Here is a 455,149-nt window from a genome sequence, read left to right as displayed (position 1 = left end):
GACGCCTTTTGATCCGGGGCGGGGGACGTTGCTGCGAGGGCCTTGATAGCCGCCCACATCGCCGGGCGCGCCTCCACATGCCGCCACCAGTATTTGCGATAGGCGTCGCGACGATTCTTGTCGCGCTCAGGCTTCACATGCTCCAGCACATAGGCGAAGGGCGCCTCATACATCGCCGCTTCATCTTCGCTCATTTCCCAGCCGAAGTCGATGATCCACATGTCGCGCGGACGGCGCGTCACATCGAGACCGTTGACCCAAGGCCTCAGCACTTCGCTGTTGGGCCTGCCGTTGGGGTTGAGCGGCGCTCGCAGCCATTCCCGCGCCAATTCGCCGGGGATGTCGAAGGCGCCGCCCTTGGTGTCGCCCATGAAGGCGACGCCTTCATTTTCCTTCAGGCGCTGCGCCAGCGTGACGTCCGAGGACCGGCCGGAAAGATCGGCATTTATAGCCGCTGACGGCTGGCCATCCAGCCGCCTCTCTTCTTCCGTCGCGCCAAAACACACGAGGCTGACCCGCACCGCGGCGCCGTCGATGGTCCAGGGCTCGTCACTCCAGGCCTCGAAAATGGCGTTGGCCTGCGCGATGGGCTCCAGCACGCGCCGGTTGGCGCCGCCGCGAATGGAGTTGGTCGCGACCAGTCCCACAGCTTTGGCGCGGGCGGCGCCGACCGCCTCCCAGGCTTTCGAAAACCAGTAGCAGACGAGATCGGCCTCGGCCGGCACGCGCCCGTCATAGGCGGCGAACAGTCTTTCCACATAATCGTGGCCGAGCCCAGCGCGCAGCTTTTTCCCGCCCAAAAACGGCGGATTGCCGATGATGAAATCCGTCTCGGGCCATTGGGCCTCGCTTCCATCCGCGTTCAGCACGGCGTCGCGCTGTTCGATCGAATCGAGCTTGCGCAGGATCGGCGTCGGCCGCGAGTAGATCGCGTTCTTGATCGACCATTGGATGTCGCCGATCCAGATGGTCGTCCGCGCCAGCTCGGCCGCGAAAGGGTTTATCTCGATGCCGAGCAATATCTCCGGCCCGACCCGCGTGACCGGACGACCAAGGCCCAGCGTCTCGCAATCGTTGATGGCGCAATATTCGATATCCTTCACGCCCTGAAGGGCGAGATAGAGAAAATTCCCCGAGCCGCAGGCCGGATCGAGGATGCGCAGCCTCGTCAGTCCGTCGATGAACTCGTCCCGCAAGCCTTCCGCCCTGGCGCGGGCGGCGGCGATTTTCCTGTCCTGATCCTTCTGGCCCTTGCGGCCCGCCGCTCCGGCTTCTCCCGCCGGCCGCATGATTTCCCCGATCCTGCCGAAAGCATCGCGCCAGCGCGCCCGCAGAGGCCGCAGCACCACCGGCTCCACGATCATCATGATCTTGTCGGGGTCGGTGTAATGCGCGCCGATCTGCGCGCGCTTGTCGGGGTCGAGAAAGCGCTCGAACAGCGTGCCGAAAATAGTGGGGTCGATCAGGCTCCAGTCGAGGCTAGTCAACGCGAAAAGCAGGCCGATCTCGACGTGCTCCAGCGCGAGCGGCGCGCGTCCGTCGAACAGGCCGCCGTTGAACCAGGCGATTTCGGTGAGGTCGAACTCCCCGCCGTCCTTCATCTGATCGAACAGCTTTTGCAGATATTCCCGGGATTTGTGCGGACGCTTCTCGGCCGTCTGGAGCAGTTTCTTCAAAAGCCCTTCGGGCAGCAGCTTAACGCTGTCGGCGAAGAAGCAGAACACGAGTTGATTGACGAAATGCGCCACCGCCTCGCGGTCGGGGTTGCGGCTTTGCAGCGCGTCGGAAATCGTCTGGAATTTCTTCGCAGCATCGGCGGTGATCATCGCCCGCGTGCGCGTGGGTTTCAGCGCCTCGGGATCGTGAAAGACCGCGTGGAGGATCTTGAGCTTTTCCGGGTCCGTGAGGTCTTCGAGCTCGAAGGAGTATTTCTTGGTCTCCAGATTGGTCCAGGTGGTCAGGATCTGGAAACGGATCGTGTCGCAAACGACCAGAAGCGGCGGGTGCTCCAGCGCCGCAGCGTAGCGCGTGAGCTGCGTCATCGCCTCGTCGAGATTGCGCCGCCGCTTTTTATACTCCCAGGCGAAATAGCCCTTCTTCCAGACGTCCGCCCAGCCGTCGCCGCCCCCGACGATCGAGGCCCCTTTCTCGAAAGTGAAATGATCGCCCTGGGGGTCGTCTTCGGCCGGGGTGGGATGACCCACGAGCCGGCACAGGTCGATAAAATGCTCCTGCGCCGAGGCCCTTTCGGTCAGCGCGTGGGTCTTCCATTTGCGGATGAAATCTTGCGGGGTCATGCGGAGGGGGTTGGAATCGAAAATCCGACTTTATCCCCTTCCGCGGCCGTCCGGGAGTGGCGTTGCGCCTCACGCCCGCTTTGTGATCGGAACATATTCCCGCTGCGGCGCGCCGGTGTAGAGCTGGCGCGGGCGGCCGATCTTGGAGCCCGGGTCCTCGATCATCTCCTTCCACTGCGCGATCCAGCCCACGGTGCGCGCCACGGCGAAAAGCACCGTGAACATAGCGGTGGGGAAGTTCATCGCCTTGAGCGTGATGCCCGAATAGAAGTCGATGTTGGGATAGAGTTTTTTCTCGATGAAGTAGTCGTCGTGCAGCGCGATGCGCTCCAGCTCCAGGGCGACGTCCAGCAGCACGTCCTTCACGCCGAGCTCGCTCAGCACCTCGCGCGTCGTCGTCTGCATGATCTTGGCGCGCGGATCGTAGTTCTTATAGACCCGGTGCCCGAAGCCCATCAGGCGGAAGGGGTCGTCCTTGTCCTTGGCCCGGGCGATGTAATGCGGGATGCGCTCGGGCGTCCCGATCTCCTCGAGCATTTTCAGCACCGCCTCGTTGGCGCCGCCATGGGCCGGCCCCCACAGCGACGCAATGCCGGCGGCGATGCAGGCGAAGGGGTTTGCGCCCGAAGAGCCGGACAGACGCACCGTCGAGGTCGAGGCGTTCTGCTCGTGGTCCGCATGCAGGATGAAGATGCGGTCCAGCGCCCGCGCCAGCACGGGGTTGACCTTGTAGTCCTCGCAGGGAACCGCAAAGCACATGCGCAGGAAGTTGGAGGTGTAGTCGAGGTCGTTCTTGGGATAAACGAAAGGCTGGCCGATGGAATATTTATAGGCCATCGCCGCCAGCGTGGGGATCTTGGCGATCATGCGCGTCGAAGCGACCAGCCGCTGGGTCGGATCGGCGATGTTGGTCGAGTCGTGATAGAAGGCCGAGAGCGCGCCCACCGCCGCCACCATGACCGCCATCGGATGGGCGTCGCGGCGGAATCCCTGGAAGAACTTCGCCATCTGCTCATGCACCATGGTGTGGCGCGTGATGCGGTAGTCGAAATCGGCCTTCTGGGCCCCGGTGGGGAGCTCGCCGTAAAGCAGCAGATAGCAGGTCTCGAGGAAGTCGCCGTGCTCGGCGAGCTGCTGGATCGGATAGCCGCGATAGAGCAGCACCCCGGCGTCGCCGTCGATATAGGTGATCTTCGATTCGCAGCTCGCGGTCGAGGTGAAGCCGGGGTCATAGGTGAACATCCCCGTCACGCTGTACAGCGAACGAATGTCGATCACGTCCGGCCCGACCGAGCCGTGCTTGATGGGGAGTTCGACCGACTTTCCGTCGACTGTAATTGATCCCTTGGACTCGGTCATCGCTCCACCTTCCTTGAACTCAGCCGTCCGGGCCTTCGCTGATGCGGTCCCCGAAAGCGCTTTTTCTGCGCGGGGGCGCCGCATGTGGAAGAAATTACTTCCAGTTCGGCCGGACAGGCGAATTGTGCACCGCAAAACGCTATAACAACGCCGCGGCTTGTCAAGCGACGGTGAAGGCCGAAGGAAACCGAAGCCGACCGCCCCGCGATGCGCCGCTGGGAACGCTATTTATTGCGCGGAGGCCTGATCGGCGAGGCGAGCGAGGCTTTCTTCGCGGCCCAAAATCTCCATGACCTCGAAAATTCCGGGCGAAGTGGTGCGGCCGGTGAGGGCCGCGCGCAAAGGCTGGGCGAGGTCTCCGAGCTTGATCGAAAGGGCTTCGGCGGTCTCCCGCACGACGCTCTCGGTCGCTGCGGCCGACCACTCGCCGAGCGCGGCGAGGCGCGGGTGGAGGGCGGCGAGCCGGTCCCTGCCGCCCTGGGCGAGGATCTGCTCGGCTTTCGGCTCCATCGCGAGCGGGCGCGCCGCAAAGAGGAATCCGGCGCCGTCGAGAAGCTCATTGAGGGTTTTGGCGCGCGCCTTGAGGCCGGACATGGCGGCGAGCAATTGCGCCTTCCTGCCCTCGTCGAGCTTGGCCGCGATCTCGGGCCCGCCCTTGAGATAGGGCAGGGTGTCGATCAAGGCCGCAAACAGCTCCGCGTCGTCCATGGCGCGCATGAAATGGCCGTTCATGTTCTCGAGCTTCACGAAGTCGAAGCGCGCGGGCGAGCGGTGCACCTGGGCGAGATCGAAAGCCTCGATCAGCTCGTCGCCGGTGAAGAACTCCTTGTCGCCCTGGCTCCAGCCCAGCCGCGCGAGGTAATTTCTCAAGGCGGCCGGCAGGTAGCCCATCTCGCGATAGGCGTCGACCCCGAGCGCGCCGTGGCGTTTCGAGAGCTTGGCGCCGTCGGGCCCGTGGATCAGCGGAATATGCGCGAAGGCGGGGGTCTCCCAGCCGAGGGCTTCATAAATCAGCTTCTGCCGGGCCGCATTGGTGAGATGGTCGTCGCCCCGGATGATCTGGGTGACGCCCATGTCGTGATCGTCCACCACCACGGCGAGCATATAGGTCGGCGCGCCGTCCGAGCGCAGCAGGACGAAATCGTCCATGTCCTTGTTGGGGAATACCACGCGTCCCTGAACCGCGTCCTCGATCACGGTCTCGCCGTCGCGCGGGGCCTTGAGGCGAATGACGGGCGCGACGCCCACGGGCGCCTCGGAAGGATCGCGGTCGCGCCAGCGGCCGTCGTAACGCGGCGGCCGGCCTTCGGCCCGCGCTTTCTCGCGCATTTCCTCGAGCTCCTGCGCCGAAGCCCAGCAGCGATAGGCCGCGCCCTTGGCCAGCAGCTCCTCGGCGACCTCGCGATGCCGCGGCGCCCGCGCGAACTGATAGATCACCTCGCCGTCCCAATGGAGCCCGAGCCAGCGCAGGCCGTCGAGGATCGCCTCCATCGCCTCTTTGGTCGAACGTTCGCGGTCGGTGTCCTCGATCCGCAGCAGCATTTTTCCGCCGCGCTTGCGCGCATAGAGCCAGTTGAAGAGCGCCGTGCGCGCCCCGCCGATGTGGAGGAAGCCGGTGGGGGAAGGAGCGAAACGAGTGACGACCTGTTGCGACATTTAGGAACCAGACTGGACCGGGAGAAGAACGGCGGAAAAGCCGGCTCTCGCCGGCGCGGCGCGTTGTAACATGGGCCGGCCGGCTTTTCGAGCCGGTCTCGCCCGTAAGGCGAGAGCGAACGAGCGGCTGAGCCAGGCGGCGCCGTTTGTCCGGCTTGTCCCGGCCATGACGGCCCTGCGGAGCGCGCCCAAAGCCCTTGGATTCCAGATGGGCGCAGCCTAATCTCGGCGTGGATTGGCCTTCCCCGGGAAAGGCGCAGCGATTACAGGTGGCTCCATCGCTGGTTTGACGCAGCAGATCGCCAAAATTGGACATGGGGCCCTGGGCCGCGTGGGGCAGGGGCGCGGGCCGGTCTTCGGCGCGCTGGCGCTGCGTCTGCGAGCGGCCTTGAGCGCCGCCTATGAAAAAGAATCAGCCCTGCGCCGACCTTTCCTCTGGACTCCGGTCGCAGCCGGCGCCGGCGCTCTTCTGTATTTCGCAGCGGAGCACGAACCCTCGCTTCCCGTCGCGCTGGCGCTTTTCGCTCTATTGGCCTTCGGCGCCTGGCGCACCCGCGCCAATCCGCGCTTTCATCTTCCTCTCCTGCTGCTCGCCTGCGTCTGTGGCGGGTTTTTCTCGGCGGTCTGGCGCGCGGCTCGGGTCGACGCGCCCATCGTCCCGCGCACCGGCGTCGGCCAGCTCACCGGCTATGTCGAGGAGCTCGATCTGCGCCGCGGCGGGGCGCGATTCGTTCTGCGCGTGGCCAGTGCTGAGGGGCTGCCCGGCGACGCGGCGCCTACGCGCGTCCGTCTGACGACGCGGGGCGAACCCGATTTCAAGGCGGGCGATTTCATCGCGCTCAAGGCGCGCCTGCTGCCGCCGGCTCACGCCTCGCTGCCCGGCTCCTACGACTTCGCCCGGGACGCATATTTCATGGGCATAGGCGCGGTCGGCAGCGCATTAGGGCGCATCGAGACCATGCCGCCGCCCGACCCCGCGCCCGTCTCGCTGCGTTTCGGCGCCGCCATCGACCGGGCGCGGAACGCCCTGGCGCTGAGGGTCTACAACGCCCTCGAGGGCGACGTCGGCGCCATCGCCGCCGCCATGGTCACGGGCAAGAGGGATTTCCTTTCCGAAAACGCCAAAGAGCTGATCAGGCGCGCGGGCATTTTCCATATCGTCACCATTTCCGGCGTCCAGATGTCGCTCGTCGCGGGAATTTTCTTCGTCGGCCTGCGCCGCATCCTGTCCCTGTCGCAGACGCTAGCGCTCCACTACCCGATCAAGAAATGGGCGGCGGCGCTCGCGATTGTGGGCGCAGCGGTCTACGACATCTTCACCGGCTCGCGGGTCGGCACGGAGCGCGCCCTGGTCATGACCCTCGCGATGCTCCTCGCCGTCCTGCTGGATCGCGCCGCCTTCTCGATGCGCAACCTCGCCTGGGCCGCATTCTTCGTGGTGATGTTCGAACCCGAGGCATTGCTGGGCGCGAGCTTCCAGCTCTCCTTCGCTGCGGTCGCCGCCCTGATCGCGGTCTATGAGGCGAAAGCCGATGTGCGCAATCTCGACCGCGAGCGCGCCGGCGACGTCTCCGTCCTTTCTCCGCGCCCTGCGCAGGAATACTGGCTCGCCCGGCTCAAACGCGGGCTGCTGCTCGGGCCCGGCGCCGCGTTGTTCGCCACCTTCTGCGCCACCTCCGCGACCGCCTCCTTCATGGCCAACGACTTCCATGAGATCAGCCCCTATGTGCTGGTCGGAAACCCGCTCACGCTCGCGATCATCGAATTTTTCGCGGTGCCGGCGGCTTTGCTCGGGGCGGCGCTCTACCCGCTCGGCCTCGACGGGCTGGTGTGGAGCTATCTCGGCCTCGGGATCGACCTCGTGGTCGCCATCGCAAAACTCATCGGCTCGGCGCCCGGCGCCAGCCTGCCGGTGAAAAGCTTCGCGCCCTGGGCGATCTTCCTGCTCGCCCTCGCTATGCTCTTCATGGTGCTCTGGCGCAGCTGGACGCTGCGCGCCTTCGCATTGCCGCTCGCTCTGCTCGGTCTCCTCGGCGCCTCCAGCGGCCCTGGGTTCGACCTCGCAGTGGCGCCGAGCGGAGAATCAGCGGCCGTGCGTCTGCCGGAAGGCGGCCTTGCGCTGCTGGGATCAAAACCCGGCGCCTTCGCGGCCGAGCAATGGCTGCGCGCCGACGCCGATTCTCGCGCGCCGGGTGACGCCCGCGGCGGCGTCTCCTGCGACAGCTACGGCTGCGTCGCCCGCGCCATCGACGGTAGATTCGTCGTCCTCGTCGAGAAGCGGGCTGCGTTGATCGAAGATTGCGCCAAGGCCGCAATTGTCGTGACGCCGCTCTATGCGCCTTCCGGGTGCGACGCGCCGGTCGTCATAGACCGCCGGAAACTCGAAGAAACCGGCGCGGTCGCCCTGCGCCTGAAGCCGTCGGGGGTCGAATGGTCGACGGGGCGAAGCCGCGGCGAGGATCGGCCATGGTCCAAACCGCCCCCGGGGCATAAGATTTTCACGCCGCCGCCCGAGCCCAATGCGGGCGGAGACGGGGAGGCAGCGGATTTCGAGGAGTAGGGAGTCTACCCGGGGCGTTATCCCCCCTTGACGTGACGGGGAGGGTCGCCGCGAAGCGGCGGGGTGGGGCGATTTCCACTGCAATTTACACTATTTAACCCCCACCCGACCCGGCTCCGCCGGGCCACCCTCCCCGCCGCAAGGGGGAGGGATGGGGAGCCCCACGTTCCATGGTGCTTCCCTTCATTCGGCGGGACCCCCAAACCTCAATAACGCCGCACCAGGCTGATCAGCTTGCCCTGGATGCGCACGCGGTCAGGACCGAAGATACGGGTCTCATAGGCCGGATTGGCCGCCTCCAGCGCAATCGAAGCCCCGCGCTTGCGCAGGCGCTTCAGCGTCGCTTCCTCGTCGTCGATCAGCGCGACGACGATGTCGCCGCTCTCGGCCTGGTCCTGTTTCTTGATGACGACCGTATCGCCGTCGAGGATGCCGGCCTCGATCATCGAGTCGCCGCGCACCTCGAGCGCGAAATGCTCGCCGTTCGAAAGCAGATCGGGCGGCAGGCTGATGGTGTGGCTGCGCGACTGGATCGCCGAAATCGGCGTGCCGGCGGCGATGCGTCCCATCACCGGAATCGCAACCTGCTGATTCTCGTTGTTCTCCTCGCGCTCCTGCAAAGGGCGCACGCGGCCGAGGCTGCCCTCGATGACATTGGGCGAGAATTTGCGCGCCCGGTTCGGCGCCGAAGGAGTGGAGGACTCTGGAAGGCGGAGCACCTCCAGGGCGCGGGCGCGGTTGGGCAGGCGGCGTATGAAACCGCGCTCCTCGAGTGCGAGGATCAGGCGATGGATGCCGGATTTGGAGCGCAGATCGAGCGCGTCCTTCATCTCGTCGAAGGAGGGAGGCACGCCGGTCTCTTTGAGGCGTTCGTTAATGAAACGCAGGAGATCGCTCTGCTTTCGCGTCAACATCGGCTTTTTGCCCCCGGGAGCGGCAGTCGGACCATTTTCGGGCTCCGCCGGGCGGAACTATGGCCGCCGCTCATAAACAAATCATGAACGCAAGCATAGACGTTCCTGCTGCGTTCCGCAACGCGCTTCAGTTGCTGGTATAGTTAAAATTGATCGGCGCGATCAGGCCGCGCGGCGGCGGGGGGAAAGGCGCGGCGCGGCGAACGCTCGCCACGGCGGCGGCGTCGAGATCGGGCAGGCCGCTGGATTTGTAGACGGAGACCCCGGTTAGATTGCCCTTGATGTCGACCCGGAAGAGGACCACCCCGTTTCCCTTGAGACGATTGGTCGTGACCCGCTCGGGCACATGCATGCCCGGCATGATCATGCCCCACAGAATGGAAAGATAGGTGGAGTTGGCCTTGCCGCCCGACACCGGCGAGGCCTTGGCCGCGCCGCTGAACATATATTGCGGGGCAGGGTCTGGGTCGGTCAATTGCTCGGCCAGGGATTTTGCGCCCTTTCGGGTCTCGGCCTGGGTTTGGGCGGTCGATTCGTTTTCTGGCGGCCGCTGCTGGTCGATGTCGGCCTGTTCGATCGTTTCGGCGTCGGGCCTGTCCTCGGCGTTTTTCAAGGCCGCGGTCTTGTCCGAGACCTCTCTGGCCGCTTCCTCGGTCTCGCTGGTCTGTTTTTGAGGCTCGGGCTTCTGCGCCGCCTGGGCGGTGCGCGGCGCCTTGCTTTGGGCCCTGGTCTCGGCGTCCTGCGCCTTTCGCTCGACGGTCTCCTTGTTCGGCGCCCGCGGCGCGTCGGTGGCGGGCTCTTCATAATAGGAGGACTGCTTGGGCTCGGGTTTCTGCTCCTCGGGCTTTGGTTCCGGCTTCGGCTGCTCCTCGGGCGGGGGCGGGGGCTCCGGCGCCGGCGGCTCGACGATCACCTCGACGGGAGTCTCCACGGCCTGCATGTCGCGCGGCGTGAGGATCGCGTCGAGAAGGACCAGCGCCGCCAGCACGGCGAGGTGGCAAAGAAGCACGACGCCCAGAATGGCGCCAAAGCGCCTGCGCGGCGGCTCCACGAACTGGGCCGGTTCGATCAGGCGCTGGAGGGCGTCGCTTTCAGAAGCCACGGCTAGACGGCTCCGCAGGACCGCGACGACCGATAAGAAAGAACTTTAACTTCAACAGAGATATTTTTTATAATCATAGTCTTATATCTCATAGCTGATGTTTCAGTTTAGCTTGAGAGCCGGCTCGCTCCGATCCCGGCGGGCTCGCGCGCCGGCCCTCAACCCTTCAGGCTGATCCGATCGTCCTGGCCGAAGTGACCGGGAACGAAGGCGTCGAAGGCCGCCCAGAACAGGCTTCTCAGCTCGTCCCGCTCCATCATGGCCTCGTGCCGGGCGCCGGGTATGTCGACCAGCGTCGCGATGTCGAGCCTCTGGGCGAAGCGCTCTATCGCGGGGGTCGAAACGATCTCGTCCCTGCCGCAGGTGATCAGCAGGGTGGGCGTCTTCCAGCGTCTCGGATAGTCGAGGTCGATAAAACGCGCCATCTGTCGGAAAGCGGCGTTGACCCAGCCTATGGTGGGATCGCCGATCCCGAGATTGGGCTCCCGGGCGAGCACGCCGGCGTTGCGGGTGAAGCGATCGCGATCCGACGTCAGCTTGTTGCCCTCGAAAGTGAGACAGAACACCGGCGGCTTGCCGGGCCCGGCGATCAGGTCCGGTTCGTCGCCGCCGAGCGAAAGCGTGGCTTCGCCGCCGCCGGGAATGAACATCGCGCCGAGCCCGAGCATGTCCAGTGTATTGGCGAATATCCGCGAGGCGACGGGAAAACGGAGCCCGTAGAGGTCGATCATCGGGGCGGTGACGACGAGGCGGGCGAATTGCGCGTCGCCGTCGTGGGCCTTCTCGAACAATATCGCCCCGCCCATGGAATGAGCGAGGGCGAACCAGGGCCGCGGACAGCCGAGCAGGCTCATCTTGAACAGAAAGGCGTCGAGGTCGCGCTGATATTGGGCGAAGTCGTCGATATGGCCCTTGCGCGCATTGGAGAGCTCGCGCTCAGAGCCGCCCTGGCCGCGCCAGTCCAGCGTCACGACCTCGAACCCGCGCAGCGTCAGGTCGTGGATGGTCTCGAAATATTTCTCGATGAATTCGGCGCGCCCCTGAAACAGCGCGACGGTTCCGCGCGGGGCCTGCTGGGGTGTGAAGCGCGCCATGCGCAGGACGGCGCCGTCGGCGGCGTTCAGGGGATAAAGCCTCGCCCCCGGAGGGATTGGATTATCCGGCGTAGCCACCAGTTCGATCATTCCTCGGCTCCGATTGGCAGCGGGCCCCCCGAGGCCCGCCTGCCTTTAAGGCGGGGCTCCTTCTACCACAGGCCGCGCGGAAATCGCTGCTCAAAGCCGAGGGCCTCTTGCAGGAGCAAAAAGGCTTCCCAAATCTTTTTTGCGCGGGCCGCAACGGACGCGCTTTCGGGCGGAGCCTCCCGGGGAATCCAGAGAGACCGTCCAGAAAACTCGATCATGTCGCTTCAAACGGAGGATATGCAATGCGCGCTTTCGATCTTTCCCCCCTGTTCCGCCAGACGGTTGGATTCGACCGCATGCTCGACACGCTGACCCAGAGCGGAGGCTTCGAGCCTGCGCCCAACTACCCGCCCTACAATATCGAGAGGACCGGCGAAAACGCCTATAAAATAACGCTCGCGGTCGCGGGCTTTCCCCGCGAGGACCTCTCTATCGAGACGCGGGAGAACACCCTGACCATCCGCGGCGCCCAGAAGCCGGCTCCGGCCGATTCGAGCCGCGAGTTCCTGCATCAGGGAATCGCGGCGAGAGCCTTCGAACGACGCTTCCAACTCGCCGACCATGTGGTTGTGACGGGGGCGGCTCTCGAGAACGGCCTGCTGCACGTCGAACTCGTGCGCGAGATACCGGAAGCCAAGAAGCCGCGCCGCATCGACATCGCGACGCCGAGAAACGCGGCTGCGCAAGCGTTCGAGGCGAAACCCGTCGAGGTGCAGGCGGCCTGATCTGCGTATTCATATAAGGAGAGGCGCCGAAAGGCGCCCTCCGCGACTGCGTCCAACCCCGTCCCGCGACGGGGTTTTCTCTTTTTATCGGGGCGCGGGGCCGCAGTTCCGGGCCTCCCGCGCGCGCGCGAAGGCGAATCGACTTGTTTTCCCGCCAAAAATCCGATTAGTCCCCCTCCGTTCCGCGCAAAAGCACGAATTTGGCCCAGCTTTCGGCTTGCTTGTGCGGCGTCTTTAAATCTGGCAAGAATATGCCCTCACGAATGGTCAGCCATTCTGACCATTCGGAGACGCAAGGCCCCGTCACGTCTGTCGCATGTTCGCTCGGAGCGGAGCGGCCAGCGATCTTCCGCCGCCGCAAAGCGGGACGGAAGGCGCCGCCCGCGAAAGCGCGGCCGTCACATGAACGGGGGAGAGGTTTTCGGCTTTTTCTTCGGGAGCGCCCGCAAAGGACGTGGCTTCCCGGAGGCGCCGCGCAAGATGCTTGGGGGTTGGGTCGGAGCATGGCTTTTGCAGATGAGCGCCGAGACGCCGGCCTCCGCATGGGAGACGCTGATATGACTGCTATCGACGGACGCGATCCGCTGTTGCCGAAGGCGGAGGGTCTTTACGACCCCGCGAAGGAGCACGACTCCTGCGGCGTCGGCTTCGTCGCCAATCTTCACAACGCCAAAAGCCACGAAATCGTGAAGATGGGCCTGCAGATCCTGCTGAATCTCGATCACCGCGGCGCGGTGGGCGCGGACCCCAAGCTCGGCGACGGCTGCGGCATTCTCGTCCAGATCCCGCATCAGTTCTTCTTCGAGGAGACGGTCAAGCTCGGAATCGCCCTTCCGGCGATGGGTGAATACGCCATCGGCCAGTTCTTCCTGCCGAGGGACCCCGACATCCGCGCCAAGGCGCGCGCCAGCGTCGAGAACGCGGTCAAGGCCGAGGGCCTCGTCGTCCTGGGCTGGCGCGATCTTCCGGTCGATTCGAGCGACCTCGGCGACGCCGTGCGCGCGGTCGAGCCGTTCCATGCGCAGATTTTCGTCGGCCGTGGTTCGGCCGTGGCGGACGAGACCGATTTCGAACGCCGCCTTTATCTGGCGCGCAAGGTCTCCTCCAATGAAATCTACGCCCTCGGACCGCAGGGCAGGGAGCATTATTCCGTCTCGATGTCCTCCCGCACCATCGTCTACAAGGGCATGGTGCTGGTGAGCCAGCTCGGCGAATACTTCCGCGACCTCAAGGACGAGCGCTTCATCTCGGCCCTGGCGCTGGTGCACCAGCGTTTTGCGACCAACACTTTCCCGTCCTGGCGCCTCGCGCATCCCTATCGTTTCGTCGCCCACAACGGCGAGATCAACACCCTGCGCGGCAATCTCAACTGGATGGCGGCGCGGCAGGCCTCGGTGGCCTCGCCGCTTTTCGGCGAAGGCATCACCAAGCTGTGGCCGATATCCTATGAGGGGCAGTCCGACACGGCCTGCTTCGACAACGCGCTCGAATTCCTGGTGCGGGGCGGCTATTCGCTCGCCCATGCGGTGATGATGCTCATTCCCGAGGCATGGTCCGGCAATCCGCTCATGGACGAGCGCCGCAAGGCTTTCTACGAATATCACGCCGCCCTGATGGAGCCCTGGGACGGCCCCGCCGCCATGGCTTTCACCGATGGGCGCCAGATCGGCGCCACGCTCGACCGCAACGGCCTGCGTCCGGCGCGCTATCTCGTCACCGACGACGGGCTGGTGGTCATGGCCTCCGAAATGGGCGTTCTGCCTATTCCGCAGCAGAAGATCGTCAGCAAATGGCGCCTGCAGCCGGGCAAGATGCTGCTGGTCGATCTCGAAAAAGGCCGCATCGTCTCCGACGACGAGATCAAATCCTCTCTGACCTCTTCTCATCCCTATCGCGAGTGGCTGGAGCGCACCCAGCTCGTGCTCGAGGATCTGAAGCCGGTGGAGGCGCGGATTTCGCGCACCGACGTCTCGCTGCTCGACCGCCAGCAGGCCTTCGGCTACACTCAGGAAGAACTCGACCTGCTCGTCTTCCCGATGGCCGTCACCGGCCAGGAGGCTGTGGGCTCGATGGGCACGGACACGCCCCTGGCGCCGCTCTCCGACAAGGAGAAGCTGCTCTACACCTATTTCAAGCAGAACTTCGCCCAGGTGACCAACCCGCCGATCGACCCGATCCGCGAGGAGCTCGTGATGAGCCTGGTCTCCTTCATCGGTCCGCGTCCGAACATCCTCGATCACGAGGGCTCGGCGAAGAAGAAGCGGCTGGAAGTCCGCCAGCCCATCCTCACCAGCGCCGACCTCGAGAAAATCCGCAGCATCGGCGCCATAGAAGACAGTTTCGACACCAAGACGCTCGACTTCACCTACGACGCCGACAAGGGCGCCGAGGGCCTCGACGAAGCGCTGCGGCGGCTGTGCGAACGCGCCGAAGAGGCCGTGAACGGCCGCTACAACATCATCATCCTGTCCGACCGCATGGTGGGCCCGGATCGCGTGCCGATTCCGGCGCTGCTCGCCACCGCCGCCGTGCATCATCACCTGATCCGCAAGGGACTCCGCACCTCCGTGGGTCTCGTGGTGGAGACCGGCGAGGCGCGCGAGGTGCATCATTTCGCCTGTCTCGCGGGCTACGGCGCCGAGGCGATCAATCCCTATCTCGTGTTCGAGACGCTGGAGGCCTCGTCGGCCCATTTCCCGGCCGACGTCAGCGCCGACACCGCGATCAAGCGCTACATCAAGGCGGTGGACAAGGGCTTGCTCAAGGTCATGTCCAAAATGGGCATTTCGACCTACCAGTCCTACTGCGGCGCGCAGATTTTCGACGCCGTGGGCCTGTCTCAGGCCTTCGTCGACAAATATTTCGCGGGCACCACGACCCGGGTGGAAGGCGTCGGCCTGACCGAGATCGCGCGCGAGACCGTGCGCCGGCACCGGCTCGCCTTCGGCGACGCCCCGGTCTATCGCGATGCGCTCGACGTCGGCGGCGACTACGCCTATCGCATCCGCGGCGAGGCCCATAGCTGGACGCCTCAGACCGTCTCGCTGCTCCAGCACGCCGTGCGCGGCAACTCGCGCGAACAGTATCGCGCCTTCGCCCGTATCCTGAACGAGCAGAACGAAAACCTGCTCAATCTGCGCGGCCTGTTCCGCATCAAGACGGCCGAGGAAGACGGACGGCTGGCGATTCCGCTCGAAGAGGTCGAGCCGGCCTCCGATATCGTCAAGCGCTTCGCCACCGGAGCCATGTCCTTCGGCTCGATCTCGCGCGAGGCGCACACCACGCTCGCCATCGCCATGAACCGGATCGGCGGCAAGTCCAACACTGGCGAGGGCGGCGAGGAGCCCGATCGGTTCAGGCCGGAGTCCAACGGGGACAGCCGGCGCTCGGCGATCAAGCAGGTGGCCTCGGGCCGATTCGGCGTGACGACGGAATATCTCGTCAACGGCGACATGATCCAGATCAAGATGGCCCAGGGAGCCAAGCCCGGCGAGGGCGGTCAGCTCCCCGGCGACAAGGTCGACGCCGTGATCGCCAAGGTGCGTCACTCGACTCCGGGGGTCGGCCTCATTTCGCCGCCGCCGCACCACGACATCTATTCGATCGAGGATCTCGCCCAGCTCATCTTCGATCTCAAGAACGTCAATCCGGGCGCGGACGTGTCGGTGAAGCTGGTGGCGGAGGTCGGCGTCGGAACGGTCGCGGCCGGCGTCTCCAAGGGCCGCGCCGATCATGTGACGATCTCCGGCTTCGACGGCGGCACGGGGGCCTCGCCCCTGACCTCCATCAAGCACGCCGGCAGCCCCTGGGAAATCGGCCTCGCCGAAACCCATCAGACCCTGGTTCTCAACAATCTGCGCTCGCGCATCGCGGTTCAGGTCGACGGCGGCCTGCGCACGGGCCGCGACGTCGTGGTCGGCGCTCTGCTCGGGGCCGATGAATTCGGCTTCGCCACCGCGCCGCTGATCGCGGCCGGCTGCATCATGATGCGCAAGTGCCATCTCAACACCTGCCCGGTCGGGGTCGCGACGCAGGACCCGGTGTTGCGCAAGCGTTTCGTCGGGCAGCCCGAGCATGTCATCAACTACTTCTTCTTCGTGGCCGAGGAAGTGCGCGAGCTGATGGCCTCCATGGGCTACCGGAGCATCGACGAGATGATCGGGCAGACCCAGATGCTCGACAAGGAGAGGGCGCTCAGCCACTGGAAGGCTCAGGGGCTCGACTTCGGCAAGCTGTTCCACAAGCCGGCCGGGGAGGGCGCCGCCATACGCCACAGCCAGCGCCAGGACCACGGCCTCGACAAGGTGCTGGACAACAGCCTGATCGAGCGCGCCCGGGCGGCCATCGACCGCGGCGCCAAGGTCGTCCTCGACACGCCGATCCGCAACGTCGACCGCACCACCGGCGCCATGCTCTCCGGCGAGATCGCACGGGTCTATGGCCACGCCGGCCTGCCCGAAGACACGATCGACATTCGCGCTTCCGGCACCGCGGGACAGAGCTTCGGCGCATTCCTGGCCCGGGGCGTGACGCTGCGGCTCGAGGGCGAGGCCAACGACTATGTCGGCAAGGGCCTCTCGGGCGGCAAAATCATCATCTATCCGCCGCGCGAGGCCAAGGGGATCGAGCCTGAACGGTCGATCATCGTCGGCAACACCGTGCTTTACGGCGCAGTCGCCGGGGAATGCTACTTCCGCGGCGTCGCCGGCGAACGCTTTGCTGTGCGCAACTCGGGCGCGCTGGCGGTGGTCGAGGGCGTGGGCGACCACGGCTGCGAATATATGACCGGCGGCGTGGTCGTGGTTCTCGGCCCGACCGGCCGCAATTTCGCGGCCGGCATGTCGGGCGGAATCGCCTATGTCCTGGACGAGGACGACAGCTTCTCCTCCCGTTGCAATCTCGCGATGGTGGACCTGGAGCCGCTTCGCGAGGAAGAGACAGCCATGACCGAAAGCTTCCATCAGTCGGGCGATCTCGAGACGCACGGCCGCGTCGACGTCATGGGCGACATGACCCGTTTCGACGTCGAGCGCCTGCGCCAGCTGGTCTCCAATCACGCGCGCTACACGGAGTCCTCCCGTGCGCGCGAGATTCTGGAGAACTGGGAGTTCTACAAGCCGAAGTTCCGCAAGGTCATGCCGGTCGAATACCGGCGCGCGCTGACCGAACTGCTGGCCAGGGGCAAATCCCAGCAAAAGCTGAAGGACGCGGGCGAATAGAGCGCTCATCCGCCGGACGAAAAAGCGCCCGGCGGAAAGGAAATCGCTCGAGATCAAATATGGTTTGCGGGCCGGAAGCGGCGCATTTCGGCGCTATCGGCCGCGCGTTAGTGAAGTTATAACCCTGCTGGGGCGTCGGCGGCGCGAACCAGCGGGACGAAGGGCGAGCAGCGAGGCGATGGGCAAGGTTACTGGTTTTCTCGAGATCGACCGGCAAGACCGGAAATACAAGCCGGCTGCGGATCGCATTCGCCATTACGACGAGTTCGTGATCCCCCTTTCGGAGGAGGCGACGCGCAATCAGGCGGCGCGCTGCATGAATTGCGGCATCCCCTTTTGCCACAACGGCTGCCCGGTCAATAACCAGATTCCGGACTGGAACGACCTCGTTTACGACGGCGACTGGAAGCGGGCGCTCGCCAATCTTCATTCGACCAACAATTTCCCGGAATTCACCGGGCGCGTCTGCCCCGCGCCCTGCGAGGCGGCCTGCACGCTCAATCTCACCGACCAGCCGGTGACGATCAAATCGATCGAATGCGCCATCGTCGACCGCGGCTTCCATGAGGGATGGGTCGTTCCCGAGCCGCCGCGCCATCGCACGGAGAAGCTCGTCGCCGTGGTGGGCTCGGGGCCGGCCGGCCTCGCCGCCGCCCAGCAGCTCGCGCGCGCGGGCCATCGGGTGCATGTCTTCGAGAAAAACGCCAAGGCCGGCGGGTTGCTGCGTTACGGCATTCCCGATTTCAAAATGGAAAAGCGCCACATCGACCGCCGCGTCGCGCAGATGGAGGCGGAGGGGGTGGCTTTCCACTACGACGTCAATGTCGGGATCGACAAAAGCGTCGAGGAACTGGTTTCGGCCTATGACGCCGTCGTTCTCGCGGGCGGCGCCGAAGCCCCGCGCGATCTGCCGATCGCCGGCCGGGATCTCAACGGCATCCATTTCGCGATGGATTTCCTGGCCCAGCAGAACCGCCGCGTTTCCGGCGAGCCGGTCGTCAGCAACGCCCCGATTTTCGCGACCGGCAAGGATGTCGTCGTGATCGGCGGCGGCGACACCGGCTCGGATTGCATCGGCACTTCCCGCCGCCACGGCGCTCTCTCGGTCACACAGCTCGAGATCATGCCGCGGCCGCCGGAAAAGGAAAACAAGCTGCGCACATGGCCGGACTGGCCGCTCAAGATGCGCACCTCCTCGTCTCACGAGGAGGGAGCCGAACGCGAGTTCGCCGTCAGGACCGTCGCATTCGGCGGTTCGGAAGGGTCGGTTAAAGAGCTGCGCTGCATTCGCGTCGATGATAAGATGCAGGACATCCCGGGGAGCGAGTTTACCCTGAAGGCGGATCTGGTGCTGTTGGCGATGGGTTTCGTGTCGCCGGCGCGCGAGGGCTTGCTCGATAAGCTCGCCGTGAAGCTCGATCAGCGCGGCAATGTCGAGGCGGATACGCGCTCTTACAAATCATCGCGGGACAAGGTGTTCGCCTGCGGCGACATGCGGCGCGGTCAGTCGCTCGTCGTCTGGGCGATACGCGAAGGACGTCAATGCGCCCATGCCGTAGACGAATTCCTGATGGGCGAAACAACTCTGCCAAGGTGAGGAAACATGCCGACGGGCGATTACGGATCATGGTATTGTGAGCATATGGTCGGCGGCCCCTGGTCGTTCGCGCTGCTCGTGGTGCCTCTAATCGGCGCATATTATTATGGTCAGAACCGCAAAAAGCTCGGCTGGATCCTGATCGGCGTATGGCTGCCGCTTCAGATCGCGCTGAACTATGTGAACAACGTGGTCATGGAGTGCCCCCAGCTCGACGCTCCGATTACGACCGACAGCGCGCCGAAATAACAATAGGCCCCGGAGTTTCCGGGGCTTAGACTGTTCGATATCGCCCCTTATGCTTCGAGACGCCTGCTTCGCAGGCTCCTCAGCATGAGGGGTTTCTTCTTTTGTCAGCTGGTTTTAGGCCTCATCTTGAGGAGCGAGCTTTGTTCGCGTCTCGAAAGAGGAGGCCTCTTCTCAATCGGATCTCGCCGCCGGTTTGCTGGCCTTGCTCTCGGGCCACGTAAAATCGTCGGCCCGGCCGGGGCGATGGGTCTGCGATCCGCCCTCCATGAAGACATGCTCCGCGACGGCGTGCTCCGGCGAGTCGGGCCTCGCCTGGCCTCGCTGCTTATCCCGGCGCGCGAGTTCGTCGGACGCCAGAGCCGGGGCGCCGGTCAGGGGCTGTGCCGGGCCGATAGCGGGCCGATCCTGCGGCAGGCTGGGCGCCGCCGGCCGTGGTTCGCCCAATGGGGACCGGAAAATCACCGGCTGCTGTGTCGCTGTCGGGGCCGCGTTCGCGGAAGGCTCCCCGGGCGCAGGCGACTCGGGAGGCTTGGCCTCCCCCGCGGGCTTGGGATTCTGTCGGGCGTCGAACAGCCGCTTGATGTCGCCTTCGACGAACAAAGCCAGCTTCCGCGCTCCCGCGCCGGTGAAATGCACGCCGTCGTCGCTGCGCAGCTTGACCGTTTGCCCGATTATGTCGGGGCCGAAGGCGCTGTACTGGCCGCGGTCGTCGGCGAATTTGTCCCACAGATCGACGAAGCCTATGCCTGCAGCCGCCGCCCTGGCCCTTTGGATCTCGTTGATCTGGGCCATGTCGGCGGAATATTTCTCGCCCTTCATCACCGGCAGGCCCACCCAGATCAACGGTATGTTCTTTTCCTTGAAAGCCTGAATGACGCTGTCGACGCGCGCGGCGTAGAGCTCGCGCCAGCGGGGCGAGAGGGGCTCCTGGGACTGGGAGCCGTCGACGATGGGCTGGCGGTCGTTGCTGCCGACCATCATCACCGCGACGTCGATCTTCTGGGGTCCCGAAGCGAGGTCGTGAGCGGCCTTGGTCCAGTCGAAATAGTCCTTCCGCACCAGGCCGGAGCTTTCCTTGCCCTTGTGCAGAACGCCGATCTCAGGCGTGTCCTCGAAGGATTCCTCCAGACCGTCCGCGAGATTCAGGCTCAAGACGTCGCCGAGCGCGACGACGAAAAAACTGGCCTCGCTCGGCGTTTTTTCGGCAAGACGCTCTCCGTCCTGCGCAGCGTTTTTGCGCGTCGGCTTTTGGGGACGCCAGGCATGAGGACGCCCTTCGCCCGGCGGGGCCGCGCGCCGTTCGGGATAATATTGGCGTTGGGGGCGATAGGACGGAGCGGGGTGGGGAGCCGCATGGCGGGAGCCGCCGCCGCCGAAAAGCCCCCCAAAAAAATCCGAGAAAATATCCTGCGCCCGAGCGTCCCCCGAGCCTGCGGTCAAGAGAAACGCAAGCGCGAGCGTCGCCACATAAAAAAGGGCGTAACGGCTTCGCGGGGTTGTGTCGATCATGAGCGGATTATAGCCGAAACCGTTCGCGCGGTAAAAACGCGGTCTTGACGAGAAGGCGTTTCTTGGCCTCATGCTGGCGCGAAATTTTCGCAGCGGAGAAAAGCATGGCGCATCGCGCGATCACTCTGGCCGCCCTGGCTTTCGCCGGCCTTTCGATCGGCGCCGCAATGGCCGGGGAGCCGGGACTGGCGGACACGCCTCCCGCGGAAGCGCGCATGAACCCTTACCACGGGGACGTTCCGCCTTGCGGCGACCCTTCCGTTCTGGAGCGGATCCAGGCGGAGTTCGAGCGCCGCGAAAGCAATTACTGGCAGAGCGGCCTCGTCATCGAGGGTTTTGGAGAACCTCGCGAAACCGGCTTTCGCACCAACGGCCTGAGCTACATTCCGCGCCGATATTGCCGGGCGCAGGCCGCGCTGAACGACGGACACAGGCGTATGGTCGTCTATGAGATCGGCGAAGAGCTGGGATTCATCGGCATCGGCTTCGGCGTCACATGGTGCGTGCAGGGCCTTGACCGCAACCACGCCTTTTCGCCCGCCTGCAAGGCCGCCGGGCCGTAAGAACAAGCGCAAGGAGCGCCGATGAACAAACTAGCTCTTGGCCTGCTGGCGCTTCTCGGCGCAGCCATGGCCGCGCCTGCCCTGGCGCTCGACGACGGCTGCCTGCTGGATAAATGCGCCGATCAGGCGAAGCCGGACCAAAACCCCGCCGCCGCCCCCGAGACGAAACCCGCGGCGCGTTACGGCGGCCCCGCGCCTTCCGGCAGCTTCGACTTCTATGTGCTGGCGCTGTCCTGGTCGCCGGGCTTTTGCGAATCGCACGACGGGGCGGGCGCTCAATGCGAGCCCGGCTCGAAGCGCGGCTTCGTGGTCCACGGCCTGTGGCCGCAGTATGAACATGGCTATCCAGCCAATTGCGGCGGATCGCCGACGGTCTCGCGCGTTGCGCTCGATCGCGTCAAGGGACTTTACCCGGACGAGGGGCTGGCGCGCCACGAATGGCGCAAGCATGGCGTCTGCACGGGGCTGAGCCCGGCCGATTACTTCGACCAGGTGGCCCGGGCCAGAGCGCTGGTCACGATCCCGGCCTCGTTCGAAACTGCGGCCTCCGAGGAAACCATCGCAACGCTGAATATCGAACGCGCCTTCACCGAAGCCAACCCGCGGCTGCGCCCGGGCATGCTGAGCGTCGCCTGCGACCGCGGCATGTTGCAGGAGGTGCGCATTTGCCTCACCAGGGACCTGCGGGAATTCCGCGCCTGTCCGGAGGTCGCGCGGCGCAGTTGCCACTCTCGCGAGATTCGCGTGCCGGCCCCTTACTGATCCTGTCGCCATGAACTATCGGCATGCTTTTCACGCCGGCAATTTCGCCGACGTGTTCAAACACGCGCTTCTCGTCCGGCTGCTGCTTTACCTCGGCCGCAAGGATGCGCCGTTCAGAATCGTGGACACTCACGCCGGCGAAGGCGCCTACGATCTCTCCGGCGACGAAGCCGAGCGCACCGGCGAATGGCGCGGCGGAATCGGCCGGCTCGCGGAGCTTTCCGGCGCAACGGAGCCGGCGGCGGCGCTGCTGAAGCCCTATCTCGAATGCGTCGGCCCCTTCGTCGGGGGACGTCCGCTGCTCTATCCCGGCTCGCCGCTGATTTCGCAAAGGCTGATGCGCGCGAAAGACAGGGCGATATTCTGCGAGCTGCGCCCCGACGCCTTCGACGCGCTGGCGCGGCGCTTTGCTCGCGACAAGCGCGTCAAGGCGATAAACCTCGACGGCTACACCGGCGTGGGCGCCTTCGTGCCGCCGGTGGAGCGGCGCGGCCTGGTTCTGATCGATCCGCCTTTCGAGCGCGTCGACGAGTTCCAGGCGCTGCTCGATTCTTTCCTGACCGCCTATCGCAAATGGCCGACCGGAACCTACGCTCTCTGGTATCCGGTAAAGGACCCGGCTCAGGTTCGCGCCTTTATCGAGGGGATCAGGCGGAGCGAGGCGCGCCGCGCGCTTCGCCTCGAACTTTCGATCGGGGGGAGCGGCGATCGCCTCAACCGCACCGGCCTCATCGTCGTCAACCCGCCTTATGTCTTCGAAGACGAATCCCGTGAGATCGGCGCGTACCTGGCGCAACGCCTGGCGCAAGGGCAGGGGGCCGAACTCCTGATCGAGACCCTGACGGGAGAGTGAGTGAAATATACCCGGCTTTATCTTCGCCGCTTTGTTGCCGCTTTTCTTCTTTGGTATAGACTTATGAAATGAGCGCAAGCTCTTTTCAAACTTTGTTGCGACTGCGGCAAATTATGATCCATGGCGATGAAGATTTCACGATAGTTTATAAAGTAACTGATCTATTCAGCATTGACTTGCAATCGTAGCAGAGCCGCTCCCTATGTCCACGTATATATTACGCGGGGGTTACGAAATGCGAATAGAACGCTCTAGCAGCGCATGCTCTTTCAGTAAAAAACTTGCGGCGGGACTCCTTTTGGCGGCTCCGCTTTCCCTATCGCCGCCGGGAGCGAGCGCCCAATGGGCTCCGCTCGCCGCGCCGCCGCCCGGCGTAAACGCTCCGGCGGTCGCGATTCCTTCGATCAACTCCACCAGTCAGGGCCGTGCAGCCGGACCCTATTCTCCGATCCGCCCACAGATTTTCTCCCAGGATTCCAGCCATCGTCTGCTGGTTTCGAATGACCTCGGAATGCACTGCGCGGATTTCGACGCCCGCATTTCTTCGATCCTGCCGCCATATAATGTCGTTCACGCCCAGGTTCTGTTGAAGGGAACAAAGCCGACCCTGCTCGACAACAGCGCCGTGGACGTCGTTTACTCGGCGGCCTCCAATCCAAACGACCCGGCGATGGCCAACGCGCCCACGCTGGCGGCCGATGGCAGCGTGTTCAAAGCCAATTTCTGGGGAAACCTCGGGGGCTATGGCCCATTCTACCCGCCGGGCGTTCTAGCCACTTTCTTCCCCTCCGCGCTCGGTCGCGTGGATATAGGCTTGCCCGTGCCGGACGACGAAATGCTGTATCTCGGCACGGGAAAGCTCTCGCTCAGCCAGCAGACCATGCCGAGCGTCACGCAACTGACGATCGATCCCGTCACCCATGTTCCGATTTCACTGGTCACGAAGCCCTATACGGCGAATGCCCCGCAGTCGTTCAAGACCTTTGAAACCAACTGGCCGTTGTTCACGAGCTTCGCTTTCGGCTATGTGGCGCATAATGTCGCCTGGTTTGCGGCGGAAGGCATACCGCTCACCACATTCGACGACATAGGACGCGAAAATCCCTTCCCACTGATGCGGGTTCAGGCCAGGAGCAAAACGACCGGCGCGACGCTCGCCAGCCTGGATACGGTCGTGCCGGTCTCCGGCGAAACGAACTGCAAGACCTGTCATCTTCCCGCGCCGTTCGGCAACGGCTATGCGACACAGCGCATATCCCAGCCGAGGCTTCCGTCGGACGATCCCTCCTGGGGCCATGTGCCGGTCTGGGTGAGCGAAGAATGGGCCGCAGACGTCAACACGCTGCGCCTGCACGATCTCATGCACGCGACAACTCTCTTCACCGGCTATGACGCGGGCGGCAAAGCGCCCACGCCGGTCGTCTGCCAGACCTGCCATTATACGCCCGCCCTCGACCTCGCTCAGGCGGGGCCCCAGGACGCCGGGGGACTTACGCAGGCCTCGCACGAGTCGATGTCGCGCGTGATGCATCTCAATCACGGGCTTCTCAAGATCAACGGCGTCGATCTTTTTCCAACCATGCCAGCGCCTAACGACCCTCTGCGCGCCAACGCCGGCGGTTCGGCTCCCATCAACGCCTTTACGCAGGGGCGGCTGGAGGCGACCTGCTATCAATGCCATCCCGGCAAGCGAACGCAGTGCCTGCGCGGCGCGATGTATAATGAGGCGGGCGCCGTCTGCCAGGACTGCCATGGGCAGATGACCCAGGTCGGCGACGACTTCTCGAAGAACAAGCCGGGCGGCGCCTTCATCGTCGCCGCGGATTACTACAAAAATCCGAGCACGCCCCGCGTGCCGTGGCTGAACGAGCCCACCTGCGGCTCGTGTCATACCGGCGACGCCGTTTCAAACCTGACCAGCGCTCCCGGCGCGATCAAATCGTCTGACAATATCCGCCTGCTTCAAGCGTTCCTGTCTTCGGATCCCAAGGCGACGCCAATCCTGCCGACAAACATGCGCTTTGCGGAGCCACGAGTGTCCACCGGGCCCGCCACGGGCAACCCCCAGCTCTTCCGCTTGAGCGTCGATCAACACGGCGGCGTCTTCTGCGAAGGCTGCCATGGCGCCACCCATGCGGAATGGCCCGTCCGTAACGTCAATGCGAACGACAATATGGCGGCGGTCGAGTTGCAGGGCCATGCCGGCGTGGTGATGGAGTGCGCGACCTGTCATTCCGGGTCCCTGGGCGTCGCTCTCAAAGGGCCTCACGGCATGCACCCCGTCGGCAACAACGGCTATTCGGCGCAATGGGTCTCGGCGCACGGCGACTACGCCGAGTCGCACGGAACCGCGGAATGCAAGGCGTGCCACGGCTTGAAAGGCGAGGGGACAGCGCTCGCGAAGGTCGCCGTCGCCCGCACGGGCCTGGAATGCGAGCGAGGAACGCTCTGTACGGGCGAACAAAAAGTGACGATCCCGGCAGGAACGCAGATCGGTTGCGGACTCTGCCATTCGAATCCGATCCGCTAGCGCCAAGAGGTTCTTGGGAAAAAACTTGCTCGTTCAGAAACATTTGGAGCGCGTTGACGACGCGCTCCAACCCACAATCCGGCGCAGGGTGTCACCCGCCCAGGCCGTGCCGGGGCCGGAATATCCAATAGGCGATGCTGACGACGGCGCAGGCGGCGCCGAACAGGGCCACGACATTGCCCACCATTTCGTCTTTCATATTGAGGCCGTAGAGAGCGATCAGCAATCCGACGATCGCCGCATAGAGCGACTTCTGATCGCGCTCGGGCTTGTGAAATTTCAACTGCTGGCTTTTCATCGGCGTGTTTCCCTTTGACCGATCTACCTGAATCGCGCGCGTTTCGAGTCAATCTTCCCCAAACAGGAGACCTGTTGCTATAAGCGACAGCCTCGTTCAGGGAACTCGCACATGCTTATCCTCCGTTATTCTCCGGCCTCGCCCTATGCGCGCAAGATTCGGATCGCCGCGGATATTTTGGGACTGACGAACCGCATCGAAATCGCCGGCGTCGACCTTTCCGATCCCTCGGACAGCATACGCGTGCAGAATCCCTTGGGCAAAATACCGGCTTTGGCGCTGGAGGACGGCTCGTCGCTCTACGACAGCCGCGTCATCGCCGAATATCTCGATTGGCTCGCAGGCGGCGGAAAACTGTTCCCGTCCGATCCGGCGCTGCGGTTTCCGGCCTTGCGGCTGCAGGCGCTGGGCGATGGAATCAACGACGCCGCGCTGCTGGTCCGCTACGAGCAGACCGCCCGGCCGGAGCCGATGCGCCACGCCCCCTCGCTGGAGCTGCAACAGGGCAAGATCGATCGCGGGCTCGCAACGCTCGAAGCCGAGCCGCCGGCGGGCCCGGTCAATATCGGGCATATCGCCGTCGCAACCGCCCTCGGCTATCTCGATTTGCGCTTCGAGGGCGCCTGGCGTGCGAAATATCCCAAACTGGTCGCCTGGCTCGAGGCTTTCAGCCGTGCGACGCCGGCTTTCGAGGCGACGAGGGGATAGGCCCGTCAATGAGATTTGGAGCGCGTTCGACTGTGTTTAAACCGAACGCGCTCTAATGCCATCCCCAAAGGCAGACATTGCTCCAGATGTTGTGGAACCCGTCCCAAACATATTGGAAGCAACCACTGCCGAAATCATAGCCCTTGTAGCAGGTCGGACACTCGCGCCCATGGCTGGCCGCGCGAGGAGGGGGACGCACAAAGACCGGTTGATCGTCGTAGATCATGGTCGCGGATCGGGACGCCGCCGTGTCGGCGAACAGCAGCACGGCGACGATCGCGCCGAGGAGAAAAAAACGCCTGGTCTCGATCATGGGAATTCCCGCTCTTTCTGCGAGTCCCAATTATCGCCCCCGAGCATAGAGGCAAGCGCGAGCCGTTGGGCGCCTCTCCCGAATCCCTCGCCCTGAAGGCCTTGAAGGGCGAGGGGAGAGAGCCCGGATCAGGTGGTCGGCGCCTTCCAGACGATGTCGTCGCTGGACGCCGGCGGCGCGGCGGCGGCTTGCGGCGCCGTTCCGTCCGAGGCGGTCGGAATGCGCAGCACCTGGCCCGGATAGATATGATCGGGGTCTTTCAGCAGCGGCTTGTTGGCCTCGAATATCTCCTGATATTTGGCCCCATGTCCGTGGCCGTAGACGGCCTCGGCGATCTTCCACAGGCTGTCGCCTGACTTCACCGTATAGAAGCCAGAGCCCGCCTGGGCGCTCGCCGCAGCAATATTATTGACGACTTTGGCGACGCCCTGCGTGTTGCCGACGGCGAGAGCGATCTTTTCAGCGTCCGCCGTGGTCGGCGCCGAGCCGCTGAGCGTGACCGTGGAGCCGTCGACCGCCACAGTGATCTTGGAGGCGTCGAACCCGAGTTTGGCGATCTCGGCTTTCAGGGCCTCCGCGGGGGCAGGGGCGGTTTCGCTGGCGCCTGCCGGAGCCGGCGCGGCAGAGCCTTTCTTTGAAAGAAAATCCAGAATGCCCATTTTGCACTCCTGTTTTTGAAGAACGGCCGACATCGGTCGGCCGAGAAGAGTATAGGGGCCGATCTTGCGGCGCATATGTGCCGAAAGGTCCGGCGCCTGACCTTTTTCCGGGGGTCAGTGCAGCATGGTCAGCCCATGGGTCTGCAAGGCTTCGATAATTCCATTGAAAATGAGTCCGACGCCCATGGCCGAGACGAAAAATCCGACGATGCGGGTGATCGCGTCGATGCCCATGGCGCCGAGGCGATGCGCGAGGCTCCCCGCAAAGATCAGGCAAAGGAAGGTCACCGTCATGGTCGCGAGGATGGCGACGATAATCGCGAGAAATGAACCTATCTCATTGCCGGAATGTCTGACGCTCGCCGCCATGCCCAGGATCGTCGCGATCGCGCCGGGACCGAACATCAGCGGCATCGCCAGCGGCATGAAGGCGAAATTCGAATCCTCTTCCGCGTCGGCGGCGGCGCCGGCTCCTTGCCCCGCCGGCGGCGGCGAAAACAGATCGAAGCCGATCCGCATCAGCACTATGCCGCCGGCGATGCGGATCATGCTCAAGGGCACGCCGAACAATCTCAGCAGCAACGTGCCGAAGACCAGGAAGAACAAACAGAGGCCGGTTGCATAGAGGCAGGAATCGAGGGCGACGCGCCGATGCTCGGCCGCATCCTTTCCCTGCAACAGCTTCAGGAAGACCGGCAACACCTCGAAGGGATTGATGATCGCGAGCAGGGTCGTGAACGTGGTCACGAATAAAGTCAGCTGGTCTTGCACAAGGCCATCTCCCGGGGAGCCCGCCCGCTGTGGGGCGCGAGGTCTTCGGCGCCGAGGCGGAAAATCGCCCCTGTGGGGGCGCGGCTCATCCGATTGCAGTTTCGCGCCGGCGTCAATGCCCTTGCCGCCACTAGAGCATGTTCCCAAAAAGTGCAAAGCGGTTTTTGGAAAAGAACGTGCTCCGTCAATGAGATTTGGAGCGCGTTCGACTGAGTTTAAACCGAACGCGCTCTAGGCGCATGGCGGCGAGCAGGCCGCCCTCGCGCGCCGGTTCAATGTGTGCGGAATTGATTCCAGGAACCACACGAGTTTCAGTTCACAGCCTCGCGTCCGATGCCGAATGCCCCACTGCTCAATGGAAGTGATACCACTGTTGAAACCAGCAACCGTCCCTCAATGATGGCGGCGGCGGCGGCAATCTGAGCGATGATATCGCGGCCATAACAACGAGCGCTTGAGCTTTACTCTGATACTTTAGGAGTCTGAAGTCGGTAACACGCCCAGCGGAGTTGACGTAAAAATTGGCAGTTACCTCTCCGTCTCCTAAGTATAATCGTGGAGTCCGTTCCCGTACCTGCTGAGCAACCAACTGCTTCCATTTCTGTTCTTCCCGATTGGCCGCTCTCGGAGCCGGCTGCGCGGAATTTTGCGCGCCGCCAAAGCCATCAAAGAGCGATTGGGCGAGAGCCGGTTGAGAAATCCCTATCAGACACAAAAAAACTACTGCCGCTTTCATGAAAAGGCGCCTCGGGTTCGTCGTTTTCGGAATAAACCTGATAATCAGCAGACATTATTTTTATTACATAACGATCCGAGCCGGATCAATGATCCGGACTTCAAACGCCCCTCTTTTTGCAGCGGAATCTCGTTCGCCGGCGCCAGATGGATTGTTTCCGCGGATCGCGCGCGGCGATCTCGCGGAAATCAAATCAGTAGCGAGCGGCGACCGGGGCAGGGCCGAAGAAATTCACGCGGTAATTCGCGCCCACCGTGAGGGTCTCGAAGGTCTGCCGCGTATGCGCGCCGAAAGGATTTTGCGCTCCCGCCGCATTGCCGGGAAAATAGTCGTCCTGGCCCCCGAGGTTATGGTAATTGCCCTCGAGGAACACCGACCAATTGGGCGCGAAAGCCCATTCGAAGCCGCCGCCCGCGGTCCAGCCGGTGCGGGTCTGCAACGCGCCCGAGCCGATCAGGAAGCCTGCGTTGGTGATAGCTGCCTTGTTGTCGGCGTAGGCGAAGCCGGCGCGTCCATAGATCAGCAGGGGATCGATAGGCGCATAGCCGACGCGGCCCGTGACCGTGCCGAACCAATCGGTGTTGTTGCGCAGCGACCAGTTCTGATTGAACTGATCGACATTGGTGGAGCTGATCGTCGCGCCGGAGAATTTGGCTTCGACGCCGAGCACCCAGCCCCCGGAGAACTGATAGTCGCAGCCGATCTGCCCGCCGATGACGCCGCCCGACTGGTCGGTCGCCGCCGTATTGCCGGCGTTGTTTCCGTCGAAATCTCCTTGTAGCAGCGCCGAATTGCCGAAAGTGTCCTTCCATTGGGTCTGACCCCAGCCGCCGCCCGCATTGATGCCGGCGTGGCAACCGGTCCACACGAAAGAAGGCGGCGCATAGGCTGGAGGCGGAGCCTTGTGGGACGGGAGATCGGCGGCGCGCCCGGAGCCGGCCGCCAGCGTGATCGCCAGCGCGCTGGCGAAGCCAATAATCTTCATCGGTAGCACCTTCATGAATGAGCCTTCCCTCAGGCGCCTCGCCCGAATCGAGGGAAATGCGCCAAGTCGGCGAAGCGGAAGGGTTATTTCATGAGCGCGGCAGCCGAGCCTCCGTTTGGGCGCTCTATTTGATCCCGGTTAGTGCGAGATCGCCGGCGTTCGAACCCTGTTGCAGGGTGTTGCGCAGATCGCCGGGCGAGGCGCCGAATTCAGACTGAAAGGCGCGATAAAAACTCGAAAGACTGTTGAAGCCGAAGGCGAAGGCGATTTCGGTCACCGGCCGCGACGGATGAGCCAGCAGAGCCACCCGGCATTCCTCAAGCCGGCGTCGACGGACATAGGCGGCGAAGGTGGTTCCGGAAGGTTCGAACGCGGCATGAAGCACGCGCACCGAGATGCGCAGTTCCGACGCCGCAAGGGCCGGCGAGAGCGACGGATCGGTCAGGCGCTGCTCGATGTACCGCTTGGCCTGGACGAGCCGCCCGGCGCGCACCGCGTCCTGGTATTCTTCCGCGCGCGCGCCGCAAGTCACCGAAATCAATTGGGCCAGCGCCTCGGCCACCGACCCCATGGCGGCGTCATCAATGTTGTCCCACTCGCGGGCGAGAGAGGCGATATAGCCTGCGGCCAACCCTGCAACCCCATTCTGGGCGGGCAGCAATCTGGCCAGCGGATCGGAAGCGATCGGCAGATAGCGGTCGAGCATCGCCTTGGGGATCGCGATCGCATATTTGTGATAGCAAGACCTGCGGTCGGATCTGTAGAGCTGATCGGAATCCGCGACGACGAGGGTTCCACGCCGGGTCGGAAACTCCCGCCGGCTGAAGGCGGTCAGGCCGCCTTCGCCCTGTTCGTAGTGGATCATGTAGGCGTTCCAGGAACGATCGGCGATCTCCCTTTGCGTGCGGAACACCGAGGCGACGCCGGTCTTGATATGGAAGCTCTGGAGCGGCCACTTCGCCTTGTGCGTGAGTTTCGCCTGGAACGACGCCGTCTCGCCGAGAGGCTCGCAATTGAGCCCCAGGGTGCGGTAGGTCTCCCGCCACAGATCGAAACGCTCCGCCTGCGGTAATTGATCGGTCGAAAATTCGGTTTCTTCGGCCATGCTGGAATTCCTCCTGAACCGCTTACGCCGGAGCAGGTCGTTTTGTAACAGGGGCCTGCGAATTTAGCTCTGTTCTTCCAATTCGACCGCTATCGGAGATCAATGGGCGGTTTGTTGATTTATTTGCGGTACGCCGTCATGCTCGCAATCCCGTCAAAACGGAACAGGAACAATCAGACTCATGCGCTTGAGCCTCTTCGGCGGCCTGCTGCCGTTCAAACCCCGCGAGGCGGGCAGGGACCTGCTCGCGGGCGTAACGCTCGCGTCGATGAACATTCCCCAGGTGCTCGGCTATACGCGCATCGCGGCGATGCCCGTGGTCACCGGTCTTTACACCGTCCTGTTGCCTCTCGTCGCTTTCGCGATCTTCGGCTCTTCCCGCCATCTGGTGGTGGCGGCGGATTCGGCGACGGCCGCCATCTTCTCGAGCTCGCTCTCCAATATGGCGGAGCCGGGGAGTCCCGAATATGTCGGGCTCGTCGCCGTGGTGGCGCTGCTGACCGCAGGGCTCCTGCTGCTCGCCCGGCTGTTCAAGCTCGGCTTTCTGGCCAATTTCCTTTCGCGGACGGTCCTGGTCGGATTTCTGACCGGCGTCGGCTTTCAGGTCGGCGTCGCCATGATCGGCGATATGCTCGGCATCGAGACCCCCGCGAACCTCACCTACCGCAAAGTCGGGGAGCTCTTTGAAAACGCCCGACAGTTCGAGCTCGAAACCAGCGGGCTCTCGCTGCTGGTCGTCAGCGCGATCCTGTTGGGGCGCCGTTTCGCCCCCCGATTCCCCGTCGCGCTCGTCGCCGTCGTCGGCATGATCGCGGCGAGCGCCAAGCTCCATCTCGAAGCCCGGATCGCCGTCATAGGCCCCGTGCCCGGAGGCCTGCCGTCGATCGCCTTTCCTGAGGCGTCTTTCACGCAGATTCTGGCGCTGCTGCCGGTCGCCGCGTCATGCTTCGTCATGATCATCGCCCAGAGCGCCGCGACGGCCAGGGTCTACGCCGTGCGCCATCGAGAAGTCGTCGACGAGAATGCTGACATCCTCGGGCTCTCCGCCGCCAACGCCGCCGCAGCGCTCAGCGGCGCTTTCGTGGTCAACGGCAGCCCGACCCAGACAGCCATGGCCGAAAGCGCCGGCGCGCGCAGCCAGATCACGCAGCTCGCTTTCGCCGCCGTCGTCGCACTGGTCCTGATGTTTCTGACCGAACCGCTGCAATATCTGCCGCGCTGCGTGCTGGCCAGCATCGTCTTCACGATCGCGATCGGCATGATCGACGCCAAGGCGCTGCGCTCCATTCTGGCCGAAAGCCGCGGCGAATTCTATCTCGCGATCTTCACCGCGGCGGCCGTGGTGTTCATCGGGGTCGAGGAGGGCATCCTCCTCGCCATCGGCCTGTCGCTCATCCGGCATGTGAAGCACAGCTACAACCCGCATACGCAGGTGCTCGCGCCGAGCGAGACCGGCCGCTGGGCCCCGGCGCCCGCAAAGCCCGGCATAGAGACCGAACCGGGATTGATCGTCTATCGCTTCGGCGCCGATCTCTTCTACGCCAATGAGGAACGCTTCGTGACCGAGGTCAGGGCGCTTCTCGACCATGCTCCGACGAAGATCCGCTGGTTCGTCATCGACGCCGGCGCCGTCACCGATCTCGATTATTCCGCCGCGGCCTCGATCCGGAGCCTGCTCGAGGATCTGAGCGCCAGCGGCGTGCAAATCGCTTTCGGGCGCGTCAGCAGCTATCTGCGATCGGACATGGATCGCCACGGCGTGACGGCGGCGGTCGGAGAGCGCTGGATTTTCCCGACGCTGCACGAAGCGCTCGCCGCGACCAAAAAAGGCGCCGAAGTCAATATTCCGGCGCTCGGGTGATCCCCTTTGTCTTTTGTCCCAAGCCCGTCACCCTAACCCTCTGCCCGCGCGCGGGGAAAGGGCATGGGTGACGGGCTTGGGGCCGTTGTCTCAGCGCGTCAGGCCCCTGCGCTGCGCTTCTCGGCCTCGACGGACTGATGATAGAGCCGCCGAATCTCATCGAGGTCGACGCTGGGCTTGGGCATCTGCAGATGCATTTCCTCCAGCGTGTCGGCGATGATCTGGGACAGCGCGAGGTTGCGGAACCATTTGTGGTTCGAGGGAATCACGAACCAGGGCGCATGGTCCGCCGAGCAGCGCGACAGCATCGCCTCGAAAGCCTTGATGTAATCGTCCCAATAGTTGCGCTCTGTGTAATCGCTTTCGCTGATCTTCCATTGATGGGCGGGATCGTCGAGGCGCGTCTTGAACCTTTCGAGCTGCTCCTCCTTTGAAATATAGAGGAAAAACTTGAGAATGACGGTATTGTTCTCGACCGCGAGCATCCTCTCCCAATCATTGATGAAATCGTAGCGCGGCTTCCAGATTTCCTTGGGGACGAGCTTGTGGACGCGAACCGTCAGGACATCCTCGTAATGGGAGCGGTTGAAGATCGCAGCTTCCCCGCGCCTCGGCGCGTGCGGATGCACGCGCCACAGGAAATCATGCTCGCGTTCTTCCGCGGTCGGCTGCTTGAAGCCCGTTACATGGACGCCCTGCGGGTCCATCGCGCTCATCACATGCCAGCAGGCGCCGTCCTTGCCCGCGCCGTCGATGCCCTGCAGCACGATCAGCAACGCGTGCTTTTTCTCGGCGTAAAGCATGCGCTGAAGCTTGGTGATGCGATCGAGGTTTTGCTTCAGGCTCTCCGCCGCTTCCACATCGTTCGCGTGCGGCCCATGAAAGCCCGGATCGACAGAGTCGAGTTCGAACTCCGTTCCGGGCCGGACGCGAAAGCGCTTGCCGAAATCCATCTTCGCCTCCCACATTCGAATGAGTGCTTTTGTTAAGCTGCGAGATTGGCGCGACGCGTAAGCATCGCGCGCTCATGTCGATCGACATGCCGCCAATAGGCGAGCTTCACCAGATCGGCGAGGACCAGCCAGATCAGGCAGTAGGCCCAGACGCCCGCAATCGCGCGACCCGGAATGGCTTCCACGCCGAAGCCGAAAAGGCACAGCAGCACGGCGACGATCTGGGTCGCCACTATGGCCCAGAACAGCTTGGGACTGGGATAAGCCGGGAAAATCAGCAGGCTCTTGGTTCTCACGGAGAAGAGCAGAAGATGCCCCCCGACCGCGAGTTGCAGGAAAACCACTGTCTGCAGCTGGTTGGGATCGAGCGGCATGATCGCCTGCAGATGCGCATCGATCAGCCAGCGCGTGCCGATCAGCAGCAGTCCGAAGGTTTGCGCCAGGGAGAGCGTTCCCATCAGCGAGGCGAAAGTGAAGATGCGGGGCATGTTCCAGCGCACCGGCTTCGGCGCGTCGGGCGCGTTGTCATAGGCGATCGTCATGATCGGGATGTCGTCGAGCAGCGCCAGCGCCACGATCATGATGGCGGTGACGGGCTGGAAATCGAGCAGCACAATGGAGGCGACGACCGTGACCATGATGTCGAGCGTCATCGCGATGCGATAATAGATGTAGCTTTCGATACGCTCGAAAATCTGCCGCGACACGCGAATGGCGTTGATGATGGTGGAGAGGCCCGGCGCCGTCAGAATGAGCGCCGCGGCGCCGCGGGCGGCGTCGGTCGCCCCGCTCACCGCGATGCCGCAGTCGGCCTGCTTGAGCGCCGGCGCGTCGTTGACGCCGTCGCCGGTCATGGCCACGATATGTCCGGCGGCCTGAAGCGCCTTCACGATCTCATATTTGTGCTCGGGAAACACGCGGCCGAACCCGTCGGCCCGCTCCACCGCCTCCAGCACGGAGCGCGGCAACGCCTCGGCCTTCGCGCCCTCCGGAAAAACGTCGCCGGCGACGAGAAGATGGGCGCCGAGGCCCAGCCGGCCGGCGATCTGATTGCCGATCGCCACGTCGTCGCCGGTCACCATCTTGACGTTGAGCCCGAGCTTCTGCGCCTCGGCGATGGTCGCCGCGGCGTCGGGGCGGGGAGGGTCCATCAGCGAGATCAGGCCCACGATTACCCAATGCGCGCCATCGTCCGAGCGCGCGACGCCCAGAGCGCGCTCGCCCTTGGCGGCGAGTTCCGCCACCTCGCCCTGATACCGCTTCAGGGTTTGCTCGTCCGGCGCGGCCAGCGCCGAAATCGCCTGGGGCGCGCCCTTGGCGTAATGGCGAACCGCGCCGCTGCGGTCGACGACAGTGGCGAGCGTTCTCTTGGTGACGGGATCGAAGGGGCTGAATTCCTTCTGCACGAGGCCGTCGAGCGAGGCCGGCGTTTTGAGCGCGGCGAGAACCGCCAGGTCTATCGCGTCCTCGCTGCTGCGCTGGGTGGCGAGCGCGGCGCAGAACAGGACATCCTCCGGCGTGGAAGCGCCGAAGGGTATCGGCTTCTCGACGGTAAGTTTGTTCTGGGTGAGCGTGCCGGTCTTGTCGCTGCACAAAACGTCGACGCCGGCGAGTTCCTCGATCGCCGACAGCTTGGCGACGATCGCCTTGTGCAGGGAGAGCGCATAGGCCCCGATCGCCATGGTCACCGACATGACCGCCGGCAAGGCCACGGGGATCGACGCGATCAGCAGCACCAGCACATATTGCAGGATGCCGCCGATGCGCGACCAATCCCAGTCGTGCGGGGCCACGACCTCGCGATAGCCCTGCGCCACGACCAGAATGAGACCCAGCAGGAAGGCGAGCACCAGCAGAAAGTCGCCGACCTGGGTCACGGCCCGCTGCGAATGCGACGCCGCGCCGGCGGCGCCGATGAGCTTGGCGGTGCGCCCGAAGAAGGTCTGGGCGCCGGTCGCGGTGACCAGCCCGGTCATCGAACCCTGCTTGGCGATGCTGCCGGCATAGGCGTCGTCGCCGATCTTCTTGGAAACCGGAAGCGACTCGCCGGTCAGCGCCGCCTGGTCGCAGCTCAAATAATCGCCTTCGATCAGGATGATGTCGGCCGGGACGATCTGGCCGGCGGCGACGCTTACGATGTCTCCGGGCGCGAGGCCGGCGGCCTCGATCGAAACCCAGTTTGCGTCCCGCAAAACCCTGGCGTGGGGCGCGAGGCCCTTCTTGAGGGCGGCGAGCGCATTGGCGGCCTTGTTGTCCTGCCAGAAGCCGACGACCGCATTATAGGCCAAAAGACCGGTGACGACTCCGAAATCGGGCCAATCCCGGCGCAGCGCCGATATGACGGCGGCGGCCTCGATCAGAAAAGGCAACGGCCCCCAGAAATAGGCGAGCAGCTTATGCCATTTGCTCTCGCTTTTTTCTTCGATCGTATTGGGGCCGTATTGCGTGAGGCGCGTGGCGGCTTCCGCCGAGCTCAAACCCTCTTTGGACGCCTTCAGCGCCTGCAATTGCTGCGCTATCTTCGAAACCGGGCTCGCTTGGGCGCCAGTCGCTGCGCCGCCCTGCGGATTCGATGCCGTCGTATCCATCCATGCCTCCGCCTACGCAGACCGTTGTCGCCATCGCTACAAATAAAGCCGACTCGCCGGATGCGCCTGATGTCGGGTTGTCGCATGAGCCGGCTGACCGCCTTTTTCGCGATATTCATCCCATAAACGCGCCCCCCCGCAGGCCGTCGAGTTCTGCAGGAAGCCGACTTCGCGTGAAGCGCGCGAAGTTCCACCGCTCGATCTCTCCAAGTCTCGTGCTGCGGCGAGATAGGCCGGCCCTTCGAAGGCGTCTGAAAATGCCGAAGGTCAGCAGCCCAAGCGGCCACGAGAAGATCGAGAAATTCGGCACGAGAACGCCGAGAGTCCCATGAAAAAAGCAAATGCCGAAAAACGCAATCTCTTCATCCGCCGCCTCCAAACGCAAGCGATGGTGGGGATAAAGGTTTAAGATTCCATGCGCCGGGCGCGGATCAATTCGCGCGAATTCTCGGCCGGCGCATCGAGGCGTCTGCGGGCCGCCGGCGACCGATCCGCAGACGCGACGACGCTACCGGCGGCCTCGCGTTACGGAGCGGCCTTTTCGGGGCGGGACGCCTCTTTCCAGGGATCGGAGTATCGGGGCGAGGTCAGCAATGTCTCGTCCGTCAGCGTCCTCAAAAAGGCGAGAAGATCGGCCTTTTCCTGCGGCGTCATGTCGATCTTGACGATCAGGCTGCTTTTCAGCGGGCTGGCCGCGCCGTCGCCGGCGCTTGGGCCCGTCTCGATCTTGCGCCCGCCGCGTGAATAGATGTCGACGACTTCTTCCAGCGTCGCCACCGTTCCGTCATGCATATAGGGCGCGGTCACGGCGATGTTGCGCAGGCTGGGCGCGCGAAACTTGCCCATGTCCTCGGGATCGCCCGTAATGTCGAAGAGGCCACGATTGGGATAAGGATAGGCGCCCTTGCCGTCGGTGTCGTAGAGCCCGGTGTTGTGGAAGGGCGTCTCCGCCTCTCGCGTCTTCGCATGGACGAACTGGTCGTCGAGATTTACGCTGCCATGACAGTGATGGCACTCGGCCTTCTCCCCAAAATAGAGATCGTGCCCGCGCTGCTCCTGCTCGGTCAGCTTGATCCTGCCTTGCAGATACTGATCGTAGCGGCTGTCGAACGATATGACGCCGCGCTGGAAGGCGGCGATCGCCTTGACGATGGTCTCGAAACTGACGGGATCGGCCTTTTCGGGAAAGGCTTCCCTGAACCGTTTGGCGTAGTCCGCGTCTGCACGAAAACGCGCGACGATCTCGGCCTTGTTCTTGTCGTTCACCCCCATCTCGATCGGCCGCTCGCCAAACAGCGGGTTTCCCATCTGGCTTTCAAGCGTCACCAGCGCCGGATTGGCCCAGGTGTAAGTCCCGTGCCAGGCGGAGTTCACGATCGACGGCGGGTTGCGCGGCGTGTTCTCGCCTGTGGAGCCCGTGCCGGTCATGCGCCCGTCGGTGAAGGCGCGCTCCTGCAAATGGCACGAGCTGCAGGCGAGAGTTCCGTTGCCGGAGAGGCGCTTGTCGTAGAACAGCCGCCGGCCGAGCTGAAATTTCGCCTCAGACATCGGATTGTCGGCGGGAACGCGCGGCGGCGGGACATACGAGGGCAGGTTCCAGGTCCAGTCCGAGGGCTTGGGCTCTTCCGCGACCGCCGAGGGCGCCGCGGCTATCCCGAGCGCCGCGATGAGAAGCAAGCGCGCGCGGGTCATTTCTTCGCTCCCACGAGAGCGGCGATCGGGCCGGCGCTGAAGATCGACGAGACGCCGGCTTTGGTCTGGAGGCCGGCGTCATTGGCGCCGGGCGCCGTGTCGGTGAGATTGAGGCCCATCGCCTTGAAGATCGCCGGGCATTCGGGATCGTCGAGCCCGGTCATACAGCCGACCGCGCCGCCCTTGTCCACGCTGATGTCGCTGTCCCTGAACAGCGTCGTCAGGTCCAGATCGACCTGCTGCGTTTTCGCGTCGAAATGATCCAGAGTGACCACGAAACGGTTCTGATGGGCGCAGGCGACGATCTCGCCGGTCGCGGGATTGCCCTTGCAGCTGTTGGAGCCGAGATGGACCATCCAGGTTCTGGCTTTGGAGCCGTCGCTCTTGGCGACTGCGGCGGGCGGATCGACCTCGATGAGCAGAAATTTGCGTCCTCCCTGCCAGTTCCACGCCATCGTGGCGATGTCGAGCGGCGCCGGCGCGGTCTCGTAACTGGAATGGTTCAACGCGACGGTCTTGCCGTCGACCCGGCTTTCGACCGGAACGCCGACGGTGAATTCGACGCCGACATAGGCGCCCGCGGGAACGCTCCCGGTCAGGACCGTGTTCTTGGCGGGATTGCTCTGGCTGCAAGGGGAGTTGCCTCCGCGCGCATCCTTGAAGTCGAGCAGGGCGAGATCGGCGTATTGCCAATCGTTCTGGGCCAGCGCGATCGGCGCGCGCTCGCCTTTCTTGTCGATGAGCTTTACGTCGGAGACATAGAACCGGGCGTCGTGCAGCTTGGCGTCGAGATGTCCCGAGCCGAGATTTGCGAGCGGCGCGCCGCAGCCGACCTGCTTGCCGTCCGCCACGAGCGCAAAATTGATCGCAACAGGCTGTTGCTTTGCGCCCGCGGCGGCGAGGCTCGTCCCGGAAAGGGCGGCGAGCGTCGATATGATAGCGATTAGTGAAACGCGCATCTTTCACCTCGTTGCTTCGAATTTTTCGGGAAAGTAGAGACGGTCAGAATTCGACGCGGAGAGAGCCGAGGATCGTTCTCGGCGTTCCGGTCTGGATCGCTGTTGGACCGCTGGAAGAAAGGTAATAGGTCGCGTTGGTGATGTTCTTGATGTTCAACTGGGCGGTCACCCGGCTGTCGCCGATTTTCGTCGTGTAGGCGATCATGCCGTTGAGCAGCGCATAGCCGGGCAGGGTGAAAGTGTTGGCGTTGTCGCCGAGCGAGCTTTGCACGACGGATACGCCGCCCCCGACGCTCAGGCCCCGCAGATTCACGCCCAACAATTCGTCCATGTCATATTTTAGCCAGACGTTTCCGTAGTTTTTGGGGCTTGCCGGCAGGACCGTGCCGGCGACCGCCAGCTGCGTCGTGAGCAGGGTGCGTGGATCGTAAGAGAGCGCGCCCTGCATCGTACGCACGTCGTCGTGGGTGTAGTTCACGATGGCGCTCAAATTCTCGGTCAGCTTTCCCGTCATGTCGAATTCGACGCCCTGGCTGCGCGCGAGGCCGGTCATCACAGAATTGCTCGGGTTGGTCGGAGTCGGAGCCGGGGTGGAGATGTTGCTCTTGTAGATGTCGAAATAGGCGAAGGTCAGCAGAAGCCGGCTGTCGAACAGCTCCATTTTCACCCCCATCTCCTTCTGATCGCCCTTTTGCGGCGGCAGGCCCGCGCTCGGGTTGGGCGAAGCCGGGGAGGGGGTGTTGTTGAGGCCGAAGGAGCGCGACCAGTCGCCGAAGAACGACAGCCAGGGGTATGGTTGAAGGACGAAACCAACCTTGGGACTGAAGGCCTGGTTATAATCGCTGTGATGGCTGACCTGCATCGCCCAATAGCTGGAGTATAGCGGGTTGACCTTCGGCGCCCAGGTGGTGGAGCTCAACTTGTTTACGCTCGTCGAGGCCCAGTCCTCGCGTCCTCCGAGCAGGACATGCACCTTGTCGTCGAGCATGGAAATATTGTCGAGAGCGTATACGCCCTGCCAGCTCAGACTTTGCGTGCTGTAAACCGGCGACCCATATATATTGATCGGCAAAGCGTAACTGTAATGGGGATCATATATATATATTGGCTTCTGAGTGCTGCTCAATGACGCAAAAGGCGGCTCGTGCTCGCTCATATGGTCGAGGCCGAGCAAGACCGAATGCGACAGAAAGCCGGTCGAGAATTTTCCTTTCAGGTCCAGATTGGTCGAAAAATCATAATCGTGGAAGGCGCCGGCGATCGAATAATTGTTCATCCCGAGGCTGAGGTAGCCCGTCTTCTGATCGATCGCGCTCGCGTAGGTATTCAGCCCGCCCATCCAGAACATGGAATAGGCGCCCCGGTTGGTCAGGCTCCAATTGTCGTCGAACCGATAGGTCCAGTCATAGGCGATGCGCCTTTTGACATAGTCCCGCGGGTCGTTGACCGTAACTTGCGGCAGGCTGAGATAGCGCGAAATCGGGATAGGCGCCGGATAGCCGCCGATCGACGGAAGCGATGCGAAATCGCCCGTCCAGATGTAGCGCTGCATCTCCACGTCGAGATTCGCCGTGAACCGCTCGTTTGGACGCCAGGTGAAGCTCGGCGCGAGAAAATAGTTCTGGTTATGGGGATAATCCTCATAGCTCCCGGTGCTGAAAAATTCGCCGTTGAAACGATAGAGAAGCTGCTTGTCCTGGGTGACCGGTCCGGTCATGTCGACAGTCGTGCGGGTGAAGCCGTAAGTGCCAGCCTGCTCCTGAATGGAGTAATAAGGCGTATCCAGCGGACGTTTGGTGATGAGATCGAGAATTCCGCCGGGTTCGGCGCGCCCATAGAGCATCGCCGCCGGGCCTTTCAATACCTCGATCGACTGCAAATTCGTCGTGTCGAGATTCAGCATCCGATATTCGAAAAGACCGTTCTTGTAGGAATTGCCGTAATTGGTGAAGCCGCGGATCTTGTAGGTCTCGGCGGCGAAATTCGGCGTCATCAGGACGCCGCTGACATCCGTCAGGAGCGCGTCCCTCACGCTGACGACCTGTTGATCGTCCATGGTTTGCCGGGTCACGGTCTGCACATTGGCAGGCGTCTGCATGATGGGCGTGTCCATCTTCAGCGCCGAAGTCGCGTTGGTCGCGCTATAGCCGGTGATGCGACCGCCGGGATTGCTTCCCAGAGCCGAAGTCGGGGCCGGCGCCCCGCTAGATGGATTTGCGTCGCCGGATCGATCGACTCCGACGTCGATGGCAGGCAGGGCTTCCTGCGCCGAAACGAAAGACGGAAGGAAAGAGCACAGAAGCGCGCCGGCGGAAACGCCGCGCAGGAAGGCGATACGAGACATGGGTCATCCTTTGGCGCGACGAGGCGCGCCGCCCGAAGCAAAAAGGCGAGGGCGCGGATCTGCTGTCCGCGCAATCAGCTTCAGGACAAGGATGGCGGTCCGCGCGAGGACCAGGAACTCGCCCAGCCGGGGGCTGGTTCTGCGTAACGGCGCCTGTCGCTCCACGCGACGGCTGTCCGCTCATGCGGCGGTGTCAGCCGGAGTTGCGCGCCCAATATGGCGATGAATTCGACATGGGCGGCGGCGCGGGACGAACAGCACAGAAGGCAGCACAGGTCGCGCCCGCACTTTCCGCGATCGCCGCTGTTCTGGCCCGAGGTCGAAACGCAGTCGTGCGCCGCGTCGAAACGCGCCGCTGAGGCGGCGGCCTGACGCGGTCCGGCGCTCGCCGCCAGCAGAGCGAGCCCGAGGGCGACGCACTGCAGCAGCGCAAGGAGCGACGATATCGTCTTCGACCGCGACAATTAGCTAGTCCTGAGAATGGGTTCCGACCCTATAGGGACTATCAAGGCCAAGGTAACGAAAACGTAACCACTTCTCGAAAGCGATTTTCCCGGCCATTAATTCGGTGGACTGTTGCAGATCTGCAACAATTCGTGAAACATCATGACCGTTGCGGCAGAGGACAAATGGCTTCATAGCCCTCGGGAAGGGAAAAAAGGCGCGCGCGGAATGCCTCCCGACAGATGGCCGGCTATGGCCTTTGCCATGAGTTCCGTTCGGCGGCGGAGGGATGCGGCGTGGTTCGAATTTTGATCGTCGAGGATCAGCAGGAAATGTCGGCGCTGCTCGCCGATCGCCTCGAGCGCTCGGGTTATGTCGCCGACAGCGTCGGCTCGCTCGGCGAAGCGCGCGAGGCGCTGCGAGGGTATGAATATCCCCTGGTCCTGCTCGACCGGATGCTGCCCGACGGCGACGGACTAACGATCTTGCCGGAGGCTCGGGCGGCGAACCCGAACATTCGCGTCCTGCTGGTCACGGCGTTGCGATCGATCAACGACAGGGTGAACGGTCTCGACGCCGGCGCCGACGACTATCTGAGCAAGCCTTTCGACACGGACGAGCTGCTGGCGCGCATCAGGGCGGCCCTGCGACGCCCGGGCGGCCAGCCCATGCCGCCGGCGACGCTGGGCGATCTGTCCTTCGACTTCGGCCGGCGCGAGGCGCTCGTCCGCGGCGAGCCTTTCGCCATATCGAAGCGCGAGGCGCTCCTGCTGGAATCCCTGATGCGGAGCGCCGGCCGGGCGGTGAAGCATGAGACGCTCATGGCCGATATTTATGGGATCAACGAGAATGTGCAGCCGGACGCGCTGAAGATGTCCGTGTCCCGCCTGCGTCAACGCCTCTGCGAAAGCCGGGCCGGCGTCGAGATCCACACCGTGCGCGGCGTCGGCTATCTTCTGGCGGGCGCCTGAGATGTCGAGAATGAAATCCCTGACCGCCAGAACGCTCCTTTACTGGAGCCTCGGCACGATGATCGTGCTCCTCACCTATCCGGTCGTCATCGTGCTGCCTCTCATGGCGTCGGGACTGGCCGACCCCGCCAATGTGAGGCTCCAGGGCGCCGCGACCAGGAGCGCGCGCGCAATCCTCGCCGACGCGGTGCGCCGCGCGCCCGACGGCTCCAAATATATCGAGACCACGGACGCCTTGCGCGACTACGCAACGGAAAACCCCAAATTTCGCTATGCGGCCTTCGATCCGGAACGCGACGAATTCATTGCCGGCTCCTCTCCCGCGCTTGTCGCCGAATTCAAAGGCCAGCTGAAAACGATCGAGACGCTCACATCAATGTTTCATCTCGCGTCGGACCCTGATCCCGACTCGAGGGGCGGGATCCGCGCCGGAAATACCCCTGCCGGCGTTCTCACCCTCATCGTATATGGCGCCGAGTTCCGTTGGAGCGATCTCTACACCGTCACGATGGAAAACTGGGGACCGGTCGTTTTTGCGGTCTATCTCGCGCTATTCGGCCTCTCTTCGGTCATCGTGCATCTCGTCGTGAAAAGGGGGCTGGAGCCTCTGCGAAAATGCGCTGCGTCGCTGTCGCAGGTCGATCTCGACACGCTGGATCAGCGTCTGCCGACCGATAATCTGCCTTCCGAGGTCGCGCCATTCGTCGCCGCGGTCAACGCCGCCCTCGCGCGGGTCGACGCCGGCGTCGCGCGGCAGCAACGGTTCCTGGCGAATTCCGCTCACGAGCTCCGCACTCCGGTCGCTATCCTGCGCACACGCATCGAAAAGCTCGGACAGGCTCCGGTGGAAGACGTCAAACGCGAGCTCAAGCGCGATCTGCAGCGCGTGCAAACCCTGCTCGAACAGCTTCTCGTGCTGGCGCAAATCGAGGAGCAGGCCTCCAAACAGAAGGCGCCTTATGTCGATCTGGGCGAGGTGGTGATGCAGGCTGTCGCCGATTACAGCCCGATCGCCGTGAGCCACGGCAGACAGCTTTCCTACGAGGCGCCGCCCAGCCCCGTCACGGTTCGCGCATATCCTTGGGCGATCGAGAGCGTGGTCATGAATCTGATCGGCAATGCGGTCCGCGAAGAACCGCCCGGCGGCGCCGTCGTCGTCCGCATCAACGCCGACGCGTCGGTGGAAGTGATCGACCACGGCGCCGGCGTCGCCAAAAGCGATCGGGAGATGATTTTCGAGCCTTTCTGGCGCAAGGACGAACGCAAGCCGGGCACGGGTCTCGGGCTCGCCATAGCGAGGGAGCTCATCGGCAAGCTCCAGGGCCGCATCTGGGTCGAGGAGACGAGCGGCGGCGGCGCGACCTTCAAAGTGTCGCTTCCTGCATCGGCGTGACAGGGGGCAGCCCGCGCTCGAACGATTTCCATTCGAGCACGGGGCGCGCTGTTAGAGCAAAACCCGAAAAAGTTGATAGACTTTTTCGATAAGACTTTGCTCCAGCCTTTTGAAAACGGAACGATTTCTCATCGACCAGACGATTCCGTCCGGTCGGAAAGCGCTCTAGAAATGGTAGTTCACGCCCACTCTGACCAGCGAATTGTCCACATTGGTCTGCAGCGACGCAAAGGAGAGATTGAAGAAGTCGTGCGAGGAACCGACCGAGGTGAAAATATATTCGGCCTTGGCCGAAAGATTGCTTGTCAGCATATATTCGATGCCGGCGCCCAGCGCCCATCCGGTCTGGAATGTGGATTGCTGGCCGGCGAATCTGGTCCAGATGTTCGAAACGGAGACGGTGTTGTTGCTGCCCGCAAAGCCCCCGGTGAGATAAACCATCGCGCGATCGAAAGTGTAGCCGACGCGCGCGCGCACGGTGAGAATATCGTTGGCGCTGCCGTCGCGATAAACGCCGTAATAAGGCGCGCCGGACGTCTTGATGCCGGCGAAGTCAAAATCGCCTTCGACGCCGACCACAAGATTGGGCGCGGGCACGAAATTGAAGCCGGCGGTGGCGCCGATGAGCCCGCCCGTGGCGCTGCCGACCAGCGTGTCGCTGCCGCTCCCGAAAGAGGCGAAGCCGAGGCCGCCGTTGATGCCGACGTAGAACCCCTGCCAATTAGAGACGGGGGCGGGGGAATAGTAATCTTCCGGCGACGGCCCGGAACGGCGCGGCAGATCCGCCGCGAGCGCGGGCGTCGCCGCAATCGCGAGGGGCGCGAGCAGGGTCGCAAGATGGGACAGTCTCATTTACTCTACTCCGCACACGCGCCCCGCCGCTCTCGCGAGGCCAGAAAACTCATGGCGAGCCGCGTTTTGGCCCGCGGCTCGTTGAATCGAATTAAAATCATTCATCTTAACAAGACCTTTCCAGGAAGGTATCGTTCCAGCGCTGAAAAGTATGAGTCTGGAAAGCTTACCGGGAGAATTATGTCACCTTTTTGGCAGCTACAGATCTGTGCCACTATTTACTTGTCTAAATCATTTATAACACAGAAAAACACCTTTCCCTTTCGGTTGATATTGGCTAATAAATCGTCAATATCGAGGAACTCGACTTTTCCGTACGGAGGTTCTTCCAGATGATCGAGGCTAAGGGTCCCGTCCTGGTCACGGGCGCCGCGCGGCGGATCGGCCTCGCCATTGCGCACGGCCTCGCCCGCGCCGGGCGGCCCGTGGTGATCCACGCCTCGAAGCGCTCTTTGCCCGAGGCGCAGCTCGCGGCGCAGGCGCTCGAGGATCTCGGGGCCAGAGCCGCCGCGATCGGCGCGGATCTATCGGACGCCGCCGAGACCGCGTTATTGATCGAAAAAGCGGAAGAGCCTTTCGGGCCGCTCACGCTGCTGGTGAACAACGCCTCCGTATTCGAACTGGACAGCGCGGACGATTTCTCGCTCGAGGTCTATGAGCGCCAGATGGCGGTCAATCTGCGTGCGCCGCTCCTCCTCGCCCAGCGATTTGCAAAGCGTCTCCCGGCCGGCGTCGAGGGCGCCATAGTGAACATGATCGACCAGCGCGTTTGGCGCCTCACGCCGCGCTATTTCACCTATACTTTGACGAAATCCGCGCTGTGGACCGCGACGCGCACCATGGCCCAGGCCTTCGCGCCCAGCATCCGGGTCAATGCGGTGGGACCGGGCCCGGTGCTGCCCAACGCCTTTTTTGGAGAAAAGGGCTTTGAGGCCGAAGTCGCCGGCGTGCCCTTGCAACGGCCGACGGAACTCTCCGCCGTGGTCGATGCGGTGATCTATCTCGCCAACGCCCGCAACGTCACCGGCCAGATGATCGCCGTCGACAGCGGCCAGCATCTCTCCTGGCAGACCCCCGACGTGCTGCCGGAGTAGGGGGTGGAGCGCTCAGATTCTCGCGCGGCGCTTCGTTTTGCGCGAAGAAAAAAAGCAGGAGCCGTCATGTCCGAATTTATACTGTTCATGCACAATGACGCTACGGACGCCATTGGAGACTGGGAAGCCTATCTCGATCGTCTCCGCGCCTCGGGCCGCTTCCAGGGCGGCAGCGCAATCGAGACCGGAATGTGCGTGCGTAAAGACGATCGACGACTCCCGATCACGGATCATTTGATTGGCTACTTGCGGGTCGAAGCGTCGGATATCGAGGACGCCAAGACCTTTCTGCAAGGCAACCCTCACTATGAGAGTGGCGGCACGATCGAGATCCGGGCGTTGCCGAGAAGCGACTGACGTATGATGGCAGATTGGCCGAGCGCCAATCGACTCCAAGGGCGCAAAATCCTCGCAGAGATCCCCGACGCGCTGCCGGAGTAGGGGGCGGCGTCACTGCCAAGCGGACCATCAATTCGGTCACCTTTTGCTCATCAGAAGAGCAAGCGCGAGCATTCCGCATGGCCAGATAAAATTCTGGCCCTTCTCCCAAACTTGAAAGATGTGAAAGTCTCTTTCGGTTCGTGACTGCCCCAACTTACCGCAATAGCCATTCGGGTGATCGGCATAGAGGTAATGAGCTGTCGGCGAACATCGATGGATAGGCGCATCTGGAAAGCGCATGCCGCTGACAAACCATGCCCCCATCACAGTAGCTATCATGCTGACCAATAACGAGCGCGATTCATTGCTCATTCTAGCTGCTCTCTTTGCGGGACCAGCCACGCAGATTCATCCGCACGAACTACGCATCAGCCCCACTCTTATCGAGTCTGCCAAGGATCTCCTCCCTGAATTCGGTGTTCGGAGGCGTCGCCGCAGTCCATCGACGACCCTTTTGGGATTCGCGGGGAACGCGCGTTATGGAACTCGGCAAAACGCTGCTCCGCGCAACGCTCTGGAATAGCGCCATCCGACCCGATGGCTCGTTTTCTTTAATCCTCTGGAGTCCGAAGCAGCGTGCGAGCAATTCCTCTTAACGAGGAACCGGCCACCCCCCTGCGAGCCTAGCCATTTATTGCGCCACACTCGCATACCTTGAAATCATCCTTTGCTCGCTTTTCCGCTTCTCGACAATCGCACTCAGGATCACGGTCACGCTCCTCGACACGCCACGCCTGTGTGGGCGCGATCGACAGTGTGAGAGTTCCCACACGCGGGGCCAAAGCCCGGGTTTAAACAGGCGATGAAACAACCAAAGCCGGCCCCCCACAAGGGCGGCAACGCCGAAACCGCCAGGGCTGGAGGGACCGAAAATGACCAAGTTCGCCAACAAAGACCCGCTCACTCGGCTTAATGATATTGTTAACCATATCTGCAGCAAAATTACCGACACAACTGATAAAACCAATGTTCGAAAGTATTTGAATGAACAAACAAATTATACACTTTTAAGCTCTCAGGTATTATCTGAATATTCTGACAAATTCTCATTCGCCAGCTTCCCATCTCCGCCCGCCCATCAAAAGGCAGAAAGAGCCGATAAGCGTGCGCTGCTGCTGCTTGCCATTATGAAGCAGCGCGGCAGCTCGGCTTTTTGCATGTCAAAGCTTGAAGATGTGAAGAGCCTATCATCGACAGACGCCGCTGATAAACTAAATAAGCTTATATACCATATCACAATCGCCGCATCTCAAAGGTACGGCGACAACAGGCACCTTGATGCCGCGCTGGCCCAGCTAAAAAATGATCCAAGTAAATTTCTTAATAATAACAAAATACATATTTACGGAGCAGCTACGATGCCTACGGGACATACTAATATAATTACGGTGAGGTTTGGCTTTGAATACACGACAGAAACTTTCAAGTTCCAGGATGCGACCTCGTCGGGAGCCGGCAGGCCTATCTCCGTCGTCATGCTTCCCGGCGTCGTCTGGGATGAAGTTCCCGGCCGAACAAACGTCAAGACGGCCGGCTCGTTCGCCAATATTGCGCCGATCGAGTTGACCGGCTCAGAGATTATGCTGACGACCCAATTTAGCGGTTGCGCGTTCTGCCACAAACAAATGCACGGGGGAACGATCTACGCCGCGCATATCATGCCGAGTGGCGCCAACGCTATGGATCCGATAGCGCAAGAGGCTTACGGAAAGGTCAGGGAGGTCGGCGACGGCGAGACGCTCGCCAAGCAACTGCTCGGCAGGGTAACGGGCGTCGCCGCGGCCAATTTCTCCGCTCCTGGCGATGGGGCCGGAGACTTTTACGTCTACGGCGCTCAGCTGTCGGGCTCGACCTCTAGCTCAGCGTCTGGGCCAGGCTACAAATATGCCGCAACGACTGGGATGTTTGTCATCGGCGTGTGCCCTCCAGGTCAGGCATGGAAAGTGTTCTCACAGGTCTACCAAGCCGGCGTATTCAATGTAGACCAAATTTTTTAGTGCACAGTCTCAGACCATGAGTCCGGGAGTTTCCTCCTTTGTAATACAACCTTATGAAGGTGTGTATGTGGCTTCCTTAGCCCTCGACGGGGAGGGTATGGGCGCCACACTCATCAATCCGCGCTCGGCAGCCTTCGAATCGTGAACTCGATACGCCCGTCCTCGAGCTCGCGCCAGAACTCGATCTCCGTCATATAGGCCGCCTTGGGATAGAGCTCGAACCATTCGCGCGCCTTCTCGCGGGCGTCGCCTCTCGCCAGGGTGAAGGTTTCCCGGCGCCATCCGTCGTTGCGGCCGGTAGGACTCGCGAGGCGCGCTCTCTGAGCGATGCGTTTCGCAATGTCGCCCGGTTCCCTCGTTCGCACGCCCATACACGCCTCCACAGGCAGGCTCTCGCATACGGAGCCTAACTTTTTTTTCACCATAAGGGGAGTCGCAACATGCGGCTCGGTCTTGAAAGAATTGTTAACGCGGAAGTCTTTTCCCGGTTCGCGTGGAAACAGCCCTAATCGGTTCTTTTTGCGACCTCTTCCAGCATTTGCCTGACCTTGTGCGGCTCTCGGGGAAAGCCGGCCCTGATCCATTTCGCCTGCAGGCGCTTGAGCGCCGCGCCCAGCGTTTCGCCGGGAGGAACGCCGAGAGCGATGAGGTCGGCCCCTTTGACCGGAAAAGCCGGAGGCTCGGCGTCGCTCAGAAAATCGGCGGCGGCGCGCCAGCGATCGTCCTCGGCGGCAGCGAGGTCGCCCGCGTGCAGCAACCCCAGAATATCCAGGGCGGCGGCGCGGCCGTACGAGAAGAGCATCTCGTTGAGCTCCTGCGTCGAGAAGATTTCCTTCTTCCCGTGCAGGCTTTCCATCGCCCGCGCATGAACCGAAACGCGCGCATATTCGCCGTTGGAGAGCCGCAGGCGATCGCGCAGGCGATCGGCGTCTTCTCTCACCAGAACCGTAAAAGCCGAAAGCCGGGCTATGGAGTCCGGGGACCGCCCGCAGGCCCTCTCGAAATCGACGAAGCGCTCCAGCCGGGCCGGATAGGCCATGCCGAACAGGACTTCAGTGAAGCCGGCATGGGACATCTCCCGCGCGGTCTCGACCGCGCGCCTCGTCGCCATGAATTTCACGAGCTCGGCCCGAATGCGCTCGCGCGACAGGAGACTCAAATTTTCGCGCGCGCCGACGGCGGCGTGAAAGCCCTCCGCGTCGAGTGGGCCCTCGCCGATGGAGGCATGGAAGCGAAAGAAGCGCAAAATGCGCAAATAATCCTCGGCGATGCGCTTTTGCGGGTCGCCGATGAAGCGGATTCTGCGCCGCTCGAGGTCGGCGACGCCTCCGGTGTAGTCGTAGAGGCGCCCGTCCGGCGAAAGCGAGAGCGCATTGACGGTGAAATCCCGACGCAGCGCGTCTTCCTCGAAATCGGCGCCAAAGCGCACCTTGGCGGCGCGCCCATAGGTTTCGACGTCATGGCGCAGCGTCGTGACTTCGTATGGCGTCCCCTCGACCACGATCGTCACGGTTCCATGGGCGAGGCCGGTGGGCGCGAATTTCAGGCACGCCCGCCGCGCGGCGGCCATGACGGAATCGGGCAGGGCGGTGGTCGCGACGTCGATCTCGTGAGGCGCCAATCCGAGCAGGGCGTCGCGCACGGCTCCGCCGACGACGCGCGCCTCGCAGCCGGTCGCCTCCAGAGCGGCGAAGAGCCTGATGAGCCTGGGGTCGTCGAGAATTCGGGCGGCGTCGCTCATTCGAACCGGCCCGGCACGAGGCGGCCGTTTTCCACATGCGCCGGAATATAGGCTCCCTGGTGGCGCGGACCGAGCGCGAGCAGCAGCATGCCGCCCACGGCCGCGAGCAGTCCGGCGATGGTCAAGGTGGAGACAACGCCCCTGTGCCAGAATTCCGCGACGAACGGCCAGCGCATCTGCGCGAGGTGAAACACGGCGTAGAGCGCGAAAGGAGCAGAAAAAAGCAGGATGGTTTCGATGATTGGGCGCCACATCGGCGTTTGCTACTCTTATGGCCGGCGAAATTGCGCGGACCGGATTTCTTGCACTTATACACGCTTTCCGCTTGCTCGGCAGAGCGCGGGGACTATGGTTGAAGATAATGGAAGGATGCGTAGCCGCCCGCCCGCCTCGCCCCGTTTCCCCCGCCTCGCCGGCGCCTCTCGCCTCATTCTCGACAAAACGAGCGGGCGTACTTAGCTATCGGGCAGAGACGCGACGGCGCATCGCCGATATTTTCGCCTCACCCCAAAGGCCGAGTTGTCCCCCAAATGACCCATGACCAGACGCCCATAGCCCTCGACGCCGCCGTCATAGCCAGCGCGGATCGCGCGCTGGACGAAATCCGCCGCGCGCGGGAGGCTGTCGCGGGGGTGATTTTCGGGCAGGAGGAAGTCGTCGAACAGGCTCTCGTCACGCTGCTCGCGGGCGGCCACGGCCTCCTCGTCGGCGTGCCGGGCCTCGCCAAGACGAAGCTGGTCGAGACGCTGGGCAAGGTTCTGGGGCTCGACACCAAGCGCGTTCAGTTCACGCCCGATCTTTTGCCCGCGGATATTCTCGGCTCCGAGGTGCTGGAAGAGGGCGCCGACAAGTCCCGCTCGTTTCGCTTCATCCAGGGCCCGATCTTCACGCAGTTGCTGATGGCGGACGAAATCAACCGCGCCTCGCCGCGCACGCAGTCGGCCCTGCTGCAGGCGATGCAGGAATATCATGTCAGCGTCGCGGGCCATTCCCACGATCTGCCGCGTCCCTTCCATGTCCTCGCGACCCAGAACCCGCTGGAGCAGGAAGGCACCTATCCGCTGCCAGAGGCGCAGCTCGACCGCTTCCTGCTGCAGATCGACGTCGTTTATCCCGACCGTGAAAGCGAGCGACGCATATTGCTGGAGACCACCGGCGAGCGTCAGGCGTCGCCGCGCCAGGCCCTCACCTCCGACGAATTGCAGAGCGTGCAGCGCCTCGTGCGCCGTCTGCCGGTCGGCGAAAAAATCGTGGACGCCATTCTCGATCTCGTGCGCGCGGCGCGGCCGGGCGAGGGCGACCCCAAGATCGCGCCGTATCTCTCCTGGGGCGCCGGGCCGCGCGCCGCGCAGGCGCTGATGCTGGCGACGAGGGCGCGAGCGCTGGTCAACGGCAGGCTGGCGCCCTCGATCGACGACGTGGCCGCCCTGGCCGCGCCGGTGCTTCGCCACCGCATGGCGCTCACCTTCGCCGCGCGCCGCGACATGACGATCGAAAGCCTGATCAGCAAGCTCATCGAACGGCTGGATTGAGAAAATGGCGGCCTCGATCGCCACGACCCATTGGTTCGATCCGCTGACGCGGCGCTCGGAAACCTTTTTCGAAGCCGAAGCCGCCGATGTCGCGGTGCGCTTGCCGCGCCTGATCGCAAAGGCGCATGAAGTCGCGAGCAGCGTGGCGCATGGCGTCCATGGACGCCGTCGCGCCGGCGTCGGCGAGGATTTCTGGCAGTATCGCCCCTTCGCCGCCGGCGAGGCCGCCTACAAGGTCGACTGGCGGCGCTCTGCGCGCGGCGATCAGCTGTTCGTGCGCGAGCGTGAATGGGAAGCCGCGCAGAACTATTTCGTCTGGATGGACGGCTCCGCCTCGATGGCGTTCAAATCCTCGCTCGGCGGCGATTTCAAGATCGACCGCGCCGCGGTGATCGGCCTCGCCGCCGCCGAGGTGCTGGTTCAGGGAGGCGAGCGCGTCGGCGCGCTCGGCCTGACGCCCGCGATTTCCGCGCGCAACATCATCGACAGGCTCGCGGACGCCCTCATCCAGCAGGCGCCGGCCGACCGCGCGGCGGACATTCCGCCCGCCGCGCCGCTTCCGCCCCATGCGAGGCTCATTCTGATTTCCGACTTCCTTTGCGACATCGAGCCGCTTTCGGTCCGGCTGCAGGAATATATGGACGCCGGCGCCCATGGCGCGCTGCTCATGACGCTCGATCCCGCCGAGGAGAGCTTTCCCTTTTCGGGCGAAACCCTGTTTCGCGACACCGACGGCGGCGCCTCCTTCCATGCGGGGGAAGCCGCGAGCCTGCGGGCGGCCTATGCCGAGCGGCTCGCCGAACATGAAGCGGCTTTGCGCACGGCGGCGGAGCACGCCGGCTTTTTATTCCTGCGGCACCACACCGACCGCCCGGCGGCGGAAGCGGCGCTTTCCATGTTGATGGGCCTCAGCGAAGGGATGGAGACGCGATGACGGGCTTCACCTTCGCGGCGCCCCTCGCGCTGCTCGGCTTAGCTGCGCTCCCCGCGATCTACTGGCTGCTCCGGGTAACGCCGCCGTCGCCGCGGGAAGTCTATTTTCCGCCGGTGAGGCTGCTGCGCGGACTGATCCCGGAGGAGCGCACTCCCGCCAAGACCCCATGGCCGCTGCTGCTGCTGCGCCTCGCCATAGCCGCGCTCGCGTCGCTGGCCTTGGCGGGTCCGGTGTGGAACCCCTCCGCCGTCCCGGCCGGCGCGGGGCCGATGTTGCTTATTCTCGACGATGGCTGGGCCGCCGCCCCCGATTGGGAAAAGCGTCTCGCCCTCGCCGAGAAGCTCTTGGCCGAGGCCGGCCGCGGCGCAAACCCGGCTGCGCTGGCGCCGATTTCTCAGGCCGCCGCCGCGCCGCAGCTGATGGAGGCGGCCAAGGCGACGGAGCAGTTGCGCGCGCTGCGCCCCAAGCCGTGGCTGCCCGAACGCGAGCCGGCTGCGGCGCAAGCCGCTGCTTTCGTGCGTGAACATCGCAACGCCCGCATCATATGGATCAGCGACGGGTTGGAGCAGGGCGGAGCCGCCGGCTTCGCCGCAGCCTTGCTCCAGGCGGCCAAGACCGGGGCGAGTCTCGAAACCTACGCCGGCGAAAGAGCGACGCTGGCGCTGCAGAATGTCGTCAATCAGGCGAGCGGCCTCGAAGCCGCCGTGCTGCGCGCGGGTCCGAAAGCGAACGGCTCCGTCGAGGCGCTCGACGAGAAAGGGCGCGTCATTGCGACGGCGCCTTTCTCTTTCGAGGCCTCCAGCGGCAAGACTTCCGTGAAGTTCGACCTTCCGGTCGAGCTGCGCAACGATGCGAGCCTGCTGCGCATAACGGAGGAAAACTCGGCCGGCGCCGTCGGCCTGCTGGATGCCCGCGCGCGGGTGCGACGCGTCGCCGTCGTGAGCGGGGCCGCCGAGCAATCGCCGCAGCCACTGCTCTCCGCGGATCATTATCTCGCCAAGGCGCTGGCCCCTTTCGCACAGCTCTCCAGTCCACCCGCCGCCGGAACCGACCCCGTTCTGGCGGCGCTCAGCGAGCGCCCCAATGTGCTCGTGCTCGCCGACGTCAATGTCGCGCCCGGCGACGCTGCCGAGGCGGCGAGCGCTTTTGTCGAACAGGGCGGGGTTCTCATCCGTTTCGCGGGGCCTCGCCTCGCCAACGCCAATGACGATCTCACCCCGGTGAGGCTGAGGCGCAACGGCCGCGTCCTCGGCGGGGCGATGTCCTGGGAAACGCCCAAGCGCCTCGCCGAATTCGAGCCTTCGAGCCCCTTCTTCGGCCTGCCGGCGCCGGCCGAGATCACGGTGACGCGCCAGCTTCTCGCCGAGCCGGACCCGGGACTTTCGGCCCAGACCTGGGCGCGGCTCGCCGACGGAACGCCGCTGGTGACATTCGAGCGAAGAGGCAAGGGCCTGATCGTGCTGTTTCATGTCAGCGCCGACATGACATGGTCGAACCTGCCTATTTCCGGCCTGTTCATGGAGATGCTGCAGCGCCTCTGCGCGCTGTCCGGCGAAGCAGCGGCCCAGTCCGGCGGCGAGAAATCCGGCGACCAGCCCGCGCTTGCGCCTCTGCGCACGCTCGACGGTTTCGGCGTGCTGGGCGCGCCCGGGCCGACGGCGAAGCCGATAAGCCCCGATTTTCACGGCCGCGCCGACAGCGAACATCCGCCCGGCTTCTACGGAACAGCGGGAAACGCAATCGCGCTTCAGACGGTTGCGACGGACGACTCCTTGAATGCTCTGGATTTCAGCGCGCAGGGCCTCGTCTCCCGCTCGCTGGAGACCGGCGGCGGCGCACGCGACCTGCGTCCCGCCCTGCTGGGGCTGATCTTTATCTTTCTTCTGGTCGATTGGCTGGCGCTGCTGCGGCTTTCGGGCCGTCTGCGCCCCGCCGCCGCCGCGCTCGTCCTCGCCCTTTGCGCGATCCTGGCGGGGCCGGCCCCGCAGGCGCGGGCGGCCGAGCCGCAGAAATCCGCCAGCGCCCAGCGCGACCGCGAAGCAGCCCTAAAAACCCGGCTCGCCTATGTGGTTACGGGCGACCAGCGCATCGACGAAACCAGCCGGCTCGGGCTGGAGGCGCTTTCTCGGGTGCTCGATCAGCGCACTTCATTCTCCCCCGGAGAGCCGATGGGCGTCGACGTCTCGCGCGACGAACTCGCCTTTTTCCCGATGCTGTACTGGCCCATAAACGCCGCCGCGCTCCAGCCCGACGCCAGGACGGTGGCGCGCGTCGCCGCCTATATGAGGCAGGGCGGAACGGTCGTGTTCGACACCCGCGACGCGCTGCTCGCCCGCGCCAACGCCTCTCCCACGCCCGAGACCCTCTGGCTCAGGGAGATGGCCAGGGGGCTCGATCTGCCCCCGCTGGAGGTCGCGCCCCGCGACCATGTGATCACCAAGACCTTTTATCTGCTGGACGGCTTCATCGGGCGCTACGCCAATGGCGACACCTGGGTCGAGGCTCTGCCTCCGGATCCTCCCGGCGGCGCGGCGCGGCCGGTTCGGGCGACCGACAATGTCTCGGCCGTCGTGATTACCTCCAACGATCTTGCGGCAGGCTGGGCGCAGGACAAGGCGGGGCAGCCGCTGTATCCGCTGACGCCGGGCGGCGCGCGCCAGCGGGAGCTGTCGCTGCGCGGGGGCGTCAACCTCGTGATGTATACGCTGACGGGCAACTACAAATCCGATCAGGTTCACGTCCGCGATCTCTTGCAGCGTCTGGGCCAATAGGCGGACATGAACGATCTTCAACTCACCTTCTCGCCTCTGCTGCCCTGGCCGACGCTGGCGCTGCTCACGGCGGCGGCTGTCGCGCTGCTGGCCGTCGCCCTTCGCGCTGGACAGAGAGGAGCGTGGTTTCGCGCCGCGGCGCTGGCGCTGCTGCTTCTGGCTTTGACCGACCCCGCCGTGGTGCGCGAGGAGCGCGAACCGGAAAAATCGGTGGTCGCCATGGTCCTGGACCACAGCGAGAGCCAGAGCATCGGAAAGCGCAACCAGCAGGTCGAGGACGCGCGCAAGGGCCTCGAAGAAGCGTTCAAGAAATTCCCCGACATCGAACCCCGCTTCGTGACGGTGGGAACCGGCGCCGACGGCACCCTGCTTTTTTCGGCCCTGGCCGAGGCGCTCAAGGACGTCCCGCCGGAGCGCGTCGGCGCGGCCATCATGGTCACGGACGGCGTGGTTCACGATATCCCGTCGCAGGCCGCGGCGCTCGGCTTCAAGGCTCCGGTGCACGCCCTCGTCACGGGCGAGGAAAAGGAGAGGGACCGTCGCATCGAGCTCGTCGAGGCCCCGCGCTTCGGCGTCGTCGGCAAGGACCAGATCCTGCGCGTGAGGGTGGTCGACTCCGGCGCAGGCTATGGCCCCGCGCTCATCGAGGTCAAACGCGACGGCGAAACAGCGGCCGCGCAACGCGCCGCGCCCGGCGAAACCGTCGACATTCCGGTGCATATCGAGCACGGCGGCCCCAATGTCGTGGAAGTGGACACGCCGGCCGTCGAGGGCGAACTCACCGACGTCGACAACAAGGCGGTGGTGGTTATCGAGGGCGTGCGCGACCGCCTGAAAGTGCTGCTGGTTTCCGGCGAGCCGCATCCGGGCGAGCGAAGCTGGCGCAATCTGCTGCGCGCCGACGCCAATGTCGAACTGGTGCATTTCACCATTCTGCGCCCGCCGGAGAAGGTCGACGGCGCCGCCGCTTCGGAACTGTCGCTGATCGCCTTTCCGACAGCTGATCTCTTCAGCCGCAAGATCAACGATTTCGACCTGATCATCTTCGACCGCTACTCCAACCAGACTCTGCTCCCCAGCGTCTATTTCGACAATATCGCCAATTTCGTCGAGAACGGCGGGGCCTTTCTCGCGGCGGTGGGGCCGGATTACGCGGGATTGGGAGGCCTGTACTATTCGCCGCTCACCAACATTCTGCCCGCGCGCCCGAGCGGCTCGCTCTATGAACAGGCCTTTCGCGCCCGGGTGAGCAAGGACGGCGAGAAACATCCCGTGACCCGAGGCCTCGAAGGCTCGCAGGCGACGCCGCCGGCCTGGGGAGAATGGTTCCGCCAGGTCAATGCGAGCGTAGTGAAAGGGAACTCCCTTCTTTCGGGCGCGAACGACAAGCCGCTGCTCGTGCTCTCCCATCAGGGGAAGGGCCGCGTCGCCCTTCTGCTCACCGACCAGATATGGCTGTGGGCGCGCGGCTATGAAGGAGGCGGGCCCCATGTCGACCTGATGCGCCGCCTCGCCCATTGGCTGATGAAGGAGCCCGACCTCGAGGAAGAAGCGCTGCGCGCCTCCGCGCACGGCCATGACATCGTGGTCGAGCGCCAGAGTCTCGGCGAGGCGAGCCCTCCCGTGTCGGTCGTGACGCCGTCGGGCGGGCGCCAGACAATCGCCATGGAGGCGCAGGAGCCCGGCCTTGCGCGCGCGAGCTACGCCGCCCGGGAAACCGGCCTTTATCGTTTTGAAAGCGGCGGTCTTTCCGCGCTGGTCAATGTCGGGCCGGAGAACCCGCGGGAATTCCGCGAAATCGCCTCCACCACCGAAAAACTGAGGCCGCTGGCCGAAGCCACCGGCGGCACGGTGCGGCGGCTCGCGCCCTCGGGCGGGGAGGTCTCGCTTCCGCGGCTCGTGGAGTTGCGCGACGCCAATATGTTCGGCGGCGCCGATTGGATCGGGGTGAAAAAAGGCGAAGCCAGCGCGCTCAAGGGGGTGGAGACCTCGCCGCTCGGCCTCGGTCTCGCGCCGCTGCTCCTGCTGCTCAGCGTGATTTTGCTGGCCTGGACCTGGGAAGGGCGGAGGTAGGGCGGGCGCAATCGCGGCGGTTGGCGAGTATAAAAAATGCCGGTTCGAAGACGACGTCGCACGGTCCGGCTTGGCCCCAATCATCGTAGCGCCCGCTTCATCTCGCGCGCCGATATGGCTATAGAGGAGCCTCTTGGCCAACTTCCCCTTTTTCGACGAGGCTCGCGTGCAGGTGATCCATCTCCAGGAAACGCCGACAGACGAGACTTTCGACGAAGAGGGCTATCTCCTCGCCAATCCCGACGTCGCCGCCGTCGTTGCGGCGCGCAAGCTCAAATCGGGCTGGGCGCATTTCAAGAAGTTCGGCCGGACGGAAGGGCGCCGCCAATATGTGCCCGTTTCCCGCCGCCAATTGGCGGCGCAGGCCATTCCGGCCGCCAGGGCCGACAAGATGCGCCGGCTCGCGCCCCTGCTGTCGCGTCCGCCGCTGGAGCAGGACGCGCAGGGGCGGGCGGTCTATCTCACCTCCGAGCTGGTCCGGACCTATGATCTCTCAGGCCAGGACGGGGTAAGCGAAAACGGCTATGACGACGAAACCGAGCGCCTGATCCAGTCGGCCGGGGAGGGGCTCGTCCTCGACGTCGGTGCCGGCAACCGGCCGATCTATTACCCCAATGTCGTCAATTACGAGGTGGTGGATTACGCCACCACCGACGTTCTGGGGGTCGCGGAGGAATTGCCCTTCCGCGACAATTCCTTCGAGGGCGTGATCTCGATCGCGGTGCTGGAACATGTGAAAGACCCGTTCCGCTGCGCCCGCGAACTCGCGCGCGTGCTGAAGCCGGGCGGATGGCTGAAATGCTGCGTTCCCTTTCTTCAGCCCCTGCACGGCTATCCGCATCACTATTTCAACATGACGCATGAGGGGCTGCGGACGCTGTTCGAGCCCTATGTCGCCATAGAGCGTCAGGAAGTGACGCCGCCCACCCATCCGGTCTGGGCGATCGCCTGGCAGCTGCGCGAATGGGCCAATGCTTTGCCGCCCAAGGCGCGGAAGGACTTCCTGCGTCAGCGCGTCGGCGACCTCATCGCCCATCCCGCCGCTCTGCTGCAAAAGCCCTGGGCGCAGGAATTGCCGATGGCCAAGCAGTTCGAGCTTGCGGCGGCGACCATCCTGATCGGCCGCAAGCGGGCTTAAGACATGATTGCACCCCAACTTCTGGTCCACGAAGGCCTCGACGGCTGGCTTTTCCTCACCGGCGGCACCAATTTCGTCACGACGCTGTATCAGCGCGAAGGCGGCGGGCTGCCCGACGTAAAACTGCGGCAATGGCGCGATCTGATCCTGCGCCGCGTGGAGCGGGCCGAGGCGCTGGGCGTCAGATACGCTCATATGATCGTGCCCGAAAAGCTGACGATCTACGGCGACAAGCAGACGACGCGGCTGGTGGACCCGGAACTCGCGCCTGCTATCCGCCTGCGCGAAATGCTCTCCAACACGCCGGCGGCGGAACTCTTCGTCGATCTCGTCGAGCCGATGCGCGCCAGAGCCGGTTCGCAGGACCTGTTCTGGCGAACCGACACCCATTGGAATATCGAAGGCTGCCTGCTGGGCTATCTTGAATTATGCCGGGCTCTCGGGCTTACCCCCGCGTCCGACCTCGACAGCCGGCCGAGCCGCCGTTTCCAGGCGGTGATGGATCTCGGCGGCAAGCTCGAACCGCCGCGCTGGGAGACCATCGAGGAACGAGAGTGGGCGCGCGACGCTATTCGCATTTACGCCAATCAGATCGCCCATTTCCTGGAACAGCACGAATATGGCGCGGCCATTCATGTCGGAGCCCACGCCAAATTCATCAATCCGACCGCCGCCAACTTTCAAAGGGCGATGCTGTTCGGAGATTCCTTCTCGACGCCGCGCACCCATCTCCTGACCGGTCTGCTGGCGGAGACGGTGAGGGAACTCGAATTCGTGTGGTCGGCGAACATAGATTGGGAGCTGGTCAAGCGCGCCAAGCCCGATCTTTTGATTTTCGAAATTTCCGAACGCTTCATGGCGCTGCTGGCCAATGATCGCTTCAGCCTGCCGCGAACCGAGTTCACCCAATCGGTTCGCGCCGCCCGCATGCGCTGGTCCCATAAATGGGAGCGGCGGCGGCGGTAGGCGTTCCTCAACGCCCCTTCGGCCGCCCGCCGTCGCGCCGCATTGCGATCAGCATGGCCGCCGAGATCAACGGCGCTGCGGAAAGGGCGAGCAGCGCATAGGAGAATTCTCCGGTCGTCTCCTTGATCCAGCCGACCAGATAGGGCCCAAAAAAGCCGGCCAGATTGCCGATGGAATTGACCATCGCAATGCCTATCGCGGCGGCGCTTCCCCGCAGGAGGGCGGGCGGGAGAGTCCAGAACGGGGGCATCGCCGCCAGCGTTCCGACCGACGCCGTCGTAAGAGCGACGATCGCAGGCAGAGGCGTCTTGAAGAAGGCCGCCGCCGCCAGTCCGGCTGCGGCCAGCACGGCCGCGGAAGCGGTGTGCAATATCCTTTCGCCGCGCCGGTCCGAACGGCGGCTCCACAGCGCCATGGCGACGCCGCCGCAGACATAGGGCAGGGCGGTCACCATTCCGGCGCCGACCGGATCGTAGCCGAAACCGCTGACGATCTGCGGCAGCCAGAAGCCGAGCCCGTAGAGAGCCGCCACCACGCCGAAATAGATCAGCCCCAACCGAACTGTCGTCGCATCGAGGAGCATTCGCCAAAGGGACTCATGTTTCCCGGCGTCGTGCGGTTTCTCGTTTTCCAGCAGGCCCTGCAGCAGGTTCCGCTCCTGCGGATCGAGCCAGCCCGCATCCTGCGGCTTGTCGGTGAGGTAGAAATAGGCCGCGACGCCGAGCAGGATCGCCGGCGCCGCCTCGATGAAGAACAGCCAACGCCAGGCGCTGGCGCCGGCTACGCCGTCCATCGTCGAAAGCACCAGGCCGGAAAGCGGAGCCCCGATCGCCGTCGCGAGAGGCAACGCCAGCAGAAACATGCCGAAGCCGCGGGCGCGATAGGGCGCCGGAAGCCAATAGGTGAGGTAGAGAATGACGCCGGGAGAAAAGCCCGCCTCGGCGGCGCCGAGCAAAAACCGCAGCGCCAGGAAGCTGGCGTCGTTCCACACCAGCCCCATGGCTGCGGAGATGATTCCCCAGCTCACCATGATGCGGGCGATCCAGAGCCGCGCCCCGACGCGCTCGAGAATGACGTTGCTCGGCGCCTCCAGCAGGCAGTAGCCGAAAAAGAAAACGCCGGCGCCCCAGCCATAGACGGTCGGCGAAAACCCGAGTTCCTTGTTCATCGTCAGCGCGGCGAAGCCGATGTTCACGCGGTCGAGATAGGCGACGAAGAAACAAGCGACCAGAAAAGGCAGCAGTCGCCGCGTCGTCTTGGCCACGACGAGTTCCGCCGCCGCCGGCGCGGCGCGGCAGGGAGCCGAGGCTAAGTTCTCCGAAGAAACTGCGTCCATGGCTCGCTCCGCAAAAAAATCCGGCGCGTAGTCCGCGCGGCTCCGACCTATAAGCGATGGCGCTTCCGCAAAACAGCCCGGGAAAGTCACCCTGCGCCGCCGCAAAGCGGGGGGGGTGGTTTTCAACCCCATTTTGCGCCTTTCGTTGGGATTTCCCCTGGCTCGAATGGAGGCGTTCGAAATGAAAAGACACTAAGCTTTTGTTTTAACGCGCTTCCCACGCCGAACCGGCATCCACTTCGGCTCGAAACGCTCTAGCGGTGGCGCGCCTGCCACTCCGCCAGATACTGCTGAGACCGCATTTCGATCAGCCGGGATACCGTGCGGGGAAACTCCTGCGCTTCCATCCCCTTGGCCGCGGCGTAGAGGTCTTGCGCGTCGGCTTCGGCGCTGAGGATCAGTCTCGCCTTGGCGTCATAGAGCACATCGACCAGAATGATGAACCGCTTGGCCTCGTTGCGGCGGTCGAAATTCATCGTGGGCACGTCCTCGACGATCATGGTGTCGAAGTTCCGGCAAAGCGCCAGATAGTCGGACGCGCCGAGGGCCTGCCCGCAGATTTCGGAAAAGCGGAAACGCGCGTTGCGGCCGCTCGCCTGCGGAACCCGCACGGAGCGTCCTTTCACGAGAAGATGCAGCTCGACGGCCTCCGCGCCCATGTAGCTTCGAAACAGCGCCTCGGCCGCGGCTCTGGATTTCTGGTCCCCGACCTTGAAGAAGACCTCCTCGACCGGTTGCTTTTCCATCCGGAAATCGGCGCGGGCGTCGAGATGGACCACCTCCGTCCGCTCGAGCAGAAGGTCGATGAAGGGCAGGAACAAATCCCGGTTGCGGCCTCCCTCGTAGAGGCGCTCGGGCTCGACGTTCGAAGTGGCGACGACGACGACGCCAGCGGAAAACAGCGTCGAGAACAAGCGCGCCAATATCATCGCATCTGCGATGTCCGTAACCGAAAACTCGTCGAAACACAGAAGCTTTGCTTCGGCCACGAGGTCCTTCGCGACCCTGGTCACAGGATCTTCCCCGCCGTCGCTCTCGCGCCGGGCGCGATGGAGCCTGTCGTGAACCTCTTGCATGAAGGAGTGGAAATGCACGCGCCGCTTGCCCGGCGTCGGAGCGGATTCGAAAAAGAGATCCATCAGGGTCGTCTTGCCGCGACCGACATGGCCCCAAAGGTAGACGCCCCGCGGCGCCTTTGCGGGAGCTTTGCTCCGAAACAGGGACATGACGCCCAGCGCGGCGCGAAAAGGAGCCGGACGCGCGAGTTCCTTGGCCAGACGGTCGAGCGGCCGCAGCGCGGAAAGCTGCGCCTGATCGCGCTCGATCAGGCTCGCCGCCGCGAGGGCGTCGTATCGGGACAACAGTGACATTGAGTTTCTCGGCAAGGCGGGTTTCCGTCGCTACGGTTCGCGTGCGGTTAAACCCGCCGCATTTTCCCGCTGATGTTTTCAAAAGCTCCCTCGCGCAATTCGCAATAGAGCAGGCGGTCCGGGTCCACCGGCCCGGGCATGATCACCTTTCCGCGCGGCGCGCGCTTGAAACCGACGCGGGCGTAATATTCCTCGTCGCCGACCAGAAGCGCCAGCGAATGCCCCGCGGCGCGCGCGGCGTCGAGCGATTTCTTCATGAGCGCTTCGCCGACTCCCTGCGAGCGGAAGGCCGGTTCGACCGTCAGCGGGCCGAGCAGCAGGGCGGGGGACGCGCCGACGAGGATCGGCGTCATTCGGTTCGCGCCTACGAGCAACGTGCCCACCCTCGCGACGAAGGACAGCGAGAGGTCGGGCGGGACGCCCTCCCTGAGGCGATAGGCCGTGCGCGCAAAGCGCCCCGGCCCGAAGGCGCGCTCATCGAGCTTTTCGATGGCGACTTCGTCGGCCGGAGACAGCGGCGCGAAACGCAAGGCGAGATTGATCATCGACGCGCGATAGCATGCGCGAAGCAAAGCGCAAAGCGTCGAGGGGGCCACGGGCAGGGCAACCGGGGAAGCGCTATTACCCTACCCTCGAGGAGGAGGGTCGCCGCGAAGCGGCGGGGTGGGGTGGTTTTCCGCCCTCTTTTGCGCCTTTTACCCCCACCCGATCGGCTGCGCCGATCGACCTCCCCGCCACGGGCAGGTATTCGCCCCACATCGAAAGATTCCGTCCTCCACCCGATCGCCCTGAGGCCACAGGGGAATCGGGGGGAGCGCGCAACGCTCATGGGGCGGCCCGGGGCGCTCTGCGGCCGATCATGCGCGGCCGCAGAGCCTGACGGTTTCAATAGTCTGGGAAGGACGCCGCCTCAGCGGCAGGATTTCAGCCCGTTGGGAGCATTATCCAGGGCTTCAGGCCGAACGACGTCGTGACGGTCCGAGCCGCCGAGCGCAATATCGGAGGAAGCGCAGCCGAAGAAGCCGAGAAGCCCCTGCTGGCCGGCATAGCCGAGATGATCTTCGACGCCGAAAATATCCTCGACCGTCTTCAACAGCGAATAATGGTTGAAGAAAGTATTGGAAACGGTTCCGGGCTTCAGAAAGGGCGACAGCAGCACCGCGCCGGTGCGATCGCCGCCGAAATTCTGCACGGTCAGATTGTACGAGCCCAGCGTCACGGTCTGCGGGAAGGAGCCGAGATTGGGTCCGGGCTGCTGATTGCAGCATGTGTCTCCCTTGAAGGTGACGACGGTGTTTCCGCCGCTCTGGGAGATCGAGGAAGCGCCGCTTTCGTCGAAGATGATCGCAAGCAGGCCGTGCCTGAACGCGGGCGAATTGACGATGACCGGGACCCACTGCTTCAGGAAGGCGTCGGCCGAGACGAGCCCGCCGGGGCGTCCGTCGACGCAGGGCGCGTCATGGCCGTCGTCGCAGAGGCTGGGGGTGATGAAGGCGAAGTTCGGCGTGGTCGCCTCGGACTTGAGATCGTTCGCCAGCAGGTCGAGGTTCACGACATTGGCGTTGCAGATGTCGGTCCGGTCGATGACCGAATGAAAATACATGAACGGGTTATGGCGCGTCGCATAGGAATCGCCATGGGGAAGAGAACTGGAGGGCGCTTCGGCGGTCTGGGTCAGATCGGTCGAATTGATCTGGGGATGGCCGCAGGTCGCGGATTCGCGGGCCGGATCGGCCCCCATGTCGCCCATATAGGCGCGCCAGGTCTTGTGCCTCGCCATCAGCTGATCGGCGATGGTCTTGACGGAGGCGGGATAGACGCAGCCCGAGCCGATCACCTGACCGTCCGGCGTCGCGCCGGTCACGTTGAAATCGGCGTATTTCGCGCAGTCGTTGCGGGTCTCGGGCGTCGCCGCCTGGCCGCTGACCATGGCGATGTAATTGTCGAGGCTGAAGTGGCCCGTGCCGTAATACTGCGAGAGCAGCACGCCGCGGGTCGGCAACACCGTCGAAAGATAGGGCGCCTTCGAACCCGGTCCGAAAGTGACGTCGTAACCTTCGTTCTCGAGCACGATGACGAAGACGTGATCGATCAAGCCGCGGTTTTCGTTGGCCTTGGCCGGGAAGGCGGCGGCGAGCGCGAAAAGGGCGGCTGCAAAACCAAGCAGTCTGAAAGGTCGCATAGGGGCTCCGTTGGGATTTTTATTCAATTCAGCGCCAGCGTATCTATGATCGCCATGCGAAGCTGGCGTGACGCGCCCCGAACGGCCGATCGGGCCCGCCGAAATTCACCAATAGGGAGACGTGGGGCCGCCCTGGAGTATCTCGTTGAGCCTCGCCCTCGTCGCATTGGTGGCCCCGTCCGGCAGAGCGTCCAGCGGGAAGAACGCCGCCTCAGCGATCTCGCGATTGGGAACATAGGGCCCGGTCTGGCGAAACTGCCGGATGACGAAAAGAGCCACATGGTCGCGCGGGGAAGCCGAGCGGTTGAGATAGACCTTATGCAGGGCGGCGGGCTGCTCCAGCAGCACATTGCCCTCTTCCATCAACTCCCGCGTCAAGGCCTCTTCCAGCGTCTCTCCGGGCTCGACGCCCCCGCCGGGAAGATAATAGCCCTCCACATAAGTATGCCTAACCAGCAGCGCGCGACCCTGCTCGTCGACGACGAGTCCCCGCACGCCGAGCGTCATCGGGCGCGCAAGCAGGCCCCCTAGCGTTATGAACCGGGTGACGAACCGGGACCGCAACCCTTCCGTATTTTCCATAATGCTCACGCCAAAGTTGATCTCGCCGCAATCTATGGCAAAAACCTCGCGGGCGCTTTACAAAAACGCCTGCTCGTTGTCCCCGCCCGCCTGGAGCTAAGGTAACGTGAAAGCCTTCTCGGAACTCAGCGAACGTGAAATTCTCGCTCTAGCCATCACCTCCGAGGAGGAGGACGGCCGCATTTACATGAGTTTCGCCGAAGACCTCGCCGAGCGCTACCCCGCTTCGGCGAAGCTCTTCGAGCAGATGTCGCAGGAGGAAACCCGTCATCGCCATCTGCTGCTCGAGGAATATCGCAAGCGGTTCGGCGAGCATCTGCCGCCGATCCGGCGCGAGGACGTCAAAGGCTTTTTGCGCCGCCGGCCGGTGTGGCTGACCCGCAACCTTCCGCTCGACACCATCCGAAAACAGGCCGAAACGATGGAGTTCGAGAGCCGCCGCTTCTATGAGAAAGCGCGAGACTTCACCACCGATGTCGGGGTGAGGAAGCTCCTCGGCGATCTCGCGGCGATGGAAAGCGGACATGAAAAGATCGCCGAGCGGATAGGCGCCGCGACGCTGACGAGAACCGCCGTGGAGGAGGAGGAGGCGACCCGCCACCGCATGTTCGTGCTGCAATATGTGCAGCCCGGCCTCGCAGGGCTCATGGACGGGTCGGTGTCGACCCTCGCGCCCTTGTTTGCGGCGGCTTTCGCCACCCAGAACAACTTCCAGACCTTTCTCGTCGGCCTCGCCGCCTCGATCGGCGCGGGGATCAGCATGGGCTTCGCCGAGGCCCTGTCCGACGACGGCTCCCTCACCGGCCGCGGCTCGCCCTATCTGCGCGGCGGCGTGTGCGGATTGATGACGGCGCTCGGAGGGCTCGGCCATTCGCTTCCCTATCTCGTTCCCGATTCGCTTCCCAATCATTTCCAGATCGCCACCGGAATCGCCTCCATCGTGGTGTTCTTCGAGCTCTGGGCCATCGCGTGGGTCCGCGCGCGCTATATGGACACGCCTTTCCTTCAGGCGGTTTTCCAGATCGTGCTCGGCGGAATCGTCGTGCTCGCCGCCGGCGTGCTGATCGGGGGGGCCTGACCTTTTGTCCTTTCTGCTCGCCCATCTCTCCGACGCCCATATCGGCCCCGTTCCGCGGCCCAATCTCGCGGAACTGATCGGAAAACGCGTTACCGGCTATGTGAACTGGCTGCGCAAGCGCGCGGCCCAGCACGATATGGAGCTGCTCGGCCGACTGGTCGACGATTTGCTCGCGCAGCGCCCGGACCATGTCGCCATGACCGGAGACATCGTGAACATCGGCCTCAACGCCGAAATCGCGCTGGCGCGTCAGTGGCTGGCCCGGCTCGGACATCCCGAGGCGGTGAGCTTCTCGCCGGGAAACCACGACGCCTATGTTCCAACCTCGATGCCGGCGCTTGCGCGCACCTTCGCGCCCTGGACGACCGGCGACGACGGCTCGTCCGCTTTCCCTTTTCTGCGGCGCAGGGACAAGATTGCGCTGATCGGGCTTTCATCGGGCGTGCCGACAGCCCCCTTCGTCGCCTCGGGGAGGCTCGGGACCGAGCAATGCGCCAGATTGGAAAAGCTTTTGCGGCAGACCAGGGAAGAAGGCCTCGCCCGGGTGGTGCTACTGCATCACCCGCCCCATCGCGGAGGCGCGAGGGCGCTTCGCGGGCTGGAAGACGCCTCGGCTTTCGAGGGCATTATCGCGCGCGAGGGCGCCGAGCTCGTCCTGCACGGACACAACCACCGGCAGAGCGTGCATTATCTGCCCGGACCGCAGGGGAGCAAAACTCCGGTGGTCGGCGTCGCCTCGGCTTCGGCGCGCCCGGGGAGCCATTATCCCGGCGCTGCCTATAATCTCTATCGAATCTCGCGGGAGGGCGAGGGCGTCAGCGTGAGGCTGCAGACGCGAGGTTTCGACAGGGAAGAAAGCGCGATCGTAAACCAGGGATCGCTGAGCCTGTAGAGCGCATTCCGTCGCCCAGTCGTTTTTGATCTCGCGCGAATGGATCCGCGCCGGGCTTCAGCGACCGGTCAGATTGCGATAGGCCCAGACCGCCAAAAGCGCCAGCAAGCCGAAAAACGTCGCCGATCCCAGCAGTTCGACCACGAACAGGAACAGCTGCATTGCGCGCAGCCGGAAAGCCGAGCCGCCCGTCGCGACAGGGACGGGGGCAGGGGCGACGGATTGGTCGACCCGCGCCGCGGCCCGCGCCGCGCTCGCCGGAGCCGCCCCGCCGCTGGCGTAATCCACCGCCAGCGCCTTCTCGCGCTCGATCAGGCGATGGGCGATATAGGCGGTGATCGCCTCGATGAGCGTGTCGGTCTTGTCGCTTTCGCAGATCACGATGCGGCCATGGCGCGTATCCTGCAGAAAGCGATAACTGCGGCGATCGCGGCCCATCTCGACGAAGCCGATATGGTCGATGAAAAGGCGCGGCCTCTCGCCGGGCGAGATGGCGAAATCGAACAGGTCGCAGTCCTGCGGCAATTGGGCGACGACGGGCGCGAGCTGCTCGCGCAGGATCTCCAGCCGGGCGATTTCGGCTCCCCGCAGATCCGCCAGCACGGTGGATTGTTCCGCGTTTTCGATTCGGGCGCGGGTCAGCGCCCTCGCGAGGCTTTCCACGCGCTTGTCGGCAGGAGAGGGCGCAGCCGCCGGAACGGGCGACGGCTCCGCGCCCGCCGCCGCCAGCCGCTTGTCTCTGACTGCGCTTGCGCCGGTTCTGACGGTCTCCGCCGAAACGGCGCGACCGCGTACGCTCTCATCGATGTTGGTCAAGATTCCCGCCCGATTGAGCCGCAAAATTTTACGCTTGATTCACTATAGACCTTTCCCAAGCCGCTGCGAAGGCCCGTCTCGCGCCCGAGAAATGGATTGACCTGCCGGCGCTTAGGTCCGCTGACCGAAACCGGCGGATTCCCGCCGGTTCGACATGTTTTTGCGATAAAGTTGCGCTCCAACCCTGTTGTCGGCGCGATTTCCCGTCGCTCGAACCTTCCGTTCGGGTTTGGCGTCCCGATTCATCGCATTACGCCAGCTCCGCGGCGGCGGGGGTCGACTTTTAACGTTCGTTCCGGCAAGTGGAAGCCAAAGCAGCTTGAATCGGGGCAATAAACAAAGCGCCGGATTTTCGAATCGAAAAGCGCGCGAGGGAACGCAATGGCGGACATCGAAGTCGGAGCCCGCTCGGTCGGGCGAACGCTGGAACGAACCCTGCTCGGCGCCTGCCTTGCGACCGCTGCATATTTCGGGGCGGCGAAGGGCGACGGCCACGCGCTGTGGGCGGGGCTCCTCGGCGCGCTGGCGCTGTATCTGCTCCGGCCGGTCGATCCCCGCGACGGACGGTTCGGCTATTTCCGCAAAGCCGAGGCGATCGTCGACTATGCGGCCATCGCAGCTTTTACGGCGCTGTGCGACCCCTCCGGCGTGCTTTGGCGCGCTCCCGCTTCCATGGCGGAACTTTTCAGGCTGACCTCCCCCGGAGCCGGGACCGCGACCCTGATCTACATCTCGGGCGCGGCCATGCTGGCCGGGCGCACGCCTCTCGCGCTTCGGGCGGCCCTGTTCCTGCTGCCCTTTCTGTTCTGTCTTCTGATTTCCCTGGGCTCGCCGACGACGGGCGAACTGGGCCGGCTCATCTTCCTCGGGCTCGATGCGCCCGAACTGCTCCGGACCATAGCCGGACGCAGCTTGATCCTGTTCCTTCTCAACGAGGCGGTAGTCGTCGGCATGCCGATGGCGCTCGGGCGCTTCCTGCCGCGCGAGTGGCGTCCGCACGGCGTGCTCTTCCTCGCTGCGTTTTTCGCGTCCATCACGCCTGAAATAGCGGGCTCGGTCGCTCTTTACATCGCGCCATATCTGCCGGCGCCGCTGGCGCAAACGGCGTCGGCGCTCGCCGCGGCGGTGGCGCAGGCGGGCCTGTGGGGAGAAACCTATCTGGTCACGCAGTCTCTCGCCGGACTTCTGGGCGGGGCGGCGTCGCTGTCGGTCATCGTGTTCGGAGATTGGAAAAGCGGCGCGGAGAAGGGCTTCGTCTACGGCCTCGTATTCATGGGCCTGCTGCTCGCGGTCGACCTCGTGATCGGATTTGCGCCGGCCCGCGCAACGATCCTGTGGACCGGACCGCTCGGCGCCGGTCTGTTGGGAGCGGGGCTGTTCCCGCTGGCGCGAACCATCGTGGAGAGCACCGATTCGACGTCGCCCTTCCTGGGAAGGCTCGAGCACCAATACGAAACCCGCTCGAATTTTCTGCGCGGGGCCGTCAGCGGCGTCGGCGTATGGCTCGCCTTCACGCTGGATCTTCCGAGCGCCGGCGCTTTCGATCGTTTCCTGTTCGGCGCCGTCGTGGGAACCATAGCCTTTGCCGGCGTCGACGCCGCGATCGACGGCTACGAGCTGAAGCAGGGGCGCCGCCAGCATTTGCGAAGCTGGCGCGTCTATGCGCTCGGCGCCATGCTCGGCGGCATCGTCGCCGGGGCCATCGCCTGGTACCTCGACCAGGGCCAGCTTTCGACCATCGTCTCGAAATATTTCGCCTATGTCTCGCTCGACTACAAGGCGGACGGAAGACCGGTCAATCCCTACATCATTCGACCATTGTTCTCGAAATGGGGTGCGACCGACCTCGGCCTCTCCGACGGGGGCGTCAAGGTTTTTTATGACGAGTCCCTTTCCGGCGTCATCCAATGGGTGTTCGCGGCTCCGCTTTTCTCCGTCAACGGGTTTTTCCTCGCCGCCCTGGTGCAGCGCAGCCTCAAGCCGCTGCGTCAGCTCGCCAGCCTCGAAGGGCTGGACCTCCTGGTCGAGAACGCCGTCCGCGTGCTGCGCTGGGGCCTCTGGATGGCTCCGGTGATCTATTCCTTCCTGAAGGCAGCGCCGGACCCCACCTGGTACAACCAGGACGGCCTGGTGCGGTCCGCCGTCGCCGCCTGGATGTATTCGACCCTGCCGGACCAGGACTTCCGCAACTGGAGCCTCGACATTTTCACTGCGCTGCTGGCCTTCGACGGGCTGCGGGTGCTGATCTGGTTCGACCACATGGGCCTGCGCGTCGCCACGCTGGTCAATTTTTCCTTTATCGGCGGCGACATCGCCGACGAAAAAGCGGCGCGCTTCCTCGGCAAGGCGCAGGTCAGCCGAGCCATTCCCGAGGGCATCCGCCGTTTCGGCACCTGGGCTCCGCTTCTGCTGCCGTTCTATATCCCCCGCGGCGCGGAGTGGGACAAGGCCTGGTCGGCCGCGGAACATATGAGCGGTCTTCGCGCGCCCTCCTACACCTATCTCATCAGCGGCTATCTGATATACGCCGGCGCTCTGGCCCTGGCCCTGATCGTCTTCCTGCTGGTGCAGCTCGCGAGGGCGGGCAAGATCGTCCTGCCGGGCGTCACCGGGCCCGGCGGCGCGCCGGGCTCCAAGCCGCTTCGGCTCACCAACGGCCTCATCACCTCCGAATGGTTCGAGGACGGGCAAGGGGCTGCGCGGGTGGAGGGCGTCGCCCGCGGCGGGCCGCCGATCGATCTGACCCGCCGCCCCTCGGACCATGCGCATCCCCGCGGCCGGTTTCTGTTCCTGCGGGAAGACGACGGCCCGCTATGGTCGCTCGGCGAGGCGCCGACCTGCGGCGCCGGCAAGGCCAATCTCACCGTCCAAGGCGAGAACTGCCTGTTCTTCACCTGCCGCCAACAGGGATTCAACGTCGAGGCGCGCGTCATGCTCGCGTCCAATGAGGCGGTCGAAATCGTCAGGCTGCGCCTCATCAATCTGGAGCAGCGCGACCGCAAGACGACCATCGCCTCGCTGCGCGAATGGGTGTTGAACGAGACCGGCGTCGAGCTTCGCGACCCGGCCTACAACGCCATTCACGTCGGCACCTGGTTCGTCGGCTCGCTGAACGCCATCTTCGCCCAGAACCGGCTGCTCAAGGGAGGGGCCCGCAGGCCTTCCGACCGGCGGCTATCGCCGGAAATCGGCTACCACGCCATCGGCGCCGCGCCCGGCACGAAAATGCGGCTTCTCGGCTACGAGGACGTGAAATCGCGCTTCTACGGCCTCGGGCCCACCAACGCCCCCGACAGCCTCCTCGGCCTCTCGGCGCCCCGCGCGCCGGAAGACGAAGGCCTTCTTTACGGCTTCGAACCCTGCGCCAGCCTCAACATAGAGGTGGAGGTTCCCGCGGGGGGCGCCGCCGAGATCATCGTGATCGACGGCTGGGCTCGCGACATGGGCGTCGCCACCGAGGCGGTGGCCCGCAATCTCGGGATCGCGCCCATCGCTCCGGAGATTCTCGATCGCGCCCTGTCGCGCCGCCGCAGGCTGCTGCCGCCCCCGGTTCCGCAACAGCATCGCTTTTCCTTCGCCGCGGATGGCAGAAGCCTGACGACCGCCCCCGGCACGCCGAGGCCGTTCTCGCATGTCGTCGCCAACAGTCTCGGCATCGGCGCCGTGCTGACGAACGACGGCGACATCTTCTCCTTCAGCTACAATTCCAGGCTGAACAGCTTCACCCCTTTCCGCATGGGCGAGGGACGCATGGCCCCGGCCGGGCAGGCGATCTATGTCTATGATCTCGCCAGGAAGGACGCCTTCACCGCGACCTTCGTGCCGCTGCGGCGGCGCGACGCCGAATATCAGACGACCTACGAGCCGGGCGTCGTGACCTACCGCGCCCTGCGCGATCGCCTCGAACTGGAGCTGACGGTTTTCGTCTCGAAATCCCGGCCCATCGAATTCAAGCTGCTGCGCATCCGCAATAAATCCGATCACGAGCGGCTGCTCGAGATCGTTCCCATGCTCGAGATCGTTCTGGCCGAGATCCCCAACGAAAGCCTGGGCCGCATCGAGACCAGCACCGAGGCCGGCCTGAAGGCGCTCTATTTCCGCAATCCGGGCAATTATTTCGTTCAGGGCTGGGCTTTCGTTTCGACCTCGCTCGACGCCGAATTTGCGGAAACCTCGCGGCGCCGCTTCCTCGGAAACGAGAGCCGCAACCCCGCGCTGCCTTATATGGTCGAGCATGGCCATCCCGATGCGGGCGCCCCCGAACATGAGCGCAAGGTTGCGGCCTTCTGCGGCTCCATAGACGTCGAGGCGGGCGGCGAAGCGCTGGTCGTGCTCGCGCATGGCCAAACCGATACGATGGAGGACGCCGAAAGACTGGCCGCGCTGGCGCGCGATCCCGATTTCGCTCTGGCGGCCCTGGAAGAGAGCAGGGCCTTCTGGCGCGACGAGACCTCCGTGCTCCGCATCAGGACCAACAAGCCGGAGCTCGATCGGCTGGTCAACGACTGGCTGCCGTATCAACTGCTGGCCTCGCGCCTCTGGGGCCGCACCGGGCCGGCGCAGCGCTCGGGCGCCACGGGCTATCGCGATCAGTTGCAGGACGTCATTCCGCTCATTCATCTCGCGCCGGAGCGGGCGCGGGCGCAGATCCTCCTGCACGCCGCCCACCAGTTTCTCGAAGGCGATGCGGTCAAATGGTGGCATCGGGCGCCGAACGGCGGCACCGGTCTCGGCGACAGGACCCACGCCTCCGACCCGCACCTGTGGCTGCCCTATGTCACGGTCCGCTACGTCAAGGGTACTGGCGACAGATCGATACTCGACAGCGTCGAACCGTTCCTGGAGGCGCCGCTGCTGCCGAAGGATCGCGAGGGCGAAGCCACCGTGCCGCTGACCTCGCGCGACAAGGACACGCTGCTCGGCCATTGCACCCGCGCCATCGACTACACGCTGGCGCGCTTCGGCGAGCATGGCCTGCCCCTGATGGGAACCGGCGACTGGGACGACGGCATGGACCAGGTCGGCGCGCGCGGCCGCGGCGAAAGCGTCTGGATGGGCTTTTTCCTGCACGGCATATTGCTCGACATCGCTCCGCTCTTCGAGGCGGCCGGAGACGAGAAGCGGGCCTCGCGCTACGCGCAGGAGGCCGAAAAGCTGCGCGACGCGCTGGACCGCTGCTGGCGCGGCGATCGTTATCTTCGCGCCTACGCGGATGACGGCGAGGAAGTCTCGCCGATGAGCGCCATGACCTCTTCCTGGCCGGTGCTTTCGCGCGCGGTGGACGACGCCCGCGGTCGCGAGACCATAGAGAACGCCCTCAATGTCCTCGGCCGGCCCAACCGCATTCTGCTGGTCACGCCCGCCTATACCGAACATTCCCGCCCCTATCCGGGGCGCAGCGCCGACTATCCGCCCGGCGTGCGCGAGAACGGCGGACAATATTCCCACGGCGTTTCGTGGTTCGTCGACGCGCTGGCCATGCTCGGGGCCAGGGCGCGGGAGCAGGGAGATCACAAGGCTTCGTCCGAACTTTTCGCCAAGGCCTATCAGAGCTGGGTGGCGATCTCGCCGCTCTCCAAATTCGACACTCCCGAACAGGCGGACATCTACGGCCTGCCGCCCCATCAGCAGCCGGCAGACGTCTATGAAGGGGAGGGCTATGAGGGCCACGGCGGCTGGGCTTGGTACACCGGCTCGGCGGCGCGCATGATGTCTGCCGCCTATGCCCTGCTCGGGCTCGAGTTCGAGAACGGCGAGCTGAAGCTGCGCCCCGACGCCTTCGATCCCAAGGGCGAGTTGAGGCTGGAAAGCGTGAGCTATCGGGGGAAAGTGTTTGCGGCTCGGCAGGATGCCGTGCGGTGAGGGGGACGGTCTGAAGCCGGAGCCGCGGGAAAATGACAATGTTGTTTAGGCAGGGCGGCGCTCACTAGCCGCAGTGTCTTCGTGCCTTAATTGGGCGGCCGCCGTGCGCCGTGCCGAAACCGCAAAATGACAATTTCGTTGGCAGTCGCGCGATAATCCAAAAGGTAGGGATAAGGCGTGAGGATAATACGGCGCACCAAGGGGTTTCTCGTCTGACGTCCTGCAGCGGGATGCTCCTGCAATAGCGCCAGGATGGTCAAAAGCCGAGCGCGGATGCGCCGCGCGCTGGGGCGATTGCTCCGCGACATAGGCAAGCGCCGCGTCGATCGGCGCGACCGCGCGCTCGTTTGCGGAGCGGTGCATAATGCATCGGCAGCCGAGAGTGTAAACTGCGCTGTGTCTCGATAAACATCTAAAGGACGCTCCTCGCCGTCTTTCCTTTGGCCGCCGTCCCATAGTAAATGGCGGTTATGCTGATCGACACCCATTGCCATCTCGACTTTCCCGATTTCGCGCCCGAACAGGCCGAGATCGTCGCCCGCGCTCAGGCCGCCGGCGTCGGCCGATTGGTCACGATCTCGACCCATGTCGGAAAATTCGCCTCGATCGCGGCCATAGCCGAGCGCTATGAAAACGTGTTCTGCACCGTGGGCACGCATCCCAACCATGCGCTGGACGAGCCCGAGGCCAGCCCGGAGCAATTGGTCGAACTCGCCCAGCATCCAAAATGCGTCGCTTTCGGCGAGGCCGGGCTCGATTACCACTACAACCATGCGCCCAGGGAAACCGCGGCGCGGGTGTTCCGCAACCACATCGCTGCGGCGCGGATCGCCGGCCTTCCGCTCGTCATTCACACCCGAGACGCCGACGAAGATTGCGCCGCGATTCTCCGCGACGAAATGGGGAAGGGGGCTTTCACAGCCCTGCTCCATTGCTTCACCGCCTCGCGCGAACTGGCGCAGACCGCCGTCGAGCTCGGCCTTTACATCTCCTTTTCAGGCGTCGTGACCTTCAAGAACTCCCAGACCCTGCGGGAGGTCGCGGCGGAGGTTCCGCTGGAGCGCATGCTGGTCGAGACCGACGCGCCGTTTCTGGCGCCGACGCCCCATCGCGGCAAACGCAACGAGCCCGCCTATGTAGTGGAGACCGCCCGTATCCTCGCGGGCCTCAAGGGCGTCGGCGAGGCCGATTTCGCCGCCGCCACCACCGCCAATGCGGCTCGGCTGTTCGCCAAAATGCCGCCGCTGAGCCGCGCGGAGCTTGCCGCGTGACGCGTTCTGTCACCATCCTCGGCTGCAGTTCTTCGGGCGGCGTGCCGCGCGTCGGGCAGGGATGGGGCAAATGCGATCCCGCCAACCCGAAAAACCGGCGCCGGCGCTGCTCGATATTGATTTCTCAGGAGAACTCCGGCCAGCTCACCAATGTGCTGGTCGACACCTCGCCCGATCTGCGCGAGCAGCTCATCGACGCGGAAGTCAAGCGGCTCGACGCCATTCTCTACACCCATCCGCACGCCGACCACACCCATGGGGTCGACGACGTACGCGGCCTCGTCATCCTCAACGGCAGGCGCATACCCGCCTATATGGACGAGCCGACCTCGCGGATGATGACGACCAAATTCGACTACATCTTCGAGACCCCGCCGGGCAGCTTTTATCCGCCGCTGCTGACCGAGCACCGGCTGCATCTCGGCCGGCCGACTTTTCTGGACGGGGCCGGCGGAACCCTCGAGGCCACGCCGTTCCGGCTCGAACACGGCGAAATGGACGCGCTGGGCTTCCGCATCGGCGACATGGCCTATACGCCCGACCTGCACGCCATTCCGCCGGAGAGCGTCCAATATCTCGAAGGGCTGGATCTCTGGATCATCGACGCGCTGCGCCATCAGCGCCATGGATCGCATCTTTCGGTCAGCCAGGCGTTCGAATGGATCGAGCGCCTGAAGCCGCGCCGCGCCGTCCTGACCGACCTCCATGTCGATCTCGATTACGACGCGCTGTCGGCGATCTGTCCGCCCAATGTCACGCCGGCCTATGACGGCATGCAGATCGCGCTATAGGCGCCGTGGTCGCGGTTCCGGAAACTGGAATTCCAGGCGGCAGCTTCCAAAAATCCTGCTCGGTTGAAGGCGAGGCCGCCCAGGCCATCAAGCTCCCGTTATCCATGCCGCCAAACGGCGATGGCGCAGGCGCCGCTGCGCCGGTAGCCTTGGCGATTGGCGCGATGCCCCTTCCGCCCGGGGTGTGATTTTAGGTTCCATAATATAGATTATGCGAATGCATCGTGTAGCCGCAATATAGAAATGACACCCCTCCGCAAAGTTGAGATGGCGCTCGCCCGGGCGAGTCCCTCAACTGGAGACGGCGGGCATGGTGGTGTCGATGAGCGAGAAAGAGTTTTCGCGGCTCAGCGTTTTGATGGACACGCAGGCCGGTCGGCTGCGGATCGACGACGCGGCGCGGTTGCTCGAACTGAAGCGCCGACAGATTTTCCGCTTGTTGAAGGGCCTCCGAACGGATGGGGCCGCCAGCCTGGCGTCGAAACGCCGAGGCCGGACGAGCAACAACAAGCTCCCGGCCGCCGTGCGCGAACTGACGATGACGATCGTCAAAGAGCGCTATCCCGACTTCGGCCCGACCCTTGCGGCCCCGAGGTCACGCTGATCGCCTATATCGACGACGCGACGAGCCGCCTCCAGCACGCCGCCTTCGTGCCGTCGGAGTCGACCCTCGACTATATGCGCGAAACGCAAGCCTACATCGAGCGTCACGGTCGCCCCATTGCGTTTTATTCCGACAAGCACGCGATCTTCCGGGTCAACAACCGCGAGGCCGCCGGCGGCGACGGCATGACGCAGTTTGGGCGCGCGCTCGACGAGCTGAACATCGATATCATCTGCGCCAACAGCCCGCAGGCCAAGGGTCGCGTGGAGCGGTCGTTTGGGACGCTGCAAGATCGCCTGGTGAAGGAGCTCCGCCTCGCCGGCATATCCGATGCCGTCGGCGCCAACGCATTCCTGCCGGGCTTCCTGGCGCAGTACAACGCGCGCTTCGGTAAGCCGCCGCGCTCGGAAGAAGACGCTCACCGCCCGATTCAGCCGGGGTCTCCATTGGTGGACGTCTTTGCCTGGAAAGAAGAGCGCACGCTGACGAACAATCTGACGGTTCAGTATGACAAGGTTCTGTTCATGCTGGAGCCGAACGAGGTTACGCGTCCCCTCGCCCGCCAGCGCGTGACGATCGTCGATTATCCCGACGGTCGCATCGCGATCCGCCACAGTGGACGTGACCTGCCCTACCGAACCTTCGACAAGCTGCAAAAGGTCAACCAGGCGGCGATTGTCGAGAACAAGCGGCTGGGCGAGGTCTTGGCCTATGTCGCCGCCCGCCAAGCCGTGCTGACCGAAGGGCGCTCGAAGAAGGCGCCGCGCCGTCAGGGGCAGGCGGAGCGCCACATGTTCAAGCTCAACTGAGCGCAGGGACGCCACGTCCCATTATTTCAGCGGAGCAGGAGGCGCAGGCCGGCAAAAAGCAGAATGGCTGCGAGGACGTATTGGGTGGCGCGTTCCGACATCCAGCGCAGCGCGATCGTCGAACCGAGGATGGCCCCAGCAAGTGCGCCGACCGCATAAAGAGGCGCAGCGGGGCCTAGCCTCTGGCCTGCTAAGAGAACACCCAGCAGGCCGACCGCCGAGTTGCACAAGATGAATGGCGGGGAAAGCGCCGCTGCGCGCTTTGCAGACGCCCAACCGAGAGCGACGAGCATCGGCGCAAGAAATACGCCGCCCCCAACTCCGGTCAGTCCCGATAGCAAGCCGGAAGCTGCCCCCGCGAGGGCGGCGGGAAGCGACCGCACCGCCCGCGGTTCAACCGATTCCGCGTTACGCTTGAGGACCATCAGGAGGCCTGCCGTGACCAGCAACACACCTGTTAGCGTAAAATATTCTCGCGCGTCCAAGACAAGCAGTCCGCCGATGAAAGCCGTGACTATCGAAGGAACACTGAGGAAGGCGAGCGTCTTGATGTCGATGGCTCCCTTCCGGAGCAGTTGGGCCGTTGCATAACCGGCTGCGACGACATTCAGGAACAGCGCCGTCGGGCGCATTTCGGAAGCGGGGAATGACGCGAACGCCATAACAGCGACGAAGGCTGTCCCACCCGCCTGCCCTGCTGTGGCGTAGAGGAGCGAAACGGCCCCGATCAGGGATACGATGAGAGCGGCGTGCGTCATGTTCTCTTGTCGCGAACTCAACGGCTTGACGCAAGAGACAGATGACAATCTCTATCGATTCAATCGCGACCAGCCATTTCCGCGCAAGAGTCGACCCCCACAGTTCGGGATACGGCGAGTCTGGGGAATATTTAGGTTAGGCTAAAGCCGGTGGAAAAGCTCCGGGTTCGTTCGAGCCGCGCGTCTGCGCTTATCGAACGGCTACGCCGCGCGGCTCGAACCCCGGAGATTCGTGGTGCGGCGAAGAGTGTCATTTCAACTTTGCGGAAAAAGCGTCATTTCTGACTTGCGCTGACAGACGATCCGGCCCCCGCCCGGTTGATCGAGCACTTCCCCTTACAGATGGCGCTCATCCCAAGGCGGCCCGGCTTTCGAGCCCGACGGACGGCTTCAACCTTTCGAATTATCGCGAATATGGCGTGATCCAGCAGTAACTCGTCGCCAAACGACGTATTTCGCCGCGCTACGAGCCTATGCTGGACCTATTGGAGCAAGACGCGTCGCGGCTCGCATTCTTCACGAGCTGGGCAAAAAGGCCGAGGCGAGCGATGGACCCGGCCTCCATGCGGCTCATCGCGATCAACGGCATGCCACGGGCGCATCGCTATCCGGTCCCAAGGACCTGCCTTGCCCGATTTTTAGCGCATCTCCGCCGGACCGTCTGGCAAGCCTGCGAGATATGCAGCGATCGCCTCGACCGTTCTCACCGCGGCGGATGGCCGGCCTCGGTTCTGCCTAACCCAATATGCTCCGAAGCGATCATATCGAGATATTCGACAGCTCGCTTTTTCTCGGCGCCCCCAAGCAACAGGCTGGCGGCATGGAGGAGATATGCGTCGTATTCGTCCGCCGCCGGACCCCGCCAGCTTCGGTCGTCTATGGAGCGTATCCCGATCGGGTCCCATTCATCCCAGCCGATTTGCCGAAGCCGGCCAAGCTCTAATTTCGGGTTCATGAGCTAAGTTACGCCGCCTGCGTCTCGTGCTGCAACGCGCTCGTCGCCGCTTTCCCGACAATCCTTCTTCGCCCCTGTAACCTTTTCCTCGGCCGCCGGTATAACTCCCAGAACTGGAGCGGCGCCTTGGACAGCACCTCAAATCTTTGCAGAGCCGCCGCAGGCGATAGCGTCGCCTTCGCCCGCGTGGTCAAGGCGGAACAGGCTCGCGTGTTCGGCTTTCTCGGCCGGATGGGCCTCGACGCCGTAACCAGCGAAGACATTGCGCAGGAGGCCTTCTTGCGCGTGTGGCGCAGCGCCAAGAGCTTCGATCCGAGGCTGGGAGCGGCCTCGACCTGGATATTGACGATCGCCCGGAATCTGGCGCTCGGCCATCTCGGCGCTGCGGCACGCCGGCGCGAGAATTTCGACGAAGACGAAGTGCTTCAAGCGCCTTGTGGGGCGCCGCGTCCAGACGCCGTGCTTGAAGAAAAGCAAAGGCGCGCGAGGCTCGCCGCTGCGCTCGAGAGGCTGGCGCCGACGGAGCGCAGCCTGCTGGCCGCAAGCTACGATGAAGGCCTTGATCTTGCGGCGATCGCGCATCTCGAGGGCTGCTCGCCGGGCGCCGCGAAACTGCGGCTTCATCGCGCGCGGCTGAAGCTCAAACAAATTTTGGAGACCGACGATGGCTGACGACATCGACCAATTCTTCGCCGCGGCGGCGCATCGTCCGCCGCCGGGTTTCGCCGCGCGGGTCGCGGCCCTCGCGCTGGATTATCGCCAGGCTCCGGCGCCCCTGCCCCTGTGGCAGCGCGCCCTGCTTGCGGTAGGCGCCCTCGGCGGCGCGCTGTTCGCGGGCGAATTCGTACTGTTCGCTTTTGTCGCTGCGGTCGCGCGCTGACGCGACCTTTTCCATAGGAGTCCAGCCATGACAAACCTGACTTCGCCACAAAATGTTGCGCCGCGCCGGCCTCTCGTCGCCGCATTGCTTTCCACAGCCCTGCCCGGTCTCGGCCAGATCTATAACGGCGAGCTCAACAAGGGGCTGTGGCTGTTTCTCGGTTTCGCGCTCGGCGGCGCTGTCGGCGGGGTCTTCGCCACGCTCTATGCGCCGAGCGCGCTCATGGCGCCGCTGTTCGCTTTGGTTACGCTTCTCGCGCTCGGCATATGGCTCGGGTCGATCGTCGACGCCTGGCGGGTGGCGAGGCTCGGAGAACCCACGCCGCGGCGCGATTGGCAGGTCAGCGGGTTCTACGCCCTGCTCTTTCTGCTCGGCAACGCCGCGCTTTATTTCGGCCTCGTCAGCGGCGTGAACGCGCATCTGGTGCGCTCCTTCACCACCCCAGGCGCCAGCATGACCCCCTCCCTGCTGGGCGGCGATTACTTCCTGGTCGACATGCGCTACAATTGCCCGCTTTGCAAAGAGCATGTCGCGCGCGGCGACGTCGGCGTCTTCGTCTATCCAGACGACCGCACCTTCTATTACGTCAAACGCGTGATCGGCCTGCCGGGCGACCATATTGCGCTCCGGGGCCGCGAGCTTTTGGTTAACGGCGAGCGCGTCTCGAGCGCCGCGGTCGGCGACGGTGATCGGATCGTCGTCGCCGAGCAGTCGGGCGAGCGCAAATGGCGCGTGGAATGGATGAAGGACAAGAGCGCGCCCGACGTCGAATGGGTCATTCCGCCGGCATCGGTGTTCGTGCTCGGCGACAACCGCGACGAGACCAAGGACTCCCGCAGCTTCGGCTTCGTGCCGCTGGCCGATCTCGTCGGCAAGGCGCGCCAGATATGGTTCTCCAAAGGGCCTGCCGGCGTGCGCTGGGAACGCATTGGAAAGACGATCGATTAGCAGCGGCCTTGGCCTAGTCTCCGCCCGACAGGCGGAGTGGGCCAAGGGCGCTCGAAAAGCGCGGCCCACAAGGATTAATTCGTCGCGCTTCCGAATTCAGCAAGTTCCGCAGCTGTTGGCGCCTCCCAAATCGACTCGACAAAGTCGAACATCTCGCGCGTGACTTCGAATGGCAGCTGCCGGCTATCCCCGTGACCGGCGTTGCGGCGTTGAACCCGCCGCCACCGTTCCTCCGCCGAAACATCCAGAAAATGCATTTTGACCGTCAGCGACGCCTCTGCGGCAAGGCCTGCATAATGCGCGCGCTGTTTCGCGCTGCCGAAGCCCCAGTCCAGAACGACCGGCAAGCCGCGGGTCGCGGCGTCGGCCGCCGTCCGCCACATCTGAGAAAAGCAGCGCTCCACCCGCTCGATCGACCAGGCCGGGTCCAGAGGTTGGGGCGTATCCATCCAGAACAGCGCCGACATCCACTCGTCGATGGAAAATCGGGCGGCGCCGATCTCGTCGCAGAGCTTGACTGCGTATGTGGTCTTTCCGGCGCCGGTCGAGCCGCAAATGAAATGCACAGCGCCACGGGTCATAGCCGTTCCCCCACACGATCAAGCCGCGATTAAAATACACTCATCTTTAGGATCGGGGCGCGTTCGAATTTCGCGCCATCGCGGGCCCCGGGCGAAAGGACAGCAATTCCGGTCAGGACAGCCGCCCTCCGTTAGAGCACTCTCGCACCCGATTGAGGAGGAGAGAGATGAACGACAGCTATGGGGAGCGTTTCGCCAGAGTGCTCGATCATATCGAGCGGTGTCTCGGCGAGGAGCTTTCCGTCGAACGGCTCAGTCGCGAGGCGAATTTCTCGAAGTTCCACTTCCACCGACAGTTTTCGGCCTATGTCGGCGTCAGCGTCTCCCGCTATGTCCAGATTCTGCGGTTACGGAGAGCCTCGCGCCGGCTGGTGTTCGAACCGGACGCCAAGATCATCGACATCGCCTTCGAGGCGGGGTTCGAGACGCCGGAGTCTTTCTCGCGCGCCTTCAAGCGTGAATACGGCCAGACGCCTTCTCAATTCAGGAGCGCCCCTGCCTGGAAGCCATGGCGCGAAACCTATCAATTTCCGATTTCCGAGAGGAGAAGAAACATGGACGTCAGAATCGTCGATTTCGCCCAAACCAGGGTGGCGGCGCTGCAGCATCGCGGCCCGCCGGAACTGGTTAACGACTCCGCGCGAATATTCATCGAGTGGCGCAAGGAGAGCGGACTGTCGCCGAAAAACGCCAGCAAAACCTTCGGCGTTATTTACGACAACCCCGACACGACGGAGCCACAGGCTTTTCGCTTCGACATCTGCGGAGAGGTGGACGCCGATGTTCCGGCCAATCCGCAGGGCGTCGTGACTAAACTAATTCCCGGCGGCCGCTGCGCCGTGGCGCGTCACCTCGGCAGTCACGATCGCATTGGCGAATCCGCCTATTATCTCTACCGCGAATGGTTGCCGGGCAGCGGCGAGGAGCTGCGGGATTTCCCGCTGTTTTTCCACTATCTCAACCTGGTGTCGGAAACGCCGGAGCATGAATTGATCACCGACGTTTATCTGCCGCTCAAATAGATGAGCGTGCCTTGACAGCCGGAGGGCGCGTTTCGTCCGAGGCGCGCCGCTTCGCTCCCCTACCCCTCGCAGGATAGTTTTCGCGCCAGAGCCTCGATGTGGCCGCCGTCGGTGCCGCAACATCCGCCGACGAAGCGCAAGCCGAACCTGTCCCGAACACGCTTCACATTCTTGGCGAAAACCTCAGGCGGCTCCGTGATGAGCTCCGCGCTGCCGTCGAGTTCTTCGACCTCCCGATCGGCCGTATTGCCCTGAAACGCCAGAAGCCGCTCTATCGCTTTGGGATGGGTAGCCGCCACCGCCTCCAAAGCAGATTCCAGCGCGGCTGCGTGCACGCAATTTACGGAATAGCCGGCAGGCGCGCGGGCCGCCTCCGACTCGATGCGATCCATCGCCTCGCCGAGCGGCGTTCCATCCAGCACGACGCCCGAGCGCCGGATGACGAAACTGATGACGTAAGGGATGCGGGTTTGCGCCATCGCATCCGCGACGCCCAGCGCTTCATCCACATTGGGCGCGGTCGCGAGGTGAAAAAAATCTATTCCGGCCCCTGCGAGAGCCTCGACCTGCCAGCGATGAAACTCACGCGCGGCAGGCCTCGTGAGGCCTTCTTCCGGCCTGTAGGCGTCGCCGGAAGGGCCGAGGAGACCGCCGATGAAGATCGGGGCGCCGTCGCCGAAGGAGTCCCGCAATTCGTCGAGGAAACGCACATGATCCTCGTTGATCTGGCGTCCGCTGAAGGGCGAGGCTTCGACAGCGCGGCGGGAGCATCGCCAGGTGTCGGTGAAGATCAAGAGCGGCAGGCCCGCCGTCCGCGCCAGCCCCATATAGTCGCGGTGAATTTCACCGAGCCGGGCGTGGCCCGCGGCGTCGTAGATGAGCCCGCCATGGAGGATATGCGGATCGAGCGCCAGAGCTGGATCTCGCCGCACGCGCTCGAGCACGGCGCCTTCGGCGATCGCCGGCGTCCCCAAGGCCAGAAATTCCGTGAAGTCCATTTGGCTCCCGCTGGATCGTGGCTCCAGCCTCCTGCGCTCACCCGGAGCGCCATATACCGGTTCAATACGATAGGCTGCCGTCCCCGACGGGGCCGGAAAATTGATGAGCCCCCTCGCCTGCTCGCCCCTCCGATCAGCCATCGCGAAGCAGACCCCGCCCTGACTCCAACGCCGCCAAGGCGCTGCGCTTGGAATATGACGTCGCCGAGCCAATGCGTCGGGAGAGCCTCCAGCAGCGCGTGAGGAACCAGCGACAAACAATGAACAAATTACGAACTACCCTCTGTGAATAGCAAGCATAGCGGGGATAACCTGCATGCCCTCCCCTCCGAAATCGGAATCCCTTCATCGTTAGTAACGATTTTTGTTACTAACGATCCTTCGTCACTAACATTGCGTTACTCACGCTATCCGTTAATAACCATATGCGTTATTAACGGATAGCGCCGCCTTGAAACAGATGGATTATAGCCCGGTCCATTGCCGAGCGGGCGAGATCTGGAAAAGACGGTTTACGAGGGCGTTACACGGTCTCTCGGGCGATGCTCTCCTGGAGAGCCTGGTTCCGCGGAGCCAAGCGCCCCAAAACGAAGCGGTTGAAAACGCGAGAGGAAGAGACAAAGCGCAGGCGAAATCGCTTCTGTCGGATCGGATGCCCGACGCCGTAGCGCGTCAGAAGCGCCTCGGGAAATTGGCGGCGCAGGAACCGATCAATTGGAGCCCGCCCAGTCGCTCGAGCCGTCCAACCGATAAGAAATCTCTCTATATCACCGGCTTGGAGCGCATACTCGTCGCTGACGCAGCTCTACTTTCATGGAAAAGCGCCCGGCGACCTGATCAACCTTAATTTTTGGTATCGAAATTGATCGAAATTGACGGCTTCGCTGTCGCTGCCTCACTTCGAGACAGGATCGGCCCAGCTCTGCTCAATTTCGGAGATTTTTCAATGCCGAAACTCGGATTTTCGATCCACCCCGATTACGACGCCAGGCCCCGAGGTCCACTGCTGGCGCAAGGCGACCGGAGTCGGTCGCTCAATAAGATAGGCTGGGTTTTCGTCTTCGTCGGGGCGCTGTTTTGCTCGGTCGCAGCCTACTCGATGATCTTCGACGCGAGCTCGAATGCGGGGCAATGATGCGCGGAACCTTTGATGTCGAGAGGCGCGTCACGCAACGGAACCGCTGCTATCTCGGCGGCGTCATTCGATTTTCGGGGCTCTCGACTCTCGATTGTCTGGTTACCAACCTCAGCGCCGATGGGGCCAGGGTCGTCTGCTCTCAGCAGGCGATCTTGCCGTCGCTCGTTTTTCTGGAGATCACGAAGCGCCGGAAGATTTTCCAGGGGAATATAATCTGGAACGGCTACAACGAGTTCGGCATGAGATTCATCCGACACGACTATAGCGCGAAAATCATACCCTTTCCACAGCGCGTCCCATTATGAGGCGAGGTTTAAATCAACGGCCTGCCCAGGCGACGGTGTTTGATGCCGCCCTCCGTCTTTGCGAGGAGCGGTCCGAAAGTTCAATGTGGACGCATCTCGGGACGGCCCCTTTCCAGGGTTCGTTTGACCGCGGCCAGAAAAGCCGCCCTGTCGTCCCATGGCGCGGTCTCGACCGGCGCTGTCGTCACTCCTGCGTCGCCCCAGCTCGCCAGCGCAGTGCAGGTAGATGATCTTTTTCGCGCAAAAACAGACATGATGCCGCTCATTTACGACCCCAGCGTTCGTCTCGTCCAACTCCTTAACGGAACGATATCGCTTCCTTCGCTATGAACGAGAAGGCCATCTTTGCGCCTTTTACGCCCACCCGATCGCTGTTGAGCAGGGCTCCGAATTCAGGCTTCCAATTGGTTTACAACGGCGTCATGCCCGAGCTTGTCACGGGCATCCACGCCTTGCGGCCGCGCAGAGTCTCGAACAAAAGCGAAACATTGCCGCCTCGCTTGCTGCGTTTCGCGGTGTCCCGGCGTGGATGGCCGGGACGGAGCCCGGCCATGACGCGGATAGTAACGGTTCATTAATCTGAATTCGGAGCCCTGCGTTGTTGAACGGCCCTGTTGCCAATCCGCGCATTTTGTGCTCTACACGCGCTCCGCGTCGAGCATTCCGCTCCGCATCAAGGGAGACGAGCGATGACTTTTTCCGTTCGCTGCTCCGCCTGGAGCCCCCGGGTCTGATTTCTCGCGCAAGGCGGGAAATCTGGCCCATCCGGGCGCGCGCTGACGAAGTTTAGCGCGCCGGATTATCCTGTCTTTCTCTCAGGTATCTTCACATGGGCACTTCTCCCATCGTGGACGGCCGCGCGCCGATCCACGCCTTTTACTCGTCCAAATGCTGGATCGAGGGCGCCGCGCTGCGCCAATTGGAAACACTGGCTGAAATCCCCGGAATTCTCAGCGTCGCCGGCATGCCGGATCTGCATCCGGGAAAATTCGGGCCGGTCGGCTGCGCCATCCTCGCCAGCCACATCCATCCGGCTTTCATCGGGTCGGACGCCGGCTGCGGCATGGCGCTGTTCGCATTGGACGCGCCGGCCCGCAAGCTGCGCGTCGAAAAGGCCGCCGAACGGCTGCGCCAGATCGAGCGACCCTATGACGTCGACATCGGGAGCCAAATCGAGGCGGCCGGTCTGCCCCCTTCCCCCTTCGACGCCTCGCTCGGGACCATCGGCGGCGGCAACCACTTCTGCGAGCTGCAAGCGGTCGAGGAGGTTTTTGACGCCTCCTTCGGCGTCGACCGCGACCGCGCCTATGTCCTCGCCCACTCCGGATCGCGCGGCCTCGGCCACGCGCTGATGGAGGAGCGCATGTCGAAAGGGCTCGGGCCGATCGACCCCGCCAGCGAGGACGGGCGCGACTATATGCGCGCCCATGATCACGCCCTGCGCTGGGCGTCTGCCAACCGCGGGCTCATTGCGCAACGGGCGGCGCAGGCCCTGCGTTGCGAAGCCGAGCTCGTGTCGGAGTGCTCGCACAACTGCGTCGCCTGCGGGGCCGAAGGCGTGCTGCACCGGAAGGGAGCGGCGCCCGCGGATCGAGGCTTGGTAGTCGTGCCCGGCTCCCGCGGCGCGCTGTCCTATCTCGTGGCGCCGCTGCCCGATGCCCCGCCACGGGCGCTCGCCTCGCTCGCCCATGGCGCCGGCCGCAAATATGACCGCTCCTCCATGGCGGGACGGGTCGGCGCGACCAAATCGGATCGCGAGCGGCTCAGGCGCAATCCTTTCGGCGGAAGGGTGATCTGCGAGGATCGCGCGCTGCTCGTCGAAGAGGCGCCCGAGGCCTACAAGCCGATAGAAGGGGTGATCGCGGATCTCGAAAGCTTTGGCCTCGCGCGCGTCGTCGCCTCTTTCCGGCCGATGGTCACGGTGAAAAAGGCGGTCGAGGAGGCGCGCCGATGATCCGCCTGCTCTTCACATCGGGTTGGGGGCCTGCGGAATGCCGCATGGCCCTCGCCCACGCTTTGCGGCGGGTGGCGGCCGAGGCCGAGGTGGCGGATTGCGACTGCGCCATCGCGCCGCTGGCGGAAAACCAGGACCGGCATGGCCCCGGCGCCGCCATCGTCGTTCTCGCCGGCGCCGCCGAGTCCGAAATAGCCGGACGCTGGACCTCGGGCTCCGTGCAATGGGTGCATAAAAGCCCGCTGCGGCCGGGGCTCGCGCGAAAGAACTGGTTCATCGGCGTGTTCGAGCTGCCTTCGCCGGAGGAAGGGAAGGCGCCCGATCGGTCCGATATCCGGTTCGAAAGCTTCCGCGCCGGCGGACCGGGCGGCCAGCATCAGAACAAGACCGAAAGCGCCGTGCGCGCCATCCATGCGCCGACCGGGCTTTCCGCCACGGCGAGGGATGGGCGGTCTCAGCATCGCAACAAGGCGCTCGCGATGGAGCGTCTCGAAGCGCTGCTGAACGCCAGGGCGCAAGTCCAGCGCGAAGGCGAGACGCGCTTGATTCATGCGACGCATCGAAAAGTGGAGCGCGGCGCCGCCGGCCTTCGCTTCGAGGGGCCGGATTTCAGGCCGGCGGCGCGATGACCTGTGAGGCGGAGCCGGAGAAACCCGGCTCCACCCTCAACCCTCAAAACCGCGCCCAGAGCGCGCTGATCACGCCCCGCTCGGCGGGCGAATTCACGCCCATCGGCGCATCGACAAAGCCGAGCTGGACAGAAAAGGTGGCGTCGATGTCATAGACGCCGCTGATCTGGAATTTCTGCGCAGCGACGCCGCCCGACGCGCTCCGCGACAGCGACAGGGCAGTGAAGCTCTGGGCCAGCACCATGAAGCGCGGCGCGGGCCGCAGCCCCGCGGTCAGATCGATGCGGGCTTCGTCCCCGTTCTGCCCCGCCGTGCGGAAGCCGAACTGGGCGTCGCAGAAAGCGTCGAGATCCATCAGCCGGAAGCCCCGGAAAAACTGAAGCCTCGCGTCGAACTGCTGTCTTTCCTTCATGTCGAGGAAGGTCTGCGCGCTATGCGAGGACGCCGCGCGCAGGCCGGCCTGCAGCGAAACGAACACCCCTTCCACTTCGGTTATCGGGACGCGCCCAGCTAAGGCGCCGAGGCCGAGGCCGCTGTAACGGGGCGCATCGGGCGCCGCGAGCGAGGCTTGCCCCCGCGAGCCGTGAAAATCCATCGCGCTCGCCTCTGCGGCCACCGTCAGCCATCCGGCGGCGCCGTATTCGAGATAGGCCTGCGTTTCGAATTTGTGATAGGGCGGCGTCTTTATCAGCCTGCCGCGCCGGTCATAGGCGTCGTTGGCGTCGGCGAAGGTCGTCGTGACGATGAGCAGGCCCTCGCCCTCGGGCGCGAGCAAAGCGCCCGCTCCCGCCGGCGTCGTCAGCGCCGACAGGCCCCATAAAAGCGCCGGCCAATAACGCTTCGACACGGGATCAACTCAACCCTACGCAATCTTATTCTTAATAGACGCTTAACCTTCAGCTTTGGCAATAGCTGTTTCGCGCCCGGAGCGGCGAAGGCCGATTTCCTCCGCAATCACGCGGCCGGCGACAAATCCGCGGACAGCGCCTATCAATGCTTTCGATAACTCGATACGGGGAAGCATCGTGACCACTGATAAAACCGAGAGGTCGACGGCGGAGCTGGATTCCTGGGTTGGTCGTTGGGTCTGCGTCGACCAATGGAACCACAATATAGTTATTGCGATCTCCAAAACAGACGATGGACTCGATGTCCAAGCCTTTGACCCGAATGATGGAGAAGTGGCCGAAATATACGATCCGAGACTGGTGGGAGATGTATTTTTGTTTTCGGCGCACTGGTCGACCGGCCAGTTCACCAAATACAGGGTTCGCCAGCTTGGCGATGAGCTGGAAATTATATTTACCTATACCGACGCCACTCATTACAAGAGAGACTTAAGCCATCAGCACTAGGTTTATCTTCACCCTTGTCGATGCTCTGAGGCAGAGGCCGAAGTCGGCTTGGCGCCGCCCGCAATCCCTCGCGAGCGGCTCGACCCGCCGCCCCTCACGGGTTTGAGGCGCTTTCCTCCTCCACAAATCGCGGGAATATCGGAGCCGGGGCCGGCAGCGGCGCGCCCGAAACCAACGCATGGTCGGCGCTGGCGTGGATGAATTCGCGCGCCTCGAGCGGCACGGCGAGGAGATCGAGCAGAGCCCCTGCCCCCGCAGGGATGAAGGCCTGCAGCGGGATCGCCAGCCGCCGCAGCGTCTCGGCGGTGACGTAGAGGATCGTCTCCATGCGCGCCGGATCGGACTTCTTTTTCGCCCAGGGCTCCTGACTCGCGAAATAGCGATTGGCCTCGGCGACGACCCGGAAAATCTCGGCCAGCGCATGGTCGGGCCGGTAGGCGTCCATGGCGCGGCGCGCGAGTTCAACGACGCCGCCGGATTCATTGAGGATCCTGGCGTCTTCTTCCAGCGTCTCGTGAAGGCGCGGAACCGCGCCGCCGCAGTTCTTGGCGATCATGGAGAGCGAGCGCTGGGCGAGATTGCCGAGGTCGTTGGCGAGGTCGGCGTTGATGCGGTTGACGATCGCCTCATGCGAATAATTGCCGTCCTGTCCGAAGGGAATTTCGCGCAGGAAGAAATAGCGCAGTTGATCGACGCCATAGCGCTCGGCGAGCTCGATGGGATCGACCACATTGCCGACCGACTTCGACATTTTCTCGCCGCGGCTGAACAGGAAGCCGTGTACGACGATTTTCTCGGGCAGAGGCGCGCTCGCGGAGAGCAGGAAAGCCGGCCAGAAAATGGCGTGGAAACGGGTGATGTCCTTGCCGATGACATGGGCGTCGGCGGGCCAGAAACGGACTCGGTCGCCCTGCCCGGTGAGCCAGCCGGTCGCGGTGATGTAATTGGTCAGGGCGTCGACCCAGACATACATCACATGGCTGGAGCTGGTCTGGGGGCTGGCCGGTATCGGAATGCCCCAGTCGAAGGTCGTGCGCGAGATGGAAAGATCGGCGAGGCCGCGCTTTACGAAGGCGACGATTTCATTCTTGTAATGCTCGGGCGTGATGAAATCGGGATGCGACTCGTAATGAGCGAGCAGCTTTTCGCCATAGGCCGAGAGCCGGAAGAACCAGCTCTCCTCCTCGACCCATTCGACCGGCGTGCCGGTGGGGGCGTATTTCTTGCCGTCCCGCTCGGTCAATTCGCCTTCGTCGTAATAGGCTTCGTCGCGCACCGAATACCATCCCGCATATTTCGCGAGATAGATGTCGCCGTTCGCCTCCATGCGACGCCATATTTCCAGCGCCGCCTGCTTGTGGCGCTCCTGGGTCGTGCGCACGATGTCGTCGGCGCGGGCGTTCAGAACCTCGCCCATCCGTTCGAACTGCGCCGCGGTGCGGTCGGCGAGCCCTTGCGGCGTCAGCCCTTCGCGTTCGGCCGTGCGCTGCATCTTCTGGCCGTGCTCGTCCATGCCGGTGACGAACAGGACATCGAAGCCCTCCAGGCGCTTCCACCTTGCGAAAGCGTCGGTGGCGATGCGCTCATAGGCATGGCCGATGTGGGGCGCGCCGTTCGCATAAGGAATGGCGGTCGAGATCATATAGGTCGGGCGCTGCGTCATAGGCGCGGGTTTACCGCGCTTTCGCGGCGCGGGAAAGCGGATAGAGCGTCTGCGAGCCGGTTCCGGTCCGCAACCGGGAAGACTGAGGTCAGCGGCCGGGCTCCGGCGGACTCGCGGTGTTGTCCATCACGCCCATGATCTTGCGAAACAGCCCCGGGGTCAGGGCCGAAAGCGGATTGACCCTCACGGTCGGAGAACCCAGCGCGCCGGTGACGCGATAATTGAGCGCAAATATTCCCTCATGCGCTCCCCCGGTGAGTATCTGCCCGAACACCGGTATATTGGAGACCAGATTGTTCAGCCCGTAGACCGGCACATAGGAGCCGCCGATGTCCACGGTCTCCCGCGACATGTCGATATAGCCGTCGAAAGACAATCCCATTTCGGGACCCGACATGATGCCGTCGCGCAGCGACAACCTGCCTCCGGACCACATGAAACCGGCCTGGAGGCGCTGGACTCGGACCGATTCCGGGTCGAATCTGAAGCCGCCCTTGTCGTCGACTCTCGACGCGCCCTGAGACATCAGCTGGCGCATGGCCGGCTCGTTCTTGAGGTAGAAGTCGCGAATGGTCACTACGCCGTCGGAACGGCCCTGGCCCAGCTGAATTCTGGCGCCCAGCATCCCCGAGTCCATGCGCCCGTAGAGATCCAGGAAAGACAGGAGCGCGCCGCCGTCGGCGGTGGATATCTCGATCTGGGGCGTCGCCGCGTCGCCCCGGCTCAACGCGACCGAAAGTGGCTCGCGCCCGAAATTGCCCGAGAGCGCAAATTGCCGGACGCGTCCCCCCTTGCGCTCCCATTTGAGGTCGACGTTCGACAGTATCTGCTTGCCGAATCCGGAGACGATCGGCGACTTCAGGTCGAGATCGAGATCGTCGAAGGAAATGGCCGCCGCCTTGCCGCCGCCCTGCGACGGCTTCTCGCTGACTGTCGAGGTGAGGCCGCGCAGCACGGCACGCGCATCGAGATTGGTTCCACGCACGGAGAGCTTCAGACCTTCCCCAGCGCGCTGGACTTCGACCCGCGCCTCGTCCCCGGGCGAAAGGCGGAACTGCGAGAACTTCGCCGAGCGAAACGCCCCTTCCTTGGAAAGATCGACCACGCCGGCGATCTGGGTGGGGCCGGTTTCGAATGTAAAGCGCTCGAGCGTCACGCCTTCCGGCCGTTTCGAGAAGGTGAATTGCGCCTTCGCCGGTTTGCCCGCCGGTTTGGCGACGCCGGGCAGGATATTGTCCAGGGACGCGCGCGAAAGGTCGAGTTCAACGGGGGTTTCGGCCTCGTTGAAAGGCAGGTTCGTCTTCACCAGCGCCACCACCGGGCCCGAGACCCCCGGAAGCGCGAAGCCCGCCTTGGCGCGCGCAGCGTCGTCCAGGACGAGGGAAAGCTGCGCCTGGGTCGGCGCTCCTTCTCCCGGCGCGCGCTTCAGGTCTATGGTGGCCGACCCCCCATACAGCCGCCCGCCGCCCGTGACCTTCAGACCCGAAGCCGGATCGTCGACGATGTTGAGCGCCGCGCCCTCGAGCCGTTCCGCGCCGAAAAAGCGCTCGATCGATAGATTGAACGCATTGGCTTCCACCGCCACGACCGTGCGGTCGGCCCGCGCATTGTCGCCGATTTCGAGATCGGCGTGCAGGCGGCCCTCGATCTGTCCCTTGAGCTGCGACGGCTCGAGGGGAAGACGCACCAGAGGCGCAAGACTCGGAATGGACACGATTTCGGCCGCGGCCTCGACGCCGCCCGCAAGACGAAGGTCGAGCGTCGACGGAGACGGCTTCACGGAGTTGTCCGCGATCGCCAGGCGCCCTTCGCTCAGATTGATGCGATGCTCGTGATGCGTGTCCAGATAGCCGCTCGCCCCGTCCAGGCTGAATGTCCTTCCGGTCTGGTGCAGATGCGCCGCAAGGACTGTGACCGGCGGCAATCCGGGAATGAGATCGACGAGGGAGACGTTCACGACTTCGGCTTCGCCGTGAATCGCCGCGTCGGTCGGCGGATTTTCGTAGCGCATCGCCACCATGTCGGACTGGGTGAAATCCGCCTTGAACTCCCCTCGCCTGATGATTCCGGCCGGCGCATGTTCGGTGAGCCAATATCTGACCGGCGCGGCGGCGTGGGTCGGCGCGAGCCGGGTCAAGGCGCCGATCTGGGTGTTCTCCAGATTGATCCCATAAGCGACATGCGGGCTGGAGACCCAATCGATCACCGCCGAGCCGGTCACGTTGGCCTCCGGAGAGCCGAGTTCGAAGCGGGTGAGCTCGAACTTCTGCCGGGCGAGCGAAAGCTGCAGCCTCATCTCGGACCGGTCTATATGAAGCGGCTGCTGTCCTGGCCGCTCGGGCGCCAGCACGGTCGGCTTGGCGAGGCGAAACGAGGCCTTCCAGAGATCGGAAGCCGGATTTTCCTGCCCTGCCCCGATGTCCGGAGGCGGCGGAGCCACCGCGCCCTCGATGGCGAGATCCAGAACCGCCGTCTTTACGATCACGGGAGAAACGACGAACTGGCGGTTCGCCGCGTCCCAATGCGCGGCGCCCGAGAGCTCGGTTATCATGACAGGCTCGAAATCGGGCTCCTCCAGCCGAAAGAATCCCTTGCCGAGGCGCAAGGCGCCGCCGGCCTCCAACACCCGGCCTCCGGCGCCGAGAACGTAATGCAGCTTCGCGGAGAAGCGCGAATCCGTATCGAAGGGCAGCTTGCGCAAGCCCCCGAGCAGCGCGATGTCGTCGAGGGTGAAACTCTGGGCCTGCGCGTCGAAATCGCGGCGTGAGCCGGGCAGCCCATGCGCCGAGGCCGAAATCGACCAGCGCCGGCCGCCGGCGTTCGCCCCGAGGGTGAACTTCATGCCGCCGGGGCTTTTATCCAGGCTGAGCGCAAGATCGTCGTAGCTGATGACCCGGTCGACCGTGCGGTCGTCGATGACGAGCCGTCCGTGCGAGATTCCCACCCGGTCGATCGCGCCTATCGCGCTGTCGGGATTGGTCGAGAGATCGCTGAGAATCCTGAGCGCGGCGCCGGCGCGGCCCAGCAGTTTGGAGCCCTCGACCGGAATATCCGGGTCCGGCTTCGCAGCATCGTCGCCGGGCGCCGGGACCTGGGGGGCATGCGCCGGCAATTCCTGAGGCGGCGCGCCGGCGGAGATGGTCACCCGGCCATCCGGCAGGACGGACAGGCGCAATTCGAGGTCGAGCATCTCCAGTCGGTGCGGCTTGATCCGGCCGGACAGCAGCGAGGAGAGATCGACCGATATTTCGGCGCGGGGCGCGGCCACGATGAGGCGGTCCTGGCATTTGACCGTGAGCCCCTGGATGGTCAGCGTCGGACCGTGATCCGTGTTGGCTACGGCGACGCCCTTCAGCCCGAAGGCGTAGCGGCCGGCGTAAAGCTCGTCCAGCGAACGCACGATTGTCGGCGCCAGCCAGTCGAATCCGATGGGTCCGCGCGAAAGGGCGGTCAGGAAAACGCCTGCCGCCATGCTCAGAATCAGCAATATCCCGATTCCGATCCCGCCCGCGCCGCGCACGAACCGACGTGCGCCCGCCGACAGGCGCGGTCTTCGCAACCTGAACTCCGTTGCGCCGAAGTCTCGATCCGCCTCGCCTTCTTGCCCGGCCTGCCGCTCGTTTATCAATCGTCCCCGCTACTTGATCGCTTCCCGCGCTCCGCGGAAGATCCCGAGCCCATGGCCGCTAACCCAAAAGGATGGCGCCATTTCGTCTCACGCTGAAAAAATGGGCTGTAACCGCCTAGCTTTGGCGCTTGCCTAAAACGGGCCGCTTTGCAAACTGCTCAAGGATAGGATTTCTCCTTTGGAAGGGAAAGCGCGATGACCACTGCAGCGACAGTCGCTCTCGAAGAAGGCGGCGCCGCGCCGATTTTCACACTTCCCGGCGCCGGGGGCGAGAGCGTGTCTCTCGCAGACTTCCGCGGCAGAAAGCTCGCGCTCTATTTCTACCCCAAGGACGATACCTCCGGCTGCACCAAGGAGGCTATCGAATTCAACGCCCTGCAAAAAGAATTCGCCGAGGCCGGAACCGCGATCCTGGGCATGTCCCCCGATTCGCCCAAGAAACACGACAAATTCCGCGAGAAATACGAACTCTCGATCCCCCTCGCCGCCGACGAGGCCAAGGAGGCGCTCGCGGCCTATGGGGTGTGGGTCGAGAAAAGCATGTACGGGCGCAAATACATGGGGGTCGAGCGCACGACTTTCCTCATCGGCCCCGACGGGAAGATCGCCAAAATCTGGCGGAAGGTGAAAGTGCCCGGCCACGCCGAAGCGGTCCTCGCGGCGGCGAAGGCGCTTTAGACGCACGCACCAACCCGACTCTTGTCGTCCGAACGATCCCGTTCGTGCGGACGAATGCGAGCGCCTGGACCAATCTGCCGCAGTTTCGCCGCCGACGCCGAATCGCCAAATAAGACGTAGCCCTCGCTCTGGAGGGCTACGCTTTCGAGTCGCGCCAGGGGATGAAAAATGCCGAAAACAACCTTCTTCTCCCGCCGGGAGCTGCTTTCGGGCGCTGCCGGAGTCTGCGCGTCGCTCGCCGTCCCCGGCGTCGGCCGCGCCGATATGGCCATGAAGAAAATTCCGCCCCGGCAGGCCTCGGAGAGTTTTCGTCCCGACGTCGATCTGGAACTCGTAGCCAGGCCCGGCTCCGCGCCGATCCTGCCGGGACCGGAGACAAAGGTCTGGCGCTACGACGCCACCTTGCTCACCGGGCCGGAAAACACGCTGACGCCGCTCGCGAACAGCTATCTCGGCCCAGTCCTGCGCTTCTCGCGAGGCCAGAAGATTCGCATTCGCCTGCGCAACGAATTGCCTGAACGGCACATCACCCATTGGCACGGCCTGCATGTTCCCGAAGCGATGGACGGCCATCCGGATTACGCCTTCGATCCGGGCGAGACCTATGTCTACGAATTCGAAATGCTCAATCGGGCGGGCATGAACCTCTACCATCCGCATCCGCATGAGGCGACCGCGACGCAGGTTTACCGCGGACTGGCCGGCGCGATCATCGTCGACGACGAGGAAGAACGCGCCCTCGGACTTCCCTCGGGGGAATTCGAACTCCCGCTCGTCATACAGGACCGCACCCTCGACGACGCCAATCAGCTGATTTACGGCGGCGGCATGCATATGAGCATGTTCGGCTTTTATGGCCGGCGCATTCTGGTCAACGGTCGAGCCGATGCGCGCTTCGACGTTGCGAGCCGCGCCTATCGGCTCCGCGTGCTGAACGCCTCCAACGCCCGCGTTTATAAGCTGGCCTGGGACGACGGCGCGCCCGTCACCGTGCTCGGCGTCGACGGCGGCCTCCTGGAGGCGCCCGAAACCAGGCCCTATGTCATGCTGGCGCCGGGGGAGCGGCTCGACATATGGGCGGATTTCTCGGGCCGCCCGATCGGCTCCACGCTGACCCTGCGCAGCGCCAGGTTCTACGGCGCGCTGCCCCGCATGGCCGAAAGAATGATGGGCGGCGCCATGATGGAGCAAGGCCTTGCGCCCGGAGGCGATTACCCGATCGCGGTTTTCAACGTCGCGCGCGCCGCGGACGTCGGCGCGGTCTTGCCGAAGTCGCTGGCGAAGCTCCTCCCCCGCCGGCGCCTCGAGGAGGCCGCCAATGCCGACAATCCGGCGGCGATCAAGATTTCCGAAGCGCCCATGAACATGTTGCTCAATGGCCGGGCCTACGGCGACGACATCCAGCCGGGCGAGCGCTTCCCCGTGGACAGCCTGCAACTCATCGACATTTTCCACGACCACGGCGCTGGGGCGATGGGCGGAATGGGAACGATGGGGAACTGCGGCATGGGCGGCATGCGCGGCATGGGAATGGGCGGAATGGGAATGGGCGGCGGCGGAGGCATGGGCGGAATGATGGGCGGCGGGTGCGGGATGATGTTCTCCATGCCCCACCCCATTCATCTCCACGGCCAGCAGTTCCAGATCGTCAGCCGGAGTTTCGAGGGCGACGACGAGGCCTATGCCTCGCTGCGCGAAGGCTTCGTGGATAGCGGCCTCAAGGACACGGTTCTCGTGTTCCCCGGCGAAAAGCTTAGAATCCTGAAGCCTTTCGGCGACTTCAAGGGCCGCTTCATGTTCCACTGCCACATACTGGAACATGAAGACATGGGCATGATGCGGCAGTTTCTGGTGGAATGAGCCGAGCGCCGCACCCGCGCTGTCCCATTCATGCAGTTGCAGGCGGGGCCGGCCCGGCCGGCCCTACCGAATGATCGCCACCGCGACACGCAATCGGCTGAAGCGCCTTCGGTTTCGACGGAATCAAAATCGGCGCTCGAGGTTCCTGATTGATGCATTTTCCGGGTCGTCGGGTGTTTCCACCCGACTTGAAAATGCTCTAGGGCTTGTTGAGATTCATCGCGAATTGATGAGCGCGGCGGCGAGGCGGATCATGGCTGTGAAGCTTTGATCGGTTTTGTCGGCGCGCAGGGCGATCCGCTTGAACTCCTTGAGTTTGCCGAAGAAGTTTTCGATGAGGTGACGGGCTTTGTAAAGCTCGATGTCGATGGCGAGAGGCGCGTTTCGTCTTGGATGTTGGGAGATGACGATTTGCGCGCCGCGCTCGTTCAGTTCGGCGACGATCCAGTCGCTGTCGAAGGCCTTGTCGGCGAGCAGCGCGCCAAATTCGACGCCCTCGATCAAAGGCGCGACGCCGACCGTGTCGAAGCGTTGCCCCGGCAGCAGAACGAAGCGGACCAAATTGCCGAGCGCGTCGGTGAGCGCGAGGATTTTGGTGGTCCAGCCGCCTTTGGATTTGCCTATGGCCTGGCCCTGAGTCCCCCTTTTGCGCCCTGTCCATGGCGGTGGACCTTGACGATGGTGGCGTCGATCATGGCGTATTCCATGTCTGGATCGTCCGACACGGCGTCAAACATCCGCTTGAACACATCGGCCTTCACCCAATCGCGAAAGCGTTTGAACACGGTGTTCCACTTGCCGAAGGCGGGAGGCAGATCGCGCCAGGGGCTGCCCGTGCGCGCAATCCACAAGATCGCCTCTAAAAACAATCGCCCATCGCTCCCGGTCCGGCCGGGATCGGAGGGCTTGCCAAGACAAAAGGGCTCCAGCTTCGACCATTGGCCGTCCGTCAGACAGAATCGGGGCATTGCAAACTCCTTTCGGAGCTTGAATCATCCTTCCACCAAAATGGGAATCCTGATTCTCAACAGGCCCTAGAGCGTTTCCAGCCGAAGTGGACGCCGGTTCGGCGTGGGAAACGCGTCAAAACAAAAGCTTAGAGCGTATTCGTGTTTCCATGAAACATGAATGCGCTCTAGCGCGCTACTGCGCCGAGGGGGCTGCGCCCGCCGCGGCTTTCTTCGCCAGCAGCTTCTCGACGTCTTCCGCCCCCTTTCGGGCCGAAGCGAGGTCCGGCTTGAGCTTCAGAGCCGCTTCATAGTCCTGCTTCGCGCGCTCGAGATCATGCTTTCCACGCCAGGCGTTGGCGCGGTTGAGAAAGGCCGCCGCATTGTTTGGATCGAGCTTGATCGCCGCGTCGTAGGCCGCAATGGCCTTGTCGTAGTCCCCGGCGCCGTGCAGCGAAAGACCGAGATTGTTCTGCGCCTGAGACGATTTCGGCTCCAGCTTCGCGACCTCGGCGAGATCGGTTTCGGCGTGGGCGTAGTCTTTCTTCGATTGGTAGTAGGCGCCTCGGGCTGCGAGGGCGGCCGTCGAACGCTTGTCCAGCCTGACCGCCTCGTTGAGATCGGACAATTCCTTTTCTGGATCGCCTTTCTGCCGCCATGCGAGAGCCCGCGCCGCGAGAATCTTGGCGTCCTTGGGCGAGAGCTTCAGCGCCTCGTCGTAATCGGCGATGGCGCGGTCATATTCCGCCTTGGCGTAAAACACCCCGCCGCGCCCGAAATAGGCGGCCTCGTCCTTGGCGTGGGCTGCGATCGCCGCACTATAATCCTTGAGGGCGTTTTCGAGATCGCCCTTCGCCCGATAGGCCGCGCCGCGCCCGGAGAGGATCGCCGCCGAGCCTGGATCGACCTCGAGAGCCTTGCCGTAATCGGCGATGGCCTCGTCCAGCTTCCCTTTCAATTGATAGGCGCTGGCGCGATTGGCGTAAGCTGCGACCTTATTGTGCTTGGATTCCTTGGCGATTCTTTCGATCACCTGCGAACAGCCGGAAATCCGCGTCTCCGGGTCCGCGCTGCGACATCCAGACCATGCGTCTTTCGCTCCGGCGGCTGGGATTGTCGAAAGGATAAAAGCGGCTGCCATTGTCGCGCGGGAGTGGAACAAACGCATCGGGGTCACCTGCTGGGTGGCGATCGTCGCCAAAGTAGACTATTTTTATAGCTTATTGAGGCCCGTTCATAAGCGCAACGAAATTCGTTTACCGCTCGCTCCCGCGTGTCGCCCGCGATTTCGGTTTTCCACAACTGGCCAGATTTCGAACGGCAAAGTTAGGATGGCGGCGCTCCGGGTTTGTACGGGAGAGTGAGATGTTGGCGAACAAGCTTGAAGTCGTGCGCGACGACCAGAAGACGGCCGACCTGATCAATCTGCAGGAACTGCAACGAAAGCTCTCTGTCGGCCTCGCGAAGAACCGCACGGATGCACCGCCCGCCGCCCGCCCCGACCTGCCCGCCGCGCTCGAGCTGATAGCAAAGGCCGCCGGAGCCGTGGAACTGATGGACAAGCGCGCCAGGGACATCGAATCCTGGGCCCTTTCCACCATCCGCCAATTGCGCGGCGAGCTTGCCTCCGCGGAAGGCCGGACGGCGGATATGGAGGATCGCGCCCGGGAAACGGAACAGCTCCTGCGCGAGCTTCAATTCAAGCTGAACGCCGCCGAGCAGCGCGCGGCCCGAGCCGAAGACCGGGTCGCCCGCGCGGACGAGCGCGCAGACAGGACGGAAGAAGCGCTCCGCGAGACCGAAACGCGCGCGCTGAGATGCGAGGAGCTGCTCGCGCGGGCCGAGGAGGAACTCAAGAAAGCCGGAACCAGAGCCCTGAGGGCGGAAGAGCGCGTCGCTCACGCCGAGGAACGCGCGGCCCGAGCCGAGGAAGGCGCCAGCAATACGGAAGCGTGGCTGGAACATGTTCATGAGATCATCATCAGGAACCTGTCGGGCGCCGTCGGGATTCTGGGAAAAATCAATCCCGAAGCGGACGTCGCCGTGGAGATGAACAAGAAAGTGGCCGCTTTGCCGACCCGCGAAGGTTGAGGGCAAGCAGCCGCCGGTTGCGCGGAACTTGAGGAATTTCAGGGACGCGCCGACGGTCTGACGTCCGCCGGCCTTTTCCACGTCGAAAATGCTTGCTTTTTCAGCTACGCCTCATGCTAGAAGCGTAAGCGCGCGAAAATTTTCATTAACGCGCGACGCGGTTTCTCCATAAGTCGCGAGAAAATCAAAGTTTTAGGGAATAGCCGGACGTGGGCCGGCATTCCTCGAGGGGAACCTGATGCCCGAAGTCATCTTCACCGGACCGGCAGGGAGGCTTGAAGGCCGCTTCCACCAGTCCGCGACGCGCGGTGCGCCTATCGCCATCGTGCTGCACCCGCACCCGCAGTTCGGCGGGACGATGAACAATCAGATCGTCTACCACCTCTATTACGCTTTCGCGGAGCGTGGCTTTTCGGTTTTGCGATTCAACTTCCGGGGCGTCGGCCGCAGCCAGGGCGCCTTCGACCATGGCGCCGGCGAGCTCTCCGACGCCGCGGCCGCGCTCGATTGGGCCCAGGCGGTCAACCCGGAGGCGCGCGCCTGCTGGATCGCCGGCGTTTCGTTCGGGTCGTGGATCGGCATGCAGCTGCTGATGCGCCGGCCTGAAATCGAAGGCTTCGTATCGGTAGCCCCGCCCGCGAACCGCTTCGATTATTCCTTTCTCGCCCCCTGCCCCTCCTCGGGCCTGTTCATCCACGGCGACCTCGACCGTGTGGCTCCTCTGAAGGAAGTCACCAGCGTCATCGAAAAGCTCAAGACGCAAAAAGGCATCTCGATCGAACATGCGGTCGTCAAAGGCGCCAATCACTTTTTCGAAGACAGGATCGATCCCCTGATCGCGGAAGTCGACGCCTATCTCGATAAAAGGCTTGGCAACCCGCCCCGGATTTCGATCCCCGCGCGCAGCGATTAAAGGGAAACCGGCCCTATGGCTCACCCTCCCCTTGAGGGGGAGGGATCCGGAGCCCCTCGCTCCCGGGAGAAATGTATGCATTTGCTAGCCGCTACGTGGGCGGCGCTTCAGCGTATTTCAACAAAATCATAAAAGCGGGAACCACACCCCTCTGGTCGAAACCACTCCCGTGTTCGGCCTTACATGAGCCTCGTCGAGGGTGGCGACGTCGATTTCTTCGATGATTTCGCATATCTCCCTGTTACCGAAGACCGGGGCCACTTCGCTCCCGAAGATATGTCGGGCGTCCTCCTCGTCGTATGCGGTCACGCCGCATCCTAGGCTGAGAACGGATGGGCAAAACGGGGCATTGACGCCGCAAAGGCCCATCAGCCCTTGCGCGAGTGCGCCTCCGTGTCCCTCGATGCGGCGGACTTCAAAGCGGGGACGATCCGCTCCTCGATCGCCTCACGATCCAGAGGGCCGAGGATCGAGAGTTCGACCACGGGTCCGGGCGCGATCACATAGGTGGCCGGCACGCCGCGCGCCCCCAGGGCCCGCTGCAGATAGGCGTGGCTGTCGGCGCCCACGGCGCGATAGGGATTGCCGCGCCGGGAGAGGAACTCCCGCGCATGTTCCGGCTCGTCCTTGACATTGGCGCCGAAGATCGGCGCGATGTCGCGCGCCGCGAGATCGACCAGAAGAGCGTGTTCCTCGCGGCAGGGCGGACACCAGCTCGCCCAGAAATTGAGTATCGACCGGCGCCCGGCGAGGTCGGCGCTCGAAAATCCGGGCATCGCCGAACCGTCCGCCCTCTTCAGCCCGGGTACGCCGGCGAGTTCGAAATCCCCCAGCTGAAACGGATTGAACAGGCGCGCAGCCATGTCCTTGCGCACCCAGATCTGGGCCGCGAGCATCGCTCCCGCCCCGAGAGCGGCCCCAGCGGCAACGCCGACGATGAGCCCCCTTTTCGAGATCGAAACCCCTTGCTGCGATGCAGCATCACTCCCGTCTTTTTTCATCGCGCTTTCCTTCGTCCGCATCCTCTGCACGCCTTGAATGCCTTCTCTACCGCGCCCAAAATTAACCATTCGCCCTGGCCAGGACTCCGCCTGGGGTCGGCTCGGATACGCCTGTCGTAGTGGGAAAAGTCAAAGGCTTTCCCTCCAGCACACGCGCAGCGAGAAAGCCGAAGGCCTGAGCCTCCAGGAAATCGGACGACCAGCCGACCACCTCGGCGGTCGTCACCTTGCACGGCAGGCGCATGACCAGCTCCCGGACCAGGATCGGATTCCGCGCTCCGCCGCCGCAGACGATCAGGAGCTGGGGTTCTTTGGGCAGATGCGGAAAGAGCCTCAACACGGACGCGGCCGTGAAAGCGGTCAGTGTGGCGGCGGCGTCCTCAGTTGAGAGATTACGTATTATATCAAGTGAAAAAGTGTTTCTGTCTAAAGACTTTGGCGGAGACTCCTCAAAAAATGGATGAGCTAGAAGTCGGAGCAGCGCAGCCTCGTTCACGCGGCCCCGCGCGGCCGTATGGCCGTGGCGGTCGATCGGCGCCCCGGTGCGCTGGAGCATCAGATCGTCGATGAGGGCGTTGCCGGGGCCGGTGTCGCAGGCGATCGGCTCGGCCCCGTCGGAGATATAGCTGACGTTGGCGACGCCCCCGATGTTCAGCAGAGCGACCTCGCCGCGCAGCCCTCCCGCCACAACCAGGGCGCGATGAAAAACCGGCACGATGGGCGCTCCCTCCCCGCCCGCGGCGATGTCGGCGGCGCGGAAATCGTAAACGACGTCGACGCCGAGACGGGAGGCCAGAGCCCGTCCGTCGCCGATCTGGATGGTCAAACGCTGCTTTGGGCGGTGCAGCACGGTCTGGCCGTGAAAGCCCACAATGTCGACGCTCGCCGGGTCGATCGCATGTTCACGGATGAGGGCCTCGACCGCCTCCGCATGCCTTTCGGTCACCATCCGCTCGGCGACGGCGAGAACGCCTGGACGCGCGTCGCGGTCGTCGAGGATCGCGGCCTCGGCGAGCGCTCCGCGCAACAGGGCGCGATCGGAATCGGAATATGGGAAGGCGGCCGTCGGGCCGAAGGCGATGCTCGTTTCGCCGTCCGTTTCGATGAGGGCGGCGTCCACGCCGTCCATCGACGTCCCGGACATGAGGCCAATGGCGCGATAAATGGGCAACGCTGCACTCCTACGCTCGAAACTCTCACGCTTACCGCCCTGACAGTATCCGAGAGTTTGAAAGAAAAGCTTTGCATTTGCCCGGAGCTTGGCGGCCTTTTTGGGACGCCTGCGCGCCGGAAACGCCGCTTCCCCCAGCCGGCCCGCCGAGCGCATAGGCCCTTGAAAACATGACCGGAGAGGCTAACCTCCTGAGCCTTGGGCGCTATTCGCGCACCGCGCGCTCCCGGCCGCATGAGCGATTTTAACGCGAATAGCCATATTTCGCGAGAAAATCGCTGGCCAACAGGCCCGGGATTCTGATACAGGTATAGGGGCGCGGGACTATATGACATCCAACTGGCACATCCCCATCAAACCGTTTCGGCCGCCGCCGCGAGCCGAAAGGTTTACGCTTGGGCGTATTGCATATGGCATAGCGGTCTTGCCGTTTTTGGCGGAGACGAGCAGGTAGACATGAGCAAAGGTAAGGATTTCCGGGGGCCTAGGAAACGTGGCTTCGACGACGACGGCCCCTATAATTACGATTCCCAGCGACAGAGCCGGCAGCCGCGAAGCGCTTTCGGCGGCGGAGGCGGCTTCCCTGATCTCCCGCCCCCGATGTCCTCGGAGCCGGCGGTCGACGCGGTCGTCAAGTGGTTCAAGTCCGACAAGGGTTTTGGCTTCGTCGAGCTCGCCAACGGCACCGGCGACGCGTTTCTTCATATCGGGGCCGTGCAATCCGCCGGTTACGAAACCCTGCCTCCCGGCGCCAAGCTGAAGGTTCAGGTTAGCAATTCCGTGAAAGGCCAGCAGGTCTCTCGCGTGCTTGAGGTCGATCTTTCGGGAGCCCAGGAACGTGCGCCTGCTCCGCGCGGCGGCGGCTTCGGCGGTGGCGGCTTCGGTGGTGGTGGTGGTGGCGGCGGCTTCGGCGGCGGCGGTTACGACAGCCCGCGTCCTCCGCGTCGTCAGACGCCCGACCTCTCCACCGCCGTGACGGTGGCCGGTAAGGTGAAATGGTTCGACGAGACCAAAGGCTATGGTTTCGTGCAGTCCAACGACGGGGGCAAGGACGTGTTCGTCCATATCTCCATCCTGTCGCCTTCCGGCGTGAACCGCCTCGCCGAGGGCCAGCCGGTCACGATGCAGGTGGTCGATACGCAAAAAGGCCGCGAAGCGGTCTCGATCACGCTCGACTGATCCGCGCCAGCGCGACATCCGACGCCGCGACGCCTTCGAGGTTTCGCGGCGTTTTTTATGTGACGCTGCGCCGCCGGCAATGGACGCCTCCATGAGCACAAGCCGCCTGATAGAAATCATGGCCGCCCTTCGCACGCCGGGAACCGGCTGCCCCTGGGATCTGGAGCAGGACTTCTCCTCCATAGCGCCCTACACGATCGAGGAAGCCTATGAAGTGGTCGACGCGATCGAGCGCGGCGACATGGAAGATCTCAAGGATGAATTGGGCGACCTGCTGCTTCAGGTGGCCTTTCACGCCCGCATGGCCCAGGAGGCCGGCCTGTTCGATTTCAAGGACGTGGCCGACGCGATTTGCGAAAAGCTGGTGCGCCGGCATCCTCACGTCTTCGCGACAGGAGAGGCCCTCACTTCCGAGGGAGTGGCGGCCAAGTGGAGCGAGATCAAAGAAATAGAGAAAGCCCGGCGCGCCGAGCGGAGAGCGGCCCGGGACGAGAGCGCCCTCGCCGAAAGCGCAACCCTGGCCGGCGTCCCTCTCCCGCTCCCTGCGCTGACCCGCGCCATAAAGTTGCAGCAAAAAGCGGCCAAGGTCGGGTTCGATTGGGCCGACGCCCGGCTCGTGCTGGAAAAGCTGCGCGAAGAGACCGCTGAGGTCGAAGCGGAGCTTCCGGCGCAACCCGGTTCGGAGCCGTCAGCGGCGCTCGGAGAGGAGATCGGCGATCTGCTCTTCGTCGTCGTAAATCTCGCCCGGCACGCGAATGTCGACCCCGAACAGGCCTTGCGCGGCGCCAACGCCAAGTTCGAGCGGAGATTTCGCCACATCGAGACGAGCCTCGCCGGCGCCGGCCGAACGCCCGGGGAAGCGACGCTCGACGAAATGGAAGCGCTGTGGGTCGAGGCCAAGCGATTTGAAAAACAAAAACATTCGCCGTCGAAATAAGGAGGCCAAACCATGACCGCATCACAGACATCGGAAAGATACAGCGCCCCGGCGCAATTGTTTCATTGGCTCTCAGCCCTGCTGATCGGCCTCGCCTGGCTTCTGGGCCAATTGCACGGCAAATTCCCCGCGGGAGAGCCCCGCAGCCTCGCAGGCCTGGCGCATATTACGGCGGGCCAGGTCGTTTTGATCCTGCTGCTGCTGCGGGTGCTGTGGCGCTTCGTTTCGCCGCCGCCCGCCAAGGAGGCGCATTCGGCCAGCGTCTGGGCCGACCGCGTCTCCGCCCTGACCCAGTCGCTGCTTTACCTGTTGCTTCTCGCCATCCCCATCGTGGGCGTGCTCACGGTTTTTGCGCATGGCAAGCCCTTGCCGCTTTTCGGATTGGGGGCGATCCCCTCCCCATGGGTCAAGGACAAGGAGTTCGGGCACAAATTGATGGAAGTTCACGAGTGGCTCGCGAACGGGCTGATATTGCTCGCCGTCCTGCACGCCGGCGCGGCTCTCGGCCATCATTTCCGGCTCAAGGACGATACGCTGAAGCGAATGCTGCCCAAATGGGTCGGCTGAATCCACGCCGCCCACCGGATTCAGGCGTTCCGCCTGAATCCCTCGGGCCTTCACACGGCGACGGTCGCGGCGGGAAAGCGCCGGGCGAGTTCGCCGTAGCGCTCGGGCGCCACACGAACCAGCAGCTTCAAATCCCCTTCCGGCGTCGGCTCCCGGCTCAGCACCTCGGCATGGGCGTAGGTCCAGGCCAAGCCCTCGCCATCGGCCCGGTTTAGCGTCAAGGCGAGGGTCACGCGGCCGCCGGCCAGCAGATTTTCCACCCGCTCCAGCAGGGCTTCCAGCCCCTCTCCGGTCAGGGCTGAAACCAACGCCGGGCGTTCCGCGCCCGGCTCGCGCCGCGCCGACAGGCGCAGGCTTTCCAGACGCGCCGGATCGACGGCGTCGATCTTGTTCCAGACCTCGATCGTCGGCTTGCGGTTCTCGCCGGTGAGGCCGAGCTCTTCCAGTATCGCCTCCACATCCCTGCCCTGGGCCTCCCAATCCTCATGGGAGATGTCGCGAACATGCAGGATCACCTCCGCCTGGGTGACTTCCTCCAGCGTGGCGCGAAAAGCGGAAATCAGCATTGTGGGCAGGTCCGAGATGAACCCCACCGTGTCCGAGAGCAGCGCCTTGGCCCCGTGCGGCAGCTTGATCTGGCGCAACGTGGGGTCCAGCGTCGCAAACAGCAGATTTTCGGCGAACACCCCGGCGTTGGTCAGGCGGTTGAAGAGGGTCGATTTGCCGGCGTTGGTGTAGCCGACCAGGGCGACGACCGGATAGGGAACGTCCCGCCGGACCTTGCGATGCAATCCTCGGGTGCGCTTGACCTTGTCGAGATCGTGCTCGATGCGCCGCATGCGCTCCTCGATCAGGCGGCGGTCGGTCTCGATCTGGGTTTCGCCCGGGCCGCCGAGAAAGCCGAAGCCGCCGCGCTGGCGCTCGAGATGGGTCCAGCTGCGCACGAGGCGGGACTTTTGGTATTCGAGGTGAGCGAGCTCCACCTGCAGCGCGCCTTCCTTGGTGCGGGCGCGCCGTCCGAAGATCTCGAGAATCAGTCCGGTCCGGTCGATGACCTTGGTGTCCCAGGCCTTCTCCAGATTGCGTTGCTGGACCGGTGACAGCGGACAATCCATCGTGACGAGGTCGATCTCGGCGGATTTGACCAGTTCGGCGATTTCCTCGACCTTGCCCTTGCCGATGAAGGTGGCCGGGCGCACCTCATTGAGGCTGACGAGGATCTCCCCGCGGATGTCGAGATCGATGGCGAGGGCGAGACCCGCGGCCTCGGCCAGCCGGGCCTTGGGATCACGAACGGAGGCTTCCTTGGGCGGCCGCGTGGGATAGGGTCCTATGACGAGCGCCCGCGTCTTGCTCCCCTCGCCTTCCGTGGGGAGCATCAAGCCCGCTGATTTTACTTCGTTCACCCCTTCCCCAGCCTTTCCGTTGCAGCCGGCGCATCTGCGGGCGATTCTTGGGCCCCGCGCCGGAAGCACTTAACATAAGGCTGGCATGCGCAATCGTGAAGGCTCAACGCTTCTCCGCCGCGCCTTCGCCGTCTTCGCCGGGTTCGAACATATGGATCGGGTGCGCCGGCATTATGGTGGAGATGGCGTGTTTGTAGACGAGCTGCGAGTGACCGTCCCGCCGAAGCAGGAGGCAGAAGTTGTCGAACCAGGTGACAATTCCTTGAAGCTTGACCCCGTTGACGAGGAAAATCGTGAGGGGAACTTTGTTTTTCCTAACAAAATTCAGAAAAGTGTCTTGCAGGTTCTGCGCGCGCTCCGACATCGGCTATCCTGTTCTTGTTGTTGAACGCGCCAACGGCGTCGTCTCGAGTTCGTTGTCTCGATTCCAGGCGATAATTTAGCATTAGAGCGCGAGCGCTGGCGAGGCGCAAGAAGGTCTTAAATCTTTCCTTGCGGGCAAAACGACGCGTGTGCGCGCGAGAGGCACGCAAAGTCCCTCTCGCGCGCGGAATCGACCGCAAAACGAACCGCCTATTTGGCGAGCTTTTCGATAGCCTTGAAAAGCGTTTCGTTCTTGTTCTTGCCGCGCTTGCAGAAGCCGAGGACCTTTTCGGTGTTCCTCTTCTCATAGCGCATGTCGATGGTGGTGAAATTCTTGGTGGCCGAAAAATAGCCGCGCATCCAGTTCGCGATGAGCGCCTGCCTGTCGGGCGGGGCGTCCAGGAACTGCTTACAGGAGATCAGCGACATATCTACGGAAACCTGCGCCTGGGTAGGCAGGGCCGAAAAAGCGGTCGCGACGATGGCGATAGCGATAATCTTGCGCATTTTTCCCCTCGATCCTTATTTCATCTTGTCGACTGCGCGCTGCAGTCCCGCCATGACGGAATCCTTGGGGTTCGACGCGCACCAGGTCTTGACGTTTTCGATGTTCTTGACGAGACCGTCGAGATCGACGACGGTCGAGTTCGTTTTCTGGTTGTAGTAGCCGCTCATCCAGGCGGCGAATTTAGCCTCCTGATCGGGCGGCATTTTCAGGAATTGATCGCAGGTGACTTCATTCATCTCGATCATGACCTGCGCTTGGCTCAGCGATGGCGCGATGGCCCCCGCAAAGAAGCTCAGGCCAATGAGCAGCCTTTTCATTCGACTCTCCATAGAAAAACACTCTAGACAAAGGCGATCCTACAATGCGCTTGAGCTCAGCGCCAAGGGCGAGTCGCCATATTTCCTCCATAAAGGGATCTAATTTCTAAAGGCTGTTTGGAATCCGCAAATTCTATCTCTCAAAAAACCGTGTCGATCGCGGGGATGCGCCTCAGGCCGGCGTCTCCTCTTCGACCGCCAGAATATGTCCCATCAGGGCCTCGGCCGCAGGTGAATGGGTGCGGCCCCGCTTCCAGACGAAACCATAATTCAATCGAATCCACGGCGGGTCGATCGGCAAAATCACGCAATGGCGCCTTTTCAGCTCGTTTTCGAGTAGCGCCGGCAGGGAAACCGAAAGGCCATCGCTGGCGAGAACGACATCCCGCGCCAGGCTCTGACGTTGAATTGGCCGATGTCGTCGCCCCAGATGACGGGAATGTTCGGCTTCCTGCTCTGCGACGGAGCGGCCTGGGCGGAATGCGCCATCATGAGCGCTGCGCCCAAGCAAAGCGTCAGCCGGCGGAACTGCCTCCAATACATCCGACGCCCCCGTTTGCCGAATTGAACGCGGGGGAGCCGGCGACAAATAGCAGGGCTAGCTCGGCCGCGGTCTCGACCCTTTGGGGCTCAAGGGCCGCGGCGGAGCCTCGAAATTGGAAAGCGCCATGCAAATCAAAAAACTCTATCTGGCGTTCGCCTTTGCAGCCGTTGCGATCATCGCAACGCTCTACGGCCTTTCGCCGCATTGGTTCGCCAGGACTTTTCTCGATGTTCCGGATCTCGACGTCAGCCTCGCGCATATCCTGCGGGCCGTGATGGGCCTTTATCTGGCCTTCGGCCTGTTCTGGCTCTATGCGGCGTTCCATGACCGCTATCGCGACGCCGCCGTGCTGTCGACGGTCATCTTCTGTGCGGGCCTCGCCTCCGGGCGCCTCATCAGCTTCGCCGCGGACGGACGGCCCGCGCCGCTGCTGCTTCTCTATGCGGCGATGGAGTTCATCCTTGCGCCGATCGGCCTTTGGGTCTTGAAGCGGCCCGACTGAGCCGGGGCGCCGAAAACCACGCGAAAGCCGCAGTACACAAGCCGAATGCGCTTCACCTCATCGAGCCGGCGCGATCATTCTATGGACAGGGATTTCAGCTTCCTGTGCAGAGCGGAGCGCTCCATTCCGATGAACTCCGCGGTTCGCGAAATATTGCCGGAAAAACGATTGAGCTGGGCGATCAGATATTCCCGCTCGAAAACTTCCCGGGCCTCGCGCAGGGGCAGGCTCATCAGCTTTTCGCCGCGCACGCCGGCCGGAGTCGACGGCACCAGCTCGCCCACGTCCGGCGGCAGCATTTCCGCGGTGATCTCCGCGGTCGGGTCGCCCGACGTCAGAATCATCAGCCTTTCCACATTGTTGCGGAGCTGGCGGATGTTGCCGGGCCAGTCGTGCAATTGCAGCACTGCCAGAGCGTCTTCGCTGATTCTGCGGCGGGGCATGCCCGAGGCCGCCGACATGCTCTCCATGAAATACTGGATCAGCTCGGGGATGTCCTCGCGCCTCTCGGCCAGAGAGGGAACGCGAAGCGGCACGACGGCGAGACGGTGGAACAGATCCTCGCGCAGCGTCCCCTCCTCGACCGCGAAGCCGAGGTCGCGCGCCGAGGAGGAAATGATGCGGACATCGACTTCCACGCGCTGCGTTCCTCCCACGCGCTGGAAGCTCTGATCGACCAGCAGGCGCAGGAACTTGGCCTGCGTATCCCTCGGCATGTCCGCGATTTCGTCGAGAAACAGCGTGCCGCCGTGCGCCTCCTCCAGCGCCCCGATCTTCTGTACGCCATTGGCGCCCTCGAGCCCGAAAAGCTCCATTTCCATGGTTTCGGGCGTGATGGTCGCGGCGTTGATCACCACGAAAGGCGCTCCCGCGCGCGCGGAGGATTCGTGAATGCAGCGCGCCGTAAGCTCCTTGCCGACTCCGGGCGAGCCGGTGATCAGGACGCGCGAATTGACCGGCGCCACCTTGGCGATCATCTGCTGCAATTGATGCGCGGACAGCGAGCTGCCGATGATCCGGTCCTGAGCGCCGGCGCGCTGGCGCAGGGCCGAAAGCTCCCTGCGAAGCTGAAACGCCTCCAGCGCGCGCTCCGCGACGAGCACCAGCCGGTCCGCCTTGAAAGGCTTTTCGATAAAATCATAGGCGCCCATGCGGATGGCGGTGACCGCGGTCTCGATGTTGCCATGGCCGGAAATCATGACCACCGGCAGGCTCGAGTGCTGTTTCTGGATCGCCTCCAGAACCTGCAGTCCGTCGAGCCGCGAGCCCTGCAGCCAGATATCGAGAAAAACCAGATGCGGTCGGCGAGCGGCTATGGCTGCGAGGGCCTCGTCGGCGTCCTTCGCGATTCGGGTCCCGTGACCCTCGTCGCTCAAGATGCCGGCCACCAGCTCCCGGATGTCTTCTTCGTCATCGACGATGAGAATGTCGCTCGCCATTACACCCCGCTCTTTTCGCTCTCGGCCGCCATCGCCTCGGCGGCGGCCGGGGCCGCCTGCTTGTCCGTGGCGGGAATCATCAACCGCACGCAGGCGCCCCTGCCCTCCGGCGCGTCCAGCAGCTCCAGCCGCCCTCCATGATCCTCTATGATTTTGGCGACAATCGGCAGGCCGAGGCCGGTGCCCTCCGCCCGCGTCGTCATATAAGGCTCCAAAAGGCGTTGCCGGTTGACCGAAGGAAAACCTTTGCCGTTGTCGATTACATCGAGCTGCGCCATGCCTTCGTGCTGGCGCAGTGAAATGCGCACCACTCCCTTTTCGATCTGGCCGCCCTCACTTTGCTGCATTTCGTTCCAGGCGGCTATGCCCTCGATCGCGTTCTTCACGATATTCTGTAGCGCCTGCGACAGCAGCCGCCGATCGAACAGCGCCTTGAAGCCCGCTTTCGGCATATCTTCGACGATCTCGATGTCGGCGTTGCCGACCCGCATGAGAAAGGCGATCTGCCGGACGCATTCGCAAAGATCGTCGGAAACGAGCCGCGCTTTGGGCATCCGGGCGAAGGAGGAGAATTCGTCGACCATGCGTTTGATGTCGTCGACCTGACGCACGATGGTGTCGGTGCATTGATCGAAAATATCGCGATCCTGGACGATCAGCTTGCCGTATTTTCGTTTCAGCCGTTCGGCCGAAAGCTGGATCGGGGTCAGCGGATTCTTGATCTCATGGGCGATGCGCCGCGCGACGTCGGCCCAGGCGGAACTGCGCTGCGCCGCCACGAGATCGGTGATGTCGTCCAGCGTGACGACGAAGTTGAGCTCGCGCTCCACGCCTCGCGCCGAGGTTACGCGAATGTTATAGGTCCGCTCGCTGACTCCGCGTTTGATCGTCAGCTGGCTCTGAATCGCCCGAGGAAACACTTCCGAAGCGTCCTTCAGAAGCGGGATTATCTCCGGCATCGCCTCCTGGGCGCGCGCGCCGACGACGCCCCCGGCCCTCTTTCCGTCCCGCCGCAACAGTTCTTCGGCAGAACGGTTGACGACGTTTATCGCCCCATCCGAGCCGACGCCCAGAACCGCGGCCGGAACGCCCGCGAGCACGGCCTCGGTGAATTCACGACGCTCGTCGTTGATGCGGTTGGCCTCGAGGAGCCTGCTCTGCTGGAGATTCAGCTCGGTGGTCATCTTGTTGAAGACGTCGCCGAGGCGCGCCATTTCGCCGTGAGAGCGGTCGACGTCGACCTGCACGTTCAGATTGCCCGCGGAAACCTGATCGGTCGCCGCGATCAGCGTGCGGATCGGCGCGACCAGACGGTTGGCGAAATCCAACCCGACCCAGACCGACGCGAGCAGCATCATCGTCGTCAGCAGCGCATACATCGTCACGAAGGCGCGCTTGACCCGGGCTCCGAAAGCTTCGAAGGCGTCATAATTATTGATGAGAATTTCCGCCTGTTGCGGAAACTCCACCGCGAAGGGATCGATCGCCCGCGTGACGTAAAGGAAGGTGTCCGGAAAGGAGTTCAGGGATCGGATCGCGACGAAGGTCTTGTCGTCGTCGATCAGCAGGCACAGCCGCTCGCCGCGTCGGGCGTTGTCGAATTCGGTCTGCGGCGGCGCGATGATGATTGAGGAGGCGGCGCCGGCGATATTCACCCGGTCCAGGATTTCTCCCGTCGGCTTCACCAGCGCCGCCGCCGAAAACCCCAGAAACCTCGCCCGTTTGGCGAAATATTGGTGAAACCTGACGCGGTCGACGATGAAAAGACCGCTCGCGTCGTCGAGATCGGAGGCGGTGAGCTGCGCCTCCTGCAACAGCGCGCCGCATTGGGTCTCTCGAAAAACCCTCGCAGCTTCCGCGGTGTTGTGGACGAAACCCTTCAGATTGGCCATGATCGCCGGGTTCAGCGCGCGATCCAGGCTCACCGAGCCGACCACCGCCAAAATCAGCGCCGGCGCCAGCGCGACGACGGAAAAAAAGCCCACCGTGCGCACATGCAGCCGGGCGGCCGCTTCTCCGGCCCGCCAGGCCTTGAAGAGGGTCCAGGACTGGCCGAACACCATGGCGGCGAGGATGACCAGCGCCGCGCCGTCGACGATGTAAAGGGCGAAAAGCGTATCGCCGTTGGGCGTCAGGGGGCCGAACTCGGCCATGACGAGGAATGTCGCCAGCGCGCAGGCGACGGCGACGACGACGACGATCGGACCGAGCCAGGGCCTGAAAGATCGTCTCTTGCGCGGCGCGGCGCCGGCCTGTTCTCCGGAACTGAGCATAAGCCTGTATAAGCCGGCCGCCCAAGGCCCGCAATCACAGGTCTTGGGCCGCAGCGGCGCCGCGCTCTCGACGAAATCCACTCAACGCGGCGAGCGCATCAGCCTGATGTCGAGGTCGTTGACCTTCTTGCGCAGCGTGTTGCGATTGAGGCCGAGCAGCTCGGCCGCCTTGATCTGATTGCCGCGCGTGGCCGCGAGCGCCGCCGAAATCAGCGGGATCTCGATTTCCCGGATGATGCGGTGATAGAGCCCGGGCGGCGGCAGCTGATCGCCGAAATCGCGAAACAGCTTGGCGAGATGCTGTTCCACCGAGCCCGACAAGGTCAGCCCATTGTCGAGTTCGCGGGTTTGCGCCCCCGCGGGCGCCGACGCCGGCGCAGCCGCGCCCAACGGCATTCTATCGGCGAGGAGCCGGGAGCTGGTGTCCTGGTCGAGTTCGCTTTCGATCAGCTGCTCGGTCACGACCTCCTGCGGATGGAGCGCCGTCAGCCGGCGGATCAGATTCTCGAGCTCCCTGATGTTGCCGGGCCAGCGATAGCGCTTCATGCGGTCGAGCGCGGCCTGCTCGATGTATTTCTGCGGCAATCCCTCGCTGACCGCGACCTTGAAGAAGTGATTGACGAGATCGGGAATGTCCTCGGCGCGCTCGCGCAGCGGCGGCAGGCGCAGCGGCACCACGTTGAGCCGGAAATAGAGATCCTCCCGGAACAGGCCCTGGGCGATCAGGGTGCGCAGGTCCTTGTTGGTCGCCGCGACGATGCGCACATTGGTCTTGATCGGCATGCGCCCGCCGACCGTCGTATATTCGCCCTGCTGCAGCACGCGCAGCAGGCGGGTCTGCGCCTCCATCGGCATATCGCCGATTTCGTCGAGGAACAGCGTGCCGCCCTCGGCCTGCTCGAACCTTCCGGCCGAACGCTGGGCGGCGCCGGTGAAGGCGCCTTTCTCATGGCCGAACAGCTCGCTTTCGATGAGATCGCGGGGGATCGCCGCCATGTTGATGGCGACGAAGGGGCCTTTCTTGCGCTTGCCGTAGTCGTGCAGCGCTCTCGCCACCAGCTCCTTGCCGGTGCCGGACTCGCCGTTGATCAGGACCGTGAGATCGGTCTGCATCAGGCGCGCCAGCGACCGATAAATCTCCTGCATGGCGGGAGACCGCCCGACCAGCGGCATCCCCTCCATCTCCTCGGGCGGAGGGCCTTCGGCGCCCTTGCGCGGCTCCGACATGGCGCGGCCGACGATTCCCACCAGCTCCTTCAGGTCGAAGGGTTTGGGCAGATAGTCGTAGGCGCCCCGCTCCGAGGCCCGGATCGCTGTCATGAAGGTGTTCTGCGCGCTCATGACGATGATCGGCAGCTCGGGCCGCAGCTTCTTGATGCGGGGAAGCAGCTCGAAGGCGTTTTCGTCCGGCATCACGACGTCGGTGACGACCAGATCGCCCTCGCCCGACTGCACCCAGCGCCAGAGCGTCGCCGCCGTGCCGGTGGTGCGCACCTCATAGCCGGCGCGGGAAAGCGCCTGAGCGACCACCGTGCGAATTGCGGCGTCGTCGTCGGCAACCAGAATTTCGCCGCGAGTCATGGGCGTCGTCTCCAACCCTTAAAGCTCATCCGCCTTTCCAGAACGGTTTGCGCCGATGTTCCGAAAGCGACTGCGATATTCGGGACCTCGGAACGCTCGGATTCTAACGATAGGTGGGCATCAATATTCGAAAGGTAGTTCTTCTCGGGTGGGATTCGCATTCGATGACGCCGCCGTGGTCATTTACGATCTTCGCCACAAGTGCAAGTCCGAGGCCAGTTCCAGAAGACTTGGTTGTGACAAAGGGTTCGAACAAATGGCTCGCGATGTCCTCGGGCACGCCGGGGCCGTTGTCGCGAACCCTGAATTCGAGCGGGAGGCCGATGGGACGGTCCGAGCCGTGCGGCCTCAGGCTGACGCCGGGGCGAAAAGCGGTCGACAGCTCTATCTCGCCGTCGACGGCGTCGCCGATCGCTTCAGCGGCGTTTTTGACGAGGTTCAGGAAAACCTGGATCAGCTGGTCCCTGTTGCCGGCGACCGGCGGAAGCGAAGGATCGTAGGTTTCGACGAAGCGAATATGACGGGCGAAGCCGCTGCGCGCGACCTGCCGCACATGGTCCAGCACCGTGTGAATATTGATTTTCTCGCGCTTCAACGGCCGTTGATCGGAAAAGACCTCCATCCGGTCCACCAGGCGGACGATGCGGTCGGTTTCCTCGCAGATCAGCCGCGTCAAAGCGCGATCCTCGTCGCCCAGCCCGGCTTCCAGCAATTGTGCGGCGCCGCGAATTCCGGACAGAGGGTTCTTGATTTCATGCGCGAGCATGGACGCCAGCCCGGAAACCGAGCGCGCGGCGCCCCGATGCGTCAGTTGTCTGTCTATTTTATCGGCAATTGTACGTTCTTGCAGCACAATCAGGACGCCGCCGTCGGTATTGGCCAGCGGAGCGCAATGCACATCCACGCGGCGATCGCCGCCCGGCCCCGGCCGGCCGAGGTCGACCTTATATTCATTGATGGGCCCGGCGCGCTCCCGCACCTGATCGATCAGCGCCAGAAGCGCCGAGCCGAAAGGCAGCAGCCGTTTGAGCTTCTGGCCGACGAGCAATGATTTGCCGATTTCGAAGAAAGCCTCCGCCGCGGCGTTGGCGTCCGCGATCTCTCCGTTGCGGTCGACGGCGAGGATCGCCTGCGGCAGGGTCTCCAGGATGCAGGAACGGTTGTCGTCCGAGCCCAGCACCGGCAAGGGCGTCTTGATGCGAGGAAAGATTTTGACGTGGCCCGGCTGTGTCATGCGGCTGCCTCGCATTCGGGATTTTCGAAAAGCTGATGGATGAGACGCCGCGCTTCCTGCGGCTCCTCGGAGGTGAGAACGGCCCTGCGCAGATCCGACCCGGCGGAAAGGCCGGCGTGCTCGGCATAGGCGGAAAGATGCTTGCGGGCGTGGCGGAGGCCGGCGACCTTCCCCATCGCGCCCAGCAGGCTGTCGAGATGTTCGAGCGCGAGCTCGCCCCGCTGCCTGAGCGAAGGCTGCGGACGCAGCCGGCCCGTAGCAAGATAATGGGAAATGTCGCCGATCAGCCAGGGCCGGCCCACCGCGGCGCGCCCGACCATCACCGCGTCGGCTCCGGAAAGGCGAAGCATTTCCTTGGCCGCTCCCGGGCTGTCGCAATCGCCATTGGCGACGACCGGTATGCCGACCGCCCGCTTGACGGCGGAGATCGCCTCCCAATCGGCCTGGCCCTTGTAGAACTGCTGCCGGGTGCGGCCGTGAACCGTCACCAGCGCCGCCCCTTCCGCCTGCGCTCTCAGCGCGAGTTCGGGGGCGTTGCGGGAGGAATCGTCCCAGCCCAGCCGCATCTTCACGCTCACCGGGGCCTTCACCGCCGCGACTGCGGCGGCGATCAGCCGCGAGGCATGGTCCAGATCTCGCATCAGAGCCGAACCGGCGAGACCGCCGGTCACCCTTTTGCAGGGACAGCCCATATTGATGTCGATCCACTGTGCGCCGCTGTCGGCGGCCTTTCGAGCCGCGAGGGCGATCCCCTCGGGGTCTCGCGCCGCGATCTGCACGATACGCAGGCGGGAGCCCTCGCCTGAAAGGCGCAGCCGCGTCTCCTTGTCGTCGCGCGCGACGCCGGCGGCGGTTATCATCTCGCTGACCGTAGCGGCGGCGCCGAAGCGCTCGGCGATGCAGCGCATTGCCGAGTCGGTCACGCCCGCCATCGGCGCGAGAAAGGCGCGGCCATGCAGCGCAAGGCCTCCGACGCGGATCGCCGCGTCATTCTCGCCTAAGGATTTGGCATAATTCATCGTGCTTATATCATAAGCAATGCCTTTCGCAGTTGCAATATTAACGCGCAACGAAATTGCCGCATTGCCGACGGCGCAGCCCAAGACTAATGTCCGGCAATAGATTTTGGGTGTTTTTGGGAGAGTTGAAATGAAAAATCGCCGCGCGCGTCTGCTGGCGTGCGCCTTCTCGCTTCTGGCGGCATCGGGGCTCGGCCTTTCCGGCGCTGCAGCCCAGACCGCGAGCCCCGGCCTCGGCTATCCGCCCGCCACGGCGCCGAACAGCTTCGGCAACGGCTATTATGCAATGGCGGGCGGCGGACTGACGTTCATCGGGGCCAATTCCTCGACTGTGGCGCTGACCACCGCCACATTCGCGAATTACTACGATCAAACCAACGGCGCCGGGGCTCTGCTGAGCCTTTATGTCCGCTACAGCACCACCAAGGATTGCAGCGGAAACGCCGGCGGCTCAGCGTTGGGATGGTTCGAAACCAAAGCCGGCCAGAGTTTCCAAAGCACATATCCAGGCGGATTTACCCTTAAGCCTCCAGCGCCCGGCCAGTATTGGTGCCTGATGGGCGATGTGTCGATCCAGGGCAACCCGACCTCCTATTACTTGACGATGATCGCCTACACCGCAAATCTCATCAGCGGCACAGTCCCCAGCACGGTTTCGGCCGGCGTGCAAGCCGTGTCCGGCGCCGTGCCCCCGATCGGGCATCTGCCATAAGCCGAGCGATCGCGCGCAGCCTGCGACGAGAAGCCGAAGGCTGATTTCACCGCTATGAAATCTTATTTTCAGGAGAGCTGATATGAAACATCGCCGCGCGCGTCTGCGTGCCTGCGCATTCTCGCTTCTGGCCGCCTCAGGGTTTGGCCTTCCCGGCGCTTCGGCCCAGACCGCGGGCCCAGGCCTCGTCTACCCGCCCGCCACGGCGCCGAACAGCTTTTTCAACACGCTTTATATTACTGCGGGCAACGCGCTGACGCTGATCGGGCCCAGTTCCTCCACCGTGGTGCTGACTTCTTTCTCATTCGATAATTGGTACGACAATGGCGCGTCGGCGGGCTTGCTGCTTTATGTCAACTACAGCACCGCCAACGATTGCAGCACAAGCGCTGGAAGCACCTGGCTTGGACGCTTCGAGTCAAAGCCGGGTCAGACCTACCAGAGCGCCGTTGCCGGCGGAGTTACGTTGAAGCCGCCAGCCCCCGGCCAGTACTGGTGTTTGGTAGGGTACCTAGCGATCCAGGGCAACCCAAGCAGCTATTACGTTCCTACGTTCGGCTATACCGCCAATCTCATCAGCGGCGCGGTACCGCACACGGCCACCGCCGGCGTGCAAGCGCTGCCCGGCGCTGTTCCTCCGATAGCGCATCAGCCATGAAGCCGAAGGACGGCGATGGCCCGGTCGGCTGGAGTCTTTCCCGTTTGGATTGAACCGGCAAGACTCCAGTTTCCTTGTCTGATCGCATTTTCTTCACGCGAACCGGCATCCGCTTCGCGCGAACCCGCGCTAAGTCCTGAAACCGGAAATGCCGGGCTTGCCGGCAGCGCGGCCAAACACTAACCTCGCCGCCATAGTTTTTGCCATATTTGGGGGCTTTCAAATGAAACATCGCCGCGTCTGTCTTCTGGCCTGCGCCTATGCAATTTCGGCGATGTCGGGTTTCGGCCTATCCGGCGCCGCCGCCCAAACGGCCGGCCCCGGCCTCGTCTACCCGCCCGCCGCGGCGCCGAACAGTTTCTCCAACGCAATGGATCTGGCCGCGGGCAATTTTCAGTCACTGATCGGACCCAGCTCCTCCACGATAGTTCTGACCACATTTTCGTGGCAGAATCCGTCCGACCAAACCAACGGCGCGACCGCCACCTTGACGCTCTTCATCATTTACAGCGATACTCAGAGTTGTGGCGGACTCGCAGGCTTCGCCCCAATCGGACGTTTTGGCGCCAAGCCAAGCCAGACTTTCCAAAGCGCGATTCCAGGCGGATTTACACTGAAACCTCAAGCCCCCGGCCAGTATTGGTGTTTGATGGGGAGCATATCGATCCAGGGTAACCCGAGTAGCTATCTTCAACCAATGTTCGGCTATACCGCCAATCTCATAAGCGGCACGGCTCCGAACACGGCCTCGGCCGGGGTGCAGGCCATCGTGCCCAACGCCGCTCGCCCGGTCGCGCATTAGCATAAGCCGAACGAGAGGCGGCCGCTGCTTCCTTTGCGTATGTATCGCGCACGAGCCGGCGACCGTCTCCTCCGCGCAATAGATTTTTGGTATTTTTGGGAGAGTTGAAATGAAACACCGCCGCACGCGCCTGCTCGCCAGCGCCTTCTCGCTTCTAGCGACGTCGGGTTTCGTCATTCCAGGCGCCGCCGCCCAAACCGCGGCCCCCGGCGTCGTCTACCCGCCCGCCGCGCCGCCGCCGAACAGTTTCTCCAACGCAATGGATCTAACTCCGGGCAATGGTCAGTCACTGATCGGACCCAGCTCCTCCACAATAGTGCTGACCACATTTTCGTGGTACAATCCGCCCGACCAAACCAACGGCGCAACCGCCACCTTGACGCTCTACATCATTTACGGCGCCGCCCAGAATTGTTACGGACGCGCAGGAATCGCCCCAATCGGACGTTTTGACGCCAAGCCGGGCCAGACTTTCCAAAGCGCGATTCCAGGCGGATTTACAGTGAAACCTCGAGACCCCGGCCAGTATTGGTGTTTGATGGGGAGCATATCGATCCAGGGTAACCCGAGTAGCTATCTTCAACCAATGTTCGGCTATACCGCCAATCTCATCAGCGGCACGACTCCGAACACGGCCTCGGCCGGCGTGCAAGCCGCCATGCCCGGCGCCGTGCAACCGATCGGGCATTAGGATTGGTAGCCGAGCGGTCGCCGTTAAGGCGAGCAAGGCGCAGCCTGCAACGAGACGCCGAAACCCGATTTCGCCGCTATGAATTTCTGGTTTTTTGGAGATTGATATGAAACATCGTCGCGCTTGTCTTCTGGCCTGCGCCTATGCAATTTCGACGACGTCGGGTTTCGTCATTCCAGGCGCCGCCGCCCAAACGGCCGGCCCCGGCCTCGTCTACCTGCCTTCCGCGCCGCCGCCGAACAGTTTCTCCTACGCAATGGAACTGGCTGCGGGCAATGGTCAGTCACTGATCGGACCCAGCTCGTCCACGATAGTTCTGACCACATTTTCGTGGGAGAATCCGTCCGACCAAACCAACGGCGCGACCGCCACCTTGACGCTCTACATCATTTATGGCGCCACCCAGAGTTGTGGCGGACGCGCAGGCCTGACTCTAATCGGACGTTTTGACGCCAAGCCAGGCCAGACTTTCCAAAGCGAGATTCCAGGCGGATTTACAGTGAAACCTCGAGACCCCGGCCAGTATTGGTGTTTGATGGGGAGCATATCGATCCAGGGTGACCCGAGTAGCTATCGTCTCCCGGTGTTCGGCTATACCGCCAATCTGATCAGCGGCTCGCTCGCGAACACGGCCTCGGCCGGGGTGCAAGCCGCCATGCCCGGTGCTGTTCCTCTGATAGGGCATCAGCCCTGACTGACGCCTGCATCGCCGCCTCTCGGCATGAAGGGCTTTCTCTTCTGTCGACAAGCTGGCGGGATCGAGCGACGCCTCCTCGAAGGACCAAAGGGAGTCACAGATCTCTATCGCAAAGGCGAAAATGCCGCAGTTTTCATCAGCCCCCCCCAACTTGCCGATGGCCTCGCCAGCCAGCATATTCGAGAGGAGCCACCGCAAACGGTTGGAGGTTTCGATGAAACTCCGCTCGCATTTATTCGCCTGCATTCCGGCTGCGCTGGTCGCTCTCCCGCTTTCCCAAGCCGCGGCCCAGGGGGTCAACCCGGCGCCGGGCATCATCAATTCGCCTCCGAACAGCTTTTTCGGCGCGGTCGCGGTCAGCGTCGCCAACCGGCTGCAGCTGCTCGGCCCCAGCGGCTCGACCGCCGTGCTGAACTATCTGACCTTCGCCAATCATTTCACCCAGAGGAACGAGGCCACGGCGGCGATTTACGTCTATTTCAACCAGAGCTCCGCGGCCGACTGCGGCAATTCCGAAGGCTATTCGGTCATTGGTCTTTTCGAGGCCCAGCCCGGCCAGACCTTTCAAACCACATTTCCGAGCGGCATCACCCTCAAGCCCGCCGCGCCCGGTCATTACTGGTGCCTGATGGGCTCGGTTTCGATCGCCGGCAATCCAGGCTATTACGCCGCTCCGATCTTCGGCTACGCCGGCTATGTCCTGAACGGCCCGCCTCCCCTGTCCTTTTTGGCCGCGGACCCGCTGAACCTCTCCCTCGCGACCCGCACGCATTGACGCGGCGGGCTTGCGCTTGAGCTTGGCGCGAAGCTGATCTTCAGGCGTTTTCAAGCGCCCCTGGAGAAAATATGAGATGAATTGTCATTTCGGCATTGCCCAAGGCGTCGCTGACGAACGGGGTTGCGCCTCTGATGCAGCATTGACGGCGCAAGGAAAAAACTTCACAGCAGCGGCATGACCGCGACCTCTTCAATCGCCTTTCTCGTCGTCGCCGGCGGACGCGGCTCGCGCGCCGGCGAAGGCCTCCCCAAACAATATCGCCCGCTCCTCGGCCGCAGCGTGCTCGCCCATACGCTGAAGGCGCTGCACGCCGCCGCGCCGCAGGCGGTGCTGGCGACCGTGATCCACGCCGACGACCGCGAACTTTACGACGCCGCGGCGCAGGAACTCCCGGCGGACGCGCGCGAGCGGCTGCTGGCGCCTTCGACCGGCGGCGCCTCGCGGCAGGACAGCGTGCGCAACGGCCTCGAGGCGCTGGCGTCGCTGGAGAAGCCGCCCAAAGTCGTGCTGATCCACGACGCCGCCCGCCCCTTCGCCGATGCGGCTCTGATCGCCAGGGCGATCGACGCCGCGCTGGATCACGGGGCGGCGGCGCCGGGCGTCGCTCTCGCCGATACGGTCAAGGAGGTGGACGCCGCAGGAAAGGTGACGGCGACGCCGGAGCGCGCGCGCCTGCGCGCCGTGCAGACGCCCCAGTCCTTCGCCTTCGATCTGATCCTGCAGGCCCACCGGACGGCGGCGTCGAAGGCGCTGGAATTCACCGACGACGCCATGATAGCCGAGCACGCCGGCCATGCCGTCCATATCTTTGAAGGCGACCCCGCCAATTTCAAGCTGACGACCCGGGAGGATTTCTTGCGCGCCACGGCCCTGTTGCTGAACGCCCTGCCCGATGTGCGCACCGGCCAGGGTTATGACGTTCACGCCTTCGCCGAGGGCGAAAAAGTCTGGCTCGGCGGCGTCGCTATTCCCCACAGCCATGGGCTCGCCGGACATTCCGACGCCGACGTGCTGATGCACGCCATCACCGACGCCATTTTCGGCGCCATAGCCGACGGCGACATCGGCTCGCATTTTCCGCCTTCCGATCCGCAGTGGAAAGGCGCCGCCTCCTCGATCTTTCTGAAACGCGCCTGCGAGCGCGTGCGCGAGCGCGGCGGCATGATCGCCCATATCGACGCCACCATCGTTTGCGAGCTGCCGAAAATCGGCCCGCATCGCGACGCGATCCGCGCCAGCCTCGCCGCCATCATGGATCTCGATATCGACCGCGTGGCCATCAAGGCGACGACCTCAGAGAAGCTCGGCTTCACCGGCCGCCAGGAAGGCATGGCGGCGCTCGCCATTGCGACGGTGAGACTGCCGGGGTAGAGCGCCCTGCCCCTTAAACGGCTTCCCCCATAAAAATACTTGTGGATAAGCAGCCCGATCAGTCTCGCGCGATAGCTGCAGCGCAGTGTCGACTACCCGTCGCTTCGCGATCCAAATCGAAATGGTCTCACAATAATTTCTTGTTCAAGCTTTGATGGAAAAGGCCTTCTCCCCGCCCGTGTTGAAATTTGACTCGTCGACGCCGGGGCGGTTTGTTTTGGTTAACAAATAGTTTCAGGCGGAGTTTCAAATGAACCGGGTTGCTCATTTCGCCGTCCGTGCGTTGTGCATGGTGGCCATTCTCTTCGGCGTGGCGCAAAGGGACGCCGAGGCGCAATCTTTTCCGCAGGGAAGCCAGGGTTGGTTCACCGTCATGAACCAACAACCGGGATATTATGGGGCAACGCCCGCGGACGCCTGTCAACATCAGTGGCAGGCCTACAACGCCACCGCCAAGAGCGTTTTTGTCGCCGCGGTGCCCACCAGCAACCCCAATACCTACCAATGCGACTGGACCAAGTTCTATGATCGCTGCAATGGCGGCATCAACAGTTGCGGCACGATCGGGCCAACCATCGTATGGCTAACCTGTTCAGCCGGCTATACCGCGGTCGGCGGAAACTGTTCCCCAAACGAGCAGATCACCCCGCCTCTGCCTCCTGGCTGCTCGTCTTCCAAATCCACCTCAGGACCTGGAATAGGTTCGGCGCCCAACCCCCCGCTCAACTCCCCCAACGCCGGCAATCCCATCGCCATCTTCGACGGCGCCAAGCTCGAAGAGGAAACCGATTTCGAGACCGCCGGCGACAAGGGACGACTTTACGTCAGTCGGTTTTATCGCAGCCGTGCGCCGTCTGCGGTGATCGCGCGCAAAGGCGAAGTTCGAGGCTCAGTGGGCGGCTGGCGGTTCAACTTCCTGTCTGAAATTCATCTCGCGAGCGATACGTCATTCGCGCAATATATTTACCTGAAGACGGGCGTAACTCTATATCTGCCGAATGGGCTTGCTCTCGATTTTGCTCAAAGCGGCAACAGCTTTGTTCCATCGGGCACGATCCAGACGCGCTACAGTCTCCAATTTGTTGGAACGCCCCCCAGCGATTGGACACAGATAACATACACCCCGACGCAATGGCGGCTGATCGACGCCGACGAGAACAGGGTCTGGACCTTTCAGACCTTTCGGCAAATCAATTCCAGTGACAGCAACGGAGCGCCGCTTTACCTGATTGCTCGTCCGATTTCGATGAGCGAAGGTCAATATGTCTGGAACTTCTCTTACGATCAATATGGCGCGCTCCAAAGCATAACAGATAGCTATGGAATGTCGCTTGCCGTCGCCTGGAACTATTTCCAATATCCGGACACGAGCGTCGGCAATACGAACCCCGTGCCGGTAAGCATCGCTAGCATCACCCCTTCCAACGGCACATCGCTTGTTTATACCTACGATCCGCCGCTGCAGTCGGGCGCTTCGGTCATGAACGTCGGCCGCCTCGTGCAAAAGCAGCTCATCGCTGGCGGCAGTGTGCTGGATTACACCACCTACCAATATGAAAACGCACTGTTTCCGACTTTCCTGACCGGAGTGACCGACGCTCGCGGCGTCAGATACGGAACCTTCGCCTATGACGGACTGGGGCGCGCGACCTCGACCCAGCATGCCGGCGGCCTGGATAATTATTCCATCGCCTATAACCAGCCCTCGACCACGCTGCCCAATGATTTGGTGCGCTACGTCACCAATCCGCTCGGCAAGGTGGCGGAATATCACTGGACCCATCCGAGCAATTCCTACCTCTCGACCTTGACGTCGGTGGTCGGCGAACCAAGCACGAATTGCGTCGGCACGACGCGCGGCTGGACCTATGACTCCAATTATTTCGTCGCTTCGGAGACAGACGAGGAAGGTCGCGTCATCGCCTATGTGCGCGACGCGAAAAACCGCCCGACTTCGATCACGCGTGGTTATGGGACCTCGCAAGCCGTCACGACCAATGTCGCCTGGCATGCAACTTTGAACCTGCCGACGCAGATCGCGGTTCCAGGGCAGACGATCTCGGCTACCTACAACGCCGGCGGGCTTGTCACGCAGATCCAGCAACTCGACACCACGACGCAAAGCGTTCCCTATTCCACCAGCGGGCAGACCAGAACCTGGAGCTATGTCTATAACTCCACCGGGCAATTGACCTCGGTCACCGATCCCGCGGGCGCGGTGACCGCTTACGCCTACAACGCCAATGGCGGCCTGCAGTCGGTCACCGATCCGGTCGGGAACGTCACGACCGTCACCTCATGGAATTCGCTTCGCCAGCCCACGTCGCTGACCGACCCCAATGGCGTCGTGGTCAATCTCGCTTACGAGCAGACCCATGGATGGCTGACAAGTCTGACGGCCGACGCCGCGGGAACTCCCGCGATCACCACGATCGCCTATGACGCGGTGGGAGACGTCACAAAGATCACCCTGCCCAACGGCGCTTACGAGACCTATTCCTATGACGGCGCCCGCCGGCTGATGAGCGTCGCGAATTCGGCCGGAGAAACCATCAGCTACGCCCGCAACGCCAATGGCGACACAACTTCGACCAGCGTATCGGGAGGCGTCGGCGCCGGCTTTGCCGAGACCAGGGTTTTCGACGAACTCGGGCGGGTCATCAAGTCTATCGGAGCGCAATCGCAGGCCTATGGTTTCGCCTATGATCGAACCGACAACCTCGTCTCGGTCGCGGACCCGCGCTCGAATGTGTTCTCCTATGGGTTCGACGCGCTCAACCGCCTGAACAAGGAGGTCGACGAGAGCGGCGCGACGGTCAATCTCGCGCGCGACGGCCAGGACAACATCACCGGCTATCAGGATCCGCGCGCCAATGTGACCAGCTATGTCCGCAACGGCTTCGGCGAGGTGATCCAGGAGGTCTCGCCCGACCGCGGCGCCACGACCTATGTGCGCGACGCGGGCGGCCGTGTAACGCAGAGGACCGATCCGCGCGGGATCGTGACCAATTATTCCTACGACGCCGCGGGCCGTATCAGCTACAAGAGCTACAACGGCTATCCGGCCTCGCAATATGGGCAGGGCTTCGCCTGGGATTACACCGGCGACGGCAACAAGGGCGCGGGCCGGCTGGTCGGCCTCTACAGCGAAACCGGCAATGACTGGCTGGTCTATGACGCCCAAGGCAGGGTGACGGTCGATTATCGCACCACCAGTCCCGCTCCCTCAGTGGCCGTCTATTACAGCTACGACGCCGCGGGCAATATCGTCTCCATGACTTATCCCTCCGGGCGGACCGTCAACTTTGGACGCGACGCCATCGGCAGGATCAGCTCGATCACGACAAGGCAGAACTCCGCCGCGCAGGATCAGGCCATCCTGTGGCTGGCGCAGTGGAACCCCTATGGGCCGCTGGCCTCGATGAGCTTCAACAACGGCCAGACCACCAATTTCACGCTCGACAGCAGCTATCGCGTGAAGCGGGTGCAGACCGGATGGTCGGCGAGCCCCAGCGGCAGCGTCGATCTCAACCTGTCCTGGACCGGCGACATGGTGGATTCGATCGTCGACAACAACAATCCCGGCACGAGTCCGCCCTTCACCTATGGCGCGCAGTCGCAGAGCTTCACCTATACGCCGACGCGGCGGCTGGCTTCGGCGAGCGGCTATTACGGCCAATATTCCTGGACCTACGACGGCGTCGGCAACCGCCTCACCGAGACCGGCAACGGCGTCCTGTCGAGCTATCTCTATCCGCTCGGCTCCAACCGGCTGCAGTCGGTGGCCACAGGGAGCAGCACGCGCAGCCTCGGCTATGACGCCGCCGGCGATGTGGCCAGCGACAGCAGCGCGGCGGGCTCCAATATCGCGATGAACTACAGCTACGACGTCGAGGGGCGGCTGGCCAAAGCCTCTCGGGCCGGGGCGCCGAGCAATGGCGGCAGCTATGGCTATGACGCGCTGAACCGGCTGGTCTCGCGAACCGTCACCAGCGGCGCGACCACGACGACGACGCTCTACGTCCACGACACCCACAACCACATCATCGCCGAGCTGGACAGCGCCGGCGTCACACATCGCGAATATATCTGGCTGAACGACCTGCCGGTGGCGGTGGTGGATCAGGTCAACACCTCGACCCCGCAGGTTTACATGGTCCACACCGACCATCTCGGCCGCCCGGTGCTGATGATCTCGACCGCGGGCGCCTGGGTCTGGAACGCGATCTACAATCCCTTCGGCGCGGTGAGCTATATCTGGTCCAGCCCCGCGGTGATGGACATCCGCTTTCCGGGGCAGTGGTTCCAGCTCGAAACCGGCCTCGCCTATAATTGGCATCGGCACTATGATGCGAGCCTCGGGAGGTATCTGCAGCCCGATCCGATCGGGTATGCCGGCGGGCGGAGTCTTTACGGCTATGTCGGCGGGAATCCGCTGGCATATGGGGATCCCGATGGCCGCAACCCCTCGCCTATCCTGATCGGTGGAGAAATTGGCGCCGACATCGGCACTGCGATTTTGCCAGGCGCCGGAACGATTATCGGCGCAGCCGCAGGCGGCCTAGCCGGAGCGGGCGTGAGTTGGGGTGTCCTGGATTGGGTGTCCAATCAATTCTGCAGTCGGAAACGTGAAACGCGGGATGATCGTTATCAAAAATGTTTGAGGGCCGCGGAAGGCGGGGAAGATGATTGGGTTGCTTTTTGTGACACAATATCAAAGAAAGAGCGAAACAATGTTGTTGGGGGGCAACAAGCACACATGGCCTGTTTAAGTCATACTTTTAACTCGGTTCAGGAAAAGCGGAACTGGTGTGAAAACCAATACGGTGACCACTGATCGGGAGACTGGCATGGTCGATGAAATCTTCGCCCCAATGTGCGAGATGGCGTTCGTTGGAGAGGAAACAGGTAAGCGGATAACCGTGCGGTTGGCGGCGCCCGTTCCCGATAGTGAGACCGGCGACTGGTATTGCCTGAGCGAGATTGCCGTAAACGAGAAAGCTGAACGTAGGCGCAACTATGGAACCTCTCCGTTCCAAGCGATAATCGAGGCGCTGACGCGGTTCAGGGTCTTTTTTGAAAAACAGACTGAACCGTTCGTGACGACTGAGGAATATCCGGATGCTGCTTATGTAATTTTTCCGAAGTACATTCCTTGGGTCTATGGACTGGACGTTTACCAACGGCTGCGCGGAATGGTCGACGCGGAGGTTCAGAAAATCGAGGACGAGCTGACCCGACGGCGCGAGGCGCGGGGCCGAAAGGAAGAGGGATAAGGGAGCAGCACGCGCAGCCTCGGCTATGACGCCGCCGGCGATGTGGCCAGCGACAGCAGCGCGGCGGGCTCCAATATCGCGATGAACTACAGCTACGACGTCGAGGGGCGGCTGGCCAAAGCCTCTCGGGCCGGGGCGCCGAGCAATGGCGGCAGCTATGGCTATGACGCGCTGAACCGGCTGGTCTCGCGAACCGTCACCAGCGGCGCGACCACGACGACGACGCTCTATGTCCACGACACCCACAACCACATCATCGCAGAGCTGGACACTGCCGGCGTCACGCATCGCGAATATATCTGGCTGAACGACCTCCCCGTCGCGGTGGTGGATCAGGTCAACACCGCGACCCCGCAGATTTACATGGTCCACACCGACCATCTCGGCCGCCCGGTGCTGATGATCTCGACCGCGGGCGCCTGGGTCTGGAACGCGATCTACAATCCCTTCGGCGCGGTGAGCTATATCTGGTCCAGCCCCGCGGTGATGGACATCCGCTTTCCGGGGCAGTGGTTCCAGCTCGAAACCGGCCTCGCCTACAACTGGCATCGGCACTACGACGCCAGCCTCGGTAGGTATCTGCAGCCGGATCCGCTGATAAAGGACAAGGAGCGTGTGACCGTTGCCGGCATTCCAACAGATACTTTCGCTGCGTGGAAGCGAGACGCTGCTACTATTGCAGCGCCCTTCGATAATCTGAGTGTTATCGAGCTATTCCAGCTCCAAGCCCCGCTGATTAACCCCGCTGGACACACGGAAAGAGCGTTATTTCCGGACGGGCCGGCTCGCTTCGGTTACGCTGAACAAAATCCGCTAGTATACGAGGACCCTGAGGGTCTTTGGGATTGGCGCAAATTCTGGCGAGTGTGCTACACGCTGATCTGCTGGAAGGAGTTCCCAGAACCACCTAAGGCTCCGCCACCGCCGCCGCCGTCCATCTCGCGAAAGAACTGTCCATAGGAGAGCCCGATGTACCCGGACATCGATTGGGAGCGAGAGCCCGACATCGAGGCATTGCGCAAGGCTTACTCACGATTGGAAGGAGACAGAGCTGGAGCGATAGCAATCCTAAAGGATTTAGCGGAGCGAGGTTCAATAGCGAGCATATGGTATCTCGCCGACGCTTATTTGGAAGAAAATTCAAAGAGCGGAATTTCTCAAGCGCAATTTTGGCTCGCGCGCGCCGAAGACGCTGGATGGATCCAGGCGTCGTACAGGCTTGGGCGGATTGCTTTTCAGGAAAAGGATTACAAGGCAGCTTTTGACGCATTTTCAAGAGGGGCGGCAACTAATTACACGCCTGCAATTTACAGGCTCGCTATGATGTACAAAGAAGGTCTGTCAACGAAGCGGGATTTTATTGAAGCAAAACGATTGCTCGAGGTTGCGGCCCAACGAGGCCATCTTTTTGCCAAGCGTGATCTTGCCGGGATTTATCTCAGTGGGGCGCTGGGATGGCAAGCGGCCATCTGCGGTTTCTTGATGTTGCTCAAGTTACTGTTTGAATTGTTAGGCATTGCTTTGACTTTCGGATGGAGGTCTCCTAATTTTCCCATCAGGATATTGGCATAGCAATCATGTTGACGCGCATATAACGCCCTCCCGCCGCCGCGACAAAATCGGGACGCCCCGCGTTCAGCAAACCCCGGCAGAGATCCACTCAAAATCCGCGGGGAGCTGTCCAGGAGACCATGAGGAAGTGTGGGGCGGTCATGCTGCCTGAGCCTGAATGTTGCGGATTGAGCTGCTGCCGGTTTGGTGGACACCGAGATAAGGTGTTTTACGGAACCGGAGGTGGAGCATGGAACGGCGTCAGTTCAGCCGGGAGTTCAAGGTCGAAGCGGTCCGTTTGGTGCGCGAGCGCGGCGTAAGCGTTGCGCAGGCGGCGCGGGATCTGGAACTGCACGAGAACATGCTGCGGCGTTGGGTGAAGGAATTGGCGGCTGATCCGGCCGCCGCCTTTCCTGGTCAGGGGCAGATGAAGCCCGAGCAGCTTGAAATCGAGCGCCTGCGGCGCGAAGTCACCAAGCTGCGGGCGGAGCGCGACATCCTAAAAAAGGCCGCGGCCTTCTTTGCGAGGGAAGCGAAATGAGGTTCGCTTTTATCGCAAAGCACCGTTCGATCTGGCCGGTGGCGTGGCTCTGCAAAGCGCTGGATGTCTCCCGGTCGGGTTTTCACGCCTGGCTCAAGCGCGGACCGAGCGCTCGCGACAAGCTTGATGAGGAGATGACGGCCTCCATCCGGGCGAGCTTTGTCGCCAGCGCCAGAACCTATGGCGCACGCCGGGTCTGGCGGGATGTTCTGGCTGACGGCTTTTGCTGCGGACTGCATAAGATCGAGCGCTTGATGCAGGAAAACGCCTTGCGGGCGCGGCCTCGCCGGCGTGGCTTGCCCAAAGACGGCGGTCAGCGGCTCGCCGACGCCGTGGCGCCGAATGTTCTGGACCGCCAGTTCGTCGCCGAGCGGCCGAACCAGAGGTGGATCGCCGACTTCACCTACATCTGGACGGCAGAGGGCTGGCTGTATGTCGCCGCTGTCATCGACTTGTTCTCGCGGCGTGTTGTCGGCTGGTCCATGAAGGCCGAGATGACCGCGCAATTGGTGGCGGACGCCCTGATCATGGCGATCTGGCGACGCGGCAGGCCAGACGCCTTGCTGCACCACTCCGACCAGGGCAGCCAATACACCAGCGACCACTTCCAGCGCCTGATGGCCGACAACGGCGTCACCTGTTCGATGAGCCGATCCGGCAACGTCTGGGACAATGCGGCGATGGAGTCGTTCTTCTCGTCGATGAAAACCGAGCGCGTCGCCAGGAAAATCTACCGGACGCGCGACGAGGCCAGGGCAGATGTGTTTGATTATATCGAGCGCTTCTACAACACCGTCCGCCGTCACTCGACCATCGGCTATCTCAGCCCGGTTGAGTTCGAGCGGAAGGTCGCATTAGCTTAACCAGCTGTCCACCAAACCGGCAGCAGCTCATTACGATGCGTCGCTGGGGAGGTATGTGCAGCCGGATCCGCTGGGGCTCGGGACGCTGCTCAGCGACGGCCCGAGCGCCTATGGCTATGTCGGCGGGAACCCGCTGGCGCACGAGGATCCGGAAGGCCTAACTTACAAGAGTAACATTTTGTACTTCTTAGATTGGGTTACGGGTCTCGGACAGAGGGTGCGTCGTTACGGACAGAATGACCTAGAAACCCAAGAAATGATGCAATCGCCCGGGGCAGCTAAAATGCGAATTGCATACAACAAAATGCATTGTCCAGAGCGCTGGAGGCAGGAAGCTTATTATTCTCGGACAGCTTTTTGGGACACTTTGATTAACCCAAAAACCGCCGACTGGGGAAGTACTGCGGCCGAGGTCGGCGGTTGGGCCGGTGCGACCATAACGGACAATAGCAATGGCTTGATAACATTCAGAATTCATAATGAATCCGGTATTCGCTCTTGGACGCATTTGTTTCCTAACTCCCCTCTTACTTGGGGGCCGTTCAGGACTATTATTCAGGATTTTGAGTGGTCCGAGCTAAAACAATGTGGATGTCAATGATACGGCTTGTTATAAATTATGCATCAGCATTAGTTTTGATGCTGGCTTTCTGTAGTATCATATTGTACAGATGTATGAGTGATGTTGCTTGGACGGATGGGGATTTCTCTCTTGTATATGTTGACTCTAGAGAGCAGATGCAACTAATTATTGGGTCTGACAACGAAGAGTCTAAGCTGCTTGTTGGGCCTACTGTGTTTGCTATTGGCGAAAACGAAGATGTTTTCATAGTAATGCAGCACCCATATGTCGATGTAATAAATTCAAGCAGCGCAAACATGGGGAATAGGCTTGTAACTAACTACTATTATTTTGAAAAAGCGTACATTTTACGCGCTCGAGACAACAGTAAGGGTGGGGTAGATTTTTCAAAGTTGGTAAACGGCCCAATGAGCGACGATGAGTTTTATAAAGTGTCTCGCGTCAAGAATTTTCCAAAATTCAGTGTGATATTTCGTGATCTTCAGTAAAGGTGAGATAGCTGTAGTGTACCTAAAAATAATGTTATCAGGTTTTCTTCATCACTTCCTGTTTGCCCTTGGCACGATCAGCGGAGAGACTATAGTTTGGCAGTGGGGAAAGAAAATTGGTTTGGTCCCTCGGGCAGGGCATAGCCGATCCGGCAGCGCCATGACGAGACCTAATTGGATTGCCGGCCATCTACAGCGAAACCGGCAACGACTGGCTGCAATATGACGCGCAGGGGCGCGTGGTGGTCGATTATCGCACCACCAATCCCGCTCCTTCCGTGGCCGTCTATTACAGCTACGACGCCGCGGGCAATATCGTCTCCATGACTTATCCCTCCGGGCGGACCGTCAACTTTGGACGCGACGCCATCGGCAGGATCAGCTCGATCACGACAAGGCAGAACTCCGCCGCGCAGGATCAGGCCATCCTGTGGCTGGCGCAGTGGAACCCCTATGGGCCGCTGGCCTCGATGAGCTTCAACAACGGCCAGACCACCAATTTCACGCTCGACAGCAGCTATCGCGTGAAGCGGGTGCAGACCGGATGGTCGGCGAGCCCCAGCGGCAGCGTCGATCTCAACCTGTCCTGGACCGGCGACATGGTGGATTCGATCGTCGACAACAACAATCCCGGCACGAGTCCGCCCTTCACCTATGGCGCGCAGTCGCAGAGCTTCACCTATACGCCGACGCGGCGGCTGGCTTCGGCGAGCGGCTATTACGGCCAATATTCCTGGACCTACGACGGCGTCGGCAACCGCCTCACCGAGACCGGCAACGGCGTCCTGTCGAGCTATCTCTATCCGCTCGGCTCCAACCGGCTGCAGTCGGTGGCCACAGGGAGCAGCACGCGCAGCCTCGGCTATGACGCCGCCGGCGATGTGGCCAGCGACAGCAGCGCGGCGGGCTCCAATATCGCGATGAACTACAGCTACGACGTCGAGGGGCGGCTGGCCAAAGCCTCTCGGGCCGGGGCGCCGAGCAATGGCGGCAGCTATGGCTATGACGCGCTGAACCGGCTGGTCTCGCGAACCGTCACCAGCGGCGCGACCACGACGACGACGCTCTACGTCCACGACACCCACAACCACATCATCGCCGAGCTGGACAGCGCCGGCGTCACGCATCGTGAATATATCTGGCTGAACGACCTGCCGGTGGCGGTGGTGGATCAGGTCAACACCGCGACCCCGCAGGTTTACATGGTCCACACCGACCATCTCGGCCGCCCGGTGCTGATGATCTCGACCGCGGGCGCCTGGGTCTGGAACGCGATCTACAATCCCTTCGGCGCGGTGAGCTATATCTGGTCCAGCCCCGCGGTGATGGACATCCGCTTTCCGGGGCAGTGGTTCCAGCTCGAAACCGGCCTCGCCTACAATTGGCATCGGCATTATGATGCGAGCTTGGGGAGGTATATTCAGCCGGATCCGCTGCGAGTGGATGAGAAGACCGGCCCGACGATCGCGGGTGTCAGCCCGTTGCTGTTGGTGCCAGGCGCCCTGTCCGCCGATGAAAACATTCGACTTGCTGGAGCGCCGCTCCTTTCCTCTGTCGCGCCAGCGACAGCAGACACTTCGCCGCTACGGTCGAACTATCCTGACGGCCCGAGCATTTACGGCTATGGCGCGCAAAACCCGCTGGCGAAGAAAGATCCGAGTGGATTAGCGGTGGGTGGCGGCGGCTTCTCCATCAAAAATTCATCCAATATAAGCAAGTGCGTGAATTGCGACGCCGTTCTACGGGGCTGCCGCCAAGGATGCAGCGATATGTTCGTGGAAGGGTTAATCAGAGGTCCTGGAGATTTGCGCAAATGTATTAGAGAGTGTATGCAGGCACATGACTGTCACGATTTTTAATGATTGATGGGCAAGGCACCGTTTGGCAATAGTGAGGGCAGAATGTCTAAAGATGAAATGCAGCAGCTCATTTCGGCTCTTGAGCTCTTTGAAAAAAACCTAGAATACCCAATGTATCTTGGCTCCGTTAGCGAAGATAGATTTGTAAGGCAAGTCATAGGGGAGTTTGCAGCTAAAATTATAGCCGACCTCAACTACGACATAATTCCTAAGCTTAAAGCTCACGCGGAGACTGGCGCCTAAGATTTACATGGTCCACACCGACCATCTCGGCCGCCCGGTGCTGATGATCTCGACCGCGGGCGCCTGGGTCTGGAACGCGATCTACAATCCCTTCGGCGCGGTGAGCTATATTTGGTCCAGCCCCGCGGTGATGGACATCCGCTTTCCGGGGCAGTGGTTCCAGCTCGAAACCGGCCTCGCCTACAATTGGCATCGGCATTATGATCCGAGCCTCGGGAGGTATATCCAGCCGGATCCGCTGGGGCTGACCGCGCTGATGAGCGACGGGCCGAGCGTCTATGGCTATGTCGGCGGGAATCCGCTGGCGAAAGTCGATCCGCGCGGCACCCAAGAGGTGGGAGTGTGCGTTATCGGTGGACTCGCCAATCCCCTTTGCGACGTCGCGATCGTTCAAACCGGGATCGAAGCTTGTTTTGTGGGCTACGAGCTGTATCTGTCTTCGTCTCGAACCGGAAGCTGCTCATGTTCACACCGAGATATTTACAGCCCGGGGGGCGTAAGCTGCCAAACTTTACGTGAACTCGGAACCTGCCCTGATCGTTATAAAGGCATCGGAAATGATCGGGCCTCGTGTCAGAAAAACGCGAGAGAAAATGCCAAGGAAGAGTGTCGCGGATGCTTAGGTCATTGCCATTTTACGTCCGATTAATGGATAGAGGCTGACATGATCACAGATAGCCGCGATACTAGATTCCTGAACGTTGATTTAGAGCTGTATTACAAAGCCGATTTTCGCGAACTGGAGAACGAGTTCCGCGAAAAGGCTATTGTTTTACAGAACTACAACGGGTTTTTATCCGTTGAAAGCAACGGTAACGCTCTAGATATCACCGCAACCATAGCCGAGTTAACTGACGTCGTATCAGGACTTTCGGATGAAGCTAGGAAAATATGGGATGCGTGCGATATCAGGCGCTTCAATATTGGGATTAGTTCTGGCATAAAACAAGGGCAATACGTATTCTCAATATCAGATAAAACCATTTCTGTGCTTTCATCAATAAACGCAGAGCTTGCTGTTACTATATATCGTGTTGATGACAGCGCCTAGATTCTGTCAGCTAAGTAATTCGATGGCGGCGCCGTTGATGTGAACGCGAGCGAACGCAAATATTTTCTCGATGCTGGGAGTTTTCGAGAGCTACGGTGAGTTAGGGCCGCCAGAATAGCCTTTAACGCCGCCGGCGATGTGGCCAGCGACAGCAGCGCGGCGGGCTCCAATATCGCGATGAACTACAGCTACGACGTCGAGGGGCGGCTGGCCAAAGCCTCGCGGGCCGGGGCGCCGAGCAATGGCGGCAGCTATGGCTATGACGCGCTGAACCGGCTGGTCTCGCGAACCGTCACCAGCGGCGCGACCACGACGACGACGCTCTACGTCCACGACATCCACAATCACATCATCGCCGAGCTGGACAGCGCCGGCGTCACGCATCGCGAATATATCTGGCTGAACGACCTCCCCGTCGCGGTGGTGGATCAGGTCAACACCTCGACCCCGCAGGTTTACATGGTCCACACCGACCGTCTCAGCCGCCCGGTGCTGATGATCTCGACCAGGGCGCCTGGGTCTGGAACGCACGCGTCCCCCGCCCCCATCTCAAAACAACGAAAGATCGGTTAGACTCCCGCCCAGCCTGTGCGAGAGTCCGCCCCGATGACCGAAACCGAAACCCACGACGACGCCGCCGCCCTGCTCGCCGAATGCCGCGAGCTGAAACTGGTCGTAGCGACGGCGGAATCCTGCACCGGCGGCCTGGTTGCGGCCGCGATAACCGACATTCCCGGCTCTTCCGACATTTTCGACCGCGGCTTCGTCACCTATTCCAACAAGGCCAAGCAGGAAATGCTGGGCGTGGCGGCGCGGACGCTGCTGCAATTTGGCGCCGTGAGCGCCCAGACCGCGATAGAAATGGCCGAAGGCGCGCTCAAACATTCGCGCGCCGATCTCGCCGCCTCTATCACCGGCGTCGCCGGCCCCGGCGGCGGCACGGCGCAAAAGCCGGTCGGGCTGGTCCATTTCGCCTGCGCGCGGCGCGGCCGGGAGACCGTTCATGTCGAGCGGCGCTTCGGCGCTCTGTCCCGCCATGAGATCAGAGCGGCCTCGGTAAAACAGGCGCTCAATATGCTGCTGGAGACCGTCCGTATATGAGGTCCGCGCGCTTCACGAAAGCGTCCGAATATTTGTGAAAAGCCTTGTCGAACATCGCGCCCATCAGCATGCCGAGCGCCATGCTCTTGAATTCATAGGCGATGTAAAACTCCACCAGCGACCGCGGCTCGCCGTTGGGACCGGAAGGCTCGTCCCGGAAGGTCCAGCGATTGTCGAGCTTCTTGAACGGCCCGTCGATATATTCGACGCTGATTTCGAGCTTGGGCCGGTTGCAGGTCACGCGGCTGGCGTAGCGCTCGCAGATGGCCTTGAAACCGACCTGCATTTCCGCGACGATGACCTCGACCCCCTCACCCGCCTGGCTGCGGCGACGCACCCGAATGCCCTCGCAGAGCGGGACGAATTTGGGATAGGATTCGACGTCGCTGACAAGGGCGAACATGTCGGCGGCTGCGTGGCTTACCCTGCGGCGATCGCGAAAGCTTTTCATGAGCCTTCCCATAAAATAATTCCGCCTCCTCTGCCAGAGCCAGAGTTGGGAAGGCGGGCGGCCCGGCAGGCGCGATCAAGCCGCGCGGGGCGGCAGGGTTATCCTGAATGTGGCGCCGCCGCCGGGGGTTTCTTCGACGGTCACGTTGCCGCCGAGCGCGGTCATGGTTTCCCTGACGATGGCGAGGCCGAGCCCCGTCCCCGGCGCGGTCTCGGCGCCCCGCCAGAACGGTTCGAAGATCATCTCGCGCAGTTCCGCGGGGACGCCCGCGCCATGATCGACGACCTCGATCGAGACCCCCGGCTCGACCCGGACCAGCACGACCCCGCCCGAGGGCTCGGCGCGGATGGCGTTGTCGAGAAGATTGGCCATGGCGCATTCTATGGCGCGGGGGTCCCCCCGAACCAGAAGGGGCCCCGAAGGGCCGACGAATTCGATCTCTTTGCGGCTCGCGATCACCAGAGGCGCGTAATCGGCGACGAGCGTCCTCGCGGTCGCGACGACATCGGTCGAAACATCGGCGGGAGCGCCATTCTCGCCGAGCCGGGCCGCGATCAGCAGCTGGTCCACGATGGTCTGAACCCGGCGCACGTCGTGCCTGACTTCCGCGATGCAATCGATTTCCGGAAGGGCGTCGATGCGGGCGCGCAGAATGGCGACCGGCGTGCGCATTTCATGCGCGGCGTTGGCGGCGAATCGACGCTGGCGGGCAGCCCCGGCGTCGAGCCGCTCCAGAGCTTCGTTCACCGCCTTGACCAGCGGGAGCGCCTCCATCGGGATATTCTCCTCTGGAATGCGCTGGTCGATGGAGTTCATGTCGATGCGCGCGGCGAAATCGGCCGCCCGCAGCAAGGGCTCCAGCCCGCGCCGCGCCGCGCCCGCCGTGATCAGGGCCGCGGCGGCGAAGACCGGCAGGAAGTAAATGAAATTGTCGCGCGCATTGTCGCGGAAAAAATAGAGAAAATCGCTGACGTGGAACCGATAGCCGTAGGTCACGATGAAAACGCGGCCGACGGAAGTGTCCTCCTTGGTCAGCGCGCCGCGAAGGGACGGGTCTCCCATTCCATCGAGCGTGAAATTCATCGCGAGCGCCTTCACCCCGCCCATCGAATTGAGGCGCGCCACGAGGTCCGGCGACGACCCCTCGAAGGCGGAGGCCTGGGAGAGGTCGAAAACCGCAAATCTGAGCGCCGGGTTCTGCTGCAGATGAAGCGCGAGGGAGCGCGTCGGCCTGATGAAGGGAACGCCGTGGGAGTCGCGCCGCAAGGATTCAGCGACCTGGGCGCGGATGCGGTTCTCGCCGAGATCGTCGAGCTTCATGTCGAGATCTGCCCGCAGGCCGGTCAGCGTGAGCGGGATATTTATGATCCAGACGAAGACATATACGAGGATCTGGCCGATCAGCAGATAGCCGACCAGCCTGGAAGTCAAAGAAAAGCTCTTCACGGCTGCGCTTTGGCGAGCATATAGCCGATTCCGCGGATGGGATGGATCACCACCCCCGCTTCATTCTCGTTGAGATGCTTGCGCAGCCTCGACACCAGCGCGTCCAGAGCATTGGACTGAAACCCCTCCTCCTCGCCGGCATAGACTTCCTCCAGCAGGGTTTCCCGAGGCGTCGCGCGCCCGTCCCGACGGATGAGAGCGTCGAGCAAGGCCAATTCGCGGCGATGCAGAACCATGGGCCGCCCATGCACATTGACCTCGCGCGAGCGCAGATCGAAGGACAGAGCGCCGACCGTGATGGGAGGCTCCGCGGAGCCTTCTCCGCTGCGCCTGAGGTTGGCCCTGATCCGCGCCAGCAGCTCGTTGATGTCGAACGGCTTGGTCAGGTAATCGTCGGCGCCGCTGTCGAGGCCGGCGATCTTGTCCGCCACGGTGTCCAGGGCCGTGAGCATGATGACCCTCACCCCGGTGTGAGACCGGCGTAAATCGGGGATCAGCGAGACGCTGTCTCCGTCCGGGAGCCGCCTGTCGAGCAGGGCGAGAGAGTAGGACCCGGCTGCGAGCGCGTCCCTGGCGTCCCTGAGCGTCGGCGCCAGCTTGACCTCGAAACCGCTCCGCTCGAGCCGGTCGGCGATGAGCCGCGCGAGTTCCACTTCGTCTTCGACAACGAGAATGCGCATTATGTTCAAGCCCGCCTTGCCGGCGCGCGAGGCAAAGGCGCCCGCCGCCGTAGGCCTCGGCCAAAACCGGAGCGGCGCGGCGCGCCTCCCCGAACCCGGCTCGCGGCCCTTGTTCAAGATGACAGAAAAGGTTCGCACGGCCCGGCCGAGAGCCCAGCCGCAGCCGCCTTCAACGCAACTTTTCTAATATGCGGCCCAGTATAGGCGCAAGTGAATAAAACTACATCCGTCGTCTCGCCTCGTATTAGCGCGGTGCAATCTTCGCGTAACGTTATACAGGCCAGAATGTATGCTTGCATCGACGACGCAGTACACGCCGAGATGCAGACTCACTCAGGCCTGTGTCAGGCTCGACTTCGAATCCATCCGCTTTCGTCTCAACCTCTCGAAATCGGAGCCGGCGTGATGCGAGGAGCGGGTGAGCGGCGAAGCCGCCACCATCTCGAAGCCCTTGGCATAGGCCAGGGCCTCATAGGCTTTGAAAGCCTCCGGCGTGACGAATTCGACCACCTGATGATGCTTGCGCGTCGGCTGCAGATACTGGCCGATGGTGAGGAAATCGACCTCCGCGCTGCGCAGATCGTCCATCGCCTGGGAGACCTCGTTGCGTTTTTCCCCGAGGCCGACCATCAGCCCCGACTTGGTGACGATATCGGGATTGAGTTCCTTGGCCCGCTGCAGAAGCCGCAGTGAATGGAAATAGCGCGCGCCGGGCCGAACCGTCGGATAGAGCCCGGGCACGGTCTCCAGATTGTGGTTGAAGACGTCGGGAGGGGCTGAGACCACGGTTTCAAGCGCGCCGTCCTTGCGCAGGAAGTCGGGCGTGAGGATTTCTATCGTCGTCGAAGGACACCGACGGCGGATCGCCTCGACCGTGCGTGCGAAATGCGCCGCGCCGCCGTCGGGAAGATCGTCGCGGTCCACGGAGGTCACGACGACATGGCGGAGGCCGAGAGCGCTGGTCGCCTCGGCCACTCTTTCCGGTTCGGTCGGATCGAGCGGCGCGGGCAGACCGGTGGCGACATTGCAGAAGGCGCAGGCGCGCGTGCACACCTCGCCCATGATCATGAATGTGGCGTGCTTTTTCTCCCAGCATTCGCCGATGTTGGGACAGGCCGCCTCCTGGCACACAGTGGCGAGGCCGCTCGTTTTCAGCAATTCGCCGGTTTCCCGCCACAAGGCCGAACCCGGGGCCCTAACCCTTATCCAGGCCGGCTTGCGGGCCACGGGCTGATCGGGGCGATGCGCCTTTTCCGGATGCCTCTCCGCTCTGGCGTTTTCGGTCGCGCGCCGCCGCGGGTCGTCGTTCAGGAGATCGATCTGCACAGGCATGGGAGCGTGTCCAGGAAGAAAGATCGACCGATATTAAGCGCACGCGGAACAATTTGCGAGGAGCAATGCAGACCCGCGGTTCAGGCAGGCCGGGTGGGCCAAGCGCGTCCGCCCGTCCTCATGGTTAAGAAACCACAAAACGCCCGGATTTAAACACCACACCCCGGCCGCTTTTATGGTTAATTCATATAAACGAGTATTTTCAAAATGTTACGATTTATGGTTGGCGAGACCTTACCGGCGGCCGAACGCAGCCGCCCGCGCCCGGGCTGCGCCGGAGAACGACCGCGCCGAAAGCCCGGCATCCCGCGTCCTGCGAAAGCGGAGACGGCTTTTTCTTCACAGCGTCAAATATGCTCGACGGCGACGACGCCGGGGATCGTTTTCAGCGCGCCGGCGATTTCCGCATTGACCGGATAACCTCCGGGCAGCTTGATCTCGATTTCTTCCCCCGCGGCTTCTCGCATCACGACGAGCATGACCTCGCCAGCCCCCCTGCCCGACGACAGCCCGGACTTGATGCGGTCCAGCGGCTCTGCGTCGCGCAGGAATATGCGCAGGCCCTTCTGCTCCCGCGCCGCCGCGGCGGCGAGCGGCTCGGCCGCCACGATCCGGGCGCGAACGTCGTCGCCCTCGACATTGGCGGAAAGCGTCAGCAGCACCGCGGCGCCTTTCTCCAGCAGGTCGCGATATTGGGTGAGGCCCTCCTGGAACAATATGGCTTCATATTGCCCGGATTCGTCCGAGAGCTGGACAATGCCCATTTTCGAACCCGATTTGGTGCGGCGTTCGGCGCGGTCCAGCACCACCGCAGCGAGACGGCCCGCGGACGCGCCGCGCTTCACCGAGGCCGAAAATTCGCTCCAGCGCTGCAGCCGCATCCGCCCCATGACGCTGCGATAGGCGTCGAGCGGGTGGCCGGAAAGGAAGAACCCGGCCGCCTCGAATTCCCGCCGCAGCAGCTCGGCGGCGGTCCAGGGCGCGGCTTTTGGAAGCGCGAGTTCTTCCTTGTCGTCGGCGCCGAACAGCGCGTTCTGGCCCAGCGAGCGCTCGTCGGCGTGCCGGTTGGCGCTGGCGAGGATGGTCTCTATGCCGGCGAAGACCTTGGCCCGGTTCGGATCGAGCTGGTCGAAGGCGCCGCAGCAGGCGAGATTTTCCAGAACCTTCTTGTTCACCTCGCGCGGGTTTATCCGGCATGCGAAATCCGCGAGGGAGGAAAAGGGCCGGTCGCCCCGCGCGGCGACGATCGAAGCCGCCTGCCCGTCGCCGACCCCCTTGATGGCCGCGAGGGCGTATCGGATCGCGAGCTTGCCGTCCGGGCCCGGCGCCACGTCGAAATCCGCTCCCGACCGCGAAACCGACGGCGGCTCCACATTGATCCCCAGCCGCTGCGCCTCCTGGCGGAATTCGGCCAGCTTGTCGGTGTTGCTCATATCGAAGGTCATCGAAGCGGCGATGAACTCGGTTGCATAATGGGCCTTGAACCAGGCGGTCTGATAGGCGATCAGCGCATAGGCCGCGGCGTGGCTCTTGTTGAAGCCGTAGTCTGCGAATTTGGCCAGAAGATCGAAAATCTCGTTGGCTTTTTCCTTCGCCAGCCCCCGCTCCACGGCGCCGATCACGAAGCGGTCGCGCTGGGCGTCCATCTCGGCCTTGATCTTCTTGCCCATGGCGCGGCGCAGATTGTCGGCCTCGCCGAGCGAGTAGCCGGACAGGATCTGCGCGATCTGCATGACCTGCTCCTGATAGATGATGACCCCGAAGGTCTCCTTCAGGACCGGCTCGATCAGGGGGTGGAGATAGTCGGGCTCCTCGTCGCCGAGTTTGACCGCGCAATAGGTCGGGATGTTCGCCATAGGGCCGGGACGGTAGAGCGCCACCAGAGCGATGATGTCCTCGAAACGGTCGGCGTGCATCTCCACCAGCGCCTTGCGCATGCCCGCGCTTTCGAGCTGGAACACGCCCACAGTCTCGCCGCGACCCAGCATCTGATAGGTCTCGGCGTCGTCCAGCGGCACGCGCGCGAGATCGAAGCCGGGGTCGCGCCGGCGCACCAGAGCGGAGGCCGTCGAAAGCACCGTGAGGGTCTTCAATCCAAGGAAGTCGAACTTCACCAAACCGCCGGGTTCGACCCACTTCATGTTGAACTGGGTTACCGGCATTTCTGATTTGGGATCGCGATATAGCGGCATTACCTCATGTAATGGTTGATCTGCGATCACGATGCCGGCGGCATGGGTGGAGGCGTTCGAATAGAGCCCTTCCAGCGACCCGGCGACCTTGAAAAGACGCGCCACGCGCTCGTCCTCGTCGGCCGCTTCGCGAAGCTTCTGCTCGCTGGCCAGGGCCTCCGCGAGGGTCACCGGCTTGGCCGGATTCTGCGGCACCAGCTTGGCGAGCTTGTCCACCTGCCCCAGCGGCATTTCCAGCACGCGGCCGACGCTTCGCAGCACGCCCCGCGCCAGAAAGGAACCGAAGGTGATGATCTGGGCCACCCGATCGGCCCCATAGCGGCTCCTCACATATTCGATGACCTCGCCCCGCCGGCTCTGGCAGAAATCGACGTCGAAGTCGGGCATCGAGTTGCGCTCGGGGTTGAGAAAGCGCTCGAAGAAGAGACTGAACCGCAAGGGGTCGAGATCGGTGATCGTAAGTGCATAGGCCACAAGGGATCCTGCGCCGGATCCGCGCCCCGGCCCCACCGGAATGTCCTTCGACTTCGCGTGTTTGATGAAGTCCGAGACGATCAGGAAGTAGCCCGGAAAGCGCATCTTCTCGATGACGCCGAGCTCCACCTCGAGGCGCTTGACGTAGTCGTCGCGGGTGAGGCCAGGCGCCGGGCCGGTCGTCGCAAGACGCGCCTCCAGCCCCTCCTCCGCCTGGCGGCGCAGCTCGCGCGCCTCGATCTCGTCCAGAGACAGGTCGACGCCCTCGGGGGCCTCGCGAATGAAACGCGGCATGATCGGTCCCCGCGCGCGGGGCCGGAACGAGCAGCGGCGGGCGATCTCGACGCTGTTCTGCGTCGCCTCGGGAAGATCGGCGAACAGCTCCAGCATCTCGGCGCGGGTCTTGAAATAATGCGCCGGAGTCAACCGGCGCCGCTCTGCGACGCTCGTGACCGTTCCTTCTGCTATGCACAGGAGCGCGTCATGGGCCTCGAAGTCTCCCGCCGTGGCGAAGAACGGCTCGTTGCTCGCCACCAGAGGAAGTCCCCGCCGATAGGCGAAGTCCAGCAGCTGCGCCTCGACCTCCCGCTCGGCGGCGGTGTTGTGGCGCTGGATCTCGACATAAAGGCGGTCAGGAAAGAGCTTCTCCAGAACTTCCAGCCGCTGCGCGGCGATATCGCCCTGGGATTTCGCGAGCAGCCTGTCCAGGGCCCCTTCCGCGCCGCCGGTCAGGACGATGAGGTCGCCGCTAGACTCGGCGAGGTCTGCAATGGAAACGCTGGGCGCATCGCCCGGCTCGGCGCCGAGATAGGCGCGCGAGCACAGCTTCATCAAGTTCTTGTAACCCGCCTCGGTCTGGGCGAGCAGGACGATATGGCCGAGGCCCGCTTCGCGAAGCTGGCTTCGGCCGTCCGCGAAATCGACCGTGAGCTGGGCCGCCGGGATGCTCTGAATCCCGGCCTTGTAGGCCTTGTCGGAAAATTCGAGCGCGGCGAACAGATTATTGGTGTCGGCGACGCTCAGGGCCGGCTGAGCGTCATGCTCGGCGAGCTTGATCAGCTGACCAATGGTCAGGGCGCCTTCGCGCAGCGAAAACGCCGTATGAACATGAAGATGGACGAAACCGGGATCCGCGTTCAGCATGACCCCAGTCTAGACCGGCGCCCCGCTCTTTCGCGAGTCGCGAAAGCGATGAATCACAGCTTTCCGTAGACGACCCGCGTGCCGAGGATCATATCGTGCAGCGCCTTGCTTTCATCGGTCCAGAAGATCATCAGGAAGCCGAAGAACAGCGGCAGGCTCGACGCCAGATAGCCAAAATTGCGAAGGATCGCGAAGGGCGCGTCGAGGCGCTTCCCGTCGGTCCTGACGATATGAATGCCGCAGATCCGCTTTCCCGGCGTCGCCTGCCAGGGACCGCCGCAAAAATATCCACAATAGCCGAGCGCGATAACCGTGCCGATGAGGTCGACGACGAGGGAATTCTCGTTGAGGAAGGCTTCGGTTCTGTCGGCCCCGAAAAACGAAACCGAGACGATGGCGAAAATCGCGCCCGCGAGGCCCACCAGCAGCACGGTCAAGGCGTAATCGATCGCATATGCGCCGAGCCTGATCCAGAAACCCGCATAACGCGGCGCGCTCGATCTCGCGCCCGACAGCGGGACGCTGGAGATGGGAGCGGCGCGGTTCTCGGGACCATCCCCTTTGAGGAATGCGATAAACCCGGTCTGATCGAGCGGCGTCCAGCCCGGCGCGCCGACGAGGTTGACGTTCGAGCCTCTGGCGACCGCCCCGCTCTCGATCATTTCCTTGAGCTTCGCACCCGTTATGGGACCGATTATTCCCACGCCGTCATGAAGATAGTAAAGCTGCTCCAGGGCTTCCGCAGACAGCGGAGAGCGGAAAAATTCCGACACTTCACATTTCTCCAGTCCGGCGCATGCGGCGCAGCGGCAAGGCTCTGTTTTTCGCCCGCGCGGCGCTTTGGCGGTAGTCCGGAATATACCGAGCCTTTGCGCCTGTCGAGGCTTTGGGCGCGCGCAGGCGGAATGCGCAAGGCCTGCGCGCCAACAACGCTCCAGCGAGGATCGGACGCCGAAAAGCCCAGCAGGACCATGGGTCCACGCCAGGCTTTAGGACGCAAGGCTTCAGGCGCTTACGCGGAAGGCGTGAAAACCTTGGCCGCGCTCTCGATCGGCTTGAAGACTTCCTTCGCAAGCGCAGTATAAAGCTCGCCGAGCTTGGTGGATTCGGCGACGAATTCCTCATAGGAGGACTTGGCGAACTCGGACTGAAGAGCGATGGCTTCGTCGATCTTCTTCACGCCGATCAGCTTCTCGGCCAATTCGCGGGTCTTTTCAAAAGACTTCTTCGAGTAGTCGGTCGTCTCGGTGGCGATGCCTTGCCAGCCCTTGGTGATGGCGTCGGTCGCGGTGGTGAAGGCTTCCAACTGCTCCTTGCCGAACTGCTGCACGCTTTCGAAAGTGGCGACCATTGGTAACGTCCTTGGTTTACGGCGCGCCGCAGGGATTGAACACCACCCTTTGGCGGCGGCGAGGCGCGCACTGTTAACGTCCCTGCTTATATCGCACCGCAACATAAACTGTCAAGTCTCATGTTGCGTCGCAAAAAGGACTGCATTTCGCCGGACTCGCTTAACCCCTGAGTAACCGAGTTCCCCTATCGTGGTTAACTGTGATGTTTTGGTAACGCTCCGGCGCGGCTGCGGCCGAATTCCGGACAAGGTTGCTGTGCAGACTTGTGGGCGAGTAACAATGGCAATGTCAGGTTCAAGCGTGCGTGTTCGGGACTGGAAAACCGGCTGGCTTGCGCTTTTGGCCAGCGTCCTAGTCGCCGTGGTCTTCGCTTTGCCGGCGGAGGCTCGGCGCCATTACCATCACTCCCATAGCCGGCATGTGGTCACCTATTACGCCCATTTCCGGCATGGGGCGCGACATGCGTCGCTGAGGCGCCACGGGCGTCATCGGAGCCACTACGCGACCGCGGATCAGGGCGGCGGCGAGATGGTTTCCCCTGCCGGAGTCGCCGCGATCGTGGTCGACGGCAACAGCGGCCGCACGATCTATGCGCTGAACGAAAACCAGCCGCGTCATCCCGCCTCGGTCACCAAGGTCATGACGCTCTACCTGCTGTTCGAGCAGCTGGAGAAGGGTCGGCTGCGGCTCGACTCCCCCTTGATGGTCTCCTCCCACGCGGCGGCCCAAGCGCCTTCGAAGCTCGGCCTCGCGCCCGGCGAGACGATCGACGTCGAAAACGCCATCAAGGCCGTCGTGACCAAATCGGCCAACGACATCGCCGTGGCCATCGCGGAAAACATCGGGGGCGACGAAGAGACCTTCGCCCAGATGATGACCGGCAAGGCTCACGCCCTCGGCATGCACGGCACGCATTTCGCCAACGCCTCTGGCCTGCCCAACAGCGAGCAGATCACCACCGCGCACGACCTCGCCGTGCTCGGCCGCGCCATCCAGGACCGGTTTCCGCGCTACTATCGCTACTTCTCGACCCATTCCTTCGCCTACAACGGCGCGGTGCATCGCAATCACAACCACCTGCTGGGCCGCATCGAGGGCATGGACGGCATCAAGACCGGCTATACCCAGGCCTCCGGCTTCAATCTGCTGACCTCCGTCCGGCGCGACCGCCATCACATCGTCGCAGTGGTGCTCGGCGGAAAAACCGCCGGCGCGCGCGACCGCCTGATGGCCAATCTGATCGAGGATCACATCGACGAGGGCTCGGCCGTCCGCACCGCCCGGGCCATCAACGAAGAGGCTCCCGCCGAGCGCGAGACGGTCGCCGAAGCGGCCCCCGCGCTGCGCCCTGCGGTCGCCGAAACCCTGCCGGCCGCACAGCCGGAGCCCGCTCGCGCAGAAGTCGCATCCGCCGTCGAGGAAGAAGAACCGGCGACTCCCTCCCGCGGGCAGCGCGGAGCCAGGGTCGCCCAGCTTGCGGCCCCCGTCGTACCGCCGGCGGCCATTCCCGGCGTGCAGCAGGAAGAAAAGCCGCGGCCGGCCTTTGTTTCCGGCGTCCAGAAACATGCGGAAACCAAGGACAATCGCAAATCGCGCAGCGCCGAGCGCGCCCGCGCGGCGGCCGCGGTCGTCGCAGACGGCTCGACCTCTCACGCCTCAGGGAGCAAGACCAGCCGTCACGAAGCGGCCGCCGCCACGACGCCTTCCTCGGTGAAGCACACAGAGGCCTCTCAGGTCGCAAAATGGGACGCCGGGCGTCCTTCGCATTCGGGCTGGATGATCCAGCTCGGCGCCACCGACGATGCGGGCAAGGCGAGCGAGCTGCTGAGCCGGGCGCGCACCCAGGGCCACGCGCTTCCGGCCGGCGCGAAGGGTTTCACCGAGAAGGTGCAGAAGGGACATGAAACCCTTTACCGCGCGCGCTTCGCGGGACTCGAGGAACAATCCGCCGAAGCCGCCTGCAAGGCGCTGAAACGGTCGGGCTTCTCCTGCTTCGCCACGAAGAACTGAGAGCTGCGCCATGGCCTTCGTTTCGGAACGCGCGGCCGGCGCGCGGTTTTACCGCAGGAAGCGCGAAGCCCGCGCTCTATCCGTGGTGGCGGCGCATAAGGACGTCCTTCGCCTCATTGACGCGGGCGGCGAGGTCCGTCGTCCCTCCATGGTCTGGATGCAGCTTCTTCATGAGATCGCGGTGCGCCCGTGCAATTTCGCTGGCAGGCGCGCCCTTCTTGAGGCCCAGTATCTCATACGCCTCATCCTCGGTTATCGAGCCCCGGCGGCTGCCGCCTCCTCCGCCCGAAGCGCCGCTCCGCGCGTTCTGCTGACCCTGTCCTGCGCCACGCCATCCGGCAAACCGGCGGTCGAGATACGCCTCTAGCAGCCGCGCGCCTTCGGGGTCGTCGGTAAGACATATTTTGTAAAGCTCGATGAGCTGCGGCCTGGTCAGGGAGTCGAGCCGCTTCCCCTCCTGGGGGCCGGCGAGAATGACCCCGCGGATGGCCCCCGTGGCGCGATCGAGCTCCATTTCGATCATCGCGGACCGGACCCGCGATACTCCGGCCCCGCCGGCTCCCGCGGAGCGGAAGCCGCTCGCGGAAAAGCCGCCGAGCCCCATGATCCAGACGCCGAGCCCCCAGCAGGCGAGCGCAATCCCCAGAGCGCCCCTGAGGAACAGGAACGCGCCGAGGAACAGCAGCAGCACGCCGCCGAAACTCTTGATGAACCGCGCGAGCGCCACCGGCGAGGCTCGCGTGAAGCTTTGCAGCAGATAGATCGTCAAGAAAACAACCAGAAAGCCGATAAGGACGGGCATGAACGGTTCCTTCGGTCGTCGTGACCTCTCTCCCGGGGCGCATTATCGCGAAAGCCGGCGCGCCTCGCGATCCGGATGCGCTCCATAGTTAATTACCGCGTTCCTCCCGCCGCCCGCGATTTTTTCACGCCGGGGGGAAAGCGCGGGGATAGCCGAGGGGGCATCCCGCCGGCGCCGACTCTGTGACGCCGAGCAAGGGCGGCCTACATCTGAGACAAAAGCAGGCGCGCCGCCGCCTCGCCGCTTTCGGCCATTTTCTCCAGCTGCAGCCGTCCCCCCGCCGCATAAGCCGCGGCCGCCTTCAACAGCTCGGCCAGGCGACGCGGCGCATTGGCGTCGAATGCGGCGTAAGCGCCGCCCGTCACGCGGGCGATTTCACGAAAAGCCAAGCGCGCGGCGGGATTTCCTCCTTCCTGGAACATGAAGGCCTTCACGCCGAGCAGGCCCAGTTCGCCGGCCACGCCGGCGAGGTCGTCGACATTCTCCTCCATGGCGTCGCCGATGAACACGAAAGCGGCTACCGGCCGCGCCCTGCTCTCGTCGCGTACATGGCGAAGCAGCCTGCCTATCTGGGTGCGGCCGCCCTGGCAGGAAATTCTCGACATCAGCGCGGCGAGCCCCCGACCGCCCGAAACGAAGCTGGACGCCCGGCATTCCATGAAGCCGCGGTAATAGGCGAGCTGGACTTCCAGCCCGCCCTGCTCCGCCGTGGCGGAGAACATCTCGCCCTGGATCGATTGCGCGAGGTCCCAGGTCGGCTGCCGGCTCATGGTGGCGTCGAGAGCGAAGATCAAACGCCCCCGGCCCCCGGCCGAGGCCTGCGTCAGGGCTTTCGCCTCGTTCAGAAAGGCGTCTATTGCGGCGTCCGAGCCGCTTCTCGCGAGCGGACGATTGTCGGGTCTATCATTCACGGCGTACCATCGTGGGTTGGAGCCGACATAGAAAATCGGGCGGCGGCGCCGGTAATGCAAGACCCGAGCGTCGCTCCTGGCGGCGGGGGCTCAGGCTGCGTTGTCGCAGAAGCAAACCACCCTATTTCTCTTCGCGGGCGGAGTGGAACCCCTGCCTCCTCGCGCGCTATCATAAGCCTCGACGAAAGTTCGCGAGTCCCTGATGACCCTTGATGAACAAACTGCCCAGAAGCCGCGGATCGCGGCGATCCGCGCCGACCAAAGCCAAGCCGTCCAGGCTCTGATGGAGGCTTTCGCCCAGGAACTCAAGGGCCGGGGCCACGCCGTAGCGGGCGTGGCGCAGACGCGCGTGCTCGACCAGAACACGGGACGAAAGCGCATTGTCCTGCGCGACCTCGCGAGCGGCCAGATTTTCCCCATATCACAGGATCTCGGCCCCGGCTCGGTCGCGTGCAATCTCGACACCGGGGAACTCGCCCTCGCCTGCGCCTGCGTCGAGCGCGCCGCGCTCCAAGGCGCAGATCTGATCGTGCTCTCGAAATTCGCCAAACAGGAAGCGGCGCGGGGAGGCCTGAGCGACGCCTTCCGCATCGCCATGCTCTCCGGGACTCCCGTAATCGTCTCGGTTTCGCCCGATTTTCTCTCGGAGTGGGAGGGCTTTGCGGGCCGCCTCTCCCAGTTTGTGGAGCCCTCCCTCGCCGCGCTGGAGACCTGGTGGAGCCGGATGCGCGCGGAGTGAGGCCGTTCCGCCCGCCGCGTTCGGCAGGCGAGCGCGCGGCGCTTTACTTGACCGGAGGCGCATACATGAGCCCTCCGTTCGACCAAAGGGCGTTCTGGCGGCGCTCCATGTTGAGCGGCGACTTCTGGCCGAGATTGCGCTCGAAAACCTCGCCGTAATTGCCTACCGCCTTTATCACCCGATAGGCCCAGTCCGGGGTGAGCCCTAGCCCCTCCCCGAAATCCCCGTCTACCCCGAGCATATGCCGCACATCCGGGTTTCGGGACTGCAGCTCGGCGTCGGCATTGGCGGAGGAGACATTGAGCTCTTCGGCGTCGAGCATGGCGAAATGAGCCCATCGGACAATGTTGAACCATTGGTCGTCGCCCTGCCGCACGATCGGCCCGACCGGAGCCTTGGCGACGAGTTCGGGCAGCACCGCATGGCTTTCGGGCTGGGAGAGCTTCGCCCTGATGGCGTAGAGGGCGGCGACATCGGCCGAAATGACGTTGCACTGCCCGGCTTCATAGGCTTTGGCGGCCTCCTCCAGCGAAGCGAAGGGCTTCGGCTGAAAAGCGACCTCCCGCTGCTGGAAGTAATCGGCGACATCGAGTTCCTGCGAGGTTCCCTGCTGTACGCAGACGGCGAGTTCCGCCATGTCGCGCGCCTTCTGTATTTCGGCTTTTCGCCGCGCGAGGAACCCCTGCCCGCCGAAAAAGGAAATGGCCGCATAAAGCGCCTGCTGCCCGGCGTCGCGCGCCTGCGTCCAGGGGGCGCCGCGCAGGAGCAGATCGACGCTGCCCGACTGCAACGCCCCGATCCTTTCCTTGGCCGACAGCGGCGTGATTTTGATCTTGGAGGGATCGTCGAAAATCGCCGCGGCCAGAGCCCGGCAAAAGTCGACGTCGAAGCCGGTCCAGGCGCCCGCCTCGTTCTGTTCGGCGAAACCGGGGGCCGGCGCCGCCAATCCGCAGGCGACCGAGCCGCGCTTCTTGATCTCGCGCAGCGTGGAAGGATGATCCTCGGATTGGGCGAGCGAAGGGGAGGCCGGGAGCGCCCAGGCCAGCGCCAGCGCCGTCGCAAACAGCGCATTCCATATTCTCCGAGCGGTCGGGAGCCGGCCCCGCGCGCGGGAAATGAGGATGTTTCCGGAGAGCGGCCTAGGGGAAATCGGAAATGTCATCGAACGCCTTGTGTCTCGGCCTCGCTGCGCCGGTGGGTTGGAGCGCATTTGCGCAAAAGCTGGCATGCTTTTGCGTTGAGAATGCGCTCATCCGACGATCTGGAGCGAATTCTTGTCGACCGGACGATGACGTCCGGCGGATAAGCGCTCTAATGTGGCCCGCGCGACGCCCCAGGGAGGAGCAATGACCAAGACTACCAAGGAAACAAGGCGGAAAAACAATAGCCGCACCCGCTTCGTCCACGCCGGCCGCCGGCCGTCCGATCAATATGGGTTCGTCAACACGCCGGTCTATCGCGGCTCCACCGTCCTGTTCGAAAGCGCGGAGGCGTTTCAGTCGCTGGATCAGCCCTATACCTACGGAACCAAGGGCACGCCGACCACGCGCGCTCTGGAAGAGGCCTGGAGCGAGATAGCCGGCGCCGAGCTGAGCGTCGCGACGTCCTCGGGGCTCGCGGCGATTGCACTCGCCCTGATGACCGCCGCCAAGGCCGGCGACCATGTGCTGGCAGCCGATTCCGCCTATCAACCGACCCGCATCTTCTGCGACGGCGTCCTGAAGCGCTTCGGAGTCGAGACGGAATATTACGATCCCCGCATCGGAGCCGGGATTTCAGGCCTCATACGCCAGAACACCAGCGCCGTCGTCGCCGAGTCGCCCGGCTCTCTCAGCATGGAGATCCAGGACGTTCCCGCCATAGCCAAGGCCGCAGCGGAGCGCGGAGTCTGCGTCATACTGGACAACACCTGGGCGACGCCGCTGTTTTTTCCCGCTCACGAGCATGGCGTGGATATCAGCGTCGAGGCGGGGACGAAATATCTTTCGGGTCACGCCGATCTGCTGATGGGGCTGGTTTCCGCCAACAAGGCCTGGGCCAAAAGGCTGCGCGCCACCTACGACGCTTTCGCCATGTGCCCGGGCGGCGACGACGCCTATCTCGCGCTGCGGGGCCTGCGCACGATGGAGCTGCGCATGCGCGAGCAGCAGGGAGCGGGCCTCGCGCTCGCGAAATGGCTGGAAGAACGCGAGGAAGTCTCCCGGATGCTGCATCCCGCCCTGCCCTCGCATCCCGATCACGCTTTGTGGAACCGCGACTTTCGCGGCGCCGCCGGCCTGTTCTCGGTGATTCTGAAGCCGACGCCGAAAGAAGCCGTGTCCGCCTTTCTGAACAGGCTGGAGCTGTTTGGAATCGGCTATTCCTGGGGCGGCTATGAAAGCCTCGTCATACCCTTCGATTGCAGCCGCTCGCGCACCGCAACCGAATGGAAGGCCGAGGGGCCGGGCTTGCGTTTTTCGGTCGGGCTCGAGGACGTGGCCGACCTTCAGGCGGATCTCGAGGCGGGATTTGCGGCGATGAAGAACGCCGCATCATCCGGCCGATAAGGGAGACTGGTTACGCCGGCACGGCCGCTTCCGCGCCGGTCGGCGGGAAACCGCATAAAGGGTGGAAGCGCTGCGCCGCGCGGCGCTCACTTCGCCGCCGTTTGCCTTTCGCCGAAGTCGAGGATCAACGTCTTGAGCTCGGGCTCGCGAACCTCCTCGGCGGCGTCCGCAAAGGTGAACCATTGCGTCACCCGCTGCTCTTTTTCAGGCCAGCTCTTGCGCTGCCGCTGCACGCGCATCGGAAAAACGTCGACCTGGCAGAGTATGTCCGCGCCGTTCTTCAGCCGCTTGTGATAATGGAAAGCGCCGATCCTGATCTTCTCGATCTTCCCGACCAGCCCCGCCTCCTGGAGCGCTTCCAGCGCGGCGGCGGCGTGAGGCTTTTTGCCTCTCATCGGCCAGCCCTTGGGGATGATCCAGCGCCTCGACTCGCGTGAGGACGCCAGCAGGATCTCCACGCCCTCGCCGATGCGCCATGGCAGGGCGGCGTATTGCCTGCGGGGCTCCTCTCCGATCGCTGCCTTTTTCTTGGGCCTCGGCGCCTTCGGAGATTTCATGAAAACGCCTCGACGACCAAAGACGAAGGCGCGCCGCCATCCGCGTCGCCCTGCCGCGCAACGATGAGACGTCGCGTCGTTCGCCAGATTTTCAAAGCTCCCGACTTCATGAAGCGCCAGCCGCCTCCCCTCGCTCGCAGAGCGTGAGCGTCTCCCCCTATGCGACAACTATCACAAAATTCTCATAACGCCCGCTCCAGCCTCGGAAAACCCCTTTATTTCAAGCTGCAAGGCCGGGGCCAGGTCCAGTGCGCCGCGTCGCGCGCAGAAACTGCCTCAGGAAAGCGAGTTGTAAAACTCCGAATATCGCCGCAAAAGCGCCGCCGTATAGGCGATGACGCGGTCCTGCCGCAGATAGCGGGCGAAGAACCGCCGCCCGCCATCTGCGACATGGCGGTGCGCGCCGGGACGCCGGCGTTCGAGTTCGACGATGCGCTCCACCTCGGCCTCGCTCGAAACCGAAAGATATTCGCGCCCCGCCGTCATCTTGGGGAAATAATACAGGACGAAGGGCGACTGGTATTTTATGATCGCCGAATTGCTCTTCAAGCCGATCGCGTAACGCGACCAGGCGGCCCCGTTGCCGTCCATCGAAACCAGAAACCTGTTGCGGAACTGCTGGCGATATCCGATCGGCTTGGTGAAATAGGGCTGCGCCTCGATCCAGGCCTTGACCTCCGGATTGGCGCATTGCACGGCCCTGGTGATGCGAAAATCCACGAAGTCGCCTTTCACGAAATGAGCGGCGGCCCGCAGACGCGGATTGCGGCCTTCTCTGACGACCTCTTCGTCCACCATATAGGACCCGCCGGAGCCTCCCGTCGAAGACCCCGCAAAGCATCCGGCGATCCGTTTGTCGTCATAGGAAAGGGTGTCGCGAAAGTTCCGATACCAGTTGGAATAGAGGAAATGGGCGTCGGGAAGCAGCGGGTTGAGGCTGCCCTCCCTTTTCTGGAAGGCGAACAGAGGCGCCTGGCTGCAATCGAGACCTATGTCGTCCGCATTCAGGGCGAGCGTGACATGAAGGTCGAGGCCGGAGCGCTCGAGCGCGCGCTCGAGAAAGATGCGGTAGCAATGGATTCTTTCAGCGTAGGATCGGCGCAGCCTCTCATAATTCGGCCGTTCTTCCGGCGGGACCGCGACATCCGGCTTCTTTTGGACCGTTACGCTCTTTCCCTCGATTTCCAGGATGAAAAGACAGGGATGAGGATGCAGATATTCGAAATTCTCCAGGAGCCAGCTGCGGCTGATCTTCTGCTGCGTCCAGACCTCCATTTGGCCCCGGGCCAGGTCGTCGATGTCCTGAAGCGTCTCTTCGTCCAGCGGATCGCGCGGCGCGAGCACATCGGCGAGCCCGGCGCGAACCCCAAACCCCAGCGCCCTGCGGCGAATATGATGCATCATTGGCGCGCTCTACAATCGAGTGGGACGATGTAAAAACTGGAGATTCGACATCTGTGGCGGAGATTATCCCCGAATGGGCGATCGGCAAATCGAGACCGCCCTTTTGCGCCGGCTCCAGCGTCGGGCGGCGCGGCGGAGACCGGCGGCGCGCTTCACGAAAGGATCTTGCTCGCCGTGACGATCTGATCGGCGAAAAACCTCGCCTCCTGCGAGCCGCTTTCGCGAAGCCGCGCCAAGGCGAGGTCCAGCTGCTCTGCGCCCTCGGACGCCGTGGCTGGAGCGGCTTTCAGGGCGAGCGCGCCGTAGCCGGCCGCCATCAAAGCAAGGTCGGTCTTGCCGGCGGCATCCGCCAGACGCCGCGCCTCCCGAAATTCCGCGAGCGCCGCGACCGGCTCGCCGGCTGCGAGCCTCAGCGCGCCGTTCAGCCAGGTCGCATTGGCCATCGGTTCCGGCCCGAGTTGCAGCTCGCGCGTCAGATCGCGGTTCGCTTCCGCGAGCTCCATACCCGCTTCGATATGCTCCGGCGCGATCTCGACGCCTTCGTCGCCCCATCCCGGCCAACAATTGGCGCCGGCGTTATAGGCGATGGCCTTGGCGGTCTGCCTGAAATCAAGCGCATCGGCGGGGTCCGCGGCCTGGCGGGCTTGCGCGAGGCAGAAATCCACGCCGGCATTCGCGACGCGGATCATGCCCGTGACGTCCTTGCGCGTCTGATAGAGGTTTTGGAGCAGCTCCCCGAAAACGGCCGCCGCCCGCTTCGGATTGTCGTTCTCGTTCAGCAAGGCGATGATCGCTTCGACGCCGCCGGCGTCCAAGGCGTCGCGCACGCGGCCCAAATAATCGTCTCGACTCGAAGTCGGCTCGCGCCCGGTCATGTCACAATTCCATCCGTGAAAATCCGCGGGATTCAAAATCCCGCATTTCCGCCTGCTTTTGCCAGAAAATGGCGACCCCGGCAGGATTCGAACCTGCGACCTTCTGCTTCGAAGGCAGTTGCTCTATCCAGCTGAGCTACGGAGCCGCGGCTTTGCGAATCGGCCCAGTATGTCGTGAAATGTGAGAAGTTACGAGCCCCGGCGAAACGGACGACTCTGAAAAGTCGATTTCCCGCGAAATACAGCGGCTCGACGCCGGCGCTTATCCCCGGCGTCCACGCGACGAAACCACGGGTCGAAGTCCGATGGCGGCCAGGACGGCGCAAAAGAGCGGATCATCCCCCGCGTCCACCGAAATCGACTGCAGAACGATGTAGAACCGCCAACGCCGTGCACGGCAAACACGCCCCCGCCCGCGGAAGGTCGAATAACGCAGCCGTTGCGGCAGACCCGCCGATCAGGGAATTCTGGGCGCCAAAAGCGCGACACGCGTTTTCAGCCATCCCTTTTCCCGGCCGCGCTTTGGGCGGCGAGCCTGCGCGAGATCGCGACGCATTCGTCCTTGTGCCAGGCCTCTATCAAGGCGTTCAGCACCTCCATGAGTTCGTTGTCTTTCTGGGCGATCACGCTCTCGGCGGCGTCGATCCAGAGGCGCCGCTCCTCCTCGGTAAAATCCTGGGAGAGATCGACGTCGTGCAGCAGCAATTTGCGCATATGTTCCCGAAGCACATCGAGAAGACGCGCGTTTCCCAAGGCGGCCTGAGCCTTCAGCTTCGCCCGCCATCTCGCCTGCCGTTCGCTGTTGCTCAACGCCATGTCCAGCCCCCGGTTTTCCTCGTGATAGCAGCGCCGAGAACGACTTGCAACCATCGTTAATAACGTGCGTTAGTAACTATTGTTATTAACGGCCGTTACTAACGCAGACCAGCATCGTTATTAACAGAATCCGGCATCATCGTTAATAACGATCGTTACTAACTATCGTTATTAACGGAATTCCGCAACGCCGACGCGCTATCGCGCTAAGCTCGCGCCGCCCGGCCGCCATTGAAAAACGCCCTCCCCCGCGCAATGTCCTCCGAAAATGGGGCGGCGGGCTTGCCAGCCGAAGCGGATCGAGACTCCTGCGCCCAAGGAAAGCGTATCAATGACCGAAAGCTGCGACCCCTTCGACCTCTCGCGCTTCCTCAGCGCGCAAAGCGCCACGCTCGATAGGGCCTTGGCGGAACTACGCGCGGGCAAAAAGTCTAGCCATTGGATGTGGTTCGTCTTTCCGCAGATCAGGGGGCTCGGCGCTTCGCCCATGGCGCAAAAATACGCCATCGGCTCCCTGGAGGAGGCGCGGGCCTATCTCGGCCATCCCCTGCTGGGGAGCCGGCTGCTCGAATGCGTTCGTCTCGTCGTCGAGAGAGGCAAGCCGATCGAAGAAATCTTCGGCTATCCGGACTGGCTCAAATTCAGATCGAGCGTGACGCTCTTCGCCGCCGCGGCGCCGGGCGAACCGATCTTCGAGCAAGCCCTCGCGCGCTGCTGCGCCGGCGCCGCCGATCCGCTGACGTTGGAAAAACTACGACAGAACGCCCAGATCCCTCCGCCTGCCTGGAGTGGATGAGCGCGCCGCCAGCCAATATGTTATGGAACCATTTGGCATGACGCCCGCGGCCGGCCGATATGAGCCGCCCCGGCTCGAAACATCCGGCCCACGGCGCTCCGGGCGGGCGGGTACGTCTACAACCCCAGAACGCCGAGAATTCCCTTCTTCTTTTTGGCGTCTTGCAGGTCTTGTTCGGCGCGCCGCACGGCGGCTCGCAGCTCGAGCAGTTTCTCGTCGCTTATGCCGAAATCGATGACCGCGGAGCGCAAATCGCGCTGCGACTCGCTGAATTTGGCTTCGAGCAAGCGGACAATGTTCTTGTTGGCCATCTGCTTCTCCGGCGCTGGTGCGCTTTGCATTCGATCGCGGGCAATCGGGTCGGATAAACCTTGGAGCGCATCTTATCGCAACACCATATCAATTTTTGCGACAATGCGCTCTAAGCGTTATCCGCAGGTAAAACCGAAACCGCAAATTCCGCTGCCGGCAAGCATCCCTTTCAGGGCGCGCGTCTGAACGCCCGCGCATTGCGGGCTATCTAGGCCCATCGCATCACTTTGATTTTTTGGTAAACCGCGCTCGCTATGGGGGAGGCGGCGTGGATGCCGATCCATCGCCTCCCAGTCGAACGACTTCCAGACGCGACAGCCATCATGGCGCCCGAGCAGCAGCAGCGCGAGCACGCAGTCGTCGATTCGGTCGGTGTCGATCGCCATGGCGGCGGCGCCCCATCATCGCAGAGAAGCGCTCCCGCACTGCAGGATCGTCGCTCTCGCACAATTCGAACGCCAACCACCTTAGCGCGAGTTGATCGCCTGACAAACCAAGCGCGGGCTGTTTTATGGCGGCGGCCGGCGGCATGGGCGCGCCCGGCGTTGTTTTCCGAAGTGGCGACCCCGGCAGGATTCGAACCTGCGACCTACTGCTTAGAAGGCAGTTGCTCTATCCAGCTGAGCTACGGAGTCTAACCAAAGCCTTTGGTCAGTGGGTCCAAAGGCCGACGCGGGTGGTCTTGAAATTATCCGAATAGGAAGCGATTCGGCGCTTGGCGGTCGAAAGCCTGGGCTCTTCGACGCGGTAGGGAATGCCGTTGCGCTCGGCGTAGGCGACCGCCTCTTCCCTGGTGTCGAAGGTCAGCCGGATCTGCGATTTCATATCCGACGAAGAGGTCCAGCCCATCAGCGGCTCGATCGAGCGGGCCGACTCGGCATCGTAGCGAAGCACCCAGGATTTGCCGGCGCCGGGAGCCGACTGGGTTGCGCTCGCCGCAGGGCAATAAATTCGAGCGGTCATGTGGCCTCGGTGTCTGTCTGTTCAAGCATTCGCCCGCGATTGCGGGCCCGGTCGGGTGGTCGGGGCAGCAGGATTCGAACCTGCGACCTGAAGTACCCAAAACTTCCGCGCTACCGGGCTGCGCTATACCCCGTCCGGCGAACGAGGCGCGCTGCATCCTCCGCCGCTCCCGATCCACCATCCGCCTAGCACGCTCGCGCGCCGCTCACAAGGGAAACGCGCTCGGCAAAGGCGATTGGCCTGTCACACGCCTTTTGCCCGGCGGCGCCTCGCGAGCGTCCGGCCTGATTCTATCGGCTCCTGCCATATGGCAACCGCCTTTGACGGACGCGCGCCGTTCTGCGACACAGAATAATTTCTCGATTTCAGCAGAATTAACAAGAATAGACAGAAATTCATCATTTAAAATCAAATATCAGCTGTCCCGGCACTATTGTATATAAGACCTCACCACGCACGCCGAGTAATTCCGCGGCGCATATGAAACCGCCGCCTTGCAGGTCAATTTTATCCTCACAAACCCCTATCAGCTCCCGCATCTTAGACGGACATGTAAGGTCGGCGAGATCAGCCAACTCTCTGATGCGCCTAATTAGGTGCGTATTCTCGATCATTCCCTCGTCGCTCCCCGCTATTTGGCGCGAGAGGAGACCGCTTTCGAGAAGCGGAGACCCTCGATCCCGCGCCAATATGCTGTCGAAACAACGCGCCCCGAACAATGGGCCCCTCAAACCGGCAGGGTCACGCTGGCCCGTAATCCGCCCAAGGGGCTGCGGCACAAGCTGATCTCCCCGCCATGGGCGCGGGCGATGTCCCTTGCGATGGCGAGGCCGAGGCCCGAATTGCCGTGATCCTGGTTGCGCGATTCGTCGAGGCGGTAGAATGGCCGGAAGGCGTCCTCGAGCCGGTCGACCGGGATTCCGGGCCCGTCGTCGTCGATGGTGACGTTCAGGGTTTTGCCGTCATTGGACATGGCGACGTCGATGCGTTTCCCATAGCGCTGCGCATTGCCGACGAGATTGGCGAACAGCCGCCTGACCGCGGCCGGCCGAGCGACCACGACTGGGTTGCCCGCGATTTCGAGGCGCGCCTCGACGCCGAGTCGCTGCGTGTCGGCCTGGAGGTCCCGGAGGATCGCGCCGATGTCGGTCGAGGCCGGAGTCTCGCCGCCGTCGCCGCGGGCGAAGGCGAGATAGGCCTCGACGATGCGCTCCATCTCCTCGACGTCCTTGCGCATCTCGGCGGCTTCATTGCCCTGTCCCATCAGCGCCAGAGACAATTTGAAACGGGTGATGATGGTGCGAAGATCGTGACTGACCCCGTTGAGCATGGTGGTGCGCTGCTCGATGGCGCGCTCGACCCTGCGCTTCATTTCGACGAAGGCCGCGCCCGCCTGGCGCACCTCCCGCGCTCCGGTGGGCCTGAAAGGCGCGTCCCTGCCCTTGCCGAACTCCTCGGCCGCCTTGGCGAGGCGCAGGATGGGGCGCACCTGATTGCGCAGGAAAGAGGTGGCGATCGCTATGATCACCACGGAAGCGACCGTGGTCCAGATGAAGAAGATATAGGAGTTGGTCGCATAGGCCTGGGTGCGCGAGGTCAGGATGTGCAGAGTCGCGTCGTCGAGCGCCACCCTGATTTCCACCACATTGCCGGGGTCGGCGGTGTTGATCCAGAAAGGATATTTCAGCCGCCTCTTGAGCTCCCGCGTCAGGGTGTGGTCGAGCAGGGAGAAAAACGGCTTGGGCGCCGGAACCGGCAGGGCCTGCTTCTCCAGAACGGTGGCCTGCATATTGAGGTCCAGTATCGCGATGCGCGAAAGGATCTCGTGGCTCTTGTCCTGGGGAAAGCTGGAATAGATGTCCGCTATGGCGGCGACGTCGCGCGCCACAGAAGCCGAGAGGCGGTCGGTGATCGCCTCCCAATGACGCTCCATGTAGACATAGGCGACCGCCGACTGCAGCAGCACGATCGGCAGAATCACGATCAGCAGGGCGCGGGCATAGAGCCCTTTGGGCATGCGCTCGTGCAGCCAGCCGGCGAAACCGCGCCACCAGCGGCGCGGGGCGGTGAAGGCCTCGATTATTTCCATGCTCATCGCGATGCCCTGTGTTCCGTTGCGCCGAGCTTGGCGTTTTCGGCGATCAATCGATAACCTTGGCCCCGCACTGTCTGAAGACAATGCGCGGCGCCCTCCATTTTTCGTCGCAGGCGCGCGATCTCGACGTCGACGCTTCGCTCGCTGGCGTCGGAATCGCCCCGGAGCGCGAGGGTCCGCCGCGACACGACGCCGCCGGGCGCCAGAATGCGCATGATGTCGCGCTCCCGGGTCGTCAAATGTATCAGCCGCTCCCCTCGCCGCAGCACGCCTTTTTCGGATTCGAAGCAGAAATCTGCAAATCGCGTTAACCCCGTCTCTACGCCGCCGCCGGCGCCGGCGCCGGCCCGCGTGCGCCGCAGGATGCTGGCGATGCGCAACGCCAGCTCCCGCGGCTCGAACGGTTTGCCGAGGTAGTCGTCGACGCCCGCCTCCAGTCCCTCGACCCGATTTGCGGTTTCGGAAAGCGCCGTCAGCATCAGGATGGGAGTCGCATTCCACGGCTCCGCGGCTTCACGAAGGCGTTTTGCGAAGCGCAGTCCGCTTTCGTCCGGCATCATCACGTCGAGGACGATGAGGTCGAAGACGAGGACGCCGAGTCGCTCGGCCGCCTCCGCGGCGCTGGCGACGGCGCTGACCAGATAGCCCTCGCCGGCCAGGAAGCGCGAAAGCAGGCCGCGTATCCGCCTGTCGTCGTCGACGACGAGAATATGCGGGCCGTCGCCGGAGGCGCTTTCTCGCGTCATCGGCTAGGGCTCCGCGCCGGCGAGCAGGGCGCGGACCTTCGCGGGCTTGGCCCCCGCGCGCTCCAGATGGGCGCGGACGGCGGTCCGGTCGTCCTCGTCGATCATGGCCAGCAGAAAATCGGTCGCCGCCCGGCGCGCCTCCGGAGCAAGCCCGTCGAGAACGCGCACGAAGCGGGCGGACTGGAGCCTCGTCAGATCGTTGGCGAGCGCCCGCCCCCTCTGGGTCGGAAACAGCAGCCGCTGGCGACGATCCAGCGCGCCGGCGCGCGCCTCGATGAATCCGCCCTCCAGCAAGGGCTTGAGCACGCGATTGAGGCTCTGCTTGGTGATTTTGAGGATGTCGAGCAGAGCGGCGATGGTCAGGCCCGGCCGCCGGTTCACGAAGTGGAGCACGCGATGATGCGCTCTGCCGAAGTTGTAATTCTCCAACAGACGGTCGGCGTCCTTCACGAAATCCCGATAGGCGAAGAAGAACAGCTCGATCATTTCGATGACCGTTTCGTCCGCGCCGCCGGGCGCCTCGGCGGCCCCTCCGTGAGGGGACCTGGCGACGACGGCGCCCGAATCCCGGCCCTTCTCAGCTTTTGCTCGCGCCGACAGGATCAGTCTCCCGAAAAAATGCGCCAAAAAGGCGATCACGCGGCCGGGCTTGAGCATCTTTCCCGGCGCATTCCCTTGGCGACGAATTTATGTCAGCTATATTGACATAATTCCTGGCGATAGCTAGTGCATTAGCCCACCGCGCCGCCCCGTTTGCGGCGGCGGCCCGCTTCCCCCGGAGATTGACATGGCTACGCCGCCCTTCGATCAGCGCGATGGCTTCATTTGGTATAACGGCGCGCTCGTCCCCTGGCGGGAGGCCAAGCTTCACGTTCTGTCCCACGGGCTCCATTACGCCTCCGCCGTCTTCGAGGGCGAACGGGCCTATGACGGCGTGATATTCAAATCCCGCGAACACTCCGAGCGCTTCCGCCGCTCGGCGCAAATCCTCGACTTTGAAATTCCCTACAGCGTCGAGGAGCTGGACGCCGCCAAGGGCGCCACGGTCAAGGCCAATGGCATGACCAACTGCTATGTTCGGCCGGTGGCCTGGCGCGGCAGCGAGATGATGGCGGTCGCCGCGCAGAACTCCACCATCAACGTCGCCATCGCGGTCTGGGACTGGCCCAGCATGTTCGACGTCGAGACCAAGATGAAGGGCATCAAGCTCGACATCGCGGAATATCGCCGCCCTGATCCCGCGACCGCGCCTTCCCTGGCCAAGGCCGCCGGTCTCTACATGATCTGCACGATCTCCAAGCACCGGGCCGAACGGCGCGGCTATGCCGACGCCCTGATGTTCGACTGGCAGGGCCGCGTCGCCGAATGCACCGGCGCCAATATCTTTTTCGTCAAGGACGGCGAGATTCACACGCCGATCGCCGACTGCTTCCTCGACGGCATCACGCGGCGCACAGTCATCGGTCTCGCCAAAAAGCGCGGCCTGAATGTGATCGAAAGGCGCATCATGCCGGACGAGCTCACCGGCATGGAAGAGTGCTTCATCTGCGGCACTGGCGCCGAGGTTACGCCGGTCTCGGAAGCCGGTCCCTACAAATTCACGCCCGGCGCGATCTCTCGCCAGCTCATCGACGACTATTCGAAGGAAGTTCAGCCCTGATCGAACGCCGTTTCGATCGGACCGAACAGTCTCCGCGAACGCCCGTTGCGCGCCCCGGCCATCCGAGGCGCGCTTTTTTTGCGTTTCCCAACGAGCAAAGACTCCGGCCCCTGCGGCTGCGGCCGTTGAAGATCGCCGCCCGCGTCACCCAAACCGCCGCGAGGGTGCGTCTCGCCCTTGCCGCCGCCTGTTCCCCAAGCCGATCTCTTCAGATCCATGCCGGCGGACCTGCTCATGCCCGGGGCCCCTAAACCACGGGGCCGCCCGCCCTCCGTCGTTCCCCGCAGCTCCGACGCGTTCGAAAGCGCCGCACTCTGCGCGATGAAAATCGGAACGACCGCCCGCGCTCCAAACCACAACATCCAAAAAGCGCGAAGCAGTTTTTGGGACCATGCTCGGTCGATGAGATTTGGAGCGCGTTCGAACGCGTTTAAACCGAACGCCATATAGAGTCTTTTCATGTTCCACGGAACCATGAAAAAGACTCCAAATTGTTGTTTCGACGCGTTTCCCACGCCGAACCGGCGTCCACTTCGGCTGGAAGCGCTCTAGTAGGCGTAACGCACCCCCGCAGACACGATGTTCTGCGTGTATCCCGAGGGAATCTGCGGATTGTAGGAGGACCAGACGGACTGGCTATTGAAAGTTTTAGCCAGGCGATATTCCAGCGTCAGCGCAACGTTTCGCCAGAACGTGTATTCGATGCCGCCGCCTGCGTTCCAGATCGTCTGAACATTGGTTGGATTGGTCCACTTCGTATCCGCGAAACCGCCGCGCACATGCGCTTTCCAGTAAGGCGAGAAAGAATAATCGCCCTGCAGCTGCGCCTGCAGCGTACGACTGTTGTTCGCCTCGCCGGGAGCCATGACCGAAGCAAACGGAACGCCGTTTATGAAAGCCGTAGAAAAACTCGGCGCAGTCGAGAGCGTTTCGCTGAGGCTCGCCGTCAGGACGAAATATTCGGTCGGATACCAGGCGAAACGAACTCCTAGTGCCGGACTGGAGACGCGGCCGCCGTAATTGCCCCACGCGCTCGTTTGGGTTTGGTATCCAGCATAGATCTCGCCGCTATAAAGGCCGGTTCGCGGAAAGCCCACGCCGCAAAGAATGTCGTAGCCGTTGGTGTTGGTGTAGGATTCCTGATAGATTCTGATGTCGGCTTCCGGCTGAATGAATGCGTAAAGCTGCGGCGTGATCCAGAAACCGGCGCGCAGAGCCGCATTGTAGGAATTGCCGTTCTGCGCGGCAAAATTATTCGAGACCGCGCCAGAGAGTCCGAGCGCCCAGGTCGAGGCGACAGGCCGACTATCGTACGAAATATATTGCGCGCCCGCAGAGCCTCTTACGAACCAGCGATCGGCGAGTTGCTTTTCCACCGAAATCTGCCCGGTGAACTGATTTGAATATTGAGGGACGCTCGAAACGGCGACGCCGCTCGCCACGGCCGGCTCGGGCTGAGCGCCCCATAAATTTGTGGCGAACAAACCGCTTTGGCGTTCGTATTCGCCGATGATTTTGACCGAGAGATCAGCCATCGGCGTCCAGACATGGCTGACCGCGGCCCTCCCGGTTACATTGGTCGGCGAAACATAGACCGCCGGCGCCAATCCCGGAGAAACCAGCAATTCGGAACCGCCCTGCCCCGGATAAATTTCGGCATAGGCGTTGATATGGACGCTGGTCTTGTGCAGGCCGTTGTCCTGCTCGGCCAAAATGTTCGGCTGCAGGCTCAAACCCACGCCGGCCCGCCGGTTGATTTGGGTCTGGTAGATATTGTCGTTGAAAATCACCCCTGTCATGAAAGTGGGGTAGACCAGCCATCCATCGATCGACATGCTTTGATTGGGATCAGGCCCGAGCGCCGGCCCCATAGCCGCAACCGTCGGAGCCTCCTCGTCGGCGATGGCGTCGACCGACGCCAGCGCTCCCAGAGCGAGGACCGCCAGTCGAGCGATCGTCCTACGAAAATTCATCTCGAGCCCTTGTTATCGCTCTGATAAAATTCGCCAATCAGACCCATAATCCCCAATCCTCAGACATGTGGCAATATAGAAGCGAGACGCCTTTGCTGCGACATTTTGGCTGTTCGCACTCCGGGCTGCGCGCAAAACCGGCCGTACGCCGGCCAGCCTATTCAGCCATCCTGTTTCCGGCCGCGCTGGCCAGCAGCCCATAAAAATTCATTTCTGTTCCAAGCAGGGCGCTGCCTTCATGAGACAGGTGTGCGGAGTCCCGATATATGAACGTGTTGCTTCGGCTGGCGAAACAGTCGCCTCCCCTGCACATCGCCTCGTCCAGCCACACTACTTTATAGTTCTTTGAAATTTCATGGAGGAAATCACGCACGGACCGCTGACGTTCGATCGCCTCCACCAGCGTGAACGAGCAAGTCTGCGGTGGCGCCTCATATATATTCGCCTTCACCAAACACATGCCGGCGTTGAACCCGGGACTTGGAGGGGGCGCAAAGACAACCGGCGTCACGCCGAGCTTCATCAGCGTATCAAGGGTGCTTCTGAATGACTCTAACGCGACTTCTTTTCCAAGAACCACCGATCCATCACGAACGACGACGTAAGAGTCGTCATCGACAAATTGTGAGAATGGCGAACTCATGATCACATATTTGAGGGACTTCGTATGCTTGATGAATTCGATGACATGGTCGTTGAACGCCATGCATTTTTTCGCCCAGGCGACAGGATAACTCGCGCTGGTAGGCGCGATGCCGATAAATGGGCCGCAGACAGACTGCGTCAGTTGAATCAAGGATACTTCGGCGGCCGACGCTCTTATTCCATCGGCGAGATGCATTGAGAACGAATCGCCCCACAATAAAACCTCAGGCGCCTCACTGGTTCGGCAATTCCGTGAACCATTCATATCGCCTTCGCAATCCTCGCTCAGTCCGTAATTCACCCTTATGCGGTCCTGAAGGGCCTCCAATCCTTTCGGAAAAGCGATATTATTGCTGCTCCACCAGCTTAGCGTCACGAGAAGCACGGCCGACAAACCCAGCGCGGAGAACGCTATTTTGCCGCTTGGGAGCGGCATGGCTCCCTTTCTGCGCAAGGGCGTCTCTACGAAGCGCCAGCTGAGATATGCGAGCATGATGGACATGCAGGAAAGCAAAATCATCAACTGTGGCGACGGCTCTTTCAGAGAGCGAAGGCGAGCGAAGGCGAACAAGGGTTGGTGCCACAAATAGGCGCTGTAACTCATGAGGCCGACAGCGACCAGCGGACCCGACGAAAGCATTGAGCAGATGAACGTCTCCTCTCTTGCAAACAGTATGATTAGACTCGTCCCCAGTACAGGCAGGAGCGTGATGAGAGAGGGGACAGGCGTTGTCTTGTTGAAAATAAGAACCGACGTCGCAATAGCGGCAAGGCCGACGCCTGACAGAAAATTGTCTCGGATGGCGCCAGCCTTCGGCGTGACGAAAGAACACAGCGCTCCCGCCATTAGCTCCCAGGTTCGTGTCGGAAGCCAAAAAAAATCAACTGAAGGATGGCTTCGAGACATATATTCGCTTAGCGCGAGGCTTGCGACAGCGACGATCGCGATCGACAATTTCACTCTGTTGCGACCGAAGCGCCACATGAAAAGGACCGCAACAGGGAAAACGATGTAGAATTGCTCTTCGACCGCGAGGCTCCATGTGTGCAGTAAAGGCTTCAGCTCCGCGGCTTCGTCGAAGTAGCCGCTCTGACGCCAGAAAAGTATATTTGATACGAAAAGGCAGACCCAGACGACGCTTGCGGAAAAGGCTTTCAACTCCATCGGCATCATCCAAAGCCGCGCGAAAGGGATGCAGCAGAGAATGACGAGAAACAACGCAGGCAAGATACGCCTCGCGCGTCGCTCATAGAAGTCCCAGAAGCTGAAGCTGCCCGCTTCGACGTCCTTCACGATGATGGAAGTGATGAGGTAACCGCTGATGACGAAGAATACGTCGACGCCGACGTAGCCGCCTCTAAAGGGGCTGAAACCAGCGTGAAAGAGAATGACGGCCAACACTGCGAGGGCGCGGAGACCGTTAATTTCGGGGCGATTTTTCAATTGCGAATTCGATAGCATCGCTACGACATCCTATCGCTTTCAGGGCTCCGCCTCCATTCGCGAGACGAGTTGCGGCTCGGCCCTCGGGCGCCGACAAGGCCTGCATCCTTCGCATGAAACCTTCCGCCTCTCTGGAAGTTCATCCCAGCACAAGGCGCGATCGGATCAACAGCTAAAAAAACCGTTCGGGCACTTTGATCAGATCGCCGGGGAGCACCGGAACATTCGGCGCCAGCGAATATTCGTGAAACCCCGCCTCGCCTGAGTGCTGGATCAGGATTTTCGTGCGACTCGCGCGGTAGGTCGAGCCGCCGGCCAGAGTCGTTGCAGTTATTGCGTTGAGCCCACTCTCGAACGGATATTTTCCGGGCCTTGCGACTTCGCCGAATATGAAAAAGGGCCGAAAGCTCGCCACGTCGACCGTGACTTTGGGATCACGCAGATATTCGCTGCGAAATTTTTTGGCGAGCGCTTGTTCGAGCTGCGGCTTGCTCAAGCCCGACGCCTTTACGTTGCCGGCCAAGGGAAGCGACACATAACCGGCCGGATCGATCTCATATTCGCCGGAAAGACGATCTTCCCCGAAAACGGTGATCCGAATTTTTTCGCCCGCCTGCAAAGTGGGAGACGCTTCCACGGATTTGTTGAGCGCATCCAGTTCCTCGGGCGAAAGCGGGCCCAGGTTCGAAGTCGTATCGCACCCTGCGCATGTGAGACATATGAGCAGAACCGCGCCCCACAGCCTCGGGATTCTCATTTTTGAGAGCAGCATAAAGCCCGCACCTGTTTCGTAACGGCAGACAGGGTAAACGCGGCAAGACAAATAAGCATGAATTATGAACGGCATAGAGCAATGTTCAGCCCGGACAAATCGTCGCATGATATAACGCCGCGGCAGGAACCAACCCGCGCACTCGCAAACCGGTCATTGCGGCGATGGACGAGGCATATGAAACCTCGGCAGTTGCTTGCGCTTTCGAACCACCGCAATTGAATCGAAAAATTGCACGCTTTCTATCTCCGGCATGGACTCGGGCCTGTTCAACTCCGGATTGCGGTAATGCCTGTGCATCTCGTCGATTTTCTCCTTGAGAAACTCGACTGCCGTGCCCTGTTTCCTCAAGCCGCCTTCATATTCGGCCCAATAGGCGGTGTGCATATCCTCGATGATATAAAGCCCGCCTTCACTGAGGAGAGGAAACAGCGCATTGAAACTGGCGCGCTGGTGACTCGCTACGTGCGACCCGTCGTCCAGCACGACATCCAATCCGCCCATTTCAGCGACGACTTTCCGAAGGAAATCGGAATCGTCCTGAGAGCCGATCCGCACGCTGGCGAACTGGCCGTCGAAGGCCGCGCAGCGGCGATCGATATCTATGCCGAAGATCACCGCTCTTGGTCCAAAGAACTCTCGCCAGAGCTTGAGCGAGCCTCCCTTGCACACGCCGATTTCGAGCATTCTGACTTCCGTGCCGACCAACGGCCCGAGCAACTGATCATAGACCGCAAAATAGTGTGGCCATTTGTAAATCACGGGGCCGTCGTTCGCGAAGAAAATTTCCGCCGAACGCCCCCGATAAGCGGACTGAAAATCCTCGTCGCCTTTCGCGGCGAACGCCGGCATGCGCGGCGGCGAAACAGCGAACGAAGGCAAAGGAAGCCGCCGCCCCAGGCAGGACTCCACGAAGTGACGAAATGGAACGAAAAAACGGAGCGCGCCACGGATTCTTTGCATCGGTCCCCACGAAAAACCAGCTGCCCGAAGAAAAATATGAGCGGAATAAGCTCTTGTCTATAGCTGCGTTTCTGGCCGTCCCGCATCGTCCCGAAGTCGTCAGTAAGTGGCGTGCGTGTCGTACCAACCTCCGCCGGGGTAAAACAGCCGCCCGAGTATGCGCCCGGCCAATCGGCTCTTTACCGCCCTGAAGACGCCGGTATGAGGCCCGATCATGCCCACCTTCCAGTAGAATATCCTGTAAGCTCTGACCGCCTCGTCGAAACTGAGCCACCGCCCGGGCAGTTCCTCTCCGAACAGACCGCTGCAGCTCGCCCCGAATTCATACTGCACATATTTCCCCTCGCGCGCAGGCGTGGGGCATTTTTGCTTGTGCACGTTATTCTGCAAAACCCGTTTGAATTTCGTGTAGCCGAAGCTCTTGAGCAATTCGAGCTGAGCCTGCGTCGCCTCAAATGAGGTGGCGCTGGCCTCTACCGAAATATGTCTGGGCCTGCCGGATATCCCCTCCAGGCCCAGCAGGCACAGATGATCGTAACCCTCAATGTCGATCTTCATGTAATAGGGAACCCCAAACGAGGCGAATATCTCCTTCATCGTGGTCGCTTGGACCTCGATAACCCGCAGCGCGTGCCCCATCTCCTGGAATCTTTGCCTGGCTTCGGGCTCCGCCGTTCCCCAGAGGAGATTGTCATCGTCTATATAGAACTCGATCGTTCCCTGTGCTTCGCTCACAGCTCTGTTGACGATTTGCAACCGCCCGGATTCGATCTCGGACGCGAACCGCTTTTCGCAATGCGCCACGAGAGCCGGATTGGCTTCTATCCCGACGACATTGAATCCCTTTTTTAGATAGAAATCGCAATCGGCTCCCGTATGCATGCCGACGTCATAGATTAGCCTCTGATTCATCGACCGACGCCCTCAAGATGCCGAGCAGCGAATTGCGCAATTGCGTAACTCATCGCCAACCGTTGCGAAAGCCTGAAGGGAGAGAACGACCGTTTCGCAGATCGTGGCGTCATCCAGAACAACTCCCGACGCCGGCGGGTTTTCGAAAAGTCCACGGCCGGCGGCCATGCATCCGCGGGCGTCGGCGTCACTATGACGCAGCTCGCAGCATTGCAAACCCTCCCCGTCAGCACCGGATCGGTTTACGCATTCGAGCGAAGCGCCATTTTCACCAGCTCCTTCAATTTCCGCGGCATCTTTCGCGCTATCTGATTTCTGATCATCAGGCGTTCGAATCTCGCCTCCGAAGCAGGGTCGTTCTGGCTCCAGGCGAAAATGACCCGATGGATAAAATTCGAGCGATGAGCGCGCAGCATCTCTGCGCGAGCCGACTCATGCGCGGCAGGGAAATTTGCGATGAACTCGTCGAAAGCCGCGAACTGCTGCAGCCTCGACTCGTAATCCCAGTAGCGCCCGCCGCCGCTGTCGGTCAGATCGCTCGGCAAGCTCTCATTGTCGTAGGCGCTCGCGACGCCGAGGAAAACGGCTTGCCGTTCTTGCAGGAGCGCCGCAATGGCGCACAGCACCTGCGGGTAGCAGAACGCATCCGATTTTCGCTGCTCCACCCGCTTATGCAGCACGGGCAACAGCGGTCTGAACGCCTCGGCGCGATAGACCAGGCCGGGCGCGTGTCCTGAACACAGGATATATTCCGCCGGAAGGATCGTTCTATCGACCGATACGCCGCGATAGATCTGGCCGCCCAGCAAATAGATCGGACAGGCGAAATCCGGGCGTTTCTCCTGCAGGACGGCTTCGATCCTCTCGAGATTGGCCGTTTCAACCAGATCGTCGTCGCCCGTCGCCAGCAGATATTCGCTCGGGCACTGCTGTATCAGCCGGCAAAAGGATCGCGCGTAGCCGATATTGGTTTCATTCTTGAGATAGGAGAAACCGGGACGCTCCATGAATTTCGCTGCGACCGCGAGGGTCTGCGGATTATCGCCGTCGTCCACCAGCAACACGTTGAATCGTTCGGCTTCCAACCCGGCGGACAACTGATCGAGAAGCTCCTCGAGCTTCTTCGGCCTGTTGTAACTGGGAATGCCTATCGTCAGCAGGGGTTCGTTTCTCATCTCGAGCTCAACGCGCAGGGCGAACTAATTTTGAACCGCGGAAATCTTTCTTAAAAGATAATCCCAACGGGTCGCGCTTTCGCCCTCCCCGGCATCCTGGTGTATCTCGACATGCCTGTAATGCTCGATGGGTTCGAAACCGAATTGCCTCGCCAAATCGATGAACTCTCCCGGCGGGCTATAAAAAAGCTTCTTTGGAGCGACGACGAACGGCTCTTCGCCGACCAGCGCGAGAGCCACCTGTTTCAGCCTGGCCAAAAAGGCGTCCAGCCCCTGATTCTTCAAAACATAAAAAAGCCAGCCGGTTATCGAATCTCCGCAGTTTCTTCCCGCAAATTCATCGGAGTCGGGAAGCTCGCCGAGAAATAAGACGCAGCCCGGCTTCAATATCCGATTGAATTCCGCCAGCGCGGCTTTTGCGTCTTCGAGCGAACGCCCCGCGCCATGTATCACGCTGTTGCACACCGCCACATCGGCGAAGCCGTCCGGGAGGCCCGTCCTTTCCGCGGTTCCGAGTTCGATCGAGATAAGGCCGCTCCGCACCGCGGGATCGTCGAGGAGATGGGCGCGGACCCGCGACACCTCTTCTTTGGTGGGCAGGATGCCGATCAGTCTGCCCTTATAGGGATTGACGCCCATCTCGGCGGCGTAATGCAGCAGGAGGCCGTGACCGCAGCCGACGTCGACGACGCAGGAGGACTCGTTCAAGGGCAATTTGGCTATGATGTTTCTTGTCACAAAGCGGGTGAGGTCCGGCCGCCCGGTCCTGCCCGTCAGTTCGTTTATATCCTTTGATTTCGATTTGGCTCTGTAGACTTCAATGAGATTTGCCGCTTTATAAATCGCCATGTGTCTTGCTCCATGGACCTTTCGGCTGGAGGCGGATAAACGCGCCGGCGAGCAAGATACGGAATTGCTGTCTGTTCCTCAACGGCGAAGCCCTGCCCTCTCGATGCTTGCCCCTTTTCGGCGCCGGGATAACTGTACAGCCATAAATGCACTTTATTTCGGGAGCCCCGAATGAACATCCTCGACGCTTTCAGAGATCTGAACACACCGTCACTGGTTTCTTTTCTTATAGCGGCCGCCCCGTAGCGCTCTACGGCACGCCCCTGGCCGGAGGAGCCGGCCAAGGCGTCGTGTTCAAACTGACGCCGCAGGGCTCCGACTGCGCGCCCAGAGGTCAAAACCTCTGGTGCGAGACTGTGCTGCATGCCTTCGGCGGGAGCGACGGCTCAGGGGCAATCTCTGGATTAACGATGGATTCTTCCGGAACCTTGTACGGGACGACCCAGAGAGGGGGGCGCACGACAACGGCGTAGTCTTTTCTTTGACGCCGCCCGCTCCGCCCTCGACTCAATGGCTGGAGACGGTGCTTTACAGCTTCGCCGGCGGCCAGGACGCCGCAAACCCCACCTCCACACTGACGCTGATGGGCGGCGCGCTCAACGGCTCGGCTCTGAAGGGCGGAGGAACCGGCTGTGGCGGTTCGAACCTCGGCACGGTCTTCACGCTGCAATGCGCCAAGGCGGCGCGGGAGGTGTTCGGCGGAGCCCAGCACGCGGCCTGCGCGCGATAGCGCCGGGCGGCCCCGCCCGGGATCGCCTCCCTGAAAAACTGTGCGGCGTTCGAGCCGGCGTCGGAACTTCCCTTGCAGTTATTTCCGCGCCCTCTCGGTAACAGCTCCTCCGCTCGGCTCGTAAGGGATGCGAGTGGAGCGTTCTGCGGCGTGGCCTTGCGTCAGGCCGACGATCGGTTCCGACAATTCCGAGGCCCGGCGTTTCGAACGCTCAATGGGGACGCGCATGAATATCCCGCGAAATTTCAGACCTTATGCCTGTCTGTCGCTAGCGTCGCTCGTCATCGCCGTCGCGCTGCAATGCGCCAAGGCGACAAGGGAAGTGTTCGGCGGCGCGCAACGCGCGGCCTGCGCGCAGTAGCGGATTCTCGCGTTCCCCTTCCGAGCTTGCGCCCTTCGCCGCGCTGGGCTAGCCCAAATTCTATTATTTCGCTTAGTTCCCGGAGCCATCGATGAACATTCGCAGCGCTTTCAGACTACCGAGTCATCCGTCTCTGGCCGCCCTCCTTATTGCCGGCGCGACAGTGCCCGCGCTGGCCCAGACCTGGCCGCCGGCGCCGCTCAGCGAGGCGACGATCTACAGCTTCGCGGGGAGCGCCGACGGGGCTAGGCCGGAATTTGTCACGCTGCTGCCCGACAGCAAAGGCGCGCTCTATGGGACCACCACTTTCGGCGGCGACGGCGGCGGTACGGTGTTCAAGCTGACGCCGCCGGCGCTCGGACAAAGCCGGTGGACCAAGACCACACTCTACAGTTTCTCCATTACGGTCCCCGACGCCGGCTACAACCCCAACTCCGGGCTCGCGAGGGATGCTGGCGGCGCGCTCTACGGCATGACGGAGATGGGAGGCGCCAAGGGCATTGGCGTCGCCTTCAAGCTGGCCCCGCCGGTCCCGCCCTCGACCCAGTGGAGCTACACCAAGATTCACGACTTCGACCAGTCTACGGGGAGCACCCCTTACGGCGCCCCCATATTCGACGGCGCCGGGGCGCTGATCGGCTCCACCGTCTCCGGCGGGGCCGGTGGGGGCGGCACGATATACAAGCTCACCCCGCCGAGTTCTCCGGGCAGTCAATGGACCGCCGCGACGCTCTACAATTTCACCGGCGGCGCCGATGGCGGCAGTCCCGCTTCGACGCTCATGGTCGACACCGGCGGCGCGATCTACGGCACGGCTTCGGGCGGCGGCAGCGGCGGCAACGGGGTCGCCTTCAAGCTGACCGCGGCCGGCTCCAACTGCACGCCTATATCCCCCAGTCTCTGGTGCGAGACCGTGCTTCACGCCTTCAACGGCAACGACGGCTCGCATCCCGACAGCGGTCTCGTCCTGGATAACGCCTCCGGCGTCCTCTATGGGACGACCCCAGATGGAGGCGCGAATGGCAAGGGCGCCGTCTATTCGTTGACGCCCCCCATTTCCCTCTCGATCCAATGGGTGGAGGAGACGCTCTACAGCTTCTCGGGCGGCCAGGACGGCGTCAACCCACACTCTCCCCTGGCGCTCATGGGCGGCTCGCTCTATGGCGCGACCCTTTATGGCGGCGGAACCGGCTGCGGCAGCGGCTGCGGCGTTCTGTTCGAGCTCGTGCCGCCGGTCGCGCCCGCCCTGAGCTGGTCCGAGAACATCCTGTATCGCTTCACCGGCGGCTCCGACGGCTCCTGGCCGGAAGGCGGCCTGATATTCAATGCGCGCGGCTTCGGCTCCGGCTCCGCGATCTATGGCGTCGCCAACTACGGCGGCTCGGGCTTCGGCGCGGTCTTCACGCTCCAATGCGCCAGATCGGCAAGGGAAGTGTTCGGCGGCGCCCAGCACGGGGCCTGCGCGCAGTAGCGCATCCGCGGCGCCTTCCGCTCCACAGGTTCATATTTTTGCGTCTTTAATTCCTGGAGATCCCAATGAACATTCGCAACGCTTTCAGGTTCTCGAGAAAAAAACTGCCGCTGGCCGCCGTTCTGGTCGCCGGAGCCGCCAACCCGGTCCTGGCCCAGACCTGGCCCCCGACTCCTCTCAGCGAGACCGCGCTGTACAGCTTCACCGGCTCCGCCGCCGGCGGCTCCCCTGGACTTGTCACGCTGCTGGCCGACAGCAAGGGCGCGCTCTACGGGACCACATTGGCCGGCGGCGCCAACGGAAATGGCGTGGTGTTCAAGCTGGCCCCGCCGGCGTTCGGCAAGAGCCAATGGACCGAGAGCGTGCTGTACAGCTTTTCGGCCTCCGACGGCGCCGGCCCCTATTCGGGGCTCGTCAGGGATTCGGTCGGGGCGCTCTATGGGGTGACGCAACTGGCGCCGGGAACAGCCAATCTCGGCGCCGCTTTCCGGCTGACCCCGCCGGTTTCGCCCTCCACGCAATGGAGCTACGCCAGGATTTACGACTTCGCCCTGGCCACAGGAGCGGATCCGTATGGCCCTCCGGTATTCGACAACATGGGAGCGCTGATCGGCGCAGCCCGCTACGGCGGCTACTATAACGGCGGCACGATTTACAAGATCACGCCGCCGGCTTCGGCCGGGGCGCCTTGGACCGGCGCGGCGCTTTACAATTTCACCGCCGGCGCCGACGGCGCCAATCCCCAGTTTCTCTCCGCCGACAGCAATGGAACGATCTACGGCACGACCCAGGGGGGCGGCTCCGGCGGCAAGGGGGTGGTGTTCAAGCTGACGCCTTCAGGCGCCAATTGCACGCCCGTATTTCCCAACCTCTGGTGCGAGACTGTGCTGTACAAATTCAGCGGGACCGACGGCGCGGCGCCCCTGGCCGGGCTCTCGATGGATTCCTCCGGGACCTTGTATGGGACGACCTCGGCGGGAGGCGCGCATAATCTGGGCGTCGTTTTTTCGTTGACGCCGCCGATTCCGCCCTCGACCCAATGGCAGGAAACGGTGCTTTACAGCTTCGCAGGAGGCCAGGACGCCGCAACCCCATACTCCCCGGTGACCCTGATGGGCGGCTCGCTTTATGGCGCCACCTATAACGGCGGCGGAACCGGCTGCGGCGGCCTCGGCTGCGGCGCGCTGTTCCAACTCGCGCCACCCGTGGCTCCCGCGACGCGCTGGACCGAGAATATCCTCTACCGTTTCGCCGCCGGCGGCGATGGCGGTTTTCCGCAAGGCGGCCTGATTTTCAACGAGCTTCGCTTCGGCGCTGGCCTGGCGGCATACGGCGTCACGAACGTCGGCGGGACTTCGAACGCCGGCGTGGTCTTCGCGCTGCAATGCGCGAAGGCGACGCGAGAAGTGTTCGGCGGCGCCCAACACGCGGCGTGCACGCCATAGGGCGACGCCAGCATTCGCGGTCGGCTTACGACTTCTACGCGGCTGCGCTAGTGGAACAGTAATATTTGCGCTTAATTCCGGGAGTTTTCAGATGAGCCTTTGCGACGATTTCAGACTAGGGCCCAGACTCATAACCAATAGCTGACAGTGGCAGCGAGGCAAACGGCGGCGAGGAAATTGACGGCGTTTCTGTCGTAGCGCGTCGCCACGCGTCTAAAATCCTTTAAACGGCAGAACATGCGCTCGATGGCGTTGCGGTTTCGATAGAGGAGCGGCGAAAAGCAGTTCTTCCATTTGCGGTTGGCCTTGGGCGGAATATTCGGCAGTGCGCCGCCGTCCTCGATCCTACGGCGGATGGCGTTGCTGTCGTATCCCTTGTCGCCGTGGAGGACTTCGCAAGGCGGAAGATGGGCAAGAAGTTCCGCGCCCGCTGTGCAATCGGCGACGTTTCCGGCTGTGAGCATGAAAGCTATGGGTCGACATTGCGCGTCGGTCAGCGCGTGGATTTTCGTTGTGCGTCCACCGCGCGAGCGGCCGATGGCCTGATTTTTCTCCCCCCTTTGCCGCCGCTGGCCGAGCGATGCGCTTTCACCGCCGAGGAGTCGATGAGAACTTCCGTCGGCGGCCCGCCGGCTTGAGCGAGTGCATGGAACAAGTCGACCCAGACGCCCTTGGCGGCCCAACGGACATAGCGATTATAAAGTGTCTTTTTGGGCCCGTATTCCGGCGGTGCGTCGACCCAGCGCCCGCCGGATTTGAGCACTTGGACGATGCCGCTGATGACCCTGCGGTCGTCGACCCGCGCCTTGCCGCGCGTGTCAGTGGGAAGATGTGGCGCAATCTTCGAAAACTGCGCATCTGTCAGCCAGAATTGATCGCGAATCATCGGCGCTTCCTTTCGGAAGCCCTGAATCACAACCCGCTCTTTACGCCAAGCACTTTATGGGTCTGGACCCTAATGCGCGCGCCGCTGGCGGCCTCAATTCTCGCCGCCGCAGCGAGCGGCCACGCCTTGGCCCAGACCTGGCTGCCCGCCCCTTTCAGCGAGGCGACGATTCACAGCTTCAACATCAACTCCGACGGCGGCGTTCCCGGGTATGTCACACTGCTGGCCGACAGCACGGGCGCTCTCTACGGGACGACCCATAACGGCGGCCCGGGCGCGCAGGGCACGGTGTTCAAGCTGACGCCTCCGGCGCCCGGAAAGAGCCAGTGGACCCAGACCACGGCATACAGCTTCGCGGGGGGCTCCGACGGCGGCAACCCCTACTCGGGGCTTACGAGGGACTACAGCGGCGCCCTCTATGGCGTGACGACAACGGGAGGCGCCAACAACGATGGCGTCGCCTACAAGCTGACCCCGCCGGCTCCGCCCTCGACGCAATGGAGCTACGCCAAGATCTACGACTTCAACCAGTCTACGGGCGCGTGGCCTAACGGCGCCCCCATATTCGACGGCGCAGGGGCGCTCATAGGAACCACCTACGGCAGCGGCGCATCCGGTTTCGGCGCGATTTACAGGCTCACGCCGCCGACCTCTTCAGGCGGGCAGTGGACCGGCGCCACACTTTATACTTTCGCCGGAGGCGCCGACGGCGGCTCCCCCGCTTCAACCCTCGTGGTGGACACCAGCGGAGCGATTTACGGCACCACATTGGCCGGAGGCGCCGGCGGCAAGGGGGTTGCGTTCAAACTGACGCCGTCCGGAACCAATTGCGCGCCCGTCTCCCCAAACCTGTGGTGCGAAACTGTGCTGCACGCCTTCGGCGGCAGCGACGGCGCCTCGCCGTATGCCGGTCTCATCTTGAACGGCGCGTCCGGCGCCCTCTATGGGACGACCTCATCAGGAGGCGCCCATAACCTGGGCGTGGTGTATTCCCTGACGCCTCCCGTTCCGCCCTCGACCCAATGGCTCGAGACGGTGCTGTACAGTTTCGCCGGCGGCCAGGATGGGGCAAACCCATACGCTCCTTTGACCCTGTTGGGCGGCTCGCTATATGGCGCGACCACTGCGGGTGGCGGAACCGGCTGCGCGGGGGGCTTGGGCTGCGGAGCGCTGTTCCAGCTTTCGCCGCCGGCCGCCCCCACATTCCACTGGACGGAGAACATCCTTTATGGTTTCACGGGCAACTCCCCGGACGGCAGCTTTCCTCAAGGCGGGCTGATTTTCAACGCGCTGCCTTACGGATTCGGCCTGGCGGTCTATGGCGTCTCCGCCTCAGGCGGCACTTCGGGCGTCGGCACGGTTTTCTCGCTGCAATGCGCCAAGCCGGCGCGAGAGGTCTTCGGCGGCGCCCAGCATGCGGCGTGCGGCCCGTAATAGTAGGGCGCAAGCCACGCTTGCGCCTTTCGCCGCGCCGCGCTAGCAAAATAATCATATTTCATGCTCAGTTGCGGGGATATCCATGAACATAGGCATTCACGGCAGACATCTGCGGATGGTTTGCAGTCTCGTTATGGGCGCGCCCGCCCCAGTTCTGGCCCAGACCTGGCCGCCGGCCCCGTTCAGCGAGGCGACGCTTCACAGCTTCGCCGGCTCCGATGGCGCAACCCCGGAATTCGTGACGCTGCTGGCCGACGACAAGGGCGCGCTCTACGGGACGACCTATAGCGGCGGCAGCGGTAGCGGCGCGGTGTTCAAGCTGACGCCGCCGGTGTTCGGCGCGAGCCAATGGACCGAAACCGTGCTTTACAAATTTTCGGGCTCGGACGGCGCAAACCCCAGTTCCGGGCTAATCAGGGATTCGCACGGATCGCTCTATGGAGTGACCCAAGGGGGCGGCGCACACAACCTTGGCGCCGCTTTCAAGCTGACCCCGCCGGTTTCTCCTTCGACCCAATGGAGCTATACCAAGATTTACGACTTCAGCGCGCCTAACGGAGACGTCCCTTACAACGCCCCCATATTCGACGGCTCCGGGGCGCTGATAGGCGCCGCCAGCAACGGCGGCGCCTATGGGGGCGGCACGATATACAAGCTCACGCCGCCGGCCTCGCCGGGCAGTCAATGGACCGCCGCGGCGCTTTACAATTTCGTCGGCGCAGCCGATGGCCGCATTCCCTATACGACGCTGCTGGTGGACACCGACGGAGCGATCTACGGCACGGCGGAGTATGGGGGCGCCAACAATTTTGGGGTGGTGTTCGCGTTGACGCCGCCCGGCGCCAATTGCACGCCCGCCTCCCCAAACCTCTGGTGCGAGACCGTCCTGCACAGTTTCAACGGGGGCGACGGCGCACTACCCGTAAGCGGTCTTATCCTGGATAGCGCCTCCGGCGCCCTCTATGGGACGACGCAGATGGGAGGCGCATACAACCAGGGCGTGGTGTATTCCTTGACGCCGCCGACCCCGCCCTCGACCCAATGGCTCGAGACGGTGCTCCTCAGCTTCGCCGGCGGCCAGGATGGCGCTAACCCGTACCCGCCGCTGATCCAGAAGGGAGGCTCGCTCTATGGCGCGACTTTTGCCGGCGGCGGAACCGGCTGTGGGGGTTTCGGTTGCGGCACGCTGTTTGAACTCGCGCCCCCCAACCCGCCCACGCTGCGCTGGACAGAGAATATTCTTTACCGTTTCACCGGCGGCTCCGACAGCGGCAATCCGACCGGCGGACTGATTTTCAACGAACTCCACTTCGGCTCCGGTTCCAGTATTTACGGCGTCGCGTCTGGCTTCAACACTGCGGGCAATGGTTCTGTTTTCGCATTGCAATGCGCCAAGGCGGCGAGAGAAGTGTTCGGCGGCGCGCAGCACGCGGCCTGCACGCAGTAGGGCATCGTCGGCGGCGCTCCCCCCGGATCCGCGCCGTTGTTGCGCATGCCGCCGCCCTACGCTAACCGAACCGGTATATTTTCACCGAATTCCGGGAGATTCCATGGATATCCACAACGGGTCGATTCTGCGCACGCTACGGCTGGCCTCTCTTCTCGTCGCCGGAGCGAGCCCCGCTTTGGCGCAGACCTGGCCGCCAGCGCCGTTCAGCGAGTCGACGCTCTACAGCTTCGCCGGCGCCCCCGACGGCTCCATGCCCGCAAATGTCACGCTGTTGACCGATAATACGGGCGCGCTCTATGGGACGACTTTCTACGGCGCTACGGGCGATCTCGGCACGGTTTTCAAGCTGACGCCGCCGGCGCCCGGAAAGAGCCGGTGGACTGAGACTCTGCTTTACAGCTTCACCGGCGGTTCCAGCGGCGCCAATCCTAATTCGGGGCTCGTCCGGGACTCGCACGGAGCGCTCTATGGCGTGACCGTCAATGGAGGCGCAAACCAATCGGGCGTCGCGTACAAGCTGACCCCGCCGGTCCCGCCTTCGACGCAATGGAGCTACGCCAAGATTTACGACTTCGACCCGTACAGCATGCCTTTGGCCACCCCCATGTTCGACGGAGCCGGGGCGCTGATCGGCGCCAACGCTTCCGGCGGCATCGGCGGTTTCGGCACGATTTACAAGCTCACGCCGCCGCCCTCTTCGGGCGGTCAATGGACCGGCTCCGCGCTTTACAGTTTTACCGGCGGTGCAGATGGCGGTTATCCCAATTCGACGCTCGCCCTCGGCGCCGACGGAGCGATCTACGGCACGGGGCAGTTAGGCGGCGTCAAGAACAATGGGGTCGTGTTCAAGCTGATCCCGTCCGGCACAAATTGCACGCCCGTTTCCCCAAACCTCTGGTGCGAGACCGTGCTTTATACTTTCACGGGGAGCGACGGCGCGCAGCCCCAGACCGGTCTCGTCCTGAACAACGCCTCCGGCGTACTCTATGGCGCGACCCAACTCGGAGGCGCAAACAACCTGGGCGTGGTGTTTTCCTTGACCCCGCCCGTGCCGCCCTCGACCCAATGGCAGGAGACGGTGCTGTACAGTTTCGCCGGCGGCCAGGACGGCGCAAACCCCGTCTCCGACCTGACGATGATGGGCGGCGCGCTCTATGGCTCAACCATTCATGGCGGCGGCGGCTCCTGCAACGGTGGTTGCGGCACACTGTTCCAGCTGCTGCCGCCCGCGGCCCCTGCAATGCATTGGACAGAGAACGTCCTCTATCGCTTCACCGGGAACTCCGATGGCGGCTGGCCGCAAGGCGGCCTGACATTCAACGCGCTGCCTTTCAGCTTCGGCCTCGCGGTCTATGGCGTCACCGGCTACATCGGCGGCGCCTCGCGCTTCGGCGCGGTGTTCACGCTGCAATGCGCCAAGGCGACGCGGGAGGTGCTCGGCGGCGCCCAGCATACGGCCTGCGTGCAGTAGGGCATCGCCCGCGCCCGTTTGCGCCGAGGTTGCGCCCGTCGCCGCGCTGGTCTAGCTCAATAGGAATATTTCGCTTTTATTCTGGGATGCGGGAGATGCGGGAATGAACATGCGCCGGAGTTTCAGACATTCGCGCACGCTGCTGCTGGTTTCCTTCCTCATGGCCAGCGCGACCGCGCCGGTCCTCGCCCAGACCTGGCCGCCGGCGCCTTTCAGCGAAGCCACGCTTTACAGCTTCACCGGCGGGGCCGACGGCGGAGGCCCGAGCTATGTGACGCTGCTGGCCGACGACAGGGGCGCTCTCTACGGTACGACTGGCGGCGGCGGTGCTGGGGGAAGCGGCACGGTGTTCAAGCTGACCCCGCCGGCGCCCGGCAAAAGCCAGTGGACCGAGACCGTGCTTTACAGCTTTTCGGGGGCCGACGGCGCCGGACCTTCTGCCGGACTCGTCGCGGACCCGAGCGGAGCGCTCTACGGCGCGACCTCCGGCGGAGGCAACGACAATAATGGGGTCGCTTTCAAGCTGACCCCGCCGCTGCAGCCCTCGCAGCCATGGACTTACACACAGATTTACACCTTTCCCCCGACCTATCCCACAACCACTCCTTCCGGCGCCGCCGTGCTCGACGGCGCCGGGGCCCTCATCGGCAGCGTCATCACCGGCGGCGCCTATGGTTTGGGAGCCATTTATAAGCTCACGCCGCCGGCCTCTTCGGGTGGTCAATGGACCGGAGCCATTCTTTACAGTTTCACCGGCGGAGCCGACGGCTCCAATGCTTGGACGACTCTCCTCGTCGATTCCAGCGGGGCGATCTACGGAACGACCACGCTCGGAGGCGCCGGCGACAAGGGGGTCATATTCAAACTGACGCCGCCCGGCCCCGATTGCACGCCCATATCCCCAAACCTCTGGTGCGAGACCGTACTCCACGCTTTCAACGGGAGCGACGGCGCGCGGCCGAGGAGCGGTCTCACCAGAGATTCATCCGGGATGTTTTATGGGACGACCACAGCGGGAGGCGCGGCAGGCAATGGCGCCGTCTATTCTTTGGCGCCGCCCGTCCCACCCTCGACACAGTGGCAGTATACGGTGCTTTACAGCTTCGACGGCGGTGGAGACGGCGCGGCGCCATACGCTCCGCCGACATTGAAGGGCGGCTACCTGTATGGCGCGACTTCCGCTGGCGGCGGCACAGGCTGCGGCGGAGCCGGCTGCGGAACGCTGTTCGAACTCAGGCCGCCCGCCGCCCCTTCCTCGCCATACTGGACCGAAAATATCCTCTATCGTTTCAGCGGCGCCGCCGACGGCGCCTTTGCGGGCGGCGGCCCGACTTTCAACGCGCTCCACTTCGGCTCCGGCCTAGCGATCTATGGCGTCACGAGCCAGGGCGGCGCTTCGGGAAAGGGCACGGTCTTCACGCTGCAATGCGCCAAGGCGGTGCGGGAGGTCTTCGGCGGCGGGCTGCACGCGGCCTGCGGGCAATAGCATTTTCGGCCCTGGCGAAAACTGTGCGCCCATGACCGCCCTTATCCTCCGTGCGCCGTCTTCCTTACGCAAGCATCGATGTCCTGGAGATTTTGCCGCAGCTGCTCGATCGCAAAACCCAGGGCGAAGAGGCTCTCGAGTTCCGCTACCGACAGGCCGCGCGTGAGCCCTTCGTTGCGAACCGCGGCCAATGCCTGCGCGAAACGATCCATGGCGGCTGCGGCCTCGCCCAGCGCGCTTTCCGCTCGACGCCGCGAGAGCAGCGCTTTTCCACATTGGCGAAGATGATCCGCTGCGGTTTCGGCCACGCGCGCGAGCGCGGGCCCGAGCCGCAGCTGGAGTTCCTCGGGAAGCGGCCGCGAGGCTGCCCGCCCGATCATCACCATGTCGTGGCGCAGCCGCAGCAGCGCAATCAGCAGAGGTCGGTTCTCCGGGCCGCCGGCAAGAAAACTTATCTGTTCGTGCTTCGCCTCGGCAGCTGCGGCGTCCAACCGGACATAGGCTGCGCCGATCCTCTCATGAATGCGGCTGACTGCGGCTGCATCGCGGTCTTGCGTAAACCCCGAGAACAGTTCCGGTAGAGATTGCGCCGCAAGATCGAGCATCGACGCCGCGGCCTTGATCACGAATGAATGGGCGCGGGTCGGCAGCACCAGCAGAGAAGCAGCCAGCGCGACCAAACCTCCGACCGCCACTTCGAGCACGCGATAGACCGCTGATTCGATGGGCGTCACATGGGCGAAGGCGGGAACCAGAACCACCAGCACGCCGGTGAATGTGGCGGCGCTGAAGCTGGAGTTGATCGCCGCGAGCAGCGCCAGCGGCGCGACGATCATCGCAAGAACGCCCGCGAGAGCGGGCTCTGTCGTGTGCGGAACCAGCGCGGCGACGGCTCCAGCGTAAACTGCGCCGAAGAGCGTGCCCGCCAGATAGTCGAAGGTCGCCTTCAGCGATTTCCCGAAATTTATCTGGGTCAGAACGACGGCCGTCAGCACTGTCCACAAGGGCAGAGGGATTTTCAGGAGATTGGAGAGAGCAAAGGCCGACACGGCGGCGACGGTCACCCTGATCGAGAGCCTCATCTCCGCTTTGCGCTTCTTCAGCTGCGTGCGAAGCGACCTCCCTGCGACTGCGAGGCGACCCATGAGGAGTTCCTGAGAAGAGACTGCGGGACTGCTGCGCCCTCGCCTCCTATACAATGGCGAAGGTCGCCAACGCTACCGGACAGGCCGAAGCCGGTCGCGCTTCGAGGATCGGGGATAAAGTGTCTTGTTTTGCGCAACGAAACTGCGTCGCACTGTTCCCGCTTCGAAAACCGCCCGTTAAGTCCAAACGCGTCTTTGTCTGGCGCAGCGGGCTCGACCGCTTATAATCCAAAGCCTTAGCTGAAACTGCGTTCGACCCCGCAAATCGCCTCTTCGGCCGACCGCCTTCCTTGAAAGGGGGCACCCATGACTCTTCGTCGCCATAAAAAATCCGCTCTCGCCAAATTCGCTGTTTTTATCCTCGCGGGCCAACTCGCCGCCCTGCCCGCCGCGCAGGCGTGCACGAGCTTTCTCATCAAGGCCGCCGACGGTTCGCCCGTCTATGGCCGCACCATGGAATTCGGCTTTCAGCTCCATTCCGAAGCGATCGTCATTCCCCGCCAGTTCACGCTCGCGGCGACCGGCCCAGGGGGAAAACCGAGCTGGAACTGGAAGACGCGCTACGCCGCTGTTGGTCTCAGCGCCTTCGGACAGCCGGTGATCACGGACGGGATGAATGAAAAAGGCCTTGGCGGCGGAATACTCTATTTCCCCGATTACGTGGGCTACGCCGACCCCGCTACGGCCGATTCCGCCCATGCGCTGGCGCCCTGGGATTTCCTCACCTGGGTGCTGACCAATTTCGCGACAGTCGCGGAAGTGAAGGCGGCTCTCGCCGAAATTTCCATCATCGGCATAACCGAGCCGACCCTCGGCATCACGCCGCCGTTCCATTATACGCTGCACGACGCCGGCGGCTCATCGCTGGTGATCGAGCCCGTCGGCGGCAAGCTCAAGGTCTATGACAATCCGCTCGGCGTCCTGACCAATTCCCCGACATTCGATTGGCACATGACCAATCTGCGCAACTATGTGAAGCTGTCGCCGGTCAACGCCGAACCGCTGAAGATCGATGGAGAGACGATCTCCTCTTTCGGCCAGGGCTCCGGCCTGCTCGGCATTCCGGGCGATCCGACGCCGCCGTCACGCTTCGTGCGCGCTCTCGGCTTCGCACTTTCCGCCAAGCCCCGGCCCGACGGAGCTCAGACAGTGCGTCTCGCCGAGCACATCCTCAATAATTTCGACATCCCTGTCGGCTTCATTCAACCCGATGCGAGCGATAAAGCAGCGCCTCTGGAATTCACGCAGTGGACTGCGATCGCGGATCTCAGGGGCAAGCGCTATTACGTCAAGACCTACGACAACCAGATGCTGCGTCACATCGATTTCTCGTCTTTCGACCTCAACGCCAAGAGCATCCGCGTCGCCCCCCTCGAGCCCGAGTCGAGCGTACCGGCGCTGCAATTCCGAAAACGCTGAAGTCGGCGCCCGACCACCGGGCTCCCCATCCGCAAATCGAATCATGAAAGATCTGCCGATCAGGAACCTGCGGGGCCGCGCGCGGGTTCCTGATCGGGCCGGGGAGCGAGCGTGGAGCCAAATATGAGAATGCTGATCGCTTCAAGCGCGGTGCTTGCGATAGTCGCCTGCGGTGCGGTCCAGGCCCAGACACAGACGCGTGAATTCCCTTCGACCGCGCCCACGACCCAGATGGAGCGCGTGACGACGCCGGAGTTCATCAACAAGGCGTGGAACATAAACAGCTTCGAAATCCAGGCCGGCCAGGAGGCGGAAAACAGGGCGACGGACGCCGCTTTCAAGGAATACGCTCGCATGATCGTGGCCGATCACACCAAGATGCAGGATCAGCTGAAGGCCGACGCGGAAAAGATCCGCGGCCACGAATGGCCGACCAGACTGGACAGCGAGCACGAACAGAACCTGCAGCAGCTCAAATCCGCGAGCGGCGCCAATTTCGAGCAGCAGTTCAAGACGCAGCAGATCCAGGGACACGAACGGGCGTTGCGACTGTTCCAGAGCTACGCCGCCAATGGCGACAATCCCGAACTGAAATCCTGGGCGCAGGCCTCTGTCACCACATTGCAGCGCCATTTCGATCGCGCGCACGATCTGCCGAAGGCGGGCGGAGTCATGTAGCTCGGTCTTCTGCTTTGAAGCCAAGGCGCCCCGCACGCGGGGCGTTTTTCATTGCGGCGCCCGCCGGTCTCGGCTCGCGGCGCGATCATCGCTTCTGCATGTCGTCGAAAATCGCGCCGTCGACGAAGAATTTTTTCTGCGCCGCGGGCCAGCCGCCGAAAGTTTGGTCGATGGTGACGAGCTCCAGCTTATGGAAACGGTCGAGATCGTCTTTGCCGGCATATTCCGGGAGCGAGGGGCGGTAGCCATATTTGGCGATCAGCGCCTGCGCCGTCGGGGAATAGAGGAAATTCAGATAGGCCTCGGCCGCCTTGCGCGAGCCCTTGGCGTCCACATTGCCGTCGACGAGGGCGACCGCCGGCTCGGCGAGGATGGAAAGAGACGGAACAACAATCTCGAACTTGTCGGCGCCGAATTCCTCGAGCGCCAGAAACGCCTCGTTCTCCCAGGTGATGAGCGCATCGCCGATGCCGCGCTGCGCGAAGGTCGTCGTCGAGCCGCGCGCGCCCGAGTCGAGAACCGGCGCGTTGTTGTAGATCGCCTTCACCAGCTCTTTGGTTTTCGCCTCGTCGCCTCCGAATTTTTTCAACCCAAAGGCCCAGGCGGCGAGAAAATTCCACCGCGCCCCGCCGCCAGTCTTGGGGTTGGGCGCAACCACGGCGACGCCGGGCTTTCCGAGATCGTCCCAGTCCTTGATCGCCTTGGGATTGCCCTTGCGCACCAGAATAACGATGGTCGAGGCATAGGGCGAAGAATTATGCGGCAGCCGCTTCTGCCAATCCGCCGGAATCTTTCCCGTCTTGCTGGCGATGGCGTCGATGTCATTGGCGAGAGCGAGCGTCACGACATCGGCCGGAAGGCCGTCGATGACCGCGCGGGCCTGGGCGCCCGACCCGCCATGCGAGGCCTGGATCTGAATGTCCTCCCCGGTCTTCTTCTTCCATTCGGCGGAGAACGCCTTGTTCACGGCTTTGTAGAGCTCGCGCGTCGGATCATAGGAGACATTGAGAAGGGACTGGCCGAGTGCTGCGCTGCCTGCGGCCACGCAGGCGGCGAGGGTGATGGCCAACAAGCGGGCGCGCTTGTCGAAAAGGCGGGACGGCATGGTGGTTCCTCAATATTGAACCGACGCAAACTACAAAGTCTATAAATGCTGTCAACTTATGTTGGGCTCTCGCCTCATCCCCGCACATAGGCCTTGATGGATAACACGCCTCCGACAATCAGAAAGACGACGCCGACCACGAACAGCGCGGCCTGCAACCCGGGAGACGAAGCGGCTCCGGCGACGATTCCGGTTAATTGCAAGGGGAACAACATGCGGATGAGGCCGACGATCACGCTGAGCCAGCCGATGAGGGTGATGAAGAGAGGCCAGCCGAAAGCCCAGCGATTATGGAAATAGACGATGGCGAGGCCCGGAACGAAGGCCGCATAGCCGGCGAGGACGATGAGCATCGGGCTCCTCGACAGCTCCTCGACGATGGCGGGCATGACGCCGAGATTGAGCAGCAACATCGCGGCGGTGGCCAGAAGCGTCGGACCGATCAATGCGGCGAGGATCTCGGAAGTCCGCATGGGATTGCCCTCCCCTTGCATGGATGTGGCGCCGGGAGGGAGCTTTTCCATACCCGCGCCGCCCACAATGCGCTTGGCCGCCCGCAAGGCTAGTGGGTTAGTTTGAATTTCCGCTCATCACTCAAAGCGGTCTTGGCGAAGCAAACCCATGGGGGATAAGGGCTTGATCATTGAAGTGCTTCCGATAGTCTCCGCTACAGGCGCAACCCGGACATTCCCATGCCAAGCGATGCGACAGCGCCCGAGGCGTTTCTCGACAAGCTGAATCGCACACTCGCGCTGTGCGACGCGCATTCAGGGACGGGCGCGGAAGGAGGGCTTCATCGGGTCGGCGTCGCTTGCTTCGCCCCGCAGGTGTTAACCGATCTGGGCGTTGACCCAAGCAGAACCGCGAAGGCCGCCGGCCTCGATCCTGACATCTTGTCCAACCCTGAAAACCTCATCTCCTTCGTTGAGCTCGGTCGCTACATGGAGAAGTGCGTCGAGCACAGCAATTGTTCCTATTTCGGTCTTCTCGTGGGCGAGAGAGGATCGCTCGCCGCGCTTGGACTGATGGGGCAGTTTATGAGGCATGCGCCGTCGCTCGGCGATGCACTTCAGGATCTGGCGACCCATCACATGAGATATATACGGGGCGCCACCGTCTTCCTTTATCGGACAAGAAGTGACGCGCGTTGGGGCTATGCCGTATATCAGCGAGGCGCGCCGGGACGCGAGCAGATATGCGCCGCCGCCATTGCCGTCGCGACGCGCATTGCGAAGGAACTCAATCCGTCCTGTGAGTTTGAAGTTCTGCTCTCGCAAGCGCCGCCGCAAACAGCGATGCAGCGCGCACAGTATGAGTGCCGGTTTGGCGCAAGGGTTCATTTCAACTCTGAATGCTCGGCCTTGGCCATTTCCCGGGAGGAATTAGCGTGGCCTATAGACGGCTCAGACCCCTCTGAACGCGAGCGCCTTTCTCTGCTGATTGAGGATTACTGGCTTAAAACTCCTCCAAATCTGTGCCATCTGGTCTTCCGCACCCTCGTGTCGATGGTTCCAAACTCAGATCTGTCACTTTCGCGGGTTTCACGGTGTCTATCGATGCATCCCCGGACGTTGGAGCGTCGTCTGGAGGAGGCAGGAACGAGTTTTCTGATTCTGCGAGAGGCGGCGCGCTACGAAATGGCGCGCCAACTCCTGATCGGGACGCATTTGCGCTTAGTCGATATCAGCGCTGCAATTGGCTATGCGGACCCGGCTGTCTTCAGCCGTTCTTTCCGCCGTTGGACGGGCGTCTCTCCAAAAAAATTCCGCTCCAAACAATTTGGAATTTCATAAACTTAAGTGGGACGACATATCCTGCGGCGATTCGGTGTCGTCAGAAGTCAAGATGTTTGGCCGAACATGAGTAATGTCAAAACGCGCGGCAAAGCGCCGATGCAGTTCAACGTAGAACGGGCGACTGCGACAAGGGCGACCATCTCGACCTCGATAAGAGGGCCCTGAGGTTGGATGCCGTCGCTTCTGCCCGGCGAACGACATGGGAGGCCATGATGTATTTTACGGACGATTCGCTCTTCCCCGAGAACATGCAGCCGACGATCATCACGGCGGCGCCCTACGGTCCCGAATGGCTCCCCGGCGACGTCGCCGACCTGCCCCTCACCTGGGACGAGCAGGTGCAGGCGGCGGTCGATTGCTACAACGCCGGCGCGACCATGCTGCACGTCCATGTGCGCGATCCCGAGTCCGGTCAGGGCTCGACCAACTTCGACCAATATAATTACCTGCTCGCACGTCTGCGTGAGGCTGTGCCGAAGATGATCCTTCAGGTCGGGGGCTCCATCTCCTTCGCCCCGCACACGGACCAAGCCAAAGCCAAATGGCTTGACTACGATACGCGTCACATGTTGACGGAGCTGAACCCGAAGCCGGATTGCGTCACAGTGACGACAGGCACGACGCTTTGGGACGTTACGCAGGCGTTCATTTCGGGCGATGTGGACGGCACCCATCTGGCGGATCCGAAGGTCGCCGCCGCATGGGCTGACATGGTTGTCGACTCGACCTCCAAATTCTATCTCGAGCATCTCAAACGGCTCAGCGCAAATAAAATCCAACCCTATTTCGTGCCGGGCCACGTCCACCAGCTCGAAATCATCGAGCGCCTGCTCCGCGCAGGCGTCTACAAGGGGCCTCTGAATTTGGCGCTTTGCGGCTACGGCGGCGGTTCGATGGGCCGCAATCCCTATGATTGGATGGAGATGCTGCGACGCGCCCCGCACGGCGCAAACGTGACCTTCTGGAGCAGTATGCGCGGCAATATCGCTATCCAGACGATGGCGACAATTCTCGGCGCACATGTTCGCGTCGGCATCGAAGACAATATCTGGGACATGAACAAGAAGCGCTGGCCGACGGTAAAACAAGTCGAGTGGGCCGTGCAGCAGAGCGAGCAGTTTGGCCGCAAGGTCGCGACGGCAGACGAAGCGCGCGCAATGATGAAAATCGGCGAATGGTATGACACAGTAGAAGAGACGCTGTTTAAGGTCGGTCTGCCGCCGAACCGACCCGAGGGTTACAAGGGTTTTGTGACCTATGATACCGACGGCCGCCTGACCAAGACTCTGGACGCACCCACGAGTTCGACGAGCGTGTTGTAAGGAGCGAGTGAGGCGCCCGACACAGCTGCGTGCGGGCGCCTCCTTTCTTGGAACGCGGAGAAGAGCATTCACATGACAGACAAGGAAGCCGGGCCCTGGGACGAGGCTCTCGCGCTCTTGCACGAATGGGACGCGCCATGGGCGGCGGCATGCGACGCCATGGCGACCAATTCTTGGAAGAGCGGCGCCCTTTCACAGAAGCTGGTCGAATTGGTCAGCCTCGCCATCAATGTCGCCTGCACCAATCTCAACGCCGACGGAACGCGTCGCCACATCCGGAACGCACTCGACGCAGGCGCGAATCGCGACGAAATCCTGTTCGTCTTCAAATGCGCAAGCGTGATGGCGATCCATTCCTGCAGCCTCGCCGCGCCAATCCTCCTAGAGGAGGCGGAGGCCGCTGGCGTGCAGCCCAAAGCTTCCACGCCTATCCCCACGCCGGCTTGCGACAAAATGAAGGCGCTGGGGCAATGGAATGAGGCCTGGGACCCGTTCCTCTCGCTCGATCCCGCATGGACGGATAAGTTCATGGCGACGGGCGCTGGTATCTATGGTAGCGGCGTGTTGCCGCCAAAAGAGGTCGAATTGTTGAGCGTCGCATTCGATGCGTCTTTCACGCATATGTTTGCGCCTGGAACGAGGCGGCACATCCACAATGCTCTGAAGGCGGGCGCGTCCATTGAGGAGATTTTCGCGGTTCTCGAGCTGTGCGTCGCCCAGGGCGTTCAGGCGATCAATCTGGGCGCACCTATCCTTGCTGAGGAGCTTGCAGCCCACGCGATTCGACGAGGCTAGGGATTGGTGAAGTAACAGACGGGCATCCTCGACGCGGAAGCGAGTGACGTGGCCGTAGCAGCTATGTCAGACGGTCCCCTCCTGGCGCAAAGCGGAATTTCAAACCGACCCACTACCCCCATAAGCTCCTCATTGACTTGAGCGAGCTCATGCTGTAGCCAGATTGCGCTGCGTCGCAGCATGAGGCGCTCCAGCCGCGTAGAGATCATCCCTCGTCCCTTTTCGACGACCGATCCGCTGTCGAGCCTTTCCATCCCGAGTTGACGGCCCGTTACGCGGGGCAAGTCTCCTTATTCCCGGATCGACTGGCTCGCCCTTTTCAAGGGCCGGCGAGCGACCGCTTTTTGAAAGACGACATGACGAAATTCTCCGATCTCGGCCTCGCCGAGACGCTCCTTCGCGCTCTCGATCGTGAAGGCTATGAAACGCCTACCTCTATTCAGGCCCAGTCGATCCCCCTGCTCCTCCAGGGCCGCGACCTTCTCGGCATCGCCCAGACCGGCACGGGAAAAACCGCCTCTTTCGCCCTGCCCATTCTCAACCGGCTGCTGGCCGACCGCCGCCGCCCGGCGCCCTTCACGGCCCGCGCTCTGGTGCTGGCGCCGACGCGCGAGCTTGCGGCGCAGATCGCCGACAGTTTCCGCGCCTATGGCCAGTTCATGCGCCCGAGCGTCGGCGTCATCGTCGGGGGCGTCTCGCACCGTCCGCAGGTGGACATGCTCGCTCGCGGCCTCGATGTACTGGTCGCCACGCCCGGCCGCCTGCTCGACCACATCGCCTCGGGCCGCTTCAAGCCGGCGGCGATCGAGGCTTTCGTGCTCGATGAAGCCGACCACATGCTGGACCTCGGCTTTATCGTCCCGATCCGCCAGATCGTCTCCAAGCTGCCCAAGCAGCGGCAAACCCTGCTGTTCTCCGCCACCATGCCCAAGGAGATCGCCGGCCTCGCTCAGGATATGCTGAACGACCCCGCCCAGGTTTCGGTCACGCCTGCGGCGACCACCGCCGAGCGCGTGGATCAGCATGTGTTTCTCATCGACGGCGGAGCCAAGCGCAACCTGCTGGTCGAGCTGATGAACGACGCCGAGGTGTCGCGCGCCATCGTCTTCACCCGGACCAAGCGGGGCGCGGATCGCGTCGCGCAGCATCTGGAGGCCGCCGGCGTCGGCGCCGAGGCGATCCACGGCAACAAGAGCCAGAACCAGCGCATCCGCGCGCTCGACGGCTTCCGCAGCGGCCGCACCCGCGTTCTGGTCGCGACCGATATCGCCGCGCGCGGCATCGACGTGGACGGCGTGAGCCATGTCGTGAATTTCGAGCTGCCGGAGGTTCCGGAGGCTTATGTCCATCGCATCGGCCGCACCGCGCGCGCCGGCGCCACCGGCCGCGCCATCTCGCTGTGCGACAACAGCGAACGCCCCTTGCTGCGCCAGATCGAAAAACTGACGCGCCAGGCGCTGCCGTTCACCGATCGCCGCAGCGAGGAAGGCCGCGCCGAGGAAGCGAGACCCGAGCGCCGCACCCCCAGAGGCGGGGCCCCGAAGGGCGACGTCGGCGCCCGTAACGGCCAGCAGCCGCCGCGCCGGGATGGACAGCATCGCGACGCCCCGCGCTCCAGAGGCGCGCGACCGCAGCAGTCGAGCAACGGCTCCCGCAGGCAGCGCCCCGCCTACGGCGCCTGATCGGCGCCGTTATACGACCTCCGGCTGATCGGTTCGCATCATCGCGAGCCGTTCGGCGGAAGCCTTAAGTCTTTTCATGTTTCCCGGAAACATGAAAAGACTCTAAGTTTTTGTTTTGACGCGTTTCCCGCGCCTAACCGGCATCCACTTCGGCTGGAAACGCTCTAAACCCGACGCGCTCTATGCGAGCCGGGCGCATGTCGGCAGACTCTCGGGGATGCGCTACGGACTCCTTGAGGGGCCGGGCGCCGGCCGAAAAGCCCTCAGGAAGGTCGAAACGCCGGCCTTCATCACTCTCTGAGCCTCGTCCTCGTTCGGGAGGTCGAGGCCCAGGGCGACGCGAACCGGCAGATCGCACAAGACGAGATTGAGGAACTGGTTGGCGGCGAGATGGGCGTCGGCGAACGACAGCTCCCCCTTTTCCTTGCACTCCTGAAGAAAAGCCGCAACGAAATCGACCGCCTGCTTCTGCCCGGTGTTGAAAAACAGCCGGCAGAGTTCGGGGAATCGCGCCCTTTCGCTCGAGACGGTCTGGAAGAAGGTCGTTTCGTTCTTGGTCAGGAAATGGGCGACGAATTTCATGCCGAGAGCGCCCAGCGCCGCCTCGACGCCGCCGTCTAGCGACGGAGGCGTGAACAGCGCGCGCTTCATCTCGCACTCGTTCTCGATCAGATAGCTGAACAGGGCTTCCTTGCTGGGGAAATAGGCATAGAGCGTCGCCTTCGACACATTGGCGGCGCGCGCAATGGCCTCCATGCTGGTTTTCGCAAAGCCCTGCCTGAGAAACTCGTCTCGCGCCGCGTTGACGACCTGGGACTCCTTGCGTCCCCCACAATACTCCGGCGCGTTCGCCGGCTCGAGAGTCGACTCCTTCATGTTCGGCCCGGTCCCATCGACGATTTTCCCACTCCCCGTCTGGCGTCTTAGCGTTCCATCGCCGCGCGGGGCGACGCTCGCGTAATCTATAGGTCCTGTTCGGTCGGATTGCATTCCATAATCGGCTGACATAGCGTCCAACTGAACTGCACGGTTCAGTTTAGCATTGACTTCGCGCTTTTGCATCAGCATATTCGCTCGAACTAAACCGTTCGGTTCACTTAACGGATGGAGTCTATGGCGCGCTTTTTTTCATGCAGCCCCGCCGCTTTGCGGCCGCGCGCCCGCTCGGGCCGAAGGCGAGCGAGCCGAATCGGCCTGCCGCCGAAGACCGGCTCTGCGCGGTCGAGGCGTCTGGTCGAGATCGTTCTGGCGGGCGCCGTCGCCGCTTCCCTCGAGGGATGCGCGGTCGGGCCCGATTTCATCGAGCCTCCCTCGCCGGCGGACGCCGGCTACACCCGCACTGCGACGAAGAACATTCCGGCGTCTTCAGCCCCGGGCGGAGCGGGCCAGAAGATCGAATCGGGCCGGGACGTTCCCGGCGAATGGTGGAAGCTGTTTCACTCCAGGCAGATTTCGGCCCTCGTCGAAGAGGCCGTGCGCAATCACCCCAGCATCGCTTCGGCCGAGGCGGCCTTGCGCCAGGCGCGCGAGACGCTGGAGTCGGACGCCGCCTCCTTCCTGCCCTCGGCGATAGCGACCAACTCCGTCACCCGCCAGCAGCTCTCGCCGGCGCAATACGGCTCCTCGTCCACGTCGAGCTCCTCGGGCTTCTCGACGCTCTATACGCTGTTCAACTCGAATGTTGCGGTGTCCTATACGCCCGATGTTTTCGGCAAGACGGCGCGCACCGTCGAGGGCGACGCAGCCTCGGTGGAATATCAGCGCCAGCAGCTCGAGGCGGCCTGGCTCTCCCTCACGGCCAATGTGGTTTCGGCCGCCATCTCCGACGCGTCCTACGCCGAGCAGATCAAGGCCACCAAAGGGCTGGTCTCGGATTACCGCGCTCAGCTCGACATTTTGCAGAAACGGTTCGAACTCGGCGCCGTCAGCCTCGCCGACGTCGATTCCGAGCGCACTCTGCTGGCCCAGGCTGAGGCGACGCTGCCGCCGCTGGAAAAGGCGCGCGCGCAAACGCGCAACCAGCTCATGGCCTATCTCGGCCGCTTCCCCAACGGCGATAAGGGCGAGGCCGTCGAACTCGAAAAATTGCGCCTTCCCGGCGAGTTGCCGCTCAGCCTGCCGTCGAATCTGGTGCGCCAGCGTCCCGACATCGTGGCCGCGGAGAGCCAGCTGTGGCGGGCGAGCGCCAATATCGGCGTCGCCACCGCGAATATGCTGCCGCAGCTGACGCTTTCCGCCTCGGGCGGCAGCCAGGCCCTGACGCTCGGGCAGCTCTTTGGGCCCCAAACCATGGCTTACAGCCTCGGAGCTTCCGTCGCCGGGCAGGCCTTCGATGGCGGTGGCCTCTATCACAAGCGCGAGGCCAATGTCGCCGCCTTCGAGCAGGCGAAAGCCCAGTATCAGTCCACGGTTCTCTCAGCGTTCCAGAACGTCGGCGACGCGCTCGTGGCCATCAAGCATGACGCCGCCACGCTACGCGCCCAGGCGACGGCCGAAAAAGCGGCGGCCGAAAGCTTCCAGATCGCGCAGATCCAGTATCGCGCCGGTTCGACCACCTACCCGACCGTCATCAATGCGGAGCAAAGTCTGCTCAACGCCCGCCTCAACCGCGTGAAGGCGCAGGCGGCCCGTTATTCCGACACGGTAGCGCTGATGCAGTCCCTCGGCGGCGGCTGGTGGAATCGCGACGACGAAACCCCGGCCTCTCTGCCCAAGCCCAACGACCTCATCTCCATGTCGCCTATCGCCGCCGGAATACGCGCGCAGGCGGAGGAATCAGCCCATGCACAATAAGACGACGATTTCGAAGGGCCGTTTCAAACTTCCGCAAAAGCCCATGCTGATCATGCTGGCGAGCGTCGGCGTAGTGTTCGGCGGCCTCTACGGCTTCAACGCCTTCCGTTCGATCATGATCGGGCGGTTCCTCGCCTCCATGGCCAACCCGCCGCAGACCGTCTCGGTCACGACCGCCAAGGTTTCGGAATGGACCCCGACGCTTCAGGCGATCGGCACTTTTCGGGCCGTAAGCGGCGCCGACCTCGCGCTCGAAGCCTCGGGCGTCGTCGAAAAGATCCTGTTTCAATCCGGCGAGGACGTCGCGGAGGGACAGGTTCTTCTGGAGCTGAGGAAGGACACCGACAAATCGCGCCTCGAGTCGCTCAAGGCGACGGCGGAGCTCAATGAAATCAACCTGCGTCGCGATCAGGCGCAGTTGAAGCTGAAGGCCGTCGCGCAGGCGACCGTCGACTCCGATTCCGCCAATCTCAAGAGCGCCAGGGCCGAAGTCGCGCAGCAGGAGGCCGTGATCGCGCAAAAAACCCTGCGCGCGCCCTTCGCCGGTCGGCTCGGCATCCGCTCGGCGGACCTCGGCCAATATCTGAGCGCGGGCACGGTGGTCGTGACGCTTCAGTCGCTGGATACGCTTTATCTCGACTTCGTCCTGCCCCAGCAGAATCTCAACGGGCTCAGCGTCGGGCAGAGCGTCACCGCCGCCGTGGACGCCTTCCCCGACCAGAGCTTCGTCGGCAAGATCACCGCGATCAACTCCAAGGTCGATCAGGCGAGCCGGAACGTCCAGGTTCGCGCCGCCTTCGCCAATCCCGACCGCAAGCTGAGGCCGGGCATGTTCGCCGCGGTCACGATCGCCGTCGGCAAACCCGAGCTGCTCGTCACCGTGCCGCAGACGGCGATTGTCCACGCCCCCTATGGCGCCTCGGTGTTCCTTGCGCAAAAGCCGGCCGACGCCAAGGAGGGCGCCGGTCTCGTCGCCCGGCAGACTTTCATACAGCTCGGCCTGACCCGGGGCGACGAAGTCGCCGTGCAAAAGGGACTGAAAGCCGGCGACGTCGTCGTCACCGCAGGCCAGGTGAAGCTGCGCAACGGCGTGCCTCTCAAGATCAGCGACGCCCCGCAGCCTCCCGTCGAACCCGCCCCCAGGCCCGTGGATCAATAAGGGAAGAGCAAACCATGTCCTTCACTGACATTTTCGTTCGCCGCCCCGTCCTCGCCACCGTGGTCAGCCTGCTTATTCTGGTGCTCGGGCTGCGCTCGCTGTCCGTTCTGCCGGTGCTGCAATATCCGCGCACACAGAACGCCGTCGTCACCATCACGACGCAATATTTCGGCGCCGACCCTGCAACGGTGGCGGGCTTCGTCACGACCCCGCTCGAGAACGTCATCGCTCAGGCCGACGGCATCGATTACATGACCTCCACGAGCCAGATCGGCACGAGCACCATCACCGCAAATCTGCGGCTCAACTTCGACTCGGGCAAGGCGCTGACACAAATCAGCACCAAGATCGACTCGGTTCTCAACCAGCTGCCGTCAGGCGTCCAGCGCCCCGTCATCACCGTCAAGATCGGACAGACGACGGACGCCATGTATATCGGCTTCAACAGCGATATCCTGTCGCCGAGCCAGGTCACCGATTATCTGATCCGCGTGGTGCAGCCGCGCCTGCAGGCCGTCCCCGGCGTGCAGACCGCCGAGCTCATCGGCGGCAAGACTTTCGCGCTGCGCGCGTGGCTGGACCCCGAAAAGCTCGCCGCCTACGGCCTGACCGCCGCCGAGATATCCGCAGCGCTCTCCGGCAACGACTATATCGCCGGCCTCGGCGCCACCAAGGGAGAGATGGTTCAGGTCAATCTGTCCGCATCGACTTCGCTGCATTCGCTGGAAGAATTCCGCAATCTGGTGGTCAAGCAGGTCAATGGCGCGAATGTCAAACTCAAAGACGTGGCCAATGTGACCCTGGGATCGGACGATTACGATTCCTCCGTGGCCTTCAACGGCAAGCAGGCGGTCTACATCGGAATCCAGATCGCGCCGACCGCCAATCTCCTCGACGTCATCAAAGCCGTGAAGGAGGTCTATCCGGAGATCGCCAAGGCTCTGCCCGAGGGGCTCTCGAGCGAGATCGTCTACGACTCGACCGACTTCGTGAACAGCGCCATCGACGAGGTGATTCATACGCTCATCGAGGCGGTCCTGATCGTGACCGCGGTGGTTTTCCTCTTCCTCGGATCATGGCGGTCCGTGCTGATTCCAGTCGTGGCGATTCCGCTTTCGCTGATCGGGACCTTCACCATACTGCTCGCCCTGGGCTTCTCGATCAATCTGCTCACGCTGCTCGCGCTCGTGCTCGCGATCGGCCTCGTGGTGGACGACGCCATCATCGTCGTCGAAAACGTCAACCGCCATCTCGCCGAAGGCCTCACGCCCTTCGAGGCGGCGCTGAAATCGGCGCGCGAACTCACCGGCCCGATCATCGCCATGACGATCGTGCTGATCGCGGTCTATGTTCCGATCGGCTTCCAGAGCGGCCTCACCGGGGCGTTGTTCGTCGAATTCGCCTTTACGCTGGCGGGGGCGGTCACGGTTTCCGCCATCGTCGCCCTGACGCTGTCGCCGGTGAGCTGCTCGATGATCCTCAGGGCGCCCCAACCCGGCGTGCATACGCTGGAGACCCGGATCGTCGAAGCCATCGACGCGACGATGGACCGGGTGCGCGAACGCTATCGGCGGCTCCTCGACGCCTCGCTGCGCAATATGTCTGTGTCGCTCACCTTCGGCGCGCTCGTGCTGCTCAGCACCTATTGGCTTTACTCCAGCTCGAAGAGCGAGCTCGCGCCCAACGAAGACCAGGGCCTCGTTCTGACGCAGTCGACCCCTGCCCCCAATGCGACGCTGAAGCAGAAGCTGTTCTATGGGAATCAGGAATACAGGATCATCGCCAAGCATCCCGAAACCGCGAGCGTGTTCCAGATCAATTCTCCGGCCATGAATCTTTCGGGAATGGTTCTCAAGCCGGCGGACAAGCGCAAGACCGGCGCGGAGGAACTTCAGCACATCATCCAGGGCGAGCTGGCCGAAATCCCGGGCCTGCGCATCGTCGCCTTCCAGCAACCGCCGCTGCCTGGAGCGATGGGGCTTCCCATCCAGTTCGTCGTCCAGAGCTCGGACTCCTTCGACAAGATGAACGACGTCTCGCGCGATCTGCTCGCCCAGGCGATGGCGTCCGGCAAGTTCATGTTCCTCGATACCGATCTCAAAATCGACCAGCCCCAGGAGACGCTCGACATCGACCGCGAGAAGGCCGCCCAGCTCGGTCTGAGGATGAACGACTTCGGCGGCGCCCTGACCATGGCGCTGAGCGGCGGCTATACGCAATATTTCGATCTCGACGGCCGCTCCTACAAAGTGGTGCCCCAGGTGGCGCAGCGCTTCCGGCTCAACGCCGACCAGATCCTGAACTATTACATCAAGACCGGCGACGGCTCCTCGGTGCCGCTCTCCACCATCGGCAAGCTGCGCTCGACCACGGAGCCGGAATCGCTCAATCATTTCCAGCAGGCCAACTCCGTCACCATCTCGGGCGTAGCCGCGCCGGGCATCATCGTCGGGGAAGCGCTCGAAACGCTGAGGCAGATCGCCAGCCGCACGCTGCCGCCCGGATACACGATCGACTACGGCGGGCCTTCGCGCCAGTTCGTGCAGGAATCGACCGGCTTCGCCACCACTTTCGGTTTCGCGCTGATCATCATCTTCCTTGCGCTCGCGGCGCAGTTCGAGAGCTATCGCGATCCGCTGATCATCCTGGTCTCGGTTCCGATGTCGATCGCCGGCGCGCTCGTCTTCATCATGCTCGGTTTCGGCGGCGCCAGCATCAACATCTACACCCAGGTCGGCCTCGTGACCCTCATGGGGCTCATCAGCAAACACGGCATTCTCATCGTCGAATTCGCAAACGAGCTTCAGCTTTCCGGCATGGGGCGCCGGGAAGCGATCATGGAAGCGGCCTCGATCCGGCTGCGCCCGATTCTGATGACGACCGCGGCCATGGTGCTGGGCGTGCTGCCTCTGCTGATGGCGACGGGCGCAGGCGCAGCTTCGCGCTTCAACATCGGGCTCGTGATCGCCTCCGGCCTGTCGCTGGGAACGGCCTTCACCCTGTTCGTCCTGCCTGCGGTCTATCTCGCGCTCGCCGCCAAGCATACGGGCCATGCGACAAACGCCCACGGGAAGGAAGCCGCCCATCTCGTCGAGGCGTGAGCAATCAGCCGGGCCCGGCCGCAAGAGGCGGACCGGACCCGGCTTCAGGCCTGAATGTAGGCGCTGCTGTTACCTAGACGCGCAACATGCCTGGAAAGAGCGTCGCGCTTCCCCAGAAGAATCTCCCCCCAAGCCTCAATTATCTCTCGCGCCGGACCGGTCCCGTGGCATAAGGGCGGCGAATCCCACAGCATCCGGTCCCCATGATCCGTCTTGAAAACATCAGCAAGCAGAGCGGCGAGCGCCTCCTCTTCATCGAGGCGTCGGCCTCTCTCCTAAAGGGCGAGAAAATCGGCCTCGTCGGCCCCAACGGCGCCGGAAAATCCAGCCTGTTCCGCATGATCACGGGCCAGGACGCGCCTGACGAGGGTCAGGTGGCGATCGACCGGGGCGTGACCATCGGCTATTTCGATCAGGACGTCGGAGAAATGTCCGGGCGCAGCGCGGTCGCCGAAGTGATGAACGGCGCCGGACCGGTCAGCGCCATTGCAGCCGAGTTGCGGGACCTCGAAGCCGCGATGTCGGACCCGGACCGCCTCGACGAAATGGACTCCATCATCGAGCGCTATGGCGAGGTCCAGGCCCGTTTCGAGGAACTCGACGGATATGCGCTCGAAGGCCGCGCGCGGGAGGTCCTCGCCGGCCTCAACTTCGCCCAGGAGATGATGGACGGCGACGTGGGCAAGCTCTCGGGCGGCTGGAAGATGCGCGTCGCCCTGGCCCGCATCCTGCTGATGCGCCCCGACGCCATGCTGCTCGACGAGCCCAGCAACCATCTCGACCTCGAAAGCCTGATCTGGCTCGAGCAGTTCCTCAAGGGCTATGACGGTGCGCTGCTCATGACCTCGCACGACCGCGAGTTCATGAACCGGGTCGTCGACAAGATCATCGAGATCGACGGCGGCTCGCTCACGACCTATTCCGGCGATTACGAGTTCTACGCCCAGCAGCGCGAACTCAACGAGAAGCAGCAGCAGGCCCAGTTCGAACGCCAGCAGGCGATGCTGGCCAAGGAGATCAAATTCATCGAACGGTTCAAGGCCCGCGCCTCCCATGCGGCGCAGGTGCAGAGCCGGGTCAAGAAACTCGAAAAGATCGACCGCGTGGAACCGCCGCGGCGGCGCCAGACCGTTCTGTTCGATTTTCCGCCGGCGCCGCGCTCCGGCGACGACGTGATCACGCTGAAAAACGTGGCCAAGCGCTACGGCGACAGGGTGATCTACGAGGATTTCGACTTCGCCGTCCGGCGCAAGGAGCGCTGGTGCGTCATGGGCGTCAACGGCGCCGGCAAATCCACCCTGCTCAAACTCGCGGCGGGCGCCAGCGCGCCGGACGAGGGCGCGGTCACGATCGGCGCGAGCGTGAAGATGGGCTATTTCGCCCAGCATGCGATGGAGTTGCTCGACGGCGACCGCACGGTGTTCCAGGCGCTCGAAGACGCTTTTCCCCAGGCTGGGCAAGGCTCGCTGCGCACGCTCGCGGGCTGTTTCGGCTTTTCTGGCAACGACGTCGAAAAGAAATGTCGCGTGCTGTCGGGCGGCGAGAAGGCGCGTCTCGTCATGGCGAAAATGCTGTTCGATCCGCCGAATTTGCTGGTGCTCGACGAGCCGACCAACCATCTCGACATGGCGACCAAGGAAATGCTGATCCTCGCGCTGGCCCAATATGAGGGCACGATGCTTTTCGTCTCGCACGACAGGCATTTTCTGGCGGCGCTCTCCAATCGCGTCCTGGAGCTGACCCCTGAAGGCGTCCATCGCTACGCCGGCGGCTACACCGAATATGTCGCCCGCACCGGCCAGGAGGCGCCCGGCCTGCACAGCTGAGGAGCGTTTACGTCGGCGTCATATAAGATACTTATATTCCGGCGGTTCCGCCGAGGCGCTCGCTTGAGCTCCCAGGGCGGCGCGCCGGACGAGGAAAAATCGACATGAGTTCGGATCTCGACACCGACGTCTCTGCAGCTCACGCGATGTTCCAGTCCTACGACGGGATGGAGGGTCTGGCCGAGCATCCTGCGAGCGCGGCGGCGTCCGAGTCCGGCCCGGAGAGCTGGCGCGCATTTTTCCTTCGGGTCTACCCCGGCCTGCTCGTGTCGGCCACGATCGCGCTGGCGGCGACATGGCTTTCCCAGCAATACAAATCTCCGGTGATGCTGTTCGCGCTTCTTTTCGGGATGACCTTTCACTTCCTGCATGAAGAGGGGCGTTGCATCGCCGGCATCGAGTTTTCCTCCAAGGCGGTTCTGCGCTTCGGCGTCGCATTGCTCGGCGCGCGGATAACAGCCGGCCAGATCATGCAGCTTGGCGCTGCGCCGATCGCGACCGTCCTGTTTGGGCTGGCCACCACCATCGCACTCGGCGCTCTTGCTGCGGGAAGCCTCAGGCTCGGCCGATCCTTTGGCGTGCTGTCCGGCGGCGCAGTAGGCATCTGCGGCGCGTCGGCGGCGCTCGCGATCGCTTCCGTCCTTCCGCGATCGCCCGAAAGCGAACGGGACACCATATTGACCGTCGTGACGGTGACGGTCCTCTCCACGCTCGCCATGATCACCTACCCGCTGCTCGCCACCGCCCTCGGCCTCGATCACGTCCATGCCGGTATCTTTCTCGGCGCGACCATCCACGACGTCGCGCAGGTCGTCGGAGCGGGCTATTCCATCTCGCCGGAGACGGGCGATGTGGCCACCTATGTCAAGCTGCTTCGCGTCACCATGCTGCTTCCGGTGGTTTTCTCGATCGCATTCTTCGTAAATCGGGGAAAGAAAGGCAACGCGGCCGGCGCCAAAGCGACTCTCCCGCTGTTTTTGGTCGGCTTCGCCTTGCTCGTCGCGCTCAACAGCGCCGGCTACCTGCCCAAGATGGCGATTGACGCCGCCAACGACGTGTCCCGCTGGTGCCTCGTGACCGCAATCGCCGCGCTGGGCATGAAAACTTCATTCAAGGATCTGGCGGCGGTGGGGTGGAAACCGATCGCTCTGATGCTCCTGGAAACAGTCTGGATCGCGGCTGTCACCGCCGTCGCCGTGACGATGGTTTATTGACGCGCAAATACCGGCGAGCGCGCTTCCAACGTCATTGGATGAACAGTTCTTTCATGACAGCTGCTTCGCGCGCTTTGGGAGCTCGCCTTGGCGAGATTTCGCGCCGCTCCAGTTAAGTCCTCTTGAATCGAGCTATTGAATGCATTGCTATCCCAAATGGCCTCTCGGCTGTTGAAGAGGCGTTTTAATGGGGGGTTAGCGGAACATATCCGGGTAAGCTGTGGACGGCCAGTCTTCCAATGATTTGTCAGAAGGGAACGAGGCGATGAACGATCTCGTTAATTTAATTACTTCTTTCGGCGCTGTAGGAACGGCGGTGGCGATTGCGGCGGTTCCGGTGGTCTCCGGCGCTGCAGTCTACGTTACAAGGATGGGGTCGCAGGCCAAAATCGACTCGCTGGAAAGCGAAGTCGATAAACTGAAGCAGAATAGCGACGATGATAAGATAAAAGCTCAGCAGAAATACGACGAATTATTAGAGCGCTATACAGAAATGCTGAGAAGCGGCGCGCTGATAGAGACGCAGATCAACAAGATCAAGAGTGAAATCGCCGATGTTGCGGCCCGGCTCGATGCAAGCGATTATTCCGTGCTTGTCCCCGCGGCAAGCACTGATCTGGGGGCCAGTCCAGATCATTTGGTTTTTCTTTGCGCGAGCGGTCCACAGTGGGCCAGGCTGAAATATATCAGCGTGCCGATAAACACGAGCCTCTCGGGCGAAGTTTTTTCGACCGGAACGGCGACCATAGCCGCTCCCACATTGCCGACGACCTTTGCGAACCGCACCGACAAGATCATCGATTACAAGACGAACCAGACGCTGTCGGTTTGCCTGAAATACAGGAATCAGAGCGTCGGCGTCGCCCAGTTTCTCAACAAGCGGTCCGGGCGGTTCGATTCCGCCGACGCGGAGATGGCGCAAGCACTTTGCGCTCCGCTCGCAATCCGGGTGGCTGACTTCGTCTCCGACCCGAAAGCGATGATCGAACTGGGATATGCGCCTCAGAAAGACAAGCTCCACATAACGGCCATGTTCGTCGACTTGAGCAATTTCGCTCACCTCTTCAATACGATAGACGCTGGAATCATTACGAGATTGCTCAATGAGTATTTCCAGGAGATCTGCACGATCGCGTTGAGTCACAACGCCGTGGTCGATCAATACATAGGGGACGGAATATTCTTTGTATTCGGGCTCGGGCAACGCCAACAGCAACAGCAACACCTCACTGAAGCGATGAAGGCCGCGGCGGAAATGCGCGACGCCTTCGAAAATCTCAAGAGGCGCTGGGTTACGCTCGGCTACAACGGAACTGAAGCGTTGTTCATTCGCCTTGGCCTGTCCTGCGGAGTTGTTTCTCGAGCTGAAATAGGCCACATGCAGTTTCGTCGCCTGACGGTCATCGGCTCGTCCGTGAATATTGCCTCGCACGTCTGCCAGGCGGCGCCGCGCGATCGCAACACAATCTGCTTTAGCCAGGAAATGCTCGACGCCCTTGACGATCTGCAAAAGCCGAAGGTCGTTCCGATAAACACTTCGGTCGCAACCATCTTCGAACTTCCATAGCCCGGCCAGAGCCGGTCGTAAAAACTTTCGCGGAAGTGGCGAGACTATTGCAGCGGTCTCATATCCTGGGGCGAAGCCCGGAGCGTCGCCGAGGCGCTGCGCTTCAGGTGCGCGCCGTTGCGGTCTCATTCAATTTCAGGTTCTCGGGAGGACCTGCTATTTCGGCCGCAATGAAACGATAAATTAACCTTCCGACGCAGATGGTTCCTAACCAGCGATGGAGGAGAACAGGCATGGCTGACGAAATGGAAATCGAACTGGCGCTGGCTCATCTCGAGGCGGGCAAATTTTCCTTCCGCATGGTCGACGCAATCAAGAATCATGTCGACAAGCTGGAAAGCGAGCTGGCGGCGATGCAAGGCCAGCACGCCAGCGCGGTCGACGATGCGAGGCGCTTCGAACTCGCCAATTGGAGGCTCGAAGCCGAACTCACCAAGCTCAACGCAAAAATACACGCGCTGCTGAAGGCCAACGCGCTGGCCGAACTGGCGGTTCGGGCTATGGCGGCCCTCGCGGCCAAAACCGGCGAATTTCTGGATTACCTGAAGAAAGAGGGGCTGCCCAAGGCCAAGGCGCTGGCGGAAACCGCTATCCGCGAAGTGACGCCGGTGGTCGTGAAGGCGAGCAAGACGGCCGTCAGGGAGATGACTCCGATCGTCCAGAAGGCGGCCAAGACAGCGGCGCGCGAGATGGAGCCCCTCGCAGCCAAGGCGGGGGAATATCTCCAGATCGCGAAAAAACAGGTCGGGGTCTCGGTCGAAAAGGCGTCCGCCTATCTCGCTAATCTGCACAAGTCCGCGATTTAATCCCGAACCGCCGTCGTTCTGCGCAGCCCGGGTGAGGACGCCTCTCCCGGGCTTTCCTTTTCAGATCGCCGCCGCTCTCACGCTTGCGCGCGCGCAGGCCTCGCCGGCCCTACGTCAACCTGTATTTCTTCGCCCTCGACGCGCAATTCGTAAGGGTGCAGCGCGTTGCGAACGAGATGCGTCACGCATTTTCCGCTGCCGCCGTCGAAACCCCACTGGTGATGCGGACAGGTGACGGTCTTCCCGTTGAAGACGGCTTCGCTCAAAGGCATGTCGGCGTGCGGGCATCGCCCGCGATAGGCTTTGAGTTCGCCGCCTTCGGGCCATACCAGAAGCACGCTCTTCTTGCCGGCCTGAAAAAGGCCCATGCCGCCCTCGCTCACGGCGCTGGCGGGGCAGATCGTGGTGAACGCCATCGGATTCGCCTTTCAATAGAGAAAACTGTCCGATTGGCGACAGGCAAGTAACAGACCAGCACGCGAGCCTCGGACGCGTTTGTCGGCTTTGGACAATACCCTCCGCGCGCTACTTGAGATGAACGGCGGCTTCTGGAGCCTTTCCGCCATTTCACCCGCGAAATCCGCGATCCGGTACGGCATTTTGTTGGCAAGCTCGTTGCTCTCCGCGTGAGCGCGCGCCGCCGAAGGCGCAGCCATGTAAGCATAACGACAAATCGGAGGGATTATGGCGGAAGAAAAGGTCACCGTGGAGCAGCTTCCGAGCGGGAAATGGGCCTGTTTCCTTCATCTTGCGGGTCATGACGAACCGATCAATCTGGGTCGCGAATTCAAGAGCGACGAACAGGCGGAAAACTGGCTCAATGTTTCAGAGTCCGTGACGGCGATCGAAATGATGATCCGCAAGCACAAGAAATAGCCGCCCTGCTCCGCGCCAAACTCTCGTCCGACTCGACGATAACGCGGAACCCGACATTGGTCGACGCAACGGCGTCGCGCGCAGCGCCACTTTCATCCCGCTGCGCGCCTCGTCGCATCAAGAGCGGTTTGCGGGACGCAATCGCGTGAACGACGAAAAGCCCCGGCGCAGGGCCAGGCTTTCGGCGCCTTCCAACGGCAGGACCGCGCGGAGTTCCGCCGCAGTTTTCGGCGTGCTGAACCAGAATCCCTGCAGGCACTGGCAGCCGGCCAATTTCAACAAGGTCGCCTGTTGTTCGCTCTCGACTCCTTCGGCCGTCACGGCCATGTCGAGCCCATTGGCGAGGTTGATCACTCCGGCGACGAGAATTGCCGCCTGCTTGTCGAAAGTTATCCGGCTCGCGAGCGATTTGTCGATTTTTATGCGGTTGAAGCCGTATCGCCGCAGATAGGCGATGCTGGTGTAGCCGGTTCCGAAATCGTCCAGCGCTACTGAAATGCCCATCCCTTTGAGCGAGCAGATCGCAGTCTCGGCTCTCTCGGGGTGGTCGATCAGATAGCCTTCCGTCAGCTCGAGTTCGAGACGCTCGGCGGGAAATTCAGTTTCCAGCAGAATCTCCGCGACATGGGCTTCGAAGGCCGGGTCGAGGAACTGAGCCGGAGAAATATTGACGCACAGGCCGAGACCCTCGGCCGGGCGAATCTCCTCGCAGGCGCGCCTGAGAGCGAAGAGGCCGAGACGGGCGATCAGGCCGCTCGCTTCCGCGACCGGGATGAACTCGTCCGGTCCCAAAGCCCCGCCGGGCCTTCCCGGCCATCTGAGCAGGGCCTCGACGGAAACGAGGGCGCCCGTCGCGGCTTCGATGACGGGCTGGTAAACGACTTCGAACTCGCCCCGCGCAAGGCCCAGGCGAATTTGATCCTCGAGCTCCTGCTTTCTCTGGCGTTCGGCGTCGAGTTCGGACTCGTATATCTTGACCCCCGACTTGCCGTTGGCCTTGACGTGATACATGGCGATATCCGCCCGGCGGAACAGTTCCTGCGCGTCGCATTCCCCCGGCGACGAGCATGCGATTCCAACGCTGGCTCCCACCCTGATAGTGCGATCCCCCATCCTGATCGGCGCGTGGAGAGAGCGCACGATCGCCTTCGCGAAGGTTTCGGCCTTTCCTTCGGCGTCATCGGACGATATCAGCGCGGCGAATTCATCCCCGCCGAGGCGGGCGAACATGGTCCCTGGAGGAAGGATGTTTTCGAACATTTTCGCGACGACGTTTATCAATTTGTCGCCGGTCTCGTGGCCGTAGGTGTCGTTGACCTCCTTGAAACCGTCGAGATCGACGAAAACCACGGCGGTCGTGGGACGGCCGCGCGGCCCTTGGGCCTGCCACTGTCCAAGCCTCGACATGAGCGCGCGTCGATTGGGCAGTCCGCTCAGACTGTCGATGTTCGCCAACCTGAGATTTTCGTCGCTCAGGCGCTGGGTCTCGACCTGTTTTGCGACAAGCGACCGCCGCGAGGCGACGAGATTGGCGAAATCGCGGTTGTAGCTCATTAAAATGGCGATCATGCCGACGCTGACGAGCGCCAGATTCACGGCGGCCGCCTGGAAATGCCCCTGATCGGCGAACACGAAGAACAGGCTGAAAGGAACGACGCCGACGATCGCGACGCTCAACACCGCCGACCGCAAATGCATCAGACAGAAGGAGCAGCTTATCATCGTCAGTGCGAGAAAGAACACCACCTGGGCCTTCGCATAGGCGTCGCCATATGAGAACAGCGTCAGACCCCATGCCGTGAAGCATATGGCCAGAGTAAACGCCAGCCGGTTGGTCCTTTTCATGTGCCGAATCGCTTCGGCGTCGGAAACTTCCCTGTCGCCGATGAGCCACCACGTGATTCCACGAACGACGCAAACCACGCAGAGCCCGATCGGAAGATAGACCGTGATCCACGCGTGGCCGAACCTGGCGAAAGTAAAGACGACCGCCAGCGTGTTTATGACCAGGATAAAATAGAGCAACGGAATCTGCTTTGAGAACGCGCGGAACTACGCGCGGACGAGTTCGAGATCATCCGTCGGCAAGGAAAACAACTCAGCGAATGCTTTCGAAGGGCTTTTTTTCAAATGGAGCAACCTTCTCACGGTTTAACTATCAGATGAGCGCCGCGCCCCGAAGCTAGGCGGGATTCATGGATAAGCCATTAAATTAGAGGGTTAGTCGGCTCATCTGCGACGAGCGCCCCTGCGACGCGGCGTCGCTGGCCGACAGCTGTTTTCGAGACGATCGCCTCCCCCGCGCCGGCCCGGCGTGATGCGAGAGCATCTCCCAGTTCGCTCGCGCCGGACCGAAGCCATGTCGCATTATTAGCAGCTACGCTTGAGATCGGGAGCTTGACAAAGCCTGCCCCTTCGTCGACCCTGCATCTGTCTTTAAGACACAAGAGGACGTCGTATTAAACGGCGCCACTAACGGAGGGAAACATGGATCTTACTGGCTGGTTCATTCCGATCTGCATGGCTGCTTCGGCGATCATCTGCGCCGTGACTCTCACGCGCCTCTAATCTCAGGATCGGAAGCCGAACGGAGGCGTCCCGCGTTATCGAGGCTCCACCGGAGCCTCGCCGGACCGCCGACGAGCTTCAGGACCGCCAGCGCCATACGCTGGCGGTCTTTTTTATTTGCTGGTTTCGCCGGCGGAAAAGCCGGCGGGAGCTTAAGGCTAGGTATAAATACGAGGTTGTCAAAGCCCGAGCCGGATAGTTCATTTAAATGGCACTCTGCGCGCTGGCCTCGCGCTCTGGAAATTGCCGCCAGCGGCCTGGGCTAGCTGCGCAGGGTGCGCCTTCCACCCGATACTGCCGGCATAATGGGGCGCCACAGCGCCCGAGCCAGAACGGCTGCGGAAGATTCAGAGGCTCCGCCGATCACCAGTAGCGGCGATGCCAGTAGCGCCTCGGCCCGTGGTAGTAGCCATAACCGCCATAGGGGCGGTAGACGCCATAGGGGCGATAATAGTTGGGACGCCACCAGCAGCGATACGGTCCGCACACCCACCGCGCTTTATCGACATTCGCGGCCGAATCCGCCGCTTGCGCAACGCCGGGATCGAGCGCAGGCATTGCGGATGCGCCTGGCGCGCCGAGAGTCAAAGCCCCAAGCGCGAGACCGGCCGCCAGAGTCGTTTTCCTGAGCATACCGTTCATCGAGATACTCCTTCTTGCCGAATGATTTGACGGGCCGAGACTACGCCGAGAGGCTGAACTGCGGGTGAATGACCGCGTCGGGGGCCGTCGGCGCTAGATCGGGGGACTTCGCCCGGGGAGAGAATTAGCGCGGCGCCTGCGTCTTTGCGACCGCAAACGGAGCGTGCGGATCGACTTAACATTGCCTCAATGGTAGCGTAAATGCGATTGAGGAAGACGTTAAAGAACCCCTGTTCGTGAACGGACACGGGGTTTTTCGTTTACGGAGGAGACCGAGAATATGATCGGGAAGATTATTTCTACTCTTATCACCACGGCGATCGCAGGCGCGATCGGCTTTGGCGTAGGAGTTTATGTTACGCCGGCCGAACAGGCTGAAGAATTTCGCTCATTCGTAAACGCCAAGATCGGTTCCATAAACGAACTCATGCATCGCGAGCATCCGGCGGATTCCGAGGCCGGCTCGCTGCCCGCGGCCGATGCGCCCGCGGAAGCCGAAGCGCCGGCCAAGGAAATGCAGTCCGAAGCCCCCGCCGCGACGACCGACGCCAACGCGAGCCCTTCCGCTCCGAAGGAGCCTTCCGAAGGCGGCGCGGCGGCGCCTGATACGGCGGCCGCCCCATCCAACGCCTCTGCGGAGCCGGCCGCTTCGGAAAGCGCTCCGGCTCCCGCCATGGGAGCCGCCGAATCCGCCCAGACCGCGCCGGCGGCAAGCGCTCCCGCCACGGAACCGGCGGCGAGCGAACAGCCGGCCCCGCCAAAGGCTCACGCGAAGCCGCCGGTGAAAAAGACGCCGCCGCCCAAGCCGAAGAAGAAACCCGTCGCGAAGCCCAAGCCTGCTGAACCCGCGGGCGACGCCCCCGCCGCCGATCCGCAATAAGGACGGCCGGAAATTCAAGAAACCGAGAAGGCGCGTCCTGCGGGACGCGCCTTTTTTGTGCGCCGGATGGCGTTTACGGAATGGACCTCCGGGTTCGGGGTTCGGGTCCGTTCATTAAGAAGCGGATTAACACGGGGGGTCTTCCGGCAGAGTCTTTCCTCCTCCAGACCGCGGTTTTCGGAATGGAACCTTCGGCTTTTCCCGTCGGTTTTTAGTCGAGGCTTGCGGCGGCCGAATGGGATGCGCGACTTCCCCATGCTGCGCACGGCGACGGCGCCACGACAGAAAAATCAAGCAGGAGCCGCATTCGAGAATCGCAATGGCCCGGCTTGTTGCGGGCCGGGCTCTCAGGAAAGGCCATGGCAAATGAAGTCTGAAAACGTCGAACAACTCGTGAAGACGCCGTTCTGGAATTCGTTTCAGGTGGGCCAGGAAATCAATTCGAAAATGATCGAGTTCGCCGGCGCCAATGTCAGCGCGGCTCTGAATTTTGTCGTCAAGCTCTCCAGCGTGAGGTCTCCGGTGGATTTCACCGATGTGGTCGCGTCGCATGCACGCGACAATTTCAAGCTGCTCACCGAGGAGATCGACCAGATCTCCACGATCATACGCAACTCGTCGACGGGAGAAAAATCCGCCGGGAGGCCCCTCGGCTCCTAAAGTCTTTTCGTGTTCCATGGAAACATGCAAAGACCCCGGATTGTTGTTTTAACGCGTTTCCCGCGCCGAACCGGCGTCCGCTTCGGCGGGAAACGCTCTCGCGCATTTTCCGCTCGCACGATCGAGCGAAAAGGAGAATCGCGCCCGCGCTCTGGCCTGCCGTACCGGCAGCGCAGAAACTCGAGCCCCCGATCAGCTCGCCATCACATATCCCATGAGCGCGGCGCCGAAAAAGAAACCCAGCGCGCCCAGCAGCATGACCTTCACCAGACCTTCCGGCATTCGGACCTCCCAATCAGATCGACCAGAGCATTTTCAAGCCAGGCGGAAAACGCCTGACGACTCGGAAAATGCGACCTATCGAGAACCTGGAGCGTCGGTTTTGATTTCGTCAAAACCGAAGTCGCTCCAAGCCCAGCAATATCCGGGCCCGGAAAATCATATAGGCGCATATTCGAATTTTTTCAGGTCGGTCTTGCGCTATGGCGCCCGAGGCGCGATCCGCCGACCGCCAAACAGGCGATAGAACAGAAGAAGCCCTGTGACGGCGGCGTAGATCGCCGGCTCGGCAGGCAAGGATTTGACCGCCAGAAGAAAATGCGCGGCGCCCGCGAGAGCCGCAACATAAGCGAGCCGGTGCAGCCTTCTCCAGGCTTCGGCGCCCATGCGCCTGATCGACCAGTCGTTGGAGGTCAGCGCCAGAGGCGTCAGCAATGCGAAACCCGCCATGCCGATCGTGAGGTAAGGCCGCTTGGCGATGTCGGCCATGACGGCGTCGAAGCTCAATCCCATGTCGATGGCGGCGTAGGCCGCAACATGAAGCGCTGCGTAATAAAACGCCAGCAGCCCCAGCGCGCGGCGGAAACGCAGCAGGTCTATTCGCGCCAATCGTCGCAGGGGCGTAACGGCCAGAGCGGCGAGCAGGAACCGCAGCGCCCAAAGCCCCAGGCCGTGCTCCAGGGCGCGCACGGGCTCCGGGCCGAGCCTGTCCTCCAGGCCGAGGCAAAACAGCCACAAGGCCGGGCAAAAGCCCAAAATATAGACCGAGAATCCCGGGAGGCGCCGCAGGGCGGCGTTGAAGGATTTCAAGCGCTCCGCCGGCATCAGAACAGCTTTTGGAGATTCATGCCCGAATAGAGGCTCGCGACCTCCTCGGCGTAACCGTTGAACATGAGGGTCGGGCGCCTTTTCGCGAACAGTCCTCCCTCCCCGATCCGCCGCTCGGTCGCCTGACTCCAGCGCGGATGATCCACATTGGGGTTCACATTGGAATAAAAGCCATACTCCCCGGCGGCCTGCTTGTTCCAGGAGGTCGGAGGCTGTTTCTCGACGAGACGGATGCGGACGATCGATTTGATGCTCTTGAAGCCGTATTTCCACGGCACTACCAGCCGCAGCGGAGCTCCGTTCTGGTTCGGCAGCGCCTCGCCGTAGAGGCCGACCGCCAGAATCGTAAGCGGATGCATGGCTTCATCGAGCCTGAGGCCTTCGACGTAAGGCCAGTCGAGCAACTGGAAAAGTCCCCTCTGCCCCGGCATCTCCTCCGGCCTCGACAGGCTCTCGAAGGCCACGAATTTCGCGGCGCCGAGCGGCTCGGCCTTTTTGAGGACTTCGGCGAGCGGAAAGCCGACCCATGGAACGACCATCGACCAGCCCTCGACGCATCGCATCCGGTAGATGCGCTCTTCCAGCGCATAAGGCTTCATGAAATCTTCGAGGTCGAATTCCCCCGGCCTCGCCGCCAGTCCCTCGACGCTCACGCGCCAGGGAGCTGTCGTCAGAGCGTCGGCGTTGGCTGCAGGGTCGGCCTTGCCGGGCCCGAATTCATAGAAATTATTGTAGCTTTTGACGTCGGAGAGCGGCGTCGGCTTCTCGGTCGTGGAAAAGGGACTTTTTGCCGCCTGCATTCCCGCCGCCGCAGCCGGGCCGGAGCCCAAAGGACCGGCGAACGCGAACGCCGCGGCGCCGGTCAGAAACTCGCGTCGGCGAAGATAAAGGGAATGAGGCGTGATCTCTGACGAAGGGATGCCCCCTCCCCGACGTATCAGCATGGCGTGGTCTCTCCTCCTGCGGATATCCGTATTTCGATGTTCCGGCCCTTTTGTTACAAGCCCTCGCCCGACGCCGCCGCCGGTTTTCCGGACGCCGCCGCATCATACGAGGCTCAACCTGTGCGGTTGCGGATTATCGGGGTGTGCGGCGTCAAATGAAAGCTCCACGGAATCAGCGCCGCCCACGGCCTCGCGTCAGTCTCGTGCAATCGTCTAAAAAATCGACATATTTTATGTATTGGGGTTTGGAAAACCAAACTCGCTGATAATATTGTCGCTTCTATTTTGTATGATCATACGGCTCAGCGCACGTCGGCGCGTCTTTAGAATAATTACAGCATTTCATAATAAACATTATTCTGTCACATCTTGTCGTAAGCTCGACATTTAGCGACAATTAAGTGTTTATTATGAAATACTATTTAGCTTTGACACAGCAATTCCCCCGATAGCCTCGAAAAAGAATTACCTCGTTTGAGTATATTACAAACTTTTAATCCGCTGTTAATGATGCAGAGCCCCTGCATTGGACCATGAAATTGGGGCTTTTAAGACGAATAGTGTTCAAGGGAGTCTTCACATGAAAGCCAAAGCGGTAGTGGCCGCCATCGTGCTTGCGATGAGCGCCAACGCAGCCTTTGCGGTCTCTGTGACCAATACGGCCAAGAAGGGAAGCCTTCTGGTATTCCCCATGATCAACATTGATCCTGCGGCGTCCGCCGATACGATCATCGAAATATCGAACGATCAAACTACGCCCGTTCACGTCGAATGTTACTATGTGAACGAGCAAAAAGGCAGAGTGAACTTCGACTTCGAATTGTCGGCCAAAGCGACGGTGTCCTGGGACGTCCTCACCCAGAACGGCGACCAGATCAATCCTCCTCCGTTTCCGGCCTATGGCGACCATCCGGAATTCGGCAATCTTTACCGCGGCGAACTGGTCTGCTTCGCCACGAACCCTGGCGTGACCGAGCAGATCGCGTTCAACCATCTGCATGGAACGGCTTCGGTTCTGGGCGTCGGCAGCGCGATCAAATACAGCCCCTATAGCTTCTGGGCCCTGGCCTCCGACGCCGTCAGCCCCGAAGTCGACAACACCGTCATGCCTACGGCCGGACAGATCCTGCTGGACGGCGGCTCCTCGCATTACGACGCATGCCCGCTGTACAACACCACCGCCTTCATGCCCAACGGCGCCACGCTGGGCAGGCTCTCGACGGGCGGAAACTATCTCGCGGTTGCGAGCTGCAACCAGGACCTGCGCCAGGACTACAAGGTCCACACCACCAAGCTGCTGTTCACGGTGTGGAACTCGCTGGAGCAATCCTACACGGGAAGCTACTTCTGCGCCGACAGCGTGACCTTCGTGCCGCTCATCGACAACAACGCGAAGCTCACCAATCAAACCAACTTCGACTATAAAACCCTCGGCACGCCGGACGCCCAGTTCACCGTGCAGGGCATCCCCAGCACCCAGTGCCCGACCAGTGTCTTCGGCACCACCGAAAGCTCCGGCCTGCTGGCCATTACCGCCGCCTACGCCAGGATCGCCGGCGGCAATCCGGCTCTGATCGGCAGCAACGTCCACTCCGCAGGTTCGGAACCCGGCTACGTCTATTGGGATGCGGCTTCCATCGTGCCGACCAAGAAGCAACACTAAATAGGCGCGAGCAGCAGAGCATGTCGTCAAAAGATGCCTAGCGGATTTTGGATAGGAACATGCTCGCCAGATAATATTCGGAGCGCGTTGGACCAAATCAGACGCGCTCCGATGTCATTCTTTCCAGCCGGCGTCGGAGTCTTCCGGCGCCGGTTTTTTTGGGCGATCGACTTACGACGAGGAGCATCATGAGCGCCGACGACGGGCAACCGCGCCAAAACACTCCCGCCCTACCCGGCGCCGGCCGAATTCTGGTCGCGGCGGCGATTCTGTTCGCCTGCGGAGTCTCGAAGGCCGCCGCCGACGCGGACGGCGGCCAAGCGGCCTGGAAGGATCCCTACCCTCCCTTGCCCGCCGCAAACGACCCTGCTGTCGTCGGTTCGAAATGGCGCGTCGGTTCGATGGTCCACGGCGACCCGCTCGAATATCTCGCCCGGATTCCCGAGGGGGACACGACAAACATGCCCGTTATCGTCGTCGGGGACGCCGACAACGACGGCCGATATATGTCTCCGCGCCTCTATGACGGGGCTATCGTCGTCTATATCGGTCCGAGCCCGGCGTCGAGCGGGAGCGAGGCGCATAACGCATGGCTGCTCCCCCGGCCCGAAAGCCTCGGCGGGCCGGATTGCTCACCCACCTGTCCGCCCTGGATGTTCGTTCCTGCAGAAGCCATCCGCGACGTCCTCACGGACCTCGCGAAGCATGTGCGCTTTGCGCATGACCGCGTGCAGATGTTCGCACACAATTATACGAAATATGGGATTTACCGGGCGCTGGATCCCGTTCTCCAGCCCTATTTTTCAGGGGTGGCGCACGGGATCTACGCGGAGTGGCAACAGGCGACCTGTCCGGACGTCGCGAGGCCCACAGCTTCGCCGCCGCGCGTTTTCTTCTCCTGGGGGAAATGCGACCAGTCTTTCTGCGCCACCATGGAGTGCAAGAAAACTCTCGAGAGCTACGGTTACGTCATCGACCCTGCGAGCAAAGGCGATACGACTCTCGAAAGCTGCCCATGCCCCGGCGCAGCAAGGCGCCCCCACCTGCTCGGCGCGGGCGCCCAAATTCACGAAGCGACATTTGACTGGCTGCTGTCCAATGTCCGGGAACAGCCGAAGCCCCAAAGCAGCGACGACGCCCCGGGTCCCTCCGAAAGCGGGCGGGCCGGCGCGCCTTCCGATCGGACGGAATCGCCCGGTCGATAGGGTGGCGCGCGTTCTCATCGCAAGAACGCGCCCGATTCCGCTCAGCGGGTAAGGCCGGGAACCCCTTCGATCAGGCTGTCCTTGAAGGCCGCCCACAATTCGTAGACATGCCGGTTGGGAGCCATGTGCCGGCAGAGCGAGCCGTGGCCGGTCTCGGGATCGCTGTCGAGCGCAATATGTCCTTCCAGGAAATGATGAAAGGCCTGGAGAAGATCGCCTTCCCAGTGGGTCGCGAGGAGAACCTGGCGGAACACCTTCTCCAATCCGCCGTCTTCGTAGCTCGCGAGGCTGGAAGCCCTCGATACGTCGTCGATCGACCTGACCTTATCGAGATAGGCGGCCCCGATCGCCTGCAGGCGGCGGCGGCGGGCTTCGTCGATCGTGGTCAAGGTGAGCGTCCGACGCATGAATTCGTCGTGATCGACCCGCTCGCCCTTTTCGACCACGCCCGGATAGGGAGAGAGATTGTCGGTGTTGCGCTCGCCGCGGTCCAGTTCTTCCAGGCGCTCGTCGTCCGGATAGAGGCCGCGAGCGATGCCCACGTTCTCGCAGAACTGCGCCGAAAAATAATAATAGATCCAGGCGACGTTGGTCACATCGTCATGAGACAGCCCGACCCAGTTCAGGTCGCAGATATCCTCGACAACCTTCTTGTAATCCTGATCCTTTGGATTCCCGAGGACGGGAACCACTTCTTCACGGGTAATATTCGTTGAAAGCGATTGGGTAGCCATCGGCGTTCGCCCCTTTTCAAGCAGCAAGGAAATGATGCATTCGCTGAAAATTATAATTACACTTTGAAGAAGATTTTTAAAGCGGTTTTTGCTGCCCATTGAGCGGTTTTTTCTAATAGCATTAACAGCTTAACTGGTTTCAATTTGGTTCTATACTTGTATCAAAATCTATCTTTGTGTTTCATTTCGAGATTCCAGGCCGACTATCTACGATCGAAGCGCCGGTCGCGTGCTCGCGGGATCCTGTAAATATGCAACCGGCGAAACCCCAGCTGCGGACGCCTCATAATTTGCGCCGGCCCGGAACCATTCGCCGACGCCGGATATTACTATCCTATCCCCGCGGCGCAGCTTCGGACGAGAGCAGGTTCCCAGAGAATGCGGAGCGGCTTTTGGAAAAGAACATGCTCGATCAGGCGCCTGCGAAGCGAATTACGCCCGGACGGCGAGGAGATGCGCGGAATGCGCTTCAAGGGGCGAAAGCCGGCTGAGACGAGCGGCTCCAGCCAATCAAAACAATATCAGGAAGCGGAGGGCGCAAGATGAGCGTTGGTCGGATACTCGCGATGAAAGGCGTCGACGTCTACACTGCGACGCCGGATCAGACTTTGCAGGATGTTGCGGCGGAACTCGTCGAAAAAGGGATCGGAGCGCTGGTAGTGCTCAACCCGTCCGGCGAGGTGGTCGGCCTTATCGGCGAACGGGATATCGTATCGGCTGTCGCCAGGCACGGAGCCGCCGCTCTGCAGCAGGAGGTCGCCTGCCATATGCAAACCAATTGCAGAATGGCCAACGAGCATGACAGCATCGACGAGGCCAGCGACACCATGACCGAGGAGCGCTGCCGCCACCTGCCCGTGCTGAGCAACGGACGATTGGCCGGCATCGTGTCGATCGGAGACGTGGTCAAATACCGCATCGAGACGATCGAGGCGGAAAGGCTCGCGCTCCGGCATTATATCGCCACGGCGTAACGGGGCGGCAATTTCGGGACAGTCCATCGCCGACGCCGGCGGGCGCCGGCAGTTCCCTTTACGCCGCCACCGGAGCAGAAGGAGCCGGGAGCCCCCGCGCCGTCGCCAAACCGACAATCCGATGCAAACCTGCCGCCCGGCAAGGTTTCGACCGCCCTAAAAATCATGGCGCGCCCTGCGCGGCGCGCCAGAAAAGACTTTTCGGGTCGGCGGATGCGCTCTCGCTCGTCTGGAGGGCGGAAATCGCATCATATGTATATCATGTACAAAATACACAACCTGATCGCACAAGGTAATCCAAAGCTGCAATATCGCCTTTAGTGCATGGTATGGGCTGCGTAGGCGACAATCTTGCTGGCGAAAAGCAGAGCCAGAACAAGCGAACCGTAACGCATGATCTGTAGAATTGCATAGAATTGATCAGGCCTCAACATCAGCACACTCCTGAATTACGCAGCGGAACGCCCTCGTTCACGCTGGAGGGCGGGAGTTCCCCGCGCCAATTTCATGTAGGGAGCAATGCAATGCTTTTGCCACATCATACAAGGCGGGACGCCTGCGATTATTTGTCGCAATCCAGCAAAATACTGCATTTTTGCGGTGCGACAGTTTGGCATGAGACCAAAGGTCTGGCCGCCGGGGGCAAAAAAACGACTGAAGCTGAACAATACTGGCGCTTTTGCGTCCGTTGCGCCGATCCGGGCGCCCTCGAGAATATGCTACAAATATAGGCAACAGCGCTGCACAATGGAAGGGAGGCGCCTTCGAGGCGCCGATTTCCGCACGACGTCGCCCTTGCCCCTGCCGGCCCCAAATCCGCCATTCATCTTTTGTTAACCAATTAAGCCTTTGTTAAGCAAAGACGCCGATTGCGAAAATGCAACAGGTCCCGGCAACATCCGATCAAGGTTTCCAAAACCTTCCCTTAACCCTGCATGACTAGGACTGGGCCCGTGCCGGCGTCTCGCGCCATGGCCCGAAAAGACGCCCTCCAGGCCGTCGGTCAACGCGCCTCCGCTCGAACGGGACCGTTCAGCTGCGGGAAATCGCGCCGGATGTAGGAGTTGGAGCGCATTCGCCTCGCAAGGAACCGGTCGAGTTTCGCGAGATGCGCTGCAAGATCCGCAACAGGAGTTTTGAATATGCAGCTTGCCCATAGGCTCCGCGCCGCAAAAATCGCAACAGTCCTGGTCGCGGCCCTGGCCGTTTCGGCCTGCGCGAAAAATGCGGCGGACGAAGCCGGCGCCGGGGCGGATCGTTTTGGAGCCGGCGCGCAGCACGGCGCGGTGACGCCGGGCAGCCCCCAGGACTTTGTGGTCAATGTCGGCGACCGCGTCTTCTTCGACACCGATTCGACCGATCTGAGCGCCACCGCGCAGACGACGCTCGACAAGCAGGCCCAATGGCTGAGCCGCTACCCGCGCTACCACTTCACCGTGGAAGGCCACGCCGACGAACGCGGCACCCGCGAATACAATTTCGCACTCGGCGCGCGGCGCGCGGAAGCGGTGAAGGAATATCTCGCCTCGCATGGCGTTTCCGCCTCCCGCATCCACACCACCAGCTATGGAAAAGAGCGCCCGGTGGCCGTTTGCGACGACATCTCCTGCTGGTCGCAGAACCGCCGCGCCGTCACCGTGCTCAACGGCGGCAATTCCTGACCGCGGGAAGTTGACGCAAAAATTTCGCAGACCTCTTGCATCCGGGCCTGCGTTGCGGCATTGAAGGCGCGTCGCGCCAGAGGGTGACCGCTGGACGCCTTGTTGAACAAACAGGCTTTGCGGCGTGCAGGAGTGTAGCTCAATTGGTAGAGCACCGGTCTCCAAAACCGGGGGTCGCAGGTTCGAGCCCTGCCACTCCTGCCATTTCCAATCCTCATCCAACTCAACTGCCGGGGCCGGTCCGCGGCGATCGCTAGCGTCTCCGCCGTGTCCACGCCCTCGCTCCATTCTTTCAAACGCATCGTCGTCAAGGTAGGTTCGTCCCTTCTCGTGGAGAGAGGCGCCGCCGCGGTTAAACGCGAGTGGCTGGAACGGCTGGCCGACGATCTGCTCGCCCTGCATCGGCGCGGCGCGGAGATGCTCGTGGTCTCCTCGGGCTCCGTTGCGCTGGGCCGCGGCGTGCTCGGCCTGCCGCCGGGGGCGCTCCCGCTGGAGGACAGCCAGGCGGCGGCGGCGGTGGGCCAGATCGCCCTGGCGCGCATCTGGGCCCAGGTCCTCGCCGATCGCGGCATGGTGGCGGGCCAGATTCTCGTCACTTTCGGCGACACCGAAGAACGCCGACGCTACCTCTACGCCCGGGAATGCCTGACGCGACTGCTCAATCTGCGCGCCGTGCCCATCATCAACGAAAACGACACCGTGGCGACCGCTGAAATCCGCTACGGCGACAACGACCGTCTGGCCGCCCGCGTCGCCACTATGGCGAGCGCCGACCTTCTGGTCCTGCTCTCGGATGTCGACGGCCTCTATACCGCGCCGCCCGGGGCCGATCCAAACGCCCGGCTGATTCCGGTGGTGCCCCGCGTTACCGCGGAAATCGAGGCGATGGCCGGCGGCGCGGCCTCCATTTTCTCCCGCGGCGGCATGAGAACCAAGATCGAGGCGGCCAAGATCGCGACCACGGGCGGCGCCCATATGGTGATCGCGGACGGACGCAATCCGGCGCCGCTCTCGCGCATCGCCGCCGGGGACCGCTGCACCTGGTTTCTGACTCCTTCCAATCCGGTTACGGCCCGCAAGAAGTGGATCGCCGGCTCGCTCGAGCCCAAGGGAGCGGCGCATCTCGACGCCGGCGCCGCCCGCGCCCTGTCCAACGGCAAGAGCCTTCTTCCGGCCGGCGTGACGCGCGTCGAGGGCGTCTTCGCGCGCGGCGACTGCATCGTGATTCGCGACGCGACCGGCGGGGAGATCGGCCGCGGGCTGGTCACCTACGACGCCGCCGACGCGGCGAAGATCGTCGGGCGGTCCTCCCGGGATATCGAGGGCCTGCTCGGCTTCAAAGGCCCGGACGAATTGATCCACCGGGACGACATGGCGCTGGTCGGCGAATAGGTCGAATCGCCCAGCTTGCCGTTTGGGGACAAACGACGCCAGCGATCGGACAAGGCGCCGTGACGAGTTCAACCCCATCCGAAAATTGGATTGCCATCGTTCGCGGGCTTGAAATCGCATCACTTACAAAACCGTAATGAACGGAAATATCGCCGCACTCCGTCTGGATGAGAGGCGGCGATGTTCTACGGCGATGGACCGGGGCGCGCAGCCCCAGCTTCGATGAATTAAGCATATTATCTTGATATCGAGCGATATTTATAATATAAATTAAAATATACCAAGATATATTAAGACATAATGACGCAAGCGCGAAAACAACCCGCCGATCATGACGCCGATTTTCTATTCACTAATATCGCTTGCGCCATAATAATTCATGATTTTATCTTTTAAAAATACGAGACACTATCGTAGCAACATTAAAGCCCCTCCATCGAAACGTGGCGCTCCGGGCGCATTTTCGCCGAAACACGTCAACTTCGCCGCAACGCGCTCTCGACCCTCTTGGCGCCGCGCCGGTCTGCTCCCATATTCGACGCGCCGAGCCTTCTACGGCCCGGCTCCAAATCGGAGAGACCAATGTCACCCGAAGAACGCCAACTCCTCGCCGGATTGTTCGAGCGCATCAAGAACGCCGCTTCGTCGCCGCGCGACCAGGAGGCGGAATCTTTCATCAACGAACAGGTGAAGGCGCAGCCCAGCGCCCCCTATCTTCTTGCGCAAACCGTTATCGTGCAGGATTTTGCACTTCAGTCGGCGAATCAGAAGCTCCAGCAGCTCGAGGCTCGCCTGCGCGAACTCGAATCGGCCCCGAAGCCCTCGACGAGCTTCCTCGGCGGGCTTTTGGGCGGCGGCGCACAACCTTCCGCTCCGCCGCCGCGGCCTTCCGCGCCCCCGCCGCCCTATCCTCAAAGCGGCCCCTGGGGGTCGACCGGAGCGCCCCAGCAGCCCGGGCCCGGCTACGCCCCGCAACAGAGCGGATTCGGCCCCAGCGGCTATGCGCCCGCTCAGCCCGGCTTCGCGCCTCCGGGAGCCGGCGGCTTCCTTAAGGGCGCGCTCGGCGCCGCCGCGGGCGTCGCCGGCGGCGTCCTGCTCGCCGACAGCATCCGCGGCCTGTTCCATGGCGGCGGAGCCGGCAGCGGCCTCGGGATCGATCCCGGCTTCCAGCGCTCCGCTTTCGGCCCGGGCGAGGAGACCACAATCGTCAACAATTACTACGGCGATCCCTCGGGCGGCCCCAGCCAGGACGCCGGCTACGACCAGTCCTATGGGGATTCGAATGATACCCAGGACGCCGACTACGAACCCGACGACGGCTATGACGACGGCGGCGGAGACGGCGGCTTCGACGTCTGATCCAATCCCGGTCAGATTATCCCGGCGCCCGACGGCGCCGGGTTTTTCATTCCAGCGCCGTTTCGATCGAACGGGCGAGGAAACCGAGGCGCTGCTCGATGAGCGCGGGCGTTTCGCAGACGAAAGTCACCGCCTTGCGGCGTTCCTCGAAAACCCGCATCTCCCATTGCAAGGCGTCGGAAAGTTCCTTGATCTTCTCCGCCTCGGCGTGGGCGTCCTGAGCCTCTCGTAATTTCTGGGTTCGCTCGCGCAGGCGTTCGGCCATTTCTTTTTGCGCCCGCCCATAGCGGTCGAGACCAGCCATGACCTCGCCGCGCTCGGCCTCCAGACCGTCATATACGCCTGCGAACAGCAGCAGCAGGCGGTCCTTGCGCGCGGAACCGGCGTTCCGGGCGAAGTCGACGATAAGCTGTTCTGCTGTCTCCAGGGGCGTCCGCCGCGCGGCCAGCCTCGAGGCGAGGTCGCTCACCTGCGCATCGCCTCGCCAGACCTTTTCCGCCGTCTCGATGGAGGGGCCGCTCCAGATCGCCGCGAGCGACAGATCGGGCACCTTGACCTGCCGGCACGGCCAGTCTCCCTGGTCCCGCGACGGCGGCGCGGCAAAAGCAGCGCCGGCGAGAAGGGAAAACGCCGCTGCCGCGACCATCATGCTGCGCATCTTACAGTTCCGAGGCAATGGGGCCCGAGCGCGTCCAGACAAACCGGAACCGAACGAGCTTCCCGTGTTATTGACCGAGCGAGCTGAATTTCCGAAATCGCATCATGCGCTTTGGCGAGCGCGCTCCGGACGCCGGCTGGGAGGGTTCGCTGTCCGGCGAAGCCAGCCCCATCTGCGACCGCTGAAATCATAATACAGGCGATCATGCAAGTAATCCCGGTCGTGGACATAAAGGGAGGGCGAGCGGTGCGCGCGGTAGGCGGGCGCCGGGACCAATATCGCCCGCTTTCCTCGCCTCTCTGTCCTTCGAGCCGCCCCTGCGACGTCGTAGCGGCTTTTCTCGGCCTGTTTCCCTTCTCCACCATCTATGTCGCCGAACTCGACGCGATCGAGGGGCGCGAGAGCGATGCGGATTTGATGAGGAATCTGGCGGCCTCTTTTCCGGAGACGACTTTCTGGCGCGACGCCGGCGCAGGGTCCAGGCGCGCCGCCGCGCCCAATGTTGTTCCCGTAATCGGCAGTGAAACGCTTCCCTGCGACCGTCCACCCGAAAACTTCGCGAAGGCGACGCCCGGCGCCGCGCTCTCCCTGGATTTTCGGGCCTCCCGGTTTCTGGGGCCGCCCGACCTTCTCGCCGCCCCCGACCTCTGGCCGCGCCGCGTCATCGTCATGACCCTCGCGCAAATCGGGATGGATCGCGGGCCGGACGAAGCCGCCTTGCGGGAGGTGAAATCCAGATGCGGAAATCGGGAGATATTCGCCGCCGGCGGCGTGCGCGGGATCGAGGATCTCGCCTCACTGGCGCGGCTCGGAATTTCGGGCGCGCTCGTCGCTTCGGCGCTGCATAGCGGCAGGCTGGCGCGGGAGGATCTCAACCGCATTGCGGCTTTGAATTGAGCGGTCATCGCGAAGGCGGCGACGCGATCCCAGGGCACGCCAATCCCCTGGACCACATCGCTCGGCCCCTCGCGATCACGGCGCCGAGCGGGTTGTTCCAAACGAAAAAAGGAGCCGGTTCGCGGCTCCTTTTTCCTTGATCTGGCGAAGATCGCTCAGTGCGCGGCGAAAGGATGCTTCGCCGTGGCGCGGGCCTGAAGCACCGACTGGGCGGTCGGATCGCCCTTGAGCGCGCGAGCGACGGCTTCCTTGGTGGCCTTGTAATTGAAGTCCTGGATCTTCTGATCGTCGGCGGCGTCCCAATGGATGAACACGCCCACGCAGATGAAGAGGTCGTCGGCCTTGTCGGCCGGGATCACGCCCTCGGCGACCGAGTCGGCGACGGCCTTGGCGACGCCGTACTGCGCCGGACCGAACATCTGAACGGCCTGCTTGGCGTTCTTGATCGTGACCTTGTTGAAGAGAATGGTGTAGGGCTTGACCAGAAGGTTCGGCTCGATGACCGCGAGAAGCGTGGTGAAGCCGTCCTTGTTGTTGACAAGAGCGTTGGCGAAGGCCTTTTCGACGGCGCTGCCGCGCGGTCCGATCAACAGGTCGATGTGCGCGACTTCATTGCCCTCGCCGACCAGCGACTCGCCGACGCTCGACTTGGCGCTGCTCGACGAGAAGCCCGCAGCCGGCTTCGGGAAAAGCGCGCCCAAAATCGTGTCCAGAATGCCCATATTTCGATCCCTTCCGGTCTGTTTCGCATCCCGAGGCGCCATCCCCCGCGTCCATCGAGTGCCTTGTTCTTGGTCAGGCGCATTCCGATCCGAAACGACCAGTCCGCCCCTTTATATTATCATGGGCTCGAACGTCCTGTCCTGCCGGACGAGCCCCGCGATGCGACCTCCTCCCCGGAGCGGCGTCGCGCTAATTTTTTTGCTTTTATGCTGACAGCGCAGCTATCGACCGCGCAACCAGGCCGTGGCGAAGACGGGGAGCCGCAAGGGCTCCCCGCACAGAACCTTTCGGCCCGCCTTAGTGGGCGGCGAAGGGGTGCTTGGCGTCGTTGCGCTTGGCGACGACTTCAGCGGCCTTCGGCTCGCCGCGAACGGCGCGGGCGAGGGCTTCCTTGGTGGCCTGGTAGTTGTAGTCCTGGATCTTGGCGTCGTCGTTGGCGTCCCAGTGAATGAACACGCCGACCGAGATGAACAGGTCGTCGGCTTCCTCGACCGGGATCACGCCTTCGGCGACCGAGTCGGCGACGGCCTTGGCGACGCCGGCCTGGGCCGGTCCGAACATCTGGACGGCCTGCTTGGCGCCCTTGATCGTGACCTTGTTGAACAGGATGGTGTTCGGCTTGGCCAGCAGGTTCGGGGCGACGACCGCGAGAAGGGTCGTGAAGCCGTCCTTGTTGTTCACGAGAGCGTTGGCGAAAGCCAGCTCGGCGGCCGAGCCGCGCGGTCCGATGATCAGATCGATATGAGCGACTTCGTTGCCTTCGCCGACCAGCGACTCGCCGACCAGCATCTTGTTGATCTTCGCCATGTGCGTTTCCTTTCGAGAAAACTTTGTTGCGTCCCGCGAACCCTTAAGGGCTCACGGCGCCCCCCACTTTTATCCAGCCGCGATCGGGGGCCAACGCCCGGCCGACCGCCTCGCTCAGCGCGAGATGATCTCACGCGGCGCGGACTCAACCATTTTTGTAGGCGTTTGCCAAGACGCCGCGCGCATAATCGGCAAAAAGAGTGGCGACCGTCAAATCCGCGCTGGTCCCGGGATTTAGGCCTCTCGACTTGAGCGATCCGTCGAAGCGCAGCGCCTCCGCATAGATGTCCTCGGGGCGCGTCATAGCCGCAACCGACGCTGAAAAAGCTTGCGCTTCGGACATTGTGAGGGCCGCGGTCGCCTCTCCGAACTTGCGGAGTATGTGGCTGTCGGGAAAAGCCGACAGGAAGGTTAAATATAAGCGCAGGACCCGAAGGGCCGGTTCTTCGTCGTTTCGCCTCGACTTTTCCAGCGCGTCGGCGCCGAGGCCGAAGACGTCTTCAAATCCGTTGACATATTGCCAGGCGATCCGGTCGCGGCCCGACGCCGCGCGCATCGCCTCGAGAAGACTGACCCTGGCGGGTTCGGCCACGTCATGCTCGGGCGCCTCGCCGAGCCCGCCCGGATTGGCGCGGGAGATCGCCTTGAAGGCGAGTTCCGCATCGGCGCGGGTCAGGCCGGCGAGCGTCTTGCGCACCCCTGCGCCCAGATCGGTCCGCGGATAAGCGAGGGCGGCGTGCGCTATTGGAGCGCATAAGAGAACGATGCCGAGATTGGTGTTTTGACCGACCCGGGCCCAGGTCGCCTCGATGGCGGCGAAAATGCGGGACCCGACATCTATGCCGGGGGTGGTCAGCGGAACCGCCGCCGCATGGGCGCTGTCGACGAAATCCTGCGCCTCCATGCCGTGTCCGCTGGCGAAAATATGGACGTTACCCGGCTTGGGGGCGTTCAACTCATCCTCGCAGGCCGAAATAAAGGCCCTTGCGAGACTGATTGGTTCGGGGCCCGTCAAGCGCGCCTGTCTCCTCTCTGAACACGGCTCGATTCTATCACGGCCAGCATATCGGCCGCCAGCCGCTCCGCGATCGAGAAGGAGGTAACCCTCTGCAGCCCGCTCCAGCCGGCCATGCTGTTGACCTCCAGCACCAGAGGGGCGCCGTTCTGGTCCGCGATCAGATCGACCCCGGCGCAAAAGGCGCCGAGCGCCTCGGCGGCTCGCAGCGCGATTTCCTTTTCCGCGGCTCCGGGCTCGACGCCGGTCGGCCTCGCGCCCTGCCGGACATTCGTGATCCACTGATCGGCACAGCGGCGCATGGCTCCGACGACGGCGCCGCCGGAAACGAGAACCCTCATGTCCTCGAACCTGCCCTCGCCCGCGCGAGGCGGCACGAAACGCTGCAGATAATAGACCCCGCGCGCCTCTTCGGGCGACGGCAATTCGCTCTCCTCGCGAATGAGCTGCAATCCCCAGCCCTGAGCGCCGAAAAGCGGCTTGAGGACGAGCGGGCCGTGGACCAGCTCGCGCCGCGCTATGGCGAGCGCCTGGGCATGGGTCTGGGCGACGAAAGTCGGCGGGGCTGGCAATCCGGCGCGCTGGAGCAGGAAGCTCGCCATGGATTTGTCGGTGCAGCGCTCGATGGCGCGGGCGTCGTTCACGACCGGAGTCCCGAGTTCACCGAGCGCATGCAGCACCCCGAGCCGCATGGTGATCATCTCCAGCGTGCCGTCGCCAATGGCGCGCACCACCGCCCCGTCGGGCGGCGCCTTGCAGAAACCAGGTATTGCAAGGCCGTAGGGGCGGGTCGTGTCGATCTTGCAGGCGGCCAGCCGCACGACGACGGGACGCGCGCCCAGAACCATGAAGGCGTGAGCGAGTTTCTCGACGTGCCAGTCGATCTTGTCGGTGAAGATCGCCACGCGAGGGGCTTGATGCGAAGACGTCAAGGAATCGTTCGGTCTGGTGAGGGAGCCGGGCGCAAGCGCCGCGATGAGCCCCCAGGGTGATGGGGCGAAGGGCGAAATCCCTTCCCGTGATGGTTGAGGGCGTCGGACATCTCAAAGAGGCCGTCATGGCCGGCCTTGTGCCGGCCATCCACGCCGGAACATTGCGGTTTCTTGCGAAGTTGAGCGTCGCTCCGCAGCTATAGCGATCGTCTGGCCCTCATCAGGCGTTGACGTTACGCGAAAGCGCCGAGGCGCAAAACACGCGGAATCCCCGGGTTTGAAGACGACCTCCGAAGATATCGCCCCCGTTTGGCGTAGATCGCCAGGACAGGCCTTGCCATGACGGCGTCGGCAGCTTTCGAGATGTGCGCATCCGATAGCCCGCGAAGGGGGTAAGCGCCCTTCGCCAAAAGCTTCTGCGCTTTACCCGATCATCCCAAGAGGCTCCGCCTGCCGAATCTGGGCGCTTTCTGCGGCCGGGACAAGCCCGACCGCAAAATCCGGCGGCGCGACGGAAACCCGACGTCAGCCGAAAGAGGCGTCGAGCAGCTTCTCGTCGATAGCGCCGGCCCTGAAGGTTTCTCCGGTCTCGATCGCGGTCACGACCGCTTCCGCCGGCGAGAACAGGCTGGGGTCGATTTTATAGAAATCGCCCTTGTAGGCCTTGAAGACCTCGGCGAAGGGCCGCCCGTAATCGCGCGAATTGCTGCTGGGGAGGTTCTTCGCCAGCTCGGCGGCGGCCTCGGCCGATCCCTTCACGAAGAGATGGGCGCGGCCGGCGTAGATGATGGCGTCATTGGTGCGGCCCATGGCCTGGATGAAATCGGGATGGGGCGGCGACAGCGGCGCAGTCGCGATTCCGTCCACGATGTTCTCCAGCGGGAACTTGAGCTCGTGGGCCTTGTGCAGCGCCACTTCCAGCACGCGCCCGACCACCTGCACGCTGCCGGCGAGGCTCTGCGTCGGGGCGTAAACGAAGGCGACGTTCGCGGGCTCGACCTTCGCCGCGGCGGCCACCTTGGTCACGACTTCCGCCGGCGGCGGGCGGTCGCCCTCCAGCACGATGGTCACGCGCTCGGCCTTGTCGCTGTAGGGCAGTTCCTCGAACAGCTTCTCCACCCGGGCCTGGGCGCGGCCGGGGCCCGAGCCCAGCGCAAAGAACTTTTCGTGCTGAAGGCTCCAGCCGGCGTATTGGCTGGCGAGGCAGGCGACCACGGGATCATTGCTCGAGACAGTGAGCCAGAACGGCCATTTCGCCGCGCCGGGCGAATGGGCGAGCGAAACGCGGCCGAGACCGCCCATGCAGATTTCGGTGAGCAGCAGGCCCGCCTCGACGCCGCCCGCCGCTTTGGCGCCGGCGTCGATCAGGAGTTCGCCGAGCGAACCGCGCGACACGGAAACCCGGTAACGATCCGCGCCCGCGACAAGCCTGTCGACGATATCTCCGGCGAGTTTGTTGACGCTCGCTGTCGCGCGTCCGCTGAAATCCAATGCTCCGCTCACTTGCTCCGCCCCTTCGATTCTTGAAGATCGGACGTCTTGCGCCCGAGGCGCGGCCGACGCGCGCCGATCGGAATGTCTTCTACTAGGCTTTGTCCCCGAGCGAAAGCGCGCGCCTCCCCCGCGCGGATCTCATCCCGGACCTCGCCCGCCAATTCGGCAGGAGCCTTATCGCCCCCTGCCCGTTTTCATCCCATATTGAGGTTCGGCCTCCGCAGCCCCATTCTGAAGCAATGAGGGCCGAGCCGCGGCTGGGCTTGCGTGAAAAAATAAGCAGCGAGAAAAATATGAGCAGCGCCTTCATTCGCGAACAGGACGACATCGTGCGCGAGGACCTCGCCGATCGGCCGGTAAGCCGGTTCCGCAATCTGGTGACGCCCGAAGGATATGCGCAGATCGAAGCGGAGATCGCCCGCCAGCAGGCCGAGGCCGAGCGCGCGACCCTTGCGGCCGACCTCCATGCCCAGGCGCTGGCGCAACGGGAGCTGCGTTATTGGATCTCCCGACGCGGCAGCGCGGAGGTCGTCCAGCCCATAGCCGACAAGTCGCTGGTTCGATTCGGACACAGCGTCACGCTCGAACTCGCCAGCGGCGAGAAAATGTCGTTCCGGATCGTCGGCGAGGACGAGGCCGATCCGGCGAAAGGGCTGCTCCCCCATGTCGCGCCCCTCGCCAAGGCTCTGTTCGGCAAGAGCGTCGGCGACACGGTGGAGGCGATTCACGAAGACGCGAGAATCGTCGCCATCAAATGAAGGTCATGCGGCTTTCGCGGCCTTTGCGGCGGGCTTGGGCCGTCCCGGCCGGGCCGACTCGGTTTTGGCCGGAGCCGGCCTGGCCTCGACCCGGGCGGCGGGGATCTTTTTCAGCCGGCGCTTCACGCTGGCCCAGAGTTCCTGCATTTCCGCGGCCGCGACGCCGTAAGGGTTGAGTTCCGCGGCGCCCAGCCCGTGGCGAGCGGCTTCCTGGTAGTCGACGCGAGCCGAAACGAGAGGCGCGAGCAGGCCGCCCATCGCCTGCAGCGCCTTGGCGCCCTGTTCGACGCGGGCGTTCTGCTGTGCGGGAGGGCATTGGTTGAGCAGGAACACATATTCCTTGCCGGCTTCCTTGACCCTGACGCGGGTCGCTTCGCTCGCCCACAGGTCGAAAACGTTGGGGCGCGCTGGAACGATGCAGAGGTCGGCGGCATGGATAGCGGCGCAGGAAACCTCCGAATCCTGGCCCGGCGCGTCGATCACGACGAGCGTCACGCCTTTCTTTTCCAGCGCCTCCAGCGCCCTGGGCAGCTTCGCGAGCGGAACATGCTCTACGGCGATGTCGCTTTCTCCGCGGACTTTCGACCATTTTACCAGCGACTGGAGGGGATCGAGATCAATAATGAAAACCTTTTCGCCGGCTTCGCTCGCGGCGACGGCTATATTGCTCGCAAGGGTGCTTTTTCCTGCGCCGCCCTTTTGCGTAACAAATGCGATTGTGCGCATGTAGTTTTTCCTGAGCTGGATTAGTTATGCCATACGCTCAAACGGGATGCACATGGACGCTCATGCGGCGAAGAGGGTCATTCCCTTAAAAAACAACGCCGTCTGCGAGCCGTTAATAAATCCTGAAGGGTTAACGGGTGGTTAATTCGGATGCGGCCATGGTAATATTCGACGCCTGCTGGAAAAAGACTTTGGTCTCCACAGCTCAGTCGCAGACGCGGGTTTCGGGAGACTGTCCATGAGCGATCTTTTCGCCGCCGCAGGACTGGAGAAAGACGCTCCCCGCCCCCTCGCCGATCGGATGCGCCCCAAAAACTTGAGCGAAGTGGTCGGGCAGGACCACCTGCTCGGTCCAGAGGGCGCGCTCACCCGGCTCCTGCGCGCCAATAGTCTCGGTTCGCTGATTTTCTGGGGGCCGCCGGGCACCGGCAAGACCACCGTCGCCCGCCTGCTGGCGCATGAAACCACCTACGTCTTCGTTCAGCTTTCGGCGATTTTTTCGGGCGTGGCCGATCTCAAGAAAGCGTTCGAAGCGGCGCGCGCCCGGCGCCTCGCCGGCCAGGGCACGCTTCTGTTCGTGGACGAGATTCACCGTTTCAACCGCGCCCAGCAGGACAGCTTCCTCCCCTATGTCGAGGACGGTTCGGTCATTCTGATCGGCGCGACGACGGAGAACCCCTCGTTCGAACTCAACGCCGCCCTGCTCTCCCGCGCGCGGGTGATGACGTTCAAATCCCTCGACGAGGAGGCGATTCGAAAACTGCTCGCCCGCGCGGAAAACGTGGAGGGGAAACCCCTGCCGGTCGACGCCGACGCCCGCGAGGCGCTGATCGCCATGGCCGACGGCGACGGCCGCGCCGCACTCACATTGGCCGAAGAGCTCTGGCGGGCCGCAGAGCCCGGAGAGACGTTCGACCGGCGCAAGCTCGCGGAGGTCGTGCAGAGACGCGCGCCGATCTACGACAAGGCTCAGGAGGGGCACTACAATCTCATCAGCGCCCTGCACAAATGCGTGCGCGGTTCAGATCCCGACGCCGCCCTCTATTATTTCGCCCGCATGCTGGACGCCGGCGAGGATCCTCTCTTCCTCGCGCGGCGAATCGTCCGGATGGCCGTCGAAGACATCGGACTGGCCGATCCCCAGGCCCTCGTCGTGGCCAACGCCGCCAAGGACGCCTACGACTTTCTCGGCAGCCCGGAGGGAGAGCTCGCTCTCGCCCAGGCGGTCGTCTATGTGGCGACCGCGCCCAAATCCAACGCCAATTACAACGCCTACAAGGCGGCGCAGCGACTCGCCAAAGAACACGGCTCCCTCATGCCGCCCAAGATCATCCTCAACGCGCCTACCAAGCTCATGCAGCGCGAGGGATATGGCGAGGGATATCAATATGATCACGACGCGCCGGACGCCTTCTCGGGCCAGAACTACTGGCCGGAATCGCTGGGGCGAAAAAAGCTCTACAGGCCGGTCGAGCGCGGATTTGAACGCGAGATAGGCAAACGTCTCGAATACTGGGAGAGATTGCGCAGGGAAAGAGGAGACGCTTCGTAACTCTTTGTAGAAAAACGCTTTTGACCTACATCAACCAGGCCAAATCTGTGGCGAAATTGTCACGTGAGGCAACAATCGCAAGCTGGACCTGGGTTTTGGCCGCCTTTCGATTGACCATTCTCCTAACCAACGCTTAAACCTTGTGCATCGACGAGTTCACAGCGACTCGCCGCCCGGATTGAGGGTCTGGATGCGAGGCAGTTCTCTTCCCGACCCGCCAGCTCGAATAATGAGGCGAATAAAATGACCAAGTTCACTGCCGCCGCCAGCGTCGTTCTGGCGCTCGTCGCCGGATCGGCCTTCGCCGCCGACCTTCCCTCCCGCAAGGCCGAGCCGGTTTACGTTCCCCCGGCGCCGACCTTCACCTGGACCGGCCTCTACGGCGGCGTGAACATCGGCTACAGCTTCGGCGCCGGCGGCAATGAAAACGGCGGACTGGGCTACATCGTGACCAACGCCCCGGCCGGCACTCCTCTGCCCGGCGGAGCCGCCTGGAACCTGCCGAGCAACATCAACGGCGTGACCGGCGGCGGCCAGGTCGGCTACAACTATCAGTTCAATCCCTGGCTCGTGATCGGCCTCGAAGCCGACATCCAGGCGTCCGACGCCCACAGCCAGAGCGCCGGAGCCGGCGGCGCCGCGACCGTCGCCCCGTGGTTCCCCCACTCGGCCCTGGTCAATTCCACCAAGAGCGTCGACTGGTTCGGCACCGTGCGTGGCCGCGTCGGCCTGACGCTGCCGTCCTATCCGAACCTGATGCTCTACGGCACGGGCGGTTTCGCCTATGGCCAGGTCGTCAACTCCTTCGGCGTCAACGACGTTTACGTCTCGCCGACCGGCCCGAGCGGCGTCGTCATCGGCCCGCGCGGCTCTTATGACAACACCAACACCGGCTGGACCGCGGGCGGCGGCATCGAGTGGACCCCCCTGCCGTATTCGGCTTTCTCCGCCTTCTCGGTCAAGGTCGAGTATCTCTACACCGACCTCGGCAACACCACGGTCTCCGGCACGAGCCTGACCAGCTTCCCCGGCGGCGGCCCGGTCTTCGCTTACAGCCATACCTCTCCGACGCGCTTCAGCACCATTCGCGCCGGCCTGAACTGGCACTTCAATCCTTTCGCGGCCGCTCCGGTCGTCGCCAAATACTGAGCTTCGCGCTTTCAGCCGAGCTTTCGGAAACCCGGCCTTACGGCCGGGTTTTTGTTTTGCGCGATCAGCGGCGTCCAACCGCGCCGCTCGATAGCGCCTTGTCGTAATTGACGAAACAGTTTTTGCGGCGGCGCCTGGACAATCCCTCGCGCTGAGGACTCCGCCAGCGCGCGCTTTTATATGGTTGCCGACTGATCTGACGGGATCGACCAATCCCCTCGTCCTGAGCGGGTCTCGCAGAGGCCGTCTCGAAGGGGCGTCTTCTGGAGCATCCTTCGAGGCCTTTTGCGTTCAGCAAAACGCGCCTCAGGATGAAGGCTTCGAGTCGGCGTCGGTGCGCATCCCCCTCGAGGTCACTGCGAGGAGCGAGAAAAGATGCAATCCAGACCAACCGACGCGCCCTCTCTGGATCGCCGCGGAGCGTACGCTCCGCGCGATGCCAACGCGACGCCGCTTCATTTGGCGAGCCCAAACAGTCCGAGCCCGACCCATGCCCAAGATGCGATTGGATCAGCGTTTCAGCAGGCGCTGGAGGTAATCCAGCTCCTCGGCGGGCCGCTCGGGCTGGCCGAGTCGCCGCCGCACCTCATCCTGCACCTTGCGCGCCCTCTGCGCCGGCGGAAGGCCCATAGGGTCGTAGCGCGAATGCGAATCATAGCGACCCTGCGCTCCGGCGGCGCGGCCGAGCGGGTCCTGGCCGGACCCCATACGCCCGCGCGATTGCCCGCCCTGGCCGCCGTCGCTGTCTTCTTCGGCCTGGCCGTCTTCGCCCTTGCCCCGCTGCGCCAATTCGTCGGCTCCGCGCCGCAGGGCCTGCAGCGCCCGCCCCTGAGCCTCCACCGCCTTGCCCGCTCCGGCTTTGCCCTGCTCCAGGGCCTGCTCGGCTTCCTTCATCGCCTTGTCGGCTTCGTCGAGATCGGCGGGCGCGCCTTCGCCCGAGCGACGGAGCGCGTCGCGCTGGCTTTCCAGGCGCTCGCGCAGGGCTTTCTGCCGCTCGGCGGCGCCCTTCTGCGCGCCGTTGCGCCCCGCCTGAGGGCGCCCTTCCGATTTTTCGGCGCCGCCCTGGTAGGTTTCGTCCCGCAGCTGCTGTTGTTCGCGGGACAGTCTGTCCAATTCGGAGAGGCTCTGCCCGCGCTGGCGCATCTGCGAATTCGCGCCGCGCGAGCCCTGTGAGGGCTGCAGATTCTCCAGCAGATTCGTGAGCTGATCGAGCAGCGCCTGAGCGCGCTCCGTGTCTCCCGCTTTGTTGGCCTGATCCAGTTCCTCGAGCATTTTGTCGAGTTCTTCTTTGGATATCTCGCGCCCTTCCCCGGCCTGGCTCTGGGCCGTCGCTGGATTGCGGTCTCGCTGCGCCTGCTCGGACATCCCCTGAAGGAATTTGGCCATGGCGTCGCGCAACTCTTCGGTCAGCTTCGCGATTTCCTGCTCGTCGGCGCCGCGCGCCAGCGCCTCCTTCAGATTGCGCTGGGCGGCGCGCAGATCGCGCTCGGCCTGGTTGAGATCGCCGTCCTCCAGCCCGAGAGCCATGGCCCACAGCAGGTCGGCGACTTCCTTCAGTTCCTCGTCGCTGCGCTCGCCCTCGAGATCCCGGCGCGCCATGCGCAGGCCCAGATATATCGAGGACGGCGTATCGAAAGCGTCCGGCGCTATGGAGAGCGCGTCGAGCGCGAGCCGGACCTTGCCGCGATCGTCGGGATCGAGCGCGAGCTTGCGCCGCTGTTCCGCCAGCGCCCGCGCCAGCGGCTTCCTGAAATGGCGCTGCGGCAGCGTCGTCTCGATCGGCTCGGACAGGCCGACATTGCCGCCCTCGTCGCGCGCCTCCAGCCTCAGCGTCGCCTGCGCTCCGGCCCAGGGACTGTCGGACAGGTCGAGCGTGGTCTGCGCCTCCCCGCGCCCGCCCTGGTCCTGCGGCAGGCTCAAGGGCAATGACGGCGGCGGGAACAGAACCCGGCGCCCCGGGGGAAGCGAGAGAAGCGCCTGCGCGCCGATCACGCCATAGTCGTCCTCGCTCTTGTAGGCGAGCGTCATCGAGCCGCGAAAATTGTTCTTCGGCGGCTCCTTCAGTTCGATCCGGGGCGGGTTGTCCGGGATCACGGCGAAGTTGAAAGCGCGTCCGTCGGGCAATTTCAGCCGTGCCGGCCCGGCGAGCTTGAACCGCTGTTCGGCAGGCCCGGCCTTCGGCGCCTCTCCTTCCCCAGCCAGGGGCTGCAACGCGCCCTCCGTCTCGACCCGGCCGCCAAAACGCACGCGAAGAATCGAATTGACCGGAACCTCGACCGTCTGGCCGATGTCCTTGTCTTCGAGGACGAGCGCCTGCCGTCCCGTATAGGGCGGCGGATCGAGCCAGGCGTCGAAACGCACCGTCTCCCTGGCCGCGCCGGCGCCCCGCCAATCGAAGGCGGCGCGCAGTCTCTCGGCCTTCCTGTCGCCGGCGGCGAAAGCCATGGCGACGGCGGCGACGAGCGCGAGCGCGCGCAAGGCGTAAGGGTCGCGCTTTTCGATTTCCGGCCGCGGCGGAGCGATGCGCAAAGCGCCGAGCGCTCTCTCGAGCCTCCGGCGATGCGCCTCCCAGAGCGTCGCCGTCGCCGGGTCCGGGTCTTGCGCCGCCAGCCGATCCTCCAGCGCGGTCGCGGGACGCAGGCCGCTGCTGTCCCCGCCGTCGAGCCGCCTCAAGGCGAGGCTACGGCTGGGCCAACCCCGCAACAGCTCTCTCAGGCACAGGGTCAGCGCCGCCTGACCGAACAGGGCGACGCCGATCACGCGGAAGAGAGGCCCGACTTCGAGCCAGATTCCCGACCAGGAAAGCGCGAGGAAAAACAATGCGAGGCTGGCGAGCGCGGCGCCGAGGCGCAGCGCCCGCTCGGCGAGCAGCATTCTCTGCGACCGCCGCGCCATCAGCTCCAGCATGGCGAGATCAGGCCGTTCGGCGGCTTTAGGCTTCCAGAACTTCATGGGCGCTCCAGGCCCGCGAGTTTATCCGATTGAATGGCGGATGTAAGGAAACTGTTTCAGCGCGAGCGGGCGACGAAGAAACCCGACCGACGCCGCTCGCGTCCAGGCCCCATCAGGCGAGAGCTTTTTCGCGGCGCCGCGCTTTGCGTCTGGGCAGCGGCCCCTCCGGCCGCGGCGGAACTTCGCGCAGGTTCTGAAATCCGGAATCCGCGACCGCAGAGAACGAGGTCTTGTAGAGCGGGCTTTTATGCAGCCAAAGATAGACCTGCATGGCGAGCCAGGCGTCATGCAGCGCGTCATGGCGCTCCCGCTGGCGCCCGAGGCCCAACCTCTGGCAGACGCTCGACAGCGAGGCCGATCCGCCTTGCCCCGAAGCGCGATAGGCCGCCATCGTGCAATATCGTTCGGCGGCAGGCATGGCGAGGCCGCAAGCCTCGAATTCTCTTTCGAGAAACGTAAGATCGAACGCCGCGTTGTGAGCGACGAAAAGCTCGCAGCCGTTCGCGATCCGGTGGATCTCGGAAGCATGGTCGTCAAAGGGGTCCTGGTGTCTCAGGAACCAATCGTCAAACCCGTGGACCTCTTCGGCTTTGGGATGACTTTTCCTGCCGGGATCGAAAACCAGATGGAACGGCTCGAAGTCCAACACGCCTTTTGACAGCTTAACGGCGTCGAGCTTGATCGCGCCGATGGATACGATCTTGTCGTCCCCGCCCAGGCCGGTCGTCTCCACGTCCAGGAACAGCGCAAAAGAACGATCGTCCGTCATGCAAGCCTCGCTTTGGAGGCCAGAATTTCCTCAGAATCAGTCAAAGGTCCAGCCCAACCCGTTCATATCCATCGCGCGAAACGCCATTCCACACGGCCAGCGCTACCGGCATTTGCCGTTCGACGCCACATCCTGCCGCTGGGAAATATATTCGCCCGTTTCATGCGAGCACCAGCCGACCGTCCGGCTTCGGGAGAAAGTGCTGTAATAGGCCCAGCGGTCCACATTCGGCAGCGGATCGCCCGATTCATGACCGAAATCCGGAGATTGAAGCGTCGCCTGCCGATAGCCTGAGACGCATTGCTGTAAAAAGGCTTGTTGCAGCCGCTGGACTTCGGCGGGGGACTTCATGATCCAGCCCTGAAATTCCGAGCGCCAACGCGCCTCGCATGCAGGGGATGTGTAAATATATTCTGCGGGCTCCGCCCGGTATTTGTAGCCGCTGGCGGCGTTCGCCGGGAGCATAGCCTCGCCGATCAATTCGGACAGGGTTACCGGATAGAACGAATGCCGCGCCCGATAGCGCTCCAGCGCCTCGATCGTGGGCTTGGCCAGCTCGATCGTTTGCTTGAACCGCTCCTCGGTCCAACTATCATGGCCGAGCCTGAACGAAATCGAGAAGGCTCGGGTCAGCGTATCGAGAAGATAGAGCAGGATGAGCGCGCCGAAAATGGCGGCCGCCTTCCTCCATTTCAGGGACATCGAATTTCCTGTCCGGGTCATCCAATCATCCAGCCATAATCTCCTAATCGAATCCGTCCCCGATAACCACTCCTGTTCGACTCCACGACCGCCCGAGGCCCTCATGACGCCCAAAAAAACTGCCCCCGACGCCGCGTCAGCGCCCATCGCCGACCTATCCGCCCTTCCGCAGCAGGTCGCGGCGATAAGAGACAAGATTTTGGCCGCCTGCGACAAGGGCGAGCTGGAAGCCCTGCGCATCCCGATAGACTGGAACGAAACCCGCCCCATGTTCGAGCGCGGCGCGGGAAAACATCCCGCCGGAACAGACCCTATCGCCATTCTGCGCGCGCAGTCCTTCGACAGCCGCGGATTTGAAATCCTCAATCTCGCGCGGGCAGTGCTCTCGCAGCCCTACGCCAGGATCCAGCGCGGGCCGGTGACGATCTACGAGTGGCCGGCATTCCCGGGCCCTCCCGCCACCGAAGCCGAAGAACGGGCGCAATGGAGCTGCGTGCGCTTTTCCGATCTCGCCCACTCCCAGGAGGAAGGCCGCCCGCGGGTCATGCGCATGGGCTTCGGCGCCGACGGCGTCTGGCATTATTTCTGGAGCGAGACCTGATCGGACTCACCTGGCGCGGGATCGCCTCCATATGCCCGCCAATGATCATGGAGGGCCCTTCGCCCATCGCCCTGAACAAAACCCGCCGAACTCACGCAAAGACGCGTTTCCCCGTGCTATAGTCCGCGCGTCAACTTCGAGGTTTTAAATGTCTTCGTCCGCCACGGCCCCGGCCTCAGCGCCCGCCGCCCAAAAGCCCTCCCTCGCCGGGCTCACCCGCGCCGAGCTTCTGGAAGCCTTGCGCGGGCTCGGCCTGCCCGAGCGCGAATTGCGGATGCGGGTTTCGCAGCTCTGGCACTGGATCTATTTCCGCGGCGCCGGCGACTTTTTCTCCATGCTCAATGTCTCCAAGACCTTGCGCGAGCGGCTGGACCAGAATTTTTCATTGGAGCTGCCGGAGATCGTCGAGGAGCAAGTCTCCGCCGACGGCACCCGCAAATGGCTGCTGCGCCTCGCCCAGACCAGCGTGACCGACAGGCCGGCCGAGATCGAATGCGTCTATATCCCAGAGAGCGACCGCGGCACGCTCTGCGTCTCCTCGCAGGTCGGCTGCACGCTGAATTGCTCCTTCTGTCATACCGGCACGCAGAAACTGGTGCGCAACCTCACCTCTCGGGAGATCGTGGGCCAGCTCATGGTGGCGCGGCGCCGGCTGGGAGATTTCCCCGGTTTCGAGCGCCCGACCGACGGGCTGGTTCCGAGCGGCGAAGGCGTGCGGGCGGTGTCCAACATCGTGTTCATGGGCATGGGCGAGCCGCTCTATAATCTCGAGAATGTCGAGAACGCCATAGAGGTCATGAGCGACGGCGACGGGCTGTCGCATTCCAAGCGCCGCATCACGGTTTCGACCTCGGGGGTCGTGCCCCAGATCGAGCGGCTCGGCGAGGAATGCGGGCCGATGCTGGCGATTTCGCTCCACGCCGTGCGCGACCCCCTTCGTAACGAGCTGGTGCCGCTCAACAAAAAATACCCCATCGCCGAGCTTCTGCAGGCCTGCCGGGATTACCCCGGCGCCTCCAACGCGCGGCGGATCACCTTCGAATATGTGATGCTGAAAGGCGTCAACGACTCGCCCGCCGAGGCGCGGGAATTGGTGCGGCTGTTGAAGGGCGTGCCGGCCAAGATCAATCTCATTCCCTTCAACCCCTGGCCCGGCGCGCCCTATGAATGCTCGGACTGGGAAACGATCGAGCGCTTCTCCGACATCGTGTTCAACGCCGGCTACGCCAGCCCGGTGCGCACCCCGCGCGGGCGGGACATTTTAGCCGCCTGCGGCCAGTTGAAGAGCGAGACTGAAAAGCTGCGCGCACGGGCGCGATTGGCGGTGGAATAAAATAAATACCGCCGCGCGGGAATAAACGCTTCCCCCATGCGGTCTCATAGACGTCCGGCGGCAAACGCCGGGGGGAGAGACCGCAATGAGCAACGACATCGACATCAGCCGCCGGCAGGCGCTGAGCTGCATGGCCTGGGCCGGAACCGGCCTTCTTTGGACGCTCGAAGGCGGCGTGCCGACCTCGAGCCTGATCGGCGCGGCGCAGGCCGCGACCTCGGGCTTTTCCTTCGCCCAGATTTCCGACAGCCATATCGGCTTCAACAAGCCCGCCAATCCCGACCCCAATGCGACGCTCGCCGAAGCCGTGGCCAGGATCGGCGCCTTGCCGGCGAAGCCCGCCTTTCTGATTCACACCGGCGACATCACCCATCTCTCGAAGCCTAAGGAATTCGACGACGCCGACCAGCTCATCGGCGCCGCCAAGCTCGATGTTCACTACACTCCGGGCGAGCACGACATCGTCGACGAGAACAACGGCGCGGCCTTCCTCGCCCGCTACGGCAAGGGTTCGAACGGCAAGGGCTGGCGCAGTTTCGATCACGGCGGCGTCCATTTCGTCGGCCTCGTCAACGTGTTCGATTTAAAGGCGGGCGGCATGGGCTATCTCGGACCGGAGCAGCTCGCCTGGCTGGCCGGGGATCTCGAAGGCAAGAGCGCTTCGACGCCCTTGGTCGTTTACGCCCATATGCCGCTGTGGACGATCGCAGCGGAATGGGGCTGGGGCACGCAGGACGGCGCCGAGGCGCTCAAGCTCTTGTCCCGCTTCGGCTCGGTGACCGTGCTCAACGGCCATATTCACCAGATCATGCAGAAGGTCGAAGGCGCCGTCACCTTCCATACCGCCCGCTCGACCGCCTTTCCGCAGCCGGCGCCCGGATCGGCGCCCTCTCCCGGCCCCATGCTCGTGCCCGCGCAGCAGCTTCGCTCGGTGCTGGGCGTCACCGCGGTGACGCTCAAAGAGGTCAGGAAACCGCTCGCGGTCGTCGATACGACGCTGAGCGCTTGAGGAGGCGAGGATGAGACGCACAGCTTTGGCCGTCGGACTCTGCTTCTTTCTTTGCGGCGCGGCGCGCGCGCAAGAAGCCACGGTGACGATCGACAATTTCGCCTTCACGCCCAGCGAGCTCAAAGTGAAAGCGGGCGCGAAGGTGACTTTCGTCAATCGCGACGACATTCCCCATAATGTCGTCGGCGAGACGGTGAAGTTCCGGTCGAAAGCGATGGACACGAATGAAAGCTTCGCCATTACTTTCGACAGACCGGGCGAGATCGCTTACTTTTGCGGCCTGCATCCGATGATGAAGGGCAGGATCACGGTCACACCTTGACAAACGAAAGCGGCAAAGAGCCCGGCGAAGCGGCGCGAAGACGCTTTCGGGAGGAGGCGCTGCCTCATCTCGACGACGCCTATTCGCTGGCGCGCTGGCTTGCGGGCAATCGCACGGACGCCGAAGACATCGTGCAGGACGCCTGTCTGCGCGCCCTGCAGGCCTCTCCGGAACGAAGGGTTGAAAACCCCCGGGCCTGGTTGCTGACCGTCGTGCGCAACGCCGCTTACAACTGGTTTGCAAAAAACCGCCCGGCCGCGCTCGTTCTCGCCGGCGGGGCGGAAGACGTCGAGACCCGAGCCGGCGCGACGGCGCCGAGCGCGCCCGCTCCCGACGCCGCGCTGATCGAGGCGGCCGACCGGCGGGCGGTGAACGAGGCGATCGAAGCGCTGCCCCTGCCCTTCAAGGAAACGCTGATCATGCGCGAAGCGAACGGCCTTTCCTACCGCGAGATATCCGAGGCCACCGGCGTTCCCATCGGCACGGTGATGTCGCGCTTGGCGCGGGCGAGAGCGATGCTGATCGAAAAATTGGGAGCCTCGTCATGACGCACGACGACGAGAGCCTGGACCTGCTGCTGAACGCCCTGCTCGACGGCGAGTTGGACGCCAAAGGGGCGCTGGAGGTCGAGCGCCAGATTGCGCAAGACCCTGCGCTCGCCGAGCGATATGTGCGGATGGCGGCCTTGCGCAAGGCGCTCGCCGCCCACATCGGAAGCGAAGCGGCGCCGGAAGGACTGCGCCGCCGCATCGCCGCGCTGGCGGAACCGCTGGAAAGACCCGCGCGGCAAAAGAGAGACTGGCGCGGCTATGGCTCGGCGATCGCAGCGACCGCGCTGCTCACTCTCGGGCTGCAGCATTTCGTGGAAGTGGCGACCGCGCCGGACGCCGCGGTGGAGGCCATCGTCTTCGCCCATATGCGGGGCCAGATTTCAGGCCAGCCCACCGATGTGGCTTCAACCGACCGGCACACGGTCAAACCCTGGCTCGCCGGCAAGCTGCCGGTCGCGACGATCGTGGTCGACCTCGCCAGCGAAGGCTTCCCGCTGGTCGGCGGGCGCATCGACATCATCGAAGGCCTGGCGGCGCCGACGCTGGTTTATAAACGGCGCGCGCATCTGATTTCGGTGACCGAACTCGGCAAGACCAGCCGCGACTTTGGAAAAGAGCCGCGGATGCAGACCCTGGACGGCTATCCCGTCGTCGCCTGGTCGATGGAAGGCCGCGGCCTCGTCGCGGTGTCCGATCTCGCGCCTGCCGAGCTGCTCAGCTTCGCCGAGCTGTTCCGCACCGCTGCGGGCAAGGAACTCCCCGGCGCCGCGAAGCAACCCTAAAGTGTTTTCATGTTTCACGGAAACACGAAAACACTCTAAGCTTTTGTTTTGACGCGTTTCCTACGCCGAACCGGCTTCCACTTCGGCTGGAAACGCTCTAACCTTGCCGCGAAGCCCGCCGCCAGCCCCATAGCGCGACGGCGGCGAGGCCGAGTGAAATCACAGCGCTCCACACCGCAAGGCTGAGGCCGAATATCAGCAGCGCGGGCTCGTCGCAGCGCACGGGCTTAATGTGCTTCAGCTGCGCCATGAAATCATCGGCGGAGAGAACCCCCGATAGAGCCCCGGAGCACTCGGTCGGCCCCTGCCAGAAATGCAGCTCGACGCCGGAGTGATAGGCCGCGATCCCGGCGCCTGCGGCGAAGACGACGCCAAGGCCGATCAGCCCCCAGCGCGCCAGGGCGATGCGGCCGCGCCAGGCCGAAACAGCGGTGAGCGCGGCGAGCCCTATGCCGACATAATAGGGCTTGCGCCCGAGCAGGCAGAGTTCGCAGGGGATATAGCCCATCCCCTCCATGGTCCAGGCGCCGGCGATGGTCGCCACAGCTACGGCGAGGATCAGCAGCGAGACGACGCCGACCGTCACGCCGGCGCGGGCCATGGCGGACGCCCCGGCCATCAGAACAGCTTTACCGCGACGACGAAGCCGCCGACCACGATGGCCGCCATGGAGCCCATGAACCAGCCGAAATGGGATTCGAGCTTGTCGCGGATCTGATCGCCGAAATGGTTGAGCGCCGCCGCGATCACCAGAAACCGCCCGCCGCGCGTGATCAGCGCCAGCAGCAGGAACAGCGGGAAATTATAGGCGAACAGGCCGGAGAAGATCGTCACCAGCTTGAAGGGAATCGGCGTAAAACCCTTCACCAGGATGAAGATGGCGCCCCATTTGGCGTAGAACTCGCGCATGGCGTCCATCTTGGCTTCATAGCCATAGAGATGGATCAGCCACTGCCCCACCGTGTCATAGAGCAGCGCGCCGATGGCGTAGCCGAGAGCGCCGCCCGCGACCGAGGCGACGGTGCACAGGGCCGCATAGCGCCACGCCTTCTTGGGCTCGGCCAGCGACATCGGCACCAGAATCACATCCGGCGGTATCGGGAAGAACGAGCTTTCCGCAAATGCGATCAGCCCCAGCGCGAGTTCGGCGTGCGGGCTCGACGCCAGCGACATGGTCCATTGGTAGAGTTTCTTGAACATTGGCCACCGATAGCACCGGGCGAAAGTTTAAGAAAGCGAGCCGCGGCGCGAGACGGTTTAATACATGGAAACTTGACGGCGGGTTGACGGCGGCGTTTTGGCGGCTAATATCCGCGCCGCGCGACGGCTTTGCGCCGCTCGTCGCCCCTGTGGCGGAATTGGTAGACGCGCTCGACTCAAAATCGAGTTCCGCAAGGAGTGCTGGTTCGACTCCGGCCAGGGGCACCAATTGCGCTGTATCACAGTACGCGCAGAATTGCGCCCCCTTGGGCCTGATGCCCATCAGCCTCCCCGCTAACCGCACAATTTGGCGGCCAAAAATTTAATGGGCTTGCGGGAACGCCGATGCTGCCACATCGTAACCGCGAACGATGCCCATCTCAAATTGTGATTCGAGAGTGACTTCTTCGCATTCCGTTTCCAACGCCATCTCGACATTTGGGGCGAGTTGCAAAGCCAAGCTCGCGAATAAGGCCGCGGCCGGCGCGCCCGAGGACCAGTTGCGCGCGCCGTTGGAAGCGCTCTTCGAGGACCTGACGTCGCTTATTGGTCTACCAGAAAAGACTGTTTCGTTGGTCGGCGAGAGCACGCTGAGCGCGCTAGCCACTCGTCCCGATTACGCCGTCACGGTTCAAAATGCGCTCGTCGGCTTCATTGAGGTCAAGGCGCCGGGCAAGGGCGCCGACCCGCGCCGTTTCACGGACGAGCACGACAAAAAGCAGTGGATGAAGCTCAAGTCGTTGCCGAACCTGCTCTATACCGATGGCAACGCCTTCAGCCTTTGGCGCAATGGCGAACTCATCGACAAGCTTGTGATGCTTGAAGGCGACGTCGGGAGCTCCGGCGCGAAGCTCGCGGCTCCGGCTAGCTTCCTGCCTCTGATCTCTGATTTCCTGATCTGGAGCCCGACACCACCGCGCTCTGTCCCCCAATTGGCTCAGACTACGGCAAGACTTTGTCGCCTCTTGCGCGACGAGGTCACGGAGGAGTTGGAAGCGAAAAATCCAGGCCTCACCTCATTGGCGACCGAATGGCGCGGGCTGCTCTTCCCGCAAGCGACCGACGCGGAGTTCGCCGACGGCTACGCGCAGGCGGTTACCTTCGGCCTGCTTGTCGCTCGCGCTCGCGACATTGAGTTAAAGGACGGGATCGACAAAGCGGCTCTGGCGCTGAAAAAGACCAACTCCTTGATCGGCACCGCGCTCCGTCTGCTGACCGACAGTTCTGAGGTCCAGCAGGCGCTCGACAGCGCTCTCCGCACGCTCGCTCGCGTGCTTGATGCCGTGCACTGGCCGACTCTGACCAAGGGCGCCGCCGACGCTTGGTTGTATTTCTACGAGGACTTCCTCGCCGTCTATGACAATGCGCTCAGGAAGCGCACGGGCTCCTACTACACTCCGCCCGAGGTCGTCGCCGCCATGGTGCGGCTCGTGGATGAGGCGCTGCGGGAACCGGCGCTATTCGGCCTGCCCCAGGGGCTCGCCTCCCATGACGTGACCCTCGCCGATCCTGCCGTCGGCACGGGCGCTTATTTGCTGGGCGCATTGCAGAAAATTGCGCAGACAGTGGAAAACGACCTCGGCCCCGGCGCCGTGCCGGGCGCTGTCGCCGCCGCGGTCAACAGGTTGATCGGCTTCGAGATGCAGTTCGGCCCCTTCGCCGTGGCGCAACTACGGCTTATGGCTGAAATCCAGACGTTGATGAGCGTGAAGGATGGCGACGGCGGCAACCTGCCCGCCTTGCGCCTATTTATTACCGACACCTTGGGCGATCCTTACGCGACGCAGACCCAGTTCTCCTCACTGACGGCCCCGATTGGCGAGTCCCGCAAACAGGCAAACGACATCAAGCGCAACGAGAAGATCACCGTCGTCATTGGCAATCCGCCTTACAAGGAGAAGGCGAAGGGGCGCGGAGGCTGGATAGAGCAAGGTAGCGCTGGCCGGCCATCTGCAATGGATTCGTGGTCGCCGCCGCCGGCATGGGGCGTAAGCGCCCATGCCAAGCATCTCAAAAATCTCTATGTCTATTTCTGGCGCTGGGCGACATGGAAGGTCTTTGGCTCGGGTCATGCTGAAACTACCGGCGAACCAGAGCCAAGTCGCTCGGGAATTGTCTGCTTCATCACCGTCGCAGGCTTTCTGAACGGGCCAGGCTTTCAGAAGATGCGCGACGATCTGCGTCGCGACTGCTCGGATATTTGGGTGATCGATTGCTCGCCGGAAGGCCACCAGCCGGAAGTGCCGACACGCATTTTTCAAGGCGTGCAGCAGCCGGTCTGCATCGTGCTTGCCGTACGCCCGCCCGGAAAAGACAGAACGCAGCCGGCGCGGCTGCATTTTCGAGCACTGCCCGAGGGAAAGCGTGAGGAGAAGTTCAAGACGCTCGCTGAGATGTCAGTCGCTGGCGCCGGGTGGGCCGCTGGGCCGAACGGCTGGCGCGATCCCTTTCTCTCCCAATCGCAGGGCCTCTGGGCAGATTTCCTCCCGTTGAAAGCGATTTTCGGGTTTGAGAGTTCGGGAGTCCTCTGTGGGAGAACTTGGGTGATCGCTCCCGACGCCGAGAGCTTGAAAACTCGATGGGATAAGCTGATCGGCGAAAAAGACCCTGCGTGTAAGGAGACACTTTTCCACCCAACGCTCCGCCATGGGGAGCTTGCTGACCGTCATACAAATAAGGTCGTCAAGGACGGTTTAAATGGGCATGAGAAGCGGGAGACAACCGTCGCGAATGATAAAGGCCCAGTTATCAAGCCCACGCGCTATGCGTGGCGAACCTTCGATTTACAGTGGATTATCCCGGATAATCGCCTGATTCTTTCCGCTCGCCTGCCTTTGTGGAACAGCGTTTCGAAAAAGCAAGTTTTCGCAACCGCTCTAGACGCAAGTTCGCCAGTTTCCGGCCCGGCTCTGTCGTTTGCCGCAATTGTCCCAGACCAAGACCATTATAAGGGCTCCTTTGGTGGTCGCGTCTTTCCGCTATGGCGAGACGCCGCCGCTACCGTCCCCAACATCAGACCCGAACTGATCCTCCATTTTGCAACCGCCTATGGCTTCCAAGTTGGCGCGGAAGACGTCATGGCCTATATCGCCGCCCTTCTCGCACATCCGGCGTTCACGAGGCGTTTTCAATCCGACCTCATACGACCTGGCCTCCGAGTTCCGCTCACCGCCGACGCGGCGCTGTTTTCGGAGGCCGTAAAGCTCGGCAAAGAGGTCGTCTGGCTCCATTGCTATGGCGAGCGTTTCTCTGACCCCAAGGCAGGCCGTCCCGCAGGCCCTCCGCGCCTGCCGAAAGGCGAAGGCCCGGTTATCCCGGCGGGCGGCGGCATCCCCGGCGCGCCGGAGGCCCTGCCGAATACAATGGAGTATGACCCCGCCACGCGACGTCTCCGCATCGGCGCGGGCGTGATCGACAATGTGCCGCAGACCGTCTGGGATTACGAAGTCTCCGGGAAGAACGTGCTGCGTCAATGGTTCAGCTATCGCAAGCTCGACCGCTCTCGCCCCATTATCGGAGATCGCCGCCCGCCCTCGCCGCTCGACAAAATCCAGCCCGACCATTGGCTCGACGAATACACGACCGACTTGATGAATCTTCTTCACGTCCTTGGCCGGCTGGTGAAGATCGAGCCCGCGCAGGAAGGCCTTCTTGAACGCGTCTGCGCAGCGCCTCTGCTCCCGCCACCGTGATGGGTTGTGGATTATTCCAGGCGCGACTACAGGCCCGCCGCTCCTTCGGATATAACGGGACAGCTACATAGACAGAGCGTTGAAGGCAATGACGGACTACGCCCCCGATCTCTTTGGATATCGACCGGCACAAGGCGATCTATTTGGCGGTGATGCCCCAATGGCAACGCCGACGCCAAAGGTCGACCCGGCCGCAATCCGCCTGCGCCTGCACGCGATGCTCGGCGAGGTGCGCGCCGTTCGTGAAGGATCGCCTTGGTCCCCGTCGACAACGCGGCTCAACCAACTGATCTTTCCCCAAATGGCGAACTGGCTGCCGGCTGAGGAGCGCGATCAATTACGCCTTGAGTTCGACGCCGAGCTGGAGCGACTCAGCCTGAAATCGTAGAGGCGCCTTGGCGGCTCTGAGGGAGGGGGCGGTGTGCCGAGCGCCCCTGGGCAGGCGGTAGATCATTTTCGCCCCGAGCTACCCGCTCAACCCTGGCGCCGCCGGGTCATCCGACCCACGCGTCCGCCGCCGCCAGCCCCCCCAAAAAACCCGCGCCCGGCGTCCCGTGACCGGGAGGCGCCAGGCGCGAGAACTCGGCGCAGACGGTCCGGGTTTTAATCCCGGAGGGAGAACACCGTCAGCACGCCGCCGAGCGCCGTGTAGTTGGAAAGGCTGCGATAATTGCCCACCGCGCCGAGGCCGTCGTTGCTCTTGGTGAGGCCGGCCGCAAGGCCGATGCCGGCCCAGCCGCCGACGCCCGACAGCACCGCGATATATTGCTTCCCGTTCACGACATAGGTGATGACATTGCCGATGATGCCGGAAGGCGTCTTGTGCTTGAACAGTTCCTTGCCGGTCCTGGTGTCGACCGCCTTCAGATAGCCTTCGAGAGTGCCATAGAAGGTCACGCCGCCGTCGGTGGAGACAGCGCCCGACCACACCGAGAACTGCTCCTTGTTGGCCCACACGATCTTGCCGGTCTTGGCGTCCCAGGCGATGAAATTGCCGGTGTGGGTTTCGCCCTTGGCGCGGTCGGCGGGGAACATCTCCACCGAGGCGCCGACATAGGGCTGGCCCGCCGAATAGCTCACGCGGAAGGGTTCGAAATCCATGCAGACATGGTTCGTGGGGACGAGGAACAAGCCGGTCTTGGGATCGTAGCTGGCGGGCTGTTCGTCCTTGGAGCCGAGCGTCGTCGGGCAGGCGCCCTGCGTCGTCGCGTCTTCGCCGTGCTTCTCGGGCGAGAATTTCTCGTCGACGACCGGCCGGCCATAGGTCTTCGACTCCTTGTCCATGTCGATCCTGGTCGCCCAATTGACCGCCGGATCGAATTTTTCCGCGACCAGCAGAGAACCGTCGACGCGATCGAGCGTGTAGCCGAAGCCGTTGCGGTCGAAGTGAACCGCCGTCTTCACTTTCTTGCCGCCGATCTCCTGATCGACCAAAATGAGTTCGTTCACGGCGTCATAGTCCCACTGGTCGTGGGGGGTGGTCTGATAGACCCAGCGCGCCTTGCCGGTGTCGAGATCGCGCGCCCACAGAGTCAGAGACCAGCGATTGTCGCCGGGCCGCTGCACCGGATTCCAGGTCGAAGGATTGCCGGTTCCGTAATAGATCAGGTTCAGTTCCGGATCGTAGCTGTACCATCCCCAGGCGGTTCCGCCGCCGAACTTCCACTGGTCGCCCTGCCAGGTGTTGATGCCAGAGTCCTTGCCCACCGGCTTGCCGAGATGCGTCGTCTTTTCGGGGTCGATCAGCGTGTCGCTGTCCGGGCCGGTCGAATAGCCGCGCCACACCAGAGCGCCGGTCTTGATGTCATAGGCGCTGATCTGGCCGCGCACGCCATATTCGCCGCCGGCGTTGCCGACCACCACCTTGTCCTTGAACACATGCGGCGCCGCGGTCGAGGTCTCGCCTTTCGAAGGATCGCCGAATTTGACCGACCAGATCGGCTTGTCTTTTGATTTGCCAGCCGAGGCGCCGGTCGCGGCGTCGAGCGCGACCAGCGTGGTGTCGGCCTGCGCGAGGAAGACTTTTCCGTCGCCATAGGCGAGGCCGCGATTGACGGTGTCGCAGCACATCACCGGAATGACGGTGGCGTCCTGCTGCGGCGCATATTTCCAGAGGACCTTGTGATCGGGGTCCTTGAGGTCGAGGGCGTAGACCACATTGGGGAATGGCGTATGCAGATACATCACGTCGGTGACATAGGCCGGCTTGACGACTTTGCCGTCGTTCTGCTCGGCGGGTATCTTGACGTCGTGGATCACCAGCGGCGCGCCTTCGTGACCGCGCAACACGCCGGTCGAAAACTGCCAGTCGACGACGAGCTTGCCGACATTCTCCGTCGTGATCTGCTTGAGCGCCGAGTGGCGGAGGTTGGCGTAGTCCCCCGTCGGCGACACCCATTGTGTCGGGTCCTTTTGCAATTCAAGCAATTCGTCGGCGCAGGCGCCATTGCCTAAAGCGAGCGTCAGCATCGCGAAAGACGAGGCTGCCAGGAACTTCTTCATTGGTTTTCCTCCGTGGCGCGACGTTTCTTGAAAAAATCGGCTCGCTCCCGCGGCGGGTGACAGCGCACGCCCGGGAGCCGACGTGCGCTGTCTGTCGAGAGGAGGAGCAAGAGCCGGTCTTTCGGCTCGCGCCGCTGGAGAACGTCCATCAGGGCGGCCGCGACCGCCAGTGGGGCGCGGAGGATCGCTGCGCCGCCTGTCGCAATTCTGCGACGATCGCTCCGATCAATCCGCATTGCGCCAGAGGCTCGCCCGCGCTGGAGCCGCGTGCATCCCGATCGGAAAGGGCTTATGCTCGGTCTTTCCTTCTTGCGCCGGAGAGACTTAATGGTCGGGCGGATCGCACATAGGCACACGGATCTGGTGCGTTCGGTCGTCCAGAACGAGATTGCGCCGGCGACCTCGGCGATCGCCGCGAGCTGGCGCCGCTCGATGACGGTGCATGGGCTCGATCCCGGCCAGAGCCGCCCGCCCGAGGTCCTCACCGAAGCCGAACTGCGCCAGGCCCGCGCGGAACTCGAGCCCTTGGCTCATGTGGCGCAAGCGCCGCTCGATCGGCTGTTCGGCGCCGTCGCCGAGCTCGGCTGCTGCGTGTTGCTGACCAACAAGGAAGGCGTGCCGATCGAAGGCCGCGGAACCGACGAGGTCGTTTTCCAGGACTGGGGACTGCGGCTCGGCGCAATGTGGAGCGAGGCGCGCGAAGGCACCAACGGCATAGGCACCTGCCTCGCCGAAGCCCGCATGCTCACGATCCATCGCGACCAGCACTTCCGCGCGCGCAATACCGGCTTGAGCTGCACCGTCGCGCCGATTTACGACCATCAGGGCCGACTCGCCGCCGCTCTCGATGTCTCCTGCTCCCGCGAGATAAAATCGGAAGGGCTGATCGGGCTGATCACGGTCGCCCTGGCCGACGCCGCGAAAGAAATCGAGGCGCTCAATTTCCGGCAATTCTTCGCCGATGCGCGGATTCTGCTGTCGCCGGGGGCCGGCCGAAAAGGGGCTTCGCTGCTTGCCGTCGATCGCCATGATCTCATCATCGGCGCAACCCGATCGGCACGGCTGGAACTCGATATCTGCGACGCCCGCATCGCCGCGCAGCTGCCGGCCATAGATCTCCTCTTGCCCAAAAGCGGCGGCGGCGAGGCCGAACTGGTCGAAGCCGAACGCGGCGCGGTGCGCAGAGCGCTCGCCCGCGCCGAAGGCAATGTTTCTGCCGCGGCGAGGCTGCTCGGGGTCAGCCGGGCGACGCTGCACCGCAAGATGAACAAGCTCGGCATTTCCAATACGCACTGAAAAAATCGAACCCGCCCGAGTGTCGCAAAACTGCGACAGACTGCGCCGGGGCCTATCGTCCGACGCTGGCGGACGGCGCCCTATGGGTAGAGTTTTCTTCGGACGACGCCGGAACAACGGCGCGTAACCAACCGAGGAAACCCCCATGAACAAGCCGGCCTTCATCCGTTCGATTCAACCGAAGTTCAAAGAGCGCTACGGAAATTTCGTAGGGGGCCGATGGGTCGAGCCTTCGAGCGGCCGCTATTTCCAGAATCCGTCTCCGGTCAACGGGCAGATCCTTTGCGAAGTTGCGCGTTCGGACGCCGCGGATGTCGAGGCGGCGCTGGACGCCGCCCACGCGGCGAAACACGGCTGGGGCAACACCAGCGTCGCACAGCGCGCGCGCATCCTGAACCGGATCGCCGACCGCATGGAGCAGAATCTCTCCCTGCTCGCCGAAGCCGAGAGCTGGGACAACGGCAAGCCGATCCGCGAGACCACCTTGGCCGACGTGCCGCTGGCGATCGATCACTTCCGTTATTTCGCCTCGGCGATACGCGCGCAGGAAGGCGGCATTTCGGAAATCGACGCCGACACCGTGGCCTATCATTTCCATGAGCCGCTGGGCGTCGTCGGCCAGATCATCCCCTGGAACTTTCCGCTGTTGATGGCGGCCTGGAAGCTCGCCCCCGCGCTCGCCGCCGGCAATTGCGTGGTGTTGAAGCCGGCCGAGGTGACGCCGCTTTCCATTCTGGTCTGGGCCGAGCTGGTCGCCGACCTTCTGCCGGCGGGCGTGGTGAATATCGTCAACGGCTTCGGCGTCGAGGCCGGCAAGCCGCTCGCCTCCTCCAAACGGATCGCCAAGATCGCCTTCACCGGCGAGACCTCGACCGGCCGCCTGATCGCCGGCTATGCCGCCGACAGCCTGATCCCCGCGACGCTGGAGCTCGGCGGCAAATCGCCCAACATCTTCTTTGCCGACGTGATGGCGGAGGACGACCCCTTCCTCGACAAGGCCGTGGAAGGCTTCGTCATGTTCGCCTTGAACCAGGGCGAAGTATGCACCTGTCCCAGCCGCGCTTTGGTGCAGCGAAAAATCTATGACTCCTTCATGGAAAAGGCCCTGAAGCGCATCGGCGCTATCGTGCAGGGCGATCCTCTCGACCAGAGGACGATGGTCGGCGCCCAGGCCTCCCGCGAGCAGATGGAAAAGATCCTCTCCTATATCGACATCGGCCTCGCGGAAGGCGCCGAACTGCTGATCGGCGGCGGCAGGGCGGAACTGCCGGGCGATCTCGCCGGCGGCAATTATGTGCAGCCCACCGTGTTCCGCGGCCACAACAAGATGCGCATTTTCCAGGAGGAGATTTTTGGGCCGGTGCTGTCGGTCACGGTGTTCGACACCGAGGAAGAAGCGGTGGAGATCGCCAACGACACGATTTTCGGCCTCGGCGCGGGCGTGTGGACCCGCGACGGCAGCCGCGCCTACCGCATGGGCCGCGCCATTCAGGCCGGGCGTGTCTGGACCAATTGCTATCACGCCTACCCCGCCCATGCGGCCTTCGGCGGCTATAAGCAATCAGGCGTCGGCCGCGAGAACCATCACATGATGCTCGGCCACTACCAGCAGACCAAGAACCTGCTGGTGTCCTACAATCCGAACAAGGTCGGGTTTTTCTGATCGCTCCGACCTGAACGAAGCCCGCGCGGCAGGCGCCGCGCGGCTACGTCAATGGCCTCCTGTGCGAGTGGATTTATGCAGCCCACTCTGGAACAGGACCCTGCGCATCGGATCGGACAAACCCTCTGCGCCGCCCCTAAGCCCCCACCCGCGTCTGGGTCCAGCCCGAGCGCAGCGCATGGACCAGCTTCTCGGTCTCGTCCGAGCCGATGCGCAGGGTTCTGCCGGTCCAGAGCTTGATCTCCACCGCCTCCAGCCCGCTCACATTGTAGAGCCAACCGTGCGGCGTCAGATGAATGCCCCAGCCGTACCACCATTTGTTGGTGACGGGACTGACGAGGGAAATCTCGGAGCGCGGCACGGATTTGCGGAAGAGGCCCGGCCCGAAGAACCAGACCAGTTCGTCCGGCGAGACTTCGACGGTGAGAGAGGAAAAAGCGGCGCTCACCGCCGCCAGAACCACGGCCACCAGCGCAAAGGGAAACCAGACGCCCGTGAGCCAGGCGGCGATCAGCAGCCCCACGACGCCGGGCAGCGTTATCATGAGCAATAAATATCCGTTCTGCCTATGGCTGTAAAAAGATCGCATTTTCTATTCCTTGTCGTGTCGCGCCCGCCCGGACGAGCAAGCCGCCACCCGAGGCCATCAACGAGCCTTCCGCCGGGGGCCGAAACATTTTGAGCGATGAGAATCTCGCGCCAATGCCGCGCATTGGAGCGCCTTTCCATTGCGAAAGCGTGTCGGTTTTTCCGACAATGAGATCCAGCGCGCCCCTTGCAAGGCGGCTCCAATCGTCCGATCTCTTAATCGCCGGAAAGAAGCGCAAAACCGTCACGGCCTTACAGTCGTCACGGGCGCCAAACTCTTAACCCGGTGCGATTTTCTTGTCGCTTGCATGACTTTTGTGCAACAGTGGGCGGCGTGAGAGCGCATTCCACGGAAGCTGGTCTGCTTCGCGAAGAGAACGCGCTAGAACTCTTTGATCTGGCGTAATTTCCGCCGCTCGAACGAGGCCGTTCAGCGGAAGCCGCGCCAGCCGCCCGGAGTGCGTTTCTGTGGCCACCACACTGCCCGTTGCGATCAACAGCCTGACTTCCGCCGACCTCGCCGCGCTGGAAGAAGCCGTGGCCGCGCTGGAGCGCTCCAGCTTCGCGCGAAAGCTTTCCCATATGGTCGGAAACCGGATCAGTTTTGCGGGCCGCGCTCTGCCGGAAAAACTCCAATATATCGGCTCGCTCGCCGCGCGCAGGGCTCTGGAGAGCGCTCTCGGCGTCGCCCTCAACAGCCTGAGGGGCAAGCCCATCAGCGCCGACGCCCGCCTGCGCCATCGCCAGCTCGCGATGGTTTCGGGCGCTCTGGGCGGAGCGATGGGCCTCGCCAGCCTGCCCGTCGAGTTGCCGATCTCGACCACGATCATGCTGCGGGCCATCGCCGACATCGCGCGGCAAGAAGGCGAAGACCTCACCGACCCCACCGCTGCAATGGCCTGTCTCGAAGTCTTCGCCCTCGGCGGCCATGGCGAGGAAGGCAAGGTCATGGAAGGCGGCTATCTCGCCCTGCGCGGCCTTTTCGCAAAGACCGTCTCGGACGCCGCCGCCTATGTCACGCATACAGGGGTGGTTTCGGAATCGGCGCCTGCGCTCGCGCGCTTGATCGGGGCCATAGCGGGGCGGTTCGGCGTGGTGGTGTCGCAGAAGACCGCCGCCCAGGCCGCGCCGATCATCGGCGCGATCAGCGGGGCCGTCATCAATGTGGCCTTCACCGAACATTTCCAGACCCTGGCGCGCGGCCATTTCACCGTGCGGCGGCTGGAGCGCGCCTATGGTCCCCACGAAATCCGGGCCGAATATGCGAGGATCGCGAGGGCCAGCGGGTTCTGGCCGCAGGAATCAGCCGGGGCCGCCTGAGAGCTTCGGGTTTTTCGCCCGGATGGCGTCGAGCAGATTGCCGACCTGCCGGTTGTTTCCGATATTCGACTCGTTTTCCTCCAGCACCACGGCGTCGGCCCAGCCGAAACTCTCCGGCAATAGCGCGAGATCGGCGGAAAGCCGCGTCCCATTGCCGATCTCGCCCGGCGCGGTCAGGAAGCGGGTCAGGCTGATGCCGCCGGCGTCGTCGCGCACATAGAACCAATAGTCGATTTCGGGCGGACAGGGCGCTACGGCCGCGGCCACGATCAGCTCCCGCAAGAAACTGTCCCCCACCATCAGCAGATGCGGGGTCTTGGGGCAGGAAGCGCCCGCGCCGTTGCGGGCGAGCGCCGCGGTCGGATAGGCGTCGTCGGGCCAAAAGAGATTGAGCAGGTCGAGAAGATCGCGGTCGGTCCCCTTGGCGAGGTCGTCTTCGCGCCAATCGAAATCATAGGCCCCGAGCAGCGGCTCGCCGCCCTGCCCTTCCAGAACGCCGCTCGCCTCCCGCAGCGTGAGCGCGGCGCCGAGAAGATTCCAGTGTATTCCGCCGCGCGGAAAGAGGTCGATCTTGTAGGCGCTCTTCTCCCTCGCGAAGAGTTCCGAAGAGTCGACGAAGGGCACGGCCCGCCGCTCCAGCGCGGCCCGAAACGGAGCCAGCTTGCGATTCGCTGCGTTGTCCTTGAGCGAGGGGCAGCTGCGCCCCGCCGGGAGATATTGCGGCGCATGAGAGGCTTTCGAGGGCGAGACCAGATAGACGAACCGCTTGCCTTGCCCCCGGACGGAAGCCGAGATTTCGCCCGCCATGTCGGCCCAGTCCTCGAGCTTGCCGGGGTTCGGCGCCGCGCCGCGCGCGCAATATTCGTCGATATAGCCGGTCGCAAACAGCTGCTCCTCGCGGCCGACGACGATATTGGCGGCTCCGGAGGCCCGGAACAGCGAATACATGAACTGGTTCTTGAGCCGCACCGAGATCGGAAACACCGGCGAGGCGCGGCCGATATTGCTGGAAACCGCCTTTTGGGTCTCGCCCGAGAGAAAAGCCTGCGCGGTCCAGGGCGCGGGTTCGATCTTGGGCACGCCGTTGAGCGGCTGCGCGCTGCGGATGCGGAGCTTGGGCCAGTCGCGCTCGACGGCGAAGTTCCAGAGATTGGCCAGGAACAGAAAACCGATGAAGCCGGCGCAGGCGAAGATGGGCAGGCGCTCGACAAAACGGCGGGAGAGAAGCTGGGCCATCGGCTAGAACCTGAAATAGATGAAAGGCTTGAACGGGTCCGCGACGCCCTTGGCGAGAGCGGCGAGGAAGAAGAGGGCCAGCAGCGTGTTTGCGGCGGGGGCGAAGCGCAGCGCCAGCGACGGCCAGCTGAAGCCTTCCGCATATAGCGCCGCACGCTGGGCGACGCAGATCGCCGCCGCGATCGACGCCGCCAGCCAGTAATAGGAAGGCACCAGCGCATCGCCGGGCGCGACCACGCCGGGCTGAACCATCAGGGCCAGCATCTGGCCGGCCTGCCCCAGCGAATTGGCGCGGAATATGGTCCAGCCGACCATGACCACAAGGAAAGTGACGAGATTGGCGAGCCAGCCCGGCAGCCGCTCCAGCGCACGCAAAAGGAACAGGCGGTCGAGCACCAGGAACAGGCCGTTATAGGCGCCCCAGGCGACATAGGTCCAGGCCGCGCCGTGCCAAATGCCCGAAGCAAGGAAACAAAGCCACAGGTTGAAATGGGTGCGCAGCGCCCCCTTGCGGTTTCCGCCGAGCGGAAAATAGAGATATTCGCGTATCCAGCCGGTGAGCGACATATGCCACCGCCGCCAGAATTCGGTGATGCTGCGCGCGATGTAAGGCTCGTTGAAATTCTCGTGCAGGCGGAAGCCGAACATGCGCGCAAGGCCGATGGCCATGTCGGAATAGCCGGAAAAATCGAAATAGATCTGGAAGGTGAAGAAAATCACCCCGGCCCAGGCCTCCACGAAGCCGAGCTCGGAGGCGTCATGCGCGAAAACCAGATCCGCGCCGCCGGCGAGCGCGTCGGCGAGCAGCAGCTTCTTGATCACCCCGAGCATGAAGCGCGAAAATCCGGCGACGAAATCGTCGGCGTGGGGCGGCGGGCACGCCTCCATCTGCCCGGCGATGTCGTGATATTTGATGATCGGCCCGGCGAGGAGCTTGGGAAAGAAAAACACATAAAGCGCGTAGAGAGAGACGCTGCGCGCGGGCGGCGTCACGCCGCGGTGAACGTCGACGAGATAGGTGATCTTCTCGAAGACGATGAAGGAAACGCCGATCGGCAGGGCGATTTTCGGGACCGCCGCTTGCGCGAAGCCGAGCGCATCGAGGTTTTCGACCAGAAAGCCGGCATATTTGTAATAGACCAGGATAGCGAGGTTGGCGCACACCCCCACCGCCAGCCAGGCTGAGCGGGCGGCGCTCCCCTGCGGCGCGGCGTGAACAAGTCTGGCGACCAACAGATCCAGCGCGACCGAGGCCATGACCACCAGGACGAAAACCGGCTCGCTCCAGGCGTAAAAGACGACGCTCGCCAGCAGCAGCACGAGCATACGAGAGGCGCGGCGGCCCGCCGCTGCGAGAAAGACGAGATAAACCGCCGGGGCGAACAGGAACAGAAACAGCGGTTCGTAAAAGAGCATCAGGGTCCTTGAGGCGGCGTGGGAACTCGATCGTCTTAGCAGAGCCAAAGCGCGGGCGGCAAGGAAGCGCCTTCAAGGCTATTGGGCAAAGGGCGCTTTCCTTCCCCTTGATGGCTTACGCCATGCACACATCTCGAAAGCTGCCAACGCCGTCTTGGTCGGGCTTGTCCCGGCCATCCACGTCAAACGATGGCGACATCTTCCGAATGTGCCCCGCGATCTACCGGCTTTCTGATGTTTTGCGCGGGATGCTTCCATGTCCGAGCCAGAGACCAAAGTGGGGCCGAGACGTTCGCTCTACCCGGTGAAATCGCGCGCATCTTCGGAAAAAACCTCAACGCCCCGGCGTGGATGGCCGGGACAAGCCCGGCCAAGACGGTCTCCTGGAGATGTGTGACTCCCTTAGCCTTGACGGGGAGGTATAGCGCCCCACGATTTCACCTTTCACCCAATCACACAGCAACCGTCTTGCGCCAGAGGCCCCTAACCGCTAGAGCTTTTTCAATTCGGTTGAACCGAAAAGTCTCCAGGATTCCCCGTTTGATCGTGTTTTCTTCACGCGAACCGGCATCCACTTCGCTCGAAAACACTCCAGCACCGCACATGTCCGACAGCTTCGCCCCCAAATCCGAATTGCTCGCCACGCTGATCGCGCGCGGCTTCGTCCATCAATGCACCGATTTCGCCGGGCTGGACGAAGAAGCGAAAAAACCGGGTTTCTCGGCCTATATCGGCTTCGATTGCACCGCCCCCTCGCTTCATGTCGGCTCACTGCTGCCGATCATGATGCTGGCCTGGCTGCAGCGCAGCGGCGGACGGCCTTTGCCGCTGGTCGGCGGCGGCACCACGCGCGTCGGCGACCCCTCCGGTAAGGACGAAAGCCGCAGGCTGCTCACCATCGAGCAGATCGACGCCAACAAGGCCTCGATCAAGGTCATTTTCGAGAAGTTCATGCAGTTCGGCGAGGGCCCTAACGCCGCGCTGCTGCTCGACAACGCCGACTGGCTGGCCGGCCTCAATTACATCGACTTCCTGCGCGACGTCGGCCGGCATTTCTCGGTCAACCGGATGTTGACGATGGACAGCGTGAAGCTGCGCCTCGAGCGTGAGCACGAGCTGTCCTTCATCGAATTCAATTATATGTGCCTGCAGTCCTATGATTTCGCCGAGATCAACAAGCGCCACGGCGCCGTGCTGCAGATGGGCGGCTCGGACCAGTGGGGCAATATCGTCATGGGCGTCGATCTCGGCCGCCGCATGGGCTGTCCGCAGCTCTATGGCCTGACCTCGCCTTTGCTCACCACCGCCTCGGGCGCCAAAATGGGCAAGACCGCCGCCGGCGCGGTGTGGCTCAACGCCGATCTGCTCTCGCCCTATGATTACTGGCAATATTGGCGCAACACCGAGGACGCCGACGTCGTTCGTTTCCTGAAGCTCTTCACCTTCCTGCCGCTGGACGAGATCGCGCGTCTCGGCGCGCTGGAAGGCGCCGAGATCAACGAAGCCAAGAAGACCCTCGCGACCGAGGCGACGGCTCTAGTCCATGGGCGCGAGGCGGCCGAACAAGCCGCCGCTACGGCCAAAGCCACCTTCGAGGAAGGCGCACTCGCGCTGTCCCTCCCCCGCGTGACGGTGAGCGCGGCGGAGATTTCGGCCGGGCTCGGCGTGTTGACCGCCTTCGTCAAGGTCGGCCTCGTCGCTTCCACCGGCGAAGCCCGCCGTCAGGTGAAGGGCGGCGGCCTCCGCCTCAACGACGTAGCCGTTACCGACGAGCGCGCCAGCCTGACGGATAAGGACTTCGAGCAGGAAGGCGTCGCCAAGCTCTCGCTCGGCAAGAAGAAGCACGTCCTGCTGGAGCGGGCGTAGCCCTGCGGGTGATTTGCGCGAATTCTTATCGATCGGACGATTTCGTCCGATCGATAAGACTCTAGATCCCCCTGTTTTATCGTGTTTTCTTCACGCGAACCGGTATCCACTTCGCTCGGAAACACTCTAGGCGATGGCCGCCGCCATGGCGGCCAGCTTCGCGACCGTGTTCATGTTGCGCGCCGAGCCCGTCTTCTCGGCAGGCAGGCGCAGGCGGGTCTTCGCCATGCCGTCGGGATAGAAGATGAAGAGCTCGCGCTGTCCCAATCGCACCTCTTCCCCCTGAACCCCGGTCGCGCCCTCTAGCGGATCGGACGGCGGCGCGCCATCAAAGAACAGCGCCATCACGCGGTTGGCGGGCTGTTGCGGGAAAGGATTGCGCGCTAGCGTTTGCGCCATCTCGGAGGCCGCCCGCACCAGCACGGACGCCGGCCTTCCCATATGGGCCGTGAGCCGGCGTTCGAGCGCCGTTCGGACTTCCTCCTCCGAACCGTCGCTCCGAAACACCACATTCCCGCTGGCTATATAGGTCTTCACCTGAACGAAACCCGCGGATAGGCAAAGTTCGGCCAGAGCCGTCATCGGCAGCTTTCCGGTTCCCCCGACATTGACGGCCCTGAGCAAAGCGACATAGGCGGTCATTCCACACGCAACCCCTTCAAAAATCGCGAACGGCCCGCCACTTCGCAAGCTTGCTTTCGAAGCCGAGCGTGGCGTGGGCCGGACTGGTGGAAGGCAATTGTACCGTGGCGGGCGCCCTGTCCAGCCCAGGCGCCACGAGGCGATCGAACAGCCGGGCGGCGGTTGCGCCGTTGAAGCAGATCAGCGCGATATCGCCATGATCGGCGAGGAAGCCCTTAAAATCATTGGGCGTCACGCTGGCGAGATCTATTCTGTGGTCGAGGCTGCCGGGCCTTTTGGCGCTGGCGCAGACATCCCACAGCGCAACATGATGGTCCTGGAGCCGGCGCAGTCTTTCTTCGTAGAAATGCTCGGGGCCGGCGTCGAAAAGCGCGCCCATGATGGGCCAGAAGGCGTTGCGCGGCTGGGCGTAATATTGCCGCCGCTCCAGCGACATTTTTCCAGGGAGAGAGCCGAGAACAAGCACGCGCGCATCAGCCCGCGCCACCGGCGGAAAGCCTTGGGAGCGAGGGAGGGCGGCGGAGATTTCGGGGGCTTGGTCGGGCCGCGTCATGACCGCCTATCCTTGCCGGGCGGAGGATCGAGTCGTCGAGTGGTAAGCGCGCATTGTCCACTTGACCGTTGACAAAACTACGGCAGCGCCGTATACGAAATTACTACTGCAGAGCAGTATTTGCATGAATAACGATTTGTTCGAGTGGGACACTAACAAGGCCGCTTCCAACTACGCCAAGCATGGCGTTGCGTTCGAGGCGGCGCGAAGCGTTTTCAAAGACCCGTTTGCCATTGAGCATCTCGACGACCGCGCGAATTATGGCGAAGACCGTTTCATCCTCCTCGGCATGGTAAGCGGCGGTCGGCTTCTGGTCGTCGTCTACACCATGAGAGGGGCAAAATCCGCATCATTTCGGCCAGGGGCGCTGAACCTTATGAGCAACGAGAATACCACGAACAAGACGGCTGACGCTTCCGGTGCGGCGCAGGACTGGAGCCGCTTCGACGCCATGACGGAACAAGAACGTCACTCTGCCGCTCTCTCCGATCCGGAAGCGCAACCGCTCACGCCCGAGGATTTCCGCCGTATGAAACGGACGCCTCAGGTGAGCGTGATTCGCCGCGCCCTCGGACTGTCGCAGGAGGAGTTTGCGGAGAAGTTCCTAATTCCGATCGGCACATTGCGTGATTGGGAGCAGGGACGAAAAGCGCCCGACGCCGCGGCGCGAGCCTACCTCGTTGTGATAGGCCGCAACCCTTCGGCGGTGGCGGAAGCGTTGCACCCTAACGCCGCGTAATCAGCCCGACGCGCCCTACCCCCGCGCCGCGCGCTCCAGCCGCTGGAAGATCGAAACCACCAGGGCCTTTTTGTCGAAGTTGAAAATCTCGGTCTCCCGCGCCGCGGCGCCGATCTCGGTCCAGGCGTCGGCGTAGCCGATCAGCGCGCCGGCTCCCTGCCCGGCCTGCGCCCGCACCCGCGCATCCAGAAAACGAAACAGAGCCCGCATGAAAGTCTCATAGGCGCTTTCGTTCTCGCGGCCGGACAGCCGGTCGGACAGCGCATGCACGGCGCTCCAATCGACCTGCGGCAGACGATCGAACAGACTCTGCAGCACCCGATCGAAGGCGACCCCGTCATTGTCCAGCAGCCGCAACGCCTCTTGCACCGATCCCCGCGCCCGCTCCGCCGCTTCCCCGACCAAGGCGTCGGGAAGGCGCTCCCACGTCGGCCCGAGCGATTTCACCGCCGCGGCGACCTCCCCGGCCTGCATCGGCTCCAGCGCGAGCCGGCGGCATCTGGAGCGGATGGTCGGAAGAATCCGTCCCGGCTGATGGGCGATCAGCAGGAACAGTGCGCGTTCCGGCGGCTCCTCGATCAGCTTCAGCAGCGCATTGGCGCTGGAGCGGTTGAGATCGTCGGCGCAGTCGACGATCGCTATGCGCCAGCCGCCCGTGCCTGAGCCGCGATGCAGCGCCTGAATGATTTCGCGCACGTCGTCGATGCGTATCTCGGTGTAATGACGCTTGGATTTATCGTTCCAGCCGCGCCGCAGCAGAAAGATGTCGGCGAGCGCCAGAGTGGCGACATGGCGGGCGGCGGGATTTTCCGCGGGAACCGCAAGGCTCTGCGCCTCCTGGACTTCCCTCGAGGCGGGATCGGGATGGGCGAGGAGAAAACGCGCGAGGCGCCAGGCCAGCGTCGCCTTGCCTATGCCTTCGGGACCGCCCAGAATCACGGCCTGCGGCATTCGGTTGCGACGATAGGCGTCGAGCAGTTCGCGCTCGGCCTTCTCATGGCCGAACAACGCGAGTTGCTCGCGCGGATGGGGAGCGTCCTCGAAACGGTCGCTCTCAGGCAGGCCTGCTTCCTTGCTCATGCCGGCTGCAGTTCCTCGGCCGGCAGAAAGCGGGCCTCGATCAATTGCCAGATCGCCTGGGCGACCTCCTCCTTGGGGGCGAGCGCGTCGACCACGCAACAGCGATCGGCCTCGCCGGCAGCAATATTGAGGAAGGCCCGCCTCAACCCTTCATGAAAAGCGACCTCCTCGCCCTCGAAACGGTCCGGGGCGGCATGGGCGCCGCGCCGGGTCGCGGCGCGCGCAAGCCCGTCTGCGACAGGAATGTCCAGGACGATGGTCAAATCCGGCCTCAAATCTCCCAGGGCGATTTTTTCCAGCAGCGCGATCATGCGGGGCTCCGCCTCGCCCATGACGCCCTGATAGGCCCTCGTCGAATCCGAGAAGCGATCGCACAGGACGATCGCGCCCCGCCGCAGGGCCGGCGCGATCACCGTATCCAGATGGTCGATGCGGGCGGCGGCGAACAATATCGCTTCGCCGAGCGGCCCGAGCGCCGCGGCCCGCCCCGAAAGGATGAATTCGCGCAGCTTTTCGGCCCGCGGCGACCCTCCGGGCTCTCTCGTCGACACCACTTCGATCCCGGTCCGGGCGAGACGCTCGGAAAGAAGCCCGATCTGCGTCGATTTGCCGGCTCCCTCCCCGCCCTCGAAGGTTATGAGCCGACCTTTCGGGCCTGGGTCGGCCGACGCCGCGCTCATTGCAGCTTTTTTGCGAAACGGGCGTGTATCGCCGCCGCAGCATATTCATAGGCGGCGTCGAACGCGCGCCGCGAAAGCGAGCCTTCCTCGACGGACTCGGCGGCGACGAGCGGCTGGTCGAGCACGACCAGCGGGCCGCGTTTGATCTCTATGCGGCCGACCTTCGCCCCCGCCTCCACCGGAGCGACGAGCGGCCCTTCGTAAATGATCCTGCCGCTGAGCTTTTCCGTGCCGCCCCGCTGCAGCAGCGCAGTGAGATCCCTGGTCGCGGTCAAGGGCACGCTGCTCTTGGCGCCGCCGTAAACCTGCGCCGTTCCAATGGTTTCGCCGGCCTTGAACAGGGACTTCTCTTCAAAGTTGCGGAAACCCCATTGCAGCAGCTTGCGCGCTTCCTCGGCGCGATCCTTCGCGGTGCGCGCGCCATAGGCGGCGAGTATCAGCCGGCGCCCCTCCTCCGCCGCCGAGGCGACGATGCCGAACCCGCTTTTTTCGTCGATATTGCCGGTTTTCAGGCCATCGGCGCCGATGCTCATGTTGAGCAAGGGGTTGCGGTTCGGCTGCTTGATCTTGTTCCAGGTGAATTCTTTCTCGCCGAAATAGCGATAGTAGTCGGGATAGGTCTTGATCACGAAGCCGGCCAGCCGGACCATGTCGCGCGGGGTGACCTTCTGGTCCGGCCCCGCCTGTCCCCAGGGATTGCCGAAGCTCGATTTCGTGAGGCCGAGTTCGGAAGCGCGCCTGTTCATGCGCATGACGAAAGCTTCCTCCGCTCCCGCCACGCCTTCCGCCAGGGTGATCGCCGCGTCGTTTCCGGAATCGATCACGAGCCCGCGGATCAGATCCTCGATCCGGGCCCGGGAGTTCACCTGGAGGAACATCGACGAGCCGCCGGATTTCACGCCGCCGTCTCGCCAGGCGTGCTCCGAAACGGTGAACTCGTCGTCGAGCTTCAGCCGCCCCGAGGCCAGTTCCTGGAACACCAGCTCCGCGGTCATGATCTTGACCGTGGATGCGGGAGTGACCTGATCGTCGGCGCCTTTTTCGAACAGGACCGCTCCTGAATTGGCGTCGACGAGGATGGCGTTGGGGAAGCTGGTTTGAAAACCCTGCGCCCGGACATGTCCGGGGGAAAACGTCACGAGGGCAAGAACAATGCTTAAAAACCCAAGGATGCGATGTGACACGGGCTGATTTCCGCTCGGCTGGCTTGTCCCAAAGATGGCGCGCCGCGATACAGAATGCAATCGTTCCGACGCGCCAGGGAACGGCCGCACGGCGGGTGTCCAGGAATTTCAAAAAAGGCCGGCCCATTAGGCCGGGAAACTCTTTTCGTGAATCGCTTTTTTAGTTCATCGCCTGCCTGGAGCCGGAGGAGCCCAAGCGGCTCGGCCGCACCGGCGGCAATGGCGGCGCCGCCGAGCGGCTCGCACGGATCGACTTCACCGGGGTGTCGTCGACCCCCGGCCCGGCTTCCTCGGCGTAGGCGGTTCTGTCCTTGCTCATGATTTCTTCGGCGGCGGCTCTCGCGGCGCGATCCGCGGCCTCCGTTTCGGCGGCGGCCTCCATCGTGGGCCGGGCGGCCGGCGGCGGCGGCGCGGGGGGCGCGACCGCAGCTTCCAACTCGTCGATATCGGCCGGCCGGCGCGGCGGCTGGGCGTAGGCTATGCGGCTGCGGGCGGGAGCAGGCTCCTCTGCGACCATGACCGGCGGCTCCATGCCGGGAAGCGCCGCCGGGCTCCCGTCGGTGCGCAGCGACGCCATGAGAGCGGCGTTGTCGGAACCGGAAAGATCGGCGCGGCCGATCCACTCCACCTTGACGCGGGCGGTGCCGACCCTGTGGAAATCCAGCGCTTCGGCCACGCGCTGCGAAACATCCATCACCCTGCCGCCATGATAGGGGCCGCGATCATTGACGCGTACGACGATGGAATGCGCATTGTTCATATTGGTGACACGCGCATAGCTCGGCAGAGGCATGGTCGGATGCGCGGCGCTGAGAGAGTTGCGGTCGAAGACCTCGCCATTGGCGGTTCTTCGGCCGTGAAAATCCGAACCGTACCAGGAGGCGGTTCCGACGGCCGCATATGGCCTTTCACTGGGGTAATAAGTCTTTCCGGCGATCTTGTAGGGCTTGCCGACCTGATAACGGCCGCCGCCCTGCGGCACCTCCTCGCCGTCTTCCACCACTCTCGGGCTCGGGCGTACGCCATAACGTGGATCGACGCCGCCCAGCTCCCGCATCGAGGCGTAGCGCTGGCCGGAAGGAGATCCGGCGCAGCCCGCCAGGGCGGCTATGGCCATAAAGAGGAGGGAGCCACGGAAAAAACTATTCGACCGGCGCTGGAAAGGTTTGAATTGGGACATATTTCCATCGACGGTGAATTGCATTTCTAGTCCTTGCCGAACAGCACGACGAAGCAGCGCCATGCAGGCGCCGCAAGCCCCCGCAGTCATCGACGCAGTTTTACGAAAAATGATTACGCGGGCGTTAACGCTGTCACATTGGGGACAGGAATGTGGTCGAGCGGAAGCTGTCCAATTCCAAAAGCAGAAGGCCTCCCAATTACGACGAAAATGCGGCAGGCCCCCGGAGGCCCCAGCAACACTCGAATCAAGGCGATGTTCCGAATGCGCCGGAAACCTTCTTTACGGCCTCAAGCGCGCGCGTGAGCGAGGTCGACGATCTGGGCGTCGACTTTTTCGCGGCCCCGGAACGCCCCGACGGAAAGGCGGACCGCTATATGAAATGTGTCCCCCCTCCCGTTCAGAAGCGCCTCGCCCAGCGGCGAGGCCAGCGCCCGAAAACAGATCGCCTCGATTTGCGCCCCGTCTCCCGATCGAAGGCGCGCCCGGATGTGGCTCCGGTCGGCGCCGACCACGGTCGCGCCGGCGACGCTATGCCCCGGAAGGACATAAACCGGGTCGGCGTTTCCCTGCCCGTATGGGCCTGCCTTTTCCACCCTCTGTAGAAGCTCCAGCCGGGCTCCCCGAGCCGTCAGCGAGGCGTCGATCGGGAGAATGTCCGCCGTCGGGGCGCCGGCCAACTGGGCTTCGATCGCGTCATTCATGAAGACGCGAAACGCGTCGAGTCTGGCGCGCGCAATGGTGGCTCCGGCGGCCATGGCGTGGCCGCCTCCCTTGATCGCGACCCCGGCGTCCACCGCATTCCGGACCGCGAGACCGAGATTTGCGCCGCTTAACCCTCTACCTGAACCAGTTCCATTTTCCCCTTTAAATCCAAATGCAAATGATGGGATGTTAAACCTTTCCTTTAATCTCGAAGCGATCAATCCGACGATGCCCGGATGCCAATCGTCCCCGCCGACGACCAGACAGGAAATTCTGTTCGAGCGCCTCAGCGCCTCTTCGGCTTCAGCCGTTGCAGTCTCCAGCAAGGTCTTTTCGAGCGCCTGCCGCTCGGCGTTCAGTCGGTCGAGCGTGAGAGCGATCGACGCCGCTTCGGCCGGGTCGGTCATGGTGAGGAGGCGCGATCCGAGGCTCGCATCGCCGATCCGCCCGCCGGCGTTGATGCGCGGGCCGAGCACGAAGCCGAGATGATAAGGCTTCAATGGCCCATCCAGTCGGGCGGCCTCCATCAGCGCCGCGAGACCGGTGCGCCGGCGCCCCTGCATCACGGCGAGGCCCTGCAAGACGAAAGCGCGGTTGAGCCCTCTGAGCGCCGCGACGTCGGCCACAGTGGCCAGCGCCACGAGGTCGAGTCCGGCCAGGATTTCGGGCGCCGGCCGGGCGGCGCTCCAGTGATCTCGCCGCCTCAGCTCGCGGTTGAGCGCGACCAGAGCCAGAAAAACCACACCGGCGGCGCAGAGCGCGCCCTGGCCCGAGAGATCGTCCTGCCGGTTCGGATTGACGATGCAGGCGGTGGGAAGTTCTTCCGGGGCCTGGTGATGGTCGAAAACCACCGCATCCAGTCCCAGGGCCGCCGCCTCTGCGAGCGCCTCATGGCTGGTCGTGCCGCAATCCACCGTGACGAGAAGCTGCGCGCCCCGCGCGCGCAGCTCGCGGATGGCGTCGATATTGGGTCCGTAACCCTCGAGAATGCGGTCCGGAATGTGGACGAAGGGAGGAGGCGCCCCGGCGGCGGTCAGGAATTCGGCCAGCAGAGCCGAAGAACAGGCGCCGTCGACATCATAGTCGCCGAAAATGGCGATCTGCTCCCCCCGCAGGATGGCGTCCGCAAGACGCGCGACCGCGCGATCCATTTCCACCAGGGTTGATGGATCCGGCGTCAGATCGCGCAATTTGGGATCGAGCCAGGCCGCCGCGGTTTCGCCCGTCGCGCCCCTGCCGGCCAGCACCCGGGCAAGAACGTCCTCGAACCCATGGGCCTGGGCGATGGCCTCGGCCCTGGCCTCGCCGGCCTTGTCCAGGCGCGGGACCCATCTTTTGCCTAGGAGCGAATTCTCCACGCCGAGGAAGGCCTCTGCTTGTTCCGAACGCATCTCTCACTCTCGAAAAAAGTCCAAGCCGGCACTTTCCCGGCGCCGAGGCTTCGGGTCAACCGCCGCGAGGACAAAGCTTGCGCCGGGATCGGCCGCCCGCGATGCTGCGCCCATGAGCAAGACGATTCTTCTGAGAAATCCCGCCGGCGACACCGCCGAAATCGACAGCTTCGGCGCCGAGCTGATGTCCTGGCGGGCGTCGGGAGCCGAACTCGTCTGGCGCGAAGACCCTGCGGTCTGGGACCAGAGCGCGCCCATCCTTTTCCCCGTCGTCGGCTGGACGCGCAACGGCGCGGTTCGGGTGGCGGGGAAGACCTACCCGCTTTCGCTTCACGGCTTCGCCTGGAGAAAGCAGTTTTCGATCCGCGGCGGGGCGGAGGATTTCGTTCGGCTCGCGCTGGAGGCCGATGACGAAACGCGGGCGCTTTATCCTTTCGAGTTCGAGCTGCTGGCGGAGTTCCGCCTGCTGCCCGGCGGGCTGGAGAACGCCCTCGTCGTCACCAACAAGGGCGAGACGCCGCTGCCCTACGCCTGCGGGCTGCATCCGGCCTTCAACTGGCCCCTCGCCGGTTCCAACGCGCCTCACAGCGTCGTTTTCGAACAGGCGGAGGGATCCGAAGTCCCGATCATCGCCCCCGGAGGGCTCATTTCGAGCCGGACCAAGCCCGTCCCCGTCAGCGGCAATGCGCTTTCGCTCTCCCTGGATCTGATGAAAAACGACGCCCTGGTTTTCCTGGACCTGAAGAGCCGCAGCCTCGCCTTCGACAATGGCGCCGGCGCGAGACTGAGGGTCGAATTGCAGGATTTTCCGCATATCGGCTTCTGGTCCCTGCCCCCCGCTCCCTATCTTTGCATCGAGCCCTGGACCGGATATGGCGACCCTGAAGACTTCTATGGCGAACTCGCCGAAAAGCCCTCGATGCGCCTGCTCGCTCCCGGAGAAAGCGCCCGCCACGCCGCGATATTCCGATTTGAGTCTACTGTCTCCATAGACTAAATCTCGAAAGAGCGCCGGCGGAACGATCGTTGCTTCGCTCGGCCCCGGACACCGCTTTGAAGAGGAACGAAATGACCATCGCCGCCAATGTGATCGAGGCTATCGGCAGGACGCCGCTGATTGAATTGCGCGCGGCGTCCAAGGCGACCGGTTGCCGCATTCTCGGCAAGGCGGAATTCATGAATCCCGGCGGCTCGGTGAAGGATCGGGCGGCCCTGTTCATCGTGAAGGACGCCGTCCGGCGCGGAACGCTGAAGCCCGGCGGCCTGATCGTGGAAGGAACTGCCGGCAACACCGGCATCGGGCTCGCTCTCGTCGCCAACGCCCTCGGCTATTCGACGGTCATCGTGATTCCGGAGACCCAGGCGAAGGAAAAGAAAGACACTTTGCGGCTGCAGGGCGCCCAGCTGCTCGAGGTGCCGGCCGTGCCCTACGCCAATCCCAATAATTACGTGAAGCTTTCCGGCCGCCTCGCCGAAAGGCTGGCCAAGGAGCATCCGCAGGGGGCCATCTGGGCCAATCAATTCGACAATCTCGCCAACCGGCAGGCCCATATCGAAACCACCGGGCCGGAGATCTATGACGAGCTGAATGGGGAAATCGACGGTTTCATCTGCGCCTGCGGCACCGGCGGCACCCTCGCCGGCGTGGGTCTGGCGCTGAAAGAGCGCAAACCGGGCGTCGCGATCGGCCTCGCCGACCCCATGGGCGCCGCGCTTTACTCCTGGTACGCCCATGGCGAGCTGAAATCCTCCGGCAGCTCCATAACCGAAGGCATCGGCCAGGGCCGCGTGACCGACAACCTCGTCGGCGCCCCGGTGGATTTCCCCTGTCAGATTCCCGACGAAGAAGCGCTGCCGATCCTTTTCGACCTCGCCCAGAACGAGGGCCTGCTCCTCGGCGGGTCGTCCGGCGTCAATGTCGCCGGCGCCATCCGCCTCGCCCGCGAGCTCGGCCCCGGCCACACCATCGTGACGATCCTGTGCGACGGCGGCGGACGCTACGCCTCCAAGCTGTTCAACCCGGCCTTCCTGCGCGAGCAGAAACTGCCGACGCCGCCCTGGCTGGAGCCTAGGGAGCCGGTCAATCCGGGTTATGTGTGATAGGGCGTTGATTGCACGTCGAGGCCAATTCGACGCCCTCATGCTTGAGGGACGGCGACCACCTTCGAGACGCCCGCTGCGCGGGCTCCTCAGGCTGAGGGGGCTGATTTTCGTCTGAGACACAGGCAAATCGGGCGAAGGGCGCTTTCCCTCCCCTCGACGGGAAGGGTCGCCTCGGAGCGGCGGGGTGGGGTGACTTGCAGCCGCCCCCACGGTCACTCCGCCCGCGCTCAAGGTCCGTGTCAGCGGCGATTCTGGCAGCCGCAACAGGAGCAAGGGCCGTCCACCTCATCGATAAAGGGGGCGTCCCATCGCCGCCGCTCACCCTACCCAGGCGTCAAGAGTGCCGCTTGTGATGGTGATGAAGGCCCCAGCTATTATGATGGTGACCCGATCCATGACGGGGGCCCCAACCTTGGTTAGGACGATGGCCCCAACTGTACTGGCGATGGCTCCAGGCTTGATGATGACTGTAAGCGGCGGCGGGAGCAATCATCTCGATAATCCAGAGAACGGCGGCGCGTTCGAACAGAGAAGACTCCTTCATTTCCTGTCCCTCACTTATTGTGCCTGGAATCGCGGAAACTATCATAGCTCTGACTGAAGCGCGGCCCCAGAGGCCGCGACGTCGCACAGCGCAACAAACTCTGGTTAATGAACCGTTGCTTTGCACAGCCCTGGTCAGGCGCGCCGCAATCATAGGGAAGCGATCTTCTCCGCCTCGGCCACGTCCTCAGGGCGATTGACGTTGAAAAACGGGTCGTAGGGCTCCGTCGGCCATTCGACGACCGCGTTGGGATAGCGTCCGATGAAGCCCGAGACTTTGCGGAGGTCTTCGTCCACCAGCGCCCGGCGCAATTCCTCTCGCGCCGCCACGGGCCATAGCGCCACGGCGTGATGGTCGCGACCGCCCGAGCCGGCGACCGCGATTCTGGCGCCCTCGGTCACGGCGCCGCGCAGGCAGGCGACGAGATCGAGCGGAATGAAGGGCGTATCCGCCGGAACGCTGACCATGAAAGATATATGCGGAGCCGCGGCGGCGACATGATCTAACCCCGCCAGCACGCCGGCGAGCGGCCCGGCGAAGCCGGGAATGTCGTCGGGAACGACCGGGATCGAAAAGCTCGAAAAGCGGGCCGGATCGCCGTTGGCGTTCAACGCCACGCCGGCGCATTGGGGGGCCAGCCGCCGGAGCGGTCGGGCGAGGATGGGCTCGCCGGCAACCTCGATCAGTCCCTTGTCGACGCCGCCGAGCCGCCGCGCAAGCCCGCCCGCGAGAATCAGTCCGTAGACGTCATTCATCAAAGATTTTCCGGATCCCTGTTCGCCGGCATGTAACGTAGTCGGCGCCCGCGACGAATGAAACGTCGTGCTTCTCTATTTTGCTCGCCCGCCGAGGCGGAGCGCGCAAGCAGAGCCCTCTCGATTGGAGATTTGAACAAATGCTCGACCGCCGCATACTGCTTTTCGCTGCCGCCTTTTCGTTCGTCGGCTTCGGCGCCCTCGCCGCCGACAAGACCGCCTTTACCGCAAAGAGCTTCGCCGCGGCGCAGGCCGCGGGCGATTCCATCCTCGTCCATGTCAACGCTCCCTGGTGCCCCACCTGCAGGGCGCAGCAGCCGATCCTGCAGAAACTGGAAAAAGACCCCAAATTCAGCAAGCTCAAGGTTTTCGAGGTGGATTTCGACAGCCAGAAGGACGCGGTGCGCTCCTTCAAAGCCACGACCCAGAGCACGCTCATCGTCTTCAAGGGCGCGACGGAAACCGGCCGATCGGTGGGCGACACCGACGCGAAGTCGGTCGAAGCCCTGGCCGAAAAGGCGCTTTGAGACACACCCAGGGAGACAGACATGAGCCTCGCCGCTCCGGGACTGGCGCTGATCGCCGGAACTCTTTCGGTGCTCTCGCCCTGCGTGCTGCCGCTGCTGCCGCTCACCCTCGGAGCGGCGGCCTCCCGCCACCGCTACGGTCCGGCTTTGCTCGCCATGGGCGTCGCTTTGTCTTTCGTGGCCATCGGCCTGTTCGTGGCGACGATCGGCTTCGCCATCGGTTTCGACGGCGCGGTTTTTCGCTCCGCCGCCGCGGCTCTGATGATCCTGGCGGGACTGGTTCTGGTCTTCCCGCCCTTGCAGGCGAAGGTCAGCGCGGCGGCCGGTCCCTTGAGCGATCGCATCGACGCCTTGTTTCGCGGCGCCCCCACTGGAGCGTTTTCGAGCGAAGTGGCTAGCGGTTCGCGTGAAGAAAACAGCGGCGGGCTGGGGCAGTTCAGCCTCGGCCTTGTCCTCGGCGCGGTCTGGAGCCCCTGCGTCGGGCCCACCCTCGGCGCCGCCTCGGTGCTCGCGGCGCGCGGCGAGAATCTTCGCGAGGTCGCCGCGACCATGGCCGCATTCGGCATCGGCGCCGCCCTGCCCCTGCTCTTGCTGGGACTGCTGTCGCGCAAGGTCATGATGCGTTGGCGCGCCAGCCTCATGGGAGCGGGAGCGCGCGGCAAGGCCGCCCTCGGCGCCATGCTGGTTCTGCTCGGCGTCCTCGTCGTCAGCGATCTCGACAAAAAGCTCGAGACGGCTTTGGTCGAGGCCTCGCCGCAGTGGCTCACGGAGCTTACGACGAGGTTTTGATATGGCGGCGGCGCCCTCGGGGCGTCGGCTCAGTTCGACGCCATGCAGTCCTTGATGTCGCTTTCCTTCTTCATGCGCTCGAAAGTGTCGTTGCAGAAGCGTTCGAGGTCCGGACGCAGGGCTGCATTGCCGGCGTTGGCCCGAATGCCCGCGGAGCCTTCGAGCAGCTCCTTCTGAGCGGCGTGCACCTGCTTGGGCGAAAGCTGGGACGAACAGGCCTCGTATTTCTTCAGCAGCGCGTCGCACTGCGGGATTCCGGTCGGGTCGACCGCGAAAGCGGGAGAGACCGAAAGAAGAGCGAAACCAAGGGCGAAGGCGAATCTCACGGACGCGTATTCCTTTGAAAGCCAGAATTTCCGCGCCGACCATATAAAAAAGACGAAGGAAAGAAAACGGGCGGCGGGCCTTTCTTTGGACCCGCCGCCCCATTCTCCGGCGCTGGTGTCTCGCGAACGCCGGAGTATGCCTGGATCGCCGGGCGCTTACAGCCCGGCGAGATAATTGGTGGGATCGACCGGAGTGGCCCCCTTGCGCAGCTCGAAGTGGAGCTGCGGCGAGGCGACGTTTCCGGACTGGCCGGACTTCGCGATCGACTGGCCCCGAGCGACGTGATCGCCGCGCTTGACCGAAACCTCGCCATTATGAGCGTAGGCCGAGACGAAGCCGTTGGGATGGCGGATCAGCACGAGATTGCCGTACCCCTTCAGCTCGCTGCCGGCATAGACCACGGTGCCGCCTTCGGCCGCCTTCACCGCGGTGCCTTCCGGAACCGCAATGTTGATGCCGTCATTGCCGCCGCTGGCGAAGCCCTGAATGATCCGGCCCCGCGCCGGCCAGCGGAATTCGGGATGCGCGGCGTCGGAAGGCTTGTCCTCTTCGGCGGGCGCAACCGCGGAAGTCGTGGTGGTCTTGTCGACCTTTGCGGGCTCGACCACCGAAGCGGTGCGGACCGGCTCGTGCTTCTCCTGAACCTTGGGGGCCGGAGTTTCGACCGGCGCAGGCGCCGACGCGGGCTCGGCTTTGGCCACGCGAGCCGGCTTCGCCTTGGGGGCGGGCTTTTCCGCCTCCTCGACATCCACCTTGGCGGCGACGCGAGCCTTGGCGGTTTTCGCCTTGGCTGCAGGCTTGTCCTCCTCCTCGTCTTCCGCCTTGGCGGCGACATGAGGCTTGGCGGGCTTCGCCTTGACCGCTGGCTTTTCCTCCTCCTCGTCATCCGCCTTGGCGGCGACGTGAGGCTTGGCCGGCTTCGCCTTGGCGGCGGGCTTTTCCTCCTCCTCGTCGTCCGCCTTGGCGGCGACGTGAGGCTTGGCGGGTTTCGCCTTGGCCGCAGGCTTTTCCTCCTCCTCGTCGTCCGCCTTGGCGGCGACATGAGGCTTGGCGGGTTTCGCCTTGGCCGCAGGCTTTTCCTCCTCTTCGTCGTCCGCCTTGGCGGCGACATGAGGCTTGGCCGGCTTCGCCTTGGCCGCAGGCTTTTCTTCCTCTTCCTGCGTGTCCGCCTTCGAAAGATGGGCGGGCCGCGTCGCCGGCTGCTCGGCGCGCTTGCCGGCGGCCTTCTTCGCGGCCGGCGCGTCGTCGTCATCCTCGGACTTCGCAGCCTTTTCGGGTTTCGCGGGCTTGGGCGCAGGGGCGGGCTTGACCTCCGCCTTGCGAGCGGGCCTTTCCTCAGCCTCCTCCTTGGCGACATGCGCCGGAGCGGCGGGTTTCGGCGCGACGGCGGTGGCGCGATAGACCGGAATCACGAGACGAGAGCCGGGCTGAACCTGCTGTGCGCTCGAATATCCGTTGACCCGAAGCAGCGCGTCAGTCGGAACGCCGTAGCGGTTGGCGAGAACCCCGGCGGTGTCGCCGTCCGCGACCGTGATCGGCGTGCCGCCCTCGGCGCTCCAGTGATTATAGACGCCCCCGGAACCCGAAGCCTGGGGCTGCGGCGCGGCGCTCTGGGCCGGCGCGGATTTCGCCGGAGGAGCCAGCGGCCTCGCCTGGATCGGGGATGAATTGGACCCGCCCGAAATCGCACCGGTCGGCGCCCGGTCGATCGAACGCGGCGGCCGCGACGTGGAATGCGTCGGGCTACGGTCGAAAGGATCCGAGAAAGGATCGGCCGAGAACCGGCTTGCGTCCGAACATCCCGCCATCAGCGCGGCGGTCCCGGCGGCCAGCATGAGCCGCATGGCGGCCCTGGGGAGAAAAACTCGACGCATTATTGCCATGACGCGACCCACTCGAACTCAACCAACGATACTTTTATAGGCTGAGGTCGGTTAAGGGAGCGTTTAAGATGAACGCAAGTTCAACGGCCGCGTTAAATTTGTAAGCTTAACGCGAGGTCGCGGCTTTACAGGGCGAGCGCGCGTCCGCTAAGGGCGGCTGCATGGCGGCATTCGCCCCGGTCGATTTCATTGAATCCGGAGCCCGCGCGCTCCAGCCGGACCAGCCGGGCGCGCCTCCGCCCGCTCGCCGCCCTGGGCAGAAACTTTCCGAACACCATCACGCCCCCCGGCGCGAGGCGCTCCAGCGCCGTCGCAGGCGTCTCCTCGAAACACATATGCAGGATAATGCGGTCGAACAGCCCGAGCGCCGGTTCCCTCGCCAGGCCGTCGGCGAAAACCACCTGGGCGTTGGAGATCGCGAGCGAGGTCAGCCGGCTCTGCGCCTCGATTGCGAGCGTTTCGTATCTCTCCAGGGAAAGAATTTCGCGACCGAGTTGCGCCAGCACCGCGGCTCCATATCCCGAGCCAGAGCCCACCTCCAGCACCCGATGCGACGGCTCGACGCCGAGCGCCTCGAGCCAGCGCCCCAGTTCCGCCGACGAGGGCATGGTCTGCCCGCATTCTATCGGCAGGGCGAGGTTGCGATTGGAGAGATCGCGGAATCGATGGGGCGAAAACAATTCCCGCGGCGCTCGCTCGATCGCCCGCATCACCGCCACATTGCGGACCCCGGCCCGTCGCAACTGCAAGGCGAGCGCCGCCCGGGTCTCGATCGGCAGAGCCTCCGCCTCGAAGGCTCCGCTCATGACTCGGCCTCGAACAGCCTCGCGAGCGCCGTCACGGTGGGATGGTCGGTGAAATCGAGCTTCAGCGGCGTAACCGTGATCTTATGCTGGTCCAACGCCTCGATGTCCGTGCCCGGGCCGGGCGTGAAATTGCTGCGCTGGAACGAGATCCAATGATAGGGATTGCCGCGTCCGTCCCTGCGGTCCTCGATTTTCATCAAATCATTGCTGCGCTGGCCCTGCATGGTGACGGCGACGCCCTTGACCTCATGCGGCAGGCAGGCGGGAAAATTGACGTTCATCAGCACATTGGGCGGGATTCCAGCCGCGATCAGCTTGCGCAGCACCCCGGCGCCATGCGTCTCGGCGCAGCTCCAGTGGATGGTCTGGCGCCCGGAGAAGAAGTCATAGACCTGGGACAACGCGATCGAGGGAATGCCGAGGATGGTTCCCTCCATCGCCGCGGCTATGGTGCCGGAATAGGTCACGTCCTCGGCGACGTTCTGGCCGCAATTGACCCCGGAGAGCAAAAGATCCGGCGGACGATCCATCAGCTTGCGCACGCCCATGATCACGCAATCGGTCGGCGTGCCCTTGAGCGCGTAGCGGCGCTCCGAAATCTGCCGCAGGCGCAGGGGATCGTTGAGAGACAACGAATGGGCGACGCCGGACTGTTCGGTTTCCGGCGCGATGACGAAAACATCGTCGGAAATCTCGCGAGCGATCCTCTCCAGAATGGCGAGGCCGGGGGCGTGGATTCCGTCGTCGTTGGTGACGAGAATTCGCATGATCGGTCGTTCGCCTTCCCTATTCCCGCGTGATGATATCGGTCCCGCCCATAAAGGGCCGCAGAACCTTCGGCACTTCGATCGAGCCGTCGGCCTGCTGGTAATTCTCGATGACCGCAATCAACGCCCGGCCGACCGCCACCCCCGAGCCGTTGAGCGTATGCACGAAGCGCGGCGCCCCGTCCTTGGGGCGATAACGCGCGTTCATGCGGCGGGCCTGGAAATCGCCGCATACCGAACAGGACGAGATTTCGCGATATTTCCCCTGCCCCGGCAGCCATACTTCGAGATCGTAGGTCTTTTGCGAGGCGAAGCCCATGTCGCCGGTGCACAGAACCACCTTGCGGTAGGGAAGCTCCAGCAGCTGCAGCACTTTTTCGGCGCATTGGGTCATGCGCTCATGCTCTTCGAGCGATTGCTCGGCAGTCGTGACCGAAACCAGTTCGACCTTGAAGAACTGATGCTGGCGGATCATGCCGCGGGTGTCGCGCCCCGCCGCTCCCGCCTCGGCGCGGAAGCAATAGGTGCCGGCGGTCATGCGCAGGGGAAGCAGGGCTTCGTCGATGATCTGCCCGCCGGCGAGATTGGTCAGCGGAACCTCGGCCGTGGGGATGAGCCAAAAGGGAGCCTGCTCCTGGGCGGCGTCGCCCCGCCCGGCCGTAACCGAGAACTGATCCTCGCGAAACTTCGGCAGTTGCGCCGTGCCGAACATGGCGGCGTCGCGCACCAGCAGCGGCGGATTGACCTCCTGATAGCCATGCTCGTCGGTGTGCAGATTGAGCATGAACTGCGCCAGCGCGCGCTCGAGCCGTGCGAGCTTGCCCTTGTTCACGACGAAACGCGCGCCCGACAGCTTGGCCGCGCCCTCGAAATCCATCAGCCCCAGGCCCTCGCCGAGCTCGAAATGCTCCTTGGGCGTAAAGTCGAACTGGCGCGGCTCGCCCCAGCGCAAAACCTCGACGTTTTCGTTCTCGTCCTTGCCCTCGGGCACGCTTTCCAGCGGCGCATTGGGGATTTCCGACAGGGCCTTGTCCAGCGCGCCGACGGCCTCGCGCTCGGCGGCCTCCAGCTGCGGCCAATCCTCCTTGATCCCCGCGACCTCGGCTTTGAGCGCCTCGGCCCTGGCCGCGTCCTTGGCCTGCATCGCGGCGCCGATCTCCTTGGAGGCGGCGTTGCGCCGCTCCTGCGCCGCCTGCAGCCGGGCGATCGCGGCGCGGCGCGCGTCGTCGAGCGCCAGCAGGCCGGCCGAGAGCGGCTCCAGCCCGCGCCGGGCGCGGGCCTTGTCGAAGGTCTCGGGGTTTTCGCGAATCCATTTGATGTCGTACATGAAATCGTCCGGGCGTTAAGAGACTGCAGGGGGCGCTTCGAGCGCCTCGTCGCTCAGGCGTTTGGTTCGGAGCCGAGGTTTCCGACGCGATTTCTAGTCGCTCGCATGATTCCGCGCGAGAGGAAATCGCGCTGTCTCTTTTGTGTCGACAATGAGCGACGCCGCAACCGCCGCGAAAGCGGTGAATTTTTGCGACCCACAATGGATTTAGCCTCGGCTCGCATGCATTCAAATACTATTTGGAGCGACAGACGCTGGTAAAGATGGACGCCGCCGTCACTGCGAGCGAAGCGAAGCAGTCCAGACGCCGCATCAGCCCGAGTTACTGTGATTTAAAGGACATGAATACCGGGCACGCCCCGCGTTTTAGTCTGGATTGCTTCGCTTTGCTCGCAATGACGTGTTCTTACCCGCCATTGCCGGACCTATGCTCAAACGCCGTCGGCGGCGGCCTCCGCGGCGGCGCGCTTCTTTTCGATCATGCGAATCGACAGGATCGAGGCTTCGTAGAGCAGCATTCCCGGCAAGGCCAGGGCGAGCTGGCTGAAGACGTCCGGCGGCGTCAGGACGGCGGCGACGATGAAGACGAGCACGATGGCGTATCTGCGCTTCTCGGCCAGGAACTGCGACGAGACGATGCCGACCTGCCCCAGCAGGGTCAGCACGACCGGAAGCTGAAACACCGCGCCGAAGGCGAGAACCAGCGTCATGATCAGCGAGAGATATTCCGAGACCCGCGGCAGCAGCTCGATCTGGGCCTTTCCCGGTTCGTTTGCCTGCTGCATGCCGATGAAGAAGCGCAGAAGATTGGGCGTCACCACGAAATAGACCAGCAGCGCGCCTGCCAGAAAAAACACCGGAGTCGCAAAGAGATAGGGCCGGAACACGGCGCGCTCGTGCTTATAGAGGCCGGGCGCCACGAAGGCGTATATCTGGCTGAACACCACCGGACAGGAGAAAAAAGCCGCAGTGAACAGAGCCACCTTGATCTGGGTGAAGAAATATTCCTGCGGCGCGGTGTAGATCAGCTTCGCTTCCGGGCCTGCGACATGCGTATAGGGCACGACCAGCAGGTTGTAGATGTCCTTGGCGAAATAGAAGGAGACGAGAAACATCACGAGGAAAGCCAGCAGCGCCCGGATCAGGCGCTCGCGCAGCTCCACCAGATGCTCGAGGAGGGGAGCCTTTGTAGCCTCGATGTCGGCGTCGGTCATGCCGGCAGCTCTTTTTGCGGCGGGGTCTCGGGAGGAAGCGGCGATTCCGCCGGAGGCGCCTCGGCCGCGGGGCCGACCGGAGCCTCTATCGCATCCGTGATCTGCTTGCGGGCTTCCGTCATGGGATCGAACGAGCCGCTCAGCCCTACCCCGGCTATGGCCGAATCGACCTCCTGCTTCAGATCCTTGCGCAGGTCATGAAGCTCCGCCTCGCGAATCGCCTCCATGAATTGTCCCTGGAATTCCGCGGCCATGCGGCGCGCCTTGCCGATGAGCTGGCCGAGTTGGCGCAGCACGCGCGGCAAATCCTTCGTGGGAATCACGACCAGCGCGACAACGCCGATGACGATGAGCTTCCCGGCGTCGAAATCGAACATTGCGAATCCCGCGAGGTTGGCGTCCGCTCGAGCTTGGGTGTCTTAGACCTTCTTGGCGTCGCTCGCCTTTTCGATCGAGGAATGATCGGCGGTCAGGCGCTCGATGGGCTTATGCGCCTCATCCGTCGCGGCCTCATCCTCGGCCATGCCCTTCTTGAACGCCTTAATTCCCTTGGCGACGTCGCCCATGACGTCGGAAATCTTGAATTTCCCGCCAAACAGCACGAACACGACGCCGCCTACGATAATCCAGTGCCAGATTGACAGGCCACCCATGCCTCAACCTCCAAAGCCCATACAGGGCGCCTCAACCACGGTTGGTCGACCGGAAACTAGGACGCCGACGGCGCAAAAACAAGAATATTCGGGTCCGATTTGGCGATCAGTAGGCGCGCGAGAGATAGTCTGCGATCGCCTTTGCGTCGGTTTCGCTTATGGGCGCGTGGTAGGAGTGGATCATCTTGTTGACTTCGCCCTCCCAGAACTCCCTGCCCCGCTTCGGCGGCTGGGTCTCGATATAATCGAAGGAATGACAGGCCGCGCAGTTGTTTTGCGCCGTCTCCATGTCCGGGGCCGGCCTCAGCGTCGCGGTTTCCTCCGGCAGTTGGTAGGTGAGCGGTTTCGCTCCCGCGCCGCTTATCGACGCAAAGGCGATCGCGAGCAAAATCAGAGAAGTTCTCATGGCGCCGATCCCTCGCTCAGGCCGCATGGACGCGCACGGTCTCGACCGCGTTGCGAAGATAGCCGGGCGGGTTCCACAGAGGCTGGACAGGCTGGGTCTGCCCGATTCTGTTGATCGCGCGCACCATCAATTCGTGGGTTCCCCGCGGCAAGGTGAGTTCGGCCTGCCACTCGCGAAAGGAATAGCGGCCGAGATCCTCGCCGAGCCTTGCTTCGCGCCAGCTCTGGCCGCCATCGGCCGAGAGAAGAACGTCGGTTATTCCATAGCCCCCGTCGAAAGCGATGCCCTTGACGAGGGTCGGCTTCGCAGAGGCGATCTTCGCGTCGTCGGCCAGATTGGTGATGAAGGAGCGAATTTTGAACCGCGCCACGGGCGCAGTCGCACGCGGCTTCTGGCCCGGTTCGACGCAAGCGCAGGCGTTGTCCGGCGCGCGGTAGCCCGTCGTCATCCAGTAACCGTCGAACGCATGGTCGAGGACGGTGATCTCGCTCAAATGCTTGACCCAATAGGTCCCGTAATAGCCCGGAACCACGAGACGGATCGGAAAGCCGTTCAGCCAGGGCAGATCCTCGCCGTTCATGGCGTAGGCGATCATCACCTCGCCGTCGCGGGCATGGTCGATATCGAGCGCTTTGACGAAATCCGGCGTCTCCGGCATGACCGGCTTGTCGAGTCCATTGAAAGAAACCTGCCGGCTGCCCGCCTTGATCCCTGCCTTGTCGAGGATGGATTTGAGCGCAACTCCGCTCCAGCGGGCGTTGCCCATCGCGCCGTTGCCGAGCTGTCCGCCCGCGGTGCGGGGCTCCACGAAGCCGCGGCTGTTGCCGGTGCACTGATGGACCGCGACGATCTCGACCGGCTCGAAATCCTTCTCGAGCTCCGCGAGGGACAGCGACAGCGGGCGCTCCACATTTCCTTTGATCTCCAGCCGGAAGGCTTCGGGATCGATCGAGAGCGGAATATCGGCCATGTGATAGCGCACGAAGAAAGCGTCGTTCGGGGTAATGACGCTTTCATTGAAAACCCAAAACGGCGTCTCGAGCTGAGGCGGGCGGGCGGTGAGCTGGATCAGCGGACGCTTGCCGGGGTAACGCACCAGCCGGCGCTCGCCATTGGCGAAGGGAAGCGTCACCGTATCCTGCGCCAGGGCGCCGAAAGGCGTCGTTACACGAGCGGCCAATCCCGCGCCGATCCCTTTTCCCATAGCCTGCAACAGGAAACGTCTGTCCATCTTCGTCCTCGTTTCGGGATTGGCGCCAGAAACTTTCGAGCGGGTTTCGCCGATACGCTCGCCCCACTCCGCCAAAGGATATGGCGCTCATCCAGGGCGGCGGCGATGAGTCACGCAACGCTCCAGCCTCTAGGGTCGTCTTCGCCTGCGAATATGTTCCCGATATTAGGTCAGCCGAAGCGCGGCGGAAATTTAATTCTATTTAAGTCTCGCCATTTCGGACGAACATGCGGCGGGCTTTGCATAGTGGAAAGCAGCGGAGCGCCTTCCGCTTTGCGAGGCTTGCGGAATGCGCTCCGGAATGATGGGCTCGGCGTGGATTCTCAGGCGGCGCGCCCGGCTTCGGTCGCTTTCGCGACTTCGTTCAAGCGACCCGTCTTCACATCATAGATATAGCCGTAGACCGGCACGTTGCGCGGCGTCAGCGGATGCTGGCGAATGCGCAGCACGTCCTGAAGCACGCTTTCTTCCTGCGACTTGATGGTGTGCCATTTGATGAAATGGCCGGCCGCGCAACCGCCGCCATGCTGGGGGTTCGACCAGTTCTTGCCGTCGAAGCTGGCGGTGTTGAGGTTGTCCTCCAGCAGCGAGCCCATCACTTCGTCGCAGAACAGCTCCATGCCGCAATCGCTGTGATGAATGACGAACCACTCGTTGGTGCCGAGCAGCTTGTGCGAGATCACCAGCGAACGAAGCGCGTCGTCGGTGGCGCGGCCGCCGGCGTTGCGGATCACATGCGCGTCGCCTTCGGCGAGGCCGGCGTATTTCGCCGGATCGAGGCGCGCGTCCATGCAGGTCAGGATGGCGAAATGGCGCGCCGGCGGCATCGCGAGCTTCGCCTTGTCGCCGAAATTCGCTGCATATTGCGTATTGGCCGAAGTGACTTCTCCAACGATCTTGCTCGTCATGACATTCCCCCTTGTTGCTGTTTTTCTGGAGCGCGCGCCGCGAAAACCGAAGCATTTTCGCGATGAGATTGCGCATCGTCTCATTAATTGGCGCGATCTTTCAGTCCCGCCAGATGAAGCGGCGGGCCGAGAGCTTTCGCCCGGCCCGCCATTTGCTGTTACGCCGACAATGCGACGGATGGATTTACGCCAGCAGCGCGACGCCTTCCTTGCCGACCAGCGCATGAATGCGGGCCAGGATCTGCAGAACCACGCCGAACACGCCGAGCGCCATCCAGCCGAAGAACACGAAGCCCCAGTGCAGCGGAGCGACGAACAGCTCTTCCATGAACCAGAAGGTGTGGCCCCACTCGTTCAGGCCGACGTTCGGGATGATCATGAACGGGCCGATGGCGACGATCAGGAACGCCAGCGAGTAGCCATGAGCAAAATACGGAATGCGGGTCTTCGCATAGAAGAACGCGCCAACCGCGATGATCGAGTAGATCGGGTAGCTCATGTAGAATTCGATGATGTGCGACGGCGTGAAGTCCGTGTCGCGAATCACCGTCATGTGCCAGGTGCCGTCCTGCTCGGTGAAGAACGAAGCGCCCCAGTAGATGGCGACGCCGTAAACGGTCAGCCACTGAACCAGAACGACGAGGCGGCGCATCTCTTCGCGCGGCGAAACCGCGTCGACGTTGCGGTCGCGGGTCTTCCACAGATAGCCGGCGAGGCCGAGGCCCGAAACCAGCTCGAGCGGAATTTCCGTCCACAGGATCGACAGCCAGTAGGTCTGGAACTCCGGAGCGAAGGAGTCCAGGCCGGCGCGCCAGCCGAAGATCTGCTCGTAAATGCGGACGATCAGATAGAAGGTGTTCAGAACGGCGAGGCCGATCCACATCCCCTTCAGATCGACGACTGTATCTGTGCCAGCAGCTGCGCCCGCAGCTGTCTCGGTGGTCGAACTCATGGTCTATTCTCCTGAAGCGCTCCCGCTCGCGGGATGAGGCGAAATTCCTAATGTCTGGCGCGGCGCCGGTAAAATGAAGAATTTTCATTCCCCGCATTCAAGAATTCGATAGCGTTGCAATCGCATTGCTTACGTGCAATTCCCTCCGCCGGCAGGAAAGCCCATCTGAAAGCGGCGGCGCTCATCATGGCGGAACTGAGAAACTTCGATCTCAATCTCCTTGTCGCGTTCAAGGCGCTGATGGAGGAAGGGAGCGTTTCGCGAGCGGCCGAAAGAATGTGCATCAGCCAATCGGCGATGAGTCACGTTCTTCAGCGTCTGCGGCAACAGCTCGACGACCCTGTTCTGGTGAGAACTCCCAAAGGCATGACGCCGACCCAGCGCGCGCTGTCCTTGAATGGTCCGATCTGCGCGTTGCTCAACGATATCGAGCGCGTCATTCAGCCGCCCGAGGAGTTCGCTCCCGCCACGAGCCAGAAACGATTCGTCATCGCCGCGAGCGATTACGTGGAGTTTACGCTGCTGCCGCCTTTGATCGAGAAGCTCGGCAGGCAGGCTCCCAATGTCGAAATTCTCGTCAAGCAGCTCAACGGAAAAATACCCGAAAGCGAAATCAACGACGCCGACATAGACGTCGCGATCGGATTCGACGCCGTGCTGGACCCGCCGTCCTATTTGGAAAAGGAAGAATTGTTCAGCGAGAAAATAATAAGCGTCGTGAGGAAGGGCCATCCCGAGTTTCCCGACGAAGAAATGTCGCTCGATCAGTTCCTGTCGGCGAGGCATATGCTCATGTCGCGGCGCACTTCCGGCACCGGCCTCATCGACGATTGGCTCGAGCAGCGCGGCCTATCCCGCAAGATTTCTCTCATCGTGCCGAACTTCCTGGCCGCGCCCTGGATCGTGGCGCGCACCGATCTCGTTCTATCCTTGCCGGCGAGGATCGGAGAGTGTCTCGCCCGCGTGGCGCCCTTGAAAATATATCAGCTGCCGATTTCCCTGCCGGAATACAAGCTCACCATGGTCTGGCATTCGGCCCAGAAGAAAGAACCGGCGCATGCCTGGTTTCGTCGGCAGATCATGGATGTTTGCGGCGAGATTGTCGATTGTTCCGCAACAGAGGCGGAAGGGGAGACTACTCGACTATGACGGCGGTCAGCGATTGCGAGCGAAGCGAAGCAAATCCAGACGTGAATTACACGGGAACGGCTCTGGAATACTTCGCTCGCAATTTGCTTAATGCCGGATCTCGTCGCGGTCGTAATCTTCCTCGCCGTCCGCCGGCTCCGGAGCGTCCGGCTCTCCCTCGAACTCCATTTCAAGCAAAGCGGGCGCGTCTTCCTCCAGCGGCTCCTCGTCCTCGGTCAGAGCCTGGTCGTCGCTGGGTTGCGGAACCCGGAAGTCCTTGGGCAGGCGGCCGTCGAACAACCCTGCCCCCTTGAGCTCGTCGAGCCCGGGCAGATCGCCGATCTGCTCCAGTCCGAAGTGCATCAGGAAGGCCTCCGTCGTACCGTAAGTGATGGGCCGGCCGGGGGCCTTTCGCCGTCCGCGCAGGCGGACCCAGCCGGTCTCCAGCAGCACGTCCAGCGTGCCCTTGGATATGGCGACGCCGCGGATCTCTTCGATTTCCGCCCTGGTGACGGGCTGGTGATAGGCGACGATCGCCAGGGTTTCGAGCGCTGCGCGAGAAAGCTTCTTCTCTTCGACCTGTTGGCGGGCGAGCAGCCAGGAGAGGTCGGTCGCGGTTCGAAAGAACCATTTTTTGCCGGCGCGAGCGAGATTGACGCCCCGAGAGGCATAATCCTCCCGCAGCCGCTCCAGCGCTTCCCTGACCTGAACTTCCTTGGGCAAGCGTTCTGCGATCTCGGATTCGTCGAGAGGCTCGCTGGCGGCGAAGAGCAAGGCTTCGGCGATTCTCACCGCTTCGCGCAGGGCCGCCTGCGCGCGGGCGATCGCCTCGTCGTTGTTCTCGTCAAACAGCTCGACCTTTTTCGCAACCTGCGCCAATCCGCCTACCTCCACCTTTGTTTTGCCGCCAAATAGCCGGGTAGACCCGACGTCACGGTCCAAAATCGAACGAAACCGCTTCGGCCGACGTTGATTCCCGCCGCCGCAGCCAGATGGTCGAGAAAGGCCGATCCTGCCGCAGGTCGAACCTGCCTTCCCGCACCATTTCCAGCGAGGCCGAAAAGGCCGAGGCCCGCACGGTCCGTGCGGTCGGCAAATCGACGCAATATTGAAGCAGGTAATCGTCCAGAACCGTCCACTCCACCGCGGCGCCGGCGAGGCGCTCCAGAGCCTCGCGCGCTTCGGCGAGCGACCACACCGCCCGCTGGCGCAAGGTCACCCTGGAGATGGCGTTCTTCTGCCTCTGGCGGGCGTAGGCCGAGAGCAGATCGAACAGATTGGCCCGGTAGTTGGTGCGCGACCGGGTTTCGATCCCTTCGGCCGCCCCACGCAAAAACATGTCCCGGCCCAGCCGCGCCCTGTCGGTGAGCTTGTCGGCGGCGCGTCTTATCGCCTCCAGGCGGCGCAGGCGATCGGCCAGTGCGGCGGCGAGGTCTGCGGCCGAGGGCTCTTCGCCTTTGGGCTGCTCAGGCAGCAAAAGGCGCGATTTGAGATAGGCGAGCCAGGCCGCCATCACCAGATAATCTGCCGCGAGTTCGAGCCGGACCCGCCGCGCAGCCTCGACGAAAGCGAGATATTGCTCCGCCAGCGCAAGGATGGAAATCCGGGCGAGGTCGACCTTTTGTCGGCGGGCGAGTTCCAGCAGAAGGTCGAGGGGGCCTTCGAAACCATCGACGTCGACCACGAAGGCGGGCTCGCTCGCTCCGCGTTCCGAGTTCTCTGTGGGTTCCAAGGCCAGTTGCCGCGCCATCCGCGTGGAGGTCCTTTCCGGCGCGGAAGAGTCCGCGCTCCAGGCGCGTTACGCGCTCGCAGCTATGCGAGCGATGTCGAATCGCGCCGATCAAGACGTTGCAGCGCGTCGAGCCGGAAAAGTCCGCGACTTTTGCCTCAAATGCGCGCCACCGGCGAAATTTGTGCTTTTTAGGCGGTCATCGCAAGGGCGGCGTCGAGTTCGCGCGCGCCATCCACAGCATTAAACGCGTCCGGCGCCTGCAAAAGCCGGGACAGCGCCGCTTCGGCGCGTTCGAACGCCCGCCCGGCCAGCTCGGGAGCGCCCTCGGCCACGGGCCGGGCCTCCGCAAGATCGCCGTTGCAATGGAGAACGACGTCGCAGCCGGCCGCGATCGCGCTTTCCGCGCGGGTGCGGAAAGCGCCCTTGAGCGCCCTCATGGAAAGGTCGTCGGTCATGAGCAGGCCCTCGAAGCCGAGAGCGCCCCTGATGGTTCCTTCAATGACGGTCCTGGACAGCGTCGCCGGGCGCTCGGGATCCAGCGCCTCATAGACGACATGGGCCGTCATGGCCATGGGCAGGTCGGCGTTGGCGGCGAAAGGCGGGAAATCCACCCGCTCCAGTTCCTCGCGCGGAGCGTCCACCACCGGCAGCTCAAAATGGCTGTCGGCGCGCGCACGGCCATGTCCGGGAATATGCTTCATGACCGGCAGGACTCCGCCGGCGAGAAGACCCTCGGCCGCCGCGCGGCCGATGCGGGCCACGATGTCGGGGTCTCGGCTGTAGGCGCGGTCGCCGATGACGCCGTGCGAACCCTCCTGCGGCGCGTCGAGCACCGGCAGGCAATCCACATTTATCCCGACTTCGCGAAGGTCATGGGCCATGACGCGGGCGCCGAGCCAGGCGAGCCGTTCCGCGCTCCCGGTCGAAGACGCGAGCTTCTCGAAAGTCGCGGCGCAAGGGTATTTGCGCCAGTGCGGCGCCGCCAGCCTCTGGACGCGCCCGCCTTCCTGATCGACGAGAATGGGCGTGCGCGCGTCGCCGGTCGCTTCGCGGATGGAATCGGTCAGCGCCCGAACCTCGCCGGGATCGCCGATGTTGCGCTTGAAGAGGATCACGCCCCAGGGCAGCGCCTCGCGCAGGAAGGCGCGCTCTTCCGCCGTCAGCGAAACGCCGAGCACGCCACAGATGAAAGCGCGGGTCATGCCGGCGTTCCTGCGATCAGTTTCCTGCGACGAAGCAATTGCCGCCGCCGGCCTTGACCTTGCCGCAGACGGCGTTCGCGGCCTCTTTGCTGATGCCGCCGACGCGCACGCGATAGACCGTCTTGTCGCCCACCTTGGCCATTTTGAAGGTCGGCTTGTGGCCGCCGAGCTGCGAGCCGTATTTGCCGGCGACTTTCGAGACCAGAGCGTGAGCTTCTTCCTCGGTGGCGGCGGCGCCGAACTGCACGGCGAACGCGCCTTTTTCGATCTTCTGGGGCGGCTCGGCGGGCGCGGCCTCCGCCTCCGCCGGCGCGGCGCCGTCATCGACCGCGGCGGCCTTCTGCGGCAGCTTCGGCTTGAGCGCCTTGGCGTCCGCGTGCGGGGTGGTCGTCGGTTTGGCCGCGCTTTTCGGGGTGGCGGAATTCTTCTTTTCGGCGGCTTCCCTGGCGGGCGCGCCGGTGGCCTTGACCACCGCCGGCGGCACGGCGCCGCTGGTGATGACGCTGCCGTCCGGACGGACGGAAACCGTTTTCACCTTCTTGGGCTCTGGACCGACAGCGGCCGGGGCCTCGTGCGGCGCGTCGACGGCGCCGGCGCCGAGCTTGACCGCCCGCGGCTCGACCTTGGGATCGACGGGCTGCTCCTGATGGGAAACGACCTGTTTCACCGGGGCGACCTCCTGCCGATCGAGCACGGTCGCGTCGGGCCGGTCGATTTTCGCCTCCGGCTCCGCTTCCGGTCTAACCTTGGTCGGGCCATCCGGCGCGTTGATGGTGGCGATCTCGCGCGATCCGACCACTCCGCCGCGATGGGCGAAGGACCAGCCGATTCCCCCGGCGGCGACCACCGCGATGGCGGCCACGGCGTGCCATGGCCGCAGCTTCGGCAGGCGCCTTTCGCCCCGCGGCGCCTCGGCGGCATGTCCGCCGTCCCCGTTCGCGCCATAGTCGAGATAGGCGGCGTGGTCGTCGGGCCATTCCTCATGGGATTGGCCCTGCCCGGCCCCGTTGGGCTCGAAACGCTGGGTTTCGTTCCCGAAATAAGGCTGCTGATAGGGGAGCGGCTCCTGCTGCTGCGGGAGATGTTCGTCGGCGAAGCCGCCGCGAAGCTCGGCGCTGAAAGCGCTGTCGTCGGCCTGAGCGGGCTCGTCGCGCCACTCCGGGTAATGGCTCTGCTGCTGCGGCGCCGGCGCTTCCTCGGCGAAGATCTGGTCGTAACGCTGGCTGGAGCGGTTCTGGTCTTCCCCGTGCATCAGCCGCGCGAGTTCGCTCAAGGGATCGCGGGGAGAGTTCTTGGCGGGTTCCGAACCGCGCAGCCGCCGCTCGAAATCGCTGATGTCGATCGCAGCGCCTCTGTTTGTTGACTCGCGCATGGGCTGTACCTCGCCTGTTTCCTGGGCGTTAAAGGGTTCGAGTCGCGGATTTTCTGCATCGCCATGGCGAAGAGAGAGAAAATCAACGCATTTCGTCGGGCGCCTTCACGCCCAGAAGCCTCAGACCCGACGCCAGCACGCAGGCTAAACAAACAACCAACGCGACGCGGGCGCTGGTTGAATCTCTCTCTTCAGCATTAACAAACCGTAATTGTGGCCGATCTTTGCCGCGGTTCCAATGAGCGTGGAACGTGCTCGCCAGTTCATAGAGGTAGAAGGCCACGCGATGCGGCTCATGCGCCGCAGCGGCCGCCTCGACCAGCCTCGGATATTGCGCGACGACCCGCGCGAGGCCCAGTTCGCTCTCGTCCTCCAGCAACTCGAGCGGCGTGGCGAGCAGGGCGGCCGGGCTCGCGTCGAGGTCGGGAAAAGCCGCAAGTGCCTGGCGCAGCACGGATTTCGCGCGGGCGTGGGCGTATTGCACATAAAAGACCGCGTTGTCCTTGGACTGTTCCAGCACCTTCGCGAGGTCGAATTCGAGCGGCGCGTCGTTCTTGCGGTAGAGCATCATGAAGCGCACGGGATCGACGCCGACTTCGTCGACGACGTCGCGCAAGGTGACGAAATCGCCCGAGCGCTTCGACATTTTGACGGGCTCGCCCTCGCGCATCAGCTTGACCAGCTGGCAGAGCTTCACGTCCAGAACCACCTTGCGGTCGGAAAGGGCCGCGACGGCGGCGGTCATGCGTTTCACATAGCCGCCGTGATCGGCGCCCCAGACGTCGACCAGAGTCGTGTAGCCGCGATCGATCTTGGATTTGTGATAGGCGATGTCGGCGGCGAAATAGGTGTTGGAGCCGTCGGATTTTTTGAGCGGCCGGTCGGTGTCGTCGCCGAAGCCGCTGGAGCGGAACAGGGTCTGCTCGCGATCCTCCCAATCGTCCGGCAACTGGCCCTTCGGAGGCGGCAGACGGCCCTGATAGACGAGCCCCGCGGCGCGCAGCTCCTCGATCTGGCGATCGATTTCCGAAACCCCGTTGGCCTTTTCATGGAGGGTCCGCTCGGAGAAGAAGACCTCATGCGTGATCCCGAGCGCGGCGAGATCCTCGCGGATCATGTCCATCATCATGTCGATGGCGATGTCGCGCACCGGCGGAAGCCACTCGCTTTCGGCCTTCTCCAGCAGCTCGCGGCCGTATTTCGCGGCGATTTTCTCGCCGACCGACTTCAAATAATCGCCCGGATACAATCCTTCCGGTATCGTCACGGTCTCGCCCAGGGCTTCCCGGTAGCGCAGAAAAGCCGAACGGGCGAGCACGTCGACCTGAGCGCCGGCGTCGTTGATGTAATATTCGCGCGTCACCTCGCAGCCGGAAAACTCCAGCAGATTGGCGAGGGCGTCGCCGAAGACCGCGCCGCGGCCATGGCCGACATGCATCGGCCCGGTCGGATTGGCGGAAACATATTCCACATTGACCTTGCCGGAGAGAGAACCCGCCCTGCCCTTCGCGACGCGGCCGAAATCCTCCGGGGCCTCCAGGACCTTGCGCAGCACGTCCCAGTAAACCGCGGGCTTGAGCTTGATATTGATGAAGCCCGGCCCCGCGACCTCGGCCTGGGCCACGCCCTCGGTCTCCGCCAGCGCCATGGCGATCTCCACCGCGAGCTGCCGCGGGTTGGAGAAATGAAGCTTGGCCTCCTTGGCGAAAACCATCGCGGCGTTGCAGGCGAGGTCTCCCATGGCCGCATCTTTGGGGGGCTCGACCACGAATCGCGACGGATCGAGCTCGGGCAGTCTGCCGGAAGCGGTTATCCGGGCGAGGATGTCGGCGATGCGGGCATGGAAGATGTGAAAAATGTTCATGTCGAGCTGGGTTGGGTCGCGGCTGGCGGCCGCCGGAAGCCGGGCTGAGCCGGGTCGAGGGAGGGTTTAGCAGACAAAGACGGCAAAAACACCAGCGGGAATCGCGCCCCCTGGAAATGCGCCCGCCGTCAGAGCACCACCGCCCTGCCCGAAAGACGGCGATATTCGTTGAGGGCGTAACGATCGGTCATTCCCGCGATATAATCCGCGACGACGCGCGCCGCCCGCGCCTCCTCGCCGCTTGCAGTAGCCAAAGCCGCCCATTCCTGGGGCATCAGCCCAGGCTGTTCCAGAAAGGCGGGAAAGAGCCAGGATATGGCGGCGCGGGCCTGATCCCGAACCGTCATGATCCGCGGATGGCGATACATATTGCTGAAAAGAAAGGCTTTCACCCCGCGCTCGGCCTGCGCCATCGTCGGCGAAAAGGCGACCATGGGCCTCCCGGCCGCGCGGATGTCCGCCGCGGTCCGGGGCTGCAGAGCCGCCAATCTGGCCTGCGCCTCGTCGATGACGTCTTCGACGAACCGGGTGATGACCCGGCGCGTGAGTTCGTGAATGACCCTGGTCCGCTCGAGCCCCGGATAGAGCGTCAGAACTTCCTCCAACAGCGCTCCGACGAAGGGAACCGCCGCGATCTCCTCCAGCGAGAAAAGCCCGGCGCGCAGTCCGTCGTCGATGTCGTGGGCGTTGTAGGCGATGTCGTCCGCGATCGCCGCCGACTGGGCCTCGGCGCCGGCGAAGGAATCGAGCTCCAGCGGAAAAGCGGCGTCGACTTCAGCGAAATAAGCGGGAAGATCGATCCGCGCATGCGGCCCGAGCAAGGGACCGTTGTGCTTGACGAGGCCCTCCAGCGTCTCCCAGGTCAGGTCGAGGCCGTCATAACGGGCGTAGCGGCGCTCCAGCTTGGTGACGATCCTCAAGGCCTGAACATTGTGGTCGAAGCCGCCATAACGGGCCATGCAGACCGTCAGCGCGTCTTCCCCGGCATGACCGAAAGGCGGGTGTCCGAGATCGTGCGAAAGCGCCACCGCCTCGGCGAGGTCTTCGTCCAGCGCCAGCGCGCGGGCGAGCGCGCGCGCGATCTGCCCGACCTCGATGGTATGGGTGAGGCGGGTGCGGAAATGATCGCCGTCGAGCGGAACGAAAACCTGGGTCTTGTGCGCGAGCCTGCGAAAGGCGGTCGAATGCAGGATGCGGTCGCGGTCGCGCTGGAATGCGCTGCGGGTGCGGGACGGGGTCTCCTCGATCATGCGCCCCCGGGAAAGCGCCGCGTCGCAGGCATAGGGCGCCAAAGGCGAACGGAGCGCCAAGCTCGTTTCTCCCGTCATTGAAAGGCCAAGGAGCCGTCACTATGATATCGCTGCTTACGCGCAGGATGACAGCGCGGCAAGTCGATCGTCTTTGGCGAATTTGAGGAAAACCACGCATGGGCGCAGAACAGGCGACGCAGGGAGTGGAGCTCAGCGACAACGCCGCCCGGCGCATCGCGACGATTCTGGCCGAAGAGCCGGAGGGTTCGGTGTTTCGGGTCGGGGTCGACGGCGGCGGCTGCTCCGGGTTTCAATACTCCTTCTCGGTGGTCCCCCGCGCGGGGGACGACGACATCCTGATCGCGCGCGAGGGGGCAAGGCTCGTCATCGACGAAACTTCGCTCGGCTTTCTGCAAGGCGCCCGGATTGATTTCATCGACGATCTGATGGGCCAGTCGTTCAGGATCGAAAACCCCAACGCGGTCTCCTCCTGCGGCTGCGGCTCCAGCTTCTCGATCTAGCGTTTTCTCCCGGCTCGGACGAAATCCTTCGAGCGCCGGCAAAAAATATTGGAGGGCGGTTTGGACGCGCTGTTCATTGGCCACGCCTATATCGACGTCAGCATGATCGCCGACGCCATTCCGACCGGCGACGAAAAGACCGTGGCGGAGGATTACGCCGTCTCCTTCGGCGGCGCCGCGACGACCGCCTGTTTCGCCTGCGCCAAGCTCGGCTATTCGCCCGACCTCCTGATTCCCGTCGCCCGCGACTGGCTCGGCCATATGTTCATGGACATGGCCGACACCTATGGAATCAGGGTCCATTCCCGGCGCGTGGCGCGATCATCCCTGTCCTTCATCTTCCCCAAGGAGGGCAGCCGTTCGATTCTGCGCGCGCGCGACGACCACTACCAGCAGACCTTTCCCCGTCTCGATCTCTCGATCACCCGGCTGCTGCACCTCGACGGCCATATGGGCGACGCGGCGCTCCACTACGCCCAGGCGGCGCGGGAACGAGGCGTCATCGTTTCCCTGGACGGCGGCGCCCTGCGCCCGGGAATCGCCGACCTCCTGGATTTCGTGGACGTCGCCATCGTCTCCATGGACCTCTGCCGCCAGATGAAGCTTTCGGAGGCCGAAATGCTCGCCTATCTGAAAAAGAAAGGCTGCCGGATCGGCGGCGTGACCAATGGCGCCAAGGGCCTGCTCTGGTACGGCGACAACGGGGAGATCGAGCTTTCGCCGTCCCTGCATGTGCCTTCCGAGAAGGTGATCGACACTTCCGGCGCCGGCGACATTTTCCACGGGGCCTATTGCGCGAGCTATCTCGACAATCCCGAAGCTCCCTGGCGCGAGCATTTCGAATTCGCCCGCGCCGCCTCCGCCCATAAGGTGCAGCATCTCGGCAATGAGGCCGGCCTGCCCTCCCGCGCCGACATCGCCCTGGCGGCCAAGCATTTTGCGCCGGCGTGAGCCGGAAAACCGGGAGAAACGGTCAAAGTTGAAAGAATTGCGTCAAAGGGGTTGGCAAACGGCTCCAACCCTTGCTATACGCCCCTCACACCAGACGTTCCTCGATAGCTCAGCTGGTAGAGCACGCGACTGTTAATCGCTAGGTCGTAGGTTCGAGTCCTACTCGGGGAGCCATCATCTTTCGTACGCAGCGGCGCGATCCTATGCGCTAGCGCACGCAAATGCCATACGCCAAGATATTCTTAGCTCCAGCTTCGGCAGCGACGGACTTCGACTTTCCGCCACGGAGCGATGCTTTCAGGCAGATGATCCAATCGTTTGCTACCCGCGTTACCGAACACCGAAGCGACCAACTCTCCATGTTACGGCCTTGCGACGTCTTCAAGCGCAGCATTCAGCAAACCGTTCTCAAGTCATTACCGAGCGGCTGATGCACAGCGCATGTATTGCTTCCACTGTTGGACGTGAGCGGTCTGCAGTGGGAAACCGCCAGGGGGTCTTTCCGCCTGCCGCGCTATCACGTAGCTTGTCGCCCCAGTGTGGGGGCGGAAACATGTCAAGTTACGGATTCGGGGGCATGGATAGTCATCGAGCGAATTTTGAGTCCGCGAGATGAGCGTCGATCCGCCGATCGATATCCACACCGCCGAAGACGCGGCCTTGGGCTTCTACTATCAGACCTACTTTGCGTTTTTGACACTTCTCCAACAGACTGGTGACGATGCCGGCGTCGGGATCGAACGACTCGACGACGTCCAACTCAAGGTCGACGGTCATCTTCTGCTCTATCAACTGAAGCACTCTATCAAGGCGGTCCCGCCGCCTATCACGATGAAGTCGCGGGCGCTTTGGCGCACTCTGAAGGTTTGGATCGACGCCCTTTTTCACATTGAGCTTGCACAAACGACAATGCACCTGGTTGCTGTCGGCTCACTGGGCGCGGCAAGCCCCTTGAACGCCCTGCTTGATCTCGACGCCGACCGCGACAATCTTGTCACCGCGCTAACTGCTGAGGCTCAGCTAGTCCACGACGCCCGAGAAGCGGCCCAGGCCTCGGGGACGAAGCTGCCCCATGGCGAGCGCGCCGATGGTTGCGCGGCCTTCTTGAATCTCGAACCGGCGGTTCGCTCAAACCTACTGCGCCGCGTTTTGATCAAGCCGGACAGCCCTTCCATTGATCAGGTCGAGGTTCAGGCCGCGCAGCAACTCACCCTCATCGCTCCAGAGCGCCGCGCCGAGGTAGTAAAGCGCCTGCTCGGCTGGTGGGATATGGAGGTTATCCACGCACTTTGCGGCAAGCGTGATCCGATCATCACCCGCGCAGAACTCCAGGCTCAGATCACATCAGTTATCGGTGATCTTGAAAGCAGCACCCTCCAGGCAGATTTCGAACTGCTGATGCCACCCCACGACTATCAGCCCGACGGCATGGTTGCCCGCCAAATCAAGCTTGTTGCAGGCGGTAACTCCGACCTTTCCAGGGCTATTCGTGAAGAGTGGCGCGCTCGCGAGCAGCGGGCAAAGTGGCTGAACGATAACTCCGCCATGGGATCTGTGGTCAGCCAGTATGATCAGGTGCTCGAGGAAGCCTGGTCGGATAGGCACAGCCAGATGGTCGAGGATTGCTCTGAAGTAGAGGACACCGTGAAGCGTGAGCGGGGCCTAGGCATGCTCCGTTGGACACACGACGAAGCGCCGGCAAGGGTCAGACCGATCGCCGAGAAGTGGTCGGCACCCTATTACGTCCGGGGCTCTTATCAGGTACTCGCGATCGACCTGCGAGTTGGCTGGCATCCCGAATACCTCGACCTGCTGAAGGACGAAGGTGGATGATCGCCCATGATATTTTCGCCGAAACAAATCCGGCGTTTTGCGCACACGTCCTCGTGGCGTTCACATCCGCCTTTCAGGAAACCCGGCCTAGCGGCCCTGAAGCTACCCTCGCTTATCTTGCCCTCCCCCTCGCAATCTCCAACGAGCTGGCCCAGACGTACGACGGAACAAATTGAGCTGCTGCCGGTTTGGTGGACAGCTGGTTAAGCTAATGCGACCTTCCGCTCGAACTCAACCGGGCTGAGATAGCCGATGGTCGAGTGACGGCGGACGGTGTTGTAGAAGCGCTCGATATAATCAAACACATCTGCCCTGGCCTCGTCGCGCGTCCGGTAGATTTTCCTGGCGACGCGCTCGGTTTTCATCGACGAGAAGAACGACTCCATCGCCGCATTGTCCCAGACGTTGCCGGATCGGCTCATCGAACAGGTGACGCCGTTGTCGGCCATCAGGCGCTGGAAGTGGTCGCTGGTGTATTGGCTGCCCTGGTCGGAGTGGTGCAGCAAGGCGTCTGGCCTGCCGCGTCGCCAGATCGCCATGATCAGGGCGTCCGCCACCAATTGCGCGGTCATCTCGGCCTTCATGGACCAGCCGACAACACGCCGCGAGAACAAGTCGATGACAGCGGCGACATACAGCCAGCCCTCTGCCGTCCAGATGTAGGTGAAGTCGGCGATCCACCTCTGGTTCGGCCGCTCGGCGACGAACTGGCGGTCCAGAACATTCGGCGCCACGGCGTCGGCGAGCCGCTGACCGCCGTCTTTGGGCAAGCCACGCCGGCGAGGCCGCGCCCGCAAGGCGTTTTCCTGCATCAAGCGCTCGATCTTATGCAGTCCGCAGCAAAAGCCGTCAGCCAGAACATCCCGCCAGACCCGGCGTGCGCCATAGGTTCTGGCGCTGGCGACAAAGCTCGCCCGGATGGAGGCCGTCATCTCCTCATCAAGCTTGTCGCGAGCGCTCGGTCCGCGCTTGAGCCAGGCGTGAAAACCCGACCGGGAGACATCCAGCGCTTTGCAGAGCCACGCCACCGGCCAGATCGAACGGTGCTTTGCGATAAAAGCGAACCTCATTTCGCTTCCCTCGCAAAGAAGGCCGCGGCCTTTTTTAGGATGTCGCGCTCCGCCCGCAGCTTGGTGACTTCGCGCCGCAGGCGCTCGATTTCAAGCTGCTCGGGCTTCATCTGCCCCTGACCAGGAAAGGCGGCGGCCGGATCAGCCGCCAATTCCTTCACCCAACGCCGCAGCATGTTCTCGTGCAGTTCCAGATCCCGCGCCGCCTGCGCAACGCTTACGCCGCGCTCGCGCACCAAACGGACCGCTTCGACCTTGAACTCCCGGCTGAACTGACGCCGTTCCATGCTCCACCTCCGGTTCCGTAAAACACCTTATCTCGGTGTCCACCAAACCGGCAGCAGCTCAAATCGCAACACTGGTCTCCCAGTATGGTTGGATCGAAACCCTGGCATTCTGGTTGACTTGGCCAGTCGGGTAGACGCATCGCTCGGCCTGGTGACAGAGGGCCTACGCTTCGGCTGCTTCTGTCAGGTTTTGAGATGGCAAGGCGCCCACATTCTTCGCGGGCCCGTCACAATAAAGAAGGTGACGAGCGCCAGATCGGGCGAAGCGGTCGCCGGTGCAATGAAGCGTGCAGAGCGTATGGGTTACTGGCTTGCCGCTGTGGGCTCGCAGCGCGCGGTTCTTAATATGATGGGGCTGACCGTATGAGCCGTTGGAATATCGCTAGCATCTTCTTCCTTGGGGCCGGCGGTGCTCGGCGCGACGTCGACCTTACGCCCGGCGCGATTAACATCATTACGGGCGCATCCGGCACGGGCAAGTCAGCACTGATCAAGGCGATCGACTATTGCCTAGGTTCTGGCCAGTGTGAGCTGCCAGCCCACATTCGGCGCAGAAGTCTCGCGGTTGGGGTCAAGTGGGTCCACGGCGACGAGGAAATGGTCGTCGGCAGGATAATCCCGCCTGTTGGGCAAGCGACCAGCACGCAGCTTTTCGTAACGATAGGTCGAAAGCTTCCGATACCCGCGACTATCGGTGATTTTGTTGGCCCGACGAATTTGGAATCGGCGAAGGCGCAGATCGAGCGGGCGTTTGGCATTGGTGATCTGGGGGCAGAAGCCGAACCGGGCCGCACGGTTCGCGGACGTACGACCGTTCGTCATGCGACTCCGTACCTGTTTGTGACAAAGGAGGTCATCGACAGCGAGACTGTGCTGCTTCATGGGCTGGAGCGAGCCGACAAAGCCCCCGATCTCGTGGCTTCAATGCCTTACTTTTTAGGGGCAATCGACGACACGAGCGCGATACAGGAGCGCCAGCTGAAGCAGTTGCAACGCACGCTGGACCGAGAAGAGACCAAAGCCTCTGCCCGAGCGAAGGCTAACACGGCGCTCCGGCAACGGGCCTTTGGTCTCCTGGTTGAGGCAGGCCGGCTTGGCCTCACATCGCCGCCAGCGGAGGATGCGTCGGAGACAGAGCTTCTGGCATCCCTGCAGCAGGCACAATCGATCTCGACGGCGGCGAGCACATATCCCAGCGAGAGCGAGATCGCCGAACTGCAACAACGGCGGGCTTCCATTTTGGCCGATATCGAAACCGCACGCGGCCAGCTCCGGTCGGCGCGCGCCGCGCTCCGAGACGCAAATGGCTTCGCAGCCGTAGTCACGCGGCAACACAAGAAGCTCGGCCTAGCGGAGCATCTCGACCTGCACAAGATCGCCGGCGTCTGCCCGGTCTGCGAGGCACCCTCGGAAAAAGGACGCGAGACCGCGCAGGCGCTGCGGCAAGCACTCGATGTAGTGCGAGCGGAATCGGCGGCCGTCGAACGGGTACAGCCTCGCTTAGCGGGTCACGAGCTCGGATTGCAGGAGAAAATCCGGGGGTTAAACAACGAATTGCGCGAGGTCGATGGTCAGATTCGGAGCTGGCTCCAGCAGTCCGCCGACACGCGTCGGCTCGCGAGCTTGGCTCAGGCCAAGGCGCACCTCCAGGGGCGGATATCCTACTTTCTCGAAGCATCGGCCGAGGAACCGCGGCAATCGTTTGCAGATCTCAACGTGCTGCGCGCGCAGATCGCGAAGCTTGAGTCTCAGGTTGATCGGGAGACGAAGCGCATCAAGCTCAGGCGCGCCGAGACCAAAATTTCCCAGTTTGCCTCGGATATCTTGGCTCAGCTCCCGACCGTAGCACCCTGCGTCGGATCCGAACTTGAGTTCGCCGTCACGGGACCGGAAGTCGTGCTCATCGAAGCCGACAGCGACGCTGTTCTTCGTATGCCGGACGTCGGGTCCGACCAAAACTACCTGGCCATCCACATCGCGCTCTCCTTCGCCCTGCAACGACATTTCGAAGCAATCACAGCTCCGGTGCCGGGCCTTCTCGTCCTTGATCAAATTAGCCGCCCGTACTTTCCCGCTCGCGACGATGATGCGGACGAGCGCGAGATCGCCGGAGGTCAAGAAGACGAAGACATCCAGGCGATGCGCCGGCACCTGGATTTCTTGTTCTCTGAAATCGAAGCGCGGACCGGCCTACAGGTGCTGTTGATCGAGCATGCCTATTTTGCTGATGACCCGCGCTATGTTGGCTCGACACGTGAGCGGTGGACGCGGGCCTCAGGCCGGGCGCTGATCCCGCAAGACTGGCCCATCCGCCCGGATGTTTGATTCCCGAGGCATTTTCACCTGGAGCTACACAGTCAAAGGTGAGCCCCCGCCTAACCAGCGAAAATTTGTGTCATTCTGGCCGCTGCGGCAGGTTATCGAACCTCCTGATACCTCCAAGATTGGCAAAAGGGCTTTGCAAATCGCTCGAACCCTTGCTATACGCGCCCCACACCAGACGTTCCCCGATAGCTCAGCTGGTAGAGCACGCGACTGTTAATCGCTAGGTCGTAGGTTCGAGTCCTACTCGGGGAGCCAAAAGAACTCCCGTAATCACAGCCGAAACATCCGCAAGGGCGCCTACCCGCCTTGTGGAGAAGCCGCTGTTCCCCAAAAACCTCAATCGCGCCGCGGCTCTTCGTCGCCCAGCCCTGCCAGCGAATAGCTCGTGCTGCGCCCGCCTGCTTCGTCTCTCACGAGCACGCCGCGCGCTACGAGGTCATTGATGTCGCGCAGGGCCGTATCGGGCGAGGTCTTGGTCAGCGCCGCCCATTTCTAAGAAGTGAGCTTGCCTTCGAAGCCCTCCAGCAGCCGATTGACGACTTTGCGCTGACGCTCGTTGAGCGGCTGCCCGGCAGCAGTTATTCCCCGCGCGCGATGCGGCGAATAGGACTGTTAAACTCCGCACGGCATGCTCCGGTCGCCCGCCCTATTGCGCCGGCCTTCTACGCAAGAAAGAAAGCCAGGCAAGAACGGCCTGGCCCCCATTCAATAAAGCGCTGCGTTAGCGAACGATCACCGCCCGCGGCGCCGGGCGCACGACGACGGCCCGCGGCGCAGGACGCACGACGACCGCGCCCCTCGGAGCGGCGGCGGCGCAGCCGGCATGATAGCGGCCGCGCGCGCAAACCACCGCCCCCGCCTCGCTCGGAATTAAGGATGCCGAGGCGAGCGTCGCCAGCGCGAGGGCCCCGAATATCGTCTTTCTCATGTGTTTCCTCCCCAAAAAATCAGCCAGATGGCGATTGGAAATCTAGCAGATTTCTACAATGGGAGCGATCCGCCGATTTGGCGCAGGCGAGACGAAGCGGTTCCGCCCCCGCCTGCCCCTGCTCCATCACCAGAAATTGAAGCGGTAGTTCACGCCGAGTCGCACCAGCGCGCCGTCGAAAGTGATGCGCGTGACCGGCGCATTGGCGACCAGCAGCTGGCCGGCCGCGACATTCACCCCGCCGAGATTGATGGTGAGCGGAGACAAAAGGCTGACCGGGCTCGACCGAAGCGAGACGCTGCCGAGATTATAGTAGAGCCCCTCGACTTTCAGGCTCCACTGCGGCGCAAACAGCCACTCCACGCCGCCGCCGACCGTCCAGCCGGCCCGCGTTCCCGAATAGCCGGCTGCGCCCGGCGCGGAAGGGAGGAAGTAGGTTCCGTTGAGCTGGGAATAAGGAAAGGGAACAGGCAGGGCCGCGTCGTTTGCGCCCGTCAAAGTCCCGATCGTCAAAGCCGAATGCGCCGCCGAGGCGCGAACGCCGCCATAGGCGAGACCGCCCGTGCCGTAAATCAGCCAGTCCGGCGTCGCCAGATAGCCGATTCGGCCGCGGACCGTGCCGAGCCAATCGGTGGAGGCGCCGATCTGCCCGCCACCGACGCCGAGGCGGTTGAGATTGCAGCCATTGGTCGAACAGGGCAACAGTCCGGGAACAGCCGGGTCCTTCCAGGCGATGCTGTCACGGGAGACGCCGGCATATGCGCCATTGCCCTGCATCGTCGTTCCCTGGAAATCGGCCTCCAGGCCGACCACCACATGGGCGCCCCACTGGTAATTATAGCCGATTTGTCCGCCGCCGATGAAGCCGCTCTGATCGATATTGGCGACGCCGGAATTGGCGAGCGCCGTCACGCCGGGAATGAGGCCCGTGCCGGGAAGCTGTCGTGCGGGATCGAGGCCGTTCGCGGCGAAAGCGATGCCGTCCAGCAGCGGAGATCCTGCAGTGTTGGCGGCGTTGGAGCCCCATCCGTAGCCGGCGTTCAGGCCCGCGTAAAAGCCGGTCCAAAGCGCGGGAGGCGGAGAGGCCTGCGCAATCGGGGCCTTGAGCGAGGGGAGATCGGCGGCCTCGGCGGAAAAGGCGGCGAGAAGGCAAGCAAAAGCGCCGCCGCGAAAAACAAACATCCTGGCTTTCAACAATTCCTCCCGCCTCGACAAAAAAGCGGGCGAGCTTCTCATCAAGGCGGCGTCGGCGCAATGCATGAGACGGCTGCGGGCGGGCCGGCGCCAAAACTTCCCGTCGGCGTTGCGCCTTTGCAACGGTCCGGGCGAATGGTTAGCCGGAATTGAAGCCCCGGGACGGGCGAGTCGTCCCGCCGCGGGATTTTAGGGACAGGTCGTGGACAAAGCCGGTCCGAATCGGAAGCGGCGAAGTCGCGTCCTTGATTCCTTGCCAAAGCGTGAAGCCTCGCGCAGATTTAAACATGCCGCCATGCGACTCCGTCCGGCGGCGGCTTTTCTGCAGCGCCAACATAACGCGGGGCCGTTTTGTCTCGAATACGAGACGAATTGGCGATTTTCACTCAAGGCCTTGTTTATCCGGCCCGTGCGATTTTCGCCGCGCTTCAGCCAGAATGTTACAGGGGATTGCGAATGTTGAATAACGCCCGCGTCTTAGAGCGCTTTCCGACCGGACGGAATCGTCTGGTCGATAAGAAATCGCTGCAGATTCAAAAAGCTGGAGCGATTTCTTATCGAAAAAGTCTATCGACTTTTTCGGATTTTGCTCGCGCCGGCGCCGCAGCGGCCACGGGAATAGCCCTTGTATGGGCTGTGGGCGCGGCCTCCCCGGCCGCGGCCCAGACCGCGGCCTCGGTACAGGTCAACGCCGCGGGTGGCCTCGCCGCCGTCCCCGCTCTCGGATGGGGACTCAACACCGCCGTATGGGACGGCAATCTGCTCGACGCCGTGGTGCCCAACCTGCTGACCAAAGCGGGCGTCGCGGCGCTGCGCTATCCGGGCGGATCGACTTCGGACGTCTACAACTGGCAGACCAATTCGATCGTTCCCGGCCAGGGAAGCTACGCCAATCCCAACAATAATTTCGACGCCTTCATGGGGCTCGTCAAAACCGTCGGGGCGGCTCCCGTCGTCACCGTGAACTACGGCTCCAACGCCGGCGGAACCGGCGGCGGCGATCCGGCCTATGCGGCGTCCTGGGTGCAATACGCCAATGTCGTCAAAGGCTATGGCGTCAAATATTGGGAGATCGGCAACGAGGTCTACGGCAACGGCGAATATGGCGCGAACTGGGAGACCGACCTGCATTCGCAGCATGATCCCGCCACCTACGGCAGGAATGTCGTCCAGTTCGTCAACGCGATGAAGGCGGTCGATCCCACGATCAAGGTGGGCGTGGTGCTGACTGCGCCCGGCAACTGGCCCGACGGCCAGTCTCCCGACTGGAACACCAATGTGCTGGCGCAATGCGGCTCCGTGATCGATTTCGTCGTCGTCCATTGGTATGCGCAGCAGCCGGGCTCGGAGACCGACGCCGGCCTTCTCGCTTCGCCGCAGGACCCTTCCAGCGGCGTCGCCGCAATGATGTCCAAGCTGAAAAGCCTGATCGCCCAATATGGCGGCGCCCGGGCGGCGAACATCGAAACCTTCGTCACCGAGACCAATTCGGTGGCCTATAATCCGGGCAAGCAGACGCTCAGCATCGTCAACGCCATGTTCACGGCCGACAATATGCTGGCCTGGGTCGAGAACGGCGCGCATAGCGTCGACGTCTGGGACCTGCACAACGGCCCGGTGTGGGGGAACTCTTCTTCGAGCCTGTTCGGCTCCGCCAATTATGGCGATTACGGCGTACTCTCGAACGGCTGGTCCGGAGAGCCTTCGCCGGATACGCCTTTCCCGACCTATTACGGCATGCAGATGGTCTCGCTGCTCGGCAAGGCGGGAGATACGCTGGTCGCGACTTCGTCGAGCAACAGCCTTCTGACCACCCACGCGGTCCAGCAGGCGAACGGAAACCTGGCGCTCCTCCTCATCAACAAGGACCCGACCAATACGGTCAACGCCAATGTATCGCTATCGGGCTTCGTCCCCACAGGCGCAGCGACGGTCTACGCCTACACCCCTTCCAGCAACGGCGTCACATCCACCGGCGCGAGCGGCATGGGCTCGACCTTCTCGATCGCTGCGGCGCCCTATTCGCTGACGACTGTCGTGCTCGCGGGCTCGGGGAGCACCACGCCTCCTCCGCCGCCTCCCCCGCCCCCGACGCCCAGCTTTACTCTTTCCGCCAATCCCACCAGCCTCTCGGTGGTCCAGGGCGCTTCGGGCTCGGCGACGATCTCGGTCACGCCGTCCGGCGGCTTCAACAGCAGCGTCTCCTTCGCGGCGTCGGGCGCGCCCTCGGGCGTGACGGCCTCGTTCAGCCCGACCTCCTCGCCGACCTCGACGACGGTGACGCTCGCGGCCGGCGCGTCGGCGCCCGTCGGAACCAGCGTTTTCTCGATAACCGGGACCAGTGGCTCATTGAGCGCGACGACGGCCCTCGCCCTGACCGTCACTGCGGCTCCTCCTTCGGGCGGCGGCAGCGGTCCGGCGAGCTTCACCGCCAATGCGGTGGGCAGCCCGCCCTGGTATTATGAGGACGATCTCCATCTGACGACCTCGACCCAGATCACGGCCCTCACGGTGACGATCACCGTCCCTTCCGCCAATGTGGCCTATAACGGCGCCTACAACACTTTTGGCGGGCAGATCGTCCAGAGTTTCACCTCTGGCTCGAACTTCGTTTACTCGTTCCAGCTGACGCCGGGCCAGGTCATCTACGCCGGATCGGGAACCTTTGCTGCGCAGATGAACGGCAACGGCACGATGCGCGCCAGCTCGGGCGACCTCTGGACCGCGACCTATACGGCGGGCGGAGCCACCTACACGCAGTCGGGGCATTTCTAGCCGGCTTGCCGCCCGAACGGATTCGTTCGAGCGGCAATCGAAAAAGTGGGAGCGCATTCTTTTGCTGAATGCGCTCGCCCCGCTCGAACCCGCCGCCCTTCTGGCGCGACGCTTGCGTGCAAGGCTGCAGACAACCTTGCCCCGGAGCGAACCATGCTGGATGTCGCGATCATAGGCGGCGGCGTTTGCGGCCTTGTCCTGGCCCGCGAGCTCGCCGAAAAAGGCGTTTCCTTTGCGCTGTTCGAAGCGCGCGAACGTTTCGGCGGGCGCGCGCTTTCCGTCTGGAACCGAACGAGCGGACAACGGCTCGATCTCGGGCCGACCTGGATATGGCCCGAAACGGAGCCCAATGTCTGCGCTCTCGTCGATTCCCTCGGGCTCAAACGCTTCGACCAGCACGACCCCGGCGCGGTCCTTTATCTGGACGATCCCGAAAAATCCCCCGCCGAGCGCGCGCAGCCCGGCCTCCATGCCGGGGCGCAGCGCATCGAAGGCGGCATGGGCGCGCTGGTCCAGGCCCTGGCGGCGGCGGCTCCGCCGGAATCGCTGCGCCTCGGCTGGCGCCTCATCGCCACGCGGGACATCGGCGATCATGTTGAACTCGACTTCGAAACCTCGGGAAAAACCGAAACAGTAGTCGCGAAGCGGGTCGTGATCGCGGTTCCCCCGCGCCTCGTCGCCGAGCGCATGGCCTTTTCGCCTCCGCTCGCGGAGCATCTTCTCGCGGCGATGGAGGATACGCCGACCTGGATGGCCTTCGCCGCCAAGGCGGTCGCCGGCTACAGCGGGGCGCCCGACTGGCGCACGCAGGGGCGTTCCGGCAATGCTTTCGTCACCCATCATCAGGCGGCGCTCTCCGAAGTGTTCGACGCTTGCGACGCCAGCGGCGAAAAGGCTGCGCTCGGCGGCTTTTTCGCCCTCACTCCGGAACTTCGCGAAAGCTTCCGCGTCGGTCTGCAGATTCTCGTCGAAAGCCAGTTCGTGCAGCTGTTCGGAATGGGCGTAGCGGACGGAGAAACCCAGATCCAGGACTGGTCGCTGGAGCCCCTTACCTGCGCCGACGCGGACCGCTACCCGCTTGCGGAGCGCCCGATCTACGGCTCCACTCTGCTCGCCCGGCCGCAATGGCGCGGCAAGCTTTTCCTCGGCGGGTCGGAGACCGCGCGCGAGGGAGGCGGACATGTCGAGGGCGCGGTCAACGCAGCGATGCGCATCTGCGAGCAGATCACCGCGAACCGGGGCGAATTCGGCGCGATCTCCAGCGATCTTTCGGCTTCGCCGGAAAAGGTCAACGAGCTGTGCCTGGAGCGCTTCGCGGCCTGGGCGGCCGCCCAGCGCGCGCCGACCTTCGCAATTTATCGCCGCCGGCTGGTCGAGTCGCTGTCACGCGGCCAGAGGGAGCAATTGACCCAGCGCGCCATGCTCGGCGCGGTGGAGGAAACCCTGGGCGCCGCGCTCATCGTGATCGAAGATCTCCCCTTCGACGCCGCGCGCGTCGCAGTGGAACGCGGGCGCTCCGATCTCACGCCCAAAGTCCAGGCGGCGTTCAACGGCTTTTTCCAGGAGCTGCTGGATTCGGTCGTCGAATTCAACCAAACCTCCTGCGCATTGTCGAACTTCCCCGACGAGCACCACCCTTCGAAGGATTATATTTCGACCACATTGCGGGACGTCGCCGCGGCGTGGCGGGAGTTCTCGCTCGACGCCAACGGACTGCTGATCGAAAAGCGCGGGAGGGAACGGGAGAGAGCGACGCGCTCGGCGGGGTAAGTCGCTTTCCGGCGCATTGTTGTTAGCTTTGCGACAGTTTTGTCGACCCGACGCCGCGTTCGAGCCGCGCCGGCTGCGGTCAGAGCGTTTCCAGCCGAAGTGGGCGTTGGTTCGGCCTGGAAAACGCATTAAAACAAAAACTTGGAGTCTTTTCATGTTCCCATGAAACATGAAAAGACTCTAGCCGCCGGACTGCGGCCCGAAAGGCTTTGGCCCGAGGGATGCAATACGCGCGGGAAAGCAACCGCGGGCTGGAGGAAATAATGGCGCGCGCACTGACCGCCTATCTGAAGAAAGAAGACGTTCCCTCGCGCGAGGCGCTGCAAGGCGCGCTGGACCCGATGGGGTTCAAGATCGTCGTCGACAACGACTACACGCCGTTCGAGACCAGAGGCTATGTTCCCTGCGCTCTCGACGGGGAAGACGCCGGCTTCGATCTGCGCTTCCAGGAAGCCGCAGCGGAGTCGCAGTCGAAATTCTCGCTCGCGGACGACGCCGTCGTCATGGCGATCCGCTGGGGCGGCGACCCTCGAGAAGAACTCGCCGCTCTCGCAGTGGCCTCTGCGCTCGCGCTTCAGTTTGGAGCGACGGTGGAGGAGCCCGGCGCGAACGACCCCCTGTCGCCGGAAGAAGTGCTGGCGAAAGCGCGCAAGGCCGCAAAATCGCTGTAGAGCGTTCGGTTAAATCGATTCGACAGCCGCCGGCGCTCCGGGAAAATCCTTCTTCGGCTCGCCTCTCCGCGCGAAACACATCCCCTCGAGACCATGTCATCAGATTTTTCTTCGTCGTCCTTCGATCTGGCGCAAACCCATCCCGGGCTGGGCGCGTTGCGCATGGCCTGCCTTCTCGCCGAATCGGGCGCCGAGCCCGATGACGAGGCGCTCAATCTCATCTACGAAGTGGTCAACGCCGGTTGCCTCGTCAGCGCCAATCCGCGCGAACTCTGGCCCGAGCTGAAGCGCGGGCTCATGACGCAAGAGCCCTCCAAATTCCTGCGCATCCTGCGCCGATGCGGGGCGCTCTCGCAGCTCGCGCCGGAGGTGTCGGCGCTGTTTGGCGTGCCGCAATTGTCCGACAGCCTCGGGCAGGTCGACATCGGCGCGCATGTGCTGGAAGCTTTGGACGAAGCGGCCCGGCGCGACGCGCCTGTCGCGGTTCGCTTCGCTCTGTTCGTCATGAATGTCGGCAAGTCGGACTCGCCGCCCGAGCATCTCCCGGTGCATTACAAGCATGTCGATCGCGGCCATCCGCGCATCGAGGCGCTGTGCGCGCGAGTCGGCGCGCCGAGGGATTCCCGCGATCTCGCCATGCTGGCGCTCGCCGAATGCGAACGCGTCCACCGCGTCTCGGAAGTGCGCGCGGGCCCCATCGCGCTGATGCTCGAACGCCTCGGCGCTTTCGGCGCGCCCGAACAGTTCCGGCAATTCATGACGGTCTGCGCTTGCGATTTCTGCGCCCATCCCGGCCACGGAGGAAAGCCTTACGCCCAGGCCGCCCTGCTGGGGCGAGCGCTCGACGCCTGCGCCGGCATAGCCGGAGACGACCCCGATGCGTTGGCGACGGCGCGCGCGGAGGCTATCGCCGTCGCCTTCAATTCCCAGCGCTGGTCGTGAGAACCACACGCCCCGTTTGATCGGAAAATGGCGGGCTACGCCGGCCCGCCCCTGCCCGCGCTCCAGCGGTTCGCCGCCTCGGCGACGCGGCGCCCGAGATGCTCGGCGGTCTTGAGGTCCGCCGGCGTCGGCCCGTATTCCGGCCCCTGGTCGGCGTTGGACTGCGCCATCGCCCCGAGAAAGCTTCCGAGCCGGTTCAAATCCTCCGCGCGGCCCGCGCTGGAGTTGTTTCCCGGCATCAGACCGAGGCCGACCCAGACCATGGCGTGCTGGGCGGCGAAAATCGCAAGCTGTTGAAGCGTCGCGAGCTTGTCGCCGCTCTGGCTCGACGAATTGGTGAAGCCCGCCGCCAGCTTGTCCTTCCAGCCCTGTTCCACCCAGACCCTGGAGCTCGCATCCATGAAAGCCTTAAATTGCGCGGAGGCGCTGCCCATATAGGTCGGCGATCCGAATATGATCGCCTCGGCCTTTTCCAGATCGGCCCAATGCCGCTCGGCTTCTTCCACCTTTATCAGCGCCGCTGAGACGCCGGGAACCGTCAGGGCTCCCCGAGCGACGGCTTCGGCCTGTCTCGCAGTGTGGCCGTAGCCGCTGTGATAGACGATCGCGATCAGAGACATGGTTCGGCTCCTTCTTCGCGGTCAGATCGACGACGGCGCTAGAGAATTGCGGCTTGCGCCGGGCAGCCGAAGCGCGAAGGCCCCCGGCCCCACCAGCGCCTGCACCAGCAGCAGCATGATCCAGAGCGCCGGAAACTCCCAGCCGCCGTTGGCGGCCGAGAACAGCCAGCCGTTGTGCAAATGGACGAGCAAAGCCCCGACGAGAACGGGAACGAGAGCGAGCGAAACCGTGCGCGTGAAGAGGCCGGTCAGCAGCGCGAGGCCGCCGAGAATCTCGAGGCCGACGACGACATAGGCGAGAGCGGCGGGATAGCCGAGCATGGCGAAGAATTTTACCGTGCCCGGAAGCGTGAACACGAAGACCTTGAGCAATCCATGGGCGAGGAACATGACGCCGAGGGTCAGACGCAGCAGCAGAGCGCCATAGGGAGCAGTGATCGAAACGGGCATGATGGTTGTCCTTCTCTCGAAGCCGGGAGACGAAAACGCCCGCCGGCCCGGAGATGGATACCCCACCATTCTGTGGAGATAATCCCGCTTTGAGGAGATTGATTATCTGATATCATGGAACAATATGGACCAGATCAATTCCATGAAAGCCTTCGTGGCTGTGGCCGAAACCGGCCATTTCGCGCTCGCCTCCGAGCGACTCGGCCTATCCAGGGCGATGGCGAGCAAGCTGGTGGCGGATCTCGAAACCCATCTCGGCCTGCGCCTGCTCAATCGCACCACGCGCAGGGTCGGCCTGACCGAACAGGGCGCGACCTATCTCGAACGCTGCCGCGACATTCTCGCCGCCATTGACGAGGCCCATGCCGAAGTCACCTCGCAGGGCGCCGAGCCTGCGGGTCGTCTGCGGGTGACGGCTCCCGTCTCGTTCGGCTCGTCGCATATCGCGCCGCAGCTTTCCGCCTTTCTGGAGCGTCATCCTCGCGTCGAGGCGGAGCTGGTCCTCAACGACCGCATGGTCGACATCGTCGAAGAGGGCTTCGATCTCGCCATTCGCGTCGGCCGGCTCGCCGACAGCTCCCTTATCGCGCGCAGGATCGGCGTGACCCGCCTCCTGCTTTGTGCGTCGCCGACCTATCTGGCCGCGCACGGACGCCCCAAAACTCCAGCCGATCTTTCCCGCTACCAATGCCTGCTCTATTCCTACGCCAGCACCGGCGCGGTCTGGACGTTCTCGGGGCCGAACGGAACCGAGACGGCGCGGGTCTCGGGACGAGTTCTGAGCAATAATGGCGAAGCGCTCTGCCGAATGGCGGCTGCCGGCTTCGGGGTGACGGGGGCGCCCGATTTCATGGCCGAGCCCTATCTCAAATCCGGGGCGCTGGAGCAACTGCTGGTCGACTACCCCAGCGAACCGGCCGGCATCTATGCGATCCATTCGAGCCGCCGCCATGTGCCGCCGAAGGTCAGGGCCTTTATCGACCAGCTCGCCTCGGCGTTCGACAGCGGGAACGGTCTGGTCTGACGCCGCGGCCCGCGCTGCCGCAGGCCGCCGGAAAGGCGTTTTGGCGCCTTGCGCTTATCGGAATATTGAGCCTTTGCGCTCAAGCTCGCTTCCCTCACCGGAGCGAACCCGCCATGCCGAGTTTTCATCGTCCCCTCGTCGTCGCTGTCCTGGCGCCCGCAATCCTGCTTCCGTCCGCGTCGAGCGCGCAGACGATTCAGGCTTGGGTTTCGGGTCACGGAACGGACGGAAACAATTGCAGCGTTTCCGCGCCCTGCCGGACCTTCCAATACGCCCATGACATCGTGGCTGCGGGCGGCGAGATCGACGTGCTCGATGGGGCCGATTACGGCCCTGTCACGATCGCCAAGTCCGTCAGCATCGTCAACGACGGGGCGGGGGTCGCCACCATCATCCAATCGGCGGCGGGCATGAACGCGATCACCATCGCCGCCGGCGCCGGCGACCTCGTGTATTTGCGCGGCCTCTCGCTCAACGGCCTAGGCGTCGCGGCGAACGGGATCAGCCTGACCTCGGGCGGGGAATTGGAGGTGGTCAATTGCGTCGTCCGCCGCTTCATGAGCCACGGCGTCGATCTCGAACCCACGACTTCCCTGAGCTTTTCGATCTCCGACCTGCTTGCGTCCCAGGACGCCAATGCGGCGATTAACCTTCGCCCGGCGGGAGATATGACCGGCTCCATCGACGGCCTCAAGGCCAGCTACAGCGTCAACGGGGTGCAACTGGCGGGAGACGCCTCGGCAGGATCGGCGAACGTCTTCGTTTCCGTGGTGCGGAGCGTCGCGAGCAGCAACAACAACGGCTACGCCGCATTTTCGGCTTCCGGCCACGCCAACGTCAGGATGACGGTGAGCGACTCCACCGCCTCCAGCAACGGCGCCGGAGTCTATGCCGGGCCAGGCGGGCAGATCGCGGTGTCGCATTCGAACCTGGTCGGAAACGGCGTGGCAGTCTACAGCGCTTCGACCGGCGGAATCCAGACCGAGATCACCAGCAACCTCGTCTTCAACGGGACCATCATGTCGGGACCGGGCAACGCCCAGGCCTATCCGCAGAAGTGAGCGTCGCCGGAGCGCAAGCGCGATCCAGTCGAGCGCCGCGAGCTACGACGCTCCCCTGAGATGCGCGATCCTGACCGGAACTGGCGGGTGGGAATAATAGAACAGCGCATATATCCGGTCGGGAGTGAGAGTCGCGAGATTATCCCGCGTGAGGCGGGTCAGAGCCGAGATCATCGGTTCTTCGCCCACCATGGACTTGGCGAAATCGTCGGCCTCGAACTCCGCCCGGCGCGACCGCCAGGAGAGCAGCGGCGACAATATGTGCATGACCGGGTCCTTGGCGAGATAGGCGGCGATCAGGGCGAGGCCCGGCTCGTAAGGCAGGCCGAAAGCCAGGGTGAGGCCGTTGGGCCCCAGCGCCCAGCTCAGCGCGGCGAAGCCCGCGAAGGCGACGGCCGCGGTCAGGGCCAGCATCTGCCTCACATGGCCGAATTTGAAGTGGCCGAGCTCATGGGCGAGGATCGATTCGATCTCTTCCGGCGTGTGCCGGGTCAGCAAGGTGTCGTAAAAGACGATGCGCTTGGCCTTGCCGAAGCCGGTGAAATAGGCGTTGCCGCGCGATGAGCGCCGGGATGCGTCCATCACGAACAATCCGCGCGACTCGAAGCCGCATTTGCGCAAGAGACGCTCGAGCCGCTCGCGCATGGCTTCATCCGGCAAAGGCGAGAATTCATTGAACAGCGGCGCGATGAAGGTCGGATAAATCGCGATCATCGCCACCATGAACAGGATGAAGCCGGCGAAGGCGAACAACCACCAGCTCTCGGGCCACGCATGCAGGACCGCGAACATTCCGTAAAGCAGGGGCGTCATCACCACGAATTCGAGCATCCCCGCCTTCAGCTGATCGACGAAGAAGCCGGGAACGGTCTGACGGTTGAAGCCAAACCGCGCCTCCAGCCAGAAGGTCTCCGCGAAATCGAAGGGCAGTTGCAGCAGGGACGACGCAAGGCCGAAGGCGAGCACGATGGCGACGCTCCTGGTCAATCCCGGCTCGATGACCGCGCCGATGGCGAGGTACAAGGGCGTCAGCCAGAAGACGAGCCACAGCAGCGAGACTGCGCCGTCGAAGATCGCCGAAACGATCGAAAAGCGGGTCTTCAGGAGATTGTATTCCGCTGCGCGGCGATGCTCCTCCAGGGTCACGTGGTTCGCAAAATCGGCGGGGACGGCCTGACTGTTTTGCGCCACCCAATCGAGCTGCCGCAGCCGCAGATAGACCCCGAGGGCCGTGGACAAGACGATCGCTACGCAAATGATTGCGGCCAGGGAAGTCATCTCGAGCTCCTGAATCACGCGAGCCCGCAGCCCGCGGAATTTACGCAGAGAAAAACGCGCTCGCCCGCAATATAGGCTGGCGGCCGGAGATTGCGACAGCGATTATTCCCGTGGCAGGACGGGTCACGCGCGCGGCAGAAGCAGGTCTCGCGCCTGGTTGAGCGTCGCCGCCCGCTCCACCGAACCGCCGTGGTCGGGATGGGCGGTCTTCATCCTGGAGCGATAGGCCCGCTCGATCTCGTCGCGGCTGGCTCCCATTCTAACGCCCAGAATGGCGTATGCTTGCGCTCTGGGATTGTCGAACCTCGTCTCGTCCCCATCGCGGTGGCCGAAGCCCTGCCCGCTCTCTTCTCTGGCGGACTTGCTTTCGCCCCGGCGCGAGGCCTCTGCCGCGGCCCGGTCGAAGGACTGGAAGCGCCGCTCGTCTGTCGTTTCTTCGTCGACCAGTCCAAAATCGACCAAGGCTTCATGCAGCCGATAGCCGATATCGTGCATGCACAACGCCGCGAACCAGCCTGCGCAGGTCGCGAGAACAGCCCGCGCCGCCATCACGACCTCGGGGAACAGACTCTGGAAGCGAGGGATGCGCCTGGCCGTCTCCAGGACGGCGTGCCCTTGCAGTCCGGCGGAAAAAGCCGCGATGTAATCGACCCGCTCCAGCGTAACGTCCGGAGCGACGGTGGGAGCGAAGAAGACGAGGGCGATTCCGGCGATCCAGAACCAATCGCTCCAGCCCCGGGCCTGCCGGCTGGCGAACCCGCGCAGCAGGAAATAAAGCGAGGCCGTCGCAATCGCCCCGAGCGCCAGCCATGTCTGCGCCGCGGCGAAAGTCGCGAGGACCGGCCTTCCGAGCGCAGCGGCGGCGGTCTGCAGAACGAATTGCTGACCCGTCGCCAGCCTGTGCAGGTAAAGAACGTCGACCCACATCGGCGCGAGCTGATCCGCCGACGTCGCGAGGAGAACCAGCATCGGCGCCAGCGCAGCCGAAAACACGAGCGACGAGGAAACGATCAGGGCGACGCCGAGGCCGCGCGATTCGAGAGCGGTTTCCCCGGGACCGACGTCAAAAGGATCGAAGGAAATAACGGATCTCCCCTGGCTCGTTCCGTTCGCCTCGCCGCGCTCAGGCCGCGACGACCTTTCGGCCCCTGTTCATCAAGGCGAAGGGCGCCCCGCTCAAAAGGATATCGAATTCCTCCAGGCTCTGATGCCGCCCGTTCACCGAAAGGCGGGGCAGCGCGTGCAAATGTTCCGCGTGTTCGGAGAAAAGCATGCCGGGACGGGTGGTCACGCCGCTGGCGAAGCCGAGCTCCCGCGCCAGCGTGAATTCTCGCCGCCCGGCCGAGGTTGCGTCTCCCACCGGATAGCAGAAATGGCGGGCGTCGACGCCGAGTTCCCGGACGATTGCGGCTCTGCTCTCCGACATTTCCCTGATAGCGGCGCCGGCGTCGAGCTTTGCGAGGCGCGCATGGGTGACGCTATGGGCGCCGATGGTCGCGAGCTCGTGACGCGCCAGCGGCTCCAGCGCCTTCCAATCCAGGCACAGGTTCGCCGTGAGCCGCAGCGGATCGATGCGGGCCTCCGCGCACAGCGCAAGCGACACGCGCAACAGCTCTTCCTCGCCGCCCGCGCGCAGGAGCCAGTACAGTTCGGAAAAGGCCTCGCTCTTTTCGGCGGCGGTTTCGCAGCGCATGTCGAGGCGCCGGCCTCCCGCTACGATGTCGATTCGATCGAGGCGGCGGAACGCCTCCTCCATCTCGACCCACCACAGGCGCGCCGAGCCGTCCGCGAAGCCCGAGGCGATATAGGCGGTGAAGGGAGCGCCGCGCCGCTCCATCACCGGCAGGGCGTTTTCGACCAGATCGCGATAGCCGTCGTCGAAGGTGAGCGCGACAAAGGGCGGCGCGTCGCTTTCGCCCCGACGCAATTCGGCCAGAGCGTCGTCGAGCGAGACGATCCTCACGCCCCGATTGTGAAGATGGTCCAGCAGCGCTTCGAGAAAGTCGGGGGAGATTTCCAGCGTCTGATTGGGCGCGAAGTCCCGATGGGCGGGATTGCGCACGCTATGGAGCATCAATATCGCACCCCGTCCGCGCGTATAGGCTTCGGCCAGGCGGTGCGCCCCGCTGGCGCGAAAGAATCCCATTCCCGCCTCGATGGCGATCTCGCGCCAATTCGTCATTCTGATTCTCCGGAAGCCCATCCGCCTCTCGGGTTTCAAATCGCAAAGCCCGGTCGGCCGTATCGCAATATCGGTGAATACGACGAATGGACTCTCGCCAATTTTCATTGACCTTTTCTTGTTAAGGACAAGGAAACGTGGCGAAATTAGCGGGCTCGGGCGCGGCATGGTTACTAAAGTCGAAACTTCGGCGCTTTCCGAGCCTGCAGTCGAAGCGTTTCCTCGCCTCGACGACGCGCGCGAAGCCTGGCGCGAACTCTTCGCCTGTGCGCCCGCAAGCCCTTACCAAAGCTATGATTATGTCTCGGCCTGGCTGGAGACCCTCGGCGCGGGCTCTCGCCTCGCGCCGATGATCGTCGTGGCGCGCGGCGGCGACGGGCGGCCGGAAGCTCTCGTTCCCCTGGCCGTGCGAGAATTCGCCGGATTTCGCGTGGCGGAGTTTCTGTGCGGGCGGGAAAGCAATTTCAATCTGGCTTTGACGAGGCCCGGAGCCGGGCTGAACCTTCGTGATCTGCTCGTTTCGGCCGCACGCGGACAGGCGCGTCCTCCCGATCTGTTCTATCTACGCAATCAGCCCCGCTCTTTCGCGGATTTCGAGAATCCCATGATCGGCCCGGACGCCAGGCCCAGTCCGAGCTTCGCCTACGCCTCGCGCCTTCCCGCCTCCGCCGCCGCGCTCGAAGAACGGTTCTCCAAAGACGCGCACAAGAAGCTGCGCAGCAAGACGAGGCGATTGTCGTCGCTGGGCTCCCTCGCTTTCGAGCATGACGCGCGCAGCGCGCGCAGGGATGAAATAATCCGGGCTCTGGCGACGCAGAAAGCCGCCCGTCTCGCAACCATGGGCGTAGCCGGCTTCAATGCAGACGTGGCGCGCGCGTTTCTCAGCGCCGTCGCCGACTGCGGCCTGCTCGAAGTCCATGGCCTGAGCGTTTCGGGACGGGTCGTCGCGGCCTATGTCGGCCTCGTCGATCGCGGCAGATTCTGCGGGCTGTTCAACTCCTTCGACATGGAGCCGGAGATCGCGCGGCTTTCGCCTTGCGATATCCTGCTTCATGCCCTGCTGCAAAATCTCGTGGCGCGAGGATTCTCCCATTTCGATCTCGGCGTGGGAGAGGCCCGCTACAAATCCGCCGTCTGCGAGGAGACCATCGCGCTTTATGACAGCATTATCCCCGTGACGACGCGCGGAGCGCTCGCGGCGCCCCTGTTCAGAAAATTCATCGACGCCAAAAGAGCGATCAAGCAGACCCCTGCCCTCGCGCGAGCGCTGGAGAAAATCAGGCGGCTCGTCGTTTGAGCCAGAGCGTTTCCGCCCGAAGCGGATACCGATTCGGCGAGGGAAACGCGTTAGAACTCTATGCCGCCACGGCGTCGCCGGCGGCGTCTTCTATCAGCTGGACGTCGCCGTGCGAGCGCGCGAAGAGATCGAACAATTTATGCGCGACCGGATCGCCGTCGCGCAGCAGCACCTTGTCGAACAAAGGCGCGAAGCCCAGTGCGTCCGCCGCCGAATTGACCGTCAGGATCACGAAATCATAGGTGCGCGCCAGGGCCTCCAGAACCGGCTCCATCTCCTCTCCGTCCGCCTCGCCTTCCAGCCCGGAAGGGATGAAATGGAGACGGGAGCCCGGGTCGCGTCGGATGATCTCCGCGAAATCGGCCTCCCCGGCGAGAAGCTCCCGCAGTCCGCTCGCGACAGGCCTGTCGGGGTCGAGCTGCCGATCCAGGATCTCGTTTTGATCGGCGTAGATCAGCACCGCCCGGCCGCGACGGGAAAGGCCGCGGGCCAGCGCCAATATGGTTCCGGACGCGACCCCGCTGGCGTCGCCGCTGACCGCCAGCACTTTGACGCAGGAGGAGGTCATACGCGCAGCGTCGATGCCGCCGATGATGTCCCGCTCGCTGGCGATGCGTTTTTCTTCGCTCGCGTCGACCGCCTCCTCGTCCTCATCTTCATCCTCGTCGATGGCGGCAAAGGGTTCGGCCGCACTTTCCGACACGAACCGATCGCTTTCAACGGCGCCGGAAGGGCGTGAAGTCGGATCGTCGGCTCGCCTCGCATCGCCGAAGCTGAAGCGCTCCAGCAACGAAGCGGATCGGGGCCGCGCCGGCGTTTCGCCCGGCGCCGGGGGGACGACGCGCGCCCTGCCGGAAAGCAGCTCTCCCGAGATGATTGCGCCCGAAGACAGGATCAGCGCGGCCAGAGCAGCGAAAGCAGTGATCGGAATTTTCTTCGGGAAGGACGGAGCCTGCGGCGCCAGCGCCCGCTGGACGATGCGCGCGTCGGCGGGCGTCGCCTGAGCGTTCTCCCGGGCCAAAGCCTCCTGATATTTGGCTGTCGCGCTTTCGAGCTGTTCCCTGTAGAGCCGCACGCTGCGCTCGAGCTCGCGCAGCTGCACTTCATCGGCCTCCGACGAACCCACCACCTGCTTTTGCGCATCGAGCGTCTGCTTGAGGTTTTCGACCCGCGCGCCGGCGATACGAGCGTCGTTTTCGAGCGACCGGGCGATTCGCTCGGCCACGGCGCGCCCCTGCGCGTCGAGATCGCCGAGCTGCGCCTGCAGCTCCTTTATGCGCGGATGGCCGGGAAGCAAGGTGCGCGACTCCAGGGCCAATTGCGCGCGCAGCGTCACGCGCTGTTCCAGCAGACGCCGGAACACTTCATTGTTGGCCACGTCGGGGATGTCGCCGATGCGATTCTGGCGCAGCATCTCCCGCAGCAATTTGGCCTTGGCCTGCGCATCGGCCTGGGCCGTGCGCGCCAGCGACAGTTGCGTGTTGAGCTCGCTCAAATGCTGGGTGTTGATGGTCGTGTTGTTCGAGCCGACCAGAAGACCCGATTTCACCCGGAACTGCTCGGCGCGCAGATCGGCTTCCGCCACCTGCTTGCGCAGTTCGGCGACGAGCGCGGCCAGCGTCTTTGCGGCTCCGCCCGCGTTGTCGCGCTTGGCCTGCTGCTGAAATTCGATATAGGCCTCGGCCACGGCGTTGGCGCCGCGCGCCGCAAGATCGGGATTGCGGGACGAGAATTCGATGGAAAGAATGCGCGTCTTGGTCGGCGACAGCACGTTGAGCCTGTCGGCGAAAGTCTCGAGGATTCGTTCTTCGGGAGTGAGCTGCGTCGGATCGCGCATGAGGCCGAGCAGCACCATCGCGCGCGTCGCCAGTCCCATGCCGTTGGCGAGAGGATCGAACTCGACATCGCCCTGCAGGCCGAGAGTCTTGATGACGCGCCGCGCCAGATCGCGCGAGGTGAGCACCTGTATCTGGCTTTGAACCGCCTCGGCGTCGGGGAGGATTTCGGTCGCGCGGTCGTTCTTTTCCGAGCGCGGGAGGAAATTTTCCTGGTTCTCCAGCAGGACCCTCGACTCCGCCGTGTAGCGCGGCTTCACGACATTGACGAAAACGAGCGCGCTCAGGAAGGCGGCGATCGTCGGCCCGAGAATCCACCAGCGCTTTTCGGAAAGGGCGCGGAGAATATGCGAGAGATCGATCTCGCCCGTCACGCCCCTGTCGCTCATGTCGCGCGCGCCCGCATTCATCCTGATGCTCCTGACTGTGCGGGAAGATTTAAACAATTATGGTTGCGGCGAGGTTAATTGGAGCAGGAGCGCGGTTTACCCTGCGTTTCGGTTAAGGTTTGTTAACTACGATCGCATAAAAATCACGTCGTTTCGTCGGCCGGGAAAGCCATCCACAAGAAAGACTCGGATCGCAGATGACGAGATTTGCTGCTCTCCTGTTTTGCGCGCTGGCGCCGGCGTTCCTGTCGGGCTGCGCCGCGCCCGGAGACTATCGCCCAGAATTATTGGCGACGTGGCCGGAGAAGGGTTACGCGCTCGGCGCAGGCGACCGGCTGCGCATCATCGTGTTCGGACAGGACTCCCTGTCGAACTCCTATACCGTCGACGGCTCCGGACATATTTCGATGCCGCTGATCGGTCCCGTTCTGGTCAACAACCGCACCACCGCCACGGTGGAGCGCGAAGTCGCCGAGCGCCTGCGGGCGGGATATGTCCGCGATCCGCGCGTCTCGGTGGAGGTCGAAGCCTACAGACCTTTCTTCGTGCTCGGGGAAGTGACGGCCGCCGGCCAGTTCCCTTATGTGGAAGGCATGACCGCGCGCACTGCGATTGCGATTGCGGGCGGCTTCTCGCCGCGGGGCTACCAGGGAGAGGTCGACATCACCCGCGTGATCGACGGCGCTGCGGTGACGGGACGCGTTCCGCTGGATACGCTCGTGCGGCCCGGCGACACCGTGACGGTGCGCGAGCGCATATTCTGACCGCCCATTTGCGGCGGCGCAGAGTTTTTTCGTAACATTCCGGCGGTCCGGGTCCGACGGAAGGAACATCGCATGTGCGCCGAGCCTGCCGCTACGCCAGAGGGAACCGAGCCGCGCGAAAAGCGCCTCGGCGGCGTCGCTCCCCAGCCGACGCTGGCGGAAATCGCCAGCTTCAGCGCTCCCGACCCGGCCTATTCTCCCATAGTGGTCGCGGGCCTGGTCCGGCTCGGAGAATTACTGCTGCTCATGGGCGTCGGCTTCGGCGTGCATCATATCCATGTCGCCGCGCAGTGGGGGATTTCCGCAGAATATCTGGTCGTCATTCCCGCGATGTCCTTCCTGGCCGTATTCGCTTTGCAGGGGATGCGCCTTTATCACCTCGCGGCGCTGCGCTCTCCGATCCATCACGGATTCAAGATCGCGGGAGCCTGGTCGGCGGTGTTCGTGGCCGCGCTCGCCGCCATCTTCTTTTTCCGGGTCGACAACAGCTTCTCCCGCGTCTGGCTGGCGGGCTGGTATGTCGGCGGGCTTTTCGCCCTCTTCCTCGAACGCTTCGCCGTTGCAGCCGCCATCCGCGCCCTGACGCGAAAGGGGCGGCTCGACAGAAGAACCGCCATCGTCGGCGGCGGACCTTCGGCGGCGCCGGTGCTGAGCGCTCTCGCGGCGCAGGAAGAAGGCGATTTGCGGATCGTCGGCGTGTTCGACGATCGCGCCGACACGCGCTCGCCGGATGTCGTCGCCGGCTATCCGAAGCTCGGCACGGTGGATGATCTCGTGGAGTTCGCGCGCCATGCGCGGCTCGACCTCATCATCTTCACCCTGCCCATCACGGCCGAGGATCGCCTGCTGCAGATGCTCCGCAAATTATGGGTGCTGCCGGTGGACATCAGACTGGCGGCTTACACCCACAAGCTGAAATTCCGGCCCCGTTCCTATTCCTATCTCGGCGACGTTCCGGTCATCGACATTTTCGACAAGCCCATCGCCGACTGGGACGTCTTCGTCAAAGCCGCCTTCGACAAGATCGTCGGCGCCTTGTGCCTCGTCGCCGCGGCGCCGGCGATGCTGGCGATCGCCCTCGCCATAAAAATCGACTCGCCCGGCCCCGTGCTCTTCAAGCAGAAGCGCTACGGCTTCAACAATGAGGAGATCGAGGTCTACAAGTTCCGCTCGCTCTACGCCGACCAGCAGGACCAGAGCGCCTCAAGGCTCGTCACCCGCGACGATCCGCGCGTCACCCGGGTCGGACGCCTCATCCGCAGGACGTCGCTCGACGAGTTGCCTCAACTGTTCAACGTCGTTTTCAAGGGCAATCTGTCCCTGGTGGGGCCGCGGCCCCACGCGATGCACGCCCGCGCGGCGGAACGGCTCTATGATGAAGTCGTCGACGGCTATTTCGCGCGCCATCGCGTCAAGCCCGGCATAACCGGCTGGGCGCAGATCAACGGCTGGCGCGGCGAAACCGACACGCCCGAAAAAATCCAGGCGCGCGTCGAGCATGACCTCGATTACATCGAAAACTGGTCGCTGATGCGGGACGTCTATATTCTGGCCCTGACGCCCTTCGCGCTGCTGAAAACGGAGCGCGCTTACTGACCCTGCGGGAGATTTCATTGAACCGGCGGATCTATGCAATTGCTCTCATCGCCGCGCTGCAGGGCGCGGCGGGCGTGGCGCTCGCCGCCGTCGCGGCGCATGTCGACGCCAGCCCCACGCTCGCGACCGCCAGCCAGTTCCTGATGCTGCATGCTGCGGCGGGGATCGGCCTCGCGGCGCTTTGCGCGGCTTCCCCTTTGGCCCGCACAGGGCTGATCTACGCGACCTTCGCCCTTCAGGGCGGCGTCACCCTGTTTTGCGCCGACCTCGCCCTGCGCGCGACCGCACATGGAAAGCTGTTCCCTTTCGCCGCGCCGATCGGCGGCTCGGCGACGATAGCGGCATGGCTCGCCATTGCGATCTGGGCGGCGCTGCGCCTTGCGAAAAAAGAAGGCTGAGCGAGAGGCGCGCGGAAAGCGCAAACGCCGAGCCGCGTCCCGCCTAAAGCAATAGCAAAGTTAACCTTAACGTGATTCATGGCCTCGCTACAGTTATGGCGAGGCCCCGGTCTCAACCAAAATAGCAGCGCGCGAAGCTGGACAATGGCGCGCTTACGCCGCACCATGAGCTATGCGCAGCTCGGAGACCTCATTAAGCGTCAACGAATCCCGGACGTCGGTCGAATCCGACGGCGGCGGCGCCTCGCTGGTCGGCCTGCGCATCCTGATCGTCGAAGACAATCCCTTCATCGCCATGGCGGTCGAAGAAATGCTGAGCGAGCAAGGGCTTGTGATAGGAGGCGTGGCGAATACGCTCGAGGGGGCGCTGCGCTTCATCAAGGCCGCGCCTTATGATCTCGCCCTGCTCGACGTTAATATCGGCGAAAGAAAGATTGACCCTGTCGCGGAAGCGTTAACCCTTTTGGGCACGCCTTTCGTCTTCACCACAGGCTGCGGCAGAGCGGGCCTGCCGGAAGCCTTCCGCGACCGCCCCGTGGTCGAAAAGCCCTTTTATTTCGAGGAAATACTCCAGAGCCTGCGCGACGCCCGCACTCATTCCGGAAGTCCTCGCGAATAAAGCTCCCCCGAGCCGGCGGCCCCGACTATTATAGTTAACGAAACCTTTCTCTCTTGCTGCTCCGGCGGGAGTCGCTTAGTAATTTATTAAACAGTATTGTTTTCCGTTAACCCGAGTTAATCGAATATGACGATCAACCCGACCGTTTCTAGACTCGTTTCCGCACTCGCCGATTCCCGGCTGCGTCCCCATTCGAGGCTCGCGGTCACGGCAGGGGCGGCTGCGGCGATCTTCGTCGGAGGGCTCCTGGCCCTCGACACGCCCGAGGTCATGGCCCAGGGCGGTTTGTTCGGCGCGCTGTTCGGCGACGAACAACCACGCCATCACTACATCGTCGAGCCTCTGCGCTACTACGCCGGCAGCTTCAGCGGCTGGCGCTGGCGGCGTCATGCAGCGCATCCCCCGGGGCTCCGCTTCAGGCGAGAAATGCTGGCCGAGCGCCACGGCCGCGATCGGGCCGCCGCCCGATTGGCGCCGGTCGCGCCTCACAGAACCGCGCATGTGATCATCACGAAGCCTCCGGCGCCGGCGCCGAAGGTCGCATCCTTCCATGCGGCGCGGCGCGCCCCTGCCGTCCTTCCCGCCGCAGACGAAGCGGTTCGCGCTTCGAACCGGCGCGTCGCGGCGGTCCAGCCGACGGAATCGGAAGCCGTGTTCAACGATCCGACGCTGCGCAAGGGCGACACCGTGGTCACCAGCAAGGGCGTGATGGTCTTCAAGGGCGGAGAAGATTTTCCGCACAAGAACAGCGATTTCATGTCGCTCGCGGAAACCCGTGGCCTGACGCCCGAGAAGCGCGGCGCGCTCGCCGCGATAGAACGGGCGCTGAAGACGCCCCGCGGCCGCGCAATGCTCTCGGAGCGCGCCCAGGAAAAACAAAACCGGCGCGGCCTGCGATCGCAGAACGACGACGGAGGGCGCATCTAGCGGCGGAACCTCGCAGCCTCTTGCGGCCGTGACGCCCTTCGCCCTTTCGACTTCGGGCGCGCGCAGGTTTTTCCGGGGACAGTCCGCAGGACGCCTTGTTGTCGCCGTGCTTGCGGTATTAACAGGCGAAGAAAGCCGCGGCCTGCGCTCCACGCTTTCCTCCGCCCCTGCTCCCGAGAAGCCGATGACCGACGTCCGCGGGCAAAGCCCCGAGCCAGCACTCGACGGCGCGCTGAAAAAGCCTGACCGCCCTTCTTCGCCGCGCTTCTCGCGCGCGCTCGGCGGACTGGCGGCGATAGCGCTGGCCGCGATCATGGCGCTGGCGGCGATGGGCTTTGCGCCCTGGACCCTGTCAGCGCAGGCGCTCGCCGAGAAGATCGCCGCGCAGGTCTTCGCCTCCACCGGGCTCTATGTCGCGGCCAAGGGGCGGCCCCGTTTCGTCCTGCTGCCCCGCCCGCATATTCTCCTCGACGGCGTCGCCATGGCCGATCCCAAGGCTTTTGCGAAGATCGACGTCCAGGCGCTCTACGGCGAAGTCCGCCTCTCCTCGCTGTTTACCGGCCGTCTGGAGATAGCGCGGCTGACGCTTTTTCGCCCGCTGATCCAGATCGATCCGCAGAAGGCGTCGGCATTGGGTTTCGCTCCCACGACCATCGTCGCCTCTCGGCAAAGCGGCGGCGCCAAGGCGCGCATCGAGAGTCTGTCTTTGGTCGACGGGCGCATCGCGCTCGGCGCCGACGCGCCGGAGGCGATCGAAAATCTCGCCCTCACGCTGGAATGGCCGCAGCCTTCGTCGCCCGCGACGCTGACCGGGGAGTTCGACTGGCGCAACGAGCGCATGAGCGGGCTGCTGTGGATCGCCCGGCCCGATATGCTGCGGCAGGGCGATCAGACCCCTTTGACGGTCCGACTGTCGGGCTCCTCCTTCCAGATCGAAGCCGAAGGCATGGCGCAGACCGGCGTTGCGCCCCGCTACGCCGCGCGCGTCAGAGCCTCCGCTGCCTCGCTGCGGCAGGCCCTGGCGCTGCTGGATGTCTTCCCGCCCCTCCCCGGTCCCATGGCCAATTGCGAGGTCGCGGCGACGGCCAGCCTCGGCCCTGACGAACTGTCGCTGTCGCAGCTTCGTTTTCTGGCCGACGGCAACGAATTCGAGGGATCCTTCTCCCTCAGCCGGGAAGACGAGCGCCCGCACATAAGGGCCGACCTTTCCGCGAGATATCTCTCCCTGAGGCCGGCGCTCGATTATCTGCCCGCGGTTTCGGGCCTCGACGGGCAATGGAGCCGGGACAGTTTCGATCTGCCCGATCTTTCCGAAGCCGACCTCGATCTCAGCCTGCGGGCGGCTCATGCGCGCCTGTCGCGCCTCGCCCTGGAGGACGCCGAACTGGGCGTAAGTCTGAGAGGCGGCAGGCTGGATTTGGATCTGGCGCGCGCCAAGGCCTACAAGGGCAAGCTGAGCGCTCACGCCACTCTCGCGACCGCCGACCCCGCCGCCGTCGAAGCCCATGCGGAGATCCAGACCTCGGGGCTCGATTCCGGGGCTCTATTGTGGGACGCCATAGCCCATGAGGATATTTCGGGCCTGCTGGACGCTTCGATGACGCTCAACGCTTCCGGCGAAAGCATGGCGGCGATGATGCGCGTTCTCGACGGCAGGGCCACGCTCAAACTGACCCGGGGAGCCATCGCCGGCGTCGACCTCACGCGCGCCATGAGCCGGCTGGAAAAGCGGCCGCTCGCCAGCGCATTGTTCATACGCTCCGGCCGCTCGAAGATCGACGAGGCTTCTGCTGTGGTCAAAATCGCGGACGGCGTGGCCAGCGTAGAGGACGGCGCCGCTTCCGGACCCGGATTTTCCGTCGCATTCGCCGGATCGACCCGCGTGCTGGACCGGACTCTCGCCTTGCGCGCCCAGGTCGCCGCGACCGACGAGGCCGGCGCGCCGCGCGCCAAAGGCCAGCAGATCAGTTTCGATCTCGCCGGACCGTGGGACGACCTCAGCTTCATGCCCGACGCCAAGGCGCTGATCAGGCGGTCGGGCGCCGCGGCGCCCCTGCTTCCGCCGCCGACGGGGGATTAGAGCGTCTCCAGCAGAAGCGAACGCCGGTTCGGCGTGGGAAACCCGTTGAAACAAAGACCCTATAGCGTCTCCGCCATGATCGCCAGCAGATAGGAATTTCTCGCCGGCGGCATCGGCATTCCGCGCGGCGCAAAGACGTCGCGATCGAGAAAATGCCCCGAAAGCCGAAAGGCCGCCGCGAGCTCCGCGCGTTCCGGCTTCTCATATCCCTCTTCGCGCAGAAAGGCCGGATAGGCCAAAAGCCGGTCGCGCCAGGGCTCGCCTGCCTCCCGGCTCACCGCGCGGCCGGATTTGGGGGACACATAGGCGAGATCGTCGCGCTGCCCCGTGAGGACGCAGGCGTCGAGATCGAGACCAAAGCCGAGCGCCCCCAGCATCGCAATCTCGAACCGCGCCAGCAGGGCGGGCGCGTGATCGGCGCTGCCCAGCTGATCGGCGATGAGCCGCGCCATCTCGAAGAGATATTGGTTGGGGTCGCGCTCCGGCAGCAGCCGCAGCAAGGCGCAGAGCAAAGACACCCCATGCAGCGAGTGGCGGCGGTCGATCAGGCGCGCGGCGCGCGATTGCACCGGCTCGATCGTATAGGCGCCGAGCTGATGGTCGAGCCGCGCCCGCCATGTGGCCTCGACCTGATTGCCGGGTTGGAGCACGGAGCGCAGCGCCCTGCCCGCGCCGCCGCGCACGAGCCCGAGATGCCTGCCATGGGCCCTCGTCATCAATTCACAGATGACGGAGGCTTCGCCGTGGCGGCGAGCGCCGATCACCAGGCCTTCGTCCCGCCACTCCATGGGAGGTTCTTACACGTCGGACAGTTTCATATCCGCCTTGTATTCAAGGTCGTCGACGTCCTTGGTCAAGGCCTGCCCGCAGACCACCCGGCCCTTGGCGGAGTCGTAGGTCAGGGTCGGCGAGCCGTAGAGGGTCCATCCCATGCTGAGCGCCTGAGTGACGCGATGGCAGAACGAAACATCGTCCGGTCCGGTCAGATAGCGATATACGGTCAGGCTTTTCTTGGAACTGGACGACATCGGTCACACCCCACTCGGTCCGGCGCCGGCGGCGACGCCTTTCAAAACAAAGCGTAAATCTAGCTCGATTCTCTCCCCACGCAGAACGGGTTCATTCGTCCCTAGGAAAATCCAGCCCCATCTCGCGATAGCGCTCGGGATCGTCGGCCCAGTTCTCGCGCACCTTCACGAACAGGAAGAGATGCACTTTCTGCTCGGCCGCCTCGGCTATCTCCATGCGCGCGGCCTGGCCTATCGCCTTTATGGTCCGGCCGCCCTCGCCGATGACGATCTTCTTCTGCCCATCCCGCGCGACATAGATCGTCTGTTCGATTCGGGCGGAGCCGTCCTTCTGGTTGGTCCAGGTGTCCGTCTCTACTGTCGACTGATACGGCAATTCGTCGTGAAGGCGTTCGAACAGCTTTTCGCGGGTGATTTCCGCCGCGAGCATTCTCAGAGGCGCGTCCGAGAGCTGGTCCTCCGGGTAAAGCCAGGGCGAGGCCGGCATGCGCTCGCCCAACTTTTCCAAAAGCTTTTCGACCCCGTCGCCCGTGAGCGCCGAAATCATGAAGGTCTCTTCGAATTTCGCCTTGGCGTTGAACTGCGCGGTCAGCGCGAGGAGGCTTTCCCTCGGAACAAGGTCGATCTTGTTGAGCGCCAGCAGCTTGGGAGCCTGGGATTGCGCGAGCTTGCCGAGGATGGCTTCTGTTTCCTCGTCCAGCCCCTTGCGCGCGTCCGCCAGCAATACGACCACATCGGCGTCGGTCGCCCCCGACAAGGCGCTCGCCACCATGGCGCGGTCGAGCCGGCGCTTGGGCGCGAAAATGCCGGGGGTGTCGACGAGGACGATCTGGGCCTGCCCGCAGACGGCGATGCCGCGCACCATCGCCCGGGTGGTCTGGGCCTTGCGGGAGACGATCGAAACCTTGGCGCCGACGAGCCGGTTGAGCAGCGTCGATTTGCCGGCGTTGGGCGCGCCGACCAGCGCCGCAAAGCCGCATCTGGTCTCGCCCGTTTCTTTTGAACCCTGATTCATTCCCCGCCTTTATGGGTGTTGATTCCCTCTCGCGAGAGAAAAGCCTCGGCGGCGGCCTGCTCGGCGACGCGTTTCGAGGTTCCTGTCCCCTCGGCGGACGCGAAGCCGTCGACGTCCACGAGGACCACGAACTGAGGCGCGTGGTCGGGCCCGCTGCGGGAGCCCAGCCTGTAGGAGGGAGCGGCGAGCCGTCTTCCCTGCGCCCATTCCTGGAGAGTGGTCTTGGCGTCCTGAAGACGCCGGCCCGGCGTCGCCATGCAGCGGCCGAAAGCCGTTCGCACGATGCGCGCCGCGGCCTCATGGCCGCCGTCCAGATAGACCGCGCCGATGATCGCCTCGCAGACGTCGCCCAGGATCGCGTCCTTGTTTCTGCCGCCGGCGGCCGCCTCTCCGTCTCCGAGCCGGATGAACGGGCCTGCATCCCATTCCCGCGCGACCTCGGCGCATGTCTCCTTGCGCACAAGGGAGGCCAGCCGTCGCGACATCATTCCCTCGCTGTCGTCGGCGTAGGCGTCGACCAGCATATGGGCGACGACGACCCCGAGAACGCGATCGCCCAGAAACTCGAGCCGCTCATAGGACTGGGCTCGCGACGCGGAAGCGCTGACATGGGTGAGAGCCCGAATAAGCAAATCCTTGTCCGAGAAGACATGGCCGACCTTCTCTTCGAGAATCGCCAGGTCGCCGCGAGCCTCCTGCGCCATGTCCGGGACCGTCAGTGAGCGGATTTCAGCAGCCGATCCCAGCGCACGGACCAGGGCCAGCGCCAGAAAGCCAACGCAGGCTCGTCTTTCTTCACCGAGAAGAAGATGCGCTCGGCCCGGCCCACGAGATTTTCATAGGGCACATAACCGACGCCGCCGAGTTCGGGCGCAATGCGCGAATCGGTCGAATTGTCCCGGTTGTCGCCCATCATGAAATAATGGCCCGGAGGAACCACGAACAGTTCCGTATTGTCGTTTATGCCGTGGTCGCCCTCGACCTCGATGATGGTGTGCTCGACCCCGCCGGGCAGGGTTTCCTTATAGGTGGCGACGTCGACCTCATGACCGTCCCTCGCCTCGGTGCGGGCCTTGGCGACGGCCTCGCGCGTCACGATCGCATTGTTGATGTAGAGACGGCCGTCGATCATCTGGATGCGGTCGCCCGGCAGGCCGATGACGCGCTTGATGTAGTCGGTTTCGTTGTCGCGCGGCAGCTTGAACACGACCACGTCGCCGCGCTTGGGCTCCGATCCCAGGATGCGGCCGGAGAAAAGATTGGGGCCGAAGGGAATCGAATAATTGGAATAGCCATAAGCATATTTGGAGACGAAGACATAATCCCCGATCAGCAGGGTCGGAATCATCGAGCCCGACGGTATGTTGAAAGGCTGGAACAGCAGCGTGCGAATGACAAGCGCGATCGCCAGCGCCTGGACGATGACCTTTATCGTCTCAAGCAACCCGCCTTCGTCGCGCGTTTCGGCGATCTCGGCCTTCCTGCTCACCCGCTAATCTCCCTAGTGCTGGCGCGTCTTATCGTCGCGCGCTCCGCCCCTGCGGACGTTACATGCGCTCTAGCACGCCCCTGCGTCAATGAGAACCAGCGCCTGAGCGTAGGGCTCTTCGTCCGAAAGGGTCAGATGCAGCCGCGCCGTCATCCCGGGGGGCGTGATTTCCGCGAGCCTCGCGGCGGCCCCCCCGGTCAGCTGCAGGGTCGGCTGGCCGGTGGGCAGATTCACCACCGCGATATCCTGCCATCCCACGCCCTTGTTTATGCCCAGCCCCAGGGCTTTGGCGCAGGCTTCCTTGGCGGCGAAACGCTTGGCGTAGCAGGCGGCGCGGCCGGCTCTGGCGTCACAGCATTCGCGCTCCGCCTCGGTGAACAGCCTGTGCGGAAAACGCGCGTCGAAACGCTCCAGCGCATCCGCGATGCGGCGGATGTCGCAAAGGTCGGCGCCGAAACCGATGATCATGACGCCGCGCCGGCGCGGCCCACGCTCATCGCCGCGCGCATCCGCCGGATCGCCTCGGGCAGCCCGATGAAAATCGCCTCGCCGACCAGGAAATGACCGATATTGAGCTCGGCCAACTCAGGGAAAGCGGCGATCCGCCGAGCGGTGTCGTAGTCGAGTCCGTGGCCTGCGTGGACCTCCAGACCGCGCGCGGCGGCGAAGCCGATCGCTTTGCCGAGGCGGGCGAACTCCCGCTCGGCGCGTTCGGCGTCGCCGGTTTCGATCGCATGGCACCAGGCGCCGGTATGAAGCTCGACCACCGGCGATTTGATGGAGGCCGCGGCCTCGATGGCCTCGGCGCTCGGCTCGATGAACAGCGACACGCGAATCCCGGCGCGTTTGAGTTCGTCGACGAAGGGAACCAGGTAGTCATGTGCGGAGACGACGTCGAGCCCGCCTTCGGTGGTGCGTTCGGTCCGTTTCTCCGGCACCAGACAGACCGCGTGAGGCTTTATTTTCAGGGCGATGTCCAGCATCTGCCCGGTCGCCGCCATCTCGAAGTTCAGCGGCTTGTCGATCCACGCCTTCAACGCCGCCATGTCGGCGTCCTGGATATGGCGGCGATCCTCGCGCAGATGCGCGGTTATTCCGTCGGCTCCCGCTTCTATCGCGAGCTTCGCGGCGCGCAGGGGATCGGGCCGCGGCCCGCCCCGCGCATTCCTCACCGTGGCCACATGGTCGATATTCACGCCAAGACGCAGAGGCGCCATCGCCTTCTCCTAACCAATCATCCGCTCGACCTTGCTGACCAAGGGACTAGCGCGCAAGCGCGAGATAATGTCGCTGAGATGCTTCAGATCCGCGACTTCGAGATCGAAGGTCATTTCCCGGAAATCGGGAGAATGCGCGGTGAAAGCGATATTGTCGATATTGGCGCCGGTTTCCCCGATCAGGGTGGCCAGAGCGCCCAGCGAGCCCGGCTCGTTCACCGCCATGACCACGATTCGCGCCGGGAACAATTCGCGGCTTTCTTCGTCGAGATCCCATCGCACATCGAGCCAGCGATCGGGCTGATCGTCGAAATTGGTGAGCGACGGCGACTGAATCGGATAGATGGTGATGCCCTCGCCGGGAGTGAGAATGCCGACGATGCGGTCCCCGGGAACGGCGCCGCCCTTTTCGGCGAAGCGGACGGGGACGTCGCCCCGCAGGCCGCGAATCGGAATCGCCGAACCTTCGCCTGACCCCGGCACCTTGAAGACCAGATTGGCGTTGGCCTTGACGTCGAACCAGCCCGGTTCTCCCGGCCCCGCGATCTGCGCGGCTTTGCGCTCCTCGCTGAAATCGGGATAGACCGCTTTCACGACGTCGCCGGAGTAGATTTCTCCGCGCCCGACGGCGGCGAGCACGTCGTCCACCGAATTGCGCGCCAGCCGCGCCAGAACCCCCTTGAGCTTCTCGTCGGCGTAAGCCCGATTTGCGCGCGCGAAGGCGCGCTCGACGATCTGCCGCCCGAGCCCCGCATATTGCCGCCTCACCGCTTCGCGCGTGGCGCGGCGAATGGCGGCGCGGGCCTTGCCGGTCGCCACCGCCGCTTCCCAGGCGGCGGGAGGGATATGGCCCTCGGCCCTGACGATTTCGACTTCGTCGCCGTTCTGAAGCTGCGAGAGCACCGGCGAGATGCGGCCGTTGATCTTTGCGCCGACGGCCGAGTTTCCGAGCTTGGTGTGCACGGCGTAGGCGAAATCGATCGGCGTCGCGCCGCGGGGCAACGCGATCAGGCCGCCCTTGGGGGTGAAGCAGAAGACCTGGTCCTGGAAAAGCTCGAGCCTCGTATGTTCGAGGAACTCCTCCGGACTGTCGCCATGCGCCAGCAGGTCCAGGGTTTCCTGGAGCCAGCGATAGGCGCGGCTCTCCTTGGCGAGATCCTCGCGTCCTTCCTTACCGGTGGCGTCCTTGTAGAGCGCGTGGGCGGCGATGCCGAAACGGGCGATTTCATGCATATGCGCCGTTCTTATCTGAAGCTCGACGCGCTGGTGTCCCGGCCCGATAACGGTGGTGTGGAGCGAGCGATAATCATTCTGCTTGGGGGTGGAGATATAATCCTTGAACCGGCCCGGCACGCTCGGCCATTTGGTGTGGACGACGCCTAGGGCGCGGTAGCAGTCCTCCACCTCCCCCACGATGATCCTGAACCCGAATATGTCGGACAATTGCTCGAAGGAGATGGATTTGCGCTCCATCTTCCGCCAGACCGAATAGGGCGTCTTCTGCCGGCCCGTAACCGCAGCCTCTATGCCGCGCTCGGCGAACTCCCCGGTCAGCTCCTCCTCGATCTTCTTGATGATGCGGCCGTTCTTGGCGCGCAGATCGTGGAGTCGCTCCTCGATGGTCTGATAGGCTTCCGGGCTCAAATGGCGGAACGCCAGACCCTCGAGCTCTTCCCGGAGCCGCTGCATGCCGATGCGCCCGGCCAGCGGCGCGTAGATGTCCAGGGTTTCCTGCGCGATGCGGGTGCGCTTCTCGACCGGGACGAAGTGCAGAGTGCGCATATTGTGGAGGCGGTCGGCGAGCTTCACCAGCAGCACGCGGACGTCTTCCGCCACCGCCAGCAGCAGCTTGCGGAAGTTCTCGCCCTGCCGCGCCTGCTTGGAGACGAGGTCGAGCTTGTCGATCTTCGTCAGCCCGTCGACCAGCCGCCCGATCTGCTCTCCGAACAGCCGGTCGATCTCCTCGCGGGTGGTGCTGGTGTCCTCTATCGTGTCGTGCAGCACCGCCGCCACAATGGTGGCGTCGTCGAGCTTCAGGTCGGTGAGGATGGCTGCGACTTCAAGAGGATGCGAGAAATAGGGGTCGCCGGAAGCGCGGGTCTGCGCCCCATGGGCCTTCATCGCATAAACATAGGCGCGGTTGAGGAGATCCTCGTCGACATTGGGGTTATATTTTCGAACCCGCTCGACGAGTTCATACTGACGCATCATACGCGTTCAACCCGCAATCGAAGCCGGGCGTCGGGGACCTCCCGGCGCCAGGTGGGACCAACTCCCGTCGGCCGAAAGAAATCCGGCCTTATTCGCCTTCGTCCTCGACCTCGGCGGGGGGGACGAGACCTTCGAGCCCGCGCAGCAGATCTTCCTCGGTCATGCGGTCGAATTGCGCGTCGCCGGTGACTTCCGCGCCCGCGGCGGAGGAAAGCGCGGGAACCATCTCGCTTTCAGGCTCGTCCACCTCGACGTGGCGCTGCAGCGAATGGATGAAATCCTCTTTCATGTCGTCCGGAGTGAGCGACTTTTCCGCGATCTCGCGCAAGGCGACGACCGGGTTCTTGTCATTGTCGCGCTCGACGAGGATGTTCTGGCCAGACGAGATGAGACGCGCCCGGTGGGCGGCGAGCAGAACCAGGTCGAAGCGGTTTTCGATCTTGTCAATGCAGTCTTCGACAGTGACGCGCGCCATCTGCGACCAGCTCCGTTTTCTGGGGAAGGAATTGGATTGGTAATACATTTCCTACAAAGAGGCAATGCCTCTCCCGCGCGTCCGGGAAAGCAGTCATCAGGGCTTAATTTTGGCGCGCTTGGATAAAGATTTGGATTCAAAAAGCGAAATTGCCCCCTTGACGCCAGGGCCTCGGCGCCCGATTTGATTGTTGCAAACAGTCCCGAAGCTTTCGCGGCGGGGCGAGCGACGGCTTCGGCCCCCTTCGAGGACCTCGAATGGACGTCGACAAAGGCAACACACTGCCGATTGAAACCGCTGTCGCAAAGATAGCCGGGCTTAATAATCGGAATAGATCTCATAAGGTCAAATACGATTCATTAGCCCTTTTCGGACACCGGAACCACATGTGAGCATTAAAAATGGCAGATCAGGAACGGATTGCATTATTCATTGACGGAGCCAATCTTTACGCTACTGCCAAGTCCCTCGGATTCGACATCGACTACAAACGACTCCTCAGGGAATTCCAGAGCAAAGGCACCCTCATCCGCGCGTTCTACTACACCGCGCTCATCGAGGATCAGGAGTATTCCTCGATCCGGCCGCTCATCGACTGGCTCGACTACAACGGCTACGCCGTGGTCACCAAGCCGACGAAGGAGTTCGTCGATTCCCTCGGTCGCCGCAAGGTGAAGGGGAATATGGACATCGAACTCGCGGTAGACGCCATGGAGATGGCCGAGCATATCGACCATATGGTGCTGTTCTCGGGCGACGGCGACTTCCGCTCCCTCGTGGAAGCGGTTCAGCGCAAGGGCGTGCGCGTTTCCGTGATCTCCACGATCACGACGCAGCCTCCGATGATCGCTGACGAGCTGCGCCGTCAGGCCGACGAATTCATCGACCTCATCCATCTCGTCGGCAAGATCGGACGCGATCCGGGCGAGCGCGCCGAGCGGATGCAGCGCTTCCAGGAGCGCCGTCCCATGCCGCAGACTGTCGCCCCCGGCGGCGGCCACGACGACGGCGAGGAATAACGAGACTGCCGACGACGGCCCTCCGCCACATGCGGCGGGTCGATCATCGCAACAGGCTTCAGAGCGGCCGTCCGGCAGGACGGTCGCTTTTTTGCGTTGGGGACGGAGATCATCTTTCCGTGTGGCTATGGCCGCCCGACCTACCGTCGGATTCGCGAAACAGACGGCCCTAGGGCATGTTTCCAAAAAGTGCGAAGCGGTTTTTGGAAAAGAAACTGCTCTAGCCCTTATCCCTCAGCAGGCGGCCCTTTTCGCGGCTCCAATCCCTTTTCTTTTCAACTTCGCGTTTATCGTGCAATTTTTTGCCACGCGCAAGCGCTAGTTGTAGCTTCGCCCTGCCCCGGTCGTTGAAATATATGCGCAAAGGCACGATGGTCATGCCCTCGCGCTCGACCGCCTGAGCCATTTTGGCGAGTTCACGCTGCTTCAGCAGCAGCTTCCGCAGCCGTTTCGGTTCGTGATTGAAACGGTTGCCGGAGAGATACTCGGGGATCGTGGCGTTGACGAGCCAGGCTTCGCCCTTGCGGTCCACATGGGCGTAGCTTTCGGCGATCGTGGCCTTGCCGCTGCGCAGGGATTTGACCTCGGTTCCGGTCAGCGCGAGGCCGGCGTCGAAGGTTTCCCCAATCTCGTAATGGAAGCGCGCCTTGCGGTTTTCGGCGACGACTTTGTAATTCGTTTCAGTTTTTTGGCCCACTGGCGGTTTATTCCTCGAGCACGCCCGCATGAACCATGGCCGCACGAATGCGGTCCTTGGTGGCCTGTGTCACAGGAACGAGCGGCAAGCGCACTTCTTCCGAGACCTTGCCGAGCAGAGACAAGCCATATTTCGCGCCCGTGACCCCCGCCTCCAGGAAAGTGGCGACCTGCAGGGGAACGAGCCTGTCCTGAATCGCCAGCGCCTTTTTGAAATCGCCTTCCAGCGCGGCGTTCTGGAGATCGGCGCAGAGCTTCGGCGCAATGTTGGAGACGACCGAAATGCAGCCGTGCGCTCCGGCGGCCATGCAGGACAAGGCCGTTATGTCGTCACCGGAAAACTGTATGAAATCGGGCCCCATCGCGTCGCGCTGCAGGGAGATTCTTCCGACATTGCCGGTCGCGTCCTTGACGCCCACGATATTGCGCAGGTCCGACAGTCGCTTCATGGTCTCGACGCTCATGTCGATCACCGAGCGCGGGGGAATGTTGTAGATGAGGATCGGAATCGAGACCGAGTCGTTGATCGCCTTGAAATGCTGATAAAGGCCTTCCTGATTGGGCTTGTTGTAATAGGGCGTGACCACGAGAAGCCCGTCGGCGCCGGCGCGTTCCGCATGGCCCGCGAGAGCCACCGCCTCGCGCGTGTTGTTGGAGCCGGCTCCCGCGATCACCGGAACGCGGCCGCGCGCCGCCCTGATGGTGGCCGTTATGACGGCGCCATGTTCCTCATGCGATAAAGTGGGGCTTTCTCCGGTCGTTCCCACCGGCACGAGTCCGTGAGTGCCGTTCTCGATTTGCCAATCGATCAATGCGCGCAACTGCTCGAAATCGACAACGCCGCCCTGGAAAGGAGTCACCAACGCCGTGACGGAGCCATGAAAAATCGCCGTTTTGCTCATTATTTCAACGCTTTCCCTGCGCCTCACAGCCGCCGCATTCGCAGCCCATTGATTTCACCGTGTTGTCATAGCCGCTGGCCGCCCACGAGGAAAGAGGTCCCTTTGCATTAACGGGGTTTCCGGCGCGACAAATGGCCCCGACGCCATGGCCGGGAAACCCTTCAAAAGCCGCGTTCTGGAACCGCGGGCTTGGTTAGCCATTCGTAAAGAGAAAAGAGGCAGAATTTTTGTTCGCACGGGAGCGCGGGTTCATGAGATTCGCCTGGCCTTTCAAAACCAAGACTCGCACGGCGCTCGGCCTTGTCGTCGGCGGCGCGGCTTTGTTCGCCCATTATGCCCCGGAGCACAGTCCGCCGGCTCGATCCGACGCCCGCTTCGAGCCGAATTTTGCGGCCCTGGAGCCCTTTGGTCCGCATAGCTGGCGCGCGAAGCCGCAATCGCTTCGCGACGCACTGCGGCGGCCGCTCGACCTCGAGCCGGCCCTGGAGCAGGACGCCGAGATATCGTGGGCTTCTCCCCTGCTCGCCTATGCTTTTCAAAAACAGCGTCTGGCCGAAACGGAAAACGGAATCGAGCCCAAGCTCGATCCCGCCATGCTGGTGGGCGACGACGCCCAAGGACTCCTGCAGGCCATAGCCTCCTACAAATCGGGCGACTTCGCCGCGGGCGACGCCGCAGTTTCCACGCTGAAGACGAAACTTGCCGCCGACGCCGCCAAATGGGTCGGATTCCGCACGCGGCCGCGTGAAGCCGGCTTCGCCCGGTTAGACCGGTTCATCGTCGAACATCCCGACTGGCCCGCGCAAGATTGGCTGACGCGCCGCGCGGAAGAATCCCTTTTCGGCGACCATGTCTCAGACGCCGCGGTCAAAAGATTTTTCGCGCGAAGGAAACCCCTCTCCCCCAGCGGCAAGCTGGCCCTGGCGCGGGTCTTTGCGCGCGAGGGCGATTTCCAGAGCGCCGGCGCGCTGGCCCGCGAGGTCTGGCGCGAGGGTGATGTCGGCGAGCAGATGGAAGGAAGCATCCGCAAGGAATTCGGAGAGCTGCTGACCGTCGCCGATCATAAATACCGCGCCGACCGCCTGCTTTACGCCGAGAAAAACACCGCGGCGCTACGCGCGGCGGAGCTCGCGGGCAAGGATGCGGTCCTGCTCGCTCGCGCGCGGGCCGCGGCCAACGACGACGCCGCGAGCGACAAGATTTTCGCCGCCGTGCCGCCCGAGCTGCAAAAAGACCCGGGGCTGCTTTTCGCCCGGGCGCACATGCTGCGCAAGCATGAGAAAATCATCGAGGCCGCCGCCGTTCTGCTGACCGCGCCGCGCGCGCCGGAGCTGATCGTGGACGGCGACGCCTGGTGGACCGAACGCCGGCTCGTCGCGCGCAAGCTGCTCGATCTCGGGGACGCCGGGGAGGCCTATGTGCTGTGCGCCCAGCATGGCGCCCGCAGCGTGAGCGCGAAGGTCGAAGCGGAATTCCACGCCGGCTGGATCGCCTTGCGCTTCTTGAGCGACCCGGCCGCGGCCGAGCGTCACTTCGACGCCGCCGCCGCGATCGCCGAAACGCCGATCCAGAAGTCTCGAGCACTCTATTGGCGCGCGCGCGCCGCGGAAGCACGCCATACGCCCGAGGACGAGTCCGTCGCCCGCGCCTATTACGCCGAGGCGGCGACGCATTCGACCACATTTTACGGACAGCTGGCGCTGGCGCGTCTCGGCTCCGACGCCTCTCCCTTAAGGCCGGCTCCGACCCCGGCCGAGGGCGACGCACGCGACGAGTCGGTGCGCGTGATCGAACTCCTGTTCGCCGCTGGCGAGAAAGAGTCCGCCGTCACCCTCGCCATGGAGGCGGCCAAGCATCTGACCGGCGACGAGCAGCTCGCCGCTCTGGCCCAGACCGCAGCGCGCGCCCGCGACGCCAAAATGTCTTTGACTCTCGGCAAGCTCGCCTCCTATCGCGGCGTCCCGCTGGACGACATCGCCTTCCCCACTTATGGCGTGCCGCAATTCGCCACTCTGCCGGGTTCGGCGTCGCGCTCGATCGTTTACGCGATCGCCCGGCAGGAAAGCGCCTTCGATCCTCATGCGGTTTCGAGCGCCGGCGCGATGGGATTGATGCAGATGATCGCGTCGACCGCGCGCAGCACCGCTCTTCGCGCCGGCGTCGGCTTCGACCTCCGCAGAATGCTCAGCGAACCCGCTTTCAACGCGCAGCTCGGCGCGGCGCATCTCGGAATCCTGCTCAATGAGCACAAGGGATCCTATCTTCTGACTTTCGCGGCGTATAACGCGGGCGGAAAGCGGGTCAAGGAATGGATCGACGCCTATGGCGATCCGCGCCGCGCCAATATCGATCCGATCGACTGGGTGGAGCGCATCCCGATCTCCGAGACGCGCAACTATGTGCAGCGCGTGATGGAGAATTTCGTCGTTTACCGCGCGAAATTCGCCGAGAACGAGACCCGCAAGCCGCAGGTCGAACTGGCGCATGCGGAGATGCGCTGAGCCGGCGCACTACCCGCTACGACAAGCTTGCAAACAACTTCCTGTCTGCAGTAGCGCCGGCGACCACGGTCCCGCTCCGGCTTTGAGGTCCGGCATGCTCAATCCGGCGATGAACAACACGAAGTGGGACGAGCTGCGGCTAGCGATGTACGCGATTACGCCGCCACCGTCTTGGAGCGCGCTTTCCACGAATGGGTATCGCTCGCCGCCAGATCGAGAGTGGTTCTATCACTTCAGAGAGGGTGGATATGAGTCTATCCTCTACGTCGACATCCGCGTAGACGGTCCGAACCAGCGGGAACTTGTTCGCTCAGCCCTGAAGAAGGTGCATGTGCCCGGCGAGGAGTCGCCGGAAGGCTTTCGCGTGTTCGGCTACATCACGGACGGCCAAGCGGCCGCGTTCCTATAAACTGCGCTTGCGGCTCGATTGAGTCTGGACCATAGCGCGCGGGAACTGTTCCACTCGAGAAGGGATTACGCCGATATGGGCGCGTTCAACGCAAATCCGGCCGCGCTTTCGACTCTGTCCCTGCCGCGGTTTTTCGCGCGATAAAGGGCCCGGTCAGCCGCCGACAGCAGCGCGTCGAGATTGGGCCCATCCGTCGAGAAATCGGCGACGCCGATGGAGATGGTGACTCTGATCTCGCCGTCGTCGCCGACCGGCAGCGGCGCCTTCGACACGAGACGCCGAAGCCTTTCGGCTACGGCTACGCCCTCGTGCGCGGCTATGCCCGGCAGCAGCACGGCGAACTCCTCTCCGCCCATGCGGCCGAAAATATCGCCGGCGCGAAGGCTTCTCGAGATGAGGCGGCAGCTGTGGCGAAGGACCTGGTCTCCGGTGTGATGGCCGTAAGCGTCGTTGATCGCCTTGAAGTGGTCGAGATCGAGATAAAGCAACGAAATCGGCTCGTTCTTTCTTTGCGCTCGCGTGAGCTGAAGCTCGGCCAATTTCATGAAATAGCCGCGGTTATGGACGGCTGTGAGAGCGTCGAGGTGGGCTTCCTGCTCGAGCGCCGCCTCCAGACGGACGCGCTCAGTGATATTATTGACGATGCTGCGCGACATCACGAACCTGCCGTCGGCGTCCCTCACGCAATTCGGCGTAATCGAGATATCGAAAAGCGTACCGTTCTTTCGTCTGGCCTGAAACCGCGTTTCGGTCTCGGGGGGCGCGGACGCGCCTCGAACCATGGCGCTGAAGCATTCCATGAATCGCTTCGCGGCCTCGGGCGAAGACAGAAACTCGGGGTATTTCCTTTTTCCGATCACCTCGTCTCGGGAATAGCCCAGCCAACCGAGCTCCGTGTCGTTCATCAGCAAAACAGTGCCATGCGGATCGAGCGAGTGATAACCGCAGGGCGCATTGTTGTAGAGATCGACGGCGAGCTGAAGAATGTGCTGCTTTCGGTCGCGCTCCTCGCGGAGTCGAAGCAGGGCGACCGCCAGCCATCCCGCGGCAACCCCCAGGAACAACAGATTCGCCCTCGCCTCCAGCCCGAGATGCGCGAGCGATATCGACCCCGAGACGAGATCGTCCGGAATGAAGGCGGCGGCCCTGAACCGGTAATCGTTGCGTTTGCCGCCGGGCGCCGAGCCGATGCTCTTGTTGGAGTCTCCACTCCATACGACGCTTTCCAGGCCGTTCAGCGGGTAAACCGTCTTGTAAACCAGCGTCCCGGCCTTGGTCTTGACGACTCCCGAGTCGCTCCCGGGGAAAGACGACAATGTCTCGGAAACATGAAGCGGAGCCGAGCAGGCCGCCGCGCAGAGAAGCTGCCCTTGCGAATTGAAAAGCATCAGCTCGACCGCGGGGGTTTGCGAGCGGATTTCCTCGAGACGCTGGAGGAATGTGGGCGATCCGACCCCGAACAAGAGATAGCCGAGCAGCTTCGCACCCTTGTAGAGAGGCGTTACGAACTGCAGTTTAAGCCCTCCCGATCGCGACATGTCGAAGGGCGTGACATAGACCTGCCGCGGACCCAGCATCGGAGCCGCGGCCTTCAAGTATAATACAGGTAGCGATCGCCGAACGCGTCGGACTCGTTTTTGACGGAGTGAAACAATTCGATTCCGTCGGTCGAGACGATCCGGATCGAGTCGTATTGCGGAAATATCTGCCTGAGTTCGTTGCCGTAGCGACTGAGGCTATGGACGTCGAGCGAACCCTTGCTCTCGCTATTTTGCCCCCATCTGAGCTCAAACAATATGGCGCCGTGGCGAACATCGACCGAGTAGCCCGCATATTTGCGCTGCATCGCGCCGGCCAGCTCGGTGAGATGCGTTTCCGCGATTTCGATATGCCTTGATTCCGACTGGGTGAATTCGTCTTTGTAGTAAACCCAAAGAAGCGCGCACTCGGCGCAGACGAAGGCGGAAAAGAACCCGATGAAATAGATCAGCAGACGCCATTTCTTCGGCGGCGCCGAGCGCATGGACAGGGATTCCAATCCTACAGCAATCCGCTTCATACTCTTCTCACCGCAATGGCTTGAAAACCCCATGCGCCTTGCGTGGTCAAAGAGCAGGACGCCGTCCTGCTTCCGGTCGACGCCCAGCCGCCAACCCTCTCCGAGGCCGAACCCCAAGCCTATCCCTGCAATGGTTTAAGACATGCCTTATCGAATCCCGCACCCACTGAGGCGAGGAGTCGCATTGGGCTGAAGAAAAGCTTGCAGTCACAAGCTTTTGCGCAGCGACAACCAATAATTTTTGGCTAATGCGCGCTCACGTCAGCGCGCCGAGGGCCGCTGCGCCGAGCAGGCAGAGATCATGCAGAGCCAGCGCCGCGCGCGGCGGCCTGCCGTATTCATGCAGCAGGCGGATCGCGCCGATATTGACCAGCGACCAGCCCCCGCCGATGGCGATGAGCGCGATGGAAAGGCTCGCGACCGAGGCGCCCGCGTGCAATACGACCGCGGCGAACGACATGATCGTCAATCCGCCTACAATGGCCCCCATGGGCGGCAGAATGGAGGGCCAGCGCGCCACGACCGCCGCCGGTCCATACATCGCCAGAAGATGCCAGGACACGGCGGCGCCGATGAAGCCGCGCGACGCGGCGCAATGGGCGAGATTGAGGGGGCCGTGAAACATGCCGCCCGACATCAGGAACCAGGCGAGCGCGGCGGCGAAAGTGGCGACCCCGAAGCGCCACGACAAAGCGGCGTCGACCACGGACTGAGGCGCCGCCGACACGAGCGCGTGCGGCAAGCGCGTCGAAAGCCAGAGCGCCCCGACATGCAGCAGCGCGGCGCCGACAAACAGGGGCGCCATGCCGTCGCCGAAGGCCCCGGCGAGCCCGATGACGGCTGGAGCGCCGCCCGCCGCGGCCGCTCCGCCGGCGAAAACGAGCAGGCCTCCGCGCGCCGCCAGCGACGAGCCGCGCGCCGCGATGTGGCGATAGAACAGGCTGAACCCCTGCGCGAGGCCGAGCCAGAAAGCGCCGAGGCACAGCGCCCCGAAAACGCCATGGGAGACTCCCCAGGCCGAAAGCAGCCCTCCGGCGACGCCGAGGCTGGCGCCCAGCGCGAAAGCCGACCGGCGTCCGAAAGCGTCGATCAGCAGCGCCGCAGGGAACGAGGCCAGCGCCGCGCCGATCAGCAGCAGGGCGTAGGGCCAGCCGATCCTCCCCGCCGGGGCGACGCCGTTGCTCGCCTCCGGCAAAGCCGAAAGCACGAGCGCCTGGGCCAGGACGGCGAGGCCGAAGCCCGCCGCGAGGCGCCACAGATCCCGCACCTCCAGCGCGTCTTCGCCGCGTGCGGAGGGCCCGCAGACGCAGCTCAATTCGCCTGGCCGCATCGGCAGCTCGTCATAGTCGCGCGCGCTCATGCCGAACCTCCGAGGTCTTCGTCGGCAAGGTCGTCGTTGGAAAGAACCCGCGAGGCGGCGCCGTCGAGATCGTCGTATTGCCCGGTGTTCAGCGACCATAAAAAGGCCAGCAGTCCGACAAAGCCGAGCGCCACGGCCAAAGGCACCAGAAACAGCAGTATGGTCATAGTCTCGCCTCGCCGAAGTCGGAATTCGCCGCTCCCGCCTTTCCGGACGCCGTCCCGCCGGCGCGAAGCGCATTGAGCGTCACCAGCATGGAAGACCCCGACATGGCCGCAGCCGCGATGAGCGGCGTCAGAAAGCCCATCATGGCGAGCGGCGCCGCGATGGCGTTGTAGACCACCGAAAGCGCGAGATTGGCGCGCATGATGCGCTTGGCCCGCGCGCTCGTCTGCAGCGTCGCCGTGACGGGCGCCAGACGCTCTCCGAGAAAAATAGCGTCCGCCGCCGATTGGGTGAGATGGGTCGCGTCTATCGGCGACATCGACGCATAGGCGCTCGCGAGCGCGGGCGCGTCGTTGAGCCCGTCGCCGACCATCAGCGCCCTGCGGCCGGACCGGCGCAATTCCTCGAGCAACGCGACCTTCTCCGTAGGCTTGAGCCCGCCATGCCAGTCCTCGACGCCGAGCGCGACGGCGACCGCCTCCACCGCCGCGGGCCGATCGCCGGAGAGGATCACGACGCGGAAACCCTCGCGCAGCAGAGAGGCCGTCGTCTCTTCGGCGTCGGGCCGCAACGCCTGCCGCAACTCGAACAAAGCAATTCTCTCGCCATGCCTGAAAGCCACGAGCGATACGTCTGGATCGAGCGGCCCCAGCGCCGCCGCCTCGGCTCCGAGCCCGCAATAGGCCGGAGAGCCCAGCCGAGCCTCGAGTCCGCGAGCCGTCGCCCGCACGCCCTGTCCCTGCTCTTCGGTTATCTCGGAGAGAGCGGCCGCGCCGGGCCGGGCGGAGGCCACGGCCCGCGCCAGAGGATGGCTGCTGCCGCGCGCCAGGCCCGCCGCGAGATCGAAAAGCTCGGAGTCGATGTTGGCGCCGTTGACGACGACGGGATTGGCGGACGTCAGCGTTCCGGTCTTGTCGAAAACCACGGTGTCGACTTCCGCGAAGCGCTCTATGGCGTCGGCGGCGTTCAGCAACACCCCGCCGCGAAACAGCGCGCCGCTCGCGACCACCTGCACCGCCGGCACGGCCAGCGCGAGCGCGCAGGGACAGGTGATGATCAGCACGGAAATGGCCGTGACCAGCGCATCGTGAAACGACGCCCCGAGCGACAGCCAGAACAGGAAGGAGCCGAGCGCCGCGAGATGCACCACCGGCGCATAGAATTGCGATACGCGATCGGCCAGACGAACATAACGCGAGCGTGAGGCCGTGGCTTTTTCCAGCAGCCGCTCGATCTCGTCGAACAGCGTTTCGCCGCCTGCCGTTTCGACGGCGATAATAAGGGCGCCGCTGTGGTTGAGGCTGCCCGCATAGGCGAGGTCTCCCGGCCCGACCGGGCGCAGGGCGGTTTCGCCGGTAATGATGCTCTGGTCGAGCGCCGACGCTCCGGAGGCGATCACGCCGTCCGCCGGCAGACGCTCTCCGGGCCTCGCCAGTATCCTGTCGCCGCGCCGGAGATGCTGGGCTGGAACCATCGTCTCGGCGCCGTCCTCGGACAGACGGCAGGCGACCGGCGCGCGAAGCGCGGCGAGATTGGCGGCCACCGCGCGCGTCTTGCGCCGCATCGCCGCATCGAGATAACGCCCCAGCAGCAGGAAGGTGAGGAGCATGATCGCGCTGTCGAAATAGGCGTGCTCGGCGTGGACCAGCGTCTCATAGACGGACATGCCGAGCGCGAGCAGAACCCCGAGCGAAATCGGGACGTCCATGTTCAGGCGCCGCGCCCGGAGCGCGGAGAAAGCGCTCTGGAAGAAAGGCTGGCCGGCGAAGGCGGCGGCCGGCAGGGCGATCAGTCCAGAGATCCCGTGGAACATGTCCCGCGTGGAGGGGTCGATGTCGGAACCCTCGCCGATCCAGACCGAGGCCGAAAGCAGCATGATGTTCATCGCCGCGAAGCCTGCGACCGCCAGACAGCGCAACAATCGCTTGGAGGCTTCCTGCTCCGCCTGCTCGCCCTCGGCCAGCTCGAAAGGCCGCAAACGGTAGCCCATGCGCCGCAGGCGATCGAAGGCGCCGGCGAGATCGAAGCCTTCCCCGCGCCATTCCAGGAACAGGCGGCGGTTGGTGTAATTCACCCGCGCATGGGGCAGGCCGGGCAGGCTGCGCAGGGCCGACTCGATCTCGCCTATGCAGGCGGCGCAGGTCATGCCCTCGACAGCGGCCTCGAACCGCAGGGTTCCGTCCTTGCCGCGGGTGACGAAAGCTTCGTGATCCAGAACGGGCGCGTTCATGTGGCCTCAGTCGATCTGCACGCGGTTGCGCGAGCGAAAGGCTTCCCGCCCCCCCTGCTCCGCGGTGAGCACGAGCTCCCGCGCGCCGGGAGACGCTGTGAAATCCGCCTCATAACGGCCGGGGGCCGTCTCACGCAGGCTCAGCGCCTGGTCCCGCTTGCGATCCGCCGGGAATTCCAGCCGGGCAGAGAAAACCGCCCCGGTCGGCTCCGCCCCTTTGGCGTCATGCGCGACGACGACGATCGTCGCCTGTCCGGCGGCGCGGCGCTGCAGCGAAACCTCGACCTTCCATCCGCGCGCCGCCTGCTCCCGCGCGTCGGCGATGTCGCGGTTATAGGCGAGGCCGCGCTCATAGGCGTGCTGCTCGACCTCCCCGCTGAAGGTGGTGACGGCGAGATAGGCCATCACGCCGTTGACGGCGAAGACGACGCCGAAAAACCCGAGGAAAATGGCGAGAATCTTCCAACCCGTCAGCGATCTGCCCGCGCTAGGCTTCGCTTCTTCGGGAACGAGATGACAAGACGACATATGCGTTCTCCTTCGGGGGCTCCTCCCTTGCCTGGGAAGGAAGGAGCGGCTCTTCGCCAGTCGGGCGGCTCAAGGCCACAAAAAGGCGTCCCTGGCGGTCACGCTGCGGCCGGTTTCAATTTCCCGCATCGAGAACTCCAGAGGAAGGGGTTTCCTGTCCGCCGGCCCGCCGTGGATCGTAAGCAGGATGCGCGCCTCGCGGGTCTGATCCGCGCCCACGTCCAGCACGATGCGTCCCTCGGCGTCGCGCGGCGCGCCCACCGCCTCCATCTGCGCCCCGGCCGCGCCTGCGACTTCGAGCACGAAACGACGAGGCTCGGGATTCATGTTCGCGACATGGATCGTATAGGCGTTGCGGACGCCCCCGTCGCTCAGCTTCACGGTGAGCGGATTGCGGTCGTGCAGCACGGAGAGATGCAGGTTTGCTCGGGTCGCCAGAGTGAAGATCATAAAGCCGCCGATGCCTGCGATCAGCGCAGCATAGAGCACCGTCCGCGCGCGGATCGGCTTGTATATCGCCGGCTGCCCGCAAGCGCGGCGCTTGACGTTCATTTCCGTGTCGTAGCCGATCAGGCGCGGCGGACGGCCGACCTTCTCCATCACCCCGTCGCAGGCGTCGATGCACAGGCCGCATTGTATGCAGCCGAGCGAAGCGCCCTTGCGGATGTCGACGCCGGTGGGACAGACTGCGACGCATTGCCCGCAATCGACGCAGTCTCCCGCGGGCAGCCCTTTTGCGCGCAGCGCGGCGGCCTGCTTGACCGACTGCCGAGGTTCGCCCCGGTCATAACGATAAGTGACGTTGAGGGCGTATTCGTCGGTCAGCGAGGCCTGGATGCGCGGCCACGGGCACATGTGGAGACACAGACCCTCGCGCATCACCCCGGCGAAGACATAGGTCGTGAAGGTGAAGATGCCGATCCACATATAGGCTTCGCCGCAGCCCGGCGCGAATGTGGCGAGCTTGTAGACCAGCGTGGGCGCGTCGGCGAAGTAAAGCACCCAGGCGCCGCCCGTCCACCAGGCGATCAGCAGCCACAGAAAATGCTTCGTGAGTTTTTCCCGGATTTTCTGCGCGGTCCAGGGGCCCGCGTCTTTGCGGATGCGGTCGCGGGCGTCGCCCTCGATCCAGCGCTCGGTCATGATGTAGAGATCGGTCCAGACGGTCTGCGGGCACATATAGCCGCACCAGATGCGCCCAGCGACGGCGTTCATGAGAAAGAGCGTCAGCGCCGCGATGATCAGCAGGCCGGTGGCGTAATAGACCTCCTGCGGCCAGATCTCGATGAAGAAGAAATAGAAGCGCCGGTGCTGCAGATCGAGCAGCACGGCCTGCGACGGCTCATTGGGGCCGCGGTCCCAGCGCACGAACGGCAGCAGATAATAGACCGTCAGCGTGAAGAGCTGGATCCCCCATTTGATGCGGCGGAATTCGCCCAGGACTTTTTTGGGATAGACCTTGTGGGGCGGCGCTACGATCGGTTCATGCTCGTCGCCGTCGGGCGCAAACTCTGCGGTCGACATCAACGCCTCTTACATGTTCGAGTTGAACGGCCCCGCCACGCCGAAGCGGCGCGGCGGCGCCGGGCGCATTCCGCCAAAGCGGACACGCCGCCTTGGCGATGAAGATGCGCAGCGAGCTACAGTGCGGGACGAGGCGGAGCCTCGCAGGCGTTCCTCGCCCCGCAACTTCGGTTGGTTTGCGCTTTACTGGCCTCCGCCGAGCGAATGCACATAGACGGTCAGGGCCTTGATCGTGGTGTCGTCGAGACGACCCTTCCATGCCGGCATCACGCCGCCGCCGCCCTGAGAGATGCGCTTGACGATGGTTGGCTTGTCGGAGCCATAGAGCCAGATGGCGTCGAAGAGATTGGGCGCTCCCATGGCCTTGTTGCCCTGGCCTTCGACGCCGTGGCAGACGGCGCAGTTCTCGTTGTAGACTTTCTCGCCGGCGGGTTCGGGCGCGAGAGCGTCCGGAACGTCGGCCATCGTGCGGACCCAATCGGCGACGTCGGAGATCTGCTGAGGCGTGAGAATCCCGTCGCGCCCGAAGGCGGGCATGGCCCCGCTTCTCGAGTCCTTGTCGGCGTCCCAGCGCACGCCATGCTCGATGGTTGACTGGATATCGGCGAGCTTTCCGCCCCATATCCAATCGTCGTCGTTCAGATTGGGGTAGCCTTTGGCGCCCTGCGCCCCAGCGCCGTGGCAGGGGGCGCAATTGTTGAGGAAGGCCACCTTCCCCACCGTTCGGGCGGCTGCGAGCAGTTCCGGATTCTTTTCGATCGTGTCTATCGGCGCGTTTTTGATCTTCTGGAGAATGGGCGCGCGGGTCTCCTGCAAGGCGGCGACGTCCTGCTCCACGGCCGCGCGCGAGTGCCAGCCGAAAAACCCTTCCGACCCGCCGCTCGCCGTCGGCCAGGCGGGATAAACGAAGCAATAGGCCACGCCCCAGACCACCGTCGCGATGAAGGTCCACACCCACCAGCGCGGCAGTGGGGTATTGAGCTCTTCGACGCCGTCCCACTCGTGCCCAGTGGTCGATACTCCACTGAGCGGATCGATACGCACATTGGTCTCGTGTCTGTCGATGGACATTATCTCAGTCCTCCCGCAGGGGAATTTGGGCGGCGTCGTCGAAATGCTTGCGGCGCGAAGGCCGCAAGGCATAGACGAGCGCGGCGAAGAAGATCAGGCCGAAATAGGCGGAGCCCCATGTCGCGGCGAATTCCCGCCACGCTTCATAAGAAGAGACGTCTCCGGTCGTCATGGCTCTTTCCCTCGAAAAGCAGCGCGATGCGGGGAGCGGGCGCGGGATGCGCGCCCGTCACCTGATGTTGGCCTTGTCGTCGTAGAGCTTGAAATCCACCGAAACGCCGAGGTGCTGGAGATAGGCGACCAGCGCGTCCTCTTCGGTGATGGCGTTCTTGCCCGCCATGTCGCCCGGCGCCGCATTGGGATAGCGCTTCAGCAGATCGGGGCCGCCGGCGTCGTCGGACGACGCCTGCGCGGCGAGGTCCGCGGCCGCGTTTTCGATTTGCTCGTCGGTGTAAGGCACGCCGACGACGCGCAGCGTCTGCATCTGCTCGACGAGATGTTCGGCGTTGAGCGGCGTCGTCGCGAGGAACGGATAGCCCGGCATGATCGACGACGAAACCACGGAGCGCGGATCGCGCAGGTGGTCGCGCTGCCAATCATTGGAGTATTTGCCGCCGACGCGCGCGAGATCCGGGCCGTTGCGCTTGGAGCCCCACTGGAACGGATGGTCGTACATGCTCTCCGCCGCCAGCGAGTAATGGCCATAGCGCTCGACCTCGTCGCGCAAGGGGCGGATCATCTGCGAGTGGCAGGTGTAGCACCCCTCGCGGACATAGATGTTGAAGCCGGCCAGCTCCAGCGGCGTGTAGGGCCGCACGCCTTCGACCCGCTCGATCGTGTTCTTGAGGTAGAACAGAGGCACGATCTCGACGAGGCCGCCGACCGAGACCAACAGCAATATGCCGATCACCAGAAAGATCGAATTGGTTTCGATCCGCTTTTGCAGTCCCGAAGCGGGAGCGTGATGAGTTGCGTTCGACATGGATATGTCCTCACTCGGCTGCGACGGGCGCGGGAACCGCTTCCAGAACTTCCTCGGTCCGGGGCGTGGTGATGGTCTTGAAGATGTTCACCAGCATGATCAGCATTCCGATCACGAACAGCCCTCCGCCCGCGGCGCGGATCAGATATTCGGGATGCAGCGCCTCGGTGGTTTCGATGAAGGAATATTCAAGGAAGCCCTGGGGCGTGTAGGCCCGCCACATCAGGCCCTGCATGATGCCCGCGACCCACATCGCCGAAATGTAGAAGACGATGCCTATGGTCGAGATCCAGAAATGCCAGTTGACCAGCTTCAGCGAGTAGAGCTTGCGGTTCCAGACCCAGGGGATGAGGCAGTAGAGCGCGCCGAAGGACACGAAGCCGACCCAGCCGAGGCTGCCGGAATGGACATGGCCGATGCCCCAATCGGTGTAATGGCTGAGCGAATTGACCGCCTTCACCGACATCAGGGGACCTTCGAAGGTCGACATGCCGTAAAAGGCCACCGACACGACCAGCATCCTCAGCACCGGATCGGTGCGCAGCTTGTCCCAGGCTCCGGAAAGCGTCATCAGGCCGTTGATCATGCCGCCCCATGAGGGCATCCACAGGATCACGGAGAACACCATCCCCAGCGTCTGCGCCCAGTCCGGCAGGGCCGTGTAGTGCAGATGGTGCGGCCCCGCCCAGATATAGAGGAAGATCAGCGCCCAGAAATGCACGATCGAGAGGCGGTAGGAATAGATCGGCCGCTCGGCGCGCTTGGGGATGAAATAATAGACGATGCCGAGGAAGCCCGCCGTCAGGAAGAAGCCCACGGCGTTATGGCCATACCACCATTGGATCATCGCATCCTGGACGCCCGACCACACGATCACCGATTTCGGCGAGTAGATGGAAATCGGAATCTCGGTGTTGTTGCCGAGCACCAGCACCGCCACGGTCACGATGAAGGCGAGATAGAACCAGTTCGCCACATAGATGTGAGGCTCGGCGCGGCGCGCCAGCGTGAACAGATACACCAGCAGATAGACGACCCACACCACGACGAGCCAGAGAATGGCGTACCATTCCGGTTCCGCATATTCGTGGCCGCGCGTCACCCCGAGCAGATAGCCGGTGCCGGCTATGAGAATGAAGAAGTTGTACCCCAGCACGACGAACCACGGCGCGAGCTCGCCGGCGATGCGCGCGCGGCTCGTGCGCTGCATCACATAGAAGGACGTCGCCAGCAGGACATTGCCCCCGAAGGCGAAGATCACCGCTGAAGTGTGCAGCGGCCGCAGGCGCCCGAAGTTGATCCACGGCAGATCGAAATTGAGCGCCGGGAACGAGAGCTCCAGCGCGAGGTACAGCCCCACCAGAAATCCCGCTGTGCCCCAGAACAAGGCCGCGATGGAACAGAATTTGATCGGGCCGTAATTGTAGTTCGGCTTGCCGTCGATCATGAGCGGCGGCGGGTCTTTGGGCCGAGCCTCGAAGCGCAGATTGATCGCGACCACCGCCAGAAGCGAGCCGAGCGCGAACAGCGTCATGTGAAAGGCATAGACGGGCGTGTAGGCCCGCGTTGCTATGAAGGCGGTGGCGACGGCGAGCGCCAGAAATATCGCGCTGAGCGATATTTCACCAAAGGTCCGCTGTTTCGGAATTAAAGGCAGCCGCTCCATGGTGTTTGTCCCCACGAAATTCCTGCGTGCATGCGCGAGTAGCTTGAAAGGCACGGGAAACGCACGCGAATCTCCCGCGCCCAGACTCCGAACCGCGTGTTAATGCTACGCTGCACAACATGACTCTTAATTGATCAGGATCAATAAAACAGCCCACTAAGGGTCGCTGCGCGAAAAGGTCACACGGATGAAAAGCGGGCCCGGCGTTTCGCCGGCAAGACCGTGGTTTGCGCTTAAAGCACGATATTTCTGTGACCGTTTTGGATAATGACCGGGGCCCTGTCGCGCGAATTTGACGCAGGGCAAGAAACTCCGGTCGGCCGGTTGGAAGCGCCCTTTATGGAATCGCCTCGCTCCTAGCACGGCCTGCTGATGTGGCGTCCGAACAGCGCCGCGAGGGGCCCCTCGGTCCGAAGCGCTGTCAGGCCGGTGAAATAGACGCTGCTCCCCGAGTAGGGATAGCCGAGATCGCAATTGGGATTGGGCTCGTTCGCGCTATAGGGCGCAAGGCGGGCGAGCGCGCTCGTCGGAACATAGCCCCGCGCGCCGCCGACGCCGACGAGGCTCCAGCCGCGGCGGGAGCTTTGCACGGCGACCTCGGCGCCCTCCCCCAGCGTCCCGACAACGGCCGCATTTGCCGCCGGGCGGGCGCGAAGGCAGATTTCCCTGGTCAAAATCTCGGCCAGAGCGGAGCCGTTGAAAGCGACGCCGGCCGCAATGGCCATGCAGGCCGCAAGAGTCTTCCCGCACCTGTCGATCGCCATCCCCTTCCCTCCTTATGCCTGCCGATCTGGCCGCTCCAAATCCGCCGCTATTCGCGATAAAGGAAAACAGTGGAGCGTCGGCCCTCGGCGCATATCGCGCCTCCACGCGATGATGGCATTGTCGACGACGTCATGGAACCGGGCGGGAACACCCTTGAACAAATCTTTATCGAACTTCCTGGATCTCGCGCGCTGGATTGCGGCCCTCGCGGTGCTGCTCGGCCATGCGGCGGTGCTGGCGCAAATCAGCGACATCATGGTCGCGCCCCACGGCCCCGGCGTTTACGCCTGGTGGTTCCTGACCGCCTTTTCGCATCAGGCCGTGTTGGTCTTCTTCGTGATATCGGGCTTTCTGGTCGGCGGCGACGTGCTGCGGAAGCGGCGAAGAAGCGAGCCATTCCTACTCGATTATTACGTCAACCGCTTCAGCCGCATCTATGTCGTGATGATCCCGGCGCTGGCTTTCGGCTTCATCATCGATTCGATCGGGCGGCGAATTTTTCCGGACTCCGGCATTTACGACGCGCCCTTTTTCGAAGGGATCTACAATCCGGCGAATATATTCTGGGCGCTGCTGCAGCAGCAGAGCATCTGGACGACCCAGGCCGGCACCAACGGCCCGCTGTGGTCCCTCGCCTGCGAGATGTGGTATTACATCACCTTCCCGCTGCTGCTGCTGCCTCTCTCCAACGCCTATTCGAAGAACATTCGCATCTCGGCATTCGTTCTCGGCGCGGCCGCAGTGGTTTTCATGGCGATTCCGAAAAGCTTCTTTCTATTCGGCTATTTCGCCTGGATCGCTGGCGCGCTGATGCGCATCGCGCCGCGTCCGGCGATCAGATCGACTCTCTTGTCGCTCGGCTTGTTTCTCGCCACCATAACCGTGGTGCGTTTGGCGGTGCGCGGCCCGATCCTCGCGGCCTATCCCATCCTCACGACGCTCGCGGACGCGGCGGTCACGGCCACATTCGCCAATGTCCTGCTTTCGCTGCGCTTTTGCGAGAAAGACCAGCTGTTTGCGGGCCTTCGCCCGATTCATCGGCGGCTGTCGGATTTTTCCTATTCTCTCTACGCCACCCACGCGCCGATAGTTTTTTTCGTCTGGGCCGGCGCCGGCAGCCTGCTCGGGAAGGACTGGCACAAGCAGCTTGCGACGCCCCTGCACTGGACTCTCGCCTTCTCCGTTATCTTCGTCGCGATCCTGTTCGCCTACGCCTTCTCTCGCGTGACCGAGGCGAGGACGGCCAAATTGCGAGCATTGCTTCGCGCCGCGCTCGGCGTGGAGCGGGCGTCCGGCTCCATCCCGCCCGGGCGACTGGTCGAAGCGCCAGAACTGCAGCGAGAAGAAGCCTGAGCGCCTTGTCGCCGTCGCCGCGACCGAGAACCCCTATGTCTTTGATTTTACATAGGCAGCTGCAGCGGCGGCGCGCATGTCCCGCCTCAGACCGGTGAACATCCCGTCGATCATGCTGGTCACGTCTTTGGGAGCCGAGGAAGGATCGCCGGCGTTGAAGGGCGGCGCCGGGGCATATTGGGCGAGGAGCTGAACGCCTTGAGCGTATTTCTCGTCGCGCAATTCCCCGACGAGTGAAAGAGCGAAGTCCAGCCCGGCCGTGACGCCCTCCGCGGTCATGCGGTTGCGGTCTTTCACAAAACGCCCGTCGGTCGGTATCGCGCCGAAGACCGGCAGCAGTGGCTTCGTCACCCAATGCGAGGTCGCGCGATATCCATCCAGCAACCCAGCCGCGCCGAGGATCATCGAACCTGTGCATACAGAAGTGACGAACCGCGCCTTCCGCCCGATATCTCGAACATAGGCGATGGTGGCGTCGTCGCGAATTGCCGCCAGCGTTCCTTGCGTTCCGCCGGGAACGCAGAGGATATCGTAATCCCCGACCGCGTCCTCGAACCGGGTGGACGGCGTAAAAGTCAGGCCGGTGTCGCTGCGGACGGGGGCCAACGTCTTGGCGACGACCTCGACTTTCGCGCCCAGCAGGCTCGCAAACATATATTGCGGCCCGACCATGTCGAGGGCGGTGAAGCCGGGATAAATCAGAAAGACCACTTTCTCCTTGCCGTGCCAGTGGGCTGGCATTGAAGACATATCGTGCTGCGGCGCTGCGTCGGCCGGTCCGCCGCCAGCCGCCAAGGCGCCGCCGTTCGTGAGCAGGACGGCGAAAGCGGCGATCGCCTCTCCCAATTGGCGGCGGTCGACTTTGGTCATGTCTCTCTCCTACATGCGAAGGGAAAGATTGGCGAAGAACGTCCGACCCTCGCCCGGCGCGACCCGCCCGGAGAGGTAGGGATAGGGGACGAAATAACGGTGATCCGTCAGATTCTTGCCGCTGATCGAGAAGGTGAAATTCTCGTGCTTGAAGGTCAGGGCGGAGTCGAAAGTGACATAGCCGCTCGTGCTCCACGGACCGCCGATCTCGATGACCTGGCTCGAGGCCGCATAGAGCCCGGCGCCGAAACTCCACCCTTCAAACAGGCCGTCGAAGGCGTAATTCCCCCATAAACGTCCCGAGTCATGCGGCGCGAGATTCAAGGGCGCATTCTGGATAGCCGGATTGAGGTCTTTCGAAACCTTGGCGTCGATATGCGCATAGCTCGCAAGGAAGGAGAGGCTCGCCGTCGGCTGCCAGGTGAGATCCGCCTCGACGCCGGAAGAATGCCACTCACCCGCCTGATATTGCGTCACCATTCCCGAGAGCGTCGTCGGCACATTGGTCCGCTTGAGATCGAACCAGGCCAGCGTGCCCGCCAAGCCCCACGGGCCGTCCAGCTTGACGCCCGCCTCCCATTGCTCGGACCCTTCCGGCTTGGGCGCCGCGCCGCCGAGACCGCTGAAGAAGGTGACGGGTCGCAGCCCTTCCGCATAGCTGCCGTAGACCGAGAGCCAATTGGTAAGATCGAACAGAGCGCCGACGCGCGGCAGAAACGCCGTCTGGCTCGAATTGAATTTGGTCGCCGGCCTGGTGGCGGATTGCTCCGAATAGATGTCGACGAAGGCGACGCGACCGGCGGCCAGAATATGCAGGCGCTCGAAGAGCGTCGACTGGATCTGCGCCGTTGCGCCCGCGTTCTGATAGTTGTTGTCGATGCGGCTGAAAATCGTGTAACCGCCCTGCCCGGGAAATGGATAGACATAGGGCGGGAAGACCGGCGCCCGGAAGTCTATAAGGGTCGGGTAATAGGACGCGTAGGCGCCTAACCCAAATAAATTCAATAACCTCTGGATTGCCGGATCAGGCGGGGTGGCGTTTGCGCCGGACAGGAAGCCCTGATCCCAGACCCGGTTGAAATCGCCGCCGAGCAAAATCTGGTTTCTGGTCGGCCCGGCGTCGAACTTCGCCATCAAATTCGAGGTGATGGAGAGTTCGCTCGATTGCTCGTCCATGATGGTGTCAGCCACATAAAACTGGCTGGGTCCGCCGATCATGCGCGACAGGAAAGAATCTCTGTAAAAGGTCGGCTTGTTGCCGAAGGGAATTTGCGAGGGCTCGTAGAGGCTCGACGACGAGAAGCGCGCGCTCGTGGATGTGGAGAAAGTTTCGTCGAACTTATGATCGAAGCGGACCGTGGCCCCAGAGGACGACGTGCCCGTCGTGGGCAGGCCGGGATTGGACAGGAAGGCGGTCGGGCGCACGGAATAATATGTCGTGTCGATCGCGCCGATCGCCGGCAGGCCCGGATAATCCGGCTGATCGCGCCGGCTAAGACTACCCTGCACAACGAAAGACGTCGCATCCGTCGGGGCGAATTTGATGGTCGGATTGATCGTGTAGCTGCGCCGATTGACGACGTCGATATTCGAGCGCGTCGTTTCATATTGCGCGGTCAGCCGAAACAGGACGCTCTTGTTTTCGGTCAAGGGCTGGTTGACGTCGATATAAGGGCTCGCATAGCTGTAGCCGCCTCCGCGAACGCCCACTTCCGCGAAACGATCCGCCGTCGGCAGCTTCGAGACGACATTGACGACGCCGCCCACGGGGCTGGCCCCGCCCTGAAACAGAATGCTGGCCGGCCCCTTCAACACCTCGATCCGCTCGACATTGGCGAGAAGATCGCGCACGCCGAAATCATTGTAATTGGGCAGGCCGTCGATGTAGCGTTCCGCGCGCATGCCGCGCAGGCTCGGACCGATCCCGCCCGGAAACAGCGGGCTGACCGGCTGCAGGCCCGAGACGTTGCGAAAGACCTCGCTTTGAGAAATCGCCTGCTGGTCGTCGATCACCTTGCGCGGAAGGACCACGACCGACAGCGGCAATTCCTTGATGGGCGTTTCGAAACGCGTGACCCGCGCCGTCAGCGCCTGGTAACCGCGAACCGGTCCGGCGGTCGTCTGCTGGACGGGCGGGCCGCTTTCCGGCTGGGTTGACGAAGATTCCGCCGGTTTCTCCCCGGAATTCGCTGGCGCGCCGATCTCGATAGGAGGCAAACTCTGCTGGGCAAGAGCGTTCCCCACATAGAAAATCGCCAGCGCGCCCGCGCCGGCATGTCCGATTAGATCGCGTTTGAGCAAAGTGGCCTCCTGAAGCGCTCAATCCACGGGAAGTTGCCGCATCCCGGAGCTGGGTTTAGGAAGCCGAGCTTTCATGGAGATAACGTCCGGGCGGTCCGGCGCCCTTTTTCGCGGTTGTTGCAATTTCATCATATTTCGACTTACCCTTCGCCAATGAGCGCGGCGGAGAATTCAATGTCCCAAGTCCTTAGCCCAAGCGCGCAATCGCGCGTGACGACCACCTGCCGTTAAAAATGCGCGTGCTCTTGGTCGAGGACGAGCCGGAGATGGCTCGAGCCCTTGGAGCGCGTCTCGGGAGATCGGGCTTCATCGCAGATTGCGTCGGCGCGTTGGAAGAGGCGCGCGCCGCCCTGCAGTGTCACCGTTACGGGCTTGCGCTTGTCGATCGCCGACTGCCGGACGGCGACGGCCTCGCGCTCCTGCCGGAATTGAAGCGGCTGCAGCCGGGAATACGCATTCTCGTCCTGACGGCGTGCGAAACCGTGAGCGACCGCATTTGCGGACTGGACGCGGGCGCCGACGATTATCTCCCAAAGCCTTTCGACCCCGATGAGCTGATGGCCCGGATCAGAGCCTGCCTGCGGCGTCCCGGCGCGCAGCCGACGCCTCCCGTCGTTCTCGCCAAGCTCTCTTTCGACCTCTCGACCCAGCAGGTCTCGGTCGCCGAAAAGCCGCTGGTGCTTCACCGAAGAGAGCTGGCTTTACTGGAGGCGCTGATGCGAAATGCGGGGCGAATCGTCCTCCGCAATCAGCTTCAGGACGAAGTCTACGGCTTCGACGACGACGTGCAGGGCAATGCGCTCAACATTCTCGTCTCGCGCTTGCGCAAGCGACTGCACGACCTCGGCGCGGGCGTCGAGATCCATGCGGCGCGCGGCATCGGCTATATGATCGCGCGGGCGCCGCAGACGTGAGGGGTCGACGCTCCTTATCCGTTCGCCTGATCGTAAGCCTTGCGGCGGCGCAATTCGTTGCGATCGTCTTCCTCGTTCCGGTCATGGAGTTCGTGGTCTCCATCCTGGGCGTGGGCGTTTCCTCGGCGGTCAATCCGGATGACTGGGACGAATATCGGCTTATTGCGCTCGTCCAGAACTCGCTCGCGCGCGCGCCGGACGCGCGCGTGGTCATCCAGCCGACCGTTGCGCTGCGCGACTACATGGACGCCAATCCTGGAGCACGCTACGCGGTCTTCGACGTCCGAACGAAAGAAGCGCTACCGGGCTCTTCGCAGCAACTCGTCGCGGCGCTCGCCAGTCTCGGTCAGATCGACGCGCTGGCGTTGAAATTCCGTTTGCCCACAGACAATCTCCAGGGCGCGCGCGGCAGCCTGCGGCTCCTCGACACGCCTGTCGGGCGGCATGTGATCGCCGTTTACGGCTACCGCTTCGCCTGGGCGGATGTTTACGTCGTCGCGAAGCTGTTCCTGAACCTGCATACCGCAATCGTCATTGCTCCGGGCATATTGGGGGCAGTGCTTGTCGGATGGATCGTCGTACGGCACGGACTGGCGCCCCTGCGCGTCGCCGCCGCCGATATCGCCTCGATCGACGTAAACACGTTGCACAAGCGGATTTCCGCGGAGAATGCGCCCAAAGAGCTCGCCCCTTTCTTTGAAGCGGTCAATAATGCGCTGTCCCGGCTTTACGCTGGCGTCGAGGCGCAACGCCGATTCGTAGCGAACGCCGCGCACGAGTTGCGCACGCCTATCGCAATCATGCGCGCCCACGCCGATAATCCCGACGACGCCGCGTTCAGGAGCGACATGCGGCGCGACATTCGCCGCGTTCAGTCGATCATGGAGCAGTTGCTGGCGACGGCGAGACTTTCCGCTCACGGTGAAAAAGAGCTCGACGACATCGATCTGGGGGCGGCCGTTCTTGGGCTGATTGCCGACTTCACACCCCTCGCCATCGAAAACAAGCGGCAAATCTCTTTCGAGCCCCCTCCCCGCCAGATCTCGATCCGCCTGCACAAATGGGCGCTCGAATGTGTGGTTTCAAATCTTCTGAACAATGCGCTTCGTGCGGAGCCCGAAGGGGGAGACATTCACGTCCGCGTCCTCGAGCCGGCCCTAGTCGAAGTGGTCGACCATGGCGACGGGATTCCACTCTCGGACATGGAAAGGATATTCGAACCCTTCTGGCGGCGCGAAACCAGCGGGAAAGGGGCCGGTCTCGGATTGGCGATCTCGAAAGAGCTGGTCTTGTCGATGGGCGGCTCGCTAACGGTCGAACAAACCCCTGGCGGGGGCGCGACTTTCCGAATTTCGCTCGCGCTGCGTCAACTCACGACGCCCACATCCTGAGGCGCTTTTTGCGGAACGCAAAAAGCCTCGAAGGATCCTGCAGAGCGCTATTCCAACGCCGACTCTTGCGGAAATGCGCGCGCGGCGCATCCTTCGAGACCGCCCGCTACAGCGCATTCCGCAAAAGTTGGTAGACTTTTGCGACAAGAATGCGCTCCAGCTATTTTAATCTGGCGGGCTCGTCAGGATGAGGGAGCTGTTTTCTCAGAGCGGCCGCTCCCGGCCGACCTGTCGGCTAAGCGGGTTTCGGTCACAGATAACTCCAGCCCGCCATTGCGACGCCCGCCGCAGCAAGGGCGAGGCCGGTGAACCACGGCCAGCGCCGCCCTCTGGTAACGATGGCGATCGTAGTGATGGCGATCGCAGCATGCAGCAGGGTTTCGGCCATCGTCAGAATATGGTGGCGATGCTCGTGATGCTCGGCCTCATGCAGATGGGCGTCGACCTCCTGCTCCAGCTCGCGGGCCTTGGTTTCGATCTCGCGAGCCTCGGCGTCGTAGCGCTTGGCCTCGGCGGTCTGCTGGGCCGCCTGTGCGCCGCCCTGCGACGCCGCCACCGAATAGAGCCCCTTTTTTATGCTCTTGGCCTGATAGAAGGCCCATTGGTCGCTGGTCTTGTTCTGGAGCAGATTGGCTTCGCTCTGCTTCTTGAGGGCGGCGGCCGTTTCGAAGCTCTCCAGACTTCCGATCGTCGCCGCCACCACAGCGAGAATGGCGATCGTCACCGAGACGATTTGGAGAAAGGGGGCGCCGCTGTGAGCGGCGTGCTCGGCATGTTCGGCGTGTTCAAACGGCTCCTGAGGCGGCTCGTGGGACATCGTTCTCCTCGCAAAAGGTTACGGCGAATCAGTTCGACAGGCTCTGTCGCGTCTCAACTCTTTATCTCGGTTTGTATGGAAAATATGTCGTATGGAGGGTCGCCCTCGCCATTGGCCCAGCCGGTCTTCGCACCTCCCGCGCCGAATTCGCAGCGCGCGAGCTGCGATATCCCGCCGCCATAGACATGGATCGCGATGGCGGGCCGATCTGTGTCCGGGTTGAACAGGTTGATGCTGTCCGTGCGGCCCGAGCCGAGCGCCTCGATCATGCCGGGCCGCAGCAGACGGCCCTCGCCCGCGCCGGCGGTTCTGCTTATCGACCCCGAAACGACGCCCATGAGCTCGAAGACGGCGGGCTGCGCGACGGTGAGCCCCGCCCCACCGGCCAGGACGGTGCTGGCCACGCAGAAGCGCTCCAACCCGTCGCTGTAGACCTGGAATTGTCGTCCGGAACGCGGGCCCGACGCCGAAAAGGCGGCTGGCAGCCAATCTTCGCTCGAAAGCAGACGCCCCATGAGATCGCGTCCGATCAGGAGTATCTCGCGCTCGCTGTCGGTAAGCTCGACCATGGATTGAATGTCCCAGATGAAGCGTTTCAGCGCTGGGGGCGCGGGAACTCTCTGCTCTGGCATTGAATACTGCTCGGCTGGGGACATCGGCGTCGGGTCTCGATCATTGCTCGCCGGCACAAAAGCAAGCATCGAGCCATGCCACAGCCATTTCGGGGCGGCCAGAACGGCATGAGAATTGAATTTGAAGCCGGCGTCAGCCGATCGCTTGTGTCGGACCTATCCGCGAGCGGAGCGAACAGCCTTGAAGAAAGACTATATCCCCGAACTCAGCGAAGTGCGCATGGTGCGCCGCGCGCCCCAAGGACCTTTCGAACTCGAAGGCGAAGACGCGCGCTATATCGCGGCCTGTCTGCGCAATCTCGAAGCGGCGTTCGGAATAGAGGCTTTTCCGGGCGTCCCCTTCACGGAAATTTCCGGCCGGGCGCTGATCGAGCATTTCATCGATTGGTGGCGCGCGCTGGAGCCCACGGACGAACGCCAGCGCGAATCCCATGCGCGCCTGCCAGCGGCGATCCGCCTGCTCGACACGGTGTCATCCATGATGGAGGAACGCGCGGGGCGCCACTGATGTTCGTCTGAACAGGCGGCCGCCCCCGCAATCATCATGACCGAGACGAACGGCCGTGTTTTTTTGCGGGCGACCGATCGACGCCGCCGGCTAGAGCGTTTCCAGCCGAAGTGGACGCCGGTTCGGCGTGGGAAACGCGCTGAGAGAAAAGCCTAAGCGCATTCTATGTTCCATGAAACTTGAATGCGCTCTCATCTAGGCCGACAGCATGACCACCTTGGTCTTGACCGGCGTTCGCGAATAGAGGTCGAGCATGTCCTGGCTTAGGAGGCCGGTGCAGCCGCTGGTGATCGCTGTCCCGATCGTGTCGGGGTCGCTGGTGCTGTAGATGGTGCAGACCGTGTAGACGCCGTTCTTATAGAGATAGAGCACGCGGGCGCCGAGCGGATTTTCCAGACCTCCCGGCATTCCGGCGGCATATTTGCGCGCCTCCGGCTGGCGCGCGATCATCTCCTTGGGCGGCGTCCAGGTGGGCCATTCGGCCTTGCGCCCGACATAATAGGCTTCGTTGTTCAGGACGAACCCTGGGCGACCGACATTGGCGCCGTAGCGGGTGGCGTATCCGTCGCCTTCGACGCGGTAAACATAGTAATTGCGGGGATCGACGATGATCGTGCCGGGCGCTTCCTTGGACTCATAGCGCACGACCTTGCGAAAATATTTCGGATCCAGCTTGCCGATGTCGACCGCGGGGATCGGGAATTTCTCGCTCGGCACAGCCGCATAGAACTTCGCCGCCTCGGCGCGGCCCATGTCGTCGCCCGTCACGCAGCCCGCGAGCCCCAGCGAGCCGAGACCGGCGGCGGAGCCGAGCAGAAACGACCGGCGGTCGAGCCGCCCCGAACTCGGCACAGGCGGAGCTTCCTCGCGTCTCTGGCCGGCATTGCCAATTTCGTGGTTCGTAGTCATGATTTTAGAGTTTCCCAGTTCTTTCGCCAGACCATAGAATAATCCGGTATAAACCCGCTTAACGTCTCTGCCGGCCCGAGATTGCCGCCATAAGGCGCGATTAGCAAGGTCCGGGCCGCCTCTCGCGCTTATGGCCGGGCCTACGGGCGCTTTTCCCGGTCGGCGCGGGTCGCGATCCAGATGACATGCCGGGCCCCGCCCCTTTTGCCATTGGCGCGCACCTTGACCTCCTCGACGCCGAACCCGGCCTTCTGGAGCCGCTGGGTGAAGCTGCGATCCGGGCCGGACGACCACACCGCCAGGACGCCGCCGGGGCCCAATGCTTTTTGGGCGGCGGTCAATCCCGCCATGGCGTAAAGGCCGTTGTTGGCCTCGCGCGTCAAGCCTTCGGGGCCATTGTCGACGTCGAGCAGGATGGCGTCATAAGACGCGCGCGCCCCCCGGATGACCTGGCCGACATCCTGTTCCAGGATCGAGACGCGCGGATCGGTCAGGCTCGCCCCGTGAAACTCCGCCATCGGACCACGCGCCCACGCCACCACCGCGGGAACGAGCTCTGCGACGACGACGCGCGCCTTCGAATTGACCGCCGCCAGCACGGCGCGCAGAGTAAAACCCATCCCCAGCCCGCCGATGAGAATGCGCGGGTCCGGGCGGGAATTAATCCTCTCGCAGGCGAGCGTCGCCAGCGCCTCCTCGGAGCCGCTGAGGCGGCTGTTCATCAATTCGTTCTGGCCGAGCATGATCGAGAATTCGGCGCCTCGGCGCATGAGCCGCAGCGCGCCTTCGCCGCCGGGGATTGCGGCCGTATCGATCAGGGACCAGGGAATCACGCGCGCCTCTTCAATCGACGAGCCGTCTCGTCATCGCACGCTCGTCGGAGCGCGACGGCGGAATATCAAGCTTAGATTATTGGCCGGCATTTCGACAGTCTCAGGCCCGTCGAAACCAGCCCGGCGGCCCAGATCCGCCACCTCTTCGAGATCGCGCACGCCCCATGAAGGGTCCTGGGCGCGAAGGCCGGCGTCGAAGTCGGCGTTGCTCTGCGCGATATGCGCGCCGTCCCGCTTGTAGGGCCCATAAAGATAGAGCGGCGCGCCGGTCGGCAGGATCGCCGCGGCGTTTTCAAACAGGCCCATGGTCGCCGCCCATGGCGAAATATGAACCATGTTGATGCAGATGATTGCGTCGGCCCGCGCGATCGGCCAGGGCGCCTGCGCCGCGTCGAGAGCGAGTGGCGGCTGAACATTTTCCAGCCCCGAGGACGCGATCCACGCCGCGACGCTCTCTCTCGCCTTCTGCCCGGGATCGGAGGGCGCGAATGTCACCCTGGGCAGCGCCGCCGCGAAATGAACGACATGCTCGCCGGAGCCGCTCGCCACCTCCAGCACGAGGCCGCGCGCCGGCAGAACCCCGCGCAAAACGCTCAAGATCGGCTCCCGGTTGCGGGCCGCCGCGGCGGAGTAAAGACGCTTGTCGCTCATGGGCTCCTCGATTCCGCCAACGAACGCTTCCTCTTTTCGCGGGCGATCGCCTGATCGAGGGCTTGAAGGAAGCGGGATCGGTTCGCCGTGGAAAAGGGCGGCGGGCCGCCGGTCGTCTCGCCCGTCGAGCGGATGTGTTCCATGAGCGAGCGCTGTGCAAGCGCGAGGCCAATGGAATCATTGGTGAAGGCGCGGCCATAGGGCGCGATGGCATGGGCCTCTTTGGCGAGAACCCGCGAAGCCAGCGGGATATCGCTGGTCACGACCACATCGCCGGCGGCGACATGTTCCACGATCCAGTCGTCGGCGACATCGGCGCCCGCCGCGACGATCACCCTCGTGATCAGCGGCGAGGCCGGGATCTGCATGAAGTTGTTGGAAATCACGAAGCTGTGCAGGCCGTAGCGGGCGGCGACCTTGTAGGTCTCCTCCTTCACGGGGCAGGCGTCCGCATCGATGTAGATCTTGATCATAACGGCAGGATAACATCTGAACGCCCGGCGGCGGCAGGCCAGCCGGCGATTACGAGCAAGCGCGCCTAATGCCCTTCGGGCGACAGTCTCGCCTCGATGCGGCGAACGCGCTCCCCCAGTTCCGAGATCAGAACGCCGTGGCCGGCAAAGCGTTTCCAGCCGAAGTGGGCGCCGGTTCGGCGCGGGAAACGCGTGAATACAAAAAAACTCTAGACGAGTGATATTCCATTACCGCGCGGCGCAAGCCTGCGATCTGGTCTCCGAGGCGCTTCTCCAAGGTCATGAGGTCGGAGGCCACGTCGGCGCGCAAGGAATTCAGGCCGGCGCCGAGATCGTCCAGCCGCCGATCGATACTGTCCATCCGCCCATCAAAACCGTCCAGCCGTCGCTCCACGCGTTCCAGGCGCTCCGAGCTGCTGCGGTTCTCTTCCCGCATCTCACGAAGCAGTTGCAGAACCAGATTTTCGGGCTCGCTCACGTCTCTTCTCCAGGTCCGGGCCATTATGCCTGTTCTGGGTGAATAAGCCACATCAGCTCGGGCCAATGCGTTTCGAACTTCGCGAACACCCATGGCGTTCGCCCGCGCGGCAAGAACAAGGCGCCTCGGCGACCGCTTGGTCGGCGCGCGATTATCGCTATGATTTTGCAGGAGTATTTTTTGGTGGAGCTGGGGGGATTCGAACCCCCGACCTCTGCAGTGCGATTGCAGCGCTCTCCCATCTGAGCTACAGCCCCGGCCGAGGGGGTGACTACACGGCCGACACTTTTCTGTCAATCGGTTCGATGCACGAGAAACGCAATCGCCGGTTTTCCGGGGCGTCGCGAGGCCCCGTCCGAGCCGCCGGGCGGCGCAAGCCGGCGCCGAAAACGATCCGCCCGTGCGAATCCGTGGCTTCCGCAGGGCGACGCTCGCGCCTGCAGGATTGCGGCGCGCCCGGCTTGGGGCTAGAGACTTGCTCAGAAACGCAAAGACTGGAACCGTCGCAAATGACCTATGCCGTCATAAACCTGCTTTTGACGATCATCGACATCTATTGGTGGATCGTCATCGCCTCTTTCATCATGTCCTGGTTGATCGCCTTCGACGTGATCAACACGCGGTCGCAGGCGGTCTATACGGTCAGGCGCGCGCTCGCGTCGCTGACGGAGCCGGTCTATGAGCCGATTCGAAGGGTCCTTCCGACCATCGGCGGGTTGGATTTCTCGCCCATGATCGTGATCCTGGCGCTGCAGTTCCTCAGCAACGCCATCACCCACAGCGTCGCCTTTGGCTGAGCCCCAGGCCGCCTGGATCGCCGAAAGCGACGGCGTGGCGCTCTGGCTGCGCCTGACGCCCAAGGGAGGGCGCGACGCGCTCGAGGGCGTCGAGCAGCTCTCCGACGGGCGTAGCGTAGTGAAGGCCCGCGTGCGGGCGGCGCCGGAAGACGGCCGCGCCAACGCCGCCCTGGTGGAATTGGTCGCTAAAGCGCTGGACACGTCGAAAAGCGCCGTCTCGGTGGTCGGCGGCCACACCAGCCGCGTGAAAAAACTCTTCATCGCGGGCGACGCCGCCCGCATCGTAAAGGCGCTGGCCGCGCGGCTTACGCCTGAAAACCATTAGGACGAAGCGAAAGGCCATGACGAAAACCAAATCCAACATCGGAAATTTCTTTGAGGATTTCTCGCTCGGCCAAGTGATCCGCCACGCGGCGCCGCGCACGGTTACGACCGGCGACGTCGCGGTTTACACCTCGCTCTATCTGCCGCGCTTCGCGGTGCAGTCCTCCAGCGCCTTCGCTCAGGCGATCGGGTATGAGCAAGCCCCGGTCGACGACATGCTGGTGTTCCATTTCGTGCTGGGCAAGACCGTCCCCGACGTTTCGCTGAACGCCCTCGCCAATCTCGGCTATGCGGATTTCAAGTTCCTGGCGCCAGTCTATCCGGGCGACACGCTGACCGCGACCTCCGAAGTCATCGGCCTCAAGGAAAACTCCAACAAGAAGACCGGCGTCGTCTATGTGCGCTCCACCGGCCGGAACCAGCGCGGAGAGGTCGTGCTCGACTACGCCCGCTGGGTCATGGTGAAGAAGCGCGACCCCGACGCGCAGGTCGGGCCCGAGGTCGTTCCGAACCTGCCGAAATCGGTTGCGCCGGAGGATCTCGGCAAGGCGGTCCCCGCCCTCAATGTTTCGGCCTATGACAAGGTTCTGGCCGGATCGCCCTATTTCTGGGGCGATTACGAAAAAGGCGAGAAGATCGATCATATCGACGGCATGACCGTCGAGGAGGCGGAGCACCAGCTCGCGACCCGCCTCTATCAGAACAACTCCAAGGTCCACTTCAACCAGTATTACGAATCGCAGGGCCGTTTCGGAAAACGCATCATCTATGGCGGCCATGTGATTTCGCTGGCGCGCGCACTTTCGTTCAACGGGCTCGAGAACGTGTTCCACATCACGGCCGTCAACGGCGGACGTCATGTGAATCCGCTCTTCGCCGGCGGGACCGTGTTCGCCTGGAGCGAGGTGCTGGACAAGGCCGAGATTCCAGGCCGCAGCGACATCGGCGCCCTGCGCTTGCGGCTGGTTGCGACCAAGGACAAGCCCTGCGCCGAGTTCCCGCTCGACGCCGCGGACGCTTCGGTGTTGCTCGACCTCGATTACTGGGCCGTGCTGCCGCGGTGATTTTGGAAGGATCCGGAGGGGCCGGCTTAAGCGCCGGCCTTTTCTGGATTTTTCACAGCAACCAGCAAATCGGTGATCAGCTCATCTTCCGGCGTGTCGTACGGGTTGTTGCGGTAGATTTCTAGAGCGGGTCGGCGATCCGGCTCATAGCCGCTGGCCGGCAACCATTGGCCGAAAAGCTTTTGAAAGGCGCCGCCGATTCCGCGGTAGGGGCCGACCAGTCGGCTGCATGCATAAAGGCCGCCTTCGAGCTCGAGAATCCCGACGTCCTCGCCCGGCTCCGCCCCTTCTCGCAAGGCGACTCCGGCGTAATAGACCACACTGCCCTGCGCGTCCGGCGCGGCGCTGCATCAGCCGACAGCATTATAAAAGCCCGGCCCTGGAAAGCATATTGGCCAGCGCTTCCGGGTAGATGAGTTCCTTGGAGGCGGCGATTTCGTCCGCGCGCCACCATTTCCAGCCCTCGACATAGGTCTTTTCCGCGGCCGTGAGCCGCTCCAGCCTCGGCTCGAAATCCTCGCAGCGCACGAGATAATATTGCTCGACGGCGTGGCGCCAGCCGGTCGGAAGATGCAGGGGAAACTCGCGCGAGGCGATAGGCGCGCCGACGGTGAAGTCCTCGAGCCCGGTCTCTTCGGATATCTCGCGCAGCGCGCAGGCCTCATAGCTCTCGCCGGGCTCCAGCGCCCCGCCGGGCTGCCCCCAGAAATGGGAGTAGCCCAGGGCCTCGACATCCGGCAGGATGCGGCTTGAAAAGCGCAGCAGCAGCGTCTCGTTGCGGGGATTGACCAGCAGGACGCGCGTCGCCTCGCGCCGCGGCAGGTCGAGACCTTCATAAGGCGCGACCACTGGATTTCGATTCTCCTCGCGAGCCCAGTCGACAAGAGACCAACGGCCGCCCTCATAGGCCACCCAGTTCGGCGCGGCGTTGAGGACCGGATATTCCCGGGTTTCGTCCAGATGCTTGGCGGTCGCCAGGCGCCAGGCGATGTCCAGCGTTCCGGCATGCGCCACGACGAGCACGGTCTGGCCCGGATGGGCCTCGGCGATCCTGGTCAGCGCCGCCCGAACCCGTGCGGCGAAACGCATCAGACTTTCGCCGCCGGGGGCGGCGTAATCGGCGCGGCGCGCGAGATAGTGCCGGTAATCCTCGGGAAAACGCGCGGCGACCTCCTGATGATTGAGGCCGTGCCAAACGCCGTCGTGTTTTTCCCGCAACTCGGGCTTCTTGATGATCTCCATGCCGCGACGGGCGGCGTGGGGCGCGGCCGTGGCGACGGCCCGCTGCAGGTCGCTGCTGTAGATGCAGTCGAAATGGGCGTCGGCGAGTTCCCGCCCCAGCGCGTCCGCCTGCAGCCGCCCTTTCATATTCAACGCTATGTCCAGCTGTCCCTGAAAGCGCCGTTCGAGATTCCAGTTGGTCTCGCCGTGGCGGGCGAGACATATCAGCGTGCGGGTCATATGCTCTTCCGAAGGGTCCGGCGCGATAATGTTGCGACAAGGGCTATCCGCCGATTTGGCGAGCCCGGCAAGTTCAAAATCTTAGTTTTTGGCGGCAATGCGGCAAAAGGCCCGCCGATCGCCTCGAACTGCGTCGGCGCAGCGGATCAATGGATTAAATCTGAAAAAATTTCAGAACATGTTCCCAAAAAACGCGAAGCGGCTTTTGGAAAAGAACAGCTCCGTCAATGAGATTTGGAGCGCGTTCGACCGCGGCTAAACCGAGGCGCCCTAATGCCTCGCGCTGGTCGAGAATTCGCCGGCCCGCACGCGGGCGGGCAGGCTCTCGGCGAATGAGGCGACGATATCCTCGCCATAGGTCGCGACCAGCTCGCAAAATGCTGCAGAGAGCGCGGCATGAGCGAAACTGTCGCTTTCAATCCCCGCGAGAATAGCCTCGGCGAAAGCTTCGGTGACATAGACCAGCGCCGCGCTGTGTTGGTCGGCGCCGGCGTTTTCGTCGGATAAGGGATTGAATCGCGTCATGCAGAGCACTCTAAACAAGCTCGCGCCGCTGCGCGACACGCCTCTTTCCAAAGGGTTAACAGGCATTCTCCAAATCGTTCAGGGATTGCCGTAACGGGTGACGACATCCTGGGAAAGCCGTTCCGCCTCTTCGAGATAACGCGCGATCACGAGGCGGGCGTTGGGCGTGCAGGAGCGGTAGGTGAGTTCATAGCCGCGAAAGCCGCGGTTGAAGGCGGCAGTGAGCTTCTGCCGGCGAACACCTGCCGGCGCGGCCGAATCGCGAAGCTGCGACATCTTGCTGCGAAAATCCTCGCCGTCGCCGTCGCCGCAGAGGTCCCGAAGGAACGACAGGCCGCCCAGGACTTCCGAGAGCCTGACCAGTTGCGGATCATAGGGAGCCGGCGGCGGCTCGGTTTGAGCGGCGGGCTCCGGCGCCTTCTGCTCGGGCTTGGGCGCAGGCTTTGCAGCCTTGTGCCCCTTTTGCGGCGAAGCTCCATGCGTCTTGGCGCGAGCGGGAGTCGCGGCGAGAGCGTCCGGCGATGATGGGACCAGCCCCGCCACGATCGCGAGAGAGCACAGCAGCCGCAGGCGCCGGGCGCGGCCACTCATGGATAAAGCCGCTGCTTCGACCATGGAGCCACTTCCCCTTCGCGCGTGAAGCGGACGCGATCATGCAGCCGGAAAGGCTTGTCGGCCCAGAACTCCATGGCGATGGGGGCGATGCGAAAGCCTCGCCAATGGGCGGGCCGGGGAATGTCGCCCACTGCGAATTTGACGGCGTAATGCGCCACCGCTTTTTCCAGCGCGAACCGGCTTTCCAGAGGACGTGATTGCTGGCTGGCCCAGGCGCCGATGCGGCTGTCGCGCGGGCGGCTCGCGAAATAGGCGTCGGACTCGGCGTCGTCGAGGGCGTGGACCGGACCGCGCAGGCGCACCTGCCGGCGAAGGGATTTCCAGTGGAACAGGCCGGCGGCCTGCATATTGGCGGCGAGCTGGCGGCCCTTCGCGCTCTCGGCGTTGGTGTAAAATACGAAACCTGATTCGCTCCAACCCTTCAGCAGCACCATCCGGACGTCGGGGAGCCCCTCCGCGTCGGCGGTCGCGAGCGCCATGGCCTCGGGATCGTTGACTTCTTTCGCCTGGGCCTCCGCAAACCATTCGCCGAACAAAGCAAAAGGCTCGTCGGCCTCCACGAAGTCACCGGTCTTTAACGCGTTCAAGAGAAAATCCTCCGGTAACGCCTGCGTTAGGTACAGGCCTCTGTAAAGGGTGAGCTTTGCGTCGATCCAACGCCAGACATAGCGCTCCGGGCGGAATTCCTCAAACTCCGCGCTTGATCGCGGCGCTCGGGATTGCGCTGTCCACAAGCGCGCTCGGCGCCTGCTCCATCGCCATGACGCCATCCGACGGCTGGCGCGCCGTTTCCACCGACGATGTCACCGGCTCCATCCATAAGCCTGCTCCCGAACTCACACGCGGCCTCGACGCCGAAGATCAGCGGCGCGCCATCGCCGCGCTCGGCACCGCGCTCGATCCGCAAGGCGCCGGCGGCAGCGTGAACTGGGACAATTCGCAGTCGGGGGCCAAAGGCAGCTTCACGCCGGTCGGCCCCGCCTATCCCATCGAAGGGAAAATCTGCCGGGCTTTCGTCGCCGACGTCTCGACCAGGGAAACCCAGGAGCGGCTGCAGGGCGCAGCCTGCCGCGAGAAAACCGCCGAATGGTCGCTCAGCGAGGTCAAGCCCTGGCACAAGGGGTGAGGAGGCTCGGCCATCAGTGGAAGCGACCGATCACTATTTCAGGCGTTTCGTCACATTTGCTCCACTCGTAATCGGACGGAGGCGTATTGCCTTTACGCTTGGAAAAGGCCCCGTCTCCCCGGAGCGCAAAAGAATCGCCGTCTTTGTGACCTACGCGCCATTGTCCATGATCTGAATCCAACGGCCAGGTTCTGACTTCCAACCCGCCTTCGAAAGTAAAGACCGTCTCGGAAGTCTGCGCATCGATGCGGATAGATTCCAGCTTCCTGCCCGCTACATCGTCTTCCCAAACACGGTCGATTGCATCTCTCGGCGTTTCGCAATGCCCCAGCTGTTGCGAGTCCAGAAAAATCGCCCATCCGCACATATACAGCGTCAGGCTCCACACTCCCTCGGGCCAAATTCGCCTTTGCCTAAGCCCTTTCTGCACGATCGGCGACAGAGCAGGATCGGGGTTGAGTGGTTCTCGGATCCACAGGTGAGGATCCCCGAATTCCAGATAGGTGAAGCTGCCGACGAGCTGCCTTATGCCCCAGACCGGCAGTCCGATCAGGGGAGCCAATGGCGCGACGATTTCTGCTGAACTGAAGGTCGTCATAGGCGAGATTTCGTCCTCCGGCGGCGACCCGCACGGCGTTGATCGCATCGCCCCGACATGGGCCCAGAAGTTTCGATCCCGGCGTCCCTTACTTTGAGGAAATGACCACGCCCGAGGCGGCCAGCCAGGGGTAGCTCGCCGAGCCGAAATCGACCCTCTCCCTCGAAACCGCGTAGATGTTCTTCAACAGCTCCTGGAAATTGCCGCTGACCATGGTCTCGCCGAGAGCGTGGCGGATCTCGCCATCCTCGATATAGAAAGAATTCTTGGCGACCCCGGTGAAGTCGAGATTGCTGTTGGGTCCCCCGCCCGAAAAGCGCGAGAACAAAATTCCGCGTTTGACGCCGGCGATCATCGCCGCAAGAGAGGCGTCGCCGGAGGTGACGGTAAACCTCCACGCTCCCGCCGTCTGGGGAGCTTTGAGCTTTCTCGAGAAAAAATAATCGATCAGGAAATCATTGAGCCTTCCGTTGGTCACGATCTCCAGATCGCTTGTCGGCACGCCGAAGCCGTCGAAATCGGCTCCTCCCGGCGCGCTTTTGTCACAAGGACGATTGGCGAGCGAAAAGAGAGGACTGGCGATCATCTCCCCCTTCTTGTCAACGAACGGCGTGGTTCCGGCGAAAAGCGAAGCCCCCGAAAGGGCTTCGCCGATGGAGCCGGCCAGCCCCGCGAAGCACTCGGGAGTTATGATGACGTCGCCCTCGAATTTGCAGGGAACGGGTCTGGGGTCGAGCGAGCGGACAGCTTCGTCCAGCAGGCGCCCCAGCCCCAGGGCATGGAAGGGATTCCCGAAGGGCTGATAGCTCGACGCCTCGGCCCAATTGACGGAACTCGCCCTGGAGCCCTCCCTGGCCATGAACAGGGCGGAAAAATTGTAACGCGCGCGGCGCTCCTTTTGAGCCACTCCGCGGGAATTGGCGAAGGCGGTCTCGACGTCCGAGAAGCTGTGCAGGCTGTCGCGTATGCGCACCAGCGGAAATTCGCTCCGCAGCCGCGCAAGCAAGCTCTCGACGCCCTCCCCCATCGTGGCGCGGTCCGCAATGTCGAGCCCGTGACGGCTCGCCGGAAGGCTCGGCGCCGCGGCGACGTCGTTGGCCTCGTCGGCAACTCCCGCTTCAGCGGCGAAAAAAGCCGAGTCGAGAGCCGCCGCGACTTCTTCCGTCGAGCGCCCGTTCAGCGATGCGTCGCCGCGTTTGCCGTCGAGGAAGACCGTGATCGAAGCGGCGGCGTTTTGGACGGAGCGCACGAGATCATAGCCGCGATTGTCGAACTGCATTTCGAAATAGCGATCGTCGCTCGCCCGCGCCTGAGCGGCCGAGGCGCCCCGGGCCAGCGCGCGCGCGACCAGTTCGGCGGAAAAATCATCGAGGCTTGCGTTCTGGAGCGACGTCAACCCCGGCCTCCCACAGTGATCTTGCATTTGATCGCCGGCCCGCCCATGCCGACGGCGATCGGCTGTTTCTTGCCGCACCAGCCGCCCGCGCCGGACCATCTGAATTCGTCGCCGACATGCGTGACCGTCTTGAGCATATCGAAGGCGACGCCGGAGATGGTCGTGTCGCGGATGGCGCGGCCGAGTTTTCCCTTGCGAATCTCATAGCCGCAACTGACGCCGAACATGAATTCGCTGGTGAAATCCGCCTGGCCGTTGGTGGCGCGCTTCAGATAATACCCGCTCTCGACCGCGCCGATCATGTCTTCCAGCTTGTCGGCGCCCGCGGCGATAGCCGTGTTGCGCATCCTCACCAGGGGTTCGTCGGAGAAGGAGAAGGCCCTGGCGTTGCCGGCCGGTTCGGCGCCGAGTTCCGCCGCGGTCTTCTTGCTGTGGAGAAAATTGCGCAACACGCCCTTTTCGATCAGCGTTACGTCGCGGCAAACAGTGCCTTCGTCGTCGACATGGATCGCGAAGCTGGATTTGTCGTCGAAGCCGCGTCCCGCGTAATCCACCAGCGTGATCTTTTCGGAAGCGACCGCCTCCCCGACCCAGTCGCCGGCGACCGATCCGGCCAGCACATAATCGGCTTCGCAGGTATGGCCTATCGCCTCATGGGCCAGAATGCCGGCGAGATCGGAATCGAGCACGACATCCTGCAGGCCGGCTTCGCACTGTCCGCCTTCAGCCTTGCGGCGCAGCTCCTCGTAGAGATCGTCCAGCCACGCGGAAAGGCTGAGGGGTTCGAAGGACTGGTCCTGGATTTCGCCGAAGCCGCCGAGAGAGTTGTATAGCTCGACCAGGCCGTCGTTGGCTTCTATCGCCATCTTCACCCCCAGCACCGAGCGCGGAACATAAGAATAGGCCCGCGCCCCCTCGGAGGTGACCAGGGTTTTTTCGCTGGCGTGGCTCGAAAGCGTAATGTCCACATTCACGAGGTGGGGAAATTTGCCGCGGATCGCCGCGTCGAGGCTCCTGAGGATTTCCACGCGCCCGGCCGGCGTGGTCGAGGGCCTGGCGCTGCGATAGTCGTAAACGCCCTCTCCCAGGGCCGAGGCGGCCAAGGGCGCGCCGCCCGCATCAGCGCGGCCCACGCTGTCGGCGTTGTCCTCGGCGGCGGCAATGGCGGCCCGGATGGCGTCGTCGTCGTCCTGCGGAGCCGCGGCAAAGCCGTAAACCCCGTTTCGGTAGACCCGCGCGGATATGCCGCCGTCGCGCGACTGGCCGTTACTCAACAGCACCCCTTTGCGCATCGCAATGCGGGACGACGAATTCACATGCCGCCGCAGCTCGCCCGGGGATGTGAACCGGTCGGCGAACGGAGCGAGGCGCTCGAGCATAGGCTCCTCCAACTGATACGGCTTCCCCGAGATCGCTTCGCGATTCGCGGAAGCGACCGCCGCAAAAATCACTGATCGGCATCGATTTTTGCGGCGAAGGAATACGAAATGCCGCTCCAATCGAGCGGATTTCGTATGATTGGCGAGAGCCAGGATAGCAGTTTCGCCAGTTTCGCCAAACAGGCCGCCGAAGGCGCGCACGATATCGAGCCCCGGTCGAATTACCCGACAACCGCCAATATTTCCGGAATTAGCTTCGCCGCCGGGGCGGCCAGTTCGGCCGTGAGTTTCAACATGGCGAGGATGCGCTCTGCGGAGATTCGAAGCGTGCTTTCGCGCTTCCCGCTCGTCGCTTCCTGCGCCAGTTTTTCAACCTCGGCTTTGAGGGGCGCGAGGGCGTCAGGGGGCATGCGATCCTTGATGAGGTCGAGTTCCGAGCCCAGCTGGAGCAATTTCTGCTTGAGCTCTCCCGGCTCTCCGGGAGCGGAGCCGACGATTTTTGTCACTGTCTTATGAAACATGTCCGCGGCCGGCTCAGCCGCGCCAACGGCGGTCGCGTCATTCGAAGCCGTCGTCATGTCGCCAGAAAGAGGCTCAGCGGCGCCCTCCGCGGCCGACCCGGCTTCCCCGAGCCTTTTCTCCGCTTGCCTTTTGCCGGACCTCAAAACCTTGATGAATTGCGGAGCCGCCATCGCGGCCACGCCAAGCGCTACGCCCGCGAGCAATTCGACCTCGATAAATGCGACGCCGACGGCGACCGCCGCGAGCGCCGCCAAGCGATAAGCGTTGTCGTCGCCGAGAGGCAGCGCCTTCGCAAGAGGCTTGTAGGAAACCGCCGCCCAAGAGACTTTTTCTTTTGGGGACAGCGCGCCCTTCTCGTCCTCATTCCGGAACTGCACCATCACCGCCTCCTCACAGCCGGTCCCGCCCGAGCACATGAGGATCAACGCTTCGACAGACGTCCCGGTTGCGGATTGCCGGCCAGACCCCGCGTCATTGCAAGGAGCGCAGCGCCGACGCAATCCAGGCGGACTGCGCAGGCGCGCAACCCGCCCTTTCTTCGGCGGGCGCGGAAACCCGCTACGCCCTGCCCGTCTTCGGCCCCAGCAGCTTGCGGTTGAGCAGCACTTCGGCGATCTGAACAGCGTTCAGCGCCGCGCCCTTGCGGAGGTTGTCCGACACGCACCAGAAGGCGAGGCCGTTCTCGACGGTCGGATCGCAGCGGATGCGCGAGACATAGGTCGCGTCCTCGCCGGCGGCTTCGTGGGGCGTGATGTATCCGCCCGGCTCATGCTTGTCGATCACCAGCACCCCGGGCGCCTCGCGCAGAATGTCGCGCGCTTCCTCGGGCGAAATCGGCCGCTCGAACTCCACGTTCACCGACTCGGAATGGCTGATGAACACCGGCACGCGGACGCAGGTGGCGACCAGCTTGATCTTGGGGTCGAGGATTTTCTTGGTCTCGGCCACCATCTTCCATTCCTCCTTGGTGAAGCCGTCCTCCATGAAGACGTCGATCTGAGGAATGAGATTGAAGGCGATGCGCTTGGGGAATTTCTTCGTCTGAACGGCGTCGGAGACGAAGATGGCGCGGGTCTGGGCGAAAAGCTCGTCCATCGCCTCTTTGCCGGCGCCGGAAACCGACTGATAGGTCGAGACCACGACACGCTGGATCTTTGCGGCGTCATGCAGAGGCTTCAGCGCCACCACGAGCTGCGCGGTCGAGCAGTTGGGATTGGCGATGATGTATTTTTGCGTGAAGCCGGCGACGGCGTCGGCGTTGACCTCGGGCACGACCAGCGGCACTTCCGGGTCCATGCGGAAGGCGCTCGAATTGTCGATCACGACGCAGCCCTTGGCGCCGATGCGCGGCGACCATTCCCTCGAAACATCCCCTCCCGCGGACATGAGACAGATGTCCGTGTCGCTGAAGTCGTAAGTATCGAGGTGGCGGCATTTCAGGGTCTTGTCGCCGAAGGACACTTCCTGCCCGATAGACCGGGACGAAGCGAGCGGAACCACTTCCGAGACGGGAAAGCGCCGTTCGGCGAGGATATCCAGCATTTCGCGGCCCACATTACCGGTGGCGCCGACGACAGCGACCTTATACGCCATGATTGTCTCCGTCCCGCCGCGCATTGGCCGGCCGGGATTGCTTCTGTTTCCTGATCAGAACGGCAGGCCGACCGACATGCTTCCGGTCGGCGAAACGCCCACCGGCCCCTTGGCGGGACCGGAGGAAGAATTGTCGTCTTCCTTCTTTTTCGGCGGCGCCTTGCCGGGAGACCATCCCTCCAGCTCGCCGAACTGGCGATCCCCGCCCGGCGTTCCGGAAGCCTTGGCTGCGGCGGTCGGCGCATTTTGCTGCTGCTTCGCTTTCGAAGCCTTCTTGCCCTTGGACTTGGCGGGGACGCCCGAGGTGTCGAGCGATTGGGCGTCGAGGCTGAGCTCCTCCGCATGAGCGAGAGGCGCCGCGAGGACCCCGACCATCAGTGCTGCAACAAGCAGGCTTCCACGAAAACGCATCGCGTGGCACTCCAATTCGGCATAGGCAAGTTCTGACTAATTTGCCTTCTGGGCGACGCGAAGGCAACCAGCTCACGTTTCGAGATTATGGCTGACGGGTGATGAACGCCCACCCTCCCCTGGACGGGGAGGGTCGCCGCGAAGCGGCGGGGGGGCGAGCATGAACCTCGCGTTGGGCCTTTTACCCCCCACCCGACCGCCTTCGGCCGTCGACTTCCCCGCGGAGGGGGTAGGCGCCCCACATCGCTTGGGCGCGCCCTTTACCCCGGCGAGGTAAAAGCTGCCTCCGGGGTAATCGCCCGATCGCCCTGGCCTTCCTGCGCCGCTTACTCGACCTCCGCAATGGCCATGTTCTTGAGTTCCGCGATGGCTTTGGCCGGATCCAGCCCCTTGGGGCAGGTCTTGGTGCAGTTCATGATGGTGTGGCAGCGGTAGAGCCGGAAAATATCGTCGACATAGCCGATCCGCTCTTCCTTGGCCTCGTCGCGGGAATCGGAAATCCAGCGATTGGCCTGCAGCAGAGCGGCGGGGCCAAGGTAACGGTCCGAATTCCACCAGTAGCTCGGGCATGAGGTCGAGCAGCAAGCGCAGAGAATGCACTCGTAAAGCCCGTCGAGCTTGGCGCGCTGCTGCGGCGATTGCAGGCGTTCCTTCTCGGGGTCGGGCCCCGCATGCAGCCACGGCTCGATCGCCGCGTGCTGGGCGTAGAAGATGGTGAGGTCGGGCACGAGATCCTTGACCACGGCCATGTGCGGGAGCGGATAGAGCTTTATCGCGCCCTCGATTTCCTCCATGCCCTTGGTGCAGGCGAGCGTGTTGGTCCCGTCGATGTTCATCGCGCAGGAGCCGCAAATGCCCTCGCGGCAGGAGCGCCGGAATGTCAGGGTCGGGTCGATCTTGTCCTTGATCCAGATGATCGCGTCGAGCACCATCGGCCCGCAATCGTCGAGATCGACGAAGAAAGTGTCGATGCGGGGGTTCTGGCCATCGTCTGGATTCCAGCGATAGATTTTGAACTCCCGGACGCGGGCGCTCTCCGGGCGCGGCCAGGTCTTGCCCTCGAGGGGCTTAGAGTTTTGGGGAAGCGTGAATTCAACCATATTCGCAGCTCTTCCTCGGGCGGCTCAGTACACCCGCGCCTTCGGCTCGATATATTGCACTTCGTCCGTCATCGTGAAGCTGTGCACGCCGCGGTAGTCGATCGACACCGACTTGTTCTCGGCGTCGATGGTCGCCAGCGTATGCTTCATCCAATTGGCGTCGTCGCGGTTCGGATAGTCCTCGCGGGCATGGGCGCCGCGCGATTCCTTGCGGTTCTCGGCAGAGACGATGGTCACCGCCGCCTGGGCGATCAGATTCTCGAACTCCAGCGTCTCCACGAGATCCGAATTCCAGATCAGCGAACGATCCGTCACCTTGACGTCGGCGCTCTCGCGCCACACCGCTTTCACCTGCTCGACGCCTTCGGCCAGCACCTCGCCGGTGCGATAGACCGCACAGTGGCTCTGCATCGCCCGCTGCATCTTGTCCCGCAGCGCCGCGGTGGGGGTGGCGCCATTGGCGTAGCGCAGGCGATCGAGGCGCGAAAGGGCCGCATCGGCGCTGCCGGCCGGCAGTTCCGGCTGGGTCTCGCCGGGCTTGACCACTTCCGCCGCACGCAGGCCCGCGGCGCGACCGAACACGATGAGGTCGATCAGCGAATTCGAGCCGAGACGGTTGGCGCCGTGCACGGAAACGCAGGCGGCTTCGCCGATCGCCATCAGGCCCGGCACCACCGCATCGCCGTCGCCGCCCTTCTTGGTCAGCACTTCGCCGTGGTAGTTCGTAGGTATGCCGCCCATGTTGTAATGGACGGTCGGAATGATCGGGATCGGCTCGCGGGTGACGTCCACGCCGGCGAATATCTTCGCGCTTTCGGAAATTCCCGGCAGGCGCTCGTGCAGGATCGCCGGATCGAGATGTTCGAGGTGAAGGAAAGCGTGGTCCCTGTGCTTGCCGACGCCCCTGCCCTCGCGGACCTCCATCGTGATGGCGCGCGAGACCATGTCGCGCGGCGCGAGGTCTTTGACGCTGGGCGCATAGCGCTCCATGAAGCGCTCGCCCTCGCTGTTGGTCAGATAGCCGCCCTCGCCGCGCGCGCCCTCGGTGATGAGGCAGCCCGCGCCATAGATGCCGGTCGGATGGAACTGCACGAACTCCATGTCCTGCAGCGGCAGGCCGGCGCGCAGCGCCATGGCGTTGCCGTCGCCGGTGCAGGTATGCGCCGAGGTCGCGGAAAGATAGGCGCGGCCGTAGCCGCCGGTGGCGAGCACGGTGAGGCCGGCGCGGAATCGATGGATGGTTCCATCGTCCAGCTTGAGGCAGACGACGCCGCGACAGCGCCCTTCCGAATCCATGATCAGGTCGAGCGCGAAATACTCGACGAAAAACTCGGTGTCGTGCTTGAGCGCCTGGCCATAGAGCGTATGCAGCATGGCGTGGCCGGTGCGGTCCGCGGCGGCGCAGGTGCGTTGCGCCGGCGGGCCCTTGCCGAAATCCGTGGTCATGCCGCCGAAGGGCCGCTGATAGATGCGCCCGTCGGCCGTGCGGGAGAACGGCACGCCCCAATGCTCCAGCTCGTAGACGGCTTCCGGAGCGTTGCGGCACAGATATTCGATCGCGTCCTGGTCTCCGAGCCAGTCGGAGCCCTTGACGGTGTCGTACATGTGCCATTTCCAGTCGTCCGGCCCCATGTTGCCGAGCGCGGCGGCTACCCCGCCCTGCGCCGCAACCGTATGCGAACGCGTGGGAAACACCTTGGTCACGCAGGCTGCGCGCAGGCCGGCCTTGGCGCAGCCGACCACGGCGCGCAGGCCCGCGCCGCCGGCCCCCACGACCACCACGTCGAAACTGTGATCGACGATTTCGTAGGCCCGGCCATTGATGCTGGCGCTTGTCGACGCCCCGCCGTTTGCAACCATCACGACGCCTTTATCTTAAGCGAGAAAGCTGAACGAAGGCCGCGCTACTTGGGCGCGGCGATGATGAGAACCGCCAGCGTCCAGACAGAAGCTATGGCGAGAGAGGCCCATTTATTGGCGACAAGCGCCTTTTCCTTCAGCGCCGGGTCATGGACATAGTCGATGATGACCGATTCGGCGCCGAGCCGCATATGGGCGCAGGCGATCGCGATGAAGGCGATGATCGCGAGCGCGGGAATCGGCCGGCCGATTTCGGCGCGCGCCGCCTCGAAGGATTTCCCCGAGACCGAGACGAGCAGCCAGCCGACGACGAGGCCGAGCGGCGCCAGCGCATAGCTGGATCGGCGCATGAATTTGTCGTGCGGGGAGCCCGAACGGTCGGAGACGTAAGCGGCGCCCTGTCCGGTCCTGCCGCTGACGAACTGCGTGCGAGAGGTCATGACTATTGTTCTCCGGACGGTCGCTCAACCGGCGAGGGTGGTCAGAATCCAGGTCATCAGGGTCAGGGCGATGCTGCCCCCCAGCGACGCCTGGGTGATCAGCTCGCGCCCTTTGGCGTCCATGTAGAGCCCGCGGTCCCATACCGCATGGCGGACGCCGCCGAGAAGATGGTGAAACAGCGCCCAGCTGTAGAGCAGCATGAAGAGATGGCCGACGAAGCCGTTGGCGATCCATGAGAAAGCCGAGAAAGCGCCCGGCCCGAAGGCCAGCGCGAGCAGATAGATCGCCAGCAGGGCCGAGCCGGCGTAAAGGGCCACGCCGGAAATCCGATGCGCCATCGACATCGCCATGGTCAACATGGGCTTGTAGACGGTCAGATGCGGCGAGAGCGGCCGCTTGTCCGCGGCGGCGTCCAGTTCGGCTTGCGCCATGGCTTTTCCCTTCCAACAGCCGAGCTTGTTTTATCATAGTAGTTAAATGAATCGCCCCGGCGCCGCAACTGCGAAGGAAATTTCTTTCCGAGGCGCCGACAAAGAGACGCCTGTGCTCCTCGATCCGCGAACCGACGACATAAGCATATCTAAATATGATCAGGGAGAGCGGGACGCGTCGTCGCCCGGGCCGAAGCTTTCGGAGAATCAGAGCGCTTTCAAAAAGGCGACGATCGCCGCCTTCTCGTCGTCCGTGAGGCCGAGCGGGACGAGGCGCGGGTCGAGGTTGGGGTTGGGGCCGCCGCCCGAATTGTAGAATTCGACTGCTTCTTCCAGCGTCGCGATGCTGCCGTCGTGCATATAGGGCGGGCTGTCCTTCACGCCGCGCAGCGAAGGGGTGGTGAAGGCCCAGCGATCGGCGGGGTTGCGGGTGATCTCGAAGCGGCCGAGGTCGCCGCGCGGGTCGCGCCGGCCCGGGCCGAAGCCTGAAAGGCGCGCGTCCGTCGTCACCCCGGGGGCCAATTCCACCCGCGTCGAGGGCCCCGATCGAGACCGAAAAGCAACGCCGGTGTCGTGCCAGGACTGATCGGTAAAGAGCGCGCTGTCCGCGCCGATCCGGTGACAGGCCGCGCATCCGCCCTTGGAGACGAAAATCTCGTAGCCGCGCCGCTCCTGCGGCGTCAGCGCCGCATCGTCGCCGCCAAAGATCGCGCGATCGAAACGCGTGTCTGCGTTGAGCAGACCCGCTTCATAGGCGGCGATCGCGCGGCCCAGCGTCGCCATCGTCACGCCTTCGCCGGGAAAGGAGGCGCCGAAGGCGGGGCCATAGTCCTTGTCCTGCGCGAGGCGCGTCAGCAAGGGCCCGATTCCGCCGTTTCCCATCTCGTCAGGGGTCAGCAACGGCCCCCAGACCTGTGCGGCGAGGTCGGTCTCACGCCCGTCGTGAAACAGATACTGCTTGAAGACGACGTTGTAGAGCGAGGGCGCGTTGCGGCGCAGCGCGCTCCCCTCCATGCCGATCGAAACCGCGCTTTGGGTCGAGGCATAGCCCTGCGTCGGGATATGGCACATTGCGCAGGACAGCGTGCCGTTGGCGGAGAGACTGCGGTCGAAGAAGAGTTTTTCGCCGAGGCTCCGCATCTGCGCCGTTCCCGCCACTGCGGCCGGAACCGGCGGCAATCCCAGGGGCGATTTGAGTTCGCCGGCGCAGGCGGCGCCGAGCATCGTAAAGAAGCCCAGGACGAGGCCAGAAAGCCGGCGCATCTCATCTCACTTTCGAATCGGGGCCGGCGCCGGGAAATTCCAGCGCCAGCGTGCGGGCGTCGTTCAGCAGATTCTCGGGCGTCAGAAATGCGACAGTATAAATCTCCCGCGTCCAGCCTTCGGGATCGATCAGGAACACTTTCAGCATGTGGTTGAGCGCGCCCGTCCTTGCGCCCGCGGCGTCGACGTCCGGCGAAACATCCTGCCCCATGGCTTGCAACAGAGGCGCGAGCGCGGCGTGCGACGGCGCGGTCAGGAAACTCCAGGGGACGCCTGGTCCCCGGCTCTCCGACTCCTGAAGCAGCTTCAGGACCGATGGCCGATCGCGCTCGGGGTCCAGCGACACGAAGACGAGGCGCAGCCTGTCCTTCAGCAGCGGGTCCTCGCTCGCCTCCTTGCGCGCCGTCTCGAAAGTCGACCAGGCTACAGGACAGCCTGTCGGGTCCTGGCAGTGGGAGTAGAAGAAGGCGAGCGCAGTCACCGAGCCTCGGGTGACGCTGGACAGGCGCACAGGTCCGCCTGTCGCGTCCAGCAGCTCGGCTTCCGGCGCGCGCTGGATGCGCTGCAGCGCATAGCTGCCCGGCGTCGGGAGCCTCATGGCCAGCGCTGCGGGCGCGAACAGCGCGACCGCCGCAACTAGAGCGCATTTCGCAAAAGTTGGCAGGCTTTTGCGACAATAATGCGCTCCAGCTATTTGATTCTGGCGTGATTTCTTATCGCTCGAACGATCATAGGGCGTCCATTTGGACGCTCGTCCTACAGGACGGGCTATGTCGAGCAGAAAGCGCACTAAGACGAGAGGCGCAAGCGCGCCTCCCGCAAATTTGCCTCGCCGCGTCATTTGGCGTCGGCCTTTGGGGCCGCGGCGGTGAACTTCATGTGATGCGCCCGCCCTAAGCCCTCCTTGTGGAAGTCGATGGCGAAGGACTCCGTGAGTTCCTTGCCGTCCCAAGCGTAGGCTTTCAGGAATTGTTCGTTGTCGGCGTTCTTCTTGTCCCAATTGGCGAGCAGAGAGGTGGTGTAATAGACGCGCTTTCCGTCCCAGCTCTGCGAGACCATATTGACCTGGGCGCCGATCTTCTTGGAGTAGGTCTGCTTCGGCTTTTCGGGGTCGGAAAGATCGAAGAGACGCGTCGTTCCGTCCATGAAGGTGTTGACCCAGAGCGACTTCGCGTCGGCTGCGATCGAAATGTCGACCGGAAGGGGAATCGTCGCCGGGTCGCCGATGTCGGCGACGGGTTTGGCGCGCCACTGCTTCTGTTCGTCCTGCTTGACGAGATAGAGCTTCGAGGTCAGCGCCGTGGCCGAGATCGCCCAATTGGCTCCGGGCGCCAGCGCCCAGCGGATTTCGAGCGGCGCGCCGGGAACCGAGAACACCTGCTCCGGCTTCATGGCCTTCAAATCCCACAGAACCATCGTGGCGCCGAAATTCTTCATCGCCGCGCTGTCCTGGATCAGCTGCCCCATGTCCATCATGTAATTGGTCCAGCCGGTGAAGCTGGAAGTGAGCATCAGATTTTCGGCCGGATTGATGGCGATGTCGTAGCCATAGCCGTCGCCGCCGTTATCCAGCGGCATCGGCGTCGCCGCGATGACGTCGCCGGCGTTGTTGAAAGTGACGAGTCCGGTGCGGCCGCCATGATCCTGCTTGTTCGACAGCGCCTGCACCAGAACGCGCCCCGGCAACGCATAGAAGGTGTGCGGGCCGACATAGCCGGTCTTTTCAGCAAGATCGTCGATGGTCTTGACCAGCTTCGGCGTCGAGGGGTCGGCGCCGACGTCGAAGATGAAGATCTTGTTGTCGTCGAGCCGGCCGGCCCACAGATATTTGCGATCGTCGGTGAAGCCCATGTGATGCGCTTCGCCTCTTCCGCCGACCGAAATCGTATGAATGACCTTGCCATAGGTCTTCGACCCCGGAACGACGTCGATGGTCACGAGCTTGTCGGATTCGTCGCCGACGCCCTTTTCCCCCAGCGTCCAGACGTGGAGATATTGCTCCTGCCCCTTGATCAGCCCGGTCATGAAAGGCGAATTGCAGGTCTCGTCGGCGCGCGCAGCGGGCGCCGTCAGGGCCAAAGCGCACAGCGCCGCGAAGAGGGCGGCCCGCCCGAGAGGGATGGCTCCCTTCTCCCGATCAACCCACCTCCGCCAGCCTGAATTGTCTACGATCTTCATTTGCTGCTCTCCCTTTTGACGCCGCATTCTTTTTCCGCCGTTCATTAGATGACCGGTCGTCTTATACTTATTCATCCGCTCACCAAGGCAACCCGGTGACGACGGAACCGTTTCATGTGAGGCGCCCCCAACCACCACCTGCGTGGGGGGTCGATCGCTGAACGCGATCGGGTGGGGCGGGCAAAAAATGAGGCGGCCTCGCACCCCACCTCGCCGCTTCGCGGCGGCCCTCCCCATTTAGAGAAAGCGCCCTTTTTCTGATCTCCCTGGCCGCCAGCAAGCAATATGACCAGTCGTCTCAAATTGCAAGGGCGATTGAGACGGCGTCGGAGGCGCCTGGCTTCCAAAGGCGAAAATGCGCCTTCCTACCCCCCGTTTCGCCCCAGTTCAGGCATCCGCCATTTTGCCGCCCATAGCCCGAGAAGCGCGAGGCCCGCGCAGCCGGCGCTGGCCCAGAAAGCGGTTTCGGCGCCGTGAGCCTCCCAGAGCGCCCCTGCGGCAAGGCTGGAGGCCAGCGTCGCAACGCCCCCGAACAGGTTGAAGACCCCGAAGGCGGTCCCGCGCAGCTCCGGCGTCGCCACGTCTGCGACGAGCGTAGCGAGCAGGCCTTGCGTGAAGCCCATGTGCAGGCCCCATAAAGCGACGCCGAGCGCCACCCCGTCGAGACCGCCCAGATTCGCCAGCGCCGCATCGGCGGCGATGAGCAGAACGAGTCCCAAAGCGAGCGGCGTCGTGCGGTCGCGGTTGTCGGAGATCGCGCCCACCGGATAAGCGGCGAGAGCGTAAACGACGTTCATGCCGACCAGCACCAGGGGCGCAAGGGCGACGGCAAGGCCGGCGTCGCGGGCGCGCAGAATCAGGAAAGCCTCGCTGAACCTCGCCAGCGAAAAGGCCGTCGCCACGCCGACGATGAGCCAATAGGCGCCGCCTAGCCGGCGCAATTCGTCGACATGCAGCGGAAAACGGGCCTTTCGCCCGCCATTGGCCCGATCCGGCTCTCCCACCCCGGCGATAAGCACGGCGACGGCGAGAATCGCCGGAATCACCGCGACCCAGAACACGACCTTGAAATCATTCGCTGTCAGCCACATCAGCCCGATGGCGGCCGCGGGGCCGAGAAATGCGCCCACGGTGTCCATCGATTGGCGCAGGCCGAAAGCCGCGCCGCGCAATTCCGGCGGGGTGATGTCGGCCACCAGCGCGTCCCGCGGCGCCCCGCGTATGCCCTTGCCCACCCGGTCTATGAAACGGGCCGCGATGAGAAGGTCGACGCCCTGGGCCAGCGGAAATGCCGGCTTGGTCACGGCGGCGAGGCCATAGCCGAGGACCGCGAGCCATTTGCGCTTGCCCAGCCAATCCGACAGGGCTCCGGAAAATATCTTGACGATGGAGGCCGTGGCTTCGGCTATTCCCTCGATCGCGCCGACCTCGACCATGGAGGCGCCGAGAACGCCGACCAGATATACCGGCAACAGGGCATGGATCATCTCGGAGGAAAGGTCCATCAGCAGGGACACGACGCCGAGCGCCCAGACGCCCCGGGGAATCTGCCGCAAGGGCTTCAACATGCTCTGTCTCCGAGAAAGCTTATTCTCGGTCTATCATGATTTGGGCGCCGCAGCATTGCCGCCTAATATGCGCCTGTCCTCTCGAATCAGCGACCGACCCGCCCGATGTCCGATTTCCCCACGCCCGCGACAGACCGGCCCGAGCATTGTGAAAACGCCCTTCTGACGGTCGATCTTTCGGCGCTGCGCCAAAACTGGCGCTTGCTGGCCGATTTTTCGAACGGGGCCGAATGTTCCGGGATGCTGAAGGCCAACGCCTATGGGCTCGGGCTGGAACCGGTCATGCGGGCGCTGCTCGCCGAAGGATGCCGGACATTTTTCGTCGCCACCGCCGCCGAGGGGGAACGCGCCCGCGCCGTTTCGGAAACGGCCGCGATCTATGTTCTGGAAGGGCTGCCTCCCGACTGCGGCGAGCTGATCGCCCGGGCTCGCCTCATTCCCGTGCTGGGCTCGTTGGAGGAGATCGCCGAATGGGCTCCGAGCGGGCTCGACGCCGCAGTCCAGCTCGACACCGGCATGAACCGCATGGGCCTGCCGCTCGAGCAGACCCTTGGAGCCGCGTCCGCCATCAGGCCCCGGCTGGTCATGAGCCATTTCGTGACGTCTCAGACGCCCAACGACCCGCTCAATGAACGACAGATCGCCGCCCTCGCAGCCGCGCGCGCCGCTTTCCCCGGCATCCCGGCCTCGCTGTGCAATTCCTCCGGGATTTTCCTGCCCCACAAGCCGCTGCTGGAGCTCACGCGGCCCGGCTATGCGCTGTTCGGCGGCAATCCGACGCCCCGCGGCCCCAACCCGATGAAGCCCGTCGTCCGGCTTCGCGCCCGCATATTGGCGACGCGCGACATCGCGGCGGGCGAGACCGTCGGATATGACGCGACCTGGACCGCGACGCGGCCGACGAAGCTGGCCACGGTCGGGGTCGGCTATGCCGACGGCGTGCCGGTCGGAGCCTCCACCGCGCCGGGCAAGCCCCCGGCGGAGGCGCTGGTCGGCGGCCGGCGCTGCCCGCTGGTCGGGCGCGTCTCGATGGATTTCATCGTGCTCGACGTCACCGAGGCGCCGCCGGGCGCGGCGCGGCGCGGGGAATGGGTCGAGCTTCTCGGCGACGAGATCGGCGTCGACGAGCTCGCGACCCGGTCGCGGACCATAGGCTATGAGATTTTGACCCGGCTCGGCCCGCGCTATGCAAGGCGCTATGTGTGAGCCGTCGGTCCTTTCGTGAGGCGGACGGCCGCTCAGCCCCATTCGCCTGTGTCGCTTCGATTCGACGGTCGATTCACTTTATCTCGCGAAAACAATCGCTGCTTAATCGCCACGAAACTTACAACTTCTAGTTATCGCAACCTCGCGAGACCGTCGGGGCTCGCAGTCCGTAGATCGATAAAAGTTTCAAGCCCTCGATTTATATGCGGGTGCATCCCATGAACAAAGTTCTCAGGATCCTCGGCGGCCTTTTTCTGGCGCTTCTCGTCATGGGCGCCGGCATATTCGGCTATGCGGCCATCCAAGGCCAGAAACTCGACGCCGAAAGCAAAATCTACGTCGAAGCGGCGCTGCCGAGAGTCTTGGCGGATATGAGCGCGGCTAATTTCTTGAGCTACATGGACCCGGGGGACAGGGCCAAAATGAACGCCGGCGCATTCGACCGGTTCGCGTCGGATATTCGGCAGAGACTGGGGCGTTTCCAATCATATGACGATCTGAAAGGCGATTCCTTTCAGATGTATTCGACCAGCGGCCCCAAAATCACGGCGAGATACCTCGCTCGCTGCCAATTCGAAAAAGGCGCGGTCACGGCGACCATCACTGTTCGAAAAGCAGGCGAAAACTGGAGTTTGATGGGCGTCCATTTCGATTTGGACACTCTGACGCCGCTTGCGCCCAACTCCGCCCCGGTCCGCGCCGAGATTTCTCCCGCTCCGTCGCGAACGCGCAATCCGCATGACGGGATCTCGCGATTGGCGGCCTTCCGCTTCGTCCCCTGATCGGCGAGCTAGCCGCGCGCCGTCCAGGACTCCAGCGTCGGATAGCCCTCCCCGGCCAGCAGATTCACCGTCTCATAGAGCGGCAGTCCGACCACGGCCGTATAGGAGCCGATCAGCTTGACGACAAAGGCGCCGGCGAAGCCCTGAACGGCGTAGCCGCCGGCCTTGCCCCGCCACTCCCCGGTGGCGAGATAGGCGTTGATTTCAGCGCTGGCGAGCCGCTTGAAGCGCAGCCGCGCCTCGACCAGACGCCGCCGCTCCGCCCCGCGCGGCGTGATCAGGCTGACCGCCGTATAGACCCTGTGCTGACGCCCGGAGAGCAGTTGAAGGCAATCTTCCGCTTCCTCGCGCGTTTCGCATTTGGGCAGAATGCGACGTCCCACCGCGACGACGGTATCGGCGGCGAGAAGAAACGAACCGTCGAGGTCCGGCTGCAGCTTTCTGATCTTCGTGGCTGCAGCGGCCTTCTCGCTGGCGAGACGCACGGCGAGGCTGCGCGGCAGTTCGAACCGCTGCGGGGTTTCGTCGATATCTGCGGGAAGCAGAGCATCCGCATCGAGGCCCGCCTGCTGCAGCAGGGCGAGTCGTCGCGGCGACGCCGAGGCCAGGATGAGCTTGGGGCGCAGAGAGCCGGCTTCGCTGTTCGAGGGTTCGGCCGTCACGAAAGGCGCTCCGCCGACGGCAATTAGCGGAAGCGATAGGTAATGCGACCTTTTGTGAGGTCGTAGGGCGTCATTTCCACGAGCACCTTGTCGCCTTCCAGCACGCGGATGCGATTCTTGCGCATCTTGCCGGCGGTGTGGGCAATGATTTCGTGATCGTTCTCGAGCTTGACCCGGAACATCGCGCTGGGCAGCAGCTCAGTGACAATACCAGGAAATTCAAGCAGTTCTTCTTTGGCCATGTGGTTCCTTCAGGGGAGCGCCTCACTCGGGCGGCGGCAATGCTGGCGGCGCGACGCCCCGGGATTGGCGCGGAACCTAATCGAGAATGGCCGATTTGTGAACTGTGGTGTTGAGCGGAAACAGGCGAATTTACCCGATTTCACCGCTGGATGCTCCAGCGATCGATCCTTTCGACCGCTGGAGCGGGTTTACATTACGCGAGGCTCGCCCCTCAGGCGACGCCCTTCGCATTCAGATACGGGCCATATAATTTGTCGATATTGGGAATGTGATCGGTCAGCCAACCGACGACGAAAGCCGCGGTGTCGCCGGTGATTTCGGTTTCGCCCGCGTGGAATTTCTTCTGCACGTCGAGGCAGGTCGCGACCAATTTGTCGTGCTCGGCCTTATGCGCGGCGGTGGCGGGATAATCATATTTGGCGAAATTGGCTTCCTCGGCGGCGAAATGATCCGCCACATAGGCGATCAAGGCGTCCAGGCGCTCGCCGACCTTGGCCCGGTCGCCGGCGCCGACCGCCTCGCCGAGCGAGTTGAGCAATCTGAAGATTTCCTGATGCTCCTGATCATGCGCGGCGACGTTGGTGGCGAACTTTTCTTTCGTCCAGCTGATGAGCGACATGACGCTTCCTTCCCGAAAATGATTATGCTTGTCGGCTGTTCAATCGATGGCGCTGAGCAAATTCGAACGGTTAGGGACGAATTTCATGGAAGCATGAAATCATGCGATAGTATTTGGATCATGCGCGCCGCGCGCCAGCGACCGAACGCTGGACTTTTTACGTGACAAACCGGCCATTGCACTTGAGCCATGTCAACAAGATGGCAAATAGCCGCATGAGCTTAAGGCTTTATTCGCCACGATGTTCTGCCGCCGCGCGCTTTCGCCGCAGGCTTTGACGAAAGCGGAGACTGAGAAGATCTGCAGTATAACATGATACCAGAACGTCGTTTAGTGAGTCCCATTCATGACTCTTTGTCTTTTGGACTTGTCGGGGTTTGGGGCGCGGGCGCCCTCATGAATAGGACCGGCTGGTATCTCCGCAACTTGCGAGAAATTGCATAAGCGGTCATCTGGAGGCGCGCATGTTGCACGGAAGCTGCCTATGCGGCGGAATCAAGTATCAGATTAACGGGCAGCTGTCCGGCGCCTTGAATTGTCATTGCTCGATGTGCCGGAAGGCGCAGGGTAGCGCCTTTCGCAGCCGGGCATCCGTCAAATCGGCGGAGTTCAAATTTATACAGGGCGAGGAGCTCATTACCTTCTACGAATCGTCGCCAGGAAATCACAGGGGTTTTTGCCGGGTATGCGGATCCCCGATCCTGAGCAAGTTCGATGATCATCCGAACTATTATGGCTTGCCGCTGGGAGCGCTGGATGACGATCCTGGCGTCCGACCAGGACGTCACGTCCACGTGGCCAGCAAGGCGCCCTGGTACACGATCACCGATGATCTCCCGCAGCTGCCCGGCGCACCGGATTGGGTGGATTTCTAGCCCCTGACGCGGACGGTTAGAATGCCCTTATCATAGCCCGATCTCGCGCCCCCTGTCGGGCGCGCGCTCTCCTCGATCTGCTCCCTCGGAAGGGGCCTGAATGTTCGGGCGAAGTGCGCTCTCCCTGCCCTTACTTGCTCTTGCCCTTCACCGCCCTTGTTCCCGGCTTGCCCATGGTGGAGCGCGGCAGCGGACGGCCGAGCGGCCGGGCCTCGCCGCCGCCGAAATTATGCGGCCCCATGTCCGCGTCGGTCGGTTTGCGCGCACGAGTCCCGGAGCTTTCGCTCGCGCCCCCTGAGGCTGCGCGCAGATATTTCATCGGTCCCGCGTCGGCCAGCAGCTCCGCCCTTTGCAGGCGCTGGATCTCGTCGCGCAGCCGCGCCGCCTCCTCGAAAGCGAGGTCGGCCGCCGCTTCGCGCATCTTCTTTTCGAGCTCAGCGATGACCGCCGCGAGATTATGCCCGGGCGCGATGTCGACGCCGGTGTCCACCGTGTAATGATCTTCCTCGGCGACGGAGCCCAGAATATCGGCGATGCCGCGCTTGATCGAGGCCGGCGTGATGCCGTGCTCGGCGTTATAGGCCTCCTGCTTGGCGCGGCGGCGGTTGGTTTCGTCCATCGCCCGCTGCATCGAGCCGGTGACATGATCGGCGTAGAGGATCACCCTTCCGTCGACATTGCGCGCCGCGCGTCCGATGGTCTGGACCAGCGAGGTCTCGGAGCGCAGAAAGCCTTCCTTGTCGGCGTCGAGAATGGCGACCAGTCCGCATTCGGGAATATCGAGACCCTCGCGAAGAAGATTGATGCCGACCAGAACGTCGAAGGCGCCGAGCCGCAGGTCGCGGATGATCTCGATGCGCTCGATCGTGTCGATGTCCGAGTGCATGTAGCGCACCCTCACGCCGTTCTCGTGCAGATATTCGGTGAGGTCTTCGGCCATGCGCTTCGTCAGCACCGTCACGAGCGAGCGATAGCCCATCTGCGAGGTCGCCTTCGCCTCATGCAGCAGATCGTCGACCTGCGCGCGAGCCGGCCGCACATCGACCGGCGGATCGATCAGGCCGGTGGGGCGGATGACCTGCTCGACGAAGACGCCGCCGGTCTGCTCCATCTCCCAGCCGCCCGGCGTCGCCGAAACGCTGACGGTCTGGGGGCGCATCGCGTCCCACTCCTCGAAACGCAGCGGGCGATTGTCCATGCAGGAGGGCAGACGGAAGCCATATTCGGCCAGCGTCGCCTTGCGGCGAAAGTCGCCCTTGTACATCGCGCCGATCTGCGGCACGCTGACATGGCTTTCGTCGGCGAAGACCAGCGCGTTGTCGGGCAGATATTCGAACAGCGTGGGCGGCGGCTCGCCCGGCTTTCTGCCGGTGAGATAGCGCGAATAATTCTCGATGCCGGCGCAGGCCCCGGTCGCCTCCATCATTTCGACGTCGAAGCGCGTACGCTGCTCCAGCCGCTGCGACTCGACGATACGGCCGGCGCGGTTGAGTTCGTCGAGCCGCGCGCGCAGCTCCTCCTTGATGGACTTGATCGATTGCAGCAGCGTCGGACGCGGCGTCACGTAATGCGAGTTGGCGTAGACCTTCACAAATTCGAGATCGACCGTCTTCTTGCCGGTCAGAGGATCGAACTCGTAAATGCCTTCCACCTCGTCGCCGAAGAAGCTCACGCGCCAGGCGCGATCCTCGTAGTGGGCGGGAAAAATATCCACCGTGTCGCCGCGCACGCGAAAGGTTCCGCGGGTGAAATCGGCCTGCACGCGGCGGTACTGCAGAGCCACCAGATCCGCGATCAGCTGGCGCGGTTCGATCTTTTCGCGCAGCGTGATTCCGAAGGTCATCGCGGTGTAGGTTTCCACCGAGCCGATGCCGTAGATGCATGACACCGAGGCGACGATGATGACGTCGTCGCGCTCCAGCAAAGCGCGCGTCGCGGCGTGGCGCATGCGGTCGATCTGCTCGTTCACCGAGGATTCTTTCTCGATGTAAGTGTCCGAGCGCGGCACATAGGCCTCGGGCTGGTAATAATCGTAATAGGAGACGAAATATTCCACGGCGTTGTGGGGGAAGAACGCCTTGAACTCGCCATAGAGCTGCGCCGCCAGGGTCTTGTTGGGCGCCAGGATCAGCGCAGGCCGCTGGGTGCGGGCGATCACCTGCGCCATGGTGAAGGTCTTGCCGGAGCCGGTGACGCCGAGCAGCACCTGATCGCGCTCCTGCGCCTCGATCCCCTTAACGAGTTCGTCGATGGCGTGGGGCTGGTCGCCGCAGGGCTTGTAGTCCGACACCAGCTCAAAGCGGACGCCGCCCTCGGATTTCTGTGGTCTCTCGGGCCGGTGCGGCGTCCAGGCGGCCTTGTTGCGGACATTGGGGTCGCCGAGCCGCAACAGCTGATCCAGACTGTCGATGGTGGCCTGCACGCCGCCGAAGCCGCCCGGCGCAGCGTCGCCGGCTTTCGGAACCCCGCCGTCGAGCCCATATTTGCGCATGTCATCGGCGTCGAGGCCGGTCACCGAGCCGGGATCGTAAGGCGCCTGCGGCGTTTCCTCGAAGCCCTGCGCCGGCGCCAGAGCCGGATTGAGCAGAGCCGCGAGATGGGGCTCCAGCGGCGCAAGCTCGGGCTTGGCGGCTTTGGCGCGGGTCGCGCGCACCGGGGAGCGGGAGCTTTTCTTGCCCGTCGGGCGTTCTTTGTCGGATGAGGTCATGGGTTCGTTCTGGCGGCCGGTCATGGGCGGGGCCGCTCGCGCAATATGGAGCGCCTTCGCCCCGGATGGAAGAGCGGGTAGCGACGGCGCGGGAGCGATCGGATCGGTTTTATCTGCGCCAACCGCCGCCATCGGGCGAAGGGGTTCGCCCTCCCATCGAGGGGGAGGGTCGCCGCGAAGCGCCGGAGTGGGGTGATTTTCTAGGAAAAAAATAGCGGTTGGCGCAGATTGCGCTGATCTGCCGCAAGGAGGCCGGTCGAATGAAACGCAGGAAAGTCGACTGGGCAGAGCTGGCGGTCGCCTCCGTCATGCTTAGCCAGAAGGCCGGTGAGGTCGTCGCCCTGCGCATGGCGACCATCGCTCTCGGCGGCCGCAAGGCCCGCGCCGAAAGCCGCATGATGCTCGCCGAAAAAATGAAAGCGGCGATGGACGCCAATATCGCCGCCGCGGCCAGCGTGATGATTTGGCAGCCGCATCTCGCGCCGCGACGGGCGCTGAACGTCTATCGCAAGCGGGTGCATAAGAACCTTGCCCGGCTCTCGAAGAAAAAATAGCCCAAATCAGCTGCGTCATGCGAGACTGGGCCATGACCGGCGACGCGCGCAAGCTCCCCACCTTCTTCATTCCCCATGGCGGCGGGCCGTGGCCTTTCATGGACAGTGCCTTCGGCCCGCCGGGAATGTGGGATGGGCTGCGCGACTTCCTCGCGGGCCTTCCCGCCAGCCTTCCGGCCAGGCCGAAAGCGGTTCTGACGATTTCCGCCCATTGGGAGACGCCGCGCCCGACCGTCGACATCGACCCCGCTCCGGGCCTGCTGTTCGACTATTACGGCTTTCCGGAACACACCTATAAGCTCCGCTATCCCGCCCCCGGCGCGCCGCAACTGGCCGTGCATGTGATGGAGTTGCTCGGCGCCGCCGGCCTTCCCTGCGACGAGGCGCGCGGCCGCGGCTTCGATCACGGCGTGTTCATTCCCTTCATGCTGATCTACCCCCAGGCGGATATGCCGATCCTGCAAATGTCCTTGCAGAAGGGCGCAAGCGTCGCGCGGCATCTCGCTGTCGGCCGCGCGCTGGCGCCGCTACGCGAAGAAGGCGTGCTGATCGTGGGCAGCGGCATGAGCTATCACAATCTGCGGGAGTTCTTTTCGCCGAGCGAGACGGCGCGAAAACCCGCGGCGCAATTCGACGATTGGCTGACGCAGGCGGTCGAGGCCGCCGATCCCGCCGCGCGCGAGGCCGGGTTGGAGAGGTGGTTCTCGGCGCCGGGCGCAAAACAAAGCCACCCGACCCCGGAACATCTGGAGCCGCTGTTCGCCGCCGCCGGCGCGGCGGGCCAAGACCTCGGCCGCAGGGTATTCAGCTGCGAACTTGCAGGCAAGCCGGTGTCGGCGTTCAGGTTCGGGTGAGGCGGGGCTGTTGTGAGCAGGCGCACCGATTGATTTCAGCCGTCATCGCGAGCGGAGCGAAGCGATCCAGAGCAGCGCCAATCCCTCTGGATTGCCGCGTCGCTACGCTCCTCGCAATGACACACCCTCGCCTTGAGCCCTGCCCCGCCCCAATTTCACCTTAAACGGACGCGAAGCCTTCAGCCTCACTGTGGAGAATCAATATGCAAGTCAGCATTACCCATGTTCAGCCGATCGTCTCGCTCATCGCCGGCGTGCTGATCCTCGTCATGCCGCGCCTGTTGAACTACATCGTGGCGATCTTCCTCATCATCTCCGGCATTCTCGGGCTCGGCTTCTTCCACTAGCCGCTTCGGAGCCCTCGCCCTTCGAGACGCCCGCTTGAGCGCATTCCGCAAAAGCTGAACAGACTTTTGCGATAAGAATGCGCTCCAGCTGCTTATTCTGGCGCGATTTCTTTTCGCTCGAACATAGGGCGACCTTTGGGACTCCCTATGTTCGAGCGGAAAGCGCGCTAACGGGCCCTCAGGGTGAGGAGATCCGCCTCACTCCGCCTCCAGCGCTTCGAGGTCTTCGTCCTCCTGGGCCGCGATGATCTTCGCCCGCGCCTCGGCCGCCTCGCGCTGCCGGTTCCACATCGCGGCGTATTCGCCGCGCTGGTCCAGCAATTCCTGATGCGTTCCCCGCTCGACGATGCGGCCGTGATCGAGGAAGATGATCTCGTCCGCATCCACTATGGTGGAGAGCCGATGCGCGATCACCAATGTGGTGCGGCCCTTGGCGACGCCGCGCAACGCTTCCTGAATTTCATGCTCGGTGAAGCTGTCGAGGGCGGAAGTCGCTTCGTCCAGGATGAGGATCGGCGGGCCTTTCAGGATCGTGCGCGCGATGGCGACGCGCTGTTTCTCGCCGCCTGAAAGTTTAAGGCCGCGCTCGCCCACCTGCGCCTCATAGCCTCCGGGGACGGAAGCGATAAAGCCGTCGATCTGCGCCAGCCGCGCAGCTTCGCGCACTTCTTCCTCGGTGGCGTCCCAGCGGCCGTAGCGGATGTTGTAGCCGATGCTGTCGTTGAACAGCACCGTGTCCTGCGGCACCATGCCGACCGCGGCGCGCAGGCTCTTCTGCGTGACGGCCAGAATATCCTGTCCGTCTATCAATATGCGCCCGCCCTGCGGCTCGTAGAAGCGGAACATCAGGCGCGAAATGGTGGACTTGCCGGCGCCGGAAGGCCCCACTATCGCGAGGGTCTTGCCGGGCTTCACCTCGAAGCTGACGCCGCGCAGGATCGGGCGCTTCTCGTCATAGTGGAAGACCACGTCCTCGAAAACGACGTTTCCTTCCTCGACCGCAAGCGCCGGCGCGCCGGGGCGGTCGGCGATTTCCGGATTCTGTCCGAGGATCGAGAACATGCGCTCGATGTCCACTACCGCCTGCCGAACCTCGCGGTAGAATGTGCCCATGAAATTGAGCGGCTGATAGAGCTGGATCATCAGCGCGTTGATGAGGACGAAATCGCCGACCGAGGCCTTTCCGACATTGATGTCGTAAACGCACATCGCCATGACGACGGTGAGCCCGATGGTGAAGATCGCCGCCTGGCCCGCGTTGAGAACGGCGAGCGACGTATAGGAGTCTATGCTGGCGCGGCGATAGCGCTCCATGGATTTGTCGTAGCGTTCCGCTTCGCGCGCCTCGGCGGAAAAATATTTGACTGTTTCGTAATTCAGGAGGCTGTCGATAGCCTTCACATTGGCGTCGACGTCGCTGTCGTTCATGGAGCGACGGATGGCGATACGCCAATTGGTCGCTATCGCGGTATAGGCGAGATAAGCGACGATGGTGAGCGCCGTGACTCCGGCGTAACGCCAATCGAGCTGAACCGCCAGAACGGCGAGCACCAGCAGGAATTCAACCGCGGTCGGCGCGCCTGACGACATCACGAGGCGGGACAGCGTCTCGATGGCGTCGCGCCCGCGCTCCAATACGCGGGTCAGGCCGCCGGTCTTGCGGCTGATGTGAAAGCGCATCGACAATTCGTGCATATGGACGAAGACGTCGTTGGCGAGGCGCTTCACCGCGTGCATCGCGACCGCCGCAAACAAGGCGTCGCGCGCCTGCGTCAGCAGCGCGTAGACGATGCGTAGAAACCCGTAGAGAATCGTGAAGCCCACAGCCCCCGCGAGAAGCGGCGGAACGGCCTCGGCGCCCTTGTGCTCGACTGCGTCCGCAGCCCATTTGAAGGCGTAAGGCACGGCGGTGTTCACCAGCTTGCCGACGAGCAGCAGCGCGAAGCTGAGCATCACCCGGCGCTCGAGATCGGCCCGGCCTTTGGGCCAGATATAGGGCCACAAATGCGCGATTGTCGCAACGAGGCTAGCCTCTTTGAGCTCCGCCTCCGACGCCGCGGACGCGCCGCCGCGATTTCCGGAAGCGCGACTTCCCATTCTGAGCATGATCCGTCCATTTTGAGCGAGGGCCTCGCCGAACGAGGCTTGCGCGTCATATAGGTGTTTTATGCGGAGGACGCATCCCCAACATAAAACGGCAACGCTTGACGCCTACCCTCCCGCGCATATAGCGCCGGAAAACGGGGCGATAGGACGAATCATGACCACAATTAAGAACATTTGCGTTTACTGCGGTTCCTCTCCAGGTCACGACCCCCTCCATGCGGCCGCCGCCGAAAGTCTCGGCGTCGCGCTGGCTCGCGCCGGCATCGGCCTCGTATTCGGCGGCGGCTCGTGCGGGCTGATGGGAATTATCGCACGCGCCACGCTCAAAAACGGCGGCCGGGCCACCGGCATCATCCCGGGCTTTCTCGACGATCGCGAGATCGCCCTGGAAGGACTGACGGAGTTGCGCATCGTTCCGGACATGCACAGCCGGAAACAGCTGATGTTCGAGAAGGCCGACGCCTTCGTGGCTCTGCCCGGCGGCATAGGGACGCTGGAGGAACTCGCCGAGCAACTGACCTGGATTCAGCTCGGGCGCCACCGCAAGCCCCTGGTGATCGCCGACATCGGCGGCTTCTGGCGGCCTTTGCTGACGCTGTTCGCGCATATGCGCGAGGAAGGATTCATTCGCTCCGGCTACGAGATGCGCTACCTCGTCTCCGAACGAGTCGAAGACGTAATCCCGATGATCCTCTCCGCCGCAAAGCGCGCGCGCGAAAGCGTGGAGGCGGACAAGGAAGTGGCGATCGAGAGGTTTTAATCGCCACATTCGCGAAAGCCGGCGGCCGGCTGTCGCAACACAATGCGCTTGAGCTCTCCGATCCGGCGCGAGCGCTCCGGCGCCGCGCAGTGGGTGACCTCATGGCCCCAATTCCTCGCTATCGGGAGCAAGCCTCGCCCGCTGTGCGGTCGGCCGGGTTTCGCCCCTTTTTCCTGGTTGCGGCGCTTTGGGCCTTCTGCGCAGCGCCGCTGTTCGTCGCCTTTATTGCAGGCGCCGTCAAAGTCCCAACCGCCTTGGCCCCAAACGTCCGGCACGGGCATGAAATGGCGTTCGGCTATGGCGGAGGCGTCGTCGCAGGCTTCCTTTTGACGGCGATTCCAAACTGGACCGGGCGGCCGCCCTTGCAAGGCGCGCCGCTCGCAGTCCTCGTTTTTTGTGGTGCGCCGGGCGGCTCGCGGCGCTTTTTTCGAGCGTGATCGGCCCTGACCTCGCCGCCGTTCTGGATCTCGCATTCCCGTTGGGGTTTGTTTCGGTCGTCGCCAGAGAAATCGTCGTGGGCCGAAATTGGCGCCGCGCGTCGGAGCGGAAGACGCGCCGCCAATATGAAGCGAGGCGGCGCTCGGGCGCGGCGCGGACGGATGAACTCTTTTCTCGCTTTCAATGAGCGAAGCAGGCGAAGGAGACGCCGCATGACATCCGCATCAGAGCATGTCGGCCCCACAGAGGATCCGGTCAGCAACGTTCTCAAATGGGCGCTGCTCGTCGTCGCCATCGGAACCTTCGCCATTATGGGCTGGGCGACTTCGGCCACATACCAGACCTCGCCGCCGCAGCCCGCACGTTTTTTGACCGCCGACAGGACGGTCTTGATGACCGCGGAAGACATCGCCGCCGGCAAGGCCGGTTTCCAAAAAGCCGATTTGATGGACTACGGCAGCCTATACGGCATGGGGTCCTATTATGGCGAGGACTACACCGCTTCCATCCTCGTAAACCTCGCCAAATCGACCCGTTACGGCATCGCCATGGCGAGCGACGGCAAGGAATTCGCGCAACTGAGCGAGGATCGGCAAGCCGCCGTAACGGCCGCCATGCAACGCGCGCTGCAAGGGATCGATCTCGCCAAATCCGAAGTCACGCTGCCCGAAGCTGTCGCGGACGCCTTTCTCGCTGTCCGGGACGAGACGGCGAATTCCCTGCGAACGGCGGCGCCATCCGCCGGATGGACGCCCGCCTATAGCCTTGGCCCGGAAGCCGCAAGACAGACAGCGGATTTTCTGTTGTTCTCAGCCATCACTACGGTCGCGCGCCGGCCCGGCGTCGGCTGGTCCTGGACCGAGAATTGGCCCTTCGAGCCTTTGGTCGGCAATACGCCCACCGCCAACACCTTCCGATGGACCTGGATCAGTTTCTGCTTCACCTTTTTTTCCTTCGGCGCCGTCTTGTTCATCTATGAGTTTTTTCTCAACGAGCGCGACCAGGGTCGGATGGATGCGGTCCTGTCGGAATTCAGACCGCTTACGCCAAGCCAAAGGCGAACCGGCAAATATTTTATCGTAGTTGCGCTGCTCCTCCTCGTTCAGATCGCAGCGGGGACGATCCTTGCGCACTCCTATTACGATCGAACCAGCTTCTACGGCGTCGCCATCAACGATATTTTCCCCTTCAACTTCCTGCGCGACGTTCACATCCAGGCGCCCATAGTATGGATTGGGCTTTCCTGGATTGGAGCCGCGCTTTTTCTTGCGCCTTCAATCGCTGGCGGCCATGAAGCAAAGGGTCAATGGTTTTTGGTCGACATGCGTTTCTGGGCGACCCTGCTGATCGTCGCCGGCGCGCTGATCGGCAATTATTACGGGATCATGGGTTCGATCGACCGCAACTGGTTCTGGTTCGGCAATCAGGGCCTCTCTTATATCGAGCTCGGGCGCTTCTGGCAGATCGGATTCTTTCTCGGCCTCGCGCTGTGGAGCTTGCTCGTCATGCGCGCGCTGTGGCCGAGCGGATCGTTGTGGCGGCGCGCCGCAGGGGAGTTTTGGTCGGGCCGCATAAGGCTCGAGCATCTTATCTGGGCTTCGACCATCAATGTTGCGGCGCTCTACGCCTTTGGCATGATACCGCTCACCGGCGTCGAAAAGTCCTTCACCATCACCGATTTCTGGCGCTGGTGGGTCGTTCATCTCTGGGTGGAGCAGTCATTCGAGTTCTTCGCCTCCTGCATGAGCGCCTATCTCCTGATGGCGGTGGGCCTCGTGTCGCGCAAGCTGGCGGAACGTGCGGTTTATTTCGAGCTGATCCTGATTTTTCTCGGCGGCGTGATCGGCACCGGGCATCATCTCTATTGGGTGGGCGGTCCGAGCATGTGGGTGCCGATGGGCAGCATGTTCTCCTTTATCGAGGTGCTGCCTCTCGTCCTCCTGATCATAGAAGCGATGAACCATTATCTTCTGATCAAGGCGCACCGAGGGTTCAACTACCGGCTCGCATACACCTACATAATCGGCGCGGCGTTTTGGAATTTTGTCGGCGCCGGCGTTTTCGGAGGCGGCACGCTCAACGCGCCGCTCGTCAATTATTATGAACACGGAACCTTTCTGACGCTCAACCACGCGCATACGGGGTTGTTCGGCGCCTTCGGCGAGCTGGCGATCGGCCTCATCTATTTTTGCCTGCGTTACGCCGCCGCCGACAGGATTCCGTTCAGCGAAAAAAACGGATTGATCGCCTTCTGGCTCTACAACGCAGGATTGGTTTTATGGATAGCGCTGAATTTCTTTCCGATCGGCTGGTCGCAACTCGACGCGGTGTTCGAGCACGGCTTCGCCTACGCCCGCAGCAATGCTTTCTATTCGACGACGCTGTTGTGGCAATGGCTTCGGCTGCCGGGCGATGTTCTGTTTGCGCTCGGAGCGCTGCTCATGGCCTTCGACTTCATCATGAAGTTGCGATTGCTTTTCCCAAAAACGGTCGAGCCATCCCCTCTCCCCGCAAAGGCGGGGACAGGGAGGTGTCCCGCTTCGCTCGAAGCCACTAATCAAAGCGAATTGTCGCCCTTCGCGCCTTCGCGCAGCAGTTTGTAGACGATCGCGTCGATCAGCGCTTCGAAGGAGGCGTCGATCACATTGGCGGAGACGCCGACGGTCGACCAGCGCTCGCCCTTGCTGTCGGCGCATTCCACCAGCACGCGGGTCACCGCGTCGGTTCCGCCCTGAAACACGCGCACCCGGTAATCGACCAGCTTTATGTCCTCGATGAAACGCTGATAGCTGCCGAGATCCTTGCGAAGCGCAAGATCGAGAGCATTCACCGGGCCATTTCCTTCCGCTGCTGAAATCCGCGTCTCGCCATTGACGCGAAGCTTCACGATGGCCTCGGCGCCCGCGTCTTCCAATCCGCCATTGCGCGCAAAACGCCGATCAACCGCGACGCTGTAACGCTCGACATGGAAATAATGCGGGGCTTCGCCCATGATGCGTTTGGCGAGCAGGAAAAACGAAGCGTCGGCGCCTTCATAGGCGTAGCCCTGCGCCTCCTTCAGCTTGACCTCCTCGAGCAGCCGCGAAAGACGCGGATCGTCCTTGTCGAGCGCGACGCCGAGCCGCGCCAGTTCGGAGATGATATTGGATTTGCCCGCCTGATCCGACACCAGCACGCGGCGCTGGTTGCCGATGCTCTCCGGCGATACGTGTTCATAAGTGCGGGAATCGGTTAGCACCGCAGAGGCGTGAATGCCCGCCTTGGTGGCGAAGGCGCTGGCGCCGACATAAGGCGCATGGCGATCGGGCGCGCGGTTGAGCAGTTCGTCCAGCGCATGGCTTATGCGCGTCAGATGAGTGAGCTTTTCGAGCGTGACGCCGATCTCGAAACGCTCGGAAAATTCCGGTTTGAGCAGCAGCGTCGGGATGATCGTGGTGAGATTGGCATTGCCGCAGCGCTCGCCGAGGCCGTTCAGCGAGCCCTGGATCTGGCGCGCGCCGGCGCGCACCGCCGCAAGGGAGTTGGCTACCGCCTGTCCGGTGTCGTCATGGGCGTGAATGCCGAGGTTTTCTCCGGGAATGCCCTCTGCGACGCGCCGCACGATGCGCTCGATTTCGTGAGGAAGCGTGCCGCCATTGGTGTCGCACAGCACGATCCAGCGCGCCCCGGCCTCTAAGGCCGCCTTGGCGCAGGCCAGCGCGTAGGCTTCATTGGCCTTGAAGCCGTCGAAGAAATGCTCGCAATCGACCGCCGCCTCCTTGCCGCGCGCCACCGCCGCAGCGACCGATTGCGCAATGGCCTGGAGATTGTCCTCCTCGGTCGAGCGCAACGCAACGCGCACCTGATAGTCCCAGGACTTGGCGACGAACACGACCGCGTCGCTCCTGCTGTCGAGCAGCGCTGCGACCCCAGGATCGTTCTCGACCGACCGGCCGTGACGCCGGGTCATGCCGAAAGCGGCGAAGCGCGCGCGAATATCGGGCCGCGTCGCAAAAAACGCCGTGTCGAGCGGATTGGCGCCGGGATAGCCGCCCTCGATGTAATCGACGCCGAGGTCGTCGAGCATCGCGGCGATCTGACGCTTGTCGTCGAGAGAAAAATCGACGCCCGTGGTCTGCGCGCCGTCCCGCAAGGTGGTATCGAACAGCGAGAGTCTCTGCCTCGTCATTTATGCGTTTCCTGTCGCCGCCCGGGAGCCGTGCGGCGCGAGTTCCTTGGTCATTGTCGTATTGCCGAGCCATTCCTCGCCGAGCACGACGGTGTTGCGGCTCTGCGGGACGTAGCCCCGGGCGGCGAAGAAGTCGCGAGCGGCGTCGGAGGCGTCCACGTTCAGCTTGGGCGCCCCGCGCGCGGCGGCGAGCTTTTCAAGCGCGTCGACGAGCGCCGACGCGACGCCGCGACGGGCGAAGTCCGGATGCACGTAAAGCATGTCGACGCTTTTGTTGTCTTTCAGCGAGGCGAAGCCGGCGATCTCACCCCGCAGCAGGCCGACGAGGGTCAGGTCGGCGGCGAGCCGCGCGGCGAAGGCGTCTTCGTCGTCGGCGCGTCCGATCCAGGCGGCGAGTTGATCCTCGTCGTAATAATCGTCGGCGAGCCGCTCGACGCTGGCGCGAAACAGCGCTGCGAGGCGCGGCCCGTCACCCGGCAGAAACGGCCTCAATCCCGGAGCGGCTGCCATGACTTCACACCACGTTCCAGTAATAGTGCATCATAGCCAGCACCGCGAGCGCGAGGACCAGCACTTTGATGAAGAGATAGCTCAGCCAATGAGCCGGGAAAGGCAAAGATTTCTTCCAATCGTCAGCCATGTTCTGGTCTCCCTGGCGCCCCTGGGGATTGGGCTGCATGATCGCAGTGGGTCAATTGAAAGGCTGGGGACTGCACAAAGGATGCAGTCCGAGGTCGTCTCGCGGGGTTCCCATCTCTCCCCCTTGCGGGGAGGGTGGCGCGCGCAGCGCGACGGGTGGGGGGCGCAAGCGTGGATGTCACCGCCTGATCTCCCATGTGGTCGTCCCGTCTTTGTTGTCCTTCAGCGCGACGCCCATGGCGGCGAGCTCGTCGCGGATGCGGTCGGACTCGGCCCAGTTCTTTGCTGCGCGAGCCGCGAGGCGGGCGTTGATCAAAGCCTCGATTTCCGCTGTATCTGCGAGCGGCTCACCTCGGTTCGCAAACCACTCAGTCTCGGTTTGACAAAGGAGTCCAAGCAAGTTGGCGCTCGCTCTCAGCGGTTTCAGAGGGCGACTAGATCCCCCCTGCAGACGCAAGGGCGAGTCCTCAGACCAAGCCAACTGATGGAGTTGGCTTAGCGCCTTCGGCGTATTGAGATCGTCAGTAAGGGCGTCAACGAAATCAGCGTCGGGAGCATCGTCCCAAATTGTATCACCAACCACGCGATACCACTTATCCAGTATGGCCTCCGCCTCCTCTAGCGCTTTGACGGTCCAGTCGATCGGCTGCCGGTAATGTGTGCGCAGCATCGCCAATCGCAACACCTCCCCGGGCCATTTGCGTCCGCCGAATTTCTCGGTGTGCAGCAGCTCGTGAATGGTCACGAAATTCCCCAGGCTCTTGGACATTTTCTCGCCCTCGACCTGAAGGAATCCATTATGCATCCAGACATTCGCCATCACGCCCGTGTGGAAGGCGCAGCGCGACTGCGCGATCTCGTTTTCATGATGGGGAAAGACGAGGTCTATGCCGCCGCCGTGGATGTCGAATGTTTCGCCGAGGTGTTTCCAGCTCATCGCGGAGCATTCGAGATGCCAGCCGGGACGGCCCCTGCCCCACGGACTGTCCCAGCCCGGCTCGTTTTCTTTCGAGGGCTTCCACAACACGAAATCCATGTCGCCGCGCTTGTAGGGCGCCACGTCGACGCGTGCGCCGGCGACCATTTCATCCAGCGAGCGGCGCGAAAGCCGGCCGTAATCCTTCATCGAGGGCACGTCGAACAGCACATGGCCGTCGGCCGCATAGGCGTGGCCGGATTCGATCAGCCGCGTGACGATGGCGATCATCTGTTCGATATGTTCGGTCGCTCGCGGCTGCGCGCTGGGGTCGAGGCAGCCGAGCGCCTTTACGTCCTGCTGAAAGACCTCGTTGGTCTCTTCGGTGAGTTCGCGGATCGTGATCCCGCGCTGCGCGGCGCGCGCGTTGATCTTGTCGTCGACGTCGGTGATGTTGCGCACATAGCGCACGTGATCGGCGCCGTAGAGATGCCGCAGCAGGCGGAAAAGAACATCGAAGACGATGATGGGCCGCGCATTGCCGATATGAGCGTAGTCATACACCGTCGGACCGCACACGTACATCCGCACGTCGGCCGGGTCGATCGGCGCAAAGACGTCTTTCGCGCGGGTGAGCGTGTTGTAGAGCTTGAGCGGCTGCGACATTGAATTCCCGAACCTTCCCGGCCGGGGCGTCGTTTCATGTCGGGCGAGACGTGACGGCTCCGGCCAGCTTTGGGCTAGCTAATGATAATCCGACCACGGAGGCAGATGCGGAGGGCGAGCGTCATGTCGCAGACCATGCGCCGCGCAACCGGCTCCGTCAAGCAAAACAGGCCCGGTCCGTAAGAAATTTCGTTGCTTAAGAGTAATTTTACCGCGGCGGCGTAGAGCGGGAGTTCCTACCGAGGCGCCTCGGATCCGCTCTAAAGAGGCTACGCCATGTTGATGCAGCACTCCAAGTTCGAACATTCGATCTGGCCCAGCATCCTCGCGCCGCTGCTGGCGGGACTTCTCGCCGCCGCCGTCTACAACAGCCGCAGCCAGGCCGCCCCGGCCTCGCCTTCTCCGTCCCGCCAGGTCTATGTCGTGAACGATCACGAAGGCTATGGCCTGATCGATTGCATTTCCCAAAAACGCGAGTGCGGCAAGGTCGTCGCGGACAGCTGGTGCGAGGCCCATGGACACGGTCGTGCGCTCGCTTTCGGCGGAGCCGACGACGTGACCGGCGCCATCGCGGATTCGAAGACGCCCAGGCCGCCGGCCGGCGTCGCGCTGGTCGCCTGCCAGGATTAGCGTCATCGCTCGAGCGGGATCGTTCGAGCGATGCCTCCCTGCATTTTGGGCCGCCGACGGCCTATTTGACGAATTCGCCGCAATGCGGCGGTTCGGTCCCGCCCCAGGGCTGCAGGGAGATCGCCGAAGTGGAGTTGTCTGGACTGCCCTCCACCAGCTTATCGGAATAGACCATATAAATCAGCACATTGCGCTTCGTGTCGCAGCCGCGGACGATCTGCATGCGCTTGAAGAACAGCGAGCGCTTGGCGCTGAACACCTGGTCCCCTTGCGCAAACTTCTCCTTGAAGCTGACCGGGCCATATTGCCGGCAGGCCAGAGAAACATCCGAAGTGTTTTCGGCGAGGCCGAGCATGCCGCTGACGCCGCCTTTTTCATGAGCAGTGAAATAACAGGCGATGCCGTCGACGATGGGATCATCGACGGCATAGGTCGCCAGCTTGTCGTTCGGCGTCAGCAGCTTGAAATCCGTCGACTGCTTGAAGATCAGGTCGGGGCCGCCGTCGGCTGCGAGAGCCGGCGCCATTCCGAGAAACGCCAATGCCGCGGCCGCGCCGATCCGGATGTTTTTCATTCGCAACCCCATGTCCCAGCCTCCTTGCGCTCGCGCCATGCGCGCGGCGCGTCCAGGGCCGCGCCCGATCCCGCCCCGCCCGCCTGTTCTTCGGGAACATTGGACGGGCGGACGAACGACGGCCGCAACCTAGTCTGCAGCCGCAATATTGGGGATGTACCACGTCATTGGAAGAGCCCGCGCGGGCCGGGGCGCAAAATTAGCCCGCCGGCGCCTTGCTGGCGACAAGAAGCGGGGGAATTTAGATCAGATGCGGCGCAATTTATCCGGCCAACCGCTATGTTTCCTCATCGCGTGGCGCGATTCGCAGATGATTCGTGATCGGAGCCTTGCGCCTCTCGCGACGACATCCTGAGAGATATGCGACGAATTCGTTCAGGCTTGCACACAGTCGGCCGCGCCCGGCGCGAAATTCTCTCCTGGGCTTTGAGCGCCCTCCTATCGCTTTGCGCGCCCGCGGGATCGGCGTCGGCCGAAACCGCCTTTTGCGCCGATCTCCGGGCGCAGATCGCCAAAGCCGATCAGGGCGCGGGCGCCCGCTATCGCGCCGCCGGCAAACAAGCCAATGAACTGAACCGGACCGTCGACTATGCGCGCCGGCTCGGCTGCGATCGCCAGCAGTTCCTGTTCTTTGGAAGCCCGCCGCCGCCGCAATGCGGCCAGATCAATGCGCGCATCGAGCGGATGCGCGCCAATCTTTCCGCCCTGCAACAGGGCGACGGCAATCTCAAGCAATCGCTGATCGCCCGCTACGATTCCTATTGCCGGGACCGGCCGGCCGCCGCGGCCGCGCGGCCCGCGCAACGGGGCTTTCTCGAAGAGCTGTTCGGAACGCAGCAGCCGCAGCCGGCGCCGCGCTTGAGGGACGTCCCGCTCGAACAGGAGCTCGATAGCGACATGCCGTCGTCTTTGGAAGACCAGCCGACGGAGCCGCTCTATGACGACGGCCGGGCCCTGGGCGGGTCGGAGGCCGTCTGCGTGCGCGAGTGCGACGGCGGATTTTTCCCGATAAATTACTCGGCCCGGCGAGATAACCTCGACGATCTGAATACCTTGTGCAAAGCGCTCTGCCCCGGCGCGGAGGCCTCGCTCTACACCAAGTCGCTCTGGAAGGACATCGATTCCGCTGTCTCCATCAATGGCGACAACTACGGCGACCACCCCAACGCGTTCAAATTCCAGAAGACCCGCGACGCGTCCTGCAGCTGCAGGCCGGCGGGTAAAAGCTGGGCGGAGTCCCTCGGCGAGGCCGAAGGCATCCTCGCCGCGACGCACAGCAAGGACAGCGTCGTGACCGAGGAGCAGGCCGAGCAGCTTTCCCGGCCCACGGCGGCGCCCAAGCGCGCCGAACGGCAACCGTCGCGACAGGACGCCAAATCCCGGGCCGAGACGCCGACGCCCGAAACTTCCTCCGGGACGGGCCAGGGCCCGAGCGTGACGCGCGAAGTTACGGGGCCTGACGGCGTAAAGCGCCGGCTGCGCGTCGTCGCCCCGACATTGTAGCGGATGATCGCGCCCGGCCGAACCCGCCGGGCGCGCGCGAGGCTTCAGCCCTCGTAGTAGTCCCGCACCAGACGGTCGAGCAGCCGCACGCCCCAGCCCGATCCCCAGCTCTGGTTGAGATCGCTCGCCGGGGAACTCATCCCCGTTCCCGCGATGTCGAGGTGGGCCCAGGGGGTTTTATCCACGAATCTCTTCAGGAACTGCGCCGCCGTGATCGATCCGCCATGGCGTCCGCCGGTGTTCTTCATGTCGGCGAAGCGGGAGTCGATGAGCTTGTCGAAGGCCGGTCCCATGGGCAGGCGCCAAAGCTTCTCGCCGGTGGCTTCGCCGGCCTTGGCCAGCCGCTCCGCCAATTCGTCGCTGTTCGAGAAAAGCCCGGCGTATTCCTGACCCAGCGCCACCAGGATCGCCCCGGTCAGGGTCGCAAGGTCGATCATGAAGGCGGGCTTGTACTGTTCCTTGACGTACCAGAGCGCGTCCGCGAGGACGAGACGGCCCTCCGCGTCGGTGTTGACGATTTCGATCGTCTGGCCCGACATGGATTTCACGATGTCGCCGGGACGTTGGGCTTCCCCGCCCGGCATGTTCTCGACGAGGCCGAGAACGCCGATCACATTGGCCTTGGCCTTGCGCGACGCCAGCGCATGCAGCAGTCCGGTCACCGCCGCGGCGCCGGCCATGTCGCCTTTCATATCCTCCATGGAGGCGGCCGGTTTGATCGAAATGCCGCCCGAGTCGAACACCACGCCCTTTCCGACGAAGGCGAGCGGGGCGGCTCCCGGAGCGCCGCCGTTCCAGCGCAGCACCACCACCTGGCTCTCCTGCGCCGATCCCTGCCCGACGGCGAGAAGAGCGCGCATGCCGAGTTCCGCCAGGGCTTTTTCGTCGAGAATCTCGACTTCCACCCCGAGAGAAGCCAGCTTGGCCGCCCGCCTTGCGAATTCCACCGGCGTAAGGACGTTGGCGGGCTCGTTCACGAGGCTGCGGGCGAGCAGGACGCCCTCGGCGAGGCCGGCGGCCTCGGTCTCGGCCTGCTTTGCCGCGGCGACATCGGGCGCGGCCAGAGCGATCTCGCCGGGACCATCGCGCTCGGAGTCGTCTTTCTTCTTCTTCGTCTTGTATTGCTCGAATTTATAGGCCCGGAGCCAGCCGCCGAGGGCGAACTGGCCGGCGGCCTGCCCCGCATCGGCGGGAGGCTGCGGCGGATCGAAAAACACGACGGCGTTGGCTCCGGCGCCCAGCTTGGCGACGGTCTGGCCGCCGAGGGCTACGAAATCGTCGAAGACTTTGGGCTTTTCGGCCTCGGCTCCCTCTCCGGGCGCCGCGCCGACGCCGAGAACCAGAAGGCGCGAAACGCCCGGAAGGCCGGCAGGCGCGAGGATTTCCAGGGATGATCCTGATTTTCCCGTGAATTTCGAAAAGGCCGCGGCGCGGGAAATCTGTGCGCTCGCATCATGCAGAAGGGATTTGGCGGTTGCGCCGAACGACAGCTCCGCGCCTGCATAAACCACGAGCGTCCGGGGCTTTCCGCTCTCCTCCGGGGAAGCCAGACGGTTTTTCGCGTCATCGAACGAAATCAACTCAAACTTGATGTCCAGCGACATTAGGGGCCTCGTGGAAGGCGTGGCGGTCCGCCTTTGGACCGCGGCGCGGAGGGAAGTCGCGCACTATTATCTTCGCGCCGTTCAGGGTCAATTCAAATCGAGCCCCGATAATGAGGGCCCGGGCTTGCGCGAACCAATTGAACCGTCTAGCCATTCGCGAATAGGATTCCTTTTGGACGCCGCCGTTACAAGAAGCGCCATGGAGAAACAGACGCTTATTCCGCCCCCGCCTTGCGCCGAGAGCCTGCGCCCATGATCGGGAACACGCTCTCGCGCTATCTCGCGTGGCGGTTTCTGCGCGTCATATTGGCGATTTTCCTCACCATCTTCTGCCTGATGTTCGTCATCGTCTTCGTCGAGCTGATTCGACGCGCGAGCGACAACCCCGAGGCCGGGGCCGGCACGGTGGCGGTTCTCGCCCTGATGCGGGTCCCGTTCCAGACCGAAACGATCCTGCCTTTCGCCGTGCTTTTCGGCGCGATGGCGACATTCGTCGATCTGACGAGAAAGCTCGAGCTGGTCGTCGCGCGCGCCGCGGGCGTCTCGGTCTGGCAGATCCTGGCCCCGCCCCTTTTCGCGGCCTTCATGATCGGCCTCGTTTCGGTGACCGTCTACAATCCGGTGTCGTCGGCGCTCAAGCAGCGGTCGGACCAGATGGAGCTGGATCTCTTCGGCGTTCAGGGCAGCGTCCGCCTCGACCACGGCGTATGGCGACGCTACCACGGCGTCGACGGACTTGCGGTGATTCACGCTGCCAACACCCGGCGCGGCGGCGCCGAACTCGAAGGCGTGAGCGTCAATGTCTATTCGCCCGAGGGCGGCTTCATCGAACGCGTGGAGGCCGCCCGGGCGACTTTGCAGCCGGGCGCATGGCGGCTCGAGCAAGCGCGCGTGAGCGCGCCGGGCGAACCCGCGACTCTCGTCGGCAACTACCTTCTGGCCACCGACGTCACGCCGGAGGAGCTCGCCGCCACCGCGGCGGCGCCCCAGGCCGTTCCGTTCTGGGCCTTGCCCAGACTGACGGCGCAGACCATGGAAGCGGGCCTCGACGCGCTCGGCTACGAATTGCAGTTCCAGAAGCTGCTCGCCCGGCCGCTCCTGCTGGTGGCCATGGTGCTCGTGGCCGCATCGTTTTCGTTAAGATTTTTTCGATTTGGTGGAATAGCCAGAACCCTTGCGGGTGGCGTCGCGGCCGGCTTCGTGCTTTATATCATGACAGAAGTCCTATCCGACCTCGGCGGTTCCGGAACGATAAGTCCCGTGCTGGCTGCTTGGTCGCCTACGATAGTCGGGAGCATGTTGGGTACCTTGTCGCTCTTGCATTCGGAGGATGGCTGATGAAACGCCATGGCGACCTCCACCGTATCGCGTTCCATGCAGCTGCGACCTCGAGGCCTAATCTCCATCGAGCGAGCGCAATGGCGCTGGCAATCGCTCTCGCCTTTATAGAAGTTCCCTCGCTTCAGGCGTCCGAGCAAAAGTCCGACCAGCCGGCCGCCCGCATGGTGGTCGAAGCGCGCGAGCTCGTCTACGACAAGGACAAGGACACCGTCTCCGCCAAAGGGGCTGTCCAGATCTATTACAAGGGGCGGCTTCTCGAAGCCGACCATGTCGTTTACGACCGCAAGACCGAGCGCGTCTATGCGGAGGGCCACGCCCGGCTGACGGAGCGTGACGGCTCCATCGTCAGGGCCGAACGCTTCGATCTGACCGACGACTTCAAGGACGGCTTCATCGAAAGCCTCCAGGTCGACACGCCCAACAACACCCACTTCAGCGCGCCGCACGCGGAGCGCGCCGCCGGAGAGACCACCGTCTTCGACCACGGCGCCTACACCGCCTGCGAAGCCTGCAAGGACGATCCCTCGCGCCCGCGCACTTGGCAGCTCAAGGCGAAGAGAATCATCCACGACAATACGGAGAAGATGATCTACTACGAGGACGCCACCCTCGAGTTTCTGGACACTCCGATCGCTTACGTTCCCTTCTGGTCGTCGCCGGATCCTTCCCGGGCGCGCCAGTCGGGCTTGTTGACGCCGGTCTTCGCCTACCGCTCGCAGCTCGGATTCGGGGTGGGCCAGCCGATCTACTGGGCGCTGGCGCCCGATTACGACCTCACCATAACGCCGACCTATTTCACCTCGCAGGGTCCCTTCGTCTCCGCCGAGTTCCGGCAGCGCATGGAGAACGGCTCCTACTGGATCAAGCTCGAGGGAACGCATGTCGGCAATCCGGGCGCCTTCGCGATCGCTCCTTATGGAGCCGGAGACAGGATCTGGCGCGGTTCGGCGCAGAGCGCGGGCGAGTTCTTCCTGAACGACCAATGGCGTTTCGGCTGGGATGTGACCGCCCTGTCCGACCGCTTCTTCCTGCAGGACTACAAGCAGCACAACACGCTCTACCAGAACTATTTTTTCCGCGAGGCCTCCTCTACCGCCTATCTGACCGGCCAGGGCGACCGCAGCTGGTTTGATCTGCGCGCCTATTATTTCCAAGTGCTGTCCGCCAGCGACGTGCAGTCCCAGCAAGGAGTCGCGCATCCGATCCTGGATTACGACCGCGCCTTCGACATCGACCCGGCCAAGACCGGCGGGATCGGCGGACAGCTCACTGTGAACGCCAATTTCACGAGCACTTCCGCCCAGACCGCCAATTACGAGTCGATTCAGCCGCGCACGCTCGACAGCATCTACGGCCTCTACAACGTCTGCCAGATATACGCCCCCGCCGCAGACCGCTCGAAGAGCGGCTGCCTGCTGCGCGGAATCGGCGGCGATTACCAGTCGGGCACGATCGAGACCTCCTGGAAACGGAAGGTGATCGACCCGATCGGCGGCGTGTGGGAGCCGTTCGCCTTCTCGCGGTTTTTCGGCTCCTTCCTGAACTACGACACCCAGGGCGTGGCGCCGATATACAACAACGTCTATCTGCCCATGCCCAACTCGGCCCAGGGCGCGTTCGTCAACGGGGCCGACAATGCGTTCCATGGCCAGGCGACGCCGGGCGTCGGCGCCGAATGGCGCTATCCACTGCTGGCGCGAAGCAGCCTCGGCGACATGGTCATCGAACCGATCGCGCAGATCGTCGCCCGTCCCAATCAGTCGTCGATCCCCTCTCTCGTCAATCTCGACGCCCAGAGCCTCGTCTTCGACGACACCAATCTCTTCGATTGGAGCAAATATTCCGGTTACGACCGCTTCGAGACCGGCACGCGCGTGAATTACGGCGGCCAGGCCAGCATGACTTTCGTCAACGGCGCCTATGTCAACGCTCTGGTGGGGCAATCCCGACAGATCGCGGGGGCCAATCCCTATTCGGTCGCCGACGCCGCCAATGTCGGGCTTCAATCGGGCCTCGACACGCGAACCTCGGACATCGTCGGACGTCTGGCGATCAATCCGATCGACAACCTCACCTTCGTCGCCAAAGGGCGCTTCGACAGCTCGAGCCTGGCTGCGAGACGCATCGATCTCTTCACGTCCTACAAGCTGCAGCCGCTCACTCTGGAACTGCACTACGCCAATTACACCGCCCAGCCGGAAATCGGCTTCGACGTCCGCCGGCAGGGCATGGCCGTGAACGGCCGCTGGGACATCGCCAAGAACTACTTTCTCGCCGGCAACGTAACTTTCGACATGAGCCGGTATCTCTACAACCCGTTGACCACGCAGCAGTTCACCACCAGCCTGTTCGGCGTGAACACCACTACGCTGACCAGCGTCAATGTGACCGGCGCTGCGCCGGTGTTCTCGATCGCCGCGATGGGCCTCGGCGGCGGCTACCACGACGAATGCACTGAATTTACGCTCAATTACACGTCGATTTATGCGCCTCAGGCCTCGACCGGCTTGCCGGCGCGCAACCAGACCATCCTCTTAAGCCTGAAACTGCGCACTCTCGGCGAGATCAAGACCGGCGTCGGCCTAGGATCCGTCCTGCTCAATGACGGCGTGAAGGCTCAGCCATAATCTCCGCCTGTCCCGGAACGGCAAAGGAAACAAGATGAAACTGACACGACACCGCCTGACAGCGTGCGCTCTCGCCTTCCTTGGGGCCAGCGCCTTCCTGATCTCCCCGCAGGCGCGGGCCGAGGAATTCTCCGGCGCCCAGAAAATGGACATCGAAAGAATCGTTCACGACTACCTCGTGACCAAGCCCGAGGTCATCAAGGAAGCGATCGAGGCGCTGAACAAGAAGGAAAAGCTCGCCGAAGCCGCCGCGCGCGAAAAGATCCTGACCAAGGACGCAGACAAGCTGTTCAACTCGTCCAATCAGGCCGTGGTCGGAAATCCCAACGGCGACGTGACCGTGGTCGAATTCTTCGATTACAACTGCGGCTATTGCAAGCAGTCCTTGGCCAATGTCGCCAAGCTGATCGAAACCGATCCGAAAGTGAGGGTCGTGCTGAAGGATTTCGCCATCCTCGGACCGGATTCGGTGGAAGCCGCCGAGGTCGCCACCGCGGTCCGAACGCAATTCAAGGGAGCCAAATTCTGGGACTTCCATCGCAAGCTGCTTGAAACGCGCGGGCATATCGGCAAGCAGCAGGCGGTCGCCGTGGCCAAGGAGCTCGGGGCGGACGTCGACCAGCTCGAGAAAGACATCAAGCGCCCCGAGACCCGGGCCACCCTCGAGGAAGTCGACCTGCTGGCCGAAGGGCTCCATTTCAGCGGCACGCCCTCCTGGGTGATCGGCAAGGAAGCGATCATCGGCGGCGTTTCCTTCGGGGAGCTCAAGAGCAAGATCGACAATGTCCGCAAGTGCGGCAAGGCGACCTGCTGATTCCAACGCCTTAAATATTCACGCTCGAACCGGTTGGTTCGAGCGCAAGACTGGCAAGGCGATCCGGACGGAGAAAGCGCCCTCGTGCAGAGCGGCTTCAGAGGGCGCTTTCTTTGCGTGGATGATAGGATTATGAAGACCGCATCGGCGCGAGGCGCCATTTCCTGGTGCTGAAATGACAGCCGTCCACGTCTTGAACGGTCCAAATCTGAATCTGCTTGGGAGCCGGGAGCCCGAAGTCTACGGGCGCGCCACGCTCGACGACATTCGCGCCGCGCTCGCCGTGCGTTGCGCGACGCTCGGCGTGGATCTCGTTTTCAAGCAATCGAACTTCGAGGGAGATCTCGTCACCTGGATTCAGGAGGCGGGAGCCTCGGGCGCACCTGTGATCTTGAACGCTGGCGCGCTCACCCACACGTCCATCGCCCTGTACGACGCCATCAAAGGGTCGCAGGCCGAAGTTGTCGAGGTTCATCTCTCCAATGTGCATGCGCGGGAGAGCTTTCGCCATCACTCCTTCATATCTCCTGCCGCACGAGGCGTTATCGCGGGCTTCGGCCCCTCTTCCTATCTGCTGGCCCTCGAGGCTCTTTTCGGCAACACTATAAGAAAGACCTGAGCATCCATGGCGCGCAAAACCCAGTCCAGCCGTTCCGCCGCGAGAACTGCAAAACCAGCCCCGAGGCGAGTAACCGCGCCCAGAGCCAGGGAGGCGGCGACGGCCGCTGCGCCGGCTTCGCAGCCGGATCAGGACCTGCTGCGACTCGTCGCCGGCCTGCTGGCGGAGAGCGACCTCACCGAAATCGAGATCGAAAAAGGCGACCTGCGCATTCGCGCCGCCCGCACGACCGCGGCGCCGCTGGTCGTGGCCCCTCAACAGATCCATGCGGTTCCCGCCCCGGCGCTGCCGGCTGTCGCCGCGCCCAGGCCGCAAGCGGCGACTCCCGCCCTGCCCGAACCGGCGGCAAAGGCGGATTACGCCGACGCCGTGAAGTCGCCCATGGTGGGAACGGCCTATCTTCGCCCCAATCCGGACGCCAAGGCCTTCGTCGAGATCGGCTCCAGGGTTTCCGCCGGCGACAAGCTCCTGCTCATCGAGGCCATGAAAACCTTCAACGACATCGTCGCCCCCAAAGCGGGAGTGGTCACGGCGATACTGGTCGAAGACGGACAGCCGGTGGAATATGGCGAGCCACTGCTCGTGATCGAATAAGCGGCGCGACAAATGATTGACAAGATCCTCATCGCCAACCGCGGCGAAATCGCGCTCCGAATCCTCCGCGCGGCGAAAGAACTCGGCATCGCCACCGTGGCGGTGCATTCGACCTCGGACGCTCACGCCATGCATGTGAAGCTGGCGGACGAATCCGTTTGTATCGGCCCCGCCCCGGCGCGCGACTCCTATCTCAACATTCCGGCGCTTTTGTCGGCCTGCGAAATCACGGGTGCGGACGCGGTCCATCCCGGATACGGCTTTCTCTCGGAGAACGCCCGCTTCGCCGGCATTCTCGAAGAGCACGGCATCACCTTCATCGGTCCGAAGGCCGAGCATATCCGCCTGATGGGCGACAAGATCGAAGCCAAGGCCACCGCCAAACGGCTTGGAATCCCTTGCGTGCCCGGCTCCGACGGCGCCATCTCCAACGATCGGGAAGCGCTGAGCGCAGCCGAAAAAATCGGCTATCCGGTTCTGGTGAAGGCGGCCTCCGGCGGCGGCGGACGCGGCATGAAAGTCGCCCACGACAAGCAGGAACTGCTTCACGCGATAAGCGCCGCGCAGGTCGAGGCCAAAGCCGCGTTCGGCGACGACACGGTCTATCTCGAAAAATATCTCCAGAAGCCGCGGCACATCGAAATCCAGGTGTTCGGAGACGGCAAGGGCGAAGCGATCCATCTCGGCGAGCGCGATTGCTCCCTGCAGCGCCGCCACCAGAAGGTGTGGGAGGAAAGCCCCTCCCCAGCGCTGAACGACGCGCAACGTCAGGAAATCGGCGAGATTTGCGCCAGGGCGATGCGCGAGATGCAATATTCCGGCGCGGGCACCATCGAATTCCTGTATGAGAACGGCGCGTTTTATTTCATCGAAATGAACACGCGCATTCAGGTCGAGCACCCCGTCACCGAAGCGATCACCGGCGTCGACCTCGTCGCCGAACAGATTCGCGTCGCGGCGGGTTCGCCGCTGTCCCTGAAGCAGGAAGACATCCGCTTTTACGGACACGCCATCGAGTGCCGCGTGAATGCGGAACATCATTCCACATTCCGGCCGTCCCCCGGCCGCATCGCCTATTATCATCCGCCCGGCGGCGTCGGGGTTCGGGTCGATTCGGCTGCCTACCAGGGCTACGTCATCCCGCCGAATTACGATTCGCTGATCGGCAAGCTCATCGTTCACGGTCGCAACCGCACCGAGGCGCTGATGCGCCTGCGTCGCTCGCTCGACGAATTCATCGTAGACGGCGTCGACACCACCTTGCCGTTGTTCCGCACCCTGGTGCGCAACGCCGATGTCCAGAACGGCGTGTACGACATCCACTGGCTGGAGCATTTTTTGGCGACGGGCGGCATCGAGCCGAGCTTTTAGGGCCTGCTCCCAAGAGAAACGAAAGATACGGAGCGGTTTTTGGAGCCGAAACAGAAATCGCCCAGGAAATAGTTGGGGCGCATTCCGCAACAGCCGGGTGGTTTTGCAGAATGAGCCCCGATTTTATCAGCGCTCCGCGCGCATCCTGCGCGCGTCAATACCAGGGGGCGGGAGCGGGGCCGTAATAATAGGGCGCGGGCTCGCCATAGACGACGGGAGCGGCCACGACCGGAGCGGCCACAACCGGCGCCGGCGGGCCGCCGACATGATTGCCCCTGGCCGCCATGCATTGCGCATAGACCATATCGTAGCGGCCCTGAATCGAGCCGCCGGCGGCGCTCGCATTGCCGGCGCCGATTGCGCTGCCGGCGAGGAGGCCCGAACCGGCGCCGATCGCCGCGCCGGTTCCGGCGTTGTGAGCCGCCGCCCCTATGGCGGCGCCTGCGGCGGCGCCGAGGGCGGTGCCGATTACGGCGCTGCCGATCGCGGCGTCATTGGCGGCCTGCCCGGGAGACTGACCGCCGATCGCTGCCTGGGCCGAGCCCTGACAATATTCATCGTCTCTCTGGAAAGCGGCGTAGGATTTCTTCTTGCCCGGCATCACCGGAACCTGGGGCATGGCCGGCCCTGTGCTGGCGCATGCGCCCAGCGACAGGCAAAGCGCTCCGGCCGAAATAATTTTCACCACCGATGTCAGCGTCATTCGAGAAACCCCTTTTTGGACTTTCGCCCAAGCAGGCCCGGTGAAACGGGCCTCGGCGAGCGTTCGGCCGGCGGGAAGACGGCAAGGATGAGTGCAGCCGGACGAATCGTCTCCCGGCGCCGGGACGCTCGCCCGGATAGGCCACTGAATCAAGTCGTTTGTTTGTACGCGCCAAGACCAGACTCAAACGCGCCCGGAGCCGACCATAAGGCGAGGCCTGACGAGCGCCCGCGATCGGGCGCGCGAGACGCGAGGCCGTTCAGGACGACGCCGCGGAGGCCTCTAAAAATTCGGCCCGCTCCAAAAATTGCGCGCGCTGTTCGTCGTCCGATGACAGCCCTGCGGCCGTTCGGTAAACGAGCGCCTTTACATGCAGAGCGCGACCGTCAGGGATTTTATCCGCAATTTCGATAAGTTCATGGACCGCGGACGGCAGATCCAACTGGATGGGAATGTGTTTGCATTCACCGACCTCAGCCGCACATTTGGAGAAGTAACTTATGTAAGGCGAAATAAGTATTTTCGCTCTAGACAGAAGCATAATGTCAATTGCAGACCTTTGATCGTCAGTCAGATCATTAGTCTCATAACTAGAGTACACGGAATCCACCCCGAACTTCCGCGATAATACCTCAACTACCTCGCTATCGTCGCTACAGACCAAGATATTCTCATTGACTCTCACCTTATCGATCGCGTCCATTACGGATCTCATGGCAGTGAATCTTTGGAATATCAGCACCATCCCGCCATCTACCAAATATTCTACGTCAGCCTCGACGAGCATTTTGATAATATCGCCACGGCGGATATGTATTGCAATTGCATTTCCGATGTTCCTCGTCGAACATGTTCTATCTATAAAACCCTCTATTCGCGCACTCCAAGCAATATTTCTCCATATACGCTTGACCTCGGAGGCGATATCCGTTTCCCGGCTCATGAACTTGAGCAGCGCAAAAGGCTGCTCGTAAAATACGACATCATAGCCCTCGACGAGCTCCAGGAAACTTTCTCTATTCATATCTGCGAAAAGATCGCCGTCGAGACGCAAGATCCTGAGAGAGGGATCCAATAGGCCGCTCGTTAAGAATTCTCCCCGGTCCTCGCCCCCCTCGCTGAAAATTTGCATGTCCAAAAAAATGTCGCCGATTTTATCCGGCTGGAACAAAGAGCTATAAAAAGGACTCCCGATTTCCTGCCATATGTATTTTAATTCAAAACCAATCATATCAGCTAGTATCTTAGCATAAATGATGGTTAGAAAACGCGTACCAAGCCCATCGCCGCGGTACCCATACACGCAGCGGCGCTGCCCACGCTCATTATATTGAGGCTTTATTTTTAGATTGTTTTTATATCTTCTCCCTTCGCTGCGGCCAAACTCAATATAATGGACATCAAACTCCCATCCATAAGCAAAACATTTCGAAATATCTTTATTGATAGCCTTGTATGATTCTCTGTCGAAATCATCAGGAAGACTTCCATACCTCGCCTCCCTGTCCGCCATCAGTTCTTTTACGTTCTTGAAACGGCCCTCATCAATTCCCATGCTTTTGTAATGATTGAGCAACTCGGCTCCTTTCAAAGCGGCCAAGTCTTTGTAATATTGATAATAGAATTCAGCATCGAATCCCTCTGCTCGAGGATCGGTAAAAACCTTCGCCCGTTCAAGAAGGCTTTTCATAATCTCAGCGCCTTTCACGATAAGACTCAACTTCGTCTTTGCCTGACGTTACCCCGATGGTCTTCGGATCTGTTTTGAGCATGCATTGAGACCGCGCTTTCGACAAGCGGGAGCCTAGTCAGCAATCCGGCCATGGGGTTGAGACGGCCCCGGCAGCCGGAAGCCGCCCATCAATCCAGAGAAGCCATTCCTTGTTCAGGGCATCCCGCGAAAAAAACGCGCCAATCCCCATCGCTCCGGCCTATCGCGTTTCACGTCTTCGTCGAGCTTATCGCGCATTGCTTCAGAATTCTTCGGCGGCTGCCCGGCCGGCTGCTCGGAAACGACGTTCATATCAGCGCGTATGATCTGCACTAATTCGCTCACGGGCGCCTCCCAATCATAGATCACGGGCCGACGCTGAGATTTCCCTTCGGCAAACGAAAGGTAGGCCTCGGTGAGCTTCTCGATTGCGACGCGCATGCTATCTGTGGTGTTGATCGGAAATTCACGGTGCGCCGGAATATCGGAGGCAATGACGGGAAGACCCATCGCCAGCGCCTGCGCGATCCCTAAATTGTAGCCCTCCCATTTTGAGAAATTCGCGTACAGGTCGCTCGCCGCGTAAAGCTCGAGCAAGAGTTCCTCGGAAACATTTGGGAAAACCGTCAGCCCGAGACTCTTCATCTCGGCGACATCATCAGGATGGGCTTTGCCCGCGAGCACGAAGACGGCTTTTCCACGCGCCCGCGAATCTGAAACCGACAGTTCCTCCATGAGCTCCACATATTTATCAATGCCCTTGTAATTGCGCTCTCCAGCATGGAAGCGGCAGACATTGAAAACGACATACTTGTCTTCCCAACCGAATTTTTCGCGCATGGCCTTGCGGGGAGCGATCAGCGCATCCGACCAATTCGCCATGTGCGAGTTTCCGAGCGGCATCACGGAAACGTTTTTGTCCAGCGACTCATCTTTAATCGCCTGTGAAATCGCGAAAATCCGATCCGCCGCCGTCGCGCAGAACCGCTTTTCCCTGTTGACGTATTCGCGGTGTTCCCGATCGGGAAACAGTTCGGGATTGGGCTCTCCCGCATCTGAAAAATATACGATCGGACAAGCGCCGAGGTACCGAGTTATCGAATAAAACGGCGGCGAGTGAACGATGATGCAATCGACGTTTTCGCGCACGGCGATGATGGCCGCCGTCAGCGGCGCAGCCACGAAAATTCTTCTGCAACCATCGAAGGCGAACTCCTTCTCGCTCGACGGGCCGGCCACGATAACGTCGAATCCTTCCTTAACGAGCCCCCTCGCCTGCATCTGTATGATCAGCGGAACGCCATGCCCGACGGCGAGCGTCGAACACAGGAACATGATGCGCGGGCGGAAGTTCTTCGAGGCGGAGCGCCATGGCCTTTTGCGTCTCGGCGGCAACGCCAATTCATCGATCCGTTCTACCGACAAATTCGGACTGTAATAAGGATCGTTTTTGAAATAGCTCGGGAATTGACGCCTTGTGTAAAGCGATTCCCGATACTGTAAATCCAGCTTCTTCTTGGTGTCGTCGAGACCGCGGGACTTTGACTCGAAATGATACAGGAGAGGTTTCGCGATGTAGATATTGCGAAATCCTTGTTCGAGGCAAGACAGGCAAAACTTCGTGTCGTTGAATGCGACGCGCAAGGTTTCGTCGAGCCCGCCGACGAGCTCGAAGACGTCGCGACGAACGCCGAGACAGGCGCCGGTGATCGCCGCGAGCTCACGAGTGACGTCGCTGGCCTCCACAGCCTCCGCCTTCTTGCCAACCAACCGATGCGCGGCCAGGCCGGCGACGCCGATATTGCATCCGGCGTGCTGGATCGTGTCGTCAGGATAGAGCAATTTGGCGCCGACAGCGCCGACGTCGGCCTGAAGGCACTGGGCGACTATGAGGTCGATCCACCGGGGCTCAATAACGGTCATGTCGTTATTGAGCAGAATCAATATGTCCCCGCCGGACTCCCGGGCGCCGCGGTTGTAGATGCGCGAAAAATTGAAGTCTCCCGGGTCGTTGACCAGCTTATAGCCGGCGCGCCCGCGAAGCCCCGTGAAATACGCCCGCGCTTCCTCGGATACTGAGCCGTTGTCGACGATGACGATTTCGAACCGATCTCTCGGATAGCTTGTGTTTTGTTCAATGCTGTCGACGCAACTACGCATTAATTCGATCCGATCGCGAGTGGCGATCACGATGCTGACGCGAGGCTGAGGAGTCGCGGCGGCCAAAGGGGGCGCCGAGCTGCGACGGCGGACGAGATCCGGCGACTGGTCGAAAAGACTAAAACTGACGAAAGGGATATGCGCGACGGAACGATGCGGTGCAGCAAGCAAGGCGTCCGAAAGCCGATCGCATCCGCCAAGACGAAGATCCTCGATCACGCCCTTCGCCAAATTGGACTTCTCGGGCGTCATACGCATCAGAAGGCAGGGGCCGACATAGAAGCCGTTTCGCAGCAATTCAGGAGAAAAAACCGGCTTGAATCTCGGAGCGCTGCGCTTTCCTTCGTCGTTCCAACGGTCATGGTCGCTGTACACGATGTCGGCCGACGCCGTGAGGACGCGTTCGATGAACATATATGCGGCATGCGGCTCCAATCGGACGCAACCATGTATGTAAAGCACATGCTTGCCGTTCAGAGAGCGCCAGAAGCCTTCATCGAGATCAGCTACGACGGAAATGCCCGCTTCATTCGCCGCGCGCGCGACGACCGCCGCCCGATCGGCGGCCGACACATCATCGGCGAATATGATTCGTGCGTTCCACCTCCCTAAGACCTGGTTCTGGAAGGACTCGAAAATTTCGCTGGCCCTGCGGCAGGCGAGCGCATCGAAAACATGAACGATCTCTATGCCGGGAAAGCCTCTTTCCGCGGCGGAGGCGCACATGAGATCGCGATCTTCGGCGTCGATCCGATCGAAAATGTGGGCCCACGCCCCGTAGTCTGATTTCGCAAAAGGTTTGAATCCGTTATCCCGACCCTTGTATAAATAGTGCCAAAGCGCGCTCTCATTGACGGCTATGTCCTCGGAATAAGCCAAGGAGTAAAGCAGACTGCTAAACTTAGGCCCAGGATCTCTTCCTTCTTTGGCCCCGAAACTGGCGACGTGGGTCAAAACGTCGATCGATGGATCTCTAAGGTCGGGGTTATGGTCGCGGTACCATTGGACGTCGAACAATCCCGAAGCATGGATCTTTTCACGAAAATCGCATTGCTGCAGAAAATCGCGCGAAAACTCCGGAGCTTGTCGGCCAAGGTCACGCCCTATCCTCAAATAATGCTCGAGCATACCCATGTTCGAGGACGCCACGTCCGCCCAAGCCTCCGCATAGGCGGCGCTATTGAATGCAGGCCCGGGCGACCTCCCTTCGCGATCCCCGAAGGCGCAAAAATGATGGAGCGGATTCATACCGGAATCGCGCACGTCATGATTGTCCAGGATATACCAATTCGCGTCGAACAACCCCGATTGCACGATGAGAGTCTCTAGCGAAAGCCGAAACACCCCCCGCCCCGTCCGTTGGGAAAAACCGGCTGCATCGGACAGACCGTTAATCAGGCGGTAGATCATAAGTCGATATCCTTGGAGGAAGAATAACAGCGGAGGGGGTAGACTGACCTCGACCTGCGAACCGCGCTACTGAATCGAAAAGCGCCCTTAATAGCGAAAAGATATTCCGGCGCGAGCGAGGTAGCTGCTCATACCAAGGGATATCCTGCTTTTCAACAACGGGGAGCGATTTCGGCAACACAAGAACCCTCGCCGCGCCCCTCGCCAAATGGCGCAAATGCGATAGAATCCCTCCATGTCCCGCGCCGCCCCCAGCTTCGAGATCACCCCGCAAATATTGCTGCGCGCCTATTCGCTCGGTCTTTTTCCGATGGCGGACAGCGCCGATGACGAAGACCTGTTCTGGGTCGAGCCCGAAGAGCGTGCAATTTTTCCGCTCGACGAGTTCAGGGTCTCCCGCTCCCTCGCCAAGACCGTGCGATCCGATCGCTTCGAGGTGCGGGTCGATTTCGATTTCGACGCGACAATCGAGGCTTGCGCGGCCCCCGCGCCCGACCGGGAAAGCACTTGGATCAACGGGCAGATCCGCCGCCTCTATCGCGCCCTGTTCGACCTCGGGGTGGCCCACACGGTGGAATGTTGGCGCGGGGGCCGCCTCGTCGGCGGCTTGTACGGCGTGGCGCTGGGCGCGGCCTTTTTCGGGGAAAGCATGTTCCACCGCGAAGCCGACGCCTCCAAAGTCGCGCTGACCCATCTCGTGGCGCGCCTGCGCGCCGGTTCCTTCCGGCTTCTGGACACGCAATTTCTGACTACTCATCTCGCTTCGCTCGGGGCCAAGGAGGTTTCTCGCCAGGATTATCGCCTGCTGCTGCAGGACGCGATGTCTCCTCCGGCGCCCGATTTCTGGGTCTGGCCCAGATCCGGGATCGTCTCGGGCGGAGCCGCGCTTGCGGCCCTTGCGCCTGCCGCGCTCTTGCGAACGCATTCAGACTGAACAGGGTCGCACCCGCTCCAAAATCTCAAGCCGCACGGGCGAGAGCCAGGCGCGGCAGGATCTCGCTGAGCCTGCGCCGCGCCGCGCCCGTATGGGCCTCGGTGAGACGCGAAAACCCATAGGCTGTCACGACCACGCTGGAGACAACGACCCCGAGCAGGCCCCAATGCGCCGGACTGGCCAATTGTTTGGCCCACTCCGGTCCCATGACGGAGTCGGCGACCGCACGCCACAGTATCAGCAAGGGCATATGGATGCTGTAGAGCGAAAAGGAAAAATCCGCGAGCGTTCTGTGAAAGTGCGGTCGCAGCAGATTCCAGCCCAAATCCGGAGAATGGCGTACGGTCAGCATCAGATTTGCGAGCGCGATCGATCCGGCGAGATCCGCAATGTCCTGCAGCCAGGGATGCGAGGCGAGCAACGGGCCTCTGACCAGCAGCCTGATCGGAACCAGCGCGGCGAAATAAAGTCCGAGCGCGAACCAGCGCGATGCTATCAACGGACGCTTCGGCAGGGACGCGAGCGCGCCGACGACCCAAATGACGAAGCCGAAGCGAAACCATGGCGAAGCGAAAGCGAAGTACAGGAAGATCGTGAGACCTATCGCGAAGCCGCCATAGCGCAGGGCGGTGGGATAATTGCGCGCCAGCGGAAGAAGCAGCAAAGGAAAACAAATATAATACCAGAATTCGCAGGCGAGCGACCACAAGGGGCTGTTGGTGCCGTAGAATATGCTGACGATTTCCTGAAGATTGAAAATATTGGCGACAAATATGTCGGCGCCGAAATGGCCGCGGAACAGCGGCAGGTCGTAGAAAACTGGAACGGGCAGGTTGCGCCCGATAGTGTCGGCGACGAAGGTGAGAACCAGCGCGGGAACGATAACGATATAAATCCGTGCGAAGCGGTGGATGAAATACTCGCGCAGAAAATCCTTGCCTTTCGCGAGGTTGGCGAGAACGGCCCCGCCCACGAGATAGCCCGACATGACGAAAAACCCGAGCACGAGCTGATGGCCGAGCTCGAAGCTCATGAAAAACCACCACACATAGACCTGCGGGGCATGGGGGGCCGACATGATGTCGGCGAGGCTGACGAATGTGTTTGTCGCATGAACGCAAAGAACCACCAGGGCGCCGATCCAGCGATAGGCTTCAAGCATCTGCGATAAAATAAAGGGCATTTGGTCCTCTGGCGGCGTGATCACGGGCGTTTATAGCCGCTTCGACGCAGCCGGGCCAAATAAGGCGCCCGGGGGCGATGGGCTCCTGTCAAGCCTGAGGCGCCGAACTGCTGTAAAAATCTCGCCAGAACGCGACCATTCCTATATAAGCGCCCAAGCGCGCAATCCGCTCGCTTGAAATCCGCGCGCGGGGTGAAGTCGCGCCGCGCCAACAACGCCATGCGAATTCCCGATTGAAAGTCTTACGGCTTTTTTGGCGATTCGTTCTGGCGCGCCGCCCGCGCAACGCCCGGCGCGGCTCGATCAGTGGAGTTTGGAACATTGGAACGTTGGAGCCCCAGCAGCTGGAGAAGCAAGCCGATCGAGCAGACGCCGGTCTATCGCGACCAGGAGGCCCTCGCCGACGTCGAGCGGCAGCTGGCCGGTTTTCCTCCGCTCGTTTTTGCAGGCGAGGCGCGCAACCTCACCCGCGCCCTGGCGGATGTCGCAGCCGGCAAGGCTTTCCTGCTTCAGGGCGGCGATTGCGCCGAATCTTTCTCCGAGCACAGCGCCGACAACATCCGTGATTTCTTCCGCGTGTTCCTGCAGATGGCGGTCGTGCTGAGCTTCGCCGCCGCTTCTCCCGTGGTCAAGGTCGGCCGCATCGCCGGGCAATTCGCGAAGCCGCGTTCCTCGCCCACCGAGAAACAGGGCGATAAGGAGCTTCCGAGCTATCGCGGCGACATCATCAACGACATCGAGTTCACCGAAACCGCCCGCGTTCCCAATCCGGAGCGGCAGCTTCTGGCCTATCGCCAGTCGGCGGCGACCCTGAATCTCATCCGGGCCTTCGCGGCGGGCGGCTTCGCCAACCTCGAGAACGCCCATCGCTGGATGCTGGGCTTCGTCATGAACAGCCCGCAATCGGAACGCTATCAGAAGCTGGCCGACCATATTACGGAAACGCTCGGCTTCATGCGCGCGATCGGCCTCGATCCCGAGCACCATCCGGAGCTGCGTCAAACAGATTTCTACACCTCTCACGAGGCCCTGCTGCTGGGATATGAGCAGGCCCTGACGCGGGTCGACTCCACCACCGGCGACTACTACGCCACTTCGGGCCACATGCTATGGGCCGGAGACCGCACCCGTCAGCCGGACGGCGCGCATATCGAATATTTGCGAGGCGTGAAGAACCCGCTCGGTCTGAAATGCGGCCCCAGCCTGTCGCCGGACGGACTGCTGAGACTGATCGATCTCCTCAATCCGGAGAACGCTCCGGGCCGCCTAACCCTGATCTGCCGCTTCGGGGCCGACAAGGTCGAGGACAAATTGCCGAGCCTGATCCGCGCCGTAGCGCGCGAAGGCAGAAGCGTGATCTGGTCCTGCGATCCGATGCACGGCAACACCATCAGCGCCAGCGGCTACAAGACCCGTCCCTTCGACCGCATAATGTCGGAAATCCGTAACTTCTTCTCCGTCCATCAGGCGGAGGGAACCTATGCGGGCGGCATTCATCTCGAAATGACCGGCAAGGATGTCACCGAATGCACCGGCGGCGCCCGGGCCATCTCGGAAAATGATCTGAGAGACCGCTACCACACCTATTGCGATCCGCGCCTCAACGCCGAACAGGCGATCGAAGTGGCCTTCCTGGTCGCGGAACTGCTCAAGTCCGAGCGTCTCGCGCGCGGGGCCAAGCGGCAGGCGGCCGCGGAATAAAGGCAGGCTCCAATCGGCACACCAAAAAATAGCGCGAGGCGAAGGCCCCGCGCTTTTTTTGCGCCGAAATTTCCGGCCGACTATCCGGCCGTGGTTTCGGTTCCCTCCCGCACGGTCATGGCGTTGCCATGCCAAACAAAATCGTCGAACAGGCAAGCGTCGACGAACATGGCGGGCAGCAGCGCGTCGCGCATCAGCAGGGCAAAGGGGAAGCGCCAATCGAACGCCCATCCGCAAACCCGCGCCAGCGCGAATTCCGCAGCGTAGAGCGACGTCAGGATCGCGCCGGCGGTCAGGGCCGCATCGGCCTCGAACAGAAGCGCGGAATAGGCCCCTAGGACGACCGGCAGGAAGCTGCCGTTCTGGAACTCGGGAAGGAAATAGCCCGGGAAAGTCACCCGGCGCAGGCGCGCCCAGCGCACATGCCGCGAATAAACCTCCCGCGCGGTGCGCCGCCCGAGCGGCTGCTCGAAGGGCATGTCGACGAGGCGAATCTTCATGCCCTGGGCGCGGATGATCTTGGTCGACGCTGCATCCTCGGCGATGTCCGAACCGAGGGCGCGTATGCCGCCGGCGCGGTCGAGCACCTCCCGCCGCCACATCATGTTCTTGCCCTGAGCGAAACCGATGCCGATCGCCTCGGCCCCGTACTGCCACCGCGCCTGGAACGTGTTCAGAATCGCGCATTCGACATGGGCCCAGTAGCCGTCCGGCTGCGAGCCTATCGGCATCGAAACGACCATGGCGGTGTCGTCGTCCCGGAACCCGGCCAGCATGGTCTGGATATAGTCGCGCGGCGTCAGGGCGTTGGAATCGGCCAGCACGACGAAGTCGTATCTGGCGGCGTCCCAGCCCTTCACGCAATTGTTCAGCTTGGGATTGACGCTCACATAATCGTCGCCGATCAGCAGTCGGCTCGGAATGGAGGGATATTCGGCCATCATCCCCTCGACCATGGGAATGATCGGGTCGTGGGAATTCTGGACGCAGAAAAGCAGCTCGTAATGGGGGTAATCGAACTCGAAGGAGGCGCGCAGGGTCTCCTCGCTGAAGGTCTCCACGCCGCGCAAGGGACGTATCACCGAAACCGGAGGAGCGTTTTCAGCAGCCGGCATGTTGCGCGAACGGGCGCGGCATTTGCGAGCCGTGACGAAAACGGCGGAAAAATTCAGCACCAGAAGCGCCAAACACCAAATGGCGCATATATAAGCAACAATCGTCATCTGGACGGTCCCGTCAGGCTCAGTGTCTCAGGGCTTGCCGCGGCTGGGTTTCAAAAGGCGACGCGGATGGCTCCCATTCGGCCATGGCGTGCTGAAGGCGCAGCAATCCCGGGGGGTTGGCGATCTCATCCCGCGGGAGAACCGCATGGCGGCTCCCGCCGGCGGCGGTTTCGGGGCGTTCCTTTGGGCGGAGTCCGGGACGGGGGAGTCCTAATATTCCGCCTGACATTTGCGCGCCGTCTTGGCAAAAGGGTGGGGAAGCGAAGCGCGGCTCCCGCCGCGAATGCTCCCAAAGCCCCTGTTGAAGCTTGCTCATGACAACTCCAGTAGTAAGATTCGCCCCCTCGCCCACCGGCCGCATCCACATTGGAAACGCGCGCGTGGCGCTGTTCAACTATCTCTTTGCCGCGACGCACAATGGAAGATTCGTGCTGCGTTTCGATGACACCGATTTCGCAAGATCGACAGCGGCTTTCGCGGAAGGCATCGAGATCGATCTCGCCTGGCTCGGGATCGCGCCGCAGGTCACTTTGCGGCAGTCGGAGAGGACCTCCTCTTACGAAGCGACGGCGGAGCGCCTGCGCGCTATGGGGCGGCTCTACCCCTGCTGGGAGACGCAGGAGGAGCTGGAGAAAAGGCGCAAGATCAGCCAGGCGCGCGGGCTGCCCCCGGTTTACGATCGCGCGGCCCTGAACGCTTCGGGGGAGGACCGCGCCCGCTGGGAGGCGGAGGGCCGGCGTCCGCACTGGCGTTTCCTGCTGGAGCGCAAGACGGTCGAATGGGCCGATCTCATCCGCGGCCCGTCCCATATAGATTGCGCTTCGCTGTCGGACCCCGTGCTGATCCGCGAGGACGGCAGCTTTCTCTACACCCTGCCCTCGATCGTCGACGACATAGAACTCGGGATCAGCCACATCATCCGCGGCGAGGATCACGTCACCAATACGGCGGTGCAGATCCAGCTCTTCGAGGCGCTGGCCCCCGAAGAGCCGGTTCCCGTCTTCGCTCACCACAATCTTCTGGTTTCGGGGGAGGGAGAAGGCCTCTCCAAGCGCACCGGCTCATTGTCGATCGCCTCGCTGCGCGAGGAAGGGTACGAGCCGCTCGCCGTCGCCGCCCTGGCGACGCTGACAGGCTCCTCCGAGGCCGTGCGCGCGGTCCGCACGCTGGAGGAGCTGGCGAGCCATTTCGATCTCGCCCATGTCTCGCGCAACCCGGCCCGTTTCGATCCCGGCGATCTCGCGCCCCTCACCCATCGGACGCTCGCCCTGCTTCATTACGAGGACGTCCGCGAGCGTCTGTCCGCCCATGACATCGTGGGCTTCAAGGCCGAGCCCTTCTGGCTTGCGGTGCGCTCCAACCTGTCGCGTTTCGACGACGTTCTGGAATGGTGGCGGGTGGTCGAGGGAGAGATCGAGCCGGTTCGCGAGGACGAGGAGATGCTCGCAAGGGCGTTCGAGCTGCTGCCGGCCGAGCCGTGGGACGGCACAATCTGGGGCCAGTGGACTGCCGCTATCAAGGCGCTCACCGGGCGCAAGGGCCGCGCCCTGTTTCATCCCTTGCGGCTGGCGCTCACCGGAAAAGAGACCGGCCCGGAACTCGCCGCCCTGCTGCCGCTGATCGGCCACGCCAAGGTTGCGGCGCGTCTGGCGCCTTGCCGGGGACAGGCGGCTTAGGGGGCGTCTGGCAGGCAATCGCGGACGCCGATATCATTCACGCGGCCTGATTGAGCACGTTCGGTTCAAACGCAGTCGAACGCGCTCCAGATCTCATTGACGGAGTTTTTGTTTTAACGCGTTTCCCACGCCGAACCGGCATCCACTTCGGCTGGAAACGCTCTTGAAATTGGCTGGAAGAAGGTTGGACGTGTAAATTTTAAGCAGTGGCGCAAAAACTGCGGCGCGCGGTTCGTCGCCACCCAGCGCGGGAGCGGCGCCGCCCCTCTCCCTCAGTAAGCGTTCTTGGCGGAGAGCAGGGCGACAGGCGTCGCGAACAAAATGCGCAGGTCGAACAGCATCGACCAGTTCTCGATATAAAAGAGATCGTGCGCGATGCGCTGTTCCAGCTTTTCCTCGGTGTCGGTTTCCCCGCGCCAGCCGTTGATCTGCGCCCAGCCGGTTATGCCCGGCTTGACGCGGTGGCGCGCGAAATAGCCGTCGACGACCTCGTCATAGAGACGGTTTCCGGCGGTCGATTGCAAGGCGTGCGGGCGCGGGCCGACCAGGGACAGATTGCCCTTGAACGCGACATTGAAAAGCTGAGGCAGTTCATCCAGCGAGGCTCTGCGGATGAAATAGCCGACGCGGGTGACGCGCGAGTCGTTGCGCGTGACGAGCCTGGCCCCGCCGGCGTCGAGCCTGTCGACATACATCGAGCGGAACTTGTAGACCTCGATCTTCTCGTTGTTGAAGCCGTAACGGACCTGCTTGAACAGCACGGGTCCGCGCGAGTCGAGCTTCACGGCGAGGGCGATCAGGCCCATGACCGGCGAGAGCAGCACGAGCGCAATCGTGGCGAGGAGACGGTCTTCTATCGACTTCAAAGCCACGTTCCAGTCCGACATCGGCCGGTCGAATATCGGGAGGAACGGAACGTCGCCGATATAATTGTAAACGCGCGAGCGCAGCCTCAGCTTACTGTCGAGGGCAGCGATGCGGACATCGATCGGCAACACCCATAATTTCCTTAGGATGTAGAGAATCCGATCCTCCGCCGTGATCGGGAGCGCGATGATCAGGAGGTCTACGCGCTGTTCCCGGCAAAAGCTCACGAGATCGTCGAAGCGTCCCAGCTTGCGATAGGAACCGACCGTTTCGGGAGAGCGCTCCCTGTCGCGATCGTCGAACAGGCCGAGAATCTGGATCGTCTCGCTTGCGGTCTTGTCCAGGCGCTCGATGAGTTCATTGGCGGGCTCGCCCCCGCCGACGATCACCGCGCGGCGCGCCAGACGGCCTTCAGCCGCCCAATCGGCCAGGGCTCTGGCGAGAAAGAAACGCACGGCCACGCAGATCGCCCAGGCGGCGAGAAGCCAGTCGAACAGCCAGGTTTTTTCCCCCGCCGAATAGACCTCGGTCAGCGCGCCGAGCACGATCAGGCCCGCGAGCGACAGCGTCAGGGCGAGAGCGAGATCGACGGCCTGTCGGACCACGGAGCCGAGGGCGCGTATCGTATAGGTCCAGCGCGCGCCGAGAATCGTGAGGGCGCCGGCGGCGGCGGCCAGCGAATTGACGAGCGCGAATTGAAAGGTCCCGTCGCAGGAACAGGCGGCGTGAGCGGCGATTCCGGCGCCCGCGACAGCCGCGAAGTCGAACAGCAGAACCCCGGAGATGACCGCCGGCTGGGAGATGAGGCGATCGGGCGGCAGAATCGGCGCCCGCCTGGGCGAGGCCGACTCGCGACGATCGGACGCTGAAAGAGACGCACGCACCGAACTGCTCATGGCTCTTCGACTTTAACCCGCAAATGGCGAACGGCGCCCCTCGCGCCGGAACGGGGCAACGATCGCCCACACCGGGTAAAGATTTGATTACTCTCGAAGAACCCCAGTTTTTCCAATAGAAGAGCCGGGCGGACTTTCGCGCGCCCGCCCGGCTGTCGATCAACCTTCGGCGCCGCCAGACTTTTCGCAGGCGGCCTTCGATTTCGCCCGCGTCCACCCCTGCCCCTTGCAGGAGTTCTGTCCTTTGCAGCTGTTGTTGGCGCTCTTGCAGGCGCTCATTCCCTTGCAGGCGTTGCCGCCCGTGCAATGGACGGTCTTGGCCGCCTTCTTGGCGGCGGCGGGAGTCGCCGCCATGCCGCTCAAAGCCAAGGCGATGGCCGCGCTGGCCGCCGCGGCGCCCGAAACTATTCTCACTTTCATTGTCTTTCTCCCGAGAAATTTCTTCCACAATCGAAGAGCGCCCCGATCCGGCCTTGGCCGACGAGGCGCAACAACCTCTTCGCGCAGCCGCGCCCGGCCGTTACATGGGCGGCGCGCAGAATTCTGGACCGTCGGCGGCAGGCTGATGTAACAAAGGCGCGGCTTCGAACGAGGAATGGAGCGGCGCTTGCACTCAGATGGAGAAGCCGAAGAATGGGCGCGCCTGATGCGCGAGGCGATTGGAGGCGACGACGACGCCTATCGCCGGTTTCTGGAATCTCTGGCTCCGGTCCTGCGATCGGCCGCCCGCCGCAAATGCGCCCGCATTGGCCTCGACGGCGGAGAGGCCGAGGATGTGGTGCAGGAGACCTTGCTCGCGATCCATCTCAAACGGCACACATGGGACCCCGAGCGGCCGATCGCGCCATGGATCATGGCGATAGCCCGGAACAAGCTGATCGATGCGCGCCGCCGCCGGGGCAACGGCGTCAACCTGCCGATCGACGACATGGCGGAAATTCTGCCCGCCCCGAGCGACGGCAATTCCATGGACCGGAGCGATCTCGATCGAATGCTTGAACAGCTTGGGCCCCGTCAGCGCGACCTGGTGCGCTCCCTGTCGATGGAGGGGCGTTCGATAAAGGAAACCGCCGATCGGCTGGCCATGAGCGAAGGGGCGGTGAGAGTGGCGTTGCACAGAGCGATCAAGGCGCTCGCGTCCCTTTATCGGGGAGACGGCCAATGAAAACGGAAGATCTGATCAACGCCCTCGTCGCCGACAACGCCGCGCGGCAGGCTCGTTTCTCCCTGATCTTTGCAATCTCGCTGCTCGCGGGAGCCTCACTGGCGGCGCTGCTTTTCTTTTCCGCCATCCATTTGAGGCCGGATCTCGCCGCAGCGGCCGCCACGCCGCGGCTTTGGCTGAAGGTGGCGGTCACGCTGGCGCTGGTCGTAACCAGCGCTAAGGTCCTGCCGCGATTGGGCGTTCCCGGCCAATCCGTCGGCGTCTGGGGATGGGCGCTTCTCGCGGGACCCGCCTTGCTCGGGCTGGGCGTGATTGCGGAACTCTCGCTTTCGCCGATGTCGAGCTGGTGGCCGAAACTGATCGGGCACTACGCCAGATATTGCCTCGTGCTGATCCCCTTGCTTTCGGCCGGGCCGCTGTTCTGCCTCTTTCTGGCGCTGCGCCGGGGAGCGCCCTCGAATACGAGAATCGCGGGCGCCGCGGCGGGACTTCTGGCGAGCAGCATCGGCGCGGCGCTTTATGCGTTTCACTGCACCGACGACAGCCCTCTTTTCGGCGCGACCTGGTATTCGCTCGCGATCGCCATGGTGGTCGCGGCGGGCTATGCGCTCGGCCCCCGCTTCCTACGCTGGTGAGGGGGAAGCGGCGCAGTTGATCTTGCAGAACCCCTCGCCCTGAGGAGGCATCGAAAGAGGCCGTCTCGAAGGGCGAGGATCATTTGTCCTCCCCGTCCTTCGAGACGCCCGCTATGCGGGCTCCTCTGGACGAGGGGGGAGGGTCGCCGCAAAGCGGCGGGGTGGGGTGAAATACAGCCCTATCTTGCGCCTTGTGCCCCCGCTTTTGCACGGCAAGAGGGTGATGCTCACTTCGGGCACCTCGACCAGCGTTTGACCATGAGCTGAAACCGTAACCGCGTGACGTTTCCAACACCCACGCCCGGCCTGGTCATTCGCTATTCCTACGCTCCGGGTGATCGCGCGCCAGAAGTCGTATAAGGCCCATCATAAATGAGCGAGAGCGCATGCCTTTGTTATATAAGGGATATTATCATATATACCCAAGACCGAAAAGGGTTAGACTTGAGATGCGATGCTCGTTCGATTCGCGAATGCTGCTGTCGCCCAAGAGGCTTCTCGGGTCTCCCTTGACACGCTCGCGCCATCCAGTCGAAGCTGTCGCAATCCATCAATGGAGACCGAACGGGTAGCGACGCTCTGGCACTGCCCGGAAGCAGCTAATTGGAGTGGAGAGCAATGAACAAAACTTTATTAGGAGCAGTAGCGACATTAATATATGTTATTATTCCAGCAGCCGCACAGGCAGGAGGATGTGAAGATATACTGAAATATATAAATTATAATACCAATTACAATTACAGCCAGCTCACCACTGAACAAATAAATATGGCGTCATTTTGCTCAGAAAAATATAGAAAACAAAGCGGAGCACGAGCAGCTCAAATCGAAGCAAGCTACAACGTGTTTTCAGGAAAAGCACAAGCAAGTGAACAAGAAATACAAGAAGAACAGGAAAAGCAATGCCATGGACATTACGGTAAGGAATACCTTAGTTCTATGGGAATACAGCAGAGTCAGATCGTATCTCAGCAGTCCGTTGACGCTTTGAAGGCATGTTATGACTCGACACAGTTCCACTTGAAATCTCTAACTTATGTAGAAAATTCGTTCAGCTCTTCATTTGTCTGGAATGGCCCAGGCAACATTACGTTTAGCAGCGTTATAGTTAGTGCTGACTCGAATCTTCTTGACCCATCTGGATTAATAAAAAGAGTTGCAGTTTGCTCTGTCAGCTACAAGGATCAGACTGACATCAAAAAACCGTTCCAATTGGCATCTGGTAGTAATGTAACGGTAACTTGCGATCGAAATCCGCATATGGTTACTGATCAGAAAACACATGATGTAAGCAAGACATTTCCGGAAGGACTTGTAACTATTGCCACAGATGCTCAAAGCATAACAATTCCATTAATCGGTATATCAAGACTGATAACACCTGATGATAGAATAGCAAGCATCGAAGGGACATTGCATAACATTCAGAGTCAATTAGACCTGCTAAGCAGCTCAACCTCAACTAACTCGAAACAAATAGATGCCCTAGATACAAGAATTAAGCTTCTGGAAGACGCCAACAAATCCAAGCTAAAACTTTTTTGGAAGGCTGGTAATAACGGGATGGCCACTTGTGGTCAGTTTTGTAGAGACGCAACTAGGTGGACAACCCCAGAAGGGGCCGGCACGTGCGTCGCTGCGAAATTAGCGCCGCCGAACGACTCCCCTTGGAGCTGTGACCAACTAGCTAGTCCGGCCAACGTGCTTTGCCTCTGTGCGAACTTTCTTTGAGGCGTGGGCACCGTCTCGACGATGACGGCGGCCCCGGCCCTGGCGGATCTAAGCGGCAACGACGGCGGCAACTGATTTAGGAGCCCTTCATGCGCAAATTGCTCGCCCTCGCCCTGCTCGCTCTGGCCCTGACCGGCGGCGTCGCGGCCGTCTCGACCCTGACCGCCCAACCCGCCGTCGCCGATTGCGGCAGCGGCTGCAACTGATTGCGCCCCCGTTATTTCCCCGCGCCTGTCGCCCACGCGGGGGGTGGTTGATCTAGGGTTTTTGCGTATTTCACGCCGCCGCATCCCGCGCGGCAACCTCCCGCGCTCGGGGAAGGTCGGGGCGACTCACGCCAAACGGTCGTCGCCCCTACCCCGCCGTCTAACCGCCCCTCACGCCGCGGTGTGAGCCCTCCCGCCGTGGGCGGCGACGACCTCACGCGCGAGGCGCCCCGTCACCTCGGCGAGATGGTCGAAGCGGGCCTCGTAGAAGCCCGCCCCGGCCGTCGCCGAGCGCAGCTCCACGATCAGGTTGTCCATCTCGGCCTCGGGAATGATCGCCTCCAGCCGGTCCCAGCCGTCCCAGCCTTCGCGCGGGCCAAACCCCAGGATCTGGCCCCGCCTTCCCGAGACGATGCCGGTGGCGCGCGACATGCCCTCGCTCGGCGTGTAGATCGTGACCGCCAGCATCGGCTCCAGCAGCACAGAGTCGCCGAGCGCGAGCGCCTCGCTCATGCCGATGCGCGCCGCCGTCCGGAAGGCCATGTCCGACGAGTCGACGGTGTGATAGGAGCCGTCGGTCAGCACCGCCTCGACATCGACAACGGGAAAGCCCAAGGGACCATGGGCGAGCGCGTCTGCGCATCCGGCCTCGACCGAGGAAAAATACTGCCTCGGCACCGCGCCGCCATGCACGCGCTCGGAGAAGGCGAAACCCGAGCCGCGAGGTCGCGGGGCGACCTCCAGCGCGACATCGCCGAACTGTCCATGCCCGCCCGATTGCTTCTTGTGGCGGCCGCGCACCGCGACGCTTTTGCGGATAGTCTCCTTATAGGCCACCGCCGGCCTGAGGGCCTCGACCGCGACGCCGAAGCGCGACGCCAGACGCTCGAGCGCCACACGCAGATGCATCTCGCCCTGCCCCAGCAATTTGATCTCGGACATGGCCTGATCGTGGACATAGACCAGCGCCGGGTCTTCATCGACGAGCTTGGCTATGGCGCTGGCGAGCTTCATCTCGTCCTTTCGGTCCTTGGCCTTCAGGGCGAGCGCATGCACCGGCGCCGGCGGCGCGATCGAGGAGCGCACGGCGTCTTTGGCGCCGGAGCGCGGATCGCCGCTCAGGCTGTCTCCGGTCGCCGCGTTTTCCAGATGGCCGAAGGCCAGCGTATCGCCTTCGGAGGCTTCGCTGCGCTTGGAGACGGCCCCCCCGAGAAGGCGGGAGAAGCCGCTGATCTTGTCTTCGCCGCCGGGAGACAGCGCCGCCTGACCGTCGACGAAAGTCCCGCGCAGCACCCGGGCGAGCGAAAGCTTGCCGCCATGGGTGGTGTGGATCGTGCGCAGGACGCGGGCGAGCGGCGGCCCCTTGTCCGCGACGCCGAGGCGCGCGCGGGTCTGGACGACGCCGGGGGCCTCGTGTCGCAGGGCTTTCAGCAGGCGCGTCACGCCCGCGCCGCGCAGCGCCGATCCGATGAACAGCGGAACGACTTGTCCCGCCTGCAGCTCCTTGGCGAGGTCGTCGAACACTTCGTCGCGCGGCGGCTCGATTTCCGCGATCAGCTCCTCCATCAGATGGTCGTCATAGTCGGCCAGCCTCTCCAGCATGGAGTAGCGCTCTTCCTTCTCCTGGGCCGCGTCGCCCGCGGGGATTGCGACAACTTCCGAAGGGGCGTGTTCGCGATAGACATAGGCGCGCTCGAGCGCGAGATCGATGAAGCCGATGGCGACGCCGTTCTTCCATATCGGAATCTGGCGCAACAGCAGCGGCGTGCGCGACGCCGGCTGGAGCATGGCCAGCGCCTCGCGAACGCCGAAAGCCGCAGAGTCCACCTTGTTGAGAAAAAGAAAATGCGGAACCTTCAGCTCCTCGAGTTCGCGCAGCACGAGCTGAAGCGAGAAGACCTTGCGCGGATCGGCCTCGCAGACGACGACGGCCGCGTCGACCAGAGGCAGCACGTAGCGGGCCTCGTGCGAGAACTCCAGCGATCCGGGGATGTCGATGAAAGTGTATTGATCGCCGAGATAATCGGCATGGCCGATATTGGCCTCGACGCTCATCTGATGGGCTTTGGCTTCGGGGCTCAAATCCGCCGCCGCGACGCCTTCCCGCGCCGCCCCGACCCGGGCCAGCAGAGCCTCGAACAGTTTTGATTTGCCGCTTTGGAAGGGGCCGATCAGGGCGACGAGTCGCGGCCCCCCAATTCTTCTGCCGTGGTCATTTGCGTTTGCACCCATGGCCTGCTCCCTTCATCGGAGCCGGAATGTCGACGCAGCCCTTTGCATACGGCGAAGGCGTCCTCGAGGGCGCCGTTGGTCGGCTCCTTAGTTCATCGGATCGTCCCACCAGACCGGTTGAAGCGCAAGGCGAAACCAGGACGCATTACGCCGCAGCGCAGCAAGCGCGCCTTTCCCCGCCTCCGCTTCCATCGCCGGGAAAAGCGCGTTAGAAAGCTTCACACCCACTTCAGGAGCCTCAGGTTTTATGCGTCCCAGCAAACGCGCTTTCGACGAAATGCGTCCGGTCAGCTTCGAGCGCGGGGTCGCCCGCTATGCGGAAGGCTCGTGTCTGGTGAAATTCGGCTCCACCCATGTGCTCTGCACGGCGACGCTCGAGGACAAGCCGCCGCCGTGGCTGCGGGGCCAGGGGCGCGGCTGGGTGACGGCCGAATACGCCATGCTTCCCCGCGCCACCCACACCCGCACCAAGCGGGAATCCACCTCGGGCAAGCCCTCGGGCCGCACGCAGGAAATCCAGCGACTGATCGGCCGTTCCTTGCGCGCCGTGACCAACCTCCCCCAACTCGGCGAGCGCCAGATCATGATCGACTGCGACGTGATCCAGGCCGACGGCGGAACGCGCACGGCTTCGATCACCGGCGCCTGGCTGGCCTTGCGCGACTGTTTCGAATGGATGCGCTCGCGCTCCATCATCAAGGAGAACCCGCTGCGGGACCATGTCGCGGCGGTTTCCTGCGGCATCTTCAACGGCAAGCCGATCACCGACCTCGACTACGCCGAAGACTCGACGGCCCAGACCGACGCCAATTTCGTGATCACCGGCTCCGGCGGCCTCGTCGAGATCCAGGCGACCGCGGAAGTCTCGGTATTCTCTCCGCAGGAGCTTCAATCGCTGCTGGAGCTGGCGCAAAAAGGCGTCGCCGATCTGGTCGCCTTGCAGAAAGCGGCGCTGGCGTGAGCGCGCGCAAGATCGAGGGCCGCCTCGTCATCGCCTCGCACAATCCCGGAAAACTCTGGGAGCTGCAGCAGCTTCTCGGGCCGCATGGCGTCGACGCGGTGAGCGCAGGTGAACTCGGCCTGGCCGAGCCCGACGAAACCGAGACCACTTTTCGCGGCAACGCCTTGCTCAAGGCGAAAGCCGCGGCCGAGGCGGCGCAACTGCCCGCCTTCGCAGACGATTCCGGGCTTTGCGTCGACGCGCTGGACGGCGCTCCGGGCGTCTATTCGGCGCGCTGGGGCGGCGAGAACCGCGATTTCGCGGCGGCGATCGCGCGCGTCGAACGCGAGTTGAAGGAGCGCGAGGCCGAGCCGCCCTTTGCGGCGCATTTCATTTGCGCGCTCGCCATCGTCTGGCCCGACGGCCATGTCGAGGAGTTCGAAGGACGCGTCGACGGCGTGCTGCTGTTTCCGCCACGCGGAACCAAGGGCTTCGGCTACGATCCGATATTCCTGCCCGACGGGCTCGACAAAACCTTCGGCGAGATGATGTCGGCGGAAAAGCACGCCATGCCGGACGACGGCTCCATCGCTTTGTCGCATCGGGCGCGCGCCTTTCAGGCGCTGGCCAAGGCCTGCCTCGCCGATTGAACCGTCTTCAACCGGAAATCGCCAGAAACGAGAGGCCTCGCCCGGGTCCGTGATGACCTTTCGCGCTGGCCGTGCCATAAGGAAACATGGCCGCGACGATTCGGAATGCATTCGACCCAGGCTTCGGCGTTTACGTCCACTGGCCGTTCTGCCTGTCGAAATGCCCCTATTGCGATTTCAACAGCCACGTTCGCCGTGGCGACGTCGACGAAGACCGCTTCGTCGACGCCTTTCGCGTGGAGATCGCGCATCGTGCATCACTGGCCCCGGGCCGGGAGGTCCGCTCGGTCTTTTTCGGCGGGGGCACGCCCTCGCTGATGTCTCCCGGCACGGTCGCGGCGATCCTGGATGAAATCGCCAAGCGCTGGACCGTCGCCAAGGATGTCGAGGTCTCGCTCGAAGCCAATCCGACCAGCGTCGAAGCCTCGCGCTTTCGCAGCTTCAAGGCCGCGGGCGTCAATCGGGTCTCGCTCGGCATCCAGGCCTTGAGCGATTTCGACCTCAAGAGCCTCGGCCGTCAGCATTCGGTGGCGGAAGCCCTGGCCGCGCTCGGCGTCGCCAATTCCGTTTTCGAACGCACTTCCTTCGATCTCATCTACGCCCGCCCGGGCCAGACCGCGGCGAGCTGGCGCAAGGAGCTCGATCTCGCCCTCGCCTACGCCCCGGAGCATCTCTCGCTCTATCAGCTCACCATCGAGCCGGACACGATGTACGAGCGCATGTTCAACGCCGGCAAGCTCGCGCTGCCGGACATGGACCTGCAACGGGCGCTGTGGGACGTGACGCAGGAAGCGACCGCGCGGGCCGGCCTGCCCTCTTACGAGGTCTCGAACCATGCCCGGCCGGGCTCGGAATGCCGGCACAATCTGGTTTACTGGCGCTATGGCGAATATGCCGGGATCGGGCCGGGCGCGCATGGCCGTCTGAACACGGCGCGCGGCAGGCGCGCGCAGGCTGCGGAGCGCCACCCCGAAATGTGGCTGACCTGCGTGGAGACCGAGGGCCACGGCCTCGTCGAGGACGATCTGCTCAGCGCCGAGCAGCAGGGCGACGAGTTCCTGCTGATGGGGCTCCGCCTGCGCGAAGGCATCGATCCGCAGCGCTATTTCCTCGTCGCCGGCAAGCCGCTGGCGCAGTCCCGCATCTCCGAGCTGATCGGCGACGGCCTCGTCGAGATCACCCGCGAAAACCGCTTGCGCGTGAGCTCGGAAGGCTTCCCGGTTCTCGATGCGGTGGTGGCCGATCTCGCGGCTTAATTCTGCGTTGCAGCTTGCGTTCGGCGGCGCTTCGCCTACATATACGGTATTGGCGCGGGGTGGAGCAGCCCGGTAGCTCGTCAGGCTCATAACCTGAAGGTCGTAGGTTCAAATCCTGCCCCCGCAACCAACAAAGAGCCCGTTAGATCAAGGCGTCAGCCGTGTTCTAACGGGCTTTTTCATTGGTCCCGGCGCCTACGCCATTATGCGATGGCTGATCGGCTCGGAGCCGGCCAAGCCGACCGATCAGGCCTTCCTGACAAATTCCGACTTCAGATACATCGCGCCGATGCCGTCGATCTTGCAGGAGATATTGTGACCGTCCACGGCGTCCTCGACCAGGCGGATGTTCTTGACCTTGGTCCCGCTCTTAACCGTCGACGACGATCCCTTGACCTTCAAATCCTTGATCAGCGTAACTGAATCGCCGTTCGCAAGCTGATTGCCGTTGGCGTCGCGCACGCCTTCGTCCTGCGCTGGATTTTCTTGCGCGCCCTCGGCTTCGTTCCATTCATGCGCGCATTCGGGACAAGTCCACAAGGACCCGTCCTGATAAGCGTATTCCGAACCGCATTTGGGACACTTCATGTCTATCCGTTTCCTGTTTTTCAAAGGGAATTAGCGCTCTCCTATCCCATCTGCGGATTAAACGAAACCGTCCGCCGGGCGCTTGAATTGGTTTCTCGCCCGCGCGGCTTCTTCGCGCACGACGCAGCCTTCGGCGTGATCGTTGATCAAACCCATCGCCTGCATGAAGGCGTAGACGGTCGTCGGCCCGACGAAGGCCCATCCGCGCTTCTTGAGGTCCTTCGACATTGCAATTGACGATGCCGAGACGGAAGCCGTCTGGGACGACGAAAGCTCATCTGCTTTGGGCTCGAAACGCCAGACATAGGCCGCGATCGAGCCTTCCTGCCTCACGAGCTCCTGCGCTCGCCGCGCATTGTTGACGACAGCGGCGATCTTGCCGCGATGGCGCACGATGCCTTCGTCCTTCAACAGGCGCTCCACATCGGCTTCGCCAAAAGTCGCGATTGCGTCGAAATCGAACCCCTGGAAGGCGGCGCGGAAGTTCTCGCGCTTGGCGAGAATTGTGCGCCAGCTCAGGCCGGATTGAAAACCTTCCAGGCACAGCTTCTCGAACAATCTGCGATCGTCCGCGACGGGAAACCCCCATTCTCTATCATGATAGGCGAGGAATTCGGGGGCCGCCGCGCACCAGCGGCAGCGAGGACGCCCGTCGGTGCCGACGATGGTCGCGCTCATCGCTTTAGGCTTTCAGGAAGGCGAGGCGGTCGTCGGTCCGCCCCGGCGCGATTTCGAGAATGTCGGCGCGCGCCACGCCATGCGCGACGAAGGGATCTCCCTGTATGCGCGCTTCAATTTCAGCTCGAGAAACATCATGGGCGAGAATAGCGCCGCCGGCGTTGGGCTGAAGACCGCCGGCCAGCAGAAAGACGCCTTCGTCGAAACCGCGTCTGATCCAGGCGTTATGCTGCTCCATGAACTGCGGCGCTTTGGTTTTGTCGACTAATCTCAAAGTTACGACGAACATTAAAACCTCCTTCACAGGCGCGGGCGGGACTTGAGCGAAGAGGCCGCGGCGCATTGGTTTTCCAGCCATGCCTCCATGGCCTCGACCTCGCGGCGAATAAACTCCTCGTCGCGGAAAGCGGCAGCGAGGGCGGCGACGCCCTGGCTGCGCATCAGAATATGCAGGGCGAGCGCATCGGCCTCCGCCTGACGGCCGAGCGCTGCGAATTGGCGCGCCAGCCAATCGCGAAACAGGGAAAGAATGCCCGACGCGTCGTTTTTCGCGACATGTTCCAGCCGCGCCAGTTCGCTGCACAGCGTCCCTACCGGGCAGCCGTGCGCCATGATCATGGTCTTGTTGGCGATGAGAATATGAACAAAGGCGCGAATGCGTTCACGGGCAGACTCGCTCGCGCCCTCCCATTCGCGGAGCATCGCGTGGGTCTTCGCGGCGCGCCTTTCAATCACAGCCGCCAGGATCTCGTCCTTGGCCTTGAAGTGATAATAAAAATTCCCCCGAGAGAGGCCGACCGCCTCGGCGATGTCCGCAAATGACGTCGCCTCGAACCCGCGCTCGTAGAACAGCCGGTCGGCGGCTTCCACGATCTGCCGGCGCGTGTCGCTGGCGCCCATATGGCTCCCTTTCATCGAACCTCCGTCGTGGAGAGAAACCGACTCCGCGCAGTAGGACAATTGACCTAAACTTTGTAGGACAATCGCCCCAGGAGATCAACCGTCGGGGCGAATCCATTTGCCCCGACGCCGCCCGACAGGCATAAGGCGGTAAGGAACCCCAGCGGCGCGCTTGATGACGAAACCGGTCACCGTTCTGATTTCATCCCGGAACCGCCCGCTGTATCTGTGGGCCTGTCTCGACGCGCTGTATGCGAGAACGCGCATTCCCTGCAGATTCATCCTCGTCGACATGGCGTCCGACGATCCGCTCGTCGAAAAGGTCCTGGCCGGCTTCGAACGGCGCGGCATGTTCGACAAAATCCTGCGTTCGCCGCAGAACAATTTGAACGCGCTCGCCGAACTGGTGTTCGGCGAGCTCGAAAGCTGGGGACCCTATTTCGCCTATATCGAAAGCGACGTCGTGGTCGAAGACGCCGAGCCCTGCTGGCTGGAGCGGATGACCTCGCTCATGGAGTCCAACCCCCGCCTCGGCATGTTGGGCTCCGCTATCGACAAACGGGATTTCCTCGAGCCGGCAGCGGTCGAACATCTGCGCGAAGACCGGGACGAGGCCCATTGGCGGGCGCTGATCAAGGCCGATAGCCCTGAGCGCGGACAGGATGTTTCATCCGCCGAGGGGAAGCCGCTGTTCCGGCCGCACAATCCGGCTGGACGCCTGCTGATGCTTCGCAGCGAGGCGATTAAAGAAGTGGGTGTGGCGCAGGACAGCGTGCTCGATCGGCTGATGCGCGAGGCCGGTTACGAAACCGCGGTGGCGACTAAGGTGCGTCACCGCCACCTGTCGCTGGTTCAGCTGTTCGACTATCCCGATTACGACATGTCCGCGCGAAACAAATTCATGTCCAAATTGGACGAATTCAAACAAGGGGATGGGGATTAGGCGAGCTTCTCGAAGGCGGCGATCCAGCTCACGATCTCGCTGATTTTTTCGGGCTCGAGGTCCGGCGCCACGGGAAGGCCGAACAGCGCCCCAGCGGTTTCCTCGACGACGCGCAAGGCCGGACGCGGAGCGAAATAAGGCTCCCTGTGCCCGCCGCCGCCGTACCAGAACCTCCCGCCGATCCCCCTGGCCTCGAGATATTCCGACAATCCCTGGCCCTCGCGGGCGGATTTGCAGCCGAACAAGGCATAGCAGGAGGCGGTTTCGGGCGCGCCGAGGAATCGCCCGTCGAGGCCGGCCTCTTTTAAGCTCTTTCGATATTGATCGGCCACCGCCGTCAGCGCCCTGCTCTTTTCGCTCCAGCCGTCGAGCTCGGCGAGGCCGACAGCGGCGTGATATTCGCTCATCTTGCCGTTTATGCTCGCCGCGCGGCACTCCCGCGAGCCATAGAACCCGAAATTGAGCGCGCGCACGATGTTGCGTGCGGCGTCGGCGTCGCCGGCGATCGCGCAGCCGCCTTCGCCGGAGGCGAAGCTCTTGGTCGCGTGAAAACTGACCGCCACGGGGATATCGCCGAGAAGCTCGCCTGGGGCGCGGTCTATAGCTTCAAAACAAGCGGCGCCGTCGATGACCACCCCGACGCCGGTTTTTTCCCCGAAATCCACCCAGCCGGATTGCGGGATGCCTTTCCCGAACGCTCCTACCGGGATGACAAGTCCTATGCGATCGAGCAAGGGATGGTTCAAAGCCCCGGCGGGCTCGAGCAGCCCGCTGCGTTCGTCGACGTCCGCGAAAACGACTTCATAACCGCAGCTTTCCGCGGCGACAGCCGTCGCGATGAATGAGAAGCCAGGAACCAGCGCCAGCGGCCTCTCGCCGCCGGCCCTGCCGACGGTCCCGAGTATCGCGCCGATCAGAGCCGCAGTGCCGGAGGCCGCCGTCACTATGTTCTCGCCGCTGAGCGAAAAGCGCGCGGCCAGTCTTTCGGCGAGCTCCAGAGCCAGAGGACCAAAATTGGCGTAGACGCGATTCTGGTCTATCCGCCTCAGATAGGGGAGAAGACGATCGGCATCAGGGAGACGCGGCCTGAGCACCGGCGTCGGTGCAAACGAAGAACTGCTCATTTTTCCTAGCCATTGCGAGCGCAGCCAGGCTTGGCGAAACCCGGGCCGTCGAAGTTGAAGCCTCGAAACCGGGGCTGTCGCGCTTTCCGCTCCCGGGTAACCATAGAAGCGCGGCAAGAACGCGCCGGCTCAATTCTAAGGTCCGATTTCTCCGAGCGCGGATTCACGTCGAGCTACGGCGATTATCGAGACCAGGGCAGCGAAGACAATCCGAGCAGAGCGCAGAGCCGTGCGTCGAAAGGCTGATAATAAGCCGCGACTTCTTCCGCGTCCCCCGCATCGATCGTTCCCTTTTCAGGGCTCGGCGCGACAACCGCGTTCAGCTCCTGCGGCCTCCAATTGCTGTCGATCCCGAGGAACGAGCAGATATCCCCGAAGAGTTCGGCCGGACGCCGGCTTATGTCGTCGTACCAGAAGACGCCGAGCCGGTCTCCGAGCGGATAATAGCGGGAATATTCCTCCAGAATGACGGCATATTCTCCGCGCCGCTTCATGAACTGCATGTTCTGGCGAAAGGCCTCGATAAACGGGGCGTCGCGCGGGATGTTGCCGAGATAGCGCGCCATTTTCCACTGGGAGAAGGCGCGATCGACCGGGTTCCTCAGCAGATGAAGCAGGAGCGCCTGCGGACACAGAGCATGAATCGCGCCGGCGAGCCCTTCGAAAGCGGCGTAATTTGGAGAAATGTCGCCGCAGAGCTGCCCGTCGGCGGCGGCGGCGAATTGTTCGCGGTACCAGGACAGCGGCAGGTCCCGATAGAAATAATTCAGCTCCTTGTCCTGCATGAAGACCTGCGGATGCCGATTGATCTGGGCATAGAGCCAGGTCGTGCCGGATTTCTGGGCTCCAGCGCAAATGAAGTCCGCCATGCGCATGTGGATGAGGAGGCTCCGTATGACGGTGAGGCGTTAGAGCTTGAAACAGCGACGAAAAGCTCGTGAATATGGTTTTGACAAACCAAGTTCGACGGACAGACATACTCCGCCCCGGCCGGGAAAATACTAGCAAAGAGAGGCGACGTTTTCCATCGCCGCCATGTCCGACCGGGACCAAAAAGAGTTTTGGAGTTGACTTTTTACGGGGTTTTCATTTGATTGCCGCATTAGCATTGTTATGTCGCGCCGCCAAACTTATTGGGCGATAGGTTTGGGCTAAACGATTTTGCCTGTTTTGAAACAACGCCCTTCCGTTCGGTTTCAGGAGAGACCATGTCAAAGCAAACTACGCATAAACTCCTCGCACAGCCTTTGCTGGCCGCGCTTTTCCTGACGGTCAGCCCTGGAGCCGTCTTCGCAGCTCAGAATCTGGCGGTCCAGCCGGGGGCGGTGATCACGAAGCCGCGCGCCAATCTCCCGGCGATTCTGACCCCCGCCTCGGGTCAGGCGAAGCCCGGCTTCGCTCACACCAACATCAAGATCGTCAACTGGGAAAAACCCGCCCCGGCCGGCGTGCGTCCCCAGGCCGGCCCGCCCCTGCCGGGATATCTCTATGAAACGCCTGCGTCGCTGGCGTGCGTTTACGGCTTCGTCGCCCAGTCGAGCGGCTGCAATCCCAACTCGGTGACGACGGTCACGAGCGGCGGCTCCAAAGCTATCGCGATCGTCGACGCGTTCGACTATCCGACCGCCGAATCGGACCTGAACACCTTCATCTCCCAGTTCGGTCTGGCGCCCGCGAACTTCCAGGTCATTTACGGCACCGGCGCCGCCTCGACCTGCCCCGCCGCGCGGACCGGAACCGCCCCCACGGCGTCGACGAGCGGATGGGACGTCGAAGCAGCCCTGGATATCGAGATGGCGCATGCGATCGCGCCGGGCGCCAAGCTCTATCTCGTCGAGGCGGCTTCCTCTTCCTACACCGACATGATGAACGCCGAGTCGATCGCGACGGCCTGCGTTCAGTCGGCTGGCGGCGGTGAAGTCTCCAACAGCTGGGGCAGCGCCGAATGGTCCGGCGAAACCGCGCTTGATTCTTATTTCACCGGAGCCGGCGTCGCCTATTTCGCCTCTGCCGGCGATACGGCTGGCGTCGAATATCCCGCGGCTTCGCCCAACGTCTTCGGCGTCGGCGGCACCACGATCAGCCGCGACCAGACCACCGGCGCCTACCAGAGCCAGTCCACCTGGAACGACTGGGCCTATGGCTGGGGCACCGGCGGCGGACCGAGCGCTTACGAAGCCATTCCGAGCTACCAGTCCGGCATCGCCGGCATTGTGGGCAGCAAGCGCGGCACCCCCGATCTCGCCATGGTCGCGGACCCGCTGAGCGGCGTATGGGTCTACAACAGCTATTCCGCGGGCGGCTGGATCGGCCTTGGCGGCACCAGCGTCGCGGCTCCGCTCGTGACGGCGGTCATCAATCGCGCCAGCTTCTTCTGGGGTTCGAGCTTCAACGGCTTGAACAACATTTACAATCTGGCCTCGCAGGGCAAGCTGGTCGGCACCTACACCACCGACATCAACAACGGTCTCTGCGGTCCTGCGGGCGCGGCCGGCGGCTTCGGCAACGGCTACGATCCCCAGTTCATCGAATACAACACCAATATTGCCTGGGACTGGTGCACGGGTTGGGGTTCGCCGAGAGGCAGCCACGCCGGTCACTTCTGAGCCGCCTTCCGCTCGAATCCCGAGCGGAACGGAAGAGACGAAGAGTTGAAGCGCGTTCTTTTCACGAGAGCCTGAGTTCCCGTGAAACGCCGCTCTAAAAACCAGACAGGCGCCGGAGGGATATTACCCGCCGGCGCCTTTTTCTTTGTGCTGGGTTTTGGGCTTCGCACTTTCCGGGAACAGCGTGACGCCGGCTTCGCGACGACGACGCCCGACGGTCAAAGCAAATGTTTCACGCGCGAACTTGGAAAACGCGCGAGTCGGTCCTCGCTGCTGCGCCGCACGACCGAATTGGCCGGAATATTCCTGGTGACGACGACGCCCATCGACAGAAGGCAGGCGTCGCCGACGGTCAGCCCTTCTCCCACCACCGCGCCGCCGCCCAGGAAGCAGCGTTCGCCGATCGTCGTCCCGCCGGAAATTCCAACTTCCCCCGAAATAAAAGTGTGGCTGCCGATGACGCAATGATGAGCGACGTAGCTGCCGCCCCAGATGATGACGTTGTCGCCGATCTGCGCCCTGGGTTCGATCACATTATGGGGGCCGATAAAGCAGTTCTCGCCGATGGGGTCGTCGTAACGCAGACAAGCGGGATGGATGAAGGAAGCGAAGCGGTAGTTTCTGGCTTTGCCTTCATGAAAGCGGTCGCGGCGAAGCTCGTTCATCAATCTGTAGCTGATCGGCCCCATCAGCTCGACGCGATGCGGAGGAAAGCTTTCCTCCAGGCGGTCCCATGGAACCAAGGGCAATCCGAGAAAATGAGGGCTGGAGGCATAAGCGCGGTCGACCGTAAATCCGACGACGCGATGCCCGCTGTGCGCGTCGATATAGGCCTTTACGACCTCCGCGCTCATGCTGGCTCCAAAAATGACGATATCCGCCATGCCTATCGCAAGCTCCCTTCTTACCTCGGTTTTCGGAGGATAACGGCCCCTGCGGCGAAGGCAAACTCCACGCCCTCCCAGGAGCGGCGCAGGCGCAAAGTCGACGCTCTTCCCGATCGACTGAATCGTTTGAAAGGTCGGAGTTCACTCTGTTATCCACATGGCGACGGGCGGGCGGCCGGTTTACATTCTGTCGCCTTTGTTTAGATTTAGAAATGCGTGCACGGCTTCGCCGCGCGACTTGAATTCGGCCGAGCGTACCTACGGCTCAGTAGTAAAGACAGTCTCTTCGCCGCCTCCGCGAAGATTCCGGCTTCGCTGCGTAACAGGCCAAAGCGGGAAAAACGCATGAACCACAGCAGCGAGAATTTGGCCCGGTTCGATATCGACGAACGCAGGAGCTCCGATCCCGTGGCCATCGATGCTTCCATTGAGGCGGCGGCCGTCCCCAACGATCCTCGGGTGGCGAGAAAAACAGCCGTCCTGGTGCTGGGCATGCACCGCAGCGGCACGTCCTCGATCGCGGGCGCCGTCGCCAAGCTGGGGGCGAAAGCGCCCAACAATCTGTTGCCGAATGCGGCCGACAACGAGCGCGGCTTTTTCGAATCCCAGTCGATCGCCGACCTGAACGACGAGATTCTAGCTTCCGCAGGAACGCGCTGGGACGATTGGAGACGCTTCAATCCTCGCTGGCGGTTGAGCCCGGTGGCGGGCGGTTTCGAGGATAAAGCGATCGCCGTGCTCGAGGAAGAGTTCGGCTCGGCTCCGCTCATCGTGATGAAAGATCCGCGCTTTTGCCGGATGATGACGCCTTTCTGGTCCAGCGTGATGGACAAGGCGGAATACGACCTTCGCGTGATCATTCCGGTTCGCTCGCCCCTGGAAGTCGCGAGATCGCTATGGCTGAGAAATGGATTTCCTATCTCCAAAGGCCTGCTGCTCTGGCTGCGCCATATGGTCGACGCCCACGCCGCGAGTCGCGCCTATCCAACCGCATATGTCGGATGGTCGGAATTTCTTTCCGACTGGCCCCTCACGCTGAAACGGGTGGGAGAGAAGCTCGGGATCGAATGGCCTCGACTCTCCGATATTTCGGCCGCCGACATCGACGCTTTCCTGTCGCCGGGCCTGAGGCATAATTCTGCCTCCCTCGACGAATTGATATCTCACCCCGATGTGAATGAATGGGTGCTGAACGCCTATGAAGCGCTGCTGACGCTGGCCGAGGACTCGAGCTCGATCGTGGCGCGCGCAGCGCTGGACGAAATCGCGGTCAAATTCGATATGGCCGAACGAATTTTCGGAAGAACCCTGGTCGATTTCGAAGACAGCCAGGCTCGCGAACGTCACTCCGCCGATATTGCCCGCGCCGAACGTGACAACGCCATGAACGAGTGGCGGCGGCGCGACGAAGAAATCGCAAGACTGGCGCAGGAAATCTCGGTGCGCGACCAGCACATCGCCGCCCTGACGCAAGACCGCGACAATTGGGTCGCCGAGGCCGGGGCGCAGCGCGGTCGAGGAGACCACTTGCAGGCCGAAAGGGACAACGCCCTGCGGGATCAGGGACGTCTGCAGGACGAGATCGGGCGGCGCGACCAGGAAATCGCCAGGCTTCACCACGAAATCGCCGGGCGAAACCATGAGATCGGCGTGCGCGACCAGCACATCGCCGCGCTGACGCAGGACCGCGACAATTGGGTCGCGGAGGCCGGAGCGCAGCGCCAGCGCGCCGACCAGCTTCAAAACGAGGAAATCCCCAGGCGCGATCACGACATCGAGATACGCAATCAACATATTGCGGCGCTGTCGGACGAACGGACGAGTGCGACGGCCGAGGTTGCAGCGCTTCGCCAGGAGGTCGAGCGACTTACCGCCGGAAACGACGCCGCGCAGCCGACCTGACGCGCGCGGCCTCTGTTCTCTCGCAAGGGCCTGGAGCATTCGCGACGGCCTCCCTTGCGTCAGCCTATGGGCCTCCTAAATCTATGGCCGCGCCGGCGCAAAGGCGTCCGGCCGGTCAACTTCGGAGCCGATTATGGGCTGCTATAGAAATTCCCGCGCGTGGTCTTCGCAAGGCGAGGGTTCCGCCTGGAGCGCGCAGAGCTGCGGGCGCATGAACTGGAAGCTCGGAGAGATCGCCGCGATGGTCCTGGGCTTCATGATATTCTGGCCCCTGGGACTGGCGATACTCCTTGCGAAGATCTGGCAGCGCCAATCCGGGGCGGAACGCGACCTTTTCGCCTTCGTCCAGGAAAAAGCGGGCCGGTTCGAGGAGAGCCTGCGCCCTTGCAAGGCCAGGAGCGGCTTTTCCGGCTGGCGGTCCAGCGGCAACTCCGCCTTCGACGAATGGCGTGAGAGCGAACTTTCTCGCCTCGAAGAGGAACGCCGCAAGCTCGCCGAAGCCGAACGCGAGTTCGCCGACCATATCGAGCAATTGCGCCGCGCGCGCGACCGCGAGGAATTCGAGTCCTTCATGCGGACGAGAAAAGGCGGCGCCGGCGCGTAAAGAGCACTCTAAAACATTGGGCCGCCGCCCTGTTGGGTTATAAGGCGGCCCATGAAAGAACTGAAAGCTTCCAACCGCGCGGCGATCGCCCCCTTCATGGCGATGGACGTCCTGCGCGAGGCAAGGCGGCTCGAGCAAGCCGGGCGCCGCATCGTTCATATGGAACTGGGTGAACCGGGCGCGCCGGCGCCCGTTCTCGTGCGAAAAGCGGCCGAGGAAGCGCTCCGCAGCGGCAATATCGGCTATGGAGAGGCTCTCGGCGACTTCACCCTGCGCTCGCGCATCGCGAGACATTATGCCGAGCATTATGGCGTCGATCTGCCGGCGGACCGGATCATCGTCACCACCGGTTCGTCGGGAGCCTTTCTTCTGGCCTTCATCTGCGGCTTCGACGCGGGCGCCAGGATCGGCGTGGTCCAGCCCGGCTATCCCGCTTACGCCAATATTCTGGACGCGCTCGGCCTTTCCTGCGCGCCCATTTTCGTCGGGGCGGAAACCGGCTTTTCGCCTACCGCCGAAATCATCGAGGCCGCGCATCGGCGTGAACGCTTCGAAGGCCTGCTTTTGATGAGTCCGGCAAATCCGACCGGGGCGATGATCCCGCCCCCGGAGCTGGAGAAAATCTGCCGATTCTGCGACAGCGCGGGCATAGTGCTGATCAGCGACGAGATCTACCATCGGCTGGAGTATGTCGGGCGGGCGGAGACCGCGTTGCGCTACGCGCAAAACGCGATCGTGGTGAATTCATTCTCGAAATATTACGCCATGACCGGCTGGCGGCTCGGCTGGATCGTCGCCCCGCCCGGCATGACGCGGTCTCTGGAGCGACTCCAGCAATCGCTGGCGATCTGCGCCCCCACCCTGTCGCAAAAAGCCGCCCTGGCGGCCTTCGACGCGACGGAAGAGCTGGAGGCGATCAAGTCGGGATACGCCAAAAGCCGCGAATTGCTGCTGCGTCGTCTACCGCAAATGGGCGTCACGCGTTTCGCGCCACCGGACGCGGCTTTCTATGTCTATGCCGACGTCTCCCATCTGACGCAGGATTCCAAGAAACTCTGCGACGACATATTGCAGGAGGCGGGCGTGGCGCTGACGCCGGGCGTCGATTTCGACCGCGCCCGCGGCGCCGCGACGCTACGCATCTCTTACGCAGGCCCGGCCGAAGAAGTGGCGCTGGGCCTCGAACGGCTGGCGGATTGGCTCGCCCGGTCGGGCTGATACGATTTCCGGTTGATCCCTACGTCCTGAAGCCCACCCGACGCCTCATCCCGAGGCGCTTTTTGCGGAAACCCAAAAAGCCTCGAAGGATGTTCCAGGAGACGCGACGCCCGCTGCACGGGCTCCTCGGGGCGAGGGGATTGGTTTTCTCGATGTGCGGCTCCCGAGCAGATCAGCCGGAAGCCGTATGAGGCGCCTGAACCGAACGCGCTCCAGATCTTGTTGATGGAGCATGTTCCGCCTTCCGCGAGAGCGCATCCCACAGGCTCTTGCGGGATGCGCTCAAACTCTCGTCAATCGCCGCCGCCCAGCGAGGCCTTGGCGCGCTGCCACCAGCCGCCTTTCTTGGGCTGACCCGGATCGGCTTTGGTGATCACCACTTCGGTCGAGGGCCGGGGCGTAACCTCCTCCACGACGGTCGCAGGCGCCTCCGGAGCGGCTTCGACAGTCTCTGCGGCGGCAGGCGCCTCAGCGGCGACGGCGGGAACCGGCGGCGTCTCAACCGGCGCAACGGACTCCGGCGCGGTCGGTTCCGCCTGCGCCGAAACAGGGGCCTCGACAGCCGGCGTTTCACTCGCGGGCGGCAACGCAGGCGCCTCCGAGGCGGCCTCGGCGAATGGCGGCATATGGGCTTCGGTCGGCGAGACGAAATTCTCGCTCAATTGCTCTCCCTCGTCGACCGGGAAGGTCGCGGGCTCCTTGAACTCGGGCGCGAGCGGGGTCGAACGCATCCAGCGTCCAGGTCCGCGCCTGACGCGAGGTTCGGCGCGGCGGCCCTCTTCGGGCGCCGGCGTCCCTTCGATGTTCGCCATGAAGGCGAGCGCGTCATCCGAAGGCTGCTCCGCGCCCGGCTGGGCCAACTCGTTGATGGCGCCGTTTCCGCCGCCTCTTCCGCGCCGCCGCCGCCGCCGGCGCGACCTCTGGAAGCCTTCGCCTTCCTCCTCGCCCTCGACGGGAGGCTCTGCGCCGGTTTCCTCGACCTCGCCGCCTTCTTGCCGCGCGACCTGACGCGGGAACCGCCCGGCGCCGCGACCGCTCTCGCGCACCTTTTCCTGAACGGGGCCGGCCGCCTCTTCGGCCTCGACGATCGGGCGCTCTTCCTCGATGGCTTCTTCTTCGAGCACCTCGGGGCTGATGGAATCGAGCCGCAAGTGCTGCGGCGGAGGCGTGCGGACGCCGGACGCCAGCTCGCCCCGCTCCAGCGCGTGATAGGTGGAGCCGGTCAGCGTATCGTCGGCGCCGACGGTGATATGCACCCCGAAACGCTGCTCCAGATCCTGCAGATGGTTGCGCTTCTGGTTGAGGATATAGAGCGCGACCGCGGCGCGGGTGCGCAGGGTGATGTTGTGCGCGGAGCTGCGCACCAGAGCCTCTTCGAGCACGCGCAGAACATGCAGCGCGATAGAGGCCGTCGACCGTACGGCGCCCGAGCCCGAGCAATGCGGACAGGGCACCGTCGAGCCTTCGACGACGCCGGCCCGGATGCGCTGGCGCGACATCTCCAGCAGGCCGAAGTGCGATATCCTGCCGACCTGGATTCGGGCGCGGTCGTTCTTCAGCGCATCCTTGATGCGGCGCTCGACGGACCGGTTGTTGCGGCTCTCCTCCATGTCGATGAAATCGACCACGATGAGCCCGGCGAGGTCCCGCAGTCGCAGCTGACGGGCGATCTCGTCGGCGGCTTCGAGGTTGGTGCGGAGCGCAGTGTCCTCGATATTGTGCTCGCGCGTCGAACGGCCGGAGTTCACGTCGATGGCGACCAGCGCCTCGGTCTGATTGATGACCAGATAGCCGCCGGATTTCAGCGTCACCTGATTCGAGAACATCGCGTCGAGCTGGGCCTCGACGCCCGATTCCGCGAAGATCGGAGCCGACTCGCGATGCAGCTTCACGTTCTTGGCGTGGCTCGGCATCAGCATGCGCATGAAATCGCGCGCTTCGCGATAGGACTCCTCGCCGGAGACGATCACTTCGTCCACGTCGCGGCCATAGAGGTCGCGAATCGCGCGCTTGATCAGCGAGCCTTCCTCGTAAACGAGGGTCGGCGCAGTCGACCGCAGGGTCAATTCGCGCACGTTCTCCCACATGCGCAGCAGATATTCGAAATCGCGCTTGACCTCGGCCTTGGTGCGCGTCGCTCCCGCGGTGCGCAGGATGACGCCCATTCCTTCGGGCACCTCGAGTTCCTGAACGATCTCTTTGAGCCGCTTGCGGTCGGCGCCGTCCGTGATCTTGCGGGAGATGCCGCCGCCGCGCGCCGTATTGGGCATCAGAACCGAGAAACGCCCGGCCAGCGAAAGATAGGTGGTGAGCGCCGCGCCCTTGTTGCCGCGCTCCTCCTTCACGACCTGGACCAGAAGAACCTGGCGACGCTTGATCACTTCCTGGATTTTATATTGCTTGCGGGTGCGGGGAGTCCGGAACGGCAACTCCTCCATCGCGTCGCCGCCGATGTGCTCGACATGATCGGCTTCGTCGTCGTGGTCGTGATCGTGGTCGTCGTGATGCTCGTCGTCGTGAGAGGGACGCTCGCGGCTTTCCTCGCGGCTCCGCTCCAGCTCTTCGTCGCGTTCGTCCTGGCGACGCGCCTTGATTTCGTGATCATGTTCGACCGCGGCGAATTCGATCTCCTCGGAGGAGCTCACCTCGACGGTGCCAAAACCCGACGGATCGATCGAGATCAGCGGCTCGGCGCCGGGAATCTGTTCGCCTTCGTCCTGATCAGACTCGACTTCGCTCTCGCCCGGAGCCTCTGCCTCCGCCGTTTCGGGAGAAGGGCTTGCGGCAAACGCAGGCTCGCCCGCCGTCGGAGCTTCGATGCTCACGGCGTCGGACTCGATCGCGTCCCCGCTTGCGAACCCTTCGAAACCCTCCCCGGCGGTCTCGAGCGGAAGCAGTTCGGCGATCGCCTCGGGAGCGTCGCTCGATTCGGGTTCGGCTCCGGCCTGCAGCTCGAACCGGTCGAAATTCTCCGCGTCGGGGGCGGAGCCGACCATCACGCCGTCTTCGCGGGCGGAACGCTTCTCGGCGCTCTCCGAATGCCGGCGGCGCGAGCGGCGAAGGCGACCCTGGGGCTGAGGCCGGGGTTCTTCCTCCTCCGCCTGGCGATGGGCTCTGCTCTCTTCTTCGAGCAGGGCGATCCGGTCGGCGACGGGGATCTGGTAATAGTCGGGATGTATTTCGGCGAAGGCCAGAAAACCGTGACGGTTGCCGCCGTAATCGACGAACGCCGCCTGGAGCGAAGGCTCCACGCGCGTCACTTTGGCGAGGTATATATTGCCTCGTAACGGTTTCTTGTCTGCGGCCTCGAAATCGAATTCCTGGACTTTGTTACCGCGCAACACCACCACCCGGGTTTCTTCCGGGTGGGAGGCGTCTATCAACATTTTGTTGGCCATGAGCGACTCTTTCGCGCGCGGCGCGCGACAAAGCCGGCGGCAACCGCCCAACTTCGCCGCAGTGTTCGGCGGCCGCTGATCGGCCTCGCCTCGCTGCGCCTACGCGTATGTCTGGAGATGAGGGAGAAGTTGTGTGACTTCGTGAACGCTTGCCGGCGAAACCGCCGACCGACAGATACTCAGCCTTGGCGAAGCATGAACGACGAACGTCGCGTTCATCGCCGGCCAGGACGAGATCCGGACGAGCAGCGGCGCAGAACATGGGCAATGCGGCCGCGACCTTTGGGTTCACGAATCGCACTGCAAAAAATTCGTCCGCCATGGACCTAGCCATGAAGCCTGACCATGAGCTCGTCACAAAAAACCTTTCGGGCGCCTCTTTAGGCACACAACCATGACGGCCGACGCCAAAGCGCGGCCGAAGTTTCAGGTCCGGGGAAGGCGCTCGACCCAAGGCGGGCCGCAACGCTCTTGATTGCGAAGGCGCCATCCCTTCTCAGAACCCTGCCCCATACATAGCGTCTGCCTCAAATTCTCGCAAGCGCCGGGCGAATATCGACAAAGTACAGGCCGAATTGCGAAGATTGAGATAAATTTGTGGCGAAAGCGCCATCCGCGGGTTAACCCTCCCGTAACCACGGTCTTCCAGAATCGTTTACCTCTCGCGACCAGCGATTTCCGCCTTATCTCAAGGGTTCCCGATGGCCCGCCTATCGCGTTTTCCCGCCTTCATCCGAGGTTTTCGGGCGTTGCTCGTCGCCGCTTTGATAGCCGGCGCGCCGACGGCTGAGCCGGTCTGGGCGGGAGAAAATGACGCGAAAGCCGCCGATTCCACCCGAATCGAAGCGATCGCGGCGCGTCTCGAGCAGAAAAAAGACCGAACACGCCTTATTTTCGAGCTGACGGGGCCGGTCCGGGCGGAAACTTTCGCGGTTTCGGCGCCGGATCGAATCATCGTCGATCTGCCGGAGGTCGCGTTCCGAATCGATCCGGCCATCGGCCGACCCAAGGACGCCCCGTCGGGCGAGACGGTGGTGAAATCCTATCGTTTCGGACAATTCGCGCCGGGCCGTTCGCGCATCGTGATCGACCTCTCCCGCCCCGCAAAGGTCCTTGGCGCCGAGTCCGTCAACCGCTCCGAAGGCGCCCGGCTGGAGATCGACCTCGCGCCGACCGAACCGGCCAGATTTTCAGAGGCCGCCGCCGAACACGCCCGCAGCGCCGCAGCCGCTGCGCCGCAGGCGAGCGACCACCGGCCGGGCGTCCCGCCCGCGAGCCCGCAGGCGGACGACAACCCGTCGCCGCTGCCCCTCGTGGTGATCGATCCGGGCCATGGCGGGGTCGACGTGGGCGCCGCCAGCAAGCGGGGCGAACTCGAAAAAAACATCGTGCTCGAATTCGCCAGGGCGTTGAAGGCCAAGATCGAGGCCCAGGGACGCCTCCGGACCCTGCTCACGCGCAGCGACGACGTCTTTGTCGCCCTCGACGACAGAGTGCGCTTCGCCCGGCAGGCCGGAGCCGCCCTGTTCATATCGATTCACGCCGACACGCTCGGCGAAGCCAGCGTCCAGGGCGCCACTGTCTACACCGTAGCCTCGCGCGCCTCCGACGCCGAATCGGCCCGGATCGCCGAGAAGGAAAACTTCGCCGACCAGGCGGCCGGCCTCGAGCAGCAGGCGACCGCGGAGGAAATCGGCGACATATTGTTCGACCTCACGCGCCGGGAAACCCGCGCGCATAGCCGCGATTTCGCCGCAAAGCTGGTCGGAAAATGGCGCGACGCCGGGAGTCTCAACAAAAATCCAAGCCGGTCCGCGGGCTTCGTCGTGCTCAAGGCGCATGACGTGCCTTCCGTGCTGCTGGAGCTCGGCTATCTATCCAGCGAAAAAGACCTCGCCAATCTCACCTCCGCGCAGTGGCGCGAACACGCCGCCGGAACCACGGCGGAGGCGATAGAGGCCTATTTCGCAGCGCGGAGCCGCGACGCCCGCGCAACGCCCCAATTGTCCGAAGGGCCCCCGCGCCCACAATAAGAACATAAAGTTCGCGCTTGAATTCCAGGCCCACATCGTCGGAGCTCCGCTTCCGGCGTCTTGGTCCGTGTCGGAAGACTGGAACCGACAGCGCAGCAGATGCTAAAAGCGCTTGAAAATTCAGTGGACGTCCTGGCTCTGCTTTGCGCCCGCCCGCCCCATTGTCTTGCGGCCCGGTCGAGCGCAAATACAACAATGGCCTGACCGGCGCCGTCGGCGTAGCCGGAAAGGTCGGAAGAAGCGCGGCGGGCTGGAGGTTCGAGGCCCTGGTTTGGTCGCTATGGGGATATGATTGATGCGATTGTTCGCCCGATTTCTGGGATTTCTGTTCGCGACGGGGACTATCGTCTTCCTGATCGGCGCGGTCGCCGTCGCAGGTCTCGCCTATGTCTTCTCGAAGGACCTGCCGGACACGGCCCAGCTCCGCAACTACGAGCCTCCGGTCACGACGAGGATGCACGCGGGCGACGGCTCGATCCTCGCAGAATACTCGCATGAGCGGCGCCTGTTCCTGCCGAGCTCGGCCATTCCGCCATTGGTGAAGCAGGCTTTCATCTCGGCCGAAGACAAGAACTTCTACACCCATAACGGCATCGACCTCGAGGGCGTCGGCCGCGCCGTCACCGTGCTGCTGCAGGGCGGCCGGCACGTTCAGGGCGCTTCGACCATCACGCAGCAGGTCGCCAAGAACTTCCTCGTCGGCAACGAACGCAACATCGAGCGCAAGATCCGCGAGGCGCTGGTCTCGTTCCGAATCGAAGCCGCCTACTCCAAGGAGCGGATTCTCGAGCTCTACCTGAACGAGATTTTCCTCGGCCTCGGCAACTATGGCGTCGGCGCGGCGGCGCTGAACTATTTCAACAAATCGGTCAACGAACTGACCATCGCGGAGGCCGCCTATCTCGCGGCGCTGCCCAAGGGGCCGAACAACTACCACCCCTTCCTCCATCACGACCGCGCCATCGAGCGGCGCAATTACGTGATCGACCGCCTGGTCGCCGACGGATATGTCTCCGCCGCGGACGGCGCCAAGGCCAAGGCCGAGCCGCTGGGCGTCAATCCCCGCGTGCTTTCCCCGAACACTTATGTCGCCGGCTTTTTCGCCGAAGAAGTAAGGCGCGAGCTGCTCGAGCGCTACGGCGAGAAAAAGCTCTACGAGGGCGGCCTTTCGGTGAGGACCACCCTCGATCCCAAGATGCAGGCCCTCACCCGCAAGGCGCTCGCCGACGGCCTGGTTCGCTTCGACGAGGCCCATGGCTTCCGCGGCGCCATGAACCACATCGACACCTACTCGGACTGGGGAACCCCGCTCGCGGCGATTCCCGCACTCGGCGACGTCAGACCCTGGCGGCTCGCCGTCGTCCTGGACGTCAACGACGCACAGGCCCGCATCGGTCTGCAGCCCCCGCGCGAAAAATCGGGTGAGGTCGCAAGAGAGCGCGAGACCGGCGTTCTCCCCGCGGAGGGCGCCCGCTGGGCGGGCCGTTCCGTGCGCAGCATCCTCACCCCGGGCGACGTCATCTATGTCGAGCCCATGGCGGGGCGGCCGGGCCAATACCGCTTGCGCCAAATTCCGGAAATCTCGGGCGCGATGGTGGCGATGGACCCCTATACGGGCCGCGTGTTCTCGATGGTCGGCGGCTTCTCCTTCGACCAATCGGAATTCAATCGCGCCACCCAGGCGCTGCGCCAGCCCGGCTCGTCCTTCAAGCCCTTCGTCTATGCGGCGGCCCTCGACGGCGGCTATACGCCTTCTTCGCAGATTCTGGACGAGCCGATCTCCATCGTCCAGGCCGACGGCTCCACCTGGAGCCCGGAAAACTTCGAAGGCGGCCACGGCACCGGCGCGCATCCCCTGCGCTATGGCGTCGAGCACTCCAAGAACATGATGACGGTTCGCCTCGCCAAGGACGTGGGCATGCCGATCATCGCCGAATTCGCCAAGCGGTTCCGCATCTATGACGACATGCCGGCCTATCTCGCCATGTCGCTCGGCGCCGGCGAGACCACGCTGATGCGCATGGTGACCGCCTATTCGATGCTGGCCAATGGCGGGAAGCGCATCCAGGAGACGCTGATCGACCGGGTCCAGGATCGCTGGGGCCACACCATCTATCGTCACGACGATCGCCAGTGCCTCGGCTGCGACGCCCCGAAATGGGAGAACCAGAACGAGCCCAAGCTGATCGACAAGCGCGAGCAGGTGATCGACCCCCTCACCGCCTATCAGATCACCTCCATCATGGAAGGCGTCATACAGCGCGGCACGGGCGTCTCGATCAAGTCCGTCGGAAAGCATCTCGCGGGCAAGACCGGCACCACCAACGAGGCGAAGGACCTCTGGTTCATCGGCTATTCCCCGGATCTCTGCGTCGGCGTCTTCATCGGCTATGACCGGCCTCGCTCCATGGGCGACCACGCCCAGGCCGCGCTCTACGCCGCGCCGATCTTCCGCGACTTCATGACGGTCGCGCTCAAGGACAAGCCCGACGTGCCTTTCCGCGTGCCGCCGGGCATCAAGCTGATCTCCGTCGATCCCCACTCCGGCCTGCGTTCCTCGGGCCAGGGGGCGATACTCGAAGCCTTCAAGCCCGGCACCGCGCCGCCGGATTCCTTCGGCGGCGGAGGCGGCGGCTCCCGCGCCCGAAACGACGCTCCGCAGAACATCGACCAGAAGGTCGGCGGCGGCCTTTACTAAAATCCGATTTGGGGCGGAACGGGATTCCGCCCCTACTCTTTCGCCATCGCGGCTGCTATCTAGCGAAACGGATCCGCGTGGGGAGCGATGGGATGAAGTGGGAAGATTTTCAGACCTCGGAGAATATCGAGGACCGTCGCGGGGACGATCAATACGCCGACGCCGGCGCCGGCCCGCGCATGGGCGGAGCGGGTCATCTCGGCCTCGGAACCATCGTGATCCTCGGCCTCATCGGCTACATGACCGGCATCAACCCCGCCGTCCTGATCGGCGGCGCCGAGATGCTGAACAACATGCGCAACAACGGCCAGGTCGCGCGCCAGAGCAACCCGCCGCGGGAGACGACCACGGGCGCTCCCTCCGACCAGCTCGGGCAGTTCGTCGCCAAGATCCTCGGCGAGAACGAAGAAGTGTGGTCGCAGGTGCTGCCGGCGCAAAAGAACATTCAGTTCCGCCCGCCCAAGCTCGTGATGTTCAACGGAGAAACCGATTCCGCCTGCGGCGCGGCGGAGTCGGCGATGGGTCCGTTCTATTGCCCGCTCGACCGCAAGATCTATCTCGACACCTCCTTCTTCCGCGACATGAAGAACCGCTTCGGCGGCGGCGGCGATTTCGCCTACGCCTATGTCATTTCGCATGAGATGGGACATCACATCCAGAACCAGCTCGGCATTCTGCCCAAGGTGCACCAAGCCCAGCAGCGCGCCGCTTCGAGGGCTCAGGCCAACGCCCTGTCCGTGCGGATAGAATTGATGGCGGACTGCCTCGCCGGCGTCTGGGCGGCCAACGGCAACGCCAAGCGGCAGTTTCTGGAGCCGGGAGACGTCGAGAAGGCCGTCGCCACCGCCCAGGCGATCGGCGACGACCGGTTGCAGCGCGCCTCTCGCGGCGTGGTGGTGCCGGATTCCTTCACCCACGGCTCGTCGGCGCAGCGGGTGCAATGGCTCCAGCGCGGACTGCAATCCGGGCAGATCGACAGCTGCAACACTTTCGGCCAGAACTGAGGCCGGCGCGCCGCCTCACCAGCATTTGCGCGCGCGCACATCGAGGTCTCGGCCCCGCAGCCGCCGCGCCAATACGCCGAAATCCGACGCTCCCGCCCGCAGGATCTCCTCCTTGCGGGCGAGCAGCCCAACCGGCCGCCCGAGATTGGGGGCGAGACGGGTCAAAAAACTGTCCGGCGCTGACTTCAGGACGCGCGCCCGCTCCAATCCCCCGAAGGCGAGAATATCGCGGGCTTCGTCCACGAAACCGCGCTCGACCGCATGACCCGCGGCGAAAAGAAAGACGTCGCAACGGCGCGCGGCTCCCAGAGCGGCGGCGAGCCCGCTTGCGGGAGACTCCTGCTCGACCAGCGCGCAGCCCGCTTCGTCGGCGATTTTTTCGAGGCCGATGTTGGGCGGCCCGGCGAGCACGGCGTCCGCGATCAGCCCCTGGACGGTCGCGTCGACAAGGGAAGCCAGGCTGCGCACGATGCTCTCGCGCCTCGGCGGAGCTTCGCCCTCGCCATAGCCCAACAGGATAACCGAGAGCATAGCGCCTCTCCTCAGATGATTTTGCGCCGCGTCCGAGCCTCGACCGCGCCGCTTTCGGGCTGGAACGCCCTTGTCCGCCCGTTGGCAGCGCGCGCTGGAGTCTTTTCGTGTTTCCCGGAAACACGAAAAGACCCTGAGCTTTTATTTATATGCGTTTCCCACGCCGAACCGGCGTCCACTTCGGCTGGAAACGCTCCAAACGCTACCAAACTCTCGGGGTGATCGGAAAGTCCCGTAATGTGTCCGAAATTCTGTCGCCGGCGCGGGCGCGACAAAGGATCGCCCGCGTTTCCCATTGCCGCCCGCCGTTCCATTTGCCACCATCGTCGCATGATCCAGACGCCCTACCCCGTCGAAATCCTCACCGCCGCCCAGATGGCCAGGGCCGACAGCCTGACCATCGCCGAAGGCGTCTCCGGCATGTCTTTGATGGAGAAAGCCGCGGACGCCGTGGCGCGCGCGGCCAACCAGTTTCTCCAAAAGAGCAGCGGGCGCCGGGTGCTGGTGTTGTGCGGCCCCGGCAACAACGGCGGCGACGGCTATGTGGCGGCTCGGCTGCTGCGAAGTCCGCGCATAAAGGTCCGGGTCGCTTCGCTGACGCCGCGGGATGAACTCCACGGCGACGCCCTTGCGGCCGCCTCGGCCTGGGACGGCCCGGTGGAACCCACCGAAACGGCTTCCTTTCAAGGCGTCGACCTCGTTATAGACGCGCTGTTCGGAGCCGGTCTCTCGCGCGACATCCAGGGACCGGCTGCGGAGCTGATCCAGCGACTCAACAAATGGCGTCGCGAAAGCGGTCAGAACGTGATCGCCGTGGATACGCCTTCCGGGGTGGACGGCTCGACCGGCGCGGTGCGGGGCGTCGCCGTCGAGGCGGACGCGACGGTGACCTTCTTCCGTCTCAAGAGCGGGCATCTGCTGCTGCCCGGACGCGTTCACTGCGGCCAGATCGTCTGCGCCCATATCGGCATCCGCTCGCGCGTGCTCAAGGACATCGCCCCCAACACTTTCGTCAACGCGCCAGGCTACTGGCTGGACAGCCTTCCCCTTCCGCGGATCGAGGGCCACAAATATGTGCGCGGGCACGCCGCGGTGATGTCGGGCGGGCCCTCCCACACCGGCGCCGCGCGGCTTGCGGCCCAGGCCGCTTTGCGCGCCGGAGCCGGACTCGTCACTCTCGCAAGCCCTTCGGCGGCGATGGCGATAAACGCCGGCGCCCTTACCAGCGTCATGATTCGGGAAGCAGACGGGGCCGCGGGGCTCACAGCTTTGCTCGCCGATCCTCGCCTCAACGCCGTGGCGCTCGGCCCGGGGCTCGGCGTCGGCCCGGCGACGCGGGCTCAGGTGGAGGCCGCGCTGGCCCCGGCGACGAACAAGCGAAGCTGCGTGCTCGACGCCGACGCCCTGACCAGCTTCCAGCATGATCCGCAAAGCCTGTGGGGACTGATAGGCGCCGCGCCGGGTCCCGTGGTCCTGACGCCGCATGCGGGGGAATTCGCCAGATTGTTCGGAGCCAAAGAGGAGCCGCCCGCCGAGGCGCCGGTGTCCAAACTGGAGCGCGCGCGCGCGGCGGCGCGCGAGAGCGGCGCAATCGTGCTCTACAAAGGCCCGGATACCGTCGTGGCCGCGCCCGACGGCCGCGCGACCATCCTCATCGAGGCCTCGCCATGGCTCGCGACCGCCGGCTCCGGCGATACGCTGACCGGGATTATCGCTGGGCTCCTCGCGCAAGGCATGGAGCCTCTGACGGCGGCCTCCTGCGGCGCGTGGATGCATGCGCGGGCGGCGGCGATCTTCGGTCCCGGC

The 455,149-nt window shown here is 63.3% G+C and carries 407 protein-coding genes, 9 tRNA genes and 5 pseudogenes (2 of these 421 cut by a window edge); 194 read left to right on the top strand and 227 right to left on the bottom strand.

The annotated features are described in order from the left end of the window. From H2LOC_RS04810 to gltX, 3 genes are all read right to left on the bottom strand, one after another. Positions 1-2,297, bottom strand: the 5' portion of a protein-coding gene (locus H2LOC_RS04810) for a class I SAM-dependent DNA methyltransferase (RefSeq protein ID WP_136495351.1). Its footprint begins 706 nt before the window's first position; 2,297 of the gene's 3,003 nt are visible here — the first part of the coding sequence; its start codon is at positions 2,295-2,297; its stop codon lies off the left edge, out of view. 69 nt (positions 2,298-2,366) lie between these two features. Further along, entirely contained in the window at positions 2,367-3,656 is a 1,290-nt protein-coding gene (gltA, locus tag H2LOC_RS04805) for a citrate synthase (RefSeq protein WP_136495350.1), read from the bottom strand. 228 nt (positions 3,657-3,884) lie between these two features. Further along, on the bottom strand, positions 3,885-5,312 hold the full coding sequence (gene gltX / locus H2LOC_RS04800) for a glutamate--tRNA ligase (protein WP_154331573.1): 1,428 nt from the start codon (positions 5,310-5,312) through the stop codon (positions 3,885-3,887). Between the two features lie 331 nt (positions 5,313-5,643). Between gltX and H2LOC_RS04795 the strand changes: the two genes are divergently transcribed. Further along, positions 5,644-7,872 (top strand): ComEC/Rec2 family competence protein, encoded by a 2,229-nt coding sequence (locus H2LOC_RS04795; RefSeq protein WP_425487335.1) that lies wholly within the window; start codon positions 5,644-5,646, stop codon positions 7,870-7,872. Between the two features lie 206 nt (positions 7,873-8,078). Here H2LOC_RS04795 and lexA read toward each other — a convergent pair whose 3' ends face one another. From lexA to H2LOC_RS04780, 4 genes and pseudogenes are all read right to left on the bottom strand, one after another. Further along, positions 8,079-8,786, bottom strand: a complete 708-nt coding sequence (gene lexA, locus H2LOC_RS04790) for a transcriptional repressor LexA (RefSeq protein ID WP_136495349.1) — start codon at positions 8,784-8,786, stop codon at positions 8,079-8,081. 127 nt (positions 8,787-8,913) lie between these two features. Continuing rightward, positions 8,914-9,138: a TonB family protein gene (locus tag H2LOC_RS22060; RefSeq protein ID WP_425487334.1), complete on the bottom strand. Its 225-nt coding sequence runs from the start codon at positions 9,136-9,138 to the stop codon at positions 8,914-8,916. 529 nt (positions 9,139-9,667) lie between these two features. Then, positions 9,668-9,874: pseudogene (locus tag H2LOC_RS22055) on the bottom strand (hypothetical protein); the annotation flags it as partial. Between the two features lie 172 nt (positions 9,875-10,046). Beyond that, entirely contained in the window at positions 10,047-11,072 is a 1,026-nt protein-coding gene (locus H2LOC_RS04780) for an alpha/beta fold hydrolase (RefSeq protein WP_136495347.1), read from the bottom strand. Positions 11,073-11,314: 242 nt separating this feature from the next. Between H2LOC_RS04780 and H2LOC_RS04775 the strand changes: the two genes are divergently transcribed. The 4 genes from H2LOC_RS04775 to H2LOC_RS04760 all read left to right on the top strand — a co-directional run bounded on the left by H2LOC_RS04775 (position 11,315) and on the right by H2LOC_RS04760 (position 18,862). Continuing rightward, the gene (locus tag H2LOC_RS04775) at positions 11,315-11,797 is read left to right on the top strand and encodes an Hsp20 family protein (protein ID WP_136495346.1); all 483 of its coding nucleotides are present in this window, start codon (positions 11,315-11,317) and stop codon (positions 11,795-11,797) included. Between the two features lie 557 nt (positions 11,798-12,354). Then, positions 12,355-17,016 carry a glutamate synthase large subunit gene (gltB, locus tag H2LOC_RS04770; protein WP_343040064.1) on the top strand — a complete coding sequence of 1,554 codons (4,662 nt, stop codon included), beginning with the start codon at positions 12,355-12,357 and terminating at the stop codon, positions 17,014-17,016. A gap of 178 nt (positions 17,017-17,194) precedes the next feature. After that, the gene (locus tag H2LOC_RS04765) at positions 17,195-18,613 is read left to right on the top strand and encodes a glutamate synthase subunit beta (protein WP_136495345.1); all 1,419 of its coding nucleotides are present in this window, start codon (positions 17,195-17,197) and stop codon (positions 18,611-18,613) included. 6 nt (positions 18,614-18,619) lie between these two features. Further along, positions 18,620-18,862: a hypothetical protein gene (locus tag H2LOC_RS04760; RefSeq protein WP_136495344.1), complete on the top strand. Its 243-nt coding sequence runs from the start codon at positions 18,620-18,622 to the stop codon at positions 18,860-18,862. Between the two features lie 171 nt (positions 18,863-19,033). On the opposite strand, the gene H2LOC_RS04755 is transcribed toward H2LOC_RS04760, so the two are convergent. Further along, on the bottom strand, positions 19,034-20,371 hold the full coding sequence (locus H2LOC_RS04755; protein ID WP_136495343.1) for an SGNH/GDSL hydrolase family protein: 1,338 nt from the start codon (positions 20,369-20,371) through the stop codon (positions 19,034-19,036). Between the two features lie 104 nt (positions 20,372-20,475). Between H2LOC_RS04755 and H2LOC_RS04750 the strand changes: the two genes are divergently transcribed. The 4 genes from H2LOC_RS04750 to H2LOC_RS04735 all read left to right on the top strand — a co-directional run bounded on the left by H2LOC_RS04750 (position 20,476) and on the right by H2LOC_RS04735 (position 25,079). After that, on the top strand, positions 20,476-20,934 hold the full coding sequence (locus H2LOC_RS04750) for a hypothetical protein (RefSeq protein WP_136495342.1): 459 nt from the start codon (positions 20,476-20,478) through the stop codon (positions 20,932-20,934). A 21-nt stretch (positions 20,935-20,955) separates the two neighbouring features. Beyond that, on the top strand, positions 20,956-21,696 hold the full coding sequence (locus H2LOC_RS04745; RefSeq protein ID WP_246206986.1) for a ribonuclease T2 family protein: 741 nt from the start codon (positions 20,956-20,958) through the stop codon (positions 21,694-21,696). Between the two features lie 10 nt (positions 21,697-21,706). Continuing rightward, on the top strand, positions 21,707-22,549 hold the full coding sequence (locus H2LOC_RS04740; RefSeq protein ID WP_136495341.1) for a 23S rRNA (adenine(2030)-N(6))-methyltransferase RlmJ: 843 nt from the start codon (positions 21,707-21,709) through the stop codon (positions 22,547-22,549). Between the two features lie 298 nt (positions 22,550-22,847). Then, on the top strand, positions 22,848-25,079 hold the full coding sequence (locus H2LOC_RS04735; RefSeq protein ID WP_136495340.1) for a cytochrome C: 2,232 nt from the start codon (positions 22,848-22,850) through the stop codon (positions 25,077-25,079). A 91-nt stretch (positions 25,080-25,170) separates the two neighbouring features. Here the strand turns inward: H2LOC_RS04735 and H2LOC_RS04730 are convergent, their stop codons facing one another. After that, positions 25,171-25,377, bottom strand: a complete 207-nt coding sequence (locus tag H2LOC_RS04730) for a hypothetical protein (RefSeq protein WP_136495339.1) — start codon at positions 25,375-25,377, stop codon at positions 25,171-25,173. Positions 25,378-25,488: 111 nt separating this feature from the next. On the opposite strand from H2LOC_RS04730, the gene H2LOC_RS04725 reads away from it, so the two are divergent. After that, a complete protein-coding gene (locus H2LOC_RS04725) occupies positions 25,489-26,085 on the top strand; it encodes a glutathione S-transferase family protein (RefSeq protein WP_136495338.1) in 597 nt (198 codons plus the stop codon). 52 nt (positions 26,086-26,137) lie between these two features. On the opposite strand, the gene H2LOC_RS04720 is transcribed toward H2LOC_RS04725, so the two are convergent. From H2LOC_RS04720 to H2LOC_RS04700, 5 genes are all read right to left on the bottom strand, one after another. Beyond that, positions 26,138-26,398, bottom strand: a complete 261-nt coding sequence (locus H2LOC_RS04720; RefSeq protein WP_136495337.1) for a hypothetical protein — start codon at positions 26,396-26,398, stop codon at positions 26,138-26,140. Positions 26,399-26,526: 128 nt separating this feature from the next. Then, entirely contained in the window at positions 26,527-27,057 is a 531-nt protein-coding gene (gene lysM, locus H2LOC_RS04715) for a peptidoglycan-binding protein LysM (RefSeq protein WP_136495336.1), read from the bottom strand. 114 nt (positions 27,058-27,171) lie between these two features. Continuing rightward, positions 27,172-27,828 (bottom strand): MarC family protein, encoded by a 657-nt coding sequence (locus H2LOC_RS04710; protein WP_136495335.1) that lies wholly within the window; start codon positions 27,826-27,828, stop codon positions 27,172-27,174. 929 nt (positions 27,829-28,757) lie between these two features. Beyond that, positions 28,758-29,564, bottom strand: coding sequence for an outer membrane protein (locus H2LOC_RS04705; protein ID WP_136495334.1), 807 nt, complete (start codon positions 29,562-29,564; stop codon positions 28,758-28,760). Between the two features lie 109 nt (positions 29,565-29,673). Further along, a complete protein-coding gene (locus H2LOC_RS04700) occupies positions 29,674-30,654 on the bottom strand; it encodes a helix-turn-helix domain-containing protein (protein ID WP_136495333.1) in 981 nt (326 codons plus the stop codon). A gap of 181 nt (positions 30,655-30,835) precedes the next feature. Between H2LOC_RS04700 and H2LOC_RS04695 the strand changes: the two genes are divergently transcribed. Next, positions 30,836-32,515, top strand: coding sequence for a SulP family inorganic anion transporter (locus H2LOC_RS04695; RefSeq protein WP_136495332.1), 1,680 nt, complete (start codon positions 30,836-30,838; stop codon positions 32,513-32,515). 98 nt (positions 32,516-32,613) lie between these two features. Here H2LOC_RS04695 and H2LOC_RS04690 read toward each other — a convergent pair whose 3' ends face one another. From H2LOC_RS04690 to H2LOC_RS04665, 6 genes are all read right to left on the bottom strand, one after another. Continuing rightward, positions 32,614-33,468, bottom strand: coding sequence for a polyphosphate kinase 2 family protein (locus H2LOC_RS04690; RefSeq protein WP_136495331.1), 855 nt, complete (start codon positions 33,466-33,468; stop codon positions 32,614-32,616). Between the two features lie 32 nt (positions 33,469-33,500). Next, the gene (locus H2LOC_RS04685; RefSeq protein ID WP_136495330.1) at positions 33,501-36,056 is read right to left on the bottom strand and encodes a plasma-membrane proton-efflux P-type ATPase; all 2,556 of its coding nucleotides are present in this window, start codon (positions 36,054-36,056) and stop codon (positions 33,501-33,503) included. 525 nt (positions 36,057-36,581) lie between these two features. Beyond that, on the bottom strand, positions 36,582-37,748 hold the full coding sequence (locus H2LOC_RS04680) for a methanobactin export MATE transporter MbnM (protein WP_136495329.1): 1,167 nt from the start codon (positions 37,746-37,748) through the stop codon (positions 36,582-36,584). Beyond that, a complete protein-coding gene (locus H2LOC_RS04675) occupies positions 37,745-38,707 on the bottom strand; it encodes an MbnP family copper-binding protein (RefSeq protein ID WP_136495328.1) in 963 nt (320 codons plus the stop codon). Before H2LOC_RS04675 ends, H2LOC_RS04680 begins: the two co-directional genes overlap by 4 nt. A 43-nt stretch (positions 38,708-38,750) precedes the next feature. Then, a complete protein-coding gene (locus H2LOC_RS04670; protein WP_136495327.1) occupies positions 38,751-41,051 on the bottom strand; it encodes a TonB-dependent siderophore receptor in 2,301 nt (766 codons plus the stop codon). Between the two features lie 80 nt (positions 41,052-41,131). Further along, a complete protein-coding gene (locus H2LOC_RS04665) occupies positions 41,132-41,515 on the bottom strand; it encodes a hypothetical protein (RefSeq protein WP_136495326.1) in 384 nt (127 codons plus the stop codon). Positions 41,516-41,791: 276 nt separating this feature from the next. Between H2LOC_RS04665 and H2LOC_RS04660 the strand changes: the two genes are divergently transcribed. Both H2LOC_RS04660 and H2LOC_RS04655 read left to right on the top strand, forming a co-directional pair. Next, positions 41,792-42,466, top strand: a complete 675-nt coding sequence (locus H2LOC_RS04660; RefSeq protein WP_246206985.1) for a response regulator transcription factor — start codon at positions 41,792-41,794, stop codon at positions 42,464-42,466. A gap of 10 nt (positions 42,467-42,476) precedes the next feature. Further along, on the top strand, positions 42,477-43,859 hold the full coding sequence (locus H2LOC_RS04655) for a sensor histidine kinase (protein ID WP_246206984.1): 1,383 nt from the start codon (positions 42,477-42,479) through the stop codon (positions 43,857-43,859). Positions 43,860-44,024: 165 nt separating this feature from the next. Here H2LOC_RS04655 and H2LOC_RS04650 read toward each other — a convergent pair whose 3' ends face one another. Beyond that, entirely contained in the window at positions 44,025-44,711 is a 687-nt protein-coding gene (locus tag H2LOC_RS04650; RefSeq protein ID WP_136495323.1) for an outer membrane protein, read from the bottom strand. A gap of 332 nt (positions 44,712-45,043) precedes the next feature. Here H2LOC_RS04650 and H2LOC_RS04645 point away from each other — a divergent pair, with 332 nt between their 5' ends. Together H2LOC_RS04645 and H2LOC_RS04640 are read left to right on the top strand one after the other, a co-directional pair. Next, on the top strand, positions 45,044-45,805 hold the full coding sequence (locus H2LOC_RS04645) for an SDR family oxidoreductase (RefSeq protein ID WP_136495322.1): 762 nt from the start codon (positions 45,044-45,046) through the stop codon (positions 45,803-45,805). A gap of 66 nt (positions 45,806-45,871) precedes the next feature. Further along, positions 45,872-46,162 (top strand): YciI family protein, encoded by a 291-nt coding sequence (locus H2LOC_RS04640; RefSeq protein ID WP_136495321.1) that lies wholly within the window; start codon positions 45,872-45,874, stop codon positions 46,160-46,162. Between the two features lie 120 nt (positions 46,163-46,282). Here H2LOC_RS04640 and H2LOC_RS04635 read toward each other — a convergent pair whose 3' ends face one another. Next, positions 46,283-46,558 (bottom strand): hypothetical protein, encoded by a 276-nt coding sequence (locus tag H2LOC_RS04635; RefSeq protein ID WP_136495320.1) that lies wholly within the window; start codon positions 46,556-46,558, stop codon positions 46,283-46,285. Positions 46,559-47,118: 560 nt separating this feature from the next. Between H2LOC_RS04635 and H2LOC_RS04630 the strand changes: the two genes are divergently transcribed. Beyond that, on the top strand, positions 47,119-48,243 hold the full coding sequence (locus H2LOC_RS04630; RefSeq protein ID WP_136495319.1) for a hypothetical protein: 1,125 nt from the start codon (positions 47,119-47,121) through the stop codon (positions 48,241-48,243). Positions 48,244-48,356: 113 nt separating this feature from the next. Here the strand turns inward: H2LOC_RS04630 and H2LOC_RS04625 are convergent, their stop codons facing one another. From H2LOC_RS04625 to H2LOC_RS04615, 3 genes are all read right to left on the bottom strand, one after another. Beyond that, complete coding sequence (locus tag H2LOC_RS04625) at positions 48,357-48,614, bottom strand: hypothetical protein (RefSeq protein WP_136495318.1); 258 nt, start codon at positions 48,612-48,614, stop codon at positions 48,357-48,359. Between the two features lie 134 nt (positions 48,615-48,748). Next, complete coding sequence (locus H2LOC_RS04620; protein ID WP_136495317.1) at positions 48,749-49,984, bottom strand: CCA tRNA nucleotidyltransferase; 1,236 nt, start codon at positions 49,982-49,984, stop codon at positions 48,749-48,751. Beyond that, positions 49,981-50,238: a DUF6111 family protein gene (locus H2LOC_RS04615; RefSeq protein ID WP_136495316.1), complete on the bottom strand. Its 258-nt coding sequence runs from the start codon at positions 50,236-50,238 to the stop codon at positions 49,981-49,983. The genes H2LOC_RS04620 and H2LOC_RS04615 overlap by 4 nt, the downstream gene beginning before the upstream one ends. Before the next feature lie 276 nt (positions 50,239-50,514). On the opposite strand from H2LOC_RS04615, the gene H2LOC_RS04610 reads away from it, so the two are divergent. From H2LOC_RS04610 to H2LOC_RS04585, 6 genes are all read left to right on the top strand, one after another. Further along, a complete protein-coding gene (locus H2LOC_RS04610) occupies positions 50,515-51,516 on the top strand; it encodes an AAA family ATPase (RefSeq protein ID WP_136495315.1) in 1,002 nt (333 codons plus the stop codon). Between the two features lie 4 nt (positions 51,517-51,520). Next, positions 51,521-52,450 carry a DUF58 domain-containing protein gene (locus tag H2LOC_RS04605; RefSeq protein WP_136495314.1) on the top strand — a complete coding sequence of 310 codons (930 nt, stop codon included), beginning with the start codon at positions 51,521-51,523 and terminating at the stop codon, positions 52,448-52,450. Next, on the top strand, positions 52,447-55,221 hold the full coding sequence (locus tag H2LOC_RS04600) for a DUF4159 domain-containing protein (protein WP_136495313.1): 2,775 nt from the start codon (positions 52,447-52,449) through the stop codon (positions 55,219-55,221). The genes H2LOC_RS04605 and H2LOC_RS04600 overlap by 4 nt, the downstream gene beginning before the upstream one ends. Positions 55,222-55,227: 6 nt before the next feature. After that, positions 55,228-57,294, top strand: coding sequence for a hypothetical protein (locus tag H2LOC_RS04595; protein WP_136495312.1), 2,067 nt, complete (start codon positions 55,228-55,230; stop codon positions 57,292-57,294). Between the two features lie 133 nt (positions 57,295-57,427). Further along, a complete protein-coding gene (locus tag H2LOC_RS04590) occupies positions 57,428-58,432 on the top strand; it encodes a class I SAM-dependent methyltransferase (RefSeq protein ID WP_246206983.1) in 1,005 nt (334 codons plus the stop codon). Positions 58,433-58,435: 3 nt separating this feature from the next. After that, positions 58,436-59,398: an alginate O-acetyltransferase AlgX-related protein gene (locus tag H2LOC_RS04585; protein ID WP_136495311.1), complete on the top strand. Its 963-nt coding sequence runs from the start codon at positions 58,436-58,438 to the stop codon at positions 59,396-59,398. 7 nt (positions 59,399-59,405) lie between these two features. Here H2LOC_RS04585 and H2LOC_RS04580 read toward each other — a convergent pair whose 3' ends face one another. The 5 genes from H2LOC_RS04580 to H2LOC_RS04560 all read right to left on the bottom strand — a co-directional run bounded on the left by H2LOC_RS04580 (position 59,406) and on the right by H2LOC_RS04560 (position 64,868). After that, positions 59,406-60,734, bottom strand: a complete 1,329-nt coding sequence (locus H2LOC_RS04580) for an MFS transporter (protein WP_136495310.1) — start codon at positions 60,732-60,734, stop codon at positions 59,406-59,408. A 254-nt stretch (positions 60,735-60,988) separates the two neighbouring features. Next, a complete protein-coding gene (gene zapE, locus H2LOC_RS04575) occupies positions 60,989-62,104 on the bottom strand; it encodes a cell division protein ZapE (protein ID WP_136495309.1) in 1,116 nt (371 codons plus the stop codon). Between the two features lie 47 nt (positions 62,105-62,151). Beyond that, on the bottom strand, positions 62,152-62,649 hold the full coding sequence (locus tag H2LOC_RS04570) for a GNAT family N-acetyltransferase (RefSeq protein ID WP_136495308.1): 498 nt from the start codon (positions 62,647-62,649) through the stop codon (positions 62,152-62,154). A gap of 365 nt (positions 62,650-63,014) precedes the next feature. Further along, positions 63,015-64,286 (bottom strand): alkaline phosphatase family protein, encoded by a 1,272-nt coding sequence (locus tag H2LOC_RS04565; protein WP_136495307.1) that lies wholly within the window; start codon positions 64,284-64,286, stop codon positions 63,015-63,017. A 105-nt stretch (positions 64,287-64,391) separates the two neighbouring features. Further along, positions 64,392-64,868, bottom strand: a complete 477-nt coding sequence (locus tag H2LOC_RS04560) for an NUDIX domain-containing protein (protein ID WP_202620522.1) — start codon at positions 64,866-64,868, stop codon at positions 64,392-64,394. Positions 64,869-64,974: 106 nt separating this feature from the next. On the opposite strand from H2LOC_RS04560, the gene mbfA reads away from it, so the two are divergent. Both mbfA and H2LOC_RS04550 read left to right on the top strand, forming a co-directional pair. Then, on the top strand, positions 64,975-65,946 hold the full coding sequence (gene mbfA / locus H2LOC_RS04555) for an iron exporter MbfA (RefSeq protein ID WP_136495306.1): 972 nt from the start codon (positions 64,975-64,977) through the stop codon (positions 65,944-65,946). Positions 65,947-65,950: 4 nt separating this feature from the next. Next, positions 65,951-66,838 (top strand): metallophosphoesterase family protein, encoded by an 888-nt coding sequence (locus tag H2LOC_RS04550; protein ID WP_136495305.1) that lies wholly within the window; start codon positions 65,951-65,953, stop codon positions 66,836-66,838. A gap of 57 nt (positions 66,839-66,895) precedes the next feature. Here H2LOC_RS04550 and H2LOC_RS04545 read toward each other — a convergent pair whose 3' ends face one another. Then, positions 66,896-67,654 (bottom strand): hypothetical protein, encoded by a 759-nt coding sequence (locus H2LOC_RS04545; protein ID WP_136495304.1) that lies wholly within the window; start codon positions 67,652-67,654, stop codon positions 66,896-66,898. 381 nt (positions 67,655-68,035) lie between these two features. Here H2LOC_RS04545 and H2LOC_RS04540 point away from each other — a divergent pair, with 381 nt between their 5' ends. After that, entirely contained in the window at positions 68,036-73,516 is a 5,481-nt protein-coding gene (locus H2LOC_RS04540) for a GH36-type glycosyl hydrolase domain-containing protein (RefSeq protein ID WP_154331571.1), read from the top strand. A gap of 86 nt (positions 73,517-73,602) precedes the next feature. Here the strand turns inward: H2LOC_RS04540 and H2LOC_RS04535 are convergent, their stop codons facing one another. Beyond that, positions 73,603-73,824 carry a type II toxin-antitoxin system RelE/ParE family toxin gene (locus H2LOC_RS04535; protein ID WP_246207140.1) on the bottom strand — a complete coding sequence of 74 codons (222 nt, stop codon included), beginning with the start codon at positions 73,822-73,824 and terminating at the stop codon, positions 73,603-73,605. A 162-nt stretch (positions 73,825-73,986) separates the two neighbouring features. On the opposite strand from H2LOC_RS04535, the gene H2LOC_RS04530 reads away from it, so the two are divergent. From H2LOC_RS04530 to H2LOC_RS04520, 3 genes and pseudogenes are all read left to right on the top strand, one after another. After that, positions 73,987-74,787 carry a TatD family hydrolase gene (locus H2LOC_RS04530; RefSeq protein ID WP_136495303.1) on the top strand — a complete coding sequence of 267 codons (801 nt, stop codon included), beginning with the start codon at positions 73,987-73,989 and terminating at the stop codon, positions 74,785-74,787. Then, complete coding sequence (locus tag H2LOC_RS04525; protein ID WP_136495302.1) at positions 74,784-75,578, top strand: MBL fold metallo-hydrolase; 795 nt, start codon at positions 74,784-74,786, stop codon at positions 75,576-75,578. Before H2LOC_RS04530 ends, H2LOC_RS04525 begins: the two co-directional genes overlap by 4 nt. Before the next feature lie 310 nt (positions 75,579-75,888). After that, a pseudogene (locus H2LOC_RS04520) lies at positions 75,889-76,991 on the top strand (ISNCY family transposase). 26 nt (positions 76,992-77,017) lie between these two features. Here H2LOC_RS04520 and H2LOC_RS04515 read toward each other — a convergent pair. Both H2LOC_RS04515 and H2LOC_RS21360 read right to left on the bottom strand, forming a co-directional pair. Beyond that, on the bottom strand, positions 77,018-77,749 hold the full coding sequence (locus H2LOC_RS04515; RefSeq protein WP_136495301.1) for a sulfite exporter TauE/SafE family protein: 732 nt from the start codon (positions 77,747-77,749) through the stop codon (positions 77,018-77,020). A 703-nt stretch (positions 77,750-78,452) separates the two neighbouring features. Further along, entirely contained in the window at positions 78,453-78,704 is a 252-nt protein-coding gene (locus H2LOC_RS21360; RefSeq protein WP_246206982.1) for a hypothetical protein, read from the bottom strand. Between the two features lie 126 nt (positions 78,705-78,830). On the opposite strand from H2LOC_RS21360, the gene H2LOC_RS04510 reads away from it, so the two are divergent. Genes H2LOC_RS04510 through lepB (H2LOC_RS04500) form a run of 3 tightly spaced genes read left to right on the top strand, consistent with a single transcriptional unit; the run spans position 78,831 to position 80,532 of the window. Then, the gene (locus H2LOC_RS04510; RefSeq protein WP_162009695.1) at positions 78,831-79,376 is read left to right on the top strand and encodes an RNA polymerase sigma factor; all 546 of its coding nucleotides are present in this window, start codon (positions 78,831-78,833) and stop codon (positions 79,374-79,376) included. Then, complete coding sequence (locus H2LOC_RS04505; RefSeq protein WP_136495299.1) at positions 79,369-79,584, top strand: hypothetical protein; 216 nt, start codon at positions 79,369-79,371, stop codon at positions 79,582-79,584. Before H2LOC_RS04510 ends, H2LOC_RS04505 begins: the two co-directional genes overlap by 8 nt. A 27-nt stretch (positions 79,585-79,611) precedes the next feature. Next, the gene (gene lepB, locus H2LOC_RS04500) at positions 79,612-80,532 is read left to right on the top strand and encodes a signal peptidase I (protein ID WP_136495298.1); all 921 of its coding nucleotides are present in this window, start codon (positions 79,612-79,614) and stop codon (positions 80,530-80,532) included. 74 nt (positions 80,533-80,606) lie between these two features. On the opposite strand, the gene H2LOC_RS04495 is transcribed toward lepB (H2LOC_RS04500), so the two are convergent. Beyond that, the gene (locus H2LOC_RS04495; RefSeq protein ID WP_136495297.1) at positions 80,607-81,113 is read right to left on the bottom strand and encodes a P-loop nucleotide/nucleoside kinase family protein; all 507 of its coding nucleotides are present in this window, start codon (positions 81,111-81,113) and stop codon (positions 80,607-80,609) included. 167 nt (positions 81,114-81,280) lie between these two features. On the opposite strand from H2LOC_RS04495, the gene H2LOC_RS04490 reads away from it, so the two are divergent. Beyond that, positions 81,281-82,135, top strand: a complete 855-nt coding sequence (locus H2LOC_RS04490) for an AraC family transcriptional regulator (protein ID WP_136495296.1) — start codon at positions 81,281-81,283, stop codon at positions 82,133-82,135. A gap of 59 nt (positions 82,136-82,194) precedes the next feature. On the opposite strand, the gene H2LOC_RS04485 is transcribed toward H2LOC_RS04490, so the two are convergent. After that, positions 82,195-83,133, bottom strand: a complete 939-nt coding sequence (locus tag H2LOC_RS04485; protein ID WP_162009694.1) for a homocysteine S-methyltransferase family protein — start codon at positions 83,131-83,133, stop codon at positions 82,195-82,197. 946 nt (positions 83,134-84,079) lie between these two features. Here H2LOC_RS04485 and H2LOC_RS04480 point away from each other — a divergent pair. The 4 genes from H2LOC_RS04480 to prfH all read left to right on the top strand — a co-directional run bounded on the left by H2LOC_RS04480 (position 84,080) and on the right by prfH (position 87,159). After that, positions 84,080-84,268: a hypothetical protein gene (locus H2LOC_RS04480; RefSeq protein WP_136495294.1), complete on the top strand. Its 189-nt coding sequence runs from the start codon at positions 84,080-84,082 to the stop codon at positions 84,266-84,268. Then, positions 84,265-84,576: a PilZ domain-containing protein gene (locus H2LOC_RS04475; RefSeq protein WP_136495293.1), complete on the top strand. Its 312-nt coding sequence runs from the start codon at positions 84,265-84,267 to the stop codon at positions 84,574-84,576. The genes H2LOC_RS04480 and H2LOC_RS04475 overlap by 4 nt, the downstream gene beginning before the upstream one ends. A gap of 829 nt (positions 84,577-85,405) precedes the next feature. Next, complete coding sequence (locus H2LOC_RS04470) at positions 85,406-86,530, top strand: RNA ligase RtcB family protein (RefSeq protein WP_136495292.1); 1,125 nt, start codon at positions 85,406-85,408, stop codon at positions 86,528-86,530. Next, a complete protein-coding gene (gene prfH / locus H2LOC_RS04465; RefSeq protein ID WP_136495291.1) occupies positions 86,527-87,159 on the top strand; it encodes a peptide chain release factor H in 633 nt (210 codons plus the stop codon). The genes H2LOC_RS04470 and prfH overlap by 4 nt, the downstream gene beginning before the upstream one ends. Positions 87,160-87,202: 43 nt before the next feature. Here the strand turns inward: prfH and H2LOC_RS04460 are convergent, their stop codons facing one another. Further along, positions 87,203-88,006 carry a hypothetical protein gene (locus H2LOC_RS04460; protein WP_136495290.1) on the bottom strand — a complete coding sequence of 268 codons (804 nt, stop codon included), beginning with the start codon at positions 88,004-88,006 and terminating at the stop codon, positions 87,203-87,205. A 178-nt stretch (positions 88,007-88,184) separates the two neighbouring features. On the opposite strand from H2LOC_RS04460, the gene H2LOC_RS04455 reads away from it, so the two are divergent. Continuing rightward, complete coding sequence (locus H2LOC_RS04455) at positions 88,185-88,514, top strand: hypothetical protein (RefSeq protein ID WP_136495289.1); 330 nt, start codon at positions 88,185-88,187, stop codon at positions 88,512-88,514. A 94-nt stretch (positions 88,515-88,608) separates the two neighbouring features. Here H2LOC_RS04455 and metG read toward each other — a convergent pair whose 3' ends face one another. Both metG and H2LOC_RS04445 read right to left on the bottom strand, forming a co-directional pair. Next, positions 88,609-90,177, bottom strand: coding sequence for a methionine--tRNA ligase (metG, locus tag H2LOC_RS04450; RefSeq protein ID WP_281350550.1), 1,569 nt, complete (start codon positions 90,175-90,177; stop codon positions 88,609-88,611). An 88-nt stretch (positions 90,178-90,265) separates the two neighbouring features. Continuing rightward, the gene (locus H2LOC_RS04445; RefSeq protein WP_246206981.1) at positions 90,266-93,736 is read right to left on the bottom strand and encodes a DUF3971 domain-containing protein; all 3,471 of its coding nucleotides are present in this window, start codon (positions 93,734-93,736) and stop codon (positions 90,266-90,268) included. Positions 93,737-94,000: 264 nt separating this feature from the next. Here H2LOC_RS04445 and H2LOC_RS04440 point away from each other — a divergent pair, with 264 nt between their 5' ends. Together H2LOC_RS04440 and H2LOC_RS04435 are read left to right on the top strand one after the other, a co-directional pair. After that, a complete protein-coding gene (locus H2LOC_RS04440; protein ID WP_136495288.1) occupies positions 94,001-94,483 on the top strand; it encodes a peroxiredoxin in 483 nt (160 codons plus the stop codon). Positions 94,484-94,651: 168 nt separating this feature from the next. Beyond that, complete coding sequence (locus tag H2LOC_RS04435; RefSeq protein WP_136495287.1) at positions 94,652-96,343, top strand: multicopper oxidase family protein; 1,692 nt, start codon at positions 94,652-94,654, stop codon at positions 96,341-96,343. Between the two features lie 216 nt (positions 96,344-96,559). On the opposite strand, the pseudogene H2LOC_RS04430 reads toward H2LOC_RS04435, so the two are convergent. Then, a pseudogene (locus tag H2LOC_RS04430) lies at positions 96,560-97,311 on the bottom strand (IS5 family transposase). A 175-nt stretch (positions 97,312-97,486) separates the two neighbouring features. Further along, positions 97,487-98,323 (bottom strand): tetratricopeptide repeat protein, encoded by an 837-nt coding sequence (locus tag H2LOC_RS04425; protein ID WP_246206980.1) that lies wholly within the window; start codon positions 98,321-98,323, stop codon positions 97,487-97,489. Positions 98,324-98,655: 332 nt separating this feature from the next. On the opposite strand from H2LOC_RS04425, the gene H2LOC_RS04420 reads away from it, so the two are divergent. Further along, a complete protein-coding gene (locus tag H2LOC_RS04420; protein ID WP_136495286.1) occupies positions 98,656-99,381 on the top strand; it encodes a hypothetical protein in 726 nt (241 codons plus the stop codon). A gap of 238 nt (positions 99,382-99,619) precedes the next feature. Further along, positions 99,620-100,294, top strand: a complete 675-nt coding sequence (locus H2LOC_RS04415) for an alpha/beta hydrolase (RefSeq protein ID WP_136495285.1) — start codon at positions 99,620-99,622, stop codon at positions 100,292-100,294. A 126-nt stretch (positions 100,295-100,420) separates the two neighbouring features. Here the strand turns inward: H2LOC_RS04415 and H2LOC_RS04410 are convergent, their stop codons facing one another. The 3 genes from H2LOC_RS04410 to H2LOC_RS04400 all read right to left on the bottom strand — a co-directional run bounded on the left by H2LOC_RS04410 (position 100,421) and on the right by H2LOC_RS04400 (position 102,466). Continuing rightward, positions 100,421-100,603 (bottom strand): hypothetical protein, encoded by a 183-nt coding sequence (locus tag H2LOC_RS04410; protein ID WP_136495284.1) that lies wholly within the window; start codon positions 100,601-100,603, stop codon positions 100,421-100,423. 59 nt (positions 100,604-100,662) lie between these two features. Further along, positions 100,663-101,295: a redoxin family protein gene (locus H2LOC_RS04405; protein WP_136495283.1), complete on the bottom strand. Its 633-nt coding sequence runs from the start codon at positions 101,293-101,295 to the stop codon at positions 100,663-100,665. A 61-nt stretch (positions 101,296-101,356) separates the two neighbouring features. Continuing rightward, positions 101,357-102,466, bottom strand: a complete 1,110-nt coding sequence (locus tag H2LOC_RS04400) for an anhydro-N-acetylmuramic acid kinase (RefSeq protein ID WP_281350549.1) — start codon at positions 102,464-102,466, stop codon at positions 101,357-101,359. A 456-nt stretch (positions 102,467-102,922) separates the two neighbouring features. Between H2LOC_RS04400 and H2LOC_RS04395 the strand changes: the two genes are divergently transcribed. From H2LOC_RS04395 to H2LOC_RS04385, 3 genes are all read left to right on the top strand, one after another. Continuing rightward, the gene (locus tag H2LOC_RS04395; RefSeq protein WP_136495281.1) at positions 102,923-103,645 is read left to right on the top strand and encodes a cold-shock protein; all 723 of its coding nucleotides are present in this window, start codon (positions 102,923-102,925) and stop codon (positions 103,643-103,645) included. Positions 103,646-103,724: 79 nt separating this feature from the next. Further along, the gene (gene mazG, locus H2LOC_RS04390; protein ID WP_136495280.1) at positions 103,725-104,582 is read left to right on the top strand and encodes a nucleoside triphosphate pyrophosphohydrolase; all 858 of its coding nucleotides are present in this window, start codon (positions 103,725-103,727) and stop codon (positions 104,580-104,582) included. Positions 104,583-104,594: 12 nt separating this feature from the next. Then, positions 104,595-105,149, top strand: a complete 555-nt coding sequence (locus H2LOC_RS04385) for a cytochrome b (protein WP_136495279.1) — start codon at positions 104,595-104,597, stop codon at positions 105,147-105,149. A gap of 50 nt (positions 105,150-105,199) precedes the next feature. Here H2LOC_RS04385 and hflX read toward each other — a convergent pair whose 3' ends face one another. From hflX to H2LOC_RS21680, 6 genes are all read right to left on the bottom strand, one after another. After that, complete coding sequence (gene hflX / locus H2LOC_RS04380; protein ID WP_136495278.1) at positions 105,200-106,528, bottom strand: GTPase HflX; 1,329 nt, start codon at positions 106,526-106,528, stop codon at positions 105,200-105,202. Between the two features lie 130 nt (positions 106,529-106,658). Continuing rightward, complete coding sequence (gene hfq / locus H2LOC_RS04375) at positions 106,659-106,919, bottom strand: RNA chaperone Hfq (RefSeq protein ID WP_136495277.1); 261 nt, start codon at positions 106,917-106,919, stop codon at positions 106,659-106,661. 209 nt (positions 106,920-107,128) lie between these two features. Further along, complete coding sequence (locus H2LOC_RS04370; RefSeq protein ID WP_136495276.1) at positions 107,129-107,425, bottom strand: HdeA/HdeB family chaperone; 297 nt, start codon at positions 107,423-107,425, stop codon at positions 107,129-107,131. Between the two features lie 15 nt (positions 107,426-107,440). Then, positions 107,441-107,743: an HdeA/HdeB family chaperone gene (locus tag H2LOC_RS04365; RefSeq protein WP_136495275.1), complete on the bottom strand. Its 303-nt coding sequence runs from the start codon at positions 107,741-107,743 to the stop codon at positions 107,441-107,443. A 172-nt stretch (positions 107,744-107,915) separates the two neighbouring features. Continuing rightward, positions 107,916-108,137, bottom strand: a complete 222-nt coding sequence (locus H2LOC_RS21685; protein WP_425487333.1) for a LysR substrate-binding domain-containing protein — start codon at positions 108,135-108,137, stop codon at positions 107,916-107,918. Then, positions 108,065-108,235: a hypothetical protein gene (locus tag H2LOC_RS21680; RefSeq protein WP_246207246.1), complete on the bottom strand. Its 171-nt coding sequence runs from the start codon at positions 108,233-108,235 to the stop codon at positions 108,065-108,067. The genes H2LOC_RS21685 and H2LOC_RS21680 overlap by 73 nt, the downstream gene beginning before the upstream one ends. Before the next feature lie 176 nt (positions 108,236-108,411). Here H2LOC_RS21680 and H2LOC_RS04355 point away from each other — a divergent pair, with 176 nt between their 5' ends. Beyond that, positions 108,412-108,789, top strand: coding sequence for a DUF4345 domain-containing protein (locus tag H2LOC_RS04355; RefSeq protein ID WP_136495273.1), 378 nt, complete (start codon positions 108,412-108,414; stop codon positions 108,787-108,789). A gap of 74 nt (positions 108,790-108,863) precedes the next feature. On the opposite strand, the gene ntrX is transcribed toward H2LOC_RS04355, so the two are convergent. The 5 genes from ntrX to dusB form a co-directional block, all read right to left on the bottom strand. Next, entirely contained in the window at positions 108,864-110,228 is a 1,365-nt protein-coding gene (gene ntrX, locus H2LOC_RS04350) for a nitrogen assimilation response regulator NtrX (protein WP_136495272.1), read from the bottom strand. After that, positions 110,228-112,501, bottom strand: a complete 2,274-nt coding sequence (locus H2LOC_RS04345) for a sensor histidine kinase NtrY-like (protein WP_136495271.1) — start codon at positions 112,499-112,501, stop codon at positions 110,228-110,230. Before H2LOC_RS04345 ends, ntrX begins: the two co-directional genes overlap by 1 nt. Before the next feature lie 81 nt (positions 112,502-112,582). Further along, entirely contained in the window at positions 112,583-114,082 is a 1,500-nt protein-coding gene (ntrC, locus tag H2LOC_RS04340; protein WP_136495270.1) for a nitrogen regulation protein NR(I), read from the bottom strand. 103 nt (positions 114,083-114,185) lie between these two features. Beyond that, positions 114,186-115,316, bottom strand: coding sequence for a two-component system sensor histidine kinase NtrB (locus tag H2LOC_RS04335; RefSeq protein ID WP_136495269.1), 1,131 nt, complete (start codon positions 115,314-115,316; stop codon positions 114,186-114,188). Beyond that, positions 115,313-116,335: a tRNA dihydrouridine synthase DusB gene (dusB, locus tag H2LOC_RS04330; RefSeq protein ID WP_136495268.1), complete on the bottom strand. Its 1,023-nt coding sequence runs from the start codon at positions 116,333-116,335 to the stop codon at positions 115,313-115,315. The genes H2LOC_RS04335 and dusB overlap by 4 nt, the downstream gene beginning before the upstream one ends. 130 nt (positions 116,336-116,465) lie before the next feature. Between dusB and H2LOC_RS04325 the strand changes: the two genes are divergently transcribed. The 20 genes and pseudogenes from H2LOC_RS04325 to H2LOC_RS04230 all read left to right on the top strand — a co-directional run bounded on the left by H2LOC_RS04325 (position 116,466) and on the right by H2LOC_RS04230 (position 135,600). Further along, positions 116,466-117,047: a hypothetical protein gene (locus H2LOC_RS04325; RefSeq protein WP_136495267.1), complete on the top strand. Its 582-nt coding sequence runs from the start codon at positions 116,466-116,468 to the stop codon at positions 117,045-117,047. Positions 117,048-117,129: 82 nt separating this feature from the next. Beyond that, the gene (locus H2LOC_RS04320; RefSeq protein WP_136495266.1) at positions 117,130-117,705 is read left to right on the top strand and encodes a hypothetical protein; all 576 of its coding nucleotides are present in this window, start codon (positions 117,130-117,132) and stop codon (positions 117,703-117,705) included. A gap of 223 nt (positions 117,706-117,928) precedes the next feature. After that, on the top strand, positions 117,929-118,507 hold the full coding sequence (locus H2LOC_RS04315; protein WP_136495265.1) for a hypothetical protein: 579 nt from the start codon (positions 117,929-117,931) through the stop codon (positions 118,505-118,507). A 109-nt stretch (positions 118,508-118,616) separates the two neighbouring features. Further along, positions 118,617-119,198: a hypothetical protein gene (locus H2LOC_RS04310; RefSeq protein WP_136495264.1), complete on the top strand. Its 582-nt coding sequence runs from the start codon at positions 118,617-118,619 to the stop codon at positions 119,196-119,198. A gap of 106 nt (positions 119,199-119,304) precedes the next feature. After that, the gene (locus H2LOC_RS04305) at positions 119,305-119,892 is read left to right on the top strand and encodes a hypothetical protein (protein ID WP_136495263.1); all 588 of its coding nucleotides are present in this window, start codon (positions 119,305-119,307) and stop codon (positions 119,890-119,892) included. 217 nt (positions 119,893-120,109) lie between these two features. Beyond that, a complete protein-coding gene (locus tag H2LOC_RS04300) occupies positions 120,110-120,670 on the top strand; it encodes a hypothetical protein (RefSeq protein ID WP_136495262.1) in 561 nt (186 codons plus the stop codon). A gap of 177 nt (positions 120,671-120,847) precedes the next feature. Beyond that, positions 120,848-122,044, top strand: coding sequence for a bifunctional 2-C-methyl-D-erythritol 4-phosphate cytidylyltransferase/2-C-methyl-D-erythritol 2,4-cyclodiphosphate synthase (locus H2LOC_RS04295; RefSeq protein WP_136495261.1), 1,197 nt, complete (start codon positions 120,848-120,850; stop codon positions 122,042-122,044). Positions 122,045-122,294: 250 nt separating this feature from the next. After that, on the top strand, positions 122,295-126,881 hold the full coding sequence (locus H2LOC_RS04290; protein ID WP_154331570.1) for an RHS repeat-associated core domain-containing protein: 4,587 nt from the start codon (positions 122,295-122,297) through the stop codon (positions 126,879-126,881). A 13-nt stretch (positions 126,882-126,894) separates the two neighbouring features. Then, on the top strand, positions 126,895-127,320 hold the full coding sequence (locus H2LOC_RS04285; RefSeq protein WP_154331569.1) for a DUF6968 family protein: 426 nt from the start codon (positions 126,895-126,897) through the stop codon (positions 127,318-127,320). A 36-nt stretch (positions 127,321-127,356) separates the two neighbouring features. After that, positions 127,357-128,280: pseudogene (locus tag H2LOC_RS04280) on the top strand (RHS repeat domain-containing protein); the annotation flags it as partial. 9 nt (positions 128,281-128,289) lie between these two features. Further along, a complete protein-coding gene (locus tag H2LOC_RS04275; protein ID WP_136495257.1) occupies positions 128,290-128,892 on the top strand; it encodes a tetratricopeptide repeat protein in 603 nt (200 codons plus the stop codon). Between the two features lie 229 nt (positions 128,893-129,121). After that, positions 129,122-130,275, top strand: a protein-coding gene (locus H2LOC_RS04270) for an IS3 family transposase (protein ID WP_136495120.1) whose coding sequence is annotated in 2 segments (ribosomal slippage) — positions 129,122-129,371 and positions 129,371-130,275 — 1,155 coding nt in all. Because the reading frame shifts where the segments join, the coding sequence is not laid out codon by codon here. A gap of 4 nt (positions 130,276-130,279) precedes the next feature. Next, complete coding sequence (locus tag H2LOC_RS04265) at positions 130,280-130,876, top strand: RHS repeat-associated core domain-containing protein (RefSeq protein WP_136495256.1); 597 nt, start codon at positions 130,280-130,282, stop codon at positions 130,874-130,876. A 74-nt stretch (positions 130,877-130,950) separates the two neighbouring features. Next, positions 130,951-131,346 (top strand): hypothetical protein, encoded by a 396-nt coding sequence (locus tag H2LOC_RS04260; protein WP_136495255.1) that lies wholly within the window; start codon positions 130,951-130,953, stop codon positions 131,344-131,346. Between the two features lie 179 nt (positions 131,347-131,525). Further along, positions 131,526-133,205, top strand: a complete 1,680-nt coding sequence (locus H2LOC_RS04255; protein ID WP_154331567.1) for an RHS repeat domain-containing protein — start codon at positions 131,526-131,528, stop codon at positions 133,203-133,205. Positions 133,206-133,247: 42 nt separating this feature from the next. After that, positions 133,248-133,448, top strand: coding sequence for a hypothetical protein (locus tag H2LOC_RS04250; protein WP_136495253.1), 201 nt, complete (start codon positions 133,248-133,250; stop codon positions 133,446-133,448). A gap of 7 nt (positions 133,449-133,455) precedes the next feature. Beyond that, positions 133,456-134,097 (top strand): RHS repeat domain-containing protein, encoded by a 642-nt coding sequence (locus H2LOC_RS04245; RefSeq protein ID WP_136495252.1) that lies wholly within the window; start codon positions 133,456-133,458, stop codon positions 134,095-134,097. A 15-nt stretch (positions 134,098-134,112) separates the two neighbouring features. Next, positions 134,113-134,499, top strand: coding sequence for a hypothetical protein (locus H2LOC_RS04240; RefSeq protein WP_136495251.1), 387 nt, complete (start codon positions 134,113-134,115; stop codon positions 134,497-134,499). 138 nt (positions 134,500-134,637) lie between these two features. Then, the gene (locus tag H2LOC_RS04235; RefSeq protein WP_136495250.1) at positions 134,638-135,072 is read left to right on the top strand and encodes a hypothetical protein; all 435 of its coding nucleotides are present in this window, start codon (positions 134,638-134,640) and stop codon (positions 135,070-135,072) included. Positions 135,073-135,105: 33 nt separating this feature from the next. Then, positions 135,106-135,600, top strand: coding sequence for a CinA family protein (locus H2LOC_RS04230; RefSeq protein ID WP_136495249.1), 495 nt, complete (start codon positions 135,106-135,108; stop codon positions 135,598-135,600). On the opposite strand, the gene H2LOC_RS04225 is transcribed toward H2LOC_RS04230, so the two are convergent. The 7 genes from H2LOC_RS04225 to H2LOC_RS04195 form a co-directional block, all read right to left on the bottom strand. Continuing rightward, a complete protein-coding gene (locus H2LOC_RS04225) occupies positions 135,569-136,051 on the bottom strand; it encodes a type II toxin-antitoxin system RatA family toxin (RefSeq protein ID WP_136495248.1) in 483 nt (160 codons plus the stop codon). The two genes, H2LOC_RS04230 and H2LOC_RS04225, sit on opposite strands and share 32 nt — an antisense overlap. A gap of 75 nt (positions 136,052-136,126) precedes the next feature. Beyond that, complete coding sequence (locus H2LOC_RS04220) at positions 136,127-137,482, bottom strand: sensor histidine kinase (RefSeq protein ID WP_136495247.1); 1,356 nt, start codon at positions 137,480-137,482, stop codon at positions 136,127-136,129. A gap of 11 nt (positions 137,483-137,493) precedes the next feature. Next, positions 137,494-138,177: a response regulator transcription factor gene (locus H2LOC_RS04215; protein ID WP_136495246.1), complete on the bottom strand. Its 684-nt coding sequence runs from the start codon at positions 138,175-138,177 to the stop codon at positions 137,494-137,496. Between the two features lie 333 nt (positions 138,178-138,510). Continuing rightward, positions 138,511-139,509, bottom strand: a complete 999-nt coding sequence (gene lipA, locus H2LOC_RS04210; protein ID WP_136495245.1) for a lipoyl synthase — start codon at positions 139,507-139,509, stop codon at positions 138,511-138,513. 347 nt (positions 139,510-139,856) lie between these two features. Continuing rightward, a complete protein-coding gene (gene dnaE / locus H2LOC_RS04205; protein WP_136495244.1) occupies positions 139,857-143,318 on the bottom strand; it encodes a DNA polymerase III subunit alpha in 3,462 nt (1,153 codons plus the stop codon). Between the two features lie 53 nt (positions 143,319-143,371). Beyond that, positions 143,372-144,091 carry an RDD family protein gene (locus H2LOC_RS04200; RefSeq protein ID WP_136495243.1) on the bottom strand — a complete coding sequence of 240 codons (720 nt, stop codon included), beginning with the start codon at positions 144,089-144,091 and terminating at the stop codon, positions 143,372-143,374. A 239-nt stretch (positions 144,092-144,330) separates the two neighbouring features. Then, positions 144,331-144,669: a phasin family protein gene (locus H2LOC_RS04195; RefSeq protein ID WP_136495242.1), complete on the bottom strand. Its 339-nt coding sequence runs from the start codon at positions 144,667-144,669 to the stop codon at positions 144,331-144,333. Positions 144,670-144,955: 286 nt separating this feature from the next. Here H2LOC_RS04195 and H2LOC_RS04190 point away from each other — a divergent pair, with 286 nt between their 5' ends. After that, a complete protein-coding gene (locus tag H2LOC_RS04190; protein WP_246206978.1) occupies positions 144,956-146,680 on the top strand; it encodes a serine hydrolase in 1,725 nt (574 codons plus the stop codon). A gap of 76 nt (positions 146,681-146,756) precedes the next feature. Here the strand turns inward: H2LOC_RS04190 and H2LOC_RS04185 are convergent, their stop codons facing one another. Continuing rightward, positions 146,757-147,482: a J domain-containing protein gene (locus H2LOC_RS04185; protein ID WP_136495240.1), complete on the bottom strand. Its 726-nt coding sequence runs from the start codon at positions 147,480-147,482 to the stop codon at positions 146,757-146,759. A gap of 203 nt (positions 147,483-147,685) precedes the next feature. Further along, positions 147,686-148,393 (bottom strand): VWA domain-containing protein, encoded by a 708-nt coding sequence (locus tag H2LOC_RS04180; RefSeq protein ID WP_136495239.1) that lies wholly within the window; start codon positions 148,391-148,393, stop codon positions 147,686-147,688. A gap of 202 nt (positions 148,394-148,595) precedes the next feature. On the opposite strand from H2LOC_RS04180, the gene H2LOC_RS04175 reads away from it, so the two are divergent. Next, positions 148,596-149,132, top strand: a complete 537-nt coding sequence (locus H2LOC_RS04175) for a DUF2478 domain-containing protein (protein WP_136495238.1) — start codon at positions 148,596-148,598, stop codon at positions 149,130-149,132. 43 nt (positions 149,133-149,175) lie between these two features. Here H2LOC_RS04175 and H2LOC_RS04170 read toward each other — a convergent pair whose 3' ends face one another. Further along, positions 149,176-150,294, bottom strand: coding sequence for an amino acid ABC transporter substrate-binding protein (locus H2LOC_RS04170; RefSeq protein ID WP_136495237.1), 1,119 nt, complete (start codon positions 150,292-150,294; stop codon positions 149,176-149,178). A 184-nt stretch (positions 150,295-150,478) separates the two neighbouring features. Between H2LOC_RS04170 and metC the strand changes: the two genes are divergently transcribed. Beyond that, positions 150,479-151,678: a cystathionine beta-lyase gene (gene metC, locus H2LOC_RS04165; RefSeq protein WP_136495236.1), complete on the top strand. Its 1,200-nt coding sequence runs from the start codon at positions 150,479-150,481 to the stop codon at positions 151,676-151,678. An 86-nt stretch (positions 151,679-151,764) separates the two neighbouring features. Here metC and H2LOC_RS04160 read toward each other — a convergent pair whose 3' ends face one another. From H2LOC_RS04160 to H2LOC_RS04140, 5 genes are all read right to left on the bottom strand, one after another. After that, positions 151,765-152,235, bottom strand: a complete 471-nt coding sequence (locus H2LOC_RS04160; protein ID WP_136495235.1) for an NUDIX hydrolase — start codon at positions 152,233-152,235, stop codon at positions 151,765-151,767. A gap of 276 nt (positions 152,236-152,511) precedes the next feature. After that, positions 152,512-153,639, bottom strand: a complete 1,128-nt coding sequence (locus H2LOC_RS04155) for a glycosyl transferase family 90 (RefSeq protein WP_136495234.1) — start codon at positions 153,637-153,639, stop codon at positions 152,512-152,514. 152 nt (positions 153,640-153,791) lie between these two features. Next, complete coding sequence (locus tag H2LOC_RS04150; RefSeq protein ID WP_136495233.1) at positions 153,792-154,514, bottom strand: hypothetical protein; 723 nt, start codon at positions 154,512-154,514, stop codon at positions 153,792-153,794. Between the two features lie 69 nt (positions 154,515-154,583). Then, positions 154,584-154,660: transfer RNA gene (locus H2LOC_RS04145), tRNA-Arg, on the bottom strand. Between the two features lie 349 nt (positions 154,661-155,009). After that, the gene (locus H2LOC_RS04140) at positions 155,010-155,330 is read right to left on the bottom strand and encodes a hypothetical protein (RefSeq protein WP_136495232.1); all 321 of its coding nucleotides are present in this window, start codon (positions 155,328-155,330) and stop codon (positions 155,010-155,012) included. A gap of 331 nt (positions 155,331-155,661) precedes the next feature. Here H2LOC_RS04140 and H2LOC_RS04135 point away from each other — a divergent pair, with 331 nt between their 5' ends. Continuing rightward, on the top strand, positions 155,662-156,126 hold the full coding sequence (locus tag H2LOC_RS04135) for a DUF1810 domain-containing protein (RefSeq protein WP_136495231.1): 465 nt from the start codon (positions 155,662-155,664) through the stop codon (positions 156,124-156,126). A gap of 116 nt (positions 156,127-156,242) precedes the next feature. Here H2LOC_RS04135 and H2LOC_RS04130 read toward each other — a convergent pair whose 3' ends face one another. From H2LOC_RS04130 to H2LOC_RS04095, 8 genes are all read right to left on the bottom strand, one after another. Further along, the gene (locus H2LOC_RS04130) at positions 156,243-156,437 is read right to left on the bottom strand and encodes a hypothetical protein (protein ID WP_136495230.1); all 195 of its coding nucleotides are present in this window, start codon (positions 156,435-156,437) and stop codon (positions 156,243-156,245) included. Positions 156,438-156,554: 117 nt separating this feature from the next. After that, the gene (locus H2LOC_RS21470) at positions 156,555-156,824 is read right to left on the bottom strand and encodes a DUF6429 family protein (RefSeq protein ID WP_136495229.1); all 270 of its coding nucleotides are present in this window, start codon (positions 156,822-156,824) and stop codon (positions 156,555-156,557) included. Between the two features lie 172 nt (positions 156,825-156,996). Continuing rightward, positions 156,997-157,073, bottom strand: a tRNA-Arg gene (locus H2LOC_RS04120). A gap of 16 nt (positions 157,074-157,089) precedes the next feature. Next, entirely contained in the window at positions 157,090-157,401 is a 312-nt protein-coding gene (locus H2LOC_RS04115; RefSeq protein WP_136495228.1) for an ETC complex I subunit, read from the bottom strand. A 56-nt stretch (positions 157,402-157,457) separates the two neighbouring features. Continuing rightward, positions 157,458-157,534, bottom strand: a tRNA-Pro gene (locus H2LOC_RS04110). Positions 157,535-158,128: 594 nt separating this feature from the next. Next, positions 158,129-159,496: an ATP-binding protein gene (locus H2LOC_RS04105; RefSeq protein ID WP_136495227.1), complete on the bottom strand. Its 1,368-nt coding sequence runs from the start codon at positions 159,494-159,496 to the stop codon at positions 158,129-158,131. Next, on the bottom strand, positions 159,493-160,242 hold the full coding sequence (locus tag H2LOC_RS04100; RefSeq protein WP_136495226.1) for a response regulator transcription factor: 750 nt from the start codon (positions 160,240-160,242) through the stop codon (positions 159,493-159,495). The genes H2LOC_RS04105 and H2LOC_RS04100 overlap by 4 nt, the downstream gene beginning before the upstream one ends. A 3-nt stretch (positions 160,243-160,245) precedes the next feature. Then, complete coding sequence (locus H2LOC_RS04095) at positions 160,246-160,728, bottom strand: MarR family winged helix-turn-helix transcriptional regulator (RefSeq protein WP_425487332.1); 483 nt, start codon at positions 160,726-160,728, stop codon at positions 160,246-160,248. 301 nt (positions 160,729-161,029) lie between these two features. Between H2LOC_RS04095 and H2LOC_RS04090 the strand changes: the two genes are divergently transcribed. After that, positions 161,030-161,902: a branched-chain amino acid aminotransferase gene (locus H2LOC_RS04090; protein ID WP_136495224.1), complete on the top strand. Its 873-nt coding sequence runs from the start codon at positions 161,030-161,032 to the stop codon at positions 161,900-161,902. A gap of 548 nt (positions 161,903-162,450) precedes the next feature. Here H2LOC_RS04090 and H2LOC_RS04085 read toward each other — a convergent pair. The 7 genes from H2LOC_RS04085 to H2LOC_RS04055 form a co-directional block, all read right to left on the bottom strand. Further along, entirely contained in the window at positions 162,451-163,875 is a 1,425-nt protein-coding gene (locus H2LOC_RS04085; RefSeq protein WP_136495223.1) for an outer membrane beta-barrel protein, read from the bottom strand. 157 nt (positions 163,876-164,032) lie between these two features. After that, a complete protein-coding gene (locus H2LOC_RS04080; RefSeq protein ID WP_162009692.1) occupies positions 164,033-165,964 on the bottom strand; it encodes an acyltransferase family protein in 1,932 nt (643 codons plus the stop codon). A gap of 172 nt (positions 165,965-166,136) precedes the next feature. Further along, positions 166,137-166,736, bottom strand: coding sequence for a polysaccharide biosynthesis/export family protein (locus H2LOC_RS04075; protein ID WP_246206977.1), 600 nt, complete (start codon positions 166,734-166,736; stop codon positions 166,137-166,139). Positions 166,737-166,889: 153 nt separating this feature from the next. Further along, positions 166,890-167,588: a class I SAM-dependent methyltransferase gene (locus H2LOC_RS04070; protein ID WP_162009691.1), complete on the bottom strand. Its 699-nt coding sequence runs from the start codon at positions 167,586-167,588 to the stop codon at positions 166,890-166,892. Between the two features lie 210 nt (positions 167,589-167,798). Next, a complete protein-coding gene (locus tag H2LOC_RS04065; protein ID WP_136495220.1) occupies positions 167,799-168,611 on the bottom strand; it encodes an FkbM family methyltransferase in 813 nt (270 codons plus the stop codon). 242 nt (positions 168,612-168,853) lie between these two features. Beyond that, entirely contained in the window at positions 168,854-169,786 is a 933-nt protein-coding gene (locus tag H2LOC_RS04060) for a glycosyltransferase family 2 protein (RefSeq protein ID WP_136495219.1), read from the bottom strand. A gap of 24 nt (positions 169,787-169,810) precedes the next feature. Further along, on the bottom strand, positions 169,811-170,635 hold the full coding sequence (locus H2LOC_RS04055; RefSeq protein ID WP_154331566.1) for a class I SAM-dependent methyltransferase: 825 nt from the start codon (positions 170,633-170,635) through the stop codon (positions 169,811-169,813). 146 nt (positions 170,636-170,781) lie between these two features. On the opposite strand from H2LOC_RS04055, the gene H2LOC_RS22050 reads away from it, so the two are divergent. The 5 genes from H2LOC_RS22050 to H2LOC_RS04040 all read left to right on the top strand — a co-directional run bounded on the left by H2LOC_RS22050 (position 170,782) and on the right by H2LOC_RS04040 (position 174,642). Further along, positions 170,782-171,108, top strand: coding sequence for a choice-of-anchor tandem repeat GloVer-containing protein (locus H2LOC_RS22050; RefSeq protein ID WP_425487318.1), 327 nt, complete (start codon positions 170,782-170,784; stop codon positions 171,106-171,108). Positions 171,109-171,116: 8 nt separating this feature from the next. Then, positions 171,117-171,365, top strand: a complete 249-nt coding sequence (locus H2LOC_RS04050; protein WP_136495216.1) for a hypothetical protein — start codon at positions 171,117-171,119, stop codon at positions 171,363-171,365. Between the two features lie 226 nt (positions 171,366-171,591). After that, a complete protein-coding gene (locus H2LOC_RS21890) occupies positions 171,592-171,726 on the top strand; it encodes a hypothetical protein (RefSeq protein ID WP_281350548.1) in 135 nt (44 codons plus the stop codon). A gap of 91 nt (positions 171,727-171,817) precedes the next feature. Further along, positions 171,818-173,197, top strand: coding sequence for a choice-of-anchor tandem repeat GloVer-containing protein (locus H2LOC_RS04045; RefSeq protein WP_136495215.1), 1,380 nt, complete (start codon positions 171,818-171,820; stop codon positions 173,195-173,197). Positions 173,198-173,262: 65 nt separating this feature from the next. Continuing rightward, on the top strand, positions 173,263-174,642 hold the full coding sequence (locus H2LOC_RS04040; protein WP_136495214.1) for a choice-of-anchor tandem repeat GloVer-containing protein: 1,380 nt from the start codon (positions 173,263-173,265) through the stop codon (positions 174,640-174,642). Positions 174,643-174,770: 128 nt separating this feature from the next. On the opposite strand, the gene H2LOC_RS04035 is transcribed toward H2LOC_RS04040, so the two are convergent. Continuing rightward, a protein-coding gene (locus H2LOC_RS04035; RefSeq protein ID WP_425487302.1) for an IS5 family transposase occupies positions 174,771-175,528 on the bottom strand; the annotation gives its coding sequence in 2 pieces (ribosomal slippage) (positions 174,771-175,183 and positions 175,183-175,528; 759 coding nt in all). 72 nt (positions 175,529-175,600) lie between these two features. On the opposite strand from H2LOC_RS04035, the gene H2LOC_RS04030 reads away from it, so the two are divergent. The 4 genes from H2LOC_RS04030 to H2LOC_RS04015 all read left to right on the top strand — a co-directional run bounded on the left by H2LOC_RS04030 (position 175,601) and on the right by H2LOC_RS04015 (position 181,372). Beyond that, positions 175,601-176,962 carry a choice-of-anchor tandem repeat GloVer-containing protein gene (locus H2LOC_RS04030; protein WP_136495212.1) on the top strand — a complete coding sequence of 454 codons (1,362 nt, stop codon included), beginning with the start codon at positions 175,601-175,603 and terminating at the stop codon, positions 176,960-176,962. 85 nt (positions 176,963-177,047) lie between these two features. Then, positions 177,048-178,412: a choice-of-anchor tandem repeat GloVer-containing protein gene (locus H2LOC_RS04025; RefSeq protein WP_136495211.1), complete on the top strand. Its 1,365-nt coding sequence runs from the start codon at positions 177,048-177,050 to the stop codon at positions 178,410-178,412. 103 nt (positions 178,413-178,515) lie between these two features. Then, positions 178,516-179,886 (top strand): choice-of-anchor tandem repeat GloVer-containing protein, encoded by a 1,371-nt coding sequence (locus H2LOC_RS04020; RefSeq protein WP_136495210.1) that lies wholly within the window; start codon positions 178,516-178,518, stop codon positions 179,884-179,886. A gap of 103 nt (positions 179,887-179,989) precedes the next feature. Further along, complete coding sequence (locus tag H2LOC_RS04015) at positions 179,990-181,372, top strand: choice-of-anchor tandem repeat GloVer-containing protein (protein ID WP_136495209.1); 1,383 nt, start codon at positions 179,990-179,992, stop codon at positions 181,370-181,372. A 41-nt stretch (positions 181,373-181,413) separates the two neighbouring features. Here the strand turns inward: H2LOC_RS04015 and H2LOC_RS04010 are convergent, their stop codons facing one another. Next, positions 181,414-182,517 carry an FUSC family protein gene (locus H2LOC_RS04010; RefSeq protein WP_136495208.1) on the bottom strand — a complete coding sequence of 368 codons (1,104 nt, stop codon included), beginning with the start codon at positions 182,515-182,517 and terminating at the stop codon, positions 181,414-181,416. A gap of 306 nt (positions 182,518-182,823) precedes the next feature. Between H2LOC_RS04010 and H2LOC_RS04005 the strand changes: the two genes are divergently transcribed. Then, complete coding sequence (locus tag H2LOC_RS04005; RefSeq protein WP_136495207.1) at positions 182,824-183,936, top strand: linear amide C-N hydrolase; 1,113 nt, start codon at positions 182,824-182,826, stop codon at positions 183,934-183,936. A 123-nt stretch (positions 183,937-184,059) separates the two neighbouring features. Then, positions 184,060-184,614 (top strand): DUF4142 domain-containing protein, encoded by a 555-nt coding sequence (locus tag H2LOC_RS04000; protein ID WP_136495206.1) that lies wholly within the window; start codon positions 184,060-184,062, stop codon positions 184,612-184,614. 85 nt (positions 184,615-184,699) lie between these two features. Here the strand turns inward: H2LOC_RS04000 and H2LOC_RS03995 are convergent, their stop codons facing one another. Beyond that, positions 184,700-185,719, bottom strand: a complete 1,020-nt coding sequence (locus H2LOC_RS03995) for a sulfate ABC transporter substrate-binding protein (protein WP_136495205.1) — start codon at positions 185,717-185,719, stop codon at positions 184,700-184,702. A gap of 74 nt (positions 185,720-185,793) precedes the next feature. Then, positions 185,794-186,192, bottom strand: coding sequence for a hypothetical protein (locus tag H2LOC_RS03990; protein ID WP_136495204.1), 399 nt, complete (start codon positions 186,190-186,192; stop codon positions 185,794-185,796). Positions 186,193-186,411: 219 nt separating this feature from the next. Between H2LOC_RS03990 and H2LOC_RS03985 the strand changes: the two genes are divergently transcribed. The 4 genes from H2LOC_RS03985 to H2LOC_RS03970 all read left to right on the top strand — a co-directional run bounded on the left by H2LOC_RS03985 (position 186,412) and on the right by H2LOC_RS03970 (position 191,314). Next, positions 186,412-187,512: an AraC family transcriptional regulator gene (locus tag H2LOC_RS03985; protein ID WP_136495203.1), complete on the top strand. Its 1,101-nt coding sequence runs from the start codon at positions 186,412-186,414 to the stop codon at positions 187,510-187,512. Positions 187,513-187,724: 212 nt separating this feature from the next. After that, the gene (locus H2LOC_RS03980) at positions 187,725-188,837 is read left to right on the top strand and encodes a beta-keto acid cleavage family enzyme (protein ID WP_246206976.1); all 1,113 of its coding nucleotides are present in this window, start codon (positions 187,725-187,727) and stop codon (positions 188,835-188,837) included. 72 nt (positions 188,838-188,909) lie between these two features. Further along, positions 188,910-189,632, top strand: coding sequence for a carboxymuconolactone decarboxylase family protein (locus H2LOC_RS21355; RefSeq protein WP_162009690.1), 723 nt, complete (start codon positions 188,910-188,912; stop codon positions 189,630-189,632). Positions 189,633-189,988: 356 nt separating this feature from the next. Continuing rightward, entirely contained in the window at positions 189,989-191,314 is a 1,326-nt protein-coding gene (locus H2LOC_RS03970; RefSeq protein ID WP_136495202.1) for a DEAD/DEAH box helicase, read from the top strand. 222 nt (positions 191,315-191,536) lie between these two features. Here H2LOC_RS03970 and H2LOC_RS03965 read toward each other — a convergent pair whose 3' ends face one another. Further along, entirely contained in the window at positions 191,537-192,190 is a 654-nt protein-coding gene (locus H2LOC_RS03965; protein ID WP_136495201.1) for a TetR/AcrR family transcriptional regulator, read from the bottom strand. Between the two features lie 237 nt (positions 192,191-192,427). On the opposite strand from H2LOC_RS03965, the gene H2LOC_RS03960 reads away from it, so the two are divergent. From H2LOC_RS03960 to H2LOC_RS03930, 7 genes are all read left to right on the top strand, one after another. Beyond that, positions 192,428-194,107: an efflux transporter outer membrane subunit gene (locus tag H2LOC_RS03960; RefSeq protein ID WP_136495200.1), complete on the top strand. Its 1,680-nt coding sequence runs from the start codon at positions 192,428-192,430 to the stop codon at positions 194,105-194,107. Continuing rightward, the gene (locus tag H2LOC_RS03955; protein WP_136495199.1) at positions 194,097-195,266 is read left to right on the top strand and encodes an efflux RND transporter periplasmic adaptor subunit; all 1,170 of its coding nucleotides are present in this window, start codon (positions 194,097-194,099) and stop codon (positions 195,264-195,266) included. Before H2LOC_RS03960 ends, H2LOC_RS03955 begins: the two co-directional genes overlap by 11 nt. Positions 195,267-195,280: 14 nt before the next feature. Beyond that, entirely contained in the window at positions 195,281-198,367 is a 3,087-nt protein-coding gene (locus H2LOC_RS03950) for an efflux RND transporter permease subunit (RefSeq protein WP_136495198.1), read from the top strand. A gap of 203 nt (positions 198,368-198,570) precedes the next feature. Then, positions 198,571-200,193, top strand: coding sequence for an ABC-F family ATP-binding cassette domain-containing protein (locus H2LOC_RS03945; RefSeq protein WP_136495197.1), 1,623 nt, complete (start codon positions 198,571-198,573; stop codon positions 200,191-200,193). Positions 200,194-200,297: 104 nt separating this feature from the next. Next, positions 200,298-201,407 carry a YeiH family protein gene (locus H2LOC_RS03940; RefSeq protein ID WP_136495196.1) on the top strand — a complete coding sequence of 370 codons (1,110 nt, stop codon included), beginning with the start codon at positions 200,298-200,300 and terminating at the stop codon, positions 201,405-201,407. Positions 201,408-201,672: 265 nt separating this feature from the next. Further along, positions 201,673-202,974 (top strand): adenylate/guanylate cyclase domain-containing protein, encoded by a 1,302-nt coding sequence (locus H2LOC_RS03935; RefSeq protein WP_136495195.1) that lies wholly within the window; start codon positions 201,673-201,675, stop codon positions 202,972-202,974. A 233-nt stretch (positions 202,975-203,207) separates the two neighbouring features. After that, on the top strand, positions 203,208-203,780 hold the full coding sequence (locus tag H2LOC_RS03930) for a hypothetical protein (RefSeq protein ID WP_136495194.1): 573 nt from the start codon (positions 203,208-203,210) through the stop codon (positions 203,778-203,780). A gap of 77 nt (positions 203,781-203,857) precedes the next feature. Here H2LOC_RS03930 and H2LOC_RS03925 read toward each other — a convergent pair whose 3' ends face one another. Next, a complete protein-coding gene (locus H2LOC_RS03925) occupies positions 203,858-204,196 on the bottom strand; it encodes a Rieske 2Fe-2S domain-containing protein (RefSeq protein ID WP_136495193.1) in 339 nt (112 codons plus the stop codon). Positions 204,197-204,464: 268 nt separating this feature from the next. Here H2LOC_RS03925 and H2LOC_RS03920 point away from each other — a divergent pair, with 268 nt between their 5' ends. Further along, positions 204,465-204,656 carry a hypothetical protein gene (locus H2LOC_RS03920; protein ID WP_136495192.1) on the top strand — a complete coding sequence of 64 codons (192 nt, stop codon included), beginning with the start codon at positions 204,465-204,467 and terminating at the stop codon, positions 204,654-204,656. 117 nt (positions 204,657-204,773) lie between these two features. Here the strand turns inward: H2LOC_RS03920 and H2LOC_RS03915 are convergent, their stop codons facing one another. After that, positions 204,774-206,681, bottom strand: coding sequence for a putative bifunctional diguanylate cyclase/phosphodiesterase (locus tag H2LOC_RS03915; RefSeq protein ID WP_136495191.1), 1,908 nt, complete (start codon positions 206,679-206,681; stop codon positions 204,774-204,776). Positions 206,682-207,587: 906 nt separating this feature from the next. Continuing rightward, positions 207,588-207,866 carry a hypothetical protein gene (locus H2LOC_RS03910; protein ID WP_343040063.1) on the bottom strand — a complete coding sequence of 93 codons (279 nt, stop codon included), beginning with the start codon at positions 207,864-207,866 and terminating at the stop codon, positions 207,588-207,590. Positions 207,867-208,146: 280 nt separating this feature from the next. Here H2LOC_RS03910 and H2LOC_RS03905 point away from each other — a divergent pair, with 280 nt between their 5' ends. Together H2LOC_RS03905 and H2LOC_RS21350 are read left to right on the top strand one after the other, a co-directional pair. Further along, complete coding sequence (locus H2LOC_RS03905) at positions 208,147-208,746, top strand: hypothetical protein (protein WP_136495190.1); 600 nt, start codon at positions 208,147-208,149, stop codon at positions 208,744-208,746. 366 nt (positions 208,747-209,112) lie between these two features. Further along, positions 209,113-209,406 carry a phasin family protein gene (locus H2LOC_RS21350; protein ID WP_162009689.1) on the top strand — a complete coding sequence of 98 codons (294 nt, stop codon included), beginning with the start codon at positions 209,113-209,115 and terminating at the stop codon, positions 209,404-209,406. Positions 209,407-209,886: 480 nt separating this feature from the next. On the opposite strand, the gene msrQ is transcribed toward H2LOC_RS21350, so the two are convergent. Together msrQ and msrP are read right to left on the bottom strand one after the other, a co-directional pair. Further along, positions 209,887-210,510, bottom strand: a complete 624-nt coding sequence (msrQ, locus tag H2LOC_RS03895; protein WP_136495188.1) for a protein-methionine-sulfoxide reductase heme-binding subunit MsrQ — start codon at positions 210,508-210,510, stop codon at positions 209,887-209,889. Continuing rightward, the gene (gene msrP / locus H2LOC_RS03890; RefSeq protein ID WP_136495187.1) at positions 210,510-211,457 is read right to left on the bottom strand and encodes a protein-methionine-sulfoxide reductase catalytic subunit MsrP; all 948 of its coding nucleotides are present in this window, start codon (positions 211,455-211,457) and stop codon (positions 210,510-210,512) included. Before msrP ends, msrQ begins: the two co-directional genes overlap by 1 nt. Before the next feature lie 580 nt (positions 211,458-212,037). Between msrP and H2LOC_RS03885 the strand changes: the two genes are divergently transcribed. Beyond that, positions 212,038-213,120 carry a hypothetical protein gene (locus tag H2LOC_RS03885; protein WP_136495186.1) on the top strand — a complete coding sequence of 361 codons (1,083 nt, stop codon included), beginning with the start codon at positions 212,038-212,040 and terminating at the stop codon, positions 213,118-213,120. A 188-nt stretch (positions 213,121-213,308) separates the two neighbouring features. Beyond that, entirely contained in the window at positions 213,309-214,325 is a 1,017-nt protein-coding gene (locus H2LOC_RS03880; protein WP_136495185.1) for a hypothetical protein, read from the top strand. Positions 214,326-214,366: 41 nt separating this feature from the next. Here the strand turns inward: H2LOC_RS03880 and H2LOC_RS03875 are convergent, their stop codons facing one another. Further along, positions 214,367-215,059 (bottom strand): hypothetical protein, encoded by a 693-nt coding sequence (locus tag H2LOC_RS03875; protein WP_136495184.1) that lies wholly within the window; start codon positions 215,057-215,059, stop codon positions 214,367-214,369. Positions 215,060-215,601: 542 nt separating this feature from the next. Between H2LOC_RS03875 and H2LOC_RS03870 the strand changes: the two genes are divergently transcribed. The 5 genes from H2LOC_RS03870 (at position 215,602) to H2LOC_RS03850 (ending at position 220,445) form a co-directional block, all read left to right on the top strand. Continuing rightward, on the top strand, positions 215,602-216,033 hold the full coding sequence (locus tag H2LOC_RS03870; protein ID WP_136495183.1) for a CBS domain-containing protein: 432 nt from the start codon (positions 215,602-215,604) through the stop codon (positions 216,031-216,033). Between the two features lie 1,142 nt (positions 216,034-217,175). After that, the gene (pal, locus tag H2LOC_RS03865) at positions 217,176-217,694 is read left to right on the top strand and encodes a peptidoglycan-associated lipoprotein Pal (RefSeq protein ID WP_136495182.1); all 519 of its coding nucleotides are present in this window, start codon (positions 217,176-217,178) and stop codon (positions 217,692-217,694) included. A gap of 128 nt (positions 217,695-217,822) precedes the next feature. Further along, positions 217,823-217,898, top strand: a tRNA-Trp gene (locus tag H2LOC_RS03860). A gap of 63 nt (positions 217,899-217,961) precedes the next feature. After that, a complete protein-coding gene (gene proB / locus H2LOC_RS03855) occupies positions 217,962-219,086 on the top strand; it encodes a glutamate 5-kinase (protein WP_136495181.1) in 1,125 nt (374 codons plus the stop codon). Between the two features lie 582 nt (positions 219,087-219,668). Further along, entirely contained in the window at positions 219,669-220,445 is a 777-nt protein-coding gene (locus H2LOC_RS03850) for a DUF2076 domain-containing protein (RefSeq protein WP_136495180.1), read from the top strand. A 46-nt stretch (positions 220,446-220,491) separates the two neighbouring features. On the opposite strand, the gene H2LOC_RS03845 is transcribed toward H2LOC_RS03850, so the two are convergent. Next, positions 220,492-221,094, bottom strand: a complete 603-nt coding sequence (locus H2LOC_RS03845) for a hypothetical protein (protein ID WP_246206975.1) — start codon at positions 221,092-221,094, stop codon at positions 220,492-220,494. 213 nt (positions 221,095-221,307) lie between these two features. Between H2LOC_RS03845 and H2LOC_RS03840 the strand changes: the two genes are divergently transcribed. Continuing rightward, positions 221,308-222,000, top strand: coding sequence for a HisA/HisF-related TIM barrel protein (locus H2LOC_RS03840; protein ID WP_136495178.1), 693 nt, complete (start codon positions 221,308-221,310; stop codon positions 221,998-222,000). 155 nt (positions 222,001-222,155) lie between these two features. Here H2LOC_RS03840 and fae (H2LOC_RS03835) read toward each other — a convergent pair whose 3' ends face one another. From fae (H2LOC_RS03835) to mch, 5 genes are all read right to left on the bottom strand, one after another. After that, positions 222,156-222,722 carry a formaldehyde-activating enzyme gene (gene fae, locus H2LOC_RS03835; protein WP_136495177.1) on the bottom strand — a complete coding sequence of 189 codons (567 nt, stop codon included), beginning with the start codon at positions 222,720-222,722 and terminating at the stop codon, positions 222,156-222,158. A gap of 298 nt (positions 222,723-223,020) precedes the next feature. Beyond that, on the bottom strand, positions 223,021-223,530 hold the full coding sequence (gene fae / locus H2LOC_RS03830; protein ID WP_136495176.1) for a formaldehyde-activating enzyme: 510 nt from the start codon (positions 223,528-223,530) through the stop codon (positions 223,021-223,023). A 145-nt stretch (positions 223,531-223,675) separates the two neighbouring features. Next, the gene (locus H2LOC_RS03825) at positions 223,676-224,545 is read right to left on the bottom strand and encodes a triphosphoribosyl-dephospho-CoA synthase (protein WP_202620520.1); all 870 of its coding nucleotides are present in this window, start codon (positions 224,543-224,545) and stop codon (positions 223,676-223,678) included. Beyond that, complete coding sequence (locus H2LOC_RS03820) at positions 224,542-225,477, bottom strand: RimK family alpha-L-glutamate ligase (protein ID WP_246206974.1); 936 nt, start codon at positions 225,475-225,477, stop codon at positions 224,542-224,544. The genes H2LOC_RS03825 and H2LOC_RS03820 overlap by 4 nt, the downstream gene beginning before the upstream one ends. 525 nt (positions 225,478-226,002) lie before the next feature. Next, entirely contained in the window at positions 226,003-226,980 is a 978-nt protein-coding gene (gene mch / locus H2LOC_RS03815) for a methenyltetrahydromethanopterin cyclohydrolase (RefSeq protein WP_136495175.1), read from the bottom strand. A 284-nt stretch (positions 226,981-227,264) separates the two neighbouring features. On the opposite strand from mch, the gene H2LOC_RS03810 reads away from it, so the two are divergent. Beyond that, a complete protein-coding gene (locus tag H2LOC_RS03810) occupies positions 227,265-227,729 on the top strand; it encodes a GreA/GreB family elongation factor (protein ID WP_136495174.1) in 465 nt (154 codons plus the stop codon). Between the two features lie 3 nt (positions 227,730-227,732). Here the strand turns inward: H2LOC_RS03810 and H2LOC_RS03805 are convergent, their stop codons facing one another. Next, complete coding sequence (locus H2LOC_RS03805; RefSeq protein ID WP_136495173.1) at positions 227,733-228,455, bottom strand: ParA family protein; 723 nt, start codon at positions 228,453-228,455, stop codon at positions 227,733-227,735. A gap of 238 nt (positions 228,456-228,693) precedes the next feature. On the opposite strand from H2LOC_RS03805, the gene H2LOC_RS03800 reads away from it, so the two are divergent. Together H2LOC_RS03800 and H2LOC_RS03795 are read left to right on the top strand one after the other, a co-directional pair. Further along, complete coding sequence (locus H2LOC_RS03800; RefSeq protein WP_136495172.1) at positions 228,694-230,007, top strand: replication-associated recombination protein A; 1,314 nt, start codon at positions 228,694-228,696, stop codon at positions 230,005-230,007. A gap of 243 nt (positions 230,008-230,250) precedes the next feature. Beyond that, entirely contained in the window at positions 230,251-231,156 is a 906-nt protein-coding gene (locus H2LOC_RS03795) for an outer membrane protein (RefSeq protein ID WP_136495171.1), read from the top strand. A 510-nt stretch (positions 231,157-231,666) separates the two neighbouring features. On the opposite strand, the gene H2LOC_RS03790 is transcribed toward H2LOC_RS03795, so the two are convergent. The 3 genes from H2LOC_RS03790 to H2LOC_RS03780 all read right to left on the bottom strand — a co-directional run bounded on the left by H2LOC_RS03790 (position 231,667) and on the right by H2LOC_RS03780 (position 235,600). Next, positions 231,667-234,108 (bottom strand): TIGR02302 family protein, encoded by a 2,442-nt coding sequence (locus H2LOC_RS03790; RefSeq protein WP_136495170.1) that lies wholly within the window; start codon positions 234,106-234,108, stop codon positions 231,667-231,669. 112 nt (positions 234,109-234,220) lie between these two features. Continuing rightward, positions 234,221-234,877 (bottom strand): 3'-5' exonuclease, encoded by a 657-nt coding sequence (locus H2LOC_RS03785; protein ID WP_136495169.1) that lies wholly within the window; start codon positions 234,875-234,877, stop codon positions 234,221-234,223. 102 nt (positions 234,878-234,979) lie between these two features. After that, on the bottom strand, positions 234,980-235,600 hold the full coding sequence (locus H2LOC_RS03780; protein WP_136495168.1) for a hypothetical protein: 621 nt from the start codon (positions 235,598-235,600) through the stop codon (positions 234,980-234,982). An 82-nt stretch (positions 235,601-235,682) separates the two neighbouring features. On the opposite strand from H2LOC_RS03780, the gene H2LOC_RS03775 reads away from it, so the two are divergent. The 6 genes from H2LOC_RS03775 (at position 235,683) to H2LOC_RS03750 (ending at position 240,177) form a co-directional block, all read left to right on the top strand. Beyond that, a complete protein-coding gene (locus H2LOC_RS03775) occupies positions 235,683-236,180 on the top strand; it encodes a hypothetical protein (protein WP_136495167.1) in 498 nt (165 codons plus the stop codon). Between the two features lie 148 nt (positions 236,181-236,328). Next, positions 236,329-237,513 carry a dual-specificity RNA methyltransferase RlmN gene (gene rlmN, locus H2LOC_RS03770; RefSeq protein WP_136495166.1) on the top strand — a complete coding sequence of 395 codons (1,185 nt, stop codon included), beginning with the start codon at positions 236,329-236,331 and terminating at the stop codon, positions 237,511-237,513. 85 nt (positions 237,514-237,598) lie between these two features. Beyond that, positions 237,599-238,522, top strand: a complete 924-nt coding sequence (locus H2LOC_RS03765; RefSeq protein ID WP_136495165.1) for a metallophosphoesterase family protein — start codon at positions 237,599-237,601, stop codon at positions 238,520-238,522. Between the two features lie 10 nt (positions 238,523-238,532). After that, the gene (locus tag H2LOC_RS03760; protein ID WP_136495164.1) at positions 238,533-238,844 is read left to right on the top strand and encodes a cupredoxin domain-containing protein; all 312 of its coding nucleotides are present in this window, start codon (positions 238,533-238,535) and stop codon (positions 238,842-238,844) included. Then, positions 238,841-239,392 (top strand): sigma-70 family RNA polymerase sigma factor, encoded by a 552-nt coding sequence (locus H2LOC_RS03755; protein ID WP_246206973.1) that lies wholly within the window; start codon positions 238,841-238,843, stop codon positions 239,390-239,392. The genes H2LOC_RS03760 and H2LOC_RS03755 overlap by 4 nt, the downstream gene beginning before the upstream one ends. Then, positions 239,389-240,177, top strand: a complete 789-nt coding sequence (locus H2LOC_RS03750; protein ID WP_136495163.1) for an anti-sigma factor family protein — start codon at positions 239,389-239,391, stop codon at positions 240,175-240,177. The genes H2LOC_RS03755 and H2LOC_RS03750 overlap by 4 nt, the downstream gene beginning before the upstream one ends. A 97-nt stretch (positions 240,178-240,274) precedes the next feature. On the opposite strand, the gene H2LOC_RS03745 is transcribed toward H2LOC_RS03750, so the two are convergent. Both H2LOC_RS03745 and H2LOC_RS03740 read right to left on the bottom strand, forming a co-directional pair. Beyond that, on the bottom strand, positions 240,275-240,796 hold the full coding sequence (locus H2LOC_RS03745; RefSeq protein ID WP_246206972.1) for a disulfide bond formation protein B: 522 nt from the start codon (positions 240,794-240,796) through the stop codon (positions 240,275-240,277). Continuing rightward, positions 240,796-241,377: a YqaA family protein gene (locus tag H2LOC_RS03740; RefSeq protein WP_136495161.1), complete on the bottom strand. Its 582-nt coding sequence runs from the start codon at positions 241,375-241,377 to the stop codon at positions 240,796-240,798. Before H2LOC_RS03740 ends, H2LOC_RS03745 begins: the two co-directional genes overlap by 1 nt. A gap of 143 nt (positions 241,378-241,520) precedes the next feature. Between H2LOC_RS03740 and H2LOC_RS03735 the strand changes: the two genes are divergently transcribed. The 3 genes from H2LOC_RS03735 (at position 241,521) to H2LOC_RS03725 (ending at position 245,457) form a co-directional block, all read left to right on the top strand. After that, a tRNA-Leu gene (locus H2LOC_RS03735) sits at positions 241,521-241,605 on the top strand. 170 nt (positions 241,606-241,775) lie between these two features. Then, the gene (locus tag H2LOC_RS03730) at positions 241,776-245,069 is read left to right on the top strand and encodes a type ISP restriction/modification enzyme (RefSeq protein ID WP_246206971.1); all 3,294 of its coding nucleotides are present in this window, start codon (positions 241,776-241,778) and stop codon (positions 245,067-245,069) included. 88 nt (positions 245,070-245,157) lie between these two features. Further along, positions 245,158-245,457: a hypothetical protein gene (locus H2LOC_RS03725; protein ID WP_136495159.1), complete on the top strand. Its 300-nt coding sequence runs from the start codon at positions 245,158-245,160 to the stop codon at positions 245,455-245,457. Between the two features lie 215 nt (positions 245,458-245,672). On the opposite strand, the gene H2LOC_RS03720 is transcribed toward H2LOC_RS03725, so the two are convergent. Next, positions 245,673-247,571 (bottom strand): methanol/ethanol family PQQ-dependent dehydrogenase, encoded by a 1,899-nt coding sequence (locus tag H2LOC_RS03720; RefSeq protein WP_136495158.1) that lies wholly within the window; start codon positions 247,569-247,571, stop codon positions 245,673-245,675. Between the two features lie 327 nt (positions 247,572-247,898). On the opposite strand from H2LOC_RS03720, the gene H2LOC_RS03715 reads away from it, so the two are divergent. Further along, entirely contained in the window at positions 247,899-248,867 is a 969-nt protein-coding gene (locus H2LOC_RS03715; RefSeq protein ID WP_136495157.1) for a helix-turn-helix domain-containing protein, read from the top strand. A 145-nt stretch (positions 248,868-249,012) separates the two neighbouring features. Then, a complete protein-coding gene (gene exaC, locus H2LOC_RS03710) occupies positions 249,013-250,530 on the top strand; it encodes an acetaldehyde dehydrogenase ExaC (protein WP_136495156.1) in 1,518 nt (505 codons plus the stop codon). 136 nt (positions 250,531-250,666) lie between these two features. Here the strand turns inward: exaC and H2LOC_RS03705 are convergent, their stop codons facing one another. Next, the gene (locus H2LOC_RS03705; protein ID WP_136495155.1) at positions 250,667-251,074 is read right to left on the bottom strand and encodes a hypothetical protein; all 408 of its coding nucleotides are present in this window, start codon (positions 251,072-251,074) and stop codon (positions 250,667-250,669) included. Positions 251,075-251,586: 512 nt separating this feature from the next. Here H2LOC_RS03705 and H2LOC_RS03700 point away from each other — a divergent pair. Next, positions 251,587-252,438, top strand: a complete 852-nt coding sequence (locus H2LOC_RS03700; protein ID WP_136495154.1) for an EcsC family protein — start codon at positions 251,587-251,589, stop codon at positions 252,436-252,438. On the opposite strand, the gene H2LOC_RS03695 is transcribed toward H2LOC_RS03700, so the two are convergent. Both H2LOC_RS03695 and H2LOC_RS03690 read right to left on the bottom strand, forming a co-directional pair. After that, the gene (locus H2LOC_RS03695; protein WP_136495153.1) at positions 252,421-253,674 is read right to left on the bottom strand and encodes an alginate O-acetyltransferase AlgX-related protein; all 1,254 of its coding nucleotides are present in this window, start codon (positions 253,672-253,674) and stop codon (positions 252,421-252,423) included. The two genes, H2LOC_RS03700 and H2LOC_RS03695, sit on opposite strands and share 18 nt — an antisense overlap. Before the next feature lie 3 nt (positions 253,675-253,677). Next, on the bottom strand, positions 253,678-255,090 hold the full coding sequence (locus H2LOC_RS03690; protein WP_136495152.1) for an MBOAT family O-acyltransferase: 1,413 nt from the start codon (positions 255,088-255,090) through the stop codon (positions 253,678-253,680). A gap of 603 nt (positions 255,091-255,693) precedes the next feature. Between H2LOC_RS03690 and tyrS the strand changes: the two genes are divergently transcribed. After that, complete coding sequence (tyrS, locus tag H2LOC_RS03685) at positions 255,694-256,956, top strand: tyrosine--tRNA ligase (RefSeq protein ID WP_136495151.1); 1,263 nt, start codon at positions 255,694-255,696, stop codon at positions 256,954-256,956. 126 nt (positions 256,957-257,082) lie between these two features. Here the strand turns inward: tyrS and H2LOC_RS03680 are convergent, their stop codons facing one another. Next, positions 257,083-257,598, bottom strand: coding sequence for a DUF1697 domain-containing protein (locus H2LOC_RS03680; RefSeq protein WP_136495150.1), 516 nt, complete (start codon positions 257,596-257,598; stop codon positions 257,083-257,085). 16 nt (positions 257,599-257,614) lie between these two features. Beyond that, a complete protein-coding gene (locus H2LOC_RS03675; protein ID WP_136495149.1) occupies positions 257,615-258,151 on the bottom strand; it encodes a DNA-deoxyinosine glycosylase in 537 nt (178 codons plus the stop codon). A gap of 61 nt (positions 258,152-258,212) precedes the next feature. Here H2LOC_RS03675 and H2LOC_RS21990 point away from each other — a divergent pair, with 61 nt between their 5' ends. Continuing rightward, the gene (locus tag H2LOC_RS21990) at positions 258,213-258,890 is read left to right on the top strand and encodes a BrnT family toxin (protein ID WP_343040062.1); all 678 of its coding nucleotides are present in this window, start codon (positions 258,213-258,215) and stop codon (positions 258,888-258,890) included. Positions 258,891-258,905: 15 nt separating this feature from the next. On the opposite strand, the gene H2LOC_RS03660 is transcribed toward H2LOC_RS21990, so the two are convergent. From H2LOC_RS03660 to recJ, 5 genes are all read right to left on the bottom strand, one after another. Beyond that, a complete protein-coding gene (locus H2LOC_RS03660; protein WP_136495147.1) occupies positions 258,906-259,970 on the bottom strand; it encodes a DNA polymerase III subunit delta' in 1,065 nt (354 codons plus the stop codon). Then, positions 259,967-260,650, bottom strand: a complete 684-nt coding sequence (tmk, locus tag H2LOC_RS03655) for a dTMP kinase (RefSeq protein WP_136495146.1) — start codon at positions 260,648-260,650, stop codon at positions 259,967-259,969. Before tmk ends, H2LOC_RS03660 begins: the two co-directional genes overlap by 4 nt. Continuing rightward, a complete protein-coding gene (locus H2LOC_RS03650; RefSeq protein ID WP_246207134.1) occupies positions 260,647-261,822 on the bottom strand; it encodes a D-alanyl-D-alanine carboxypeptidase family protein in 1,176 nt (391 codons plus the stop codon). The genes tmk and H2LOC_RS03650 overlap by 4 nt, the downstream gene beginning before the upstream one ends. 172 nt (positions 261,823-261,994) lie before the next feature. Continuing rightward, positions 261,995-262,951, bottom strand: coding sequence for a septal ring lytic transglycosylase RlpA family protein (locus tag H2LOC_RS03645; RefSeq protein WP_246206970.1), 957 nt, complete (start codon positions 262,949-262,951; stop codon positions 261,995-261,997). A gap of 353 nt (positions 262,952-263,304) precedes the next feature. Beyond that, positions 263,305-265,110: a single-stranded-DNA-specific exonuclease RecJ gene (recJ, locus tag H2LOC_RS03640; RefSeq protein ID WP_136495143.1), complete on the bottom strand. Its 1,806-nt coding sequence runs from the start codon at positions 265,108-265,110 to the stop codon at positions 263,305-263,307. A gap of 112 nt (positions 265,111-265,222) precedes the next feature. Here recJ and H2LOC_RS03635 point away from each other — a divergent pair, with 112 nt between their 5' ends. Both H2LOC_RS03635 and H2LOC_RS03630 read left to right on the top strand, forming a co-directional pair. Beyond that, positions 265,223-266,107, top strand: a complete 885-nt coding sequence (locus H2LOC_RS03635; RefSeq protein WP_154331564.1) for an aldose 1-epimerase family protein — start codon at positions 265,223-265,225, stop codon at positions 266,105-266,107. 71 nt (positions 266,108-266,178) lie between these two features. After that, positions 266,179-267,210: a cysteine synthase A gene (locus tag H2LOC_RS03630; protein ID WP_154331563.1), complete on the top strand. Its 1,032-nt coding sequence runs from the start codon at positions 266,179-266,181 to the stop codon at positions 267,208-267,210. Between the two features lie 696 nt (positions 267,211-267,906). On the opposite strand, the gene mobA is transcribed toward H2LOC_RS03630, so the two are convergent. Further along, the gene (gene mobA, locus H2LOC_RS03625; protein WP_136495141.1) at positions 267,907-268,512 is read right to left on the bottom strand and encodes a molybdenum cofactor guanylyltransferase MobA; all 606 of its coding nucleotides are present in this window, start codon (positions 268,510-268,512) and stop codon (positions 267,907-267,909) included. A gap of 140 nt (positions 268,513-268,652) precedes the next feature. On the opposite strand from mobA, the gene H2LOC_RS03620 reads away from it, so the two are divergent. Next, positions 268,653-269,039, top strand: a complete 387-nt coding sequence (locus H2LOC_RS03620) for a thioredoxin family protein (protein WP_136495140.1) — start codon at positions 268,653-268,655, stop codon at positions 269,037-269,039. Positions 269,040-269,060: 21 nt separating this feature from the next. Beyond that, positions 269,061-269,828, top strand: coding sequence for a cytochrome c biogenesis CcdA family protein (locus H2LOC_RS03615; protein WP_136495139.1), 768 nt, complete (start codon positions 269,061-269,063; stop codon positions 269,826-269,828). 29 nt (positions 269,829-269,857) lie between these two features. On the opposite strand, the gene H2LOC_RS03610 is transcribed toward H2LOC_RS03615, so the two are convergent. The 12 genes from H2LOC_RS03610 to amoC all read right to left on the bottom strand — a co-directional run bounded on the left by H2LOC_RS03610 (position 269,858) and on the right by amoC (position 280,302). Continuing rightward, positions 269,858-270,154, bottom strand: coding sequence for a hypothetical protein (locus tag H2LOC_RS03610; RefSeq protein ID WP_136495138.1), 297 nt, complete (start codon positions 270,152-270,154; stop codon positions 269,858-269,860). 156 nt (positions 270,155-270,310) lie between these two features. Next, positions 270,311-272,029 carry a peptidoglycan DD-metalloendopeptidase family protein gene (locus H2LOC_RS03605; RefSeq protein ID WP_246206969.1) on the bottom strand — a complete coding sequence of 573 codons (1,719 nt, stop codon included), beginning with the start codon at positions 272,027-272,029 and terminating at the stop codon, positions 270,311-270,313. Between the two features lie 134 nt (positions 272,030-272,163). Continuing rightward, positions 272,164-272,844 carry a class I SAM-dependent methyltransferase gene (locus H2LOC_RS03600; RefSeq protein WP_136495137.1) on the bottom strand — a complete coding sequence of 227 codons (681 nt, stop codon included), beginning with the start codon at positions 272,842-272,844 and terminating at the stop codon, positions 272,164-272,166. Then, positions 272,841-273,611, bottom strand: a complete 771-nt coding sequence (surE, locus tag H2LOC_RS03595) for a 5'/3'-nucleotidase SurE (protein WP_136495136.1) — start codon at positions 273,609-273,611, stop codon at positions 272,841-272,843. Before surE ends, H2LOC_RS03600 begins: the two co-directional genes overlap by 4 nt. 19 nt (positions 273,612-273,630) lie before the next feature. Next, positions 273,631-274,938, bottom strand: coding sequence for a serine--tRNA ligase (gene serS / locus H2LOC_RS03590; RefSeq protein WP_136495135.1), 1,308 nt, complete (start codon positions 274,936-274,938; stop codon positions 273,631-273,633). Between the two features lie 431 nt (positions 274,939-275,369). Continuing rightward, positions 275,370-276,152, bottom strand: a complete 783-nt coding sequence (tatC, locus tag H2LOC_RS03585; protein ID WP_136495134.1) for a twin-arginine translocase subunit TatC — start codon at positions 276,150-276,152, stop codon at positions 275,370-275,372. Further along, positions 276,149-276,529: a Sec-independent protein translocase subunit TatA/TatB gene (locus tag H2LOC_RS03580; protein ID WP_136495133.1), complete on the bottom strand. Its 381-nt coding sequence runs from the start codon at positions 276,527-276,529 to the stop codon at positions 276,149-276,151. The genes tatC and H2LOC_RS03580 overlap by 4 nt, the downstream gene beginning before the upstream one ends. Positions 276,530-276,571: 42 nt before the next feature. Then, on the bottom strand, positions 276,572-276,805 hold the full coding sequence (locus H2LOC_RS03575; RefSeq protein ID WP_136495132.1) for a twin-arginine translocase TatA/TatE family subunit: 234 nt from the start codon (positions 276,803-276,805) through the stop codon (positions 276,572-276,574). 106 nt (positions 276,806-276,911) lie between these two features. Next, on the bottom strand, positions 276,912-277,211 hold the full coding sequence (gene sorB, locus H2LOC_RS03570) for a SorB family sulfite dehydrogenase c-type cytochrome subunit (RefSeq protein WP_136495131.1): 300 nt from the start codon (positions 277,209-277,211) through the stop codon (positions 276,912-276,914). A gap of 16 nt (positions 277,212-277,227) precedes the next feature. Continuing rightward, on the bottom strand, positions 277,228-278,442 hold the full coding sequence (gene sorA / locus H2LOC_RS03565) for a SorA family sulfite dehydrogenase catalytic subunit (RefSeq protein WP_136495130.1): 1,215 nt from the start codon (positions 278,440-278,442) through the stop codon (positions 277,228-277,230). A 323-nt stretch (positions 278,443-278,765) separates the two neighbouring features. Then, positions 278,766-279,350, bottom strand: coding sequence for a beta-class carbonic anhydrase (locus H2LOC_RS03560; protein WP_136495129.1), 585 nt, complete (start codon positions 279,348-279,350; stop codon positions 278,766-278,768). Between the two features lie 184 nt (positions 279,351-279,534). Next, a complete protein-coding gene (amoC, locus tag H2LOC_RS03555; RefSeq protein WP_136495622.1) occupies positions 279,535-280,302 on the bottom strand; it encodes a bacterial ammonia monooxygenase, subunit AmoC in 768 nt (255 codons plus the stop codon). Positions 280,303-280,488: 186 nt separating this feature from the next. On the opposite strand from amoC, the gene H2LOC_RS03550 reads away from it, so the two are divergent. Next, entirely contained in the window at positions 280,489-281,451 is a 963-nt protein-coding gene (locus H2LOC_RS03550; protein ID WP_154331562.1) for a LysR family transcriptional regulator, read from the top strand. Positions 281,452-281,538: 87 nt separating this feature from the next. Here H2LOC_RS03550 and scpB read toward each other — a convergent pair whose 3' ends face one another. The 6 genes from scpB to H2LOC_RS03520 form a co-directional block, all read right to left on the bottom strand. Then, entirely contained in the window at positions 281,539-282,309 is a 771-nt protein-coding gene (scpB, locus tag H2LOC_RS03545; protein ID WP_154331561.1) for an SMC-Scp complex subunit ScpB, read from the bottom strand. A gap of 52 nt (positions 282,310-282,361) precedes the next feature. Then, positions 282,362-283,180, bottom strand: a complete 819-nt coding sequence (locus H2LOC_RS03540; protein ID WP_136495128.1) for a segregation and condensation protein A — start codon at positions 283,178-283,180, stop codon at positions 282,362-282,364. Positions 283,181-283,350: 170 nt separating this feature from the next. Next, positions 283,351-284,364, bottom strand: coding sequence for a beta-N-acetylhexosaminidase (gene nagZ, locus H2LOC_RS03535; protein ID WP_136495127.1), 1,014 nt, complete (start codon positions 284,362-284,364; stop codon positions 283,351-283,353). 16 nt (positions 284,365-284,380) lie between these two features. After that, entirely contained in the window at positions 284,381-285,736 is a 1,356-nt protein-coding gene (locus H2LOC_RS03530) for an SPOR domain-containing protein (RefSeq protein WP_136495126.1), read from the bottom strand. An 82-nt stretch (positions 285,737-285,818) separates the two neighbouring features. Beyond that, positions 285,819-287,600 carry an arginine--tRNA ligase gene (gene argS / locus H2LOC_RS03525; RefSeq protein ID WP_136495125.1) on the bottom strand — a complete coding sequence of 594 codons (1,782 nt, stop codon included), beginning with the start codon at positions 287,598-287,600 and terminating at the stop codon, positions 285,819-285,821. Between the two features lie 128 nt (positions 287,601-287,728). Then, complete coding sequence (locus H2LOC_RS03520; RefSeq protein ID WP_246207132.1) at positions 287,729-288,850, bottom strand: deoxyguanosinetriphosphate triphosphohydrolase; 1,122 nt, start codon at positions 288,848-288,850, stop codon at positions 287,729-287,731. Between the two features lie 176 nt (positions 288,851-289,026). Between H2LOC_RS03520 and erpA the strand changes: the two genes are divergently transcribed. The 5 genes from erpA (at position 289,027) to H2LOC_RS21675 (ending at position 292,331) form a co-directional block, all read left to right on the top strand. Then, on the top strand, positions 289,027-289,371 hold the full coding sequence (gene erpA, locus H2LOC_RS03515; RefSeq protein WP_136495123.1) for an iron-sulfur cluster insertion protein ErpA: 345 nt from the start codon (positions 289,027-289,029) through the stop codon (positions 289,369-289,371). Between the two features lie 60 nt (positions 289,372-289,431). Continuing rightward, positions 289,432-290,322 (top strand): PfkB family carbohydrate kinase, encoded by an 891-nt coding sequence (locus tag H2LOC_RS03510; RefSeq protein WP_136495122.1) that lies wholly within the window; start codon positions 289,432-289,434, stop codon positions 290,320-290,322. Between the two features lie 98 nt (positions 290,323-290,420). After that, positions 290,421-290,496: transfer RNA gene (locus tag H2LOC_RS03505), tRNA-Asn, on the top strand. A gap of 438 nt (positions 290,497-290,934) precedes the next feature. Then, positions 290,935-292,155 (top strand): ABC-three component system protein, encoded by a 1,221-nt coding sequence (locus H2LOC_RS03500; protein WP_136495121.1) that lies wholly within the window; start codon positions 290,935-290,937, stop codon positions 292,153-292,155. Continuing rightward, positions 292,152-292,331, top strand: coding sequence for a three component ABC system middle component (locus tag H2LOC_RS21675; protein ID WP_246206968.1), 180 nt, complete (start codon positions 292,152-292,154; stop codon positions 292,329-292,331). The genes H2LOC_RS03500 and H2LOC_RS21675 overlap by 4 nt, the downstream gene beginning before the upstream one ends. 27 nt (positions 292,332-292,358) lie before the next feature. On the opposite strand, the gene H2LOC_RS03495 is transcribed toward H2LOC_RS21675, so the two are convergent. Continuing rightward, a protein-coding gene (locus H2LOC_RS03495; RefSeq protein WP_136495120.1) for an IS3 family transposase occupies positions 292,359-293,512 on the bottom strand; the annotation gives its coding sequence in 2 pieces (ribosomal slippage) (positions 292,359-293,263 and positions 293,263-293,512; 1,155 coding nt in all). On the opposite strand from H2LOC_RS03495, the gene H2LOC_RS22045 reads away from it, so the two are divergent. The 3 genes from H2LOC_RS22045 (at position 293,511) to H2LOC_RS03485 (ending at position 296,092) form a co-directional block, all read left to right on the top strand. Then, positions 293,511-293,879 (top strand): three component ABC system middle component, encoded by a 369-nt coding sequence (locus H2LOC_RS22045; RefSeq protein ID WP_425487317.1) that lies wholly within the window; start codon positions 293,511-293,513, stop codon positions 293,877-293,879. The genes H2LOC_RS03495 and H2LOC_RS22045 overlap by 2 nt on opposite strands. Next, positions 293,876-295,837, top strand: a complete 1,962-nt coding sequence (locus H2LOC_RS03490) for a DUF3732 domain-containing protein (protein WP_136495119.1) — start codon at positions 293,876-293,878, stop codon at positions 295,835-295,837. Before H2LOC_RS22045 ends, H2LOC_RS03490 begins: the two co-directional genes overlap by 4 nt. A gap of 179 nt (positions 295,838-296,016) precedes the next feature. After that, a tRNA-Asn gene (locus tag H2LOC_RS03485) sits at positions 296,017-296,092 on the top strand. A gap of 466 nt (positions 296,093-296,558) precedes the next feature. Here the strand turns inward: H2LOC_RS03485 and H2LOC_RS03480 are convergent. Continuing rightward, a complete protein-coding gene (locus tag H2LOC_RS03480; protein ID WP_136495118.1) occupies positions 296,559-296,765 on the bottom strand; it encodes a hypothetical protein in 207 nt (68 codons plus the stop codon). Positions 296,766-296,891: 126 nt separating this feature from the next. Next, a complete protein-coding gene (locus H2LOC_RS03475; protein ID WP_246206967.1) occupies positions 296,892-297,959 on the bottom strand; it encodes an outer membrane protein in 1,068 nt (355 codons plus the stop codon). 636 nt (positions 297,960-298,595) lie between these two features. Here H2LOC_RS03475 and H2LOC_RS03470 point away from each other — a divergent pair. The 4 genes from H2LOC_RS03470 to H2LOC_RS03455 all read left to right on the top strand — a co-directional run bounded on the left by H2LOC_RS03470 (position 298,596) and on the right by H2LOC_RS03455 (position 304,117). Further along, entirely contained in the window at positions 298,596-300,734 is a 2,139-nt protein-coding gene (locus H2LOC_RS03470) for a hypothetical protein (RefSeq protein WP_210251884.1), read from the top strand. A gap of 153 nt (positions 300,735-300,887) precedes the next feature. Next, complete coding sequence (locus H2LOC_RS03465; RefSeq protein ID WP_136495116.1) at positions 300,888-302,504, top strand: flavin monoamine oxidase family protein; 1,617 nt, start codon at positions 300,888-300,890, stop codon at positions 302,502-302,504. A 263-nt stretch (positions 302,505-302,767) separates the two neighbouring features. Then, positions 302,768-303,175, top strand: coding sequence for a hypothetical protein (locus tag H2LOC_RS03460; protein WP_136495115.1), 408 nt, complete (start codon positions 302,768-302,770; stop codon positions 303,173-303,175). Positions 303,176-303,268: 93 nt separating this feature from the next. Next, the gene (locus H2LOC_RS03455; RefSeq protein ID WP_136495114.1) at positions 303,269-304,117 is read left to right on the top strand and encodes a tRNA nucleotidyltransferase; all 849 of its coding nucleotides are present in this window, start codon (positions 303,269-303,271) and stop codon (positions 304,115-304,117) included. A 35-nt stretch (positions 304,118-304,152) separates the two neighbouring features. Here H2LOC_RS03455 and H2LOC_RS03450 read toward each other — a convergent pair whose 3' ends face one another. Further along, positions 304,153-304,737 carry a flavodoxin family protein gene (locus H2LOC_RS03450; RefSeq protein ID WP_136495113.1) on the bottom strand — a complete coding sequence of 195 codons (585 nt, stop codon included), beginning with the start codon at positions 304,735-304,737 and terminating at the stop codon, positions 304,153-304,155. Between the two features lie 21 nt (positions 304,738-304,758). Continuing rightward, the gene (locus H2LOC_RS03445; RefSeq protein ID WP_136495112.1) at positions 304,759-305,187 is read right to left on the bottom strand and encodes a DoxX family protein; all 429 of its coding nucleotides are present in this window, start codon (positions 305,185-305,187) and stop codon (positions 304,759-304,761) included. 124 nt (positions 305,188-305,311) lie between these two features. On the opposite strand from H2LOC_RS03445, the gene H2LOC_RS03440 reads away from it, so the two are divergent. Both H2LOC_RS03440 and H2LOC_RS03435 read left to right on the top strand, forming a co-directional pair. Continuing rightward, a complete protein-coding gene (locus H2LOC_RS03440; RefSeq protein ID WP_154331560.1) occupies positions 305,312-306,211 on the top strand; it encodes a LysR family transcriptional regulator in 900 nt (299 codons plus the stop codon). Between the two features lie 113 nt (positions 306,212-306,324). Beyond that, a complete protein-coding gene (locus H2LOC_RS03435) occupies positions 306,325-307,272 on the top strand; it encodes a hypothetical protein (protein WP_136495111.1) in 948 nt (315 codons plus the stop codon). Between the two features lie 42 nt (positions 307,273-307,314). Here the strand turns inward: H2LOC_RS03435 and H2LOC_RS03430 are convergent, their stop codons facing one another. From H2LOC_RS03430 to H2LOC_RS03420, 3 genes are all read right to left on the bottom strand, one after another. Beyond that, positions 307,315-308,550 (bottom strand): M48 family metallopeptidase, encoded by a 1,236-nt coding sequence (locus tag H2LOC_RS03430; protein ID WP_136495110.1) that lies wholly within the window; start codon positions 308,548-308,550, stop codon positions 307,315-307,317. Between the two features lie 123 nt (positions 308,551-308,673). Continuing rightward, complete coding sequence (locus tag H2LOC_RS21665) at positions 308,674-309,519, bottom strand: J domain-containing protein (RefSeq protein WP_246206966.1); 846 nt, start codon at positions 309,517-309,519, stop codon at positions 308,674-308,676. 154 nt (positions 309,520-309,673) lie between these two features. After that, positions 309,674-310,732: a polysaccharide deacetylase family protein gene (locus tag H2LOC_RS03420; RefSeq protein ID WP_136495109.1), complete on the bottom strand. Its 1,059-nt coding sequence runs from the start codon at positions 310,730-310,732 to the stop codon at positions 309,674-309,676. A gap of 166 nt (positions 310,733-310,898) precedes the next feature. On the opposite strand from H2LOC_RS03420, the gene H2LOC_RS03415 reads away from it, so the two are divergent. Beyond that, positions 310,899-312,029, top strand: a complete 1,131-nt coding sequence (locus H2LOC_RS03415) for a GNAT family N-acetyltransferase (RefSeq protein ID WP_136495108.1) — start codon at positions 310,899-310,901, stop codon at positions 312,027-312,029. Positions 312,030-312,087: 58 nt separating this feature from the next. Here H2LOC_RS03415 and H2LOC_RS03410 read toward each other — a convergent pair whose 3' ends face one another. Further along, positions 312,088-314,274, bottom strand: coding sequence for a GumC family protein (locus tag H2LOC_RS03410; RefSeq protein ID WP_246206965.1), 2,187 nt, complete (start codon positions 314,272-314,274; stop codon positions 312,088-312,090). Positions 314,275-314,450: 176 nt separating this feature from the next. On the opposite strand from H2LOC_RS03410, the gene H2LOC_RS03405 reads away from it, so the two are divergent. The 6 genes from H2LOC_RS03405 (at position 314,451) to H2LOC_RS03380 (ending at position 320,637) form a co-directional block, all read left to right on the top strand. After that, on the top strand, positions 314,451-315,017 hold the full coding sequence (locus H2LOC_RS03405; protein ID WP_136495107.1) for a polysaccharide biosynthesis/export family protein: 567 nt from the start codon (positions 314,451-314,453) through the stop codon (positions 315,015-315,017). A 72-nt stretch (positions 315,018-315,089) separates the two neighbouring features. Then, the gene (locus tag H2LOC_RS03400) at positions 315,090-316,613 is read left to right on the top strand and encodes an undecaprenyl-phosphate glucose phosphotransferase (protein WP_136495106.1); all 1,524 of its coding nucleotides are present in this window, start codon (positions 315,090-315,092) and stop codon (positions 316,611-316,613) included. Between the two features lie 17 nt (positions 316,614-316,630). Next, entirely contained in the window at positions 316,631-317,011 is a 381-nt protein-coding gene (locus tag H2LOC_RS03395; protein WP_136495105.1) for a DUF423 domain-containing protein, read from the top strand. A gap of 172 nt (positions 317,012-317,183) precedes the next feature. Then, positions 317,184-317,630, top strand: a complete 447-nt coding sequence (locus H2LOC_RS03390; protein ID WP_136495104.1) for a response regulator — start codon at positions 317,184-317,186, stop codon at positions 317,628-317,630. A gap of 126 nt (positions 317,631-317,756) precedes the next feature. Continuing rightward, entirely contained in the window at positions 317,757-318,557 is an 801-nt protein-coding gene (locus H2LOC_RS03385; protein WP_136495103.1) for a hypothetical protein, read from the top strand. Between the two features lie 184 nt (positions 318,558-318,741). Then, entirely contained in the window at positions 318,742-320,637 is a 1,896-nt protein-coding gene (locus H2LOC_RS03380) for an AsmA family protein (RefSeq protein ID WP_136495102.1), read from the top strand. Positions 320,638-320,696: 59 nt separating this feature from the next. Here H2LOC_RS03380 and recO read toward each other — a convergent pair whose 3' ends face one another. From recO to rpoZ, 9 genes are all read right to left on the bottom strand, one after another. After that, positions 320,697-321,425, bottom strand: a complete 729-nt coding sequence (gene recO, locus H2LOC_RS03375; protein WP_136495101.1) for a DNA repair protein RecO — start codon at positions 321,423-321,425, stop codon at positions 320,697-320,699. 9 nt (positions 321,426-321,434) lie between these two features. Beyond that, complete coding sequence (locus H2LOC_RS03370; RefSeq protein WP_136495100.1) at positions 321,435-321,665, bottom strand: DUF1737 domain-containing protein; 231 nt, start codon at positions 321,663-321,665, stop codon at positions 321,435-321,437. Positions 321,666-321,756: 91 nt separating this feature from the next. Then, on the bottom strand, positions 321,757-322,680 hold the full coding sequence (era, locus tag H2LOC_RS03365) for a GTPase Era (protein WP_136495099.1): 924 nt from the start codon (positions 322,678-322,680) through the stop codon (positions 321,757-321,759). Next, positions 322,677-323,384 (bottom strand): ribonuclease III, encoded by a 708-nt coding sequence (gene rnc / locus H2LOC_RS03360; RefSeq protein ID WP_136495098.1) that lies wholly within the window; start codon positions 323,382-323,384, stop codon positions 322,677-322,679. The genes era and rnc overlap by 4 nt, the downstream gene beginning before the upstream one ends. Positions 323,385-323,395: 11 nt before the next feature. Further along, positions 323,396-324,151 carry a signal peptidase I gene (gene lepB / locus H2LOC_RS03355; RefSeq protein ID WP_136496977.1) on the bottom strand — a complete coding sequence of 252 codons (756 nt, stop codon included), beginning with the start codon at positions 324,149-324,151 and terminating at the stop codon, positions 323,396-323,398. An 87-nt stretch (positions 324,152-324,238) separates the two neighbouring features. Beyond that, positions 324,239-324,637, bottom strand: a complete 399-nt coding sequence (acpS, locus tag H2LOC_RS03350; protein WP_136495097.1) for a holo-ACP synthase — start codon at positions 324,635-324,637, stop codon at positions 324,239-324,241. Then, on the bottom strand, positions 324,634-325,386 hold the full coding sequence (locus H2LOC_RS03345) for a pyridoxine 5'-phosphate synthase (protein ID WP_136495096.1): 753 nt from the start codon (positions 325,384-325,386) through the stop codon (positions 324,634-324,636). The genes acpS and H2LOC_RS03345 overlap by 4 nt, the downstream gene beginning before the upstream one ends. A gap of 9 nt (positions 325,387-325,395) precedes the next feature. After that, positions 325,396-327,597: a RelA/SpoT family protein gene (locus H2LOC_RS03340; protein ID WP_136495095.1), complete on the bottom strand. Its 2,202-nt coding sequence runs from the start codon at positions 327,595-327,597 to the stop codon at positions 325,396-325,398. Positions 327,598-327,685: 88 nt separating this feature from the next. After that, a complete protein-coding gene (gene rpoZ, locus H2LOC_RS03335; RefSeq protein ID WP_136495094.1) occupies positions 327,686-328,072 on the bottom strand; it encodes a DNA-directed RNA polymerase subunit omega in 387 nt (128 codons plus the stop codon). Between the two features lie 401 nt (positions 328,073-328,473). Between rpoZ and H2LOC_RS03330 the strand changes: the two genes are divergently transcribed. Further along, positions 328,474-329,091 (top strand): LabA-like NYN domain-containing protein, encoded by a 618-nt coding sequence (locus tag H2LOC_RS03330; protein ID WP_154331559.1) that lies wholly within the window; start codon positions 328,474-328,476, stop codon positions 329,089-329,091. Positions 329,092-329,311: 220 nt separating this feature from the next. On the opposite strand, the gene smpB is transcribed toward H2LOC_RS03330, so the two are convergent. Together smpB and dapA are read right to left on the bottom strand one after the other, a co-directional pair. After that, positions 329,312-329,788 (bottom strand): SsrA-binding protein SmpB, encoded by a 477-nt coding sequence (smpB, locus tag H2LOC_RS03325; protein WP_425487316.1) that lies wholly within the window; start codon positions 329,786-329,788, stop codon positions 329,312-329,314. A 7-nt stretch (positions 329,789-329,795) separates the two neighbouring features. Further along, positions 329,796-330,689, bottom strand: a complete 894-nt coding sequence (gene dapA / locus H2LOC_RS03320) for a 4-hydroxy-tetrahydrodipicolinate synthase (protein ID WP_136495092.1) — start codon at positions 330,687-330,689, stop codon at positions 329,796-329,798. Positions 330,690-330,940: 251 nt separating this feature from the next. Here dapA and H2LOC_RS03315 point away from each other — a divergent pair, with 251 nt between their 5' ends. Both H2LOC_RS03315 and H2LOC_RS03310 read left to right on the top strand, forming a co-directional pair. Beyond that, the gene (locus H2LOC_RS03315; protein ID WP_136495091.1) at positions 330,941-333,190 is read left to right on the top strand and encodes a lytic transglycosylase domain-containing protein; all 2,250 of its coding nucleotides are present in this window, start codon (positions 330,941-330,943) and stop codon (positions 333,188-333,190) included. 94 nt (positions 333,191-333,284) lie between these two features. Then, positions 333,285-333,599, top strand: a complete 315-nt coding sequence (locus H2LOC_RS03310; protein ID WP_246206964.1) for a DUF6678 family protein — start codon at positions 333,285-333,287, stop codon at positions 333,597-333,599. Between the two features lie 65 nt (positions 333,600-333,664). Here the strand turns inward: H2LOC_RS03310 and H2LOC_RS03305 are convergent, their stop codons facing one another. The 12 genes from H2LOC_RS03305 to H2LOC_RS03250 form a co-directional block, all read right to left on the bottom strand. Next, positions 333,665-335,176 carry a GGDEF domain-containing protein gene (locus H2LOC_RS03305; RefSeq protein ID WP_136495090.1) on the bottom strand — a complete coding sequence of 504 codons (1,512 nt, stop codon included), beginning with the start codon at positions 335,174-335,176 and terminating at the stop codon, positions 333,665-333,667. 14 nt (positions 335,177-335,190) lie between these two features. Further along, complete coding sequence (locus H2LOC_RS03300) at positions 335,191-335,658, bottom strand: hypothetical protein (protein WP_136495089.1); 468 nt, start codon at positions 335,656-335,658, stop codon at positions 335,191-335,193. A gap of 256 nt (positions 335,659-335,914) precedes the next feature. Beyond that, positions 335,915-337,018: a hypothetical protein gene (locus H2LOC_RS03295; RefSeq protein ID WP_136495088.1), complete on the bottom strand. Its 1,104-nt coding sequence runs from the start codon at positions 337,016-337,018 to the stop codon at positions 335,915-335,917. Continuing rightward, entirely contained in the window at positions 337,015-337,185 is a 171-nt protein-coding gene (gene ccoS, locus H2LOC_RS03290) for a cbb3-type cytochrome oxidase assembly protein CcoS (RefSeq protein WP_136495087.1), read from the bottom strand. The genes H2LOC_RS03295 and ccoS overlap by 4 nt, the downstream gene beginning before the upstream one ends. Next, positions 337,182-339,413 (bottom strand): heavy metal translocating P-type ATPase, encoded by a 2,232-nt coding sequence (locus H2LOC_RS03285; RefSeq protein ID WP_136495086.1) that lies wholly within the window; start codon positions 339,411-339,413, stop codon positions 337,182-337,184. The genes ccoS and H2LOC_RS03285 overlap by 4 nt, the downstream gene beginning before the upstream one ends. Before the next feature lie 6 nt (positions 339,414-339,419). Then, positions 339,420-339,941 (bottom strand): FixH family protein, encoded by a 522-nt coding sequence (locus tag H2LOC_RS03280; RefSeq protein ID WP_136495085.1) that lies wholly within the window; start codon positions 339,939-339,941, stop codon positions 339,420-339,422. A 69-nt stretch (positions 339,942-340,010) separates the two neighbouring features. Beyond that, on the bottom strand, positions 340,011-341,465 hold the full coding sequence (gene ccoG / locus H2LOC_RS03275; protein WP_136495084.1) for a cytochrome c oxidase accessory protein CcoG: 1,455 nt from the start codon (positions 341,463-341,465) through the stop codon (positions 340,011-340,013). Between the two features lie 183 nt (positions 341,466-341,648). After that, entirely contained in the window at positions 341,649-342,536 is an 888-nt protein-coding gene (gene ccoP / locus H2LOC_RS03270) for a cytochrome-c oxidase, cbb3-type subunit III (RefSeq protein ID WP_136495083.1), read from the bottom strand. Positions 342,537-342,540: 4 nt separating this feature from the next. After that, positions 342,541-342,708 carry a cbb3-type cytochrome c oxidase subunit 3 gene (locus tag H2LOC_RS03265; protein WP_136495082.1) on the bottom strand — a complete coding sequence of 56 codons (168 nt, stop codon included), beginning with the start codon at positions 342,706-342,708 and terminating at the stop codon, positions 342,541-342,543. Positions 342,709-342,765: 57 nt separating this feature from the next. Continuing rightward, entirely contained in the window at positions 342,766-343,518 is a 753-nt protein-coding gene (gene ccoO, locus H2LOC_RS03260) for a cytochrome-c oxidase, cbb3-type subunit II (protein WP_136495081.1), read from the bottom strand. 10 nt (positions 343,519-343,528) lie between these two features. Further along, a complete protein-coding gene (gene ccoN, locus H2LOC_RS03255; RefSeq protein ID WP_136496974.1) occupies positions 343,529-345,184 on the bottom strand; it encodes a cytochrome-c oxidase, cbb3-type subunit I in 1,656 nt (551 codons plus the stop codon). A gap of 356 nt (positions 345,185-345,540) precedes the next feature. Then, complete coding sequence (locus H2LOC_RS03250; protein WP_136495080.1) at positions 345,541-345,948, bottom strand: SH3 domain-containing protein; 408 nt, start codon at positions 345,946-345,948, stop codon at positions 345,541-345,543. Between the two features lie 154 nt (positions 345,949-346,102). Between H2LOC_RS03250 and H2LOC_RS03245 the strand changes: the two genes are divergently transcribed. After that, positions 346,103-347,302 carry an acyltransferase family protein gene (locus H2LOC_RS03245; protein ID WP_162009688.1) on the top strand — a complete coding sequence of 400 codons (1,200 nt, stop codon included), beginning with the start codon at positions 346,103-346,105 and terminating at the stop codon, positions 347,300-347,302. Between the two features lie 33 nt (positions 347,303-347,335). Here H2LOC_RS03245 and H2LOC_RS03240 read toward each other — a convergent pair whose 3' ends face one another. Together H2LOC_RS03240 and H2LOC_RS03235 are read right to left on the bottom strand one after the other, a co-directional pair. Then, on the bottom strand, positions 347,336-348,172 hold the full coding sequence (locus H2LOC_RS03240; protein ID WP_136495078.1) for a DJ-1/PfpI family protein: 837 nt from the start codon (positions 348,170-348,172) through the stop codon (positions 347,336-347,338). Positions 348,173-348,181: 9 nt separating this feature from the next. Then, positions 348,182-350,473 carry a TonB-dependent siderophore receptor gene (locus H2LOC_RS03235; protein WP_136495077.1) on the bottom strand — a complete coding sequence of 764 codons (2,292 nt, stop codon included), beginning with the start codon at positions 350,471-350,473 and terminating at the stop codon, positions 348,182-348,184. Positions 350,474-350,706: 233 nt separating this feature from the next. On the opposite strand from H2LOC_RS03235, the gene H2LOC_RS03230 reads away from it, so the two are divergent. Beyond that, positions 350,707-351,387 carry a response regulator transcription factor gene (locus H2LOC_RS03230; RefSeq protein WP_136495076.1) on the top strand — a complete coding sequence of 227 codons (681 nt, stop codon included), beginning with the start codon at positions 350,707-350,709 and terminating at the stop codon, positions 351,385-351,387. Then, entirely contained in the window at positions 351,384-352,778 is a 1,395-nt protein-coding gene (locus tag H2LOC_RS03225) for a sensor histidine kinase (RefSeq protein ID WP_136495075.1), read from the top strand. The genes H2LOC_RS03230 and H2LOC_RS03225 overlap by 4 nt, the downstream gene beginning before the upstream one ends. 250 nt (positions 352,779-353,028) lie before the next feature. On the opposite strand, the gene H2LOC_RS03220 is transcribed toward H2LOC_RS03225, so the two are convergent. Continuing rightward, positions 353,029-353,595 (bottom strand): DUF4337 family protein, encoded by a 567-nt coding sequence (locus tag H2LOC_RS03220; RefSeq protein ID WP_136495074.1) that lies wholly within the window; start codon positions 353,593-353,595, stop codon positions 353,029-353,031. 53 nt (positions 353,596-353,648) lie between these two features. Continuing rightward, positions 353,649-354,227, bottom strand: coding sequence for a cysteine dioxygenase family protein (locus tag H2LOC_RS03215; RefSeq protein WP_246206963.1), 579 nt, complete (start codon positions 354,225-354,227; stop codon positions 353,649-353,651). Positions 354,228-354,408: 181 nt separating this feature from the next. Here H2LOC_RS03215 and H2LOC_RS03210 point away from each other — a divergent pair, with 181 nt between their 5' ends. Beyond that, positions 354,409-354,735 carry a hypothetical protein gene (locus tag H2LOC_RS03210; protein WP_136495073.1) on the top strand — a complete coding sequence of 109 codons (327 nt, stop codon included), beginning with the start codon at positions 354,409-354,411 and terminating at the stop codon, positions 354,733-354,735. Between the two features lie 195 nt (positions 354,736-354,930). Here the strand turns inward: H2LOC_RS03210 and H2LOC_RS03205 are convergent, their stop codons facing one another. From H2LOC_RS03205 to H2LOC_RS03180, 6 genes are all read right to left on the bottom strand, one after another. Then, a complete protein-coding gene (locus tag H2LOC_RS03205) occupies positions 354,931-355,644 on the bottom strand; it encodes a L,D-transpeptidase (protein WP_136495072.1) in 714 nt (237 codons plus the stop codon). A gap of 140 nt (positions 355,645-355,784) precedes the next feature. Further along, positions 355,785-356,477, bottom strand: a complete 693-nt coding sequence (locus H2LOC_RS03200) for a spermidine synthase (protein ID WP_136495071.1) — start codon at positions 356,475-356,477, stop codon at positions 355,785-355,787. A gap of 30 nt (positions 356,478-356,507) precedes the next feature. Further along, a complete protein-coding gene (locus tag H2LOC_RS03195) occupies positions 356,508-357,128 on the bottom strand; it encodes a DUF938 domain-containing protein (protein WP_136495070.1) in 621 nt (206 codons plus the stop codon). Continuing rightward, complete coding sequence (locus H2LOC_RS03190) at positions 357,125-357,601, bottom strand: YaiI/YqxD family protein (RefSeq protein ID WP_136495069.1); 477 nt, start codon at positions 357,599-357,601, stop codon at positions 357,125-357,127. The genes H2LOC_RS03195 and H2LOC_RS03190 overlap by 4 nt, the downstream gene beginning before the upstream one ends. A 127-nt stretch (positions 357,602-357,728) precedes the next feature. After that, entirely contained in the window at positions 357,729-358,079 is a 351-nt protein-coding gene (locus tag H2LOC_RS03185; protein WP_246206962.1) for a hypothetical protein, read from the bottom strand. Positions 358,080-358,260: 181 nt separating this feature from the next. Further along, positions 358,261-358,336, bottom strand: a tRNA-Ala gene (locus H2LOC_RS03180). 252 nt (positions 358,337-358,588) lie between these two features. Between H2LOC_RS03180 and H2LOC_RS03175 the strand changes: the two genes are divergently transcribed. Genes H2LOC_RS03175 through H2LOC_RS03165 form a run of 3 tightly spaced genes read left to right on the top strand, consistent with a single transcriptional unit; the run spans position 358,589 to position 360,264 of the window. Then, positions 358,589-358,876, top strand: coding sequence for a YggT family protein (locus tag H2LOC_RS03175; RefSeq protein ID WP_136495068.1), 288 nt, complete (start codon positions 358,589-358,591; stop codon positions 358,874-358,876). Next, a complete protein-coding gene (locus tag H2LOC_RS03170; RefSeq protein WP_136495067.1) occupies positions 358,869-359,201 on the top strand; it encodes a DUF167 family protein in 333 nt (110 codons plus the stop codon). Before H2LOC_RS03175 ends, H2LOC_RS03170 begins: the two co-directional genes overlap by 8 nt. Positions 359,202-359,217: 16 nt before the next feature. Next, entirely contained in the window at positions 359,218-360,264 is a 1,047-nt protein-coding gene (locus H2LOC_RS03165; protein WP_136495066.1) for a MaoC family dehydratase, read from the top strand. Positions 360,265-360,290: 26 nt separating this feature from the next. On the opposite strand, the pseudogene H2LOC_RS03160 reads toward H2LOC_RS03165, so the two are convergent. Continuing rightward, positions 360,291-360,590, bottom strand: a pseudogene (locus H2LOC_RS03160) (AraC family transcriptional regulator); the annotation flags it as partial. A gap of 37 nt (positions 360,591-360,627) precedes the next feature. Further along, the gene (locus H2LOC_RS03155; RefSeq protein ID WP_136495064.1) at positions 360,628-361,725 is read right to left on the bottom strand and encodes a histidine phosphatase family protein; all 1,098 of its coding nucleotides are present in this window, start codon (positions 361,723-361,725) and stop codon (positions 360,628-360,630) included. On the opposite strand from H2LOC_RS03155, the gene H2LOC_RS03150 reads away from it, so the two are divergent. Next, a complete protein-coding gene (locus H2LOC_RS03150) occupies positions 361,726-361,956 on the top strand; it encodes a hypothetical protein (RefSeq protein ID WP_136495063.1) in 231 nt (76 codons plus the stop codon). 39 nt (positions 361,957-361,995) lie between these two features. Here H2LOC_RS03150 and H2LOC_RS03145 read toward each other — a convergent pair whose 3' ends face one another. The 3 genes from H2LOC_RS03145 to pdxH form a co-directional block, all read right to left on the bottom strand. Beyond that, the gene (locus H2LOC_RS03145; protein WP_136495062.1) at positions 361,996-362,250 is read right to left on the bottom strand and encodes a hypothetical protein; all 255 of its coding nucleotides are present in this window, start codon (positions 362,248-362,250) and stop codon (positions 361,996-361,998) included. A 78-nt stretch (positions 362,251-362,328) separates the two neighbouring features. Further along, positions 362,329-362,865: a TIGR02301 family protein gene (locus H2LOC_RS03140; RefSeq protein ID WP_246206961.1), complete on the bottom strand. Its 537-nt coding sequence runs from the start codon at positions 362,863-362,865 to the stop codon at positions 362,329-362,331. Further along, positions 362,838-363,452, bottom strand: coding sequence for a pyridoxamine 5'-phosphate oxidase (gene pdxH, locus H2LOC_RS03135; protein ID WP_136495061.1), 615 nt, complete (start codon positions 363,450-363,452; stop codon positions 362,838-362,840). Before pdxH ends, H2LOC_RS03140 begins: the two co-directional genes overlap by 28 nt. 113 nt (positions 363,453-363,565) lie before the next feature. Here pdxH and H2LOC_RS03130 point away from each other — a divergent pair, with 113 nt between their 5' ends. After that, entirely contained in the window at positions 363,566-363,991 is a 426-nt protein-coding gene (locus tag H2LOC_RS03130) for an RT0821/Lpp0805 family surface protein (RefSeq protein WP_246206960.1), read from the top strand. Positions 363,992-364,004: 13 nt separating this feature from the next. Here the strand turns inward: H2LOC_RS03130 and H2LOC_RS03125 are convergent, their stop codons facing one another. The 14 genes from H2LOC_RS03125 to H2LOC_RS03060 all read right to left on the bottom strand — a co-directional run bounded on the left by H2LOC_RS03125 (position 364,005) and on the right by H2LOC_RS03060 (position 378,731). Further along, a complete protein-coding gene (locus H2LOC_RS03125) occupies positions 364,005-364,589 on the bottom strand; it encodes a hypothetical protein (protein WP_136495060.1) in 585 nt (194 codons plus the stop codon). An 88-nt stretch (positions 364,590-364,677) separates the two neighbouring features. Continuing rightward, on the bottom strand, positions 364,678-365,985 hold the full coding sequence (locus tag H2LOC_RS03120) for a TldD/PmbA family protein (protein ID WP_162009687.1): 1,308 nt from the start codon (positions 365,983-365,985) through the stop codon (positions 364,678-364,680). Then, positions 365,982-367,364: a TldD/PmbA family protein gene (locus H2LOC_RS03115; protein ID WP_154331558.1), complete on the bottom strand. Its 1,383-nt coding sequence runs from the start codon at positions 367,362-367,364 to the stop codon at positions 365,982-365,984. Before H2LOC_RS03115 ends, H2LOC_RS03120 begins: the two co-directional genes overlap by 4 nt. Positions 367,365-367,585: 221 nt before the next feature. Next, the gene (locus H2LOC_RS03110) at positions 367,586-368,266 is read right to left on the bottom strand and encodes a hypothetical protein (RefSeq protein WP_154331557.1); all 681 of its coding nucleotides are present in this window, start codon (positions 368,264-368,266) and stop codon (positions 367,586-367,588) included. Between the two features lie 178 nt (positions 368,267-368,444). Next, positions 368,445-369,479 carry an aspartate-semialdehyde dehydrogenase gene (locus tag H2LOC_RS03105; protein WP_136495056.1) on the bottom strand — a complete coding sequence of 345 codons (1,035 nt, stop codon included), beginning with the start codon at positions 369,477-369,479 and terminating at the stop codon, positions 368,445-368,447. Positions 369,480-369,533: 54 nt separating this feature from the next. Further along, positions 369,534-369,890, bottom strand: a complete 357-nt coding sequence (locus tag H2LOC_RS03100; protein WP_136495055.1) for a hypothetical protein — start codon at positions 369,888-369,890, stop codon at positions 369,534-369,536. 326 nt (positions 369,891-370,216) lie between these two features. After that, entirely contained in the window at positions 370,217-370,990 is a 774-nt protein-coding gene (locus tag H2LOC_RS03095) for a succinate dehydrogenase iron-sulfur subunit (protein WP_136495054.1), read from the bottom strand. A 24-nt stretch (positions 370,991-371,014) separates the two neighbouring features. Then, the gene (gene sdhA, locus H2LOC_RS03090; protein WP_136495053.1) at positions 371,015-372,850 is read right to left on the bottom strand and encodes a succinate dehydrogenase flavoprotein subunit; all 1,836 of its coding nucleotides are present in this window, start codon (positions 372,848-372,850) and stop codon (positions 371,015-371,017) included. A 44-nt stretch (positions 372,851-372,894) separates the two neighbouring features. Continuing rightward, entirely contained in the window at positions 372,895-373,290 is a 396-nt protein-coding gene (sdhD, locus tag H2LOC_RS03085) for a succinate dehydrogenase, hydrophobic membrane anchor protein (protein ID WP_136495052.1), read from the bottom strand. Between the two features lie 24 nt (positions 373,291-373,314). Next, positions 373,315-373,722, bottom strand: a complete 408-nt coding sequence (gene sdhC, locus H2LOC_RS03080) for a succinate dehydrogenase, cytochrome b556 subunit (protein WP_136495051.1) — start codon at positions 373,720-373,722, stop codon at positions 373,315-373,317. Between the two features lie 207 nt (positions 373,723-373,929). After that, the gene (locus H2LOC_RS03075) at positions 373,930-374,985 is read right to left on the bottom strand and encodes a cytochrome-c peroxidase (RefSeq protein ID WP_136495050.1); all 1,056 of its coding nucleotides are present in this window, start codon (positions 374,983-374,985) and stop codon (positions 373,930-373,932) included. 1 nt (position 374,986) lies between these two features. Further along, complete coding sequence (locus tag H2LOC_RS03070; protein WP_162009686.1) at positions 374,987-375,583, bottom strand: SCO family protein; 597 nt, start codon at positions 375,581-375,583, stop codon at positions 374,987-374,989. Positions 375,584-375,822: 239 nt separating this feature from the next. After that, positions 375,823-377,163 carry a methanethiol oxidase gene (gene mtoX / locus H2LOC_RS03065; RefSeq protein WP_136495048.1) on the bottom strand — a complete coding sequence of 447 codons (1,341 nt, stop codon included), beginning with the start codon at positions 377,161-377,163 and terminating at the stop codon, positions 375,823-375,825. 365 nt (positions 377,164-377,528) lie between these two features. Next, entirely contained in the window at positions 377,529-378,731 is a 1,203-nt protein-coding gene (locus H2LOC_RS03060; protein ID WP_136495047.1) for an MFS transporter, read from the bottom strand. Positions 378,732-378,836: 105 nt separating this feature from the next. On the opposite strand from H2LOC_RS03060, the gene alr reads away from it, so the two are divergent. Further along, positions 378,837-379,937 carry an alanine racemase gene (gene alr / locus H2LOC_RS03055; RefSeq protein ID WP_136495046.1) on the top strand — a complete coding sequence of 367 codons (1,101 nt, stop codon included), beginning with the start codon at positions 378,837-378,839 and terminating at the stop codon, positions 379,935-379,937. 218 nt (positions 379,938-380,155) lie between these two features. Then, positions 380,156-380,719 (top strand): hypothetical protein, encoded by a 564-nt coding sequence (locus H2LOC_RS03050; RefSeq protein ID WP_136495045.1) that lies wholly within the window; start codon positions 380,156-380,158, stop codon positions 380,717-380,719. Positions 380,720-380,727: 8 nt separating this feature from the next. Here H2LOC_RS03050 and H2LOC_RS03045 read toward each other — a convergent pair whose 3' ends face one another. From H2LOC_RS03045 to H2LOC_RS03035, 3 genes are all read right to left on the bottom strand, one after another. Further along, on the bottom strand, positions 380,728-381,381 hold the full coding sequence (locus tag H2LOC_RS03045; RefSeq protein ID WP_136495044.1) for a Maf-like protein: 654 nt from the start codon (positions 381,379-381,381) through the stop codon (positions 380,728-380,730). Positions 381,382-381,404: 23 nt separating this feature from the next. Next, complete coding sequence (gene infA / locus H2LOC_RS03040; RefSeq protein ID WP_016920926.1) at positions 381,405-381,623, bottom strand: translation initiation factor IF-1; 219 nt, start codon at positions 381,621-381,623, stop codon at positions 381,405-381,407. Between the two features lie 212 nt (positions 381,624-381,835). Continuing rightward, on the bottom strand, positions 381,836-382,243 hold the full coding sequence (locus H2LOC_RS03035; RefSeq protein ID WP_136495043.1) for a bacteriohemerythrin: 408 nt from the start codon (positions 382,241-382,243) through the stop codon (positions 381,836-381,838). A 464-nt stretch (positions 382,244-382,707) separates the two neighbouring features. On the opposite strand from H2LOC_RS03035, the gene H2LOC_RS03030 reads away from it, so the two are divergent. Then, entirely contained in the window at positions 382,708-383,118 is a 411-nt protein-coding gene (locus tag H2LOC_RS03030; protein WP_136495042.1) for a GFA family protein, read from the top strand. 130 nt (positions 383,119-383,248) lie between these two features. Here H2LOC_RS03030 and uvrB read toward each other — a convergent pair whose 3' ends face one another. Further along, positions 383,249-385,825, bottom strand: a complete 2,577-nt coding sequence (gene uvrB / locus H2LOC_RS03025) for an excinuclease ABC subunit UvrB (RefSeq protein WP_136495041.1) — start codon at positions 385,823-385,825, stop codon at positions 383,249-383,251. A 260-nt stretch (positions 385,826-386,085) separates the two neighbouring features. On the opposite strand from uvrB, the gene H2LOC_RS03020 reads away from it, so the two are divergent. From H2LOC_RS03020 to H2LOC_RS03010, 3 genes are all read left to right on the top strand, one after another. After that, positions 386,086-386,379: a hypothetical protein gene (locus H2LOC_RS03020; protein ID WP_136495040.1), complete on the top strand. Its 294-nt coding sequence runs from the start codon at positions 386,086-386,088 to the stop codon at positions 386,377-386,379. A 32-nt stretch (positions 386,380-386,411) separates the two neighbouring features. Then, positions 386,412-387,233 carry a DODA-type extradiol aromatic ring-opening family dioxygenase gene (locus H2LOC_RS03015; RefSeq protein ID WP_136495039.1) on the top strand — a complete coding sequence of 274 codons (822 nt, stop codon included), beginning with the start codon at positions 386,412-386,414 and terminating at the stop codon, positions 387,231-387,233. Between the two features lie 203 nt (positions 387,234-387,436). Then, positions 387,437-387,580 carry a DUF3096 domain-containing protein gene (locus tag H2LOC_RS03010; RefSeq protein WP_136495038.1) on the top strand — a complete coding sequence of 48 codons (144 nt, stop codon included), beginning with the start codon at positions 387,437-387,439 and terminating at the stop codon, positions 387,578-387,580. Positions 387,581-387,778: 198 nt separating this feature from the next. Here the strand turns inward: H2LOC_RS03010 and H2LOC_RS03005 are convergent, their stop codons facing one another. Further along, a complete protein-coding gene (locus tag H2LOC_RS03005; protein WP_202620518.1) occupies positions 387,779-389,677 on the bottom strand; it encodes an ABCB family ABC transporter ATP-binding protein/permease in 1,899 nt (632 codons plus the stop codon). Between the two features lie 163 nt (positions 389,678-389,840). Between H2LOC_RS03005 and H2LOC_RS03000 the strand changes: the two genes are divergently transcribed. The 3 genes from H2LOC_RS03000 (at position 389,841) to H2LOC_RS02990 (ending at position 393,487) form a co-directional block, all read left to right on the top strand. Beyond that, complete coding sequence (locus H2LOC_RS03000) at positions 389,841-390,446, top strand: LOG family protein (RefSeq protein WP_136495036.1); 606 nt, start codon at positions 389,841-389,843, stop codon at positions 390,444-390,446. 101 nt (positions 390,447-390,547) lie between these two features. Then, complete coding sequence (locus tag H2LOC_RS22040; protein WP_136495035.1) at positions 390,548-390,883, top strand: NnrS family protein; 336 nt, start codon at positions 390,548-390,550, stop codon at positions 390,881-390,883. 213 nt (positions 390,884-391,096) lie between these two features. Continuing rightward, entirely contained in the window at positions 391,097-393,487 is a 2,391-nt protein-coding gene (locus H2LOC_RS02990) for a nitric-oxide reductase large subunit (RefSeq protein WP_136495034.1), read from the top strand. On the opposite strand, the gene cimA is transcribed toward H2LOC_RS02990, so the two are convergent. The 4 genes from cimA to cysS all read right to left on the bottom strand — a co-directional run bounded on the left by cimA (position 393,442) and on the right by cysS (position 397,273). Further along, complete coding sequence (gene cimA / locus H2LOC_RS02985; protein ID WP_136495033.1) at positions 393,442-395,052, bottom strand: citramalate synthase; 1,611 nt, start codon at positions 395,050-395,052, stop codon at positions 393,442-393,444. The two genes, H2LOC_RS02990 and cimA, sit on opposite strands and share 46 nt — an antisense overlap. Next, positions 395,053-395,562 carry a GNAT family N-acetyltransferase gene (locus H2LOC_RS02980; RefSeq protein ID WP_136495032.1) on the bottom strand — a complete coding sequence of 170 codons (510 nt, stop codon included), beginning with the start codon at positions 395,560-395,562 and terminating at the stop codon, positions 395,053-395,055. It lies immediately after the preceding gene. 4 nt (positions 395,563-395,566) lie between these two features. After that, entirely contained in the window at positions 395,567-395,692 is a 126-nt protein-coding gene (locus tag H2LOC_RS21885) for a hypothetical protein (RefSeq protein WP_281350547.1), read from the bottom strand. A 177-nt stretch (positions 395,693-395,869) separates the two neighbouring features. Beyond that, the gene (cysS, locus tag H2LOC_RS02975) at positions 395,870-397,273 is read right to left on the bottom strand and encodes a cysteine--tRNA ligase (RefSeq protein ID WP_136495031.1); all 1,404 of its coding nucleotides are present in this window, start codon (positions 397,271-397,273) and stop codon (positions 395,870-395,872) included. Positions 397,274-397,549: 276 nt separating this feature from the next. Between cysS and H2LOC_RS02970 the strand changes: the two genes are divergently transcribed. After that, positions 397,550-397,903: a hypothetical protein gene (locus tag H2LOC_RS02970; RefSeq protein ID WP_136495030.1), complete on the top strand. Its 354-nt coding sequence runs from the start codon at positions 397,550-397,552 to the stop codon at positions 397,901-397,903. 61 nt (positions 397,904-397,964) lie between these two features. On the opposite strand, the gene H2LOC_RS02965 is transcribed toward H2LOC_RS02970, so the two are convergent. Beyond that, the gene (locus H2LOC_RS02965) at positions 397,965-398,477 is read right to left on the bottom strand and encodes a CreA family protein (protein ID WP_246206959.1); all 513 of its coding nucleotides are present in this window, start codon (positions 398,475-398,477) and stop codon (positions 397,965-397,967) included. Positions 398,478-398,858: 381 nt separating this feature from the next. On the opposite strand from H2LOC_RS02965, the gene H2LOC_RS02960 reads away from it, so the two are divergent. Beyond that, a complete protein-coding gene (locus tag H2LOC_RS02960; protein WP_246206958.1) occupies positions 398,859-399,980 on the top strand; it encodes a DUF2865 domain-containing protein in 1,122 nt (373 codons plus the stop codon). A 44-nt stretch (positions 399,981-400,024) separates the two neighbouring features. On the opposite strand, the gene H2LOC_RS02955 is transcribed toward H2LOC_RS02960, so the two are convergent. Next, positions 400,025-401,584, bottom strand: a complete 1,560-nt coding sequence (locus H2LOC_RS02955) for a leucyl aminopeptidase (protein WP_136495027.1) — start codon at positions 401,582-401,584, stop codon at positions 400,025-400,027. A 252-nt stretch (positions 401,585-401,836) separates the two neighbouring features. On the opposite strand from H2LOC_RS02955, the gene lptG reads away from it, so the two are divergent. The 6 genes from lptG to accC all read left to right on the top strand — a co-directional run bounded on the left by lptG (position 401,837) and on the right by accC (position 408,950). Beyond that, positions 401,837-402,922: an LPS export ABC transporter permease LptG gene (lptG, locus tag H2LOC_RS02950; RefSeq protein WP_136495026.1), complete on the top strand. Its 1,086-nt coding sequence runs from the start codon at positions 401,837-401,839 to the stop codon at positions 402,920-402,922. Positions 402,923-403,002: 80 nt separating this feature from the next. After that, complete coding sequence (locus tag H2LOC_RS02945; protein WP_136495025.1) at positions 403,003-405,552, top strand: LPS-assembly protein LptD; 2,550 nt, start codon at positions 403,003-403,005, stop codon at positions 405,550-405,552. Between the two features lie 34 nt (positions 405,553-405,586). Further along, positions 405,587-406,366 (top strand): DsbA family protein, encoded by a 780-nt coding sequence (locus H2LOC_RS02940; protein ID WP_136495024.1) that lies wholly within the window; start codon positions 405,587-405,589, stop codon positions 406,364-406,366. Between the two features lie 175 nt (positions 406,367-406,541). Further along, a complete protein-coding gene (gene aroQ, locus H2LOC_RS02935; RefSeq protein WP_136495023.1) occupies positions 406,542-406,985 on the top strand; it encodes a type II 3-dehydroquinate dehydratase in 444 nt (147 codons plus the stop codon). Between the two features lie 6 nt (positions 406,986-406,991). Next, on the top strand, positions 406,992-407,579 hold the full coding sequence (gene accB, locus H2LOC_RS02930) for an acetyl-CoA carboxylase biotin carboxyl carrier protein (RefSeq protein ID WP_136495022.1): 588 nt from the start codon (positions 406,992-406,994) through the stop codon (positions 407,577-407,579). Positions 407,580-407,591: 12 nt separating this feature from the next. Beyond that, entirely contained in the window at positions 407,592-408,950 is a 1,359-nt protein-coding gene (gene accC / locus H2LOC_RS02925) for an acetyl-CoA carboxylase biotin carboxylase subunit (protein WP_136495021.1), read from the top strand. A gap of 154 nt (positions 408,951-409,104) precedes the next feature. On the opposite strand, the gene H2LOC_RS02920 is transcribed toward accC, so the two are convergent. From H2LOC_RS02920 to H2LOC_RS02910, 3 genes are all read right to left on the bottom strand, one after another. Next, on the bottom strand, positions 409,105-409,653 hold the full coding sequence (locus H2LOC_RS02920; protein WP_136495020.1) for a glycine zipper family protein: 549 nt from the start codon (positions 409,651-409,653) through the stop codon (positions 409,105-409,107). 259 nt (positions 409,654-409,912) lie between these two features. After that, positions 409,913-411,343 carry an O-fucosyltransferase family protein gene (locus tag H2LOC_RS02915; RefSeq protein ID WP_154331556.1) on the bottom strand — a complete coding sequence of 477 codons (1,431 nt, stop codon included), beginning with the start codon at positions 411,341-411,343 and terminating at the stop codon, positions 409,913-409,915. A 195-nt stretch (positions 411,344-411,538) separates the two neighbouring features. Continuing rightward, positions 411,539-413,524 carry a glycosyltransferase gene (locus H2LOC_RS02910; RefSeq protein ID WP_246207128.1) on the bottom strand — a complete coding sequence of 662 codons (1,986 nt, stop codon included), beginning with the start codon at positions 413,522-413,524 and terminating at the stop codon, positions 411,539-411,541. 1,645 nt (positions 413,525-415,169) lie between these two features. Here H2LOC_RS02910 and aat point away from each other — a divergent pair. Beyond that, complete coding sequence (aat, locus tag H2LOC_RS02905; RefSeq protein WP_136495015.1) at positions 415,170-415,868, top strand: leucyl/phenylalanyl-tRNA--protein transferase; 699 nt, start codon at positions 415,170-415,172, stop codon at positions 415,866-415,868. A 25-nt stretch (positions 415,869-415,893) separates the two neighbouring features. Here aat and H2LOC_RS02900 read toward each other — a convergent pair whose 3' ends face one another. Continuing rightward, on the bottom strand, positions 415,894-417,051 hold the full coding sequence (locus tag H2LOC_RS02900; protein WP_136495014.1) for an acyltransferase family protein: 1,158 nt from the start codon (positions 417,049-417,051) through the stop codon (positions 415,894-415,896). Positions 417,052-417,372: 321 nt separating this feature from the next. Here H2LOC_RS02900 and H2LOC_RS02895 point away from each other — a divergent pair, with 321 nt between their 5' ends. Then, a complete protein-coding gene (locus H2LOC_RS02895; protein ID WP_154331554.1) occupies positions 417,373-418,752 on the top strand; it encodes a class II 3-deoxy-7-phosphoheptulonate synthase in 1,380 nt (459 codons plus the stop codon). Between the two features lie 80 nt (positions 418,753-418,832). Here the strand turns inward: H2LOC_RS02895 and H2LOC_RS02890 are convergent, their stop codons facing one another. Beyond that, on the bottom strand, positions 418,833-419,975 hold the full coding sequence (locus tag H2LOC_RS02890) for a ceramide glucosyltransferase (RefSeq protein ID WP_136495012.1): 1,143 nt from the start codon (positions 419,973-419,975) through the stop codon (positions 418,833-418,835). A gap of 314 nt (positions 419,976-420,289) precedes the next feature. Between H2LOC_RS02890 and H2LOC_RS02885 the strand changes: the two genes are divergently transcribed. Next, positions 420,290-421,651: a glutamate--tRNA ligase gene (locus tag H2LOC_RS02885; protein ID WP_136495011.1), complete on the top strand. Its 1,362-nt coding sequence runs from the start codon at positions 420,290-420,292 to the stop codon at positions 421,649-421,651. A gap of 272 nt (positions 421,652-421,923) precedes the next feature. Here H2LOC_RS02885 and H2LOC_RS02880 read toward each other — a convergent pair whose 3' ends face one another. Together H2LOC_RS02880 and bufA2 are read right to left on the bottom strand one after the other, a co-directional pair. Continuing rightward, positions 421,924-423,414 carry an undecaprenyl-phosphate glucose phosphotransferase gene (locus tag H2LOC_RS02880; RefSeq protein WP_136495010.1) on the bottom strand — a complete coding sequence of 497 codons (1,491 nt, stop codon included), beginning with the start codon at positions 423,412-423,414 and terminating at the stop codon, positions 421,924-421,926. Positions 423,415-423,573: 159 nt separating this feature from the next. After that, entirely contained in the window at positions 423,574-423,834 is a 261-nt protein-coding gene (bufA2, locus tag H2LOC_RS02875; RefSeq protein WP_136495009.1) for a BufA2 family periplasmic bufferin-type metallophore, read from the bottom strand. A gap of 187 nt (positions 423,835-424,021) precedes the next feature. Here bufA2 and H2LOC_RS02870 point away from each other — a divergent pair, with 187 nt between their 5' ends. The 3 genes from H2LOC_RS02870 to H2LOC_RS02860 all read left to right on the top strand — a co-directional run bounded on the left by H2LOC_RS02870 (position 424,022) and on the right by H2LOC_RS02860 (position 426,945). Then, complete coding sequence (locus H2LOC_RS02870; protein WP_281350546.1) at positions 424,022-424,579, top strand: sigma-70 family RNA polymerase sigma factor; 558 nt, start codon at positions 424,022-424,024, stop codon at positions 424,577-424,579. Continuing rightward, complete coding sequence (locus H2LOC_RS02865) at positions 424,576-425,214, top strand: NrsF family protein (protein ID WP_136495007.1); 639 nt, start codon at positions 424,576-424,578, stop codon at positions 425,212-425,214. Before H2LOC_RS02870 ends, H2LOC_RS02865 begins: the two co-directional genes overlap by 4 nt. Positions 425,215-425,832: 618 nt before the next feature. Next, the gene (locus tag H2LOC_RS02860) at positions 425,833-426,945 is read left to right on the top strand and encodes a hypothetical protein (RefSeq protein ID WP_136495006.1); all 1,113 of its coding nucleotides are present in this window, start codon (positions 425,833-425,835) and stop codon (positions 426,943-426,945) included. Positions 426,946-427,322: 377 nt separating this feature from the next. Here H2LOC_RS02860 and H2LOC_RS02855 read toward each other — a convergent pair whose 3' ends face one another. Continuing rightward, entirely contained in the window at positions 427,323-429,383 is a 2,061-nt protein-coding gene (locus H2LOC_RS02855; protein WP_136495005.1) for an elongation factor G, read from the bottom strand. Between the two features lie 247 nt (positions 429,384-429,630). On the opposite strand from H2LOC_RS02855, the gene rph reads away from it, so the two are divergent. The 4 genes from rph to H2LOC_RS02835 all read left to right on the top strand — a co-directional run bounded on the left by rph (position 429,631) and on the right by H2LOC_RS02835 (position 432,359). Then, positions 429,631-430,344 carry a ribonuclease PH gene (gene rph / locus H2LOC_RS02850; RefSeq protein WP_136495004.1) on the top strand — a complete coding sequence of 238 codons (714 nt, stop codon included), beginning with the start codon at positions 429,631-429,633 and terminating at the stop codon, positions 430,342-430,344. Further along, complete coding sequence (gene rdgB / locus H2LOC_RS02845) at positions 430,341-430,973, top strand: RdgB/HAM1 family non-canonical purine NTP pyrophosphatase (protein ID WP_136495003.1); 633 nt, start codon at positions 430,341-430,343, stop codon at positions 430,971-430,973. The genes rph and rdgB overlap by 4 nt, the downstream gene beginning before the upstream one ends. Before the next feature lie 86 nt (positions 430,974-431,059). Next, the gene (hemW, locus tag H2LOC_RS02840; RefSeq protein ID WP_136495002.1) at positions 431,060-432,229 is read left to right on the top strand and encodes a radical SAM family heme chaperone HemW; all 1,170 of its coding nucleotides are present in this window, start codon (positions 431,060-431,062) and stop codon (positions 432,227-432,229) included. A gap of 53 nt (positions 432,230-432,282) precedes the next feature. Continuing rightward, positions 432,283-432,359: transfer RNA gene (locus H2LOC_RS02835), tRNA-Met, on the top strand. Between the two features lie 116 nt (positions 432,360-432,475). Here the strand turns inward: H2LOC_RS02835 and H2LOC_RS02830 are convergent. From H2LOC_RS02830 to H2LOC_RS02815, 4 genes are read right to left on the bottom strand one after another with little or no spacing between them, the layout of a single operon-like run. Next, entirely contained in the window at positions 432,476-432,817 is a 342-nt protein-coding gene (locus H2LOC_RS02830; RefSeq protein WP_136495001.1) for a zinc ribbon domain-containing protein YjdM, read from the bottom strand. A 57-nt stretch (positions 432,818-432,874) separates the two neighbouring features. After that, positions 432,875-433,495: a DNA-3-methyladenine glycosylase I gene (locus tag H2LOC_RS02825; RefSeq protein WP_136495000.1), complete on the bottom strand. Its 621-nt coding sequence runs from the start codon at positions 433,493-433,495 to the stop codon at positions 432,875-432,877. Positions 433,496-433,499: 4 nt separating this feature from the next. Further along, positions 433,500-433,784, bottom strand: coding sequence for a YciI family protein (locus H2LOC_RS02820; protein ID WP_136494999.1), 285 nt, complete (start codon positions 433,782-433,784; stop codon positions 433,500-433,502). Between the two features lie 11 nt (positions 433,785-433,795). Continuing rightward, positions 433,796-434,395 carry a TetR/AcrR family transcriptional regulator gene (locus tag H2LOC_RS02815; RefSeq protein WP_136496970.1) on the bottom strand — a complete coding sequence of 200 codons (600 nt, stop codon included), beginning with the start codon at positions 434,393-434,395 and terminating at the stop codon, positions 433,796-433,798. A 175-nt stretch (positions 434,396-434,570) separates the two neighbouring features. Between H2LOC_RS02815 and H2LOC_RS02810 the strand changes: the two genes are divergently transcribed. Beyond that, complete coding sequence (locus H2LOC_RS02810; protein ID WP_136494998.1) at positions 434,571-435,338, top strand: glycosyltransferase family 2 protein; 768 nt, start codon at positions 434,571-434,573, stop codon at positions 435,336-435,338. Here H2LOC_RS02810 and H2LOC_RS02805 read toward each other — a convergent pair. Next, entirely contained in the window at positions 435,335-436,462 is a 1,128-nt protein-coding gene (locus H2LOC_RS02805; RefSeq protein ID WP_136494997.1) for a DegT/DnrJ/EryC1/StrS family aminotransferase, read from the bottom strand. The two genes, H2LOC_RS02810 and H2LOC_RS02805, sit on opposite strands and share 4 nt — an antisense overlap. Positions 436,463-436,644: 182 nt before the next feature. Continuing rightward, on the bottom strand, positions 436,645-437,337 hold the full coding sequence (locus tag H2LOC_RS02800) for a sulfotransferase family protein (RefSeq protein WP_136494996.1): 693 nt from the start codon (positions 437,335-437,337) through the stop codon (positions 436,645-436,647). Between the two features lie 333 nt (positions 437,338-437,670). Between H2LOC_RS02800 and H2LOC_RS02795 the strand changes: the two genes are divergently transcribed. Then, positions 437,671-439,068, top strand: coding sequence for a S53 family peptidase (locus tag H2LOC_RS02795; RefSeq protein WP_136494995.1), 1,398 nt, complete (start codon positions 437,671-437,673; stop codon positions 439,066-439,068). A gap of 218 nt (positions 439,069-439,286) precedes the next feature. Here H2LOC_RS02795 and H2LOC_RS02790 read toward each other — a convergent pair whose 3' ends face one another. Beyond that, positions 439,287-439,952: an acetyltransferase gene (locus H2LOC_RS02790; RefSeq protein WP_136494994.1), complete on the bottom strand. Its 666-nt coding sequence runs from the start codon at positions 439,950-439,952 to the stop codon at positions 439,287-439,289. Between the two features lie 219 nt (positions 439,953-440,171). On the opposite strand from H2LOC_RS02790, the gene H2LOC_RS02785 reads away from it, so the two are divergent. The 3 genes from H2LOC_RS02785 to H2LOC_RS02775 all read left to right on the top strand — a co-directional run bounded on the left by H2LOC_RS02785 (position 440,172) and on the right by H2LOC_RS02775 (position 443,679). Further along, complete coding sequence (locus H2LOC_RS02785) at positions 440,172-441,857, top strand: hypothetical protein (protein WP_154331553.1); 1,686 nt, start codon at positions 440,172-440,174, stop codon at positions 441,855-441,857. A 133-nt stretch (positions 441,858-441,990) separates the two neighbouring features. Then, entirely contained in the window at positions 441,991-442,461 is a 471-nt protein-coding gene (locus tag H2LOC_RS02780) for a DUF2852 domain-containing protein (RefSeq protein WP_246206957.1), read from the top strand. A 51-nt stretch (positions 442,462-442,512) separates the two neighbouring features. After that, positions 442,513-443,679, top strand: coding sequence for a pyridoxal phosphate-dependent aminotransferase (locus tag H2LOC_RS02775; protein ID WP_202620517.1), 1,167 nt, complete (start codon positions 442,513-442,515; stop codon positions 443,677-443,679). A gap of 293 nt (positions 443,680-443,972) precedes the next feature. Here H2LOC_RS02775 and H2LOC_RS02770 read toward each other — a convergent pair whose 3' ends face one another. Then, complete coding sequence (locus tag H2LOC_RS02770) at positions 443,973-447,077, bottom strand: Rne/Rng family ribonuclease (protein WP_136494992.1); 3,105 nt, start codon at positions 447,075-447,077, stop codon at positions 443,973-443,975. A 701-nt stretch (positions 447,078-447,778) separates the two neighbouring features. On the opposite strand from H2LOC_RS02770, the gene H2LOC_RS02765 reads away from it, so the two are divergent. From H2LOC_RS02765 to ypfJ, 3 genes are all read left to right on the top strand, one after another. Further along, entirely contained in the window at positions 447,779-449,110 is a 1,332-nt protein-coding gene (locus H2LOC_RS02765) for an N-acetylmuramoyl-L-alanine amidase (RefSeq protein WP_136494991.1), read from the top strand. A gap of 295 nt (positions 449,111-449,405) precedes the next feature. Continuing rightward, the gene (locus H2LOC_RS02760) at positions 449,406-451,808 is read left to right on the top strand and encodes a penicillin-binding protein 1A (protein ID WP_136494990.1); all 2,403 of its coding nucleotides are present in this window, start codon (positions 449,406-449,408) and stop codon (positions 451,806-451,808) included. 92 nt (positions 451,809-451,900) lie between these two features. After that, positions 451,901-452,812: a KPN_02809 family neutral zinc metallopeptidase gene (gene ypfJ / locus H2LOC_RS02755; protein ID WP_136494989.1), complete on the top strand. Its 912-nt coding sequence runs from the start codon at positions 451,901-451,903 to the stop codon at positions 452,810-452,812. A 15-nt stretch (positions 452,813-452,827) separates the two neighbouring features. Here the strand turns inward: ypfJ and H2LOC_RS02750 are convergent, their stop codons facing one another. Further along, positions 452,828-453,343 carry a transposase gene (locus H2LOC_RS02750; RefSeq protein ID WP_136494988.1) on the bottom strand — a complete coding sequence of 172 codons (516 nt, stop codon included), beginning with the start codon at positions 453,341-453,343 and terminating at the stop codon, positions 452,828-452,830. Between the two features lie 330 nt (positions 453,344-453,673). Here H2LOC_RS02750 and H2LOC_RS02745 point away from each other — a divergent pair, with 330 nt between their 5' ends. Continuing rightward, positions 453,674-455,149, top strand: partial view of an NAD(P)H-hydrate dehydratase gene (locus H2LOC_RS02745; protein WP_136494987.1) — the 5' portion only. Its footprint extends 69 nt past the window's final position; only the first 1,476 of its 1,545 coding nucleotides appear in the window; its start codon is at positions 453,674-453,676; its stop codon lies off the right edge, out of view.

This window comes from Methylocystis heyeri (genome assembly GCF_004802635.2).
In the GTDB taxonomy this organism is placed as follows: Bacteria; Pseudomonadota; Alphaproteobacteria; order Rhizobiales; family Beijerinckiaceae; genus Methylocystis; species Methylocystis heyeri.
The sequence above is the reverse complement of the archived record's forward strand: the minus strand, read 5'-3'. Positions and strand labels throughout refer to the sequence as shown.

Excerpts from the sequence above, each read along its gene's own strand:
- H2LOC_RS03480 (WP_136495118.1), bottom strand. The coding sequence starts at position 296,765 with ATGAGAAAGACGATATTCGGGGCCCTCGCGCTGGCGACGCTCGCCTCG.
- H2LOC_RS03175 (WP_136495068.1), top strand. The coding sequence starts at position 358,589 with ATGACCTATGCCGTCATAAACCTGCTTTTGACGATCATCGACATCTAT.
- H2LOC_RS04775 (WP_136495346.1), top strand. The coding sequence starts at position 11,315 with ATGCGCGCTTTCGATCTTTCCCCCCTGTTCCGCCAGACGGTTGGATTC.
- H2LOC_RS04470 (WP_136495292.1), top strand. The coding sequence starts at position 85,406 with ATGGGCACTTCTCCCATCGTGGACGGCCGCGCGCCGATCCACGCCTTT.
- H2LOC_RS04135 (WP_136495231.1), top strand. The coding sequence starts at position 155,662 with ATGACCGAAAGCTGCGACCCCTTCGACCTCTCGCGCTTCCTCAGCGCG.
- H2LOC_RS21885 (WP_281350547.1), bottom strand. The coding sequence starts at position 395,692 with ATGGCTGACGATTGGAAGAAATCTTTGCCTTTCCCGGCTCATTGGCTG.
- H2LOC_RS03960 (WP_136495200.1), top strand. The coding sequence starts at position 192,428 with ATGGCGCGCTTTTTTTCATGCAGCCCCGCCGCTTTGCGGCCGCGCGCC.
- H2LOC_RS04695 (WP_136495332.1), top strand. The coding sequence starts at position 30,836 with ATGCGCTTGAGCCTCTTCGGCGGCCTGCTGCCGTTCAAACCCCGCGAG.
- H2LOC_RS04010 (WP_136495208.1), bottom strand. The coding sequence starts at position 182,517 with ATGGGTCGCCTCGCAGTCGCAGGGAGGTCGCTTCGCACGCAGCTGAAG.
- H2LOC_RS04485 (WP_162009694.1), bottom strand. The coding sequence starts at position 83,133 with ATGGACTTCACGGAATTTCTGGCCTTGGGGACGCCGGCGATCGCCGAA.
- H2LOC_RS04175 (WP_136495238.1), top strand. The coding sequence starts at position 148,596 with ATGACCCTTGATGAACAAACTGCCCAGAAGCCGCGGATCGCGGCGATC.
- H2LOC_RS04100 (WP_136495226.1), bottom strand. The coding sequence starts at position 160,242 with ATGACGCGAGAAAGCGCCTCCGGCGACGGCCCGCATATTCTCGTCGTC.
- H2LOC_RS04685 (WP_136495330.1), bottom strand. The coding sequence starts at position 36,056 with ATGGATACGACGGCATCGAATCCGCAGGGCGGCGCAGCGACTGGCGCC.
- H2LOC_RS03385 (WP_136495103.1), top strand. The coding sequence starts at position 317,757 with ATGACGATCAACCCGACCGTTTCTAGACTCGTTTCCGCACTCGCCGAT.
- H2LOC_RS03075 (WP_136495050.1), bottom strand. The coding sequence starts at position 374,985 with ATGCGCCGGCTTTCTGGCCTCGTCCTGGGCTTCTTTACGATGCTCGGC.
- H2LOC_RS03465 (WP_136495116.1), top strand. The coding sequence starts at position 300,888 with ATGCTGGATGTCGCGATCATAGGCGGCGGCGTTTGCGGCCTTGTCCTG.
- H2LOC_RS02760 (WP_136494990.1), top strand. The coding sequence starts at position 449,406 with ATGCGATTGTTCGCCCGATTTCTGGGATTTCTGTTCGCGACGGGGACT.
- H2LOC_RS03445 (WP_136495112.1), bottom strand. The coding sequence starts at position 305,187 with ATGCCCGTTTCGATCACTGCTCCCTATGGCGCTCTGCTGCTGCGTCTG.
- H2LOC_RS04635 (WP_136495320.1), bottom strand. The coding sequence starts at position 46,558 with ATGAGCAATGAATCGCGCTCGTTATTGGTCAGCATGATAGCTACTGTG.
- dusB (WP_136495268.1), bottom strand. The coding sequence starts at position 116,335 with ATGAATTATGCCAAATCCTTAGGCGAGAATGACGCGGCGATCCGCGTC.
- H2LOC_RS02810 (WP_136494998.1), top strand. The coding sequence starts at position 434,571 with ATGACGAAACCGGTCACCGTTCTGATTTCATCCCGGAACCGCCCGCTG.
- H2LOC_RS04260 (WP_136495255.1), top strand. The coding sequence starts at position 130,951 with ATGAGTGATGTTGCTTGGACGGATGGGGATTTCTCTCTTGTATATGTT.
- H2LOC_RS04745 (WP_246206986.1), top strand. The coding sequence starts at position 20,956 with ATGAACAAACTAGCTCTTGGCCTGCTGGCGCTTCTCGGCGCAGCCATG.
- ypfJ (WP_136494989.1), top strand. The coding sequence starts at position 451,901 with ATGAAGTGGGAAGATTTTCAGACCTCGGAGAATATCGAGGACCGTCGC.
- mazG (WP_136495280.1), top strand. The coding sequence starts at position 103,725 with ATGGACGCCTCCATGAGCACAAGCCGCCTGATAGAAATCATGGCCGCC.
- uvrB (WP_136495041.1), bottom strand. The coding sequence starts at position 385,825 with ATGACCTCATCCGACAAAGAACGCCCGACGGGCAAGAAAAGCTCCCGC.
- H2LOC_RS02880 (WP_136495010.1), bottom strand. The coding sequence starts at position 423,414 with ATGAGCAGTTCGGTGCGTGCGTCTCTTTCAGCGTCCGATCGTCGCGAG.
- H2LOC_RS03140 (WP_246206961.1), bottom strand. The coding sequence starts at position 362,865 with ATGGTCGAAGCAGCGGCTTTATCCATGAGTGGCCGCGCCCGGCGCCTG.
- H2LOC_RS04690 (WP_136495331.1), bottom strand. The coding sequence starts at position 33,468 with ATGGATTTCGGCAAGCGCTTTCGCGTCCGGCCCGGAACGGAGTTCGAA.
- H2LOC_RS03305 (WP_136495090.1), bottom strand. The coding sequence starts at position 335,176 with ATGCTGGGTCCGCGGCAGGTCTATGTCACGCCCTTCGACATGTCGCGA.
- sorB (WP_136495131.1), bottom strand. The coding sequence starts at position 277,211 with ATGAGAACTTCTCTGATTTTGCTCGCGATCGCCTTTGCGTCGATAAGC.
- gltB (WP_343040064.1), top strand. The coding sequence starts at position 12,355 with ATGACTGCTATCGACGGACGCGATCCGCTGTTGCCGAAGGCGGAGGGT.
- H2LOC_RS02790 (WP_136494994.1), bottom strand. The coding sequence starts at position 439,952 with ATGGCGGATATCGTCATTTTTGGAGCCAGCATGAGCGCGGAGGTCGTA.
- H2LOC_RS04675 (WP_136495328.1), bottom strand. The coding sequence starts at position 38,707 with ATGCGCGTTTCACTAATCGCTATCATATCGACGCTCGCCGCCCTTTCC.
- H2LOC_RS04585 (WP_136495311.1), top strand. The coding sequence starts at position 58,436 with ATGATTGCACCCCAACTTCTGGTCCACGAAGGCCTCGACGGCTGGCTT.
- H2LOC_RS03100 (WP_136495055.1), bottom strand. The coding sequence starts at position 369,890 with ATGCGTTTTCGTGGAAGCCTGCTTGTTGCAGCACTGATGGTCGGGGTC.
- H2LOC_RS03785 (WP_136495169.1), bottom strand. The coding sequence starts at position 234,877 with ATGACGGACGATCGTTCTTTTGCGCTGTTCCTGGACGTGGAGACGACC.
- H2LOC_RS04740 (WP_136495341.1), top strand. The coding sequence starts at position 21,707 with ATGAACTATCGGCATGCTTTTCACGCCGGCAATTTCGCCGACGTGTTC.
- rph (WP_136495004.1), top strand. The coding sequence starts at position 429,631 with ATGCGTCCCAGCAAACGCGCTTTCGACGAAATGCGTCCGGTCAGCTTC.
- H2LOC_RS03415 (WP_136495108.1), top strand. The coding sequence starts at position 310,899 with ATGGTTACTAAAGTCGAAACTTCGGCGCTTTCCGAGCCTGCAGTCGAA.
- H2LOC_RS03775 (WP_136495167.1), top strand. The coding sequence starts at position 235,683 with ATGACGCCCAAAAAAACTGCCCCCGACGCCGCGTCAGCGCCCATCGCC.
- lptG (WP_136495026.1), top strand. The coding sequence starts at position 401,837 with ATGATCGGGAACACGCTCTCGCGCTATCTCGCGTGGCGGTTTCTGCGC.
- ccoO (WP_136495081.1), bottom strand. The coding sequence starts at position 343,518 with ATGTCGAACGCAACTCATCACGCTCCCGCTTCGGGACTGCAAAAGCGG.
- H2LOC_RS04625 (WP_136495318.1), bottom strand. The coding sequence starts at position 48,614 with ATGGGCGTGCGAACGAGGGAACCGGGCGACATTGCGAAACGCATCGCT.
- H2LOC_RS03560 (WP_136495129.1), bottom strand. The coding sequence starts at position 279,350 with ATGACGAGCAAGATCGTTGGAGAAGTCACTTCGGCCAATACGCAATAT.
- H2LOC_RS04680 (WP_136495329.1), bottom strand. The coding sequence starts at position 37,748 with ATGACCCGCGCGCGCTTGCTTCTCATCGCGGCGCTCGGGATAGCCGCG.
- H2LOC_RS04075 (WP_246206977.1), bottom strand. The coding sequence starts at position 166,736 with ATGCTGCTCTCAAAAATGAGAATCCCGAGGCTGTGGGGCGCGGTTCTG.
- H2LOC_RS04385 (WP_136495279.1), top strand. The coding sequence starts at position 104,595 with ATGACCGCATCACAGACATCGGAAAGATACAGCGCCCCGGCGCAATTG.
- H2LOC_RS03985 (WP_136495203.1), top strand. The coding sequence starts at position 186,412 with ATGCCAAGCGATGCGACAGCGCCCGAGGCGTTTCTCGACAAGCTGAAT.
- H2LOC_RS04640 (WP_136495321.1), top strand. The coding sequence starts at position 45,872 with ATGTCCGAATTTATACTGTTCATGCACAATGACGCTACGGACGCCATT.
- H2LOC_RS02965 (WP_246206959.1), bottom strand. The coding sequence starts at position 398,477 with ATGAAAAACATCCGGATCGGCGCGGCCGCGGCATTGGCGTTTCTCGGA.
- surE (WP_136495136.1), bottom strand. The coding sequence starts at position 273,611 with ATGCGAATTCTCGTCACCAACGACGACGGAATCCACGCCCCCGGCCTC.
- H2LOC_RS03965 (WP_136495201.1), bottom strand. The coding sequence starts at position 192,190 with ATGAAGGAGTCGACTCTCGAGCCGGCGAACGCGCCGGAGTATTGTGGG.
- H2LOC_RS04215 (WP_136495246.1), bottom strand. The coding sequence starts at position 138,177 with ATGCGCATTCTCGTTGTCGAAGACGAAGTGGAACTCGCGCGGCTCATC.
- H2LOC_RS04095 (WP_425487332.1), bottom strand. The coding sequence starts at position 160,728 with ATGATCGAGCTGTTCTTCTTCGCCTATCGGGATTTCGTGAAGGACGCC.
- H2LOC_RS21675 (WP_246206968.1), top strand. The coding sequence starts at position 292,152 with ATGATCGCCCATGATATTTTCGCCGAAACAAATCCGGCGTTTTGCGCA.
- H2LOC_RS02955 (WP_136495027.1), bottom strand. The coding sequence starts at position 401,584 with ATGTCGCTGGACATCAAGTTTGAGTTGATTTCGTTCGATGACGCGAAA.
- ntrC (WP_136495270.1), bottom strand. The coding sequence starts at position 114,082 with ATGACTCGCGGCGAAATTCTGGTTGCCGACGACGACGCCGCAATTCGC.
- H2LOC_RS03990 (WP_136495204.1), bottom strand. The coding sequence starts at position 186,192 with ATGCGGACTTCCGAGATCCTCGCCGCATTGATCGGTCCGACGCTTCTG.
- H2LOC_RS03575 (WP_136495132.1), bottom strand. The coding sequence starts at position 276,805 with ATGGGTGGCCTGTCAATCTGGCACTGGATTATCGTAGGCGGCGTCGTG.
- gltA (WP_136495350.1), bottom strand. The coding sequence starts at position 3,656 with ATGACCGAGTCCAAGGGATCAATTACAGTCGACGGAAAGTCGGTCGAA.
- H2LOC_RS04275 (WP_136495257.1), top strand. The coding sequence starts at position 128,290 with ATGTACCCGGACATCGATTGGGAGCGAGAGCCCGACATCGAGGCATTG.
- H2LOC_RS02865 (WP_136495007.1), top strand. The coding sequence starts at position 424,576 with ATGAAAACGGAAGATCTGATCAACGCCCTCGTCGCCGACAACGCCGCG.
- H2LOC_RS04015 (WP_136495209.1), top strand. The coding sequence starts at position 179,990 with ATGAACATGCGCCGGAGTTTCAGACATTCGCGCACGCTGCTGCTGGTT.
- H2LOC_RS04065 (WP_136495220.1), bottom strand. The coding sequence starts at position 168,611 with ATGAATCAGAGGCTAATCTATGACGTCGGCATGCATACGGGAGCCGAT.
- H2LOC_RS02750 (WP_136494988.1), bottom strand. The coding sequence starts at position 453,343 with ATGCTCTCGGTTATCCTGTTGGGCTATGGCGAGGGCGAAGCTCCGCCG.
- sorA (WP_136495130.1), bottom strand. The coding sequence starts at position 278,442 with ATGGACAGACGTTTCCTGTTGCAGGCTATGGGAAAAGGGATCGGCGCG.
- H2LOC_RS02830 (WP_136495001.1), bottom strand. The coding sequence starts at position 432,817 with ATGAAGTGTCCCAAATGCGGTTCGGAATACGCTTATCAGGACGGGTCC.
- H2LOC_RS03110 (WP_154331557.1), bottom strand. The coding sequence starts at position 368,266 with ATGGTGCAGTTCCGGAATGAGGACGAGAAGGGCGCGCTGTCCCCAAAA.
- H2LOC_RS04155 (WP_136495234.1), bottom strand. The coding sequence starts at position 153,639 with ATGATGCATCATATTCGCCGCAGGGCGCTGGGGTTTGGGGTTCGCGCC.
- H2LOC_RS03190 (WP_136495069.1), bottom strand. The coding sequence starts at position 357,601 with ATGATCAAGATCTACATCGATGCGGACGCCTGCCCCGTGAAGGAGGAG.
- accC (WP_136495021.1), top strand. The coding sequence starts at position 407,592 with ATGATTGACAAGATCCTCATCGCCAACCGCGGCGAAATCGCGCTCCGA.
- mobA (WP_136495141.1), bottom strand. The coding sequence starts at position 268,512 with ATGAATGACGTCTACGGACTGATTCTCGCGGGCGGGCTTGCGCGGCGG.
- H2LOC_RS03370 (WP_136495100.1), bottom strand. The coding sequence starts at position 321,665 with ATGTCGTCCAGTTCCAAGAAAAGCCTGACCGTATATCGCTATCTGACC.
- rnc (WP_136495098.1), bottom strand. The coding sequence starts at position 323,384 with ATGGCGCAGGAGGCTCGCGGCGACCTGGCGATTCTCGAAGAGAAGGTC.
- H2LOC_RS03790 (WP_136495170.1), bottom strand. The coding sequence starts at position 234,108 with ATGAAGTTCTGGAAGCCTAAAGCCGCCGAACGGCCTGATCTCGCCATG.
- H2LOC_RS03050 (WP_136495045.1), top strand. The coding sequence starts at position 380,156 with ATGAACAAAGTTCTCAGGATCCTCGGCGGCCTTTTTCTGGCGCTTCTC.
- H2LOC_RS03715 (WP_136495157.1), top strand. The coding sequence starts at position 247,899 with ATGGTCGGGCGGATCGCACATAGGCACACGGATCTGGTGCGTTCGGTC.
- H2LOC_RS22060 (WP_425487334.1), bottom strand. The coding sequence starts at position 9,138 with ATGCATGTGCCCGAGCGGGTCACGACCAATCGTCTCAAGGGAAACGGG.
- H2LOC_RS02855 (WP_136495005.1), bottom strand. The coding sequence starts at position 429,383 with ATGGGTGCAAACGCAAATGACCACGGCAGAAGAATTGGGGGGCCGCGA.
- H2LOC_RS03145 (WP_136495062.1), bottom strand. The coding sequence starts at position 362,250 with ATGACGCGATTCAATCCCTTATCCGACGAAAACGCCGGCGCCGACCAA.
- H2LOC_RS04655 (WP_246206984.1), top strand. The coding sequence starts at position 42,477 with ATGAAATCCCTGACCGCCAGAACGCTCCTTTACTGGAGCCTCGGCACG.
- dapA (WP_136495092.1), bottom strand. The coding sequence starts at position 330,689 with ATGAGCAAAACGGCGATTTTTCATGGCTCCGTCACGGCGTTGGTGACT.
- H2LOC_RS03745 (WP_246206972.1), bottom strand. The coding sequence starts at position 240,796 with ATGGCCGGGGCGTCCGCCATGGCCCGCGCCGGCGTGACGGTCGGCGTC.
- fae (WP_136495176.1), bottom strand. The coding sequence starts at position 223,530 with ATGGCGAAGATCAACAAGATGCTGGTCGGCGAGTCGCTGGTCGGCGAA.
- H2LOC_RS04440 (WP_136495288.1), top strand. The coding sequence starts at position 94,001 with ATGACCACTGCAGCGACAGTCGCTCTCGAAGAAGGCGGCGCCGCGCCG.
- H2LOC_RS04190 (WP_246206978.1), top strand. The coding sequence starts at position 144,956 with ATGTCAGGTTCAAGCGTGCGTGTTCGGGACTGGAAAACCGGCTGGCTT.
- H2LOC_RS03925 (WP_136495193.1), bottom strand. The coding sequence starts at position 204,196 with ATGGCGTTCACCACGATCTGCCCCGCCAGCGCCGTGAGCGAGGGCGGC.
- H2LOC_RS02920 (WP_136495020.1), bottom strand. The coding sequence starts at position 409,653 with ATGACGCTGACATCGGTGGTGAAAATTATTTCGGCCGGAGCGCTTTGC.
- H2LOC_RS04670 (WP_136495327.1), bottom strand. The coding sequence starts at position 41,051 with ATGTCTCGTATCGCCTTCCTGCGCGGCGTTTCCGCCGGCGCGCTTCTG.
- H2LOC_RS03020 (WP_136495040.1), top strand. The coding sequence starts at position 386,086 with ATGAAACGCAGGAAAGTCGACTGGGCAGAGCTGGCGGTCGCCTCCGTC.
- H2LOC_RS04605 (WP_136495314.1), top strand. The coding sequence starts at position 51,521 with ATGGCGGCCTCGATCGCCACGACCCATTGGTTCGATCCGCTGACGCGG.
- H2LOC_RS03240 (WP_136495078.1), bottom strand. The coding sequence starts at position 348,172 with ATGACCAAAGTCGACCGCCGCCAATTGGGAGAGGCGATCGCCGCTTTC.
- H2LOC_RS02885 (WP_136495011.1), top strand. The coding sequence starts at position 420,290 with ATGACAACTCCAGTAGTAAGATTCGCCCCCTCGCCCACCGGCCGCATC.
- H2LOC_RS04780 (WP_136495347.1), bottom strand. The coding sequence starts at position 11,072 with ATGATCGAACTGGTGGCTACGCCGGATAATCCAATCCCTCCGGGGGCG.
- H2LOC_RS03620 (WP_136495140.1), top strand. The coding sequence starts at position 268,653 with ATGCTCGACCGCCGCATACTGCTTTTCGCTGCCGCCTTTTCGTTCGTC.
- H2LOC_RS04045 (WP_136495215.1), top strand. The coding sequence starts at position 171,818 with ATGAACATTCGCAGCGCTTTCAGACTACCGAGTCATCCGTCTCTGGCC.
- H2LOC_RS03300 (WP_136495089.1), bottom strand. The coding sequence starts at position 335,658 with ATGAAGCGGATTGCTGTAGGATTGGAATCCCTGTCCATGCGCTCGGCG.
- H2LOC_RS04005 (WP_136495207.1), top strand. The coding sequence starts at position 182,824 with ATGACTCTTCGTCGCCATAAAAAATCCGCTCTCGCCAAATTCGCTGTT.
- H2LOC_RS03125 (WP_136495060.1), bottom strand. The coding sequence starts at position 364,589 with ATGACGACCTTCAGTTCAGCAGAAATCGTCGCGCCATTGGCTCCCCTG.
- H2LOC_RS03920 (WP_136495192.1), top strand. The coding sequence starts at position 204,465 with ATGGCGGAAGAAAAGGTCACCGTGGAGCAGCTTCCGAGCGGGAAATGG.
- H2LOC_RS02780 (WP_246206957.1), top strand. The coding sequence starts at position 441,991 with ATGGGCTGCTATAGAAATTCCCGCGCGTGGTCTTCGCAAGGCGAGGGT.
- pal (WP_136495182.1), top strand. The coding sequence starts at position 217,176 with ATGCAGCTTGCCCATAGGCTCCGCGCCGCAAAAATCGCAACAGTCCTG.
- metG (WP_281350550.1), bottom strand. The coding sequence starts at position 90,177 with ATGACGCAGCGCCCGACCTATATGATCTCGACCGCCATTCCTTATGCG.
- H2LOC_RS03885 (WP_136495186.1), top strand. The coding sequence starts at position 212,038 with ATGAAAGCCAAAGCGGTAGTGGCCGCCATCGTGCTTGCGATGAGCGCC.
- H2LOC_RS04085 (WP_136495223.1), bottom strand. The coding sequence starts at position 163,875 with ATGAATTTTCGTAGGACGATCGCTCGACTGGCGGTCCTCGCTCTGGGA.
- H2LOC_RS02805 (WP_136494997.1), bottom strand. The coding sequence starts at position 436,462 with ATGAGCAGTTCTTCGTTTGCACCGACGCCGGTGCTCAGGCCGCGTCTC.
- H2LOC_RS04495 (WP_136495297.1), bottom strand. The coding sequence starts at position 81,113 with ATGACCCGTGGCGCTGTGCATTTCATTTGCGGCTCGACCGGCGCCGGA.
- H2LOC_RS04420 (WP_136495286.1), top strand. The coding sequence starts at position 98,656 with ATGTTGGCGAACAAGCTTGAAGTCGTGCGCGACGACCAGAAGACGGCC.
- ccoS (WP_136495087.1), bottom strand. The coding sequence starts at position 337,185 with ATGACCATACTGCTGTTTCTGGTGCCTTTGGCCGTGGCGCTCGGCTTT.
- H2LOC_RS04250 (WP_136495253.1), top strand. The coding sequence starts at position 133,248 with ATGTCTAAAGATGAAATGCAGCAGCTCATTTCGGCTCTTGAGCTCTTT.
- H2LOC_RS04540 (WP_154331571.1), top strand. The coding sequence starts at position 68,036 with ATGGCGGACATCGAAGTCGGAGCCCGCTCGGTCGGGCGAACGCTGGAA.
- H2LOC_RS21360 (WP_246206982.1), bottom strand. The coding sequence starts at position 78,704 with ATGAACCCGAAATTAGAGCTTGGCCGGCTTCGGCAAATCGGCTGGGAT.
- H2LOC_RS03840 (WP_136495178.1), top strand. The coding sequence starts at position 221,308 with ATGCAAGTAATCCCGGTCGTGGACATAAAGGGAGGGCGAGCGGTGCGC.
- H2LOC_RS04765 (WP_136495345.1), top strand. The coding sequence starts at position 17,195 with ATGGGCAAGGTTACTGGTTTTCTCGAGATCGACCGGCAAGACCGGAAA.
- H2LOC_RS03765 (WP_136495165.1), top strand. The coding sequence starts at position 237,599 with ATGAGCAACGACATCGACATCAGCCGCCGGCAGGCGCTGAGCTGCATG.
- H2LOC_RS02980 (WP_136495032.1), bottom strand. The coding sequence starts at position 395,562 with ATGGCAGCCGCTCCGGGATTGAGGCCGTTTCTGCCGGGTGACGGGCCG.
- lipA (WP_136495245.1), bottom strand. The coding sequence starts at position 139,509 with ATGCCTGTGCAGATCGATCTCCTGAACGACGACCCGCGGCGGCGCGCG.
- H2LOC_RS03010 (WP_136495038.1), top strand. The coding sequence starts at position 387,437 with ATGCAAGTCAGCATTACCCATGTTCAGCCGATCGTCTCGCTCATCGCC.
- H2LOC_RS03215 (WP_246206963.1), bottom strand. The coding sequence starts at position 354,227 with ATGCCAGAGCAGAGAGTTCCCGCGCCCCCAGCGCTGAAACGCTTCATC.
- H2LOC_RS21470 (WP_136495229.1), bottom strand. The coding sequence starts at position 156,824 with ATGGCGATCGACACCGACCGAATCGACGACTGCGTGCTCGCGCTGCTG.
- H2LOC_RS04090 (WP_136495224.1), top strand. The coding sequence starts at position 161,030 with ATGGCTACGCCGCCCTTCGATCAGCGCGATGGCTTCATTTGGTATAAC.
- H2LOC_RS22050 (WP_425487318.1), top strand. The coding sequence starts at position 170,782 with ATGCACTTTATTTCGGGAGCCCCGAATGAACATCCTCGACGCTTTCAG.
- H2LOC_RS04580 (WP_136495310.1), bottom strand. The coding sequence starts at position 60,734 with ATGGACGCAGTTTCTTCGGAGAACTTAGCCTCGGCTCCCTGCCGCGCC.
- H2LOC_RS02775 (WP_202620517.1), top strand. The coding sequence starts at position 442,513 with ATGAAAGAACTGAAAGCTTCCAACCGCGCGGCGATCGCCCCCTTCATG.
- H2LOC_RS04000 (WP_136495206.1), top strand. The coding sequence starts at position 184,060 with ATGAGAATGCTGATCGCTTCAAGCGCGGTGCTTGCGATAGTCGCCTGC.
- H2LOC_RS04230 (WP_136495249.1), top strand. The coding sequence starts at position 135,106 with ATGACCGAAACCGAAACCCACGACGACGCCGCCGCCCTGCTCGCCGAA.
- H2LOC_RS04565 (WP_136495307.1), bottom strand. The coding sequence starts at position 64,286 with ATGCGACCTTTCAGACTGCTTGGTTTTGCAGCCGCCCTTTTCGCGCTC.
- H2LOC_RS03105 (WP_136495056.1), bottom strand. The coding sequence starts at position 369,479 with ATGGCGTATAAGGTCGCTGTCGTCGGCGCCACCGGTAATGTGGGCCGC.
- H2LOC_RS03005 (WP_202620518.1), bottom strand. The coding sequence starts at position 389,677 with ATGGGAAGTCGCGCTTCCGGAAATCGCGGCGGCGCGTCCGCGGCGTCG.
- H2LOC_RS21890 (WP_281350548.1), top strand. The coding sequence starts at position 171,592 with ATGAATATCCCGCGAAATTTCAGACCTTATGCCTGTCTGTCGCTAGCG.
- msrP (WP_136495187.1), bottom strand. The coding sequence starts at position 211,457 with ATGCTGATACGTCGGGGAGGGGGCATCCCTTCGTCAGAGATCACGCCT.
- H2LOC_RS03340 (WP_136495095.1), bottom strand. The coding sequence starts at position 327,597 with ATGATGCGTCAGTATGAACTCGTCGAGCGGGTTCGAAAATATAACCCC.
- H2LOC_RS03750 (WP_136495163.1), top strand. The coding sequence starts at position 239,389 with ATGACGCACGACGACGAGAGCCTGGACCTGCTGCTGAACGCCCTGCTC.
- H2LOC_RS03345 (WP_136495096.1), bottom strand. The coding sequence starts at position 325,386 with ATGGCGCCTCTGCGTCTTGGCGTGAATATCGACCATGTGGCCACGGTG.
- H2LOC_RS04755 (WP_136495343.1), bottom strand. The coding sequence starts at position 20,371 with ATGATCGACACAACCCCGCGAAGCCGTTACGCCCTTTTTTATGTGGCG.
- H2LOC_RS04435 (WP_136495287.1), top strand. The coding sequence starts at position 94,652 with ATGCCGAAAACAACCTTCTTCTCCCGCCGGGAGCTGCTTTCGGGCGCT.
- H2LOC_RS04475 (WP_136495293.1), top strand. The coding sequence starts at position 84,265 with ATGATGCGCGGAACCTTTGATGTCGAGAGGCGCGTCACGCAACGGAAC.
- H2LOC_RS03550 (WP_154331562.1), top strand. The coding sequence starts at position 280,489 with ATGGCGGAACTGAGAAACTTCGATCTCAATCTCCTTGTCGCGTTCAAG.
- H2LOC_RS03000 (WP_136495036.1), top strand. The coding sequence starts at position 389,841 with ATGACCACAATTAAGAACATTTGCGTTTACTGCGGTTCCTCTCCAGGT.
- H2LOC_RS04720 (WP_136495337.1), bottom strand. The coding sequence starts at position 26,398 with ATGATCGAGACCAGGCGTTTTTTTCTCCTCGGCGCGATCGTCGCCGTG.
- H2LOC_RS02770 (WP_136494992.1), bottom strand. The coding sequence starts at position 447,077 with ATGGCCAACAAAATGTTGATAGACGCCTCCCACCCGGAAGAAACCCGG.
- cysS (WP_136495031.1), bottom strand. The coding sequence starts at position 397,273 with ATGTCGCAGCCGCTCAAGCTCTACAACACGCTCACCCGCGCGAAAGAC.
- H2LOC_RS04645 (WP_136495322.1), top strand. The coding sequence starts at position 45,044 with ATGATCGAGGCTAAGGGTCCCGTCCTGGTCACGGGCGCCGCGCGGCGG.
- aroQ (WP_136495023.1), top strand. The coding sequence starts at position 406,542 with ATGACAGCCGTCCACGTCTTGAACGGTCCAAATCTGAATCTGCTTGGG.
- H2LOC_RS02940 (WP_136495024.1), top strand. The coding sequence starts at position 405,587 with ATGAAACTGACACGACACCGCCTGACAGCGTGCGCTCTCGCCTTCCTT.
- H2LOC_RS03810 (WP_136495174.1), top strand. The coding sequence starts at position 227,265 with ATGAGCAGCGCCTTCATTCGCGAACAGGACGACATCGTGCGCGAGGAC.
- acpS (WP_136495097.1), bottom strand. The coding sequence starts at position 324,637 with ATGATCATCGGTTTCGGCGCCGACCTTTGCGACATCCGCCGCATCGCG.
- H2LOC_RS02945 (WP_136495025.1), top strand. The coding sequence starts at position 403,003 with ATGGCGCTGGCAATCGCTCTCGCCTTTATAGAAGTTCCCTCGCTTCAG.
- H2LOC_RS04320 (WP_136495266.1), top strand. The coding sequence starts at position 117,130 with ATGAAACATCGCCGCGCGCGTCTGCGTGCCTGCGCATTCTCGCTTCTG.
- H2LOC_RS04630 (WP_136495319.1), top strand. The coding sequence starts at position 47,119 with ATGACCAAGTTCGCCAACAAAGACCCGCTCACTCGGCTTAATGATATT.
- H2LOC_RS04115 (WP_136495228.1), bottom strand. The coding sequence starts at position 157,401 with ATGACCGCTCGAATTTATTGCCCTGCGGCGAGCGCAACCCAGTCGGCT.
- H2LOC_RS04140 (WP_136495232.1), bottom strand. The coding sequence starts at position 155,330 with ATGGCGTTGAGCAACAGCGAACGGCAGGCGAGATGGCGGGCGAAGCTG.
- H2LOC_RS03280 (WP_136495085.1), bottom strand. The coding sequence starts at position 339,941 with ATGTCGTCTTGTCATCTCGTTCCCGAAGAAGCGAAGCCTAGCGCGGGC.
- H2LOC_RS03875 (WP_136495184.1), bottom strand. The coding sequence starts at position 215,059 with ATGGCTACCCAATCGCTTTCAACGAATATTACCCGTGAAGAAGTGGTT.
- H2LOC_RS03410 (WP_246206965.1), bottom strand. The coding sequence starts at position 314,274 with ATGAATGCGGGCGCGCGCGACATGAGCGACAGGGGCGTGACGGGCGAG.
- zapE (WP_136495309.1), bottom strand. The coding sequence starts at position 62,104 with ATGTCACTGTTGTCCCGATACGACGCCCTCGCGGCGGCGAGCCTGATC.
- H2LOC_RS03675 (WP_136495149.1), bottom strand. The coding sequence starts at position 258,151 with ATGACGCGGCCCGACCAAGCCCCCGAAATCTCCGCCGCCCTCCCTCGC.
- H2LOC_RS04415 (WP_136495285.1), top strand. The coding sequence starts at position 99,620 with ATGCCCGAAGTCATCTTCACCGGACCGGCAGGGAGGCTTGAAGGCCGC.
- H2LOC_RS04730 (WP_136495339.1), bottom strand. The coding sequence starts at position 25,377 with ATGAAAAGCCAGCAGTTGAAATTTCACAAGCCCGAGCGCGATCAGAAG.
- H2LOC_RS03230 (WP_136495076.1), top strand. The coding sequence starts at position 350,707 with ATGCGCGTGCTCTTGGTCGAGGACGAGCCGGAGATGGCTCGAGCCCTT.
- H2LOC_RS03530 (WP_136495126.1), bottom strand. The coding sequence starts at position 285,736 with ATGCGCGAGTCAACAAACAGAGGCGCTGCGATCGACATCAGCGATTTC.
- H2LOC_RS02860 (WP_136495006.1), top strand. The coding sequence starts at position 425,833 with ATGAACAAAACTTTATTAGGAGCAGTAGCGACATTAATATATGTTATT.
- H2LOC_RS03680 (WP_136495150.1), bottom strand. The coding sequence starts at position 257,598 with ATGACCGCCTATGTCGCTTTGCTCAGGGCCGTCAATGTCGGGGGAACC.
- H2LOC_RS04620 (WP_136495317.1), bottom strand. The coding sequence starts at position 49,984 with ATGAGCGACGCCGCCCGAATTCTCGACGACCCCAGGCTCATCAGGCTC.
- H2LOC_RS04170 (WP_136495237.1), bottom strand. The coding sequence starts at position 150,294 with ATGACATTTCCGATTTCCCCTAGGCCGCTCTCCGGAAACATCCTCATT.
- H2LOC_RS03980 (WP_246206976.1), top strand. The coding sequence starts at position 187,725 with ATGATGTATTTTACGGACGATTCGCTCTTCCCCGAGAACATGCAGCCG.
- H2LOC_RS03070 (WP_162009686.1), bottom strand. The coding sequence starts at position 375,583 with ATGAGGCTCCCGACGCCGGGCAGCTATGCGCTGCAGCGCATCCAGCGC.
- aat (WP_136495015.1), top strand. The coding sequence starts at position 415,170 with ATGTCCCGCGCCGCCCCCAGCTTCGAGATCACCCCGCAAATATTGCTG.
- rlmN (WP_136495166.1), top strand. The coding sequence starts at position 236,329 with ATGTCTTCGTCCGCCACGGCCCCGGCCTCAGCGCCCGCCGCCCAAAAG.
- H2LOC_RS02970 (WP_136495030.1), top strand. The coding sequence starts at position 397,550 with ATGTTGATGCAGCACTCCAAGTTCGAACATTCGATCTGGCCCAGCATC.
- H2LOC_RS03035 (WP_136495043.1), bottom strand. The coding sequence starts at position 382,243 with ATGTCGCTCATCAGCTGGACGAAAGAAAAGTTCGCCACCAACGTCGCC.
- H2LOC_RS03250 (WP_136495080.1), bottom strand. The coding sequence starts at position 345,948 with ATGGCGATCGACAGGTGCGGGAAGACTCTTGCGGCCTGCATGGCCATT.
- H2LOC_RS03450 (WP_136495113.1), bottom strand. The coding sequence starts at position 304,737 with ATGTCTCTGATCGCGATCGTCTATCACAGCGGCTACGGCCACACTGCG.
- H2LOC_RS02915 (WP_154331556.1), bottom strand. The coding sequence starts at position 411,343 with ATGAAAAGCCTTCTTGAACGGGCGAAGGTTTTTACCGATCCTCGAGCA.
- H2LOC_RS03725 (WP_136495159.1), top strand. The coding sequence starts at position 245,158 with ATGACGGACTACGCCCCCGATCTCTTTGGATATCGACCGGCACAAGGC.
- H2LOC_RS04345 (WP_136495271.1), bottom strand. The coding sequence starts at position 112,501 with ATGCTCAGTTCCGGAGAACAGGCCGGCGCCGCGCCGCGCAAGAGACGA.
- erpA (WP_136495123.1), top strand. The coding sequence starts at position 289,027 with ATGGGCGCAGAACAGGCGACGCAGGGAGTGGAGCTCAGCGACAACGCC.
- H2LOC_RS04040 (WP_136495214.1), top strand. The coding sequence starts at position 173,263 with ATGAACATTCGCAACGCTTTCAGGTTCTCGAGAAAAAAACTGCCGCTG.
- H2LOC_RS03330 (WP_154331559.1), top strand. The coding sequence starts at position 328,474 with ATGGCAGATCAGGAACGGATTGCATTATTCATTGACGGAGCCAATCTT.
- H2LOC_RS04030 (WP_136495212.1), top strand. The coding sequence starts at position 175,601 with ATGCGCGCGCCGCTGGCGGCCTCAATTCTCGCCGCCGCAGCGAGCGGC.
- H2LOC_RS03455 (WP_136495114.1), top strand. The coding sequence starts at position 303,269 with ATGTCATCAGATTTTTCTTCGTCGTCCTTCGATCTGGCGCAAACCCAT.
- alr (WP_136495046.1), top strand. The coding sequence starts at position 378,837 with ATGTCCGATTTCCCCACGCCCGCGACAGACCGGCCCGAGCATTGTGAA.
- H2LOC_RS03405 (WP_136495107.1), top strand. The coding sequence starts at position 314,451 with ATGACGAGATTTGCTGCTCTCCTGTTTTGCGCGCTGGCGCCGGCGTTC.
- H2LOC_RS04150 (WP_136495233.1), bottom strand. The coding sequence starts at position 154,514 with ATGACCGGGCGCGAGCCGACTTCGAGTCGAGACGATTATTTGGGCCGC.
- H2LOC_RS21355 (WP_162009690.1), top strand. The coding sequence starts at position 188,910 with ATGACAGACAAGGAAGCCGGGCCCTGGGACGAGGCTCTCGCGCTCTTG.
- H2LOC_RS04300 (WP_136495262.1), top strand. The coding sequence starts at position 120,110 with ATGAAACTCCGCTCGCATTTATTCGCCTGCATTCCGGCTGCGCTGGTC.
- H2LOC_RS03630 (WP_154331563.1), top strand. The coding sequence starts at position 266,179 with ATGACCATCGCCGCCAATGTGATCGAGGCTATCGGCAGGACGCCGCTG.
- H2LOC_RS03800 (WP_136495172.1), top strand. The coding sequence starts at position 228,694 with ATGAGCGATCTTTTCGCCGCCGCAGGACTGGAGAAAGACGCTCCCCGC.
- cimA (WP_136495033.1), bottom strand. The coding sequence starts at position 395,052 with ATGACGAGGCAGAGACTCTCGCTGTTCGATACCACCTTGCGGGACGGC.
- H2LOC_RS04225 (WP_136495248.1), bottom strand. The coding sequence starts at position 136,051 with ATGAAAAGCTTTCGCGATCGCCGCAGGGTAAGCCACGCAGCCGCCGAC.
- H2LOC_RS03600 (WP_136495137.1), bottom strand. The coding sequence starts at position 272,844 with ATGAGCGGAGCCTTCGAGGCGGAGGCTCTGCCGATCGAGACCCGGGCG.
- H2LOC_RS04490 (WP_136495296.1), top strand. The coding sequence starts at position 81,281 with ATGAACGACAGCTATGGGGAGCGTTTCGCCAGAGTGCTCGATCATATC.
- amoC (WP_136495622.1), bottom strand. The coding sequence starts at position 280,302 with ATGAGTTCGACCACCGAGACAGCTGCGGGCGCAGCTGCTGGCACAGAT.
- H2LOC_RS04705 (WP_136495334.1), bottom strand. The coding sequence starts at position 29,564 with ATGAAGGTGCTACCGATGAAGATTATTGGCTTCGCCAGCGCGCTGGCG.
- H2LOC_RS04405 (WP_136495283.1), bottom strand. The coding sequence starts at position 101,295 with ATGAAAAAAGACGGGAGTGATGCTGCATCGCAGCAAGGGGTTTCGATC.
- H2LOC_RS04365 (WP_136495275.1), bottom strand. The coding sequence starts at position 107,743 with ATGAAAAGGCTGCTCATTGGCCTGAGCTTCTTTGCGGGGGCCATCGCG.
- H2LOC_RS03950 (WP_136495198.1), top strand. The coding sequence starts at position 195,281 with ATGTCCTTCACTGACATTTTCGTTCGCCGCCCCGTCCTCGCCACCGTG.
- H2LOC_RS04615 (WP_136495316.1), bottom strand. The coding sequence starts at position 50,238 with ATGTGGCGCCCAATCATCGAAACCATCCTGCTTTTTTCTGCTCCTTTC.
- H2LOC_RS03935 (WP_136495195.1), top strand. The coding sequence starts at position 201,673 with ATGAACGATCTCGTTAATTTAATTACTTCTTTCGGCGCTGTAGGAACG.
- H2LOC_RS03520 (WP_246207132.1), bottom strand. The coding sequence starts at position 288,850 with ATGATCGAGGAGACCCCGTCCCGCACCCGCAGCGCATTCCAGCGCGAC.
- prfH (WP_136495291.1), top strand. The coding sequence starts at position 86,527 with ATGATCCGCCTGCTCTTCACATCGGGTTGGGGGCCTGCGGAATGCCGC.
- H2LOC_RS04240 (WP_136495251.1), top strand. The coding sequence starts at position 134,113 with ATGATCACAGATAGCCGCGATACTAGATTCCTGAACGTTGATTTAGAG.
- exaC (WP_136495156.1), top strand. The coding sequence starts at position 249,013 with ATGAACAAGCCGGCCTTCATCCGTTCGATTCAACCGAAGTTCAAAGAG.
- lexA (WP_136495349.1), bottom strand. The coding sequence starts at position 8,786 with ATGTTGACGCGAAAGCAGAGCGATCTCCTGCGTTTCATTAACGAACGC.
- H2LOC_RS03430 (WP_136495110.1), bottom strand. The coding sequence starts at position 308,550 with ATGACTTCCCTGGCCGCAATCATTTGCGTAGCGATCGTCTTGTCCACG.
- H2LOC_RS04130 (WP_136495230.1), bottom strand. The coding sequence starts at position 156,437 with ATGGCCAACAAGAACATTGTCCGCTTGCTCGAAGCCAAATTCAGCGAG.
- H2LOC_RS04750 (WP_136495342.1), top strand. The coding sequence starts at position 20,476 with ATGGCGCATCGCGCGATCACTCTGGCCGCCCTGGCTTTCGCCGGCCTT.
- H2LOC_RS04060 (WP_136495219.1), bottom strand. The coding sequence starts at position 169,786 with ATGAGAAACGAACCCCTGCTGACGATAGGCATTCCCAGTTACAACAGG.
- H2LOC_RS03315 (WP_136495091.1), top strand. The coding sequence starts at position 330,941 with ATGAGATTCGCCTGGCCTTTCAAAACCAAGACTCGCACGGCGCTCGGC.
- H2LOC_RS04700 (WP_136495333.1), bottom strand. The coding sequence starts at position 30,654 with ATGGCCGAAGAAACCGAATTTTCGACCGATCAATTACCGCAGGCGGAG.
- H2LOC_RS03580 (WP_136495133.1), bottom strand. The coding sequence starts at position 276,529 with ATGTTCGATTTCGACGCCGGGAAGCTCATCGTCATCGGCGTTGTCGCG.
- H2LOC_RS04570 (WP_136495308.1), bottom strand. The coding sequence starts at position 62,649 with ATGATCAATCTCGCCTTGCGTTTCGCGCCGCTGTCTCCGGCCGACGAA.
- H2LOC_RS03310 (WP_246206964.1), top strand. The coding sequence starts at position 333,285 with ATGCTCAATCCGGCGATGAACAACACGAAGTGGGACGAGCTGCGGCTA.
- H2LOC_RS02900 (WP_136495014.1), bottom strand. The coding sequence starts at position 417,051 with ATGCCCTTTATTTTATCGCAGATGCTTGAAGCCTATCGCTGGATCGGC.
- H2LOC_RS03720 (WP_136495158.1), bottom strand. The coding sequence starts at position 247,571 with ATGAAGAAGTTCCTGGCAGCCTCGTCTTTCGCGATGCTGACGCTCGCT.
- H2LOC_RS03995 (WP_136495205.1), bottom strand. The coding sequence starts at position 185,719 with ATGCCGTCCCGCCTTTTCGACAAGCGCGCCCGCTTGTTGGCCATCACC.
- H2LOC_RS03205 (WP_136495072.1), bottom strand. The coding sequence starts at position 355,644 with ATGACTACGAACCACGAAATTGGCAATGCCGGCCAGAGACGCGAGGAA.
- H2LOC_RS04160 (WP_136495235.1), bottom strand. The coding sequence starts at position 152,235 with ATGAAATCTCCGAAGGCGCCGAGGCCCAAGAAAAAGGCAGCGATCGGA.
- H2LOC_RS04185 (WP_136495240.1), bottom strand. The coding sequence starts at position 147,482 with ATGCCCGTCCTTATCGGCTTTCTGGTTGTTTTCTTGACGATCTATCTG.
- recJ (WP_136495143.1), bottom strand. The coding sequence starts at position 265,110 with ATGCGTTCGGAACAAGCAGAGGCCTTCCTCGGCGTGGAGAATTCGCTC.
- H2LOC_RS03850 (WP_136495180.1), top strand. The coding sequence starts at position 219,669 with ATGTCACCCGAAGAACGCCAACTCCTCGCCGGATTGTTCGAGCGCATC.
- H2LOC_RS03605 (WP_246206969.1), bottom strand. The coding sequence starts at position 272,029 with ATGCGTCGAGTTTTTCTCCCCAGGGCCGCCATGCGGCTCATGCTGGCC.
- H2LOC_RS04600 (WP_136495313.1), top strand. The coding sequence starts at position 52,447 with ATGACGGGCTTCACCTTCGCGGCGCCCCTCGCGCTGCTCGGCTTAGCT.
- H2LOC_RS03705 (WP_136495155.1), bottom strand. The coding sequence starts at position 251,074 with ATGATAACGCTGCCCGGCGTCGTGGGGCTGCTGATCGCCGCCTGGCTC.
- nagZ (WP_136495127.1), bottom strand. The coding sequence starts at position 284,364 with ATGACCCGCGCTTTCATCTGTGGCGTGCTCGGCGTTTCGCTGACGGCG.
- H2LOC_RS03970 (WP_136495202.1), top strand. The coding sequence starts at position 189,989 with ATGACGAAATTCTCCGATCTCGGCCTCGCCGAGACGCTCCTTCGCGCT.
- H2LOC_RS22040 (WP_136495035.1), top strand. The coding sequence starts at position 390,548 with ATGGCCCCAATTCCTCGCTATCGGGAGCAAGCCTCGCCCGCTGTGCGG.
- H2LOC_RS04020 (WP_136495210.1), top strand. The coding sequence starts at position 178,516 with ATGGATATCCACAACGGGTCGATTCTGCGCACGCTACGGCTGGCCTCT.
- hemW (WP_136495002.1), top strand. The coding sequence starts at position 431,060 with ATGGCCGCGACGATTCGGAATGCATTCGACCCAGGCTTCGGCGTTTAC.
- H2LOC_RS03285 (WP_136495086.1), bottom strand. The coding sequence starts at position 339,413 with ATGAACGCGCCCGTTCTGGATCACGAAGCTTTCGTCACCCGCGGCAAG.
- H2LOC_RS02800 (WP_136494996.1), bottom strand. The coding sequence starts at position 437,337 with ATGCGCATGGCGGACTTCATTTGCGCTGGAGCCCAGAAATCCGGCACG.
- H2LOC_RS04295 (WP_136495261.1), top strand. The coding sequence starts at position 120,848 with ATGACCGCGACCTCTTCAATCGCCTTTCTCGTCGTCGCCGGCGGACGC.
- H2LOC_RS04325 (WP_136495267.1), top strand. The coding sequence starts at position 116,466 with ATGAAAAATCGCCGCGCGCGTCTGCTGGCGTGCGCCTTCTCGCTTCTG.
- H2LOC_RS21665 (WP_246206966.1), bottom strand. The coding sequence starts at position 309,519 with ATGCTGGTTCTCCTCGCGACGTCGGCGGATCAGCTCGCGCCGATGTGG.
- H2LOC_RS04480 (WP_136495294.1), top strand. The coding sequence starts at position 84,080 with ATGCCGAAACTCGGATTTTCGATCCACCCCGATTACGACGCCAGGCCC.
- H2LOC_RS03645 (WP_246206970.1), bottom strand. The coding sequence starts at position 262,951 with ATGGCCATAGCCGCCCTGGCGGGCTGCGCCGGATCTCCTTCCGGCCAG.
- H2LOC_RS03805 (WP_136495173.1), bottom strand. The coding sequence starts at position 228,455 with ATGCGCACAATCGCATTTGTTACGCAAAAGGGCGGCGCAGGAAAAAGC.
- H2LOC_RS04760 (WP_136495344.1), top strand. The coding sequence starts at position 18,620 with ATGCCGACGGGCGATTACGGATCATGGTATTGTGAGCATATGGTCGGC.
- ccoN (WP_136496974.1), bottom strand. The coding sequence starts at position 345,184 with ATGGAGCGGCTGCCTTTAATTCCGAAACAGCGGACCTTTGGTGAAATA.
- H2LOC_RS04355 (WP_136495273.1), top strand. The coding sequence starts at position 108,412 with ATGCAAATCAAAAAACTCTATCTGGCGTTCGCCTTTGCAGCCGTTGCG.
- infA (WP_016920926.1), bottom strand. The coding sequence starts at position 381,623 with ATGGCCAAAGAAGAACTGCTTGAATTTCCTGGTATTGTCACTGAGCTG.
- H2LOC_RS03420 (WP_136495109.1), bottom strand. The coding sequence starts at position 310,732 with ATGACGAATTGGCGCGAGATCGCCATCGAGGCGGGAATGGGATTCTTT.
- H2LOC_RS03490 (WP_136495119.1), top strand. The coding sequence starts at position 293,876 with ATGAGCCGTTGGAATATCGCTAGCATCTTCTTCCTTGGGGCCGGCGGT.
- H2LOC_RS03760 (WP_136495164.1), top strand. The coding sequence starts at position 238,533 with ATGAGACGCACAGCTTTGGCCGTCGGACTCTGCTTCTTTCTTTGCGGC.
- H2LOC_RS03740 (WP_136495161.1), bottom strand. The coding sequence starts at position 241,377 with ATGTTCAAGAAACTCTACCAATGGACCATGTCGCTGGCGTCGAGCCCG.
- sdhC (WP_136495051.1), bottom strand. The coding sequence starts at position 373,722 with ATGGCGCAAGCCGAACTGGACGCCGCCGCGGACAAGCGGCCGCTCTCG.
- recO (WP_136495101.1), bottom strand. The coding sequence starts at position 321,425 with ATGGAGTGGCGGGACGAAGGCCTGGTGATCGGCGCTCGCCGCCACGGC.
- H2LOC_RS04285 (WP_154331569.1), top strand. The coding sequence starts at position 126,895 with ATGGTCGATGAAATCTTCGCCCCAATGTGCGAGATGGCGTTCGTTGGA.
- gltX (WP_154331573.1), bottom strand. The coding sequence starts at position 5,312 with ATGTCGCAACAGGTCGTCACTCGTTTCGCTCCTTCCCCCACCGGCTTC.
- H2LOC_RS03435 (WP_136495111.1), top strand. The coding sequence starts at position 306,325 with ATGCCGAGTTTTCATCGTCCCCTCGTCGTCGCTGTCCTGGCGCCCGCA.
- sdhD (WP_136495052.1), bottom strand. The coding sequence starts at position 373,290 with ATGACCTCTCGCACGCAGTTCGTCAGCGGCAGGACCGGACAGGGCGCC.
- H2LOC_RS04310 (WP_136495264.1), top strand. The coding sequence starts at position 118,617 with ATGAAACACCGCCGCACGCGCCTGCTCGCCAGCGCCTTCTCGCTTCTA.
- H2LOC_RS04610 (WP_136495315.1), top strand. The coding sequence starts at position 50,515 with ATGACCCATGACCAGACGCCCATAGCCCTCGACGCCGCCGTCATAGCC.
- H2LOC_RS03115 (WP_154331558.1), bottom strand. The coding sequence starts at position 367,364 with ATGCTCGAGCGCCTCGCTCCGTTCGCCGACCGGTTCACATCCCCGGGC.
- H2LOC_RS03940 (WP_136495196.1), top strand. The coding sequence starts at position 200,298 with ATGAGTTCGGATCTCGACACCGACGTCTCTGCAGCTCACGCGATGTTC.
- H2LOC_RS04515 (WP_136495301.1), bottom strand. The coding sequence starts at position 77,749 with ATGACGCACGCCGCTCTCATCGTATCCCTGATCGGGGCCGTTTCGCTC.
- H2LOC_RS03635 (WP_154331564.1), top strand. The coding sequence starts at position 265,223 with ATGAGCAAGACGATTCTTCTGAGAAATCCCGCCGGCGACACCGCCGAA.
- H2LOC_RS02825 (WP_136495000.1), bottom strand. The coding sequence starts at position 433,495 with ATGAGCGCGACCATCGTCGGCACCGACGGGCGTCCTCGCTGCCGCTGG.
- H2LOC_RS04725 (WP_136495338.1), top strand. The coding sequence starts at position 25,489 with ATGCTTATCCTCCGTTATTCTCCGGCCTCGCCCTATGCGCGCAAGATT.
- H2LOC_RS21680 (WP_246207246.1), bottom strand. The coding sequence starts at position 108,235 with ATGATGGCGCATTCCGCCCAGGCCGCTCCGTCGCAGAGCAGGAAGCCG.
- H2LOC_RS04530 (WP_136495303.1), top strand. The coding sequence starts at position 73,987 with ATGCTGATCGACACCCATTGCCATCTCGACTTTCCCGATTTCGCGCCC.
- H2LOC_RS03400 (WP_136495106.1), top strand. The coding sequence starts at position 315,090 with ATGTGCGCCGAGCCTGCCGCTACGCCAGAGGGAACCGAGCCGCGCGAA.
- H2LOC_RS03870 (WP_136495183.1), top strand. The coding sequence starts at position 215,602 with ATGAGCGTTGGTCGGATACTCGCGATGAAAGGCGTCGACGTCTACACT.
- H2LOC_RS04025 (WP_136495211.1), top strand. The coding sequence starts at position 177,048 with ATGAACATAGGCATTCACGGCAGACATCTGCGGATGGTTTGCAGTCTC.
- tmk (WP_136495146.1), bottom strand. The coding sequence starts at position 260,650 with ATGAGCGCGGCGTCGGCCGACCCAGGCCCGAAAGGTCGGCTCATAACC.
- msrQ (WP_136495188.1), bottom strand. The coding sequence starts at position 210,510 with ATGCCGGCGGAGCGCTTGAAATCCTTCAACGCCGCCCTGCGGCGCCTC.
- H2LOC_RS03845 (WP_246206975.1), bottom strand. The coding sequence starts at position 221,094 with ATGATGGTCGCGGCAGCGGCGTTTTCCCTTCTCGCCGGCGCTGCTTTT.
- ccoP (WP_136495083.1), bottom strand. The coding sequence starts at position 342,536 with ATGTCCATCGACAGACACGAGACCAATGTGCGTATCGATCCGCTCAGT.
- H2LOC_RS04370 (WP_136495276.1), bottom strand. The coding sequence starts at position 107,425 with ATGCGCAAGATTATCGCTATCGCCATCGTCGCGACCGCTTTTTCGGCC.
- H2LOC_RS04305 (WP_136495263.1), top strand. The coding sequence starts at position 119,305 with ATGAAACATCGTCGCGCTTGTCTTCTGGCCTGCGCCTATGCAATTTCG.
- H2LOC_RS03905 (WP_136495190.1), top strand. The coding sequence starts at position 208,147 with ATGATCGGGAAGATTATTTCTACTCTTATCACCACGGCGATCGCAGGC.
- H2LOC_RS02890 (WP_136495012.1), bottom strand. The coding sequence starts at position 419,975 with ATGACGATTGTTGCTTATATATGCGCCATTTGGTGTTTGGCGCTTCTG.
- dnaE (WP_136495244.1), bottom strand. The coding sequence starts at position 143,318 with ATGCTGAACGCGGATCCCGGTTTCGTCCATCTTCATGTTCATACGGCG.
- H2LOC_RS03880 (WP_136495185.1), top strand. The coding sequence starts at position 213,309 with ATGAGCGCCGACGACGGGCAACCGCGCCAAAACACTCCCGCCCTACCC.
- H2LOC_RS03380 (WP_136495102.1), top strand. The coding sequence starts at position 318,742 with ATGACCGACGTCCGCGGGCAAAGCCCCGAGCCAGCACTCGACGGCGCG.
- hflX (WP_136495278.1), bottom strand. The coding sequence starts at position 106,528 with ATGCTCCCCACGGAAGGCGAGGGGAGCAAGACGCGGGCGCTCGTCATA.
- H2LOC_RS03390 (WP_136495104.1), top strand. The coding sequence starts at position 317,184 with ATGCGCAGCTCGGAGACCTCATTAAGCGTCAACGAATCCCGGACGTCG.
- H2LOC_RS04595 (WP_136495312.1), top strand. The coding sequence starts at position 55,228 with ATGAACGATCTTCAACTCACCTTCTCGCCTCTGCTGCCCTGGCCGACG.
- H2LOC_RS04290 (WP_154331570.1), top strand. The coding sequence starts at position 122,295 with ATGAACCGGGTTGCTCATTTCGCCGTCCGTGCGTTGTGCATGGTGGCC.
- H2LOC_RS21350 (WP_162009689.1), top strand. The coding sequence starts at position 209,113 with ATGAAGTCTGAAAACGTCGAACAACTCGTGAAGACGCCGTTCTGGAAT.
- H2LOC_RS04195 (WP_136495242.1), bottom strand. The coding sequence starts at position 144,669 with ATGGTCGCCACTTTCGAAAGCGTGCAGCAGTTCGGCAAGGAGCAGTTG.
- H2LOC_RS03690 (WP_136495152.1), bottom strand. The coding sequence starts at position 255,090 with ATGCTCTTTTACGAACCGCTGTTTCTGTTCCTGTTCGCCCCGGCGGTT.
- H2LOC_RS04395 (WP_136495281.1), top strand. The coding sequence starts at position 102,923 with ATGAGCAAAGGTAAGGATTTCCGGGGGCCTAGGAAACGTGGCTTCGAC.
- era (WP_136495099.1), bottom strand. The coding sequence starts at position 322,680 with ATGAATCAGGGTTCAAAAGAAACGGGCGAGACCAGATGCGGCTTTGCG.
- H2LOC_RS02820 (WP_136494999.1), bottom strand. The coding sequence starts at position 433,784 with ATGTTCGTCGTAACTTTGAGATTAGTCGACAAAACCAAAGCGCCGCAG.
- H2LOC_RS02795 (WP_136494995.1), top strand. The coding sequence starts at position 437,671 with ATGTCAAAGCAAACTACGCATAAACTCCTCGCACAGCCTTTGCTGGCC.
- ccoG (WP_136495084.1), bottom strand. The coding sequence starts at position 341,465 with ATGTCGACCGCAGAGTTTGCGCCCGACGGCGACGAGCATGAACCGATC.
- H2LOC_RS02990 (WP_136495034.1), top strand. The coding sequence starts at position 391,097 with ATGACATCCGCATCAGAGCATGTCGGCCCCACAGAGGATCCGGTCAGC.
- rpoZ (WP_136495094.1), bottom strand. The coding sequence starts at position 328,072 with ATGGCGCGCGTCACTGTCGAAGACTGCATTGACAAGATCGAAAACCGC.
- H2LOC_RS03440 (WP_154331560.1), top strand. The coding sequence starts at position 305,312 with ATGGACCAGATCAATTCCATGAAAGCCTTCGTGGCTGTGGCCGAAACC.
- H2LOC_RS02815 (WP_136496970.1), bottom strand. The coding sequence starts at position 434,395 with ATGGGCGCCAGCGACACGCGCCGGCAGATCGTGGAAGCCGCCGACCGG.
- fae (WP_136495177.1), bottom strand. The coding sequence starts at position 222,722 with ATGGGCATTCTGGACACGATTTTGGGCGCGCTTTTCCCGAAGCCGGCT.
- accB (WP_136495022.1), top strand. The coding sequence starts at position 406,992 with ATGGCGCGCAAAACCCAGTCCAGCCGTTCCGCCGCGAGAACTGCAAAA.
- H2LOC_RS04335 (WP_136495269.1), bottom strand. The coding sequence starts at position 115,316 with ATGACACAGCCGGGCCACGTCAAAATCTTTCCTCGCATCAAGACGCCC.
- mtoX (WP_136495048.1), bottom strand. The coding sequence starts at position 377,163 with ATGAAGATCGTAGACAATTCAGGCTGGCGGAGGTGGGTTGATCGGGAG.
- H2LOC_RS04055 (WP_154331566.1), bottom strand. The coding sequence starts at position 170,635 with ATGGCGATTTATAAAGCGGCAAATCTCATTGAAGTCTACAGAGCCAAA.
- H2LOC_RS22045 (WP_425487317.1), top strand. The coding sequence starts at position 293,511 with ATGCTCCACCTCCGGTTCCGTAAAACACCTTATCTCGGTGTCCACCAA.
- H2LOC_RS04105 (WP_136495227.1), bottom strand. The coding sequence starts at position 159,496 with ATGAGCATGGAAATAATCGAGGCCTTCACCGCCCCGCGCCGCTGGTGG.
- H2LOC_RS03295 (WP_136495088.1), bottom strand. The coding sequence starts at position 337,018 with ATGAGCGCGCGCGACTATGACGAGCTGCCGATGCGGCCAGGCGAATTG.
- H2LOC_RS04650 (WP_136495323.1), bottom strand. The coding sequence starts at position 44,711 with ATGAGACTGTCCCATCTTGCGACCCTGCTCGCGCCCCTCGCGATTGCG.
- H2LOC_RS03910 (WP_343040063.1), bottom strand. The coding sequence starts at position 207,866 with ATGAACGGTATGCTCAGGAAAACGACTCTGGCGGCCGGTCTCGCGCTT.
- sdhA (WP_136495053.1), bottom strand. The coding sequence starts at position 372,850 with ATGGTTGCAAACGGCGGGGCGTCGACAAGCGCCAGCATCAATGGCCGG.
- H2LOC_RS02910 (WP_246207128.1), bottom strand. The coding sequence starts at position 413,524 with ATGCGTAGTTGCGTCGACAGCATTGAACAAAACACAAGCTATCCGAGA.
- H2LOC_RS04315 (WP_136495265.1), top strand. The coding sequence starts at position 117,929 with ATGAAACATCGCCGCGTCTGTCTTCTGGCCTGCGCCTATGCAATTTCG.
- serS (WP_136495135.1), bottom strand. The coding sequence starts at position 274,938 with ATGTACGACATCAAATGGATTCGCGAAAACCCCGAGACCTTCGACAAG.
- H2LOC_RS03795 (WP_136495171.1), top strand. The coding sequence starts at position 230,251 with ATGACCAAGTTCACTGCCGCCGCCAGCGTCGTTCTGGCGCTCGTCGCC.
- H2LOC_RS03615 (WP_136495139.1), top strand. The coding sequence starts at position 269,061 with ATGAGCCTCGCCGCTCCGGGACTGGCGCTGATCGCCGGAACTCTTTCG.
- H2LOC_RS03060 (WP_136495047.1), bottom strand. The coding sequence starts at position 378,731 with ATGTTGAAGCCCTTGCGGCAGATTCCCCGGGGCGTCTGGGCGCTCGGC.
- H2LOC_RS03460 (WP_136495115.1), top strand. The coding sequence starts at position 302,768 with ATGGCGCGCGCACTGACCGCCTATCTGAAGAAAGAAGACGTTCCCTCG.
- H2LOC_RS03155 (WP_136495064.1), bottom strand. The coding sequence starts at position 361,725 with ATGACCCGCACGCTGATATGTCTCGCCCGCCACGGCGAGACCAACTGG.
- tatC (WP_136495134.1), bottom strand. The coding sequence starts at position 276,152 with ATGACCGACGCCGACATCGAGGCTACAAAGGCTCCCCTCCTCGAGCAT.
- H2LOC_RS03165 (WP_136495066.1), top strand. The coding sequence starts at position 359,218 with ATGACGAAAACCAAATCCAACATCGGAAATTTCTTTGAGGATTTCTCG.
- H2LOC_RS03780 (WP_136495168.1), bottom strand. The coding sequence starts at position 235,600 with ATGACCCGGACAGGAAATTCGATGTCCCTGAAATGGAGGAAGGCGGCC.
- H2LOC_RS04535 (WP_246207140.1), bottom strand. The coding sequence starts at position 73,824 with ATGTCGCGGAGCAATCGCCCCAGCGCGCGGCGCATCCGCGCTCGGCTT.
- H2LOC_RS03500 (WP_136495121.1), top strand. The coding sequence starts at position 290,935 with ATGAGCGTCGATCCGCCGATCGATATCCACACCGCCGAAGACGCGGCC.
- H2LOC_RS04070 (WP_162009691.1), bottom strand. The coding sequence starts at position 167,588 with ATGCCGGCGTTCGCCGCGAAAGGCGACGAGGATTTTCAGTCCGCTTAT.
- metC (WP_136495236.1), top strand. The coding sequence starts at position 150,479 with ATGACCAAGACTACCAAGGAAACAAGGCGGAAAAACAATAGCCGCACC.
- H2LOC_RS03695 (WP_136495153.1), bottom strand. The coding sequence starts at position 253,674 with ATGGCCCAGCTTCTCTCCCGCCGTTTTGTCGAGCGCCTGCCCATCTTC.
- H2LOC_RS03945 (WP_136495197.1), top strand. The coding sequence starts at position 198,571 with ATGATCCGTCTTGAAAACATCAGCAAGCAGAGCGGCGAGCGCCTCCTC.
- H2LOC_RS03015 (WP_136495039.1), top strand. The coding sequence starts at position 386,412 with ATGACCGGCGACGCGCGCAAGCTCCCCACCTTCTTCATTCCCCATGGC.
- H2LOC_RS04245 (WP_136495252.1), top strand. The coding sequence starts at position 133,456 with ATGGTCCACACCGACCATCTCGGCCGCCCGGTGCTGATGATCTCGACC.
- H2LOC_RS03660 (WP_136495147.1), bottom strand. The coding sequence starts at position 259,970 with ATGAGCAAGGAAGCAGGCCTGCCTGAGAGCGACCGTTTCGAGGACGCT.
- H2LOC_RS04505 (WP_136495299.1), top strand. The coding sequence starts at position 79,369 with ATGGCTGACGACATCGACCAATTCTTCGCCGCGGCGGCGCATCGTCCG.
- hfq (WP_136495277.1), bottom strand. The coding sequence starts at position 106,919 with ATGTCGGAGCGCGCGCAGAACCTGCAAGACACTTTTCTGAATTTTGTT.
- H2LOC_RS03150 (WP_136495063.1), top strand. The coding sequence starts at position 361,726 with ATGCTCTTCCGAAGGGTCCGGCGCGATAATGTTGCGACAAGGGCTATC.
- lysM (WP_136495336.1), bottom strand. The coding sequence starts at position 27,057 with ATGGGCATTCTGGATTTTCTTTCAAAGAAAGGCTCTGCCGCGCCGGCT.
- ntrX (WP_136495272.1), bottom strand. The coding sequence starts at position 110,228 with ATGGCGAGCGACATTCTCATCGTCGATGACGAAGAAGACATCCGGGAG.
- H2LOC_RS03030 (WP_136495042.1), top strand. The coding sequence starts at position 382,708 with ATGTTGCACGGAAGCTGCCTATGCGGCGGAATCAAGTATCAGATTAAC.
- tyrS (WP_136495151.1), top strand. The coding sequence starts at position 255,694 with ATGTCCGACAGCTTCGCCCCCAAATCCGAATTGCTCGCCACGCTGATC.
- H2LOC_RS03540 (WP_136495128.1), bottom strand. The coding sequence starts at position 283,180 with ATGGCGCGGCAACTGGCCTTGGAACCCACAGAGAACTCGGAACGCGGA.
- H2LOC_RS03955 (WP_136495199.1), top strand. The coding sequence starts at position 194,097 with ATGCACAATAAGACGACGATTTCGAAGGGCCGTTTCAAACTTCCGCAA.
- bufA2 (WP_136495009.1), bottom strand. The coding sequence starts at position 423,834 with ATGAAAGTGAGAATAGTTTCGGGCGCCGCGGCGGCCAGCGCGGCCATC.
- H2LOC_RS02765 (WP_136494991.1), top strand. The coding sequence starts at position 447,779 with ATGGCCCGCCTATCGCGTTTTCCCGCCTTCATCCGAGGTTTTCGGGCG.
- argS (WP_136495125.1), bottom strand. The coding sequence starts at position 287,600 with ATGAACATTTTTCACATCTTCCATGCCCGCATCGCCGACATCCTCGCC.
- lepB (WP_136495298.1), top strand. The coding sequence starts at position 79,612 with ATGACAAACCTGACTTCGCCACAAAATGTTGCGCCGCGCCGGCCTCTC.
- H2LOC_RS03930 (WP_136495194.1), top strand. The coding sequence starts at position 203,208 with ATGGCTGACGAAATGGAAATCGAACTGGCGCTGGCTCATCTCGAGGCG.
- H2LOC_RS03220 (WP_136495074.1), bottom strand. The coding sequence starts at position 353,595 with ATGTCCCACGAGCCGCCTCAGGAGCCGTTTGAACACGCCGAACATGCC.
- H2LOC_RS03095 (WP_136495054.1), bottom strand. The coding sequence starts at position 370,990 with ATGGTTGAATTCACGCTTCCCCAAAACTCTAAGCCCCTCGAGGGCAAG.
- H2LOC_RS03195 (WP_136495070.1), bottom strand. The coding sequence starts at position 357,128 with ATGAGCGACAAGCGTCTTTACTCCGCCGCGGCGGCCCGCAACCGGGAG.
- H2LOC_RS04560 (WP_202620522.1), bottom strand. The coding sequence starts at position 64,868 with ATGGAAAATACGGAAGGGTTGCGGTCCCGGTTCGTCACCCGGTTCATA.
- H2LOC_RS03265 (WP_136495082.1), bottom strand. The coding sequence starts at position 342,708 with ATGACGACCGGAGACGTCTCTTCTTATGAAGCGTGGCGGGAATTCGCC.